Origin of the sequence: Serratia sp. CY81684 (genome assembly GCF_052166595.1) — a bacterium.
Taxonomy (GTDB): Bacteria; Pseudomonadota; Gammaproteobacteria; order Enterobacterales; family Enterobacteriaceae; genus Serratia; species Serratia nematodiphila.
Genome location: NZ_JBJNOO010000005.1, coordinates 1 through 458892, shown reverse-complemented (window position 1 = coordinate 458892; position 458892 = coordinate 1). Strand labels below are relative to the sequence as shown.

Below are 458892 nucleotides of genomic sequence, written 5' to 3'. Positions count from 1 at the left end.
GTGGCCCGGTGGCTACCGTGCTGGTTCAGGAAGGTACGCTGAACAAGGGCGACATCGTCCTGTGTGGCTTCGAATACGGCCGCGTGCGTGCGATGCGCGACGAGCTGGGTCGTGAAGTGACCTCCGCCGGTCCGTCTATCCCTGTGGAAATCCTGGGTCTGTCCAGCGTGCCTGCAGCGGGTGACGAAGCGACCGTGGTGCGTGACGAGAAGAAAGCGCGTGAAGTGGCGCTGTATCGTCAGGGCAAGTTCCGCGAAGTCAAACTGGCGCGTCAGCAGAAGTCCAAGCTGGAAAACATGTTCGCCAACATGACCGACGGCGAAGTGTCCGAGCTGAACATCGTACTGAAATCCGACGTTCAGGGCTCTTGCGAAGCGATCAGCGACTCGCTGCTGAAACTCTCCACCGACGAAGTGAAGGTGAAGATTGTCGGCTCCGGCGTAGGTGGTATCACCGAAACCGACGCGACGCTGGCAGCGGCTTCCAACGCCATCATCCTGGGCTTCAACGTGCGTGCCGACGCTTCTGCGCGCCGCGTGATCGAAGCGGAAAGCCTGGATCTGCGTTACTACTCCGTGATCTATAACCTGATCGACGAAGTGAAGCAGGCGATGAGCGGCATGCTGGCGCCGGAATACAAGCAGCAGATCATCGGCCTGGCCGAAGTGCGCGACGTGTTCAAATCGCCTAAGTTCGGCGCTATCGCCGGCTGTATGGTTACCGAAGGGACCATCAAGCGTCACAACCCAATCCGCGTACTGCGCGACAACGTGGTTATCTATGAAGGCGAGCTGGAATCCCTGCGTCGCTTCAAAGATGACGTTAACGAAGTCCGTAACGGCATGGAATGTGGTATCGGCGTTAAGAACTATAACGACGTGCGCGTCGGCGACATGATCGAAGTGTTCGAAATCATTGAGATCCAACGCACCATCGCTTAACGATTGCACATCTGCTTATATCTGTTTACGGGGGGCCTTTGTGCCCCCCGATTTGTCTGGAGAATCCAAAATGGCAAAAGAATTCAGCCGCGGTCAACGCGTGGCGCAAGAGATGCAGAAAGAGATTGCGATCATTCTGCAGCGTGAAGTGAAAGATCCGCGCGTCGGTATGGCGACCGTTTCCGGCGTGGAAGTGTCCCGTGACCTGGCGTATGCCAAGGTTTACGTCACCTTCCTGAACGTGCTGACCGAGAACCACGATCCGGATCTGGTCACCAACGGCATCAAAGCGTTGCAGGACGCTTCCGGTTACATCCGCACTCTGCTGGGCAAAGCGATGCGCCTGCGCGTGGTGCCGGAGCTGACCTTCGCTTACGACAACTCCCTGGTTGAAGGCATGCGCATGTCCAACCTGGTGACCAACGTGGTGAAGAACGACGCCGAGCGCCGTTCCGCCTCAGGCGATGACAAGGAGGACTGATGAGTCGCCCTCGTCGCCGCGGCCGTGATATCCACGGCGTGCTGTTGCTGGACAAGCCACAGGGTTTGTCGTCCAACGATGCGCTGCAAAAAGTAAAGCGCCTGTACAACGCCAACCGGGCGGGCCACACCGGCGCGCTCGATCCGTTGGCGACCGGCATGCTGCCTATCTGCCTGGGTGAAGCGACCAAGTTTTCGCAATACCTGCTCGATTCCGATAAACGTTATCGGGTGATCGCCAAGCTGGGGCAGCGTACCGATACCTCGGACGCCGACGGTCAGATCGTGCAGGAGCGCCCGGTGAACTTTACCCAGGCGCAGCTCGACGCGGCGCTGGACACCTTCCGCGGTGACATCCAGCAGGTGCCGTCGATGTATTCGGCGCTGAAATACCAGGGCAAGAAACTCTACGAGTATGCGCGCCAGGGGATTGAAGTGCCGCGCGAAGCGCGCAGCATCACGGTGTACGAGCTGCAGTTTATCCGCTGGGAAGGGGATGAGCTGGAGCTGGAGATCCACTGCTCGAAAGGCACCTACATCCGCACCATCACCGACGATCTCGGCGAGCTGCTGGGCTGCGGCGCGCACGTGATCTATCTGCGCCGCCTGCAGGTGGCGACTTACCCGATCGCGCGCATGGTGACGCTGGAACAGCTGAACGCCTTGCTGGCGCAGGCGCAGGAACAGGCGATCGCGCCCGGCGAGCTGCTCGATCCGCTGCTGATGCCGATGGACAGCCCGGTTGAGAACTATCCGGAAGTGAATTTGCTGCCGGTGGTGGCGGGCTACGTCAAGCAGGGGCAGCCGGTGCAGGTGGCCGGTGCGCCGGCCTCCGGCATGGTGCGTATCACCGAGGGTGAAGAGCGGAAATTCATCGGCGTTGGTGACATCGCCGAGGATGGTCGCGTGGCGCCGCGCCGCCTGGTGGTCGAACATTTCGACTGACGGCGGGGCACTGCGTCGCCTTGCGATCGCACTGCGCTAAGAGTAGAATGGCGCAGCTTATGCATTGGGTTGCTGAATTAGAGATCGGCGCCTGTTTTTATTATCTATAATCTGGAGTATTACAATGTCTCTAAGTGTTGAAGCTAAAGCTCAAATCGTAGCTGATTTCGGTCGTGGTACTAACGACAGCGGTTCTACCGAAGTTCAGGTTGCCCTGCTGACTGCGCAGATCAACCATCTGCAAGGCCACTTCTCCGAGCACAAAAAAGATCACCACAGCCGTCGTGGTCTGCTGCGTATGGTTTCTCAGCGTCGTAAGCTGCTGGACTACCTGAAGCGTAAAGATGTAGCACGTTACACCAGCCTGATCGAGCGTCTGGGTCTGCGTCGCTAATCTAGCAAGTTTCAGTGGAAAGGGGCCTATTTTGGCCCCTTTCTTCTAGGAAGCATAAGCAAATCAGGTTAATGTATTACTGATGTTTCCAAACAGGTTCTTCCGTTACAGAGGTTCGCGCGGCTAATGAGAGGCTTTATCTCCTGCCTGAGATAAGGATTGTCATTAGTCGCGAGGATGTAGTGAGAAGGCAAATCGAGTCACAGGCGTGTCGAGTCGTCAATGCGATTGCGCGCCGTTAATCAAGGATATAATTTTGCTGACACCGATCATTCGCAAATTCCAGTATGGCCAGCATACCGTCACCATCGAAACCGGTATGATGGCTCGTCAGGCCACCGCCGCCGTTATGGTGAGCATGGATGACACCGCCGTATTCGTTACCGTCGTTGGCCAGAAAAAAGCCAAGCCGGGCCAGAGCTTCTTCCCGCTGACCGTTAACTACCAAGAGCGTACCTACGCCGCCGGCCGTATCCCGGGCAGCTTCTTCCGTCGCGAAGGCCGTCCGAGCGAAGGCGAGACCCTGACTTCCCGTCTGATCGACCGCCCGATCCGCCCACTGTTCCCGGACAGCTTCCTGAACGAAGTTCAGGTGATCGCGACCGTGGTTTCCGTTAACCCGCAGGTGAACCCGGACATCGTTGCGATGATCGGTGCTTCCGCGGCCCTGAGCCTGTCCGGTATTCCGTTCAACGGCCCAATCGGCGCAGCGCGCGTAGGTTACATCAACGATCAGTACGTGCTGAACCCGACGACCGACGAGCTGAAAGAAAGCCGTCTGGATCTGGTGGTTGCCGGTACTGCCGGTGCGGTGCTGATGGTTGAATCCGAAGCGGACGTGCTGAGCGAAGATCAGATGCTGGGCGCCGTGGTGTTCGGCCACGACCAGCAGCAAGTGGTTATCGAAAATATCAACGCGCTGGTTGCCGAAGCGGGCAAACCGAAGTGGGATTGGCAGGCGCCTGCGGTCAACGAAGCGCTGCACGCGCGCGTGGCTGAACTGGCCGAAGCTCGCCTGGGCGACGCTTACCACATCACCGAAAAACAAGAGCGTTACGCTCAGGTTGACGCGATCAAAGACAGCGTGGTTGAAACCCTGCTGGCGCAGGACGAAACGCTGGACGCCGGTGAGATCCAGGACATCCTGGGTAACCTGGAGAAAAACGTGGTGCGCAGCCGCGTACTGCGTGGCGAGCCGCGTATCGACGGCCGTGAAAAAGACATGATCCGTGGCCTGGACGTGCGCACCGGCGTACTGCCGCGCACCCACGGTTCCGCGCTGTTCACCCGTGGCGAAACTCAGGCGCTGGTTACCGCGACCCTGGGCACCGCGCGCGACGCCCAGAACCTGGACGAGCTGATGGGCGAGAAGACCGACAGCTTCCTGTTCCACTACAACTTCCCTCCGTACTCCGTAGGCGAAACCGGCATGGTCGGTTCTCCTAAGCGTCGTGAAATCGGTCACGGTCGCCTGGCGAAACGCGGCGTATTGGCTATGATGCCTAAACCGGAAGATTTCCCGTACACGGTTCGCGTGGTGTCTGAAATCACCGAATCCAACGGTTCTTCTTCCATGGCTTCCGTGTGCGGCGCGTCTCTGGCGCTGATGGACGCCGGTGTGCCAATCAAGGCCGCCGTTGCGGGCATCGCGATGGGCCTGGTGAAAGAAGCCGACAACTATGTGGTTCTGTCCGACATTCTGGGTGACGAAGATCACCTGGGCGACATGGACTTCAAAGTGGCCGGTAGCCGCGACGGTATCACCGCGCTGCAGATGGACATCAAAATCGAAGGCATCACCCGCGAAATCATGCAGGTGGCTCTGAACCAGGCCAAGGGCGCGCGTCTGCACATCCTGGGCGTAATGGAACAGGCTATCAGCACTCCGCGCGGCGATATCTCCGAATTCGCACCGCGTATTCATACTATCCGCATCAACCCGGATAAAATCAAAGACGTGATCGGTAAGGGCGGTTCCGTTATCCGTGCACTGACCGAAGAGACTGGCACTACCATCGAAATCGAAGATGATGGTACAGTTAAAATCGCTGCGACCGACGGTGAGAAAGCGAAATTCGCTATCCGTCGCATCGAAGAGATCACGGCAGAGATCGAAGTGGGCCGTATCTACCAGGGTAAAGTGACCCGTATCGTTGATTTCGGCGCATTCGTCGCTATCGGCGGTGGTAAAGAAGGTCTGGTGCACATTTCTCAGATCGCCGACAAGCGCGTTGAGAAAGTGACCGACTATCTGCAGATGGGTCAGGAAGTGCCGGTTAAGGTACTGGAAGTTGACCGTCAGGGCCGCGTGCGTCTGAGTATCAAAGAAGCGATGGCGCCGGAAGCAGGTTCACCTGCGCCTGAAGCAGAATAACTGTATAGATAGTTTTACAGCTCCCCGCCACGGGGTTGGGGGCTGTTCGTATCGCGCGGGTAGGATGCCCGCGTTTTAGCAAACGGAGGACAGGACGTTCATCCAATGTTTGTCTTCGGGAGTGGGAAATGAAGCCTTTCTTGCGCTGGTGTTACGTTGCGACAGCACTCATGCTGGCAGGATGCAGCAACCATGATTGGCGTAAAGACGAAGTTTTGGCAATCCCGTTGCAGCCAACGTTGCAGCAGGAAGTGATCCTGGCGCGCATGGAACAAATTCTTGCCAGCCGGGCACTGACGGATGACGAACGCGCACAGCTTTTATATGAGCGCGGTGTGCTGTATGATAGCCTCGGGTTACGTGCATTAGCGCGCAATGATTTCTCGCAGGCGCTGGCGATACGTCCCGACATGCCGGAAGTTTTCAACTACCTGGGCATTTACTTAACGCAGGCAGGCAATTTTGATGCTGCCTATGAAGCGTTTGATTCTGTACTAGAGCTTGATCCAACTTACAATTACGCGCGTTTAAACCGGGGCATCGCACTGTATTATGGCGGCCGCTTCCCGTTGGCGCAGGATGATCTGCAGGCGTTTTATCAAGACGACCCAAACGATCCCTTCCGTTCGTTATGGCTGTATCTGGTGGAGAGAGAAATCGATCCCAAGAAGGCCGAGGTAGCGCTTCAGCAGCGCTATGACAAAGCGGACAGAGGGCAATGGGGATGGAATATTGTCGAATTCTACCTGGGCAAGATCAGCGAAAAAACGCTGATGGAACGCCTCAAGGCAGATGCAACGGATAACACTTCGCTCGCTGAGCATCTCAGTGAAACTGACTTCTATTTGGGTAAACACTACCTGAGTCTGGGGGACAAGGACACCGCTTCGGCGCTGTTCAAACTGACGGTGTCTAACAACGTTCACAACTTCGTTGAGCACCGCTATGCATTGTTGGAATTGGCGCTTTTGGGCCAAGAGCAAGACGACCTATCGGAATCGGACCAGCAATAGCTGACGAACACCTATCAGCCTGATGGACATTGGTTTTTAACCAAAGTTATCGCCTTCACGGGCGAGGGCTTTTTTGTTCGTTTTATAATCTAATTTGAGCCGGTTCACACTTTTCAATGAAAATGACTGAAAATTTTCTCGACGAGTTATGTAGACTGGCTGCCATTATTAATGAGGCACGTGTACATGACGACTGAGTTTGAAACCTCTTTTGCTGATCTGGGGCTGTCTGCTCCAATCATTTCCGCCCTGAACGATCTGGGCTATGAAAAACCATCTCCGATCCAGGCTGAGTGTATTCCTCACCTGTTGAACGGTCGCGACGTGCTGGGCATGGCACAGACCGGTAGTGGTAAAACTGCAGCGTTCTCGCTGCCGCTGCTGCACAACCTGCAGGCAGACCTGAAAGCACCTCAGATCCTGGTGCTGGCACCGACCCGCGAACTGGCGGTTCAGGTTGCTGAAGCGATGACCGATTTCTCCAAACACATGAACGGCGTCAACGTGGTAGCCCTGTACGGCGGCCAGCGTTACGACGTGCAGCTGCGCGCTCTGCGCCAGGGCCCGCAAATCGTTGTGGGTACCCCAGGTCGTCTGCTGGACCACCTGAAGCGCGGCACCCTGAACCTCTCCAACCTGAGCGGTCTGGTGCTGGATGAAGCCGACGAAATGCTGCGCATGGGCTTTATCGAAGACGTAGAAACCATCATGGCTGAGATCCCGGCTGAACATCAGACCGCGCTGTTCTCCGCCACCATGCCGGAAGCGATCCGTCGCATCACCCGCCGCTTCATGAAAGAGCCGCAGGAAGTGCGCATCCAATCCAGCGTCACCACCCGTCCGGACATCAGCCAGAGCTACTGGTCGGTCTACGGCATGCGTAAAAACGAAGCGCTGGTGCGTTTCCTGGAAGCCGAAGACTTTGACGCGGCGATCATCTTCGTCCGTACCAAGAACGCGACCCTGGAAGTGGCCGAAGCGCTGGAGCGCAGCGGTTACAGCAGCGCCGCGCTGAACGGCGACATGAACCAGGCGCTGCGTGAGCAGACTCTGGAGCGCCTGAAAGATGGTCGTCTGGATATCCTGATCGCGACCGACGTTGCGGCCCGTGGCCTGGACGTTGAGCGCATCAGCCTGGTTGTCAACTACGACATCCCGATGGACTCCGAGTCTTACGTTCACCGTATCGGCCGTACCGGTCGTGCGGGCCGCGCCGGCCGCGCGCTGCTGTTCGTGGAAAACCGCGAACGCCGCCTGCTGCGCAACATCGAACGCACCATGAAGCTGACCATCCCTGAAGTGGAACTGCCGAACGCAGAACTGCTGGGCGAGCGTCGTCTGGCCAAGTTCGCCGCGAAAGTTCAGCAGCAGCTGGAAAGCAGCGATCTGGACCTGTACCGCGCACTGCTGACCAAACTGCAGCCGGAAGAAGAGCTGGATATGGAAACTCTGGCCGCCGCGCTGCTGAAAATGGCACAGGGCGAACGTCCGCTGATCCTGCCGCCGGATCCGGTCTTCAAGCCGCGTCAGCGCCGCGAGTTCAACGACCGTGACGATCGTCGCGGTGATCGTGGCGACCGTCGTGACAGCCGTGACGGCGATCGTCCGCGTCGCGAACGTCGTGACGTTGGCGAAATGCAGCTGTACCGCATCGAAGTGGGCCGTGACGATGGCGTAGAAGTGCGTCACATCGTTGGCGCTATCGCTAACGAAGGCGACATCAGCAGCCGTTACATCGGTAACATCAAGCTGTTCGCTTCCCACTCCACCATCGAGCTGCCAAAAGGCATGCCGGGCGAGATCCTGAATCACTTCACTCGCACCCGCATCCTGAACAAGCCGATGAACATGCAGCTGCTGGGCGATGCACAGCCGTTCGAACGTCGCGAGCGTCGTGACGGTGGCAACGGCGGCGAGCGTCGCGGCAACGGTCGTCCGTTCAACGGCGAACGTCGCGAAGGCGGCCCGCGTCGCTCCTTCGGCGAACGTCGTGAAGGCGGCAACGGCGGCGAGCGTCGTGGCGGTAACTACAACCGCGACGGCAAGCCGGCGCCACGCCGTGATGACGGCGCACCGGCAGCACCACGTCGTCGTTTCGGCGACGCGTAATCGCTGATTCGCCGTTCGCGGTGAAGCGCTCTGAAAAACCAGCCTGCGGGCTGGTTTTTTTATGCCTGAAAGTTGCCGTCAAACGCCCCTGAATGACGTATCATTCATAAGGTTTTTTCTTACGGATGATATGCACGGGAGATGCCATGAGTTGGCAGCAGTTTAAATCTCAATACCTGGTGCGCTTTTGGGCGCCGCTGCCGGCGGTGATCGCCGCCGGGATCCTTTCTACCTACTACTTCGGCATGACCGGCACCTTCTGGGCGGTGACCGGCGAGTTCACCCGCTGGGGCGGCCATGTGCTGCAGTGGTTCGGCCTGCACCCCGAGCAATGGGGCTATTTCAAGGTCATCGGTTTGCAGGGCACGCCGCTGGAGCGCATCGACGGGCGCATGATCATCGGCATGTTCGCCGGCTGCATCGCCGCCGCGCTGTGGGCCAACAACATCAAACTGCGTCAGCCGCAGCACCGCATTCGCATCATGCAGGCGCTGCTGGGCGGCATCATAGCCGGCTTCGGCGCGCGCCTGGCGATGGGTTGCAACCTGGCGGCGTTCTTCACCGGCATTCCGCAGTTTTCGCTGCACGCCTGGTTCTTCGCGCTGGCGACCGCCGCCGGCTCCTACTTCGGCGCCAAATTCACGCTGCTGCCGATGTTCCGCATTCCGGTCAAATTGCAAAAGGTGAAGGCCGCCGCGCCGCTGACGCAGAAGCCTGAGCAGGCGCGCCGTCGCTTCCGGTTGGGGATGGCGATCTTCGGCCTGGCGGTGGCCTGGTCGTTGTGGACGCTGTTCGATGCGCCGAAGCTCGGCATCGCCATGCTGTTCGGCATCGGCTTTGGCCTGCTGATCGAGCGCGCGCAGATCTGCTTCACTTCGGCGTTCCGCGATCTGTGGATCACCGGCCGCACCCACATGGCGAAAGCCATCATCATCGGCATGGCGGTGAGCGCCATCGGCATCTTCAGCTATGTGCAGCTCGGCGTGGCGCCGAAGATCATGTGGGCCGGCCCGAATGCGGTGCTGGGCGGTTTGCTGTTCGGCTTCGGCATCGTGCTGGCCGGCGGCTGCGAGACCGGTTGGATGTACCGCGCCGTGGAAGGGCAGGTGCATTACTGGTGGGTGGGGCTGGGCAACATCATCGGCGCTACGCTGCTGGCCTATTACTGGGACGACCTGGCGCCGGCGCTGGCGACCGACTACGACAAGATCAACCTGCTCGATACCTTCGGCCCGATCGGCGGCCTGCTGGTGACTTACCTGCTGCTGGCGCTGGCCTTCGCCGCCATGCTGTGGTGGGAGAAACGCTTTTTCCGCGCCCGGCCTGAGGCGCAGGTGGTGAATTTGAGGAGCATGCCATGAAAGAGACGACGATAGTGCCGGACTACCGGCTGGACATGCTGGGTGAGCCTTGCCCGTACCCGGCGGTGGCGACGCTGGAGGCGATGCCGCAGCTGAAGCCGGGGGAGATCCTGGAGGTGATCAGTGATTGCCCGCAGTCGATCAACAACATCCCGCTCGATGCGCGCAACCACGGCTACAAGGTGTTGGATATCCAGCAGGACGGGCCGACCATCCGCTATCTGATCCAGCGTTAACGCCGAGGCGGTGGGGTTCCCACCGCCTTTTCGCTTTTTAGCCCTTCACGATGTCGCCCTTCACGCCGGCGACGATCTCGAACGAACGCAGCCGCGCCTGATGATCGAAGATCTGGCCGTTGACCATGATCTCGTCGGCATCGGTTTCACGCAGCAGCGTTTGCAGCCCGTGACGCACCGTTTTTTCATCGCCGACGATCGACATCCGCAGCGCCTGTTCGACGCCGTACTGCTCGCCGGCGGTCCACAGCGCGTGGATGTTATCCACCGGCGGCGGCAGCGGGCCGGGCGAACCGCGGCGAAGATTGATGAACTGCTGCTGCATCGAGCTGAACAGGAAGCGCGCGTCGCGGTCGCTGTCGGCGGCGATCACGTTGACGCACACCATGGCGTGCGGCTGCGCCAGCTGTTTGGAGGGTTTGAAGTTCTCGCGGTACAGCTGCAGCGCCTGGAACAGCATATCCGGAGCGAAGTGCGAAGCGAAGGCGAACGGCAGGCCGAGCTGCGCCGCCAGCTGTGCGCTGTAGAGGCTGGAGCCGAGCAGCCAGAGCGGCACATGCAGCCCCTGGCCCGGCACCGCCTGCACCGGCTGGCCGGGCTGCGCGTCGCAGAAATAGTTTTGCAGCTCCTGCACGTCGCGCGGGAAGGTATCCACATCGCCGGACAGGTGGCGGCGCAGCGCCATCATGGTGCGTTGATCGGTGCCGGGCGCGCGGCCCAGCCCCAGATCGATGCGGCCGGGGTAGAGCGATTCCAGCGTGCCGAACTGTTCAGCGATCACCAGCGGCGCATGGTTCGGCAGCATTACGCCGCCGGAGCCGAGGCGAATGCTCTGGGTGCCGGCGGCCAGATAGCCCAGCAGCACCGAGGTGGCGGCGCTGCCGATGCCGGTCATATTGTGGTGCTCGGCCAGCCAGTAGCGCTGGTAGCCCCAGCGTTCGGCGTGTTGCGCCAGATCCAGCGAACAGTGGAAAGCGTCGCGCGCCTTGGCCCCTTGCGGGATTGGCGATAAATCCAGTACCGAAAGCGGTACGGCAGTGTGTTCAGTCATGACATCGTCCATCAGAGAGTGGATCGCTTAAAGGGCGATTGCAGGAATCTGCATACTAAAAGGCCGAAAAAAGATGCTTTTTAGTGTTAAAAGCATAATCCAATTTATAGTTATAAAAGAGGAGATATGTGCTTGTGATATCCTCATGAGTGCAATGGTGTTTTTTGGAGCAATTTGAGACATGGAAATGATGATCCCCGCCCGCCGCTTACCGTTCCGGGAGCCGATATAATGAAAAAAAAGACGCTGTTTACCCTGTTGCTGATGATGGTGGCGATCGCATTGGCGATCCTGTTCCGCGCGCACAATCAGGATCTGTTACTGCAGGGTGAAGTGGATGCCCCCGAAGTGATCGTCGCATCCAAGGCGAAAGGCCGGGTTGTTGAACGCCTGATCGAACGCGGCGATGACGTGAAAAGCGGCCAGCTGATCATCCAACTCGACAGCCCCGAACTGATGGCGCAGCTGCGTTCCGCGCAGGCGACGCGCGACGAGGCCAAAGCGCAGCTCGAGCTGTCGCTGCACGGCACCCGTGAAGAGAGCATCCGCAACCTGCGCGCCAACCTGGCGCAGGCCGAGGCGCAGTACCGCAATGCGCAAAACGACTACAACCGTAACCTGAGCGTGGCCGGCAAGGGCTATATCTCGAAGTCCGAGCTGGACGCTTCGCGCCGGTCGCGCGACACCGCCTTCCAGCAGGTGCAGGCCGCCAAGGCCAACCTGGATGAAGGCATCAACGGCGACCGCGTCGAGCAGCGGCAGCAATATGCGGCGGCGCTGCGGGCGGCGGAAGAGAACCTGCTGCAGATCCAGGCGCAGAGCGATGATCTGCAGGTGAAAGCGCCGGTGGACGGCGAAGTGGGGCCGATCCCGGCCGAAGTGGGCGAATTGCTGAACGCCGGCAGCCCGCTGGTGACGTTGATCCGGGTGCCGGACGCTTACTTCGTGTTTAACCTGCGTGAAGACATCCTGGCCCACGTGCGCAAAGGCGACAAGGTCAAGCTGCGGGTGCCGGCGCTGAAGGACAAAATGATCGACACCGAGGTGCGTTACATCGCGCCGCTGGGGGATTACGCCACCAAACGCGCCACCCGCGCCACCGGCGACTTCGACCTGAAAACCTTCGAAGTGCGCCTGTATCCGTCACAGCCGGTGGACGGCCTGCGTCCGGGGATGAGCACCTTATGGCAATGGAAAGAGTAAGGGCCGGCTGGCGCTGCTTCAGTCACGCGTTCGACAAAGAGTGTCGCGTCGCCTTTCGCAGCCCGGTGGTGCACTGGCTGAGCTGGATCTTTCCGCTGATCCTGTTTGCGCTGATCAGCAGCAACTTCTCCGAAGGCACGCTGCTCGATCTGCCGGTCTCGGTGGTGGACAGCGATCACAGCCCGCTGTCCAAATCGCTGACGCGCCGGCTGGACGCCGGGTCGCACGCCCACGTCGAGGCATACGGCGGCGGGCTGCCGGAGTCACTGAGCCGCCTGCGCAGCGCGCAGGATTACGCGTTGCTGTATATCCCACCGGACTTTGAGGCCAATGCGCTGTCGGGCAAACAGCCGAGCGTGGTGATGTACTACAACGCGCTGTTTTACGGCGCCGGGCTGTACTCCACCCAGGACTTCGGCGGCCTGATGAACGAAATCAACGCCAGCACCCGCAGCATCATCGCCACCGAGATGGGCAAAACGTTGCCGCCGCTGGCGGACGTGACGCTCTCCTACGGCAGCCTGTTCAACGCCAGCGGCAGCTATATCTATTACCAGCAGTTCGCCGCCACCATCCACCTGCTGCAGCTGTTCGCGGTGACCTGCATGATCTATGTGCTGGCGCGCAGCAAGTCGCTGCTGCAGGCCAAGCCGTTCAGCCTGGCGCTGCTCGGCAAGCTGGCGCCGTACACGCTGTGTTTCACCACCCTGCTGATGGTGGAGATCGCGGCGCTGGTGGGCATCTTTGACGCCCGCGTCAGCGGCAACCCGCTGTTTATGCTGATGATCGGCCTGTTCTATGTGATGGCGGCGCAGAGCATCGGCCTGCTGCTGTACACCTTTACCGGCAGCACCATCACCGCCTACAGCCTGATCGGTATTTTGGTCAGTATTGCAATGACCTTCTCCGGCATGGCGGTGCCTGAGCTGTCGATGCCGCTGCCGGCGCGCATCATTTCCAACATCGAACCGCTGACCCACGCGCTGTACGCGATGTTTGACGTGTTCCTGCGGCAGGTGCACGCCAGCGCCATCTTCAGCGTGTGCGCGCTGCTGGCGGTCTATCCGCTGGTGGCCGCGTTGCTGGTGCGCAATCGCCTGCCGGCGCGGCTGGCAAAAGAGGGGAGTGCCGGATGAAGCTCTATTGGCAAACCTTCGTTAAGGTGCTGCTCGGCATGCTGGAGCGGCCGGTGTGGCTGATGCTGATCCTGTCGCTGTGCATCATGAGCCTGGTGTACGCCAACCGCACGGTGTGGGATCTGCCGGTGGGCGTGATCGATCAGGATCACAGCACCGCCAGCCGGCAGCTGATCCGCCAACTGGACGCTACCTCTAAGATCGCGATTGAAACCTACGACAGCCTGGAACAGGCGCAGCGCGATCTCAGCTGGCGCAAGCTGTTTGCGGTGATCATCATGCCGGTGGATCTGGAGAAGAAGATCCTCAGCGGGCAGAACATCGTGGTGCCGATGTACGGCGACGCCACCAACCGCCTGGCCAATGGCCAGATCCAGCAGGACGTGGTGGCGGCCTATCAGCAGCTGCTGACGCAATACAACAACGGGCTGCTGCTGCGCAGCGGCTTCAGCGAACGGCAGGCGCAGATACTGCTGACGCCGATACTGGGGCAAACGCTGGACGTGTTCAATCCCGGCATCAGCTTTGCGGCGATCATCTTCCCCGGCCTGCTGGTGATGCTGTTGCAGCACTCGCTGCTGATCGCCTGTATCCGCGTCAATATCGCCATGAAGAGCATGCCCGGCGGCAAGGCGCCGCTGGCGGCGCATCTCGGCGGGCTGACGGCGCTGCTGCCGATCTGGCTGTTCCTGTCGATCGTGTTGTTCGTGCTGTGGCCGTGGGTATTGGGCTATAGGCAGACGGCGAACATCGCCGAACTGCTGCTGCTGACCTTCCCGTTCCTGCTGGCGGTATTGGGGCTGGGCAAGCTGGTGACAGAATGTCTGCGCAGCGTCGAGATGATCTACCTGACGCTGGCGTTCATCACCACGCCGATCTTCTACCTGTCCGGCACTATCTGGCCGCTGCAGTCGATGCCGGCCTGGGTGCGCGCCATCTCGTACAGCATTCCCTCCACCTGGGGCACCAAGGCGATCGCCGGCGTCAACCAGATGGGGCTGTCGCTGAATGAGGTGTGGGGCGACGTCGCCATGATGCTGGTGCTCGGCGTGGTCTATACCCTGCTGGGCTTCGGCGTCGGTTTCTTGCGCAACAGCGTGGCGCTGCGCGGGATGTTCAGGAAACGGCGGGCGTAGGGGATAAATAAAGGCGCCATTTTCGGCGCCTTTATTATTTCGTATTATTGATATGTTTAAGGTGATTTATTTAGCGGGACGTCTACTCTTATTTTTAATTTGATCTGTTATGTTGATTTTGGTAATTGTAATTGCTTGCCTGCTTAGGGAATTAATGGTTGGCGTTAACTTTATCTATAACATGTTATTTAAAGGATGGAATAATATGTCAACAATAAGATCGCTTGATTTTGATGAGATGAAATTGATTGGCGGTTGTGGCGATGGAAATAACGGCGGCGATCGTGACAGGCCAAGCAGAGGTGCGTCAAACTCTTGTGCCAATCAGGTTGGAATGGGCATTATCATTGGCGCATTTACCGGTTTTTCCGGCGGCCCGCCAGGGATGATGGGTATGGCGGTTGCCGGTGGCTTAATGGGGGGCGGTCTCTTGCGCAGATAACAGCCCTGCCGGGAATAATAAGAATAACGGTGGTGCCTTGGGTGGGAATAAAAACGCCAATAGCGTTAATGGGCAATGTCGCTGGTGATGAGTAAATCGCTTTTAGAGTGTCAAAAATAGAGGGTGGGTTATGGTTAACAGACGTCTTTTAAACCCGCTGTGTAATATGATTGCGCTAACGTTGAGTATGTTACTTGTCTCGTTCTCCTCACTGAGTATTATTTCATACGGAGAACATTTGGTAGATGCGGCCATCGCGGTTTTCACTTATTTTGGTATCAGAAGCTGCTGCCTGATGTGTGTAAGTTTATTCCATTGGTTCCACGGTGGAGATGAGCGCATTAATCTTGATAAATAAACAGTGCCGGCAGCGCCCGCCGCCGGCACTGTCCTCGTTAAGACACCAACTCTAGCCCCGCCACCCGGCGCCAGTAGCCGTTGCAGTCGGCGTGGTCGGTCAAGGCCAGCGGCTGCTCACCGCGCTCGTTGGCGCGGAAGGTGTCGATCTGCGCCAGCGTCTCGGCGCCCTGCGGCGACAGCCGCACGATGTCCACCAGCCCCTGCATGCTCGGCAGCTCGTTGCCGAGGTTGTAGCAGTAACCGCTCATGGTCTGGATGCCGTTGAGCACGAACACCTGCTGTTGCTCCTGCGAGCGCATCATGCGGCCCTGCGGATATTTGATGCAGCAGGTTTCGCACTCGTCCTTGCCGCGGTTCTCCGAGCGGGCGGTGAAGCAGCGCGCCGAATAGGCCAGCGGCAGATGGCCGTAGCTCAGCACCTCCACCTCGAAATCGTGGCGGAAGCCCAGCTCGTCGCACTGCGTCAGCAGGTTGGCCAGCCAATCGCGCGACAGTTCGACCGGCATGCACCAGCGCATCATGCCCTGGCGGCGCAGCAGGCGCAGGGTATAGGCGTTGTAGCAGTTCAGCGCATGGCCGGCGACGAATGGCAGACCGCGTTCCGCCGCCATGTTCACCGCGCCCAGATCGTTGGCTTCAAACAGGAACTCGCCGTTTTCCACATAGCGTTTCAGCTCATTCAGCTCGGACGGCGCCTGCAGCAGCGCCAGCGTGGAGAGCACCACCTGTTTGCCGCTGTGGGCGATCTCGCGCGCCAGCGCCAGCCAATCGCCGACCTTCATCTCGCGCCGCTTGGTGCAGACGCTCTCGCCGAGGTAAATGATGTCGGCGCTGCTCTCCGCTGCCTGCTGATAGAACGCCGCGATGTCGTTTTTCGGCCAATAGTAGAGTACCGGCCCCAGTGCGTATTTCATGTTTCCTCCGGCTACTGCCATTTGCGGTGATAGGCGCCCAGCGTGGTCTGGGTGCCTTCGGACATCGCGCCCAGCGTCTCCATCCAGGCGGCGTCGGCGCGGTAGGCGGCGGGATTGGCCTGGCAACGGTCGATCGCCTGGCGCCAGACGCGCGCCACCTGGCTGACGTAAGCCGGGCTGCGCTGGCGGCCTTCGATCTTCACCGAGGCGATGTTGGCGGCCAGCAGCTCCGGCAGCAGCTCCAGCGTATTGAGGCTGGTGGGCTCTTCCAGCGCGTGGTAGCGCACGTCGTCCACCAGATAGCGGCCCTTGCACAGCGTCGGGTAACCGGCGTTTTCGTGGTCCTGGTAGCGGTCGATCAGCACGTCGTTCAGGCGCGACTCCATGCCCTGCGGGGTTTGCTGCCAGCGCACGAAGCGCGCCGGCGAGCAGGCGCCGACGGTGTTCGGCGACTCGCCGGTCAGGTAGGAGGAGAGGTAGCAGCGCCCCTCGGCCATGATGCACAGGCTGCCGAAGGCGAACACTTCCAGCGGCACCGGGCTGGTGCGCGCCAGCTGTTTCACCTGGTGCATCGACAGCACGCGCGGCAGCACCACCCGGCCCACTTCGAAGTTGCGTTGGTAGAAACGGATCGCCTCTTCGTTGGTGGCGGAGGCCTGCACCGAAACGTGGCGCTCCAGCTGCGGGTAGCGCTGGGCGGCGTATTCCAGCATCGCCAGATCCGCCAGAATCAGCGCGTCGGCGCCCAGCTGGGCAGCCATATCCACCGCGCGCTGCCAGCGGGCGTAGCCGTCGGGATGGGCAAAGGTGTTGATGGCGATATGCAGTTTGCGGCCGTGGCGATGCACGTAATCGACCGCTTCCTGCAGCTTTTTCTCGGTGAAGTTAAGGCCGGCGAAGTGGCGCGCGTTGGTATCGTCTTTCAGACCGATGTAAACGGCGTCGGCGCCGTTATCCACCGCGGCCTTCAGGGCCGGCAGGTTGCCGGCGGGACAAAGCAGCTCCATAGATTTATCCTGGCTTAGCCGTGCGCCCGGCCGGGCGCACGCTGTCTTTAAAGATTGCCGGCGGCGGTGTTCTGCCGGCAAACGCGAATCGGGGAGGCCATTTTAGGCAAAGGGGCGCACACAGGTTTTGATTTGGGGCAGCTTATGGCGTATTGATAAACATGGCGGTGAAATGCACTATTTGTTGATATAGACCGCTGAAGCCGCGCGCCAGTGTGGCAAAATAGCGGTAGTCCGTATTGAAAGGAGTGGATGACCGTGTTGGAACAACTACGAGCACGTCTTGTGCGCCAGGGGCCGTCGCTGCTGCGCATCCCGCTGAAATTCACGCCGTTCGCCCTGCAGCGCCAGCTGCTGCAGCAGGTGCTGAGCTGGCAGTTCCGCCAGGCATTGGCGGATGGCGATCTGGAATTTCTCGAATCGCGCTGGTTAAAGATCGAAGTTCGCGATCTGGCGCTACAATGGTTTATGACGGTAGAAAACGACAAACTGGTGGTCAGCCAGCACGCCGAAGCGGACGTCAGCTTCAGCGGCGACGCCAACGATCTGATCCTGATCGCGGCGCGCAAGCAAGATCCGGATACGCTGTTCTTTCAGCGTCGGCTGCAGATTGAAGGGGATACCGAATTGGGCCTGTATGTGAAAAATTTGATGGACGCCATCGAGCTGGAAAGCATGCCTGCGCCGCTGCGCATGGGGCTGCTGCAGTTGGCTGATTTTGTCGAAGCAGGGCTGCAGGAGGGCACGGCGTCGGCTTCCCGTGTGGCGGTATCATGCTGATCCGCGTAGAGATCCCGGTAGACGCGGCGGGCATCGATGCCTTGCTGCGCCGCGCCTTTGGCCGCGACGACGAAGCCGATCTGGTGCAGCAGCTGCGCGAAGACGGCCTGCTGACGCTGGGCGTGGTCGCCACTGACGACGAAGGCGGGGTAGTGGGTTACGCCGCGTTCAGCCCGGTAGACGTGGCCGGCGAAGACCGCCAATGGGTGGCGCTGGCGCCACTGGCGGTAGACGAAAGCCTGCGCCGTCAGGGGCTGGCTGAAAAGCTGGTGTACGAAGGCTTGGATTCGCTGAACGAATTCAGCTACGCCGCGGTGGTGGTGCTGGGCGATCCGGCCTATTACGGCCGCTTCGGTTTCAAACCGGCCGCCGCCTATGGTCTGAATTGTCGCTGGCCGAACACGGAAAGCGCATTCCAGGTGTATCCGCTGGCGGAAGACGCCCTGAATGGCGTCAGCGGCGAAGTGGCTTTTTCGGCGCCGTTTAATCGCTTTTAACGACCGGCAATAGATACTCCAACGACAGCGGCGGGTGATTCACCAGCCGCTCTTTTTGTATTTTGCTCAGCTGTTTGACGCGGTATTCCAGCTTCAGCGCCGTTGAGCGATCCCCCACCTGGCAGTGAAACGCCAGCGTCAGCTCCCCTTTACCGCGCAGCGCCTTGGCGCCTTTGCCGGCTTGATGTTGCGCCAGGCGGCGCGCCACGTCGGTGGTGATGCCGGTATACAGCATGCCGCTCGGTAAACGCAGCATATAGAGATACCAGTGGGGTAAGTCCATCATTGGGGTCCTGTGCAAGGGTAGAGATGACATCAGGCCGCCATAGCTAAGCGCGGCATCTCTATTTTGTCACGATTTAACGATGGATTTCACCACTGGCGGAACGGTTTGTTTATTCCGTCTTGACGATAAGGGATTATTTTACACCCACGGTAAATTTGTTTTCCTCCCCTTTATGATGCTGAATTGTCCACTCGCCACTGACGCGGAATGAAGCCGCGGAAGCATAGGTGTCTTCCATAAACTGGAAATAAACGATTTTTCCGTCTTTGACCTGCGCTTTTATTGCGAAAGGAGAGGTGAACTGATGGCCTAACGCTACTGAGGTATAGGTGAATTGACCAAATACGGCCACGGTGCCTCCGTCGGCAAGAATGTCACCGATCGTGAAGTCGTTTATTTCCCAGTAAGTTCCGACATTTGAAAAGGTATCGATGTAAACCTGTCGCCCTTGAGAAGTGCCCGCCCAGGGCTCGATCTGTTTGAGCTCTTTGTTTTCAAAGTTCAGGGAAGTATAAACCGCGTTTTCATCGATAAGACGCATGGCGGCATTGGTGACGTCTTCCTTTGCCGTGTTCATCAAGAATGCATAAACCACATCTTTTGGCAGTTGAGTCTCTTCTGCTTTCACAATGAGTTTTTCATTGTTTTTCATATAAACCTCGTCACGTGACTTCCGGGGTGAATAATTGGCCGTTTATTCCGATGATGATCCGGTGATTGGTTGTAAATCAACGGTGATCATAGCACCGCCGGAAAGCAGAGCAGATGATAGAAAGTGCTTAGGCGTTCGGGAAATAAAGTCCCTGCAAAACGGCATTAATCATCATAACGACATATTAAATAAGGGGTTTTATTCATGGTAAAGGCGTTGGCGCACATGGGATGACGAAGCGAGAACGCTGTTTTAAATGGATTTATATAAGCGGTATCAATGATGTTTTGATGATTTTTATTTATGAATGGCGGTAGTGAACAGGAATTATGCTTGGTGGCTTGGATTTACTGATAATAAAGCCCGAGAGTAAGAAAGAGAGTGAGTCATTCCAGTCACTAGAGCGGCGTGGGCGACAGAGAGCGTCGGCTGGCCAGGGTTGCGATGAGGTGATATTGCGCCCCATCACAATCCCACCCCCCGGCCGCCGGTGCCCTACCGCTTTACCCCTTTTTTCCCGCCAGCTCAAAGCGCGGCGAGACGATGCCGTACAGCGTCCAGCCGAGGAAGGTGGCGATGGCGCCCCACATCATCGCTTCCTCACCGGAGCTGTAAAGCGCATAGAAGCTGTACAGCGCGCCGATGCCGGCGATGATATTGGCGATGCGCGCCTTGTTGTCCGGCACCTTCGCCACTTTCTGAATAATGACCAACGCCGCCATCGACAGGATGTACGGGATGATGTTGGTCACCACCGCCAGGTTCACCAGCACGTTGAACTGCTTGTTCAACGATGGGCTGATGGTCATCAGCGACAAACCGCTCTGGATGACGACGATGGTCAGCATGCCTTTAACCGGCGCGTCGGCCTTGCTCAGCTTGGAGAAGATTTTCGGGAAGAAGCCGCTGTCGGCGGAGGATTTGAACACCTGCGCGATGGTGAACTGCCAACCGAGCAGCGAGCCGACGCAGGACATCACCATCAATGCCATGATGATCTTGCCGACCGTCGGGTTGAACATGTGGGAGAACGCCAGCCCGAACGGGGCGGTGGAGTTGGCCAGATCCATGTTCGGCACGATGCCGGCGATCACGTTGGTCGAAACGATATAGATCACCGCCGCGCTGAGGGTGCCGCCCAGTACGGCGATCGGCACGTTGCGCTCCGGGTTTTCCACCACGTCGGTGTTGGCGCAGGCGGATTCCAGCCCCAGGAATGCCCACAAGGTCATCGAGATCGAGGCGCCGATGGCTTCGAAGGTCGGCACCTGATGCGGGTTCCAGGCGGCGACGTAGGCGCTGCCGCTGAACCAGTACCAGCCGATGACCGAGATGCCCACCACCGGAATGATCACGCCCCAGACGGTGATGCCGCTGATTTTGCCGGTAATGCGCGCACCGCCGAAGTTGGCGACGGTCGCAAGCCACAGCACGCCGATGGTGGCGATACAGATCCCGAGCGGGCTGAGCGTAGCGCCAAACAGCTCGGTGCCGTAGCCGACGGCGGAAATGGCGATGGCGATGTTGGCGATCAGCAGCGAAACGCCATAGGTGTAGTTCGCCATAAAGTTGCCTGATTTACCGAAGGCGTATTCAGCGTAGCCGCCCATGCCGCCGGATTTACGGCTGAACATGCCGCATTTGGCGAAGGCGTAGGCCAGCGCCATCGAGCCGACGGCGGTCACCAGCCAGGAAACGATCGAAATCGTGCCCACTTCGGCCAGCTTGGTCGGCAGCATAATTATGCCGGAACCCATCATGTTCACGGCGGTCAGGATCGTTAATTGCACGACCCCCATTTTATTATTGGACTTACTCATGATCATTTTCTCTTTTAGGATGCGATCCGGGCGGCGAGAATAATCACCGCCCCGTAAGGTGATTAATTTTTCATGACGTAGCCGTAAGCGCGGTTCCAGCCGTCCTCATCCTGTTGGATATAAACGCCCTGCAATTCCGGTGCGAATCCCGGCAATAAATTGATGCCTTCTTCCAGTGCCAGGAAATAACGCTGCGCGGCGCCGCCCCAAATCTCGCCGGGCACCACGCACAGCACGCCTGGTGGGTAAGGCAGGGCGCCTTCGGCGGCGATGCGGCCCTCGGCCTTGGCCAGCGACACCAATTCCACATTGCCGCGCACGAACTCGGTATTGGCGTCCTGCGGGTTCATCACCACGCGTGGGAAATAGCTTTTGCGGAACATCTCTTTTTGCAGTTCTTTAACGTCATAGCTGACGTAAAGGTCGTGCATTTCCTGGCACAGCTGGCGGATGGTGTAGTTTTTGTAGCGCTGCTGGTGGTTTTTATAGACCGCAGGCAGCACCTCGCTGAGCAATGAGTTTTGCTCGATGTGCTTCTCGAAGCGGGCGATCAGGGCCACCAGATGCTGCATCTTGGCGATGTCTTCCGCCGGCGTCAGCAGGAACAGGATCGAGTTGAGATCGCATTTTTCCGGCACGATGCCGTTTTCGCGCAGGTAATTGGCCAGAATGGTCGCCGGGATGCCGAACTCGCTGTAGCTGCCGGTCGCGGTATCGATGCCCGGCGTGGTGAGCAGCAGTTTGCACGGATCGACGAAGTACTGCGACTCGGCATAGCCTTCAAAGGCGTGCCACTTCTCGCCGGGCACGAAGTTGAAGAAGCGCAGATCGTTGGCCATCGCCGCGGTGTCATAGGCCTGCCAAGGCTTGCCGTCGATCTGATCCGGCACGAACGGTTTGATCATCGTGCAGGTATCCAGCAGCATTTTGCGCGCTTCGATGCCCACGCGCACACATTCTTGCCACAGGCGCTGGCCGCTTTTGCCTTCGTGCATCTTGGCGTTGACGTCCAGCGCGGCGAACAGCGGGTAGAACGGGCTGGTGGAGGCGTGCAGCATAAAGGCGTTGTTGAAGCGCTTATGGTTGCAGTAGCGGCTCTGCCCCTTGATGTGCTTGTCTTTTTTGTGGATCTGCGAGGTCTGCGAGAAACCGGCCTGCTGTTTGTGCACCGACTGGGTGACGATGATGCCGGGATCGTTTTCGTTCAGTTCCAGCAGCAGCGGCGAGCAGTCTTTCATCATCGGAATGAACTGCTCATAGCCCACCCAGGCGGAGTCGAACAGGATGTAGTCGCACAGGTGGCCAATCTTGTCGACCACCTGGCGGGCGTTGTAGATGGTGCCGTCGTAGGTGCCGAGCTGGATGATCGCCAGGCGGAACGGGCGGGCTTCGTTGGCGCGTTCCGGCGCCACTTCGCGGATCTGTTGGCGCAGGTAGCGTTCGTCGAAGCAGTGCGCGTCGATGCCGCCGATAAAGCCGAACGGGTTGCGGGCGGTTTCCAGGTAAACCGGCGTAGCGCCGGCCTGGATCAACGCGCCGTGGTGGTTGGATTTATGGTTGTTGCGGTCGAACAGCACCAGGTCGCCGCGCGTCAGCAGGGCGTTGGTCGCCACCTTGTTCGAGGCCGAGGTGCCGTTGAGCACGAAGTAGGTCTTGTCGGCGTTGAACACCTTGGCGGCGTGCTGCTGCGCGGCGCAAGGCGCGCCTTCGTGGATCAACAGATCGCCCAGTTTGACGTCGGCGTTGCACATGTCGGAGCGGAAAAGCGTTTCGCCGTAGAAGTCGAAGAACTGGCGGCCCGCCGGGTGTTTGCGGAAGAACTCGCCGCCCTGGTGGCCGGGGCAGGCGAAGGTGGCGTTGCCCATTTCTACGTATTGCGTCAGCGTGTTGAAGAATGGTGGCAGTAGCTCGCTCTCATATTTGGCGGCGGCGGCCTCCAGCTGTTTGCCGTAGAACTGGGTATTCTTGCCGCACAGTTCAAACACGCCGTGCAGCGCCGGCAGTACGGCGTTATCCAGCTCTTCTTCGCAGCAGACGGCGACGAACAGCGGAATGTTCAGGCCGTGTTCTTCGATGCGCGCCACCATGCCTTGCGCGACGTCGTCTACCGACAGCACGATGGCGGCGACGTCATTGAAATCGCTGTGATGCACATCGACGATGTCGCGTTCAGTTTCAAAGCAGCCGAGGGTTTGGGTGTTGGCGGCAATTTTTAATTTTTTCATTTTTCTCATTCTTCAGGCAAAGGCATTCCGCCGGCAAATAATTTCATTTGCCGCTAACGCCTTCACGAAAATAAAGGTGTGCGAGAACCCAGTGATGCCGAAAGGCATTAACTGTGTTCGCTGTTTTATTTATCCTGGATGCGCTTGGCCGAAATTAAAAATGTATTGCGTGCCCTTCCCGCTTAGCGAGAAAAAGACATTATCACCGGAGTGCGGAGAATAAAGTGAAACGCAAAGACACTCTTAACAACGGCGTAAGAGCGAGGGGGAGGGTTATCTGTAGTTGAAGAATGCGAAGCTAAAGCAGCTGCGATGAGCCATCATCATAATATGGGTTGTACGCCTGATGTGCGCCATTTTTCGGTTATTGTTTTCCATTTTCTAATCCACCTTGCTGAGTGAAAAGATGGCGCTATTTTAGCGCAAGACGCACTAAAAATTGTGATGAGAATCACATAAACGCCGGTTTTGATAAATAACTATTCACCGGTTATGCAATGTGTTGCATAAGTATCATCCAGACGCAGAGGTTGGCATGTAAATGAATTGCTAATGTTCGCGGGCCTTGAGCGCTTAATTTTGATGCCGCCTGAGAAGGAATAAAAAAAGCGGTCAAATAACCGGCTGCATAACGATCAAATAAATCCGCATTGTGTTATTTATGTTATCAATCTGCTTTATGCTGGATTGGGTAAAAATTCAAATATAATGGTTTTGTATTCACACGCGGTTTTTGATGATTATCATTATTTGTGACTCGCCTCAACAACGCAGGGTAAGATGAAGTGAGTGAACAGGGAGGCGAGTAACCTTGAATACCCCAGAACAACGGCAACAGATTGCGGATTTTATCGGTAAACAACACGTCTTGACGCTGTGCGCCAGCGACGGCCTCGACATGTGGTGCGCCAACTGTTTTTACGTGTTCGACGCCGCGGCGATGGCGCTGTGGCTGATGACCGAACCGCACACCCGCCACGGCGGGCTGATGCTGAACAACGGCCGGGTGGTCGGCACCATCGCACCGAAGCCGAAAAGCATCGCGCTGATCCGCGGCGTGCAGTACCGCGCCGAGGCGGTGCTGCTGAGTGGCGAAGAGGCCGAGGCGGCGCGCGCGCGTTACTGCAAGCGCTTCCCGATCGCCAGGGCGATGAAGGCCTCGGTATGGCGGCTGGATCTGCACGAGGTGAAGATGACCGACAACACCCTCGGCTTCGGCAAGAAGCTGCACTGGGCGCGGTCTATACTTTAAGTCGAGATAGCCATTACAACGGGAGATCGCATGGCGCGAGCACTGTTAGTCGGCGCAACCGGGCTGGTGGGGCGCGAGTTGCTGCAGCGGTTGCAAAGCGATCCGCAGATAACGGCCATCGTGGCGCCGACGCGCACGCCGCTGCCGCCGCACGGCAAGCTGACCAATCCGGTCGGCGATGCGCTGTTCGAGCTGCTGAGCGGCCTGCAGCAGCCGGTCGATCTGGTGTTCTGCTGCCTGGGCACCACCCGCCGGGCGGCGGGCAGCGCCGATGCCTTCCGCTACGTCGATTACCAACTGGTGGTGGAGAGCGCGCTGACCGGCCGCCGGTTGGGGGCGCAGCACTGTCTGGTGGTGAGCGCGTTGGGCGCCAACGCGGATTCCACCTTCCTGTATAACCGCACCAAAGGCGAGATGGAGCAGGCGCTGCGCGAACAGCGCTGGCCGCGCCTGACGCTGGTGCGGCCTTCCATGCTGGTGGGGGATCGCCCTGCGCCGCGCCTGATGGAGCGCCTCACGCTGCCGCTGTTCAGGTTGCTGCCCGGCAAATGGCGCGCGGTCGCCGCCAAAGACGTGGCGCAAACGCTGCTGCAGCAGGCGTTCACGCCGGGCGAAGGGGTCAGGGTGCTGGAGTCGGATCGGCTGCACTGCTACCGAGACTGACGCTGAGGTGGTCGAACGCCAGCTCCAGCCCGGTGGGCAGCTCGTGGTCCAGCAGCCACAGATCGAGATGATGGCTGATGTGCGTCAGCAGCGTGCGTTTGGGCTGCAGCAACCGCTGCGTCTCCTGCGCGCGGGTCAGATCGTTGTGGTTGCGCGGCGCCTGCGGCTGAGGCGGCAGGCTGCAATCGAGCACCAGCAGATCCAGCGCCACGTTCTGCAGATAGTCGGCGGTGGCCGGCGGCAGGCCGACGGTGTCGGTCAGGTAGGCCAGCGCAGCGCCCCCCGCCTGGATCAGATAGCCGTGGGTCAGTTTGGAGTGTTGCAGCGGCAGCGGGGTGATGCGCATGCCGCCCAGCTCGACGGTGGCGAAGGGCGCCAGCGGCGGCTGAAACGCCAGAATGCCGGGGTGTTTGAACAGATCGTCGCAGCCCTGTTCATCCGGCGGGCCATATACCGGAATGGAATTTCCGCACCCCCAACGCAAAGGAAATAACCCCTGAACGTGATCCATGTGGTAATGTGTCAGTAAAAAACGTTGAATTTGCCCCGCCGAAAACCGCCGCTCCAAAGCCGGTAATCCCGCATCCAATAAGGTCGTTTCCCCCTGATAGTTGAGCATGGCGCTGCACGCACGCCGCCGAAATGCCGGCTCGCGCCGCGCCCGTTGGCAGATAGGGCAGTCGCAGCCGAACACCGGCACCTGCTGCGCGCCGCCGGTGCCGAGAAAGGTCAGTTGCATCGCTCCCCTCCGTTAAAGGTAGTTCTGCGCAAAGCGGTTAATGTCGCGAAAATCCGCCAGCCGCGCCTGCAGCGTGGCGTGATCCCAGTGCCACCACTGGCTGCGTTCGATGCGTTCTATCAGCGCGTCGTCAAAGCGCATGCCGATCTTCTTGGCTGCCACGCCGGCGACGATGCTGTAGGGCTCCACGTCTTTGGTGACCACCGCCGCGCTGCCGATCACCGCGCCGTTGCCGACGCTGACGCCCGGCATCAGGATGGCGTTATGGCCGATCCACACGTCGTGGCCGACGGTGACGTGGTGCTCGCGCCGCCAGTCGAAGAACGCTGCGTCATCTTCCCCCAGCCCGTATTCGGAAGCGCGGTAGGTGAAGTGGTGCTGCGCGATGCGCTGGTAGGTCGGGTGGTTGCCGGGATTGATGCGCGCATAGGAGGCGATGGAGACGAACTTGCCGATAGTGGCGTAAAAGATCTGGTTGTGCCCGGCGGTGTAGGAGTAGTCCCCCATCTCCACCTCTTCCAGGATCGCATCGTCGGCCAGGTGCACATACTGGCCGAGCCGGGTGCGGTTAAGGGTCACGTTGTCGCCGATTTTCGGCTGGGCGAAGTCGTTCATGGCGTCGCGTCCTGAGTTTGTCGGGTAGAGGTCGGCAGCAGCGCCAGCAGCGCCGCCAGGGTGTCGTCGAGTGGGCCGTCGTTGTGCAGCACCCGGCAGCCGGCGGGCAGGCTCTGCTGATATTCCGCCGCCCGCGCCAGCCGCTGCTCGATCTGTTCGGCGCTTTCCCGCCCGCGATCCTGCAGGCGCTGGCGCAGGATCGCGGCGCTGACCTGCAGGCACACCGGCAGCAGCTGCGCCCCGTAGCGCTGCTGCGCCTGCGGCAGGTGGGCGCGCGAACCGTTGACCGCCACGTCGATCCCCTGCAGCAGCCAAAGATCCACTTCGATCCCGAACGCGTAGCGCTGCTGGTGGGCCTGCCAGTCGAGCGCGAACAGCCCCTTGGCGCGGCGGCGCAGAAATTCGGGTTCGCTCAGCGCGATGTGATTCTCGCAGCCGGCGTCCGCCGGCCGGGTGATGTAGCGGTGCGCCACCAGCGGCGCGCGGTCGGCGTCGGCCCGCAGCGCGGCCAGCAGGCTGTCCTTGCCTGCGCCGGAAGGCCCCATCAGATAGATGAGCCGCGCCATCAGAACACCTGCCTGCCCTGACGCCACACGTTCTGCACGTAAACGTGCTCGCCGTGCGGCCGCGCCAGCACCAGATCCGCCCGCAATCCTTCGGCGAGGGTGCCGCGATCCTGCAGATCCAGCGCCCGCGCCGGGTTGCGGGTGATCATGCGCACCGCCTGGGGCAGATCGTAGGCGTTGCGCTCGTCCGCCGCGAGGCGAAACGCCGCGTCCAGCAAGCTGGCCGGGTAATAATCGGAAGAGAGAATGTCCAGCACCCCCAGCGCCGCCAGATGGTGCGCCGCCACGTTGCCGGAGTGGGAACCGCCGCGCACGATGTTTGGCGCGCCCATCAGCACCTGCAGGCCCTGCTGGTGCGAGGCGCGGGCGGCCGCCTCGGTGGTGGGGAACTCGGCAATCGCGCTGCCCAGCGCGCAGGACTCGGCCACGTGCGCGGCGGTGGCGTCGTCATGGCTGGCCAGCGAGATGCGGCGCGCGCGGCAGTGGGCGGCGATCGCCTCGCGGTTCGGCGCGGCCCAGCGGGCGGACAGGGCGACCTGCTGCTCCTCGTACTCGCTCATCTGCTGGTCGTTGAGGTGGTATTTGCCCTGATAATATTCGCGGTATTTTTCGCGTGAGGCGAACTGGCGCTGGCCCGGCGAATGGTCCATCAGCGACACCAGCGACACGCCCGGTTTGTCCATCAGCTGTTCGAACAGCGGCAGGGTGCTCTCGTGCGGCAGCTCGCAGCGCAGGTGCAGCCGATGCTCGGCGCGGTTCACCCCGGCGCGCTGGCTGTGGATCACCGCGTCGATCATCTTCTGCAGGTTTTCCAGCCGGTGGCCGCCGTCGCGCACGTCGCCGATCGCCACCGCGTCCAGCACCGTGGTGATGCCGTTGGCCACCATCAGCGCATCGTGGCTGCTCATCGCCGAATGGGCCGGCCAGTCGACGTTCGGGCGCGGGGTGAAAAACTTGTCCAGGTTGTCGGTATGCAGCTCGATCAGCCCCGGCAGCAGCCAGCCGCCGTCGCCGTCCAGCGCCTGCGGCAGCCGGCTCGGGCCGTCGGCGAAGCTGCGGATCACGCCATCCTGCATCTCCAGCGAGCCTTGCACCACCTGGTCATCCAGCACCAGCTTAACGTTATTGACGATCATCAGAGGGCCTCCAGCGCCTGCGGCGCCTGCATGTCATAAAGCCGGTCGGCGACCTGTCGGCGGACGCCTTCATCGTGAAAAATGCCGACGATCGCCGCGCCGCGCGCCTTGGCGCGTTCGATAAGCTGCACCACCGCCGCGCTGTTGCGGCTGTCGAGCGAGGCGGTCGGTTCGTCCAGCAACAGGATCGGGTAATCGACGATAAAGCCGCGCGCGATGTTTACCCGCTGCTGTTCGCCGCCGGAGAAGGTGGACGGCGCCAGCGGCCACAGGCGCGGCGGCACGTTGAGCGCAGCGAGCAGCGCTTCGGCGCGTTCGCGGCACTCGGCGCGCTCGACGCCCTGTTCCAGCAAGGGTTGCATCACCACCTCCAGCGCGCTGATGCGCGGGATCACCCGCAGGAACTGGCTGACCCAGCCCAGCGTATGGCGGCGCACCGCCAGAATCTGGCGCGCATCGGCGCTGACCATGTCCAGCCAGTCGCCCTGGTGGTTGATCCAGATATGGCCGCTGTCCGGCAGGTAGTTGGCGTACAGCGAGCGCAGCAGGGTGGATTTTCCGCTGCCGGAGTGGCCGTGCAGCACCACGCATTCGCCGCCGTGGACCGTCAGGTTGGCGTCGTGCAGCACCGGCAGGCGGGTGCCGTACTGCTGATGCAGCACAAAGGTTTTACTGAGATGTTCAACTCGAATTTGCATAGTCATCTGTTATCGCCTTGGGTTACGACAGCACCGAAGAAACCAGCAGTTGGGTGTAAGGATGGTGCGGATCGTCCAGCACCCGGTCGGTCAGGCCGCTCTCCACCACTTCGCCCTGTTTCATCACCAGCAGGCGGTGGGCCAGCAGCCGCGCCACGCCAAGATCGTGGGTGACGATCACCGCCGCCAGCTGCATCTCCACCACCAGGTTGCGCAGCAGATCGAGCAGGCGCGCCTGCACCGACACGTCCAGCCCGCCGGTCGGCTCGTCCATAAACACCAGCTTGGGGTGGGTGACCAGGTTGCGGGCGATCTGCAGCCGCTGCTGCATGCCGCCGGAGAAGGTGGTCGGCAGATCGTCGAGGCGCGACAGCGGGATTTCGACGTCTTCCAGCCACTGGCCGGCCTGGCGGCGAATGTCGCCATAGTGGCGCTGGCCGATGGCCATCAGCCGCTCGCCGATGTTGCCGCCGGCGGAGACCTGCGGCCGCAGCCCGTCGAGCGGGTGCTGGTGCACCACGCCCCAGTCGGTGCGCAGCAGGCGGCGGCGATCGCTCTCCGCCATGGCGTACAGGTCGTGCTCCTGGTCCGCCTGCGGGCGGTAAAGGATCTGCCCGCGCTGCGGCGCCAGCCGCGCCGAGATCGACTTCAGCAGCGTGGTTTTGCCGGAGCCGGATTCGCCGACGATGCCCAGCACTTCACCGGGGTAGATGTCGAACGACACGTCGCTGAAGCCCTTGCCGGGGGCGTACAGGTGGGTGAGCCGGTTCACCGACAGCAGCGGGGTGGTGCTCAAAGGGGTGGAAGTCATCAGTGCTGCGCCTCTTGCGAAGATTGCGCCAGCTGCTGCCGGCAGTAGTCGGTGTCCGAACAGACGAACATGCGGTTGCCCCGATCGTCGAGCACTACCTCGTCCAGATAGCTGTGGCGCGAGCCGCACAGCGCGCAGGGTTCGTCCCACTGCTGCACGCTGAACGGATGGTCGTCGAAGTCCAGGCTCTCCACCTTGGTGAACGGCGGCAGGGCATAGATGCGTTTCTCGCGCCCGGCGCCGAACAGCTGCAGCGCCGGCATCATGTGCATTTTCGGGTTGTCGAATTTCGGGATCGGCGACGGATCCATCACGTAGCGATCGTTGACCTTCACCGGGTAGGCGTAGGTGGTGGCGATATGGCCGTAGCGCGCGATGTCCTCGTACAGCTTCACCTGCATCACGCCGTACTCCTCCAGCGCGTGCATCTTGCGGGTCTCGGTTTCGCGCGGTTCGATAAAGCGCAGCGGCTCCGGGATCGGCACCTGATAGATCAGGATCTGGTCTTCGCGCAGCGCGGTTTCCGGAATGCGGTGACGGGTCTGGATCAGCGTGGCCTCCGGCGTGCGTTCGGTGGTTTCCACCCCGGCGACGCGCTGGAAGAAGCGGCGGATCGACACCGCGTTGGTGGTGTCGTCGGCGCCCTGGTCGATCACCTTCAGCACGTCGGCGCGGCCGATGACGCTGGCGGTGAGCTGAATGCCGCCGGTGCCCCAGCCGTAGGGCATCGGCATTTCGCGGCCGCCGAACGGCACCTGATAGCCGGGGATCGCCACCGCCTTGAGGATGGCGCGGCGGATCATGCGCTTGGTCTGCTCGTCCAGATAACCGAGGTTATAGCCGGTCAATACTTCACTCATCGCGGGCCTCCTGACGCTCGCTATATTCCTGTCGCAGCCGCTTGAGCAGCTCCAGTTCGGCCTGGAAGTCGACGTAGTGCGGCAGCTTGAGATGGGAGACGAAGCCGGCGGCCTCGACGTTGTCGGCGTGGGCCAGCACGAACTCTTCGTCCTGCGCCGGGCCGGCGACGCCTTCGCCGTAGTCGGGGCTCTGCAATGCGCGGTCCACCAGCGCCATCGCCATCGCCTTGCGTTCGGCGCGGCCGAACACCAGCCCGTAACCGCGGGTGAAGTGCGGCGGGTGGTCCTTGGGATCGACGAAGCCGTTGACCATTTCGCATTCGGTCAGCAGGATTTCGCCGATATCGATAGCGAAACCGAGCTCTTCCGGCACGATCTCCACCGAAACGTGGCCGGTGCGGATCTCGCCGGCGAACGGGTGGTTGCGGCCGTAGCCGCGCTGGGTGGCGTAGCCGAGCGCCAGCAGGAAGCCTTCGTCGCCGCGCACCAGCTGCTGCAGGCGCGCCGAGCGCGAGCAGGGGTAAACCGGCGGGTTGCGGGTGATGTCGTCCGGCGCGCTGCCGTCGTCCTGTTCCTCGTGCGCCAGCTGCTGGCGACACAACAGATCGAACACGTGGCTGCAGTTGTCCGGCAGCGGTTCGTCGGCCTGCGGCGCGCGCGGCGCCTCGCCTTCCGCCAGCAGCGCGAAGTCCAGCAGCCGGTGGGTGTAGTCGTAGGTCGGCCCCAGCACCTGCCCGCCGGGCAAGTCCTTGTAAACCGCCGAGATGCGCCGTTCCAGCCGCATATTTTCGCTGGCCAGCGGCTCGCTGACCGCCAGGCGCGGCAGGGTGGTGCGATAGGCGCGCAGTAGGAAAATCGCCTCCACCAGATCGCCGCTGGCCTGTTTGATGGCCAGCGCCGCCAGCTCGCGATCGTAGATGCCGCCTTCGGTCATCACCCGATCCACCGCCAGCCCCAGCTGCTGTTCGATTTGTTCCGCGCCGATCGCCGGCAGCGCCTCGTCGCCACGCCGCAGCTGTTCCTGCAGCTGGTGGGCGGCCTCAATGGCTTTTTCGCCCCCTTTTACCGCTACGTACATCAGCACACCTCCACGCGGGTGGTCCGCGGGATCGCCAGCAGGCGATCGCCGCAGGTCAGCAAAATATCCAGCCCCAGCGGGAAGCGCTGCGGGCGGTTGACCAGATAATCCAGCAGCGCCGGCGGCAGGCGCGGTGCGATCAGGCGTTGGCTCTCGATGCCGGGGCCGGTCAGGCGCAGCGCGGCGCCGTTCTCCAGCTCGCCGAGCTGCACGATGACCGTAGCGCCGTATTCCGGCGAGATTTCAGTGCCGTGCGGCAACGCCTGCAGATCGGCGGCCTGAACGTGCTCATCGAACAGGGCAAAGCAGACCTCCTGCGCCGTGGCGGCCAGCGGCGCACCGCTGTGAAAACGAATGTTGGTTAGCACTTGCTCACTATTGAGCGCAGCGCACAGCTGCAGCGGCGTTTCCTGATCGGCCAGCGTCAGCAGCGCGGCGGTGCTGGCGGCGTTCAGCGGCGCCCAGGCCGGGCCGACCGGCAACGTCACCCGGTGGCCCGGTTCGCTCAAGGCTTTAAGAATCAAACGGAAAGCGTGCTGCGATTGGTCTATCGGTTGTTCAAAACCGGTCAATAAACTCATGGCTTAATCCCCTCGCACCAGCGTAAAGAAGTCCACTCGGCTGGCGGCGATCGCCTGGGCGCGCAGCTGGCGCTGTTCGTGCTGCAGCGCGGCCAGCGGCGCGATCAGCTGTTGTTGCAGGCGTTCGCCGTGCTCCGGCTGTTGCAGCAGCGCATCGGCCAGCGCGCACAGCTCGGCGTGCGCCTTGTCGCGCCCGGCGATGTAGCTGTAGCCGTAGCCGCCGTTGTCCAGCTGCACCACCGCGCGGGTGACCGTCATGTCCCCCAGCACGAAGCGGCGGCCGGTGGCGCCCATGCGCCCCTGCAGCTGGGCCAGGCCGATCTCCGGCGCGCGGATGCTGCGGTAACCCGGGCTGAGATTCAGCGCCTGCCAGTGGCTGCGCAGTTGCTCGGGCCGGCTGTGCGCCAGCACCGACATCCAGCGTTGTCTCGACTCTAAGGCGTGCATTCAGTGCTCCATCGTCAGTTCAATCATGTCGGCGCGGGCCAGGCTGACGGAGTATTCCGCCACGTCTTCGCCGCCGCTGCGGACGTTAAGGGTGCGCACGCACAGCAGCGGCGCGTGGGTAGCGATCTCCAGCAGCCGGCTCTCTTTGGCCTGCGCTCGGCGCGCGCTGATGCGCGTCTGGCGACGGGTCAGCGGCTGCTGGAGGTGCTGTTCGATAAACTGGTGCAGCGAACCGCTGTGGAACTGCTGCAGCGCCGGCCACCAGTCCAGATCGGGCAGATAGTGGTCGATCACGCTCATCGGCACGCCGTTGACCCGGCGCAGGGTGCGCAGGTGGATCACCATTTCGCCTTCCTCACGCGAGAGCGCGCTGGCGACATGCCCATTGCACGGGCGTAAAACAGCGAGTAAGCGCTCACTGGTGGGGTGGCTGCCCTGCTCGAACAGGTTCTGGCTGAAGCGGGTATTGGCGTGCAGCGGGTAGTCGTAAGGCCGCATCAGCACCAGAATGCCGACGCCGTGGCGGCGCTGCAGCCAGCCGCGTTCCACCAGCTGATCCACCGCGCGGCGCAGGGTGTGGCGATTAACCTGATAACGCTCGGCCAGCTGCTGTTCCGAAGGCAGGTAGTCGCCGCAGCGGTATTGCGTGCGCAGCTCCTGTTCCAGCTGCGCGGCGATCTGCTGATAGCGGGTGGGGTAAGTGGTCGGATGTCTAGATAACTCCATCATAATAAAAACCTCGTCATGCCGATGGCGGTGCGATGAAGGCGGAAGCGGTGCGTTTCATCGGGCGTCTACCCTGTGGTTTTCAAGTTGGCATCATGGTGACGGGCGCAGATGACAATCGCGTTACGCCTCGGTGGCGAACAGATGAACTATTTAGGACAGCCCGGGCGTGCACGAGCGGCGGCGGCGCGCTATGCTGGCGCCACTGTTGACTCACTCTGGCCGCTACCATGCCGCAACCTCTGAACGCCCCTGAACACGCCCCACGCGCCTGGCCGCTGTGGAAACCGATCCTGTTTCTGCTGGTGGTGGCCGTCGGCCTCTACTACGTCAAATGGCAGCCTTACTACGGCAAGGCGTTCGTGGCGGCGGACAGCCATTCGATCGGCAAATCGATCCTGGCCGACGGTGCCGCGAGCCCCTGGCTGGCGGCCTGGCAGTACGCGCTGGTCTACTTCACCGCAGTATGGAAGGCGGCGCTGCTCGGGGTGCTGTTAGGTTCGCTGGTGCAGGTGCTGATCCCGCGCGACTGGCTGGCGCGCACGCTCGGCCACCGGCGTTTTTCCGGCACCGTGCTGGGGGCGCTGATCGCGCTGCCGGGCATGATGTGCACCTGCTGCGCCGCGCCGGTCGCCGCCGGCCTGCGCCGCCAGTCGGTGTCCAGCGGCGCCGCGCTGGCCTTTTGGCTCGCCAACCCGGTATTGAACCCGGCGACGCTGGTGTTCATGGGATTTGTGCTCGGTTGGCCGTTCGCCGCCATCCGTCTGGTGGCGGGCGTGGTGATGGTGCTGGGCATCGCCTGGCTGGTGCAGCGCGTGACCGCCAACGACCCGCAGCCCGCCGCGCCGCAGCCGCCGGTGATGACGGCGCAGAGCGACGAGCGGCCGTTCCTCGCCCGCTGGGGCAAAGCGCTGTGGGCGCTGTTTTGGTCGACCATCCCGATCTATGTGCTGGCGGTGCTGGCGCTAGGCGCGGCGCGGGTCTGGCTGTTCCCGCACGCCGACGGCGCCGTCGACAATAGCCTGCTGTGGATCATCGCGCTGGCGATCGTCGGCTGCCTGTTCGTTATCCCCACCGCGGCGGAGATCCCGATCGTGCAGACCATGATGCTGGCGGGCATGGGCGCAGGCCCGGCGCTGGCGCTGCTGATTACCTTACCGGCAGTCAGCCTGCCTTCGCTGCTGATGCTCAACAAGGCCTTCTCCGCCCGGGCGCTGTGCCTGACGGCGGCGCTGGTGGCGCTGTGCGGCGCACTGACCGGCGTGGTGGGGATGGGGTTGGTGTAACTAATTTATGACCCGATGCTGTCTCAAGGAGGAGATGGAAGTGGAACAGCGGAATAAATCTGAAATGGACGTAGAGGCGATGTTGCTGGAGCAGTCGCTGCGTGAAAGGGTGGATGCCGACCTTGAACGCTTAAGAAACGGTACCGCGGTTTATCTCAGCCATTCGGAGGTAGAAAACCGAATGGCTCGATTCAAAGCGAAAATATGGAGGGGAGGGTATCGATGAGGATGTTGGGCAGAACTGGCTGTTTCTAGGGGTAGAACAGACGGGCAGCTTTGAGCGAGAAGCGGAAGTACAAAACTGTTTGTACAATTAATGGGCGTTACTAACACGCTAATTCTGTGGCCATCCAACATTCCGGGCCTTTATTCGGGTCTACTTTTCCACTTTGATGTAGATGTTTTTTGATGTCATAATATTGTCATAATTAGCAAAATTAGATGTTATCAACTCATCGGATGGAGTACTCATGATGGTGAGGGTTTAATGAAAATTTCTCGTTACTGGGTTGAAATTGTACAAGGATAGCTATGAAGATCACGCCTGTGAATACTAGTTTGTTTGGAAAAGATTCGAAGCTGATAAAAAATCATTTCGAATATTTTTCCGAGTTATTAGCAGAAAGATTTGAGGTCCAACCTGAGGTATTTGCTACTTATTTAGGTACTTTTGAATTGTTTTTAATGACAAGGACATGGGATGGGGATTTATCTTCTCTAGAGGAAAAAATCAACATGTTGTTGGAATGGTTTGCTTCGCTAGATAAGTCGGTTGCAAAAGCTGTTTTTGTTAAGGCGGATGAAGGTTGCAGAGAGGCAAATGATTCCTTCTGGTCAATGATTAATTCTGACCCAAGAACTAACAATGAATATTCTTTTAAAGAAAATATTGATAAGCGATTTGAGACAATCAACAGTATTTTGGAGTTCATGGTGGCAAGAGAGGGTTGGCTGATTGCTGCTTACCAAATCAAAAAAGCTGATGTGAGGAAGGTGATCTCTTTGAATGATTTGTTGAGTAGTTGCAAATCTTTTTTGGGTGAAGAAGGTAATCTTGCTATTGTTAATGAGAATTTATTCGATATTCCACTTAATCAGTGGCGAAATATCGCGGCGCACAAGAGTTACAAGTGTTTTGGCGGAAAAATTAATGCAAGCTATGGTAGAAACATAATAAAAATTGCTACGCTTTCTGAGGATGAGCTAGAGCGCGCATGCATGGAAATCTATAAGTTAAGGATTGGAATTAAACTTATTGTAGGACTGACTTTGAACATTGTGGCAGCAAGAAATCAAGATTTCATTGACGTTGCTCTGTCTTCTCCAAGGTCTTTTTTACATGATCTAAATTATTTGCTTGAAAAGTATGGTGCTCAGGTAGAGAGTTTCATGCTTTTGAATGAATTAGCTGTGGGTGGGAATAAAATTGAAGTACCGGATGATTTTTCTATTTTTGAAGTGAAATTTACTTACTATGGTAGTGATACTAGCGATGATGCTCGTCTCATTGATATTGTACTACGCATTGCTAACGTGCTTTCGCATATTTTTAGTGAGAACAATTCTCTTCCTGAAAAAGAAAAAGTTCTACTTCATTTTTCTCGAACGCCCGATAATGAATTTCACATGCTATATTCTTATGATGAGTATAATGACTTGGCTTAGAAATTGTTCTTGGGTAAGGGAGGCATGCAGAGATTGCCAGAGAGATATGATCAAAAGCCGAAGCTATCCCGATATTTTTGCGCAAAATGTGAATCGCCACGGATAATCTAGACACTTCCGAGCCGTTGATAATATTGGTTTTCGTATTCTGCCGGTGGCATCTGATTGCTCGAACCATGCCGACGCCTACAGTTATAAAACATTTCGATGTAATCAAAAATATCGCTGCGGGCTTCTTCCCGTGTTCCGTAGATCTTTTTCTTAATCCATTCGCGTTTCAGTAGCTGGAAAAAGCTTTCCGCAACCGCGTTGTCGCGGCAGTTACCGCGACGACTCATGCTGCCTTCCAGAACATGTGATTTCAGGAACGACTGCCACTCATGGCTCGTGTACTGACTGCCCTGATCAGAGTGAACCAGTACCTGTTTTTGAGGATTACGCCTCCACACCGCCATGAGTAATGCGTTCAGGACAATCTCTTTTGTCATGCGGGGTTGCATTGACCAGCCGATAACTTTCCGGGAGAACAGGTCAACCACCACGGCCAGATACAGCCAGCCTTCGTGAGTTCGGATGTAGGTTATGTCCGTCACCCAACGCTCATCTGGTGAGTCCGGATTGAACTGCCGCTGGAGCCTGTTCGGTGCCACGATGCTGGCTTCGCCTTTACGTACCCGTGGGCTACGGTACCCCACCTGAGCTTTTATTCCGGCACGCTTCATCAGCCGCCAGACCCGGTTCACTCCGCACTGCTGCACGGTACCACGCAGATCGAGATGGATCTTGCGATAACCATAGACGCAGCCAGACTCAAGCCAAAACTGTTTGCTCTGCCCGGTCAGCATCTGGTCTGCCTGGTGACTCTGTGAATGTGGCTGCTGAAGCCAGACATAAAATCCACTCGGATGGACGTCCAGAACCCGACAGAGCACACGAACAGGCCAGTAACGGCTGTTGTCGTGGATAAAGACGTACCTCAGTCGGACAGTTTTGCGAAGTACGCCGTGGTTTTTTTAGTATGTCTCTCTCGTCGGTAACCCGCTTCAGCTCTTTCTGAAGCCGCCGGATCTCAGACTGGGCATCAGACTGCGTTTTAGTAGCTGATGAATCAGGACCGTACTTTTTTACCCAGGCATAAAGACTGTGTGTGGTGATATCAAGCCGGGTGGCGACGCTTGCGATGGAATGACCACGATCAACGACCTGTTTAACCGCTTCAATTTTGAACTCTTCGGGATAACGTTTACCGCTCATGACCACCTCTCTTTTAAGTCATCTAAATGGACTGACTCCACGACCGTAGACATATCCTGTCCTCACGACGAGGCCTGTTCAAAGGCCTCCGGACTGACGCCGCCGAGGTGGCTGTGACGCCGGACCCGGTTGTAGAACACTTCAATGTAATCGAAGATATCCGCCCGAGCCAGATCCCGAGTTCCTTAAATTCAGGTGTAAATCGTGATGTGCCCATACGCTCCCCCTATGCTCAAACTATAGGGCAGGATCGTCTACCGGGCTGGGGTCAGTCCAAAAATGACTCTCAGGTGTCTGTTAAACCCGTGGCTATTCACACTCGTATGGAAAGAGGTGACTCAGACCTACAAAAATTTGACATGCCCGGGAACCATCTTGCGTCAACACAAAATACTGGATATAACCTTACTATTCATTTTAGCAATAGCCATTGCTTACCATGGCTAGCTAATCTAAGCAGATGCAGGGCATAACCGTGTCATTAAAAGATACTGGTGGAACAAGTTCTGAAGTATGAGTGCTCTTCTTTTTAATTTATTCGGAATCAAAATGTGGATGTGATTGTTAATGGCAAATAAAAAAAAACTGAGCAATCCTTTTTCTACAGGCGGTGGTGGTGTTCATTTTGAAGCGCATGTCCAAGCGTCTTTTGTTGCCCTGATGCTAACAGGCGGTAATGCACCTTGTCTTCCTTGCTGGCCAATAGTGGACATCAAACTCCAGGGCAAAATTGATGGTTTTGATACCGACGACTTGATAGTTGTTGTTGAAAATGTCAATAGCAATGAAAAACGGAAGCTCTTAGGGCAAATCAAGCATTCTATTTCATTTACGCAAGGTAATGCGACATTTGGGGAAGTGATACAGGCTGCTTGGAACGATTTCAACAATCCTGACGTGTTTACCAAGAAAAAGGATGTTATTGCACTGATCACCGGTCCGCTCAGTTCTACCGATACACACAATGTGCAATGGTTATTGAACCAAGCTAGACATACAAAAACAGTTGATGAATTTTTGAGAAATGTACAGCAGGGCAAGTTCAGCCCAGCTAAAAGTACCGAGAAGCTGGAGGTCATCCAGTATCATCTGAAGGTAGCAAATAGTGGGAACGATTTAACAAACGATGAGCTTTATGACTTTTTGAACCATTTTCATTTACTAGGGTACGACCTGGGTAATGAATCAGGCGTCGTCCTTTCTTTGCTGCACTCCCACATAGCGCAATTCCACCAACAGTATCCTCAGTGGGTTTGGTCGCGGATAGTTGATATCGTACAAACTTGGAATAAAGATGCTGGCACTATCATTTCAAGTAAGATACCAGAAGATCTTTTAGATGTTTTCAAACAAAGGGTTGTTGCTGAGATTCCTGAAAAGTTAAGGTTAGTACAACAGATAGTCAAAACCGACTGGACTCACCATCCCGATGCTTCCTATCTAGCCCTAACAGTGTTGATTGGGAGATGGAATGAGAAAAATGAGTGCGATCTAAATATACTAACCCAATTGCTTGGTATCAGTTATGACGAATGGCTAAGGAAGGCACGAGAGATTTTACATAGCCCAGACAGTCCTTTGTCTCTTAAAAACGGCATTTGGAAAGTAACTAATCGAATGGAGCTCTGGAGTCTTCTGGGATCCCGAATTCTTGATCAGAATCTCGAATTGTTTAAGTCTTTCGCGATTTCCTTACTCAAAGAGCCAGACCCTGCTTTCGAATTACCTGCTGAGCAGCGTTACGCTGCTAGTATTCATGGTAAGGTGCTGAATTTTTCCCCCATGCTGCGACAAGGCATAGCCGAGGGTTTAGCCATAATCGGGAGCCGACCAGAGGTTTGCGTTAACTGCTCTCAAGGGAATGCCGAAACTTCCGTTAACATCGCAATACACACAATTTTGACTGATGCGAACTGGGTTTTATGGGGTAGCCTGAACGGTTTGCTACCAACTTTGGCTGAAGCCGCCCCCGCAAAATTTCTTGATGCAGTTGAGAAGGCAATGCGTCAAACGCCTTGTGCATTTGATGAGCTATTTTCTCAGGAAGGAAATGGTATCACTGGTGGTAATTATCTGACTGGACTGCTATGGGCCCTAGAGGGACTAGCCTGGGATGAGCAATATCTTGTACGCGTCTGTGTTGTACTGGCTGAACTTGCCAGCCACGACCCTGGGGGCAAGTGGGCTAATCGGCCATCTAATTCGCTTACCACTATATTATTACCGTGGTTGCCGCAAACGCTAGCATCCATAGAAAAACGAAAAGTTGCAGTCAAAGTCATTTCTAAAGAATGGCCTAATATAGCTTGGAATTTACTCGTACAGCTTCTACCCGGTCACCATCAAACCTCTTCTGGATCACACAAACCCTCCTGGCGCCGAATAATCCCAGATGGCTGGGAAAACGGCGTGACTAATCAGGATTACTGGTCGCAGACATCTTTTTATGCTGAGCTTGCCGTCGAAAGCGCCGGAGAAGATACTGAACGCCTTACTTTGTTGATTGATCATTTTGATAGTCTGCCATCTCCTGCCTTCGAAAATCTTCTTGAGATCCTCTCTTCGAAAAGAACTACTGGGCTTAATGAAGAGCAGCGAGTTTTAATTTGGGATCATCTTAATCGATTCTCAAATAAACATCGGCGATTCTCTGATGCTAATTGGGCTTTATCTGATGATCTGCTAACCCAAATCGAAAATGTTACAGAGCAACTAGCTCCTGCCAATCCATTCAACTTATATCAACACCTTTTTTCAAATCGAGATTTTGATCTTTACGAAGAAAATGGCGATTGGGAAGAACAGAGAAAAAAACTCGAAGCAAGGCGCGAATCAGCAATTTCAGAAATTCTTAAGCAAGATGGTGCAGAAGGCGTTATGCGGTTTGCTGAACACGTTTCTGCAACCCATCAAATAGGAAGTGTACTCGGCACTATTAACGATGATGTGTTCGAAAAAATTCTTTTGCCCCATTTCCTGAATACAACAGAAAATAAGTATAAGACATTGGTAGGCGCTTTTATTTGGAAACGTTTCTCTCTCAAAGGTTGGGAGTGGTACGACAATCTGGATAAAACTGACTGGACTCCTGAACAGTTAGGCCAATTCTTGGCTTATCTTCCTTTTAACAAGGAAACCTGGACCCGAGTCTCTCATTATCTTCAAGCTTCCGAGAACGAATACTGGGCCCGCACCGATGCAAATCCTTACCAGGGTGAAGGTGATCTTACTCATGCCATCGATAAACTGATTGAACATGGCAGACCACATGCGGCAATCAACTGTCTGTACAGGATGCAACAGGCGGAGCAACCAATCGATACTGAACAGTGTATCCGCGCTTTGATTGCTGCCCTTTCAACTGACGAATCTAGCTCCAACATGGATGGTTACAACATAACTACTCTTATCCAATTTCTTCAGACTGAACCCAAAGTGAATCCGGATGATCTATTTCAGATCGAGTGGGCTTACCTTCCATTGCTCGATGGTCGCCAAGGTGCTGAGCCCAAGCTCCTTGAAAATAGGATGGCTAATGACCCAGAATTTTTCTGCGAGGTAATCCGACTCATTTACCGTTCTGACAAAGAAGACCAAACGGCGAGTGAACCAACAGATGAATTGAAATCCATCGCAACAAATGCATGGACTCTTTTGCGCAATTGGGAGACACCGCCAGGAAGCCAATCAGACGGAACGTTCAACGGAGAACGCTTTACTGAATGGCTTCAGAAAGTTAAGGAAATTTCTACGGCGTCAGGTCACTTGGACGTTGCACTCAGCAAAGTTGGTGAAGTCTTAATTTCTACCCCCTCCGACTCGAATGGCTTGTGGATAAACAGAGAGGTCGCAGTTGCTCTGAACGATCGCAATGCTGAGAGTATGCGTGAAGGCTACAGAATAGGAACCTACAACTCACGTGGTGCTCATTGGGTTGACCCAACTGGAAAACCTGAGAGAGAGCTGGCGGACCAGTTCCGAGCAAAAGCAGAGGAAGTAGAAAACGCTGGTTTTCAGCGATTCGCCGTTACCTTAAGAGTTTTAGCGGATAGCTATGACCACGAAGCTGAACGGGTCATCAGTGATCTAAATGTTGGAAAGGATGATTAATCTAAACACCTAAATGTGGAAAAACTGGCTGTCAATCGATCTTCCAATCACAGACAGCCAAGTTTAATGTTATTCACTGATCTACACTTCGTTGATGGGCTTAAACTTATCTTAGCAATATCCGCTCTTGGCACAAAGCCGCCTATCAGATCAGGTTTAGCTCTGTACTGTAGCCGTGCCCGGTTGAACTGGGACCAATACATGTTGCGACACGTACCACTAGCTCAACGCAACCTATGCACCACCTGGTTGCTGCTGCCGCGCCAAATCAGCGCCGGGTCTTTCAAATCCTGCACGAACTTGCCGTCGATCAGCACGTTGATCCTGTCCACCACCTGCATTTGCTGTGCGTCCAGCTCCGCCAGCCGGTAGCCGGTCCACAGCCAGATATCCTTGCCGGGGCATTCGGCGCGCACCCGTTTCACCAGTTGCAAGATGCTCGGCACGTTGGCCGGGTGCAGCGGATCGCCGCCGGAGAGCGACAGCCCCTGGCGCGGCACGCGCGTATCGTTCAGATCGGCGATGATGCGCTCTTCCAGCGCCGGGGTAAACGGCTGGCCGGAGTTGAGCCGCCAGGTGCTTTTGTTGTAGCAGCCGGGGCATTGGTGCACGCAGCCGGCGACAAACAGCGTGCAGCGGGTGCCGGGGCCGTTGACGACGTCGATCGGGTAATACTGGTGATAATTCATGTGAGGCCTGCCCATCAGGCTATTTTACTGGCCATTTTGCCTCCGGGCAGTGCTCCCAATCCTCACGTACTGCGTGTACGCTCCGGTTGGTGCGCGCTGGCCGAAGGCAAACTGGCGGCGACAATCACGCCTGATGAACAGGCTTCTGCCTAGGCTGCACGGCGTTTTTCAGCCGAGCTGCCCGTTGCCGAGGTGTTTCACCCGGCGTTTCACCTCTTCCTGCTTGCCGGCGTTGAACGGCCGGGCATCGGGGCTGCCGAGATAGCCGCACACCCGGCGGGTGACCGAGACCTTGGCCGAATCGTGGTTGCCGCATTTCGGGCAGGTGAAGCCCTTGCTGGTGCAGGAGAATTCACCGGTGAAGCCGCATTCGTAGCACTCGTCGATCGGCGTGTTGGTGCCGTAGTAAGGCACCCGGGTGTAGCTGTAGTCCCATACGTCTTCCAGCGCCTTCAGGTTGTGCTGCAGGTTCGGGTATTCGCCGTAGCAGATGAAGCCGCCGCTGGCCAACGGCGGGTAGGGCGCTTCGAAGTCCAGCTTGTCGTACGGATTGACCTTCTTCTCCACGTCGAGGTGGAAGCTGTTGGTGTAATAACCCTTGTCGGTGACGCCCGGCACCACGCCGAAATCGGCGGTGTCCAGCCGGCAGAAGCGATCGCACAGGTTTTCGCTCGGCGTGCTGTAGAGGCTGAAGCCGTAACCGGTCTCGTCTTTCCAGGCGTCGACGGCGGCGCGCAGCCGCGCGACGATCGCCACCGCTTTGGCGCGCAGCGCTTCGTCGTCATACACGTGGTTTTCGCCGCCGAACAGCGCGTTGATGGTCTCGTGCAGGCCGATATAGCCCAGCGAAATCGAGGCGCGGCCGTGCTTGAAGATCTCGGCGATATTGTCGTCGGCCTTGAGCCGCACGCCGCAGGCGCCTTCCATGTACAAGATTGGTGCCACCCGCGCCTTGATGCCTTCCAGCCGGGCGATGCGCGTCATCAGCGCCTTTTTCGCCAGCTGCAGGCGCTGATCCAGCAGCGCCCAGAAGCGCGACTCATCGCCCATCGCCTCCAGCGCGATGCGCGGCAGGTTGAGGCTGATGACGCCGATGTTGTTGCGGCCGTCGTGCACCAGCTCGCCGTCCTGCTCGTAGGTGCCAAGGAAGCTGCGGCAGCCCATCGGCGTTTTGAACGAGCCGGTCACCTTCACCACCTGATCGTAGTTGAGAATGTCCGGGTACATGCGCTTGCTGGCGCACTCCAGCGCCAGCTGCTTGATGTCGTAGTTCGGATCGCCGTACTGGTGGTTGAGGCCGTCGCGGATGGCGAACACCAGTTTGGGGAACACGGCGGTCTTGCGGTTTTTGCCCAGCCCGGCGATGCGGTTTTTCAGGATCGAGCGCTGGATCAGGCGCGACTCCCAGCTGGTGCCGAGGCCGAAGCCGAAGGTGACAAACGGCGTCTGGCCGTTGGCGGTGTGCAGGGTGTTGACCTCGTACTCCAGCGACTGGAAGGCGTCGTAACACTCTTTCTCGGTGCGCGCCATGGCATAGCCTTTGGCGTCCGGGATCTGCCACTCTTCCGCCACCTGCAGGTGTTTGCGGAAGCTCTCGTCGACGAACGGCGCCAGAATTTCATCGATGCGGTTGATGGTGGTACCGCCATAAATATGGCTGGCGACCTGGGCGATGATCTGTGCGGTCACGGCGGTGGCGGTGGAGATCGACTTCGGCGGCTCAATCTCGGCGTTGCCCATCTTGAAGCCGTTGGTCAGCATGCCTTTCAGATCGATCAGCATGCAGTTGAACATCGGAAAGAACGGCGAGTAGTCGAGATCGTGGTAGTGAATTTCGCCGCGTTCATGGGCCAGCACCACGTCGCGCGGCAGGATGTGCTGCTTGGCGTAGTGTTTGGCGACGATGCCCGCCAGCAGGTCGCGCTGGGTGGGGATCACCTTGCTGTCCTTGTTGGCGTTTTCGTTCAGTAGCGCGCGGTTGCTTTGCTCGACCAGGCCGCGAATTTCCTGGTTCAGGCGGCCGCGCAGCTCGCGCGCCACGTCGCGATCGTGGCGGTATTCGATATAGGCGCGCGCCAGCTGTTTGTACTCGCCGGCCATCAGCTGGTTTTCCACCGCCTGCTGGATCTCGTGGATATCGACGCGCGGCTGTTGCTCCATGCGCTGAGCGACCACGCGGGCGACGGTGGCGCAGTAGTCGGCGTCGACCACGCCCACCGCCAGCGCGGCGCGCTCGATGGCCTGCGCGATGCGCGCTTCGTCAAAAGGTACCTGGCAACCGTCCCGCTTAATCACTACTGGTTTCACGTTGTACTCCTTGTTCCCCGAGGGAGCGTTGATACCCGCCTGACGCGGCGAGCAACCGTCAAATTTCGCTTATCCACAGGGCAAAGCCGCAGCGCGCAAGGGCTGTGGCGACGTGTGGATGATCTTGTGGATAACTACTATATATAGGTGTTAGCAATTCTTAATGCACTATATATAGATATTGGCGCGATTCTTTTGATGTAGAACAAGGAAAACGGAAGAGCGTGCGTAAGCTGAACAGACGTCAATCGCCCGCCGGCCGATCGCGAAAATGTTCCAGCAGAAAGTCGACCCAGACGCGTACCCGCGGCGGCAGATCCGCCGAGGCGTAATAGAGCCACAGCTGCACCGGGCGCGGCCAGCATTGCGCCAGCACCGGCCGCAGCGTGCCTTGCTCGAAGTGCTTTTCAACGTACCAGCGCGCCAGGTTGACGATGCCGAGCCCGGCCAGCGCCGCATCCAGCAACATCTCCGGGCGGCTGGTCATCAGCCGGCCGTTTAGATCCAGCGCCAGCGTTTCGCCCTGATGGCGCAGCTGCCATTTGACGTGGCGGCCGTTGGCCGGGTTGCGGTGCAGCAGGCAGTCGTGGCGCAGTAGATCGTGCGGCGTTTGCGGTTCACCGCGCCGCGCCAGATAGTCGGGCGACGCCGCCAGCACCATGTGCATCGGGTAGAGCGGGCGGGCCACCAGCCGGCTGTCGGGATCGACCCGGCTGCCAATGCCGACGTCGAAGCCTTCGCCCACCAGATTCACCACCCGGGCATCCAGCGACAGATCGAGATCGATCTGCGGATAGCGCGCCAGAAATTGCGGGATCAACGGCATCAGCATCCGGCGGCCGAAGCCGGGGATCATGCTGACGCGCACCACGCCGGCCGGCGCCTGCCGTTCGCCGCCGGCGCTTTCCAGCGTCGCCGCCAATGCCTGCCACAGCGGCGCTACCTGCGCCAGTAGCGCTTTGCCCTCGTCGGTCAGCAGCACGTTGTGGGTGTTGCGCTGAAACAGCCGCAGCGCCAGCTTCTCTTCCAGCGCGCGGATGTTTTTGCTGACCGCCGCCGGCGTCACGCCCAGCTGGCGAGCGGCGGCGGAGAAATTTTGCGCCTGCGCGGCGGCGAGGAAGGCCGGCAGCAGGCGGTGCACGTCAAAGGGCAGCGACATAGTGGTTGATACTTTTGGTTGAAATTGAAGTGACCTCTAACAGCCTACACCCGCAGCGGCGGAAATGGAAAAATGCCCTCATCTTCTTATGACCGAGGAATCGTTATGTCGCGCATTTTAGTGTTAACCGCCCACCGCACCCCCGACGAGTCGCGCATTAATAAGGCGTTGATCGAGGCCGTACGCCCGCTGCCCAACGTGACCGTTCACGAACTGATCCGCGCGTACCCGGATTACCGCATCGACGTGGCGCGCGAACAGGCGCTGCTGCAGAGCCATGATGCGGTAGTGATGCTGTTCCCGTTTTATTGGTACAGCTCACCGGCGATCCTCAGCGAATGGCAGGATGCGGTATTAACCTACGGTTTTGCCTACGGCAGCGAAGGCACCCAATTGCACGGCAAGCCGCTGCAGCTGGTGGTGAGCACCGGCGGCAACGCGCAGGCCTACACGCCGGCAGGGTATAACCGTTATCCGGTGCAGGATCTGCTGCTGCCGTTCCACGCCATGGCCAACCTGACCGGCATGGATTATCTGCCGCCGCATCTGGTGCAGGGTGTGTTCGACATGAGCGATGAACGCCTGGCGCAAGAGGCCGCCGGGGTGGTAGCGCTGCTGGGGAAATGGTAGGGCGCAGCGCTCGCCGCGCCCTGCGGGGTTAGTCTTCGAGCAGCCACCACACCGCTTCGAACGGCCGCAGCGTCAGCGCCTGCGGCTGGTCTGCCGAGTCGCTGTAGTTGCTCATCAGCGGGCGCCACTGGGCGGAAGGCTCCACGCCCGCCGCCGTCCAGGCCTGCGGCTCGCGGCTCAGGTTGGCCGCTACCAGCAGGCGCTGGCCATTCCAGCTGCGCTGATAGCACCACAGCGCCGGGTGTTCCGGCGCCAGATCCTGATAGTCGCCGTGGGTCAGCAGCGGGTACTGCTTGCGCAGGGTGATCAGCTGGCGGTAGGCGTAAAACACCGAGTCGAGGTCGGCCAGCGCCGCTTCGGCGTTGATCTGCGGGTAGTTCTCGGCGCAGCCGATCCACGGCGTGCCGGTGGTGAAACCGGCGTGCGGCGCGGCGCTCCACTGCATCGGCGTGCGGCCGTTGTCGCGCGATTTGTCGGCCAGGATCGCCAGCAGCTCGGCGTCGCTGCGGCCCTGGGCGCGCAGTTCGGCGTACATGTTCAGGCTTTCCACGTCGCGATACTGCTCGATGGCGCGGAAGCCGGGGTTGGTCATGCCGAGTTCTTCGCCCTGATAGATATAAGGCGTGCCCTGCATGCCGTGCAGCACCATCGCCAGCATTTTGGCGGCCGGCGCCCGCAGTGCGCCTTCATCGCCGAAGCGCGACACGATGCGCGGCTGATCGTGGTTGCACCAGAACAGCGCGTTCCAGGCGCGGTTATGCATCCCTTGCTGCCAGTGGCGGAAGATCTGCTTCAGTTCCACGTAATCCGGCGCCGCCCGCGTCCATTTTTCGCCGCCGGCGTAGTCCACCTTCAGGTGGTGGAAGTTGAAGGTCATCGACAGCTCTTCGCCGCTCTGCGCCGCGTAGCGCTGGCAATGCTCAAGCGTGGTGGAGGACATCTCGCCCACCGTCATCAGGCCGCGCGGCTGAAACACGTCGCGGCTCATCTCCTGCAGGAACTCGTGGATGCGCGGGCCGTCGGTATAGAAGCGGCGGCCGTCGCCCTGGCAGTCGGACGGGAAATCCTGCTGTTTGGACACCAGGTTGATCACGTCGAGGCGCAGGCCGTCGACGCCTTTGTCCGCCCAGAACTGGCACACTTTCTTCAGCTCTTCGCGCACCGGCGGGTGCTCCCAGTTGAGATCCGCCTGCTCGGCGGCGAACAGGTGCAGGTAGTACTGGCCGCTGTCGGCGTGCCACTGCCAGGCGTTGCCGCCGAACTTGGAACGCCAGTTGTTCGGCGGCGTATCGCCTTCGCCGTCGCGCCAGACATAGAACTGGCGATACGGGCTGTGGCGATCCTGCGCGGCCTTGAACCACGGGTGTTCGGTCGAAGTGTGGTTGAACACCATGTCCATCACGATGCGGATGCCGTGCTGGTGGGCGGCGGCGACCAGCTGCTCGAAGTCCGCCATCGTGCCGTAAGCCGGATCGATGGCGCAGTAGTCCGCCACGTCATAGCCGTTGTCCACCTGTGGCGACACGTAGACCGGCGTCAGCCAGATGGCGTCCACGCCCAGCTCCTGCAGATAGTCCAGCCGCCGGGTCACGCCGGCCAAATCGCCGTAGCCGTTGCCAGTGCTGTCCTGAAAACTCTTCGGATAAATTTGGTAGATGACGCCGTTCTGCCACCAGGGGGTTGGGTTGCTCATAGTTCAATACCTTTGAATCGTGACAACGGGCCCGCGCGAGCAGGCCCCTACATTCATTTTGCGTCAATTAAACCGGCAGCTCGCCGCGGGCGGCCTTGCGTTTGTAGACCATGATGGTCAGCACCAGCGGGATGACGATCGCCACCAGAATCGCCAGCGAGTAAATCAGCCAGAACTGCGGTTTGATAGACAGGATGCCCGGCAGGCCACCGACGCCGATGCCGTTGGCCATCACGCCGTCCAGGCCGCAGATAAGGCCCGCGATTGCGGAGCCGATCATCGCGCACAGCATTGGGAAGCGGTATTTGAGGTTGATGCCGTACATCGCCGGTTCGGTCACGCCGAGGTAGGCGGAGATCGCCGCCGGCACCGAGATTTCACGCTCGTTGGCCTTGCGGCTGATGATGATGATGCCGAGTACCGCCGAGGCCTGCGCGATATTGGACAGCGCAATCAGCGGCCACACCGGGGTGCCGCCCATGCTCTGGATCATCTGCATGTCGATAGCCAGCGTGGTCTGGTGCACGCCGGTGATCACCAGCGGCGCATACAGGAAGCCGAACAGCGCGGCGCCCACCGGCGCGAAGCTGCCGGTCATCACCGATTTCACCGCCCAGGCGACGCCGTCGCCGATCATGCGGCCGAACGGCCCGATCAGCGCGTGCGCCAGGAACACCGCCAGCAGCAGCGAGACCACCGGCACCACCACCAGATAGAGATAGTCGGGAACGATCTTTTTCAGCCGGGTTTCGATCCAGCCCAGCGCCATCCCCGCCAGGATCGACGGGATCACCTGCGCCTGATAGCCGACTTTCTGGATCACGAACCAGCCGAAGTTCCACACTTCCGGCGTTTGCTGGCCGAGCAGGTAGGAGTTCATCAGCTGCGGCGACACCAGGGTGACGCCCAGCACGATGCCGAGCACCGGCGTGCCGCCCATCTTTTTCACCGTCGACCAACAGATGGCCACCGGCAGGAACATGAAGATCGCTTCACCCAGCAGCCACAGGAAGTCGTAAACGGTTTTCCACGCCGGGTGCATCTGCGCCAGCGTTTGGCCGCCGGACATCGGGATGTCGCCGATCACGTTGCGGAAGCCGAGGATCAGACCGCCGCTGATCAGCGCCGGCAGCAGCGGGAAGAAGATCTCGGCGAAGTGGGAGATGGTACGCTCGGTCCAGGTCATGTTCTGGCGGGCGGCTACCTTGGCCTGCTCCTTGTCGGCCTCGTTGACGCCGGTGCTGGCGATCAGCGCCTGATAGTAGTCGCCGACGTCGGTGCCGATCACCACCTGGAACTGCCCGGCGTTGGTGAAGCAGCCTTTGACCATCGGCAGCTCTTCGATTTCCTTTGGGCTGGCCTTGCTGGGGTCATTGAGGACGAAACGCAGCCGGGTGATGCAATGGCTGACGGTGGCGATGTTCTCGCGGCCGCCGACCAAAACAATCAGGCGATCAATATCCTGCTGTTTTACTTTGCTCATTATGGGATACCTGCAGAGGTGTTGACTGAGTAATGATCAAAGCTTAGCCACTCGGCTTTTTGAATGAAATGGGAACGTTCCCGGTTTGGGGCGAGGATCACAAAATGGCAAAAAATGGTCAACTTCTAATCAGGGAGTCAGGAAAGTTTGCTGGGCACCACCAGGCGGCGGATCCCCTGTTCGCCGCTGAGCTGCGCCAGCAGCTGCTGCGCGGCCAGCAGGCCGGCGCTGCCGTAGCCGAACTCCACCGACAGAGTGTCGGGGAACAAGAAGCTGAGCAGCGGGGTGTTGCCGATGGCGCACACCTGAATGGCGCGCGCCGGCTGCTGCTGCAGGTACTTGATCGCGCCGAGGGCGATGCTGTCGGAGGCGCAGATCAGCGCGCTGGTGTGCGCATCGATCACTTCGGCGGCGTGCTGGAAACCGCTCTGGTAACTCAGCTCGCCCAGCGTGGCGCGCGGCGTGAGCGTGAGGCGTTCACAGGCGTCGAGATAGGCCTGGTAGCGGCGCTGGCCGGTGGTGGCGTCGCTGAGCTGCACCCCCAGATAGCCGATATGCCGATGCCCCTGCCGGTACAGACGATCCATCAACAGGTTCACCGCGCCGGCGTCGTCGTAGCAGACGGACGAGAAGCCGTCGTATTCGCGCACCATCACCACCATTTTTTCCTGCCACGGCTTGAGCATCGCCGCGGTCAGGCCGGTGAAGCCGAACAGGATCACGCCGTCGACGTTGCGCTGGCGCAGTACGTGCAGATGCTCCTGCACCAGGCGGGTTTCGAACTGGCTCTCCATCACGATCGGGTCGAAGCCCTGTTGGTACAGCAGCGGCAGCATGGTGCGCACCGCCTGGTTCTCCGACGGCGAATCGAGACGGGAAACGATGATGCCCACCACCTTGTCGCTCTGGCCGCGCATGGCGCGCGCCGACTTGGAGGGGGTAAACCCTTGCTGACGGATCACCGCTTCCACCCGTTCGCGGGTTTGCGGGCTCACGCTGCCTTCATTGTTCAACACGCGTGAGACGGTGGATTTGCCTACGCCGCTCAGGCGCGCGATGTCCTTGATGGTCAGCCGGTTTTGCATGGTTTACTTTTCGTTGAGGTGGACAGGCGTAACATAATGGCCTGTAAAACAATGCCCGTCAGCATAGCTCATTTTCCCACGCGGATCTTGATGCAAAACGGGATTGTTGCACTGCGCTGAACGGCCGCTCCTGCCGCTCTGTTTTTCCCTTTACCGGAGGTTATACCCCATATGGACCCCGACCCGACTGCTTTAGACACTCACTCGGTTCTCCGGTAAAACCTCTCCGCCTGGCGCTGCTGTTTTACCGGTGAAAAACATCACGGTAACCGGTGGCGCGCGCTTCGTCGTTCGCTCCTGCTGCTGAAAAAAAGAATAAGGATCTGCGTTGGCAGAGGCTTTTTGGCGCATCCGCCATTCGCCCGGCCGATGACGATCCCCGTTTACCCGCTGCCGTGAGGCACCGGGCGACGAGGTGCGAACCATGAAACTGAAAAAACTCCCCCGTCAGCTGCTGGGCCTATTCGCCCGCGGCCTCCCGCGCCGTTTGGTGCGCCGCGACAGCCTGCTGGACGGCGTTAGCGGCGCTGCGCGCGATATGCCTGCCGGCCTGGCGCAGCAGCGGCTGGAATGCGCCGCCGCAGAGACGATGCAGCTGTTTGAGCGTTTTCACAGCCATCCGGAAGGCATCACCGCCCATGAGGCGGAACAGGTGCGCCAGCGCTGCGGCGAGAACGTCATCGACGATCAGCAAAAAGAGGCCTGGTGGCAACACCTCTGGCACTGCTACCGCAACCCGTTCAACCTGCTGCTGACCGCGCTCGGCATGATCTCTTACGCCACCGAAGATCTCACCGGCGCGTTGGTGATCGCGCTGATGGTGCTGATCTCCACGCTGCTGAACTTCATCCAGGAGGCGCGCTCCAACCGGGCGGCCGATGCGCTGAAAGCGATGGTGAGCAACACCGCCACGGTGATCCGCAGCGATGCGCTCACCGGCAGAAGCGAGCATGTGGAGCTGCCGATCGCGCAGCTGGTGCCGGGGGATATCATCAAGCTGGCGGCCGGCGACATGATCCCGGCGGATCTGCGCGTGCTGTCGGCCAAGGATCTGTTCATCAGCCAGGCGGCGCTGACCGGCGAATCGCTGCCTGTGGAGAAATCTGCGGCGCCACAGACGCTGGCGGCCGATCCGCTCGACTGCCGGAACCTGTGCTTCATGGGCACCAACGTGGTCAGCGGCACCGCGCTGGCGATGGTGATCGGCACCGGCGGCGGCACCTATTTCGGCCAGCTGGCGCAGCGCGTCACCAGCCAGGATGAGCAGCCGAACGCCTTCCAGAGCGGCATCAGCAAGGTCAGCTGGCTGCTGATCCGCTTTATGCTGGTGATGACGCCGATCGTGCTGCTGATCAACGGCTACACCAAGGGCGACTGGTGGGAAGCGGCGCTGTTCGCGCTGTCGGTGGCGGTCGGGCTGACGCCGGAAATGCTGCCGATGATCGTCACCTCGACGCTGGCCAAAGGGGCGGTGAAACTGTCGCGCCAGAAGGTGATCGTCAAACGGCTGGACGCCATCCAGAACTTCGGCGCCATGGACATTCTGTGCACCGACAAGACCGGCACCCTGACCCAGGACAAGATCGTGCTGGAGCGCCACACCGATGCGTTCGGCGCCGGCAGTGAGCGGGTGTTGCGCTACGCCTGGCTGAACAGCTTCTACCAGACCGGGCTGAAAAACCTGCTCGACGTGGCGGTGCTGAGCTGCGCGGAGCAAAATCAGCAGCCGCAGGCGCTGCAAAACTACCGCAAGGTGGATGAGATCCCGTTCGACTTCGTGCGCCGCCGCATGTCGGTGGTGGTGGCCAAAGACAACGCGTATCACGAGCTGGTGTGCAAGGGCGCGCTGGAAGAGATGCTGGCGATTTGCAGCCACGTGCGCCACGAAGACGAGGTGATCCCGCTGAGCGAGGCACTGCTGGCGAGGATCCGCCGCATCACCGACGATCTCAACCAGCAGGGGCTGCGGGTGGTGGCGGTGGCCAACAAGATCCTGCCGGCGCAAACCCATGAATACGGCGTGGCGGACGAGTCGGATCTGATCCTCGAAGGCTACGTCGCCTTCCTCGATCCGCCGAAGGAGAGCACCGCGCCGGCGCTGGCGGCGCTGAAACAGAACGGCGTCACGGTGAAGATCCTCACCGGCGACAACGAGCTGGTGGCCGCCAAAGTGTGCCGTGACGTCGGGCTCGAGGCCGATCATCTGCTGCGCGGCAGCGAGATCGAGCAGATGGACGACGAGCAGCTGGCGCAGGCGGCGGCGCGCACCACGGTGTTCGCCAAGCTGACGCCGCTGCACAAGGAGCGCATCGTCAAACTGCTGCGCCGCCAGGGGCACGTGGTGGGCTTTATGGGCGACGGCATCAATGACGCGCCGGCGCTGCGCGCGGCCGATATCGGCATCTCCGTCGATTCGGCGGTGGACATCGCCAAGGAAGCGGCGGACATCATCCTGCTGGAAAAAAGCCTGATGGTGCTGGAGCAGGGGGTGATCGAAGGGCGCCGCACCTTCGCCAACATGCTGAAATACATCAAGATGACCGCCAGCTCCAACTTCGGCAACGTGTTCAGCGTGCTGATCGCCAGCGCCTTCCTGCCGTTCCTGCCGATGTTGCCGCTGCACCTGTTGATTCAGAACCTGATGTACGACATCTCGCAGATCGCCATCCCGTTCGATAACGTCGACGACGATCAGATCACCCAGCCGCAGCGCTGGAACTCCGCCGATCTGGGGCGGTTTATGGTGTTCTTTGGGCCGATCAGTTCGATCTTCGACGTGCTGACCTTCAGCCTGATGTGGTGGGTGTTCAAGGCCAATACCCCGGAAATGCAGACGCTGTTCCAGTCCGGCTGGTTCGTGGAAGGGCTGCTGTCGCAAACGCTGATCGTGCACATGATCCGCACGCGCAAAATTCCGTTTATCCAGAGCCGTCCGTCCTGGCCGCTGTGCATCATGACGCTGGCGGTGATCGCCACCGGCATCGGCCTGGTGTTCTCGCCGCTGGCCGGCTTCCTGCAGCTGCAGGCGCTGCCGCTCGCCTACTTCCCGTGGCTGGTGCTGATCCTCGCCGGTTACATGGTGTTGACCCAGTGCGTGAAAGGCTGGTTCGTGCGCCGCTACGGCTGGCAATAACCCGTTCGCCCCCTCCGGCCGGGAGGGGCAACTGTGATCCCGTCCGCTTTTTCACCGCAACGGTTGGACATCTGTTCTGTGCTGAGTCTTTATCTACAGCGTTGGCTGTTTTTATTGATTTTTTTCCTCTGAGGAATTTCCGATGCACAGACCTTTCCGTTATACGCTACTGGCTTCATCGTTATGGTTTTCTTGCGGCGCGCTGGCGCAGCCGGCGGGTGATTTGCCGCTGATGCCCTGGCCGCAGCAAGTGGAAGTGACGCAACCGGCGGGCAAACTGATTTTGGATCACCGGCTGTCGTTAAGCCTCCAGGGCGATGATTTGGGCGACGCGCTGCCGCGCTGGCGCCAGCGCATCGAACTGCAGACCGGCTGGACGCTGGCGCCGAGGGAAGAAGCGAACGGCGCGGCGATCAAGGTAGTGATCAAGGATCGGGTGGCGGCGCAGCCACTGCCGGGCAGCGACGAAAGCTACCGGCTGGCGGTCACGCCGCAGGGCGCCACTCTGACCGCCAACACCCGCTTCGGCGCGCTGCGCGGCATGGAGACCCTGCTGCAGCTGCTGCAGACCGATGGGCAAAACACTTTTCTGCCGCTGGTGGATATTCGCGACGTGCCGCGTTTTCCGTGGCGCGGCGTGCTGCTGGATTCGGCGCGCCATTTCCTGCCGCTGCCGGACATTCTGCGCCAGCTTGACGGCATGGCGGCGGCCAAGCTCAACGTATTCCACTGGCACCTGACCGACGATCAGGGCTGGCGCTTCGCCTCCGAGCATTACCCCAAATTGCAGCAGCAGGCCAGCGACGGCCTGTTTTACACCCGCGAGCAGATGCAGCAGGTGGTGGCTTACGCCACGGCGCGCGGCATTCGCGTGGTGCCGGAGATCGACATGCCGGGGCACGCCTCCAGCATCGCGGTGGCCTATCCCGATCTGATGAGCGCGCCGGGGCCGTATCGCATGGAGCGCGAGTGGGGCGTGCATAAGCCGACGCTCGATCCGACCCGCGACGAGGTTTATCAGTTTGTCGACACGATCGTCGGCGAGCTGGCGGCGATCTTCCCCGATCCTTATCTGCACATCGGCGGCGACGAAGTGGACGCCAGCCAGTGGCGGGCGTCGCCGTCGATTCAGGCGTTTATGCAGCAGAACGGGCTGGCGGATACCCATGCGCTGCAGGCCTACTTCAACCAGAAGCTGGAAAAGATCCTCGAGAAGCACCAGCGGCAGATGGTCGGCTGGGATGAGATCTACCACCCGTCGCTGCCGCGTTCGATCGTCATTCAATCCTGGCAGGGGCAAGACTCGCTGGGCGCCAGCGCGCAGGATGGCTATCAGGGCATTCTCTCCACCGGTTTCTATCTCGATCAGCCGCAAAGCACCGCCTATCACTATCGCAATGAAATTCTGCCGCAGCCGCTGGGGGTCGAAACGGCGGTGCAACCCGGCGAGCAGGCGCAAAGCTGGCGTTTCAGCATGCCGCGCCTGAAGGGCAGCGCGGTGGAAGGCAGCTTCACGCTGATCGAGGGCAAGCAGGGCTGGCGCGGCTTTATCGATTTCAACGGCAAGTCACGCCGCGCGGTGCACGACATCGTCTGGCGCACGCCGCAGCAGGTGACGTTCCGCGTCGATACCTGGATGGGCGACACACGGCCGGTGTTTACGCTGCAACAGGACAAGCTCAGCGGCTATACGCTGGTCGGCAACGTGCGTTACCCCACCAGCGGCGACAAGCTGGCGGCGGCGCCGGCGGGCAAGATGCCGGTGGTGCCGGATGAGAAGGGGCAGGCCAACATTCTCGGCGGCGAAGCGGCGCTGTGGGCGGAAAACGTGCGCGCGCCGCTGCTCGATCTCAAGCTGTGGCCGCGCGCCTTCGCGGTGGCGGAGCGGCTGTGGTCGGCGCAGGACGTCACCGATGAAAGCAACATGTACCGGCGGCTGGCGGCGATCGACGCCTGGTCGGTGGTGTCGGTCGGCCTGCAGCAGCACGTGGAAACGGCGCGCGAATTCACCCGGCTGAGCAACAGCGTGCAGATCATGCCGCTGCAGATCCTGGCCGAGGCGGTGGAGCCGGCGCAGTATTACACCCGCCAGCACCTGAAGTTCCAGGCCGGCAACTATCATCAGTTCGAACCGCTGAATCGCTTTGCCGATGCGCTGCCGCCGGAGAGCGAGGCGGTGCGCGAGATGCATGCGCAGGTCGCGGCTTTGCTGAAGGATAAGCGCGATAAGGCGGCGGCGCAGGCGCTGCGCGAACGGTTGCAGCGCTGGCAGGCGAACGGCGCGGCGCTGCAGACGGCGATCGCGGGCAACCGTGCGCTGCGGGAGCTGGCGCCGGTGGCGCAGGACGTCGATGCTTTGGCCTTGCTGGGCTTAACGCTGCTGGAGCGCCATCAGCAGGGCAAACCGCTGAGCCGGGCCGAAGCCGAACAAGCGCAGCGCCAGCTGGATGCGGCGGCGCAGACGCGCGACGAAGTGGTGATTGCGGCGGTGTACCCGCTGGAGGCATTGCTGCGGGGGCTCCAGCCGCAATGAAGCGGACGGGCTCGTGTGAGCCCGGATCCCTACAGCTGCAGCGGCGGCAACTGGGTAAAAATGCTGACCAGCCCTTCGCCCCAGCCCTTGCGGATGGCGCTGAAGTACGGATGATCTTCGGTAATGCGGTATTGCCGGGCATGGCTGAAGCTGTCGCGCGGGTAGATCATCACGTCGAGCGGCAGCCCGACGGACAGGTTGCTGCGTAAGGTTGAATCCAGTGAAATCAGCGCGCATTGCATCGCTTGTTCCAGCGGCGTGTCGTAGTGCAGTACCCGGTCGATGATCGGTTTGCCGTATTTGCTTTCGCCTATCTGAAAATAGGGCGTGTCGCGGGTGGCTTCGATAAAATTGCCTTGCGGGTAGATATGGAACAGCCGCATCTCTTCCCCGCTAATTTGGCCGCCGAGCAACAGGTTGCAGCTGAAGTCGGTGGTGCTGCCGCTTTGCTGCGCCTCACTGTCGCGCTGGATCACCTCGCGCACCGTTTCCCCCACCAGCGTGGCGGCGTCGTAGAGGCTGGGAGCGTTGAGCAGGTTGGGGCGTTCGGCGTCCTTGCTGCGGTGCAACAGCAAACTGATGATGCTCTGAGTGGTCGCCAGGTTGCCGGCGCTTTGCAGCACCAGCGTGCGATCGCCGTCCTGTTGGAACACGTGCAGTTTGCGGAAGGTGGAAATATGATCCACCCCGGCGTTGGTGCGCGAATCGGACGCAAAGACCAGCCCGGACGACAAACGCATGGCCACACAGTAGGTCATACTACAATCCCTCAAAACAAGACCGGCACGCCGCCAACGCGCAGCGTGCCCGAAACCTTTTCCATCGGCAAGCGGCTACTGGCCGGTTGGCATCATTTGTACGGCGGCGATGGCGCTCATGTCTTCGCAGCCGCCGCCCAATCGCATACCGCGCACCGGGCAGGCGTCCAGATAATCGATGCCGACCGCCAGCTTAAGGTGCTGATTCGGCATGCGTGTATTGTTGGTCACGTCGAAGCTGTGCCAGCGTTCCTCCACCCACACTTCCGCCCAGGCATGGGTGGCGACATGGGTCGAGTCTTCGCTGTACAGGTAGCCGCTGACGTAGCGCGCCGGGATGTTCAGGCTGCGGCAGCAGCTCAGAAAGACATGCGTATGATCCTGACACACGCCGCTGCCGGCGGCGAACGCCTCGGCGGCGCTGTCGGTCACGCGCGTGGAGCCAGGGCTGTAAGGCATCTTCAGCAGCAGTTCACCCATCAGATGTTCCAGGCCGCTCAGCACCGCCTGCGGTTGATGATAACGCAGGGCGAAGGCCTGAATGGCGTCATCGGGCTGGGTCAGCGGGCTATGGCGCAGAAATACCAGCGGCGACAGGTGCCCGAGCGCCCGATCTTCGACGCCGTCTTCAATCTCCACTTCCCCGAGCACCCGAATGGTGATGGCCTGATGCGGTTCATCGAGCGTCAGCACGTGCAGTACATTGCCGAAGGCGTCGGTGGTGCGCACCGCGTCATCCGGCAACGACAGTTGCCAGGAGAGGATGCGCTGATGGGGCGAATCCTGCGGCGTCAGCCGCAGATATTGGGTGCTGCGCTGCACCGGCTGAGCGTAGCGATAATGGGTGTTGTGCTCAATATTCAGTTTCATTGCGCCTCCAGATAAGTGTGATGGATGCTTTCGGCGATGCCGTTCACCTGGCCGAGAAAGGCGCTCAACCACTCTCCCAGGCCGATCTTGTTCAGATCCTTCATGCTGCTGAAGCGCAGCTCGGCATGCAGGGTGTGCGCCAGACGTCGCGGTTGGTTGGCGCCGCCGCCGATCAGTTCCAATTGCTGCACCATGTCGCCGACGCAGGCCAGCAGTGAACGCGGGATTTCATTGCGCAGAATCATCAGTTCGGCGATGGTCTCGCGGCTCAACGGCTGCTTGTAGATGCTGTGGTAGGCTTCGCGCGCGCTCACCGCCCGCAGCAGCGTGTCCATGCGGTAATATTCGCGCACCGGGTCGCCGTCGATGTCCATCAGCGTGTTCTTCACCTCCAGCAGACGGGCGGTGCCGTCGGCCCGCTCCAGCAGGGTGCCGAGACGGATAAAGCGCATGGCGTCGCTGCGCAGCAGCGTGCCGAACATGGCGCCGCGAAACAGATGGGCGCGCTCCTTCACCCAGTCGAAGAAGGCATCGGCGCCCACCGAGCCGATGCCCTGGCGGCGGATCAGTTTCATCTCTATCCAGGTGGCGTTGATGCACTCCCAGACTTCGGACGACAGGCTGCCGCGCACCGCGTGGGCGTTGTTCCAGCCCATTTGCAGGCAGCTGAAGATGCTGCTGTGGTTGCGGTTGTCGAGCGCGAAGAAACTGACCAGATTCGGCATCGTCAATTCCGAGTAGGCGGCGGCATACAGCTGGCCGGTGCCGGTCAGGTTGAGCGGCACCTGCAGATCCTGATCGCCGCCGTCGCGGATCGGCATCATCGACAGCTTGTTGGTGACGTCCAGCACCCGGGCGATGCTTTCCGCCCGCTCCAGATAGCGGGCCATCCAATAGAGTTCACTGGCGGTGCGGCTCAGCATAGGTCGTCCTCCAATACCCAGGTGTCCTTGGTGCCGCCGCCCTGCGACGAGTTCACCACCAGCGAACCTTCCGCCAACGCCACCCGGGTCAGGCCGCCGGGCACCAGGCGGATCTCCGCGCCGCTGAGGGCGAACGGCCGCAGATCGATATGCCGCGGCGCCAGACCGTCGTTGACGAAGGTCGGGCAGGTGGACAGCGCCAGCGTGTTTTGCGCAATGTAATTCTGCGGGCGAGACAGCAGCAGCGCGCGGAAGCGGGCGAGCTCGTCCTTGCTCGCCGTGGGGCCGATCAACATGCCGTAGCCGCCGGCGCCGTGCACCTCTTTCACGACCATCTGTTCGAGGTTGGCCAGCACATACGACAGTTCGTTTTTATGTCGGCACTGCCAGGTTGGCACGTTGTTGAGGATCGGTTCCTCTTGCAGGTAGAAGCGCACCATATCCGGCACGTAGGGGTAGATCGATTTGTCGTCGGCCACGCCGGTGCCGATGGCGTTGGCCAGCACCACATTGCCGGCGCGATACACCGACAGCAGCCCCGGTACGCCGAGCATCGAGTCCGGCCGAAACGCCAGCGGATCGAGGAAGGCGTCGTCCACCCGACGATAGATCACGTCCACTTTGCACGGCCCGGCGGTGGTGCGCATGAAGACCGCGCCGTCCTTGACGAACAGATCGGCGCTTTCGACCAGCTCCACCCCCATCTGCTGCGCCAGGAAACTGTGCTCAAAATAGGCGCTGTTGAAGCGGCCCGGCGTCAGCACCACCACGGTGGGATCGTTGATGGGCGAGCTTTCGCGCAGCGTTTGCAGCAGGTGCGACGGGTAGCGCTCCACCGGCGCGATGCGTTGCCGGGCGAACAGTTCCGGATAGAGACGCATCATCATTTTGCGGTTTTCCAGCATGTAAGAGACGCCGGACGGGGTGCGCAAGTTATCTTCCAGCACGTAGTATTGGCCGTCGCTGTTGCGGACCATGTCCACGCCGACGATATGCGCATAGATATCGCGGTGCAGATCAACGCCTTGCATACAGGGTTGATACTGATCGTTGGCCAGCACCTGCTCCGCCGGAATGAGGCCGGCCTTCAGAATATGCTGCTGGTGGTAAATGTCATGCAGGAAGGCATTGAGCGCCTGTACGCGCTGGCGAATGCCGCGATCGAGCATCGCCCATTCGGCGGCCGGAATAATGCGCGGCACGCTGTCGAACGGGATCAACCGCTCGGCGCCGTCATCGTCGCCGTAGACGTTGAAGGTGATGCCCACCCGGTGAAACAGCAGCGCAGCCTCTTCCCGCTTGCGTTGCACGGCCTGGTGATCGGCCTGCTGCAGCCATTGCCAGTAGGCGTCGTAGTGGCCACGGTGTTTTCCCTCAGCCAGAAGCATCTCATCAAAAAACGGTGAAGCGGAAAGATTGATATTCAGCATCGTCACCTCGTCGACATTGCAGGCTGTCAATCAATCGAGCATAAAACGTGCCAAGGCGATAACGGGCGAAAATGGCGCAGAGCGAGGCTGACGCGGCGAAAAACGCCCGTTTGCGGTGCAGGTGCGGCGTAGCGACGCCTTAATATAGGGCGAAAAGGCGGCGGCGGTGAGCGCTAAAGTCGCAGGGACGACAGGCTGTCGGGGCAGAGCAGAAATAAAAACGGCCAGTCTGCACTGGCCGTGATGCGCGTACGTGTCGATTAACGACGCACGGCGATGGCTTCGATTTCGATCTTCACGTCTTTTGGCAGACGCGCCACTTCCACGCAGGAGCGGGCCGGGAACGGCGCGCTGTGCTCGGTGAAGAAGGCTTCGTACGCGGCGTTGACGGTAGCGAAGTCGTTCAGGTCTTTCACGAACACGGTGGTTTTCACGATGTCGGCAACGTTCAGGCCGGCGGCTTCGACGATCGCTTTGACGTTTTCCAGCGACTGGCGCGCCTGAGCGGCCACGTCGTCGGCGACGGCGCCGGTTTTCGGATCGACCGGGATCTGGCCGGAAGTGATGATCATGCTGCCCAGATCAACGCCCTGCACGTAAGGACCAATGGCTGCCGGGGCGAGTTCAGTGCTGATGTTACGTGACATGTTTTCTCCTGATAAACGAGGATTGTTCTATCCAGAAATCCCATTATAGGGCGTCACCGGGAGAATAACAGCGCCATCTCCCGGCACCCATACCGGGCTTAGTCCGCCTGCAGCACCACCTGGTGCTCGAACTCTTTTTCGCAGTAGCGGCACTTCAGGTGCACTTCGCCGCCGCGCGATTTGACGCTGAAGCTCGACGCCACCGGCTCGCTGCGGCTGATGCAGTTGCCGTTCGGGCAGGTCAGCACCCCGTCGATGTGGTCCGGCAGGCTAAGGGTCAGTTTGCGCACCACTTCATAGTTGTCGATGCGGTTCACCGTGGCCTTCGGCGCGTACATCGCCAGCTGGTTGGCCTGCTGCTCGGTCAGGAAGGTGTTCTCGATCTTGATCAGATCCTTGCGGCCCAGCTCGTTGGAAGGCAGGTTCAGGCCGATGGTGATGCGCTGGTCGGTGGCGGTCAGCTTGAACAGCGTCAGCAGTTTGAAACCGATCTGCGCCGGAATGTGGTCGATCACCGTGCCGCATTTGATCGCTTCGACCTGCAGTTTGTTGTCGTGAGTCATGGCGGTTCCCCCTTAAAGAGCCAAATCTGCGTTGAGCACCAGCGCCAGCAGCGCCTGGCGGGCGAAGATGCCGTTGCCCGCCTGCTGGAAGTAGTAAGCGTGCGGCGTTTTATCCACGTCGGTGGCGATCTCGTCGATGCGCGGCAGCGGGTGCAGCACCTTGAGGTTGGCGCGCGCGCCGGCCAGATCCGCGGCGCGCAGCACGAACTGCGCCTTCACGTTGGCGTACTCGGACGGATCGAGGCGCTCTTTCTGCACCCGGGTCATGTAGAGAATATCCAGCTCCGGCACCACTTCTTCAATGCTGCTGTGCAGGCTGTACTCGATGCTTTTCTCGTCCAGCATTTTCAGGATGTAGGCCGGCATCGCCAGCGCGTCCGGGGCGATGAAGTAGAAGCGGTTGCCTTCGAACTTGGCCAGCGCCTGAGTGAGCGAGTGCACGGTGCGGCCGTACTTCAGATCGCCGACCATGGCGATGCTGAGGTTGCTCAGACGGCCCTGGGTTTCCTGGATGGTGAACAGATCCAGCAGGGTTTGGGTCGGGTGCTGGTTGGCACCGTCGCCGGCGTTGAGCACCGGCACGTTGCCGGAGAACTCTGAAGCCATGCGCGCCGCGCCTTCCTGCGGGTGGCGCATCACGATGGCGTCCACGTAGGTGCTGATCACCGAGATGGTGTCGGCCAGGGTTTCGCCTTTCTTGCCGAGCGAGGTGTTGCTGCCGTCGGCGAAACCGACCACCGAGGCGCCGAGGCGGTGCATCGAGGTTTCGAACGACAGGCGGGTACGGGTCGAGGCTTCAAAGAAGCAGCTGGCGATCACCTTGTGTTTCAACAGTTCCGGCTGCGGGTTGGCTTTCAGACCGGCGGCGGTGCGCAGCACCAGCTCCAGATCCTCGCGGCTGAGATCGTTAATAGAGATGATGTGTTTGTGATACAGCGGGTTGGCCATTTTTCACTCCTCCTCGACGCGTGCCCGTGGCGCGGGACTTTTTAAGGCAAAAAAAAGCCCCTCAATGAGGGGCTTGAAACGATCGGTTTAGCAACAGGAGAAACAACGGCAGCTGGCCGCCGATAGGCAGTCGGTTTTGTCGATTGCGGCTAACAAAACAAACGTCGTTTTTCATGCTTTCTCCTGGCAAATTGTGGCGCATTATACTCGCGCTTTTTGCCACTGCAAGCGTTAAAACGCCGTTTTTTGCCGCCCCGCAATCGATTGGCCGGCGATGGCCGCTCGCCGGCTATTTGCTGACGCGATCGTAGTAGACCATGTCGGCGTTCAGCCCTTGTTGATAGCCTTTGACGTTGTCGCGCAGCACCACTTCGGTTTTGGCCTGATCGATAAACACGTACGGCGAACTGCGCTGCAGCTCCTGTTGCATGGCGGTGTACAGCGCGCGGCGCTTGGCCGGATCGGCTTCGGCCAGCGCCGCCAGCGTCTGCTGGTTCAACTGCGGGATCTGCCAGCCGTTCAGCCCGGCCACCGTGCTGCTCTTGCCGTCGTTGTAGGCGAAGGCGCTGGCGTTGGAGTGGGCGTCGAAGTAATCCGGGATCCACAGGCGGATCGCCGCCTGATGCTGCCTGGCGCGCACGCGGGAGTAAACCTGGCTGCCCGCGGCCGGCAGCAGCTCGATCTTCACGCCGGCGGCGGCGAAGCTGCCCTGCAGCGCCTGAGCGATGGTGATGAACGGCGGTTTGTTCTCTACGTCCAGCGTAAAGGCGGCGTGGGTGATGCCCGCCTTGGCCAGAATGGCTTTCGCCTTGGCCGGATCGTAGCTGAACGGGTTGGTCTCCAGCGCGCCCGGCAGCCCGACCGGCAGGAAGCTCTGGTGCACGAAGTATTGTCCCTTCAGCAGATCCTTCGTGATGCCTTGATAATCCACCAGGTAGCGCGCCGCTTCCCAGAAGGCCGGGTTGTTCAGCAGCGGATTGGCGCCGTTGCCGGTGTTGAACACCAGATAGTTTTGCTCGGCGGACGGGATCTCCAGCACCTTAACCCCCGGCTGGTTCTTCAGCGTGTCGGTCTGGTCGGCGCCCAGTTCGCGGGCGATATCGGCGTCGCCCTGCTGGACCAGCAGGCGGCGGGTGGCCGGATCCGGCACGTTTTTAATGATGATGTTTTTCAGCTGCGGCTTGTCGCCCGGCGTGGCGGGATTGGCGTCCAGCACGATCGCCTGGTGCGGCTGATAGACACGCATCTTGAACGGACCGCTGCCGGCGGAGTGCATCTTCAGCCAGGCGCTGCCGAAGTCGCCGTCTTTGACGTTGGCCAGTGCCGCTTTGCTGTCGACGATCGAGGCGATCGGCGTCGAGAGGATATTCAGCGCCACCGCCGGGCTGACATCCGCCGTCCAGCGCAGCTGCACGGTATGTTCGTCGATCTTCTTGAGCTGCGCGTCGATGTTGTCCGGCTGCCAACCGAGCACGTTGAGGATGAACGCCGGCGATTTGTTCATCTTGACCGCGCGGCTGTAGGAGAAGATCACGTCGTCGGCGGTCAGCGGGTTGCCGGAGGCGAACGCCGCCTGCGGCCGCAGTTTCACCGTCAGCGTTTTGGCCGCTGCATCGCTCTGCCAGCTTTCCGCCAGCACCGGTGCCACCTTGGCCGGATCGTCGCGATCCGCCTGCACCAGCCGCTGATACAGGCTGGGCACCGTCTGGATGCTGGAGAGTTCGTTGGCTTCCGCCGGATCGAGGCTGACGATGTCATCCAGCGATTGCACCACCACCAGCGTATTCGGCGGCGTGGCGGCTAACGCGGCGGCGGGCAGGGCGGCGAGCAGGAACAGCGGCAAGAGTTTGGCTTTCATCGGTGTATATCCCCTGAAGGCACCGCAAGGCGGCGCTGAGAACGGTTTGTTATCGTTGGTTTTTACGGCGCGGGCGCCGTCGGCCTGTCACGGTAGAACCTTTGCCCGCGTCGGGCAAAGGTCAATCCGCTATTTGATATTCCTGGAATATATTAGCCGCCCTGGCCGGGGGCGCCAGGGCGGAGGGGAGGACTGTCAGAGGGTTTCGCTCAGCGTGGCGACCAGCACCGCCTTGATGGTATGCAGCCGGTTTTCCGCCTGATCGAACACCACGCTGTGCGCCGACTCGAACACCTCGTCGGTCACTTCCATGCCGCCGTGCAGATCGTACTGCTGCGCCATCTGCTTGCCGAGCGTGGTTTGGTCGTCGTGGAACGCCGGCAGGCAGTGCAGGAACTTCACGTTTGGGTTGCCGGTCAGTTTCAGCATCGCCATGTTGACCTGATACGGCCGCAGCAGCGCAATACGCTCCTGCCAGGTCTCTTTCGGTTCGCCCATCGACACCCACACGTCGGTGTAGAGGAAGTCGGCGTCTTGCACCCCTTCGGCGATCTCTTCGGTCAGGGTGAGTTTCGCGCCGGTTTGTTGCGCCAGCGCCTGGCACTCGGCCACCAGCTCCGGCTGCGGCCAGCAGGCCTTCGGCGCCACCAGCCGCAGATCCATGCCCGCCAGCGCGGCGGCTTCCAGCAGCGTGTTGCCCATGTTGTTGCGCGCGTCGCCGACGTACGCCAGTTTCACCTCGCTCAGCGCCTTGCCCGGCAGGTGTTCCTGCACGGTGAGCAGATCCGCCAGCAGCTGGGTGGGGTGGAACTCGTCGGTCAGGCCGTTCCACACCGGCACGCCGGCGTGCTGCGCCAGGGTTTCCACCAGCGCCTGGCCGTAGCCGCGATACTGAATACCGTCGTACAGGCGGCCCAGCACCCGGGCGGTGTCTTTCATCGACTCTTTATGGCCGATCTGGCTGCCGCTCGGGCCGAGATAGGTCACCTGCGCGCCCTGATCGAATGCGGCAACTTCGAAAGAGCATCGCGTGCGGGTCGAGTCTTTTTCGAAGATGAGCGCAATGTTTTTGCCCTGCAGCCGGCGCTGTTCCTGCCCCAGCTTTTTGGCCTGTTTCAGATCGGCCGAAAGCTGCAGCAGCGCCTGCAGTTCGGCGGGGGTGAAATCCATTAACCTCAGAAAGTGACGTTGGTAGAACGCATTGCCGGTGCTCATAGTCCGATTCCCTGATTGTGCAATTGAATTAAAATTCACTTTATATGTATGAATATTCAATTTCAACCCCGACGAGGAAATCTTTCACGTTTATCGTGGAAGCAATGTCGGCGGTGTGTGAAAATAGAAGGAATGAAGGCCATTTGACTTGAGGATATAGGCATGGCAAACCGCGAATTGCTGGAAGAACAACGTGAAGAGACCCGCCTGATCATCGAAGAGCTGCTGGAAGACGGCAGCGATCCGGACGCGCTCTACACCATCGAGCACCATCTGTCCGCCGAGAAATTTGAGGTTCTGGAGCAGGCCGCCGTTGAAGCCTTCAAGTTGGGCTACGAAGTGACCGACGCCGAAGAGCTGGAAGTGGAAGACGGTTCGCTGGTGATGTGCTGCGACGTGATCAGCGAAGTCGGCCTGAACGCCGAGCTGATCGACGCCCAGGTCGAGCAGCTGGTGGCGCTGGCGGAACGCTGCGGCGTCAACTACGACGGCTGGGGCACCTACTTCGAAGATCCGAACGGTGAAGACGGTGAGGATGACGAAGACGGCGACTACATCGACGAAGACGACGACGGCAAACGCCACTAATTAACCCCGCTTATTCACATGGGCCGGTTCTCGCCGGCCCCTGATAAACGCCATGACATACCAATCTCTGCTAGCCCCGATTTTAAGCTTCCTGCACTGTGAAACCCCCGACGCCTGGATCGACGCCGCGCGCCGTCCGGAAAACCTGCAGCTATTGCTGACCGACCACCTGGTGTGCGAGCTGAAAGCTGCGCAGACCGGCATGTGGCTGATCCGCCGTTACGTGGCGGACAAAGAGAGCGGCGACGCGCTGTTGGCGCTACTGCGGCCCTACGAGGCGTTTCTGCACGAAGCGCAGGGCGCGCCGGACACGCTGTTCCGCCAGGGCCAGTTCACCCGCAAGATCCTGCCGAAAAACGGCTCGGCCTACGGCCAGGATCTGGCGGATCGCATGGTGCTGTTGATCAAGGAAGAACTGCATCACTTCTCGCAGGTGCTGGAGATCATGCAGGCGCGCGGCATCCCGTATCGCAAGATCACCGCCAGCCGCTACGCCAAGGGCATGATCCGTGAGATCCGTACCCACGATCCGGCGACGTTGATCGACAAACTGATCTGTGGCGCCTACATCGAAGCGCGATCCTGCGAACGCTTCGCCAAGCTGGCGCCGCACCTGGACGATGAGCTGAACCGCTTTTACGTCTCGCTGCTGCGATCCGAAGCGCGCCATTATCAGGACTACCTGACATTGGCCGAGCAGATCGCCGGCGGCGACATCAGCGAACGGGTGGCGCATTTCGGCCGCCTCGAAGCTGAGCTGATCCTGTCGCCGGACAGTGAACTGCGCTTCCACAGCGGCGTGCCTGCCGCCGCCTGAGGTTGAGGCGCGCCCTTACTGCGGCGCGCCCAGCAGCAGATCCACCGCCTTTTCCGCCAGCATGATGGTCGGCGCATTGGTGTTGCCGCTGGTGAGCTGCGGCATCACCGAGCCGTCGATCACCCGCAGCTGTTCAAAACCGTGCACCCGCAGCTGCGGATCGGTCACCGCGTCCTGCGGCGACGGCCCCATGCGGCAGCTGCCCACCGGGTGATACACCGTCTTGCAGAAGTTGCGCACGAACTCCTCCAGCTGCGCCTCATCGCGCGTCCATTCCGGCTGCGGCATCAGCAGATCTTTGATCAGCGGCTTCAGCGCCGCGGTTTGCAGGAAATCCAGGCCGAACTTCACCGCGCGCACGCTGCCGGCCAGATCGTCCGGGTGGCCGAGGTAGTTGGCGTGCAGCTTGACCGGATCGCGTGGGTTGCTGCTGCGCAGCAGCACTTCGCCACGCGCCTTCGGCTGCAGGTAGCCGACCTTGAGCGTAAAGCCGTGAATGTTCGGCAGCGGCTCGCCGGGCACGTCGTCCCAGCTGTCCAGCAGCGGCAGGAAGTGGATCTGCACGTCCGGCCGGCCGTCGCCCTGGCTGTCGGTGAAGGCGGCGCCTTCCAGCACGTTGGACGAAAGCACGCCGCTGCGAAACGCCAGCCACTGCGCGCCGTGGCTCAGCGCCTGCAGGCCGCGATCGGCGCCGAACAGGCTGATCGGCTCGCGGGTGCTGACGTTGATCGACATGTGCAGGTGGTCGTGGAAGTTTTTGCCCACCGGCAGATCTGCCCGCACCTCGATGCCCAGCTGCTGCAGGTGGTCGCGCGGGCCGATGCCGGACAGCATCAGCAGCTTCGGCGATCCGACCGCGCCGGCGCTGACGATCACCTCTTTGGTGGCGCGGGCGGTCATTTCCGCGCCGCCGTTTTGGCTGTAGACCACGCCGGTGGCGACGTTGCCCTCGAAGGTCAGCCGATGCACCAGGGCGTTCAGTTTCACAACCAGCCGCCGTTCGTCGCGCACCGCCTTCAGGTAGGTGCGGGCGGTGCTGGCGCGCTCGCCGTTGTGGGTGGTGGTTTGGTAGAAACCGACGCCGTGCTGGCTGTCGCCGTTGAAGTCGTTGCGATAGGGCAGGTTCAGCTCCTGGCCGGCGCGGATAAACGCCATGCTGAGCGGATGGCGGTAGCGATTCTCGCTGACCGGCAGCAGCCCGTCGGCGCCGTGGTAGTCGTCTGACAGGCTTTCATTGGCCTCGGCGCGTTTGAAGTAGGGCAGCACCTCGCGGTAGCTCCAGCCGGCGCAGCCGTAGCGTTCGGCCCAGTCGTCGTAGTCCTGCGGCTGGCCGCGCAGGTAGATCATGCCGTTCACCGAACTGCTGCCGCCCAGCACCTTGCCCTGCGCGATCTGCATGCGGCGGTTATTGGCGTGCGGTTCCGGCTCCGTCTCATAAGGCCAGCTCTTTTTGGCGATGATCTTGGCCACCCCGGCCGGCATCTTGATGAACAGGTTATTGTCGTCGCCGCCGGCTTCCAGCAGTAGCACCCGCGCCTGGGTGCGGCGGATCAGCTGCGCCGCCAGCACGCAGCCGGCGGAACCGGCGCCGACGATGATGTAATCAAAGGTATTTTCCGACATGACAGCTCTCCGTGCGCGATTGGGATACTGGCAGAGTAACGCGGGGGAAAAGGCGGTCAATTTACGATCATTAATTTATTAACGAACTTCACAATAAATTTACATCGTGGTTTTTAACGTCAGTTTATCTGCTTGAAAAACGGCGTTATAGCGAGTTTTACTGATTGATTGCGATATTAATAAAAAAGGCGCAGCAAGCTACGCCCTGATGAAGAGGCGGGGCGATTACAGCGTTTTCAGCATGGTGACTTCGCAATCGACGTGGCCGGTGGCGCCCATCGCGTGGTCGATGTGTTCAAAGCCCAGGTGTTCGTACAGCGCAACGGCCTGCGTCAGGCTGGCGGTGGTCTCGAGGTAACAACAGCGGAAGCCGTGCTGGCGGGCGAAATCCAGCGCCTGCAGCGCCAGGCGTTTCGCCAATCCCTTGCCGCGCAACACCGGCAGGAAATACATCTTCTGCAATTCGCAAATATCGTCTGCGCCGCCCTGCAGCGGCGCGATGCCGCCGCCGCCGGCGACCTGGCCGTCCACTTCGATCACCCAGTAAGCGCTGCGCGGCAGGCTATAGAGCTGATACAGGGCGTCCAGATTGGGATCGGAGACGGTATAGCCTTTATCCGCCGTCAGGCCGTGCTCGGCGGAGACTTCGCGAATGACGTGAGCAATGGCGGGATTGTCTTCCGCAGTGATGGGGCGCACCAGCAGGCGCGCCGGGGTTGCTGTTGTCATGTTTACACTCGCCATTGAAAGAGACCACGTTCGTTTTTCGTTTTTATCGCAGCGCGAAACGCGCCGGGGGTTATTTCCCGGCGGCGTCCCTGCAGCAGTAATATCTTGTAATAACATCTAACCCGGCCCGGATGCAACGGCGATAAAAAAACAGCGGGGAAGACCCCGCTGTTTTCAGGCGTTGGCGTGAGCCGGTGGATTACAGCGCGGCGATGGTCGCCTGCTGTTCCTGCAGCTTCACTTTGCCTTCTTTGCAGGCCGCCAGGCGATCGCGCTCTTTGGCGACCACCGCTTCCGGCGCGCGCGCCACGAAGCCTTCGTTCGCCAGCTTGCCTTCGATCGAAGCGATTTCCGCATCCAGCTTGCCCATCTCTTTGGCCAGACGCGCGATCTCGGCGTCCTTGTCGATGAAACCGGCCATCGGGATCAGCAGCTCGGCGCCGTCCACCAGCTTGGTGACGGAGACCGGGCCTTTCTCACCGGCCGGCAGCAGCGCGATGGATCCCAGGCGCGCCAGGCGGGCGATAAAGCTTTGGTTCTCCTGCACGCGGCGCTGGGCGTCGGCGCTGCAGTTGCGCAGCAGCACGTCGAGCGCTTTGCTTGGCGCGATGTTCATCTCGGCGCGGATGTTGCGCACGGCGATGATGGTTTGCTTGATCCACTCCAGATCGTTCAGCGCCTGCTCGTCTTCCAGCGCGGCGTCGTAGGCCGGGAACGGCTGCAGCATGATGGTGTCTGCGGTCGTGCCGGTCAGCGGCTTCACGCGCTGCCAGATGGTTTCGGTGATGAACGGAATGATCGGGTGCGCCAGGCGCAGCAGCGCTTCCAGCACGGTGATCAGCGTGTGGCGGGTGCCGCGCTGTTCCGCTTCACTGCCGTTGCTCACCACCGGCTTGGTCAGCTCCAGATACCAGTCGCAGAACTGGTTCCAGGTGAATTCGTACAGGATGTTGGCCGCCAGATCGAAGCGGTAGGTATCCAGCGCTTCGCGGTAGGCTTTCACCGTGCGGTTGAATTCGGCCAGGATCCAGCGATCCGCCAGCGACAGCACTTTCTCGCCGCCGTTGAAGCCGCAGTCGTGTGCTTCGGTGTTCATCAGCACGAAGCGGCTGGCGTTCCACAGCTTGTTACAGAAGTTGCGGTAGCCTTCCAGGCGCTTCATGTCCCAGTTGATGTCGCGGCCGGTCGAGGCCAGCGCCGCCAGGGTGAAGCGCAGGGCGTCGGTGCCGTGCGGCTCGATGCCGTTCGGGAACTGCTTCTCGGTGCGCTTGCGGATCTTCTCCGCCAGCTGCGGCTGCATCATGTTGCCGGTGCGTTTTTCCAGCAGATCTTCCAGCGAGATGCCGTCGACCATGTCCAGCGGATCGATCACGTTGCCTTTCGACTTGGACATCTTCTGGCCTTCGTCGTCGCGGATAAGACCGGTCATGTAGACGGTCTTGAACGGCACCTGCGGCTTGCCGTTTTCATCCTTGATGAAGTGCATGGTCAGCATGATCATGCGCGCGATCCAGAAGAAGATGATGTCGAAGCCGCTGACCATCACGCTGGTCGGGTGGAAGGTTTTCAGCGCGTCGGTCTGCTCCGGCCAGCCCAGGGTGGAGAAGGTCCACAGGCCGGACGAGAACCAGGTGTCCAGCACGTCTTCGTCCTGGGTCAGCACCACGTCGGCGCCCAGGTTGTTCTCGCTGCGCACTTCTTCTTCGCTGCGGCCCACGTAGACTTTGCCGTTCACGTCGTACCAGGCCGGGATGCGGTGGCCCCACCACAGCTGACGAGAGATGCACCAGTCCTGAATGTCGCGCATCCAGCTGAAGTACATGTTTTCGTACTGCTTCGGCACGAACTCGATTTGGCCCTGTTCGACCGCTTCCACCGCCACTTTGGCCAGCGGCGCGGTGCGCACGTACCATTGGTCGGTCAGCATCGGCTCGATCACCACGCCGCCGCGGTCGCCGTAAGGCACCGTCAGATCGTGCGGTTTAATCTCGTCCAGCAGGCCCAGATTTTCGAAGGCGGCAACCACCGCTTTACGCGCCGCGAAGCGCTCCAGGCCGCGGAACTCGGCCGGGATCTCGTTGCAGTAGTCGGTGCAGACTTCGCCCAGGGTGTTGAACACTTCCGCTTCCTGACGGATGTCGCCGTCGAAGGTCAGAATGTTGATCATCGGCAGGCCGTGGCGTTTGCCGACTTCGTAGTCGTTGAAATCGTGCGCCGGGGTGATCTTCACGCAGCCGGTGCCTTTTTCCATATCGGCGTGTTCGTCGCCGACGATGCGGATGCGGCGGCCGACCAGCGGCAGAATAATCTCTTTGCCGATCAGGTCTTTATAGCGCGGATCTTCCGGGTTGACCGCCACGCCGGTATCGCCCAGCACGGTTTCCGGACGGGTGGTGGCGACCACCAGGTAGTCTTTGCCCTCGGCGGTTTTCGCGCCGTCGGCCAGCGGGTAGCGCAGGTGCCACATCGAGCCTTTGGATTCGCGGTTTTCCACTTCCAGATCGGAGATGGCGGTGCGCAGCTTCGGATCCCAGTTCACCAGGCGCTTGCCGCGGTAGATCAGATCTTCTTTGTGCAGACGGACAAACACTTCGCGCACCGCGTTCGACAGGCCTTCGTCCATGGTGAAGCGCTCGCGCTCCCAGTCCACGGAGTTGCCCAGACGGCGCATCTGGCGGGTGATGGTGCCGCCGGATTCCGCTTTCCACTGCCAGATCTTGTCGATGAACGCGTCACGGCCGTAGTCGTGGCGGGTTTTGCCTTCTTCTGCGGCGATCTTGCGTTCCACCACCATCTGGGTGGCGATGCCGGCATGGTCGGTGCCCGCCTGCCACAGGGTGTTTTTACCCTGCATGCGCTGATAGCGAATCATGGTGTCCATGATGGTCTGCTGGAACGCGTGGCCCATGTGCAGGCTGCCAGTGACGTTCGGCGGCGGGATCATGATGCAGAAGCTTTCCTGGCTGGTATCGCCGTTCGGCTTGAAGTAACCCTGATTCTCCCAGTGATCGTACAGCTTCTGTTCGATCTGTTTTGGGTCGTATGCGGTATCGAGCTGACTGTTTGTCTTTTCCATTCTTTATCGTATTCAGTGAGTTGGCGGCGTAGCCGTGGTCAAATGGAAGCCGACGCTGCGATAGGCCTTGTAACGGTCGCGCGCCAACTGTTTCAGAGTGTCTTCGTAAGGAACGAAGTCTACCACTTCATGGAAAGCGGTAGCAAAATCGGCAAACTGCGGCAGTAGGGCGATCAGCAGATCGCGCGGGGCGTTGCCGCGCTTGCCGGGCCAGCACAGTTCCACCGGCGCGCCGTAGTGCGGCCCTTCGCCGGCCAGGTTGTGCGGCACGAATTCATGCGGCTCGCGCTGCCACAGCGCTTCGTCCAGTCGCTGGGCCTGCTCCTGGCTCTCGCAGGCGATCAGCACCCGCTTGCCGGTGCGCCAGCGTTCGGCGGCAACGGCGCAGGCCACGGCCTCATGGGCGCTGAGCGCGCCTGACGGTTCCGCGTTGTCGAGCAAATAAAACGTCGCCTGTTTCATTAAGGATCCACCGCTGCCGATAAAAAAACAGGGCACAACATGTAGGTTGCGCCCTTTTTGGGAACGGAGCAGATAACTCTACCCCTTCGCTGCTGAGAGGATTATATACCCAATAGATTTCAAGTTGCAGCTAGGCGGCAAGTTCGTTCATCCCCAGGAGCTGACATCAAGTCAGTGACTGGGGTGAACGAATGCGGCCAACAACGCTGCGGCTTGAAAGATGAAGGGTATTTAATCGTCGCCGTTCAGGCCTGCACGGTTCAGTAAGAACTGCGACAGCAGCGCCACCGGGCGGCCGGTCGCGCCCTTGGCTTTACCGGAGCGCCAGGCGGTGCCGGCGATATCCAGATGCGCCCAGGTGTACTTGCGGGTGAAGCGCGACAGGAAGCAGGCAGCGGTGATGGCGCCGCCAGGGCGGCCACCGATGTTCGCCATGTCGGCGAAGTTGGAGTCCAACTGCTCGTAGTACTCGTCGGCCATCGGCAGGCGCCAGGCGCGGTCGCCGGCCTGCTCGGAAGCGCCCAGCAGCTCGTGCGCCAGCGGGTTGTGGTTCGACATCAGGCCGGTGATGTGGTGGCCCAAAGCGATCACGCAGGCGCCGGTCAGGGTGGCGATGTCGATCACCAGCTCCGGCTCGAAGCGCTCGACGTAGGTCAGGGTGTCGCACAGCACCAGACGGCCTTCGGCGTCGGTGTTGAGCACCTCGACGGTCTGGCCGGACATGGTGGTCAGCACGTCGCCCGGACGATACGCCCGGCCGCCCGGCATGTTTTCACAGCCGGCCAGCACGCCGATCACGTTCAGCGGCAGGTTCAGCTCCGCCACCACGCGCATCACGCCGTACACGGTCGCCGCGCCGCACATGTCGTATTTCATCTCGTCCATGCCGTCGGCCGGTTTGATCGAGATGCCGCCGGAGTCGAAGGTCAGCCCTTTGCCTACCAGCACGATCGGCTTAGCGTCCGGATTTGGGTTGCCCTTATATTCCATCACCGACATCAATGATTCGTTCTGCGAACCGGCGCCGACCGCCAGATAGGCGTTCATGCCCAGCTCTTTCATCTGCTGTTCGCCGATGACGCGGGTGGTGATGTTGGTGCTGAAGGCGTCCGCCAGCTGACGGGCCTGCGAGGCCAGGTAGCCGGCGTTACAGATGTTCGGCGGCATGTTGCCGAGATCTTTGGCCGCCTTGATGCCGGAAGCCACCGCCAGGCCGTGCTGAATCGCGCGCTCGCCGCTGGTGAGCTCACGGCGGGTCGGCACGTTGAACACCATTTTGCGCAGCGGACGACGCGGCTCCACCTTGTTGCTTTTCAGCTGATCGAAGGTGTAGAGCGTCTCTTTGGCGGTTTCCACCGCCTGACGCACTTTCCAGTAGGTGTTGCGGCCTTTCACGTGCAGCTCGGTCAGGAAGCAGACCGCTTCCATTGAGCCGGTGTCGTTGAGGGTATTGATGGTTTTCTGGATCACCTGCTTGTATTGGCGCTCATCGAGCTCGCGCTCTTTGCCGCAGCCGATCAGCAGGATGCGCTCGGAGAGAATGTTGGGCACATGGTGCAGTAGCAGCGTCTGCCCGACCTTGCCTTCCAGTTCGCCACGGCGCAGCAATGCGCTGATATAACCATCACTGATTTTGTCGAGTTGTTCTGCGATAGGGGACAGGCGGCGCGGTTCGAAAACGCCGACTACAATACAGGCACTGCGCTGTTTTTCCGGGCTACCGCTTTTTACACTGAACTCCATGCACTCTCCTGAATCTTAAAGACAAAGGCGGACGCTACGGCTAGAATAATCGACTCCGTAACGATCTCCCGCCATTTGAGTTAACGGATTATGTTAACCTGAACGGCGTAAATTGCTCTGTTTTGGCGACTATAAGCAAGTTCCTATAGGACACCCAAACGGCTTGATGTTGTAATACTATTTTAGCTGTGAAGGTTGCCATATGATGAGAATAAATGGCGGATTAGCGATGAAATTATCGATTTTCCTGCAAAAAGACAAGTTTTCACAGGCGTAATAAGCGTGATCATCATAAGATATCTGGTACGGGAAACGCTCAAGAGCCAAATCGCCATCCTGTTCATCCTGCTTCTGATCTTCTTTTGTCAGAACCTGGTCAGGGTGTTGGGCGACGCGGTGGACGGCAATATCCCGACAAACTTAGTACTCTCTCTGCTCGCTCTGGGCGTGCCGAAGATGGCGCAGCTCATCCTGCCTTTGAGCCTGTTTCTCGGCTTGCTGATGACGCTTGGGCGGTTGTATACCGAGAGCGAAATCACCGTCATGCACGCCTGCGGGCTGGGCAAACGCACCCTGATTATCGCCGCCATGATCCTGGCGCTGTTCACCTCTGCGGTCGCGGCGGTGAACGTGTTTTGGGCCGGCCCCTGGGCCTCGCGCTATCAGGACGTGGTGGTGAACGAAGCCAAGGCCAACCCGAGCATCGCCGGGCTGGCGGAAGGGCAGTTCAAACCCTCGCAGGACGGCAACGCGGTGCTGTTTATCGGCAACGTGAAGGGCAGCACCTTCAACGACGTGTTCCTGGCGCAGCTGCGGCCGAACGGCAACCAACGCCCGTCGGTGGTGGTGGCCGAGCACGGCAACATCGTGCAGCAGAAAGACGGCTCGCAGGTGGTGACGCTCGACAAGGGCACGCGTTTTGAAGGCACCGCGCTGCTGCGCGACTTCCGCATTACCGACTTCACCGACTACAAGGCGGTGATTGGCCACCGCACCGTGGCGGCGGACAACACCGAATCCGAACAGATGTCGATGCAGACGCTGTGGGAATCCGACGATCCGGACGCGCGCGCCGAGTTCCACTGGCGCCTGACGCTGGTGGTGTCGGTGGCGCTGATGGCGCTGCTGGTGGTGCCGCTCAGCGTGGTGAACCCGCGCCAGGGCCGCGTGCTGAGCATGCTGCCGGCCATCCTGCTGTATCTGATCTTCTTCCTGCTGCAGACCTCGCTGCGCTCCAACGCCGGCAAGGGCAAGCTGGATCCGATGCTGTGGCTGTGGCTGGTTAACGGCGTTTACTTCGCGATCGCGCTGGCGCTGAACCTGTGGGATACCGTGCCGATGCGCAAGCTGCGCGCACGCCTGAGAGGAGCGGCCTGATGTTTGGCGTATTAGACAGGTATATCGGTAAAACGATTTTCAACACCATCATCATGACGCTGTTCATGCTGGTGTCGCTGTCCGGCATCATCAAGTTCGTCGATCAGCTGCGCAAGGTCGGCCAGGGCGAATACACCGCGCTGAGCGCCGGCATGTACACCCTGCTGAGCGTGCCGAAAGACATCGAGATCTTCTTCCCGATGGCGGCGCTGCTCGGCGCGCTGCTCGGCCTGGGCCAACTGGCGACGCGCAGCGAACTGGTGGTGATGCAGGCTTCCGGCTTCACCCGCCTGCAGATCGCCGGCTCGGTGATGAAAACCGCCATTCCGCTGGTGCTGCTGACCATGGCGATCGGCGAGTGGGTGGCGCCGCAGGGCGAGCAGATGGCGCGCAACTACCGCGCCCAGCAGATGTACGGCGGCTCGCTGCTCTCTACCAAGAGCGGGCTGTGGGCGAAGGACGGCAACGACTTCATCTACATCGAGCGCGTCTCCGGCGATAAAGAACTCTCCGGCGTGAACATCTACCACTTCAACGATCAGCGTCGCCTCGAGACGGTGCGCTATGCGGCCACCGCCAGCTTCGAGAACGGCCTGTGGCAGCTTTCGCAGGTGGACACCTCGGATCTGACCAACCCGAAACAGGTGACCGGCACCCAGACGCTGACCGGCGAATGGAAAACCAACCTGACCCCGGACAAACTGGGCGTGGTGGCGCTGGATCCGGATTCGCTCTCCATCAGCGGGCTGCACAACTACGTGAAGTACCTGAAGCAGAGCGGCCAGGAAGCCAACCGTTACCAGCTCAACATGTGGAGCAAAATCTTCTCGCCGCTGTCGGTGGCGGTGATGATGCTGATGGCGCTGTCGTTCATCTTCGGCCCGCTGCGCAGCGTGCCGATGGGCATCCGCGTGGTGACCGGCATCAGCTTCGGCTTCCTGTTCTACGTGCTGGATCAGATCTTCGGCCCGCTGAGCCTGGTGTACAGCATGCCGCCGGTGCTGGGCGCGCTGCTGCCGAGCATGCTGTTCCTGCTGATCAGCGTGTATATGCTGCTCAAACGCAAGTAGCGGGGCAAGCGGTAGTGAAGAAAGGCGTGGCCGCGGGGCCGCGCCTTTTTTGTTGGTGTGGCATGCCCCCGCCTGCGGTTTTTGTCGTGCTATAGTCACTTCAGCAGCAATGCAGGAGAGGGAGCAGGCAGCCAATGGAAGACGAATATAATCTCAGCAACATTATCGGCAAGCGCCTGGAGGCGGCATTAGGAGAGTTGGGCGATCTCCTGTGGGCGTATGTGGTCCTATCCAAAAAAGACATTGCCTGCATCTTTGGCGTCACCAACTACCCGAGTGAATGGGTAAAAAAGTACCAAGAGCAGGGATTGCAGTACATTGATCCGGTAGTGCTTACCGCCCGCAACCGCCTGACCCCGTTCGCCTGGGACGAGCAAATCATGGCCGACGCGGGGCTGCACTTTCCTGAGTTGTTTGAACAGGCCCGCGAGTTTGGCGTAACGCACGGCTATACCTTCGTGCTGCACGATTACAACGACAATCTTGTCACGCTTTCCTTTGCCTTCAACCTTGAGCAAAGAGCGGAAGCCATCCAGGCGCTCACCGATCGTAAAGGTGATATTTCGGTATTGCTGGCCTCAATCCATGAGTCCTATCTGGCGCTGTCCCCACTGACAGCAAAAAACGCCGCAGCCCTGGAGAGAAACGCCCGCTTTACCGACAGGGAAAACGAGATCCTCTATTGGGCCAGCGTAGGTAAAACCTACCAGGAAACGGCGATGATCCTCGGTATAAAGACCGGCACCATCAAGTTTCATATGTCCAACGTCGTCAAAAAGTTGGGGGTCACGAATGCCCGACATGCCGTGCGCCTGGGGATGGAGCTGCGGCTGATTAAACCGGTGGATGGATAGGCTGCTAGCGCCCCGTGGAATACTGAGCCGGCGGCAGCGCAAAGCTAAATAAGTCGGGAGGCGTATAGAGGTAAAAAGTATCGGCTAACGAACAGAGCCTTTCGATTCAGGAAATGACGGGCGTTAACCGGTATTGATTTTGCACCGTGGCGATTAACGTGAAGGCCGCAATAGCATAGCGGCCTCGAACTCTGCGATATGAAATAATCACCGCACTGAACTTATAAAGGTCTAGTAAGGGACTGTACTTTAGTCTAACTAGTTTCTTGCCCCTTGAGGCGATACACTTTCCCGGTAATGTTTTGATAAAAAATACAAAAAAAAACCTGACCGCGTAGGGCCAGGTTGCCAATATTGGCCAACACCAGGGAAAATTTTCTTGCACCATCTTAAAGCTATTAACTCCGCAGAGGCAAGCGATCTCAGCTGGTTTTTAGGCATTAACTAGCCATTTTGTTATGTATGTACGCTATTTTCTGGTGATTTAAGATAAAACCCATCTAATAGAATTATTCTTTCTCCTTTGAGAGCGCCATTCCAATTTTTTTATTTCCTGCCTGATATCTACCAATGAAAAAATAGTGTTCTCGAAATGTTGCGCAACCTCATTCTTTATTGACTGACACATTGTTATGAAATTATTTGGAGCGTTGTCATTGCGGCTGGGGATTATTTTATTTTTGAGTGGCGCTGGGTGAGTCAGTGGGGATGGGGGAGGCAGGTGCTACCTTCCGCGTGGCGGGTTCCTGAATGTATCCCGCTAACGCGGTGAGCGGTTCTGGCTCGTGGGAATGAATGACGTACGGCACAGGAGCCATCATTGCTCTGCGCAACGTCGCTGGAGCCTGGCATCGGACGGCATCGTGTGAGCGTGGTGTGCCTCACCCCCAGATGCTCGTTGCAACAGCCTGTGGATGTAGCATGCTCATCATCAACGTGGTTGGGAAGGGCGCGCAGCGGGAAGACGGGGCGGGCAAACGCGCGTTGCGGCGGTTTTTTCGACACTTAACTCATTGAACAACGGATAAGTGTTGCGTGCTGGTCGCGGGAAGGTATAATTCACCCGTTTTCCGCATACTACTTCAGTGCCGAAGTGGCGAAATCGGTAGACGCAGTTGATTCAAAATCAACCGTAGAGATACGTGCCGGTTCGAGTCCGGCCTTCGGCACCATCGGAACATCAATAGACGTCAACGGACGTCTTTTTTTGTGCCTGAAATCCAGTATCCGCAAGCCTTTCCTCGATTTTCCTTTCAACAGAAGTCAATCTGAGTCAACCCACATCAACAAGCTTGTGAGTATACTAATGATGATCTGCCCCCAGGATTAGATACAACCTTCAGTTAGTAATGTCGGTTGGTTTTTCTTCATATTTCCTGTTTCGCCAGTCCGTTGCAAATTCAGCTGGTGTCTGGTAATCCAGCGATGAATGGGGACGGCGCTCGTTATAATCCTGCCGCCAGTCATTAATCGTTTTCCGGGCATGAAGAATATCGCTGAACCAGTGTTCATTCAGACACTCATCGCGAAAGCGTCCGTTAAAACTCTCAATAAATCCGTTCTGCGTTGGCTTACCTGTGGCTGGATAAGCCGTAGTTCCACACCATGCTCAAAGGCCCATTGATCGAGCGCGCGGCAGGTAAATTCCGGGCCCTGATCGGTTCTTATTGTCGCCGGATAGCCCCTAAACAGCGCGATGCTGTCCAGAATACGCGTGACATGAACGCCTGAAATACCGAAAGCAGCGGTGATCGTCAGACACTCCTTCGTGAAATCATCCACACAGGTCTGGCACTTGATCCTCCGACCGTTGACCAGTGCGTCCATAACGAAATCCATCGACCATGTCAGGTTCGGCGCATCTGGGCGCAGAAGCGGAAACCGTTCGGTTGCCAGCCCTTTACGGCGTCGTCTGCGTTTTACGCTCAGTCCATTAAGATGGTAAATACGGTATACCCGCTTGCGATTGACGTGAAAGCCCTCCCGACGCAGCAGCTGCCAGATGCGGCGGTAGCCAAAACGCTTGCGCTCCAGTGCCAGCTCAGTGATGCGCCCTGATAAATGCGCATCAGCTGCCGGACGCTGAGCCTCATAGCGGCAGGTCGACAGGGACAAACCTGTAAGCCTGCAGGCACGACGTTGCGACAGACCGGTCGCATCACACATAAACTCAACGGCTTCCCGCTTCTGGCCTGTCGTCAGTACTTTCGCTCCAGAGCCACCTGAAGTGCCTCCTTATCCAGCATGACTTCGGCAAGTAGCTTCTTGAGGCGGGCGTTCTCCTCTTCAAGAGATTTAAGCCGCTTCACCTCAGGAACTTCCATGCCACCAAACTTCTTGCGCCAGGTGTAGAAAGTGGCATCGGAAATGGCGTGCTTACGGCAGACCTCACGGGCAGAAACTCCGGCTTCCGCTTCGCGAAGAATACTGATGATCTGTTCGTCGGAAAAACGCTTCTTCATGGGGATGTCCTCATGTGGCTTATGAAGACATTACTAACATCGGGGTGTATTAATCAACGGGGAGCAGGTCAATGAGTATATTTGTCGATTCGATATTGCTTGTATGCTCACGATATACGAATGGAAGGAGTGTAAATGTCCCTGAAAAACGAACCATTCACTTTTAGAGATCTTCCGACATACTGATTATGTCCCCGGAGGAGATCGCCATGCGTAAAGCCCGATTCACCGAACACCAGATCATTGCCGTTCTGAAGTCCGTCGAAGCCGGACGTACCGTTAAGGATGTCTACCGTGAAGCCGGTATTTCTGAAGCCAGCTATTACAACTGGAAAGCAAAGTTTGGCGGTATGGAAGCGTCTGATATCAAGAAGATGAAAGACCTGGAGGATGAAAACCGGCGATTAAAAAAAATGTTTGCTGATCTCAGCCTTGAATGCCGGGCACTGAAAGACGTTATCGAAAAAAAGCTTTAAAACCAGCGATAAAGCGGGAGCTCGTCAGCTATCTGACGGCACAATTTGCCATGAGCATCCGCCAGGCCTGCAGGACATTATCGCTGAGCAGGACGGTCTATGTTTACCAGCCCGATACCCGGCGCGATGAGCCGGTGATCCAGTTGCTGCGCAGGCAGGGTAACACCTGGAACCATAAACGCGTTCACCGGATTTATTGCCTGCTGAAACTGAATTTTCGACGCAAGGGGAAGCAGCGTCTGCCGGTACGTAACCCGGCGCCACTGGTGAGGCCTGAGGCACTTAACCAGAGCTGGTCGATAGACTTTATGCATGATGCGCTGGTCTGCGGCAGGCGTTTCCGGACCTTCAATGTGGTGGATGACTTTAACCGCGAAGCCCTCGCAATAGAAATTGATCTGAATATCCCGGCGCAGCGGGTGGTCAGAGTGCTGGACAGGATAGTGGCGAACCGGGGGTATCCGCTGAAACTGAGGATGGACAACGGCCCGGAACTGGTCTCGCTGACACTTGCGCAGTGGGCTGAAGAGCATGGTGTGGCACTGGAATAGCCGACGCAGAATGCGTTTATCGAACGGTTCAACCGGACGTACCGGACAGAAATACTGGATTTTTACCTGTTCAGAACGCTGAATGAAGCACGGGAAATCACGGAACGCTGGCTGAATGAATACAACAGCGAGCGTCCCCATGAATCCCTGAATAACCTGACGCCGGAGGAATACCGGCTGATGGCTGAAAAACCGGAACTCTCAAAAAGTGCATGGAACTAAAACAGGTGTGCTTACACTACCATACCTGATTCTCTAATGTTTTTTGCATGCCTCCTGTAATACCGCTTGATAATTGACCAAAAAATTGCCTAACTTTGTGATCTGTAGGGACTAACATCATTGAACATAAGTAGAGTGTTGTTCATAATCCCTCTAAAAGGTCTGGGGATGGCCGTAAACCTCAGGGCGGTAGCGTGGGTTTAAATTAATAATATGGTGATACAGACATGGCGAACTTTGAAGTCGCAGCTCGAACACTGATCCATCTAGGAGCAGAACTTATAACTTCGGATGCTATTGCTATTAACGAATTGATTAAAAATGCAATAGATGCACAATCAGAAAATGTCAATATTTACTTCATCTGCCCTATACCAAATAGGGTTTTGGTTGAGTGTATTGACAAACTCAACTCTAAATTGACAATAGATGAAGAAACAATATTAGACTTGGTTGATATATTGAATATTAATCGACTACCAAATCTAGATGATCGGGTTAAACAAAACCTTGAAAATAAAATTAACAAATTAAAGAAGCTTAAAGATAAAAATTCTATAATTGATACTATTTATTCTATAAATCACATTATAATCAGTGACTCCGGCCATGGAATGTCAAAGGATACTTTAGAAAACGTTTTCTTGACGGTTGGAACCGGATTTAAGATGAACTCAGATGGAAGTATATTAGGAAATAAAGGAATTGGGCGCTTGGCGATGATGCGTCTAGGTAAAAAGTCTATAATTACAAGTTGGGAAGACTTGAGTAATGTGCATCAAATCATATTTGACTGGAAAGAATTTGAATCAAGTGATAAAAAAATAACAGACATAATAATACCAATTACAAAAATAGATCTACAAAAAACAACCAATAAAAGTGGAACAAAAATACGGATATATGAACTAAATAATGAATGGACGGAATCCTATATTCAAAAAGAATTAATTGATGGTTTTCTCAGAAGATTGAGAAATCCATTTCAGAGTAAAAATAAGAAATTCCCCATAAATGTTTACTTTAATACTTATGATATTAATAACCGAATACCTATACGTAAAATATCTAAGAACCTTTGGGATCTCGGGCAAAAAAGTGTTGAGCTTACATTTGATCCATTCAATGAAGAGCTGATAAACAATCAATTGAAAATTATCGTTGAAGGTAAAGCAGCTGGAGACAATCCTCCACCATACGAAACAGGGTTAATAAATCTAGCCCATGAACTTGATTGTAGTATCGAAGATCTCCAAAAAATTGGTCCTTTTAAATTTAAACTGCGCTGGTATAACAGACAAACTTTAAAAAGTGATATAAAAAACCAAGGACTAAGTAAAGAGCAAAAAGAGTTACGCCATGAACTAGATATATGGAGCGGCGGTGTTGCCATATATAGAGATGGATTCAGAATTGGATACTCAGGTTCACAATCAGATAAAGATTGGTTCGAAATTGACAGTAAGGCCTTAAAGGGACAAGGTTTTACAGTTAATAGGATTCAGATTATAGGTGCACTTGAGATAACAAAGGAGAGAAACCCATTATTACAAGATCGCTCTAATAGAGAAGGGCTCTTAGATAACTTACAAGTTGAACTGGTTAAAAGAATAATATCCCAGATAGTATTGCCTGAATTTAGAGAAGCGATAAATAGCGATAAAGGAATAATAGCGACAAGAAAACTAGATGAAATTATAGAAAATGGTTTTTCGAATACTGAGGGCAAATTATCTAAAGTTAGACAAACAGTCTCTAAGCTCAGAAAAGAAATCGATGATCCTGAAAAAGCAATATTATTAACAACGATTGAAGAAGAACTGAATAAAGTATCTAATGAAATAAAAGAGTTTGGCACTGCTACCGATTATATAAAAGAACAACGAGAAGACATACTAGAATTAGCAGGTGCAGGTACTATGCTACATAGTGTCCTCCATGAATTAGTTCGTTCAACAGCACAAACAAGAGAATTACTCGATAAGTTATCAAAAAAATCCGATGGAGTGACATCTCAATTACTTGAAAAACTCCAGAATGAGATAAAAACAATAAACGTTAGACTAACTCAATTCAGCCCCTTAAATCCATCCGCTAGGAATAGAAAAACATCATTCGATATTATTGAAGCAATAAATATAATATTATCTGGCTATGAAAAAAAGCTAATTGAGAATGATATTAAAGTCTATTTTACTAAAGATGGAGGAACTCTTAGTGGTAATTACAAAGTAAATATGGTAAGAGGCTTTTTTTCAATTGCTATTGAAAATTTACTTTCTAACTCAATTTATTGGTTAATGCAAGATAAATTGTTTACTCGATTACCATCATCCACTGAAAGAGCTATATATATAGATCTTGATACACAAACTAATGTGGTAACCTTTTCCGACACAGGTCCTGGAATATCAGTAAATGATCGAGAAAGAATATTTAATGCTGGTTTCACTACTAAGAAAAGCGAAAAAGATGGAAAGGGGTTTGGCCTATTCATAGCAAGAGAAGTAACCAAGCATTATTCAGGAAATCTTTATCTTGATCTTGATACAGATGAAGATGGTCGCTTAAGGCAATTTGTTCTCGAACTTCCAAAGGGCTTATAAATGGACATTTCAAATAAACTTCCATTATCAGGAATAAATTCAGTATTAATAATCGATGATGACACTAAAATATTTTATAGCAAAGATTCATTTCTAACGTATGGTGTGCCAGAGGAAATAATAAATAAACTAGATGATGAAGATGACCCAAATACATCTGAATTAATTGATCTACTTGATAGATATCATCACCCTTCGGATACATTAGAAGACAAAATAAAATCATTCGGTTTTACTGACTTAGAAAATGAAATCCCAGAGCATTTTAAAGAAAAAATAGTAAAGTTAATAAAAGATAAACATAATGGTTTATATCATAGAATCGAAACTGTAAAAAAATGCCTTAACGAATTAGGTGTTGATAATGCAAATATAAAAGAGGTAGGAACATCTCTAGAGGCAAAAATTGATTTAGAAAATAATTCATATGACTTAATAGTTGTCGATTTGATGTTAAGCGATGATGAGCAATCATTGTCTCTCCTCAACGATATACTTAAAAAGCCTACCTCAGATAATACACAATTCATTCTTACATCTTACAGAACCGAAGCATTAAAAGAAAACTATCGTTCAATACATATTAATAATCATATATCCAGTGCGAAACTAAAGGTTTTAGATAAGCCATCTGTTACCGAGTTAAATTCTATAATTACATGGAAGCATGCCCTAATTCAAATAAGTCATGAACGACAATTTATGCATGAGCTACAACAATGCCAAGAAGATTGGGCTAAATGCATTACAACTGTCTCAAAAAAGCTTTGTGAGAAAATTTGGACGCTTGATAGCTGTTACATTAACAAATTGAGAATGACAGCAGAAGCCGATCATTTATCATTTAGCGAATACTTGTCAGAAGCAATGGCAAAAAACATGGTAAGTGAATATGAAAATGCAGATGCGCCAATATCAAAGACAGATGAGTTATCTGAGAAAATAAAAAACACGGATAATAGCGATTTCATTTTTGGTTACTCACTTGAAACTATTGACCCGTATGAGAATTTAAAGATATTGTTATCTGACCTGACAAGCCATAGATCAGATAAATTATTAAAAATGCCTGTTCGTCAGAACGAAAAAGATGATAAAAATAACTTTCACCCATTATTAAATTGTTTAAAATTTGGTACTATTCTAAAACACACACAAATCTCAAATGGTAAAGAGGCAATTCAATACTACGTTCATCTAACACCACCATGTGATTATATCCACCTTGATTCTTCTTCAAAAAATAAAGAAAGCCTACTCTTCTTTCCAGGCCAAGAATATAATGTTTTAAAAGGAGAGGGGAAAAGTGACAAAGTATTCCAAACACCATATGTTAATATTAACGGTGGGATTAAAAACTTCAGGTGGAATCTCCGGAACCCTACAAGCTACACCATAGGACGTCTTTTATCGAAATGTTCTAATTTCGAAGTTGTAGGACAATTAAGAAATGAGTATGCGCAATCTATAATACAAAAGTTCTCTTCATCTGCATCTAGAATAGCAACCCCTAGATTGCCCGTTTTCGACAACAGTTTTATTTATCACATTACTTATAAAATTGAAGAAGGCTTTGAAGGTTTTCACTTATCAACATTGAGTGAAACTGAAAAAAAACCTAATATAGATTTTAAAAAATTAAACGATAAAATAAAAATTATAGCAAGGAAATTCAGAAATTATAAAACCCATAACGATAAAGTAATATTTCCTAGTGAATCAGCAAGTCGGATAGCAGAGCTGTCTTATGATAGTGAAGAAGAGAAAGATAAATATTGTATTAATATGATGTATGGAATAGATTTAATCAAAGGAGAGGCATATTCCTTCAGTCCAGAACTCAAATTCATTACATTAGAAGATTTTTCGAAAGTAAAAAAGAACATTGAAAAAGAACTTGAAAATACAGCTAAAAGTGGAAACAAAAAACTAAGCTATGTCGTAATTTGTGACTAACTAACTAACTAACTAACTAACTAACTAACTAACTAACTAACTAACTAACTAACTAACTAACTAACTAACTAACTAACTAACTAACTAACTAACTAACTAACTAACTAACTTCATCATCATTAGATGGGGCCTAAAGTTATTTACTACTTTAGGCCTCACAACTTAGAATTAATCGAGTTGGTTATTTATGACAGATATTACAGGCCCCACCACCTTCATCTTCATAAAATAAGTCATCAATATCGATACAAACATCATTAGGTCGTAATGGATTAACCAATCGACGTTTTCTTTCTCTTCTCAATCTTAACTCATAATCATTTTTTATTTGGGCAATTCTTTCTGGTTTCTCTAACTCAGATAATGACTCACCTTTAGACCACGTAAATGGTGAGCCGTGCTCAAGGGAATCTTTCTCAAGAGCTTTGGCTGCTTCAAATGCTTCAGGGTGCCTTTCTTTCAATCGGGCCCATTCTATTTTTTGCTGGAAAAAGCAAAAAGTACATCCACTGCGCGAACGCCATTCATAATATTTTGGATAACCAAGCCCTGATGATTCCAGGATATCAATAACACCTGGTTTATCTATACCAGCTTCGCGGAAAGGTAGCTTTATATATAAGTTAGAAGATCTTGAGGTATATCCCTCCCGATAATCTTCATCCGCTCGTATTGCAACATATGATGTCACGTCATCCCCGGCAGTTAGCCAAGGCCTAATCCATTCTTCAAATGGCAATAGTTTTAGCTGTCTGGTACACCATCGAGTCTGAGGACTAGGTAGAAAATGGTTGTATTGCTTCAGCCAGAATCTAAAATCTCGACGGGGATTTAGACGAATAATTGGCTTGCCTAAGTAGCCCTCAAGTCGCCCGAGGAATTCATACACCTCAGGTAGCTCTTCACCTGTATCAGTAAAAAAATAATCTATATCGAGATGGGGATAGGCATCACGCATATACACTGCCAGCGCAGCGCTATCCTTACCTCCTGACAATCCTAAAACATGTCGTTCTGCCATCTACTCCTCCTTTTCACTTGTAACAAGCTCCATACCTACCTTGGCAATAATAGCCAGGGCTACTTCAGTGTTTAGATCCTGGTTTTGCAGTATTGAAACAATCTCTTTGATTTTTGATTGTATAGTGTCCTTATGATGTTCCGAAATTGCGAAGGAACGAGAAACAGTTACAGTTTCAGAGCCGGTTCCCAGAACCAATGCAATTGCTTCACTATGTGATTTTCTCCCTTGCACAGATGCAAATGCTTCTGCCTCTCGAAAACGTCGGGCTAATTTACTTAGCTCTAATATTGCAGCATCCATATGACGGTCAACCCATCCTTTTGGTGGAGTCTCAACAGCAAAACTCACCAAACCTTCGATAGATGCTATATCATTCTCAAAATTAGCTAAACGTCCAGCAAAGGCATCTAGTCTTATATCCCCTAAAATACCAGATACAGCACTAGCCCTAACCTTCAGAGACTGGATGTCATTAGTGTTAACATCTAATGCCAGGAAAAGTTTCTCTTTTACTTTTGATAATTCTTTTTCATAGGCATAGAATAATTCTTTAATTATTGGCCTTAAAACTTCTATATAACTTTTTCCATCCGATACCTTGAGCAAGGTTACCAAATCAACAAAAAGTACCTTGTGTGGATCATTAGCTTTCAAAAGCATATCGCGAACAGATTTTGCAATAGAGCTAATTTTCTGCGTTTTTCTAGTCCAATCAGGTAAGTCATAAACCATGCCGACCAGACCTCTTGCTGCATCAAGAGGGTCGATGCTAGTCCTATTGTTACATACCTCGCTCAATAGGCTTGATATACCTTCTAAAATCTCGCTCTTGTTCTTATCGAGAGCAACCCATCGCAATGAGAACCGAGCTGGTGCTTGTAAGCACTCGTCAATATCTACATCTTCAAGATATGGCATAAACATGCCATCTTTATATATTGCAACCGTAGATTTATGTGCTAATACAAATGCAATTATAATGATTGGCAGTAACCCTTTTTTAATGCCGAAAGGAGGTAATGACCAAAACTCATAGAGTGTATCTATCGAGATTTTTCTATCAACATCGGTGAATAATGCTTGTGTTGCATCCCACAACCCATTCAAATTACTAGCCGAACCTTTTTCCGGCGAAAGAAACGATAACTCTCCATCTTTATTTTTACGGTGTAAGCCAGTTTGGCTTATGAGAGTATCATAAAGCCCTCTCTCTGCAGGGTATCCAGAGAATCCAACGAAATCTTCTTTCTCATGCTGAATCATTGCATGCAGTAATAAACGTCGAGCCTTAACACTGCTGCTAGACAGATTATCTCTATTCACCAGTTCACTATAAATACGAGGTGAAGAGTAATACAACCTATCTGCAAAATCAGAAGCTAGTATAGCGATTTTTTTAACTTCAAGTGGTTTATCATTCAATCCATCATACCAATAGGTTTGTAACAAAGCAGACTGAAGTTGATGTTCAAGATCTGCACTTGTTGCAGACAATAAAGCATGAACTTCTCGACGAGCGATGCGGTCACCTTCTAATGAATTATAATTCTTAATATTTTCAAGAACTACAAGCTTTTCAGCTAACGAGCTAATACTGTTAGAATTTTCTGGTATTCCAATAATGACAGGGAAAGGAGAGAAGCGAGAAAACTCTTTTGCTTTTTCTCTCGCCTTATTTTTTCCAACACCACGATTTGGTATCGCAAGGATAAAACAACCGAATTCACCTCTTAACGGAGTATAGTTATTAGCGTATTTTTCAACTTGTTCAAAATCGCAAAGAATAACATCCATCCATCTCATGGTACCTGTTTTATGATAGTGTCTCTTAGCAACAACAGGGTGTAATCCCATAAGCTTTGATAATTTTTGATAGTTAATACCAGGAAACTTTGCCATTTCTTGAGAAATGGCACTATCAATATCAAAGTCACTACCTTCAAATACAGACCATGTATCCAAATAACTTTTGAATAAAATAACCTTATACGAAGCTAACTCATCTAATGCTTTAGTTAATTCATCGTTCTTTTTTTCTGGGAATAACGTACCAAGAGATTTAGCATTTGCTACTAAACCAGAACCATTTCTAAACAGGTCGATAATGGCAATCGATTTAATCAGATTTACCAAAAACACATTGGAAGTTTTGGATTCTGTTCTTTCAACTGCATCAACAGCTTGTGCCCAGCGGTGTCCATCCGAGGATGCTAAAATGCTTGGTTCAAGATTTGCTCGCAAGTAGTCCCAATAATTACTCGGCCCATAGTTTGAATAATTATCAAAATTAGTAGTTTTCAGATAATGCGAAAAACCAGATGGTTCTACTGAAGAGATAAAACCAAAGATGCTTCGTTCATTCTGCCCAAACTGCCTTTTCGAAATTGGTCCAAGCAACGTTGCCATAACCGGATGTAGTGGCCAACATTTTTCTAATGAAGCAGAGAATTGCTCTCTAATATTTGTTCTTTTATGTCTAACAACATCTGTTATGATATTTGCTGCATCAGATATCCATGTTGGATACACCTCAGCTTGTATTGCCTTACTAAGTAATTCAACAATTTCATCACTAGCTGCAATAAATGGCAGGTCAATATATCGACCTTGTACCTTAGACCAATCATCTCTTGTATTTACGCCCAATCTCATAGCATACTGAGAAAATGACTGATGCAGTATTCCAATAATGACTAACCGTCCCTCGGAACGAGCAGCTGCTTCTGCCAACTCCTGGAAAAAGAATACATCATCACCGATATTTAGCGCTGCCGCTTCGAGATACTTACCCATTTCATCAATTAAGATGATAACGCCGTCATCGACTTGTTGTGATGCAAGATGAAGTAATTCATCTATTAGTTCAGAAGGAGAAATTTTTTTACTGTTTTCCCTTCCTAAAGATTTATTTAGTGCTGCATAAAGATCTAAAACAACACTCCCACGCCTCCCAACTAGAGGAAGAATATTCCAACCATTTTTTACCGGAAATGCCTGTTCAAAACCATTAATTGACTCGGTATTTAATACGCTGCGAGCTTTATTTCTTACTATTTCATTTGAATGCACAGCACTTCCCAGGACAACGGCAAGAGAAGATTTCCCTCCGCCAAATGGTCCCGTTAAGGTAAAACCACGCTGATTTGTACTCAATATCTGATTACATATATTTTCGATAACAGATGATGCGGTATTATGGCAAAAGTAGCCATTTAAGGCATCAGATAGCCCCATATCCGAATCGATCCTAATCGATCTTTGATATTGCGGGGATATGCTTACCACATCAGATAGTAGTTTTTGTGATATATTATTCGTCATATGCCCACCTAATCATTTTTTCTTTAAAATTCTCTTGCTCTGTTTCTGTTAACACTTTTTTGTGTATCTGCCTTAACCCTGCCGAGTCAGTCCAAGCCAACACGCCCTCTGTAAACTCAGACAATTCGATCAAATATTGCGCAACCGATTCTTCATCGAGTTTAAATACTCTCCCCGGAGAACCCTCGGTATAAATAATATTTTCAAAAGCTAAGGCACTCAAACCATCAGCCTTCTGTTGCCAAAAGTCCATTAATGCAAAAGCGAATATCCCTTTATGTAACGATGCTTTTGGCCCACGGCGAAAAGCATACTGCCCTTTGTGTATTTCCTGTAAAAGACCTATTTCACCGAGTAAGGGCTCAGCATAATCTTCAGGGGAACCACCCGAAGAGCGTGGGGCATAGCTACGGAGACATACTTCCAAATCCCGCTCTAATGTTGCAGGAGAAAGACGGTGTTCAGGAACAATCTCTTGAGCATAGTTAGCTAATACACCCTCTAAATCCTTACGCGTAAAAGCGGGCATCGTCACATGATTGAAGAGCCAATACCAAGTGGTTGAACGTAAACATTTACCGGCAAGATGCCAATGGATTAACCATGCTGTTGATGGATGTTCAGCATAGGGGTCAAATCCGTTATCGCTCAGGATCGATGAGGCTAACTTTGTTAAAACAAATTCTTTTGTTGTTGCATCTTCAATGATCCCACAAGCCAGAGCCCAATGGCGGATTGAGCTCACCATATTTTTACCTACACCAAAAGTTGCTATAGCATCTTTATTAGTAAAGACCGATTTAGGTAATAGACCATGTTTAGTTGATTGATCTACAACCTTTTTTAACCACATTTGACGTAGGGGAAAGGTCTCATGTCCGGAGAAATGAGCAGGAACTTTACGATTACTCTCTGAAGTACTTTGCATTATCATTGCCTAACAATCTGTGGACTGGTGAATACTACCAGTTAGATCAACTAGGCACCATAACTCACCCAACTTCGTCTACCAATACCTTGTTAGCTTCTCTGTTTCAGGCTTAATACTCGATTCACTCTTGTTTACAAGTAGTGGTCTAACCAACTGAATTTAATGGAAATATTTTTCAATATCTAATGTTTTTTGTACTGGTTCTTCTCTACAAGAAGAAGTATGTTTAATGATTGCACACTGCAACCTGTCTTGATGGTTAAAGGATGTGATGATGCAGCGGCGTAGATGATTGACGCTATCAGAATGGCTCATAGTCTCTCTGATGCGGTTGTGGACTGACCCCACGCTCGTAGACAAATTCTGTCCTCACGACGAGGCCCGTTCAAAGGCCTCCGGACTGACGCCGCCGAGGTGACTGTGACGCCGGGCCCGGTTGTAGGACACTTCAATGTAATCGAAGATATCCGCCCGGGCCAGATCCCGGGTTTTGTATATTCTCTTCCTGATGCGTTCTTTTTTCAGTGAACTGAAGAACGATTCGGCCACTGCATGTCCCAACAGTTACCACGCCGGCTCATACTGGGTGCCAGGTTATTGGCCCGACAGAACCGTTGCCAGTCGTCGCTGCCATACTGGCAACCCTGGTCTGAGTGCACGATGACCCGCTGTCCGGTTTATGTCGCCAGACCGCCATCATCATCGCATCCAGTGCCAGTTCGCGTGAGAGGGTCGGCTTCATCGACCAGCCCACCACGTTATGGGCGAAGAGGTCGATAACCACCGCCAGATACAACCAGCCCTGCCAGGTGCGGATGTAAGTTATGTCGGTGACCCAGACCTGATTGGCCCGGACAACGGTAAACTGTCGCTGTACGCGATTAGGGGCAACCACCGAAGGTCGGCCGGCGATACGCCGTGGTGCTTTATAGCCCCGCACGGCTTTAATCCGGTTCAGTTGCATAAGACGGCCCACCCGGTTTTTGCCGCAGGTTTCCCCGATTTCGTTCAGATCGCCATGAACCCGCCGGTAACCGTATACGCCTCCGCTCAGTGAATATGAATCACGGATAAGCGTCAGCAGACGCTGGTTATCTTTATCACGCGCCGAGACCGGGTTGTGCAGCCACGCGTAGAACCCGGCCCGGGCGACATGCAGTACCCGACACATCGTCATCACACCCCATACAGTGCGGTGCTCATTGATAAAGCGGTACTTCAGTCGGGCTCCCTTGCAAAGTACCGCGCGGCCTTTTTCAGGATATCCCGTTCTTCTTCGGTACGTTTTAGCTGTGCCCGTAGTTTCAGGATCTCGCTTTTGGCTTCCAGTAAATCCCTGGCATGCTGTTCGCTGTTATCAGGTTTGATAGCTCGTAGCCACTTATAGAGGCTGTGTGCAGAAACACCCAAACGGTCAGATACTTCGGCAACGGAATAACCGCGTTCCGTTATCTGACGGACGGCTTCTTCCTTAAATTCAGGTGTAAATCGTGGTGTGCCCATACGCTCCTCCTATGCTCAAACTATAGGGCAGGATCGTCTACCGGGGTGGGGTCAGTCCACCAGGCTGAACTATATAACGTCAGCCTCTTTCAACTCCAACTTCACTATCAGCTGCTTATTCACCTCTTTCCCATCTACTCCGCTATGAATCCGCCGATGGCAAGTAGGGCAAATAGCACCCACCCACTGCGGGTGATCGGGGCCTTCGTCGGCTAGGCGTTTGGTGTGATGGGGTTCGAGGTAGGGCTCGCCGTTCCTTTTCATGAACGGTGCAGGTTGGTCGCAGGCTTCACAGATGCCATTGGCGCGCTTGAGCACGTATTTTTTTACGTCTTCGCTGCGTTTGAACCAAGATTTTTTGCTGTCGCTCTGTTGGCGCTGGCCCGATTGCTTTGAGGACTGCAGTGCCTTCTTGCGCAACTGTTCGAGCGTCTCTGTCTGCGTATCAGCTTTATCGGTTTCTGCATCTTCTTCAACCGCGTGCAGTGACGAGACTTTGAACAGGTTAAAGGTAATGCCTTGCCGCATGTTATTTTCTAAGTCTAAGCACTGAATGTGATCCCAAGAATCGCACTCGAACATGCCAAGATAGCGGACGCCTTTTTCTTTTTTGTTGTCTTCAAACAGGAAGATGTCTTTGCCGTCTTTTTTATGGTCACGGATGGATTTATTACCTCGAATAAATTCCATAGGGCCTTTTTGGCCTTCTCCCGTATAAGCGAAGCTGCCTTCGGCTGTCCATCCATCTTTGTAGCCGTAGGTTTCGCCGCTTTCACCGGTGAAGATAAAGATCACTGGGAATTCCCGCGGGGTCCAGATACCGCCTTGCAGCTGCCCGCCGTAAAGCTCGATAAGCGCTTTGCGTGTGTACAGTTTGCCTTCGGTTAAATGGTCAAAAGGATGCGGTGTTTCGGCGATCTCAAAACCGAGGTCTTTGAGAAATTGGACGGCTTTTTCTGTTCCGCTATCGGCGTTGATTCCCTTTAACGGATAACCATACTGCTCACTGTATGCTCTAGCCGCAATGCCTCGGATATCGTACTTCTCGCCATTATAAATAAGGGTGAATTTTTTAAATCGCTTTATTTTATGTTGTTTTAAGAATTCATCTCGGCCAAGTTTTTTATATTCTTCGATGGCTTTTAAAACGGATTCTTTTGAAGATAACGCCTCTATTGCAGTTGCCAAAACCACATCCTCACATTGCCGAGTTGGCTCTGGGCAATGTGCTTGCTGACGAGAGCAGTATGCATCAATACCCAGCAGTTAACTCATCGATTTACCGAATGCGTTAACTATGCCAGGTAGGGGAGGAAATGCCTACCTTGATGAATGCTTTTGTTGTGATATGTCAGTCAGATCTATTGGAAATTGTGGGTGGGAAGGGCGATGAGCATCGCCCTGATTGCCATTTACGTTAGCCGCAGGCTTCCATCTCCCGCAACGCTCGCCCATAAAGGTTACAAAGCGCAGGAACCAGATGCGCCGTAGCGTTGAGATAACGATTCAGCTGTTCCCAGTTCTCGGTATCCAGCTGTGGGTGCTTTTGCAGTAAATGGCCGAATAGCATCAGGCCGTGGCACAGACCTTCCGCCTGTTCGGCTGAGAGGGCGGCCAGGTCTAAGAGTTCTGAGGGATTGAAAGCGCTGAGATCGAGGTGGTTAAACAGTTGGCGGTAAAGGGTGAGGGTGCTTGTGATGTTTTCGGTGATGGCGACATTTTCCATGTGTCTTTATCCTTAGTGTGTAGTATGTGTACTACCACATGAGACGCTAAACTCATGGTGGTAGCCCAAGCAGAGTTAGCGTTACCGGACACTAAGGAAACCGGCGCTTCTTGCGAAGCCTCCACTTGGGCCACCATAATTCTGGATGTTTAAAGCCCCAACATTATATACATAATGCTGCCTTGTGTAACTGTTCGGAACGCTAACTCCGGCTGTGGATTTTGCCGCAGCGGAAAAACTATAACGTTATCAGTAAAAGGAAGAAATAAGCTGTATGGAATTACAGTTTATTTACTTTTAGGATTGGAATGTACCTCGCAATTCGGCATATCATCTTTGCGTTGAATTATCAGTCATCCATTCATGGATAATATTTTTCATTAAGATTTATAAATAATAGAATATGATGAAAGCTAATTTCTTGCTTATCACTTTCGGTGCAGCATTACTGAGCGCCTGCACCGGCGATCGTCTCGATCAGCGCTATGCGCCGGATATCCCTATCACCGCCCATGCTAAAGCGAATGGCGATATTTGCATTTCTCCGTCGCCAAAGGAAAATGAAAGGCAAGATACGCTCTATATCAGCGGTGATACGGATGAGAAATTGATTGAAGTGGGGAATCAGGATCTTAAAAAGGGCATTTGCGTTACCCAAGAAGATTACCCGTTTCAGGAAAATCATATCTACAGCATGAGGCTAAATTTTGTGCCGCTTGATAAGCGCAGAAACCTGCAGGATATTTCTGGTAGGGCCTTTATTGTTCACTTCAAAGTGAAAAAGCTCAACGGCGCTTACGAAATTGAAAATATCACGCAGGGCAGCAGATAACGCCGAGACAAAATGAACCGGATCTTCCCCCTCGCATTTCCCTTCCTGCTCGCAGGCTGTCCGTCGATAGGCGATCGTATCCCCGTAGACTATCCCGCTACCGCCAGCCTGCGTGAGGGCAAAGTATGCATCACCGTTCAGCCGCAGGGAGACGAAAAGCTCGCTGGCATCTCGATCTACCGATTGGATGAGGCGCAGAGCCGCACGTTCAAATTCTTCGATCCGCTGCGGGATGTCGCCCCCAATCAGTGCGTTCCTGATGAAGGCTACGTATTTACGCCGGGGCAGCAATACCATTTCTCCGCGAAGCTGGTCTCCCAGAAGAAACAGCAGGCGGGCGAGTTTCCCTCTGCACGTGAATTCGTCGCCGAATTCGTTGTGCAGCAGGAAGGCAATCAACTTAGATTGGAAGCCCTCCGTACCCCACGCTAACCCCACCGCCCAAACCTACCCCAAATCCCCCCCATTGCTGGCGATCACTTTCTTATACCACCAGAACGATTTCTTGCGGGTGCGGGCGAGGGTGCCGTTGCCCTGGTCGTTGCGGTCGACGTAGACAAAGCCGTAGCGCTTGCTCATTTCGCCGGTTGAGGCGGCCACCAAGTCGATGCAGCCCCAGGTGGTGTAACCCAGCACCGGCACGCCGTCGGCGATGGCGTCGGCCATGGCGCGGATGTGTTCGCGCAGGTAGCTGATGCGGTAGTCGTCTTCTATCTCGCCTGCTGCATTGAACTCGTCGTGCGCGCCCAGGCCGTTTTCCACCAGGAACAGCGGTTTTTGGTAGCGGTCATACATCATGTTCATGGTGATGCGCAGCCCCAGTGGATCGATGCCCCAGCCCCAGTCGCTGCGCGGCAGGTGCGGGTTCGCCAGCGATTTCACCACGTTGGCGGCGCTGCTGTTGTTGTCGTTCATGCCGGCGGAGGCGCAGCGCGAGGCGTAGTAGCTGAAGGAGACGAAGTCGACGGTGTGCTTCAGGATGTCGGCGTCTTCCGGTTCCATGACGATGCTGACGTCTTTCTCACGGAATACGCGGGCGGCGTAGGAGGGGTAAGCGCCGCGCGCCTGCACGTCGATAAAGAACAGGTTCTCGCGGTCTTTCTCCAGCGCGGCCCACACGTCTTCCGGCTTGCTGGACCACGGGTAGAAGTTGCCGCCGGCCAGCATGCAGCCCACCTGGTTGGCGGGGTTCACTTCGTGGGCGATGCGCGTCGCCAGCGCGCTGGCCACCAGTTCGTGGTGCGCGGCCTGGTATTTCACCTGTTCGGGGTTTTCGCCCGCTTCAAACACCAGCCCGGCGCCGGAGAACGGGCTGTGCAGCAGGATGTTGATCTCGTTGAAGGTCAGCCAGTATTTCACCAGCCCGTCGAAGGCTTCGAAGCAGGTGCGGGCGTAGCGGGTGAAGAACTCCACCATCCTACGGCTGCGCCAGGAGCCGTATTCGGTCACCAGGTGCATCGGCACGTCGAAATGGCACAGGGTCACCAGCGGCTCGATGCCGTATTGGCGGCACTCTTCGAACAGGCTGCGGTAGAAGGCGATGCCCTCGGGGTTGGGCGTCAGCTCGTCGCCGTTGGGGTAGATGCGGCTCCAGGCGATGGAGGTGCGGAACACGGTAAAGCCCATCTCCGCCATCAGCGCGATGTCGTCGCGGTAGCGGTGGTAGAAATCGATGGCGTCATGGCTGGGATAAAACTCGTCGTCGCGCAGGCTAAAGCGCTTCTCCAGCCCGAGTTTGACCGCCATGCGGTGTTGGCCGTGCGGGATCATATCGACGGTGGTCAGCCCTTTGCCGCCCTCACGATAGCCGCCTTCCGCCTGGTTGGCGGCTAAAGCGCCGCCCCATAAAAATCCTTTAGGGAATGTTGAATCGGACATGCAATCCTCTGGTGTCTCAATGCGTTGCGCTGGCAGCGTTCGCCGCCGGTGCGGTTTGGCCGGGCGCGGCGGCGTTTTCCGGCAGATCCTCGAAGCCCAGCATCAGCGTGAGCGCGAACGACAGCACCACCGAGAGCGCCATCACCGCCACCACCCACACGATGCTCATCGGGTTGGCCGGATCGAAGAACTGCACGCTGGTGAACAGCCCGGGCGAGGCCATCGAATGGCTGGCCAACCCGCCGATGCCGGCGACCGCGCCGCAGACGAAGCCGCTGATCAGGCTGGCGATCAGCGGCCGCTTCAGGCGCACCGCCACGCCGTACAGCGCCGGTTCGGAAATCCCCGCCACGATGGCGGAGGCGGCAGCGGCCAGCGCGGTCTGGCGCAGCTCGCGGTTCTTGGTTTTCAGCGCCACCGCCAGCGAAGCGCCGCCCAGCGACAGATTGGCGCCGATCTCCGAAGGCATCACCATGCCCTCTTTGCCGGTCTCGGCGATGGTCTGGATGATGGTCGGGGTGAAGACCCGGTGCATGCCGGTGATCACCAGCAGCGGCCAAATCGCCCCCATAATGGCCACGGAAAGCCAGCCCAGGTAGCCGTGCACGGTGTACACCAGCGCAGAGATGCCGCTGCCGATCCAGATGCCGAGCGGCCCGATAAGCAGAATGGCGATCGGCGCGGCGATCAGCACGATCAGCATCGGCTTGAGGAAGTTCTTGGTCACCGCCGGGGTGATGCGATCCACCCCGCGTTCGATGTGCGACAGGATCCAGGTCATCACCAGCGCCGGGATCACCGTGTAGGTGTATTTCACCGCCGTCACCGGGATGAAGGCGAATTCCACCGCCTGGCCCTGCGCCGCCTTGGCCATCAGATCGATAAAGTTGGGATGCACCAGCACCCCGGCGATAGCGATCGCCAATGACATGTTGGTTTTGAACTTCAGCGCCGCCGAGGCGGCGACCATCACCGGCAGGAAGAAGAACGCGCCGTCGCCGATCACGTTGAGGATGACGAGGGTCGAGGAGCCTTTCTCGAATACCCCGGCCATATCCAGGATCATCGCCAGCAGCTTCACCATCGAGCCGCCGATGATGGCGGGGATCAGGGGCGACATGGTGCCCACCAGCGCGTCGAGAATGCCGGCACCGATGCCCTTCAGGGTGAGCTTGCGCTTCACCGGGGCGGCGAAGGATGCTGCGCCCGGCATGCCGAGCGCCAGCACCGCCTGATAGGCCTTGGCCACCTCGTTGCCGATGATCACCTGGCACTGCTCGCCGCTGTGCACCACGCCCAGCACGCCGTCGATGGTCTTCAGCGCCGGCGTGTCGATCCGCGCTTTGTCTTTCACCACGAATCTCAGGCGGGTCATGCAGTGGGTCACGGCCTCGATATTGCCCGCGCCGCCCAGGGCGGCCACGATGGCGTGCGAGATCTCTGCGTAGTTCTTCGGCATGGCGTGTCGTCTCTCAGATAGCAATTCGGATAGCCCAAAGGCGAATATTTACTGCCTGGGCGATCCGTCGTTCCATCCGTATGAAACGCCCATAAGAAACCGGTTTCACAAAATCATGTATTGGCTTTTTGTAGTTGGCAAGAACTACGATTTTTGGCGTTTCGTTTTCGTGATCTGGATCGTCAGAGGTAAGTGCGCACCGGCGCGCAGGGGCGCGAAAGCGTTCCAAACGCCGGGCGTCTTGGGTAGACTGCGCTGAACCCATGGATTTTGGCGGCGCACAGATGGCAACGATACTCGAGGTGGCGAAAAAGGCCGGCGTTTCAAAGGCGACGGTGTCGCGCGTTTTGTCCGGCAGCGGCTATGTCAGCGAGGAGAAACGCGCGTTGGTGGATAAAGCCATCGCGGAAACCGGCTATCGGCCCAACCTGCTGGCGCGCAGCCTGGCGACCAACACCACCCAAACCCTCGGCCTGGTGGTCACCAACACCCTCTACAGCGGCAACTATTTCAGCGAACTGATGGCGCAGTCGGCGCGCATCATGGAGGCGAACGGCCGCCAACTGATCCTGGCGGACGGCAAGCACACCGCCGAAGAGGAGCGGGCCGCCATTCAGTTTTTGCTGGATCTGCGCTGCGACGGGGTGATCATCTACCCGCGTTTTCTGTCGATCGCGGAAATGGACGAGATCGTCTCCCAACACCGCCAGCCGATTCTGGTGATCAACCGGCGGCTGCGGCTGAACGACAGCTACTGCATCTTCAGCGATCAGCACGCCGCCGGCGCGGCGGCGGTGGCGCACCTGATCGCGCGCGGGCATCGCGACATCGCCTTTATCACCGGTTCGCTCGATTCCCCCACCGGGCTGGAGCGGCTTTCCGGCTACAAATCCGCGCTGGCGCAGCAGGGCATCGCGGTTAACGAGGCGTTGATCGTCGAAGGAAAATGGAACGCGCAAAGCGGCGTGGCGGCGGTCGATGCGCTGCTGGCCGGCGGGCAGCCGTTCAGCGCCATCGTCGCCGGCAACGACGAAATGGCCATCGGCGCGATGAAGCGGCTGGCGGAGCGCGGCGTGGCGGTGCCGGAGGCGGTATCGGTCATCGGCTTCGACGACATCCCGCTGGCGCCCTATACCGTGCCGTCGCTGTCGAGCATGAAGATGCCGGTCACCGAGATGATCCAGGAGACCATCAACCGCCTGCTGTCGATGCTGGACGGCGGCGAACTCAGCAAGCGCCCCAGTTTCCCGGCCAGCCTGATCGAGCGCGAGTCGGTGGCGGCGGGGCCGTATTTTCAAAAGGGGTAAAACGGTAGGGTTGGCTTATTGTTCGCCACGGTAAGCCATATAAATTTTCTGCACTTCAGGATCGTCCATGCTGCCGTAGGAGATATTTTCTTTATCTAAACCATCCAGGCCTTTTATTCCACCGATGATGTTTGGCCAATCATCGCGGCTGGCTATATCGACGACAAAAGGTTGCAGATATTGGTCGAGATGTCTCTGAGCGGGGGCGTTTATCTCGTCAGTCAAAGCTTGAAGGTAGTCATGCTTATTCGTTTCTGCCCAGTTAATGCTGAACCCGGCACGGAAGCTGAGCTCCATGAAGACTAACAAAATCGTGCGGCCGTTGCCGTCCAGAAAGGGATGCGCGAAAGCCAATAATCCCAGGACTTCCCCTGGTCGTTCCCTGAAGCCTTGTTCGTCTGCTGCAAGCCGCAGCGCATAATCAACGGCCCTGCGGATAGAATCAGGACGTTCGAAGACCGTATGGCGCGGTTCTTTCTTTGAGCCTTTGAAGACGGCAAGATGGGGGACCAGCGTGTTTCTGTCCTTTCCCGCCCAAGGATAGAAGCCAGAGAACAGGATTTCGTGAACTTTCAGAATAGACGGGTAGCCTATGCGCTGCGTTTGGGCGAGGTAGCTGAGGGCGTCTTCGATGCTTAATTCGAATGAAAGATGTTCTGCCTTTTTTATTTCATCGGGATCTTTAAGCCTCAGGCTATTTTGCAGATAGCCGTTAGCATCAAAATCACCGAAAGGATCAAACATCATGCTTTGAATTTCTTGCGAACGGCCCTCTGTTCGCGGAAATAACGTCCCTGAAGGCTGAGAATTTCATATTTGGTCAGGATACCTTTTCGTTTAAGGTTAACCAGTAATTGTTCCACTTCATCCAATTCGACAGCGTCGTCAGCCAGGCCGGTAATGGCCACCGCCATACGGCTCATGCCGTCGCGGGAATGTGTAATTTCATGGTCTTTAGCCAGTTGATGAACATAGCTGGCAACGCTAACGATGGCTCTTTGGGTCATGGGGCATCCTCCATTATTGGTCATATTTTAGCATGCCAATACGGCGATGTCGCTAAAGCGCAGCGCGTTGCGATGCGTCAGCGTGCCCCATGGGCGAGGTTTTTCGCCCTTACCCCAACCCCCCAATCCTTCCCCGAATCTCCTCCTCCGGCAGATCCACACCAATAAATACCAAGGTGCTCCGACGTTCCTCATCAGGCAGCCACTCCCGATCCCAGTCGGCGTTATACAGCCGCTGCACGCCCTGGAACAGCAGGCGGCGCGGCTCGTCTTCGATAGACAGAATGCCTTTGTAGCGCAGCAGGTTGTCGGCGTATTCCAGCAGCAGGCCTTCCATCACCTCGGAGATTTGCATCAGCGGCAGCGGCCGTTCCAGCGTTACCACGATCGAGCGGATGTCGCTCTGCGGCTGCGGGATGCGGCGGAACAGCGGGGCGGGCGGTGTCAGGTTGAGCTTGTCGTTCAGCGTAAAGCCTTCGATGTCGAACAGCACGCTCAGATCGATATCGCCGTGCGTCACCTGGTAGAGCGGCGCGCGGGCGTTCATCCGCTGCAGCCGCTGGATCAGCGCCTCGCAGTCCGGCGCTACGTCGGTTTTGGTCAGCAGGATGCGGTCGGCGTAGCCCACCTGCGCCTGGGCGATGCTGAACTGGCTCAGCTGCTGCTCGGCGTGCGCCGCGTCCACCAGGGTGATGATGCCGTCCAGCAGGAAGCGCTCGCACAAGATCTCGTGCGAGAAAAAGGTCTGGGTAATCGGGCCGGGATCGGCCATGCCGGTGCATTCGATGATCAGCCGATCGAACGCCAGCTGGCCGCTGTCGACGCCGTCCAGCAGATCCAGCAGTGCGTCCGCCAGTTCGTTGGACTTGCTGCAGCAGATGCAGCCGTTGCTCAGGGTGGTGATGCGGCTGGCGCGATCGCCGATCAGCGCATCGTCGATCGGCACTTCGCCGAACTCGTTCTCGATGACCGCAATTTTATAGCCGTGTTCGGCGTTCAGGATATGGCGCAGCAGGGTGGTTTTGCCGGCGCCCAAAAAGCCGGTCAGGATGGTGACTGCAATGGGTTTCATACGGATCCTTGTGACTGCGGGTTAACAGCAGCGCATGCCGCCTTTGCCGTCGCCGCCGTAGCGCGCTTGCTGGCGCTCGCGGAAAAATTCTTTATAGGTCATCACCGGCTTGTCCGGGTGGTTGTCTTTCATGTGCTGGACGTAGGTATCGTAGTCAGGCACGCCCACCAACATGCGCGCCGCCTGCCCGAGGTACTTTCCCGCCTGGCCAAGATTTCCGAACATAAGCCTTCTCCAACTTTACCCTGCATCACTACAGCGCTTGCTTAAGCCTGATATTAGGGGAAGCCGGGGGATGGGGTTCCCGCAGGGATGCCCCACCTCCGGGTCGCCCCGGTATCTCGATTGCATCGCGCCGCACGCCTGGCATCTTGCGATGCGCAGGCCGTGCGGCTTTGGGTACTACTTAACGTTTATTATGCAGGGTATCCGTTAAATCACATCAATGCTGGGTCGAAACTTTGACCTCCCCCTCAGTTACGCCGTCGACGGGCGCGGCCTGCGGCACCGGCACGTAAGGCGTTTCCTGGTCGGTGCGTTTCGGGTTCTTGTGCGCCGCCATCGCGGTTTTCACCCCGTAGAAGATGATGCTGTACACCACCAGCAGGAACAGAATGCTCAGCCCGGCGTTGGTGTAGTTGTTCACCACGATGTGGTTCATGTTGGCGATCTGCTGGGCGCTCAGGTCGGCGCCGCCTTCGGCGATTTTGCGTTTGTACTCGCCGGCCAGGAAGAAGAAGCCTTCCAGCTGCGGGTTGTCGCTGAACAGCTTCAGGCCCAGCGCGTAGGTGGTGCAGATCAGCAGCCACACCGCCGGCAGCACGGTCACCCAGATGTATTGCGCGCGCTTCATCTTAATCAGCACCACGGTGCCCAGCACCAGCGCCACGGCGGCCAGCATCTGGTTGGAGATGCCGAACAGCGGCCACAGGCTCTTCACGCCGCCGAGTGGATCCACCACGCCCTGATACAGCAGGTAGCCCCACAGCCCGACGCAGCCGGCGGTGCCGATGATGCCGGCCACCAGCGAGTCGGTTTTCTTCAGGAACGGCACGAAGTTGCCGAGCAGATCCTGCAGCATAAAGCGGCCGGAGCGGGTGCCGGCGTCCAGCGCGGTCAGGATGAACAGCGCCTCGAACAGAATGCCGAAGTGATACCAGAAGCCCATGTTGGCGCCCGGAATGATCTGGTGGAACACGTGGGCGATGCCCACCGCCAGGGTTGGCGCGCCGCCGGCGCGGTTCAGCACCGAAGGTTCGCCGATGTCGGTGGCGGTCTGCAGGATCTGTTCCGGGCTGATGACGAAGCCCCAGGAGCTGACCGCCGCCGCCGCGTGCACGGTCACGTCCTTCAGCGAAGCCATGATCATCGGCGCGTCTTCGGTGCCCAGGCGGTGCAGATCCGGCATGGTGATGCCCAGCGCCGCCGGCGGGGTGTTCATGGCGAAGTACAGGCCCGGCTCGATGATGGAAGCCGCCACCAGCGCCATGATGGCGACGAAGGATTCCATCAGCATTGCGCCGTAGCCGATAAAGCGCGCGTCGGTCTCATTGGCCAGCAGCTTCGGCGTGGTGCCGGAGGCGATCAGCGCATGGAAGCCGGAGACCGCGCCGCAGGCGATGGTGATGAACAGGAATGGGAACAGCGTGCCTTTCCACACCGGGCCGGTGCCGTCGACGAACTGGGTCACCGCCGGCATTTTCAGCTCGGGGTTGAGGATCACGATGCCGATCGCCAGCCCGACGATCACGCCGATTTTCAGGAAGGTGGCCAGGTAGTCGCGCGGCGCCAGGATCAGCCACACCGGCAGCAGAGCGGAGACGAACGCGTAGCCGATCAGCGTGAAGGTGATGGTGGTGTCTTTAAAGGTCAGCGCCGGGCCCCAGTACGGGTCGTGCGCCACTACGCCGCCGAACCAGATGGCGGCCACCAGCAGCACGATGCCGATGATTGACACTTCACCCACGCGGCCAGGGCGCAGGTAGCGCATGTAGATGCCCATAAACAGCGCGATCGGCACGGTGGAGCAGACGGTGAACACGCCCCACGGGCTTTCCGCCAGCGCTTTCACCACGATCAGCGCCAGCACCGCCAGGATGATGATCATGATCAGGAAGCAGCCGAACAGCGCGATGGTGCCCGGTATCGGCCCCATCTCTTTTTTGATGATCTCACCGAGCGAGGCGCCGTTGCGGCGCGAGGAGATGAACAGCACCATAAAGTCCTGCACCGCCCCCGCCAGCACCACGCCGCCCAGCAGCCACAGTGTGCCGGGCAGATAGCCGACCTGCGCGGCCAGCACCGGCCCCACCAGCGGCCCGGCGCCGGCGATGGCGGCGAAGTGGTGGCCGAACAGCACGTTCTTGTTGGTCGGCACGTAGTTGAGGCCGTCGTTGTTGACCACCGCCGGGGTGGCACGGCCGGCGTCCAGCTTCATCACCCTGGTGGCGATGTACAGGCTGTAGTAGCGGTAGGCCACCAGATACACCGCCACCGAAGCGACGACGATCCACAGCGCGCTGATGTGTTCGCCGCGGCGCAGCGCCACCACGCCAAGGCAGGCTGCGCCGAGTATCCCCAGCAGCATCCACGGAATGTGCTTTAAAATCCCCTCTCGTTTCATGAGGTATCCTTAATTCCAGTCTGCAAAATATGAATGAACTCATCCGCTTGTAAGAGATGTCAGAGTGGCGCGGTGAGCCGTAGCGTCTTTCCCGAGGTAAGGCGGGTTTAGGAACAGCTCATCATCGCCGGGGGTAAGGGGGGAAGACAGGCGTATTTCGCTCAGCGGTCAGATCCGCCGGGTGAACGGTTGGATTGGCGGGGTAAGCGGTTTGCTGCATAACCAACAGCCGCCCGCCAGCCGCTGTTGCCAATGCAGCACCCGCTTTAACCCGCCGACTTTAAACCCTCGGTTTATCAGCCGGATGCCTTAACGCGGCGGTTGGCACGCATTCTGCTATCGGATTTATAACCAAAACAAGGTTTTCAATATTTGTAAATCGATAATGGTTATATGTGTGCCGCATCACGGCGCCAACGAGCAGAGGGAGAGAAGCATGTCAGCAGCAAACCACTCGCAGCAGCCTATTCAGTTCGCCTACTGGGTGCCGAACGTCTCCGGCGGTCTGGTGATCAGCAACATCCCGCAGCGCACCGGTTGGGACATCGGCTACAACCGCAAGCTGGCGCAGATTGCCGAGCGCGCCGGTTTCGACTACGCGCTCACCCAGATCCGTTTCACCGCCGGTTACGGCGCCGACAACCAGCACGAGTCGGTGTCGTTTTCGCAGGCGCTGCTGGATTCCACCGAGAAGCTGAAGGTGATCGCCGCGCTGCTGCCGGGGCCGTGGAATCCCACGCTGGCGGCCAAGCAGATCGCCACCATCAGCCACCTTTCGGAGGCGCGCATCGCGGTCAATATCGTCAGCGGCTGGTTCCGCGGCGAGTTCAAGGCCATCGGCGAGCCGTGGCTGGATCACGAAGAGCGCTACCTGCGCTCGGAAGAGTTTATCCGCTGTTTGCGCGGCATCTGGGCCGAGCCCAGCTTCAGCTTCGCCGGCGATTTTTATCGCTATCGCGACTACTCGCTGAAGCCCAAGCCGCTGGATCCGCTGCCGGAGATCTTCCAGGGCGGCAGCTCGCGGGCGGCGCGCGACATGGCGGCGCGAGTCTCGGACTGGTACTTCACCAACGGCAACAGCGTGGAGGGCATTCGCCAGCAGGTGGACGATCTGCAGACCAAGGCCAGGGCCAACCAGCACCGGGTCAAGGTGGGGGTGAACGGCTTCGTCATTGCCCGCGATACCGAGCAGGAAGCGCAGGCGGTGCTGCAGGAGATTATCGATCACGCCAACCCGGAGGCGGTGCAAGGATTCGGCCACGAGGTGAAGAACGCCGGGGCGGCTTCGCCGGAGGGCGAGGGCAACTGGGCCAAATCCTCGTTTGAGGATCTGGTGCAGTACAACGACGGCTTTAAAACCAACCTGATCGGCACGCCGCAACAGATCGCCGAGCGCATCATCGCGCTGAAAGACGCCGGGGTGGATCTGATGCTGTTGGCGTTCCTGCACTTCCAGGAAGAGGTGGCGTTCTTCGGCCGCGAAGTGATCCCGCTGGTGCGCGAACTGGAGCGCCAGCGGGCGGCGGCCTGAGCGTTCAACCCGTTTGCAGGGTTTGCAGCAGGTGGATAAAGGCGACGCTGAGCGGCGGCGTGGCCGGCTCATGGCGGGTAAAGACATAAAAGCGCGCGCTGATGTCGATCCCCTGCGTCGGGATTTTCTGCAGGTGCAGCTGCGGGGCGTAGTGCGCGACGACCCGATCGCTCAGCAGCGCGATATAGCCCTGCTGCCTGACCAGGCACCAGGTCGCCAGAAAGGAGTCGGTCTCGACGATCTGGCCGTGCGGCGTGTAACGCTCGGCGATCTCGCGGATGGCGGCGTGCCCCACCGAGCAGGAGCGCGGCACCACCCATTTGGCTTCGGCCGGCGGCTGCCCGGCGGCGGTCAGGTCGCCCCCTTGATAGAGCGAGAAGCGCTCGCTCTTCAGCGCCTGCATGGCCAGATCGGCGCCGCCCGCCGCGCCGTTCAGGCTGCTGACCGCCAAATCCAGCTCGCAGTTTCTCAGCCGGGCGAGCAGGCCTTCCGGGCCGTCTTCCACCACCGTCACCCGGGTATGCGGGTAGCGGCGGTTGAAGCCTTCGAGCACCTGAGGCAGGTAGCACAGCAGCGGATCGACGCTCATCCCCACCCGCAGGCGCTTCTCGCCGCCGGCGCTCATGCCGCGCAGCTCGTCAAACGCGCTGAGCAACTGATTGGTGGCGGCGTCTATCCGCCGGTAAAACAACTCGCCGACCGCCGTCAGGCGCACGCCGCGGTTGCTGCGCTCCAGCAACCGCGCGCCGATGGACATTTCCAGCTCTTTGAGCACCCGGCTGAGCGTCGGTTGCGAGACGGCCAGTTTTTTCGCGGCATCGTGCAAACTTCCGCAGTGAACGATGTCTTTGAACATCGTCAGATGAGCCAGTTTCGGCATGGTTTTCATGGTGGATCTCCCAGGAAGTGAACGGCATTAACCGGAGCCGGCGATGCGGCTGTAATAGGCCTGTTTCATCATGCTGTCGTTCAGCAGTTTATTGATGGTCTGGTCGAGCACCGGCGTGGTGACGGAGGCCGGCATCAGCGTGGCGGTGATCTCCACGTCGTCGTCGCCAAAGGGTTCGATATCCAGATGCGAGATAAAGCAGTTTTCTCCTTGCAGCACCTGTTTGAATTTGGCCAGCGCTTCACGCTGCTCATGCTCGAAGGCAATGACGCAAATCTGGTAGGTGGATTCGCCGTTAACGTCATTGAAGGGCTGTTTGTTGACCATATTGACCAGAGGGCGCAGCAGGGTGTTGGCGGCGAGCACGAACAGCGTGGCGGCCAGCGCATCGCCGTACAGGCCGCAGCCGGCGCAGGCGCCGACCGCCGCGGAGCCCCAGAGCGTGGCGGCGGTGTTCAGGCCGCGGATGTTCATCCCTTCTTTCATGATGGCCCCGGCGCCGAGAAAGCCGACGCCGGAGACCACGTAGGAGATGACGCGCACCGCGCCGCCGCTGCCGTCGATGGTCATGGCCAGGTGGACGAAGATCGCCGCGCTGGTGGCCACCAGCGTATTGGTACGCAGCCCGGCGGTGCGCTGGCGAAATTGTCTTTCGTAGCCGATGGCGGCGCCCAGGACGGACGCGGTCAGCAGCGTCAGCAGTGTATGAATGAAATGCATGATAATAACTCGATGTATTATCCGCTTATCATGAGCCACCCGTGGCGGGGTGACTCTTGATAAACAGGTAGTTAAGTTGGCGGGATCCGTCCCGCCAGGCCAGGGCGGCGCTCAGTGCGCGGCGGCGATCTGCCGGCTGAGCGTCTCGCTGATTTTGTCCGTCAGCGGCTGCATCCCCTCGCGGGTACGCGTCTCGCGGCGCTGCGCGATGTGATAGCAGCCGTCGAGGGTGCCGGCGCCCAGCAGGAAGATGCGATCAGACATCATCACCGCTTCCTCTACGCTGTGGGTCACCAGCACGATGGAGCGGGTTTTGATCTGGCGAGAGCTCCAGATGCGCAGCAGATCGCTGCGCAGGTGTTCGCCGGTATAGACGTCCAGCGCGGAAAACGGCTCGTCCAGCAATAGCAGCATCGGTTCTACTGCCAGCGCGCGCGCAAAGCCGACCCGCTGGCGCATGCCGCCGGAAAGCTCGCGCGGGTAGGCGTCGCGGTAGGGCGCGAGACCGACCAGATCGAGCATTTTCAGCGTCTGGGTTTCGACCACCTGCGGCGGCAGATCCTGCGCCTGCAGCCCGAAGGCGATATTTTGATAGACGTTCAGCCACGGGAAAATGGCGAAGGTCTGGAACACCATGTTGATCTGCGGATTCGGCCCCGAGACTTTTTTATCCCCCAGCATCACGGTGCCCAGATCCGGCGCGATCAGGCCGGAAAGTATGCGCAGCAGGGTGGATTTGCCCGAGCCGGACTGCCCCAAAATGCTGACGACCTCGTTATCGTAGAGGCGCAGGTTGATTTCATTCAGCACCAGGCGTTTTTCTTTACCGGTAGGCTGAACGCTTTTGCTGACGTTATTAACTGTCAGCAGCGTGGTTTTTTTTACCATCATGATGTTTCTCCACTCAATTAAAAATATGAGCATGGAAAAATGGCCGATAGTTATCGCCGCGCAGGGGTAAAATAAATGCGAGCGCAAATAAGCCTGAGCGTTATCGGACTGTTAATAAGCGTATGCTGGAAGGATTAGCCTGTCAGGCGCGCCGGAGCGGCGTGCGCGGAGGCCATGCGCTGAAGGGGTAAAGCGAAGGGATGTGGTAACTGACGCATATCCTGACACTTTCAGGATGCAATGGGATGACTATTGCTCCTGTGACCTCAGCGATTCCAACAATAAAATAAACAACCAACTGTCGCCGTCCATATCATTTCCCCGTTATTTTTCGTGTGGCCATAATACGCGTGATATTGCCTGTGATTCAATGTGGTTAGGCGGAATTATCGCGGTAAAATGTAATTTAATATGAATGCGGGGAGGTTTTTCTTTATTTATTAAACGGGGTGTCAACGAAAATCATGAGAATGAATATAGGCGCTATTTTATGGAAATATAAACCTGAATTAAACGAGAGAATAACAGGGCGGGCGCAAGACAAATAATGAACCGGCCGCAGCGCGCGCTGCGGCCGGGATCGGGTCAGAACTGATACATGATGCCGGTTTCGACAATGTCATCGGCGCCAGCGCCGACGGCGTTCTGCCGTTGCAGCAGGTTGAGCTTGTACTCCACGTAGGTCGACATATTGGCGTTGAAGCTGTAGTTCAGCGCCAGATCCAGGTATTTGACCAGATCGGCGTCGCCGATGCCGGGCAGGTTACGGCCGCGCGTTTGCAGGTAGGCCACCGAGGGCGTGACGCCGGAATCGAAGTGATACTGCGCGACCGCCTCGACGGCGTCCGCGCGGGGGGCGAATCCGGCGTAGCGATCGCCGTCGACATAGGTCATGTTTTCGGTGCGCGCATAGCTGGCCGCCAGGTAGAGGTTGTCCAGATCGTATTTCAGCCCCAGCGTCCAGGCCCGGGCGCGATCGCCGTCAGCCAGGCCGAAGCGCTGCTGCGCCAGGGTGCGCGCAGAGTTGGCGTAGGCGGCGCCAAAGTTTAGCCCCGCGCCGGTGTCGTAGGTGGCGGAAAAGGCGTAGCCATCGCCGTTTTGCGTCTGAATATCCTTCGCCCGCAGAGCGTCGTCCCCCCGATTCTTCCCCTGGTATTGCAGGCCGAGATCCAGACCGTCCAACAGCCCGCCCAGGCTGCGGTTGTGGTAGGTCAGCAGGCCGTTGGCGCGGCCGGTCATGAAGTTGTCGGCCGCTTCGTAGCTGTCGTTGCCGAATTCGGGCAGCACGTCCGTCCAGCCGGCCACGTCATACAGCAGGCCGTAGTTGCGGCCGTAGTCCAGGCTGCCCCAGCGGCCGAACGTCAGCCCGGCGAAGCCCAGCCGGGTATAGCTATTGCCCGGCCCGGCGCTTTCCGGCTGATCGAGCCCCGCCTGATATTCCCATTGGCCATACCCTGTCAGCCCGTCGGCGATCTGCGTCTCGCCTTTGAAACCGAAACGGGTGTAGGAGCGATCGCCGTTATTGTCGGCATCGCTGCTGAAGTAATGCACCCCGTTCAGTTGGCCGTAGAGATCCAGTTTATTGCCGTCTTTGTTGACGATTTCTGCCCCGGCGGCGGCCGCCGGCATCAGGATGACCAGCGCCATCAGTAAGCTTTTATGTTTCATTTCACTACCCTGAGTTAACGAAAATGCGGCCTTATCCGGCCGGTTGCGCCTGCGCTATTTTTTTGTACAGGCAGCTGCGGATCCGATCGGTGAGGTGCCGCAGGCTGTCCCGGTTGCGCGCCGCGCGGGGAATATTGATGCTGAATTCGTCATCGATCCGTTTGCTGGTCGCGTCCAGGATCAGCACCCGATCGGACATCAGCACCGCCTCTTCGACGTCGTGCGTCACCATCACCATGGCGCGCGTGCGCAGCCGGTTGTCTCCCCACAGCGCCAGCAGATCGCTGCGCAGTTTTTGCGCGGTAAAGATATCGAGGGCGGAGAAGGGCTCGTCCAGCAGCAAGACATCGGGCTCTACCGCCAACGCCCGGGCGAAGCCCACGCGCTGGCGCATGCCGCCCGACAGCTCGCGCGGCCAGGCGTGCTCATAGCCGCTCAGCCCCACCAGGCGCAGCAGCGCCTCCAGCCGCTCGGCGATCGTCTGCGGCGGCAGCTTTTGCGCCAGCAGGCCGAAGGCGATGTTGTCGTACACCGTCAGCCAGGGGTAGAGCGCGTAGGACTGAAACACCATGCCGGCGTTGGCGCTCGGGCCGCAGACCGGTTTGCCCGCCAGGGTGAGCGTGCCGCTGTCCGGCGGGATCAGCCCGGCCAGCATGCGCAGCAGCGTGGACTTGCCCGAACCGGATTGCCCCAGAATGGTGACGAACTCGCCGGCGTGCACGGTCAGCGACACGTCGCGCAGCACGGGGGTGGGGCGCTTGTTTTCGCCGATAAACGTTTTGTTCAACCGACGGGCGCTGATAATCACGTCTTGAGTCAGCATGTGGTCCCCCCTTGATCAGTCATATTTGAATTTGGTTTCCGCGATGCGATACAGCGGTTGCCAGACGAAGATGATGCACAGCGCCACCAGCGTGCACATCGCGGCGCAGCCCAGTGCGGACTCCGGGTTCTTGCCGGCGTCGGTGACGACGGAAATGAACGCGCCCAGCCCGGTAGCGCTGAGGGTGGTGCTGCCCCACTGGATCACTTCGGCGGCGATGGCGCTGTTCCAGGCGCCGCCGGCGGCGGAGATGATGCCGGTCACGATATAGGGGAAGATCGCCGGCAGCATGTAGTAGCGCCACCAGCGGAAACGGCGCAGGCCGAAGGTTTCGCTGACTTCGGTGATCTGCGTCGGAATGGCGGAAACGCCGGCGATCACGTTGAACAATACGTACCACTGGGTGCCCAGCATGATCATCGGAATGGCCCACCAGCCGAGATCCTGATGATAAATGGCGATGAAGGCGGCGATCAGCGGGTAGAAAATGTTGGGCGGAATGGCCGCCAGGATCTGGATGATCGGCTGGAAGATCTTCACCAGGCGCGGATTCAGGCCGATCCACACCCCCAGCGGCGTGAAGATCGCCACGCTGAGCAGCATGGCCGCGGCCACGCGCGCGGTGGTGAGCAACATCCACTCCGGCAGCATGGCGAAGTACTGTTTGGGGAAGTATTCCCACAACTGATAGCCGAACCACACGCAGGCCAACACCACGCCGAGATACCACAGGCTGCGCCACAGCCAGTTGCCTTTGGCGGCGAGCCTGAACAGGCGGTGCAGACCGAGGGCGTACCACAGCCGCGGCAGCTTGAACAGCCACAGGTCAGCCAGCGCGCGCAGCGTGCGGCCGAGCGCCGCGCCGACGTGCGAGAAGGCCAGGCTGTTGTAAAACCACGGATTGCCGAGCGCCCGATTGGCGGTGACGTCTTCGTATTTGAAGCGGGCGGTGTAACGCACCAGCGGGCGGAACACCAGCTGATCGAGCAGCACGATGTTGGCGGCCAGCGCGACGATCGCATACAGGATCGCCGGCACGTTCTGCTGCGCCAGCGCTTCGGCGATATAAGAGCCGACGCCGGGCAGTTCGACCGAGCGATCGCCGACCGGAATGGCTTCGGAGGCCACCAGGGCGAACCAGGCGGCGGATTGCGACACCATGGCGTTCCACAGCAGGCCCGGCACCGAATAGATGAATTCCAGCCGCCAGAAGCGTTGCCACGGGTTGTAATTGAAGCTGCGGGCGGCTTCGTCCAGCTCCTTGGGCACGATGCGCAGCGTCTGATACAGCGTCAGCATCATGTTCCAGGCCTGGCCGGTAAACACCGCGAAGATGGCGGTGCACTCCAGCCCCATCACGCTGTGTGGGTAGAGGTTGAGAAAGTACACGGTCGTGAAGGTCAGGAACCCCACCAGCGGCACCGACTCCATAAAGTTGACGAAGGGCAGGATCACCCGGCGCAGCGGCGCATAGCGCGCGGCCAGCACGGCGAACACCACAGAAAACAGCAGCGACCAGGCCATACCGAGGAGAAAACGCATGCTGGTTCTGAGCGAATAATAAAGCAGGTTCCAGGCATCGAGACTAATGGCAGAGACGTTTTGTTCATTGAAGTCGCCGTGCATGTCGCCCCATGCACGAATAAAAAAGGCAATGAAGAAAACGCCGATGGCGATAACGATAAAGTCATTTAAATAAGACTTTCTGAAAACAGATGTACCCCGGTTATTTTGCATAACGCAATACCTTATTTTTCCCATAAGAAATCCGTCGGCGCTCGGGTAATGCTCCCGGCGACATCAGATAAATACCGCCACAGCGGTTGAGACAAACGTTGTTTTCGCAGCGGGGCGATGGGCGGGCAGAGCGGGAAAGGCCGTCAGAAGGGGAGCGGTTGCCGCATTCCGTATCTTTCAGAATGCAACGTAGATGGCATTACTGAAAGGTGCCCAATAGCATTAGCGTAAAACTAAAACTTTCATCGCCCATAGGGCCCTCCTCGGTTTAAATATGGCACGGAGAGGGTAATGTGTTTTGCTAATAAAAAGCAATTGGCGGCGCGCGGTTTTTACGGTTGATATGTAACAGGATGAATATTCATTTTTTAATCGCTATATTCAGAAAATTAAATGACCTATTTTGATGGCGGTAAATGCGGTGGAAATAAATCGCAGCGAAATAAAACGGCGCGCCTGAATACCGCGCGCGCCGTAACATTAATAAACCTGCCTGCCGTTGATGCCGGCGGGGAAAATGCCGGTGGCGAAAATATGCCCGTTGGCCTGGATCTGGTCGTCGGGCAGTATCTCCAGCGGGAACTCGCCTGACAGGCAGCTGAGAAAGGCGTTGCGATCGTCCGTGGTGGTAAAGCCGATCAGATCGTAGAACAGCAGCGAAGCGATCAGCTGGCGATGTTCCGGGATGCGCCGCAGCAGCGCCGCCGACGGGAACGGCAGGTGGAAGAAGAACGCGCAGGCATTCAGCAGCCCCTGCTCCTTCAACGCCTGGGCGCAGGGCAGCAGCTGGTAGTCGTCGATACAGACGATGTCGCCGGGGCACAGGTGCTCGCAGGCGATATCGGCGAAACGGCAGTTCAGCCGCCGGTAAGCGCGGTAGTTTTCCGGCGTGAAGTGTGCCTTCTCCGGCTGGTTGTGGAACACCGGCCACAGGCCGTCGTGGTAGTAGCCCTGATAGTGGCGGCGAAACTCCTCGATCGACAGCGGGAAGGTCACCTGATCGTAACCGGCGCGTTGGCGGCAACTGATCGGGCGCTGCGCAAAATTCTGCACGTCGCCGTTCCAGCCGAGCCACAGCCCCGGTTCGGCGTCGGCCGCCAACGTCCGGCCGGCGCAGGCCAGATCCTTGCCGTCGCACTGTTTGTTGGAAATCAGCACCAAACGAGACATCGGGTTCTCCTTATCAGTGCAGGGCGCGCGGGGCGTGCGCCGCGCAGTCGGCGCGCCAGGGCGCTTGCAGCACGGGCAGCGTGACGCGCAAGCCGCGCAATGCCGGATGCGCCAGGCAGCAGCGCGTCAGCCAGCTTCCCAGCCCGACGCCGCGGTATTCGGCGCTGACGAACAGCTCGCTCACCGAGGCGAAGGTGGCGTAATCGGTCACCATACGGGCGAAGCCGAGCTGGTGGCGTTTGCGGTACAGGCCAAAGCACAGGCCGTGGCGCGCCAGGCGCTCCGCCGCCGTCCGATCCGGCAGGCTGAGGAAACGCTGGATCGCCTCGATATCCAATAACTGCCGATCGGTGCTGATATGAAAAACGCCTTTGCGCCAGCAGAGCAGCGGCTGTACGGGGGCCAATTGCGGTTGCATGTTCATGATTATCCTTAGGTTAACGAATCAGTGGATGGTTACAGCATCCAGCCGAGTTCGGCGGCGGTGACCTGTTCCTCGAAGCGGCGCAGTTCGGCGCTTTTGCAGGTGTGCCACAGGGTGCAGAACGCCGGGCCGAGCAGCTCGCGCAGCGGATCGCTGTGGCGGAACAGCGCCAGCGCCTCCTGCTGGCCGAGCGGCAAGGGGGCGGCGTTGTCGCTTTCGCAGCCGTTGGCGGCGGGCGGCAGCGGCAGCGGGTGTTCCAGCCCGTGCAGCAGGCCGCCGAGCATCACCGCCAGCGCCAGATAGGGGTTGGCGTCGGCGCCGGCCAGGCGGTATTCGATGCGCTGATTGGCGCTGTCGGCGCAGGGCAGGCGCAGCGCCACCGTGCGATTGTTGTGGCCCCAGGAGGCGCGCAGCGGCACGTGCATGCCGGGGCGGAAGCGGCGAAACGCGTTGATGTTGGGCGCCAGGATCGCCATCGACGCCGGCATCAGCGCCAGCATGCCCGCCATCGCCTGTTGCATGTTGTCGCTCAGTTCGCCCGGCGCGCCGGTCAGCAGATTCTCGCCGCGCTCGTTCTGCAGGCTGATGTGAAAATGCAGCCCGCTGCCGGCGGCATGGGCACAGGGCTTGGCCATAAAGCAGGCGTGCTGGTGATGTTGCTCGGCAATCTGCCGCGTCAGGCGTTTCAGCGCCATGATCTGGTCGCAGGCTTCCAGCACGCGCCGGCTGTGATGCAGGTTCAGCTCGTACTGGCCGGAGGCGGCTTCAGCCACCACGCCGGTCAGCGGCAGGCTTTGCAGCCGCGCGTGCCGTTCGATGTCGCTCAGCAGCGCATGGTGGCGCTCGGGCGCATCCACCGCGAAGCTCTGCGTCGGGCAAGCTTCCGTTTCGGCGGGGCGCAGCGGATCCTGCAGGTAGAACTCCAGTTCGGCCGCTACCACCGGGAAGCAGTTGCGCTCGTGCAGGCGCTTCAGCACCCGTTGCAGCACCACGCGCGGCTCCAGCTCGCAGGCGCCGCCGTCGGCGTTTTGCATCGTCAGCAGCAGCTGGGCGTGGCGTTCGGGATCGCGCGCGCAGGGGCGCAGCGTGCCGGGCACCGGCAGGCACAAGCGGTCCGGCTCGCCCGCCCGCTGCCCCAGCCCGCTCTCTTCAATCACCCGGCCGTGCAGATCCAGGGCGTAGATTGACAGCGGGAAGTAGCAGCCTTTTTCCAGGCCAAAGGCTTCGGCGATCGGCAGGCGCTTGCCGCGCAGCTGGCCGTTCAGATCGTGCAGATAAATATCCAGCTGTTCGGTATCCGGATAGCGCTGCAGGTAGTGTTCCAGCTCTTTGCGGAAGGTGCGCGTCGGCGATGCGGGCAGCTCCGCCAGCAGAGGATTGAACCCGATGATATTAGCATGCATGGCGTGCTCCAGAACGAAGACCGGTCACGGCCAGAGGCAGGGATAAACGCATGAGACAACTCTCTTGTGAGGCCATAGCGGCGATGTGAAAAGGGTATCTGCGGCGGCAAAAACTGTCTGTAAAAACGCCGTAACGTTAACGGGGCGCGGAATAAAAATGCCGTAAAGAGCGCGGCGGGTTGGCCGGGTTGGCACGGTCTATACTGGCGAGACGGGCCGTAGAAAGAGGGATAACGATGAAGAGAATAGGGCTGCTTATCGCCGCGCTGGCCGCGTTCCACGCCACCGCGTCTTCCCCACAGGCGTGGGCCGAGAGCGAACGGGCGATGCGCGCCGCCTGCCTGCAAGCCAGCGGGCTAAAAAACGCCAGGGTGGAAGGGGAGATTATTCACTACGGTGATGACGTCGGCTATTCGGCGCTGTTTATCGGCGGGCGCTACCCGCAGCCGTTTATGAAAAACCAGCCGGGCAGGGAGCTGTGCTTATATCAGCGCGCCACGCAGAAGGCGGCGGTGCAGGCGGTGGAGGGGGAATAAATAATCCCAGTCTCCTTACTGTAGCTGTATTTCTCCTTTGGGATTAATTCTTAAGTTGAATTCTTTCATGTATTTACGCCTTTCCGTATCGTTATTCATCGAGACGCCGAGCAAGACGGAGTATTCTCCCGCAGCCCAGTTTACTTGCGGATAAGTGACGCATTGCCCTGGTTTCAGGTCAGGCAACGGAGTGACTTCTGGTGAGGTCCAGACGATATGCCATTGCTGTTGTTCCTGTCGTGAGACGATCACTCCCCGGTTTTGCAGGTTGTCGCCGCTGCGAACGCTGTTGATAGGCACTGCAAAGCAAGGTTGATTGTCTTTGAGCGAGACATCCAACGGATGGTACCAGGGCTGAGTGGATTGACAGCCGTTCAGTAGCAGTACGCACAGCAAAGAGAGATAACGTCTTGTCATAATAAGGTGTTCCGGTTCTTTGGATTTTTCAGGAAAGCTCGCAATACCCATTCATAGCGTTTTTTGATGTCTGGCCCAATAATGCCGCTGTAGTTGGTGATTATTTGAAAACCATTGCGCCCGAATTTAGTGAGATAGAAATAGTCTGCAATGATACTTGCCTGTGCCTCCATTCCATAATCGGATAGAAGATGATAATTGGGCAAGGAATACTGATAGGAAACCGCCCAACTAGCCAACCCGCGCAGGCGTACGTTCATACCTAATTGATATTGCCAGACATGCGCCATTTCATGGATAAACCAATGCTGATCGTAGGCGTTTGCCGTGGCAAAGTCTTCTTTGAAGTGTTTGGGCATAAAATAGAGCGTGCCATTTGGTGTTACGGCCGTATCTTCATGCTGTAAGCCGAAGGGGAAATAGCTGCCGTTATGGACGCGAACGCGCGAGTAATCGACAGCATCTTTGTAGAGCAGTCTGGCCAATGTGATTTCACCGGCCGTAAGTTTTCTGGCGTTTCCTTGAGTTGTGGCCATGGTTTTAATCCGTTAAAACATGAAAAAATACCATAACGAAAGTTCAGACATGATTAACCCACTTTGTCACAATCTTTTGCGTTCGCTCACAAGACGGAAAGGCAAAGGAGTATTTGGTGTAATTAATTGATTGATATGGAGAATGATTCTATTATTTTGATATTCATTCATAAATAAAAAACCGGGTTGCGTGCTTTATTACCTCGCCAAATCAGCATGTTTTCTTCTCTGTCCGACGCTGATGTCGCTGTTCCCGTCTCTTGTTGCATCCCATGTTCAAGCCGCAAGGCAATAACCACTTTCTTTTGTCAGCTGCCAGGCAAAACGCCAATGGTGGTCTGGAGAAAATTATATATTCCAGTCTATCGTCTTGTCATAGATTGTAATCTATAATCTGTCGATGCCACGTGGACGGTAATGACAACGAAAGAGTTTACAAGGAGTAACCCATGAGCACCTTAAAACAACTGCTGGCCGCCCGCACCCCGGAGAGCCGCCGGCGCATCGAGGAAATGGCCGAAGAGATGCTGTTTGAAGCGCACCTGCACCAGCTGCGGGAAGCGCTGAATATTTCCCAACAGGAACTGGCGAAAACGCTGGGTATTTCCCAGCCTTCGGTCGCGGCCATCGAAGGGCGCGGCAACGAGCTGAAGATTTCGACCCTGAAACGCTACGTGGAAGCGATGGGCGGCACGCTGCGCCTTGACGTTGAGCTGCCGGGCGGCAAGCACGTCGGGTTTACGGTTTAAGCGCAGGAGCCGCGCCACTCTCCGCCATCTCCCGTTCGATTACCGTCGCCAGCGCCTGCGCGGCGGAAGAGAGCTGATGCTGCGCCAGGCGGATCAGGCCCACGCGCCGTTCGATGATCGGGCCGATCAGCGGCACGCACACCGCTCCCAGCTCATCCATCTGTTGCTCGCACAGCGCCGGCACCGCGCTGGCGCCGAGGCCGTTGGCCACCATGCGCCCGACCGTCACCAACTGGTGGCTCTCAAACGCCACCTCCAGCGTTCGCCCGCTGCGGGCCAGCTCCTGCTCCAGCAGCAGCCGCACCGCCGATGGCCGCTGCAGGGTGATGAAATCCAGCGTCAGCAGCTCCTTCCAGCTCACCTGCGCCCTGCGTGCCAGCGCCGAATCCTTCGGCACCACCGCCAGAAAGCGATCGCGGCACAGCGGGGTGAAGTGCAGGGTGTCGCTCGGCTCCGGCTCGAAGGCGATACCCATCTCCACCCGGCCTTCGCGGATCATTTCAAACACCTGCTCGTTGATGACGTCGTGCACCGCCACGTTGATGCCGGCGTAACGATCGCGAAACGCCTTGAGGATCGGCGGCAGCGGGTTGCCGGCGAACGATGGCATGGCGGCGATCGCCACCTTGCCCATCTGCAGGGTGAAGCGCTGACGCATCGCCTCTTCCGCGTTATCCCAATCCGCCAGCAGCTGGCGCGCCATCGGGAAGAAGGTTTCTCCTTCCGGCGTCAGCGTCACCCGGCGGGTGGTGCGCAGCAGCAACGGCCCCCCCAACGCGTCTTCCAGCCCACGGATCGCCAGGCTGAGCGCCGGCTGAGAAATATTCAGCCGCTCGCTGGCCTGGGCGAAATTCAGAGTGTGAGCTACCGCTAAAAACGCGCGTAACTGTTTGATGCTCATTTTCATTTTGGTTGGCGTTAACTCTTTGTTAATTGTCGGTTAACGAGTGATTAATAAAAATTCTAAATGAATGCGGCATAAAAACAAAATTAACAAATCATTTTTGTGACCTGAAGATGCCCTCACGCAAGCCAGGGCATTTCGCCCTGCGCCGCAACATGCAGGGGCAACGATATGGCAGGGCTCGACAAACGCGTCGGCAGCTACCAGGAAGCGCTGGCAGGCCTGACGGACAACATGACGGTGCTGGCGGGCGGCTTTGGCCTGTGCGGCATCCCGGAAAACCTGATCGAAGAGATCCGCCGGCGTGGCGTGCGCGGCTTGACGGTGGTTTCCAACAACTGTGGCGTCGACGGGTTCGGCCTCGGGCGGCTGCTGGAAACCCATCAGATCCGCAAGGTGGTGGGATCGTACGTCGGCGAAAACGCGCTGTTCGAGCAGCAGGCGCTCAGCGGTGAGCTGGAGGTGGATCTCACGCCGCAGGGCACGCTGGCGGAGAAGATCCGCGCCGGCGGCGCCGGCATCCCGGCATTCTTCACCGCCACCGGTTACGGCACGCCGATCGCCGAAGGCAAAGAGGTGCGCGAGTTCAACGGCCGCCCTTACATCATGGAAACCGCCATCACCGGCGATTTCGCCATCGTGAAAGGCTGGAAGGCCGATCACTTCGGCAACGTCATCTACCGCCACACTGCGCAGAACTTCAATCCGCTGATGGCGACCGCCGGGCGCATCACGGTGGTGGAAGTGGAAGAGATCGTGGCGCCGGGCGAACTGGATCCGGCGGCGATCCATACCCCCGGCATCTACGTCGATCGGCTGATCCAGGGCACCTTCGAGAAGCGTATCGAACAACGCACCCTGCGGGCATAAGGAGAATTCGCATGCTTACCCGTGAACAAATGGCGCAGCGCGTGGCGCAAGAGCTGAGGGACGGTTACTACGTCAACCTGGGCATCGGCATCCCGACGCTGGTGGCCAACTATGTGCCGGCGGGCATGGACGTGATGCTGCAGTCGGAAAACGGCCTGCTGGGGATGGGCGAGTTCCCGACCGAGCAGCAGCTGGACGCCGACATGATCAACGCCGGCAAGCAGACGGTCACCGCGCGCCTCGGCGCGTCTATTTTCGATTCGGCGCAGTCGTTCGCCATGATCCGCGGCGGCCATGTCGATCTGACCGTGCTGGGGGCGTTTGAAGTGGACGTCGAGGGCAACATCGCCTCGTGGATGATCCCCGGCAAGATGGTCAAGGGCATGGGCGGCGCGATGGATCTGGTGGCGGGGGCGGAGAACATCATCGTGGTTATGACCCACGCCGCGAAGGGCGGCGAGTCCAAGCTGCTGCCGCGCTGCACGCTGCCGCTGACCGGCGCCCGCTGCATCCGCAAGGTATTGACCGATCTGGCCTACCTGGAAATTGAAGACGGCGCCTTCGTGCTGCGCGAACGCGCGCCGGGCGTCAGCGTGGCGGAGATTGTCGCCAAAACCGCCGGCCGGCTGATCGTGCCGGAGCAAGTGCCGGAAATGCGTTTCTGAGACGGGAGGTGAATGTGCAACAACGTGAAGTGGTGATCGTGGCGGCGACGCGCACGCCGGTCGGCAGTTTTCACGGCGCGCTGGCGCCGCTGACGGCGGTGGAACTGGGCACGGCGGCGGTGCAGGGGCTGCTGGCGCAAAGCGGCGTGGCGCCGCAGCAGATCGATGAAGTGATCCTCGGCCAGGTGCTGACCGCCGGCTGCGGGCAGAATCCGGCGCGCCAGACCGCGCTCAACGCCGGGCTGCCCGTTACGACGCCGGCGCTGACCATCAACAAGGTGTGCGGCTCCGGTTTGAAGGCGGTGCATCTGGCGGTGCAGGCGATCCGCAGCGGTGACGCCGACGCGGTGATCGCCGGCGGCCAGGAAAGCATGAGCCAGTCGCCTTACCTGATGGCCGGCGCGCGCGCCGGCCTGCGCCTCGGTCACGCGCAGATGGTGGACAGCGTGATCCACGATGGCCTGTGGGACGCGTTCAACGACTATCACATGGGCATCACCGCCGAGAACCTGGCGGAGAAATACGCCATCAGCAGAGAAGAACAAGACAGGTTCGCGCTGCGCTCGCAGCAGAAGGCGCAGGCGGCGCAGCAGGCCGGGCGTTTCGCGCAGGAGATCACGCCGGTGACGGTGCCGCAGCCCAAGGGCGAAGCGCTACGGGTAGAGCGCGACGAACAGCCGCGCGACACCAGCCTGGAGGCGCTGGCGCGGCTGCGCCCGGCGTTTCGCAAAGAGGGCACGGTGACCGCCGGCAACGCCTCGTCGCTCAACGACGGCGCCGCCGTGGTGCTGCTGATGAGCGCGGAAAAAGCCGCCGCGCTGCGTTTGCCGGTGCTGGCGCGCATCGCCGGTTACGCCTCGTCGGGCGTCGAACCGGCGATCATGGGCATCGGCCCGGCGCCGGCCGCGCGCCGCTGCCTGGAAAAAGCCGGTTGGCGGTTGGAGGAGGTCGATCTGATCGAAGCCAACGAAGCCTTCGCCGCGCAGGCGCTGGCGGTGGGTAAAGAACTGGGCTGGGAGGCGGAACGGGTCAACGTCAACGGCGGAGCGATCGCGCTGGGGCATCCGATCGGCGCGTCCGGCTGTCGCATTTTGGTGTCGCTGCTGTTCGAAATGCAGCGCCGCGGGGTGAACAAGGGGCTGGCGATGCTGTGCATCGGCGGCGGGCAGGGGGTGGCGCTGGCGGTAGAGCGCCCGTAAACAACCGAGGAGGGCACCATGCAGTCATCTGACTATGCGGTACTGGGCGCCGGGCTGATGGGGGTGGGCATCGCCACCCACTTTATTCGCCACGGCCATGAGGTGCTGCTGTATGACCCGGATCCGCAGCGCCTGGCGGAAGCGCCGGCGGTGGCGAGCGGCATTCTGGCCGAGCTGAGCGACGTCGGGCAGTTTGATAACGATGAGCGCGACGCGGCGCTGGTGCGGCTGCGCGTGACCGGCGATCTGAACGAGGTGGCGCGCGCCCGGCTGCTTATTGAGGCGATCCCGGAACGGCTCGAGCTGAAGCATGCGCTGTATGAGCAGTTGGAAGGGCTGATCGCCGACGACGCGGTGATCGCCAGCAACACCAGCGGCCTGCCGCCGGACGAGCTGGCGGCGCGCATGACCCATCCGCAGCGCCTGCTGATCGCCCATTTCTGGCACCCGCCGCACCTGATCCCGCTGGTGGAGATCGTGCCCGGCAGCGCCACCGAACCGCGTCATCTGGCGGCGGTGCAGGCGCTGCTCGGCGAGATGGATCTTGAGGCGGTGCTGCTGGAGCGCGCCGCGCCGGGGTTTGTCGGCAACCGGCTGCAGTTTGCGGTGCTGCGCGAGGCGCTGCACATCGTCCACAGCGGCATCGCCAGCGCCGAGGTGGTGGATCAGGTGATGCGCGCCTCGCTGGGGCGGCGCTACGCCATGGTCGGCCCGCTCGAAGCCGCCGACATGACCGGGCTGGCGACGGTGGCGGACATCGCCCGCCACCTGTTCCCGGAACTGGCGACCGGCGACGAGATGATGGCGCTGGTTGAACAGCGGCTGCAGCGCGGCGATAGCGGCCAGCGCAGCGGCCGGGGATTTTATCTGTGGGATGAAGCACGCAGGGAACGCATTCAACGGCGCCGGGCGCATCAGCTGCGCTTTGCGCTGAAACCGTAATTTCGCACTCCGTACCTGACAATAACAACGATAGCGAGGTGTCCGATGAGCGTTTTGATTGCCCTGGCAGCACTGGGATTACTGATGCTGGCCGCCTACCGCGGCTACAGCGTGATTTTGTTCGCCCCGATCGCCGCGCTGGGCGCGGTGCTGTTGACCGACCCCGGCGCGGTGGCGCCGACCTTTACCGGGCTGTTTATGGAGAAAATGGTCGGCTTCGTGAAGCTCTATTTCCCGGTGTTCCTGCTGGGGGCGGTATTCGGCAAGCTGATCGAACTGTCCGGTTTTTCCCGTTCGATCGTCGCGGCGGCGATCCGCATTCTCGGCCGGCGCCACGCCATTCCGGTGATCGTGCTGGTGTGCGCGCTGCTGACCTACGGCGGGGTGTCGCTGTTTGTGGTGGCGTTCGCGGTCTATCCGTTTGCCGCCGAGCTGTTCCGCCAGAGCGGCATCCCCAAGCGGCTGATCCCGGCCACCGTGGCGCTCGGCGCCTTCTCCTTCACCATGGACGCCTTGCCCGGCACGCCGCAGATCCAAAACATCATCCCGACCAGCTTCTTCGGCACCAACGCCTGGGCCGCGCCCTGGCTGGGGCTGATCGGCTCGCTGTTCATCATCGCGGTCGGCCTGCTGTATCTTGAACGCCAGCGGCGCAAGGCGCAGTTGAAGGGGGAGGGTTACGGCACCGAGCTGCTGAACGAACCGGAAACCCCGGACGACATCAACCTGCCGAATCCGCTGATCGCCATCCTGCCGTTGATTTTGGTCGGGGTATTCAACCTTGCCTTCACCCATTGGATCCCGCAGTGGTACGGCGCCAGCCACGATCTGACGCTGCCGGGGCTGGCCAAGCCCATCACCACCGATGTGGCGAAGATCACCGCCATCTGGGCGGTGGAAGCGGCGCTGGTGTCGGGTATTCTACTGGTGGTGGCGTTCGGCTTTGGCAATATTCGCGGCCGGCTGGCGGAAGGCAGCAAGACGGCGGTCGGCGGCGCAATTCTGGCGGCGATGAACACCGCCTCCGAATACGGCTTCGGCGCGGTGATCGCCGCGCTGCCGGGCTTTTTGGTGCTGTCGCAGGCGCTGTCGGCGATCCCAAATCCGCTGCTGAACGAAGCGATCAGCGTCACCCTGCTGGCCGGCATCACCGGGTCGGCCTCCGGCGGCATGAGCATCGCGCTGGCGGCGATGGCCGATAACTTCGTGGCCGCCGCCCATGCGGCACACATTCCGCTGGAAGTGCTGCACCGGGTGGCCTCGATGGCCAGCGGTGGCATGGACACCTTGCCGCACAACGGCGCGGTGATCACCCTGCTGGCGATCACCGGCCTCAGCCACCGGCAGGCCTATGGCGGCATTTTCGCCATCACCCTGATCAAAAGCGCCGCGGTGCTGTTCGTGATCGGCGTGTTCTACCTGACCGGCATTGTTTAAAGGAGCGATACCATGAGTGTACAAGGCAAAACCGCGCTGGTGACCGGCTCGACCAGCGGCATCGGCCTCGGAATAGCGTCCGTGCTGGCCGCCGCCGGCGTGCGCGTGATCCTCAACGGCTTCGGCGATGTGGAGGCAGCGAAGGCGCAGGTCGCCCGGCTGGGTGCCGCGCCGGGGTATCACGGCGCCGATCTCGGCGATGCGGCCCAGATAGCGGACATGATGCACTATGCCGAACGCGAGTTCGGCGGCGTGGATATTCTGGTGAACAACGCCGGCATTCAGCACGTGGCGCCGCTGGATCAGTTTCCGGTGGAGAAATGGAACGCCATTCTCGCCATCAACCTGTCGGCGGTGTTCCACACTTGCCGGTTGGCGCTGCCGGGGATGCGCGAGCGCCACTGGGGGCGCATCATCAACGTAGCGTCGGTGCACGGGCTGGTGGCGTCGAAAGACAAGTCGGCCTATGTGGCGGCCAAGCACGGCGTGGTGGGGCTGACCAAGACGCTGGCGCTGGAAACCGCCCGCACGCCCGTCACCTGCAACGCCATCTGCCCCGGCTGGGTGCTGACGCCGCTGGTGCAGCAGCAGATCGACAAACGTATCGCCGCCGGTACCGATCCGCAGCGGGCGCGCGATGAGCTGTTGGCGGAGAAGCAGCCTTCGCAAGCGTTCGTCACGCCAGAGCAGCTCGGTGAGCTGGCGCTGTTCCTGTGCAGCGATGCGGCGGCGCAGGTGCGCGGTGCCGCCTGGAACATGGACGGCGGCTGGCTGGCGCAGTAGTGAGATTTTCCCCGGAGCGCGCAATGCGCTCCGTCGTTATTTCCCGCCTTTAATTAATTCCCTCGCGTGACGGTTTACCTGCGGCAATAATATTTATTTGTTATTTGCTATCATTATTCCCAGATAATCACGCTGGGTTATTTTGGATGAAACGTGCTGATTGGTTTATTTCGTGCTGCGGTTATTACATTGTTTTTCTCCGTGTTACAGGTGAACATGTTTTTGCTGAAATTAAATCCAACCTGAAATAATGGCAGGTTATGGCGTAAATTTTTATATCTTGCGTGCGCTGTTCACATCGGTTAATTATTTCTGCGTGGCTTAAGACCACCGCGTTTATAACAATAATTTTTTCGGGCAGGGGTAATAATGAGAAAAAATACAACGCCAATATTCATTGGCGGCGTCTTGCTGTCGGCGATTTCCGCCGGCGCGCAGGCCGAGATCACCATTCTGGATAAAAACCCGCAGAGCAATGTGTTGCTGGCGCCGCTCAGTTTAAAGGTGGGCGGCAGCATTCGCCCCGAGTGGATCTTCAATAACGGCCCGGAGCCGGGCTATGACAAAAACGGCCACGACGGCGGTACGCGTTTTCGCTTCAGCGGCGACTATGCGCTGACGCAGGACACCTCGATCATCGGCTATTACGAGTGGGGCGTCGATTTGGCGCACGCGCTCAGTTGGGACGGGCACTATAACGAAGACGGCAAGCGCGACTATCAGCGCCAGCTGTACGCCGGTTTTAAAGACGATCGTTATGGCACCCTGACCTATGGCCACCAGTACGGCATCTATTATTCGGTGGTCGGCATCAAAAGCGACGTCTGGGATAACGACGGCCACGCGGGCGGCACCGGCATCGGTATTTCCGGCGACTACGACGGCGGCAATAAACCGAAAAACAGCATCAAGTACACCAATGATTTTGGGCCGGTCACGCTGTACGCCAACTATTTATTGCCGGAAGACGATCTGCACACCGCGGATAACCTGATTTATCGCCGCAAAGGCGGCGGCGGGCTGGGCTTCGATTACAAGGTGACGAAAGACTTCACCTTCAGCGCCGCCTACAGTTATACCGATGCGAAGATCAAAGATAATCTGTACAGCGAAAAAGATTATCACCAGCAGTTGTCCGGCACCGCGTTAACCTGGCAGCCGAACAACTGGTATATCGTCGGTACCGCCAGCTACTACAAAGATTATGTGCCGAGCACCCGCCAGCGCACGCTGTCGCACTTCTTCGCCGGTGACGGCTACGGGCTGGAAGGCTTCGTCGGTTACACCTTCAATATCGACAAGCCGTTTCTCAAATCCGTCCAGCCTTATGTGGCGGCGGACTCGCTGCGGCTGAAGGGAGACGAGGCGTATCACGCCAACCACGTCTATCTTGGCGCGGGCACCACCATCGGTTACGGTCTGTCGGTGTATGTGGAGCGCACGCTGGCCAATAGCAGCGACAACGAGCCGGATTCCACCTGGATAACGGTGTTCTACGACTTCTGATTTTCACCTGTTCTAAGCCGGCACTTGCGCCGGCTTTTTTACATGGTGATCGCACCGCCCAGGGTCTCTCCAGAGGCGTTGCGCTCCGCCAGGTAGCGCGCCGGCGGTTTGCCCACCGCCTTTCTGAACATGGTGACGAAGCCGCTGGCGCTCTCGTAGCCCAAATCCAGCGCCACCGTCTGTACGCTCTCGCCCTGCGTCAAGCGCTGCAGCGCCAGCATCACGTGCAGCTGGCGTCTCCAGTGGCCGAAGCTCATGCCCATCTGCTGTTGCAAGGTGCGGCTGAGGGAGCGCTCGCTCATGCCGATGCGCTGCGCCCACTGCCCGAGGGTGGATTTGTCCGCCGGGCTGCTCAGCATGCCTTCGGTCAACTGCCGGATGCGCGCGTCGTCGGACACCGGCAGATGCAGATTCTCGATCGGCGCGGCCGCCAACTGATCCAGCAATACCGCCGTCAGACGCCCCTCGGCGCCCTGTTCGTCGTAAAGCGGCTCGAAGGTGCTGGCCTGCAGCAGCAGCTCACGCAGCAGCGGCGAGACCGACAGCGTGCAGCAGCTTTGCGGCAGGCCGGCGGCGGCATGTTGATCGACGAACAGGCAGTAGGCCTCGGTGGAGCCGGCGCCCTGGGCGTTGTGCAACACGTTGCCCGGCATCCACAGCGCGCACTGCGGCGGCACCAGCCACAGCCCGTTTTCCACTTCGCAGCGGATCATGCCGCGCACGGTGTAGATCAGTTGCGCCTTCCGGTGGCGGTGCGGCTCGACTTCCCAATCCTGCTCGAGAGTCGAACCTTGCAGGGCAAACAGCGGGCGCGGCACCTGATCGATATCCAGACAGTGGCGGGGGATCTGTACTTTCATGAGAATAGTTCTCAATTTGGCGGAATTGAAAAGTATTATGTCCTGATTGCGCAATGCGGTCTAGCGCCGGTGCCGATAAAGTAAGCGCCAGTTCTAAACCCTTTCGCGAGGAAACTGATTATGTCATTGGATACCGCCGATTTTCCGCTGGTGTGGATGCGCCGCAGCGGGCGCGATACCCAGGCCGAACTGGCCGAATTCAGCGCGCTGTTGGCACGCGCCGAGCCGTTCGTCCTGATGACCGACCGCAGCGTCGGCGATGAAGAACAAGAACATGACCGCGATGCCCGCACTCAGGTCGCGCTGTGGAAGCGCGATAACCGCGAGGCGCTGAAGCTGTGGGTGAAAGGCATGATCATGCTGGAACCGGACGACGCCAAACGCGCGGCGGCGGAAGAGTTCGCCGAATACGGCGCCAAATTCTGGGGCTATCCGGTACTGGTGGCCGCCGATGAAGCCGCAGGCCGGGTATTGGCGCAGACGTTATTGTTAAAATAAGGGGGATACCATGCACCAGCAACAGGTGATTGAACAGCTGCTGGCCTGGATCGAGCAGAGCCTGGATCAGCCGCTGACGCTGGACGACATCGCCGCCAAGTCCGGCTACTCCAAATGGCATTTACAGCGGATGTTCAAGCAGCATACCGGCCATATTCTCGGCACCTACGCGCGCCGCAGAAGGCTGACCGCCGCCGCGCGCGAACTGCGCCTGACCGGCACCAGCGTGGCCTGCATCGCCGATACTTACCAGTTCGATTCACAGCAGACCTTCACCCGTTGCTTCCGCAAGCAGTTCGGTCTGCCGCCGGCCAGCTATCGTCGCAGCCAGGATTGGTCGAGCTATGGGCTGCAGCCGCCACTGCGCCTGACCGAAGCGCCATTGCCGCAGGCCGATATCGTGACGCTGCCCGCCATGCAGCTGGTGGGCCATACCCAGCGCCGCACTTTTACGCTGGGGCAACTGGCGGCCTCCAAGTGCGAGCTGCGCCGCCACGCCTGGCGGCAGTTGCTGCAGCCGCAGGCGCTGCCGGAGGTGGTATACGGCCTCACCTGCCTGGAAGTTGACCGGCGCCGCCGGGGCAGCCCGCGCATGGCCTACACCGCCGCTCTGCCGGACGAAGGGGCGCCGGGAGAGCGGGTGACTATCGAGCAGGGCGAGTATGCCCGTTTCACCTACCAGGGACAGGCGGAAGGGTTACAAAACTTTATTGTCCGGCTGTATGACACCGCCATGCCGCAGATGAACGCCATTCGCCGGCCAGGGCAGGATATCGAGCGTTTCTACCCGGCGCAGGCGGGCAGTTGCCCGCTCGGCGGCGCGGCGATCCGCTGTGAATATCTGATTCCGATACGGCGGGAAGAAGCGTTGGCCGCCGCCAGCTAGGCGGCGGTTCTCGCAAAAAATCGCCTTCGTGGCGCGTCAGGTTACAAAAAATTGCGATATTACATCGGTAATGGTTCACACTTTGATTGATGTGCACATATAATGCGCATCCGGTCCAATCCCCCTGTTTTTCAGGCCGCAGCGCTTGGCTGCCGGCTGAAACTCATCGGGGTGAAGAGGCCGTAGAAACCGATATCCCTAATCGCCAGTGGCCTTGACCAACACGAAGATGAAAATGAGCATTCGCGCGTTATTAACCCTGTTTACGGCACTGGTTGCATTCAGCCAGGCTGCCTTCGCCGTCGTTTACCCGCTGCCGCCAAAAGACAGCCGTTTGGTGGGCGAGAATATCCAAATCACCGTACCGGAAGACAGCAAACTGCCGCTGGAGAGCTTCGCCGCCCAGTATCAGATGGGGCTGAGCAACATGCTGGAGGCCAACCCGGGCGTGGATCCGTTCCTGCCGAAGGCCGGCAGCACCCTGACTATCCCGCAGCAGCTGATCCTGCCGGACGCGCCGCGTGAAGGCATCATCATCAACAGCGCCGAAATGCGTCTGTACTACTACCCGAAAGGCTCCAACACCGTGGTGGTGCTGCCGATCGGCATCGGCCAGCTGGGTAAAGACACCCCGCTGAACTGGACCACCACCGTGCAGCGCAAGAAAGACGGCCCAACCTGGACGCCGACCGCCAAAATGCGCGCCGAATACGCGGCTGACGGCGAGATCCTGCCTGCGGTGTTCCCGGCCGGCCCGGACAACCCGATGGGGCTGTATGCGCTGTATGTCGGCCGTCTGTATGCCATTCACGGCACCAACGCCAACTTCGGCATCGGCCTGCGCGTGAGCCACGGCTGCGTGCGTCTGCGCGCCGACGACATCAAGTACCTGTTCCAGAACGTGCCGGTCGGCACCCGCGTGCAGTTCATCAACGAACCGATGAAGGCCACCGTCGAACCGGACGGCTCGCGCTACGTAGAAGTGCACAACCCGCTGTCGGCCAACGAAGAGCAGCTGCAATCCAAGGATCCGGTGCCGTTGACCATCTCTGCGCCGGTCGGCAAAGTGCTGATGGACGCCGGCGTCAACCAGAGCGAAGTGGACGCGGCGATCAAGGCCCGTTCCGGCATGCCGGTGAAAGTGAACTGATTGCCCAGAGCTTCAGTGAACGCGATAAAAAAGACGCCTGCGGGCGTCTTTTTTTATGCTTTCAGCTTCCGCTGTTGGCGCGGTGAATTTATTGCTTCCCTATCATCGTCTTTAAAACGAAAAGCGCCGACTCATGTTGGTCTTTATTGACTCGTTCGAGATACATATTATCAATCGCGTCGGCGACGGGGCGGCTGGCTTCGAACAGCGCCTGCCCAGCAGGCGTCAGGTAAATAAATCGGCGGCGCTTATCATGCTCGCCGGCTTCCCGTTTTAATAGACCTTTTCCTTCCATGCGGCCTAGCAATTCGGCCAGCGCGGCTTTACTGCTGATCGCCGCTTCCATTAATTCGATTTGTTCAATGCCCGGCGTTTCTGAAACGGTGGCCAGAATGGAATATTGTTGTTTGCTGAGTTCAGGAAGCGATTTTTGCCATTGAGCACTATGATCCTGAAGCAGTTCGCGAATGAGGTGGAAAAAAGTATTGGCCAGCGTTCTGTTCATACATTATTCCCTGAAAGGAAAAAAGCTAACAATAATATCAATATAACAAAATAAGCCGATAAGGGATACCTGCCCGGAAAGTTGTTCGTTTACGAACGGTTACATATTGCCCACTTGTTTTATCGCTATCTCGGGACTAGATTTGATAAATCGTTCGTATGCGAACTTTGTGAGGTGTTGCATGAGATTAGTGATCGCGATGACGGGCGCGACCGGGGCGCCGCTGGGTACGGCGTTGCTTCAGGCGCTAAAAGACATGGAGGGCATAGAGACGCATTTGATCTTGAGTAAGTGGGCCAAAACGACCATTGAACTCGAAACAAATCTCACCGTGCATGACGTGATGGCGATGGCCGACGTGACGCACGGTTCTGCCGATCAGGCCGCCACGATCTCTTCAGGTTCTTTTCATACGGACGGCATGATCATTATTCCCTGCAGTATGAAAACGTTGGCGGGTATTCGAGCCGGTTATGCAGAAGGGCTTATTGGCAGAGCGGCGGATGTGATTATCAAAGAAGGGCGGAAGTTGGTGTTGGTTCCCAGAGAAACGCCGTTGAGCACTATTCACTTGGAAAATATGCTCGCGCTCTCGAAATTGGGGGTGTCATTGGTTCCCCCCATGCCCGCTTATTATAACCACCCCACTCATATTGATGACGTTACCGATCATATTGTCGCACGCGTGCTGGATCAATTTGGTCTTGATCATCGCCGGGCAAAGCGCTGGGCAGGACTAAAAGAAAATAGCAAAAAAACCACTGACACCGAGGAAGGTTAAATATGGCTTATGACGATCTGCGAAGTTATTTAGCGGCGCTGGATGAGGCCGGACAATTACTCGATATTACCGAGGAGGTTCAGGCGGAACCGGATATCGCCGCGGCAGCCAACGCCACAGGCAGAATGGGTGAGGGCGCCCCCGCCATTGCATTCAGGAACATTAAAGGCTTTGAACACGCGCATGTGGTCATGAACACCATCGGGTCATGGCAGAATCACGCCATAGCCCTGGGGCTCCCGCCGGCCACGCCGGTGAAGCAGCAAATCGATGAGTATATTCGCCGCTGGGATCATTTTCCCGTCTCAGCGGAACGTCGCGATAATCCGCCCTGGGCCGAGAACGAGGTCAACGGTGAGGAGATTAATCTGTTTGAGATCCTGCCGCTGTTTCGCTTAAACGACGGCGACGGTGGATTCTACCTGGATAAGGCCTGCGTGGTTTCCCGCGATCCTGAAGATCCGACCCACTTCGGCAAGCAAAACGTCGGCATTTATCGCATGGAGGTGAAGGGCAAGCGTAAGCTGGGCCTGCAGCCCGTGCCGATGCACGACATCGCGCTGCATCTGCATAAAGCAGAAGAGCGCGGCGAGGATCTGCCTATCGCCATTACGCTGGGCAATGACCCGATCATTACGCTGATGGGGGCGACGCCGCTCAAATACGATCAGTCGGAGTATGAAATGGCCGGCGCCCTGCGTGAAAGCCCGTACCCGATAGCGACGGCCCCCTTGACCGGCTTTGATGTGCCCTGGGGTTCCGAAGTCATCATTGAAGGGGTGATTGAAGGCCGCAAGCGCGAGATTGAAGGCCCGTTCGGCGAATTTACGGGGCACTATTCCGGCGGCCGCAACATGACGGTGGTGCGCATCGATAAGGTTTCTTACCGCTCGCGGCCGATTTTTGAATCCCTGTATCTGGGCATGCCCTGGACAGAAATCGACTACCTGATGGGGCCGGCCACCTGTGTGCCGCTGTATCAGCAGTTGAAAGCCGAGTTTCCGGAAGTGCAGGCGGTTAATGCGATGTATACCCATGGGTTGCTCGTCATCATTTCCACTAAAAAGCGTTACGGCGGTTTCGCGCGCGCGGTGGGGATGCGGGCGATGACCACGCCGCATGGGCTGGGCTATGTGAAAATGGTGATCATGGTCGATGAGGATGTCGATCCCTTCAACCTGCCGCAGGTTATGTGGGCGCTGTCCGCCAAGGTCAATCCGGCCGGCGATTTGGTACAATTGCCGAATATGTCGGTGCTGGAGTTGGATCCCGGCTCCAGCCCGGCGGGGATCACGGACAAACTCATCATTGACGCGACCACGCCGGTGGCTCCGGATACGCGCGGCCACTACAGCCAGCCGGTCAAGGATTTACCCGAAACTGCCCTGTGGGTGGATAAATTAACCGCCATGCTGGCTAACCGTCATTAAGGAGTTCCTATGATTTGTCCTCGTTGTGCCGATAAACAGATAGACGTCATGGCGCATTCACCGGTCAAGGGCGTGTGGACGGTATACCAGTGTCAACACTGCCTTTATACCTGGCGTAATACCGAACCTGCTCGCAGAACGGAACGGGAGCATTATCCGCCCGAGTTTCGCATGACTCAGCAGGATATCGATAATGCGCCGGAAGTGCCGACCATTCCTCCTCTTCTGAGGAAATGAAACCGCAGGCGGGGAAAAGCCCGCCTTTTCATGGAAATACCAATGATGAAAAATGAAGACGTCGTTCTGCTTGACGCCGCCTGGCAGCCCTGCGGGACGACGCCCAAAGATCAGATCCACACGCGGCATACGCCGCTGCATCTGGCTTTTTCATGCTACCTGTTTACTGTCGAGGGTGCAGTGTTGGTCACCCGGCGCGCGTTGAGCAAAATCGCCTGGCCGGGGGTCTGGACCAATTCTTTTTGTGGGCATCCCCTGCCGCAAGAGGCGCTGGCGCAGGCCGTTATACGTCGCGCTCAGGTTGAATTGGGCACGGAAGTCGAGCAGATAACGCTGCTGAGCGACGCCTTCAGTTATCAGGCGACCGACGTGTCCGGCATCATGGAGAATGAGGTTTGCCCGGTATTTGCCGCGTATTGTAAAGGCGCTCTCTGCGCTAATCCGGATGAAGTGGCGGATTATGCGTGGGTCGATCTCAATAACTTAATGGCGGCGGTAAAATTAACGCCATTCGCTTTCAGCCCGTGGATGGTTTCTCAATTGAATACCGGTGCGATAACATCAGGTTTGAAAAAATACAGGGATGCCATAACCATAAAGAGCGCAGCGCGCGACATTAGGGACGGTGCTGTAATAAAATAAATAGCCACCGCAAGGGTGACTATTTATTCATGTTTACAGGCTGCCGCCGACCGAGGTCGAGGTGGAGCCGATAGTCTCGCGGAAATGTTTCGCGTAGTCGGCCACTTCCTGCTGCGTATGCGTCAGGCCATAAAGACCCAGCCCCACACCGCCTGCAACGCCGCCGATAATGGTGCCGACCAATTGGCCGACCGCACCGGCAATAAAGCCGCCTGCGCCTGCGGATTTACCTGCAATCAGCGCGCCGGTCATGGCGCCGTCCAACAGCCCATCCCAGGCCGCGTTCAGATCGCCACCGCTAACGTACTGTTCTTCATATTGACTAAGTACTTTCATATACAATCCTTATAAATAAAAGGGTGACTTAGTGGGTTTAATTAAATTCTAAAATAACACCGTAGAGCTATTTCACTTTAAAAATATAACGGCTGCCATTTAATTGGCAATATTCCATTCAATGAAGGGTGTTATTTGGTTAAATATAGTCGCATTTATTTTTGGCGAGTGTTTTAAAGAGGGGGATTGGGAATTTTCTTGGGAAAAATAGCAGATATCGCTGGGAGGTGAGAGGCAAAGCTGCCACCGGTTGGCGCAGCTTGTCACTATTTTCACATTTATTGTCTCGTCATCCGCACGGCGTTAGGCCCACATTGCAATTATTCCATTAAAAACTATCGCTAATTAATGAGTTATATCTCCGCATTTATTGCCCGCCATTGAAAAAATTCTCGCAAAAAATCTCCACTGTGAAAATAAGATCACACAAGCGTAACAAAAGGTAAACAAACCCCTCCTATATTGGCTGCTTCGCTTTTGGAGGGAGTGTCATGCGTAACTGGAACGAACCGAAAAAGAACAAAGCGCACATCGAACTGATCCCGATGATCGACGTGATGATGTTTTTATTGGTGTTTTTCGTCTTGATCAGCCTGAACGTCATTCCGGCGCTCGGGCTGAAAACGCAGTTGCCGTCCGCCGGCAGCGCGCAACAGCTGAAACCGCAGAAGAAAGCGATCATCACGCTGGGGGCCGACGAACAGCTGCAGCTGGATGGCCAGCCGATCGCGCTCGACGCGTTGGTCAACACGCTGAAGCAACAGCAGCAGGCCAACCAGACCACCACCATCATCGTCAACAGCGATAAAGGCGTGGCGGTCGAGCGGCTGGTGGCGGTCATGGACAACCTGCGCCAGGGCGGCTTCTTCTCCGTCTCCATCGCGACACGGAAGCTGTGACATGTATCTGCTCTATCGCTCACGTCATCTTTTCAGCTGGTTGCCGGCGCTGATTGTCGCCGGCTGCCTGCTGTTCGCCAGCCAACAGGCGGCGCTGAAGATCCAGCCGCGCTACGACGAAACCGCCATCGAACTGGCGCTGGTGGAGCCTGAACCGGCGCCGGAACCCCAACCGGAAACGCCGCCGGAGCCTCAGCCCGAACCGCCGCCGCCCGAGCCGGAGCCGATCCCCGAACCGGTGGTGCCGGCGCCGGAACCGATCGTGGAAGCCAAGCCGGTGCCGAAGCCACAGCCAAAGCCCAAGCCCAAACCGGTGAAAGAGAAAGCCAAACCGGTAGAGAAACCTAAACCGACGCCGGCGCCCGCCGCACCGCGCGCGCTGGTCAGCAAACCGGCGGCGCAGCCCGCACCGGCCGCCCCCGCGGCGCCGAAGGTGAACGCGCAGGCGATAGAAAACGGCTACCTGCTGGCCTTGCGCCGTGAGCTGGAACAGCGCAAGCGCTACCCGAGCGGGCGGCAGGCCTCGCTCGAGCGCCCGCAGGGCAACGTCGAGGTGTGGCTGGAGGTCGATCGCAGCGGGCGGGTGCTCTCTTCCGGCATCGCCAACAAGGCCGCCAGCATGCTGCTGAATCGCGCGGCGATGAGCAGCCTGCAAAGCATCAGTTCAGTAAAGCCGTTCCCGAGCGAGGCGTTCGCCGGGCAAACAACCAAAAGATTTACCGCGACGTTCAATTATCAGGCGCCTTAGCGCAAGGGTTAATCGTTTGATTTTTATGGGATGCACACAATGAAATCGTTTAATCGTTCTGGGATCTATCTGGCGGTGATGTCGGCGATGCTGCCGGGCGCCGCGCTGGCGGCCGACGCCACCGATGTCGGCACCATCAGCGTCAAGGGGCAGTCGCTCGGCGGCGGCATGATGGTGCAGGACGACAGCGCCAAGGCGCGCTCCACCGTCACCAAAGAGGCGATGGACAAAATGCCGTCGGCGGCCAACGCCATCGATAAACTGAAATACACGCCGGGCCTGAACGTCAACAGCAACGACGCCAGCGGCCTGAGCGGCGTGGACTACACCATGCGCGGCATGAACTCGGATCAGATCGGCCTGTCGATGGACGGCATCCCGATCAACGACTCCGGCAACTACGCGGTCTACCCGAACCTGCTGGGCGACGCGGAAAACCTGGAGGAGGTGTTCGTCACCCAGGGGTCTTCCGAAGCGGACGGCCCGCACATCGGCTCCAGCGGCGGCAACATCGGCCTGGTGACGCGCCGCCCGGCGAAAGACTTCGGCGGTTTCGTCAAGCAGACGCTGGGCAGCAACAGCCTGAGCAAAACCTTCGCCCGCCTGGAGACCGGCGAGTACAACGGCTTCAGCAACTGGCTCTCCTATTCGCACACCGAGGCGAAGAAATGGCGCGGCGAGGGGCGGCTGTACTCCGACAAGTTCGAGATGAATTCGCTCTATGAAGACGGCAACGGCAACAGCAGCAATCTGGTGATGAAGTACAACCGCCAGAACAACACCAACTACAACACCCTGAGCAAGGCGCAGTTCCAAAACGACGGCCGTGACACCGATTATGTCACCTCGCCGGAGTACAACAGCAAAGGGCAGTTGAACAAGTATTACAAGATTGAACGCAACCCGTTCGAGAACTTTACGCTGTCGTTCACCCAGAAACTGCAGCTGCGCGACAACCTGTCGCTGACCCTGCAGCCGTATTACTACTGGGGCAACGGCGGCAGCTTCAACGGCCAGACGGCGTCGGTATTGTCCAGCACGTCGGACAGAGCCGGGCAGTATGACCTCAGCAACCTGCAGTCCAACACCTATTACCGCCCGTCGTGGACCCAGACCTGGCGGCCGGGCATCACCACCAAGCTGAAGTGGGACATTAACGATCAGCACAGCCTGGACGTCGGTTATTGGTACGAGCGCGCGCGCCAACTGCAGACTCAGCCGTTCATCAGCATCAAGGGCGACGGCAACCCGTCACAGATTTGGGGGAAACCCGGCGGTTCCGATCAGGTGAAGGACGCCAACGGCAACACCGTGCAGGGGCGCAACCAGTACACCATCACCCCGGCACAGAAAGTGTGGCTGCAGGACACCTGGTTTGCCACACCGGACTGGACCTTCGTCGGCGGCCTGGCCTATCAGTACGTGGAGCGTAAAGGGGACAACCGCGGCAGCCTGTACAACGTGCCGGAGAAGCGCAAAGCCACCTATCACGAATTCCTGCCGAACTTTAGCGCCAGCTATAAGGTGAACCAGGAAAACCAGGTGTTCTACAACCTGACGCGCAACATGCGCACGCCGCCCAACTACGTGCTGTACAACGTCGGCGACTCGCTCAGCACCAAGCCGGAGCTGAGCTGGAACCACGAACTGGGCTGGCGTTTCCAGCAAGAGGACATGCTGCTGAGCGCCACGCTGTTCTACATGCGCTACAGCGATCGCCAAATCTCCACCACCAACGCGGCCGGCGACTACGAGATGATGAATATCGGCAACGTGGAGAACAAAGGGCTGGAGCTGGAGTGGAGCGGCCAACTGCCGCATAACTTCAACTACTACACCTCTTATACCTATACCCAATCGAAGCAGAAGAACGACATCGTCAGCAACGGCGGGCAGCCGCTGCCGACCTCCGGCAAAGAGGTGCCGAACGTGCCGAAAAACCTGCTGAACATGACGTTGGGTTATGACGACGGGCTGTATTACGGCAGCGTCAGCGGCAAGTACGTCAGCGCATTCTACGGCGACTTGACCAACGACGAGAAGATCGGCGGCCGCACGGTATTCGATCTGGCGGCGGGGGTGCATCTGCCGGTGGACAAGAAAATCGTCAAAAGCGCCGCGCTGCGCTTTGGCATCAGCAACCTGTTTGACAAGGAATACCTGACCTCGGTGCGCACCACCACCTTCAACGCGGCGCCCTACGGCGGCGTGAAGGCCAGCACCCCGTATTACAACGTCGGCGAAGAACGCACCTTCAGCGTCTCGCTGGAAGCCACCTTTTAACTGAATGCCCCGCTGCCTGCCCGGCGGCGGGGAAGAGGAACCCTGTATGGACGCCAATCTGTTGCACGACATTATTTTCTACGTGATGTACGCCGCGCTGGCGATCGCGCTGGTGATCATCATCGAACGCACGCTGTACTTCGCCTATACCCAGCGCCAGGCGCGTCGGCTGGAGCAGGCGCTGACGCCAGAGGTGCGCCGCGCGGCCGATCTGCCGGACGAGCTGACCCAGCGCAACAGCCTGCCGATGGCGGTGATCGCGCCGGTGCTGGCGCAGAAACACCGCGCCGGCGATCGCGAGGCGATCGGCGATCTGATCGACGCCCAGTATCTGCTGAGCAAGCCGCCGATGGCGCGCGGCCTGTGGCTGCTGGAAACCGTGGTCACCGCCGCGCCGTTGCTGGGGCTGCTCGGCACGGTGATGGGGATCATCGAAACCTTCAAGGCGCTGGCTGCCTCGGGGGTGTCCGAGCCGAGCCTGGTGTCCGCCGGGATGGGCACCGCGCTGTACGCTACTGGCCTCGGCATCGCCATCGCGCTGCTGTGCCTGGTGGCCAACAACTTCCTGCAGAGCCGCATGGAGCGCATCAACGAGCTGCTGAAGGTGCTGCTGATCCGCGCCGGTCAACCGGCCAGCCGCCCGGAGAGCGGCAGCGGCGAACAATGGGTTGACAGCGGGGCGCCGCGCTATGCCTAATGGCCATCCAACACGGCGGCCGTTCGGCCGCCTTTATACGGCATTGTGGGGCGGTTGTTTGTTGATGTTGAGCCAGAGCGCTGCGGCGCGTTTTGCGATTCCCGGTTACGAGCTGGTGTATACCGCACCGGTAGAAACCGCGCTGCAGGCCGACGACCTGCGCAACACCGCTGAGGTGTGGCGCGAGATGTTCGACGCGGCGACAACCCGCATCGACCTGGGGCAGTTTTACGTGGCGAATCAGGACGGTTCGCTGCTGGACGGCGTGCTGCAGCGCCTGAAGGCGGCCGGTGAGCGCGGGGTGAAAATCCGCTTCCTGATGGAGGAGAAAGGCATCCGCAACTCCACCGCCGAGACGCTGGAACAGCTGAAGGCGATCCCCAATCTGGAGCTGCGCATCATTCCTTACCAGAAGCTGAGCGGCGGCATCCTGCACGCCAAGTATCTGCTGGTGGACGGCGAACAGGCGTTTGTCGGCAGCCAGAACTTCGACTGGCGCGCGCTGGAGCATATTCACGAAACCGGGCTGCGCATCAGCGACGCCAGGGTGGTGGGGCAGATCCAGGCGATCTTCGAACAGGACTGGCAGGCGCAGGCGCTGCTGGCGCAGGATAAGCCGGTGCCGGCGCTGCCCGATTCGCCGCCGACCGCGCCCCCGCAGGGCAACTATCTGGTGGCCAGCCCGCGCGCCTACAATCCGGCGGGCGTGCTCGATTCGCAGGCCGAGCTGCCGCGCCTGCTGGCCGACGCCAAACGGCGGGTGCGGGTGCAGGTGATGGACTACGCGCCGCTGTCGTTTGGCCCGGAGCGCAGCCGCCCCTTCTATGCGGTGATCGACAATGCGCTGCGCAGCGCAGCGGCGCGCGGCGTGCAGATCGAGCTGATGGTGGCCAACTGGAACACCAAAAAGCCGGATATCGCCTGGCTCAAGAGCCTGGCGCTGGTGCCGAACGTGCAGATCAAGGTGGTGACCATTCCGCCGGCCAGCAGCGGCTTCATCCCGTTTGCCCGCGTGATCCACAGCAAGCTGATGACCATCGATGATGAGATTGCCTGGGTGGGCACCAGCAACTGGACCGGCGGCTATCTGGACAACTCGCGCAATCTGGAGCTGGTGCTGCACAGCGCGGCGATGAGCGGGCGGTTGGACAGGCTGTACCAACAGCTGTGGGACAGCGTCTACGCCGAGCCGTTGAAGCTGGATTACGATTACCCGACGCCCAAACCGGGCGGCGAATCCTGACGGTCAGGGCGCGTTAACCCGCGCCCCGCGTTGTTTACCGCCGCCAGCCGGCCTTCTCCAACGCCGTCACCAGTTGCTCGGCGCTCAACCCTTCCGCCCGATGGCCGTTGCCACTGACGCTATTGGCCGCCAGCAGCGCATTGACGATCGCCTCTTCCACCGCTTCCGCCGCCGCCGCGAACAGCGCCGAAATGTAGTCGTTGTTCACCATGCGCAGCGGCGTGGTGAAATCGCCTTTATTGGCGTAGTCGGCGGGCGGCAGGCCGTCGTTGCCGGTGGCGAAGGCGATAAAGATATCTCCGCTCGAATCCTCGGTGCCGCCGCCGGTGCGGGCGATGCCGATGCTGGCGCGCTGCGCCAGGCGCGCGCACTGGTGCGGCAGCAGCGGCGCGTCGGTCGCAAGCGCCACCACGATGGAGCCCATGCCGGGATGCGGCAACTGCGGCGTGAACGGCGAGGGGATATGCCCCAGGTGGCGGCCCACCGGGTAACCACCGACCAGCAGCGACTCGCGCTTGCCGTGGTTGGCCTGCACGATGGCGCCCACCGTCCAGCCGCCCTGATCGGCGGGCAAGCGGCGCGATGCGGTGCCGCTGCCGCCTTTGAATTCATGGCAGATCATGCCGCTGCCGCCGCCGACCGCGCCTTCCTGCGGCAAGCCGCCTCGGGCCGCCTGCTGCGCCTGGCGCACGTGCTCGGCCTTGACGTGAAAGCCGTTGATGTCGTTGAGCAGGCCATCGAAGGTTTCCATCACCACCGGCATATTCCAGTACACCGCGTTGTCGCTCGCGGGCAGCGTTTCACGCTCCAGCGCGATCAGCGCATCGCGCACGACCCCCACGCTGTGGGTGTTGGTGAAGGCGATCGGGCTGGTCAGCAGCCCCGCTTCGCGCACCCATTCCAGGCCGGTGGCGTCGCCGTTGCCGTTCAGCACGTGCACGCCGGCAAAGCAGGGCGCGTGGCGGGCGGAGCCGGGGCGCGGTTCGATCACCGTCACGCCGGTGCGCACGCTGCGCCCGTCCGCCAAATCGGCATGAAGGCTGGCATGGCCGACGCGCACGCCGGGCACGTCGGTGATGGCGTTCAGCGGGCCGGGCGTGCCCTGGCCGATGGTGATGCCCAGATCCTGAGCGCGCTGCGTCATGGTTATTCTCCTTCTATTGAGGGGGCGGCGAGGGGCGCCGTCTGGCGGCCGCGCAGATGGTTCAGCGCCAGCCCGAAGCCGATGATGCCGGCAATGATAATAAAGTCTTTCAGGCTGCTGGCGATCAAAATCGTCCACAGCACGTACAGGCAGCACAGCAGCGCCGCCAGCACCGGCAGCGGCCACAGCGGCATCAGGTACGGGTGATGGAAGTGGCGGCGACGGCGGCTGATCAGCGCCGCCACCGCCATGATGATGTACACCAGCAGCAGCAGGATCACGGTGAACGAGGTCAGCGATTCGAGATCGGAGCAAAACGCCAACAGCGCCGAGGGCACGCCGAACAGCAGGGTAGCGATCCAGGGGGTGCCGAAACGCGGGTGGATGATTTTCAGCGCCCGGTTGAACGCCGGCAGCCAGAAGCCGTCGCGCCCGCTGGCGAACATCATGCGGCTGAACTGCGCCACGATGGCGATAATGGCGTTGAACACCGACAGATAAATCGCGCCGCTCACCACCCGCGCCAGCGTCGGGCCGCCGAGCTGGGTGACCACATAGCCGACCGGGTCGGCCTGTTTGGCCATCTCCGTCAGCGACGGCGAGCCGATCAGCAGGGCGGTGAACGGCACCAGCTCCACCAGCACCACGATGACCAGCGTCAGCATGATCGCGACCGCCATCGGTTTGCCCTGCTCGCGCATATCTTCCGCCATGTACACCGCTGCGCCGTAGCCGTTGTAGGAGAACAGCGCGACCCCGACCATGGCGACGATCAGCGGCAGCGACACCGGCGCCAGGCTGCCTTGCGCGTCCAGCATCACCGGCGCGGTGAGGATCTCCGCGCTTTGATGCGGATGGCTGAAACCGAGCCAGGCGATCAGCGCCAGCACCGCCACTTCCACCACCAGAAAGGCGCCGGTCAGCAGGGCGTTGGCCTTGATGTTGAAAATGGCGCAGGCGCCGCCGATCAGCACGGTGATCATGCCGGCGGTGGAGGCGTCGAATGAGGTGCCCAGTGCGGTATTCAGATAGGGCACGGCGCCGGTGGCCAGCACCGCCGGCACGAACAGCGCGGCGCTGAGAATAAACAGGTAGGTCTGCAACCCGCACAGGGTGCCGAACAGGCGTTTGATGATGCTGTATTCGCCGCCGGCGCTGGGGTGCGCGGCGCCGAGCTCGGCATAGCACAGCGCGATGGTGGCGGCGACGCAGGCGGCGATCAGAAACGACAGAAAGGCGCCGCTGCCGGCGCTGGCGATCGCCAGCGGGGCGATGACGAAGATCGAACTGGCCGGCGTCACGCCGGACGCGGTGATCATCACCACGTCGAGGACGCTGAGATTGCCTTTGAAGGTGTGTTCAGGGGCGGACTCTTGCATGGGTAACGACTCCATTAACGTGTGAGTGAATTATTGTTTTGCTGCACAGGCTGTACGCAGGAATCAAATGGAGCGCGCGAAATGCCGGGGAGCTTTGCTCCCCGGAAGTTTATTGTTCTTATGTGTTACCCCTGCCCCGACGGGAAGCTGAAGCTGGCGCGCCGGGCGTCGCCGGAGGCTGGCCAGCGCTGGGTCACGGTTTTGCGTTTGGTGTAGAACCTGACGGCGTCCGGGCCGTAGGCGTGCAAATCGCCGAACAGTGAGCGCTTCCAGCCGCCGAACGAGTGGTAGGCCACCGGCACCGGCAGCGCCACGTTGATCCCCACCATGCCGACCTGAATGCGGCTGGAGAAGTAACGCGCCGCTTCGCCGTCGCGGGTGAACAGGCAGGTGCCGTTGCCGTATTCGTGGGCGTCGATCAAGGCCATCGCCTCTTGTAGCGACGCCGCGCGTACCACGCCAAGCACCGGGCCGAAGATCTCCTCCTGATAGATGCGCATGCCGGGCGTCACGCGATCGAACAGCGTCGGGCCGAGGAAATACCCCTGGCTGGGGCGGCCGTCGGCGTCCGTCACGCGCAGTTCGCGGCCGTCCACCAGCAGCTCGGCGCCTTCGGCCACGCCCTGATCGATATAGCCTTTCACCTTCTGATAATGCTGTTGAGTCACCAGCGGCCCCATGTCGTTGCGGTTGTCGCTGCCGGGGCCGACGCGCATGGCGGCCATCTGTTGCCGCAGCCCGGCGATCAACGCTTCAGCTGTGCCTTCACCCACCGCCACTACCAGCGGGATGGCCATGCAGCGCTGGCCGCAGGAGCCGAACGCCGCGCCCATCAGTGCGCCGACCGCGCCGGGGATATCGGCGTCCGGCAGCACCACCGCATGGTTCTTGGCGCCGCCCAGCGCCTGTACCCGTTTGTTCTGCGCGCAGCCGGTGTGATAGATGTGCTCCGCCACCGGCGTCGAACCGACGAAGCTGATCGCTTTGATGCGCCCGTCATGCAGCAGTGTCTCCACCGCTTCGCGATCGCCGTTGACCACGTTGAGCACCCCCGGCGGCAGCCCGGCCTCCGCCGCCAGCCGCGCGATATACAGCGCGGCGGAAGGGACGCGCTCGGAAGGCTTCAGCACGAAGGTGTTGCCGCAGGCGACCGCCATTGGCCACATCCACAGCGGCACCATCGCCGGGAAGTTGAACGGTGTGATGCCCGCCACCACCCCCAGCGGTTGAAACTCGCTCCAGCTGTCGATGCCTGGGCCGGCCTCTTTGCTGTGTTCGCCCTTCAGCAGTTCCGGCACATAGCCGGCGTATTCGATATTCTCGATGCCGCGCTGCAGTTCGCCCAGGGCGTCGCTGAGCACTTTGCCGTGCTCGGCGGTGATCAATTGGCAGACGGCGTCAGCATGCTGCTCCAGCAGATCCTTGAGCTTCATCATGATGCGCGCGCGTTTCAGCGGCGGGGTATCGCGCCAGGCGGGATAGGCCTGTTCGGCGGCGGCGATGGCGCGCTCCACCGTGGCGCGGTCGGCCAGCTGCACCTCCTGCGCCGATTGGCCGGTGGCCGGGTCGTAAACCGGCTGGCTGCGTTCGCCGCCGGTGGCGGGCTCGCCGTTGATCCAATGGGTAATGGTCATGATTCTCTCCTTATTCGGTGGCGTTGAGGGCGTCGCCGATGGCGTTGATCAGCGCATCGATCTGCGCCTCGCTGCTGATGAACGGCGGCGCCAACTGCAGGGTGTCGCCGCCGTAGCGCACGTAAAATCCGCTTTCCCAGCAGCGCATCGCCGCCTCGAAGGGGCGCCGCGCCGGTTCACCGGGCCGCGCCGCCAGCGTGATGCCGGCCGCCAGGCCGATATTGCGAATGTCGGCGACGTGTTTGGCCCCCTGCAGACTGTGCACCGCGCGCTCGAAATAGGGCGCCAGCGCCTGCACGCGCTCCACCATCTGTTCGCGCTGCAGGATGTCCAGCGTCGCCAGCGCGACCGCGCAGCTGACCGGATGAGCGGAGTAGGTGTAGCCGTGCGGGAATTCGAGCTGGTAGTCCGGCTCGCCGCCGTTCATGAAGGTGCGGTAGATCTCCGGCCGCACCACCACCGCGCCCATCGGCTGCGCGCCGTTGGTCACCTGTTTGGCGATGTTCATGATGTCCGGCGTGACGCCGAACGCCTCGGCGCCGGTCATCGCGCCGCAGCGGCCGAAGGCGGTGATCACTTCGTCGAAGATCAGCAGAATGTCATGCTGGGTGCAGATCTCGCGCAGGCGCTGCAGATAGCCGACCGGCGGCACGATCACCCCGGCGGAGCCAGAGAACGGTTCGACGATCACCGCGGCGATCGTCGAGGCGTCGCGCAGCGCGATGATGCGGCTGAGCTCATCCGCCAGCTCCGCCCCCTGTTGCGGCATGCCGCGCGAAAAGGCGTTGCCGGCCAGCAGGGTGTGCGGCAGGTGATCCGCCTCGGCGCCGGCGCCGAACGTCTTGCGGTTGCCGGCGATGCCGCCGACCGAGATGCCGCCGAAGTTAACGCCGTGGTAGCCCTTTTCCCGGCCGATAAAGCAGGTTTTGCCCGCCTGGCCTTTGGCGCGCCAGTAAGCGCGCGCCATTTTCAGCGAGGTGTCCGCCGCTTCCGAGCCGGAGCCGGTGAAGAACACGTAATCCAGCCCCGCCGGCGTCATCGCTTTGATTTTGTTGGCCAGCTCGAACGACAGCGGGTGGCCGAACTGAAACGCCGGCGAGTAATCCAGCGTCGCCAGTTGGCGCTGGGCGGCGTCGGTGATTTCCTGCCGGCCGTGCCCCAATCCGCAGCACCACAATCCGGACAGGCCGTCGAAAATCTTTCTGCCGTCGTGGCTGGTGTAATACGCCCCTGCGGCCTGAGTAATGATGCGCGGCTGCGCTTTAAAATTGCGGTTGCCGGTAAAAGGCATCCAATGGGCTTCTAACCCTGCGGCATCGAGACGATTAAGCGAATAATTTTCAGCGGCCATGTTTTCCTCCGGGCAGGAAAATAAGTGCGATTAATTAAATAAAATGAGTTGTTAACGAATTGTTGTGCGAAATTGACTATGTACCGCTTGTTCTCTACTGTGAATAATCATATGTCGAAACTTACTTAAGGTTTTATGCAAGTAAAAAAGCGCGCGTTGCTGGGACAATTGTCGGATATGGATCTGCGTTTGCTGCGGGTATTCAAGGCCGTAGTCGACTGCGGCGGCATGAGCGCCGCCGAACTGGAGCTGAATATCAGCCTGTCGACCATCAGCAAGCACATCAAGGATCTGGAGCAGCGGCTGGGCCTGACGCTGTGCCTGCGTGGGCGCGAGGGCTTTGCGGTCACCGACGAGGGGCTGATTATCTACCAGGAAACCGTCAACCTGCTGGCGGCCACCGAGGCGTTCCGGCGCGGGGTGGACGAGGTGCACCAGCGCATGGGCGGGCAGCTGCACGTGGCGATATTCGACCATACGGTCAGTAATCCGCAGGCGCAGATCGGCCGGGCCATCGCGTTATTCAGCGAGCGCGCGCCGGAGGTTTCTTTGCAAATGTATGTGGAGCCGATTAATACCATTGAACGCGGCGTTATTGACGGGCAATTTCAGGTTGGGGTTATTCCCATGCACCGCAGCGCAGAAAGTTTATCTTATCATTCGTTATTCAGTGAGAGGATGTTCTTATATTGCGGCGCACAGCATGAATTATTTTCCGGCCCCCATGAAACATTAAATTGGGATCTGCTGCACAATTATGCCTTCGCCGGATTAGGCTATCATTCGCCGAATATGGAACTGAGCCTGCAGCAACATTTGCATCGCAAGGCGACGGGGTTTGCGCAGGAGTCGATAGCGACGTTAATTCTTTCCGGCAAATACGTCGGCTTTCTGCCGGATCACTACGCGGCGTTTTTTGTGGCGCAGAATATGATGCGGGCGATCAAACCGGCGCTGTTCCGCTACCACTGCGAATACTCCAGCGTGCTGCGCCGCTCGCCGGTGCCGCAGCGGGTGGTGAAGCTGTTCCATGAGTGCCTGCTGGCGGCCCACGGAACAGCGTGACGCTTACTGCTCTTTCTTCTTGCCGAAGATTCTGATCAGCGCGCCGACCAGGATGCCGACCGCGATGCCGGCGAAGATCCAGCCGATGATGCCCATTTCCTTACTCCTGCTAGTGCGTTGATCTGATTATATAATCATTCGACGCGAAACGCCTCTTCGATCATCCGTTGCCGCTGCGCCGGCGCATAGTCGATCCAGGAATTCTTGCTGTTGGATTTCTCCAACGCCACCGCCAATTCCTGGCCGGAAATCGGCAAATCGTCCTGCCAGAACGGCGCGATGGCGTGGCGGGTGATGAAATCGGTCAGGTAGCTCTCCGGGCTGCCCTGCCAGTGCGGGTACAGGCGCGCGGCCAGCTCGGCCATCAGCGCGCGCTGCTGCGGCTGTTCGCTGCTTTCCAGCAGGGTGAGGAACGGCAGCAGCAGGCGGCCGCAGACCTGGCCGTGATGGTAGTCGCGCAGCGCGCCGATCTCGCCGGCGATGCCGTGAATGACCCCCAGCCCGGCGGCGCTCAGCGTCAGCCCCCCGAGGTAGGAAGCCTGCATGATCGCCTCGCGTGCCGCGTCGCTGCGGTTGAGCGCCGGCCAGGCGGCGAGGAAGTGGCGGATGCCGCTCAGCGACATGTCGCGCGTCATGGCGCCGGCGGTTTTCGACAGATAGGCCTCGAACAGGTGGGTGAAGGCGTCGATGGCGCAGTAGGCCAGCACCTTGTCCGGGGCGCCCGCCAGCAGTTGCGGATCGAGAATGGCGGTGTGCGGCACGAAGTTGTTATGGCGCAGCGAGGCTTTCACCTTGCTGACCTGGGTATCGGTGATCACCGCGTTCTGCGTCACCTCGCTGCCGGTGCCGGCGGTGGTGGGAATGGCGATCAGCGGCAGGGTGGCGCCGCTGATTTTGCTGTCGCCCACCTTTTCCATATAGCGCAGCGTTGGCAGCGGGTGCTCCACCAGCGCGGAGAACGCCTTGGCGGCGTCCAGCACGCTGCCGCCGCCGATGGCCACCACGCGCCGCGCCTGGCCGCGCCAGCGCGCCACCCAGGCGTCGATTTCCTGCGGCGACGCCTCGTGGCTGACGATCTCGGTGCCGATGAACAGCGGCGTCAGCGACTCGCTCAGGCCGGCGTACACCGGGCCGTTGAGAAAAGAGCGGCAGCTGAACAGCAGCGTCGGCTGCGGATCGGCCAGCAGCAGCGGCGGCAGCTGTTGGATGCTGCCGTGGCCGAACCAGGTCTGGCGGTTGGCGATGATATGGCTGACGGACATGAGGTCTCCTTGACGGCGTTGCGGGGCGCGATGCCACAGCATAAGCCAGCGGGCGCGGAGCGGCCACCGCTTTCCCCGCCGCGGCAACCTGTGAGTTGTTTAACATGTAAACGATCGCGCTCTTGCATTTCGGCGCTGCGGATGCTTTTTTTAACAGTACCGGCCGTCATGCGGCCAACCCCATCCGAAATCGGTAGATTGTTAATGTATTAATAATGGCGAGGCGGGTATGGATATTCAGGTTGAACGCTTGTCTGCGGTGATCGATGCGGTGGCCAGCCCGCGTTTTTATCCCAGCCTGCTGAACTGGCTGGAAGGGTTTTTCGCCTTCGACAACGCCATCGTCTATGCCTTCGAACGCGGCCGGCCGCCGCGCTGCCTGATCAAAACCGAGCGGGAAAACAGCGACGCGGTCAACCAGATCTACCAGCAGGGCGCCTACCTGCAGGATCCGTTTTACCGCGCGCTGAACGACGGCGGCGAAGGCGAGGTGCTGACGCTGCGCCAGTTGGCACCCTGTGGGTTTTATCACAGCGACTATTACCGTAACTTTTATCGCAAGACCGGCTGGCACGACGAGGCCGGCGTGCTGCTGCAATTGACGCCGGAGCGCGGGCTGGGGGTATTTTTCGGCTCGGCGCGCCGCACGGTGGCGGTGCGTTACCCGCAGCGGGCGGATCTGCGCAGCGCGCTGACGCTGGTGAAAAGCGTGGCGCGGCTGCACGGCGAAGTGGTGGCGGCACCGGCCGAGGCCGACACGGTGAACGACGACGGCGCGCAGGCGCGTTATTTGCTGACGCCGCGCGAGCGCGAGATCGTCGATCTGATCCTCGCCGGCTGCGGTTCGCAGCAGATCGCCGACCGGTTGTTCATCAGCCTCGGCACGGTAAAAAATCACCGCAAGAACATCTACGGCAAGCTGAACATCGGCTCGCAGGCCGAACTGTTCAGCCTGCTGCTGACCGCCCCGCAGCGGCGCAGCGCGTGAATGTTAATTTTTTGTAGCGAATGTCCCTAAGGGGACATAGCGGACAATCCCACGGCTCCCGATAATCCGATGTCATGGCATAGGCAATCGGGAGTGCGGCAGTGAACAACGAAATCGAGTCCTTAACCTACTACGCGGCGACCAAAAAATACGATCTGCGCTTCCCGACGCTGGAAGAGGATCTGGACGTCGACGTGGTGATCATCGGCGGCGGCTTCTCCGGTATCAACACCGCGCTGGAGCTGGCGGAGAAGGGCATCACCAACATAGCCATCCTCGAAGGCCGCTATCTGGGCTACGGCGGCACCGGGCGCAACGGCGGCCAGGTGATGGCCGGCATCGGCCACGATCTGGAGAAGATCAAACGCCACGTCGGCCCGGCCGGGCTGGAAACTATCTTCAAGATCAGCAACCTCGGCGCCGGCATTATCCGCGAGCGCATCAAGAAATATGACATCGACGCCGATTTCTGTTTCGGCTACGGCTATCTCGGCAGCAACGCGCGTCAGGAGAAGACCCTGCGCGGTTGGCTGAAGGAGTTCAGGGCGGTGGCGCCGGAAGAGGAGATCGAGCTCTACACCGGCGCGGAAGTGAAGCAGGTGGTGGGCTCCGACGCTTACACCTGCGCGCTGAAACACATGGGCGGCGGCCACGTGCATTCGCTCAACCTGCTGCTGGGCGAGGCCAAGGCGCTGAGCGGCTACGGGGTGAAAATCTTCGAGAACAGCAGCGTGCTCAACGTGGAATACGGGCCGCGCATCACGGTGCGCACCGCCATGGGCTCGGTGCGCGCCAACAAAATGCTGTGGGCCTGCAACGGCTTCCTCAACGGCATGGAGCCGCAGATCTACCGCAAGACCATCAACACCTACGCCTTCCAGCTGGCCACCGAGCCGCTGTCTGACGATCTGATCCGTCAGATCAGCCCGATCCGCGGCGCCTACAGCGACATTCGCCCGGTGATCGACTATTACCGGGTGACCAACGAAAACCGGCTGCTGTTCGGCAGCGCTACCCGCCTGATCGAATATTTCCCGTCGGATCTCAAGGCCTGGAACCGCAACCTGATGCTGAAGGTGTTCCCGTACCTGAAAGACGTGAAGATCGATCTGGCCTGGGGCGGCCCGCTGTGCTGCAGCGCCAACCTGTTCCCGCAGATCGGCACGCTGCCGGATCGCGACAACGTGTTTTACGTGCAGGGCTACTCCGGCTTCGGCGTGACGCCGAGCCACATCGTGTGCAAGGTGCTGGCGGAGGGCATGAGCGAAGGATCCGATCGCTACGATCTGATGAGCTCGATCCCGCACGTCAACATCTTCGGCAAGGACAAGCTGCGGCGGGTGATGACCACCGCCGGTAAGGTTTGGCACCAGACATCCGGCTACTGGAAAGGCCGCCGTTAACCCTCAGAGGAGAATGACATGAAACCGTTACTGCTTAAACAACCGCTGCCGGAACTGCTGGAGATCGGCAGCGTCAGCAACCTGGGCGCCACGGTGATCGCCGGCACGCCAAACGTCGGCGTGGCCAGCATCTTCGGCGAACCGACCGACAACCTGAACTGCGGCGTGTTCAGCTGCACCCGCGGCAGCTTCGTGATGGAGTACCCGTTCGCCGAGCACGCCACGGTGTGGGAAGGCAGCGCCACCCTGACCAACGAACGCACCGGCGAGTCGGTGCACTATCAGGCCGGCGATTCCTGGTTCGTCGAGAAAGGCACTCCGGTGCGTTGGGACATCACCTCGGATCGCTTCGTCAAACACTACCTCGCCATCGTCGAGGGCTGATGCCGTCATGCCCCCCTCAGCAGGCTGAATGCCGAGGGGGAGCGCCTTAACCTAACGCCCGCGCAATAAAGTCGGTTACCCGCTTGAGGATCTGATCCTTATTGGTTTCGTTAAAGCTCTCGTGCCGCCCGCCCGTGTTGATCATCCGTTCGAAATCGTCGCCCTGCAGACGATCGAGCGCGGTTTGCGTTTCGCTCATCAGCACCAGCCGATCGTCGTCGCCGTGGATCCACAGCGTAGGCAGCGCGCCGAACCCCGGCCCGGCGTTGATGGCGGCGAGGATCCGCTGCATGGCGCGCAGAGTGGGGCGTTTGAACGGCCCGTGCCACACCAGCGGATCTTCCTGATAGGCCGCGCCAACCGCCGGATCGCGCGCCAGGGTGGCGGTATCCAGCGGCGCGTCGGGGATCGTCGGCAACTCGGCCAGATCGGAAATCGCCGTTCTGTCGCCGAGCAGCGGGCCGGACAGCACCAATGCGCGCACCTCCTCGCCATAGCGCTGCACGTAGCGGGTGGCGATCATGCCGCCCATCGAGTGGCCGATCACCACCAGCGGCAGCGTCGGATACTGTTGGCGAAGATGCTCGACCACGCGCTGAACGTCGTCGACGACGGCGTCATAATCCTCGATCAGCACGCGCTCGCCCTGCGACAGACCGTGGCCCAGATGATCGGGGCCGAATACCCGCGCCCCCTGCGCCTGCAGCGTGCGCGCCACGTATTGATAGCGGCCGAGATGCTCGCCGTAGCCGTGCACCAGCAGCGCCAGATAGCGCGGCTTGTCGTTTCCCCAGTCGTGCAAGGCGATGTCGCCGTGGCGGCCTTTGATAAAGCTGACGGTTTGTTCGGACATGTTATTGTTCTCATGGTGGTAGGGTTGCCCTTCAGCGTAGCGGCTGGCGGCGAGCTTGTCAGGGGCGCCGGATGCGGCGCCCGCTCGAGAGGGGATTACAGGCCGAACTGGCGCGCCAGTTCGTCGAGCGCTTCGCGCTGGAAGCGATTGAAGGCGTCGCGCGGCTGCTGTTGCTGGATGAACTCTAGCAGCGGATCCTGCACTTCCGTGCGCACGCCGCTCAGCTGCTCCATCACCGCCAGTCCGCAGAACGGCACGTAGGATTCGGCGTAGCCGCCTTCATGCACCATCACCAGCTTGCCGCCGCACAGCCGGTCGGCGGCGTCTTGCACCAGCGCGGTCATGGCGCGGAAGCTGTCGCTGTGCAGCTGCATGCGCGCCAGCGGATCGAGCGCGTTGGCATCGTAGCCGCAGGCGACGATGATCAGCTCCGGCTCGAATTTTTCCAGCGCCGGGATAATGATGCGCCGCATCGCGTGCAGGTAGCCGTCGTCGCCGGCGCCGGCCAGCATCGGCACGTTGACATTGCAGCCTGCCCCGGCGCCTTCACCGCGATCCTGTTCGCCGGAATAGCCCGCCGGGAAGCAGCCGTCCTGATGCAGCGACAGCGTCAGCACGTCGCCGCGCTGCCAATAGATATGCTGGGTGCCGTTGCCGTGGTGCACGTCCCAGTCAAGCACCGCCACCTTGCCCAGGCCGTAGCGGGCCTTGGCGCGCTCGATGGCGATGGGAATATTGGCCAGGAAGCAGAAGCCCATCGATTGATCCGGCAGGCAGTGGTGGCCCGGCGGGCGTGACAGCGCATAGGCGTTATCCAGCTCGCCCTGCAGCACCGCCTCCACCGCCGCGCAGGCCAGCCCGGCGGAGAGTTTGGCGATTTCATAGCTGCCCGGCCCCAGCGGCGCTTCCTCCCCCAGCAGGCCGCCGCCGCTGTCGCTCACCTGTTTGAAGCGCTGCAGGTAGTGGGCGGGGTGGATGCGCAGCAGGTCTTCTTCCGTCGCCGGTTCGGCGCTCAGCAGGGTGAGTTGGCGCGACAGGCCGGACACGTCCATCAGATTCTTCATGCGCCGCTTGGTTTCCGGCGATTCGGCGTGGCCGGCGCCGGAAGGCGGTTGCACCCAGCCGCCGACCGGCAGGGTGGTGGCGTGCAGGCCGGTGCTGTGCCAGAAACAGCGTTCATCAAACAAGAAACCGGTTGTTCTTTTCACCTTTCTCCTCCTGTTATACGGCGCGGTGCGCGCGGTGAAGCCAGCGAAATCAACAGCAGCGACAGCAGCGCGCAGCCCAGCGCGCCGAACAGCAAAGCGTTGAAACCGCCGGAATATTCGATTAAAGAGCCGGCCAGCGTCGGGCCGATGGCCATGCCGCCACCGATCACCAGGTTGATGCCGTTCATCAGCTTGCCGTCGTTATCCAGCCCGGCGACCCGCGCCAGAATGAATGGCAGCACGAAGGTCCAGGTGAATTTGAACAGCAGGGCCGCCAGGGCGAAGCGCAGCAGCAGGGGTTGGCCTGTCAGCAGCGCCACGCTGGCCAGCAGCAGGGCGTACCCCAGCACGATCAGGCGCCCGCCGCTGAAGCGCGCGCCGATCAGCGCCGCGGCGCCGGCGCCGACGATGCCGAGCAAGGTGGCGACGGCCAGCACCTGGCCGCTGTGGGCCGGCGACAGCCCGGCGCCGGCGGCGATGCCGCCGATAAAGGTCCAGACCGCGCTCAGGCTGATGTAAAAGGTCAGCACCGCCAGCACGGCGCACAGCTTGCGCGCCAGCGAGGCGGCGGGGCTGCTGCGGGCGGCGCAGGCGGCGGTAAAACCGTTGGGGAACGCCGGGATGAGCGGCAGGCAACACAGCATGATGGCCGCCAAAATCAGGTAGACCGCCATCAGACCGAAGTGCGCGAACAGCGGCGGCAGCACCAGCAGCCCGACCGCGCCCAGCACCAGCTGGCCGAGCACCCAGAAGGCATACACCCGGCTGGGATTGGCGGTGCCGGCGGCGCAGGTGATGCACAGGATCATCAGGGTGCCGCCCGCCAGCGAGGCGATAAAGCGCAGCGGCAGCAGCAGGGTGAAATCCTGCACCAGCGCCGAAGCCAGGTTGCCGGCGATAAACACCAGCGCCGACAGCGTAGCGACCCGCCGCCAGTTGATGCGCCCGATCCACCACCACGCCGGCAGCGTGGCCAGGCTCATGGCGCCGAGTTCGGTGGAGAACAGGTGGCCGATCTGCGCCGGGCCGAGCTGCCACTGAGTCGCGAGCTGGGCGGCCACGGCGGGGGCGGTCATCAGAATGCCCGGCGCGATGGCGGCGAAGACGATAATGGCGGTCAGCAGCCGCGGTGGGCAGGGGAGCGCCGCGCCGACGGCGGGCGCGGAAACCGAATCACTGGACATAAACCTTTTCCCCAAGCGTTGAGTGACGATGAAATATCCCGCCCGGCCCGATTGCGGGCAGGGGGAAGCCGCGCCATAAATGGCGAATATGTTCTGGCGTTATTTTCCGGCCGCCGGCAGCGGCGGCCGTTATCGGGCGTTAACCGTGAGCGAGAAAACCGCCGGCGACCAGTTCGGTGCGGTTCACCACGTCGGTTTTGGCGAAAATATTGCGCATATGGGTTTTCACCGTAGACAGCGAAATGCCCAGCTTCAGGGCGATGCGCTTATTGCTGGCGCCTTCGCGCACCATGTTGACGATCTCTTGCTCTTTGGCGGTCAGCAGCTGCGCCTCGCTGTCGGGCAGCAGATCGCGCGTCGCCAGCTCGATCAGCGGCAGTACCGCGCGCAGGCGGCCGCGCTCCACTTCGGTAAACGGCGTATCGCGGATCAACGACACCCCGGCAACGATGCGCTTACGCTGGCGAATAAAAATCTCCGTCATGTCGCGCATGTCGTTCGGCAGCATAAAGTCGTGGTAATAGCGGCGGTTGCCGGCGATCGCCGCCGGGCTCATGCCGACCATGGTGATGTCTTGCCGGTGGAAATTGGCCGGCTGCAGCGGGTCAATTTGCTGGAAGTGGTTCAGGTACTGCTGATGCGTTTTATCGGGCATGCCGTGCAGGATGTAGTGATCCGGCCGCAGGTCGCGATCGACCAGATAAAACACCCCGGCGGAGACCGGGATCAGGTGCGTAATGGTCGCCAAACAGCTGTTGATAAAGGCATCGGATGCGGTGCTGTGCATGATTCGTGTTCCTCCCTTTATCGTTCAATCTGGAGAAGGTTGGCGGTCAATATATGAACGATACAAGCATAGTTGTAGCAATTTGGCAACACAATAAAAACATATTAACAACGTGAGGCCGATTGCAATAAAACACATAAATAACAAGATGACACTGCGTTAATCAGGGCTTTTTCGTTCGGATTTATCGCGATTTTCATTAATAGGTTAATGAAATAATTCACCGCTTTTCCCGCTGAATTTACAGCGCTTTTCAATGCTTGCTCGGGTGAAGCTTTCGCCGCCCCGCGCGTGCTACAGCCGCCGCTGTCGTTGCCGTCCCTCGTTCTTAAGAACGATAGCCAGGCTTTTCCGCCGCTTTCTACACTGCGAATTGAAGATAGCGCCAGGCGGCGCCAAACGTATAAGACGAAAAAATGATGACCTTTCTCGGGCTGAGGCGTCGGGTTGTTCAGTCCGCATGACCATACAGGGGACGGACGATGCAGAAAAAAACGTTGGCGGTGGCGTTGAGCGGCGCCTTATCGGGCCTGGCTCAGGGGGCGGACGCCGATCGTCCCAATGTGCTGATCATTCTGGTGGACGACATGGGCTACTCCGACATCAGCCCGTTCGGCGGCGAGATACCGACGCCCAACCTGCAGGCGCTGGCCGAACGGGGCGTGCGCATGAGCCAGTACTACACCTCGCCGATGTCGGCGCCGGCGCGTTCGATGTTGATGACCGGCAACACCAATCAGCAGGCCGGCATGGGCGGCATGTGGTGGTATGAGAGCACCGCCGCGCAGCCGGGGTATGAAATGCGCCTGACCGACCGCGTGACCACGCTGCCGGAGCGTTTTCGCGACGCGGGTTACGCCACCATGATGGCGGGCAAATGGCACCTGGGCTATGTTGATGGCGCCAAACCGACCGATCGCGGCTTTGAGCGCGCCTTCGCCTTTATGGGCGGCGGCACCAGCCATTTCGACGACGCGAAACCGCTGGGTACCGTGGAGGCGTTCCACACGTTTTACACCCTGAACGGCAAACGTGTGTCGTTGCCCAAAGATTTCTATTCCAGCAAGGCCTATGCCGATCAGCTGGAACAGTGGATCCGTGATACTCCGCAGAATAAGCCCGTCTTCGCCTATCTGGCGTTCACCGCGCCGCACGATCCGCTGCAGGCGCCGGATGACTGGATCGCCAAATTCGACGGCAAATACGACGCCGGTTACCAGCAGGCCTATCAGCGGCGCATTCAGCGCCTGAAGGCGCTGGGGTTGATTTCCGATCGCACGCCGATGCCGACGCTGGCGCTGGATAAGGCCTGGAAAGCGCTGACGCCCGAGCAGCAAAAATATGAAGCCAAGACCATGCAGGTGTACGCGGCGATGATCGCTTACATGGACGATCAGGTCGGCGCGGTGCTGAATACCCTGAAGCAGACCGGCCGCGACCAAAATACGGTGATCGTGTTCGCCACCGACAACGGCGCCAACCCCGCCAGCGGCTTCTACTACGGCTCGAAGCCGGAGTATTGGCGGCAGTTCGACAACAGCTACGCCAACCTCGGCCGCAAGGGATCGTTCATCTCCTACGGGCCGCACTGGGCCAACGTCAGCAACGCGCCGTACGCCAACTACCACAAAACCACCAGCGCGCAGGGCGGTATCAATACCGATTTCATCATCTCCGCGCCGGGGTTGAAGGGCCGCGGCGGTATCGACCGCACGCCGATGGCGGTGTATGACATCGCGCCGACGCTGTATGACTATGCCGGCATCGACGCCCACAAACCGCTGAAGGCCAAACCGACGCTGCCGATGGTCGGCGTCAGCTTCAAGCGCTATTTCAGCGGCGAGGCCGACGGCGTGCCGCGCGCGACCTACGGCGTGGAGCTGCATAACCAGGCCGCCTACGTGGACGGCGTCTGGAAGCTGCGGCGGTTGGTGAAGGCCGGGCCGACGGCGCAGATGGCGCCGTGGGGGCTGTTCAACCTGCATGACGATCCGCTGGAGACGCGCGATCTGGCCGCCGCCGACCCGGAGCGGGTCAAACGGCTGAGCGAGGCGTATCGCCGCTTTGCGCAGCAGGGCATGGTTATTGAAGCCAAAGGTGCAGCGATCGACTATCTCGGCGTCGACGCCAACACCGGCGACTACATTGGCCTGGATCCGCAGACCCACAAACCGTTGCCGCAGGCGGCGCCATGAACCTGGCCCAGCTGCGCACGCAGCAGATCCCGGTAGAGAGCGAACCGCGCGCGGCGGCGCCTTTTCACCTGCTGGTGAAACCGATCGGTGCCGGCTGCAACCTGGGCTGCCGCTACTGCTACTACCCGCAGCGCCAGCAAACGCGGACGCGCAAGATGGACGACGACCTGCTGGCGGAGTTTATCCGCGGCTACATCGCCGCTCAGCCGCGCTACAGTCGCGAGATCAATTTCGTCTGGCAGGGTGGAGAGCCGCTGTTGGCGGGGATCGGTTTTTACAAGCGGGCGCTGGCGTTGCAGCGCCGCTTTGCGCCGCCGGGCGTGCGGATCAGCAACAGCCTGCAGACCAACGGTATCCTGCTGAACGATGCCTGGTGCCGGCTGTTCCGGCAGCATCAATTCATCATCGGCGTCAGCCTGGACGGCGATCGCGAGGTGCAGGACGCTCATCGGCCGGACAAGCGCGGCGGCGCCAGCTATGACGCCGCGCTGCGCGGCATTGCGCTGCTGCAGCGCCATCAGATCGACTTCAACCTGCTGATGGTGGTGCACGACGGCGTCGCGGACCGCGCCGAGGCGATCTACGATCATGCGGTGGCGATCGGCGCGCGCTATCTGCAGTTTCAGCCGCTGATGCTGGAAGGGGATGCGCCCACCGCCGGCTATGGGCTGAGCGCCGCCAACTGGGGGCGCTTCATGCTGGCGGTATACCGCCGCTGGCGCAGCCGCGGGCACGTCGGCCAGGTGTTTGTGATGAACATCGAGCAGGTCTACGCGCAGTATTTTACTCACGTCAGCCCCAGCTGCGTGCACGCTGAACGCTGCGGCGGCAATCTGGTGATGGAGCCGGACGGTCGCCTCTACGCCTGCGATCATCTTATCAACGCGCAGCACCTGCTCGGCCATGCCGATCGCCACACGCCGCTCGCCACCCTGGCGGCAAAGGCGGCGGGGATGCCGTTCGGCAAGAACAAAAGCCTGCGTCGCGAGTGCCAACGCTGCAGCGTGAAAAGCGTCTGTCAGGGCGGCTGCCCGGCGCATGTGGGCGAAGATCGCTACAACCGGTTGTGCGCCGGCTATTACGCCTTCTTTTCCGCGCTGCTGGCGCCGCTGCGCGCCTACCCGCGCAGCCCGCAGGGGGCGATGCAGTGGCGCGCCGCCGTGAGCGCGGCCGCAGGTTGAAAGCGTCTCGTCCTTAAGGACGATAGTCAGCATTTTCCTTTCCTCTCTATAGTGAGATGACCGCCGCTGGCGGTGAAAAACCTGCAAGCACCTGCATGCATCAGGCCAAAACTATAAGAGGAAATAACCATGAACCTGTCGTCGCGGTTGCACGCCCACCTGGCTCGAGGCAAGGTCGGCTTTCCCACCACCCTGGCCAGTTCGGTCGGGGTGATCATGGCCAGCCCGGTGATCCTGACGGTCACCAGCGGCTTCGGCATCGGCGGCGACACCTTCGCGCTGGCGATGCTGATCGCCTTCATCATGATGCAGGCGCAGCTCACCACCTTCTCCGAAGCGGCGGCGCTGTTGCCGACCTCCGGTTCGGTTTACGACTACATCTCCTGTGGCATGGGGCGCTTTTTCGCCATCACCGGCGCGCTGTCGGCCTACCTGATCGTGCACATCTTCGCCGGCACCGCCGAGACCATTCTCTCCGGCATCATGGCGCTGGTGAACTTCGAGCATCTCAACACCCTGATGGAAAGCCACAACGCCTCCTGGATGGTCGGCGTCGGGCTGGTCGTCGTGTTCGGCCTGCTCAACGCGTTCGGCATCGAGGCCTTCGGCAAGGCGGAGATCGTGCTGACCTTCGCCATGTGGAGCACGCTGGTGATTTTCGGCATCGTCGGGCTGCTGTCGCCGCATGCGGTGCCGCTCGAGGGCTGGTTCGGCAGCACGCTCGATCTGAACGATCCCTTCGCGGTATTCAGCCTGATCGGCATGGCGATGTTCATGTTCGTCGGCTGTGAGCTGGTGACGCCGATGGCGCCGGAGATCAAACGCTGCGATCGGGTGATCCCGCGGGCGATGGCGCTCGGGCTGTGCGGCGTGGCGGTGTGCATGGCGCTGTATGGCGCGGCGCTCAGCCACCAGGTGGAAAACGTGGTGATCGACGCCGCCAGCGGCACGCGCCTGCTGGAAACGCCGATGGCCATCCCGGCGTTCGCCGGCCAGGTGATGGGCCAGTTCGGCAAATACTGGCTGGGCGTCGGCCTGCTGCTGGCGGGCGCAGCAACCATCAACACGCTGATGGCGGCGGTGCCGCGCATTCTGTACGGCATGGCGCTGGACGGCGCGCTGCCGCGCATGTTCGCCTATCTGCACCCACGCTTTAAGACGCCGGTGGTCGGCATTCTGGTGGCGGTGTTAATCCCCTGCGTACACGCCTTCGCCATTCAGGGCAACCTCGACAGGATCATTCCACTGGTGCTGGCGGCGGTGTGCGCCTGGGGCGTGGCCTACCTGCTGGTGACCTGCTCGGTGGTGCTGCTGCGCCTGCGCCGCCCCGATCTGCCGCGCGCCTATAAATCGCCGTGGTTCCCGCTGCCGCAGATCGTCTCCAGCGTCGGCATCGTGCTGGCCATCGTTTACATCACGCCGCCGGGGATGAATCCGCGCGACGTCTACATTCCCTTCGGCTGGATGATCGGCCTGACCGCCGCCTATGCGCTGTTCTGGACGCTGTGCGTGCAGAAAGTGAATCCGTTCAAGCCGGTGCCGGTCGAGCAGGTGCTGGAGAACGCGTTCGCCAAGGGCGAAAACGAGGAGGCGCAGTTTGATCGGCTTACTTCCCTCACTTAATCGCGCCTGGCGGCGAGCACCGTCGGGCTATCGGCCGGGTGCCGCGCTGGATCGTCTGGCGCGTAACCTGGAACCCTACGCGTGCGAACGCCTGGCGCCGGGCCTGCTGCGGCTGACGCTGCCGCAGGGGCCGCAGATCGAGGTCAGCGAACAGGTGCAGGGGCTGTTTATGGCGCATATCGTCAGCCACCGTTTTCGGCTGCAGGGAGTATGCGCAGCGCAGCCCCCGCTGACGCTGGACGTGGTGACCGGCGGTTGGCTGCGGCGGCGCGGCGTGCGCTATCTGCTGCGCCAGCGCCATGCGGCCGCGCAGCGGTTGCTGGCCGGCCTGCTGCGCTACCCGCAGATCGGCGAGACGCTGGCGCAGCTGGATTTTCGCCGCGTGCGGCTGACGGTCAAAGACGGGCGCTGGCAGGTGGATATCGAGCATTTCGCCGCGTCGGAGGTGGTCAGCCGCGTGCCGGCCGGCCGCCGCTATCTGCGGCTGGATGCCGAACAGCGGCGGCTGCTGTTGAGCAGCCTGCTGATGATCGGCCAACTGATGGAGAAGCTGAATCATGAATAGAGTGGTTGTGATTACCGGCGGCGGCACCGGCGTCGGCGCCGCCTGCGCCCGTCTGCTGGCGGCGCAGGGCGATCGGGTGTTCATCATCGGCCGCCGCCCGGAACCGCTGGCGGCGCTGGCGCATGAGATCGGCGCGCAGGCGCTGGTGGGCGACGCCGCCAGCGGCGAGAGCTGGGCCCACACGTTGCTGCCGGCCATTCTGCGCGAAGCCGGGCGCATCGACTGCCTGATCGGCAGCGCCGGTGGCATGGGCTTCAAGCGTATTACCGAGATGACCGACGAGCAGTGGCAAGGGGCGATGGACAGCAACCTCAACAGCGCTTTCGCCAGCGCGCGCGCCTGCCTGCCGGAACTGATCAAGAGCGGCGGCAACCTGCTGTTCGTCGCCTCGATCGCCTCGCTGGCCGCCGGGCCGGAGGTCTGCGGTTATGTCACCGCCAAGCACGCGCTGATCGGGCTGATGCGCTCCATCGCCCGCGACTATGGCCCGCTGGGCGTGCGCGCCAACGCGGTGTGCCCGGGCTGGGTGACCACGCCGATGGCGGACGAAGAGATGCAGCTGCTGATGGACGCCCATCAGATCTCGCTGGAGCAGGCTTACCAGATGGTCTGCCGTGACGTGCCGCTGCGCCGGCCGGCCAGCGCCGAGGAGATCGCCCGCGTCTGCCGTTTCCTCTGTTCCAGCGAGGCTTCAATCATTACCGGCGCGGCGCTGGTGGCCGACGGCGGCTCTACCATCGTCGATGTGCCGACCCTGGCTTTCACTTCCCTGTAAGGAGCATTTCCATGAGTTCAGAAGCGGTATTCATTCAGGTTGGCGCGCTGGCGGAAGGCTTTGCGCCGCACAGCAACACGCTGGAACGCCAGCACGGGCTGGCGGGCACCACGCTGACGCTGCGTTTCAGCGACGGCGCGACGCAGCGCTGTCGGTTCAGCGACGCGCAGACGCTGGAGTGGGGGGAGCGGCGCGGTATCGCCTATCGCGCTACCAGCATTCGCCCCGGCGTGCTGTTCATCGATTTTCTCGATCCCGCCCGCGCCAACGCCAGCATTACGCTGGTGTGCGACCGCAATCAGGGCAACTTCACCGCGGTGTACGGCCAACTGCCGGATGAAGCGCAGGCGCGGCTCGACGCCTTCAGCCGGGTGGAGCAGGGGCTGCCGCTGACCGCGGTCGAGGCCGAATTCCGCTTCGGCACGCTGGATGACGCCGACGTGGCGCCGCCGGGCTTTACCGATGAGCTGATCGGCATGCGCAACATGTACACCTACAGCCCGACCGAGCGCTACGAGCACATCTACCTGAACGACAACTTCTATGCCTGGCAGTGTCTGGACGGGGTGGAGAAAGGACTGGCGGACGTGGATCGCTGCCACTACGTGAAGGTGGCGGAGCAGCTTTATCTGTTTGTCTGGCGCGAGAAGATCATTCCGACGCTGGGCGTGGTGATGATCGATCTGCAGGGCATGCGCACCGACGGCAAGATCCTCGGTTATCAGGGCAGCGATTTCAGCGCGCTGAGCAACTTTGCGGTGGGCGCCCATGCGCAGGTGCTGAACACCACGCGCCACCCGCGAGGATAGGCCGATGAGCGCAACCTATGCGGTCGACGCCTTCGCCGGGCAGGCGGTGCTGGTGACCGGCGGCGCGCAGGGCATCGGGCTGGCGATCGTCAGCGCCTTCGCCCGGCTGGGCGCCGAGGTGACGATCGCGGACGTGCAGCTGCCGCAGGCGCAGGCGGCGGCGCAAATGCTGCGGGACGAAGGGTTGAGCGTGCAGGCGCTGGCCTGCGATCTGGCCGAGCCGGGGCAGATCGCCGAGTTGGTGGCGGCGGTGGGCGAGCGGCACCAACGGCTGGACGTGGTGATCCACAACGCCGCCTATTTTCCGCTGACTCCGTTCGCCGCCATCGACGCGGCCCTGTTGCAACGCACGCTGAGCGTCAATCTGATGGCGCCGTTCTTTCTGGCGCAGGCGGCGCTGCCGTGGATGCGCCGCTCTGGCGGCGGCAGTCTGCTGGTGACCTCGTCGGTGACCGGCCCGCGGGTGGCGTATCCGGGGCTGGCGCATTACGCCGCCTCCAAGGCCGGGGTAAACGGCTTTATTCGCGCGGCGGCGCTGGAGCTGGCGGCGGAGAACATTCGCGTCAACGGCGTGGAACCGGGGATGATCCGCACGCCGGCGATGGCCAACCTGGGCGACGCGCAGGTGAATCAGGCGATCGCCGCCGCGGTGCCGCTCGGGCGGCTGGGGGAACCGGAAGACATCGCCGCGGCGATGGTGTTTCTCGCCTCGCCGGCGGCGGCCTATATCACCGGCCAGACGCTGGTGGTGGACGGCGGCGCGCTGTTGCCAGAAACGAATGCTCCGCTTGCTTGACGCAGCCACGCACCCCAGTCGCTTACTTGAGTAAGCGACTGGGGATTTACGCCTTGGCCGCCTGGCTGCAACGCCAATTAATGTGAGAATTCCGGTGGGTTAAATCACTGCTTGGCGGGATGCGCGGTGACGTTGGCGGGCAGGCTGTCGCCCAGGGTGATCAGCTCGTCCAGCAACGTCATCAGCTGGTCCATTTTCTGCCGCGAGAAAGCGGCTTCAATCTCGGCGTAGCCCTGTTCCACCTGGTGGCGCGCCACTTCATACAGATCCTGACCCTGCTGGGTCAGCGACACGTACAGCTTGCGCTGATCGTTGACCGGCTTGAGGCGGAAGATCAGCTTATCACGCTCCATGCGCGACAGAATGCCGGTCAGGCTGGGGCGCAGGATGCAGGTTTCCGCCGCCAGTTCGTGGAATTCGATCGAGCGGCTGTTGGCCAGCACGCGGATGATGCGCCACTGCTGCTCGGTGAGATTGTGGCTTTTCAGGATCGGGCGGAAGAACCCCATGGCGGTTTCACGCGCCTGCAGCAGGGCGATGGTTAACGATTCATGCATAAGTTTGGCCTTAGCTATCAAGGTGTTCGCTGTTACGGCGCTCGTCATGGGGGCGCCTGCCCCGCAAAGCCCGATTTGTTAATAACTTAATAGTAGCCAAAGTTACCCGCAGGGATAAAGCAAAAATGCGTGGCGCAGCGAAAAATGGCGAGAAAAATGATTAATGCGTTGAATAATCACGCCAATGTTTGTTGTTTGTGAATATTTTGTTATCACGATCACAAATCATTCCAAGCGCGTTGCGTAAAAGCTGCACAGCGTATAAAAGTAATCATTAATATATTAATGAATGCCGGTTGTCATGTTTTGCCATTGGAGGAGTTCGCATGAAAGGCACCGTATTTTCCGTTGCGCTGAACCACCGCAGCCAACTGGACGCCTGGGATCAGGCGTTTCACCAGCCGCCGTACCAGACCCCGCCCAAAACCCCGGTGTGGTTTATCAAACCGCGCAACACCCACCTCGCCAACGGCGGGGCGATCCCGTTTCCGGCCGGTGAAACCGTGCAGAGCGGCGGCACGCTGGCGGTGATCATCGGCGACACCGTTCGCAAGGTGCCGGCGGCGCAGGTGAGCCGTTATCTGGCCGGTTACGCGTTGGCCAACGACGTCAGCCTGCCGGAGAGCAGCTTCTATCGCCCGGCGATCAAGGCCAAATGCCGCGACGGGTTCTGCCCGCTGGGAGAGATGGGCCAACTGGAGAATGCCGATCGGCTGGAGATCGTCACCGAGATCAACGGCGTGGAGCAGGATCGCTGGTCCACCGCCGATCTGGTGCGCTCGGTGCCGGAGCTGATCGCCGCCATCAGCGATTTCATCACCCTGCAGCCGGGCGATGCGGTGCTGATCGGCACCCCGCACCAGCGGGTGGAGATCAAACCGGGGGATGAGGTGACGGTGCGCGCCGCCGGCCTGCCCACTCTGAGCAACCGCGTCACCCAGGCAGGAGCCGCATCATGAAACATGCCCGTATTCGCCATCATGGCCAGATCGTCAACGTTCAGGTGGACGACCAGCTGCGCGTCACGTTGCCGAACGGCGAGGTGCTGCAGGAGCGCGAAGTGGAATGGCTGCCGCCGGCGCAGGGCACGGTGTTCGCCCTGGGGCTGAACTATGCCGACCACGCCAGCGAACTGGAATTCAAGGCGCCGGAAGAGCCGCTGGTGTTCCTCAAGGCGCCGAACACTCTGACCGGCCATCGTCAGGTATCGGTGCGTCCGGCCGACGTGGAGTACATGCATTACGAAGCCGAGCTGGTGGCGGTGATCGGCAAGACCGCACGCAACGTCAGCCGCGAGCGCGCCATGGAGTATGTGGCGGGTTACACCCTGTGCAACGACTACGCCATCCGCGACTACCTGGAAAACTACTACCGGCCGAATCTGCGGGTGAAGAGCCGCGATACCCTGACGCCGATCGGGCCGTATATCGTCGATCGCGACGACGTCGCCGATCCGCACCGGCTGGCGCTCAGCACCTACGTCAACGGCGAGCTGCGCCAGCGCGGCAGTACCGCCGACATGATTTTCGACATTCCGTTCCTGATCGCCTACCTGAGCGAATTCATGACGCTGCAGCCGGGCGACATGATCGCCACCGGCACGCCGAAAGGGCTGGCCGACGTGCGGCCGGGCGACGAAGTGGTGGTGGAGATCGAGGGCATCGGCCGTCTGGTTAACCACATTATCAGTGAAAAAGATTACGAGGAGAGCCTACGATGAAAACCATCAACCACTGGATCAACGGCAAGAACGTCGCCAGCAAAGAGTATTTCACCACCACCAACCCGGCGAACGGCGAAGTGCTGGCGGAAGTGGCCTCCGGCGGCCAGCTGGAGATCGACCAGGCGGTGGCGGCCGCGAAAGAGGCTTTCCCAAAATGGGCCAACACGCCGATGAAAGAGCGCGCGCGCCTGATGCGCCGTCTGGGTGAGCTGATCGATCAGAACGTGCCGCAGATCGCCGAAATGGAAACCGCCGACACCGGCCTGCCGATCCATCAGACCAAAAACGTGCTGATCCCGCGCGCCTCGCACAACTTCGAGTTCTTCGCCGAGGTGTGCCAGCAGATGAACGGCAAGACCTACCCGGTGGACGACAAGATGCTCAACTACACGCTGGTGCAGCCAGTGGGGGTCTGCGCGCTGGTGTCGCCGTGGAACGTGCCGTTCATGACCGCCACCTGGAAAACCGCACCTTGCCTGGCGCTGGGCAACACGGCGGTGCTGAAAATGTCCGAACTGTCGCCGCTGAGCGCCGATCGCCTGGGCGAGCTGGCGCTGGAGGCCGGTATTCCCGCCGGGGTGCTGAACGTGGTGCAGGGCTACGGCGCCACCGCCGGCGACGCGCTGGTGCGCCATAAAGACGTGCGTGCGGTTTCGTTCACCGGCGGCACCGCCACCGGCCGCCGCATCATCGAAAGCGCCGGGCTGAAGAAATTCTCCATGGAGCTCGGCGGCAAGTCGCCGGTGCTGATCTTTGAAGACGCCGACATCGAGCGGGCGCTCGACGCCGCGCTGTTCACCATCTTCTCGATCAACGGCGAACGCTGCACCGCCGGTTCGCGCATCTTCATTCAGGAGAGCATCTATCCGGAATTCGTCAAACGCTTCGCCGAGCGCGCCAACCGTCTGCGCGTCGGCGATCCGCAAGATCCCAACACCCAGGTGGGGGCGCTGATCAGCCCGCAGCACTGGGAAAAAGTTTCCGGCTATATCCGCCTCGGGGTGGAGGAAGGGGCGACCCTGTTGGCCGGCGGCCCGGATAAACCGGCCGGCTTGAGCCACGGCAACTTCCTGCGCCCGACGGTGCTGGCGGATGTCGACAATCGGATGCGCGTGGCGCAGGAGGAGATCTTCGGGCCGGTGGCCTGCCTGCTGCCGTTCAAATCAGAAGAAGACGGCCTGCGCATGGCCAACGACGTGGAGTACGGCCTGGCGTCGTACATCTGGACGCAGGATGTGAGCAAGGTTCTGCGTCTGGCCCGCGGCATCGAAGCGGGCATGGTTTTCGTCAACACCCAAAACGTACGCGATCTGCGCCAACCGTTCGGCGGCGTGAAAGCCTCCGGTACCGGCCGCGAAGGCGGCGAATACAGCTTCGAAGTGTTCGCCGAGATGAAGAACGTGTGCATTTCCATGGGCGACCACCCGATCCCGAAATGGGGCGTCTGAGCCTCAGGCCACAATAATAACGAAAGAGATGAGAACAATGACGACAAAACTGACCACTAATGCTGTCCCTGCTCCCGACGTCGTGCGCTGTGCCTACATGGAGATTCAGGTCACGAACCTTAAAGCCGCACGCGAATTTTACGTCGATATCCTCGGCCTGGTCGTAACCGCCGAAGATGACAAAACCCTCTACCTGCGTTCGATGGAGGAGTTCATTCACCATAACCTGGTGCTGCGCGAAGGCCCGGTCGCCGCCGTGGCGGCGTTTGCTTTCCGCGTGCGCACGCCGGAAGACGTCGATCGCGCCGAAGCGTATTTCAAGGCGCTTGGCTGCCGCACCGAGCGGCGGGTGAACGGGTTCGCCAAAGGCATCGGCGATGCGGTGCGGGTAGAAGATCCGCTCGGTTTCCCGTACGAATTTTTCTACGACGTGCAGCACGTCGAGCGTCTGGCCTGGCGTTACGATCTGTATACGCCGGGCGCGCTGGTGCGCCTCGACCACTTTAACCAAATCACCCCTGATGTGCCGCGCGCCGTGGAATATATCCAGGGGCTGGGTTTCCGCGTGACGGAAGACATCCGCGATGAAGACGGCGTGGTTTACGCTGCCTGGATGCGCCGCAAGGCGACGGTGCACGATACCGCGATGACCGGCGGCGCCGGGCCGCGCATGCACCACATCGCCTTCGCCACCCATGAAAAACACAACATTTTGGCCATCTGCGACAAGCTCGGCGCGCTGCGCAAATCCGATTTGATCGAACGCGGCCCTGGCCGTCACGGCGTCTCCAACGCGTTCTATCTCTACCTGCGCGATCCCGATGGCCACCGTGTGGAAATCTACACGCAGGATTACTACACCGGCGATCCGGACAACCCGACCGTGACCTGGGACGTGCATGACAACCAGCGCCGCGACTGGTGGGGTAATCCGGTGGTGCCGAGCTGGTACACCGAAGGATCGCTGGTGTTGGATCTCGATGGGCAGCCGCAGCCGGTCATCGAACGCAGCGCGCCCAGCGAAATGGCCGTCACCATCGGCGCAGACGGTTTTTCCTATACCCGCGAGGGCGATACGGAAAAAGGTTTCAAACTTGGCAATACGCTGTAAATGCCGCTGCGCGGGCCTCGCCCGCGCCTATGCGCCGTCTGGAGAACGCTATGCCCCATTTTTACGCTGAATGTACCGACAACATCCGCCGCGAGGCGGATTTGCCCACCCTGTTCGCCAAGGTTAACGAGGCGCTGGCGGCGACCGGCATCTTCCCGCTGGCCGGCGTGCGCAGCCGCGCCATCTGGCTCGATACCTGGCAAATGGCCGACGGCAAGCAGGATTACGCCTTCGTGCACATGACGCTGAAGATCGGCCACGGCCGCAGTCTGGAAAGCCGTCAGCAGGTGGGCGAGATGCTGTTTACGCTGATCAAGGAACACTTCGCCGCGCTGATGGCGCAGCGTTACCTGGCGCTCTCTTTCACCATGGAAGAGCTGGATCCGGTGCTGAATTACAAACAGAACAATGTCCACGCGCTGTTCAACAAGGCGTGAATAAGGGGTCGTAAATGCTGGATAAAGAGCAGGTTAACCGCGCCGTGCAGCGTCTGCATCAGGCGGAAAAGAGCCGTGAGCAGATCCGCGCGCTGTCGCTCGATCATCCCGAGATCACCATTGAAGACGCCTATGCCATTCAGCGGCAGTGGGTAGAACTGAAGATCGCCGAGGGGCGCACGCTCAAAGGCCATAAGATCGGCCTGACCTCGCGCGCCATGCAGGTGAGCTCGCAGATCACCGAGCCGGATTACGGCGCGCTGCTGGACGACATGTTCTTCAACGACGGCAGCGACATTCCGATCGATCGCTTCATCGTGCCGCGGGTGGAAGTGGAGCTGGCGTTCGTGCTGGCCAAGCCGCTGCGCGGGCCGAACTGCACGCTGTTCGACGTCTACAACGCTACCGACTACGTCATTCCGGCGCTGGAGATCATCGACGCGCGCAGCCACAACGTCGATCCCGAGACGCAGCGGCCGCGCAAGGTGTTCGACACCATCTCCGACAACGCCGCCAACGCCGGGGTGGTGATGGGCGGGCGGCCGATCAAGCCGGATGCGCTGGATCTGCGCTGGATCTCCGCGCTGCTGTACCGCAACGGCGTGATTGAAGAGTCCGGCGTGGCGGCGGCGGTGCTCAACCACCCGGCCAACGGCGTGGCCTGGCTGGCCAACAAGCTGGCGCCGTATGAGGTGGAGCTGGAGGCGGGGCAGGTGATCCTCGGCGGTTCCTTCACCCGGCCGGTGCCGGCGCGGCGCGGCGATACCTTCCACGTCGACTACGGCTCGATGGGCTGCATCAGCTGCCGCTTCGTCTAATAAGCCGGCTCGGCGAACCGGGCCGCACTAAACCGGGCGGGGCCGCGCCCGCTTGTCAGGGAGAATGCGATGTTAACCAACCACTTCAAGCGGGCGCTGCAGGAAAAACGCCCGCAGATCGGGCTGTGGCTCGGGCTGTGCAGCAGCTACAGCGCCGAGCTGCTGGCCGGCGCCGGTTTCGACTGGCTGCTGATCGACGGCGAACATGCGCCCAACAACGTGCAGACGGTGCTGGGGCAGCTGCAGGCGGTCGCCCCTTACCCGAGCCAGCCGGTGGTGCGGCCGCCGTGGAACGACGCGGTGATCATCAAGCAGCTGCTGGACGTCGGCGCGCAAACCTTATTGATCCCGATGATTCAGAACGCCGAACAGGCGCGCGACGCGGTGCGCGCCACGCGCTATCCGCCGCACGGCATGCGCGGCGTCGGCAGCGCCCTGGCGCGCGCTTCGCGCTGGAACCGGGTGCCCGATTACCTGCAGCAGGCCGATGAGCAGATGTGCGTGCTGGTGCAGATTGAAACCCGCGAGGCGGTGAAAAACCTCGACGCTATCCTGCAGGTGGAAGGGGTGGACGGCGTGTTCATCGGCCCGGCGGATCTCAGCGCCGACATGGGCTTCGCCGGCAATCCGCAGCACCCGGAGGTGCAGCGCACCATCGATGACGCCATCGCGCGCATCCGCGCCGCCGGCAAGGCGCCGGGCATTTTGATGGCCAACAAGGCGCTGGCGCAGCGCTATCTGGAAGCCGGCGCGCTGTTCGTCGCGGTAGGGGTGGATACCACCCTGCTGGCGCGGGCGGCGGAAGCCCTGGCGGACGAGTTCAAACAGGGCGGGGCGCAAGCGCCTTCATCGGGAGTCTACTGAACCATGAACCACGTCGATTCGCTGCCGCCGGCCAACCCGGCGCAGCAACATAAAGCGTTAACCGCCGCCGAGCAATCGGTGATTAAAAAGTTGTTTCGGCGCCTGATCATTTTCCTGTTCGTGTTGTTTGTTTTCTCTTTCCTCGACCGCATCAACATCGGCTTCGCCGGGTTGACGATGGGCAAAGATCTCGGCCTCAGCTCGACCATGTTCGGGCTGGCGGCGACGTTGTTCTATGTCACCTACGTGATCTTCGGCATTCCCAGCAACATGATGCTGAGCCGGGTCGGCGCGCGGCGCTGGATCGCCACCATCATGGTGCTGTGGGGCATCGCCTCCACCTGCACGATGTTCGCCACCGGGCCGACCAGCCTGTACGTGCTGCGCATGATCGTCGGCATCACCGAGGCCGGCTTTCTGCCGGGCATTCTGGTGTACCTCACCTACTGGTTCCCGGCGTTCTACCGCGCCCGCGCCAACGCCTTGTTCATGATCGCCATGCCGGTGACCATGGCGATCGGCTCGCTGGTCTCCGGCTATATTCTGGCGCTGGACGGGGTGATGAACCTGAAGGGCTGGCAGTGGCTATTCCTGCTGGAAGGCATTCCGTCGGTGCTGCTGGGTGTGGTGGTGTGGTTCTACCTCGACGACACGCCGGCCAAGGCCAAGTGGCTGACCGACGAGGAAAAAGCCAGTCTGAAGGCGATGATGGAGGCCGATAAACTGCAGCTGGTGCAACCCAACGGGCCGAGCAGCCACCGCGCGCTGCAGCAGCGCAGCCTGTGGCGTGAGATCTGCACGCCGATCGTGCTGATGTACACGCTGGCCTATTTTTGCCTGACCAACACCCTGAGCGCGATCAATATCTGGACGCCGCAGATCCTGCAGAGCTTCAACCAGGGCAGCAGCAACGTGACGATCGGCATCCTGGCGGCGATCCCGCAGATCTGCACCATCGCCGGCATGGTGTGGTGGAGCAAACGATCCGACAGGCTGCAGGAGCGCAAGCATCACACCGCGCTGCCGTACCTGTTCGCCGCCGCCGGCTGGCTGCTGGCGTCCGCCACCGATCACAGCCTGATCCAGCTGCTGGGGATCGTGATGGCGTCGGTCGGTTCCTTTACCGCCATGGCGATCTTCTGGACCACGCCGGATCAGTCGATCAGCCTGGAAGCGCGGGCGGTGGGGATCGCCGTGATCAACGCCACCGGCAATATCGGATCGGCGCTCAGCCCGCTGTTGATTGGCTGGTTCAAGGACATGACCGGCAGCTTCAACTCCGGGCTGTATTTCGTCTCGGCGCTGTTGATCGTCGGCGCCGTGCTGGTGTGGCGCATCCCGATGAAGGATTCGCGCCCGAGAGCGACGCCTTGATACGCAGACAGGCAGGATTGCAGGAGGTAATGAGGTGCGGAAAAGTACCGGTTTTATCGCCAACATCGATATTTGCAAAGAGTATGACGCGCGCTACGCCGCCGACGAGGTGCACTACGAAACCTTCGCCGGGCTGGCGGCGTTCTTCGGCCGCGACATGCAGGTGCACTGGCACGACTGCTTCTTCCAGGTGCATTTTCTGGAGACCGGCAAGATAGAGCTGCAGCTCGACGATCAGCACTATTCGGTGCAGGCGCCGCTGTTCATCCTCACGCCGCCGTCGGTGCCGCATGCGTTCTTCACCGAACCGGACAGCGACGGCCACGTGCTGACGGTGCGTCAGGAGTTGATTTGGCCGCTGCTGGAGCGCCTGTACCCCGGCAGCAACCTGGCGCTGGACATGCCGGGCATCTGCCTGTCGCTGGCCGATGCGCCGCAGGAGCTGACGGCGCTCAGTCACTATTGGGCGCTGATCCGCCGCGAATTCGCGCAGAACCTGGCCGGGCGCGAACAGACGCTGGCGCTGCTGGCGCAGGCGGTGTTCACGTTGCTGCTGCGCAACACCGCGCTGGAAGACAGCGCCAACAGCGGCGTGCGCGGCGAACTGCAGCTGTTCCAGCGCTTCAACAAGATGGTGGACGAGCGTTTTCGCGAGCACCTGCCGGTGCCGGAGTATGCGCAGGCGTTGGGGGTGACCGAATCGCGGCTCAACGACCTGTGCCGGCGCTTCGCCAACCGGCCGCCCAAGCGGCTGATCTTCGATCGGCTGCTGCGCGAGGCCAAGCGCATGCTGTTGTTCAGCGCCTGCACGGTGCATGAAACCGCCTACAGCCTCGGCTTCAAGGATCCGGCCTATTTCGCCCGGTTTTTCAATCGGCTGGAAGGCTGTTCCCCCTCGACCTACCGCGCGGCGCAACACGCCCTTTCGTAACCGCGATCACAGTTTGCCGCGAAAGCGGCAAACTGACCTGAAAAGTACCGGCGATTGCCGCAAAAGTCTCTTCTCGAAACCGGCTTTGGCAGCTTCAATTAAGCAACCAAAAGAAAACATTATTTTAACAAATGGCCGACTCCACGGCCTGAAAAATGCCGATGACGAGGAAGACCCGATGAAACCAGAAGACTTTCGTGCCGACAGCAAACGCCCGTTCACCGGCGCCGAATACCTGAAAAGTTTGCAGGACAGCCGCGAAATCTACATTTACGGCGAGCGTGTGAAAGACGTCACCACCCATCCGGCGTTCCGCAACGCGGCGGCGTCTGTCGGCCAGCTGTACGACGCGCTGCACGATCCGGCCAGCCAGGATCGCCTGTGCTGGAATACCGACACCGGCAACGGCGGCTACACCCACAAATTCTTCCGCTATGCCCGCAGCCCGGAAGAGATGCGTCAGCAGCGCGACGCCATCGCCGACTGGTCGCGCCAAAGCTATGGCTGGATGGGGCGCACGCCGGACTACAAGGCGGCCTTCGGCTGCGCGCTGGGCGCTTATCCGGAGTTCTACGGCCAGTTCGCCGATAACGCGCGCCACTGGTACAAACGCATTCAGGAAACCGGGCTCTATTTCAACCACGCTATCGTCAACCCGCCGATCGATCGTCATAAGCCGGTCAACGAGGTGAAGGACGTCTACATTCAGGTGGAGAAAGAGACCGACGCCGGCATCATCGTCAGCGGCGCCAAAGTGGTGGCCACCAACTCGGCGTTGACCCACTACAACTTCATCGGCTTCGGTTCGGCGCAGGTGATGGGCGATAACCCGGACTTCGCGCTGATGTTCGTGGCGCCGATGGACGCCGAAGGGGTGAAGCTGATTTCGCGCGCCTCCTACGAGCTGGTGGCCGGCGCCACCGGATCGCCGTTCGACTACCCGCTGACCAGCCGCTTCGACGAGAACGATGCGATCCTGATCATGGATCATGTGTTGATCCCGTGGGAAAACGTGCTGATCTACCGCGATTTCGACCGCTGTCGCCGCTGGAGCACCCAGGGCGGTTTCGCCCGGCTGTTCCCGCTGCAGGCCTGCGTGCGCCTGGCGGTGAAGATGGATTTCATCACCGCGCTGCTGCAAAAGAGCCTCTCGTGCACCGGCGTGCTGGAGTTCCGCGGCGTGCAGGCCGATCTGGGCGAAGTGGTGGCCTGGCGCAACCTGTTCTGGTCGCTGAGCGACGCGATGTGCGCCGAAGCCACTCAATGGGAAAACGGCGCCTACCTGCCGGATTCCGCCGCGCTGCAAACCTACCGCGTGATGGCGCCGATGGCCTACACCAAGGTGAAACACATCATCGAGAAGAACGTCACCAGCGGCCTGATCTACCTGCCGTCCAGCGTGCGCGACATGAACAACCCGGAGATCGACAAGTACCTGGCGCGCTACGTGCGCGGATCGGACGGTATGGATCACGTCGAGCGCATCAAGATCCTCAAACTGATGTGGGATGCGATCGGCAGCGAGTTCGGCGGGCGCCACGAGCTGTATGAGATCAACTACGCCGGCAGCCAGGATGAGATCCGCCTGCAGTGCCTGCGCCATGCGCAGGGATCCGGCAACATGGATCGCATGATGCAGATGGTCGACAAGTGCCTGGCCGATTACGATCAGCAAGGCTGGAAGGTGCCGCACCTGCGGAACAATGACGATATTAATCAGTTGGATAATCTGCTGAAGTAATTCAGGAGGAGGTTGTATGTCTCAGGAAAATGAACAGCGGCTGCGCTTTCGCGACGCCATGGCCAGCCTGTCGGCGGCGGTGAATATCGTCACCACCGATGGCCCGGCGGGGCGCTGCGGCATCACCGCCACGGCGGTGTGCTCGGTGACCGATACGCCGCCGACGCTGCTGGTGTGCATCAACCGCAACAGCGCGATGAACCCGGTGTTTCAGGAAAACCGCAGGCTGTGCGTCAACGTGCTCAACCACGAACAGGAACTGATGGCGCGCCACTTCGCCGGCATGACCGGCGTCAGCATGGAAGATCGTTTCCGGCTGGAAGAGTGGCAGCTCGGCGCGCTGGGGCAGCCGGTGCTGCGCAATACCCTGGCCAGCCTGGAAGGGGAGATCGAGCAGATCCAGAGCATCGGCACCCACCAGATGTACCTGGTGCAGATCAAACAGATCGCGCTGAGCGAAGCCGGCAACGGCCTAATCTATTTCAAGCGCAACTTCCATTCAGTGATCCACCAGATGGCGGTGCCGGCCTGAGGCGTGGGGGCGCAGTTGGCGGCGCAGTTGGCGGCGCCCCTCATCTCAACTCTTGTTGGCCGCCAGATCGCTCACCAGGCGGTTGACCGGATCGCTCATGTTGGTGAACTTGCTCAGCTCCGAGCGGGTCACCACCACGAACACCCCGACGTTTTTCGCCGGGATCATCGCCATGTAGGTAATGAATCCGCCGCCGCCGCCGGTCTTCTGAATGATGCCCGGCAGCCCGTCCTTCGGCGCCATATACACCCAGCCCAATCCCAATGCATCCGCGTGCCCCGGCACGTCCATGCCCTTCAGCGACACCAGATCGTGGCGCTGGAAGTACATGGTTTGCTCGCTGGCGGCGGTGGCTTTGCGCGGGCCGCTGGCGCTGGAGGAGAGGAACTGCTGCATCCAGCGCTGCATGTCGCGCGGGGTGGAGTAGACGCCGCCGCTGCCGGCTGCGGCGGTGGTGTCGCGACAGGCACTCGGGCCGGCCGCCGCCACCATCAGACGCGAGCACTGTTCAGGGCTCGGCGTCAACGTGGTGTCGACCATGCCGAGCGGCGCGGTGATTTTCTCTTTCAGCAGCGCGCTGTAAGGCTTGCCCGCGGCTCGCGACAGCGCATCGGCCAGCAGATCGTACGCCAGGTTGGAATACGCGGCGCGCACGCCCGGCGGCACCGTGACGTTGGCATGCGCCAGCCATTGCCAGCGCTGAGCCTTGGTCGGCCAGGTGAACACCGGCGTTTTCGGCGGCTTTTTGCCCGGCTGCTCGCGCGGCAGCGCGCTGGTGTGGGTCGCCAGGTTCAATAAGGTGATCGGCTGGCCGGCGTTGTAAGACGGCACATAGGCGCCCTTGGGAGCGTACTTGCGCAGCGGGTCGGTCAGCTTGACCTGGCCTGCCGCCGCCATTTTCACCATCACTTCGCTGGTCATCAGCTTGGTGATCGAGGCGATGCGGATCAGCGAATCCGGGCGCGGGCGCAGGTTGTTGCCGGGCTTGGTGTCGCCGAAGCTGCGGTTAACCACCTGATTGCCGTCGATCACCACCAGCGCCATGCCGGTGGCGCCGCTGTTGTAGAAAATATGTTCGGCATACTGGTCGACGATTTGCGAAGCCAGCTGCGGGGGCGCGGCCTGCACGGCCAGCGGCGCGGCGCACAGGCCTAGCGCCAGCAATAAAGCGGAGACAGAGTTCTTCAACGGTCGTTATCCATTTAACAATGCAGCGGGAAAGGGCGTAATCCATCGCCCAGTGTAATGCGCCCGCCCCCCCGCTGCATGTAGAAAAAAGGGCGGTGGCGATAAAATTTTTTAACCGCCGGCGGCTTACTGCGCGCGGGCGAAAATGGCGATCACTTCATCCAGGTGCGCCTTCATCGCTTTGCGGGCGCCGCGCACGTCGCGCGCTTCGATCGCCGCCAGGATCGCCCGGTGTTCCAGCTCGGAGCGGTGCGGCATGTCGTCCGGCGTATAGTGGCGCTGCAGCACGCGGAACATGCTGCCGTAGCGGTGGCCGAGCAGATGGCCGATGATGAACGCGTAAGCCGGGTTGCCGCTGGCCTGGGCGATGCGGATGTGGAACAGCCGATCGCCGGGGTGGGTGGCGGAGCCGGCGCGGTTATCGCGGCAGTTCTGCTCATAGGCAGCGCGGATGCCCGCCAGCTCCTCGTCGGTGGCGTGGCGCGCGGCCAGCGCGGCGGTCTCCGGTTCAATCAGCAGGCGGGTTTGCAGCAGTGAAAACGGCGGCAGCTCGGCGTTGAAATCCAGCTCGATATTCAGTTCGTCGTCGATCTCCGCCCACTGGTTGCGGCCGGCCTGGGCCATCACCGATTCCTGCGACGCCGCCGGCGGCGTTGGCGAACGCACGATCACCCCGTTGCCCACTTTGACGTCCACCAGGCCGATCACTTCCAATGCGATCAGCGCCTCGCGTACCGACGCGCGGCTGACCTGCAACTGCTGGGCAAGATCGCGCTCCGAGGGCAGGCGGCTGCCAGGCGGAAATTCGTTATTCTCGATAAGACGTTTGAGCTGGTCGGCTATCTGTCTGTAAATCCTTGGGTTTTCCAGTCGGGTAATCGGCATTTTTGACCTTTGACGATTCGGCGTTCAGTGATTTGGCGCACAATTATGCGACAAGGCGCTTGAGTAATCGTTATTCAAGTGTAAAAAAATGGTTAATTGAAATGTGGTTTCAAGGCTGTTTTATTAACTTCTTCCCCCAACGATAACGCGTAAAGCGTCTTTTGTCATGTTAGAGGCCTGACCTTTAATTGCCCTTATTGGCCTGACCATTAGACCTTTAGGCCGAGGAGTCAAGATGGATTTAACCGGGAAACGCGTACTGATCACCGCCGCCGGGCAAGGGATCGGTTTTACCACCGCCAGGCTGTTCGCCGCCGCCGGTGCCGAGGTGATCGCCAGCGACATCAACCTCGAGCGCCTGCAGGGCTGCGCCGGGATCCGCGCGCTGACGTTGAACGTCACCGATCCGGCCGCCATCGCGGCGGCGGCGGAAGCGATCGGTCCGATCGATGTTCTGTTCAACTGCGCCGGCGTGGTGCACAGCGGATCGATCCTCGATTGCAGCGAAGATCAGTGGGCGTTCGCGCTCGATCTCAACGTGACCGCGATGTTCCGCATGATCCGCGCCTTCCTGCCGGGCATGTTGGCGCGCGGCAAAGGCTCGATCATCAACATGTCCTCGGTGGCCTCGAGCGTGAAAGGGGTGCCGAACCGCTTCGCCTACGGCGCCAGCAAGGCGGCGGTGATCGGCCTGACGCGCTCGGTGGCGGCGGATTACGTCACCCAGGGCATCCGCTGCAACGCCATTTGCCCCGGCACGGTGGAATCGCCGTCGCTGCGCCAGCGCATCAATGAGCAGGCGCGCGAACAGGGGCGCAGCGAGCAAGAGGTGTATCAGGCGTTCGTCGCCCGCCAGCCGATCGGGCGCATCGGCACCACCGAGGAGATCGCCCAGTTGGCGCTGTATCTGGCCTCCGACGCCAGTTCGTACACCACCGGCACGGTGCAGATCATCGACGGCGGCTGGAGCAACTGAGCCGCCATTTTTGAGAGAGGAACGCATGAAACTTTTACGTTATGGGGAACCCGGGCAAGAGCGCCCCGGCATGTTGGATGCGCAAGGTCGCCTGCGCGATCTGTCGCAGCATATCGCCGACGTGGGCGGTGCCGCGTTATCGCCGGCGTCGCTCGCCAAACTGCGCGCGCTGGACAGCGCCGCGCTGCCGCTGGTCGAGGGGCAGCCGCGCCTCGGCGCCTGCGTCGGCGGCATCGGCAAGTTCATCTGCATTGGCCTGAATTACGCCGATCATGCGGCGGAAACCGGCGCGGCCATTCCTGAAGAACCGGTGGTGTTCAGCAAATGGACCAGCGCGGTGGTCGGCCCCTACGACCGGGTGGAGATCCCGCGCGGCTCGCAGAAAACCGACTGGGAAGTGGAGCTGGGCGTGGTGATCGGCCTGGGCGGGCGCTACATCAGCGAAGCGGACGCGATGCGCCACGTCGCCGGTTATTGCGTGATCAACGACGTCTCAGAACGCGAATATCAAATTGAGCGCGGCGGCACCTGGGACAAGGGCAAAGGCTGCGACACCTTCGGGCCGATCGGGCCCTGGCTGGTGACCGCCGACGAGATCGCCGATCCGCACAGCCTGAACCTGTGGCTGGAGGTGGACGGCAAGCGCTATCAGGACGGCAACACCAGCACCATGATCTTCCGCATTCCACAGATCGTCAGCTACCTCAGCCGCTTCATGAGCCTGCAGCCGGGCGATGTGATCTCCACCGGCACGCCGCCGGGCGTCGGCATGGGGCAGAAACCGCAGCCCATCTACCTGCGGGCGGGCCAGACGATGCGTCTGGGCATCGAAGGGCTGGGCGAACAGCGCCAGCAAACCGTACAGGCTTAACCGGGAGCGCCGCCATGACCACCATTACCGCACTGCGGGTTGAAGACATTCGTTTCCCCACGTCGCTGGGGCTGGACGGATCCGACGCCATGAATCCGGATCCCGACTATTCCGCCGCCTACGTGATCCTGGAGACCGATCGCGCGGATCTCAGCGGCCACGGGCTGACGTTCACCATCGGGCGCGGCAACGAGATCTGCTGCGCGGCGATCCGCGCGCTGGAGCATCAGATCGTCGGCGAGCGGCTGGAGGATATCGCCGCTGACATGGGCGCCTTCTGGCGGCGCTTCACCAGCGACAGCCAGCTGCGCTGGATCGGGCCGGACAAAGGCGCTATTCACCTGGCGACCGGCGCGGTGGTCAACGCGGTGTGGGATCTGTGGGCCAAATCGGTCGGCAAACCGGTGTGGCGGCTGGTGGCGGAGATGACGCCGGAGGAGCTGGTGCGCTGCATCGACTTCCGTTACATCACCGACTGCATCACGCCGCAGGAAGCGCTGGCGCTGCTCAAGCAGCGAGCCGAGGGCAAAGAACGCCGCCTGGAACGACTGCTGCAGGAAGGGTATCCCTGCTACACCACTTCGGCAGGGTGGTTGGGTTATCCGGACGACAAGCTGCGCCGCCTGTGCCAGGAGGCGGTCGACGCCGGTTTCTCCTACCTGAAGCTGAAGGTTGGGCGCGATCTGGAAGACGACATTCGCCGGGTGCGCATCGCCCGCGAGGTGATCGGCCCGGATCGCCGGCTGATGATCGACGCCAACCAGGTGTGGGAAGTCGATGAAGCCATTCCGTGGGTGAAACATCTGGCGTTCGCCAAACCCTGGTTTATCGAAGAGCCGACCAGCCCGGACGACGTGGAAGGGCATCGCCGCATCCGCGAAGGGGTGGCGCCGGTCAAGGTGGCTACCGGCGAGATGTGCCAGAACCGCATCATGTTCAAACAGTTCATCATGCGCGGCGCGGTGGATGTGGTGCAGATCGACGCCTGTCGCCTCGGCGGCGTCAACGAAGTGCTGGCGGTGATGCTGATGGCGGCCAAATACCAGCTGCCGGTCTGCCCGCACGCCGGCGGCGTCGGGCTGTGCGAATACGTGCAGCACCTGTCGATGATCGACTTCCTGTGCATTGCCGGCACCCACGAGGGCCGGGTGATCGAGTACGTCGATCATTTGCATGAACACTTTGTCGATCCCTGCGTGATCAACGGCGCGGCCTACATGCCGCCGAGCCGGCCCGGTTACTCGATCGAGATGCACCCGTCGTCGATCGAGCAGTATCGGTTCCGCGGGTGAAGCGGGAGGATCGCATGCCGCGCATCGACGCTCACCAGCACTACTGGCGCTACCACCCGCAGCATTACCCGTGGATCGACGAGCGGATGCGCGTGCTGCGGCAGGATTTCGATCCGCCCCGGCTGCGGCCGCTGTTGCAGGAACACGGTTTCGACAGCGCGCTGGCGGTGCAGGCGCGCCCCAGCGAGGAAGAGACGCTGGCCTTGCTGGCGCTGGCTGAGCAGAGCGAGGGCGTATGCGGCGTGGTGGGGTGGCTGGATATCGCTTCGCCACAGCTGGCGCAGCGTCTGGAAACTTTGCGGCCTTATCGCGCGCTGCGCGGGGTGCGCCATCAGGTGCAGGACGAAGCGGATCCGGCGGCCTGGTTGGCGCGGCCGGAGGTGGAACGCGGCATGCAAACGCTGCAGCGCGCCGGGTATGTGTACGAGATCCTGGTGACGCATCGGCATCTGGCGGCCGCGGCGGCGTTCGTCGCCCGCCATGACGAGCACTGGCTGGTGCTGGATCACCTCGGCAAGCCGGACATCGCCCGCGGCGCGCGGCACTGGGCGCAGCAAATCCGGCCGCTGGCGGCGGTGCCGCACGTGGCCTGCAAGCTCTCGGGGCTGATCACCGAGGCGCCGGGCGGCCGGTGGCGGGCGGAGGAGCTGCTGCCGTTCTTCGACGCCGCGCTGGAGGCTTTCGGCCCGCAGCGGCTGATGTTCGGCTCCGACTGGCCGGTGTGCCTGTTGGCCGGCGACTACCGCCAGGTGGTGCAACTGTGCGAACAGGCGCTGTCGACGCTGGGGGCCGCCGAACAGGCGGCGATTTGGGGCGGTACCGCCTGGCGAATTTACGGTTTAACGGAGTCTGGTTATGGATCTGTATCTGCAAGATAAGGTGGTGTTGGTTACCGGCGGCGGTTCCGGCATTGGCGCGGCGATTTCTCATGTGCTGGCCGAGGAAGGGGCGATCCCGGTGCTGGTCACTAACGCCGCGCCGGAGGCGGCGCTGCTGGCCGATTTGCAGCGGCTGCAGCCGCGCACCGGGGTGATCCTCACCGAATTGTGCGATGAGGCGGCCTGCCGCCGGGCGGTTAGCCAGACGCTGGCGACCTTCGGCCGCATCGACGGGCTGGTGAATAACGCCGGGGTCAATGATGGCGTCGGGCTGGAGGCGGGGCGTGAAGCGTTCGTCGGTTCGCTGGAAAAGAACCTGGTGCACTACTACCTGATGGCGCACCTGTGCCAGGCGGCGCTGCGGGAGAGCCGGGGCGCCATCGTCAACATCGCCTCCAAGACCGCGCTCAGCGGCCAGGGCGGCACCAGCGGCTACACCGCCGCCAAGGGCGCGGTGCTGGCGCTGACGCGCGAATGGGCGGTATCGCTGCGCCATGACGGGGTGCGGGTGAACGCGGTGGTGCCGGCGGAGGTGATCACCCCGCAGTACCAGCGCTGGCTCAACACCTTCGCCGAGCCGCAGCGGCAGATGGAGAAAATCACCGCGCGCATTCCGCTCGGACAGCGCATGACCACGCCGCAGGAAATCGCCGACACCGTGGCGTTTCTGCTGTCGTCGCGGTCATCGCACACCACCGGGCAGTGGCTGTCGGTGGACGGCGGCTACCTGCATCTCGATCGGGCGCTGACGTGAGCGGCGCGGCGGCAGGGCGGCGCCGTTTCTGCCAGGCGCTCGATCTGATTGACTCACCGGCGCTGATTGCGGAGTACCAGCAGCATCATCAGCGCATTTGGCCGGGCATCGCCGCGCATTTGCGCGAGCACGGCATTCTGGACATGGAGATTTACCGGTTGGGCACCCGGCTGTTCATGATCGTGGAGGTCAGCGCCGATTTCGACGCCGCGCGCTTTGACGCCGCCAGCCTGAACAACCCCGAAGTACAGCGATGGGAAGCGCTGATGTGGCACTACCAGGTCGCCACCCCCTGGACGCCGCAGGGCGAAAAATGGGTGGAAATGGCGCGGATTTTCTCTCTGCAACAGCAATAACGCCAACATCATCATCGCCAGACGATACGAGGGTATCACCATGCTTGCTGAAAAAAGTGCGGCCTCCGCGCAGCCGGGCGTCCCCGTGACCGCCAATCTGCGCTGGGCCTTTATCCTGGTCACCAGCCTGTTCTTCATGTGGGGGCTGTCCTACGGCCTGCTGGACGTATTAAACAAACATTTTCAGGAGACGTTGCACGTCACCAAGGCGCAGTCGGGGCTGCTGCAGGCGGCCTACTTCGGCGCCTATTTCCTGGTGGCGCTGCCCGCCGGGTACTTTATGGATCGCAAGGGGTATAAGGCGGGCATTCTGGTCGGGCTGTGCCTGTACGCGCTGGGGGCGCTGCTGTTCGTGCCGGCGGCGTCGGCCAACAGCTTCGGCGTGTTCCTGTTTGCGTTGTTCGTTATCGCCAGCGGCCTGGGGTGCCTGGAAACGGCGGCCAACCCTTACGCCACGGTGCTGGGCGACGCGCAGGGCGCCGAACGGCGGCTCAACCTGGCGCAGTCGTTCAACGGCCTCGGGCAGTTTATCGGCCCGCTGATCGGCGGCACGCTGTTCTTCTCCGCCAGCCAGTCCGCCGGCGACGGCGATCAGAGCGCGGTGAAGATGACCTATGTGGCGATCGCCGCGCTGGTGCTGCTGATCGCGCTGTTGTTCAGCCGCACCCGGCTGCCGGCGATCCGCGAAGAGGAAAAACCGGTGCACGGCGTGATAGCGCAGGGATTGTGGCAGCATCCGCATTTCGTCGGCGGGGTTATCACACAGTTCTTCTACGTGGCGGCGCAGGTGGGCGTGGGAGCGTTCTTCATCAACTACGCCACCGAGCACTGGCGCGAGGTGTCTAACCAGAACGCCTCTTACCTGCTGTCGATCGCCATGATCTGCTTTATGGTCGGGCGCTTCTTCAGCACCTGGCTGATGGGGCGGGTCAAACCGGCGACGCTGCTGGCGGTCTATGCGCTGATCAACATCGCGCTGTGCGGCGTGGTGATGCTGAGCGTCGACGGCGTGTCGGTAGTGGCGCTGATCGCGGTGTTCTTCTTTATGTCGATCATGTTCCCGACCATTTTCGCCCTGGGGGTGAAAAATCTGGGCAAGCACACCAAGCGCGCCAGCTCGTTTATGATCATGGCGATCGTCGGCGGCGCCATCATGCCGTACTTTATGGGGGCGCTGGCCGACCGTTACAGCACCGCGCTCTCTTATCTGCTGCCGCTGCTGTGCTTCGCGGTGGTGCTGGTTTACGGCCTGCGGCAGCGCCGCGGCTGATTCAACCCGGCGGCGAATCGGCCTTCGCCGCCGCTTTTGGCATCCGCCGCCGGGTTCCCATCAGGATGGCCAACGCCAGCAGCAGCACCAGGCCGGCCAGCGCGCCGTTTATCGTCAGGCCGCCGGCATCCACCACCAGCCCGCCCACCAGTGAACCGCAGGAAATCGCCAGGTTAAACAGCGCGATATACAGTGAAGAGGCGACCTCGGTCGCATCGGGAGCCGCCTTGAGCATCCACGCCATCAGCGCAACGGAAACGCCACCGTAGGCGATGCCCCACAGCAGCAGGAAGGCGCCGCCGCTCAGCGGCGTTTGGCCCAGCAGCGGCAGCAGCAGGACGGCGAGCGCCAGCCCGAGGGCGATCAGCGCCAGGGTGCGGCACAGTCGTTTGGCGGCGGCCTGGCCGGCGATAAAATTCCCGACGAGGCCGGCGATGCCGTAGGCGAACAGCAGCGGCCCCACCCAGCGGCTCTCGATACCGGAGACCGTCTGCAGCAGCGGACGGACAAAGGTGTAAGCCATAAAGTGACCGGCGACCAGCAAAAACGTCAGCAGCAGCCCGGTCAGCAGCCGGCGATTCGCGCGCTGCGCGGTGAACGACCTCCAGCTTATCGCCTGCGTGACCGGCAGCGGCGGCAGCACGCACACCAGCAGCAGCAGGGTCAGCGCCGCCAGAACGGCGACCGCCAGAAACGCCATGCGCCAGCCCAGCGCTTCGCCGAGGAATACCCCGAGCGGCACGCCGAACACCGAGGCCGCCGCTACGCCGCCGAAGATGACGGACAGCGCCAATCCGACGGAGACCGGCGGCACCAGGCGTTCCGCCAGCCCGCCGGCGATGGCCCAGATACCGCCGATGCAAAAACCCAGCAGGATGCGCGCGGCGAACAGCAGCGCCAGGGAGGTGGCGGCGGCGGCCAGCAGGTTAGCGGCGATCAGCAACAGCAGAAAGCCCGACAGCAGGTTGCGGCGGTCCGTGCGCCGGGCGCCCAGCACCACCAGCGGGGCGAACAGCGCGGCGAACAGAGCCGGCAGGGAAATCAGCAGCCCGGCGCGGCCGATCGATGCGTTCAGGGTGCTGACGATCGGGGTCAGCAGCCCGACGGGCAGCATTTCTGCGGTGACGACGGTAAAGGTGGACAGGCTGACCGCGAAGGTCGCCAGCCACGCTTTTGCGCCGCCGTCGGCGTGTAAGGCACTCATAATGACTCTCCCAACAGATGACGAATCTCAGTGTATCCGCGCAAAAATGGCTGATAAACTGGCCTGAATGCGCAACATTGGGGACAAATCGTGGCTAATTTGCCGTCTATGCCGTTGGATAACCTGACCGACCTACTGGTGTTCATTCGCGTCGCCGACGCCTGCAGCTTCACGCTGGCGGCCGAGAGGCTGGGCATCTCCCGTTCGGCGGCGGGCAAATGCGTGACCCGATTGGAGGCGCGATTGGCGACCCGGCTGCTGCAGCGCACCACGCGCAGCGTCAGCCTGACCGAAGACGGCGCGGTGTTTTACGAGTATGCGCAGCGTATCCTGTCGCAGGCCGAAGAGGCGGAAACGGCGCTCAATACGCGGCGGCAAACCCCGCGCGGGCGGCTGCGGCTGGATGTGCCGGTCTCGCTGGGGCGATTGCACATTTTGCCGATTTTGCGGGAGTTTTTGGCGCAGTGGCCGGAGGTGGACGCCGACGTCAGCTTCTCCGACGATTACAGCGATTTGGTGCGCGACGGCATCGACGTGGCGATCCGCGTCGGCGGCAGCGACGACAGCCGACTGGTGCGACGGGTGCTCGCGCCGCATCGCCTGATCACCTGCGCGGCGCCGAACTATCTGGCGCGGCACGGTACGCCTGCGAAACCGGAAGCGTTGGGCGATCATGAGACGCTGGTCTTCAGCCATCAGGGGCTGCCGGCGCCGTGGCGCTATCGGGTTAACGGTCAACTGCACGAACAGCCGGTGCGCGGCCGGATGCGTTTCAACAACGTTGAGGCATTGCGTGATGCGGCCGTCGCCGGGGCCGGTCTGTGTCAGGTAGGAGCGTTTCTGGTCGGCGAGCAGATTGCGGCCGGCACGCTGGTGCCGGTGCTGGAGCGCTATTGTCGCCCGGGGCCGCCGATCTGCGCCGTCTATCCCAGCCGGCGCCACCTCTCCCCAAAGGTGAAGCTGTTCCTCGCGGCGATCGAACGGCGCTGGCAGGGCAAGGCGATTTGGGAAAGCGCCTAGCGCGAGCGGTTCATGCCGCTTGCACGGCCAGCGTTCGCCGCATTAAGCGATAGCCGCCGGCCGCCACCAGCAGTACGACCAGGCCGGCCGTGAGCGTGACGCCAAAGCCGGCCTTGATCCCCACCGCATCGATCGCCAGCCCCGCCAAGGCGGCGCCGAGCGCCACGCCAACCCCCAGGCCGGTCACCATCCAGGTCAATCCTTCCGTCAAGCGTGAAGGCGGCACGAGGCGTTCAACTAACCCCATGGCGACGATCATGGTCGGGGCGAAAAACAGTCCGGCGACAAACATCGCCGCCGCCAGCGTTAAGACATTGTGCACCCACAGCAGCGGCAGCGTGGTGAGTGCGGTGGCGAAGGCGGCGTATAAGAACTGCCGAGGCAATGGGGACGGCAGCTTTATTGCGCCGAAAATCAGCCCGGAGAGGCAGGAGCCGCCTGCGTAAACCGACAGCACGATGCTGGCAGAGGCCGGCTGCCCCTGCTGCTCGGCGAAGGCCACGCTGATGACGTCCACGGTGCCGACGATGGTGCCCAGCGCGATCAGCGCCAGCACCAGGATCTGCATCGACGGCATGGCCAGGATGGCGCGCTGCCGCTGGTTATTGCGGGGATAAATCGGGGGCTGAGTGCTTTTTTGCCAGGCGAATGCCGAAACGCCCGCCACCAGAAGCAGCGCGGCCGCCAGAGGGCCGGCTTCAGGGAAGAGCGCAACGCTGAGCCCCACGGCGATCGGCGGGCCGACGATAAAGGCGACCTCATCCAGTACGGACTCGAATGAATACGCCGTGTGCAGCTGCGGCGTGCCGCGATAGATTTCGCTCCAGCGGGCTCTGACCATCGCGGAGATGCTGGGCATGCCGCCCGCGAGCGCGGCGAAGACGAACAGCGTCCAGTCCGGCGCCCGATAGTGGGTGCAGATCAGCAGCAGCAACAGGGCGAGTGCACTGACCCCGGTGGCGTAGGGCAGCACGCGACTTTGGCCGTAGCGGTCCGCCGCGCGTGCGATTTGCGGCGCGAGCAGCGCCATGGAAAAGGCGAATGTCGCCGCCACCGCACCCGCCAGCCAATAGGAGCCGCGTACCTGCGAAAGCATGGTGATGATGCCGATACCGGTCATTGAGATCGGCAGGCGCGCGATCAACCCGGCAGAGGAAAACGCCTTGCTGCCCGGTGCGCTGAACAGTGTGAAATAAGGATTAGCCATGAATAGGGCTCCTGAATGTTGGCGGCTCGGTATTCGCGCAATGCCCATCATTGACATACGCCACGTATGTTACGTTAATTGACATACATGGCGAATGTCAATTATAACGTCATCAATGGCGAGACGGGAGTGAATCCATGGCACGTAAAGCGCGCACAGAAATGATTGAAGAAACCCGGCGTAAGCTGGTGGCGGCCGCCCGTCAGCAGTTCGGCGGCGTGGGGTATGCCGAGACGGTGATGGATGAGCTTACTGCGCAAGCCGGTATGACGCGCGGTGCGCTCTATCACCATTTTGGCGACAAGAAGGGATTGTTTTTGGCCGTCGTGCAGGAAATCGACGCCGAAATGGATGCGCGGCTGGCCGACATTACCGCGAGCACGCCAGATGACTGGGACGCCTTCGCGGGGCGTTGCCGCGGTTATCTGATCATGATGACGGAGCCGCAATCGCAGCGCATTCTGTTACGCGATTCGCCCTCGGTGCTGGGAGCCGACTATCTGCAGGCCAGCAAGCTGGGTTGCATCACCTGGATGACGGGGGCCTTACAGGCGTTGATGGCGCAGCGGCGTATCGCTACCGCCGAACCGGAAGCGCTGGCGCATTTAATCAATGGCGGCCTGATGGATGCTGCGCTGTGGGTCGCCCATCAGCCGGAAAAAGACGTGGCGCTGGAGCAGGCCTTGGCCAGTTTGAACCTGTTGTTGAACGGGCTGCGTTCCACCTCTGCTTAAGTTTTACTGGCGGCCGCCGCGCCGTTTCGGCGGCGGCTTAAGGGTGAATGACGACGGGCTGGACGTTTTGCGCCAGCTGGATATTGTTGCGGCCGCTGTGTTTCGCCAGATAGAGCGCGGCGTCGGCTGCGCCTATCGCCGATTCGATGTCCAGTTTTTCCAGCGCGGAGATGCCGGCGCTAAGCGTCAGCGTGCCGCTGTGCTGCGGGCTGGCGCCGTGCGGGATGTTCAGTTCCGCCACGCGTTGGCGCACCCGCTCGGCCAACTGCGCCGCGTAGCCTTCGTGCACGTTGGTCAGCAGCACCAAAAACTCTTCCCCGCCGTAACGCACCACGATATCGCGCGAACGCACCGCATCGCGGATGGCGACCGCCACCTGCACCAAAGCCCGATCGCCCATGGCGTGGCCGTAGCTGTCGTTGTAGACCTTGAAGTGGTCGATATCCAGCAATAGCACGTAATGGTGGCCGGTTTGCGGTTCCAGCAGCATAGTGATCTTATTCTCCAGCCCACGTCGGTTATAAAGGCCGGTCAGGGGATCGAGCATGCTCAAATTATTGAATTTGTCCCGCTCGTTATACAGGTTGGCCACCAGCGCGTGGGTAAAGATTTCACTGCGTTTCAACATCAGGTGATGAATGGAGAAAGCGATAATAGGTAATAGCGTGGTGAATAATATCCGCAGGGTATTATGCATGCCGTCTAAAGCCAGGATCATCATTGCGGAAGGTACGGCGTGTAAACAAAAGGCGGTAAAGTTATCCGTCAGAGAAATAGCGCTGATAAAAAAGATGCTAAACAAACTAATTAATAAAAAATCTTGGTTATTCGGTAGGCAATATTGACTTTTAACGTAAATATGTGCGGCCCAGAGCAGGCCGAGTACGCTGGCGAACAGGTTGAGTTTGCACAAATATTTACGTGGTGTTTGCAGGGAAAATAGCGCCGCTACCAGACAAAATAGCGGTATACATAATAAAGGTAGGGTAAATGCGGGCGTATCCCTAAAAGGGAACAATAATGTAAATACGGAAGAGGCGGCATTCATTATCAGAAAAAGAAATAATGCCAGGCGCTGCTTGCTGTTCAGTAATTCCTGATAAGAACGGGCGTTCATACGGAGGTCACTCTTTGCAAAGTCGTTCTGTCGAATAATTAAGGTTGAGAAGCATTCCTTTGGCGCGAATATCCACTTGAATTGCATGGTTGAGGATTGTGATTATTATCATGCAAACAGGACTAGGAATTTTCTTATGTCAAATTATCATTTTTTCCTGCTGGTGTCATCTGAGTTTGGTCAGCGCAGTGAAAATGATGCAGCGGCCAAAAAAGTGTTATATGATATTGGTTATCATTATCACTTAAGGAGGGGTGTCATGCTCACTGCCATGATTGCCGCGTGCGGGCTGTGGGGCGTCAGTTGGTGCCTCGGGGATCGCCTGGCCAGCGCCTGGGGCGTTTTGCTACCTTGTGCGTTGATGCCGCTTCTGGCCTTGATCAACCTGGATATGCTGCAGTTGCGCACCCTGATCGTGATAGCGATGTTGGCCACGCTGGTGATGCTGTTCAATAGCCGGCTGCGCCACTATCTGCTGCTGCCTTCCTGCATGGCGCTGGCGGGCGGCCTGGCGGCTGTCAGCCTGAACTTTAGCTTCGGGTGAAACGCCGGAAACGGCAAAACCACGCTTAAGCGTGTTTATCATCAATGCGTTGGGATTTTTTCGAAGGAACTACCGGAGAGATCATCAATTGGTGCGAAGAGAGGGACTTGAACCCTCACGTCCGTAAGGACACTAACACCTGAAGCTAGCGCGTCTACCAATTCCGCCACCTTCGCACAGTCGATGTTGTTGCTTTGATTTATATTACGTCGCCAGCTTGGTGCGAAGAGAGGGACTTGAACCCTCACGTCCGTAAGAACACTAACACCTGAAGCTAGCGCGTCTACCAATTCCGCCACCTTCGCATCGATGCTGAGTGCAATATAAATCATGTGGTTATTTGGTGCGAAGAGAGGGACTTGAACCCTCACGTCCGTAAGGACACTAACACCTGAAGCTAGCGCGTCTACCAATTCCGCCACCTTCGCGTACCAGAAACATTACCGGAGTAACGTTACCACGGAGGCGAATTCTAGAGATTTTGGCGGGCACGTCAACAGTTATTTCCCCGCTTTGCGGGCGTTTGCTGGAAAAACAGCCATATCGCCGCTTTTCTGCTGGTCAAACAGCCAAATCAGCCAATCAATCAACACCCTGACCCGCGGCGCCAGGAAACGGCCGGGCGGATACATGATGTAAATCGGCATTGGCGGAGGCGGCGTGTCCGCCAACACCTCCACCAGCTCTCCCTGTTTCAGCCAGGGCGCCAGCGAATAGCGTGCCGCCTGAATCAATCCCATGCCGGCGCGCGCGCCGGCGATGTAGGCGTCGGCGCCGCTGACGCTGAGCCGGGCGGGCAGTTCGCGCAGTTCCAGCTTGCCGCCGCGGCAGAATTCCAGCGGGTAATCGCGGTTGCTGGCCAGTGAAAAATACCCCACCGCGCGATGCGGCTCCAGGCTATCGATGTCAAGTGGCGTACCGTGGGCCTGCAGATAAGCGGGGGAGGCGCAGGTGACCTGCGGCAGCTGGGCGATGCGCCGCGCCGCCAGGCCATCGTCTTCGGTTTCCCAGGCGCGCAGCACGCAGTCCACGCCTTCGCGCAACAGATCGACGTGGGTGTCGTTGGCGCCCAGCGCCAGCGTGATGTCGGGATACCGCCGATAAAAGTCGTCCAGCGCCGGAATCACCACCTCGCGCGCCAGCGAATGGGGCATATCGATGCGCACCTTGCCGGACGGCTGCAGCTTATGCTGGCTGAACAACGTGTCCGCCTCTTCCAGCGCCCCCAGCAGCTGTACGCAGCGCTGGTAATAGAGGCTGCCTTCGCTGGTCACCTGCACCTGGCGGGTGGTGCGGATCAGCAGGCGCACGCCCAGCCGCTGTTCCAGCCGTTTCAGCGCGTTGCTGACCGTGGCGCGCGGCAGCTGCAGGCGTTCGGCCGCCCGGCTGAAACTGCCCAGTTCGACGATGCGGGTAAAAATGCGCATGGCTTGAACCTGATCCATGTCCACTCCGGATTGTTGGTGATTTTTGAACAGTGATGTGCAATCTGCATTATTTATCTTTGTCGCGTAAACAACCAGACTTTGCTGCGTTATCCATTCACCGCATGAGGGCAGCACAATGCAACAACGTAAACTCGGTTCCAACGGTCCCGTCGTCTCCGCCCTGGGGCTGGGGTGCATGGGCATGAGCGACTTCTATTCCACCGGCGCCGATCGGCAGGAAGCCATCGCCACGCTGCACCGGGCGCTGGAGTTGGGCGTCACGCTGCTCGACACCGCCGACATGTACGGGCCGCACACCAACGAAGAGCTGGTGGGGGAGGCGATCAGGGGCAAGCGGCAACAGGTGTTCCTGGCCACCAAGTTCGGCATCCTGCGCGATCCGGCGGATCCTTCGGCGCGCGGCGTCAGCAGCCGGCCCGAGTATATCCGGCGCTCCGTCGAGGGGAGCCTGAGGCGCTTGGGCGTGGAGGAGATCGATCTCTATTATCGGCACCATTCCCTCTTCCTGTAATGTCCGAAGTTGTCCAGTAATACACTAATTAACAATGAATTATATGGTGTCATTGTTCGTGATTGTCCGATGCCATCCGGTGGAATCCGGTATCAGGTGTGTGTAGAATTACGTGTACTTTAGTTCGATCTTGAATTCCTATACACATGCGACTTAATAACTTACAAATCCGGAATGCTAAACCCACCCCTAAACCTTACACGTTGAGCGATGGATTGGGCTTATCCCTTTTGGTTGAGCCCAACGGCAGTAAAAGCTGGCGCTTTCGTTATCGCTTTGCCGGTAAGCCCAAGATGATTTCACTTGGTGTTTACCCTGCCATTTCGTTGGCCGACGCCCGGTCAAAACGTGATGAGGCCAGAAAGCAGGTTGCCGAGGGACAGAACCCCAGCGCACTGCGTAAAGAGAAAAAGCTGGCGCAGTTATACGGGGATGCGAACACCTTCGAAGCGATCGCGAAAGAATGGCACCGGTCAAAATTGGCTACATGGTCGGCGGGTTATGCTGCTGAGGTCATGCGTGCCTTCTGCCTCGATATTTTTCCCTCTCTGGGGCAACGTTCTATATCGACGATAAAGCCACTTGAACTGCTTACTGTGCTGCGCAAGATTGAAGCGCGTGGCGCGCTGGATAAAATGCGCAAGGTCAGGCAGCGCTGCGGTGAAGTTTTTCGCTATGCCATCGCGACGGGGCGTGCTGAATACAATCCGGCCGCCGATCTTTCCAGTGTGTTACCTGGACCCAATACCACCCATTATCCTTTCTTGACTGTCGATGAACTCCCCGATTTCTTGACGGCCCTTGAAGGGTACTCTGGCAGCTTGTTAGGGAAGTTGGCGACGAAGCTACTGATGTTAACCGGAGTCAGGGGCGTCGAGCTGCGCATGGCGCAGTGGCAGGAGATTGATCTGGATAACGCGCTTTGGGAGATCCCGCTGGCGCGGATGAAGATGCGGCGGGCGCATCTCGTGCCGTTGTCGACGCAGGCGCTGGCAATTCTGAACGAGCTAAAAGCCTATACCGGCCATTATCGCTTCGTTTTCCCAGGGCGGGCTGACGTGAATAAGCCGATGAGCGATGCGTGTATCAACCAGCTCCTCAAACGTATTGGCTATCATGGTCGTCTCACCGGCCACGGCTTCAGACACATGATGTCCACCATTTTGCATGAGCAGGACTTCAATACCGCCTGGATAGAGATGCAACTCGCCCACGTGGACAAGAACGCCATTCGCGGTACCTACAACCATGCGCAGTACCTTGAGAAGCGCCGTGGCATGTTGCAGTGGTACGCCGATTTTATCGCGGGCCTGGCCCAGCGGGCTCACCGCCAATAAATCGTTAAAACCCCCTGGCGCGCAATGCTACCCCCGCCACGCCTGCGCGCTTTCTGTGTCGCTTTTCATGCACCTGCATGAGAGGCCGCAGGCCGCGCCAGTACTGGCGCGTTGGGGAATAAAGGTTGCATCTTCCCGCATGCAAAATCATGCACCCTATGCATGCACGCACAATTTGACACCGGCTAGCCAGAAAAAGAAGCCCTTTTTTGATGACGGGGCGAGAGGGTATTGCGCCTAGCGTTGTCATGCGTCACCGCAAACCGGTGGCCGAGGGCCGTTTCTGAAGTGGGGAGATGTACCGAGTGTTGACGATAATCGCATTAGGGCACTTTTAGTTTTATTCCTAACTCTTCATACTGTTCACCAAAATAAAAAAAGATAGATAAATCATGTGGTAGTGAGGTGAAGAGTGGTGACTGTATCCGTTCACCCGGTGTTCACGCCTGTTCACCGACTCTCGCGAGTCCTTTTCCCTGGCTAGCGCTGTTTGGCGGTTTTTCCCTATTAATTACGCATCGATTCATCGCTATTTCTTACCAGAAGGTTTGTCATTGTTTGCCATGTGATTGAAAATCAGACAATTATCTGTCCCACCACACAACAACGCCTTGTTGCCACCCCGGTAAAACTTCACATAATAGGGCGCTACCGAAGTTCACACAGTCCCGGCCAGCGTTGGCTGGACACCAAGAGGTAGCGTTTTATGTTGACCGTCTCCATCCCCGCCCCATCCACCCCGTCGCCGGTGCTTCCTGGCGGTTACACCCCGCGCGAGCGCTTTATTCGCCTGCCGGAAATGCTCTACACCACCGGTCTATCCCGCTCCACCGTGTACGAGATGATGAGCCGCAAGCAGTTTCCGGTACAAGTTTCCCTCGGCGGTAAAAACGTCGCCTGGCTGGCCTCCGAGGTCGAGCAGTGGATGGACGAACGTATCGCCAACCGTCACCAGGAGGCCGCCGCATGATGCAGTTAGCCTTTGGTCGCCAGCACTTTACCCTGAGCGACAACGACGCACTGTTTATCGCGGAAGCCATCCTGTTGCAGCGTAAAGAGCCTGGCGTCGTCTTGCCGGAGCACCGCAGCGAAAAACACGGCGTTATCCGTCTGGCGAGTCGCCAGGCTGAACCGCGCCTGTTTCGTGCCGGGCCGGTGCCGCTGACCTGCGCGGCTGCCGATACCCGCAACGACCAACTGACCGACTGTTGATCACTATGCGATCAATTGAACGTCCGGGGGCGTCTTACGGCTTGCCCCACTGTCCGGCCTTGCGCTATAGTCCTCCCGCTGCCGCACAATCGGCAGCCGGGCGTGAGAACCCGTGTTACTCAATGGCGACACAACACGCGCCTGGCGTGTTTTTTTATGTCGCAGCCTTTGCTTGCTCATTTTTTGCGCGGTGGATGTTATGCTATCGCAGCAGTCAATCAATGGTGGCTCAGGCGGGGCAGCCTTCGGGCTGGCCGGTATTCATTGAGGCCGGTTTCTCACCCCCGTCTGGGCTACCACCCTTGCGTGAGAACTTCGGTGGTAGCAATAACCATGACTCAATGGAGGCTGCCACCATGGCTACGACCCTCATCCCGACTCACCCGACATTCTGCTATTTGTTTGCGGCCGTGCGCCGTTCTGCGCTGACCGCTTCACCGCGTATCGTGCGCACCGTGGCGGATAGCGAACGCAACGCCCGCCGTAGGCTTTCCCGTGATTACGTGTTGTCCTTTGCCGGTCGTCTGCCGGTTAAGGCGGTAGCATGAACACCCTGGCCGACCGTTACTACCGCGACACCCATTACCCTATCCCGCACGCCGATTTTCTGCGTCTTCAGCATGCGCACGCCACCGGCGTGCTGTTCCTCGACTTGCTGGACACCCTCGACCTCGGCGGGCAGCGCCCCGATGCCACGCAACAGGCGTCGTTTGCCTCGGTCATTGCCTTGCTGACCGACCAGCTCGGCCACGTCGTCAACACCTGTGAAACCCAAATCCTTGCCCGCATGGAGGCCACCGCCGCATGAACACTGCATCCTGTTTACCGATTGAAGTCCGTACCGCCGTTTTCCGCCGCGCCGTGGCGCAGGCCTATCTGGACACCTGCGCCTTTTACCGGGTGAGCCTCGGGTACACGCTGGACGAGCTGCAGATGACGATTGCCCTGCGTCTGGAAGGGCACTTTGTGCGTCAGTACGGCGCAGAAGACGGCATGGATATGGCGTGCACCATGCTGAGCGATATGGTGCAGCCGGACGTTCTGGTGACTGCGCCGCGCCTGACCGCGCTCGGGCAAAAGATGATGGACGAGCTGTGCTGTGAGCGCCTGTCGGCAGCGCAGAATGCCACCGTACACTGAGGAGAAGAGCATGAGCGCCCAGTTCGTTTCCCAGACCGTACGCACCGCCACCGGCCACTGGCCGGTGATACTCCCGGCTCTCGGCATCGCCTTGCAGCCGAACGGCAAGCCGCAGCCGTGTCCAACCTGCGGCGGCAAAGACCGCTTCCGCTTCGACAACCAGGATGGACGCGGCACCTGGTTCTGCAATCAGTGCGGGGCCGGTGACGGCCTCAACCTGGTGGAAAAGGCCCTGTCACTGTCTGCCAGGGCCGCCGCCGAACAGGTGGCCGCCGTGATGGGGAATAATGCCAACACCCTGCCACCGGCCGCTGAGACTGGTCATTCAACGAAAGACAAAGCCGAGGCCCAGCACAAGGCCGCGCGACAGGCACAGGCTCTGGTGGCCGCTGCCCGGCCTCAGACGGGCAACGCCTACCTGAGCGCCAAGGGTTGGCCGGAGGTGGATACTCTGACCTTGCACGGCCAGCCGCTGCGCGTCGGCGGTATCACCTTCCAGCCCGGCGACCTCTTGTTGCCGCTGCATAACGCCGGGGGCGAGGTGGTCAACGTGCAGCTGATTAACGCCAGCGGGGACAAGCGGATGCTGGCAGGCGGGCAGGTGAAAGCCGCCTGCCACACCCTCTGCGGCCCGGACAACGCGGTTATCTGGCTCACCGAGGGCTACGCCACCGGCCTTACCGTGCACCAGTTGACCGGTGAGACGGTGTGTGTCGCGCTCAGCGCCAACAACCTGACGGCGGTGGCGGAGCAGCTACGCAGCCACTACCCGGATGCGCGGCTGCTGCTGGCGGCCGATAATGACCGCAGCGGCACCGGGCAGACCCGTACTACCGAGGCGGCAGCACTCACCGGCGGCACTCCGGCGCTGCCGCCTACTGAAGGTGACTGGAACGACGTTTACTGTCAGCAGGGCGCTGAGTCCACGCGCGCGCAGCTCCAGACGTTCAGCCAGCCGCCGCAGCCGAGCCCGTTCGATACGCTGAGCGATGCAGACCTCAAAGCCATGAGCGCCAGCGAGAAAGCTGAGTTGCTGGCCGAGCACTACGGCAATACCCTGGCGGTGCCGCCGGTAGGGGAAGAGCTGTGCCGCTATACGCGCGGCGCCTGGCAGGTGCTGCCACACCGACAGCTGAGCCGGGAAATTGCCGCGCTGTTCCAGAAGGTGCGTGCGCCGTTCTCCGCCGCCGGTATCAACAGTATTTTGGACACCCTCAAGCTGATGGTGCCGCAGATGGGCGACCCGGCCCGCCGGTTGATTGGTTTTCGTAACGGGGTATTCGATACCGTCAGCGGGCAGTTCAGCGCCCATAGGCAAGAACACTGGCTGCGCACCGTCAACAGCGTGGACTACACGCCGCCGCGTGCCGGGGAGAACCTGGCCGACCATGCGCCGCACTTCTGGCAGTGGCTGGCGCGGGCCGCCGGGGGCAATTACGACAAACAGGAGCGTATTCTCGCGGCCCTCTTTATGGTGCTGGCCAACCGCTACGACTGGCAGTTGTTCCTTGAAGTGACCGGCCCGGGCGGCAGCGGCAAGAGCGTGATGGCGGCCATCGCCCGGTTGCTCGCCGGGGCGGACAACACCACCTCCGCCACCATCGACAACCTGGAGTCGGCGCGCGAACGGGCGAGCGTGGTCGGCTACTCGCTGATTATCCTGCCCGACCAGGAGAAGTGGAGCGGTGACGGGGCGGGTATCAAGGCCATCACCGGCGGCGATGCGGTCGCCATCGACCCGAAATACCGCGACGCCTACGCCGCCTACATCCCGGCGGTGATACTGGCGGTGAACAACAACCCGATGCAGTTCAGCGACCGCAGCGGCGGGGTATCGCGGCGGCGGGTGATACTCACCTTCCCGGACGCGATACCGCTGGCCGAGCGCGACCCGCAGCTGTTGGGCAAAATCACGAATGAGCTGGCCGTCATCGTGCGTCACCTGATGCAGCGGTTCGCCAACCCGAACGAGGCCCGCACCCTGCTTCAGGCGCAGCAAAGCTCGGACGAGGCGCTGACCATCAAACGCCAGGCCGACCCGCTGGTAGATTTCTGCGGTTACCTGACGGTGCTCGGCACCCCGGAAGGCATGATGATAGGCAATGCCAACATCACCCCGCCGAATCCACGCCGCTACCTCTACCACGCCTACCTGTCGTTTATGGCCGCTAGGGGTTATCAGCACGTGATGAACCTGACGGCGTTCGGGCTGGCGGTGCCGCAGACGCTGAAAGAGTATGAGCATACGCTGCTGAAACGCCGTACCAAACAGGGAATACAAACCAACCTGCGGCTGAATGATGACTGTGACGTGGACTGGTTGCCGACATGCGAGGCGTAACAGACGCAACAAAGGAGGCGACGATCGGCCGCGCCGATCAATGTCGCCCTTATTGATCTGCGTAATCCATTGGACGTGGGGCGAGGGGCCGCTTAGAGTGGTGGTGAACAAGGCATTGTGCCACACCAGGGCATTCCTTTGGGCAACGTCAGGCTGCCCTCTCATAATGACAAGTGCTCACCCCAACCGGCTTCGGCCGGTTTTTTCATGTTGGCTCGGGGTTGATACCTCACAAGCATATTGGCAGACGGGAAAAGGCTGCGCTGCTATCGCCCCGGGCGCTCAAGCACGCTGTGACAAAGGCTTTCTTAGCGTTTTTTCGATGCGAAAGCACGTTTAGCAACAGATGATCCTGTGTTTCAGACTTATTCTTTCGCGTTTCCTTTTTTTATAGTGGAAAATGCCGCCATTTTCTGGGGGTTCATATTTGTTTTTATAACGAGGTGGCATGAGCCAGCGGAAGTATTTGACGCAGTCCGAAGTGGAGCGTCTGTTGCAACAGGCCTTGGCAGCGGGCAATGCCGAACGTGATTATTGTCTGATTTACATGAGTTATATCCACGGTTTTCGCGTCAGCGAAGCGTGTAGCCTGCGGATATCGGATTTGGATTTACGGGGGCGCTGTCTGTATATTCGGCGGATAAAGAGCGGTTTTTCCACCAATCACCCGTTACTGAAAGACGAGTTGCGGGCCATCAGGGCGTGGCTTGCGGTGCGGGCAGGGTGGAGAGGGGCCGACAGCGACTGGTTGTTCCTGTCGCGCCAGGGGAGACCGCTGACGCGCCAGCGGGTGTACCAAATCATCAGTCAGTTAGGCAAGGCAGCCGATATTTCCGTAGAACCACATCCACACATGCTGCGTCACGCCTGTGGATTTGCGCTGGCTGACCGGGGTATTGATACGCGATTAATACAAGATTACCTGGGACACAAGAATATTCGACACACCGTGCGGTACACAGCGAGCAATGCGGAACGGTTCGAAGGCGTATGGTATCGCCCAAAAAACAAGCGAAAAAGTAGACAATTAGGGCCAAACTGTAAAGTAGTATATGTAAACCGTTAAAAAAAACCACAACACTTCTAGAAAAAAGTTCAATAAATTTACCATGTTGTTGTAATTTAAAGTAAAATTTTTTTTCAATGCGGTCTTGTGGCGCCATTCTCTGCACTCCTCACAGCGCTTCCCACTTCTTCTGTCAGGCTGCGGTAAAGCGACGCGTGGATCGCCGCTTCGCCAACACGTTATTTAATGCCGATAAAATAATTTATTTTGGACAACCCCTCCTGAAAATCTCTTCAAGGCAGCCATTTCCACCATAGTTGTCAAAATGGCCCTAAATGTAAAGTTCGTTGTGCAAAGGTTGCTCATTTTTGCAGGTGGTTTACGGGGCTTGCTTAATGTGCCTGAAAGCGTTCATGACAGAGGATTGCGGTTTGTGTCTGCCTGAGTGTTGGTACACGGTTTGACTATCCTCCCCCTTTTTTGGTGAATGTTTTAGTGTGCTTTTATTATTCTTTGAATGGCGCGGCCAGAGTTTGTCGGCCTGTTTGAAATTACATCTGACGCTGTTGCATGTTTTTTGATGAGAGTGACGCGATGTGCAATTAAGGCAGTTATCTGCTCGCGATTTCTGATATTGCCGATAATTGAACTCTGACCATATTACAGCGGGGCTGTGTTTCACGAATGTACTGTCTGTGTTTTTTGTTGTCGGGGATTGGAAATAAATAGGATTTGATTGGCAGCCGCTTTCTTTATCCCGTGGGGGGTGTTGAGTACGGCGGTCATTCAGGTGAAGAAGTAGTTTGTAAATAAAAAATGGTGTTTTTTACTCACGCAGGAAATCAATGTTATGAAAACTTCTATCTCAAAATTGGCTGTGGTTGCGGTATTGGGTCTGAATTCTCTGGGGGCGTCAGCAGCAGGTAACTCCGGTAAGGTCACCTTCAGCGGTGAAGTGGTGGATGCGCCGTGCAATCTGGCACCAGGCCAGGATGGGACCGATATCAAGGTGCCATTTGGTCAGCTGTCCATGTCCCAACTGAATGCTGGTCATGTAGCCGCGCAGAAGTTCGATATTCAGCTCCAGGACTGTGATTTGACTGGCAAAACGGCACAGATCACCTTTACCGGTACGACGCTGTCAGGCAGTACCACTTTACTGGAAACCCAGGGCGGTGCGACAGGTCTGGGTATCGGTCTGTCAGGTATCACCTTTGGTACTGCCAAGCCGTTGACGGGTCTGAAAGACACTGGCAATAACACGCTGACCTATACCGCGACGGCGCAGCGTGCTGTTGCTGGTACCGATGTGACTGCCGGTGATTTTGCGGCCATCACCAACTTCCAGATTTTCTACCAGTAATCGCTGCGCGCCCCCCCCGGCAGTCCTGCCGGGGGGGGGGATTCGGGACGAGGGGGAAGGGAAGATGAAAAGATGGCTGTATGTGTGGATGTCGCTGTTTTTCTCTCTGCCGGCATTGGCAGAAACCTATTCAAGTTTAGATCCGTTTCGTGGCAAGGCCACGATGAGCGGCGAGGTCCTGGCAACGGGCTGCTCCATCGCCTTGCCTGATCGTTATCAGACGGTCTCCCTGGGTGAGCAGCCGATACGCTCTCTGGGGCAGGTAAAGGGGGCTCAGGTCAAAGCCTTTCATATCCGTCTGGACAATTGTGCGCCGTCAGGCTCGGTTGACAAACGCAAGGATATTGACCCGGCCGTACGTATCCGCTTTGACGGCCTGCGAGGGGAAAACGTGGCCTGGTTTCAACCGGCGGGCTCCAGTCGCGGTATGGCGCTGGTGTTGAGGGATGAGCGTAATGAGGTGCTCTATCCGGGAGAATACTCACTGGCCATTTTTGACCGCAGCCACAATCAACAAATGCTGAATTTCACGCTGGAGTGGGTACCTGATGGTAATCCACCTCGTGCGGGGGATTATTACGCTGCACTGCGTTTCAATGTGGATTATGAATGACGTGGGAAATATACCGATATATCGATGTCGGTGATGCAGTCATGATTATTTTCTTCTTATGTCGGTATGTAATCAATATTGAGTAATTGCGCGAGATGAAACTGTGGCAGGGCGGTTAATGCCGGGTTATGAAATGCATTCTGGTGGCGGATTATGAATCAGCGTGAATTACGTTTAAATAAAATAACGATTTTAATCGGTCTTGTTATTCTCTTTTCTGGGCGTGCGTCTGCCGTGGAATTTAATACGGACGTACTGGATACGGATGACAAGAAGAATATCGATTTTTCCCGGTTTTCCCGTGAAGGGTATATCCTTCCCGGGACGTATCAGATGCAGGTGAAATTGAATGGCGACAGTCTGGGTAATGATATTGCCGTGCCGTTTTATGTGCGTCCAAGGCAAACGTCGTCGGCGGATAAATCCGAAGCGATGCCGGAAGCCTGTTTATCGCCAACCTGGCTCGACAAGTTGGGGTTGACGGAAGAGGCCCTGAAAAAGGTGGGAACGTGGCATCAGGGTGGGTGCGCGGATTTCACGGCACTGAAAGGCACTGAGTTAAAAGCCGATATCGGCAGCAACATCCTCAATATCAACATGCCGCAGGCATGGTTGGAGTATTCGGATGCGTCCTGGTTGCCGCCGTCACGCTGGGATAACGGTATTCCGGGCATATTGCTGGATTACAACGCCAACGGCAACGTAACAAAAACGCATGGCAGCGGCCAGCAACAAAACGCGGCTATCAGTGGCACGGTGGGTGGCAACGCCGGTGCCTGGCGTTTGCGGGCGGATTATCAGGGCAGTTATGCCAATACCACGGGGCAGAGCGGTTCGTCGCAACATTCCTTCGATTTTACACGGGTGTATTTGTATCGGCCTTTGCCGTCTTTGCAAGCGAAACTGACGCTGGGTGAAGACTACGTGAGCTCCAACATCTTCGATTCCTGGCGCTATACCGGGGCCAGTCTGGCCAGTGACGACAACATGCTGCCACCGAAACTGCGTGGGTATGCCCCGGAAATCATTGGCGTGGCCAAGACCAATGCCCGGGTGACCGTCACGCAGCAGGGCCGCGTGGTGTACGACAGCACGGTGCCGGCTGGCCCGTTCCGTATTCAGAACCTGGACAGCGCCGTTCGCGGGCAGTTGGATGTAAAAGTGACCGAGCAGAACGGTGATGTGCAAACGTTCAGTGTCTCAACGGCCTCTGTGCCGTATCTGACGCGCCCTGGTCAGGTGCGTTACCAGTTGGTTTCCGGCCGCCCCAGTACCTGGGGGCACCATATCGAGGGGCCGTTATTCGCCAATGGCGAGGCGTCGTGGGGGGTATCCAACAGTTGGTCGCTGTATGGCGGCAGTACGCTGTCGGATGATTATCAGGCGCTGGCGCTGGGGGTGGGGCGCGACCTGTTTGCATTCGGTACGTTGGCATTTGATGTCACGCAGTCTTTCGCGACGTTTCCCGACAAGGATAATCGCCAAGGAAAATCCTGGCGTGTCAGTTATTCCAAGCGTTTTGACGAGGCCAACACCGACGTGACGTTCGCCGGTTACCGCTTCTCAGAACGTGATTACCTGAGCATGCAGCAGTATCTGGATGTGCGTTATCGCGACAATGACAGTGGCCAGCAAAAAGAACGGTACCAAATCAGCCTCAACAAACGCTTTGACGAACTGTCGTTGCCATTGTCTTTGGGGCTCAACTACCAGTACCAGACCTATTGGGACCAGGGAAACACCAGTCAGTACGGCGTGAACCTGGGGACCTGGTTTGACTTGCCTTCCCTGGGGGCGCGCAACGTGTCGCTGACGTTGACGGCGAACCGCAATCAGTACCTGGGGCGCGAGGACAATGTCTTCAATCTGATGTTGTCGGTGCCGTTCGGCACCGGGACGGCCAGCTACAGCAGTACGTACAGTGATGACCGGTTTGGTCAGCGCGTGGGGTACTACGGCCGTGTCAATCAGCTTGACAGTTACAACCTGAATGCCGGTCTGGCACAGGATAGTGGCCAATCGTCACGCAGTGAATTTAACGGCATGTATACCCATAACGGTTCACTCGCGGTGGTCAATGCCAATGTGGCCGTGGCCGAACGCAGTTATTCCTCGTTCGGCATGAGTGCCAACGGCGGTCTGACGTTGACCGGACAGGGTGCGGCATTGCACGCCGGTGGTTATAACGGCAGTACGCGTCTGATGGTCGATACCGATGGTGTCAGCGGCGTGCCGATTGATGGCGGGCGTGTGGTGACCAACGCCTGGGGAGTCGGTGTGCTGACCAACGTAAACAGCTACTACCGTACGACCGCCCGGGTGGATGTCAACAAGATGGCGGACGATGTCGAAGCAACGCAAGGGGTGGTTGAGACTGCGTTGACGGAAGGGGCCATTGGTTATCGTCGTTTCGAAGTACTGAAGGGTGAGCGCCTGTTTGCGGTGCTGCGGTTGGCGGACGGCACATACCCGCCGTTTGGTGCCAGCGTCCGTGATGCCAAGGGAAGGGAGTTGGGGCTTGTGGCAGACAGTGGACTGGCCTGGCTCAGTGGTGTGACGCCTGACGCGGCGCTCGATGTGGCATGGGATGGACGCAGTCGTTGCCAGGTGCAGGTGCCGGCGAAACTGAACAGTCAACAGCAACTGCTGCTGCCGTGCACGGCGGTAAAACCGTAATGAGGTGGGGCGGTTGCCGCCGCCCCGGACAAGAAGACAGGGCAAGAGCATGATGAAAATGAAAAAAGTGACGTGGACGTTGGTGGGAATATTGGCGGCGGTCACGCCGGCGACGCAGGCCGCTGTGGCCCTGGACCGGACCCGCGCAGTCTTTAACGGGGACGGTAAATCCATCAGCCTGAACATCAGCAACGATAACAAGCAATTGCCTTATCTGGCACAGGCTTGGCTGGAAGATGCAAAGCAGCAGAAGGTGACGCAGGGGGCGTTGGTGGTGACGCCGCCGGTACAGCGGCTGGAGCCAGGCGCGAAGAGCATGCTGCGCGTGTCGGCTACGCCGGCGGCGGCGCAGCTGCCGCAGGACAGGGAGACGCTGTTTTACTTCAATCTGCGGGAAATCCCGCCGCGCAGTGACAAGCCCAATGTGCTGCAGATTGCGCTACAGACCAAAATCAAGCTGTTTTATCGGCCGAAGGCCATTGTCGCGGCACCGGGTACGGTGTGGCAGGACCAGTTGGTGCTGCACGAAGAAGGGAGTGGTTACCGTATCGAAAACCCCACACCGTACTACATCACCGTCATCGGGCTTGGAAATACGCCGAAGCAATCTGAAAGCGGGGCGTTTGAGGTGGTGATGGTGGCGCCGAAAAGCAGCGCGCAGGTGAAAAGCGCGCGTTACGCCACGCCTTACCTGACTTACATCAACGATTACGGCGGCCGTCCTGTTCTGAAGTTCACCTGTACAGGTGGGCGTTGCAGCGCGAAGAAGGCGTAACCAGATGTCAGTGACGAGGAGGGGCCGATATGGGCAGAAAATACCGAATGAGTACGCTGTTGTGCCTGGTGTTGGCGGGCGGTGCCTGTGCCGAAGTGAATACGCCGCGCGTGCCGGATCACGCGCTGCCGCATGCGCCCACGCCGCCGGGGGAGATGCTGTCGCGAGAAGGTGTGTTGTGGGTCGAGGGGGCCATGCTGTCGTCACCGTGCGCCTCGGGCAGAGTGATGGCGGGCAAGCTGCAGGACGGCGTGGTGAAAACGCAGCCCCAGTCGGTGGTTGTGCTGCTGGAAGGGTGCGGCGATGGCGTTAACGGGGGTGGGGCGCGATTGCCGGTGTCCATTGACGTCACTCCAGGCCTGCCATTGCAGGCGAGACAATCCCACCGTTATCGCCTGGCGCACGGGAATAGCATGCTGCCCGTGACGGTTCAACCGGGTACGCAGGTACTGCGTGTGGAGATGAATTATGAATAAGCAGGGATGTTGGTTGGTACTGGCGCTGCTCGGTGCCATTGTGGGGGCCGGCCCGGTGTCGGCGGTCGACCTGAATTTTTCGGGAACCCTGATAGACAAGCAGTGTACGTTCGCTCAGGGGGATGACCCGCTGGAAGTGGACATGCTGTCACGGGCGGTGTCGTTCTTTCATCGGTATCCGCGCACGGAAACCGTGCCGTTTGACATCGTGCTGAAGAATTGCACCGGTGCCACGCAGGACAAGCTGGTGACGATGACCTTCAGCGGGACGCAGACCGAGGCGGTTGGTGGGGTGACGCTGCTGAAAACGGATGGGAGTACCGGCATCCTTATCGGACTGGAAAGTGCGTCGGGGCAGGCCATCTCGGTAGGTAGTCCGGTCAATGCCGGCACCATTACGCAAACTGGCGCGGCGGGTGAGAACCGGTTCCGGTTTGGAGCTTACGCCCGGCCGGCGGACCTGTCGACACTGGCGGAAGGGGCGTTCACGGCGACAACCACCTTTGAGGTGACCTATCAGTGAGTCACGGAGAGAGGGAATGAGAGTCATTGTGATGGTGTTCTCGATGATAATGGGGGCCGTGTTGGTTGGGTTGTTGCTGATGGCGACACTGTTTCTTTCGGGGGCGGCACATGCGTCGGAGAACGTACCGGCACTGTTGCGCTATGCCCAGCAGTACGACGCCGGCAATGAGACGAAAAGTGAAAGGCAAACGGACGTGCTTGCCTCGCCCGCAGCCAAGTCGCGCCAGGTCGCCGAAGAACTCCGACACAGACAACTGACTGCCCGTGTAAAGGTGCTGACCACGCAACTGGCCGAGAAAGACAAGCAGTTGGCGGCCTTGCGCGACAAGCAGCGGGCTTCAGGTGATGAGGAGCGTGTGCAGGTGAAGACGTTGACGGCGAAACTGGCGGAAAAAGACGCCTTGTTGGCCGCAATGCAGGAGAAACAACAGGTTGCTTTGACGACGGAGGCTGACCGGGTGAGGGCGCTGACGACTGAGCTTGCCGAGAAGGATAAACGGCTGGGTGACCTGGCGAAGCAACTGCCTGCCCCGGTGAAGCTGGATACGTCGGCGGCCCGTCAGGCCTATGCCACAGGCGTGCTGTTTGGGCGCGATGTACAGGCAGCTCGGGACGCCAATCAGCAAATGGGCCTGAAACTGGATGATGCCTTGCTGCTGGCCGGGCTGACGGATGCGCTGGCCGGTAAGCCCAAGATGGAGGAAGGGGCACTGGCAACGGCGCAAGAGGACGCGCGCCAGGCAGCGGAGAAAGCGCTGGTCTCGACCGTGTCCACGCAGAAGAAGGCGGATGCGGCCTGGGTGGGGCGTTTTGCGAAACAGAAAGGGGTCGTGAAGGCGCCTGAAGGCTATTGGTATCGGGTGGATTATGCGGGAGAAGGTGCGCCGCTGAGCGAGGCATCCACTGTCGACCTGGTGGTGACGGAGACGCTGACGGACGGCACGGTGGTGAGTGACATGGAGGGTGCGGGCAGCAGACTGACGGAAACGGTGTCGTCCCTGCCGCCGGCATTTGCAGGCGCACTGGGAGTGCTGAAGAACCACGGTTCACTGACCCTGGTGGTGCCGCCCGAGCTGGCCTACGGCGACAAGGGGTATCCCCCGAAGGTACCGCCGGGCGCGACGATGGTCTACAAGCTGCGGGTGGCGGATGTGATTGCGGCACCTGATGAGAAGAAGAGGAAACCGTGATGAGACGAGCGATATTTTTGCTGGCAGCGTTGTTGTGGTGCGGCCAAACCCTGGCGGATGTGCCTATCACGATAAAGGGGACCATTCTGGAGCCGGTGTGTACGGTGACGGGTGAGGATGACCGCAGCGTGGTGGATATCAGTTTTGGGGATGTGGGGTTGGATGCGGTGGGGAGTGCGGCGGCCGAGCAACCCATCAATCTGAAAGTGAGTTGTGACAACCCGGCCCCGACGGGGAAAGCGTTGAAGATGTATGTGCACCCGACCAGCAATGGCAAGCTGACGGCGGTGGGTGCCAATGTCCTGGGGACATCCCAGAGCAATCTGGGCATTGCCTTGACCGCCGGCACTGACGGTACGACGCCGGTGGATCTGGACATGTGGATCCCCGTGGTGGGTGTCAATACGGATGTGAATGAGCCGGTCGGACAGGTGACGTTGAAAGCGCGCCTGGTGACACCGTCTGCGGGCTCATTGCAGGCGGGAACATTTACTGCGGCGGCGAATCTGGTAATGAGTTACCAGTAGGACCACGACTGCAGTACGAGATGAACAATGACTAGCCCTTCCATGAGGGAAAACAGGACACGGCGTTATGAATAACAACGTATGGAAGATGGCCGCACTGATACTGGCACCCTGGCTGGCCGGGTGCAGCCAAACGGCGAGTGAGGTGCCGGCGTCGCTGGTTACGCCGATGGCGAGTGAACAGAAGCCTGTTGAAATCGCTGACCCCCTCCCGGTGCCGGTGGCTGAAATAGCCCCGGCCAATGGAGAGGGCGATGCCGAAGCGCGCATGCGCCACTGCAATGGCGAGTTGCAGGCGCTCCGCAAGGTGGATAACAAGCGTTATGCAGAGCGGAAAGTGGAGTTTGACCGATTGATGTCGGGTGCGGCGATGTATGCGGGTGTGCGTGGGAGTGTGCAGTCCCGGACGCAAGACGCGGTGGATGCGTTGTATCGTTATCGGACGGACAAGTTGTGCGCGGATATCGGGCAGGATGTGCTGAATGGGCTGGCGCATTCTGGTAACGCAGGGTACAAACTTTAATTTTGCTTTCTGGTTAAGGAGGAATGAAATGAAAAAAAGATTATTTTTTCATATATTGTTAATGTTCGTTGTGACCTACATAGGAAGCGCTCATGCCGTATATTATCAATACTTTTGGTCAGCTAATAATCGTACGCAAGGAGGTTTAAATTATCAAGGGCTGGGAGGTGGAGGGGTTTCTACAACAATCGGGGGATTTGCTTATGGTTTATCCACACTAAAATATGCTAGCTGTAGTACTCAATCTCAAGAAAGGGTTGATTATCATAGACAGGATTACTATATTCTTGTCCCAAAGACAGTTATGGTGGGGGCAGTTGAAGCGAAGGTTTTTGTAACTTCCGGTGATTATAGTGTAGATGATTCTCTGAGTAGTGAATTTCATGTTGTGAAGAAAGTTGGTTCTGTTATTACGCAATCCATGACGGGGGCGTGTGGTAGAGTAGGTAATACTTATAATATGACTAATTCAGTACCTCTTGTTAATTTGCGGTTGGAGATACCATCTGATATTGATGTTGGGGGGTATAATGGAGTTGTTGGGGTGAAGCTATCTATGGCTGAATATCATTATACGGGGAGTGACATCCATCCTTTCAATGATGCATTGGCCTTGCAATACTCAACCTCTACAATTTCTGTTCCTTATAATCTCAATATTATAACTTCTTGTGAAGTTAGTCCGTCCTCCATCGAGTTTAATCATGGGGATTTGCCGCGCTCATTCGCGTCAGGAAACCGAAAGGAACAAAGTGTCAGTTTAACTTGTTCTAAGAGTGCTAGTTTAAATTTATCCATTAGGGCAAACAATCCACCTAACCACACATATCCTTTGGGACAGGGGGTTGGTGTAGGGCTTGGAGGGTATTGGGATAGTTTGCTAATGCTTGATGATGGCAAGGGTGTGACCGGGGGGAGTATTCCGTTGTCGGTGACTGATAACACCCAGGTTATAATAAATGTATCATCTGAGATTAGAGGTGATGGAAATTCGGTTGTTGGTGATATTAATGGGAGCGCGGTATTGCTACTGTCCGTTAATTGATTTTTATGTCACTGGTAATGTTCATGTTTAAGGGGGTAGTGCTTTAGATTTATTTTTGTGATATTAAAAGTACAGGTGTCGCCCCAAAAAAAAACAGCCGTTTACACTTACTTGTAAAAACGCCTCTGCAAATGGTTATGATGTTTACATTAACGGTGAGAAAAGCGATGTGCGTTCTCTAACGCCTCAATGATGCTTGATTACTCAAGTTTAAGTCCTAAGGCAGCGAATAGGAGTGAGAAAAAATCGACGACTCAACTGACGTGTAATTCCGATGTGAGCTCCGGTACGCTTAAATTGGTCTCCACGTCTGGCAGTAATCAAACCTCAACGACGGGTACTTCCGTTAAAGTCGGGGATAATATGCATGCTATTGTTACTGTTAATGGTAAGGACGCATCGGGTGGTATTGCACTTCAGGGGCCGTTCAATATTCCTATCGAAGTGGCGTCGACACTCAATACGTATGGCAATATACCTAAGCCCGGGGCATTTCAGGGAAGTGCAGTTTTGAGTTTTGAACCTGATTAAAATTGGTTGATTTTTTGTGTGGCTTTCCCTTTGTCAAAATTTGTTTTGGTGTTTTCGCTGCTTTTATTGCTCTGTGATGCGTTTTTCTTTTTCTGAAAATTGAGTCTGGCTTTTGAGAGATTAAATCATTTAATGAAAGGGTCTGGATATGTCACGGGAAAATGCCAATAAAGAAAACATGGGTGCCCAATTCACTGCTGGAGAAAAGAAACGTATTGCACCTCGTCAGTCTAACCATGAGGAATACACGTTACCCGACTGCCTCGTCAATTACCCCCCGATGCCACTGTATTTGGCGGTGGCGCACTTTGGACTGTTGACGCAACAAATATTATCGAGAGAGGTGATTTGTCAGGCCTTTCAAATTGACACTCGTCGGGCATTGGAAGTGATGCGTTATCTCGTCAATGGCGCACCGAGTGTCACCTGCGAATGCCTCTCGCTCATACAGCGGCGGGGATATTGTCTGCGCGTGCTGAGCATTGTGTCAGGTGAGACGGCGGCCGAAAGCGCGCGCCCTCCCTCCGCTCGCACGTCTGCACGCAAGCGGGGAAGTACGCTTGAGCGGGAACGTGCACAGCATCAAGTACGCCAGTGGTTCCTGCGCCGGCCCAATCCCTGATTGGTGCCCTGGTTGCACGGCATGTGAGTCAACAGGAGAGGTGAAATGGAAGACGCGACGATGGGGGCATGGGTATGGATGTGGGTGCTGTGGCTGAGTCTCAGCGCGTTGCTGTTGGGGGGGATGCTTTCATTGCCATCGAAAGAGGTTATTGAGCCTTGCCCTGTCAGGCGTCCGCCTTGTCTGTGGCGTTTTGTGCGCGGTGATATGGCGGTGGGCGGTACGGTACGCATTGGCCTGGGGTTAGGTGGAGCCGGGTGGTGGTGCAGTGCGGCGGGCCTGTTGGTCTCTGACTTCACCCGCAGCCTGTGGGTGGTCATCTCCGGGGCTGTGGTGCTGATTGCGTTGTTCAATGCCGGCCGAAAAAGTGTGATGTCGCTTTGGGGGTTGACCGTATTGGCAGGGGTTCAGGGTGGGGGCTGGGTTGTCCTGTTGCTGATAGCCCTGCAATGGTACGGGTTTTCGGTGCAGTAAGACTCATCGGCGTTGGTCGCGAGGCGAAAATGGATAAGACAGCGGATGAGGGGATGAATCATCGGGCTTGTGACGGCCGGAGATGGCGAGGAGACACCATGACGACAAGTTATTCGCCGGTACCTCCCCAGCTCACCGTGGTGGCGCCGTGTACCTACAGCCGCCTGGGGGTGCTGGAGTTGGTGATGCGACATGCCTCATTGTTTTCCCTGGTGCCCGGGGCGGTGGAGGTATTTGAGGAAGTGGCGCTGGCACTGAAGGCGATGCGCAAGGCGCGCGTCCTCGTCGGAGGCGGAGTGACAGCTGCGCCCTGCCTGGTGCTGTGTTTGCCGCGAGAGCCGCTCTGGGGCGTGGCGCAACTGTTGCAGCTGGACAGCGCGTTGCTGGCGCAGACTGGTTGTCACCGGCTGGTCGTGATCTCCCCCTTTGAGGTGAATAACGGTATCCGGCGGGTTCTGGTCAGTTGTGGCCTGACCCTGCCGGTACGACTTATCAGGGCGAGCAGCACGACGGAGCATTTGTGCCGAGTGTTGCTGGGGCAGGGGACGTTGTTGCAGGAGGGACGGGACGAGCTGTTGCCCATCATGCCGGCGCGAACGTTGTCGAGGCCGGAGCGAGAGGCCTTGTGCCGGACGTTGCAGGGGGCGTCGATTTATCAGCAGTCCCGACAGCGGTTCCGCAGCCCCAAAACGCTGTATGCGCAGCGCAGCAGAGCACTGCAAAAATTGCGGATATCCGGTGTCTCGGGCTTGCTACGGTGGTTTACCTGACTGTACCTGACCGCGCGGTGTACCTGGAGGGTACGTTGGAGGAAAAATCATGTCTGAGTCTGGAAAATAGACCCGAAAGCGACGCTCCGGGCTGTTAAATGCCGGTCGTGCACGTCATGAACGGTGCTGGCGACGCATCACGTTATGGTTGTTGTTGCCCGTCCTGCTGGGGCTGTTGGTCTTGATGATGAAATAAATCGGGAGGGCGAAGTATGAGTGCACTATCGGATGAAAGGCCTCTGGAGATGTCTGGCTCATTGGCGCATCAGGCGCACTTGCGTGCCGTTATGCAACAGGCGGCGCAGTTTGAGCGTGACGGACTGTTTGACGATGCGGCGTCATATTGGCAGAGGGGAGTGGAATTGTCAGCACGCGAGAATGAACGCCACTGGTGTGAGGTGCGGGCATTATTATGCCAAAAAAAAGGTCTGCGCGGTGAAGACACCTATATACGATAAACCCAGATGTCGTTTTCATCACCCTGCGCTATAGCGAAGTGATGACCGTGTGTTCATAAGAAAACAGGGGAATGCAGAATGAGAACGTTGTGGAGATACCTTCCCGTAATTAAAAACGCGTGCCTGAATCATCGCCGTGCGGTATGGCTGGTATTGGGCGGCGCGTGTCTGTTGTTTTGGTTTTGTCTGCTGGTGTTGCTGACGCAATGGTTATTGCGGTGACGATAATGTATTGCAATGACGCCGGTAAGAAAAAACATAACCGTAATGACTGCGCCGCTGAAAATAAATCCGGAGACAAAGAGACATGAAGAAGGATTTTATATTTTATGTCGTGAGCGGTTATGTGGTTTTTCTTCTGTGTCTGTTTGCTCATCTCGGTGCGAAATAAGTTTGGGGAATGATGTCAATCCCGTGGCGTGGCCTTTTTAATTGACCGGATACCTGGATTGTTATTTTTGATGATTTCCCTGGGGCGCCTTATTGGGTACGGCGCGGGTTAATGGCTTGCAGCAAAAAAGGTCGCGATGGACACGATAACATTGTGGTTGATTGACATGCTCCATATTTTGAGTGCCGTGGTGCATGAATGGCCGGGAACGACCGCCCTGTTATTGGGGTTGTGGTTGTATTGGATAATGCTGCGCGTGCCTTGATGAAAGGCCTGTCGACGAACAGGAGGGTATCGATGTCACTGTGTCAATGGATTTTCCGTAGTGGTTGGCGGCGAGGATGTTTGCTTTTCTGTGTGGCGCTCGGCGTCACGGAGGCTGCCGCGAATGAAACGGCGCTGTTCTTTCCGGACGAGACTCCCCATGTGGTGTGTGACGCGACGGCGGGGTTTTGTGCCGACGCCCAGGGCATTTCCTTTGGTCTGACGGCGCTGTACCTGGGGGCGCCTGCACAGGATGCGCTGTTGTCGCGCTTGGCGCAGGCCCCGATTGGGGCATTGAAGCGGTTTACGCTGAGTAACGGCGCCCTGTGCGACAGCCGATTGTCAGCCTGTTTTACCGACGCGTCCGCGCAGCAGCGTGATGTGACGTTGACGCGGCGGTTGTTCAGAGAGTGACGGAACGGTCGGTTGGTGCAATCGGCTTAATCTACTGTAAAAACGAGGGAAAGGAAGATGGTGCAAAAAAGTAACCGATCCCGGCTGGCGCCGCTGTGCGCCGCCGTGCTGACCGCATCGCTGTTGACGGTGTCTCTGGCGGAGGCGTGTACCCGTATTCTCTGGAATGAGAATACGGCGGGCGACGCGGTGGGGCCGCTGGTCGGACGTACGATGGACTGGCCGATATCGACCGATCCGGTGCTGACGGTCTTTCCCCGCGGAACGGCGCGGCAGGGAGGACTGTTGGGGCCGCTGACGGTGGTAAAAGAGAACCCGGCCCGCTGGACGGCGAAATACGGCAGCCTGGTCACGACCATTTACGGGGTCGGCGCCGTTGACGGGGTGAACGAGAAGGGGCTTGCGGCGCATCTGCTGTACCTCAACGAAACCCGGCTTCCCGCACGCGATACGTCGAAGCCCGGTTTGCACATTGCCCTGTGGGCGCAGTACGTGCTGGACAATGCCGCCACCGTGCAAGAGGCGCTCGATACCCTGGAGAAGGTCCAGATAGTGATGGCCAGCCTGACCGGTAAGGACGGGCATGTCACGCCTGGTACGGTGCATCTGATGATGGAAGATGCGAGCGGCGACTCGGCGTTGATTGAGTATATCGACGGTAAAAAGGTCGTGCACCATAGCCGGGATGTGCGTGTGGTGACGAACGACCCGTCGTACGATCAGCAAATGGTCGTGCTGGACAATACCATTCGGCTCATGACCAAAGAGGGGGTGGACTTGCAACACCCGAACAGCAGTGTGCCGTTGCCCGGCAACGTCTCACCGGAGGATCGGCTGGCGCGGGCGAGCTATTTTCTGGCGCTGATGCCGCGGCCGCAGGATGAGCGGCAGGGGATAGCCGGCATGCTGGCCATTGCCCGCAACGTCTCGGTGCCGTTCGGGGCGCCTTATAAACCCAAGGAAGGGTTGGCGGTGTACAACACCGAATACCGCACGGCGATTGATTTGCGCAATCGGCAGTATTTCTTTGAGCTGACGACCCGCCCGGATGTGGCCTGGGTTGACCTGATGAAATTCGATCTCTCTTCTGGCGCGCCGATCATGGCGTTCAACCCGTATCAGGGGGAGATGAACGGGGACATCACGTCGCGTTTTGTGCCGGTCAAGGCCCCCTATTGAAGGGGGATAACGTGTCACTGGAAAAGGACAATTATCACATGAGAAGCCGGCCTGACGGATGGAAAGCGGCATGGTGTTTGGCCATGACCCTGGGGTATGGTGCCCCCGCACTGGCGACCGTTGCCACCGGCCAGACAGCCCCGGTGGAGGCGCGCGCCGCCGACGCGGATGACGCGCCGGGCTGGCGGTTTGCCGTGACGCCCTACCTGTGGATGCCTGCGCTGCAGGGGAACGGGGCGCTGGAAGGGGAAAGCGGCCGCTTCACCCTGCCGTTCCACAAGGCGATGCACAACCTGGATTTTTTCACGCTGGGTGGCGTCAGCGCGAGCTACGGCCCATACAGCGTGTTCCTGGACGCGCAGTACCTGGACGTGTCAAAGCGCATGACGTTCGCGATGCCGGGGATAAGCGCCGACGCGTCAATGCGGTCGACGCAGGTGAGCCTGGGAGGCAGCTATCAGGCGTATGCACAGGTGCTGGGGGGTAACACCGTTTTCGGGGCGCCGCAGCAATTCACGGTCGCGCCGATGGCCGGGGTGCACTGGACCCGGCTGAACGCGCGGGTGTGGGGGGAGGGGCATACCCTCGGTAAAAGCACCGACTGGGCCATTCCGTTTGTGGGGGGCAGGGTAGGGTACGACCTGGATCCGCACTGGACGCTGACCGCCGAAGGGGATGTGGGGGCCTGGGGGCGCGACTGGGGGCTCCAGGGACAAACCTATCTGGGGTATCGCCTGGGGCTCTGGGGGCAGGAGAGCCTGCTGCGCGTCGGGTACCGGGTCATTCACCAGGACCACCAGACGGATGATCTGCACTGGAATGTGACGCAATACGGTCCGGCGGCGGGATTGACCGTCTGGTTCTGAGGGGTGAGACGATTTCGTCTTGTTCTGTGTATTTTCGGGTTCTTGCCTGCTCCGGGCGCCATGGGGGCATGATGCCCCACGTCAGGGGGCGCGGGCCGGGTGGTCCACGTTCCCTGGCGGATTTTTTGTGATGTGGAAGGTCGATGACTTCCCTTTGGATGGCTTATTGGTCGCCCTGATGTGTGGGGCGACGTTTTTCTTTCCGCCGTCGTTTTGAGGTCGGCCAACGGTTGAGTGAGGTAAGGCATGCGCGGTTCAGTGATGAAAAACATCGGGGTGTTGGGGATGCTCATGGTCGCCATGAGCGGCCATGCACAGGGTGAGGAGAAGAGCGTATTCGACAGACTGGTGCAGCAGCATGACAAGGTGGGCAGCGCCCGGTTTACCGCCGGCGATTACCGTCCGGGACTACTGAAGCATATCGTGTTGTTCAAATACAAAGATGATGTCACCGAGGCACAGCGAGCGGCGGTGGTTGCCCGCTTTTTATCGCTCAGGCGCACCACGCGCCCGGGGGAGACCTCGCCGTACATACTGTCCATTGTCGAGGGGCCGCAAAACAGCGGCGAGGGGGCCAGCCGGGGATTTGAGCAGGGGTTTATCGTGACGTTCAAATCGGAAGGTGACCGCAATTACTATGTGGGCAAGCCGCTGGTGACGACGCCCGGGCACTATGATGAGGCGCATGAGGCATTCAAGGCCTTCGTTGGGCCGTTGCTCAGCGAAGACAATGGCGTCCTGGTGTTTGATTTCTCCGTAAGGTGACGGGTGTGCCCGGCCGCTGTCGTCACGCTGCCTGCGTGTCATCTTGTCTATCACGGAAGGTTTCTTATGAACAGAATGATTACGGTTCACACCTCGCTTGACGAGGCATCCTTTCTTTTTCAATCGTTACGTGGTGAGGAAGCATTGTCTTCGCTGTACACGTTGACGGTTGACGTGCTCAGCGATAACCGGACTGTCGACCCCAAAGCCCTGCTGGGGCAGAGCATGACGATAACGTGTCGCCAGGACACGCTGACCCCGCCGCGTTATCTGTCGGGGATTGTGACCCGCGTCGAGGTGAACGGCCGGGACAGGCGCGACCGTCATGACGGCTATACCGTCACGGTGAACCCGTCGCTGTGGTACCTGAGTAAAAACCGGGATTGCCGGATATGGCAGGAGAAAAGCGTGCCGGATATCGTGACCGCCGTGTTGCAGGCGCGCGGGATCGCGTTCGTCAACCGCCTGAGCTGGGCGTACCGGCGCTGGGAATATTGCGTGCAGTATCAGGAGAGCGACCTCGATTTTATCCATCGCCTAATGGAGCATGAAGGTATCTACTATTACTTCATGCACGATGAGGGCGGCCACACGCTGGTGCTGGCCGATGCGCCTGAGCAGCACGAGGCCCTTGGGGGCTTTGCCGCATTCCATTACGTGGATGCGTGCGCGGACGACACGTCCGGGCAGGGCATTGCACGCTGGCGGGTGTCCGAGACGATGGCCGCGTCGCTGTATCTGACTGACGACTATGATTTTCGCCGGCCTCGTGCCAGCCTGCTGCAGGCAAGACAAAATCCCGCCCCTGACGGTCGGCAAGAGGCTGCCGTGTTCGACTGGCCCGGGCGCTACACCACACAGGAAGACGGGGCGTTTTACGGCCGTGTCCGGCAGCAAGAGCTCGCCAGCACGCAGGCGCAGATGTCGGGGGAGAGTGCGTCGCTGGGGATTGCACCGGGGCATGTGTTTACCCTGACGCGTGCGGCTCGTGAGGAAGACAACCGTGCTTACCTCGTCAGTCGTGCGACCTACTTTTTCAGTGAGGGGGGATATTACAGCGAGGACCCGCAGGACGTGACACCGCCGGTGCACCGGACCTGTTTTACCGCTCACCCGGCGGCGCTGAACTGGCGCCCTGCAAGGCAGACGGCCTGGCCCCGGACCTGTGGCCCGCAGACGGCGGAGGTGGTGGGGCCGGAGGGACAGGCCATCTGGACCGACAGGTACGGGCGCGTCAAGCTCAAATTCCGTTGGGACCGTCATAATGACCATAACCATGACGAGGCAGCCTGTTGGGTGCGGGTCTCCAGTGCCTGGGCGGGGTGGGGGTATGGCAGCATTCAGGTGCCGCGCGTGGGGGAGGAGGTCATTGTCGATTTCATCAACGGCGACCCCGACCGCCCCATCGTAACGGGGCGTGTCTATAACGAAGGCAGCATGCCGCCCTGGGACTTGCCGGCTGCCGCGACCAAAATGGGCTTCATGACCCGCACGGCGGGCGGGGGCACGGAGAACGGCAGTTTTTTGGTGTTCGACGATGCGTCGGGGCGCGAGACAGTTGACCTGCACGCCGAGCGTGACATGAACATGAGTGCCGAGCGCGACCTGGCGGTGACTATCGAGGGGGCGCGGACCACGCGGGTGAGGGGTGAGGACAACCACACGTTTGATGACCGTCAGCGCGTGCGCATCGCCAAAGGGCGACAGGTTGAAATAGCGGCCGGGGGCGATACCCGCGAGGTGACGGGGGACAGCACGACCACGTTGCACGGTAAGCAGACCGTCCTCATAGAAGGGGAACTGGTCGAGGAATACCGCAGCGGGCAAAAAACCACGCTCACCGCCGGCGGTCAGACGCTGACCATTCGTGCCGGCGGCCAAACGATTATCATCCGTGAGGGCGGTCGCACCATTGATATCGTCGGCGAGGCAAAAAAAAAGATAACCGGCAACGAGCACGAGGAGGTCACGGGGACGTGGACGAAGGCGGTGGGTGGTGCCATTAATATTACGTCCGAGGCGGACGTAACCATCAAAAGCGCCACGAAAATCACGCTGGATGCGCCTAATCAAAAGGCCACGACCGGCAAGGGGCACAGTGAAAGCTATACGGGGCACTCTTTCAGCATGACGGGTGAGTCGGAAAGTTTTACCGGGAGTTCGGTCAGTTTTACCGGCTCGTCTGTCAGCTTTACGGGGATGAGTGTCTCTGTGGGGGCTTTGGGTATCAGTAATACGCCGTTCAAGTTAAAGAAACACGATAACAAGGTGCAATTTGTCAGTGGCAGCACCACGCTTAACAGCAATTTCAGCGCCATTATGAGTGCACTGACGACCTTATCGTAAGGGAGCAGGTTATATGACGATGGTCAATGTTGCGTTCTGGTCAAATGTGGCCCTTACCCTGGTGCTAATACTGCTGGTCATGGTAGGGATTTGGAACACTTGCCGAGCGGCCCGAAAAAATCGGGTCATTATGAAGCATGGCAAGGAAACCCGTGCGCTGATTGTGAATGCTACGCCGCATAAGAGACAGGTTGTTGTGGGAAAGATGTCGGTGCAATTACAGCTTGCTTTTTCGGTCAATGGCGAAGGGTATCACGTATTAAAGGATGTTATCGTTTCACCCTATTATGTGGATGCGCTCAGGGTTGGAAAACGCATTATTATTCGGTATCAGGAAGGGGGGCCGAGAAGCATTGTTATTATGCAATATGTTGAGAACTGAGCGCGATGGACGCGTCTTTTCTTGCTGATTTTACCGTAGCTTAACCTTGTTAATTGCATGGATTAATAAGATAACTTTATGATATGTATTGTGTTGTTTGCATAGGGTTTGTGATGCCCATCTAGGTTGTGTGATATTTTGTAAAAAAGTATTTAAAATAAAATCATCGCTGTTACCTTCACTGGTTGGACCGACATAAGACTAATCCTAAACGGTGAGGCAGTGATGAAACGCAAATATTTAAGCGAGGATGAAATAAACAGCTTGCTGAAAACTATTGCGATGGATATGGTTTCTGTTCGTGATTATTGTATGGTGAGTATGGCCTTTTTACACGGTCTCAGGGTCAGTGAACTGACGGCATTGCGACTCACGGATTACGACCCCTTATCCAGGAAGATTTATATCGCCAGACTCAAGGGCGGGATGAGTACCAGTCATCCCTTGTTACCGGAGGAGAATACGGCGTTGCAGGTCTGGCTTGCCGAACGGCAGGTGTTTGCGGGGCAGCATCAGCCCTGGTTATTTTTGTCACAGCGCGGGACGCGATTATCACGACAACGGTTTTATCAGTTACTGCGGCGTTATGGCGAACGAGCCGGTTTACCGCTGCCGCTACATCCTCATATGTTGCGCCATGCCTGTGGGTATAACCTCGCAGAGCGTGGTAATGATACACGCTTGATACAGGATTATCTTGGGCATCGCAATATTCGGCATACCGTGCTTTATACGGCGGCGAATGCAGCACGCTTTAATCATGTCTGGCTCAAAGACGCAAATTTGCCGCTGATGTCGCCGTTGCAGGACGCGTTGCCTATCGGCGTGCTGTGCAAGGATGTTTGATTGGCACGGGACGAAGAAGTCGTTGCCGACTAGGTGTGAAATTGCTTGATAAACAAAGGCCACCTAAATGAAAAAGGAACAGGAAGCCCCCTGTGCTCTGGAGGTATCATCACTATTGGGGTTATCGGGCGCAGTCGAGGTGTGGGGGAGTGAGCATGTCCCCCTTTATCAGCGGGTGGCGCGGTGGGGCCGGCATCTGGGAAGGCCTTTTAGTCGTCACGATGTGGCAAAAGTGTTTGGAATAAGTCTGGACAGTGCAGGAAATGTGATGTCTTACCTGCGTCGGGTGCGCCCTGATGTGGTGAAAAGTCGGCAATGGTATGAGCGGGGGAGCAAGAGGAGCACGCAAGCGTTATATGCACATACTTTCAGCGCCAAATGTTGACGGAAAGCCGGTCAGGATGATTCCGGTTTATTTGTTGGGCGAAAAGAAAAAGGGCTCCTTGCAGGATATGCGTCGCCGATTTATTCAAGGGATGGCCAAAGGGCGGGGGACTGAGTGTTAGCCTGAATCAGGGCAAGAGGCTGTTAGCAGGATCCATTAAGGCCATGTTATGCACGAGGGGCAATGGCCCTGCACCGAAGGTGTAGGGGCAGTGAACGGTGAATACAGCGGTGTTAATTATTTATGTCATTGATTTTTAAAAATAATAAAATTTGATGAAGAGGGTGCATAGTTTTACTATAAATCTTTTTTTGCAGGAAATCGGTCTAGATAATGATGGGCGAGTATAATTTTCAATCGTTTGTTTAAATGGGCTGTTAGTTCGTGCAAGTGTGTATATCTGTATGTGTAAGTTTGTTTTGTGTGCTTATTTTTTTCATAATTATCAGTTGGTTGATTTGATTTATTGATTCCTATTATCAGCACCGGGTCGATCCGCAGGTGCCGATCGAAGACGTCGTGGGCACGATGGCGGATCTGATCCGCGAAGGCAAGATCCGCCATATCGGCCTGAGCGAGGCGTCGGTCGCCACGCTGGAGCGGGCGCACAAGGTACATCCGATCACCGCGCTGCAGACCGAATATTCGCTGTGGACGCGCGACGCCGAGCAGGGCGTGCTGGCGGCCTGCGAGCGCCTGGGCATCGGCTTTGTGCCCTACAGCCCGTTAGGGCGCGGTTTCCTCACCGGCGCTATCCGGCGGCCGGAGGATCTGGCCGAGGACGATTTCCGCCGCAGTAACCCGCGCTTCCAGGGGGAAAACTTCGCCCGCAACCTGGCGCTGGTGGAGAAGGTGAGCGAGCTGGCGGCGCAGAAGGGTGTCAAGCCTTCTCAGTTGGCGCTGGCCTGGGTATTGGCGCAGGGCGAACACATTGTGCCGATCCCCGGCACCAAACGCCGTCGCTATCTGGAAGAGAACGTCGCCGCGGCGGAGATCGCGCTGAGCGCGACTGAACTGGCGGCGATAGAAGCGGTGTTCCCGCTGAGCGCGGCGGCCGGCGATCGCTACGGCGCGGAGTCGATGACCTATATCAACGGCTAAAAAAAAGCGCGGCCTCGTGCCGCGCTCTGTCGTTTTCCGCCAACGGAAACTTATTTCTTCTTCGGCGCGCGCGGCGGGCGGCCGACGGTCGCCTGGTACACCTTGAAGCGGCCGTTCTGCGCCAGCACTTCGTGGCTGCCGAAGGTGGCGTCCAGAATGTCCGGGTACGGCAGGAAGGCGTTGGCGACGATGCGCAGTTGACCCCCGATCGGCAGGTGCTTCACCGCGCCGCGGATCAGCGTTTCGGCAGCGGTCAGGCTGGTCTGCAGCCCGTCGTGGAACGGCGGGTTGGAGATGATCATGTCGAAACGGCCGGTGATATCGGAGTAAACGTTGCTGACGATCACTTCGCCTTCGATGCCGTTGGCGGCCAGTGTTGCGCGGCTGGATTCCACCGCGGCGGCATTGACGTCGCTGAGGGTCAGTTTCACCTTCGGCGACAGCTTGGCCATCACCGAGGCCATCACGCCGGCGCCGCAGCCGATGTCCAGCACCTTGCCTTTCATGTGTTTTTCCAGCGTCGACAGCAGCAGCGAGCTGCCGACGTCCAGGCCGTCGCGGCTGAACACGCCCGGCAGCGTTTTCACTTCCAGATCGTGTAGCTGATAGCTGTCCCACCACTCGTTCAGGTCGAACTCGGTCTGCGCGTCCAGGCGGCCGTGATACAGGCCGCAGCGGCGCGCGCTGTCGATTTTCGCCAGCGTGACGTGGCCTTCCAGCGTTGGCTCGGCGCTGCGCACGCCGCTGCGGTTTTCACCGACCACGAACACGTCCGCTCCCACCGGCAGCAGCGCCAGCAGGTTGCACAGCTGGAATTGCGCTTCCTGCTTGCTCTTCGGCCAGTAGTAAACCAGCGTGTCGCAGTCGGCGACGAAAGCGGGATCGACGGTCAAACCGAACTGCACGTTATCGCCCATCGTCCGGTTCAGTAACTGCCAGTGATGGTATTGCTGAGTGTGGACGCGCACGTCCGCGGCCTCGAATTGGGCCGGCAGGCTGTCCTGCAGGTCGCCGGCAAACAGCACGCGGCGTTCGATAAATTCATCACTGTGGCGCAGCATGACTTCACTGGCGGGGGTTAATGCAGACATCAGATATTGGCTCCTGGAAATGAGACCGGGGATTATAGAGCTTTGTGGCGATATGTTCGACGGGTTTGTTGGCGCGGGCTGCGCGGGTTTGTTAGCATAGCGCGGCGCATGGCAGGCATGGCGCACCACAACGGGTAGGAATCGGCATGGCATCAAAACGCGACTGGCTGTTACAACAACTGGGTATTACGCAGTGGACATTGCGCCGCCCGGGCGTGTTGCAGGGCGAAGTGGCGGTCAGTCTGCCACCCGAGGCGCGCCTGCTGGTGGTGGCGCAGACGCTGCCGGCGCCCGACGATCCGCTGTTTTGCGACGTGCTGCGCAGCCTGGGGCTGACGCCGGCGCAAACTTACAGCCTGACGCCGGAACAGGCGGCGATGCTGCCTGAAGAGACCACATGCAACAGTTGGCGGCTGGGCGTGGCGGAACCGCTCGCGGTCGCCGGCGCGCAGCTACACAGCCCGGCGCTGGCCGAGCTTTCCCAAGACGCGGGGGCCAAACGCGCCCTCTGGCAGCAGATTTGTCATCATGAACACGATTTCTACCCTGACGGCGGCCGACCTGGCCACGGCCTTCATCATTGAGCAAGCCAGCCACGCTTTCCCCTGGACGGAAACCACCTTCGCCAGCAATCAGGGCGATCGTTACCTTAACCTGAAGCTGAGCGCCGATGGGGAGATGGCGGGATTCGCCATCACGCAAATCGTGCTGGACGAAGCCACGCTGTTCAACATCGCCATCCATCCGCAGCACCAGCGCCGGGGTTTTGGCCGCCTGTTGCTCAACGCGTTGATCGAACAGCTGGAGAGCCGCGGCGTGGTCACGCTGTGGCTGGAGGTGCGCGCCTCCAACCAGGCGGCGATCGCGCTGTATGAAGATCTCGGTTTCAACGAAGTCACCGTGCGCCGCAATTATTACCCGAGCGCCCACGGCCGCGAAGACGCGATCGTGATGGCGCTGCCGCTGGGGTAATCAGCCCGGCCGGAAAAAGCATTGATTGTCACCGGTTGGCAAATCGGCGAAAATGCCCGGCTGTTATCTTTTATTCACCGCTTTGCCCGGCGCCGCGATCGGCGCGTTCTGATGATGTCGCAGGGCGGACTAACCGTAGAACCTGAAAACCATGTCTCCTAGTGAATTTGCCCGCGAAGTCTCCAAAAGAAGAACTTTCGCCATCATCTCGCACCCCGATGCCGGTAAAACCACCATTACCGAAAAAGTGCTGCTGTTCGGACAGGCGATCCAGACCGCCGGTACGGTAAAAGGCCGCGGCTCCAGCCAGCACGCCAAATCCGACTGGATGGAAATGGAAAAGCAGCGTGGGATCTCGATCACCACCTCGGTGATGCAGTTCCCGTACCGTGACAGCCTGGTCAACCTGCTGGATACCCCGGGGCACGAAGACTTCTCCGAAGATACGTATCGCACCCTGACCGCGGTCGACTGCTGTCTGATGGTGATCGACGCCGCCAAGGGCGTAGAGGATCGCACCCGCAAGCTGATGGAAGTCACCCGCCTGCGCGACACGCCGATCCTGACCTTCATGAACAAGCTGGACCGCGACATTCGCGATCCGATGGAAGTGATGGATGAAGTTGAGCGCGAACTGAAGATCGCCTGCTCGCCCATCACCTGGCCGATCGGCTGCGGCAAGCTGTTCAAGGGCGTTTACCACCTGTACAAGGATGAAACCTACCTGTATCAGACCGGTAAAGGCCACACCATTCAGGAAGTGCGCATCGTCAAGGGCCTGAACAACCCAGAGCTGGATGCGGCGGTGGGCGAAGATCTGGCGGCGCAGCTGCGCGATGAGCTGGAACTGGTGCAAGGCGCTTCTCACGAGTTCGATCAGGAAGCTTTCCTGAGCGGCGAACTGACCCCGGTGTTCTTCGGTACCGCACTCGGCAACTTCGGCGTGGATCACATGCTGGACGGCCTGGTGGCCTGGGCACCGGCGCCGATGCCGCGCAAAACCGACACCCGCGAAGTGACGGCGGCGGAAGAGAAATTCACCGGCTTCGTGTTCAAGATCCAGGCCAACATGGATCCGAAGCACCGCGACCGCGTGGCCTTTATGCGTGTGGTGTCCGGCCGTTATGAGAAGGGCATGAAGCTGCGCCAGGTGCGCACCGGCAAAGACGTGGTGATCTCCGACGCGCTGACCTTTATGGCCGGTGACCGCTCGCACGTGGAAGAAGCCTATCCGGGCGACATCATCGGTCTGCACAACCATGGCACCATCCAGATCGGCGATACCTTCACCCAGGGTGAAGACATGAAGTTCACCGGCATCCCGAACTTCGCGCCGGAACTGTTCCGCCGCATTCGCCTGCGCGATCCGCTGAAGCAGAAACAGCTGCTGAAGGGGCTGGTGCAGCTGTCCGAAGAGGGCGCGGTGCAGGTATTCCGCCCGATCGCCAACAACGATCTGATCGTCGGCGCGGTCGGTGTGCTGCAGTTCGACGTGGTGGTGGCGCGCTTGAAGAGCGAGTACAACGTGGAAGCGCTGTATGAGTCGGTCAACGTGTCGACCGCGCGCTGGGTCGAGTGCGACGACGTGAAGAAGTTCGAAGAGTTCAAGCGCAAGAACGAGATCAACCTGGCGCTGGACGGTGGGGACAACCTGTCCTACATCGCGCCGACCATGGTGAACCTCAACCTGACGCAGGAACGCTATCCTGATGTGACCTTCCGCAAAACCCGCGAACACTGATAAATCGGCAGGGCGCCCGGTGCGCCCTGCCAACCTCCCTCATCCTCACTCCGCTAATTAATAAAATTTCCTCACCTTTTATGCCGCAAACCGATATCGCCAGGCAGCGTTCGTTTGGCCTGCATTTTCCGCCGCATGGTCTATCTTTAACGAGATGTCCGCACATTGTTTGAGAGTAAATCACTGTAATACGCTGATTGTTTGGTGAGTTATTCTGATGTGTTGCCGATAGGAGACAGTCTGTTTCCTTAAATATCAATGAGATGAATGTTTTACCGTTTCGTGTCACTTAGTCTGTCGTCAATAGGCGACAGTTTTTTGATTAAAAATCCGACTCAATGCTTTTTTTGTTTGATTTTTAAGGTGTTTATGGAGTTGGCACGGCGGTTGCAATATTCCTGTCGTGAACGCTTAATCGTATAGCGATGATGAAGTATTTACCGAGAGGCCGCGTGAAGGCGGCTGAAGGGTTCCGGCGCTCTGGCGCTGGGGCCCCCAACAAAAGGAAGAGATCGATGAAAAAGACCAAATTTGCACACTCGCTGATGGCTGTTGTTTTGGGTTCTGCTTTGGTGAGCGGCACTGCGCTGGCCGAAGACAGTCTGCTTAACAAGGCGTCTAACGCCGCGGACAGTGCCGGTGCCAAAATCGATAGCTCCATGAAAAAAGTTGACGGTTACATGGATGACAGCGCGATAACGGCTAAAGTTAAAAGTGCGTTGGTGGACGATAAAACCATCAAAAGCGCTGACATTTCGGTGAAAACCGAAAAAGGCACCGTGATCCTGAGCGGGTTTGTCGGCAGCCAGGCGCAGGCGGAGCATGCGGTTGCGGTTGCCGGTAAGGTGGAAGGCGTCAAAACCGTCAGCGACAAGCTGCACGTGAAAGATGAAGCCAACCAGTCGATCAAATCGTATGCCGGCGACACCGCCACCACCAGCGAGCTGAAAGCCAAGCTGCTGGCCGATGACATCGTGCCGTCGCGCAATGTGAAAGTGGAAACCACCGATGGTGTGGTGCAGCTTTCCGGTGAGGTGAAAACGCAGGCGCAGTCTGAGCGTGCCGAAAGCATCGCCAAGGCTATCGACGGCGTGAAAAGCGTGAAAAACGACCTGGTGGTCAAGCCGTAATCCCGCCAGGCGCCCGTAACAAGTAACAACAAGCCGCATCTGTCGGGCCGTCAAGGCGGCCCGACGTGTACCACCAAAAAAAGAAACTGATTTGCCGTCGACGTCCGTTGTCGGGGCGGTAGACGGCAGCGAATTTTTTCACAATGGTAAGGAGAAGCTTATGTTTCGTTGGGGCATTATCTTTTTAGTCATCGCGCTTATCGCTGCGGCACTGGGGTTCGGTTCGCTGGCGGGCACCGCCGCCTGGGCCGCCAAAGTCGTGTTCGTTGTCGGCATCATCCTGTTCCTGGTCAGCCTGTTCACCGGCCGTCGGCGCCCTTAGCCGGCCGGCATTTTCCTGCAAACTGTAACAAAGCTTAATTCCTTTTCTCACGTCGGGAGGGCCGGCCATGAACAGCGATATCGTCGTCGGACGCTGGAAACAGCTGAAAGGCCAGGTATGGCAGGCGTGGGCCGAATGGTCCGGCAGCGATTGCGCCTGGCTGGCTGGCAGCAATGATTTCCTCGCCGGCGTGCTGCAAGAGGATTACGGAAGAGAGCGAGACGCGGTATCCTCGGAAAAAACGTCTCACTGAGGATGCCAAGTTGGGATACAGAATACCCATCACGCTCGGCAATATAGAACCGCTGGCGTCTAAACCCTTTCGGCCAGGAAAAATGGCGTTGGTCTGCGAAGGCGGCGGCCAGCGCGGCATTTTCACCGCCGGCGTGCTGGACGAGTTTCAGCGCGCGGGCTTTAACCCTTTCGATTTGTTGATCGGCACGTCTGCCGGCGCGCAAAATCTGTCCGCCTACATCTGCGGCCAGATGGGCTACGCGCGTCGAGTGATCACCCGTTACACTACGTCGGCGCAATTTTTCAATCCGCTGCGTTTCGTACGCGGCGGGCATCTGATCGATCTCGATTGGTTGGTCGACACGGCGGCGGCACAGATGCCGCTGGCGATGGACGTGGCGGAACAACACCTCACCGATGGGCGCGAGTTCCTGCTGTGCGCCTGCCGCAGCGATGATTTTGAACCGACCTATCTGCCGGCGCAGCGTGAACGCTGGCTGCCGGCCATCAAGGCGTCCAGTGCCATTCCCGGCTTTTATCGTCAGGGCGTGGAGCTGGATGGCGTCAGCTATCAGGACGGCGGCATCAGCGATGCGATCCCGGTGGAGGAGGCCTACCGTCGCGGCGCCGACACCATCGTGGTGATCCGCACCGTCCCTTCGCAGATGTACTACACCCCGCAGTGGATGAAGCGCATGGAGCACTGGCTGAGCGACAGCAGTCTGCAGCAGATGGTGCGCATCCTGCAGCACCACGAGCAAAGCTACCACCGCATCCAGCGCTTTATCGAGAAGCCGCCGGGCAAGCTGCGCATCTTCGAAATCTTTCCACCGAAGCCGCTGGCCAGCAATGCGCTGGGCAGCCGACTGGGTTCGCTCAATCAGGATTATCATCTGGGGCGCCGCTGCGGCCGTTACTTCCTGGCCACCGTCGGCCAGTGGATGGCGCAGCCGGAGCCGGACGGCATGAAGGTGAAGAAATCGCTGTCGCGCCGTCTGATCCAGCCGGAGAACGTCAGAATGCCTTCGCCGATCGTGACCGATATCGCCATGCCGTCCGATCTGGGCGCGCAGCCGGAGGCCGCGGTGGCGGCGCCGAAAATTATCCTGCCGGGCGATCTGCCGCCGGGTGAAGGGGGCGCGCTGTGAGTTACGCCTTTACCGATACCCACTGCCATTTCGATTTCCCACCCTTTACCGGGCATGAGGCCGAGAGCCTGGCGCGGGCAGCCGGCGCCGGCGTGCAGCGCATCATCGTGCCGACGGTTACCGCCGATCGCTTCGCGCGGGTGCTGCGGCTGGCGCAGGAGCACGCGCCGCTGTTCGCCGCGCTGGGGCTGCACCCGCTGTATATCGCGCAGCATCATGAACCGCAGTTGGAACAGCTGGCGGCGTTGCTGGCCGAACGGCCGCACAAGCTGGTGGCGGTGGGGGAAATCGGGCTCGATCTGTATATGGACAACCCGCAGTTCGAGCGGCAGCAAAGCGTGCTGCTGGCCCAACTGAGGCTGGCGAAACAGCATGACCTGCCGGTGATCCTGCACTCGCGCCGCACTCACGATCAACTGGCCGCGGCGCTGCGGCGCATACAGCTGCCGCGTCGCGGCGTGGTGCACGGCTTCGCCGGCAGCCTGTCGCAGGCACAGGCGTTTATTCGCCTTGGCTATTACATCGGCGTGGGCGGCACTATCACCTATGAGCGGGCGCAGAAAACGCGCGGCGTGATGGCGCAGCTGCCGCTCGAGGCGCTGCTGCTGGAGACCGATGCGCCGGATATGCCGCTGGCCGGCTATCAGGGGCAGCCGAATCGCCCCGAACGCGCCGCCGAGGTGTTTCAAACGCTGTGCGCGCTGCGGCCGGAACCGGTCGACGAGATCGCCGCCCACCTGCAACGCAATACTCAGGCGCTGTTCGCCATGCCGAACTGAGATGACCATAACGTGACATGCGTCACGTTATAAGATTTTCATTTGCGTCTCGTTGTATACATTTGTGACATAAATCGGTGCGAGGGTGACCTCGCTCAGTATAATCCCCCCCGAAACTCTCCAATAGCAGACCTCTCTTCATGAGCAGGGATGTATTTTATTTTTTGCAACAGGGAAACTTTGCATGCAACTCATCATGAGTTTGGTTGGCATGGCGGTGCTGATCGCCATTGCGGTGCTGCTCTCCAGCAACCGCCGGGCCATCAAATTGCGCACCGTCGTGTGGGCGTTCATCATTCAGGTCGGCATCGGTGCGCTGGTGCTGTACGTGCCGCTGGGCCGCAGCATCCTCGGCAGTATGTCTAACGGTGTGGCAAACGTTATCGCCTACGGCAATCAGGGCATTTCGTTCATCTTCGGCGGGCTGGTGTCCGATAAGATGTTCGAGGTGTTCGGCGGCGGTGGCTTCGTGTTCGCGCTGCGCGTCCTGCCGGTGATCGTGTTCTTCTCCTCGCTGATTGCGGTGCTGTACTACCTCGGCATCATGCAGTTGGTGATCCGCGTTCTGGGCGGCGGCCTGCATAAGCTGCTGGGCACTTCGCGCACCGAATCGCTGTCGGCGACCGCCAACATTTTCGTCGGCCAGACCGAAGCGCCGCTGGTGGTGCGTCCGTATATCGCCACCATGAGCCAATCGGAACTGTTCGCCGTGATGTGCGGCGGCCTGGCCTCGGTGGCCGGTTCGGTGTTGGCGGGGTACGCGCAGATGGGCGTGCCGCTGGAATACCTGATCGCCGCGTCCTTCATGGCGGCGCCGGGCGGGCTGTTGTTCGCCAAGCTGATGGTGCCGGAAACTGAGCAGACCCACGATAAAGACGATGCGATGAAGCTGATCGCCGAAGAAGATCGTCCGGCCAACGTGATCGACGCGGCGGCTTCTGGTGCGGCTTCCGGCATGCAGTTGGCGCTGAACGTCGGTGCGATGCTGCTGGCGTTTATCGCGCTGATCGCCTTGCTTAACGGCATTCTCGGCGGTATCGGCGGCTGGTTCGATTATCCGCAGCTGTCGCTTGAACTGATCCTCGGCTGGGTGTTCTCGCCGATCGCCTTCCTGATCGGCGTGCCGTGGAGCGAGGCGATGACCGCCGGTTCGTTCATCGGCCAGAAGATCATCGTCAACGAATTCGTCGCCTACATGAACTTCGGTGCCTATCTGCGCCCGGATGACGTAGTGGCGGCGGAAGGCCTGCAGGTGCTGTCGACGCACACCAAGGCGATCATCTCCTTTGCGCTGTGCGGCTTCGCCAACCTCTCCTCGGTGGCGATCTTGCTTGGCGGTCTGGGCAGCATGGCGCCTAACCGTCGCCACGACATCGCGCGCTTCGGTCTGAAGGCCGTGGCGGCGGGCACGCTGTCCAACCTGATGAGTGCCACCATCGCCGGCTTCTTCCTGGCGCTGTAAGCCATCACGGAGCCCGCGACGGCGCGACCGATCGCGGGACTCCGCCTATACTCTAAGCAACGCGGGTGTTTGCCGCACCCGCGATCTTCAGCCGCTTCTTTAGCGAATTTGTGAACGATATCGCGTTATTTTGTGATGCTCTTCACATATAATTCCGGTCTGTTACAGTGCTATTTCATATAGTGTGACGATGAACGCGAATCGCCTCCGGCATTCGTGTTCAAATAGCTATTACTGGCCGGCCGCAAGGCGGGTGGCCATGTGCGGTGAGAAGGATCTCAGTTGCCGCCGCGGGAACGCCGTTCCCCAGCGCTATCTTCATGGAACCAAGTCCGCTCGCCAACACCCAGGTACTCAGTTGGAGAGTTTTATGACCGAATTAACCGCAGCAGCGCAACGTGCGCTGAACTTGATGGATTTAACCACGCTGAATGATGATGACACCGACGAGAAAGTGATCGCCCTCTGTCGTCAGGCCAACAGCCCGGCCGGCCACACGGCGGCCATCTGCATCTACCCGCGTTTTATCCCGGTGGCGCGTAAGGCGCTGCGCGAGCAAGGCACGCCGGACATCCGTATCGCCACCGTGACCAACTTCCCGCATGGCAACGACGATATCGACATCGCGCTGGCGGAAACCCGCGCGGCCATCGCCTATGGGGCGGATGAAGTGGACGTGGTGTTCCCTTACCGCGCGCTGATCGCCGGCAACGAACAGGTCGGTTTCGAGCTGGTGAAACAGTGCAAACAGGCTTGCCAGGCGGCCAACGTGCTGCTGAAAGTGATCATCGAAACCGGTGAGCTGAAGCAGGCCGATCTGATCCGCAAGGCGTCCGAGATCGCCATCAAGGCCGGCGCCGACTTTATCAAGACCTCCACCGGCAAGGTGCCGGTCAACGCCACCCTGGAGAGCGCCGAGCTGATGATGTCAGTGATCCGCGATATGGGCGTGGCGAAGACGGTGGGCTTCAAGCCGGCCGGCGGCGTTCGCACCGCGGAAGACGCGCTGCATTATCTGCAACTTGCCGATCGTATTCTGGGCGAAGGGTGGGCCGACGCGCGGCATTTCCGCTTTGGCGCTTCCAGCCTGCTGGCCAGCTTGCTGGCCGCGCTGGGCCACCAAACCCAGACCGCCGGCGGCGGCTACTGATCGATATCGTTGGCGGGCGCCAGGCGCGCCCGTCTGCACCGATTTTCAGCGACACAGGGGGATGCCTTGTTCCTGGCTCAAGAAATTATTCGTAAGAAACGCGACGGCCAGCCGTTAAGCGAAGCGGAAATCCGCTTTTTCATCAACGGTATTCGCGACAATGTGGTGTCGGAAGGGCAGATCGCCGCGCTGGCGATGACCATTTATTTCCATGACATGAGCATGCCGGAGCGCGTGGCGCTCACCATGGCGATGCGCGATTCCGGCACCGTGCTGGACTGGAAGAGTTTGGCGCTGAACGGCCCGATCGTCGACAAGCATTCGACCGGCGGCGTGGGCGACGTGACCTCGCTGATGCTCGGCCCGATGGTGGCGGCCTGCGGCGGCTATGTGCCGATGATCTCCGGCCGCGGCCTGGGTCATACCGGCGGCACGCTGGACAAACTGGAAGCCATTCCGGGCTTCAATATTTTCCCGGACGATAACGCCTTCCGTAAAATCATTCAGGACGTCGGCGTGGCGATCATCGGCCAGACCAGCTCGCTGGCGCCGGCGGACAAACGTTTTTACGCCACCCGCGACATCACCGCCACCGTGGATTCTATCCCGCTGATCACTGCCTCCATTCTGGCCAAGAAACTGGCGGAAGGGCTGGATGCGCTGGTGATGGACGTGAAGGTCGGTTCCGGCGCCTTTATGCCGACCTATGCCCTGTCGCAAGATTTGGCGCAGGCGATCGTCGGCGTGGCCAACGGCGCGGGCTGCAAGACCACTGCGCTGCTGACCGACATGAACCAGGTGCTGGCCTCCAGCGCCGGCAATGCGGTGGAAGTGCGCGAAGCGGTGCGTTTCCTGACCGGTGAATACCGCAACCCGCGCCTGCTGGAAGTGACGCTGGCGCTGTGCGTGGAGATGCTGCTGTCCGGCGGCCTGGCGAATGACGAGGCCGATGCGCGCGCCAAACTGCAGGCGGTACTGGACAACGGCAAGGCGGCGGAAGTGTTTGGCCGCATGGTGGCGGCGCAGCAAGGGCCGATAGACTTCGTCGAACGTTATGATAGCTATCTGCCGGCGGCAACGCTGAGCAAGCCGGTGTATGCTGAAAATCCGGGCATCATCAGCGCCATGGATACCCGCGCGCTGGGCATGGCGGTGGTTTCGCTGGGCGGCGGCCGCCGCCGGGCGAGCGACGCCATCGATTACAGCGTCGGTCTGACCGAGGTGGCGCGCCTGGGTGATAAGGTGGATGCCCAGCAGCCGCTGGCGATGATCCACGCCAACGATGAAGAGAGCTGGCAGCAGGCGGCCGATGCGGTGCGTAGCGCAATGACGCTGAGCGACAAGGCGCCGGAAGCGACGCCGGTGGTGTATAAGCGCGTCACGGAATAACCCAAGAATCAGGAACGGTCGCGGCTTTTTCGCGGCCGTCCAAAGCGTGAGAACACGCAGGAGAGCACAGATGAAACGCACATTTATTATGGTATTGGACTCCTTCGGCATCGGTGCCAGCGAAGACGCCGAACGTTTTGGCGACCAGGGTTCCGACACTCTGGGCCACATCGCCGAAGTTTGCGCGCGCGGTGAAGCCAACGTGGGCCGCCAGGGCCCGCTGACGCTGCCTAACCTGAGTCGCCTGGGGCTCGGCAAAGCGGCGGAAGAGTCCACCGGCAACTTCCCGCAGGGGCTGGATCGCAACGCCGACATCATCGGCGCTTACGCTTACGCCAGCGAGCTCTCTTCCGGTAAAGACACGCCGTCGGGCCACTGGGAAATCGCCGGCGTGCCGGTACTGTTCGACTGGGGCTACTTCAAGGACGAGCACAACAGCTTCCCGCAGGCGTTGCTGGATAAGCTGGTGGAGCGCGCCAACCTGCCGGGCTACCTGGGCAACTGTCACTCATCCGGCACCGTGATCCTCGATCAACTGGGCGAAGAGCACATGAAAACCGGCAAGCCGATTTTCTACACCTCCGCCGACTCGGTGTTCCAGATCGCCTGCCATGAAGAAACCTTCGGCCTGGATCGCCTGTACGAGCTGTGCGAAATCGCGCGTGAAGAGCTAACCGAAGGCGGTTACAACATCGGCCGCGTGATCGCGCGTCCGTTCGTCGGCGACAAGCCGGGCCACTTCCAGCGCACCGGCAACCGCCACGATCTGGCGGTAGAGCCGCCGGCGCCGACCGTGCTGAAAAAGCTGGTGGACGAGAAGGGCGGCGAAGTGGTGTCGATCGGTAAAATCGCCGACATCTATGCCAACGTCGGCATCACCAAGAAGGTGAAGGCGACCGGCATCGACGCGCTGTTCGACGCGACCCTGATTGAAATGGAAAAGGCCGGCGACAACACCATCGTGTTCACCAACTTCGTGGACTTCGACTCCTCTTACGGCCACCGCCGCGACGTGGCGGGCTACGCCGCCGCGCTGGAGCTGTTCGACCGCCGCCTGCCGGAGCTGCTGAAGCTGGTGAAAGACGAAGACATCATCATCTTCACCGCCGACCACGGCTGCGACCCGACCTGGCCGGGCACCGACCACACCCGTGAGCACATCCCGGTGCTGGTCTACGGCCCGAAAGTGAAACCGGGCTCGCTGGGCCACCGCGAGACCTTCGCCGACATCGGCCAGACCGTCGCCAATTATTTTGGCCTGTCGCCGATGGATTACGGTAAAACCCTGTTTTAATTCGTGAGTTTAAGGCGGTGGCGCAGTTGGCCGCCGTCTGACATACCACGGCTTATACGTTTAACGCTATTTAATACGATTTAAAGGAAGAGAATTATGGCTACGCCGCACATTAATGCTGAGATGGGTGATTTCGCTGACGTAGTACTGATGCCGGGCGATCCGCTGCGCGCAAAATACATCGCCGAAACCTTCCTGGAAGGCGCGGTGGAAGTGAACAACGTGCGCGGCATGTTGGGCTTCACCGGCACCTACAAAGGCCGCCGCATCTCCGTAATGGGCCACGGCATGGGCATCCCGTCCTGCTCCATCTATGCGCGCGAGCTGATCGCCGAATTCGGCGTGAAGAAGATCATTCGCGTGGGTTCCTGCGGCGCGGTGCGTGACGATATCAAACTGCGCGACGTGGTGATCGGCATGGGCGCGTGCACCGACTCCAAGGTGAACCGTCTGCGCTTCAAGGACAACGACTACGCGGCGATCGCCGACTTCGACATGGTGCGCAACGCGGTCGATGCGGCGGCGGCGCAGGGCATCCCGGCGCGCGTGGGCAACATCTTCTCCGCCGATCTGTTCTACACCCCGGATCCGGACATGTTCCAGGTGATGAAGAAGTACGGCATCCTGGGCGTGGAAATGGAAGCGGCCGGCATCTACGGCGTGGCGGCGGAGCTGTACGAAGAGTTCGGCTGCAAGGCGCTGACCATCTGCACCGTGTCCGACCACATCCTGCGTCACGAAGCGACCACGGCGGCGGAACGCCAGACCACCTTTAACGAAATGATCGTTATCGCGCTGGAATCCGTGTTGCTGGGCGACAAAGCGTAATACCGCGGCGGGCGTCGTCATGGCGCCCGCCCGTCAATCTATTCATTCCGCATGGCCGTTTTTGGCTAACGCTTTACCTTTCAATTGGTTGTGGATCCCGTTGTTACGGACAATCGATTCACCGAAAGGACAAGAAAACGGCACGGACGCATTCAACGCCTGGCCTGAGTTACTCCTTCTTCGGCGCTTCCTGTTTTTTTCTCCGGCGCATCCTCTTCGTCGTCTTCCACCGTATTGCCTTCTTCCAGTGGCGTGTTGGCGGTCAACAGGTAGGGCGACTGCTGCCAGCGGCTGCGGCGGTGCTGCAGCAGGGTGCGCGCCAGAATGATGCCGATCGCCAGCGCCAGCAGGATCATCAGGCGCAGCAGGTTGGTGGTGTTGTCCACCTGTTTGGATTCGGTCGCCAGCACGTGGGTGTCGAGGGTGATGCGGATAAAGCCGATCGGGCCGTCTTTGCCCTGAATGGATTCGACCAATTGGTGGTTGAAGTAGCTGCCGGCGCGTTTGCCGTCGAGCGACAGGCGATCGCGTATACTTATCTGTTCCCCGGCGTGGGAGACCAGCGTGCCGTCCAACTGATACACGCTGACGTCGAGAATGCGGCTGTGATCGGTGAGCTGCTTGAGGATGGCGTCGATGCGCGGGTTGTTGCCGTCGTCGTCCAGCAGCGGCGCCAGGCTGTAGGCGACCTGTTTGGTCAGCGTCTGCGCCAGCTCTTCCACCTGCTCGGATCGCGCCATTTGGTGACTCAGGCTAAAATAAGAGGCGCCCTGCATCAGCAGCACCAGCAAAGCCAGGCAAATCAGGATAATAGCGGTGCGGTGCAGGCGAAATTTCAGTTTAGCGCGAGCCATGCAGGTTCCTTGGGCATCGGGGACACTTTATGTTGCCAGAACCGCTGGCGATAGGATAGCTTGATGCGTCGTTTTATCATGCAGCGTTTTTGTCCATTCAGGAGTCAATGATGTCAAACAGTCTGACCTATTGCGATCTTCCGGCGGAGATCTCTCAATGGCCGGGTCTTCCCCTTTCGCTCAGCGGCGACGAAGTGATGCCGCTGGACTACCGGGCGGGCAATACCGGGTGGCTGTTATACGGCAGGAAGCTGGACAAGGCGCGCATTACCCAATTCCAACGCAAGCTGGGCGCGGCGATGGTGATCGTCACCGCCTGGGGCGTGGACGACTATCAGGTGGTGCGGCTGGCGGGCACCTTGACGCCGCGCGCCAAGCTGTTGGCGGCGGAGAGCGGGCTGGACGTGGCGCCGCTCGGCAAGATCCCGCACCTGCGCACGCCGGGGCTGCTGGTGATGGACATGGATTCGACGGCGATCGAGATCGAATGCATCGACGAGATCGCCAAATTGGCGGGCGTCGGCGAGCAGGTGGCGGAAGTCACCGAACGCGCGATGCGCGGCGAGCTGGACTTTACCGCCAGCCTGCGCCAGCGCGTCGGCACGCTGAAAGGGGCCGATGCCAACATCCTCAAGCAGGTGCGCGACGAGCTGCCGTTGATGCCGGGGCTGACCAGCCTGGTGGGCAAGCTGCAGGCGATGGGCTGGCATGTGGCGATCGCCTCCGGCGGCTTCACCTACTACGCCGAATACCTGCGCAACCGGCTGCGGCTGGTGGCGGCGGCGGCCAATGAGCTGGAGATCCGCGACGGCAAGCTGACCGGCGAAGTGCTGGGGCCGGTGGTGGACGCGCAGTTCAAAGCCGACACGCTGCTGCGGCTGGCGGAGAAGCTGGAGATCCCGCTGGCGCAAACCGTGGCCATCGGCGACGGCGCCAACGATTTGAAAATGATGCAGGCGGCGGGGCTGGGCATCGCCTACCACGCCAAGCCGAAAGTGTATGAAAAAGCGCAGGTATCGATCCGGCATGCGGATCTGATGGGCGTGCTGTGTATTCTCACCGGCAGCCTGAAACACGAAGTGCGATAACGAAAGATTGAGGTAAGACGTGGCAAAAGCGGCAAAACGGGCATTTGTGTGCAATGAGTGCGGGGCGGACTATCCGCGTTGGCAGGGGCAGTGCAGCGCCTGTCATGCCTGGAACACCATCACGGAAGTGCGTTTGGCCGCGTCGCCCGCAGCGGCGCGCAACGATCGCCTCAGCGGCTATGCCGGCGACGCCGGCGTCAGCAAGGTGCAGAAGCTGTCGGAAATCAGCCTGGAGGCGCTGCCGCGCTTCACCACCGGCTTTCTCGAGTTCGACCGCGTGCTGGGCGGCGGCGTGGTGCCCGGCAGCGCGATTCTGATCGGCGGCAACCCCGGCGCCGGCAAGAGCACCCTGTTGCTGCAGGTGCTGTGCAAGCTGTCTGAACAGATGAAAACCCTGTACGTCACCGGTGAGGAGTCGCTGCAGCAGGTGGCGATGCGCGCTCACCGTCTGGGGCTGCCGACCGGCGGCCTGAACATGCTGTCGGAAACCAGCATCGAGCAGATCTGTCTGATCGCTGAGCAGGAACAGCCGAAGCTGATGGTGATCGACTCGATTCAGGTGATGCACATGGCGGACATTCAGTCTTCGCCGGGCAGCGTGGCGCAGGTGCGGGAAACCGCCGCCTACCTGACGCGCTTCGCCAAGACGCGCGGCGTGGCGATCGTGATGGTCGGCCACGTCACCAAAGACGGCTCGCTGGCCGGGCCAAAAGTGCTGGAACACTGTATCGACTGTTCGGTGCTGCTGGACGGCGACGCCGATTCCCGCTTCCGTACCCTGCGCAGCCACAAGAACCGCTTCGGCGCGGTCAACGAGCTGGGGGTGTTCGCCATGACCGAACAGGGGCTGCGCGAAGTCAGCAACCCTTCGGCGATCTTCCTCAGCCGCGGCGATGAAGTCACCTCCGGCAGCTCGGTGATGGTGGTGTGGGAAGGCACCAGGCCGCTGCTGGTGGAGATCCAGGCGCTGGTGGATCACTCGATGATGTCCAACCCGCGCCGCGTGGCGGTGGGCCTGGAGCAGAACCGGTTGGCGATCCTGCTGGCGGTGCTGCACCGGCACGGCGGGCTGCAGATGTCGGATCAGGACGTGTTCGTCAACGTGGTCGGCGGGGTGAAAGTCAGTGAGACCAGCGCCGATCTGGCGTTGCTGATGTCGCTGGTCTCGAGCCTGCGCGATCGGCCTCTGCCGAACGATCTGGTGGTGTTCGGCGAAGTGGGGCTGGCGGGGGAAATTCGCCCGGTGCCGAGCGGCCAGGAGCGGATCGCCGAAGCGGCCAAGCACGGCTTCAAGCGCGCCATCGTGCCGCACGGCAATATGCCGAAGAAGCCGCCGGCCAACATGCAGGTGTTCGGGGTCAAGAAGCTGGCGGACGCGCTGGACGTGCTGGAAGAGTTTTATTAATGTCGCCGACGGCGAGCAAGATATGCTATTTTGTTTAGCATACTAAACGGAGGTGGCCATGCCGCAATTTGATTACCTGAAGACGTCCATCAAGCAAAAAGGCTGCACGTTGCAGCAGGTGGCGGATGCCAGCGGCATGACCAAGGGCTATCTGAGCCAGCTGTTGAACGACAAGATCAAAAGCCCGAGCGCGCAAAAGCTCGAAGCGTTGCACCGTTTTCTCGGGCTGGAGTTCCCGCGTAAAGAGGTTAAAGTCGGCGTGGTGTTTGGTAAATTTTACCCGCTGCACACCGGCCATATCTACCTGATCCAGCGCGCCTGCAGCCAGGTGGATGAGCTGCACGTCATTTTGTGCCACGACGAGCCGCGCGACCGCGAACTGTTCGAGAACAGTTCGATGTCGCAACAGCCGACGGTCAGCGATCGCCTGCGCTGGCTGCTGCAGACCTTCAAGTACCAGAAAAACATCCATATCCACTCGTTCGACGAGCAGGGCATCGAGCCCTACCCGCACGGCTGGAACGTGTGGAGCGACGGCATGAAGGCCTTTATGGAACAGAAAGGCATCGTGCCGAGCTTTATCTATTCCAGCGAAGCGCAGGATGCGCCGCGTTACCGCGAGCATCTGGGCATCGAAACCATTCTGGTCGACCCCGAGCGTTCGTTCATGAACATCAGCGGCAATCAGATCCGCCAGGATCCGTTCCGCTACTGGGATTACATCCCGACCGAGGTGAAGCCGTTCTTCGTGCGCACCGTGGCGATCCTCGGCGGCGAGTCGAGCGGCAAATCGACGCTGGTCAACAAGCTGGCCAACATCTTCAACACCACCAGCGCCTGGGAATATGGCCGCGATTACGTGTTCTCGCACCTGGGCGGCGACGAGATGGCGCTGCAGTACTCCGACTACGACAAAATTGCCCTCGGGCAGGCGCAATACGTGGATTTCGCGGTCAAGTACGCCAACAAGGTGGCATTTATCGATACCGATTTCGTCACCACCCAGGCGTTTTGCAAAAAGTATGAGGGGCGTGAACACCCCTTCGTGCAGGCGCTGATCGACGAATACCGTTTCGATCTGGTGATCCTGCTGGAAAACAACACGCCGTGGGTGGCGGACGGCCTGCGCAGCCTGGGCAGTACCGCCGATCGGCTGGCGTTCCAGCGCCTGCTGGAGGAGATGCTGCGCGCCAACAATATCGAGTATGTGCACGTTGAGTCCAGCGATTACGAAGAGCGCTTCCTGCGCTGCGTCGAGCTGGTGCAACAGCTGCTGGCGGCGGACGCTGGCCGGTTGGCGAACGCGCCCGCCCAGCATCACGCCGCAGGCTGAGCAAAATTAGCGTAATGTGCGATCGCGCGGCAGAAACGGCCGCCCTGGCGCACATTTAACGGCTTGTTTAAACATGGTTCATTCGACAGCGACTACGTTAAGCTTTTCTTTACAATAACGCTTAGAAGAAGACATGTCTTATCGCTTGCTCGCTCTTTGGTTGGTCTGCTATGCCGCAGCCTGGACGCTGCTGACTGTTCATCTCGATCCTACCCTGCCTTACGACGCCGTCGAGGCGCTCAACTGGGGCCTCAACGGCGAATGGGGCTCACCGAAAAACCCGTGGTTGGTCGGGGCGGCGATGCAGCCGGCGATCGGGTTCTCGTGGCTGCCGCTGAACCTGTACTGGTATGGCGGGCACTTCATCGCCATCGCCATCGGCATGTTGGGCGTCTGGCTGTTGGCGCGCCGGCTGAGCGGCAGCACCTCGCTGGCCTGGATGGCGCTATTGACGCTCAACCTGTCCGGCATCATCAATTTCGACATCATTCCCTACAACGACAATTACCTGTTGGTGATGCTGTGGCCGTGGATGGCGCTGTTTTTCCACCTGGCTATATCGCGTTCGGCCAACTGGTGGCCGGCCTTCGCGCTGACGGCCGGTTTGGCGATGATGGCGAAGTACTCGACCTTCGCCTTCGTCTATTTCGCCGCGCTGTCGACGCTGTTCGTACCGCAGATCCGCCGCTGTTATCGCCAGCCGCAGTTCTATCTGGCGGTGGCGATCTGGTTGGCGCTGGTGTTGCCGAACGTGTTCTGGTTGTGGAACCACGATTTCGCCGCCTTCAAGTGGGTGGATTCGCAGATCAAGATGCAGCTCAATCTCGACATGCTGCAGTCGCTGCTGCTGGTGTTCTATCCGTCGCTGGTGCTGTGGGCGATCCTGCGGCGCAGCGGGGCGGTGCTGGCCTGGCCATCGGCGTTGCCGATGCGGGTGTTGCTGTGGGTCTACCTGTTGCCGCTCGGCATCATTACCTTCTGGTTCTCTTTCAACGTCGGCGGCCGGCTGACCGAGTGGCTGCAGCCGTTCTTCATGCTGGCGCCTGCGCTGTTGGTCGGTTGCGTGCGCCAGCCGCCGGTGCGTTCGCTGCGCGCGGCGACCATTGGTCTGATGTGCGCGGCGCTGGCGGTCTATCTGGGGTATGCCGCGGTGATGCTGGGCAACGTGCGCAACGCCGGCCAGAAAATGGTGGGTATCAAGGCGTTCAGCGCCGAGGTGGAGCGGCAGTGGCAGGAGCGGTATGGCGTTGAACTGCGCTACGTCGGCGGCGAATACCTGTCGCAGTGGATGACGGTGTACGCCGGTTCCCGGCCGCGAACCATTACGCGTTGGTCCAATCATACGCGGCCGAATATCTACAACGTCAACATCAGCTATCCGCAGATTGCGCAGCACGGTGTCGCCCTGTTCGGGCGGTTGGGTGAGGACTGCACGCGCAGCGACTTCGGCGGCGAGTTGGCCCACTGGCCGAAGATGCGCCTCGATTGGCAGCAGACGCTGACGTTCCGCGCCGATCCGCATAGCGACGAGCAGACGCTGTGCGTCGGCTTCGTTCGTCCGCAGTAACGGCGGCGCGCTGCGCCGCCGCGATTCAGGCTCAGTAAGCGATAACCAGCTTGCCTTGCATATGGCCGCCGAGCAGCTGTTGATGCGCGGCGGTCAGCGTGTCTACCGACAGCCCGTGCAGGGTTTCGCTCAGTGTGGTGCTCAGCTTGCCCTCGTCCAGCAGCTGCGCCACCTGCTGCAGGATCTTGCCCTGCTGCGCGATGTCCGGGGTGGTGAACATGCTGCGGGTGAACATGAATTCCCAGTGCAGCGCGGCGCTTTTCAGCTTCAGCGCGTTTTGATCCAACGGCTGCGCGTTCTCGACGATGGTGCAGATATGGCCGAGCGGCGCGATCAGTTCGGCCATCGCCGGCCAGTGGCCGTCGGTATCGTTCAGACACAGGATGTAATCCACCTGCTCGATGCCCTGCTGCGCCAGGTTGCCCTTCAGATCGCGGTAGTCCACCACCAGATCGGCGCCGCGCTCACGGCACCAGGCGGCGGATTCCGGTCTTGATGCGGTGGCGATCACTTTCACCTTGCTGCGCAGCGCGGCCAGCGGAATGGCCAGCGAGCCGACCCCGCCGGCGCCGCCGATGATCAGCAGCGTCTTGTGCTCCGGCGCGTCCTGAATGTTCAGGTGTTCGAACAGCGCCTCCCAGGCGGTGAGGGCGGTGAGCGGCATGGCGGCGGATTCGGCCCAGGTCAGGCTGCGTGGCTTATGCGCGGCGATGCGTGAGTCGATCAGTTGGTGGCTGCTGTTGCTGCCGGGGCGGGTGATGTCGCCGGCGTACCACACTTCATCGCCGGGCTTGAAGCCGCTGACGCCGTTGCCCACGTCTACTACGACGCCGCTGGCGTCCCAGCCGAGAATGCGCGGCTGCTGCAGGCCGTTTTTCTGCAGACCGGCGTGCACTTTGGTGTCCACCGGGTTGACCGACGCCGCTTTCACTTCCACCAGCAGATCGTACTGGCCGGGCACTGGCATCTCCGGTGAGATTTCGATGAAATCGCCGGGGTTCTGCGGGTCTACGGCAATGGCTTTTATCGACATGATTGTACTCCTTTCAAATGATGCCCCCAGTGTAGACCCGCGACAGTGGGGTGATAAGATGGACAATATCTAACGGAGTGTTCGTTTAAGGTGAACAATGGAATTCAAACAACTGCAGGACATGGCGTTGTTCGCGCTGGTGGCGGAGTGCGGCAGCTTTACCGCCGCCGCGCAGCGCGTTGGGTTGCCGAAATCCAGCGTCAGCCAGCGTATCAGCCAGCTCGAGCAGACGCTGGGGCTACGGCTGCTCAATCGCACCACGCGCCAGCTGAACCTGACCTTCGCCGGTGAGCGTTATCTGGAACATTGTCAGGTCATGATGTCTGCTGCCGAACGTGCCGATCTGGCATTGCAGCGGCTGCGCGATAACCCGAGCGGCCGCCTGCGCATCTCGACGCCCGCCGGGCTGGGCGCGACCCTGGTGGCGCGGCTGGCAGCGGATTTTCAGCGCCAGTACCCGGACGTTTCGCTGGAGGTGTCGGTGTCCGACGCGATGGTGGATCTGGTGCAGGAAGGTTTCGACGCCGCGCTGCGCACCGGCAAGCCACAGGACTCTTCGCTGATCGGTCGCCGTCTCGGGTATGCGCCGCGCTATCTGTTGGCCGCACCGTCCTATTTGGCGCAGCACCCGCCGATCGAACATCCGCAGCAACTGCAGCAGCATCGCTGCATCGCCCACCGCGCCTGGACGGCCTGGAACCTGCGCTGCGGCGATGACTACTACCGTTGGCAGCTGCCGCTGGCGCACACCACCGACAACCTGCTGTATGCGCGCGAATGCGCCATCGCCGGCGCGGGGATCACGCTGCTGCCGGCGTTTCTCAGCCGCGAGGTGGTGGCGCAGAAACTGTTGGTGGAGGTGCTGCCGGCGTGGCGCGCAGAAGGGAATGAGCTATATCTGGTCTACCCGAGCCGCAAGCTGAATTCCGCGGCGTTGGCCTGCTTCATCGATGTGGTGCTGCAGCATCCGGCGTTCGACGACTACGCGCGCGAGCTGACGCGGGAGTAAAAAAGGCGCCGCATGCGGCGCCTTTCGTTTTACTTGGCGATCTTCTTGTACTTGATGCGGTGCGGCTCGAGCGCGTCGGCGCCCAGCGTACGCTTCTTGTACTCTTCGTACTCGGTGAAGTTGCCTTCGAAGAATTCCACCTTGCCTTCGTCCTGGTAGTCCAGGATGTGGGTGGCGATACGGTCGAGGAACCAACGGTCGTGCGAGATCACCATGGCGCAGCCAGGGAATTCCAGCAGGGCGTTTTCCAGCGCGCGCAGGGTTTCGATATCCAGGTCGTTGGTCGGTTCATCGAGCAGCAGTACGTTGCCGCCAACCTGCAGCAGCTTGGCCAGATGCAGACGGCCACGCTCACCGCCGGACAGCTCGCCCACGCGTTTGCCCTGATCGACGCCCTTGAAGTTGAAGCGGCCGACATAGGCGCGGCTTGGCATCTCGGTGTTGCCGATGCGCATGATGTCCTGCCCGCCGGAGACTTCTTCCCACACGGTTTTCGAACCGTCCATGTTGTCGCGGAACTGATCGACGGACGCCAGCTTGACGGTGTCGCCCAGCACGATGCTGCCGGAATCAGGCTGCTCCTGACCGGACATCATGCGGAACAGCGTGGATTTACCTGCGCCGTTCGGGCCGATGATGCCGACGATCGCCCCTTTTGGCACCGAGAACGACAGGTCGTCGATCAACAGGCGGTCGCCATAGGACTTACGCAGGTTGCTGACTTCGACCACTTTATCGCCTAGGCGTGCGCCAGGCGGAATGAACAGTTCGTTGGTTTCGTTACGTTTCTGGTATTCGGTGTTGTTCAGCTCTTCAAAGCGGGCCAGGCGGGCCTTGCCTTTGGACTGACGGCCTTTGGCGCCCTGACGCACCCACTCCAGCTCTTTCTCGATCGACTTGCGACGAGCGGCTTCGGCGGAAGCTTCCTGCGCCAGACGCGCGTCTTTCTGCTCCAGCCAGGAGGAGTAGTTGCCTTCCCATGGAATGCCTTCACCGCGGTCAAGTTCGAGGATCCAGCCGGCCACGTTATCCAGGAAGTAACGGTCGTGGGTGATCGCTACCACGGTGCCTTCGAAGTCGTGCAGGAAGCGTTCCAGCCAGGCCACGGACTCGGCGTCCAGGTGGTTGGTCGGTTCGTCCAGCAGCAGCATGTCCGGCTTTTCCAGCAGCAGGCGGCACAGCGCCACGCGGCGGCGTTCACCGCCGGACAGGTGAGCGATTTTGGCGTCCCAGTCCGGCAGGCGCAGCGCATCGGCGGCGCGTTCCAGCTGGGTGTTGAGGTTGTGACCGTCGTGCGCCTGAATGATCTCTTCCAGGCGACCCTGTTCGGCGGCCAGCTTGTCGAAGTCTGCGCCTTCTTCCGCGTACAGCGCGTACACTTCGTCCAGGCGCTTCAGCGCGCCGACCACTTCCGCCAGCGCTTCTTCCACCGACTCACGCACGGTGTGTTCGAGGTTAAGCTGCGGCTCCTGCGGCAGGTAACCGATCTTGATGCCCGGCTGCGGGCGCGCTTCCCCTTCGATATCGGTATCGATGCCGGCCATGATGCGCAGCAGGGTGGACTTACCGGCGCCGTTCAGGCCCAGCACGCCGATTTTGGCCCCAGGGAAGAAGCTCAGGGAGATGTTTTTCAAAATATGACGCTTCGGCGGTACCACCTTGCCGACGCGGTGCATGGTATAGACGTATTGAGCCACGTTGCTCTAAGCCTCTCTATATCAGTATTTATAGGATGTCTGGCGGCATGAGTGTAGCCCGTTTCGATCTCGGATCCCAGACATCGCTCAGCGATCGCTAAGTATAACCGTTTATGCGCCGATAAAGGCGCATATTGGTGGCTTATGGCGTGACGACGATCGCGACGCGGCGGTTTTCCGCACGGCCGCTGGAGGTGCGGTTATCGGCAACGGGATCGCGCTTGCCCATGCCGCGGGTTTCGATATTGGCGCGTGGAATGCCGACGCTGGCCAGCAGATCGGCCACCGCATCGGCGCGGCGCAGGGAGAGCTGATCGTTATAGCTGTCTTCACCGTAGTTGTCGGTATGGCCGTCCAGGCGGAATTTGGTGATGCCGACGCTCAGCAGCGCACGGCCCATCTTCTGTACCGTCTCGGTGCTTTCCGGGTTCAGTTTGCCGATGTTGTTGCCGAACAGCACCTTATCCGACAGGCCGAACTCCCAGCCGTTATCGGTCAGTTTGAAGCCCTGCGATTGCAACAGCGCGACCTGCTCGGGTGTCAGGCCCTGCGGTTTGCTCTGGCAGCCGGCGAGCGCCAGCAGAGCGACGAACATCATCGTCAGCAGTGAAAAACGGCCTTTAAAAAGTTGCTGTATCATAGTCAAAATCCCTAGTTCAAGTGTTATAGCCGGGGCTCTTATTTATGTATAGCCAGCCGCCAGCCTCCGTTATAACGATGCTTTGCCTGATACATCGCATCGTCAGCTTCGTGCAAAAGACCCTGAGGCGTCGATGCGTGATCAGGGTACAGCGCAATACCGATACTCAGAGAGGTGATGACCGCCTCGTCGTTCGGCAGAATGACCGGTTGCGTCATGCAGTCGATGATGTTGTCAGCGATCTGCAAGACATCTTCCGTGCTGTGTACCGGCGCCAGCAGCACGGCGAATTCATCCCCTCCCAGGCGGGCGACCAGATCGGTCTCGCGCAGCTGCGCGCGAATGCGCCCGGCAATGGTGGTCAGCACCGCATCGCCTGCGGCGTGGCCGTAACTGTCGTTCACCTCCTTGAAGCGATCGCCGTCGATAAACAGCACCGCCAATTTCGCCGGCGGTTCGATATCGCCCAGCGCGCGGCTCAGCCGCCCTTCGAAGAAGGCGCGGTTCGGCAAGCCGGTCAGGCTGTCGTGCGTCGCCCGGTGAGCCAGCGAGTCGTTCTCCTGCTTCAGATGGGCCTGCCAGGCCTCCAGCTCGTCGAGCAAGCCGTTGAAATCGTTGCTGAGCTCATGCAGCTCGGCGATAGGCGCCGACGGCACCCGCAGGCCGAAGGTGCGATCGCGGCGCACCGCATGCGCCACGTTGGCGATGTCGTCCAGCGAACTGACGATGCCGACCAGCATGCGGCGCGACAGTACCAGGGCGCACAGGGTGCTGAGCACCAGGCAGGCGATCATGCCGACCATGCCGCGCAACAGGAAACGCAGCAGGCTGCCGCCGTTGCCGCTCAGCCAGACCTGGCCGACCTGCTTGCCCTCGTGGGTGATAGGCAGAATGACCGGTTCGGGCAGCGCCCAGTGCGCGACGATCTGCTCCAGGCCGTGCAGCGGCCCATCGGTAGGATGGCGCCAGTTGGCCAGCATCTTGCCGTTGTTGTCGAGGATCCGCGCGTCTGATACCTCTTCGTTGGAGGATATCAGCATCAGCGCCTCGCGCGCGGCGGTGCGGTCTTCAAACACCACGGCGGCCTCGACGGTATAGCTGATGGAGCGCGCGATCAGGTGCAGGTTGTGATTGGCATAGGCGCGCAGCGCAAACAGCGCCACCAGCGTCAAAAAGATGCCGGCGGTGCCGACGGCGATCAGCGCCAGCCCAAGATGCACCCGCTGCAGCACTCGGCCCAGCGTCGGGCGCGCATTACCGGAGCGGTTTTTACGCAACAGCCTCATAGCGGCGGCGCCTGTTTGCGTGCCAGCTGCAACACGTTGGGGTGAACGCGCACGCCGCTGCGCGCCAGAGCGTCCAGGTTGACTTTGAAACTGGCCTGGTCCCCATCAATCTGCAGGCAAAATGCGCTGCCGGCGGAGCATTCGCTATCGTTCTCGCTGATGCTGAGAATGGAGTTGCCGGAAATGCGCTGCATGAAATTTTGTCTCTGCGCGGCGGTGATGTTCCCTAAGTAGATGACATCACAGCCGGTACTCAGCGTTGGGCTATCGAACGGCACGCGCTCGGCTTTAATCGGACGCGGTGCGCTCAGCAGGATCGGATCGAACAGCCCTTCGGCATACTGGGTGGGTGCGGTCACGCACAAGCGGATCGGATTGGGTTCACGCGACCAGCGTGCGTAGCTGATGATGCCTACCACTACGGTCGTCACGGCGTGCGTGCGCTTTTGATAGGGATCAGCGGCGGCGTGCGCAGGCTCGGACAACGTCAGCAGCACCAACAAAACGATCAGCAGCAGGCGGCCGATATTCAGACGTGCGTCAAGGAAGCCCGGTTCGGGGCTTTTTGCGCAACGCATCGCTATCGCGGTCTTATTCACCATCTTCACCCGCCATTCCGGCCTGATCCACTGCCCGCAGGCCGTGGCCTGACAAGGAAAAATCCGGCCCGCTTGAAGGGACAATCGTTTTGCTGAAAGCTGTCAGTCGCACTGCCTAATGAACACTATCTAACCCATAATTGGCGCGGATTGTATTATAAGATGTCTTCGTTGGGCGCTTTATGTGCTGTTTTCTCGGAATTATCTTACTTATTTTTGATAGTATAAAAATGCCCACCCGGGTTTGCCACCGCTTTTCTGCAAAGTTGGTGCGTTTAGCCCGCTGTCAGGCGATTTGCGCAACGGTGGCGCCATATAACAAATCAAATAATGTGATGACTAATAATTAAAAGGTATTTTACTTCTCCAATAAGCGCCGGGGCAGCTAATAAAAATCCGGTGGCTGGAAATATCCCGCCGGCCTGATTTGTCAGCCAAAGTAAACGTTTTTACCTGGCCCGCGTCATGGCGATACACTTCTTCTTCTACAGTATTGAATGGATAAGCGATTGCGCTGTCTATGGTAGATATCCGCGTCCGGGCCGTGCGCCCGGCTTTATTTTGTCCCGCGGCGCCGTGGTGCGGCGGTCACCGGGGAGCTGGGCGGCTCCTGCGGTATAACCAGTGAGGAAAGAGCGAGGATGGTCAAGGTGGACAAGCGACGGCTGTTGGCAATGGGCCTGTGTCTGACGGCGTTTTCAGGCGCGGCGCTGGCGGATTCTCTGGATGCGCAACGTCAGCGTTACCAGCAGATCAAACAGGCGTGGGATGGCAATCAGATGGACGTGGTGGCGCAGCTGATGCCGACGCTGCGCGATTACCCGCTTTATCCTTACCTGGAATACCGCGAGCTGACACAGGATCTGAGCCAGGCGGGGTTCTCCGAGGTGAACGACTTTATCAAACGCCACCCGACGCTGCCGCCGGCGAAATCACTGGTGCCGCGCTTCGTCAATGAGCTGGCGCGGCGTGAAGACTGGCGCACCCTGTTGGCCTTCAGCGCGCAGCCGCCCAAACCGGTGGCGGCGCGCTGCAACTATTACTACGCCAAATGGGCCACCGGCGATCAGCAGGCGGCCTGGAGCGGCGCTGACGAGCTGTGGCTGAACGGCAAAACGCTGCCGGGCGCCTGCGATCGGCTGTTCAGCGTCTGGCGCGGCGCAGGCAAGCAGACCCCGCTGGATATTCTGGCGCGCATGAAGCTGGCGCTGAAAGAGGGCAACAGCTCGCTGGTCAGCAACCTCTACAGCCAGCTGCCGGCCGATTATCAGACCATGGGCAACGCCCTGGTGCGCTTGCAAAACGATCCGACCACCGTGGAAGCCTTCGCCCGCAGCGTGGGGCCGACCGACTTTACCCGCGCCGCCACCGGCATCGCCTTTGAACGCCTGGCGCGGCAGGATGTGGAAAACGCGCGGGCGATGATCCCGACGCTCGCGCGGCTGCAGAAAATGAGCGACGACGAGCGGCTGGGGCTGGAAGAGGCGGTGGCCTGGCGCCTGATGGGCAGCGACGCCACCTACGAGCAGGCGCAATGGCGCGATCGGGTGATCCTGCGCAGCCGTTCGCCTTCGCTGCTGGAGCGCCGGGTGCGCATGGCGCTGGGCAACGGCGATCGGCAGGGCGTCGCGACCTGGCTGGCCCGCCTGCCGGAAGCGTCGCGCAACAAGGATGAGTGGCGCTACTGGCGCGCCAGTCAGCTGATGGACGAAGGCAAACGCGCCGAAGGCGAGGAGATGTTGCGTAACCTGATGACCGAACGCGGCTTTTATCCGATGGTGGCGGCGCAGAAGCTGAACGCTACTTATCCGGTGATGGTGGCGGTGGCGGCCAAGCCGCGTACGTCGCTGGTCGACGGGCCGGAAGTCGCTCGGGTGCGCGAGCTGATGTACTGGAATATGGACAACCTGGCCCGCAGCGAGTGGGGCTCTTACGTCGCCAGCCGCAGCCGGCCTGAACAAGAGGCGCTGGCGCGCTACGCCTTTGAGCAAAAATGGGCCGATCTGAGCGTGCAGGCGACCATCGTCGGCAAGCTGTGGGATCATCTGGAGGAGCGCTTCCCGGTCGCCTGGCCGCAGGAGTTCCGCCGTGCCACCGATGACAAGGGGATCACCACCAGCTACGCGATGGCGATCGCGCGTCAGGAGAGCGCCTGGAATCCGAAAGCGCAGTCTCCGGTTGGCGCTACCGGCCTGATGCAGGTGATGCCGCGCACCGCGCAGCATACGGTGCAGATGTTCAATATTCCCGGTTACGTCGGCCCGAGCCAGCTGTTCGATCCACAGACCAACATCACCATCGGCACCAGCTATCTGGAGTCGGTCTATCAGCAATTCGGCCGCAACCGCATCCTGTCGAGCGCCGCTTATAACGCCGGCCCGTCGCGGGTGAACACCTGGCTGGGCAACAGCGCGGGGCGTATCGATCCGGTGGCGTTCATCGAAAGCATTCCGTTCTCGGAAACTCGCGGCTACGTCAAGAATGTGTTGGCCTATGATGCGTTTTACCGCTATCTGACGCACCGGCCGGCCAAGGTGCTGACCGACGCCGAGTGGCAGAGACGTTATTGATTTTGACGGCCCTATGGTATGCTGCTGTACTAGTTAAATAGTATGGTGGCTGCCATGACGCAATTATCGTTAAACGACCCCGCTCTTTCAGAACAAGGCAATGAGGATTGGCTGCGCTTCGTCGCGCTGCTGCAGAATTCGTTTGCGCAAGAACTGCATCAACCGCTGCTGCAGCTGATGCTGACGCCGGACGAGCGCACCGCGCTGGGCACCCGGGTGCGGATCATTCAGGAACTGATGCGCGGCGAGATGAGCCAGCGCGAGCTGAAAAATGAACTGGGCGCGGGGATCGCCACCATCACCCGCGGATCGAACAGCCTGAAAGCGGCTTCACCCGAGCTGAAACAGTGGCTTGAGCAGCAACTGTTGCACGACGCGCCCTAGCGGGCTCGGTGCTATTGCTGGTAGATGGCGTTGTGAAACGGCACCAGCGCCAGCAGCAGCGCCTGGTGGTAAACGCTGGTGCGGCTCAGCCGGCCGTCGGTGAAGACGCCGATGGCGCCGCCCTGGCGCTTCACCTCGGCATTGCCGGTGATCGCCGCCATTTCGCTGCCCAATTCGCGACCGGCGCGAATACCTTGTAAGATGACCTCCGGCAGCATCAGGCTCGCCGAGCGGGATTCACCGCGGATGTGCGGGTTCTCTATGGTCATCCAGGCGAAGGTCATATTCTCTTCAATCCCGGCTTCCACGCCCACCCAAAAATCGGCCTCGGGCCTGACCTGGCGCGCTTCCATCACGCGTTGACGCGAGCCGGTGCGGGTTTCGTGATTGCCTATTGGCTGCAGCGAGACACCGCTGGCGACGTCAACGGATTCAATGCGGTATTGGCCTGCGCCAAAGACATCATCGAAGGCCAGTTGAATAGCCTTGATCTTTGCCGGGTTGGTAGTTGCAGCGACAACATGGTACATAACGGGTTTGATATCCTTCTGGCCGATACGCCGGGCAGCGGCAAAAGCGCCACCGGGCCGGGGATAAATGCAAATTTCACGCAGTATAACGGAAAACAAAAATGTTACAGGTATACCTCGTTCGCCATGGCGAAACGGAATGGAACGCGGCTCGCCGCATCCAGGGTCAGTCCGACAGCCCGTTAACCGCCATGGGTGAACACCAGGCCCGTCTGGTCGCCAGGCGCGTCAGCAAAGAAGGCATTACGCACATCATTACCAGCGATCTGGGGCGCACGCGCCGCACCGCACAGATCATCGCCGACGCCTGTGGCTGCGAAGTGATTAGCGATCCGCGTTTGCGTGAGCTGCACATGGGGGTTCTGGAAGAACGCCTGATCGACAGTTTGACGCCGCAGGAAGAGCAGTGGCGCAAACAGATGGTCGATGGTACTCCTGACGGCCGAATCCCTCAAGGCGAATCCATGGAGGAGCTGGGCGAGCGCATGCGCGCCGCGCTGGAGAGTTGCCTGATGCTGCCTGAAGGCAGCAAGCCGCTGCTCGTCAGTCATGGTATCGCGTTGGGGTGTTTGATCAGTACGGTGCTGGGGCTGCCGGCCTATGCGGAACGCCGCCTGCGCTTGCGCAACTGCTCACTGTCGCGCGTCGATCACCAGCAGAGCCCGTGGCTGGCTTCCGGCTGGATCGTGGAAACGGCGGGCGATGTCACGCATCTGGACATGCCCGCGTTGGACGAACTGCAGCGTTAACGCCGAATCGGGATCAGGTAATCGCACTTGATCTCGATAGGTGCCTGATGCGGACGGCGCTCGCCTTTCGGATAGAAGCGCTCGATGTCGTGCCCTTTGCGGCGCGTCAGCTGGAGCGCCGGCAGGCAGGTGCCGTAGACCGTCAGAATAAAGTCTTGCAGTCCCTCGGTGGGCCCTTCGTAGCTGAACATCGCAAACTCACCGCCCGGCAACACCAGCGGCTGGCCTTCCTGTACCTTGTCAGGCACCTGATCCGGCTCCAGCGCCGTGGTGTACAGCACTTCCTGTTCGTCGTCCTTCTCCTGGCTCGGTCGCGAGTGGTGCAGCCCGTACAGCACCGGCGGCAGGGTTTCGACGTCACCGAGGAACTGACGCCAGAACTGTGAGCGCAGTTCGGTGCGCACGGTGGTGATCTGTTCCAGCGTACAGGAGTAGCTTTGGGTCAAGCCGACCAGCTGCTTGTCCGGCAACGAGACGAACTCCGGCTGCGGCAAGGTGAAGGCTCCCAGACGGATCGGCGGACAGATGCCGAATGCATTCCAGTCTTCGGCGCGGCGGTACAGCGCCGGCGTTTGCGCAAACTGTTTTTTGAAGGCGCGGGTGAAGGTCTGCTGCGAGTCGAAGCGATATTGCAGGGCGATATCCAAAATCGGCCGGCTGGTCAAACGCAGCGCGACGGCGGCTTTGGACAGCCTCCTTGCCCGGATGTAAGCACCGATGGCGTTACCGGTAATATCTTTGAACATCCGTTGCAGATGCCATTTGGAGTAGCCTGCCTTGGCCGCCACGTTATCCAGCGACAAGGGTTGGTCCAAATGGCTTTCCAGCCAGCTAAGCAGATCACGAATGATACCGGCTTGATCCATAGATCTTCCTCGTAAAGCTTGGGGGTAGGAACCCGAACTGTTGATTCGTCACGCTGGTGCTGCGCTATCAGACCGATCCATGAGCCATTATGCGTTGCACTCTTTGCCTCTGCTGCGCATGCCGCGCCAGAGTTGGATTGGGGTACACCGTAGTGGGCGCAAAGAAATAACGACGCCGCATCATAGCAATTTTTTTACTCCGCGACTCTCAAAGATTTTTGTCACGCTCTGTGCTAAAACGGACGGTGCGGACCCGTAAAAAACCGATTCCGTGAGCTTAGACATAAATAATGGCGACCGCCGAACCTATTTTTGCGGCAAGGTTATACCGGAGTTAAGTAAATGAAAAAAAGCTGGATATTTTTATTCGGTTTGGTTTGCGCAACCGTTGGCAGCGCGCAGGCGGAGCAGGTGGGCTCCGTTGATACGGTGTTTAAATTGTTGGGGCCGGACCACAAAATCGTGGTGGAAGCGTTCGACGATCCGGATGTTAAAAATGTAACTTGTTATATCAGCCGCGCCAAAACCGGCGGCATCAAAGGCGGCCTGGGGCTGGCGGAAGACACCGCCGACGCGGCCATTTCCTGCCAGCAGGTGGGGCCTATCGAGCTGAGCGACAAGATCAAAAACGGCAAGGCGGAAGGCGATGTGGTGTTCCAGAAACGCACCTCGCTGGTGTTCAAGAAGTTGCAGGTGGTGCGCTTCTATGACGCCAAGCGCAATTCGTTGATTTACCTGAGCTACTCCGACAAGGTGATCGACGGTTCGCCGAAGAACGCGTTGAGCGCGGTGCCGATCATGCCATGGGCTGAGACGAAATAAAAAAACGGGGTTCAGCATGCTGAACCCCGTTTTCATGACGGCAGACCGGAATTACTCTTCCAGATCGCCGCAGAAGCGGTAGCCTTCGCCGTGAATGGTGGCGATGATTTCCGGCGTATCCGGCGTCGATTCGAAGTGTTTGCGAATGCGACGGATGGTGACGTCCACGGTGCGGTCATGCGGCTTCAGCTCGCGGCCGGTCATTTTCTTCAGCAGTTCGCCGCGCGACTGGATCTTGCCCGGGTTTTCGCAGAAGTGCAGCATGGCGCGGAATTCGCTGCGCGGCAGCTTGTACTGTTCGCCGGCCGGGCTGATCAAAGAGCGGCTGTTGATGTCCAGCTCCCACCCGTTGAACTTGTAGCTCTCGACCAGACGGCGCTCTTCGCCGAGGCTGCCCAGGTTCATGGTGCGCGACAGCAGGTTGCGCGCGCGGATGGTCAGCTCACGCGGGTTGAACGGCTTGGTGATGTAATCGTCGGCGCCGATTTCCAGGCCGAGGATTTTGTCCACTTCGTTATCGCGACCGGTCAGGAACATCAAGGCGACGCTGGCCTGTTCACGCAGTTCGCGCGCCAACAGCAGGCCGTTTTTGCCTGGCAGGTTGATGTCCATGATGACCAGATTGATATCATTTTCAGACAGGATATTGTGCATTTCTGCACCATCATTGGCTTCATGAACAATGTAGCCTTCCGCCTCGAAAATGCTCTTCAGGGTGTTACGAGTGACTAACTCGTCTTCGACAATCAGAATGTGCGGGGTCTGCATATTTGCTACCTAAAATTGCCAACAAAATAGAAAATCGGAAGTACAGAAGTCTTTGTTTTCTTAGAGGAGGGCAGAGATAGCGCCACGTTCCCTCTCAGCAAATGACTAAAGTACGTAAACTCGTTCTTGATGCACTTTCCATCTCATGTCAACAAGATCGCTAGCCTGGTGGGGATGCTGTTCCCTACAACCCCTTGGGTGCCGAAACGGCGCATATCCTAACCCCATTAACAGCAATATAACAGCGCGTGCCGAATTCATCACCCAACAAAACTACGCTTTGTTGACATATATCAAATTCAATTGTAGCACGTTAACAGATTTGTGAAAAACACTTACAGAAATGCCAGTTTAAGTCACAGAACCTCAAATTCTGTGAACGATTCAGCATTATCCGGCCCGATAGGATACAATTATTCGCTTATTGATCATCGCGTTGTTTTAACTTATTGATAAATAAACGCAGTAAAACATAAGCGCGAATAATGACTATTACGACGGGTTTATTAGTTCAACGAGCCGTTTAATCTTGTTTGTTGCTATTAACGCGTTTATTGTTGCGTAATTGTAAATATAAGCGGGCGCTGCGCCATCGTCAAAAACGCAGGCCCGCCTTCGGTGGAAGAGTCATGCAGCTTCATATTGTTTTAGTGGCTCCGGCGCGGCCGGAAAATGTCGGCGCGGCGGCGCGCGCGATGAAAACCATGGGCTTCACGTCGTTGCGCATCGTCGACAGCGAAGCGCACCTGCAGCCGGCGGCGCGCTGGGTGGCGCACGGTGCCGGCGAGATCCTCGACGGCGTGCAAACGTTCGCCACGCTGGAACAGGCGCTGGCGGGCGTGGATTTTACCGTCGCCACCACCGCCCGCAGCCGCGCGCGCTTTCACTACTACTGTACGCCGCCCGAACTGCTGGAACAGCTGAGCGAGCGTAAGCAGTGGGTCGGCCAGGCCGCGCTGGTGTTCGGCCGCGAAGATTCCGGCCTGACCAACGAAGAGCTGGCGCTGGCGGACTTGCTGACCGGCGTGCCGATGCAGGCGGACTATCCGTCGCTTAACCTGGGCCAGGCGGTGATGGTTTACTGCTACCAGCTGGCGAGCCTGATGGGTGTCAGTACACCGCAGGAAACGGCGGCGTCGGAAGGGCAGCTCAAGGCGCTGCGCCGCCGCGCCGATGCCTTGTTGAACGCGTTGGAGGTCGGCGATGACCAAAAATTGCGCGACTGGCTGCACCAGCGCCTCGGCGCGCTGCAACAGCGAGATACGGCGATGCTGCATACGCTGCTGCACGACATCGAAAAAAAACTCGCCAAGTGATAGCGGCTCCATCAGACGGTTACCCAGCGTGATCCACTAGTAAATCGGCTTTAAGTTGTTTTTTTGTTCTGTCATTTTGCTTTTCACCTGTTGCATCGCGCATTACCGCCGCTGAACGGAAAATAAGCAAAAAAAAGAAATAGTTTGACTTGGGATAGCGATTGCTTTAACCAATAGAGGGGACAGAGTATTTCATGAGACAGACAGACAACATGCGCAACATCAGCCTGAAAACCACAATTATTACCACCACCGATACCACAGGTAACGGGGCGGGCTGACGCGCACAGGAAACACAGAAAAAAGCCCGCACCTAATCAGTGCGGGCTTTTTTTTTCGGCTTAAATTCGGAGAGATCACACATGCGAGTGCTGAAATTTGGCGGAACCTCGGTGGCGAATGCAGAACGTTTTCTGCGCGTCGCCGACATCATGGAGAGTAATGCGCGTCAGGGACAGGTAGCCACGGTCTTGTCCGCCCCCGCAAAGATCACCAACCATCTGGTGGCAATGATCGACAAAACGGTGGCGGGCCAGGACATTCTGCCGAATATCAGCGACGCCGAGCGGATCTTTGCCGACCTGCTGAGCGGCCTGGCGCAGGCGCTGCCGGGCTTTGAATACGATCGTTTGAAAGGCGTGGTCGATCAGGAGTTCGCGCAGCTCAAACAGGTGTTGCACGGGGTCTCGCTGTTGGGTCAGTGCCCGGACAGCGTCAACGCGGCGATCATCTGCCGCGGCGAAAAGCTCTCCATCGCCATCATGGAAGGGGTGTTCCGCGCCAAGGGTTATCCGGTCACGGTGATCAACCCGGTGGAGAAACTGCTGGCGCAGGGCCACTACCTGGAGTCTACCGTGGATATCGCCGAGTCCACGCTGCGCATCGCCGCCGCGGCGATCCCGGCCGACCACATCGTGCTGATGGCCGGCTTCACCGCCGGTAACGACAAGGGCGAGCTGGTGGTGCTGGGCCGCAACGGCTCCGACTATTCCGCCGCGGTGCTGGCCGCCTGCCTGCGCGCCGACTGTTGCGAAATCTGGACCGACGTCGACGGCGTGTATACCTGCGATCCGCGCACCGTACCGGACGCCAGGCTGCTGAAATCGATGTCGTACCAGGAGGCGATGGAGCTTTCCTATTTCGGCGCCAAAGTGCTGCACCCTCGCACCATCACGCCGATTGCCCAATTCCAAATCCCTTGCCTGATAAAAAACACCTCCAACCCGCAGGCGCCCGGCACGCTGATCGGCAAAGACAGCACCGATGCCGATATGCCGGTGAAAGGCATCACCAACCTGAATAATATGGCGATGATCAACGTCTCCGGCCCGGGCATGAAAGGCATGGTCGGCATGGCTGCGCGGGTGTTCGCCGTGATGTCGCGCGCCGGCATTTCGGTGGTGTTGATCACCCAATCTTCTTCCGAATACAGCATCAGCTTCTGCGTGCCGCAGGGCGAACTGCAGCGCGCCCGCCGCGCGCTGGAGGAGGAGTTCTATCTGGAATTGAAAGACGGCGTTTTGGATCCGCTGGACGTCATGGAGCGCCTGGCGATCATCTCGGTAGTCGGCGACGGCATGCGCACCCTGCGTGGCATTTCCGCGCGCTTCTTCTCCGCGCTGGCGCGCGCCAACATCAATATCGTCGCCATCGCCCAGGGCTCTTCCGAGCGTTCAATCTCGGTGGTGGTCAGCAATGATTCCGCCACCACCGGCGTGCGCGTCAGCCACCAGATGCTGTTCAACACCGATCAGGTGATCGAAGTGTTCGTCATCGGCGTCGGCGGCGTCGGCGGGGCGCTGATCGAGCAGATCTACCGCCAGCAGCCGTGGCTGAAGCAAAAACATATCGATCTGCGGGTGTGCGGCATCGCCAACTCGCGCGTGATGCTGACCAACGTGCACGGCATCGCGCTCGACAGCTGGCGGGACGAGCTGGCCGGCGCGCAGGAGCCGTTCAATCTCGGCCGCCTGATCCGGCTGGTGAAGGAGTATCACCTGCTGAACCCGGTGATCGTCGACTGTACCTCCAGCCAGGCGGTGGCCGATCAGTATGTGGACTTCCTGGCGGACGGCTTCCATGTGGTAACGCCGAACAAAAAGGCCAACACCTCGTCGATGAACTATTATCAGCAACTGCGCGCCGCCGCCGCCGGTTCGCACCGCAAGTTCCTCTACGACACCAACGTTGGCGCCGGTCTGCCGGTGATCGAGAACCTGCAAAACCTGCTGAACGCCGGCGATGAGCTGGTGCGTTTCTCCGGCATCCTGTCCGGTTCGCTGTCCTTTATCTTTGGCAAGCTGGACGAAGGGCTGTCGCTGTCGGCGGCGACTCTGCAGGCCAGAGCCAATGGCTACACCGAGCCGGATCCGCGCGACGATCTGTCCGGTATGGACGTGGCGCGCAAGCTGCTGATCCTGGCGCGCGAAGCCGGTTACAAGCTGGAGCTGAGCGATATCGAGGTCGAGCCGGTGCTGCCGCCGTCCTTCGACGCGTCGGGCGACGTGGAGCATTTCCTGGCGCGGCTGCCGGAACTGGATAAAGAGTTCGCGCGCAACGTGGCCAATGCCGCCGAGCAAGGCAAGGTGCTGCGCTATGTCGGCCTGATCGACGAAGGGCGCTGTAAGGTGCGCATCGAGGCGGTGGACGGCAACGATCCGTTGTATAAAGTGAAGAACGGCGAGAACGCGCTGGCCTTCTACAGCCGTTATTATCAGCCGCTGCCGCTGGTGCTGCGCGGCTACGGCGCCGGTAACGATGTGACCGCAGCGGGCGTGTTCGCCGATCTGCTGCGCACACTGTCATGGAAGTTGGGAGTTTAATATGGTTAAGGTGTATGCACCGGCCTCGATCGGTAACGTCAGCGTCGGTTTTGATGTGCTGGGCGCGGCGGTTTCGCCGATCGACGGCACGCTGCTGGGCGACTGCGTCAGCGTGGAAGCCGCCGAGACGTTCAGTCTGCAAAACGCCGGGCGCTTCGTCAGCAAGCTGCCGGCCGAGCCGAAAGAGAACATCGTTTATCAATGCTGGGAGCGTTTCTGCCAGGAGATCGGCCGCGAAGTGCCGGTGGCGATGCGGCTGGAAAAGAACATGCCGATCGGATCGGGGCTGGGCTCCAGCGCCTGTTCGGTGGTGGCCGGGCTGATGGCGATGAACGAATTTTGCGATCGCCCGCTGGATAAGACGACGCTGCTCGGTCTGATGGGCGAGCTGGAAGGCCGCATTTCCGGCAGCGTGCATTACGACAACGTGGCGCCTTGCTATCTGGGCGGCCTGCAGCTGATGCTGGAAGAAGAAGGCATTATCAGCCAGGAAGTGCCGTGCTTTGACGATTGGCTGTGGGTGATGGCCTATCCGGGCATCAAGGTCTCCACCGCCGAAGCGCGCGCCATTTTACCCGCGCAATACCGTCGTCAGGATTGCATCAGCCATGGCCGCTACCTGGCCGGCTTTATTCACGCCTGCCACACCCGGCAGCCGCAGCTGGCCGCCAAATTAATGCAGGACGTGATCGCCGAACCATACCGCACCCGGCTGCTGCCGGGCTTCGCCGAAGCGCGCAAGGCGGCGCAAGAGATCGGCGCGCTGGCCTGCGGCATCTCCGGCTCCGGCCCGACGCTGTTCGCCGTCTGCAACGACGGCGCCACCGCGCAACGTATGGCCGCCTGGCTGCAACAACACTATCTGCAAAACGACGAAGGTTTTGTTCATATTTGCCGTCTGGATACCGCAGGCGCTCGACTACTGGGATAACGCATGAAACTGTACAACCTTAAGGATCACAACGAGCAGGTCAGCTTCGCGCAGGCGATCAAACAAGGCCTGGGCAAGCAGCAGGGGCTGTTCTTCCCGCTGGAGCTGCCGGCGTTCGAACTGACCGAGATCGACCAGCTGCTGGAGCAGGACTTTGTCACCCGCAGCAGCCGCATTCTGTCGGCCTTTATCGGCGAAGAAGTGCCGGAGGCGGCGCTGAAGAAACGCGTGCAGGCCGCCTTTGAGTTTCCGGCGCCGGTAGCGAAAGTGACGGAAGACGTCTCCTGCCTGGAGCTGTTCCACGGCCCGACGCTGGCGTTCAAAGACTTCGGCGGCCGCTTTATGGCGCAGATGCTGGCGGAAGTGGCCGGCGATCAGCCGGTGACCATTTTGACCGCCACCTCCGGCGACACCGGCGCCGCCGTGGCGCACGCCTTCTATGGCCTGAAGAACGTTAGGGTGGTGATCCTTTACCCGCAGGGCAAAATCAGCCCGCTGCAGGAAAAGCTGTTCTGCACCCTGGGCGGCAATATTCACACCGTGGCGATCGACGGCGACTTCGACGCCTGTCAGGCGCTGGTGAAACAGGCGTTCGACGATCAGGAATTGAAAGACGCGCTGCACCTGAACTCGGCCAACTCGATCAACATCAGTCGCTTGCTGGCGCAGATCTGCTACTACTTCGAAGCGGTGGCGCAGCTGCCGCAGGAAGCGCGCAATCAGCTGGTGATTTCGGTGCCGAGCGGCAACTTCGGCGATCTGACCGCCGGGCTGCTGGCCAAATCGCTGGGCCTGCCGGTGAAGCGCTTCATCGCTGCCACCAACGCCAACGACACCGTGCCGCGCTTCCTGACCAGCGGCCAGTGGCAGCCGCACGCTACGGTCGCGACGCTGTCCAACGCCATGGACGTGAGCCAGCCGAACAACTGGCCGCGCGTGGAGGAGCTGTTCCGTCGTAAGGTCTGGCAACTGAAAGAGCTGGGGCACGCGGCGGTCAGCGATGAGACCACCAAAGACACCATGCGTGAACTGGCCGAGCTGGGTTATATCTCCGAACCGCATGCGGCCATCGCCTACCGCGCGCTGCGCGATCAGCTGCAGGAAGGGGAGTTCGGTCTGTTCCTCGGCACCGCGCATCCGGCCAAGTTTAAAGAGAGCGTGGAAGCGATCCTCGGCCAGGAACTGCCGTTGCCGAAAGCGCTGGCGTTGCGGGCCGATCTGCCGCTGCTGTCGCACACGCTGCCGGCCGGCTTTGCCGAGCTGCGCAAGTTCCTGATGGGGCTGCCGGCCTGAAGTTCGGCAGGCTAGAATGCGAAAAGCCGTCTTGCGACGGCTTTTTTTATGCCTGCTCCGGGCGTTTGAACACCAGCTCGTTGCCCTGCGAGGCGGCTTCGTCGAAGGCGTAGCCTTCCAGGTTGAAGTCCGCCAGCTGCTCGCTGCGCGTCAGGCGGTTTTTGATGATAAAGCGGCTCATCAACCCGCGCGCTTTCTTGGCGTAGAAGCTGATGACCTTGAACTTGCCGTTCTTCTCGTCGAGGAACACCGGTTTGATCAGCGAACCGTGCAGCTTGGCCGGCTTCACCGCTTTGAAATACTCGTCGGAGGCCAGGTTGACCACCACGTCGTCGCCCTGTTGCTCCAGCGCTTCGTTGAGCTTTTGGGTGATCTGATCGCCCCAGAAGCTGTACAGATCTTTGCCCTTCGGGTTTTCCAGCTTGATGCCCATCTCCAGCCGGTACGGCATCATCAGATCGAGCGGGCGCAGCACGCCATACAGGCCGGACAGCATGCGCAGATGCTGCTGGGCGAAGTCGAAATCGGCTTCGTTGAAATCCTGCGCCTGCAGGCCGGTGTAAACGTCGCCCTTGAACGCCAGCAACGCCTGGCGGGCATTGTCCGTGGTAAATTTCGGCTGCCATTCGCTAAAGCGCGCGGCGTTGAGTCCGGCCAGCTTGTCGCTGATGCTCATCAGGCTGGCGATTTGCGCCGGCGTCAGCGCGCGGCAAATTTTGATAAGCCGCTGAGACTTGTCCAGCAGTTCGGGCTGCGTGAAGCGTTCTGTCGCCAGCGGGCTGTCGTAATCGAGCGTTTTTGCAGGGGAAATAATAACGAGCATGGCCAGATCCTGTTTATCCAAGTGCGCATACTGTAGCAAAAAGCGCGGAAAAAAGGGGCAATCGGTCCAATAGGCGGGGCGTGCATCGCACACGCCCCGGAATACTCAGCGCGGCGGCTGCTTGTCGTCCCACACGCCCGGCTCCAGCTGCGATTTCAGCTCCGGATAACGGTTGGCGTCGAAGGTCGGCAGCTTGCCCAGGCGGCGCTGGCGATGGTAGTCGTCGGCCAGCTTCAGCGCGACCCGCGACAGCAGCAGGATCGCCGTCAGGTTGGTGATCGCCATCAGCGCCATGGAGGTATCCGCCATTTTCCACACCAGCGGCAGCTCCGCCAGCGCGCCGAACATCACCATGCCTAGCGCCACGCAGCGGAAAATCAGCAGGCCGCCCGGATGATTGTGTTCGAGGAACACCAGGTTGCTCTCGGCATAGGCGTAGTTGGCGATGATCGAGGTAAAGGCGAAGAAGAAGATGGCGATAGCGACGAACGGCGTACCCCAACTGCCGACGGCGGTCGACAGCGCGCGCTGTGTCAGATCGATGCCGCTGATGCTGTCGGTCGGCTGATCGAGAATGCCGGAGGAGAGGATGATCGCCGCGGTGGCGCTGCAGATGACGATGGTATCGATAAACACCCCGAGCATTTGCACGTAGCCCTGCGAAGCGGGATGCGGCGGATAAGGCGAGGCGGACGCCGCCGCGTTGGGCGCCGATCCCATGCCGGCTTCGTTGGAGAACAGGCCGCGCTGTACGCCCTGGGTCATCGCCTGGGAGATGCCGTAACCGACGGCGCCGGCCGCGGCTTCCTGCAGGCCGAAGGCGCTTTTGAAGATCAGCGCCAGGATCGCCGGCATGTGTTCGATGTTATGGCCAATCACCCAGAGAGCCAGCAACAGGTAGGCACCGGCCATCAGCGGCACCACCAGTTCGGCCACTTTGGCGATGGAACGGATGCCGCCGAAGATCACCACGCCGCTCAGCAGCACCAGACCGATGCCGACGTGCAGCGGCTGTAAGTGGAAGGCGACGGCGGAAGCTTGCGCGATGGAGTTGGCCTGCACGGCGTTGAACACCAGACCGAATGCGATGATCAGGAAGATCGAAAACAACACGCCCATCCAGCGCATGCCAAGGCCTTTTTCCATGTAATAGGCCGGGCCGCCACGGTAGTTGCCGTTATCGTCTTTGGTTTTATAGAGCTGAGCCAGCGAGCTTTCCACAAATGAGGTGGCCATGCCGATAAACGCCACCACCCACATCCAGAAGATGGCGCCGGGGCCGCCGGCGGTCAGGGCGATGGCGACGCCGGTCAGGTTGCCGGTGCCGACGCGCGCTGCCAGCGTGGTGCACAGCGCCTGGAAAGAGGAGATGCCGGCGCTGTCGCTTTTATTGCTGTTTTTCAACACCGAGAACATGTGGCTGAAGTGGCGGAGCTGGATAAAGCGGGTGCGCAGCGTGAAGTAAATGCCGGTGCCGAGCAGCAGATAAATCAGCACCGACCCCCACAAAATGTTGTTTATAAAATTCATCAGGTCCGTCAATGGATCCCTCCTCTTATCGAAATTTAATGCGCACCTTGCAGCATCCACCGCAGGTGAAAAACATTGGCCTATTTTTTACAAGAGCTTAGCTGGAATCTGTCCGGCGTCAGTCGATTAAGATTTTTCGCAGATTAGCGGACGAATTGCATCAATTTTTTCGAATTTAACATAATTTATTCGGACAATAGCACGTTATTGCCTTTCCATCCGCTCGGTAATGGCGAAAGATATCGGCGTAAACGGTTGCTCGCCCAAGGATAAAACAGATGCTTGTGCGCCGCGGTTTTCCAGCCTTGCACCGGGCTTGGCGCATGTTATTATCAGGGTAGGGCATGGTTGAACAATGCCAAAAGTTCATGCACAAACGATGAGATAATGCCAACATGACCGACAAATTAACTTCCCTGCGCCAGCTGACCACGGTGGTTGCAGATACGGGTGATATCGCGGCAATGAAGCTGTATCAACCGCAGGACGCCACAACCAACCCTTCGCTGATCCTCAATGCAGCCCAAATTCCTGAATACCGCAAACTGATTGACGAAGCCATCGCCTGGGCGCGCGGCCAGAGCAGCGATCGCGAGCAGCAAATCGCCGATGCCGCCGACAAGCTGGCGGTCAACATCGGTCTGGAGATCCTCAAACTGGTTCCGGGTCGCATCTCCACCGAAGTGGATGCACGCCTGTCTTACGACACCGTTGCCAGCGTGGCCAAGGCCAAGCGCCTGATCAAGCTGTACAACGAAGCCGGCATCAGCAACGATCGCATTCTGATCAAACTGGCCTCGACCTGGCAGGGCATCCGCGCGGCGGAGCAGCTGGAGAAAGAAGGCATCAACTGTAACCTGACGCTGCTGTTCTCCTTCGCTCAGGCTCGCGCCTGTGCCGAAGCCGGCGTTTACCTGATCTCGCCGTTCGTCGGCCGTATCCTCGACTGGTACAAAGCTAACGGCGACAAGAAAGAGTTCGCCCCGCACGAAGATCCGGGCGTGATCTCCGTGACCGAAATTTACCAGTATTACAAACAGCACGGCTACAACACCGTGGTGATGGGCGCCAGCTTCCGCAACGTCGGCGAAATCATCGAACTGGCCGGCTGCGACCGCCTGACCATCGCGCCTGCGCTGCTGAAAGAGCTGGCGGAGAGCGAAGGCGCGCTGGAGCGCAAACTGTCTTATACCGGTGAAGTGAAGGCGCGTCCTGCCGCACTGACCGAACCTGAGTTCTACTGGCAGCACAACCAGGATCCGATGGCGGTTGAGAAACTGACCGACGGCATCCGCAAGTTCGCCGTAGACCAGGGCAAACTGGAAAAAATGATCGCCGACCTGCTGTAATTCCCGCAGATCGCGCAGTAAAAAGGTGGCTCAGGCCACCTTTTTTTATGCCCGACGCCCCCGCCGGCGGGGGAAGCCCTTATACTCTCGGCAATGACAACAGAACGGGGGACGAGCCCGTTCGGACCCCATCAGGCTGTAGAGGTTACGCATGGATATTTTACGTATTGGTTTGGTTTCCGTTTCCGACCGCGCTTCCGGCGGTGTTTACCAGGATAAAGGCATTCCGGCGCTGGAGGAGTGGCTGAGCGGCGCGCTGGCGACGCCCTTCAAGCTGGAAACCCGGCTGATCCCCGATGAGCAGACGCAAATTGAACAGACGCTGTGCGAGCTGGTGGACGAAATGGGCTGCCATCTGGTGCTGACCACCGGCGGCACCGGGCCGGCGCGCCGCGACGTCACCCCCGACGCCACGCTGGCGATCGCCGATCGCGTGATGCCCGGCTTCGGCGAGCAAATGCGTCAGATCAGCCTACACTATGTGCCAACGGCAATTCTTTCTCGCCAGGTGGGGGCGATCCGCAAACAGGCGCTGATCATCAACCTGCCCGGCCAACCGAAGTCGATCAAGGAAACGCTGGAAGGGGTAAAGGATGAGCAGGGCAATGCGGTGGTACACGGCATCTTCGCCAGCGTGCCTTACTGTATTCAGCTGCTCGACGGGCCTTACGTCGAAACGCATGCCGCAGTGGTAGCAGCATTTCGGCCAAAGAGCGCGCGTCGCGAGATAAACCTCTAAATTTCAGCGTTCTGCGAGATCGGCTTCAACCCGTCTGGTGTGAAAATAATTTGCCGCTATAGTAAGGATTCTTTTACAGAAAGCCTGCGGCTTTTATTTTTACAGCCTTTACCGACGGTGCCCTATGCCTCACGACACTAATCGCCGGCTGAACCGGCAAGACTACAAAACGCTGACGTTGGCCGCGTTGGGCGGCGCGCTGGAGTTTTACGACTTCATCATCTTCGTGTTCTTCGCCGCCGTGGTCGGCGATCTGTTCTTCCCGGCGGACATGCCGGAATGGCTACGTCTGGTGCAAACCTTCGGCATCTTCGCCGCCGGCTATCTGGCCCGCCCGCTGGGCGGCATCGTGATGGCGCACTTCGGCGATCTGGTCGGCCGCAAGAAGATGTTTACCCTGAGCATTCTGCTGATGGCGTTGCCGACGCTGGCGATGGGCCTGCTGCCGACCTACGCCAGCATCGGCATCGCCGCGCCGCTGCTGCTGCTGCTGATGCGCGTGCTGCAGGGGGCGGCGATCGGCGGTGAGGTGCCGGGCGCCTGGGTCTTCGTCGCCGAACACGTGCCGCGCCGGCGCATCGGCTTCGCCTGCGGCACGTTAACCGCCGGGCTGACGGTCGGCATCCTGCTGGGCTCGGTGGTGGCGACGGTGATCAACACCACGCTCAGCCCGCAGAGCATCGCCGGCGGCGGCTGGCGCATTCCTTTCCTGCTGGGCGGCATGTTCGGCCTGGTGGCGATGTACCTGCGCCGTTGGCTGCAGGAAACGCCGATCTTTATCGAGATGCAGGCGCGTAAAGCGCTGGCCGAGGAGCTGCCGCTGAAATCGGTGGTGCTCAACCACAAACGGGAAGTGGCGGTGTCGATGCTGCTGACCTGGCTGCTCTCCGCCGGCATCGTGGTGGTGATCCTGATGACCCCTACCTATCTGCAAAAGCAGTTCGGCATCGCGCCGGCCTTGACGCTGCAGGCCAACAGCATCGCCACCATCATGTTGATCGCCGGCTGCATCGTCGCCGGTTTGTCGGCCGATCGCTTCGGTGCCAGCAAAACGCTGGTGGTCGGCAGTGTACTGCTGGCCGGCTGCAGCTGGCTGTTCTATCAGACGGTGGGCGTGCGCCCGGAAATGCTGTTCGCCTGTTATGCTCTGGTGGGGTTCAGCGTAGGCGTGGTGGGGGCCGTACCGTACGTGATGGTGCGGGCATTCCCGGCGGAAGTGCGGTTTACCGGTATCTCGTTCTCATATAACGTCTCGTACGCTATTTTTGGCGGTTTAACCCCTATTTTTGTGACGTTGATCATGAAATTAACCCCGTTAGCGCCCGCTTACTATGTGTTGGCGCTGTCGCTCATCGGGCTGCTGCTCGGCTTCTACCTGCATCGTGACCTGAACAGCGAAGCCGGGGAGCGGCGAGCCGACTCCTACAGCTAAAAAAAAGCCCTGCAGTGCAGGGCTTTTTCATCAGGGGCGGGCGATTACGCCGTGACCGGCGATGCCGCGACGCGCGCCGGAGCCGGTTCGCCAATCGGCAGCACGGTGCGGCCGTATTGCTCGTTGAGTACTTCGGCCATCGCCAGGTAAATGGCGCTGGCGCCGCAGATAATCCCTTCATAGCCGGCGAAGGTCAGCAGCGTGTGGTTGCCAGTGATGTTGCCGACGGCCAGCAGGGCGAACAGCAGCGTCAGGCTGGCGAACACGAACTGCAGCACGCGGTTGGCGCCCAGGGTGCCGAAGAACATGAACAGGGTGAAGACGCCCCACAGCGCCAGGTAGATGCCCAGCACGTGGGCCTCGGTGGCCTCTGCCAGGCCCAGACGCGGCAGCAGCAGCAGGCCGACCAGGCTCAGCCAGAAGCTGCCGTAGGCGGTGAAGGCGGTCATGCCGAAGGTGTTGCCCTTCTTGTACTCCAGCAGTCCGGCCAGGATCTGGGCCAGGCCACCGAAGAAAATCCCCATGCTGATGATGGCGGAGTTCAGTGGGAAAAAGCCCGCGTTGTGCAGGTTCAGCAAGACGGTGGTCATCCCGAAGCCCATCAGGCCGAGAGGGCCGGGATTCGCCAACTTGTTGGTGTGCATAAGTCCTCTGCGATAACAGAAAATTAACGGAAACAGCGAATTAAAATCATAAATGGTCTGAATGGCCAAAAAATCGAAGTTTTCCACCAGAGCGCGCGCATCATAATGATCCCCGCAGCCGGAAACAATGATCTGAATGACGATAAAAAAAGAAATTTTTTTCGCCTTGCCCCTTGATGCCGGGTTGGATGGCCCCATCTTATTTGCAACCGCAGCTGCTAACCGCGGGTCGCACTGAGATATCGGGCAGTTGAAAAGCAAAAAATCGCCCGCATATAGGTTAGCAACCTGACTGATTATGAATTTTTTAGTGGAGACGTTTAGATGGGCAAAATTATTGGTATCGACCTGGGTACGACCAACTCTTGCGTAGCAATTATGGATGGTGCCAAGGCACGCGTGCTGGAAAACGCCGAGGGCGACCGCACCACTCCTTCTATTATCGCATATACCCAGGACGGTGAAACTCTGGTTGGCCAGCCGGCTAAGCGTCAGGCAGTCACCAACCCTGAAAACACCCTGTTCGCCATCAAGCGCCTGATCGGTCGCCGCTTCCAGGATGAAGAAGCGCAGCGCGACAAAGCGATCATGCCGTACAAAATCGTCGAAGCCGACAACGGCGACGCCTGGCTGGAAGTGAAAGGCCAGAAAATGGCTCCGCCGCAGATCTCTGCGGAAGTGCTGAAAAAAATGAAGAAAACGGCGGAAGATTACCTGGGCGAACCGGTAACTGAAGCGGTTATCACCGTACCGGCTTACTTCAACGACGCCCAGCGTCAGGCGACTAAAGACGCCGGCCGCATCGCGGGTCTGGAAGTCAAGCGCATCATCAACGAACCGACCGCGGCGGCCCTGGCCTATGGCCTGGACAAAGAAGTCGGCAACCGCACCATCGCGGTTTATGACCTGGGCGGCGGTACTTTCGATATCTCCATCATCGAAATCGACGACGTTGACGGCGAAAAAACCTTCGAAGTGCTGGCGACCAACGGTGACACCCACCTGGGTGGCGAAGACTTCGACAGCCGTCTGATCAACTACCTGGTGGAAGAGTTCAAGAAAGATCAGGGTATCGATCTGCGTAACGATCCGCTGGCGATGCAGCGTCTGAAAGAAGCCGCCGAGAAAGCGAAGATCGAACTGTCTTCCGCTCAGCAGACCGACGTTAACCTGCCGTACATCACTGCAGACGCGACCGGTCCAAAACACATGAACATCAAAGTGACTCGCGCCAAACTCGAGTCGCTGGTTGAAGATCTGGTGGCGCGCTCTATTGAACCGCTGAAAGTGGCGCTGAAAGACGCTGGCCTGTCGGTTTCCGACATTCAGGACGTGATCCTGGTGGGCGGCCAGACCCGTATGCCAATGGTGCAGAAGAAAGTCGCAGACTTCTTCGGCAAAGAACCGCGTAAAGACGTGAACCCGGACGAAGCGGTTGCCGTGGGCGCTGCGGTACAGGGCGGCGTGTTGGCCGGTGATGTGAAAGACGTTCTGCTGCTGGACGTGACCCCGCTGTCGCTGGGTATCGAAACCATGGGCAGCGTGATGACGCCGCTGATCACCAAAAACACCACTATCCCGACCAAGCACAGCCAGGTGTTCTCTACTGCGGAAGACAACCAGTCTGCGGTAACCATCCACGTGCTGCAGGGTGAGCGTAAGCGCGCCAGCGATAACAAATCTCTGGGCCAGTTCAACCTGGACGGTATCCAGGCGGCGCCGCGCGGCATGGCGCAGATCGAAGTGACCTTCGATATCGATGCCGACGGCATCCTGCACGTGTCTGCCAAAGACAAGAACACCGGCCGTGAGCAGAAGATCACCATCAAGGCATCTTCTGGCCTGAACGAAGACGAAATCCAGAAAATGGTGCGCGACGCCGAGCTGAACGCTGAAGCTGACCGCAAGTTCGAAGAGCTGGTACAGACTCGCAACCAGGCGGATCACCTGATCCACGGCACGCGCAAACAGCTGGAAGAAGCGGGCGACAAACTGCCGGCGGAAGACAAAACGGCGATCGAAGCGGCGCTGAAAGATCTGGAAGCGGCGGTAAAAGGCGAAGACAAAGCCGAGATCGAAGCGAAGACCCAGGCGTTGGTGCAGGTTTCCGGCAAGCTGCTGGAAATGGCTCAGGCGCAGCAGGCTCAGCAGGGTGCTGACGCCGGCGCGGACAACGCGGCGCAGAAAGACGACGACGTGGTTGACGCCGAGTTCGAAGAAGTTAAAGACAAAAAATAATCGCCCTTAAGCGGGCACGGGGCGGCCGAGGTGCCGCTCCCGGAAACCAGCACGGGCGTCGAGGCAACTCTGCGCCCGTGCACGCATGTTAAGGGTAAGCGAAAGAATGGCGAAGAAAGACTATTACGAGATTCTCGGCGTCAGCAAGACGGCGGATGAACGTGAGATCAAAAAGGCGTACAAACGCCTGGCGATGAAATACCATCCTGACCGCAACCAGGAACAAGACGCCGAAACCAAGTTTAAAGAAGTTAAAGAAGCTTACGAAGTTCTGACCGACGACCAGAAACGCGCGGCCTACGACCAGTATGGGCACGCAGCCTTTGAACAGGGCGGCATGGGCGGCGGCGGCTTTGGCGGCGGCGCCGACTTCAGCGATATCTTTGGCGACGTGTTTGGCGACATCTTCGGCGGAGGCCGCCGTCAGCGCGCCAGCCGCGGTTCCGATCTGCGCTATAACATGGAGCTGACCCTCGAGGAAGCGGTACGTGGCGTCACCAAAGAGATCCGCATCCCGACGCTGGAAGAGTGCGACGTCTGCCACGGCAGCGGCGCCAAGCCGGGCAGCTCACCGGTTACCTGCCCAACCTGTCACGGCCAGGGCCAGGTGCAGATGCGTCAGGGCTTCTTCACCGTGCAGCAGGCGTGTCCGCACTGCCATGGCCGCGGTCAGATCATCAAAGATCCGTGCAACAAGTGCCACGGCCACGGCCGGGTAGAAAAATCCAAGACGCTGTCGGTGAAAATTCCGGCCGGCGTCGATACCGGCGACCGCATTCGCCTGGCGGGTGAAGGTGAAGCCGGCGAACACGGCGCACCGGCGGGCGATCTGTACGTTCAGGTGCAGGTGAAGGCGCACCCGATCTTCGAGCGTGAAGGCAACAACCTGTACTGTGAAGTGCCGATCAACTTCGCCATGGCGGCGCTGGGCGGCGAGATTGAAGTGCCGACGCTGGACGGCCGGGTGAAACTGAAGGTGCCTTCGGAGACCCAAACCGGCAAGCTGTTCCGCATGCGCGGCAAGGGCGTGAAATCGGTGCGTGGCGGCAGCCAAGGCGACCTGCTGTGCCGCGTGGTGGTGGAAACCCCGGTCAATCTGAACGACAAGCAAAAGCAGCTGCTGCGTGAGCTGGAAGAGAGCCTGGGTGGCCCGTCCGGCGACAAGAACAGCCCGCGTTCGAAGAGCTTCTTCGACGGGGTGAAAAAGTTCTTTGACGATCTGACTCGCTAACCTGCTGTTTCTGTTGGCTTATGTGCGAACCCCGGGCTTCTGTCCCGGGGTTTTTATTTGCGCGCCAAACCGCTAATTCCACAACGTAAATGTGACTTATTCGTGCTTTTTATCGGTTTTTTCGAGCTATTTAGCATTTATAAACTTATTTTTTCGAACTAAAACGCCCTCTATACTCACTTCATGACTGTGGTTCGCAGGGCGCTATGTCCTGCACAGATTTGGAGAGACGTACTGTGACCAACATCATTCGTCAATTTTTACGTCAGGAAGCCGCGGGCGGTATCATTCTGATCGCGGCGGCGATCGTCGCCCTGATCATGGCCAACACCCCGGCGCAGGGGATCTATCAGGCATTCCTTAACCTGCCGGTGATGGTGAAGGTAGCTTCGCTGGAGATCGCCAAGCCGCTGCTGCTGTGGATAAACGACGGCCTGATGGCCATCTTCTTCCTGGTGGTGGGGCTGGAGGTCAAGCGCGAGCTGATGCAAGGCTCGCTGTCCGGGCGCGACAAAGCGGTGTTTCCGGCGATCGCAGCACTGGGCGGCATGTTGGCGCCGGCGCTGATTTACCTGTTGTTCAACGGCGCGGATGAAGTTACCCGCCAGGGCTGGGCGATCCCGGCCGCGACCGACATCGCCTTTGCGCTGGGCGTCATGGCCTTGCTGGGCAACCGCGTGCCGACCAGCCTGAAAGTGTTCCTGCTGGCGTTGGCGATCATCGATGACCTGGGCGTGATTATCATCATCGCGCTGTTCTACACCCACGAAGTGTCGATGGTGGCGCTGGGCGTGGCGGCGGCGGCGACGGTGCTGCTGGCGGTGATGAACTGGCGCGGCGTGGGCAAGACCTCGCTGTATATGATGGTCGGCCTGGTGCTGTGGGTGGCGATCCTCAAGTCCGGGGTGCATGCGACGCTGGCCGGGGTGATTGTCGGCTTTATGATCCCGCTGAACGTCAAGAAGGGGCCATCGCCGTCGGAAACGCTGGAGCATGAGCTGCACCCTTGGGTCGCGTTTATGATCCTGCCGCTGTTCGCTTTCGCCAACGCCGGGGTCTCTTTGCAGGGCGTATCGCTGGATGGGTTGACGTCGCTGCTGCCGGTCGGGATTGCGGCTGGCCTGTTTATCGGCAAGCCGCTGGGGATTTTCCTCTTCAGCCTGCTGGCGGTGAAAATGGGCATCGCCCGTTTGCCTGAAGGTATCGGCTTCAAACAGGTGTTTGCCGTTTCGGTGCTTTGCGGCATTGGTTTTACCATGTCGATTTTTATCGCCTCGCTGGCGTTCGGCGATGCGGATGCGGCGCTCAGCACCTATTCCCGCCTGGGGATCCTGTTGGGCTCCACCACTGCGGCGGTGGTAGGGTATGGATTACTGCGTCTGGCGTTGCCGCGCGTGCGTTAATCCTGAATGTGCCCGGTAAGGGCACATAATAAAATGGCTGGTCGGAGCTGTACGGTATAAAATATGTGCAGCTTCGGCCGTTCTTCGTTGGGACTAATGGGGCTACACGTTGTCTGAAGCAGGGAAAGGAAGTTTGTCGCTCGTCACGGCACACCGTTTGCCGCTGCGAAACGTTGTTAAGGAGAGCCGCTCGTGAGGATGTCGCATATCAACTTTAATCACCTTTACTATTTCTGGCAGGTCTGCAAGGCCGGTTCCGTGGTCGGTGCCGCCGAAGCGTTGTTTCTGACGCCGCAGACCATCACCGGCCAGATCAAAGCGCTGGAAGAGCGGTTGGACGGCAAGCTGTTCAAACGCCAGGGGCGCGGGTTGGTGCCTTCGGAGCTGGGGCAGTTGGTGTTCCGCTATGCCGACAAGATGTTTATGCTCAGCCAGGAAATGCTGGATATCGTCAACTACCGCAAAGAGTCCAACCTGTTGTTCGACGTTGGCGTGGCGGACGCGCTGTCGAAGCGGCTGGTCAGCCAGGTATTGGAAACGGCGGTGGTGGTGGACAACGAGCAGATCCACCTGCGTTGCTTTGAATCGACGCACGAGATGCTGCTGGAGCAGCTCAGCCAGCACAAGCTGGATATGATCCTGTCGGATTGCCCGGTGGACTCCAGCCAGCAGGAAGGGCTGTTCTCGCTGAAGCTGGGCGAGTGCGGCATCAGCTTTTTCTGTCGCCAGCCGGCGCCGGAGCTGCCGTTCCCGGCCTGTCTGGAGCAGCGCAAGCTGCTGATCCCCGGCCGTCGTTCGATGCTGGGGCGCAAGCTGCTCAACTGGTTCAATACGCAGGGTATTCAGGTGGAAATTCTGGGCGAGTTCGACGATGCGGCGCTGATGAAGGCCTTCGGCATGTACCACAATGCGATCTTCGTGGCGCCGACGCTGTATGCGCAGGATACCTACAACGATGACAATGTGGTGGAGATTGGGCGCATCGACAGCGTGCAGGAGGAGTATTACATCATCTTCGCCGAGCGCATGATCCAGCATCCGGCGGTGCAGCGCGTCTGCAACAAAGACTTCTCGGCGCTGTTTTCCTGCTAGCGGTTCACTGAACGCAGGACGTAAAAAAACCGGCCTGAGCCGGTTTTTTTATCAAGCAGATAACGAAATGCTTATTGCATTGCGTTGATGCGTGCAGTCAGGTTTGACTTATGACGCGCTGCTTTGTTTTTGTGGATCAGGCCTTTAGCTGCCTGACGGTCCACCAGTGGCTGCATTACCAGGAATGCATTTTGTGCTGCTTCTTTGTCGCCAGCTGCGATAGCTGCGTCTACCTTCTTGATGAAGGTACGCACCATTGAGCGACGGCTTGCGTTATGCTTGCGGCGTTTCTCAGACTGTACGGCGCGTTTCTTAGCTGATTTGATATTAGCCAAGGTCCAACTCCCAAATATATTCTATTGAGGACAATTCAAAGGCCGAGGAATATGCCCTTTTAGCCTTCGTTTGTCAATGGATTTGTGCAAATAAGCGCCGTTTGTACAGGCGGCACTCGCTACGTTGTGATGGCGCAGGATTTTACCAGCTTCGCTCTTGGGAATACAGTGTTTCGCGAGAAAATTCGCCAATGATTTGCCGCGGCGGGCGCAAGCCGTTGGCCGCGGTCGAGAATCGCCCCGGCAGCGCCGGATAAACTGCGGCGAAGCCGTTTCACGCGCAGATTATCTCCGGTATGGTATGTCTATTACATAAAGGCACCAATCGCGGGTTAACCTTACCGGCTGTACAAGGTATAATCCGCCGATTTCCACTGTTTTGAGCCAGCTATGGAGCTAATTCGCGGCATTCACAATATCCGGGCGCGCCACCATGGTTGCGTGCTCACCATCGGCAACTTTGACGGCGTGCATCGCGGCCATCAGGCGTTGCTGGAACAGTTGAAGCAACAGGGGAAACGCCTCGGGCTGCCGGTGATGGTCATGATCTTTGAGCCGCAGCCGCTGGAGATGTTCGCCGCAGACAAAGCGCCGGCCCGCTTGACGCGCCTGCGCGACAAGGCCAACTATCTGGCGCAGGCGGGCGTCGATTACCTGCTGTGCGTCAAGTTCGATCCGCGTTTCGCCGCCAACACCGCGCAGGCGTTCGTCGCCGAGCTGCTGGTGGAAAAACTGGGCGTCAAATTCCTGATGGTGGGGGATGATTTTCGCTTTGGCGCCGGGCGTCAGGGCGATTTTCCGCTATTGCAGCAGGCCGGAAAAGAGTACGGCTTCGACGTGGTCAGCACCCCGACCTTCCGCGAAGGCGAGCGGCGCATCAGCAGCACCGCGATCCGCACCGCGCTGAGCGAGGACGATCTGCCGCTGGCGGAGACCCTGCTGGGCCACCCGTACAGCATTTCCGGGCGCGTGGTGCACGGCGACGAGCTGGGGCGCACCATCGGCTTCCCGACCGCCAATTTGCCGCTCAAGCGTCTGGTGGCGCCGGTGAAAGGAGTGTATGCGGTGGAAGTGTACGGCCTGGGACCCAAGCCGCTGCCGGGCGTGGCCAATATCGGCACGCGCCCGACCGTCGCCGGCGTGCGCCAGCAGCTGGAAGTGCATCTGCTGGATGTCACAATGGATCTTTACGGGCGCCATATTGAGGTGGTGCTCCGCGCAAAATTGCGCAATGAACAGCGGTTTGCTTCGCTCGATGCCCTGAAGCAGCAAATCGCCAATGATGTGGTGACGGCCCGGAAGTTCTTCGGGCTACAGACACCGGTTTAATCTCTATAGCCGAAAACGGAACCGAGAATCTAATGAGTGACTACAAGAATACCCTGAACTTGCCGGAAACAGGGTTCCCGATGCGCGGCGATCTCGCCAAGCGCGAACCTGGCATGCTGCAACGTTGGTATGAACAGGATCTGTACGGGATTATTCGTACTGCCAAAAAGGGCAAAAAAACCTTCATTTTGCATGACGGCCCTCCGTATGCGAACGGCAGCATTCACATTGGTCACTCGGTTAACAAGATTCTCAAAGACATTATCATCAAGTCGAAAGGGATGGCCGGCTTCGACTCGCCTTATGTGCCGGGTTGGGACTGCCACGGCCTGCCGATCGAACTGAAGGTTGAGCAGCTGTACGGCAAGCCGGGCGAGAAGCTGACGGCGGCCGAGTTCCGCCAGAAGTGCCGCGAGTACGCGGCCGAGCAGGTTGAAGGCCAGAAGAAGGACTTCATCCGTCTGGGCGTGTTGGGTGACTGGGATCGTCCGTACCTGACGATGGACTTCAAAACCGAAGCCAACATCATCCGCGCGCTGGGCAAGATCATCAGCAACGGCCACCTGCTGAAAGGCGCCAAGCCGGTTCACTGGTGCACCGACTGCGGCTCGTCGCTGGCGGAAGCGGAAGTGGAGTACTACGACAAGACTTCGCCGTCGATCGACGTGAGCTTCCATGCGGCCGACGCGGCTGCCGTGGCGGCCAAGTTCGGCGTGAGCCACTTCAACGGCGCCATCTCGCTGGTTATCTGGACCACCACGCCGTGGACCTTGCCGGCCAACCGCGCGATCTCGCTGCACCCGGACTTCACCTATCAGCTGGTGCAGGTTGACGGCCAGTGCCTGATCCTGGCGGCCGAACTGGTGGAAAGCGTGATGAAACGCGCCGGCATCACCGAGTGGACAGTGCTGGGCAGCTGCAAAGGCGCCGATCTGGAGCTGCTGCGCTTCAAACACCCGTTCATGGACTTCGATGTGCCGGCGATCCTCGGCGAGCACGTGACGCTGGACGCCGGTACCGGTGCGGTGCACACCGCGCCAGGCCACGGCCCGGACGACTTCGTGATCGGCCAGAAATACGGCCTGGAAGTGGCCAACCCGGTAGGGCCGAACGGCTGCTACCTGACCGGCACCTACCCGCTGCTGGACGGCAAGTTCGTCTTCAAGGCCAACGATCTGATCGTCGATCTGCTGCGTGACAAAGGCGCGCTGCTGCACGTCGAGAAGTTCCTGCACAGCTATCCGTGCTGCTGGCGCCACAAGACGCCGATCATCTTCCGCGCCACGCCGCAGTGGTTCATCAGCATGGATCAGAAAGGCCTGCGTCAGCAGTCGCTGGAGGAGATCAAGGGCGTGCAGTGGATCCCGGATTGGGGCCAGGCGCGCATCGAAATGATGGTGGCCAACCGTCCGGACTGGTGCATCTCGCGTCAGCGCACCTGGGGCGTGCCGATGTCGCTGTTCGTGCATAAAGAGACCGAACAGCTGCACCCGCGCAGCGTTGAGCTGATGGAAGAAGTGGCCAAGCGCGTCGAGCAAGACGGCATTCAGGCCTGGTGGGATCTGGACGCGGCCGACATCCTCGGCGCGGAAGCCGCCGACTACGTGAAAGTGCCGGATACGCTGGACGTGTGGTTCGATTCCGGTTCCACCCACGCCTCGGTTGTCGACGTTCGCCCTGAGTTTAACGGCCACGGCGCCGACATGTATCTGGAAGGCTCCGACCAGCATCGTGGCTGGTTCATGTCCTCGCTGATGATTTCCACCGCGATGAAGGGCAAGGCGCCGTACAAGGAAGTGCTGACCCACGGCTTCACCGTCGACGGCCAGGGCCGCAAGATGTCCAAGTCGATCGGCAACACCGTCAGCCCGCAGGACGTGATGAACAAGCTGGGCGGCGACATTCTGCGTCTGTGGGTGGCGTCGACCGATTACACCGGCGAGATCGCGGTGTCCGACGAGATCCTCAAGCGTTCTGCCGACGCTTATCGCCGCATCCGCAACACCGCGCGCTTCCTGCTGGCCAACCTGAACGGGTTTGAGCCAAGCACCGATTGCGTGGCGCCGGAAGACATGGTGGTGCTGGATCGCTGGGCGGTCGGCCGCGCGCTGGCGGCGCAGCGGGATATCGAGCAGGCTTACGCCAACTACGATTTCCACGAAGTGGTGCAGCGCCTGATGCAGTTCTGCTCGGTCGAGATGGGCTCCTTCTACCTGGATATCATCAAGGATCGTCAGTACACCGCCAAGAGCGACAGCGTCGCTCGCCGCAGCTGCCAGACCGCGCTGTATCACATCGTCGAAGCGCTGGTGCGCTGGATGGCGCCGATCATGTCGTTCACTGCGGACGAGATCTGGGGCTTCATGCCGGGCAAACGCGCGCAGTACGTGTTCACTGAAGAGTGGTACGACGGCCTGTTCGGGCTGGCGGAAGGCGAGCCGATGAACGACGCTTTCTGGGCCGAGTTGCTGAAAGTGCGCGGTGAAGTGAACAAGGTGCTGGAGCAGGCGCGTGCCGACAAACGCCTCGGCGGCTCGCTGGAAGCGGCGGTGACGCTGTATGCCGACAGCGAGTTGGCGGCGCGTCTGAACAGCCTGCAGGATGAGCTGCGCTTTGTGCTGCTGACCTCTGCGGCAAGCGTTGCGCCATTGGCGGATGCGCCGGCCGATGCGCAGGCCTCCGAGCTGCTGAAAGGGCTGAAGATCGCCTTCAGCACAGCGCCGGGTGAGAAGTGCCCGCGCTGCTGGCATTACACCACCGATATCGGTCTGGTGGCGGAGCATGCAGACATCTGCGGCCGCTGTGTGAGCAACGTCGCCGGTGACGGCGAGAAGCGTAACTTTGCCTGAGAACTTGCGCCTGATGAGTAAACCAATTTGTTCGACCGGCCTGCGTTGGCTGTGGGTTGTAGTGGCGGTGCTGGCGCTGGATTTCGGCAGCAAACAGTGGATCCTCGCTAACTTTACGCTGGGCCAGTCCCAGCCGTTGATCCCGTCGTTCAACCTGTTTTACGCGCGCAACTACGGCGCCGCGTTCAGCTTCCTGGCCGACCATGGCGGTTGGCAGCGCTGGTTCTTTGCCGGCATCGCCATCGCCATCGTCGCGGTGCTGCTGGTGATGATGTACCGCAGCACCGCGCAGCAGAAGCTGAACAACATCGCCTACGCCTTTATTATCGGCGGGGCGTTGGGCAACCTGTTCGATCGCCTGTGGCACGGTTTTGTGGTCGACTTCATCGACTTCTACGTCGGTGACTGGCACTACCCGACCTTCAATCTGGCGGACAGCTTTATCTGCGTGGGTGCGGCGATGATCGTGCTGGAAGGTTTCCTGTCGCCGGCGAGCAAAGGCGCAAAGAGTAAAGGTGAGTAATATGACGGCTCAGGTTATCAGTGACAGCGCGGTGCTGGTTCACTTCACGCTGAAACTGGAAGACGGTTCGACCGCCGAATCCACCCGCAGCAGCGGCAAACCGGCGCTGTTCCGCCTGGGTGACGGCAGCCTGTCGGCGCCGCTGGAAGAGCAACTGCTCGGCCTGCGCGCGGGCGACAAGTGCGCCTTTACCCTGCAGCCGGAAGCGGCGTTCGGCGCGGAGAACCCGGATCTGGTCCAGTTCTTCTCGCGCCGCGACTTCGCGGAAACCGGCGTGCCGGACGTGGGCACCATCATGCTGTTTACCGCCATCGACGGCAGTGAAATGCCGGGCGTGGTGCGTGCGGTGGCGGAAGATTCGATCACCGTCGATTTCAACCATCCGCTGGCGGGCCATCCGGTGACCTTCGACATCGAAGTGCTGGAGATTGATCCGCAGCAGGAGGAGACGCATGCAAATATTGCTGGCTAACCCGCGCGGCTTCTGCGCCGGGGTTGATCGTGCGATCAGCATCGTGGAACGCGCGCTGGAGCTGTATGGCGCGCCGATCTACGTAAGGCATGAAGTGGTGCACAACCGCTACGTGGTCGACAGCCTGCGTGAGCGCGGCGCCGTGTTTATCGAAGAGATCGCCGAAGTGCCGGACGGCTCTATCCTGATCTTCTCGGCGCACGGCGTGTCTCAAGCCGTGCGCGCCGAAGCCAAGGCGCGCGATCTGACCATGCTGTTCGACGCCACCTGTCCGCTGGTGACCAAGGTGCATATGGAAGTGGCGCGTGCCAGCCGCCGCGGCACCGAAGCGATTCTGATCGGCCATGCCGGGCACCCGGAGGTGGAAGGCACCATGGGCCAGTACAGCAATCCGCAGGGCGGCATGTACCTGGTCGAGTCGCCGGATGACGTGTGGAAACTGCAGGTGAAAGACGAAAACAACCTGTGCTTCATGACGCAGACCACGCTGTCGGTGGATGATACCTCGGACGTGATCGACGCGCTGCGTCAGCGCTTCCCGAGCATTATCGGTCCGCGCAAGGATGACATTTGCTACGCCACCACCAACCGTCAGGAAGCGGTGCGCAACCTGGCCGGCGATGCGGACGTGGTGCTGGTGGTGGGGTCGAAGAACTCCTCCAACTCTAACCGTCTGGCGGAACTGGCGCAGCGCGTCGGCAAACCGGCTTATCTGATCGATTCGGCGGCGGATATTCAGGAAAGCTGGCTGAGCGAAGCGCGCAATATCGGCGTTACCGCCGGCGCCTCGGCACCGGATGTGCTGGTGCAGGAGGTGATCTCCCGCCTGAAAGCGCTGGGCGGCCTGGACGTGCATGAAATCAGCGGGCGTGAAGAGAACATCGTGTTCGAAGTGCCGAAAGAGCTGCGCGTGGACGTCCGTCAGATTGACTGAGGTGCGTGAGTGAATGACAACGGGGAGCTTAGGCTTCCCGTTTTTTTTGGAATGCCAACGGCATTAAAAATAAAATGCTGAGTATATTCAAATTTTCTGCTAACTAAAGTCAAATTTATTCTGAGTATTTGAAATAGCGGTGGCGTCATTAATTATATAGGCTGAATGAAGTCATTAAATAGAATATCATTAGGCTGCAATCTAAATAGGGCCTGGTGTCGTCAACGTGATTACAATAATTACAATAGTAGTCTTGCAGATGTTTCTTATTTTATTCTTGTCGAATCTGTTCTAGGTCGTTTAATCCTTTCTCCTTTAAATAGAGCTTCATATGCTCCAGCAATCGCCGGACTTTTAATGGCTGGATCTCCCGTCGCGGCATAATGGCATAGCAATTAATTTCCGGTAATCGCCAGTCGGGCAATATTTCAATCAGCTCGCCGCTGCGCAACTCTCGCTCGACGTTGGCGAAGAAATTGCGAATGATGCCTTTGCCGGTCAGCGCCAGCTCCTTCATCGCCATGCCGCTGTTGGTGAACAGTCGCCCGGTCATGCGCATGCGGTGCTCGCCGCCGTCGCGATGGATCAGGCGAACAAACTGCGGATTGCCGAGCGGCGTAAAGGTGACCCAATGATGATGGGTCAGCGCCTGAGGCGAATCCGGCACCCCGTGGTGTGCCAGGTAGGCCGGGGAAGCGCACAGCACTTCGCGGCAGCGCGCCAGCCGCGTTGAGACGTAGCTGGAGTCAGCCAGCGCACCGCCGCGTATTGCCAGATCGATGCGTTGCGCGATGAGGTCTATTCTCTCATCGTGGATTTCCAACCGCAGCGTGATGCGCGGGTGTTCGTCGAGGAAGCTCTGCAGCGCCGGCACCAGATAATGGGTGGCGAATTCGGTCGAGGTGGCGACGCGCAGTTCACCGACCAGCTCGCCGCGCAGCGCGGCGATCCGCTGTTGCCCGCGCTCGGCGGCGTGGATCATCAGCAGACAATCTTCATAAAAGCACAATCCGGCTTCGGTCAGGCTCAATGAGCGCGTCGATCGCAACAGTAATTGAATGCCCAGATGTTCCTCCAGCTGGCGAATATGCTGGCTGACGGCGGAGGTCGTCATGCCCAATTCTTTTGCCGCCATGCTGAATGCGCCACAATCGACCACTTTTGAGAAAATGGCCATGCGTTTTAAAATATTGCTCATAGTTTGTTAAGCACAACTTAACCAAGATTGTGAATTATACGGGCTAATAATATAGCACCATCTTTCCTATATTGCCTGAAGCATATAAACGACGGGCTGATTATTATTTTGCATGCGCTTTATCTCTTTTTGATAAATCTTATTGTGCTTGCCAATAATACACCCGCGCCACATCGCAACAGGAGCTCATTGTGGATAGCGCACAGAAAAAAGAAGAAATAGCATTAAAAATCCTACGTGAATTATTGCAATATCGACGTCGCCTCATCGCCGACGATGCTTCTCTGGCTGAAGAAGAGCGGCAGGTCACTCAGGTGCAATTGCCGCGCATTCGGGCATTCATTGAAAACGACCAGCGCATCGAATTCGTGCTGCCGGCTTTTCCGACCAAGTCACCCAACGCCAATAAGGTGATAGGCGCGGTGCCGGACATGGCGGAGCGGCTGTCGCTGATCTTCCTCAACTCGCTGTGCCAGCGCATTCAACTCTATTACCCGCCGGGCGCGCATATCGTTATCTGTTCCGACGGCCATGTGTTCGGCGATCTGATCCGCGTCAGCGACGAAGCGATCAACCATTATCAACGTGAGATTGAAAGCCTGCTGCATGAAGTAGGCGCAACCCACCTGAGCGTGTTCAACCTCGGCGACGTCAAAGGTCTGGCGGAGCATACCGATGACTACGATCTGCTGCGCCGGCTGTTGGTGGACGGCTATGCCGAATCGGAAGAGGCGATCAAGCGCCAGCTGATGCAGGACGAGCAGGGATTAATGCTGTATCGCGCCATCACGCGCTTCTTGTATGAAGACAGCCTCCTGCCGGGCTACAGCGGTTCCAACGCCGCGCTGCAAAAAGACGCCAAACGGCGCGCCTGCGGCGTTATCCAGCGCAGCTGGGCCTGGGGCAACCTGCTGGCCCAGCATTTCCCGGCGGCGATCCGCCTGTCGATTCACCCGCAGCCGGCCGACAGCCTGAAGATAGGTATCCACATGATGCCGACCAAAGACGACTGGCTGACGCCGTGGCATGGCGTGGCGGCCAACGTGAACGGCCAGTTCGTACTGATGAAGCGTAAAGACGCGCAGAGCCTGGACGGCGAGCTGGTTGAGATTCGCGGCACGCCGAGCCATTACCTGATCGAACAACCGCAGATGGCCTGAGGCCACTGCAGGCTTTTGCGCCCGAAATCCTGGCGGACGCGTTTTTGACGGCACGTTGCCGTGTGAGCAGCACATTCGATGCAAGGAGAATCACCGATGAATAACCAACCGCTTAATTGCCATATTCAACCGAATACCCCGTTTGGCGCGATCCTGACGCCGCAGCATCCGGGGCAAAAGATCGGCGAACTGCCGGTGGCAGCGCTGCGGGCGCTGGCGCAGGAGCATCACTTGCTGGTGCTGCGCGGATTCGACTCCGGTTTCAGCGATGGGGAGGTTCTGACGCGCTACGCCGAGCAGTGGGGCGAGATCATGATGTGGCCGTTTGGCGCGGTGCTGGACGTGAAGGAACATCCGGACGCCAAGGATCATATTTTCGACAGCAGCTACGTCCCGCTGCATTGGGATGGCATGTATAAGCCGACTATTCCCGAGTTCCAGCTGTTCCACTGCGTGGCGGCGCCGTCGCCGGACGAAGGCGGGTGCACTACCTTCGTCGACACCACGCGCTTGCTGGCCAATGCGGACGAAGCGTTGCTGGATCAGTGGCTGTCGGTCTCGATCACCTACCGCATCAAGCAGGTGGTGCACTACGGCGGTGAAGTCTGTTCGCCGCTGGTGGTGCAGCACCCGAACGGCAGGGGCTTGATCATGCGCTACAATGAACCGCCGACGGAGGGGAAAAAATTCCTCAATCAACATGCGCTGGAATATCACGGCGTGCCGGAACAACTGCAGGAACAGTTCCACCACACTCTGCAGCAGCATCTGTACGATCCGCGTCACTATTATGCCCACCAATGGCAACAGGGCGACGTGGTGGTGGCGGACAACTTCTCGCTGCTGCATGGGCGTGAGGGCTTCACCGCCCGTTCCGCGCGTCATTTGCAGCGCGTGCATATTCAGAGCAACCCGGTGTGCGCCAATCTGGCGCTGAAGCCGGCTAACGCAGAAGCGTAAAGGAGCATTATGGCAAGGATATTGATGGCGGCAGTCGCCACTCCGGGGCACGTTTACCCGATGTTGGCCATCGCTCGCCACCTGATTGCCCAAGGGCATCAGGTGCGGGTGATGACCGGCGCGCTGTTCCGCGAACGCGCCGAGGCGGTGGGTGCGAGCTTCGTGCCGTTCGACGCGCAGGTGGATTTCGATTACCGCCACCTGGAGCAGCACTTCCCCGAGCGCGCCGCCCTGCCGCCGGGCAATGCACAGATGGCGCTGGCGCTGAAAGATTTCTTCGCCGCGCCGATCCCGCTGCTGGATCGGCAACTGCGTGCGACTATCGCTGCCGAAGACACCGATCTGCTGATGGTGGAGAACTGCTTCTACGGCGTGCTGCCGCTGCTGCAGTCTGCCGAACGGCCGCCGGTCTTCGGTATCGGGGTCACGCCGCTGTCGTATTCCTCGCGCGATGCTATTTTTTATGGTCCACGCATCCCGCCGGCGCTGCTGCCGCAGGCGCTGACCCGTGAGCAGCTGGTGGATGAAGAAACGCGCGTGCTGCTCGATGAAGTACAGCAGAGCTTCGATGCAGCGCTGGTGCAGGCGGGGGGACGGGCGCTGGATCGCCCGTTCACCGACGCGCTGATCGGCGGCTGCGAGCGTTTCCTGCAGCTGGCTACCACGGCGCTGGAATATGAGCGTGACGATCTGCCGAGCGGCGTGCGCTTCGTCGGCCCGCTGCGCAGCGGCGGCCAGCCGGCGGCGGAAGAAACGCTGTGGGAGGCGGACGATCGTCGGCCGCTGGTGATTGTGACGCAGGGCACGCTGGCCAATGTCGATCTGCATCAGCTGATCGTGCCGACGCTGCAAGCGCTGGCTCATCTGCCGGTGCGGGTGTTGGCCACCACCGGCGGGCGGGCGACGGAAGGACTGATGGACGCGCTGCCGGCCAATGCCAGAGTGCGGGAGTTTATCTCCTTCGAACGCTGGTTGCCGGAGACGGCGCTGCTGATCACCAACGGCGGTTACGGCTCGATCAACTATGCGCTGAACAGCGGCGTGCCGCTGATCGTCGCCGGCACCGGCGAAGACAAACTGGAGGCGGCCGCGCGCGTGGTCGCCGCCGGGTGCGGCATCAGCCTGCACACCAGCACGCCAAGCCCTGAACAGATCCTGGCGGCGGCGACGCGCATTCTGCAGCAGCCGATCTATCGCCAGCGCGCGGCACTGGTGCGTGAGGACTATGCCCGCCACGATGCGCTGACGGCGATCGCCAACGAAGTGGCCGCCATTACCGCCTGACCTCGCTGTGATCCTTTCCCCAGGCGCCGTTTTCGGCGCCTTTTTTCTGCATTTTTTTGCCATGGAAACTGCATGATTATGTACAATCGTCGCAGGCCGCCAAATCGGTTGAATGTTAATCTCACGACAGCGCCGCTGATGAAAGCGGGGGAATATCATAATTTTCTAATTATGAAATGAATCCTCTGGCGGCGCTGCAGCGGGGCAGTTACCCTGAATCGATAGCCTAATGGGATAGGCGTCAAATCAAGAAGAGAGCAAGCATGAGTGATTCACAAATCCGCATTGCGATTGCGGGCGCCGGCGGCCGGATGGGCCGTCAGTTGATCCAGGCGGTGCAGCAGGCGGAAGGCGTGGTGTTGGGCGCGGCGCTGTCGCGCCCGGGTTCAAGCCTGATCGGCGTCGACGCCGGCGAGTTGGCGGGCATTGGCGCGCTGGGCGTCAAGGTAAGCGACAGCCTGGAGAAAGTGGCGAGTGAGTTCGACATTTTGATCGACTTCACCCGCCCGGAAAGCACGCGGAACTACCTGGATTTTTGCGTGGCGCACCACAAGGCGATGGTGATTGGCACCACCGGCTTCGATGACGCCGGCAAGCAGGCGATCCGCGCTGCGGCGCAGCATATCGGCATCGTGTTCGCCGCCAACTTCAGCGTCGGCGTCAACCTGGTGCTGAAACTGCTGGAGAAGGCCGCGCAGGTGATGGGCGACTATACCGATATCGAAATCGTCGAGGCGCACCACCGCCACAAAGTGGATGCGCCGTCGGGCACGGCGTTGGCGATGGGCGAAGCGATCGCCAGCGCGCTGGGGCGCGATCTGAAAAGCTGTGCGGTCTATGCGCGCGAAGGCCATACCGGCGAACGCGATCCCCAAAGCATCGGCTTTGCCACCATTCGCGCCGGCGACATCGTCGGCGAGCACACGGCAATGTTCGCCGACATCGGTGAACGGGTGGAAATTACCCATAAGGCTTCCAGCCGCATGACTTTTGCCAGCGGTGCGGTGCGCGCGGCTGCCTGGCTGCATAACCGGGATAAAGGTTTGTTTGATATGCGTGATGTGTTGAATTTGGACCAGTTATAATTGATTTGCATACCATCGTGATGTGGTTGTATTGATCATAATGCTATGATAATCGGGCAATAATTTTATTGTCCTTTTTTTTAACATGATAAATATCGTGTTGATTTTATTTCATTATCAAAGCTGTTATTTATCTGCATTTACTTTGCTAATCATCTCCTTTTTTTCCACCCTCGGCTTTTTTAGCGTCTTTTTTGTCCCATTCTGGCGCCATTTTCCATCATTCTTCCCCGCAACCGTTTTCCAGCCCCGGTTTTCTGTGTTTTTATCGGCGCTCAAGCCGCATGAGTGCCGAGAACTGCAAAAATAAAACAAAAAACGGCAGTTTGGGTAGACAAGCCAGGCACTCATCATTAAAATGCGCCCAATTTGCCAAAAATTGGCCTCGCGGACGGTTTTTGCATTGATTTAGATCGCGATATCTGAATTAATATGCAAATATTGTGATTGATTATTCCTTGGAGGGTGTTTTGATAAAGTCAGCGCTATTGGTTCTGGAAGACGGAACCCAATTCCACGGTCGGGCCATCGGGGCAGAGGGAACGGCAGTGGGGGAAGTGGTCTTCAATACGTCGATGACCGGTTATCAAGAAATCCTCACTGATCCTTCCTATTCCCGCCAGATCGTTACTCTTACTTATCCTCATATCGGCAATGTCGGCACCAATGCTTCCGACGAAGAATCCTCCGCAGTACACGCCCAAGGCCTCGTCATTCGTGACCTCCCGCTGATCGCCAGCAACTACCGCAATGAAGAAAGCCTGTCCGACTACCTCAAGCGTCACAACATCGTGGCGATCGCTGATATTGATACCCGTAAATTGACTCGCCTGCTGCGCGAAAAAGGCGCCCAGAACGGCTGCATCATCGCCGCCGATTCGCCGGACGCCGCGCTGGCCCTGGCCAAGGCGCAAGGTTTCCCGGGGTTGAAGGGTATGGATCTGGCGAAAGAGGTCACCACTCAAGAGGCCTACAGCTGGCAGCAAGGCAGCTGGACGCTTGAAGGCGACCTGCCGGAAGCCAAAACCGCCGCGGAACTGCCGTTCCACGTGGTGGCTTACGACTACGGCGCCAAGCGCAACATCCTGCGCATGCTGGTGGATCGCGGTTGTCGCCTGACCGTGGTGCCGGCGCAGACCCCGGCCGACGAGGTGCTGAAAATGAATCCGGACGGCATCTTCCTGTCCAACGGCCCGGGCGATCCGGAGCCGTGCGACTACGCCATCACCGCCATCAAACAGTTCCTGGAAACCGACATTCCGGTGTTCGGCATCTGCCTGGGCCACCAGCTGCTGGCGCTGGCCAGCGGGGCGAAAACCATGAAGATGAAGCTCGGCCACCACGGCGGCAACCACCCGGTGAAGGATCTGGACAACAACACCGTGATGATCACCGCGCAGAACCACGGCTTTGCGGTAGATGAGAACAATCTGCCGGCGAACCTGCGCGTGACGCACAAATCGCTGTTCGACCACACGGTGCAGGGCATTCACCGCACCGACAAAGCGGCGTTCAGCTTCCAGGGCCACCCGGAAGCCAGCCCAGGCCCGCACGACGCCGCGCCGCTGTTCGATCACTTTATCGAACTGATTGAGACTTACCGTTCTAACGCCAAATAATCAGGAGCAGTAAAAAATGCCAAAACGTACAGACATAAAAAGCATCCTGATCCTCGGCGCTGGCCCGATCGTTATCGGCCAGGCGTGTGAGTTCGACTACTCGGGTGCCCAGGCGTGTAAAGCGCTGCGCGAAGAGGGTTACCGCGTCATTCTGGTCAACTCCAACCCGGCGACCATCATGACCGACCCGGAAATGGCCGACGCGACCTACATCGAGCCGATCCACTGGGAAGTGGTGCGCAAGATCATCGAAAAAGAGCGCCCGGATGCGGTGCTGCCGACCATGGGCGGCCAGACGGCGCTGAACTGCGCGCTGGAACTGGAGCGTCAGGGCGTGCTGGCCGAGTTCGGCGTTACCATGATCGGCGCCACCGCCGATGCGATTGACAAGGCCGAAGACCGTCGCCGTTTCGATGTGGCGATGAAGAAAATCGGTCTGGATACCGCGCGTTCCGGCATCGCGCACACCATGGAAGAAGCGCTGGCGGTGGCCGCTGACGTCGGCTTCCCGTGCATCATCCGTCCTTCCTTTACCATGGGCGGCACCGGCGGCGGCATCGCCTACAACCGCGAAGAGTTCGAAGAGATCTGCGAACGCGGCCTGGACCTGTCGCCGACCAACGAGCTGCTGATCGATGAATCGCTGATCGGTTGGAAAGAGTACGAGATGGAAGTGGTGCGTGATAAGAACGACAACTGCATCATCGTCTGCTCCATCGAAAACTTCGACGCCATGGGCATCCACACCGGCGACTCGATCACCGTCGCGCCGGCCCAGACCCTGACCGACAAGGAATACCAAATCATGCGCAACGCCTCGATGGCGGTGCTGCGTGAGATCGGCGTTGAAACCGGCGGCTCCAACGTGCAGTTCTCGGTCAACCCGAAAACCGGCCGCCTGATCGTCATCGAAATGAACCCGCGCGTATCGCGCTCTTCGGCGCTGGCGTCGAAAGCCACCGGCTTCCCGATCGCCAAGATCGCCGCCAAGCTGGCGGTGGGCTACACCCTCGATGAGCTGATGAACGACATCACCGGCGGCCGCACCCCGGCGTCGTTCGAGCCGTCCATCGACTACGTCGTCACCAAGATCCCGCGCTTCAACTTCGAGAAGTTCGCCGGCGCCAACGATCGCCTGACTACCCAGATGAAGTCGGTCGGTGAAGTGATGGCCATCGGCCGCACCCAGCAGGAATCGCTGCAAAAAGCGCTGCGCGGCCTGGAAGTGGGCGCCACCGGCTTCGACCCGAAAGTGAGCCTGGACGATCCGGAAGCGCTGACCAAAATCCGCCGCGAGCTGAAAGACGCCGGTTCCGACCGCATCTGGTACATCGCCGACGCCTTCCGCGCCGGTTTGTCGGTCGACGGCGTGTTCAACCTGACCAACGTCGACCGCTGGTTCCTGGTGCAGATTGAAGAGCTGGTGCGCCTGGAAGAGCAGGTGGCCGACGCGGGCATCAACGGCCTGAACCAAGAGTTCCTGCGCACCCTGAAGCGCAAAGGCTTCGCCGATGCGCGCCTGGCCAAGCTGGCCGGCGTCGCCGAGAGCGAAATTCGCAAGCTGCGCCACAGCTACGGCCTGCATCCGGTGTACAAGCGCGTGGATACCTGCGCGGCGGAATTCGCCACCGACACCGCCTATATGTACTCCACCTATGAAGAAGAGTGCGAGTCCAACCCGACCAACGACCGGCCGAAAGTGATGGTGCTGGGCGGCGGGCCGAACCGTATCGGCCAGGGCATCGAGTTTGACTACTGCTGCGTGCACGCTTCGCTGGCGCTGCGTGAAGACGGCTACGAGACCATCATGGTCAACTGTAACCCGGAAACCGTCTCCACCGACTACGACACCTCAGACCGCCTGTACTTTGAGCCGGTGACGCTGGAAGACGTGCTGGAAATCGTGCGCATCGAGAAGCCGAAGGGCGTGATCGTGCAGTATGGCGGCCAGACTCCGCTGAAGCTGGCGCGCGAGCTGGAAGCCGCAGGCGTGCCGGTTATCGGTACCAGTCCGGACGCCATCGACCGCGCCGAAGACCGCGAGCGCTTCCAGCAGGCGGTCAACCGTCTGGGCCTGAAGCAACCGGCCAACGCCACCGTGACCGCCATCGAACAGGCGGTGGAGAAGGCGGCGGCCATCGGCTATCCGCTGGTGGTGCGTCCTTCTTACGTGCTGGGCGGCCGGGCGATGGAAATCGTCTATGACGAAACCGACCTGCGCCGCTACTTCCAGACCGCGGTCAGCGTGTCCAACGATGCGCCGGTGTTGCTGGACCGCTTCCTGGACGATGCGGTGGAAGTGGACGTCGATGCTATCTGCGACGGCGAGCGCGTGCTGATTGGCGGCATCATGGAGCACATCGAGCAGGCGGGCGTGCACTCCGGCGACTCCGCGTGTTCGCTGCCGGCGTACACCCTGAGCCAGGAAATTCAGGACGTGATGCGTCGTCAGGTGGAAAAACTGGCGTTCGAGCTGCAGGTGCGCGGCCTGATGAATGTGCAGTTCGCGGTGAAAGACAACGAAGTCTACCTGATTGAAGTCAACCCGCGCGCCGCGCGCACCGTGCCGTTCGTCTCCAAAGCGACCGGCGTGCCGCTGGCCAAAGTGGCCGCGCGCGTGATGGCGGGCAAAACGCTGGTCGAGCAGGGCGTGACCGAAGAGATCATCCCGCCGTACTATTCGGTGAAAGAAGTGGTGCTGCCGTTCAACAAATTCCCGGGCGTCGACCCGATTCTGGGGCCGGAAATGCGCTCTACCGGGGAAGTGATGGGCGTGGGCCGCACCTTCGCGGAAGCCTTCTCCAAAGCGATGCTGGGCAGCAACTCGGGCATGAAGAAGCAGGGCCGCGCGCTGCTGTCGGTGCGTGAAGGCGATAAAGCCCGCGTGGTCGATTTGGCCGCCAGCCTGCTGAAGCAGGGCTTCGAGCTGGACGCCACCCACGGCACCGCGGTGGTGCTGGGCGAAGCGGGCATCAACCCGCGCCTGGTCAACAAGGTGCACGAAGGGCGTCCGCACATTCAGGACCGTATCAAGAACGGCGAGTACACCTACATCGTCAACACCACGGCAGGCCGTCAGGCGATTGAGGACTCCAAGCTGATTCGCCGCAGCGCACTGCAGTACAAGGTGCACTACGACACCACGCTGAACGGCGGCTTCGCCACCGCGATGGCGCTGAAAGCGGATCCGACCGAGCAGGTGACGTCGGTGCAGGAAATGCACGCGCGCATCGGCAAGTAACCGCGCGATAACGCAACGTAAGGGGCGCTGCAGATGCAGCGCCCTTTTTTATTCAGCGAATTTGTCGGCTGGCGTTAAAAATTTCCGCTATCAATCAGTGGGCAAACTGTCACTCTGTGTGATTGGTATATGCTTGGTGTATTGGCAAGGAACGAAGGAACGACGATAACAATGATTCTGATAATTTATGCTCACCCGTATCCCCGGCATTCGCATGCCAATCACCGCCTGCTGCAGGCGGTGAAGGATCTCCCCGAGGTGGAGGTGCGCTCGCTGTATGAGCTGTACCCCGATTTCAATATCGACATCAACGCCGAGCAGCGGGCGGTGGAGCGCGCCGACCTGGTGGTGCTGCAACATCCGATGCAGTGGTACAGCTTCCCGCCGTTGTTGAAGCTGTGGATCGACAAAGTGCTGGAGCACGGCTGGGCCTACGGCCACGACGGCAATGCGCTGGTGGGTAAAGATTGCCTGTGGGCGGTGACCAGCGGCGGTGACGAGCACCACTTCGAGCTGGGCGACTTCCCCAACTTCGCCGCGCTGGCGCAGCCGCTGCAGGCCACGGCGATCTATTGCGGCATGACCTGGCTGCCTTATTTCGCCGTGCACAATACCTTTACCTGCAACGAGCCGGCGCTGCTCGCCGCCGGCGAAGCCTACCGCCAGCGGCTGGTCGACTACCTGATGGAACATGCCGAAGCGGAAACCCGGGAGGCCAGCCATGGATAATCACCACATGATGATCGAAGGGCTGATCTACCTCGGCTCCGCGGCGCTGTTTGTACCGATCGCGGTGCGCCTGGGACTGGGCTCGGTGCTCGGTTACCTGATCGCCGGCTGTATCATTGGCCCCTGGGGGCTGAAGCTGGTGTCGGACGCCGAATCGATCCTGACCTTCGCCGAGATCGGCGTGGTGCTGATGCTGTTTATCATCGGCCTGGAGCTGGATCCTAAACGGCTGTGGACGCTGCGTGCCTCGGTGTTCGGCGGCGGCAGCATTCAGATGGTGGGCTGCGGCCTGGCGCTGAGCGCCTTCTGTTACTTCCTTGGCCTTAACTGGAAGGTGGCGTTGCTGATTGGCCTGACGCTGGCGCTCTCATCCACCGCCATTGCCATGCAGGCGATGAGCGAACGCAATCTGACGCCGTCGCCGATCGGCCGCAGCGCGTTTGCGGTGCTGCTGTTCCAGGATATCGCGGCGATCCCGCTGGTGGCGATGATCCCGCTGCTGGCCAGCAGCGGCGCCACCACCACGCTGGGCGCTTTCATGCTGTCGGCGGCCAAGGTGGTGGGCGCGTTGACGATGGTGGTGTTGCTCGGCCGCTACGTCACCCGTCCGCTGCTGCACTTCGTCGCCCGTTCGGGCATGCGCGAAGTGTTCAGCGCCGTGGCGCTGTTCCTGGTGTTCGGCTTCGGCATCCTGCTGGAGATGGCCGGGCTGTCGATGGCGATGGGGGCGTTCCTCGCCGGGGTGTTGTTGGCGAGCTCGGAATACCGCCACGCGCTGGAGAGCGATATTCAGCCGTTCAAGGGACTGCTGCTGGGGCTGTTCTTCATCGGCGTCGGCATGTCGATCGACTTCGGCACGCTGTTCCATCATCCGTTGCTGATCGCCTCGCTGCTGCTGGGCTTTATGCTGATCAAGGCGGCGTTGCTGTGGCTGATTGGGCCGCTGCTCGGCGTGCCGAAGCGCCAGCGCGGCCTGTTCGCCATTCTGCTGGGGCAGGGCAGTGAGTTCGCCTTCGTGATTTTCAGCGCCGCACAGCTGGCCGGCGTCTTGCCGGTTGAATGGGCCAAGTCGCTGACACTGGCGGTGGCGCTGTCGATGGCGGCCACCCCGCTGCTGTTGGTGATCGCCGCGCAGCTGGAGAAAAATGCGCCGAAAGAGGATCGCCCGGCTGACGTCATTGATGACGAGAACGCCAGCGTGATCATCGCCGGCTTCGGCCGTTTCGGCCAGATCGCCGGTCGTTTACTGTTGGCCAACGGCGTGCACACCGTGGTACTTGATCACGATCCGGACCATATCGAAACGCTGCGCAAATTCGATACCAAGGTGTTCTACGGCGACGCCACGCGCGCCGATCTGCTGGAGGCCGCCGGCGCCGCTCACGCCAAGGTGCTGATCAACGCCATCGACGACGTGGAGGACAGCCTGGCGTTAACCGAGCTGGCCAGGCAGCACTTCCCGCATCTGAAAGTGGTGGCGCGGGCGCGCGACGTCGATCACTGGTATCAGTTGCGGCAGCTGGGGGTGGAAAAACCGGAGCGCGAAACCTTCGAAAGCTCGCTGCGCGTCGGCCGTGAAACGCTGGAGTTGCTGGGGCTGGACGCCTATGAGGCGCGCGAGAAAGCGGACACGTTCCGTCGCTATAACCTGAAGATGCTGGAAGATACGCTGGATAATTACCAGGATACCGAGTTCCGTATCGCCAGCCTGCAGCGGGCCAAGGAGATGCTCAGCGCGGCCATCGAGCAGGATCAGAATCGGCTGGCGCGGGTGCAGCAGACCGGCTGGCGCGGCAGTATCGACGGCAAGGCGCCGGAGGATGAAGTGGTGGAAGCCAAAGGATAAGGGGAGGGGCGCCGTGATGGCGCCCCTTTTTTTGCTTAGCTCAGCGCCACCTTGATGCCTAAGGCGATCAACATGCCGCCCAGCAATTTGTCGACGATCTTCTGCGTCTTTTCCAGCCCGCGGCGCACCGGCCCGCTCTGGATCAAAAACACCAGCAGCGGCCACCAGATGACCGACAGGCCGAGAATAATCCCCGCGTACCACAGCTTGTCACCCAGACCGGAATCGATCTGCAGCACCTGGGTGAAGACCGCCAGGAAGAACAGGGTGGCTTTCGGATTCAGCAGGTTGCACAGGTAGCCTTGCGCAAAGGCGCTCTTCAGGCTGACCTGCTGCTGCGGCAGATTGCTGACGTTCATTTTGCCGCCGCCGCGCGACAGCAGCGCCTGGATGCCGATCCACACCAGATAGACCGCCCCGGCGTATTTCAGCAGGTTGAACAGCCACGGCGTGGTGGTGATCACCACCGCCAGCCCGGCGACGCAGTAGGACATGTGGGTGGCGACGCCGCAGATCACGCCGAAGGCGGTCATCATGGCGGCCAGCCGCGGGTAGCGGGCGGCGTTTTTGATCACCAGGAAAAAATCCGGGCCGGGGGAAAGCATGCCGAGGGCGGCAATGCCGGCGACGAACAGTGAAGTTTCAAGCATGGGAGGCGTCTCGCGCAAAAGGCAGCAATCTGGCGATAATAACGCCGCTTCCTCTGATGCGCATCAACCCAATGAGGTATTGTTAGGCTCTATGATAATAATTCATCTACCGCCCGCGACGGAGCACCATGCAGCAGACTACCGCCACAGACAGGCCGGAACCGCACCGGCAACAGCGTGAAATCACCCGACTGTGCATTCAATGCGCGTTGCTGCTGTTGCAGCACGGCGCCGAGAGCACGGTGGTGGAACAGTTATCAACTCGCCTGGGACTGGCGCTGGGCATGGACAGCGTGGAAAGCTCGATCTCCGCCAATGCGGTGGTATTGACCACTCTTAGCCATGGTGCCTGTCTGACCACCACCCGCAAGAACGTCGATCGCGGCATCAATATGCAGGTGGTGACCGAAGTGCAGCATATCGTGATCCTCGCCGAGCATCGCCTGGCGGATGCGCACGACGTGGCGCGCCGCTTTGAAAGGATCCGGCCGCTGCGCTACCCGCGCTGGCTGGTGGTATTGATGGTGGGGCTGTCCTGCGGGTGCTTCAGCATGCTCAACGGCGGTGGCGGCGACGCCTTCCTGGTGACCTTTATCGCCAGCGGCACGGCGATGTTGGTGCGCCAGATCCTCACCGCCCGCCAGATGAATCCGCTGATCAATTTCTGCCTGACGGCGTTTGTCGCGACGTCGATCTCCGGATTGCTGCTGCGCCTGCCGGCGTTTAAAGACACCTCGAGCGTGGCGATGGCCGCCAGCGTGCTGCTGCTGGTGCCGGGCTTCCCGCTGATCAACGCGGTGGCCGACATGTTCAAGGGGCATGTGAATACCGGGCTGGCGCGCTGGGCGATGGCCAGCCTGCTGACGCTGGCGACCTGTATCGGCGTGGTGATGGCGATGTCGCTGTGGGATCTGCGGGGGTGGTCATGAATCTGCTGTGGGCCTTGTTGCAGGAGATGTTGTTGGCGGCGGTGCCGGCGCTGGGCTTCGCCATGGTGTTTAACGTGCCGCTGCGTGCGCTGCGCTATTGCGCATTGCTCGGGGCTATCGGGCGCGGTTCGCGCATGCTGATGATGCATGCCGGCATGAACATCGAGTGGGCCTCGCTGCTGGCGGCGATCCTGATTGGCATCATCGGCATTTACTGGTCGCGCTGGCTGTTGGCGCACCCGAAGGTGTTCACCGTGGCGGCGGTGATCCCGATGTTCCCCGGCATTTCCGCCTATACCGCGATGATAACTGTGGTGGAGATCTCGCATCTGGGCTACAGCGAGGCCTTGATGGAGACCATGATCACCAACTTCCTCAAGGCCAGTTTCATCGTCGGTGCCTTGTCGATCGGCCTGTCGTTACCGGGCCTGTGGCTGTACCGCAAACGCCCCGGCGTGTGAAATTTCCCGGCGGAAGAACGTTGGTTATTAGATATGCTGATAAGAGCTATCTTATATATTCATCTTGCTTGATTAGCCTATCGACGGCACTCAGGCCTTTACGTATAGTGTCACCAATTTTGCTGCCTACACAGGGTTAAACAATGATTATCAGCCTGATCGCTGCCTTGGCGGCGGATCGCGTTATTGGCATGGAAAACGCCATGCCGTGGCACCTGCCGGCGGACCTTGCGTGGTTTAAACGCAACACGTTGAATAAGCCGGTTATTATGGGCCGCAAGACCTTCGAGTCCATCGGCCGCCCGCTGCCGGGCCGCCACAATATCGTTTTGAGCAGCCGCCCGGGCAGCGAAGCCGGGGTGACCTGGGTAACCTCGCTGGATGAGGCGCTGGCCGCCGCGGGCGACGTGGAGGAAGTGATGGTGATCGGCGGTGGGCGCATCTATACCCAGTTGCTGCCGCGCGCCGACCGTCTGTACCTGACGCACATCGACGCCGAAGTCGGCGGCGATACCCACTTCCCGGATTACGAGCCGGACGAGTGGGAAACCACGTTCAGCGAATTCCACGACGCCGACAATCTGAACTCGCACAGCTACTGTTTCGAAATCCTGCAGCGCCGCTGATCTCAGCGCGTTAGCCAGTTATCCCCGGGGGCGCAAGCAATTGCGCCCCCGGTCTTTTTACGCCGGTCATTCGTAACCTTTCCGTCACATTACCTGATTAGTATGAAGCCCAACTCCGAGCGCCACGGCAACTCTGGTGAATCTTGACCGCGGCGCCATAACTAAAAAGGTAACCACGTTATGACCAAGCAAATTGAGCAATTAGACGCCGACCGCCTGATCGATCCCACTCGCCGCAAGCTGTTGCTCGGCAGCGCCGGCGCCGTCGGCCTGGCCGGCTTTCTCGGCGGTGGCATCTGGTCGGTCTCCGCCGAGGCGTTGGCCGAGGATCTGCCGCCGAACAGGCTGCTGGGCTTTCAGGGCATCGCCGCATCTACCGCCGACGAGGTGACCATCGCGCCGGGCTACCGCGCGGAGGTGCTGATCTCCTGGGGCGAGCCGCTGGTGGACGGCGCGCCGGCCTTCGATCCGCAGGGCAACAACAGCGCCGCCGATCAGGAAAAACAGTTTGGCGACAACAATGACGGCATGAGCTTCTTCCCTATTGATGACAATCACGGCGTGATGGCCATCAATAACGAATACGTCAACGAACAGTATCTGTTCGCCCACGGCGGCGCCAAAGCCACCAGCCTGGAAGAGGTGCGCAAGTCACAGGCGGCGCACGGCGTCTCCATTGTGGCGGTCAAGCGTGTCGGCGACGGCCAGCGCTGGGAGGTGGAACGCCCGTCGCGCTATAACCGCCGCATCACCGCCAACAGCGAAATGCAGTTCAGCGGCCCGGCCGCCGGGCACCCGCTGCTGCAGACCGCCGCCGATCCGAGCGGCCGCAAGGTGCTGGGCACCTTCGGCAACTGCGCCAACGGCAAGACGCCGTGGGGGACCTATCTGACCTGCGAGGAAAACTTCGATACCTATTTCGGCACCCGTCAGGCCGATTATCGCACCACGCCGGAACAGAAGCGCTACACGCTGAAGGCCAGCGAACCGGAGCGCAACTGGCCGGACTATGATGAGCGCTTCGATGTGGCGAAGAACCCTAACGAATTCAACCGCCACGGCTGGATCGTCGAGATCGATCCGTTGGATCCGGCCTCGACGCCCATCAAGCACACCGCGCTCGGCCGCTTCAAACATGAAAACGCGGCGGTGACCGTGGCCAAAGACGGCCGTCTGGTGGTGTATATGGGCGACGACGAGCGCGGCGAACATATCTATAAATACGTCTCCAAAGGCGTGGTCGACGCCGCCAATCCGGCCAACAATCGCACGCTGCTGGACGAGGGGACGCTGTACGTGGCGCAGTTCGACGGCGATGAAGCCGGCACGCCGCTGAAGGGAAAAGGGCGCTGGATTGCGCTCGAGTTCGGCAAGAACGGCCTGACGCCGGAGAACGGCTTCCGCGACGAGGCCGAAGTGCTGATCTTCGCCCGCAAGGCGGCGCAGCAGGTCGGCGCCACCAAAATGGATCGCCCGGAGTGGATCGCGGTGAACCCGCATGACGGCCGCGCGTACTGTACGCTGACCAACAACAGCAAGCGCGGTGAGGAAGGGATGCCGCTGAACGCCGCCAACCCGCGGCCTAACAATATCTATGGCCAAATCATTCGCTGGGACGAGGGCGGCGACGCCACCGCCGACGTCTTCGCCTGGGACATCTATGCGCTGTGCGGCAACCCGATCGCCCACCCCGAAGGCGTCAACCGCGGCACGCCGAACATCACGGCGGAAAATACCTTCAACAGCCCGGACGGGCTGGGCTTCGATCGCGCCGGCCGCCTGTGGATCCTCACCGACGGCAAGTACAGCAACAAGGGCGATTATGTCGGGCAGGGCAACAACCAGATGCTGGTGGGCGATCCGATCAGCGGCGAGATCCGCCGTTTCATGGTGGGGCCGAAGTCCTGCGAACTGACCGGCATCACTTTCACCCCGGACTACAAGACGATGTTCGTCAACGTGCAGCATCCGGGAGAAGAGGGCGATTCGCACTTCCCGAACAACAGCCCGCGCCCGCGTTCATCGGTATTGATGATCACGCGTGAAGATGGCGGGGTGATTGGGGCGTAAGGCGATAATATAGAAAACAAAGGCGGCCACGGGGCCGCCTTTGTATTTTCAGGATGCGGCCAGTCTGCCGGCGTGGTCAGACGCCTCGCCCCGATTGGCGGGCTGCGTGAAGTAACGGCGGTCTTCCCAGCGCAGCATCGTCAGGTCGCCGCCCCAGCAGCAGCCGGTATCCAGCCCGATCACGCCTTCCGGCGTGCCCTTGCCTTCGAGCGAGGCCCAGTGGCCGAAGATGATGGTGTATTCCGGATCCACCAGGCGCGGCAGTTCGAACCACGGCTTCAGCGGCGCCGGCGCGCTGCCCGGCGCATCTTTGCAGATCATGTCGAGCTGGCCGTTGGGGAAGCAGTAGCGCATGCGCGTGAACGCATTGGTGCTGAAACGCAGGCGCGCCAGGCCGCTCAGCTCCGGCGCCCAGTTGTTCGGCATGTCGCCGTACATGGCGTCGAGGAACAGCGGATAGCTGTCGCTGCTCAATACCGCTTCCACTTCGCGCGCGCACATTTTCGCGGTGTCGATATCCCACTGCGGGGTGATGCCGGCGTGCGCCATCACCAGCTTTTGCTCATCATCCACCTGCAGCACCGGTTGGCGGCGCAGCCAGTTGATCAACTCGTCGGCGTCCGGCGCTTCCAGCAGCGGGGTGATGCGATCTTTGGGTTTGTTGCGGCTGATGCCGGCGTAGACCGCCAGCAGGTGCAGATCGTGGTTGCCCAGCACCATGCGCACCGCCGGACCGAGCGAGCGCACGTAGCGCAGCACGTCCAGCGAGGCGGGGCCGCGCGCCACCAGATCGCCGGTCAGCCACAGTTGATCGCGCTCGGGATCGAACGCAACCTGAGCCAGCAGCGACTTCAGTTCATCAAAACAGCCGTGAACGTCGCCGATAAGGTATGTCGACATAATTAATGGATCAGCGTTGGAATGGCTAAGCGAAAAACGGGAATAGCGGTGCGGAACGGCTGACCCTGATGGTCAACCATTTCGTAATGGCCTTCCATGGTGCCCAGCGGCGTTTCCAGAATGGCGCCGCTGGTGTACTGAAACTCTCCGCCGGGCGGAATGACGGGCTGTTCGCCGATCACGCCTTCGCCCTGGACTTCGGTTTGGCGGCCGTTGCTGTTGGTGATCAGCCAGTAACGGCCCAGCAGTTGCACGTTGGTCCGCCCCAGATTGCGGATGGTGATGGTATAGGCGAAGACGTAACGCTCTTCTTCAGGGATCGACTGTGATTCCACATAGATGCTCTGAACCTGAATACACACGCGGGGCGAATCAATCATGACAACAACTCCTTATTGCTGCGGCGCCGGATTGGCTGACAGCCAGTTCGCCAGCTTGCAGTACTGCGCCACAGAAATATTCTCTGCTCTGAGCGAAGGATCGACGCCCAGCTCCGTCAGCTGCTCCGGCGTGAACAGGTCGCCCAGGCTGTTGCGGATGGTTTTCCGCCGCTGGTTGAACGCCTGCGTGGTGATGCGGCTCAGCATGCGCACGTCGCCCACCGGATTCGGCAGCTCGGTGTGCGGGACCAGGCGCACCACGGCGGAATCGACCTTCGGCGGCGGCGCGAACGCGGTCGGCGGCACTTCCAGCACCGGAATGACGTTGCAGTAGTACTGCGCCATCACGGTCAAACGCCCGTAGGCCTTGCTGTTCGGGCCGGCCACCAGACGGTTGACCACCTCTTTTTGCAACATAAAGTGCATGTCGCGGATTGCCTGAGTATAGCTGAAAAGGTGGAACATCAGCGGCGTCGAAATATTGTACGGCAGGTTACCAAATACGCGCAGCGGTTGGCCAGCTTCCTCGGCCAGTTCAGCGAAATTCACCGTCATGGCGTCCTGCTGGCGGATGGTCAGCTTGTCTTTCAGCCGCGGGTGGTTCTCCAACCGGGTGGCCAGATCGCGGTCCAGTTCGATCACCGTCATGCGGTCCATGCGTGCGCCAACCGGCTCGGTCAAGGCGCCGAGGCCGGGGCCGATCTCGACCACCGCTTCGCCCGGCTGCGGGTGAATGGCGGAGACAATGCTATCGATGACAAACTGATCGGTTAAAAAGTTTTGTCCAAAGCGTTTGCGGGCAAAGTGCCCTTGGTGGACTCTGTTATTCATTACAATTAATTATCATTTTAATGGCGAGATTCAGGGCCGTTTGGAAACTGCCGACATCGGCGGTGCCGGTGCCGGCCAGTTCCAGAGCGGTACCGTGGTCGACCGAGGTGCGTATGAAAGGCAAACCGAGGGTGATATTCACCGCGCGGCCGAACCCTTGGTATTTTAGCACCGGCAACCCCTGATCGTGATACATCGCCAGCACCGCATCGGCATCTTGCAGATATTTGGGCTGGAACAGGGTGTCCGCCGGCAGCGGGCCGATCAGATGGATACCGTCAGCGCGCAGCGCGTCGAGCGCCGGGATGATGGTGTCTATCTCTTCGCGCCCCATATGGCCGCCTTCCCCGGCGTGGGGATTCAGACCGCAGACGTAAATGTGCGGCTGAGCGATGCCAAATTTGGTTTTCAGATCGTGGTCGAGAATGCGAATGACTTCGAACAGGCTCTGCTGCGTGATGGCGCCCGGCACCGCCAGCAGCGGCAGGTGGGTGGTCGCCAGCGCCACGCGCAGCTCTTCGGTCGCGAGCATCATCACCACGCGATCGCAGCGGCTGCGATCGGCAAAGAATTCGGTATGGCCGATAAACGGCACGCCGGCGTCGTTGATCACGCCTTTGTTCACCGGACCGGTGATCAGAGCGGCAAATTCGCCGTTCAGGCAGCCGTCGCAGGCGCGCGCCAGGGTTTCCACCACGTAGGCGCTGTTGCCGACGTTCAGTTCACCGGCGGTGACCGGCTGAGCGAGCGACACCGGCAGCACGGTCAGCGTGCCGGCGCGTTGCGCCTCGGCCGGTTGCTGCGGTTGGTAGTCGCGCAGCGTCAGCGGCAGGCCCAAACGCCTGGCGCGTTCAAGCAGCAGGGCCGGATCGGCGCACACCACCAGCTCAACAGGCCAATCCTGTTGCGCCAGGGCGGCTACCAAATCCGGCCCCACCCCGGCGGGTTCGCCGGGGGTAATGACGACGCGTTTATTGCTGTGCATCGCTGCCATCGAGGATCTTCACGTAAGCCTGGGCGCGCTGTTCCTGCATCCAGGTCTGCGCCTCTTCGGCGAACTTACGGTTGAACAGCATGCGGTAAGCGCGATCTTTCTGCGCGGCGTCGGTTTTATCCACCTGACGGGTATCCAGCAGCTGAATCAGGTGCCAACCGAAGGAAGAGTGGACCGGCGCGCTGATTTCACCTTTGCTCAGCTTCAGCAACGCATCGCGGAAGGCCGGATCGTAGATGTCCGGGGAGGCCCAGCCCAGATCGCCGCCCTGCATGGCGGAACCCGGATCCTGCGACAGCTGTTTGGCTTCGTCGGCGAATTTGGCGCGGCCGCTCTTGATGGCTTCCGCAACGGATTGCAGCTTGGCGCGCGCCTGATCGTCAGTCAGCACCACCGAAGGCTTCAGCAGGATGTGACGGGCGTGCACTTCGGTGACCGACACCGACTGGCTGGCGCCGCGGATGTCGTTCACTTTCAGGATGTGGAAGCCGACGCCGGAACGGATTGGGCCGACGACGTCGCCTTTCTTGGCGCTCACCAGACGTTCAGCGAACAGGGTCGGGATCTCTTGCAGCTTGCCCCAGCCCATGTTGCCGCCTTTCAGCGCCTGAGAGTCGGCGGAGTAAGTGATCGCCAGCTTGCCGAAGTCGGCGCCGCTGTTGATCTCACCCACCAGGCGTTTGGCCAGCTCTTCGGCTTTGTCGACCTGCTGCTGCGACGGGTTTTCCGGCAGCGGGATCAGAATGTGGCTGATGTTCATTTCGGTGTCGCTGCCGTTCTGCGCGCCCACCTGTTTGGCCAGCGCGTCCACTTCCTGCGGCAGGATGGTGACGCGGCGGCGCACTTCGTTGTTACGCACTTCGGAAATCAGCATCTCTTTGCGGATCTGCGAACGGTAGGTGTTGTAGTTCAACCCTTCGTACGACAGGCGGCTGCGCAGCTGATCGACGTTCATGCGGTTCTGCGCGGCGATGTTGGCGATCGCTTTGTCCAGCTCGGCGTCGGACACGGTAATGCCCATTTTCTTGGCCATCTGCAGCTGGATGTTATCCATGATCAGCCGTTCGATGATCTGATGGCGCAGCGTCTTGTCGTCCGGCAACTGTTGGCCGGCCTGCTGGGCGTTGAGCTTGACTGACTGCAACAGACCGTTGACGTCGCTTTCGAGTACCACGCCGTTATCCACGACGGCGGCGACTTTATCCACTTCTTGGGGTGCTGCGAACGCGGCATTGGCGCAAACCACCAATCCGAGAATAAGCGTTCTCCAGTTCTTCATACATTTCCCATTATGTAATCCGCAAATGCGGGTGAAAGTTCTCGTTTTCAAAGTGTTGCAAAGCGTCAGAATGCGCGCTGATACGGCAGAATGCCGGAGCGCAGCATTTCTGCGGAGCCGAGACTATGATCGCTGCTCAGGCCGCGCAGTTCGACGTTGAACGAAACTCTGTTGTCGTAAACGCTGGTATTGTTGCTGTTGTTCCAGTCGGTGATCTTGCGCTCATAGCCCAGGGTCACCGCCCAGCAGCAGGTGTTGTACTTCAGCCCCACCAGTTGATCGGCGGATTGTTTGGCGCGGGTGTCGTAGTAGTACGCCCCGACGACCGCCCAACGATCGGCGATCGGCCAACTGCCGGTGATGCCCACCTGCGAGATGCCGTCCTGGAAGGCCGGAACCGTTTTGGTGTTCAACGCCGTCTGGATGTATTCCGGCGTGGCGTAACGGTAGTTCAGCTGCACCACGCGCTCGGCATCCTGGCGGTATTCCACCACGCCGTTGCCCAGCGAGACGCTGTTCAGGCGGGTGTCATACTGCAGGCCACCGCGCAGGCCCCAACGATCGTCGATTTTCCAATAGGTATCGCCGGCCCAGGCCACGCTGCCGGTGTCGTCGTTGTTGTCGTAACCGGTCATCTGGTCACCGGTACGCGAACGGCTGAAGTAGTAGATTTGACCCACGGAAGCGTTAAAACGTTCCACCAGCGCGTCATCATAAATGCGCGTAGTCAAACCGGTAGAGACGCGGTTCTGCGAAGCGATGCGATCCAGGCCGCTGTAGGTGCGGTCGCGGAACAGGCCGGAGTAGTCGGTCTGCAACAGCGTGCTGTCGTAGGTGTAGATGTTGCTCTGGTCGCGGTACGGCACGTACAGGTACTGCACGCGCGGCTCCAGCGTCTGGGTGGCGCCTTCGGCCCAGATCATCGGCCTCTCGAACACCAGCTTGCCGTCTACCTTGAACTGTGGCAATACGCGGTTGACCGAGTCGTCGAGCTTCGGTGCGTCGGCTGCGCTTACTTGATTACGCATGGCGTAGTTAGCGGCGAAACCGTCAGGAATATCCTGCTGGTAGTGGGTCGCCATCACTTTGGCTTCGGTGTTCAGGCTGGCCCAGCCGTTGGTGAGCGGCAGACTCAGCGTCGGCTCCATGTGCAGACGGGTGGCGTCCGGGCTGTACGGGTTGACGCTGGTGAACTTGGCCGCCTGGCCGTAAATATGGAAATCGAACGGGCCGAGGTCGTTCTTGTAGTAGTTCAGATCCAGCTGCGGCTGTACTTTGTAGGTCTGCGACCAGGTACGATCGGTATTGTCGAAAATCTGGAACTGTTTGGAGCTCAGCGTGGCGTTCCAGTTCTCGTTGGCGTAGCCGAGGCTGAATTTCTGCGTGGCGTAGCCGTCGGTGGTGGAGCCGTACTTGGAGTCCAGATCGGTGAAGTATTTGTAATCGCTGACCTTGGTGTAGTCGACGTTGAAACGCCACACCTGATCCATAACGCCGTTGTGGTTCCAGTAGAACAGCCAGCGTTTGCTGTCGTCATTATCTTTACCGTATTCCTTGTCGTCCGGCAGCCAGTCGAACTCCATCAGGCCGAGGCCCGGCTGCACCAGATAGCGGAACTCGGTCTGCCACTGCAGGCCGCGTTTGGACATATAGTGTGGCGTGATGGTGGCATCGTAGTTCGGCGCGATGTTCCAGTAGTACGGCAACATGAATTCGAAGCCGTTGTTGCTGCCGTACTTGGCGTTCGGGATCAGGAAGCCGGAACGGCGCTTGTCGCCGACCGGCAATTGCAGGTATGGGCTGTAGAACACCGGCACGCCGCCGATGCGGAAGCGGGCGTTCCACACTTCCGCCACCTGCTCTTCGCGATCGTGGATCACTTCGGAACCGACCACGCTCCAGCTGTCGTCGCCCGGCAGACAGGAGGTAAAGGTGCCGTTTTCCAGAATGGTATAACGGTTGGCGCCGCGCATTTTCATCTTGTCGGCGTCGCCGCGCCCCTGGCGGCCGACCATCTGGTAGTCGCCTTCATAGACGTCGGTATCTTTGGTATTCAGGTTCGACCAGGCCTTAGGGCCTTTCAGTTTGATCTGATTGTCGCTGTAGTGCACGTCGCCGGTGGCGGTGACGGTGCGCACCGGTTCTGTCTGGCCAGGGTTTTGCGTCTGGTTCAGCTCGACTTCTTTGGCGGTCAGGGTGCTGTTGCCTTGCTCGATATGCACGTTGCCGCTGAACAGGGCGCTTTTCGGGTAGTCGGCGCGCGAGTCATCGGCATTGATGGTCACCGGCTGGCTGTTCGGATCGCCGCTGACCAAAGGCTTGTCGTAAACGGGAACGCCAAGCATGCATTGCTCGGCCAGATCAGCCAGCGCATGCTGACTGTAGAGTGCCGTCCAAATCATCGTGGCCAGCAGTGTTGGGAAACTTTTTTTCATACGCGGTTTTGGTGTTCCGTCATCAGAGGCGTCGTGTCCGGCAAACGGTCAGAGACTATATTACTCATCTGCGTTGCGCTAGTGCTAAATCCAGCCGTTTACTTGCGTCGTCGTTAGGCGCAAAGATAAATGACAGGTATGATAATCCAAATTCTAGGAAAAATCGCCTGCGCCCTTTCCTGAAGCGAAGGAGAGCGGGCGGCTTTCGGCATGATAATTGAGGAGTATATGCAGTATTGGGGAAAACTGCTCGGCGTCATCGTCGCCATCTGGTCTGGCGCGGGATTCTGGGGTGTAGTTCTGGGGCTGATTATCGGTCATATGATCGATACGGCGCGCAGCAACAAGCGCAGCCGGGGGTTTTTCACCGACCAGCAAACGCGGCAAACGCTGTTTTTCCGCACCACTTTTCAGGTGATGGGCCACCTGACCAAATCCAAAGGGCGCGTCACCGAGGCGGATATCCAGATCGCCAGCCTGTTTATGGATCGCCTGCAGCTGCACGGCGAAGCGCGCACCGCGGCGCAGCAGGCGTTCCGCGAGGGCAAACAGAGCCAGTTCCCGCTGCGTGAGACGCTGCAGCAGTTCCGCAGCATCTGTTTCGGCCGCTTCGATCTGATTCGGATGTTTCTGGAAATTCAGATTCAGGCGGCGTTTGCCGACGGCTCGCTGCACCCGAACGAACGTCAGGTGCTGTATGTCATCGCCGAAGAGCTGGGCATTTCGCGCGCGCAGTTCGATCAGTTCCTCAGCATGATGGAGGGCGGGCGTCAGTTCGGCGGCGGTCAGCAGGGCGGGTATTCGCAGGGCGGCTATCAGCAGGCTCAGCGGGGCCCGACGCTCGACGATGCGTGCAAGGTGCTCGGCGTGCGCAGCAGCGACGATGCCGCCACCATCAAACGCGCTTACCGCAAGCTGATGAGCGAACACCATCCGGATAAGCTGGTGGCGAAAGGCTTGCCGCCGCAGATGATGGAAATGGCCAAGCAGAAAGCGCAGGAGATTCAGGCGGCGTACGACCTGATCAAACGCGAGAAAGGTTTTAAATAAGCGATGAAAGCGGGCCCGGTATGCCGGGCCCGTTTAATATGTGGTTCAGAAATCCGGCTCGGCGCGAAAGTGCATCGGCGTCTGGAAGGCGGGGTGGGTGATGCGCAGCTCTTGCGCATGCAGCTGTAGCCGTGGCGCCATCGCCTTAGCCTCCGGCGGGGCGTAGAAACCGTCGCCGAGGATCGGGTGCCCCAGCGCCAGCATGTGCACCCGCAGCTGATGCGAGCGGCCGGTGATCGGCGTCAGCTTTACGCGCGTGCTGCCATCGGCGTCTCGCGACAGCACCAGATACTCGGTTTGCGCCGCTTTGCCGGTGTCAAAACACACCTTTTGCAGCGGCCGGTTCGGCCAATCGCAGATCAGCGGCAAATCCACCAGTCCTTCGTCATGTTCCATATGCCCCCAAACGCGGGCGATATAGGATTTCTTCGGCTCGCGTTCGCGGAATTGACGCTTCAGCTCACGCTCGGCGGCCTTGTTGAGCGCCACCACGATCACCCCGCTGGTGGCCATGTCCAGCCGGTGCACCGATTCGGCGGCCGGATGATCGGCCTGAATGCGGGTCATCAGGCTGTCTTTGTTTTCCGGCGCGCGGCCGGGCACCGACAGCAAGCCGCTGGGCTTGTTGACCACCATGATGTGTTCATCCTGATACAGGATGTGCAGCGGGTCCTGCGGGGGATTGTAGGGTTCCATCTTGGCTCCGCGAAAAGGGCCGAACGGGGAGACGGTTGCCTCCCCATGTCGCGCCGGTTACTGGTGGGTGACCACCACCAGACGAATGGCGTCCAGGCGCCAGCCGGCTTCATTGAGGTTGGCCAGCACCTGACGGCGGTTGAACTCCAGCGCTTCGACTTCGTCGTCGCGGATGTTCGGGTTGACCGCCTTCAGCGCTTCCAGACGCGCCAGCTCGGCGCTCAGCTTGTCGTCCGCCTCTTGCTTCGCCTGTTCGATAAGCGTGCGCGCCTGCGCTTCCACCAGGCTTTCCGCCTGCTGCAGCATGGCGTGCACGTCTTGCTGCACGGCATTGACCAGCTTGCTGGAGGTGTGGCGGTTGACCGCGTTCAACTGGCGGTTGAAGCTTTCGAACTCGACCTGCGCCGCCAGGTTGGTGCCCTTGCGATCCATCAGCATGCGGATCGGCGTCGGCGGCAGGAAGCGGGTCAGCTGCAGGTGCTTCGGCGCCTGGGCTTCCACCACGTATACCAGCTCAACCAGCAGGGTGCCGACCGGCAACGCTTTGTTTTTCAACAGGGACACCGCGCAGCTGCCGGTATCGCCGGACAGGATCAGATCCAGGCCGTTGCGGATGATCGGGTGTTCCCAACTGACGAACTGCGCGTCTTCGCGCGACAGCGCCCGATCGCGATCGAAGGTGACGGTGCAGCCGTCCTGCGGCAGGCCTGGGAAGTCCGGCACCAGCATATGGTCGGACGGCGTGAGCACGATCAGGTTGTCGCTGCGATCTTCCTGATTGATGCCGACGATGTCGAACAGGTTGAGCGCGAAGCCCACCAGGTTGACGTCGTTATCCTGCTCGGCGATGGCGGCGGCCAGCGCCTGGGCTTTGTCGCCGCCGTTGGAGTGCATCTCCAGCAGGCGATCGCGGCCCTGTTCCAGCTGCGCTTTCAACTGGTCATGCTGCTGGCGGCAGGCGTGGATGAATTCGTCCAGGCCCTCCTGCTCGGTCGGCGCGGCCAGATAGCCGATCAACTGCTCGTAGCAGCTGTCGTAGATGGTGCGGCCGGTTGGGCAGGTGTGTTCGAAGGCATCCAGCCCTTCGTGGAACCAGCGGCCCAGCACCGCCTGCGCGGTGTGCTCCAGGTAAGGCACCATGATTTGGATATCGTGCATCTGGCCGATACGGTCCAGACGGCCGATACGCTGCTCCAGCAGATCCGGGTTGAACGGCAGATCGAACATCACCAGCTGGCTGGCGAACTGGAAGTTGCGGCCTTCGGAGCCGATCTCGGAACACAGCAGCACCTGTGCGCCTTCCTCTTCGGAAGCGAAGTAGGCGGCGGCGCGGTCGCGCTCGATGATCGACAGCCCTTCGTGGAACACCGCGGCGCGGATCGCTTCACGCTCGCGCAGCACCTGCTCCAGCTGCAGCGCGGTGTCGGCTTTGGCGCAGATCACCAGCACTTTTTCGTTGCGGTTGGCCAGCAGGTAATCCAGCAGCCACTCGACGCGCGGATCGAAGTTCCACCAGGTGGCGTTTTCGCCTTCGAATTCCTGATAGATCTGCTCCGGGTACAGCATGTCGCGCGCACGGGCTTCGACGGATTTTTTGGCGCCCATGATGCCGGAGACTTTGATCGCGGTCTGATATTGGGTTGGCAATGGCAGCTTGATCTGGTGCAGGTTGCGGTGCGGGAAGCCCTTCACGCCGTTACGGGTGTTGCGGAACAGCACACGGCTGGTGCCGTGGCGATCCATCAGCATCGAAACCAGCTCCTGACGCGCCTGCTCGGCGTTGTCGCCTTCGCTGTTGGCGGCCTTGAGCAGCGGCTCGATGTCCTGCTCGTCGATCAGCTCGCCCAGCAGGTTAAGCTTGTCGTCGGCCAGGCGTTCACCGCTCAGCAGCAGGGTGACGGCGTCGGCCACCGGACGGTATTTCTGCTGCTCGGCGACGAACTCGCCGTAGTCGTGGAAACGGTTCGGGTCGAGCAGGCGCAGGCGCGCAAAGTGGCTCTGTTGACCGAGCTGTTCCGGGGTGGCGGTCAGCAGCAGCACGCCGGGGATATGCTCGGCCAGCTGTTCGATCACCTGATATTCGCGGCTCGGCGCCTCTTCGCTCCAGGCCAGGTGGTGCGCTTCATCGACCACCAGCAGATCCCACTGGGCGTCCGCCAGCTCTTCCAGGCGCTGCTTGTTGCGGCGCACGAAGTCCAGCGAGCAGATCACCAGCTGTTCGGTCTCAAACGGGTTGCTGCTGTCGAGCTTGGCTTCGGCGTAGCGGCTGTCGTCGAACAGCGAGAAGTAGAGGTTGAAGCGGCGCATCATCTCCACCAGCCACTGGTGCTGCAGCGTTTCCGGCACCACAATCAGCACGCGCTCGGCGCGCCCCGCCAGCAGCTGCTGGTGGATGATCATGCCGGCTTCGATGGTTTTGCCGAGGCCGACTTCGTCCGCCAGCAGAACGCGCGGCGCATGGCGCTGGCCGACTTCATGAGCGATGTGCAGCTGGTGCGGGATCAGGCTGGCGCGCATGCCGCGCAGGCCGGCGAACGGCAGGCGATACTGCTCGCTCTGGTATTTGCGGGCGCGAAAACGCAGCGCGAAACGGTCCATGCGGTCGATTTGGCCGGCGAACAGGCGATCCTGTGGTTTGCTGAAGGTCAGCTTACTGTCCAGCAGCACCTCGCGCATCGCCACGCCGCTTTCCTGAGTGTCCAGGCGGGTGCCGATATAGGTCAACAGACCGTTTTCCTCTTTCACCTCTTCCACCTGCAGCTGCCACCCCTCGTGGCTGCTGACGGTATCGCCCGGGTTGAACATCACGCGGGTGATCGGCGAATCGTTTCTGGCATAGAGGCGGTTTTCACCGGTGGCGGGGAAAAGCAGGGTAATCATGCGCGCGTCCAGCGCCACGACGGTTCCCAATCCTAATTCGCTTTCCGTGTCGCTGATCCAGCGTTGACCAAGAGTAAAAGGCATATATTGTCGGCTCGATTCTTTGTAAGTAAGTCTTGTTACCGGGCGGGAAGGGCCGCGGCACCTGTACTGAACGTCTGCTAATCCCGGTTTGTTTTAAATTTGGCGGGCAATAGCCGTTCACGCCATGCAGACGTCGCGAGACGGCAGGGCTAAGCGTGGTTCAGTTTTGGGAAGGGCGCTATGGTAATGGAAGGCGGCGCGTTCGTCACCTGCAAAACCCGATGATTTTTCTTAACCTGGCGCAATCTCAAAACAGCCCCATTTGCCCGGTGACCAGCGTGGTGAAATCGTCGTGCAAGAAAGGGAGTATAGCGTCTGCCACCGGTTGCAGCTGGCGTTCGAGGTAATGCTGATAGTCGATGGGCGAATGGCGGGTTTCCAGCGGTTCCGGCCCGGCCACGGTCATCACGTAGCTGATCCAGCCGCCGTTCTGATACTGCAGCGGCCGCCCCTGTTGGCGGTTGTAGTCGTCGGCGATGCGCGCGGCGCGGGCATGCGGCGGCACGTTGCGCTGATAGTCGTCGAGCTTTCTGCGCAGCCGCTTGCGGTACACCAATTGATCGTCGAAGTCGCCGTTCAGGGTTTTGCCGACGTAGTCGCGCACATAGTCCTGGTAGGGCTGTTGTTTGAAGATGCGCTGATAGAGCTGCTGCTGGAACTGCTGCGCCAGCGGCGTCCAGTCGGTGCGCACCGTTTCCAGCCCTTTGTACACCATCTCTTCCTGGCCGTCGGCGCGCGCGATCAGGCCGGCGTAGCGTTTCTTGCTGCCCTGCTCGGCGCCGCGAATGGTCGGCATCAGGAAGCGGGAATAGTGGGTTTCGAACTCCAGCTCCAGCGCGTTCTCCAGCCCGAACTGCTGCTGCAGATGCTGCTGCCACCAGGCGTTGACCCGCTGCACCAGTGCCCGGCCGATCTGCGCCGCCTGTTGCTCGTCATGCGGCTGTTTCAGCCACACGAAGGTGGAGTCGGTGTCGCCGTAAATCACCTGATAGCCTTCGGCTTCGATCAGCTCGCGGGTTTGGCGCATGATCTCGTGGCCGCGCAGGGTGATCGACGACGCCAGCCGCGGATCGAAGAAGCGGCAGCCGCTCGATCCCAGCACGCCGTACAGCGCGTTCATGATGATCTTCAGCGCCTGCGACAGCGGCTTATTGTGCTGGCGTTTGGCGGCCTCGCGCCCCTGCCAGATCTGTTCGACGATCGCCGGCAGGCAGTGTTTACTGCGCGAGAAGCGGGCGTTGCGAAAGCCGGGCACCGAGTCGGCGTCGCTTGGGTGGCGCATGCCTTCCACCAGCCCGACCGGATCGATCAGGAAGGTGCGGATGATCGACGGATACAGGCTTTTATAGTCCAGCACCAACACCGAATCGTACAGGCCGGGCCGGGAGTCCATCACGAAGCCGCCGGGGCTGTGCTCTTCCGGCTGTTCGCCGAGGTTGGGGGCAACAAAGCCCAGGCGATGCATGCGCGGCATATAGAGGTGGCTGAAGGCCGCCACCGATCCGCCGCTGCGGTCGGCCGCCAGCCCGGTGACGGTAGCGCGCTCCAGCAGGAAGTTGAGCAGGTCGGCCTTGGCGAAGATGCGCGTCACCAGCTCACAGTCCTTCAGGTTGTAGCGAGCCAGCGCCGGCTTGTCTTCGGCGAAGCGCCGGTCGATCTCCGCCATGCGTTGATAAGGATTGTCGATCGCCTTGCCTTCGCCCAGCAGTTCCTGCGAAACGTATTCCAGGCTGAAGGAGGGAAAGTTCCAGGTGGCGGATTTCAGCGCCTCGATGCCATCGATGATCAGGCGGCCGGCGGCGGCGGCGAAAAAGTGATTCTGCTTGAAGCCGTGCTCGCGCCACTCCAGCAGGTTGCCGCCGCGCCCCAGCCGCAGCGGGATTTGGTAGCGCTCGGCGTGCTTCTGCAGCACCCGCAGATCGAACTGCACCAGGTTCCAGCCGATGATGGCATCGGGATCGTGCCGCTCCAGCCAGGCGTTCAATCGCTCCAGCAGCTGAGGGCGGCTGGCGCAGTACTCCAGATCGAAATCCAGCGGCGCATCGCCGCCGTTGGCCGGCCCCAGCATATAGACCTGCCGCTGGCCGCAGCCTTCCAGCGCGATGGAGTAAAGCTCGCCGTGGGCGGTGGTTTCGATATCCAGCGACACCAGTTTTAGCGTTGGGCGGTACTCTGGCGCCGGCTTCATTTGGCAGCTGAGCAACGGCCCATTGCCGTCGCCCTGGCCGTTGAACCATACCGGCGCGGTGATGAAGCGTTCCATCAGGTAGCGCTCGGGTGGGCGAATGTCGGCCTCGTAGACCGCAACGCCGCCTTCCCGCAGCAGTTTTTCCAGCTTGATGAGCTGACGGTGCTGGCGGCAGTACAGCCCCAGCATCGGCCGGTGATGAAAATCCGTCAGCGCCAGCGGTTTCAGTTCGACTTGCCGCTCTTCCCGCAGCAGCAGTTCCGCGCGCTGCCTTTGTTCGGCGGGGATAAACGCCACCGAGGTTTGCGGCGGCAGGCGCAGCTGACGCGGGCCGGCGTCGGTCGCCAGCCAGAATTCGACCTCGGTGCCGGCGGGCGTGTCGCGCCAGTGGCGAGTGAGCAGGAAACCCTGTTGCAGTGCTGTCATAACCCCTTCGTCTTCCGCCGGGCGGCGGGCGCGACATTCAGCGAGATGTCGGTTTTGGCGCTAATATAGATAAATTATAGTATGGGTTTTTATACAGTGATTGTCCATTGCCGCGCGGCGTTGCCAAATACGCATACAATTGATCGATTGACTCGTCTGCGGCGGCACTGGAAAATCCTCCGCCCGTTTGGCCCGAATAATCCACAGAGGTGTAATGGAAGCCTATTTACAAGATTTGATCACCCAGTCACTGGCTTTCACCCTGATGGTCGTTCTGCTGGTCGCTTTTCTGGAGTCGCTGGCGCTGGTGGGGCTGTTGCTGCCCGGCACGGTGATGATGGCCAGCATCGGCGCGCTGATCGGCAGCGGCAAGGTGGACTTTTACTACGCCTGGGCGGCGGGCATCGTCGGTTGCCTGCTCGGTGACTGGATCTCCTATTTCGTCGGCCGCGCGTTCAAGGGGCCATTACACCGTTGGTCTTTCCTGAAGAAAAACAAGGCGCTGCTAGACAAAACCGAGCACGCCTTGCACCAGCACAGCATGGCGACCATTCTGATCGGCCGTTTCGTCGGCCCGACGCGCCCGCTGGTGCCGATGGTGGCCGGGATGCTCGATCTGCCGCCGTACAAGTTCGCGCTGCCGAACATCATCGGTTGCCTGACCTGGCCGCCGGTTTATTTCTTCCCCGGCATTCTGGCGGGCGTGGCGATCGATATTCCCGCCGGCGCCGACAGCGCGATGTTCAAGTGGCTGCTGCTCGCGGCGGCGTTGCTTGTCTGGCTGGCGGTATGGTTGAGCTGGCGCTGGTGGCGTGAGGGTAAGCGCAGCGCCGATCGGCTGAGCCGTTGGCTGACACCGCTGCGGCTGCGCGTGGTGTGCGGATTGAGTTGGCTGGCGGCACTGGCGGCCGGTTATGCGCTGAGCCAGCAGCCGCTGATGCCGGTGTATCGCCACCTGCTGTGGAAGGTGCTGTCCGGGCAATGATTGCGGGGGCATTAGCCCCCGTTCGCCTTACTGGAAGAACGCTTCCAGCTGTTCAAATACCCGCACGTCTTCGCTGTGGCGCTTCACCCGCAGCACGTCTTCCAGCTTTTCCACCTGGCTTATCATTTGTTCCAGCCGCTGATCGTCGGCGACCAATAGCCAAATGCGGCTCTGTTGGCCGTCTTTCAATGGCAGGCACAAAATGCCTTCGACGTTGAACGCGCGGCGGGCGAACAGCCCGCAAACGTGCGACATCACGCCGGGATGGTTACGCACGGCCAGCTCCAGGATCACCTGGGGTTTATCTTGTGGTTGCAGCATGGCTTATTCTCCAATCATGTCGATGTTGGCGGCGCCCGGCGGCACCATCGGGAATACTTTTTCGTTGATATCGATCAGCGCGTGGATCAGGCAGGGGCCCGGGCGTTGGATCGCCTCGGCCAGCGCCGCCTGCGGATCTTCCGCGGCGTTCAGATCGCAGGTATCCAACCCGAATCCGGCGGCGATCTTCAGGAAGTCGGTGCGCTTCGGATAGGCGGCGGCGAAGATGCGCTGTTGGTAGAACAGGGTTTGCTGCTGGTGCACCAGCCCCAGCGCCTGGTTGTTCATCAAAATGATTTTCACGTCCAGATCGTGCTCGACCGCTGTGGCCATTTCCTGAATGTTCATCATCAGGCTGCCGTCGCCGGAGAAGCACAGCACTTTGCGCTTGGGCTCCGCCAGCGCCGCGCCGATCGCCGCCGGCAGACCGAAGCCCATGGTGCCCAGGCCGCCCGACGTCAGCCACTGGCGCGGCCGGCTCAGCGGATAGGCCTGCGCCACCCACATCTGATGCTGGCCTACGTCGGTGGTGATAATAGCGCTGTCGTCCACGCAGCGCGCGGCGGCCAGCACCAGGCCGTAATGGCTCAGCGGATCGTCGGCGTTCGGCATGTTGAACGGGAATTCGCGCTTCAGGTCGTTGACGGTGTTCAGCCATTCGCTGCGCGGCTGCGTGTCGATCTGCGGCAGCAGCTGTTGCAGCACCTGGCCGACGTCGGCATGGATCGCCACGTTGGCCTGTTTGACCTTGCCCAGCTCGGCGCGGTCGATATCCACATGAATGATGGCGGCGTTAGGGCAGAACTGCTCGGTTTTGCCGATCGCCCGATCGTCGAAGCGCGCGCCCAGCACGATCAGCAGATCGGCCTCCTGCAGAATGAAGTTGGTGCTGCGCGCGGCGTGCATGCCCAGCATGCCCAGTGACAGCGGGTGTTCCACCGGCATCGCGCCCAGCGCCATCAGCGTCATGGTGGTGGGCAAACCGGCGCGCTCGGCCAGCTCCAGCGCCTGCCGGTGAGCGTCGGCGCAGATGATGCCGCCGCCCAGGTAGAGGATGGGGCGTTTCGCCTGATTGATCATCGCGGCGGCCTGCGAAACCAGCGCCGGATCGAAGCTCGGGGCGGCGTCCGGCACGGCGATCGGCGGCAGCTCTTCCAGGGTGATGGTGGCGGTTTGCACGTCTTTCGGCACATCGATCCAGACCGGGCCGGGGCGGCCGGACTCGGCGATGCGGAAGGCGTCGCCAATCACCTGCGGCAGTTCGCGGATATCGCGCACCAGGTGGTTGTGCTTGGTGATCGGAATGGAAATGCCGTAGGTGTCCACTTCCTGGAAGGCGTCGGTGCCGATCATCGAGGAGGGCACCTGACCGGTGATGCACACCAGCGGAATGGAGTCGAGTTTGGCGTCGGCGATGGCGGTGACCAGGTTGGTGGCGCCCGGCCCGCTGGAGGCGATGCACACCGCCGCCTTGCCGTTGGCGCGCGCCATGCCTTGCGCCATAAAGCCCGCGCCCTGTTCGTGGCGCGCCAGCACGTGGTGAATGCGGGTGCTTTGGCTCAGCGCGTCATACAGCGGCAACGCGGCGCCGCCGGGAATGCCGGCGACGGTGGTGATGCCCTGACGCTCCAGCAGATGAACGATCAATTGTGCGCCGGTGAAGCTGGTGCCCGGTTGAGGCGTGCCCGAAGTTGCCATGTTCCTGTCCTTTCTCAAGGCCGGTGAGCTTTTCTGGGCAGGGTGCTAAAACAAGAAACCCCGCCCGGTTTGCGCCGGCGGGGTTTGGGAATCGATGCGTTGATTCGGACCCTACGGCGCATTGCCGACGACCACCACCACACGCACGACGACCACCGCGGCTGGTAGCGCGGTAACTAGTAGGGTCGAAGTCAGCGAGGATGCGATCACAGGGAACCTTATCATCAGTAAAAAAAGTCAGGTTTTTATAAAAACACAGGCGCAAAATTCGCACAACAGGTTTATTGGCGCAGCATAAAAAACGCGCGTCAGATCACGCTTTGCCCGAAATGCCCAGCACGCGCGCTTCGGGCGCGCTGCCGTCCAATAGGGCCTGCGTCGGGCCATCGTAATAGATGCGGCCGTCGACCACCAGCAGCGTGCGCGGCGCGATGCGTGCGGCGTCGTCGAGGTTGTGCGACACCATCAGCAGCGTCAGGTTGCGCTGTTCGCATACCGTCTGCAGCAGTTGCAGCATCTCGTTGCGCAGCGCCGGATCGAGCGCCGAGAAGGGCTCGTCGAGCAGCAGGATCGGCCGTTGGCGAATCAAACAGCGCGCCAGCGCGGCGCGCTGACGCTGGCCGCCGGAAAGTTGCGACGGCAGGCGCTCCAGATGCCCTTCCAGACCGACCTGACGGGCGATCTGCGCCCGCTGTTGGCGCTGCTGTTCAGTCAAGCGCAGTCCGGGATCCAACCCCAGCCCGATGTTCTGCGCCACCGTCAGATGCGCGAACAGGTTGTTTTCCTGAAACAGCATCGACACCGGCCGCTTGGCCGGCGGCGTGGCGGTGTGGTCTTCGCCGTTCAGCAGCAGCCGGCCGCTGGCCGCCGGCAGAAAACCGGCGATCAGGCTCAGCAAGGTGCTTTTACCGGCGCCGCTGGGGCCGAGCACCGCGACGCGCTCGCCCGGCTGGATGCGCAGATCAAAGCGCATCGGCAGGTGTTCATACAGGTAGGTCAGTTTTTCAAGCGTCAGCATGGCGGCCCGGTAAGCGTTCGATCAGGGTAAACAACAGGAAGCACAGCAGCAGCAGCAGCAGCGCGGTCACCGCCCCGTCGTTGCTGCGGTAGGCGCCAATCTGCTGATACAGGTAAAAAGGCAGGGTACGGAAATGCTCGTTGCCAAACAAGGCGACCACGCCGAAGTCGCCGATCGACAGCACGCAGGCGAAGGCCAGCGCCTGTGCCAGCGGGCGGCGCAGGGCGCGCAGCTCAATCAGCCGCAGCCGTCGCCAGCCGCGGATATCCAGCGACAGGCACAGCGGGTTGTAACGTTCGGCGAGGTCGCGCATCGGGTTCTCCAATACCTTTAGCGCGTAGGGCACCGCCATCAGCGCATTGGTGAGGATCACCAGCGCATAGGGCGACTGCGGTAACCCCATTGTATCGCTCAGCAGCAGGAAGAAGCCGGTGGCCAGCACGATGCCCGGCATCGCCAGGATCACCATGCCGCTGAGCTCCAGCGCCTGGCCGCCGCGCAGCTGTTGCCGCAGTTTTAGCTCACGGCTGCTCCACAGCAGCATCATCGTGAGCGCCACGCACAGCAGCCCTGCGCCGAGGGCGATGCGCAGCGACGTGAACAGCGCCTGCCACAGCACCGGCTGGCGCAGCACGCTGACCATGGCCTGATTGGCGCCGTCGGCGATCACCGCCAGCAGAGGCGGCAGCAGCAGCAACAGCGCGGCGGCGATCAGCAGAAAATCGCCGACGCGTCGCCACAGGCTGTCATCCGGATTGCGCCAGCGCTGGGCGTGGGTATGCCCCACCGGCAATGCCTGGCTCAGGCGCTGACTGATCAACACCAGCCCGAGACAACAGCCCAGCTGGATCAGCGCCAGCATGGCGGCACGCCCCAGATCGTAGTCGTAACTCAGCGCCTGGTAGATCGCCAGTTCGATGGTGGTGGCCTGTGGCCCGCCGCCCAGCGACAGCACGGTGGCGAAGCTGGCGAAGCACAGCATGAAGATCAGCGCGCCGCTCGGCAGGATTTGGCGGCGCAGCGCCGGCCATTCGACGAAGCGGAACTGCTGCCAGCCGTTCATGCCCAGTTGGGCGGCCAGCTGGCGCTGCTCCACCGGAATGTTCTCCAGTGCCTGCAGCAACAGGCGGGTGGCCAGCGGCAGGTTAAAGAACAGGTGCGCCAGCAGAATGCCCTGCAGACCGTAGGGCGAGAAACCATACCCGACGCCCAGCCAGCCGCACAGCGTCGCCAGCCAGCCCTGGCGCCCATAGACGCTGAGCAGGCCGAATACCGCTACCAGCACCGGCAGCACCAGCGTCATGGCGCACAGCCGCAGCAACAACTGCCGGCCGGGGAAACGGCGGCGATAGAGCGCGCGCGCCAGCAGAATGGCGGGCAGCACCGAAATCAGCGCCGACAGCAGCGCCTGCAGGAAGGTGAAGCGCACCACGTGCCACAGGTAACTGTCCTGCCACAGGCTGCGCCAGTCGCTGTCCGGCGCGTGACGCCACAGTGATCCCAGCGCCAGCGCGGCGACGAGCAGGATCAGCCCGGCGGCCAGCAGCCCCGGCCAGAGCCAGCGGGGGATCAGCGGCTGACGGCGGTTTGCCATGCCCGGATCCAACCGCCGCGTTGTGTGGCCACCTCTTCGGCGCTGTATTGCAGCGCGGTCTGCGGCACGTTCATCTGCTCAAAACCGACGGGCAGCGGGGTGTTGATCACCGGGTACATCCAGTTGCCGGTCGGGATGGTGTTCTGGAATGCCGGCGTCACCATGAACCGCATGAAACGCTCGGCCAGCTCAGGCTGTTTGGCGGCTTTCAGCTTGCCCGCCACTTCCACCTGCAGGTAGTGGCCTTCGCTGAACGTGGCGGCGGCGTAAAGGTCTTTTTTCTCTTCGATCAGGTGGTAGGCGGGAGAGGTGGTATAGCTGAGCACCAGATCGCCTTCGCCTTTCAGGAACAGGCCGTAGGCTTCGCTCCAGCCTTTGGTGACGGTCACGGTCTTCTTCGCCAACTGCTGCCAGGCGGCCGGCGCCTTGTCGCCATACACTTTTTGCATCCACAGCAGCAGGCCGAGCCCCGGCGTGCTGGTGCGCGGATCTTCGTAGATCACTTTCCAGTTGCGGTCGCTGCTGACCAGCTCCTGCAGGCTTTTCGGCGGGTTCTTCAGTTTTTCTTTGTTGTAGACGAAGGCGAAGTACCCGTAGTCGTAAGGCACGAAGGTCGCGTCCTGCCAGCCGCCCGGCACCGTCAGCCTGGCGGTATCGACGCCGCTCGGCGCGAACAGGCCGGTTTGCTGCGCCGCCTGCAGCAGGTTGTTGTCCAGCCCCAGCACCACGTCGGCGGCGCTGTTCTTGCCCTCCATGCGCAGGCGGTTCAGCAGCGAGACGCCGTCTTCCAGCGCCACGAACTTCAGTTCACAGTCGCATTCGGCCTCGAAGGCTTTTTTCACCGCCGGGCCAGGGCCCCAGTCGGCGGCGAAGGAATCGTAGGTGTAAACCGTCAGCGTCGGCTTGGCGAACGCCGGCGCGGCGCACAGCAGCAATAAGCAGGGCAGATATTTTTTGACCACGTTGCACTCCTGAAAAATAAGGGGGCAAGGGCATCTGAGGGGGCGAGGCGGCGTCGCCGGTTCGCTGGGCTCAAATCCCTCCGCCGGTATTGACCGGATCAGGTTCGACGGGTGTGCTCTCAGCGGAAAATCAGGCTTATTACGCGGCCCGGCTCTCCGCACCCCGTTGAGACGGCGCTATTGTAAAGATTAACCGACTTGGGCGAAAGGCGCTTATGTCTCCGGCGGGGCAAACCAGGCGGACTTGAAGTCGAACCAGCCGAGGGTGTTCATCCGCACGCCGCGCATGCTGCGCTGGCCGTGCAGCTGCAGCCAGTGGTGGAACAGCGGATGCAGCTGGTGGTTGCTGACCAGACGCTGGCAGAACTCCGCCAGCGGCAGGCGGTTGGCGCGCCACAGCGCCGCGTCCTGCGCCAGATCTTCGTTCATGCAATGCTGCATCAGCGGCAGTTCGTACAGCGTGGCGAACAGCGAAAACTCCAGCGGCAGATAGAAGTTGGCGCTGCCAAGCCACAGATCGCTGCGCGCGTCGCCCTGGTGCCAGGTAGCATAATCCACGCTTTGCACGATCAGGCGGATGCCGTGCTGCGCCAGCAGCGGCTCGATCGCCTGACGGATGGCGTGAAACTCCGAATGCTCATTGAAGTGGGTCATCGTCAGTTCGGTCAGCCCCGCCGGTTTGGGCTGCTGCGCCAGCGCGCGGTTGTGGTGCCAACGGGGCAGCAGGCCGTACGCCGGCGACCAGTAGCGTTGGTAGAGCGGCCCGGCGTGGCTCAGCAGCGAAATGGGATTGATCAATTCGCACAGCCAGCTGCGAATGGCGGGATCGGCGGCCAGCGGGGAGCGCCGGTCGAACAGCAGGAAATAGCAGCCCTCTTCCAGCCGGCTTTCCAGTTCGTTGTTGCCGGTTTCATCGCCCTGCAGCTGTACGCCGGAATGCACCAGTTCTTCGGAGAACTCCGGCAGCACCCAGATATTCACCTCGTCGATCAGCGCCCGGTAGCCAAAATAGTCGTCGAAGGCGTGGATCTTCATCTGGCTGGGGAGATTGCGCACTACGCGATAGGGGCCGGTGCCGATCGGATGGCGGGCGAAATCCGGCAGTTCGCGCCATTCGCGCGGCAGGATCATGGCGTGCACGCTGCCCAGCAGCCAGGGCAGCCAGTGGTCGGGGCTGCGCAGATGCACGTCAATCACGAATGGCGTCGGCGAGGTGACGCTCTCGATATGCGAGAACAGCGGTTGCGAGGTCAGACGCGAGAGAGAAGTAATGACGTCCGCCATCTCCAGTTCGCGGCCGTGATGAAAATGGATCGCCGGGCGCAGGTAAAATCGCCAGTGCAGTGGCGTCAACGCCTGCCAATGGTGAGACAGATCGGACTCCAGTTCCCCGTTTTCCTCATTTATGCGCGTCAGGCCGTTGAAGATCTGGCGCGCCAGATGGGTTTCCGAACGCCGCAGCGCCGAGCCGGGCAGCAGGTTGTACAACTGCCGGTAGTAGAGCACCCGCAGGATGTGTTTCCCCTGGCGGAAGCTACGCCCCAGCTGTGACAGCAGCATCTGGCGCACCACGTTTTTGTCGCCCACCAGTTGCACCAGCTGATCGATGCGATCCTGTTCCAGCAGCTCCTCGGCCCGCTGTTGCTGCAGCGCCAGGCCGGTGTAATGGAAGGTTAGCCGCGAACGCTTGCCGCGCCCCGACTCCGCCTGCCAGGTGAGCCAGCCTTCCCGCTGCATGGCGCTCAGCAGGGAGCGCACGTGGCGCCGCGAGCAGCTGAGCACCTCCGCCAGATCCTGCAGCGTGGTGTCGGTGGTTTCACCGTGGCAGCGCTGCCACAGGCGGATGAACTGCTGCTGCAATCTGGACGTGGACATAAAAGAGGAACGCTCCCGCTTCAACTCGTCAATTTTTCTTTCCCTATATTACGCCGATAATTTTCATCAATGAAAGGGGAGGGCGTAATCATGAAAGCTTTCTTATCCAGGCAGTTCTATCAGCGCTATTTCAGCGCGGTGCGCCGCCAGCGAGCCGACTGGCTGAGCGTGGTGCCCGAACAGGCGCGGCTGGCGATGCTGGCGCACCTGACGCAATGGGACATTAAAGAGATGACCGATAAGCAGTATCGCGAGCACCTGTAGGGGCTGCGGCAACAAGTTTCTGAGTAATGGTGCTGTTTCACCAGCCAGTGGGGCGACCCACTGGTTTTTTTATGCGCGGTCATGGCGATGTGCTTGCATTTTTCTCGCCGTGGCCTAAGGTTCTTTCTTCTGCTTTGAGGTCAGGGAAGACGATATGCAACGCCTGAGCCGGTTGTCACTGCGTATTAACCCCATCTTTGCCGCATTCCTGCTGATCGCTTTTCTCTCCGGCATCGCCGGCGCGTTGCTGACGCCGACGCTCAGTCTGTTTCTGACCACCGAGGTCAAAGTGCGGCCGCTGTGGGTCGGGCTGTTTTACACCGCCAATGCGGTGGCCGGCATCGTGGTCAGTTTTCTGCTGGCCAAGCGCTCCGACACCCGCGGCGATCGGCGCAGGCTGATCCTGCTGTGCTGCCTGATGGCGGTCGGCAACTGCCTGCTGTTCGCCTTTAACCGCGACTACCTGACGCTGATCACCGCCGGGGTGCTGATGTCCGCCATTGCCAACACCGCCATGCCGCAGATTTTCGCGTTGGCGCGGGAATACGCCGACAGCGAGGCGCGTGAGGTGGTGATGTTCAGCTCGGTGATGCGCGCCCAGCTTTCGCTGGCGTGGGTGATCGGCCCGCCGCTGTCGTTTGCGCTGGCGCTGAACTATGGGTTCACCGTGATGTTCCTGATCGCTGCCGCCACCTTCGCGGTTTGCGTGCTGCTGGTAGGGTTTATGCTGCCTTCGGTGCCGCGTGCGGCGGAGAATGGGGAGCTGCAGGGCGGGATGTCTGCGCCGATCGCGCCCGCCAGCGCCTGGCGCAATCGCGATGTGCGGCTGCTGTTCATCGCTTCGATGCTGATGTGGACCTGCAATACCTTGTATATCATCGATATGCCGCTGTATATCACCGCCGATCTCGGGCTGCCGGAAGGGCTGGCCGGGGTGCTGATGGGCACTGCCGCCGGGTTGGAAATCCCGGCAATGCTGCTGGCCGGTTATTACGTCAAACGTTTCGGCAAGCGCAACATGATGCTGCTGGCGGTGGCGGCGGGCGTGCTGTTTTATCTCGGGCTGACGGTGTTGGCGACCAAGCCGGCCCTGATCGCGCTGCAGCTGCTCAACGCGGTGTTTATCGGCATCGTCGCCGGTATCGGCATGCTCTATTTTCAGGATTTGATGCCGGGCCGGCCGGGCGCCGCCACCACGCTGTTCACCAACAGCATCTCTACCGGGGTGATCCTGGCCGGGGTGCTGCAGGGCGCGCTGGTGGAGAATTTCGGTCATGGTTCGGTGTATTGGATGGCGGCGCTGCTGGCGCTGGCGGCGCTCGGGATGAGCGCCAAAGTGCGTGAAGTGTGAGGTTAAACGACGGCATTCTTGATGCAAGTCATTGAGAAGGCTAAGCCGGGCGCTCAAGCTGAAGGCATATGGCGCGCGATCGTTGCGCCCACGCCCGTCTCGCTATTGAGATGCCGCCCTGTCGTTTAGAACAGTGGGAACGTTATGGATAAACTCACACCGCTCAAACCGCTTCCTTCCCTGTGCGCCCTTGGCGCCACGCTGATTATCTGGTTCCTCATTCCCGTGCCGGAGGGCGTTGCGCCCAACGCCTGGCAACTGCTGGCGCTATTTATCGGCACCATCATCGCCATCATCGGCAAGGCGATGCCGATCGGCGCGGTCTCGGTGATCGCCATCGCTCTGGTGGCGGTGACCGGCGTCACCAACCCCGGCAAGCCGGGCGCCGCGCTGGACGACGCGCTCAGCGGCTTTTCCAACCAGCTGATCTGGCTGATCGGCTTTTCGATCATGATCTCCCTCAGCCTGAACAAAACCGGGCTGGGCGCGCGCATCGGCTACTACTTTATTTCGCTGTTCGGCAAGAAGACGCTGGGCATCGCCTACGCGCTGACGCTGGCGGAAACCACGCTGGCGCCGGTGACGCCGAGCAACACCGCGCGCGGCGGCGGTATCATTCACCCGATCATGAAGTCGATCGCCGACAGCTTCGGCTCCAAACCCGAGCTCAATACCTCCGGCAAAATCGGCCGCTACCTGTCGCTGGTTAACTACAACATCAACCCGGTCACCTCGGCGATGTTTATCACCGCCACCGCGCCTAACCCGTTGATCGTCAGCCTGATCGCCAAAGGTACCCACGGCAGCTTCGAGCTGTCCTGGTCGATGTGGGCGGTCGCCGCCCTGGTGCCGGGGCTGTTCTCGTTGATCGTGATGCCGCTGGTCATCTACCTGCTGTATCCGCCTGAGGTGAAAAGCACCCCGGACGCGCCGCGCTTCGCGCGCGAAAAGCTGCAGGCGCTGGGGCCGGTGACGCTGCCGGAGAAAATTACTCTCGGGGTATTTGCGCTGCTGCTGGTGTTGTGGGCCGGCATTCCGGCGATGATCTTCGGCCCGGCGCTGGTGGTCAATCCCACCACCGCGGCGCTGATCGGCCTGGCGGTATTGCTGGCCACCGGCGTGCTGAGCTGGGAGGATGTGCTGAAGCATAAAGGCGCCTGGGACACCGTGGTGTGGTTCTCGGCGCTGGTGATGATGGCCAGCTTCCTCGGCAAGCTGGGGCTGATCGGCTGGCTGTCGCAAACCGTCGGCAACGGCATCGACCGTATGGGCATGAGCTGGGTGGGCGGCACGATCTTGCTGACCCTCATCTATTTGTATTCACACTATTTCTTCGCCAGCACCACTGCGCACGTGACGGCGATGTTCGCCGCTTTCTTCGCCGCCGGTATCGCGCTCGGCGCGCCACCGGCGCTGCTGGGCCTGATCCTGGCGTTCTCTTCTTCGCTGATGATGTCGCTGACGCATTACGGTACCGGCACCGCGCCGATCATCTTTGGCTCCGGCTATGTGACGTTGGGGGAGTGGTGGAAAGCGGGATGGGTGATGAGCGTGGTTAACCTGCTGATCTGGATAGTGATCGGCGGCGCATGGTGGAAGCTGCTGGGCTACTGGTGAGGAAAAAATTCACCCGCCGGGCGGCGGGTGAAGGGGATTAATTCAGAAACGCCGGCTGCTGCGCTTCGTAGCGGGAGATGTCCGCTTCATGCTGCAGCGTCAGGCCGATGCTGTCCAGCCCGTTGATCATGCAGTGGCGGCGGAAGCTGTCTATTTCAAACGGATAGCTTTTGCCACCGGCGTTGACCGTCTGGTTCTCCAGATCCACCACGAACTCCGTCCCCTCGTTGGCGTCCACCAGCTTGAACAGCTCGTCCACCTGCTGCTCGCTCAGCGTCACCGGCAACAGCTGGTTGTTGAACGAGTTGCCGTAGAAGATATCGGCAAAGCTCGGCGCAATCACCACTTTGAACCCGTAGTCGGTCAGCGCCCAGGGGGCGTGTTCGCGCGAGGAGCCGCAGCCGAAGTTTTCGCGCGCCAACAGGATGCTGGCACCTTTATAGCGCGGTTTGTTCAGCACGAACGCCGGGTTCGGTTGCTGGCCGGCGTCGTCGAGGAAGCGCCAGTCGTTGAACAGGTGCTGGCCGAAACCGGTGCGGGTGACCTTCTGTAAAAACTGCTTGGGAATAATGGCGTCGGTGTCGACGTTGGCCGCATCCAAAGGCACCACTAAGCCGGTATGTTGAGTAAATTTAGCCACGTTAGCCCCTTAGTGAATATCACGGATGTCGGCGAAGTGACCGGCGACGGCGGCCGCGGCGGCCATTGCCGGGCTGACCAGGTGGGTGCGCCCACCGCGGCCCTGGCGCCCTTCGAAGTTACGGTTGCTGGTGGACGCGCAGCGCTCGCCCGGATTCAGACGGTCGTTGTTCATCGCCAGACACATTGAGCAACCCGGCAAGCGCCATTCGAAACCGGCTTCGATAAAGATTTTGTCCAACCCTTCGGCTTCCGCCTGGGCCTTCACCGGGCCGGATCCCGGCACCACGATGGCCTGCACGCCGCTGGCGACCTTGCGCCCCTTGGCGATCGCCGCCGCCGCGCGCAGATCTTCGATGCGCGAGTTGGTGCAGGAGCCGATGAACACTTTGTCGATCGGCACTTCGGTCAATTTGATACCCGGTTTCAAATCCATGTAGGCCAACGCTTTCTCGGCGGAGGCGCGCTCGACCGGATCGCTGAACGATTCCGGCGCCGGGATCGCCTGATTGACGGCGATCACCTGGCCGGGGTTGGTGCCCCAGGTGACCTGCGGCGCGATCTCTTCGGCGTGCAGCGTCACTACGGTATCGAACTGGGCGTCGGCGTCGGACTTCAGCGTGCGCCAGTAAGCGACTGCCTGCTCCCAGTTTTCGCCGGTTGGCACGAACTGACGCCCCTTCAGGTAGGCGAAGGTGGTGTCGTCCGGCGCCACCAACCCGGCTTTGGCGCCCATTTCGATCGCCATGTTGCACAGGGTCATGCGGCCTTCCATGCTCAACGCTTCGATCGCCTTGCCGCAGAATTCCACCACGTGGCCGGTGCCGCCGGCGCTGCCGGTTTTGCCGATCACCGCCAGCACGATGTCTTTGGCGGTAATGCCCTCGGCGGCGTCGCCGGTCACTTCAATCTTCATGGTTTTGGCGCGGCCCTGCTTCAGGGTCTGGGTCGCCAGCACGTGCTCCACTTCCGAGGTGCCGATGCCGAACGCCAGAGAGCCAAAAGCGCCGTGGGTGGCGGTGTGCGAGTCGCCGCAGACGATGGTCATGCCCGGCAGCGTCATGCCTTGTTCTGGCCCAATCACGTGCACGATGCCCTGGAACGGGTGGTTCAGGTCATACAGCGAAACGCCGAATTCCGCGCAGTTCTTGATCAGCTCCTGCATCTGGATACGCGCCATTTCGCCGCTGGCGTTGATGTCTTTGGTCTGGGTCGACACGTTGTGATCCATGGTGGCGAAGGTTTTGCCCGGCTGGCGTACCTTGCGGCCCATGGCGCGCAGGCCGTCGAACGCCTGCGGCGAGGTGACTTCGTGCACCAGGTGACGGTCGATATACAGCAACGGCGTTTCGTTCGGCGCTTCGTGCACCACGTGGGCGTCGTACAGCTTCTGGTATAAGGTCTTGGCCATGTTATGCCCCCTGAGCTACAAAGCGAGCGATGATGTCGCCCATTTCATCGGTGCTGACGGCTTTGCCGTCACCGGCCAGATCGGCGGTGCGGTAGCCCTGTTCCAACGCCTGGTTGATGGCGCGTTCTACGGCGTCGGCCGCTTCATCGGCGCCCAGGCTGTAACGCAGCAGCAGGGTGGCGGACAGGATCTGTGCAATCGGGTTGGCGATGCCTTTGCCTGCAATATCCGGCGCGGAACCGCCCGCCGGTTCGTACAGGCCGAAACCTTGTTCGTTCAGGCTGGCGGATGGCAGCATGCCCATCGAGCCGGTGATCATCGCGCATTCGTCGGACAGGATGTCGCCGAACAGGTTGGAGCACAGCAGCACGTCGAACTGGGACGGATCTTTGATCAGCTGCATGGTGGCGTTGTCGATATACATGTGCGACAGCGACACGTCCGGGTAATCCCTGGCGACCTGACTGACCACTTCACGCCACAGGATGGAGCTTTGCAGCACGTTGGCCTTATCGATCGACGTCACCTTGTGGCGGCGCTTGCGGGCGGATTCGAAGGCGATGCGTGCGATGCGCTCAATCTCGAAACGGTGGTACACCTCGGTGTCGAAGGCGCGCTCCTGCATGCCCTGGCCTTCACGGCCCTTCGGCTGGCCGAAGTAGATACCGCCGGTCAATTCGCGCACGCACAGAATGTCGAAGCCGCGGGCGGCGATGTCGGCGCGCAGCGGACAGAACGCCTCCAGCCCTTGATACAGGCGCGCCGGGCGCAGGTTGCTGAACAGTTTGAAGTGTTTGCGCAGCGGCAACAGCGCGCCGCGTTCCGGCTGCTCGGCCGGCGGCAGATGTTCCCATTTCGGGCCGCCTACCGAGCCGAACAGGATGGCGTCGGCCTGCTCGCAGCCGGCGACGGTCGCCGCCGGCAGCGGGCTGCCGTGGCGATCGATGGCGATGCCGCCGACGTCGTACTCGGCGGTGGTGATGCGAATGTCAAAGCGTTGACGCACCGCGTCCAACACTTTGCGCGCCTGAGCCATTACTTCCGGGCCGATGCCGTCTCCGGGCAAGACGGCAATGTGATAAGTCTTCGTCATGTTCACACCGTTTCCTGATTATTTTGATGTTTGTTTTGCTGCAGGCGCTGCTTTTCTTTTTCTACCTGCTGTGAGCGCCAAATATTGTTCAACACGTGCACCATCGCCTTGGCGGAGGATTCGACGATGTCGGTCGCCAGACCCACGCCATGGAAGCGGCGGCCGTTGTAAGAGACCACGATATCCACCTGGCCCAGCGCGTCGCGGCCATGGCCCTTGGCGGTCAACTGGTACTTCACCAGCTCGATCGGGTAGTCGGTGATGCGATTGATCGCCTGATAAACCGCATCGACCGGGCCGTTGCCGGTGGCGGCTTCGGCTTTCTCTTCGCCGCCGCAGATCAGTTTCACCGAGGCGGTGGCCATGATGCTGCTGCCGGATTGCACGCTGAAGTAACCCAGGCTGAAGTGCTCAGGCTCTTCCTGTTGTTTGTTGATGAAGGCCAAGGCCTCCAGATCGTAGTCGAACACCTGGCCCTTTTTGTCGGCCAGCTTCAGGAAGGCGGCGTACAGGGTATCCAGGTTGTAATCCTGCTCCTGGTAGCCCATCTCTTCCATGCGGTGTTTCACCGCTGCGCGGCCGGATCGGGAGGTCAGGTTCAACTGCACGTCTTTCAGGCCGATCGACTGCGGGGTCATGATTTCGTAGTTTTCGCGGTTCTTCAGCACGCCGTCCTGGTGAATGCCGGAGGAGTGGGCGAAGGCGTTGGAGCCGACGATCGCCTTGTTGGCCGGGATCGGCATGTTGCACAGCTGGCTGACGATCTGACTGGTGCGGAAAATTTCCTGGTGATTGATGTTGGTGTGCACATTCATGATGTCCTGGCGCACTTTAATCGCCATGATCACTTCTTCCAGCGAACAGTTGCCGGCGCGTTCACCAATGCCGTTCAGGGTGCCTTCCACCTGGCGGGCACCGGCCTGCACTGCGGCGATGGAGTTGCCGACCGCCATGCCCAAATCGTCGTGGCAGTGCACGGAGATGATGGCTTTGTCGATGTTCGGCACGCGGTCATACAGGGTAGTGATGATGCCGCCAAACTGGTTCGGCGTGGTGTAGCCGACGGTGTCCGGGATATTGATGGTGGTGGCGCCGGCGTTGATGGCGGCTTCGACCACGCGACACAGATTGTCGATCGGCGTGCGGCCGGCGTCTTCACAGGAGAACTCCACGTCGTCGGTGTAGTTGCGGGCGCGTTTTACCGAGCGCACCGCCATCTCCAGCACTTCGTCGAACGAGCGCTTCAGCTTCGATTCGATGTGCAGGGTTGAGGTGGCCAGGAATACGTGGATGCGGAACGCTTCGGCGACGCGCAGCGCTTCGGCGGCCACGTCGATGTCTTTATCCACGCAGCGGGCCAGGCCGCAGACGCGGCTGTTCTTGATCTGGCGCGCGATGGTTTGCACCGACTCGAAGTCGCCCGGCGAAGAGACCGGGAAGCCGACTTCCATCACGTCAACGCCCATTCTTTCCAGCGCCAGCGCAATCTGAATCTTCTCTTTTACGCTCAGGCTGGCCTGCAGCGCCTGCTCGCCATCACGCAGCGTGGTATCGAAAATAATGACTTGTTGGCTCATCGGTGCATTCCTTATCGTGTTGATTTCACGCTAAGCGGGCAAAAAAAAACCCGCGCAGTAGCGCGGGTTTCTTATGGGTGATCGGCTGAGTCAGCTCCGAACGTCGTCCACAGGCATACCGCGCAAACAAGATGCGTTGAGTAGTAGGCCTAGTAGACGGTGTGTACGGATCATAAGGGTTCAGCTTCTCTTAAATTGGGTGTCTGCCTAATTTGATACGTGATTGGCCTGGCGATGTCAACACCTGATTGAATGCGGGGACAATGCATCAGCCCATTAGCTAAACAGAGGATCATTCGGCAAAAAAACGACGCCTTAGAGAAAAAAACGGGACCAGTTTGCGTGCTGCTTAGCATAAACGAATCGAATATATACTGCGCTAATTGCTTCTGGATTTCGTTGCGTTAAGATTTGTGATGAAAAAAGCAAGAGGGATTAATCACGGGGAGCAATAAAATAACATTTTCAATACAAATGGTTTAAATTGAACTCATATGAATAATTGATTGTTTTAGTCATAATATAACAAAATAATGCGTTTTTACACAAAGTGAGCGGTGTTTTTAGATGGTTTGATTGCTTATGATGTGTTTTTATAGTTTGTCTCATACAGTGCGGCGACGTTGTTCAATTGTATTAATCATTGTTGATACCTAATTATTAGTACTACCCAGGTGGCATTCTTCTCACTGACGGGGGAAGCTGCTGACATGTATTCCATATACGACTTATATCGTGTCGATAACACGAGGTTTTTTATCGATTGATGACGGTAATGGCAGGATTTGTCGTGCAAAGATAAGACAATGCGGCGTTTCATTGTTTGTCGAGCATAAGGATTAGATTATTTACACAGGATTTAGTGGAGTGAAATATGGCTGAATATGATTCAGAAATCGCCATGGTCAAAGAACCGGCGGACATCCATTTGCGCAGCGTCGATCTTAATTTACTGACGGTGTTTGACGCCGTGATGCAAATGCAAAATATTACGCGAGCCGCTAATTCGTTAGGGATGTCGCAGCCGGCGGTGAGCAACGCAGTAGCGCGCCTGAAGGTGATGTTCAACGACGAACTGTTCGTGCGCTGCGGCCGCGGGATCCAGCCCACCATGCGGGCCAGGCAGCTGTTCGGGCCGGTACGGCAAGCGCTGCAGCTGGTGCAGAATGAGTTGCCGGGATCTGAGTTTGAGCCGCTGACCAGCACGCGAGCGTTCTCCCTGTCGCTGTGCAGCCCGCTCGATTTGCGTCTGGGCGCCGGGATAATCAATCACGTCAAACAGATAGCGCCGCAGCTTAACCTGCAAATAAAGTCATACATTAACAATAATATTGAACGTCAATTACGCTATCAGGACGTGGAGTTTGTCATCGGCTACAGTCGTTTCGAGTCGGCGGAGTTTCGCAGCCTGGCGATGTTCGACGACGAATTAGTGCTGGCGGTTGCGCAGGCGCACCCGAGAATAGGCGAGGAGGTGACGCCGGAACACATGCTGGCCGAGCAGCATGCTGCGGTTTCCCTGGAAAGTTTTGGATCGTTCAGTAAACCTTTTTATTTAGACGAACCGATGCTGCGCGCCGTGACGCAGCAGTGCACGGATCTTTACAGCGTGTTGAATATGGTGTCGCAAACGGAAATGGTAGCGATTGCGCCCGCCTGGTTGGTGCGACAGCAGACGGAGGCGTTGAAAATAAAGGCGGTTCCTTTATGTGGCAACGATAATAAAGCCACCTGCTACCTCTCCTGGCATGAATCCTCAGAGCGGGATAAAGGCCACCAGTGGATGAAATCTGTCCTGATTGAGGCGGGTAACCCAAAGTAAAGCGATAAAGATGGGAACCATATAAAGATAATATTCAACTGAGCGTTTTTTTCTCATGATAAAAACTAAGAACTATCTGCGTTTTTATTAAGATATTTCTTGGTTTTGCGGCGATAGAATAACTTATTCTCAGGATAAATTTGTTCATTTAGCGAAAACAATTAATATAAATTAATATTCTGATTTTTACTTTCCAGCTGGAATTTTAAACTAACTCGATGTGGCGGCCCGAACGGGCCGCGTTTTATGGCCGCCATCAAACCTTTTCCTTCCCGTTTTGTCCAACCCCTGAAAGCGCGAAAGCCGGCCTGAGTTTTGGCTCACACTTCTACGCTGAAATCGCTTTTCCCCCTGCCTGAGAGTAGGTAGACTGCGCGGAAAAAAGTAAACACGTGTAAGCTGAGATGAGGGCCGCAAGGCATCGTTCAGGCTTAACTGTATGATTCATTTCAGGCTTAGAGCACTATGATCACTAATCTGCTGCAATACCATTTGATCCATCGTATACAGCATCAAATCACCCACCGAGCCGATCGCACAGCATTTCGCCAATGGTCGCCCAACGGCGAGCTTCAACTGACCTGGGGAGCGGCGGCTGCCCGCATTGATCGCATTGCTGCCGGGCTGCTGGCGCTGGGCGCCGAAGTGCAAGAACGTATCGGTATCTTCGCCAATAACACGATGGCCTGGTCGTTGACCGATCTCGCGATCCTGCACCTGCGTGGCGTCAGCGTACCGCTCTATTCCACCAATACGCCGGCGCAGGCGGCCTTCGTCATCAACGACGCTGACATTCGCATCCTGTTCGTCGGCGAGCAGGCGCAGCTGGATGCCGCCATCGCACTGCGTGGCGTCTGCCCACAGCTGAGTCATATCATCGTGTTCGACGAGGGCGCCGATCTGCGCGGCTGCGAGATCGCACAACACCTGAGCGCCTTCGAGCGCGCTGCCGATCCGGCGGCTTTTATCGCTCAACGTCGGCAGCGCATTGAAGAGTGCGACCTGCAGGATCTCTTTACCCTGATCTATACCTCGGGCACCACCGGCGAACCGAAAGGGGTAATGCTGGACTACCGCAACCTGGCGGCGCAGCTCTACCTGCATGATGAGAGACTGACGGTCGGCGAAGAGGATGTGTCGCTCAGTTTCCTGCCGCTGTCGCACGTGTTCGAGCGTGCCTGGAGCTTCTTTGTCATGCATTCCGGCGCGCAGAATGTTTTCCTGCCGAACACCGACTGGGTACGGGAAGCTATGGGGCAGGTGCGGCCGACGTTAATGTGCGCGGTACCGCGTTTCTACGAGAAGATTTTCAGCGCGGTGCATGAAAAAGTGGCGCGCGCGCCTTGGCTGCGCCGCGCGCTGTTCCACTGGGCGATCGTCTGCGGGGAGCGCAAGTTCCTGCAAGAGCGGGCCAAACCGTTGGGCAAACTGTTCGAACTCTCCCACCGCTGGGCCGACAAGCTGGTGTTGAGCAAGCTGCGCGGCATTCTCGGCGGCCGGGTGCGTTTCTTGCCGGCGGCGGGCGCCAAGCTGGATGACAATGTGATCCTGTTTTTCCAGGCGATGGGCGTCAACATCAAGTACGGCTACGGCATGACCGAAACCTGTGCGACCGTGTCCTGCTGGGAAGAGGGGCATTTCCGCTTCGGCTCTATCGGTAAACCGCTGCCGGAGGTCGAGGTGCGCATCGGTGAAGAAAATGAAATTCAGGTGCGCGGGCCGATCGTGATGCGCGGCTATTTCAACAAACCGTTGGAAACCGCCGCGACCTTTACCGCCGATGGCTGGCTGAAAACCGGCGACGCCGGGGCGATCGATGAAGAGGGCAATCTGTTCATCACCGAGCGCCTGAAAGATTTGATGAAAACCTCCGGCGGCAAATACATAGCGCCGCAGATGCTGGAAGGCACGCTGGCGCAGGACCGCTTTATCGAGCAGGTGGCGATCATCGCCGATGCGCGCAAGTTCGTTTCCGCGCTGATCGTGCCGTGCTTTGAGTCGCTGGAAGAGTACGCGAAGTCAGTCAACCTGAAATACCAGGATCGCCTGGAGCTGCTGCGCAACGGCGAGATCCTCGCGATGTTCGAAAAGCGCCTGCGTGAGATGCAAAAGGAGCTGGCGCGTTTCGAGCAGGTGAAGAAGTTCACGCTGCTGCCGGCGGCTTTTTCCATGGAGTTGGGGGAGCTGACGCCCACGCTGAAGCTGCGCCGCAAAGTGATCCTGCAGCGCTATCAGCGCGAAATCGACTCGATGTACCAGGAACAGGCCTGACGCCGCCGCCGGGCCATGTGCCCGGCGAAAAAAGCGGCATATCCATCACCTGATTTAGTTCTGTAATTTCCCTCCTGTTCGAAACAATGCCTAGCCCGACAACCCTGAGGCTAGCGCATTGTTTTTATAAAGCGGCGATCTCCAGCCGCTTGGCAATAACCCCGCCACCGTTAAGCTATTTTGCCGTTTGCCTGCCCCATATTCTGACGTTATGTTAATTCGATAGCGACAACCCATAAAAACTTTGGGGCATTGCCCCGCAGCAGGCGCTACGTTCCGGCGCCAGAGAAGAATAAGCAAGCCTGGAGGCAAACCCATGGAGATGTTGTCAGGAGCCGAGATGGTCGTCCGATCGTTGATCGATCAGGGCGTTAAACATGTATTCGGCTACCCCGGCGGGGCGGTGCTCGATATCTACGACGCCCTGCATACGGTCGGAGGGATCGATCATATTCTGGTGCGCCACGAGCAAGGTGCGGTGCACATGGCCGACGGTTATGCGCGCGCCACCGGCGAAGTGGGCGTGGTGCTGGTGACCTCCGGCCCCGGCGCCACCAACGCCATTACCGGTATCGCCACCGCCTATATGGACTCGATCCCGATGGTCGTCCTGTCGGGGCAGGTGCCCAGCTCGCTGATCGGCTACGACGCCTTCCAGGAGTGCGATATGGTGGGGATTTCTCGGCCGGTGGTGAAACATAGCTTCCTGGTGAAACGTACCGAAGACATCCCGGCGGTGTTGAAGAAGGCCTTTTACCTGGCTTCCAGCGGCCGCCCCGGCCCGGTGGTGATCGATCTGCCGAAAGACATCGTCGGCCCGGCGGTGCGGATGCCTTATGCCTATCCGCAGGACGTGAGCATGCGTTCCTACAACCCGACGGTGCAGGGCCATCGCGGGCAGATCAAACGCGCGTTGCAAACCATCCTGGCGGCCAAAAAGCCGGTGATGTACGTCGGCGGCGGCGCGATCAACGCCGGTTGCGAAGCCGAACTGTTGGCGTTGGCGGAGCAGCTGAACCTGCCGGTGACCAGCAGCCTGATGGGACTGGGCGCTTTCCCCGGCACCCATCGCCAGAGTGTCGGCATGCTCGGCATGCACGGCACCTATGAAGCCAACAAAACCATGCACCATGCCGACGTGATCTTCGCCGTCGGCGTGCGTTTCGACGATCGCACTACCAACAATCTGGCCAAATACTGCCCGGACGCCACCGTGCTGCACATCGATATCGATCCGACCTCGATCTCCAAAACGGTGGACGCCGATATCCCGATCGTCGGCGATGCCAAACAGGTGCTGGTGCAGATGCTGGAGCTGTTGGCGCAGGATGACAAGGCGCAGGATCACGATGCGCTGCGCGACTGGTGGCAGTCTATCGAACAGTGGCGCGCCCGCGACTGTTTGGGGTACGACAAAAAAAGCGGCACCATCAAGCCGCAGGCGGTGATCGAAACCCTGCATCGCCTGACCAAAGGCGACGCCTATGTCACCTCCGACGTGGGGCAGCACCAGATGTTCGCCGCGCTCTATTATCCATTCGACAAACCGCGCCGTTGGATCAACTCCGGCGGCCTCGGCACCATGGGCTTCGGCCTGCCGGCGGCATTGGGCGTCAAACTGGCGCTGCCGGAGGAAACCGTGGTGTGCGTGACCGGCGACGGCAGCATTCAGATGAATATTCAGGAGCTGTCCACCGCGCTGCAATATAACCTGCCGGTGGTGGTGGTGAACCTCAACAACCGCTATCTGGGCATGGTCAAGCAGTGGCAGGACATGATTTATTCCGGCCGTCATTCGCAGTCTTACATGGATTCGCTGCCGGACTTCGTCAAGCTGGCCGAGGCTTACGGCCATGTCGGCATCGCCATCCGCACGCCGGATGAGCTGGAAAGCAAGCTGGCGCAGGCGCTGGCGGAAAAAGAGCGGCTGGTGTTCGTCGACGTGACCGTCGATGAAACCGAACATGTCTACCCGATGCAGATCCGCGGCGGAAGCATGGACGAAATGTGGCTTAGCAAAACGGAGAGGACCTGATCATGCGCCGTATTTTATCTGTCTTGCTGGAAAACGAATCCGGCGCCCTGTCGCGCGTGGTGGGGCTGTTCTCCCAGCGCGGTTACAACATCGAGAGCCTGACTGTGGCGCCGACCGACGATCCGACGCTGTCGCGCATGACTATCCAGACCGTCGGCGACGAGAAAGTGCTGGAGCAGATTGAGAAGCAGTTGCACAAGCTGGTGGACGTGCTGCGCGTCAGCGAGCTGGTGCAGGGCGCCCACGTCGAGCGCGAGATCATGCTGGTGAAGCTGCAGGCCAGCGGCTACGGCCGTGAAGAGGTGAAGCGCTGCGCCGACATTTTCCGCGGCCAGATTGTTGATGTGACGGCGACGCTGTATACGGTGCAGCTGGCCGGCACCAGCGACAAGCTCGACGCCTTCCTGAGCGCGGTGCGTGAAGTGGCGGAGATCGTGGAAGTGGCGCGTTCCGGCGTGGTCGGCGTGTCGCGCGGCGACAAAATCATGCGCTGAGCGCGGTCTGGCGGCGAATAATCGGGGCGCGGCGTGGCTGCGCCCTTTGTTTTTCGGTATTTTTTGCCCGATTGCTGGCACCTTTCGGCAAAAGCGGTTGCTAGGCAGTGTTTTCTGCTGTTAGATCGCAGAGGCTGGATTGAATAACCGTACGGGATGCCATGGTTAATCCGAGCACAGCCTTCACTTCTATTTTCAGCGTCATTAAGGGGTTAATGTGAAACTGGATGAAATCGCGCGTCTCGCGGGCGTTTCGCGCACGACGGCCAGTTATGTCATCAACGGCAAGGCGAAGCAGTATCGTGTCAGCGATAAAACCGTCGAGAAAGTGATGGCCGTGGTCAGGGAGCATAACTATCACCCGAATGCCGTCGCGGCGGGGCTGCGCGCCGGGCGCACCCGTTCTATCGGCCTGGTGATCCCGGATCTGGAAAATACCAGCTATACCCGCATCGCCAACTACCTGGAGCGCCAGGCGCGCCAGCGGGGTTACCAATTGCTGATCGCCTGTTCCGAAGATCAGCCGGACAACGAAATGCGCTGTATCGAGCACCTGTTGCAGCGTCAGGTGGATGCCATTATCGTCTCCACCGCCTTGCCGCCGGAACATCCTTTCTATCAACGCTGGGCCAACGATCCGCTGCCGATCATCGCGCTGGACCGCGCGCTGGATCGCGAGCATTTCATCAGCGTTGTGGGCGCCGATCAGGAAGATGCCTTTGCGCTGGCGCAGGAGCTGCGCACCTTCCCGGCTGAATCGGTGCTGTATCTGGGCGCCTTGCCGGAGCTTTCGGTGAGCTTCCTGCGTGAGCAGGGCTTCCGTCAGGCCTGGCAAGAGGATCCCCGCCACGTCGATTACCTGTACGCCAACAGCTATGAACGCGAAGCCGCCGGCGCGCTGTTTGCCGAATGGCTGAAAACGCACCCGATGCCGCAGGCGCTGTTTACCACGTCGTTCTCTTTATTGCAGGGCGTGATGGACGTGACGCTGAAGCAACGTGGCCGCTTGCCGACCGATCTGGCGATTGCCACCTTCGGCGATCATGAACTGTTGGATTTCCTGGAGTGCCCGGTATTGGCGGTAGCGCAGCGCCATCGCGACGTGGCCGAGCGCGTGCTGGAGCTGGTGCTGGCCAGCCTGGACGAACCGCGTAAACCCAAGCCGGGGCTGACGCGCATTCGCCGCAATCTGTTCCGCCGCGGCAGCCTGAGCCGCAAGTAGTTTGCCTGACAGGGGCCCACATTGGCGGGCTCCTGGTTTAGACGTAATCCGCCACCCGGAACAGCCGCCGGCAGTATTCCAGGAAATAGCCATACACCACGCCCATCGCCATGGAGACCAGCGCATTGCTGGTTACCGCCGCCAGCATTTGTTGGCCGTCGGCGCCTACGCTCCATAGAATGGCGGCATAAACCGGCGACTGGAAGCTGACGTAGGCCAGCAGATCGGCGAGGTTGCGCAGCAGGAACTGGCCGCGCGGGCAGCGGCGCGCCGTGCGGATAAACAGATCGCGATAGCGGCCGTAAGGCCAGGCGATCAGGATGTTGACCGGGATCGACAACAGGCGTGAAGAGAGGGATTGCTGGAAGCTCATGCCTGAGATCAACACTTCTATCGCCATGCCGGCGATAAAGCAATACACCACCAGTGCGAACGTATCGGCAGCGGCGCTACGCCAGTGAGTAGCGGGCGAAAGCATGTGTCACCCCTTCTAGTTAAAATTCTGTTAAATCACTCATTGTTGGATGTTAAGGCTGGTTTTTTGCCTTTTTTATAGTGTACTAATCTGGATTGTGTTTTTTAACTAGGTTTAAATTTTTATTTTTAACATTTGTTCGCTTTTTGTCCCGCAGAACAGGGGCGTAGGATGGGGCGGAGAGATTAAAATCGGTGTTTTTAAATAAATCGATTAAAAACATAAGGTTGCGATTTTTCGTTTTTGAAGGGGATTTTTTCCGGCAAAAATTGTGGAAATAAAGGTGTAAGAAAATGAAACCATAATTGTAAACAGGTATTTTGGGAATAATCTTACCAAGTTGATTTGAATCGAAATTACTTCTGCTCGTAATATCCGAACCATTTATTTTTATCGCGGCCTCATCACGGCGGTGCAAATTGAAGTAAAATAGCGCCCGGTTTTACGGTGAATAACGATTGAGCGTTATTAACTCAAGGAGTTATGGCCTTATTCCGCGATCGGTTCGCCTGGCGCCGAGCCTTGGCGGGCGCGGCTCGCCAGCGGTTACCGCACTGAGATTGCCGAGCTGAAAAATGAGACATGGCTTGCAGAAGGAAGTAATGAGTTAATTAATCGCCAGTTCGTCAGGTTTTTAATCAGATTCTTTCCGCTTAGAAAATTCTCTCCGTTTATCATGGTGTTAATTTTTAATCGTCGAATAATCAGAGTTTCTTTCGCGAGTCAGCTCCCAAAATGACCAGAGAAATATTGCCAAAGCGCTGGCGCTCTGGCTTGACAAGGTTTTCATACCCTCCGTAAACTCCATTGTGTGGGAATTTGTGGGGTAAAGTGGTGAAAACGGTCACTAAGGGGTAGCTCAGGAATGTTCCGTGGAGCGACGATGGTCAACCTCGACAGCAAAGGGCGGCTCGCCGTACCTACCCGATATCGGGAATTGCTCAACGAGGAATCGCAAGGCCAAATGGTCTGTACCATTGACCTCCATCAGCCCTGTCTGCTGCTTTATCCTTTGCCCGAATGGGAAATTATTGAACAAAAATTATCACGTCTGTCGAGCATGAATCCCGCCGAGCGCCGCGTTCAGCGCCTGCTGTTGGGGCATGCCAGTGAGTGTCAGATGGATAGTGCCGGTCGTTTGCTGTTAGCCAGTACGCTGCGGCAACACGCCGGGCTCACGAAAGAAGTGATGCTGGTCGGTCAGTTCAACAAGTTTGAACTGTGGGATGAACAGACCTGGTATCAACAAGTCAAGGATGATATTGACGCTGAACAGTCGACTCAGGAACCGTTGTCTGAGCGGCTACAGGACTTGTCGCTATAAGCATGTTGGAAAACTATAAACACACCACCGTCCTGCTGGACGAAGCCGTCAATGGCCTCAACATCCGCAGTAACGGCATATATATCGACGGTACTTTTGGTCGCGGTGGCCATTCTCGTCTGATTCTGTCCCAGCTGGGGCCGGAAGGGCGCTTGCTGGCGATTGACCGTGACCCTCAGGCGATTGCAGCCGCCAAATCTATTGAAGATCCTCGTTTTACCATCGTACACGGCCCATTTTCCGAGTTGTCGCACTATGTGCGGGAGCGCGAGCTGTTGGGCAAGATCGACGGCGTTCTGCTCGACCTGGGCGTTTCCTCGCCGCAGCTTGACGACGCGGAGCGCGGGTTCTCCTTTATGCGCGATGGCCCGCTGGACATGCGCATGGATCCGTCCACCGGCCTGTCCGCCGCGGAATGGCTGATGAAGGCCGAAGCGGACGACATCGCCTGGGTGCTGAAAACCTTCGGCGAAGAGCGTTTCGCCAAGCGCATCGCGCGCGCCATCGTCGAAAGAAACCGCGTGGAGCCGATGACGCGCACCAAAGAGCTGGCGGATCTGATCGCCGATGCCAGTCCGTTCCGGGAAAAGCACAAACACCCGGCGACGCGCAGCTTCCAGGCGATCCGCATCTATATCAACAGCGAGCTGGAAGAGATCGAGCGTGCGCTCGACGGCGCGCTGGAAGTGCTGGCCCCGCAGGGCCGTTTGTCGATCATCAGCTTCCACTCGCTGGAAGACCGCATCGTCAAACGTTTTATGCGTCACCACAGCCGCGGCGCCCAGGTGCCGGCTGGCATTCCGTTGACCGAAGAGCAGCTGCGCGGCATGGGCGGCCGGACGCTGAAAGCGCTGGGCAAAATGATGCCGTCGGAAGCGGAAGTGGCGGACAACCCGCGTGCGCGCAGCTCGGTGCTGCGTATTGCTGAGAGGATGCCCGCGTGATCGGCAACGAACGTCACGGTCTGGTTGGGGTCATTGGCGGCGATCTGCTGCGCAACGCCAAGATCCCCCTGATTTTACTGATTGCGTCACTGGTCTCCGCGATTTTCGTGGTGACTACCGCGCACCGCACCCGCCTGCTGACCGCCGAGCGCGAACAGCTGGTTCTGGAGCGCGATGCGCTGGATATCGAGTGGCGTAACCTGATTTTAGAAGAGAACGCCCTCGGCGATCACAGCCGGGTTGAACGTATCGCGACAGAAAAACTGCAGATGCAACACGTTGATCCATCGCAGGAAAATATCATCGTTAAACAATGAATGGTTTAACCGGAATAATGACACGGAGTAGAAAGGAAACGCATGAAAGCAGCGCGCCCCGGTAAGTTGAGACGCCAGGAAGATCAGGCCAGCTTTGTCAGCTGGCGTTTTGCGTTGCTGTGCGGCTGCATTTTGCTGGCGATGGTTGGCCTGATGTTGCGCGTCGCGTACCTGCAGGTCATCAACCCCGATCGTCTGGTGAAAGAAGGCGACATGCGTTCGCTGCGCGTGCAGGAAGTGCCGACCGCGCGCGGCATGATCAGCGATCGCGCCGGCCGCCCGTTGGCGGTCAGCGTGCCGGTCAATGCGGTGTGGGCCGATCCGAAAGAGCTGAACGAGCGCGGCGGCATCACGCTGGACAGCCGCTGGAAAGCGCTTTCCGATGCGCTGAACATCCCGCTGGACCAGCTTTCCAACCGCATCAACGCCAACCCGAAAGGGCGCTTCGTTTATCTGGCGCGCCAGGTTAACCCGGCGATCGGCGACTACATCCACAAACTCAAGCTGCCGGGGATCTACCTGCGGCAGGAGTCGCGCCGTTACTATCCGGCGGGGCAGGTGACGTCGCACATCATCGGCGTGACCAACATCGACGGGCAAGGCATCGAAGGCGTCGAGAAGAGCTTCGACCGCTGGCTGACCGGGCAACCGGGCGAGAGAACGGTGCGTAAGGATCGCTTCGGCCGGGTGATCGAAGACATCTCCTCCGTCGACAGCCAGGCGGCGCACAACCTGGTGCTGAGCGTCGATGAGCGCCTGCAGGCGCTGGTGTATCGCGAGCTGAACAATGCGGTGGCGTTCAACAAGGCCGAATCGGGCACTGCGGTGCTGATCGACGTGAACACCGGCGAAGTGCTGGCGATGGCCAACAGCCCGTCTTACAACCCGAACAACATGGCCGGTACGCCGAAAGAAACCATGCGTAACCGCGCCATCACCGATATTTTTGAACCCGGTTCAACCGTGAAGCCAATGGTGGTGATGACCGCGCTGCAAAACGGCGTGGTGAGAGAAAACAGCGTGCTGAACACCATCCCGTACCGCATTCAGGGCCACGAGATCAAAGACGTGGCGCGGTACTCGGAGCTGTCATTGACCGGGATCTTGCAGAAGTCGAGTAACGTCGGTGTTTCAAAGCTGGCGTTAGCGATGCCGTCCTCAGCGTTAGTAGATACTTACTCTCGTTTTGGGCTGGGAAAAGCGACCAATTTGGGGCTGGTCGGAGAAAGCAGTGGCATATACCCAAAAAAACAACGGTGGTCTGACATAGAGAGGGCCACCTTCTCTTTCGGCTACGGGCTGATGGTAACTCCGTTACAGTTGGCGCGAGTCTATGCAACGATCGGCAGTCTGGGCGTGTATCGCCCATTGTCGATCACCAAGGTTGACCCTCCGGTCGCCGGCGAACGCGTTTTCCCTGAACCTCTGGTGCGCACCGTGGTGCACATGATGGAAAGCGTGGCCTTGCCGGGCGGCGGCGGCGTGAAAGCCGCCATCAAGGGATACCGTATCGCCATCAAAACCGGTACCGCGAAAAAAGTGGGCCCGGACGGCAAATACGTCAACCGATACATCGCTTATACCGCCGGCGTCGCGCCGGCAAGTAACCCCCGTTTTGCCCTGGTGGTCGTCATCAACGACCCGCAGGGTGGGAAATACTATGGTGGCGCAATCTCCGCGCCGGTGTTCGGCGCCATCATGGGCGGCGTCTTGCGCACCATGAACGTCGAGCCTGACGCGTTGCCCACCGGTGACAAAAGCGAATTAGTGATTAACAAGAAAGAGGGTTCAGGTGGCAGATCGTAATTTGCGCGACTTACTCGCCCCGTGGGTGCCGACGGCACCCGGGCGCGCGCTGCGGGAAATGACATTAGACAGCCGTGTGGCGGCTGCCGGGGATCTGTTTGTCGCCGTGGTCGGCCATCAAACGGATGGGCGCCGCTATATTCCGCAGGCCATCGCGCAGGGCGTCGCCGCTGTGATCGCCGAGGCTGACGGTCAGGCCGAAGACGGCGCCATCGTTGAGATGCACGGCGTGCCGGTGATCTACCTGAGCCAACTGAACCAGCGCCTTTCCGCGCTGGCCGGGCGTTTTTACCATCAGCCGGGCGAGCGCTTGCGCCTGGTCGGCGTGACCGGCACCAACGGCAAAACCACCACCACGCAGCTGTTGGCGCAGTGGAGCCAACTGCTGGGCGAAACCAGCGCGGTGATGGGCACCGTCGGCAACGGCCTGCTGGGCCAGGTGTGTCCGACCGAGAATACCACCGGTTCCGCGGTGGATGTTCAACACGTATTAAACGAGTTGGCGGAACAGGGCGCGACCTTCGCCGCCATGGAAGTTTCTTCCCACGGTTTGGTGCAGCACCGGGTAGCGGCGCTGCCGTTCGCTGCCGCGGTCTTCACCAACCTGAGCCGAGATCACCTGGATTACCACGGTGATATGGCCAATTACGAAGCGGCCAAATGGTCGCTGTTCGCCGCCCACAACGTGGGGCAGGCGATCATCAACGCCGACGATGAAGTCGGTCAGCGCTGGCTCGGCAAATTGCCGGATGCGGTAGCGGTGACGATGCAGGACAACCTGCAGCCGGGCTGCCACGGCCGCTGGCTGAAAACCACGGCGGTCGACTATCACGACAACGGCGCGACTATTCGTTTCAGCTCCAGCTGGGGCGACGGCGAGATCGAAAGCCGCCTGATGGGCGCGTTCAACGTCAGCAACCTGCTGTTGGCATTGGCGACGCTGCTGTCGTTGGGCTACCCGCTGGAGGCGCTGGTGGAAACCGGCAGCCGTCTGCAGCCGGTCTGCGGCCGCATGGAAGTGTTCAACGCGCCGGGCAAACCGACGGTAGTGGTGGATTACGCCCACACGCCGGATGCGCTGGAGAAAGCGCTGGAAGCCGCGCGCCTGCACTGCCAGGGGCAGCTGTGGTGTGTGTTCGGTTGCGGCGGCGATCGCGACAAGGGCAAGCGTCCGCTGATGGGCGGCATCGCCGAGCAGTTCGCCGATCGCGTGGTGATCACCGATGACAACCCGCGTACCGAAGAGCCGCGCGCGATCATCAACGACATCCTGACCGGATTGCTGGACGCCGGGCAGGCGCTGGTGATCCACGGCCGCGCCGAAGCGGTGACCAGCGCCATCATGCAGGCGCAGGAGCAGGATGTGGTGCTGGTGGCGGGCAAAGGCCACGAAGATTATCAACTGGTGGGCAACCGCCGCCTGGATTACTCCGACCGCACGACGGTTGCACGGCTGCTGGGGGTGCTGGCATGATCCCTGTCTCTCTTCAGACACTGGCTGAGGTATTGAGCGCTGAACTGGTGGGCGCCGATTGCCAAATTGTCGAGGTGACGACAGACACCCGCAAGGTGACCGCCGGTTGCCTGTTTGTGGCGCTGAAAGGCGAGCGTTTCGACGCGCACGACTTCGCGGCGGATGCCGTAGCCGCAGGCGCCGGGGCGCTGCTGGTCAGTAAGCGCTTATCAGTGGACGCGCCGCAGCTGGTGGTGCAAGACACCCGTCTGGCGCTGGGCCAGCTTGGCGCCTGGGTGCGTCAACAGGTGCCGGCGCGCGTGGTAGCGCTGACCGGCTCCTCGGGCAAGACCTCGGTGAAAGAAATGACCGCCGCCATTCTGCGCGAATGCGGCGAAGTGCTGTATACCGCCGGCAACTTCAATAATGACATCGGCGTGCCGCTGACGCTGTTGCGTCTGGCGCCGCAGCATGATTTTGCCGTGATAGAGCTGGGCGCTAACCACATTGGCGAAATTGCATACACCACCGCATTGACGAGTCCGCAGACCGCTTTGGTGAACAACCTGGCGGCCGCGCACCTGGAAGGTTTCGGCTCGCTGGCCGGCGTCGCCCAGGCGAAAGGTGAAATCTTTACCGGCCTGCCGGCCGACGGCGTGGCGATCATCAACGCCGATAACAACGACTGGCCGCACTGGCAGAGCATGCTGGGCGGCAAAACCGTCTGGCGCTTCTCGCCGCAGGCTGCCGAAGGCGTGGACTTCTTTGCGGACGAGGTGCGGGTGAACGGCGCAGGTACGCAGTTTACGCTGCACAGCCCGTTCGGCAGCGCCGAGATCGCGCTGCCGCTGCCGGGGCGCCACAACGTGGCCAACGCGTTGGCGGCCACGGCGCTGGCGATGTCGGTAGGCGCCACCCTGGAAGCGGTGCGTCAGGGGTTAAAACAATTGCAGGCGGTGCCGGGGCGTTTGTTCCCGGTGGCGCTGGCCGAAGGCAAGCTGCTGCTGGACGACAGCTACAACGCCAACGTCGGGTCGATGACCGCGGCGGCGCAGGTGCTGGCGGAGATGCCGGGCTACCGCGTGATGGTGGTCGGCGATATGGCTGAGCTGGGCGCAGAAGCGGAAGAGTGCCACCGTCAGGTGGGTGAAGCCGCCCGCCAGGCCGGGGTCGATAAAGTGATCAGCGTCGGCGGGTTGAGCCGCGTGCTGAGCGAGGCTTCCGGCAATGGCGAACATTATCAGGACAAGACAGCAGTGATCGCGCGCGTGGCGGAATTACTGTCGGAACATGCGGTCATCACCGTGTTAATCAAAGGTTCACGTAGTGCCGCAATGGAGCAGGTAGTACGCGCGTTACAGGAGAAAGCACCATGTTAGTTTGGCTGGCCGAGCATTTGGTCAAGTATTACTCAGGCTTCAACGTCTTTTCTTATCTGACGTTCCGAGCCATTGTCAGCCTGCTGACCGCGCTGTTCCTGTCGTTGTGGATGGGCCCGCGGGTGATCAAGCGTCTGCAAGAAATGTCCTTCGGGCAGGTGGTGCGCAACGACGGCCCCGAGTCGCACTTCAGCAAGCGCGGCACGCCGACCATGGGCGGCATCATGATCCTGACCTCCATCACCATTTCGGTGCTGATGTGGGCCTACCCGTCCAACCCGTATGTCTGGTGCGTGCTGTTTGTACTGGTGGGTTACGGCATCGTCGGTTTCGTCGACGACTACCGCAAGGTGGTGCGTAAGGACACCAAAGGGCTGATCGCCCGCTGGAAGTATTTCTGGCAGTCGGTGATTGCGCTGATTGTCGCATTCGCCATGTACGCCGTAGGAAAAGACACGCCAGCCACCGAGCTGGTTGTGCCGTTCTTTAAGGACGTGATGCCGCAGCTGGGCTTGCTGTACATCCTGCTGGCCTATTTCGTCATCGTCGGCACCAGCAACGCGGTCAACCTGACCGACGGCCTGGACGGCCTGGCGATTATGCCGACGGTATTCGTGGCGGCCGGTTTCGCGCTGGTGGCCTGGGCGACCGGTAACATGAACTTCGCCAACTACCTGCATATTCCGTATCTGCGTCATGCCGGTGAGTTGGTGATCGTCTGCACCGCCATCGTCGGCGCCGGCCTTGGGTTCCTGTGGTTCAACACCTACCCGGCTCAGGTATTTATGGGCGACGTCGGTTCGCTGGCGCTGGGCGGCGCGCTGGGCACCATCGCGGTGCTGCTGCGCCAGGAGTTCTTGTTGGTGATCATGGGCGGCGTATTCGTGGTAGAGACGCTGTCGGTGATCCTGCAGGTGGGATCGTTCAAGCTGCGCGGACAACGCATTTTCCGCATGGCGCCGATTCACCACCACTATGAATTGAAAGGCTGGCCGGAGCCGCGCGTGATCGTGCGCTTCTGGATCATTTCGCTGATGCTGGTGCTGATTGGCCTGGCAACGCTGAAGGTGCGTTAATCATGGCAGACTATCAGGGTAGAAAAGTCGTCATCATCGGGTTGGGCCTCACCGGCCTGTCCTGTGTCGATTTCTTCATGGCGCGCGGCGTAACGCCGCGCGTGATGGATACCCGTATCGCGCCGCCAGGGTTGGACAAACTGCCTGAAAGCGTGGAGCGCCATTTGGGCGATTTGAATCAGGACTGGCTGCTGGCGGCGGATCTGATCGTCGCCAGTCCGGGCGTCGCGTTGGCGACCCCGGCATTGAGCGCCGCAGCGGACGCAGGCGTGGAAATCGTCGGCGACGTCGAACTGTTCTGCCGCGAGGCGCAGGCGCCGATCGTGGCGATCACCGGCTCCAACGGCAAGAGCACCGTCACCACCCTGGTGGGCGAAATGGCGAAAGCCGCCGGTTGGGCGGTAGGCGTGGGCGGCAATATCGGCCTGCCGGCGCTGAGCCTGTTGCGTCAGGAATGTCAGCTGTACGTGCTGGAGCTGTCCAGCTTCCAGCTGGAAACGACGTATAGCCTGCGAGCGGCGGCGGCGACCATCCTAAACGTGACCGAAGATCATATGGATCGTTATCCATTTGGCCTGCAGCAGTATCGCGGCGCCAAGCTGCGCGTGTATGAAAACGCCGCGGTGTGCGTGGTGAACGCGGACGATGCGCTGACCATGCCGGTGCGCGGCGCCGACGAGCGCTGCGTCAGCTTCGGGGCGGACGTGGGCGATTATCACCTGAATCGTCAGCAGGGCGAAACCTGGCTGCGGGTGCGCGGTGAGAAGGTGCTGAATACGCGCGAGATGAAGCTGACCGGCCGCCACAATTACACCAACGCCCTGGCGGCGCTGGCGTTGGCGGATGCGGTCAATATCCCGCGAGCCTCCAGCCTGAAGGCGCTGACCACCTTTACCGGCCTGGCGCATCGTTTCCAGCTGGCCTGGGAGAACAACGGCGTGCGTTGGATCAACGATTCCAAAGCCACCAACGTCGGCAGCACCGAAGCGGCGCTGAACGGCCTGCAGGTGGACGGCACGCTGCATCTGCTGCTGGGCGGCGACGGCAAATCCGCCGATTTCTCGCCGCTGGCGCGCTATCTGCAGGGCGACAACGTGCGTCTGTATTGCTTTGGCCGCGACGGCGCCCAGCTGGCGCAGCTGCGGCCGGAAGTGGCGACGCTGACCGAGACCATGGAGCAGGCGATGCGCACCATCGCCGGCCGCGTACAGCCCGGCGATATGGTGCTGTTGTCGCCGGCCTGCGCCAGTCTCGATCAGTTCCGTAATTTTGAAGTGCGCGGCGATGAGTTCGCCCGCCTGGCGCAGGAGCTTGGCGGATGAAACTACGCTTGCCGAACTTCGGGCTGACAGAACGGATGAAAGACTGGGTGACCGGCGCGCGTGACAACGACGCGGTCAACATGGTGCTGTACGATCGCACCCTGCTGTGGCTGACCTTCGGGTTGGCGATCATCGGCTTCGTGATGGTGACTTCGGCGTCGATGCCGATCGGCCAACGCCTGGCGGACGATCCGTTCCTGTTCGCCAAGCGTGATGCGTTGTACCTCGGCCTGGCGTTCGGCCTGTCGCTGGTGACGCTGCGCATCCCGATGGAAGTTTGGCAGCGCTACAGCAACGTGATGCTGCTGATGTCGATCGTGATGCTGCTGATCGTCCTGGTGGTGGGGAGCTCGGTAAACGGGGCCTCGCGCTGGATCGCGCTCGGCCCGCTGCGTATTCAGCCGGCGGAGCTGTCCAAGCTGTCGCTGTTCTGCTATCTGGCGAGCTATCTGGTGCGCAAGGTGGAAGAGGTGCGCAGCAACTTCTGGGGCTTTTGTAAGCCGATGGGCGTGATGGTGGTGCTGGCGGTGCTGCTGCTGGCGCAGCCGGATCTCGGCACCGTGGTGGTGCTGTTCATCACCACGCTGGCGATGCTGTTCCTGGCCGGCGCGAAAATGTGGCAGTTCCTGGCGATCATCGGTTCCGGCGTGTTCGCCGTGGTGCTGCTGATCATCGCGGAACCCTACCGTATGCGCCGCGTGACCTCGTTCTGGAACCCGTGGGCCGACCCGTTCGGCAGCGGCTACCAGCTGACCCAGTCGCTGATGGCATTCGGCCGCGGCGAGTTCTGGGGGCAGGGGCTCGGCAACTCGGTGCAGAAACTGGAGTATTTGCCGGAAGCGCACACCGACTTCATCTTCTCCATTTTGGGTGAAGAACTGGGCTATATCGGTGTGGTTTTAGCCCTGTTAATGGTATTCTTCGTCGCTTTTCGCGCGATGTCCATCGGGCGCCGCGCGCTGGAGATCGACCAACGCTTCTCCGGCTTCCTGGCCTGCGCGATCGGCGTATGGTTCAGCTTCCAGGCGCTGGTTAACGTCGGCGCCGCCGCAGGCATGCTGCCGACCAAAGGTCTGACGCTGCCGCTGATCAGTTACGGCGGCTCGAGCCTGCTGATTATGTCGACGGCGATCGTGCTGTTGCTGCGAATTGATTATGAAACGCGCCTGACCAAGGCTCAGGCGTTTGTGAAGAGGTAAGGGATGAGCGGGAAACCTAAGCGTTTAATGGTGATGGCAGGCGGTACCGGTGGGCATGTGTTCCCGGGGCTGGCGGTCGCGCATCATCTGATGGCGCAGGGCTGGCAGGTGCGCTGGCTCGGAACCGCAGACCGAATGGAAGCCGATCTGGTGCCGAAGCACGGGATCGAGATTGATTTTATCCGCATCTCCGGCCTGCGCGGCAAGGGCCTGAAGGCCCAGTTGACGGCGCCGCTGCGGATCTGGCAGGCGGTGCGGCAGGCGAAAGCCATCATGCGCAGCTATCAGCCGGATGTGGTGCTGGGGATGGGGGGCTACGTTTCCGGCCCCGGCGGCCTGGCGGCCTGGCAGTGCGGCATCCCGGTGGTGCTGCACGAGCAGAACGGCATCGCTGGCTTGACCAACCGCTGGCTGGCGCGCATCGCCGCCAAAGTGATGCAGGCCTTCCCCGGCGCGTTCCCGAACGCCGAGGTGGTGGGCAACCCGGTGCGCACCGACGTGTTGGCGCTGCCGTTGCCGACGGAACGGTTGCAAGGGCGCGAAGGCCCGATCCGCGTGTTGGTGATTGGCGGAAGTCAGGGCGCGCGCGTGCTGAATCAGACAGTTCCTGAAGTCGCGGCGCGTTTGGGCGATAGAATTACGCTCTGGCATCAGGTTGGCAAGGGCGCACTGGAAACGGTGCTGCGCGACTACGAAAGGGTAGGGCAGACGCAGCACAAGGTGGCCGAGTTCATCGACGACATGGCCGCCGCCTATGCCTGGGCCGACGTGGTGGTCTGCCGCTCCGGCGCGTTGACCGTCAGCGAAATCGCGGCGGCGGGGCTGCCGGCGATCTTCGTGCCGTTCATGCATAAGGATCGTCAGCAGTACTGGAATGCGCGTCCGCTGGAACAAGCCGGCGCGGCGAAGATTATCGAACAGCCGCAGTTTAACGCCGATGTGGTGGCCGAACTGCTGGCGAGCTGGGATCGCAAGACGCTGCTGGCCATGGCCGAGAAAGCGCGTGCGGTCGCCATTCCGGACGCCACCGAGCGCGTGGCGGCGGAGCTGGTGCGGCTCGCCAAGTAACGAGTGCAGGGGTTCGGTGCGCCGAACCTGAATAAAAGCAATGTGATGTAGGGCCGGGGTACCGGGTCCGGATTAGAGAGAGTGATGAATACACAACAACTGGCGAAACTACGTACTATCGTGCCCGAGATGCGTCGCGTCCGGCACATTCACTTTGTCGGCATCGGTGGCGCCGGCATGGGTGGTATCGCCGAAGTGTTGGCAAACGAAGGTTATCAGATCAGCGGCTCCGACCTGGCGCCGAATCCGGTGACCCAACAGTTGAGCGCGCTCGGAGCGACGATTTATTTCAATCACCGTCCGGAAAACGTGCTGGATGCGAGCGTGGTTGTGGTCTCTACCGCCATCTCCGCCGACAACCCGGAGATCGTCGCCGCTCGTGAAGCGCGCATCCCGGTGATCCGCCGCGCTGAAATGCTGGCGGAGCTGATGCGTTTTCGTCACGGCATCGCTATTGCCGGCACGCACGGCAAAACCACCACCACGGCGATGGTCTCGAGCATTTATGCCGAAGCCCGCCTGGACCCGACCTTCGTCAACGGCGGGCTGGTGAAGGCGGCGGGCACCCACGCACGACTGGGGTCCAGCCGTTATCTGATCGCGGAAGCGGATGAGAGCGATGCGTCGTTCCTGCATCTGCAGCCGATGGTGGCCGTGGTCACCAACATTGAAGCCGACCACATGGACACCTACCAGGGCGACTTCGAGAACCTGAAGCAGACGTTTATCAATTTCTTGCACAACCTGCCGTTCTACGGCCGTGCGGTGATGTGCATTGACGATCCGGTGGTGCGTGAGCTGTTGCCGCGCGTGGGTCGCCATATCACCACCTACGGCTTCAGTGAGGATGCCGATGTGCGCATCGAAGACTACCGGCAGATTGGGCCGCAGGGGCACTTTACCCTGAGCCGTCAGGACAAGCCGTTGCTGACGGTGACGCTGAACGCGCCGGGCCGCCACAATGCGTTGAACGCTGCGGCGGCGGTGGCGGTAGCGACCGAAGAAGGCATCGACGACGAAGATATTCTGCGCGCGCTGGCGGGCTTCCAGGGCACCGGGCGCCGCTTCGATTTCCTCGGCGAGTTCCCGCTGGAACCGGTCAACGGCAAAGCGGGCAGCGCGATGCTGGTGGACGATTACGGCCACCATCCGACTGAGGTGGACGCCACGCTGAAAGCGGCGCGCGCCGGCTGGCCGGACAAGCGTCTGGTGATGATCTTCCAGCCGCACCGTTATACGCGCACCCGCGATCTGTACGACGATTTCGCCAACGTGCTGTCGCAGGTGGATGTGTTGCTGATGCTTGACGTGTACGCCGCCGGCGAAGCGCCGATCCCGGGCGCGGACAGCCGTTCGCTGTGCCGCACCATCCGCAGCCGCGGCAAGCTGGATCCGATTCTGGTTTCCGATGCCGATAGCGTGCCGGAAACCCTGGCGCAGCTGCTGCAGGATGAAGATTTGGTGCTGGTGCAAGGCGCCGGCAACGTGGGCAAAATCGCCCGTAAACTGGCTGAGCTGAAGCTGCAGCCGCCGAAGAAAGAGGAGGAGCACCATGGCTGATAAAGTTGCAGTTCTGCTGGGCGGCACCTCCGCTGAACGTGACGTTTCTCTGCAGTCCGGCGCCGCGGTGCTGGCCGGGCTGCGCGAAGCCGGTATCGATGCGCACGGCGTCGATACCCGCGATTTCCCGGCGACCCAGCTGAAAGATCAAGGGTTCACCAAAGTGTTTATCGCGCTGCACGGGCGCGGCGGCGAGGACGGCACCCTGCAGGGGCTGCTGGAGTTCCTCGAGCTGCCTTATACCGGCAGCGGCGTAATGGCCTCGGCGCTGACCATGGACAAATGGCGCACCAAGATGGTGTGGCAGTCGATGGGTTTGCCGGTAGCGCCTTACGTGGCGCTGAATCGCCAGCTGTACCTCGGCGCCGAAAAAGCGGCGCTGCTGGCGCGCGTGGCTGATCTCGGTTTGCCGCTGATCGTCAAGCCGAGCCGTGAAGGCTCCAGCGTCGGTATGAGCAAGGTCACCGAAAGCGCTGCGTTGGAAGCGGCGTTGGAAGAGGCCTTCCGCCATGACGACGATGTGCTGGTGGAGAAGTGGTTGAGCGGCCCGGAATACACCGTGGCGATGCTGGGCGACCAGGTGCTGCCATCGATCCGCATCCAGCCGGCCGGCGTGTTTTACGACTATCAGGCCAAGTACATTTCGGACGATACGCAGTACTTCTGCCCGAGCGGTTTGAGCGCCGAGCAGGAAGCCGAGATGGCGGCGTTGGCGCTGCGCGCCTACCGCGGTCTGGACTGCAGCGGCTGGGGCCGCGTCGACGTGATGCAAGACAGCGATGGCCGCTTCTATCTGCTTGAGGTGAACACCTCTCCGGGCATGACCAGTCATAGCCTGGTGCCGATGGCGGCGCGCCAGTTTGGATTAAGCTTCTCGCAGTTGGTGGCGAGAATTTTGGAGTTGGCCGACTGATATGTCGCAAGCTGCCCTGAATGCGCGCGATCGCGAGGTGGATAACGGCCCGCGCCGCAGCAATGGAACCCAGTTGGCGGGAATGATTTTCCTGCTGATGGTGTTGGGAACGGTCGTGTGGAGCGGTTGGGCGGTGCTTGGCTGGATGAAAGACGCCAGCCGCCTGCCACTCTCAAGGCTGGTGGTGACCGGCGAACGCCATTACACCACCAACGATGATATTCGTCAGGCGATCCTGGCGCTGGGCGCACCCGGCACCTTTATGACGCAGGATGTGGACGTCATCCAGCAGCAGATCGAACGTCTGCCGTGGATCAAGCAGGCCAGCGTGCGCAAACAATGGCCGGATGAGCTGAAGATCCATCTGGTGGAGTACGTCCCGGTGGCGCGCTGGAACGATTTGCACATGGTGGACGCCGAGGGCAAAGCGTTCAGCGTACCGGCGGAGCGGGCGGGCAAGCAGAAGTTGCCGCTGCTCTACGGGCCGGAAGGGAGCGAGCAGGATGTGCTGGAAGGCTATCGGGCGATGAGCGCCACGTTGGCGGCCAGCAAATATACGCTGAAAATGGCGGCGATGACCGCGCGCCATTCCTGGCAGCTGGCGCTGGACAACGATGTCCGGCTTGAGCTGGGGCGCGATGACCGCAACGGGCGTTTGCAGCGGTTTATCGAGCTTTACCCGGTATTGCAGCAGCAGGGCCAGGCGGAGAGCAAGCGTGTCAGCTATGTCGATCTGCGCTACGAGTCCGGCGCTTCGGTAGGGTGGGCTCCGGTGTTGGTCGATCCGCAGGCGCTTGGCGGTCAGCAAAACAGTAATCAGCAACAGAATCAGGCACAGGCAAAACAACAATGATCAAGTCGACGGACAGAAAACTGGTAGTTGGACTGGAGATCGGTACTGCAAAAGTCTCCGCGTTGGTAGGGGAAGTTCTGCCCGATGGCATGGTCAACATTATCGGGGTGGGCAGCTGCCCGTCTCGCGGTATGGATAAGGGTGGCGTAAACGACCTGGAATCGGTGGTGAAGTGCGTACAGCGCGCCATCGATCAGGCCGAGCTGATGGCGGACTGCCAGATCTCTTCGGTGTACCTGGCGCTGTCGGGCAAACACATCAGCTGTCAGAACGAAATCGGCATGGTGCCGATCTCGGAAGAGGAAGTGACGCAGGACGACGTGGAGAATGTGGTGCACACCGCCAAATCGGTGCGCGTGCGCGACGAACACCGTATCCTGCACGTGATTCCTCAGGAATACGCCATCGATTATCAGGAAGGCATCAAAAACCCGGTTGGGCTGTCCGGCGTGCGCATGCAGGCCAAGGTGCATCTGATTACCTGCCATAACGATATGGCGAAGAACATCGTCAAGGCCGTGGAACGTTGCGGCCTGAAAGTTGACCAACTTATTTTCGCCGGTCTGGCCGCGAGCTACGCGGTGCTGACCGAAGATGAACGCGAACTCGGCGTTTGCGTGGTGGATATCGGCGGCGGCACCATGGATATGGCGGTGTATACCGGCGGTGCGCTGCGCCACACCAAAGTGATCCCTTATGCCGGGAACGTGGTCACCAGCGATATCGCCTACGCCTTCGGCACGCCGCCGACCGACGCGGAAGCGATTAAAGTTCGACACGGTTGTGCGCTTGGGTCGATTGTTAGCAAGGATGAGAATGTAGAGGTGCCTAGCGTCGGGGGACGTCCTCCGCGCAGTCTGCAAAGACAGACGCTGGCTGAAGTCATTGAGCCACGCTACACCGAACTGTTGAATCTGGTTAACGATGAAATTTTGCAATTGCAGGAGCAACTGCGTCAGCAAGGGGTGAAGCATCATCTGGCGGCAGGTATCGTGCTGACCGGTGGCGCCGCCCAGATTGATGGCCTGGCAGCCTGTGCGCAACGGGTGTTCCACACTCAGGTACGCATCGGCCAACCCTTGAACATCACGGGTCTGACGGATTATGCGCAGGAGCCTTACTACTCGACGGCGGTAGGTCTGCTGCACTATGGAAAAGAGTCTCACCTGAGCGGTGAGACAGAAGTAGAAAAACGCGCCTCGGTGGGCAATTGGTTTAAACGCATCAATAGCTGGCTGAGAAAAGAGTTTTAATGTTTCAACAAAGAGATCATGCTGAGTAATCTTTTTATGATCTCGCAGCGACAGGCACAAAACGGAGAGAAACTATGTTTGAACCAATGGAACTAACCAATGACGCGGTGATTAAAGTCATCGGCGTCGGCGGCGGCGGTGGCAACGCCGTTGAACACATGGTGCGCGAGCGCATCGAAGGTGTTGAATTCTTCGCTGTGAACACGGACGCCCAGGCGCTCCGCAAAACGGCGGTTGGCCAAACCATCCAGATTGGTAGTGGTATTACCAAAGGTCTGGGTGCGGGCGCGAACCCTGAGGTGGGTCGCAATTCAGCGGAAGAAGACCGCGAAGCCCTGCGCGCAGCGCTGGACGGCGCAGACATGGTCTTCATCGCAGCCGGCATGGGCGGCGGTACCGGTACCGGTGCGGCGCCAGTGGTGGCTGAAGTGGCTAAAGATTTGGGTATTCTGACCGTGGCCGTGGTGACCAAGCCTTTCAACTTCGAAGGCAAGAAGCGCATGGCATTCGCGGAGCAGGGTATCGCTGAACTGTCCAAACACGTGGACTCGCTGATCACCATCCCGAACGACAAGCTGTTGAAAGTTCTGGGGCGCGGCATCTCTCTGCTGGACGCGTTCGGCGCGGCCAACGACGTGCTGAAAGGCGCGGTGCAGGGTATCGCCGAGCTGATCACCCGTCCGGGCCTGATGAACGTCGACTTCGCCGACGTGCGCACCGTGATGTCCGAAATGGGCTACGCGATGATGGGTTCCGGCGTGGCTTGCGGTGAAGACCGCGCCGAAGAAGCGGCCGAAATGGCGATCTCCAGCCCGCTGCTGGAAGACATCGACCTGTCCGGCGCGCGCGGCGTGCTGGTCAACATTACCGCTGGCTTCGATCTGCGTCTGGATGAGTTCGAAACTGTGGGTAACACCATCCGTGCGTTCGCTTCCGACAACGCTACCGTGGTTATCGGTACCTCGCTGGATCCGGAAATGAACGACGAACTGCGCGTTACCGTGGTTGCAACCGGTATCGGTATGGACAAGCGTCCTGAAATCACTCTGGTGACCAATAAGCAGGCCAGCCAGCCAGTGATGGATCACCGTTATCAGCAGCACGGCATGTCGCCTCTGCCGCAGGAAGTGAAACCTGCCGCCAAGGTGGTCAACGACCAAGCTGCGCAGCCGAATAAAGAGCCCGACTATCTTGATATTCCAGCCTTCCTGCGTAAACAGGCAGACTAAGAATATCCTGAGAATTTGGAATCTCCGCTCTTTGTGCTAAACTGTCCCGCCGGCCATGCTGTATGCTTGGCTGGTAGGATGGATAACATTGCGAGATAAAACGATGATCAAACAAAGGACATTAAAACGTATTGTTCAGGCGACTGGCGTCGGTTTGCATACCGGCAAGAAAGTCACGCTGACAATGCGCCCAGCGCCGGCTAATACCGGGGTCATCTATCGTCGCACTGACTTGAATCCACCGGTTGATTTTCCGGCTGATGCAAAATCCGTGCGTGATACCATGCTCTGTACTTGCCTGGTGAATGAGCATGACGTGCGTATTTCGACCGTTGAGCACCTCAACGCCGCGCTGGCTGGGCTGGGCATCGACAATATCGTCATCGAAGTCGACGCCGCTGAAATCCCAATCATGGACGGCAGCGCCAGTCCGTTCGTGTTCTTGCTGCTGGATGCCGGCATCGAAGAACTGAACTCGGCGAAGAAATTCCTGCGTCTGAAAGAGACCGTGCGTGTTGAAGATGGCGACAAATGGGCCGAGCTGTCCCCGCATAACGGGTTCCGCCTGGACTTCACCATCGACTTCAACCACCCGGCTATCGACGCCAGTTCTCAGCGCTACCGTCTTGATTTCTCGGCTGAGTCGTTCGTGCGTCAAATCAGCCGCGCGCGCACCTTCGGGTTCATGCGCGATATCGAATATCTGCAGTCCCGCGGCTTGGCCCTGGGCGGCAGCTTCGATTGCGCCATTGTGGTAGATGACTACCGCGTGCTGAACGAAGACGGTCTGCGTTTCGAAGACGAGTTCGTACGTCACAAAATGCTGGACGCCATCGGCGACCTGTTCATGTGCGGCCACAACATTATTGGCGCGTTCACCGCGTTCAAGTCTGGGCACGCGCTGAACAACAAACTGCTGCAGGCCGTGCTGGCCAAGCAGGAAGCGTGGGAATACGTGACCTTCCAGGACGAAGCCGAAATGCCGTTGGCATTCAAGGCACCGTCTACCGTATTGGCGTAAGGTCTGAATTCCTCGCCTGCTGCAAATAACGGCAGGCGCATCCTCTGAGAGCCTGAGAATTCAGGCTCGTGATGCCGTCTGATGTTTTGCAGTTGTGTCGCTGATTACTTATCACGACTGGTTGTGTTGGTACCCTCTCCGGCCAATGCAGCCAGCCGTTCCAATATCTTGCGCAGTTTCTCCGGGCTACGACTCGCCAATCCTCTCAGCTCTTCCGCACTTTCCAGACTCAAATGCCGCATCGGCACGGGTTTTTCCGGCGCTTTTTCGGCGTTTTGCACCTGGTTGCTGCCTTTCGCCATCAAGGCCGGATTAATCCTGATGTCGATCGACGACAATGATGGTAGAATTTGCGCTCGTAGTGCAGACAGCAAAGCGGGTTGTTCGTAGCGCAAGCGCATCATCCAACTGGCATTTGCCGTTTCGAGCACTAAAATACCCTGTCGGAAATTCGCGACGCGGCACCAGGGATGCAGGGGTGCGGGCAACAGGCCCTTCACTGCACGGTTAAGCTTGAGCAGCGCCACCGCGCGTTGCTGGACGTTATGCAGCGGCCCTTTGCTGCCGGCAGACGCGTCGTCGAACAGGACATCTAATAATTGTGGACGGCTATCGCGCATAATGGGCTCCGGCGGATTATAAACTCGTGATCGGTATTCTAAATCGTTGGCGACAATTTGGCAGACGTTATTTCTGGCCCCATCTCCTGTTAGGGATGGTTGCGGCCACGCTTGGCGCGTCTTCCAATTTGTCCGGCGCTCCCGATCAGGCCGCACTGCCGAATACGTCGTCCAGCCTTAACCGGCAAAATTCGGCCAACGGCACCTTCAACAGCCTGGCCCTGCTGCAGGACGCGCACCGCCGCCCTACCTTCAGCGTAGATTATTGGCAGCAGCATGCACTGCGCACCGTCATTCGTCACCTCTCTTTCGCGCTGGCGCCGCAGGCGGTTTATGCGCGGGTACAGGAGAGCGAAGCCGAAGCGGAACCGCCTTTGCAGGTAGCGCAACTGGCGCTGCTGTCTACCCTCAACGCGCTGCTGACGCATGAGCCGAAGCCGCCGACCATCATTCGCCACACCCACCTCGAGGTGCTGCCAACGCTGGCGCGGCACCAGACCGGCCTGTGGGTGGCTCAGGTGCAGGGCATTCGCGCCGGGCCCGTCGTTCTCGTCTGACTCCGCCCTTAGGGCACAAAAACCATAAATAATAGCAAGTTGACTGCCGCCTTCGGCCGTCATGACAGAGATATCAAACATCATGTTAGTGAAATTATTAACAAAAGTTTTTGGCAGCCGTAATGATCGTACCCTGCGCCGCATGCGCAAAGTGGTTGAGCAGATCAACCGCATGGAACCGGACATGGAAAAACTGTCCGATGACGAGCTGAAAGCGAAAACCAACGAGTTCCGCGCACGCCTGGAAAAAGGCGAGTCGCTGGAAAGCCTGATCCCGGAAGCCTTCGCCGTGGTGCGCGAGGCGAGCAAGCGCGTGTTCGGCATGCGTCACTTCGACGTGCAGCTGCTGGGCGGCATGGTGCTGAACGACCGCTGCATCGCCGAGATGCGTACCGGTGAAGGTAAAACCCTGACCGCGACGCTGCCGGCCTACCTGAACGCCCTGAGCGGCCGCGGCGTGCACGTCGTGACCGTCAACGACTATCTGGCGCAGCGCGACGCCGAAAACAACCGCCCGCTGTTCGAGTTCCTCGGCCTGAGCATCGGCATCAACCTGCCGGGCATGCCGGCGCCGGCCAAGCGTGAAGCTTACGCCGCCGACATCACCTACGGCACCAACAACGAATACGGCTTCGACTACCTGCGCGACAACATGGCGTTCAGCCCGGAAGAGCGCGTGCAGCGCAAACTGCACTATGCGCTGGTGGATGAGGTGGACTCCATCCTGATCGATGAAGCGCGTACGCCGCTGATCATCTCCGGCCCGGCCGAAGACAGCTCCGAGATGTACATCAAGGTCAACAAGCTGATCCCTAAACTGATCCGCCAGGAAAAAGAAGACTCCGACACCTTCAAGGGTGAAGGGCACTTCTCGGTGGACGAGAAGGCGCGTCAGGTACACCTGACCGAACGCGGTCTGATCCTGATTGAAGAGATGCTGGTGGAAGCCGGCATCATGGATGAAGGCGAATCGCTGTACTCGCCGACCAACATCATGCTGATGCACCACGTTACCGCCGCGCTGCGCGCCCACGTGCTGTTCACCCGCGACGTTGACTACATCGTGAAAGACGGCGAAGTGATCATCGTCGATGAGCACACCGGCCGTACCATGCAGGGCCGCCGCTGGTCCGACGGTCTGCACCAGGCGGTGGAAGCCAAAGAAGGCGTGGAGATCCAGAACGAGAACCAGACGCTGGCTTCGATCACCTTCCAGAACTACTTCCGTCTGTACGAGAAGCTGGCCGGGATGACCGGTACCGCCGATACCGAAGCCTTCGAATTCAGCTCGATCTACAAGCTGGACACCATCGTGGTGCCAACCAACCGTCCGATGATCCGTAAGGACATGCCGGATCTGGTGTACATGACCGAGAAAGAGAAGATCGGCGCCATCATCGAGGACATTCGCGAGCGTACCGCCAAAGGCCAACCGGTGCTGGTGGGTACCATCTCAATCGAGAAATCCGAAGTGGTGTCCCGTGAGCTGACCAAAGCGGGCATCGACCACAAGGTGCTGAACGCCAAATTCCACGCCATGGAAGCGGACATCGTCGCCCAGGCCGGCCAGAGCGGTGCGGTAACCATCGCCACCAACATGGCGGGTCGTGGTACCGATATCGTGCTGGGCGGCAGCTGGCAGGCCGAAGTGGCGCTGCTGGAAGCGCCGACCGAAGAGCAGATCGAAGCCATCAAAGCCGCCTGGAAAGAGCGCCACGACGCGGTGCTGGCGGCGGGCGGCCTGCATATCATCGGCACCGAGCGCCATGAATCGCGCCGTATCGATAACCAGCTGCGCGGCCGTTCCGGTCGTCAGGGCGACGCCGGTTCATCCCGCTTCTATCTGTCGATGGAAGATGCCCTGATGCGTATCTTCGCCTCGGATCGCGTATCCGGCATGATGCGTAAACTGGGCATGAAAGAAGGCGAAGCCATTGAGCACCCGTGGGTGACCAAGGCGATCGCCAATGCCCAGCGTAAGGTAGAGAGCCGCAACTTCGACATCCGTAAGCAACTGCTGGAGTACGATGACGTCGCCAACGATCAGCGCCGCGCCATCTACAGCCAACGCAACGAATTGCTGGACGTGTCCGACGTGAGCGAAACCATCGCCAGCATCCGCGAGGACGTGTTCAAGAGCACCATCGACAACTACATCACGCCGCAGTCGCTGGAAGAAGAGTGGGATATTCAGGGGCTGGAAGAGCGCCTGAAGAACGACTTCGATCTGGAGATGCCGATCGCCCAGTGGCTGGACAAAGAGCCGGAGCTGCACGAAGAGACGCTGCGCGAACGCATTCTGGAGAACGCCAAAGAGCAGTATCAGCGTAAGGAAGAAGTGGTCGGCAGCGAGATGATGCGCAACTTCGAGAAGGGCGTGATGCTGCAGACGCTGGATTCCCTGTGGAAAGAGCATCTGGCGGCGATGGACTACCTGCGTCAGGGTATCCACCTGCGCGGTTACGCGCAGAAGGATCCGAAGCAGGAGTACAAGCGTGAATCCTTCAACATGTTCGCCACCATGCTGGAATCGCTGAAATATGAAGTGATCAGCGTGCTGAGCAAGGTACAGGTGCGGATGCCGGAAGAGGTGGAAGCGCTGGAACAGCAGCGCCGTGAAGAGGCCGAGCGTCTGGCGCAGCAGCAACAGCTGAGCCACCACGACGAGAACGCGCTGGTGACTGAAGATCCGAACGCGCCGGCGACCGCCGAGCGTAAAGTGGGGCGCAACGATCCTTGCCCATGCGGTTCCGGCAAGAAATACAAGCAGTGCCACGGCCGCCTGCAGTAATGCCGGCCGCGGTTAACCGATAACACCCAGGGGTTCAGCTTGCTGAGCCCCTGTTTTTTGGCACCCATCAGGAGGGTGAGATGAAACATCTGAATATCGCCGTGGGCATTATCCGCAATGCTCAACAGGAGATCTTTATTACCCGCCGCGCCGCCGATGCGCACATGGCCGGCTTTTGGGAGTTTCCCGGCGGTAAGATCGAACAGGGTGAAACGCCTGAACAGGCGCTGGGCCGTGAACTGCGTGAAGAGACCGGTATCGAAGCCGAACGCGCCGAACTGCTGGAGGTGGTGGAGCACAGCTTCAGCGATCGCATCGTGACGCTGAATTTTTATCTGGTAGAAGCCTGGGCGGGTGAGCCGTTCGGCCGCGAGGGGCAACCGATGCGCTGGGTAAAACAGGCGGACCTGCGTGAAGACGAGTTCCCGGAAGCCAACGTCGGCATTATTCAGCTGCTGGTGGCACAGGCGAACGCCGCGCAATAACCAGTTTGGCCTGGCGTCCGCCAGGCCAACAGCGGGCGATCAGCGATCGTCCATTTCGCTCCAGTCTTCGCTTTCCGACAGATCGCTGTTGCTCGGAATGCGCTTCTCTTCATCGGCCCACTCGCCGAGATCGATCAGCTGGCAGCGTTTGCTGCAAAACGGCCGGAATGGGCTGACTTCACCCCAAACCACGCCGGTGCCACAGGTTGGGCATTTTACTACGGTCGTCATAACGGTTCCTTACGCCTTCTGACAATACTGAGAAGGCTTTCTTTCATAAGTTCAACAACAGGCCAGTTCGAACGTCAGGCGTTCAGGCACCGCGCCATGTTCACTGTCCAGCGGCAGGAAACGAATAGCATAACGCGTCTTATGGCCGGAAATCTGCGGATAAAGCTGCGGCGCCAGATGGAGGCGCAGGCGCAGCAGATCCGCCCCTTCGGCGTTGTCCTGGAAAAAACCGTTCAGGCTGATTTGATTGCGGAACGGCCCGGATTGGCGGATCAGATCCAACACCATGATCAGCGCCTGGTTCAGCGGATCCAGCGACTGCAGCCAGGCGGCGACGTCGGCATCGCGATCCTGCTGCGGCGCGTGCATCCACATATGCAGGGTCGGCAGATCGAAGCTGCAGCAACCGCCAGGAATGTTCAGCCGCTGACGCACCAGGCCGATCAGCCGATCTTCGCGCAGCGCCTGGCCGAGGCGCGGCGCCGCCATCAGTGCCGATGAGCGCGACTTCAGCTGGCCGCGCAGCTGGTCGATCAGCGCCATATCCACGCCCGGCACATCGGCCCAGGCCAACAGTTTCTGCTGCTGGCGCTCCAGCTCTTTGAGCAGTTCGGTGCGCACTTCGCCGCGCTCCAGCACGTCCAGCAAGTCGGAGACGGTGCGAAAGAAGGTGAGGGCGATGGCGGTTTCACTCAGGGCGCGTTGGCCGTGCAGCTGTTGCAGCAGGAATTCGATGCGCAGCCAGGTGCGCATCTTCTCGTTCAGCGGGTGTTCAAAGAGAACGGTTGGGGAAACATCACTCATGCAGTTTAATCCTGTTGGGGCGCTGTTGCCGCCAGTTCAAGGTAGCGACGATGCAGAGCGGCGACCTGTGGCTCTATCCCCTGAGCGGCGCCGCTGTTGTCAATAATGTCATCCGCCACGGCGAGGCGCTGCTGGCGCGTGGCCTGGGCGGCGAGAATGCTCTGCGCTTGCTCACGGCTTACGCCGTCGCGCGTGATGGTGCGAGCCAGCTGGGTTTCGGCGTCGACGTCGATCACCAGCACCCGATCGGCGCGATCCTGCAGGCGGTTTTCCACCAGCAGCGGCACCACCCACAGCGCGTACGGGCTGGTGGCCTGCGCCAGTTGGCGCTGGGTTTCACGGTGTATCAGCGGGTGCAGCAGCTGGTTCAGCCAGGTTTTGTCATCGGGATGGCTGAAGATGCGCTGACGCAGCGCAGCGCGATCCAACGCACCGTCCGGCAGCAACATTTCATTACCAAATCGTTCGGCGATCGCGGCCAAGGCAGGGGTGCCCGGCTCGACGACCTGACGGGCGATCACGTCGGCATCGACAAGGGTTGCGCCGTGGCGCGCAAAGGCGTTCGCGACGGTCGTCTTGCCGCTGCCTATGCCCCCGGTCAACGCAACAATGTAGGCCATGGTGTTAGGTGCATCCGATGTTCATAAAAAAATAATAGTCGAATCATAAAGCGATCGCGCAGAAGTGCAAGTCGGCAGGCGGCGCTTGCGCATCGGCACCGATTGGGTGGCGAGAAAAAACGCAGCGGCACGGCAAAAATGAGCGGGCAATCACACTGCGATTATGCAGGTAAATTTGTCGGATTGTAGCGTAAATAAAGGCGAATTCGCAGTCTTGTTCGGCGATTATTAGCGCGTATTATAACGTCACTGGAACTGGCATTAATCTCGCCGCCGTCTTTTTGCGCCACTGGAAAGCCGTCGGGTAGAGGTGCGAATATCCTCCTTGCGATCCGTCGCCATTAACCAGGAAATCATAAGTCATGCGTATTGAAGAAGATTTGAAGTTGGGCTTTAAAGACGTGTTGATCCGCCCTAAGCGCTCCACGCTGAAAAGCCGCTCCGAGGTTGAACTGGAACGTCAGTTTACCTTCAAGCATTCAGGTTGCAGCTGGTCCGGCGTGCCGATTATCGCCGCCAACATGGACACGGTGGGCACCTTCCGCATGGCCGAGGCCCTGGCTTCTTTCGACGTTCTCACCGCCGTACACAAACATTACAGCGTCGAGCAATGGGCTGACTTCGTGCAGCGCATGCCGGAATCGGTGCTGCGCCATGTGATGGTCTCCACCGGCACCTCCGAAGCCGACTTCGCCAAAATGCAGCAGATCCTGGCCCTGTCTTCGGCGCTGAAATTCATCTGTATCGACGTGGCCAACGGCTACTCCGAACACTTCGTCGCTTTCCTGCAGAAAGCGCGCGAAGCCTGCCCGAATCACGTCATCTGCGCAGGTAACGTGGTAACCGGCGAGATGGTGGAAGAGTTGATCCTCTCCGGCGCCGACATCGTGAAAGTCGGCATCGGGCCGGGATCGGTATGCACCACCCGCGTGAAGACCGGCGTGGGCTATCCGCAGCTGTCGGCGGTGATCGAATGCGCCGACGCGGCCCATGGGCTGGGCGGCCAAATCGTCAGCGACGGCGGTTGCTCGGTGCCGGGCGATGTCGCCAAAGCCTTCGGCGGCGGCGCGGACTTCGTGATGCTGGGCGGCATGCTGGCCGGCCACGACGAGTGCGAAGGCACCGTGGTGGAAGAGAACGGCGAGAAGTTCATGCTGTTCTACGGCATGAGCTCCGAGTCGGCGATGAAGCGCCACGTCGGCGGCGTAGCGGAGTATCGCGCGGCCGAAGGCAAAACCGTCAAGCTGCCGCTGCGCGGCGAGGTGGAGTTCACCGTGCGCGATATCCTCGGCGGCTTGCGTTCCGCCTGCACCTACGTCGGCGCCGAGCGTCTGAAAGAGCTGACCAAGCGCACCACCTTTATCCGCGTGGCGGAGCAGGAAAACCGCGTCTTCGGCAGCAAATAAGCCGCAGCTTGCATTCGGGCGCCGCGCACCGCGGCGCCCGCTATCCTCTTCTTTATCCCAGCACGCTGCCCAGTTGAAAGATAGGCAGATACATGGCGATCACCAAAGCGCCGACAATCCCGCCCACCACCAGCATCAACAACGGCTCCAGCGTTTGCGCCAGCGTATCGGCCAGCTCGTGCGTCTGCCGTTCATACCACTGCGCCAACTTATCCAGCAAGGCGTCCAGCGAACCGGACTCCTCGCCCACCCGCACCAGCTGCCGGCACAGCGGCGGAAACAGCGGTTGCAAACCCAGGGCCTGATGAAACGCTTCGCCTTCGGCGATCTGCCGTTGCACCTGCTCCAGCGCCTGCCGATACAGCGGATGATCCGCCGCCAGCGCCGCCGCGTTCAAGCCTTCCACCAGCGTCAGCCCCGCGCGTTGGGTCATGGTCAGGATACGAAATGTTTGGCTCAGCGCGCCGCCGCTCACCAGCCGGGCAATCAGCGGCAGGCGCAGCAAGGCGGCCTGTTCGCGTTGGCGCCACGGAGGGCGCGGATGCAGCCAGCGGCAGTAGCCGAACAGCAACGCGCCGAGCAGCAGCGCCAAATAGGGGCCAACGGCGATCAGCAGCGCGGACAACCCCAATAATCCTTGGGTAAACCAGGGCAGCGGCGCATCGAACGACTGATAAACCTTGGCAAATTCCGGCAGCACCATCACCAGCATCAGCACGCTGACCAGCAGCGCCACCGCGCAGATGAAGAGGGGATAACGCAGCGCTTTGGTCACCTTGCGGCGCAGCAGCAACTGGGCCTCCTGTTGTTGCGCCAGCTGCAGGCAGCAGCGATCGAGGTTGCCGGTCAGTTCGCCGATGGCGATCAGTTGGCGATAGATCAGTGGAAAAACGCTTGGTTGTGCGGCAAGGCTTTCGGAGAGCGGCTGCCCTTCGCGCACCTGGTCGGCCAGCTGGCGCAGCAGGCAGCGCCAGGCTGCCGAAGGATGCTCTGCCGCCAGAAGCTGCAGCGTATTGACCAGCGGCAGCCCGGCCTGCAACAGGGTAGCGAGCTGGCGGGTGAAGTGGATTAACGGTTCTCCGCGCCATTGGCCGGGCGTGACGCGTTTGCCGTGCCCGATCCGCCAAGGTTGCAGGCCTTGTTCGATCAGCAGCCGGCTCACCTGCCGTTTTTCATCGCTCATCAGTTCGCCGCGGCGTAAGGTGCCGTGAGCGTCGAAAGCCTGCCACAGAAACAACCGGCGCGCTTTCATGGCGTGGTTACGCCGGGCTGGACGACGTCGATCACGCGGTACAGTTCTTCCAGCGAGGTCGTGCCTTCGGCGGCCAGCGCCAGACCCGCCTGCAGCAGCGAAAGCTGCCCCTGTTCGCGGGCGATATCCGCCAGCAGGCTGGGAGCGGCGTTCGCCAGCAATGCCGCCTGAATTTCCGGCGTAATGGCCAACAGTTCATACACGCCGATGCGCCCATAATAGCCGCCGAAGCAGTGCTCGCAGCCGTCGGCGCGCCAGGCGAACAGCGGTTCCGGCCAGAGCGCGGTGGGAAAATGCGCCGGCTGGCTTTGCGGGTAGCGGCAGTGGCGACACAGCCTGCGCACCAGCCGCTGGGCGACGACCAGCTTCAGGCAGCCGGCGAGCAGGTAGCCGGGGATACCCATGTGCATCAGCCGCGTCAGGGTTTCAGCCGTGGAGTTGGTATGCAGCGTTGACAGCACCAGGTGGCCGGTTTGCGCGGCCTTGACCGCGATCTCGGCGGTTTCCGCATCGCGGATCTCGCCGATCATGATGACGTCCGGATCCTGGCGCAGCAGGGCACGCAGCACTCGGGTGAAGTTCAGCTCGGTTTTGGCGTTGATCTGGGTCTGATTGATGCCGAACAGCGGGATCTCGACCGGATCCTCGACGCTGCACAGGTTGCTTTGCGCATCATTCAACTGGCGCAGCCCGCTGTACAGCGTTACCGTCTTGCCGCTGCCGGTCGGGCCGGTCACCAGGATCAAACCTTGCGGGCAGGCCAACGCTGCCGCGTAGCGCGCCAGATCCGTCCGGCTCATGCCCAGTTGATCCAGCGGCAGCTCTTGCTGCTCGCCCTGCTGAACGCGCAGCACCACCTTTTCGCCGTGCAACGTCGGCAGGGTGGCGATGCGCATGGCATAGCGCGCGCTGTCCAACGTCAGGCTGAGCTGCCCGTCCTGAGGTTGACGGCGCTCGGCGATATCCAGTTGGCCGAGGATCTTCAGCCGGGCGATGAGGCGCGCAGCCAGCTGCGGCGGCGGTGAGGCAAGGGTTTGCAGCACGCCGTCGATGCGCAGGCGAATGCGAAAATGCTGCCGAAAGGGCTCAAAGTGAATGTCCGAGGCGCGGCGCTGAATGGCCAGGCGCAGCGTCTGGTTGATGAACTGTACCACCGGCGCATCGCCGTCGTCGGGGTAGGCGATGTCGGTCGTGTCCTCTTCGGCCGTCAACGGCGCCGGGAGCGGCTCGTGGAGCTGGTTCAGCGCCATCTCCAGCCTGGCCGCCGGCCATTGTTCCAAATGGATGCGCTTGCCGGTGGCGAAACGCAGTGCCGCCAGCAGCCCCTGCGGCGCTTCTTCGCTGAGCGCGACCGTCAGGGTGGTCGGGTCTTCGCTCAGCGCCAGCGCCTGATAGCGCCGGCACAGGGCGTGAACCTCTTCGCTGATTTGCGCGTTCATCGCCATTACTCCGCCGCGTTGTCGAAGCGGAAGACTTCCTGGCACACCTCAACCAGCGTCGCGTTTTCGCTGTTGCACAGCCGGCTCCAGCGGGTCAGCCCATCGGCGTTCGACTTGGGGGTTAATGCCACCGCCAGGCCCTGCAGCGTTTGGCTGCCGGTCAGCGTGATCACGCCTTTGACGACTTTCACCCCGCTGACATAGCGCGACGTGCCTCCGGTGGGAATGCCTTTGCTGCCGGCCTCGCAGCCGGCGGGCGCGCCTTCGTCCAGCACGCACAGCTCGACCGCCATTTTATACGGCGCCATGGTTTGCAGCATGTCGGTCATCGCTGCTTTCTGGATGTAGCGCTGGTAGGCGGGAATGCCGATGGCGCTGAGGATGGCGATGATGGCGATCACCACCATCAGTTCGATCAGGCTAAAGCCGCGTTGTGTTTCCATGCGTTGTTTCCTCCATAAGGGTGTGGAAAACAACGGTAGCGGTTTGCTCGGGGGCACGGCGAGGGGCGGTTACGCGTTTCTCGGCGCGCCTCCATCAGTAATGATGTGGTTTGCAGCGGAGGGAAAAACGGTGCGAGGGGCTTCGCAAACTGCGGTAACGCCCCCGGCAGCGACCGGGGGCGAGGGGATCATTTGAAGCGCATCGACAGATCGAGCGCGGTCACATGCTTGGTCAGCGCGCCGACCGAAATGTAATCCACGCCGGTCTCGGCGAAGGTGCGCAGCGTCTCGCGGGTGACGTTGCCGGACACTTCCAGCTGGGCGCGGCCCTGGGTTTGTGCGACCGCCTGACGCATCATCTCTACGCTGAAGTTGTCCAGCATGATGATGTCGGCGCCGGCATCCAGCGCCTGCTGCAGTTCATCGAGCGACTCGACTTCCACTTCCACCGGCACGTCGGCGTGCAGCCAGAAGGCTTTTTCCACCGCGTTCTTGATAGAACCGGAGGCGATGATGTGGTTTTCCTTGATCAGGAAGGCATCGGACAGCCCCAGCCGGTGGTTGCTGCCGCCCCCGCACAGCACGGCGTATTTCAGCGCGGTGCGCAGGCCGGGTAAGGTCTTGCGGGTATCGAGCAGGCGAGTCCGGGTGCCTTCCAGCAGGGCCACGTAGCGGCTGACCTCGGTCGCCACGCCGGAGAGCGTCTGCACGAAGTTCAGCGCGGTGCGCTCGCCGGTCAGCATCACCCGCGCCGGGCCGCGCAGCCGGCAGAGCGGTTGGTTCGGCGTCAGACGGTCGCCGTCCGCCACCAGCCACTCCACCTGCACCTGATTGCCCAGTTGAATAAAGACCTCATTCAGCCAGCGGCGGCCGCAGAACACGCCGGCTTCACGGGTGATGACGGTGGCTTCGGCCTGCTTGTCAGCCGGTAACAATTGCGCGGTAATATCGCGCCCGGCGTCGACTTCACCCCCCAGGTCTTCGCGCAGCGCCTGGGCGACGGCATAGGGAATATCACTTTCAATTCGTTCAAGAAGCTCGGTGCGGCGACTGTCGGCACTGTAGCGGCGTGTCGGCATGGAAAACTCCGAAATGGACGGTTAGATCGTAGGGGAACATGCTACTCTGTTGCAGGAATAAGTACCACCGCAGAGAGGTGTCTGATGCAGTTGGAAAATGGCTGGATTGTCGGGGCGACGCGAGTGCTCTCGCCGCACTGCGATCGGCGCCCGGATGACGAGCCGCCCTCGCTGCTGGTCATCCACAACATCAGCTTGCCGCCCGGCGAGTTCGGTGGCCCCTATATCGACCAGCTGTTCACCGGCACGCTCGACCCTGCGCAGCACCCTTATTTCGCCGATATCCATCAGCTGCGGGTGTCGGCGCATTGCCTGATTCGCCGCGGCGGAGAGATCGTGCAGTATGTGCCCTTCGACCAGCGCGCCTGGCACGCGGGCGTGTCCCTGTATCAGGGGCGCGATCGGTGCAACGATTTCTCCATCGGCATCGAGCTGGAAGGGACTGACCAGTTACCCTACACCGAAGCGCAATATCGCACGCTGCAGGCGGTCACCGTGCTGCTGGCCGAACATTATCCGCCGCTGGCGGCCAATATCGCCGGGCATTGCGATATCGCCCCCGGCCGCAAGACCGATCCCGGGCCGGCGTTCGATTGGGATCGCTATCTGGCATCTCTGGAACAACGCGGCGCGCCCGCCGACGCTATGCTTGAGACAAGAAAAAGGGAGAGGAATCGCTAATGACGCTGTTTACGCTGTTGCTGGTTTTGGCCTGGGAGCGCCTGTTCAAGCTGGGAGAACACTGGCAGCTGGATCATCGCCTCGAAGTGGTATTTCAGCGGCTGCATCGGGTTTCGCTGGCGCAGACGCTGGCGATGACCGCCGCCTGGATGGTGATCGTCTGGGGCGTTCTGTGGTTGTCGCACGGGCTGTTCTTCGGCGTGGTGACGCTGCTGCTGTGGATCGTCATCGATCTGCTGTGCGTCGGCGCCGGCATCAAGCGCAAACACTACCGCGCCTACCTGAAAGCGGCGCGGCAGGGGGATATCCACGCCAGCGATCAGATGGCGGAAGAGCTGGCGTTGATCCACGGCTTGCCGGTGGACTGCAGCGAAGAGCTGCGCCTGCGCGAGCTGCAAAACGCGCTGCTGTGGATTAACTTCCGTTATTACCTGGCGCCGCTGTTCTGGTTCGTGGTCTTTGGGCCGTACGGGCCGATCGCGCTGGCGGGGTATGCCTTCCTGCGCGCCTATCAAACCTGGCTGGCGCGCCACAATACGCCGCTGGAGCGTTCGCAATCGGGTATCGATCATCTGCTGAACTGGCTGGACTGGATCCCGGTGCGTTTGGCCGGGGTGGCTTACGCGCTGTTCGGCCACGGCGAGCGTGCGCTGCCGGCCTGGTTCGCCTCGCTGGGGGATCGGCATTCGTCGTCGTATCAGGTGCTGACGCGGCTGGCGCAGTTCTCGCTGGCGCGCGATCCGCATATGGATCCGGTGCAAACGCCGCGGGCGGCGGTGACGCTGGCTCGCAAGGTGACGATGATCATCGTGGTGGTGGTGGCGCTGTTGACCATTTACGGCACGCTGCTTTAAGCCGCAGAGAAAAAACGGGCGCCGAGGCGCCCGTTTTTTTGGCCATTCGGCCGGGATTACAGCTTGGCGAAGCAGCGACGCGCGGCGTCGATGGTGCGCTGAATGTCTTCCTTGCTGTGCGCCACGGACATGAAGCCCGCTTCGAAGGCGGACGGCGCCAGATACACCCCTTCTTCCAGCATCAGGTGGAAGAAGCGCTTGAAGCGTTCCACGTCGCACTGCATCACGTCCTGGTAGCAGGTGACCGCCGGTGCGTCGGTGAAGAACAGGCCGAACATGCCGCCGACGTTGTTGACCACCAGCGGAATATTCTCCTCCTGCGCCGCGTGCAGCATGCCAGCGGCCAGCATTTCGGTCAGTTCGGTCAACGTCTGGTGCACGCCGACCTGTGACACTTCGGTCAAACAAGCGTAGCCCGCCGCCATGGCGATCGGGTTGCCGGACAGGGTGCCGGCCTGGTACACCGGGCCGGTCGGCGCCAGCGCGTCCATCACGTCGCGGCGGCCGCCGAAGGCGCCCACCGGCATGCCGCCGCCGATGATTTTGCCGAGGCAGGTCAGATCAGGCTCGACGCCGTAATAGGATTGCGCGCCGGCCAGCGCGACGCGGAAGCCGGTCATCACTTCGTCGATGATCAAGAGCGCGCCGTACTTGTCGCACAGGGCGCGCAGGCCCGGCAGGAATTCCGGCAGCGGCGGCACGCAGTTCATGTTGCCGGCGACCGGCTCGACGATGATACAGGCGATTTCGGACGGGTACTGTTCGAAGGCGGCGCGCACCGAATCCAGATCGTTATAGGTGCAGGTCAGAGTGTGCTTGGCGAAGTCAGCCGGCACGCCCGGTGAGTTCGGCTGGCCGAGGGTCAGCGCGCCGGAGCCGGCTTTCACCAGCAGGCAGTCGGCGTGGCCGTGATAGCAGCCTTCGAACTTGATGATTTTATCGCGGTTGGTGTAGCCGCGCGCCAGGCGGATGGCGCTCATGGTGGCTTCGGTGCCCGAGTTCACCATACGCACCATATCCATCGTCGGCACCAGCTCAGTGACCAGCTGCGCCATTTTGACTTCCATCTCGGTCGGCGCGCCGAAGCTCAGGCCGCGCTGCGCCGCTTCGATCACTGCGTCGCGGATCGCCGGGTGGTTATGCCCCAGCACCATCGGCCCCCAGGAACCGACATAGTCGATATAGGCCTTGCCGTCGGCATCGAACAGGTAAGCCCCATCTGCCCGCTCGATAAACAGCGGCACACCGCCCACACCGGTGAATGCACGCACCGGAGAGTTTACCCCGCCGGGGATCAACTGTTGCGCCTGGGCGTACAGACTTTCGGACTTGCTGTGTAGGCTCATAAATCGGCTCCTGGATTCTCTTTTGAATGATTTGACCGCGCTATTCTAGAGGAGAGCGCCGCGTTATGAAACGATCACAGTCAGATACCATTAACGGCAGCGTCCGCCGCCAGGTTGGGGTAGAATTATCGCCCTGCCTATTTGTATTACAAATTACCTGACGAATCACTCGCGATGACAGAATCACAATCACAGCCCGTCGGGACGTTGAGCCCGCGTCTGCGCCGCAGCGATGCGGTGCGTCAGTTTATTCGCCGCGATAAAACCCCGGTGGCGATCCTGGTGATGGCCGCGCTGGTGGGGGCGCTGGCCGGTTTGCTCGGCGTGGCCTTCGATAAAGCGGTGGAGTGGGTGCAGCAGCAGCGGCTGGCTTCGCTGGCGCAGGTCGCCGACTCCTGGCTTCTGGTGTGGCCCCTGGCGTTTATCCTGTCCGCCGCGCTGGCGGCGCTGGGCTATTACCTGGTGCGGCGCTTTGCGCCTGAGGCGGGCGGCTCGGGCATTCCGGAAATCGAAGGCGCGCTGGAAGAGCTGCGGCCGGTACGCTGGTGGCGCGTGATCCCGGTGAAATTCATCGGTGGCATGGGCACGCTGGGGGCGGGCATGGTGCTGGGGCGCGAAGGGCCCACGGTGCAGATGGGCGGCAACGTCGGGCGTATGGTATTGGACGTGCTGCGCATTCGCGGCGCCGAGGCGCGTCATACGTTGCTGGCGACCGGGGCCGCCGCCGGGTTGTCCGCCGCGTTCAACGCGCCGCTGGCCGGCATCCTGTTCATCATCGAAGAGATGCGGCCGCAGTTCCGCTACAACCTGATCTCGATTAAAGCGGTGTTTATCGGCGTTATCATGTCGAGCGTGGTGTTCCAGCTGTTTAACGGCCAGGGGGCGGTGATCGCGGTCGACAAACTTTCTTCGGCGCCCATCAATACCCTGTGGCTTTATCTGGTGTTGGGGGCGATCTTCGGCGCGGTGGGCGTGGGGTTCAACGCACTGATCTTCCGCACCCAGGACATGTTCGCACGCCTGCACGGCGGCAGAATGCGCAATGTCTTGCTGATGGGCGGGCTGCTCGGCGGCGTGTGCGGCATTCTGGGGCTGATCCAGCCGGAGGCAGCGGGCGGCGGCTTTGGGCTGATCCCGATCGCCGCGGCGGGCAACTACAGCGTCGGTATGTTGATGTTTATCTTTATCACCCGCATCTTCACCACGCTGCTGTGTTTCGGTTCCGGCGCGCCGGGCGGCATCTTCGCGCCGATGCTGGCGTTGGGCACGCTGTTCGGCACCGCCTTCGGGCTGGCGGGGGCGCATCTGTTCCCGCAGTACGGCATCGAGGCGGGCACCTTCGCCATCGCCGGCATGGGGGCGCTGTTCGCCGCCACGGTGCGCGCCCCGCTGACCGGCATCGTGCTGGTGCTGGAAATGACCGACAACTACCAACTTATTTTACCGATGATCATCACCTGCCTCGGCGCCACGGTGGTAGCGCAGCTGCTCGGCGGCAAGCCGCTGTATTCGTCGATCCTGGCCCGCACGCTGCAAAAGCAGGAGGCGCAGCTGGCGCGGGAGGCGGCGCAGAAAACAAGTAAGGAAAATACAACAAATGCGGTGAATACTTGAACGCAACACTCAGGTATCGGATAATCGTTAATATTAATCAGGCAGCCATAGTCGCGATCTGATGCTGAACAATGTTGGGAGTAAAGAGTATGAGTGATCAAACGGCACTGCCCCTGCAATTTACCGAGGCAGCAGCAAACAAGGTGAAGTTCCTGATTGCTGACGAAGAAAACCCGAACCTGAAGTTGCGGGTTTATATTACCGGCGGCGGCTGCAGCGGATTCCAGTACGGCTTCACTTTTGACGACAAGGTCAACGATGGCGACATGACCATCGAGAAGCAGGGCGTGGCGCTGGTGGTCGATCCGATGAGCCTGCAGTACCTGGTCGGCGGTTCGGTGGACTACACCGAAGGGCTGGAAGGATCGCGCTTTGTGGTGACCAACCCGAATGCCAAAACCACCTGCGGTTGCGGTTCGTCGTTCAGCATCTGAGTTTGCCTGTCAGAACATAACCCGCTCGCCTTACGGCCGGCGGGTTTTTTTATGCCTACCATTCCACCAGGATCACTGCCGTGCCGTTCTCCTGCACCGGACGGCCGCGAGTGATGCGCGGCTGCTCAGCGTTCGAGAATAAAGGCGGGCAGCTTGAGATGCCAACGAATGGCCGCCAGTCGAATGGCCAGGGTGATGAGCATGCCCAGCATCATGGCCTGCTGCAGCGGCATGCCGAAGGTGTAAAACGCCGTGGCGTGCACGATGCCGCCGATGATACAGGCGGTGGCGTAAATTTCGGTGCGCAGGATCATCGGGATCTCGCGCGCCAGCACGTCGCGAATAATGCCGCCGCCGACGCCGGTGATCACCCCCATGCAGATCGCCACCAGCGGGCCGGTGCCGGCCGCGAAGGCCTTGTTGACGCCGATGCCGACGAACACCGCCAGCCCGACGGCGTCCAGCACCGGCAGCACCCACTTCGGCAGGCGGCGCGGCTGGCGCACCAGCAGCAGCGTCAAGACGCAGGTGATCATCGCCACCACCAGATCGGTGGGATCCTTGACCCAGAATACCGGGCCGTTGGCCAGCGCCATGTCGCGGATGGTGCCGCCGCCGACCGCGGTGACCACGCCCAATACCAGCACGCCGAACGGATCCATGCGCAGCTTGCCGGCCAGCAGCACGCCGGAGACGGCGAACACCGCCGTGCCGAGAATATCCAGCCAGAACACCAGCATCAGCGGATCTCCGCCAGCTGGCGGCACAGCTGCTGCGCCGCCAACAGCAGGCGCGGCCCGCCGCGATTGAACCAGTCTTCGTTCAGCGCGATCACCGGCACCTGCAGCTGCGGCGCCCAGAAGGCTTTCACATTGGCGGCCTCTTTCGCGCCGCCGGTGATGACGATGGCCTGCGGCTGACGCGCCAGTACCTGCTCGCGGCTGATCTGCGGCCAAGGGGTGCGGCTGTCGGCGAAGACGTTCTGCCCGCCGCACAGCGCCAGCACCTGGCTTTGCAGCGTGGCGCCGGAGCTGGTGAACAGCGGCTGGGTGCCGAACTGCAGCAACACGCGGCGTGGCACGTTAGTGGCGTACTGTTGCTTGAGAGCGGCGAACTGGCGGCGAAGGCCTTCTGCGGCCTGATGCGCCTGGTCCGGGTGCGGGCTGTAGCGCGCCAGCTTGTCCAGCAAGCCGGCGATCCCTTCGAGATTGTCGGCGTCCGCATAGAAGATTGGGATGCCGAACGCGGCGAGCTGATCCAAGGCGCGTTGCGGATTGCCGCCGCGCCAGGCGAGGATCAGATCCGGCTTGAGCGCCAGCACCCGCTCCAGATTGATGCCCTGCCAGGAGGCCACCTGCTCCAGCCTGGCGGCCTGCGGCGGGTAATCGGAATAAGCGCTCGCCGCCACCAGCACATCGCCCATGCCGGCGGCATAGGCGAGTTCGGTGGCGTTGGGCGCCAGGCTGATCACCCGCTGCGCGGCGCCGGCCGGCAGAGCCAGCCAGAGCGCCAACAGGCAGAACATCGAGGTGAAGCGCAGTCTCACATCAACCGCGCTTGGCCAGGGTTTGCAGCATGGCGTTGACCATCAGCGTGGACTGCTTGGCCGCTACCACCAGGAACTCGTCAAAGCTCATGTGCGATTCGCTGTCGGCGACGTCGGAAATGGCGCGCACCACCACGAACGGCGTGCCGAACAGATGGCAGACGTGGGCGATCGCCGCGGCTTCCATTTCCACGGCGGCGACGCGCGGGAAGGTGGCGCGGATGCGCGCCAGCGGTTCGGCGCCGTTGATGAAGGCGTCACCGCTGCAGATCAGGCCGCGCACCGCGTGCAGATCCAGCTGTTTGATGCAGCTTTCCGCCAGCGCGATCAGCGCGTCGTCGGCGACGAACGCCGCCGGGCAGCCGGCCATCTGGCCCGGCTCGTAGCCGAAGGCGGTGACGTCGGCGTCGTGGTAGCGCACTTCTTCCGACACCACGATATCGCCCACGCACAGCGTGCTGGCCAGGCCGCCGGCGGAGCCGGTATTGATCACCACGTCGGGGCTGCAGTGCTCCAGCAGCAGGGTGGTGCCCATGGCCGCAGAGACTTTGCCGATGCCGGATTTCAGCAGGGCCACGTCAACGCCGCCGATCTGGCCGGTGTAGATTTCGCAGCCCGCGCGCTGGATGGTTTGACGGTTTTCGATTTGATCGCGCAGCAGGGTGACTTCCTGCTCCATTGCGCCGATGATGCCTACTTTCATAAATAACACTCGCTGATTGGCCGTGAGAATTGCGGCATAGTCTATCATGGCTGTGTAAGAGAGATAATGCGTTGCATCCGCTGCCGGGAATTGTTATCACGGGGGCAGGGCGCAACGGCGGAGAAACAGATGTCCGGGATCGACTTCAAGCAAAAAATCAGCTTCCAACGGCCTTTCAGCAAACCGATCGAGGCCGAGGAAGAGTACGACATCGTGCGGCAGTTCGAGAGCGATCGCGGGCGCATCGTCAACTCGGCGGCCATTCGCCGTCTGCAGCAAAAAACTCAGGTATTTCCGCTGGAGCGCAACGCGGCGGTGCGCAGCCGCCTGACGCACTCGATGGAGGTGCAGCAGGTCGGGCGCCATATCGCCAAAGAGATCCTCAACCGCTTCAAACAGGCGGGGAAGATCGACGAGCTCGGCCTGACCCGGCTGCTCGATCCGTTTGAAAGCATCGTGGAAATGGCCTGCCTGATGCACGACATCGGCAATCCGCCGTTCGGTCACTTCGGCGAATCGGCGATCAATGACTGGTTTGCCCAGCGGCTCGATCCCGCCAGCTGCGGCAGCGAGCCGGGCAGCCACGATCGCTGCCAGGTGGCGACGCTGCGCCTGCATGAAGGGGAGAGCGATCTGAACCGGCTGCGCAGCCGGATCCGTCAGGATCTCAGCCACTTCGAGGGCAACGCCCAGGCGATCCGCATGGTGTACAGCCTGTTGAAACTCAACCTGACCTACGCGCAGGTCGGCTGCATTTTGAAATACACCCGCCCGGCCTACTGGGCGAGCGACATCCCCGTCAGCCACAGTTACCTGATGAAAAAGCCCGGCTACTATCTGGCGGAAGAGGCCTTCGTCGATCGGCTGCGGCGTGAGCTGCATATGGGCGAGTTCGACCGTTTCCCGCTGACTTACATTATGGAGGCCGCCGACGATATTTCGTACTGCGTGGCCGATCTGGAAGACGCGGTGGAGAAGAGCATTTTCACCGTCGAGCAGCTGTATCAGCACCTGATTCAGGAGTGGGGCGAGGTGGCGCCGGGCGATCTGTTCGACAAGACCGTCGCCAGCGCGTTTCGCAAGATCGATCGCGGCGGCGCGCGGCGCAGCGCGGAAGATCAGTTCTTCATGTATCTGCGGGTGTTTACCGTGGCGCGGCTGGTGCCGCACGCGGCGCAGCGCTTTATCGACAATCTGGACGCGGTTTATCAGGGCAGCTTCAATCAGGCGCTGCTGGAGGATTCCAGCCCGGCCTATCGGCTGCTGAAAATATTTAAAAATGTGGCGTTCAAGCATGTGTTCAACCACCCGGAGGTCGAGCAGCTCGAGCTGCAAGGCTACCGGGTGATCAGCGGCCTGCTGGACATTTACAGCCCGCTGTTGGCGATGTCGCTGGCGGACTTCAGCCTGCTGGTGCGTGAGGACAGCCACCGCGCTTACCCGATCGAAACGCGCCTGTTCCACAAGCTGTCCACCAAGCATCGGCTGGCGTATGCGGAGGCGGTAGAAGGGCTGCAGCATTTATCGCCGGAGCAGCAAGCCATTCGGGAATATTATTTCCGCGCGCGTTTATTGCAGGACTATATCAGCGGAATGACCGACCTTTATGCCTATGATGAATATCGTCGATTAATGGCGGCGGAATAATTAAGCTGAGGAATAATTATCAGCAATTCCAACCGGTTGGCTGTCTTGATTTTTGTAAAGACGGACAATATTTGTTTACTATTGCCAATCATCTGTGCCGGAACTTCAGGCTATTAATTAACTCTGAATAAGCACGCAAGACGGCCATTCTTTTTTGAACGACTTTATAAGAGACACACAGATGAAAAAAACCGCATTAGTTCTGAGCGCATTGGCATTCAGCATCGGCATGGTGATGGGCCCGGTGACGGCCAGCGCCGCTGAAACCGCCTCTTCCAGCACCCAGCAGTTGCCGAGCCTGGCGCCGATGCTGGAAAAGGTAATGCCTTCCGTGGTGAGCATTAACGTTGAGGGCAGCACCACGGTCAATACGCCGCGCATGCCGCAGCAGTTCCAACAGTTCTTCGGTGAAGATTCGCCGTTCTGCCAGGACGGTTCGCCGTTCCAGGGCTCGCCGATGTGTCAGGGCGGTGAACAGCCTGGGCCGGATGGCCAGCCGCAGGGTACGCAGCAGAAATTCCAGGCGCTGGGCGCCGGGGTGGTTATCGATGCCGCCAAGGGCTATGTGGTGACCAACAATCACGTGGTGGACAACGCCAACAAGATCCAGGTACAGCTGAGCGACGGCCGCCGTTTCGACGCCAAAGTGATCGGCAAGGATCCGCGTTCCGACATCGCCCTGATCCAGCTGAAAGACTTCAAGAACCTGACGGCGATCAAGATGGCGGACTCCGATCAGCTGCGCGTCGGCGATTACACCGTGGCGATCGGCAACCCGTACGGGCTGGGCGAAACCGCCACCTCAGGCATCGTGTCCGCCCTGGGGCGCAGCGGCCTGAACATCGAAAACTACGAAAACTTTATCCAGACCGATGCGGCAATCAACCGCGGCAACTCCGGCGGCGCGCTGGTTAACCTGAACGGCGAGCTGATCGGCATCAACACCGCGATCCTGGCGCCGGACGGTGGCAACATCGGCATCGGCTTCGCCATTCCGAGCAATATGGTGAAAAACCTGACGGCGCAAATGGTCGAGTATGGCCAGGTGAAACGCGGTGAGCTCGGCATCATGGGCACCGAGCTGAACTCGGAGCTGGCCAAGGCGATGAAGGTCGACGCGCAGCGCGGCGCTTTCGTCAGCCAGGTAATGCCGAAATCTTCCGCCGCGAAGGCGGGCATCAAGGCCGGCGACGTGATCGTCACCATGAACGGCAAGGCCATCTCCAGCTTCGCCTCGTTCCGGGCGGAGATCGGCACGCTGCCGGTCGGCAGCAAAATGTCGCTGGGCATTATCCGCGACGGCAAACCGGTGACCATTGACGTCACGCTGGAGCAAAGCGCGCAGACCCAGGTGGCCTCGGGCAATATCTACACCGGCATTGAAGGCGCCGAGCTGAGCAATGCCCAGGTCGGCAACGTGAAAGGCGTCAAGGTCGACAGCGTGAAAGCCGGCAGCGCCGCCGCGCGCATCGGCCTGAAAAAGGGCGACGTGATCCTGGGCGTGAACCAACAGCCGATCCAGAACCTGGGCGAGCTGCGTAAAATCCTCGACAGCAAACCGTCGGTGCTGGCGTTGAATATTCAGCGCGGCGATAGCCAACTGTACCTGCTGGCGCAGTGATAAACGTCAGGCGCTAAAAGCAACAAAGGCACGCTATGGCGTGCCTTTTTGCATTATGGCCTGAGGATTCAGGCCGGTTGCGCCAGATGCGCGCGCGCCGCGTGGATCACCAGTTCAATCTCATCCAACAGCTCCAGCCACTCCGGCTCCAGTTCGTCGTTGGTGATGCCCTGGCGCAGCTGCCGCTCGAGGTAGAAACACAGCTGCTTGAGGCGCGGCACGCCGCTGTAGCTGCAGCTGCCGTGCAGCTTATGGACCAGGTCGAGGATCTCGTCGTCGTGTTGCCCCTCGAGCAGCGCCTGCACCCGTTCGCGCACCTGCGGCAGGAAATCGAGCAGCATTTGCAGCAGATCGCGCGCCAGATCCGGCTTATTGGCCGCCTGGCGCAGCGCCAGCGGCCAGTCGAGCGACAGCGGGGCATCGTCGGCGACGGCGCTTTCCATTTCGCCACTGTGATAGCGCGACAGCACGCGGGTCAGCATTTTCTCGTCGATCGGCTTGGCCAGGTAGTCGTCCATCCCCGCCTGCAGCAGATGCTCGCGTTCGCCGCTGGCGGCATGGGCAGTGACGGCGACGATCGGCGTGGAGTTGTGGTGCGGCAGTTGGCGGATCAGTTCGCTGGCGTGAATGCCGTCCATCTTCGGCATTTGAATGTCCATCAGGATCAGATCCAGCACGTTGTTGCGCGCCAGCGCCAGCGCCTCCTCACCGCTCTCGCACAGCAGCGTTTTTTCCACCTGTTCGCCCAGCAGCGTGCCGATCAGCTTCAGGTTGGCCGGGTTGTCGTCGACCGCCATCACCGTCAGCGGCAGACGTTTACGCTCAGGCGGGGCGGCGAGCCGATCGGGCGTCTCCATTCTCAGCAGAGGGAACAGACGCGTGCTGGTGATCGGCTTGATCAGGCAGCCGAGCGCGCCTTGTTGTTTAAGCAGCTCGGCATCGATCTGCGCCTGGCACGGCAGCGCCAGAATGACCCTATCGGCCAGTTTCAGCGAGGCCAGCAATTTGTCCTGATGCTGCGCCATGTTGTCGCGGAACGGGATCGGCACGCCGGCCAGCAGGAAGTCATAGTGGCCTGGCGGCAGCTGGCCCAGCGTCGGCGAGTGGGTGATCACCAGCTGCGTGACGCTGAGCATGTTGAGCGTCGCCTGCGCCGCCGTCGGGTTGGACTCGATATAGGCCAGCGTTTTGCCGTTCAGATCCGGCAGACTCGGCGCCAGCGACAGCATGCCCTCATTCAGATCCAGCGTGATATGGAACCAGAAGGTCGAGCCGCGGTTCAACTGGCTGTGGAAGCAGATATCGCCCCCCATCTCTTTCACCAGCTTTTGCGTGATCACCAGCCCCAGCCCGGTGCCGCCGTGGCGGCGGGAGATGCTGGCGTCCGCCTGGCGGAATGCCTGGAACAGCTGCGACTGCTGGCGTTCGGAGATGCCGATGCCGGTATCGTGGATCTGCACTTCCACTTCCACCCGGCGATCCAGCTGTTTGCGCAGCTCCACGCGAATGTCGATATTGCCGGTTTCGGTGAATTTGATGGCGTTGCCCAGCAGGTTGGTGATGATTTGCTGCAGGCGCAGCGAGTCGCCGATCACCTGCTCCGGCACGTCGTTGTGCACATCCAGCGTCAGCTCCAGGCCCTTGTCGTGGGCGCTGGGCGCCAGCAGCACCACCACTTCGTCCAGCGTTTCACGCAGGGCGAACGGAATATGCTCCAGCACCAGCTTGCCGGCCTCCAGCTTGGAGAAGTCCAGCACGTCGTTGATGATGGTCAGCAGGTTGTTGGCCGAGCGCTCGATGGTCTGCAAATAGTCGGTCTGGGTTGCGCTCAGATCGGTTTTCAGCATCTGGCGGGTGAAGCCGATCACGCCGTTGAGCGGAGTACGCAGCTCATGCGACATGTTGGCCAGAAATTCGGACTTGATGCGCGCCGCCTCCTGCGCACGTTTTTTCGCCAGATCCAGTTCGACGTTCTGGATCTCCATCTGCTCCAGCGTTTCGCGCAGGTCTGACGTGGCCTGATCGATGTTCTGCTGCATCTCTTCGTGATAGGCAGTGAGCGACATCGCCATCGAGTTGATGCCGTTTTTCAGCATGTGCAGCTCGCCGAGCATGTAGCCTTCCACGCGGCTGTCGAGCTGGCCGCGGCGGATGCGGTCGACGGTGTTCACCATATTGCGGATCGGGCCGGTCACGTCGCGCATCAGCCGATAAGCGAACAGGATGGCGATACACATGCACAGCAGCAACAGCAGGGTAGAGACAAAGACCTCTTTATATTGCTGCAGCCGCACCGACTGCAGATCCAGCTCGATCGCCACATAGCCCAGGTTGTTGTCGGGATGGCTGCCGCCGTCGGCGGTTTCATCCGGATACTGGCTTTCCGACAGGATCGGCGTGCGCAGGATCAGCGAATCGCCGCGTCGGGTGAGCATCAGATCGGTGGGCAACGGCACGCCTTTCGGCAGCTGCAGCTGAGCGAAGTTGTGATGATAATTGGAGGTGACGAACAAATTGTTCTGCGCATCGAACACGGTGATCGAACGCACGATGTCCGAATGGCGGCGGTGCAACAGGCTGACCAACTGCCTGACCGATTCGCGGCTGCGGAACGTCATGCCGTACTCGCTGGCCACCGCCAGCGGCTCGATGATGCTGGCGCCGGCGTCGACCAGTTGTTCCTGCAGCTCGTTATAGCGGTGCACCACGAAGAAGGTGCTGAGCAGCAAACCAATCAGCAAGGTCGGTGCCAGAATCAGGATCATCATGCGCGCACGCAGGCTGTATTTGGTCATGGGATTCCAATGTGGGAGAATTGACAGCTGACACTAGCTTAATGAACCAGCACACAATCGACAAATATGGCGCAATTCTACTCTCCCAAACGCCGCGTGACGACCCGGCAGAGCTCACAAATCTTCACCGTGACGGTGAGCGATCTCGATCCTTTCGGCCAGGGCGTGGCGCGCCACGACGGCAAAGCGGTGTTCGTGCCGGGCGTCTTGCCGGGCGAGCAGGCGGAAATCCAACTGACCGAAGACAAGCGTCAGTTCGCCAAAGGCAAGCTCAAACGCCTGCTGAGCCGCAGCCCGCAGCGGGTAGAACCGCGCTGCCCGCATTTCGGCGTATGCGGCGGCTGCCAGCAGCAACATGCGGATGAGGCGCTGCAACAGCAGAGCAAGGCGGCGGCGCTGGTGCGCATGATCGCCCGCGAAACCGGAGTAACCCCGCAACAGGAACCGGTGATCGCCGGCCCGGAATACGGCTATCGCCGCCGCGCCCGCCTGAGCCTGGCATGGCAGCCGAAGCAGCAGCGCCTGATGATGGGCTTTCGCCAGGCGGCCTCCAGCGAGCTGGTGGCGGTGGAGCACTGCCCGGTGCTGTGGCCGGAGCTGGAGCAGCTGCTGGCGCCGGTGCGCGCCTGCCTGAGCGGGCTGCAGGCGGTGCGGCGGCTGGGGCATGTGGAGCTGGTGCTGGCGGATAACGGCCCGCTGCTGGTGCTGCGTCATCTCGACGCGCTGAAAGAGGCGGATCGGCAGGCGCTGTTGGCGTTTGGCGAGCGGGAAAAGGTCGCCGTTTATCTGGCGCCGGACAGCGAACGGGTGGAAAAACTGTGCGGTGAAACGCCGTATTATCAGGTTGACGGGCTACGCTTAGACTTCAGTCCGCGCGACTTTATTCAGGTCAATGACGTCGTAAACCAACAAATGGTGGCGCAGGCCCTTGAATGGCTCGACATTCAACCCAATGATCGGGTGCTGGACCTGTTCTGCGGCATGGGTAATTTCACCCTGCCGCTGGCGCGCCGCGCCGCCGCGGTGGTGGGCATCGAAGGTGTTGCCACGCTGGTAGCGAATGGGCAATATAATGCACATAAGAATAAGCTGAATAATGCGTCGTTCTTCCATGAGAATCTGGAGGACAACGTTGCGCGGCAACCTTGGGCAGCACAAGGGTTTGATAAGGTGATGCTGGATCCCGCCCGCGCCGGTGCGGCCGGGGTGATGTCACACATTGTAAAACTGGCGCCGGCGCGGGTGGTGTATGTTTCCTGTAACCCCACCACGCTGGCTCGCGACAGCAACGTGCTGTTGAACGCCGGTTATCGTCTTGCGCGCGTGCGGATGTTGGATATGTTTCCGCACACGGGGCATCTTGAATCAATGGCGCTGTTTATCAACGAGCGTGCGCCAGAGGTCGCTGCAAAGTAGGGAGAAGTTATGGTTGCGGTAAGAAGTGCACATCTGAATACGGCGGGTGAGTTCGCTCTCGATGAGTGGATCGCCGGCTTGGGGCTACCTAACCCGCAGTCATGTGAGCGATTGGCCGCAACCTGGCGTTATTGTGAGCAGCAGACCCAAAACCATCCTGACGCCTCGCTGCTGCTGTGGCGCGGCCTGGAGATGGTGGAAATTCTCTCGACGCTGAGCATGGACAATGACAGCATGCGCGCCGCGCTGCTGTTCCCGCTGGTGGACGCCGGCATCGTGCAGGAAGAGACCCTGACCGAAGCGTTCGGCAAGGGCATCGTCGCGCTGGTGCACGGCGTGCGTGACATGGACGCCATTCGCCAACTGAAAGCCACCCAAAACGACTCGATGGCCTCCGAACAGGTCGACAACGTGCGCCGCATGCTGTTGGCGATGGTGGAGGATTTCCGCTGCGTGGTCATCAAGCTGGCGGAGCGCATCGCCCACCTGCGTGAGGTGAAAGACGCGCCGGAAGACGAACGCGTGCTGGCGGCGAAAGAGTGTTCCAACATCTACGCCCCGCTGGCCAACCGGCTCGGCATCGGCCAGCTGAAGTGGGAGCTGGAGGATTTCTGCTTCCGCTACCTGCATCCGGAAGAATATAAGCGCATCGCCAAGCTGTTGCATGAGCGCCGCATCGATCGCGAACAGTTCATCGACGATTTCGTCGCCGGGCTGCGCGCCGAGATGGCCAACGAAGGCATTCGGGTGGAGATCTACGGCCGGCCGAAACACATCTACAGCATCTGGCGCAAGATGCAGAAAAAACACCTGGCGTTCGACGAACTGTTCGACGTGCGTGCGGTGCGCATCGTGGCGGAGCGCCTGCAGGATTGCTACGCGGCGTTGGGCATCGTGCATACCCACTTCCGCCATTTGCCGGATGAGTTCGACGACTACGTCGCTAACCCGAAACCGAACGGCTACCAGTCGATCCACACCGTGGTGCTGGGGCCGCGCGGCAAAACCGTAGAGATTCAGATCCGCACGCGCCAAATGCATGAAGACGCCGAACTGGGCGTGGCCGCGCACTGGAAGTACAAAGAGGGCGCAGGCGTGACCGTGCGCTCCGGCTACGAAGAACGCATCGCCTGGCTGCGCAAGCTGATCGCCTGGCAGGAAGAAATGGCGGACTCCGGCGAGATGCTCGACGAAGTGCGCAGCCAGGTGTTCGACGATCGGGTCTATGTATTTACCCCGAAAGGCGACGTGGTGGATCTGCCGGCCGGCTCCACGCCGCTCGATTTCGCCTACCACATTCACAGCGACGTCGGTCACCGCTGTATCGGCGCCAAGATCGGCGGCCGCATCGTGCCGTTTACCTATCAGCTGAAGATGGGGGATCAGATTGAGATCATCACCCAGAAACAGCCGAATCCGAGCCGCGACTGGCTGAACCCAAACCTGGGGTATGTCACCACCAGCCGCGGGCGCTCGAAGATCCACAACTGGTTCCGCAAGCAGGATCGCGACAAGAACATTCTCGCCGGCCGCCAGATGCTGGACAACGAACTGGAACACCTCGGCATCAGCCTGAAAGAGGCTGAAAAGCTGCTGATCCCGCGCTACAACATGAACTCGCTGGACGAGGTGTTGGCGGCGATCGGCGGCGGGGACATTCGCCTGAACCAGATGGTGAATTACCTGCAGGGCAAGTTCAACAAGCCGAGCGCCGAAGAGCAGGATCGCGAGGCGCTGCGCCAACTGGTGCAGCAGAAAGCGCCGCCGCCGGCCCGCAACAAGGACAACGGCCGAGTGGTGGTGGAGGGCGTGGGCAACCTGATGCACCACATTGCCCGCTGCTGCCAGCCGATCCCTGGCGACGACATCGTCGGTTTTATCACCCAGGGGCGCGGCATCTCGATCCACCGTGCGGACTGCGATCAGCTGGTCGATTTGCAATCGCACGCGCCGGAGCGCATCGTCGATGCGGTATGGGGTGAAAGCTACTCCAGCGGTTATTCGCTGGTGGTGCGCGTGATGGCCAACGATCGCAGCGGGTTGCTGCGCGACATTACCACCATTTTGGCCAACGAAAAGGTCAACGTGCTGGGGGTTGCCAGCCGCAGCGACACCAAGAAACAGTTGGCCACCATCGACATGGATATCGAAATCTACAACCAGCAGGTGCTGAGCCGGGTGCTGGCGAAGCTGAACCAGCTGCCGGACGTGATAGACGCCAAGCGTCTGCACGGCAACTAAGCCCACATCGCCTTTCGGGCCGTATGCGCTATCGATACGGCCCGAGATCCATGCATTCGGTGGGCGCTCCCATGCGCCCCCATTCTTTCTCAGAGATTTTTTATGACCCAATCCACTCCGCTGCAGCGCCTGCTGAACATCATGAAAACGCTGCGCGATCCGCAGGTCGGTTGCTCGTGGGACCGCAAGCAAACTTTCACCACCATCGCGCCCTACACGCTGGAAGAGACTTACGAAGTGCTGGACGCCATCGAGCGGCAGGACTACGCCGATCTGCGCGACGAACTGGGCGACTTGCTGTTCCAGGTGGTGTTCTACGCCCAGATGGGGCAGGAACAGGGGCTGTTCGATTTCGATGAGGTGTGCACCGCCATCAGCGATAAGCTGGAGCGCCGTCACCCGCACATTTTCGGTGACGCCGAGGGTGGGGACAGCGAAGCCGTGGCCGCGCGCTGGGAGCAGCTCAAGGCCGGCGAGCGCGCCGAAAAAGCGCTGCACTCGGTGCTGGACGACATTCCGCAGGCGTTGCCGGCGCTGATGAAGGCGCACAAAATTCAAAAACGCTGCGCCTCGGTCGGCTTCGACTGGAACACCCTGGGGCCGGTGCTGGACAAAGTGTACGAAGAGATCGATGAAGTGATGCACGAAGCCCGCCAGGCGGTGGTCGATGAGAGCAAGCTGGAAGAGGAGATCGGCGATCTGCTGTTCGCCACGGTGAATCTGTCGCGCCATCTGGGGCACAAGGCGGAGAACGCGCTGCAGGCGGCGAACCGCAAGTTCGAGCGCCGCTTCCGCCAGGTGGAAGCGATCGTCCAGCAACGCGGGCTGCGGCTTGAAGACGCCACGCTGGAGCAGATGGAAGACGCCTGGCAGCAGGTGAAACGCCAGGAAAGTTGAATCGCTGCGACGACAATGTTGATCGCCGACAAGGTTCACGAAAGCTGAAACGGTTAAGCTTGCAGTCAGGTCACAGGCGCATGGCTGCCGTCGGCAGCAAAAGGCCAACAAACTGAAATCTAAGGCGTTTTATCGCTCCTGAGGGGCGGTAAAAAGAAATTTTCTCCGCTAACTCTTTGTATTTCCTGGAGGGTTTGCGGGGCGCCGGCGGAGTAAACCCTGATGAACACGGGAGGGCGGCCGAGATGATGGACAGCAAAACGATCGTTTGTAGGTCAGGAGAGGTTCGGGTATACTACTTTCCCGTCCTGGTTCTTCCATCGTCTTTAAACCTAAACTCTCAGGTTCAGCATGACAACTAATTATATTTTTGTGACCGGCGGGGTCGTATCCTCTCTGGGTAAAGGCATTGCCGCAGCCTCTCTGGCGGCTATTCTTGAAGCCCGTGGCCTCAACGTTACCATCATGAAACTGGACCCGTACATCAACGTGGATCCGGGCACCATGAGCCCGATTCAGCATGGGGAAGTTTTCGTCACCGAAGACGGCGCAGAAACCGATCTGGATTTGGGTCACTACGAGCGCTTCATCCGCACCAAAATGTCGCGTCGCAACAACTTCACCACCGGCCGCATCTACTCCGACGTGCTGCGTAAAGAACGCCGCGGCGACTATCTGGGCGCGACCGTGCAGGTCATTCCGCACATCACCAACGCGATCAAAGAGCGCATCATCGAAGGCGGCGAAGGCCACGATGTGGTGCTGGTGGAAATCGGCGGCACCGTCGGCGATATCGAATCGCTGCCGTTCCTCGAAGCCATCCGTCAGATGGCGGTGGAAGTGGGCCGCGAGCACACGCTGTACATGCACTTGACGCTGGTGCCGTACATGGCGGCGGCCGGCGAAGTGAAAACCAAGCCGACCCAGCATTCCGTAAAAGAGCTGCTTTCCATCGGTATTCAGCCTGATGTGCTGATTTGCCGCTCCGATCGCGCGGTTCCTGCTAACGAACGCGCTAAAATCGCGCTTTTCTGCAACGTGCCGGAAAAAGCGGTTATCTCTCTGAAAGACGTTGATTCTATTTATAAAATCCCAGGCCTATTGAAATCTCAGGGGCTGGACGATTATATTTGTAAACGATTCAGCCTGAACGCGCCGGAAGCCAACCTGGCCGAATGGGAACAGGTGATCTACGAAGAAGCCAATCCGGGCGGCGAAGTGACCATCGGTATGGTCGGCAAATACGTTGAGCTGCCGGACGCCTACAAGTCGGTGATTGAAGCGCTGAAGCACGGCGGGCTGAAAAACCGTCTGACCGTGAACATCAAGCTGATCGACTCGCAGGACGTGGAAACCCGCGGCGTGGAAGTGCTGAAAGGGCTGGACGCGATCCTGATCCCGGGCGGCTTTGGCTATCGCGGCGTGGAAGGCAAAGTGATGACCGCACGCTATGCGCGCGAGAACAACATTCCTTACCTGGGCATTTGCCTGGGCATGCAGGTGGCGTTGATGGAGTTCGCTCGCAACGTGGCGGGGATGGAAAACGCCAACTCCACCGAGTTTATGCCAGACTGTAAGTACCCGGTGGTGGCGTTGATCACCGAATGGCGCGACGAAGACGGCAACGTCGAAGTGCGCAGTGAAGAAAGCGATTTGGGCGGCACGATGCGCGTAGGTGGCCAACAGTGCAACCTGAGTGACAACAGCCTGGTGCGTCAGCTGTACGGCGAACCGACCATTGTCGAGCGTCACCGTCACCGTTACGAAGTTAACAACATGCTGTTGAAGCAGATCGAAGCCGCAGGGCTGCGTGTCGCCGGTCGTTCCGCCGACAACAAGCTGGTTGAGATCATTGAACTGCCGAATCACCCGTGGTTTGTAGCCTGTCAGTTCCACCCGGAATTTACGTCTACGCCGCGTGATGGGCATCCGCTGTTCGCCGGCTTCGTGAAAGCCGCAGGCGAGCATCAGAAGCGCCAGGTGAAATAACATATTTGGTAGGCGGCGCGCGGTGAGAACCGCGCGCTGTTTGTCTGGAGTTTTAGTTTAACTTGTACTGAGGAAAACCTAATGTCCAAAATCGTTAAAGTCATCGGTCGTGAAATCATCGACTCCCGCGGTAACCCGACTGTTGAAGCCGAAGTTCATCTGGAAGGCGGTTTCGTCGGCCTGGCTGCTGCGCCGTCAGGTGCTTCTACCGGTTCCCGCGAAGCGCTGGAACTGCGTGACGGTGACAAGTCTCGTTTCCTGGGTAAAGGCGTACTGAAAGCCGTTGCTGCAGTAAACGGTCCGATTGCTCAGGCAGTACTGGGTAAAGATGCCAAAGACCAGGCGAACATCGACAAGATCATGATCGAGCTGGACGGCACCGAAAACAAATCCAACTTCGGCGCCAACGCCATTCTGGCGGTTTCCCTGGCAGCAGCGAAAGCGGCCGCAGCCTCTAAAGGTATGCCGCTGTACGAGCACATCGCTGAACTGAACGGCACCCCAGGCAAATTCTCCATGCCACTGCCGATGATGAACATCATCAACGGCGGCGAGCACGCTGACAACAACGTCGACATTCAGGAATTCATGATTCAGCCGGTTGGCGCGAAGACCCTGAAAGAAGCGGTGCGCATCGGTTCTGAAGTGTTCCACCACCTGGCTAAAGTTCTGAAAGCCAAAGGCATGAACACCGCCGTGGGCGACGAAGGCGGCTATGCGCCAAACCTGGGTTCCAACGCCGAAGCGCTGGCGGTTATCGCTGAAGCGGTAAAAGCGGCGGGCTACGAGCTGGGCAAAGACGTTACTCTGGCGATGGACTGCGCGGCTTCCGAATTCTACAAAGACGGTAAATACGTGCTGGCCGGCGAAGGTAACAAAGCCTTCACTTCCGAAGAGTTCACTCACTTCCTGGAAGAGCTGACCAAACAGTACCCAATCGTGTCTATCGAAGACGGCCTGGATGAATCCGACTGGGCGGGCTTCGCTTACCAGACCAAAGTACTGGGCGACAAAATCCAGCTGGTTGGCGACGATCTGTTCGTGACCAACACCAAGATCCTGAAAGAAGGCATCGAGAAAGGCATCGCTAACTCCATCCTGATCAAGTTCAACCAGATCGGTTCTCTGACCGAAACCCTGGCAGCTATCAAGATGGCGAAAGACGCCGGTTACACTGCGGTGATCTCTCACCGTTCCGGTGAAACCGAAGACGCGACCATCGCTGACCTGGCGGTAGGGACTGCGGCTGGCCAGATCAAAACCGGTTCCATGAGCCGTTCTGACCGCGTTGCCAAGTACAACCAACTGATCCGTATCGAAGAAGCGCTGGGTGACCGTGCGCCGTTCAACGGCCTGAAAGAAGTTAAAGGCCAGTAAGTTCGACCGATTCGGTTGCTAAATAAAAACCCGCCGCGGCGGGTTTTTTTATGTTTTAAATTCGTGATGATTGTCATTTTAATAATAAGTTTTTTATTGAAAGCGTGGTTTTGTTTAACCCGATAATTTCATTAAAGATAGTAAACGCGCTTATTTTATATTCCCATTTTATTTGCTTTATAACTATTCGTTACTAGACTGCCAATAAGGCAGTTTATTTTCGCCGTTCTGCCGTAGACCTTGAACATCACCATACCTTAATACTGCCGGCTTGCTGGCCGGTTGAGCGAGGGCTTGATGCGACAACGAATCATCATTGTCGGCGGCGGAACCGGCGGCACTATCCTGGCCAATTTATTGGCCGCAAAATTGCACCGGGAAATTATTAATAATAAAGTCGAGTTATTAATGATATCGGATTCACCGCTGCATTATTACAAACCGGCGTTTATGTATGTGGCATTCAATACTTTTTTCAAGCAAGAGCTCACGCGCTCACAGCGGAGTTTATTGCGGCCCGAAATACAGTTTATTATTGATAAAGCAGAATCTTTCGATTTAAAACAGCGAAGTATAGCGACGCAAAGCGGTAAATTTTATTCCTATGATTTTCTGGTTTTCGCCACCGGCTGCGTACCCTGGCCAGAGCGCATCGAAGGATTGGCGCAGGCGGGCGATCATTTTTACCAGTATCAGGCCGCCAGGCGGTTAGCGCATAAATTGGCGACGATCGAGAAAGGCCGCATTTTCATCACCGTGTCCTTCCCTGAAACGCCCAACGTGCCCCACCAGTGCGGCATCGCCCCGATCGAAACCACCCTGATGCTGGATGACTACCTGCGGCGGCGCGGCGTGCGCAAGGCGGTGGAGATTGTGTACACCTATCCGACCATTTCTCAACTCTTGCGTAACTGCCTGTTTTTACAGCGCCCGACCGGCGAAGCGCTGCCCGCCATTTTTGCCGCACGTGACATTCTCCACCAGCGTGGGTTTACCCTCAGCCGGGTAGACGCCCAACGTAACATCGCCTATTCCGCTGAGGGGGAAGAGCAGCCGTTCGATATTCTGATGGCAACGCCGCCGATTCGCGCAGTCGAGGCGGTGCGCAATACCGGGTTGAGCGAGAGTCAAAACGGTGAAGGCTGGCTGCCGACCGATCATCAAACGCTGCAGGTCTACGGCCAACAGGGCGTGTATGTCATAGGCGATACTGTGGATTTGCCGGTCAGCAAGGCCGGCGGCTCTTGCCATAATCAGGCGCCGGTCATTGCCGACAACATCGTGGCGGAAATGCGGCTGGGCCAAGCCGTGAGCCATTATGACGGCAAGGTGCAGGCGGTCGCGCAAATGGGGCTGAATGCCGGCATGCCGCTGGTGTACGACTATCGTCACGACGTACTGCCGACGCCAGCCACCAAGGCGGGCGGCATGCTGCGCAACGGGTTTAACCGCGGCCTTTACTGGGCCACGGTAAGGGGGCTGATATGACGGAAAGCACGGTGCATGCGGCTGACCTGCAATCATTGGCGGCGTTGCTCGAGAAACTGCAGCCGCTGCTGGCGAGCGGCCGGTTGGATAACGTGGTCGATCTGTTGTCGCTGTTGTCGGACGTGGTGGACATCGCCGACAACGCGCTGGTGGAGAAACTGGCAGGCGTCTTTGAAGGCTTGGTGACTATCGGTTGGGAAGGCGGAACGGCGCTGCAGATGGCGCACAGCGAGCTGCAGTTGAATCCGCCCGCGGCCAGTTTTCGCACGCTGTACGCCTTGCTGAAACAGCCGGATACCCTGCTGGGGTTAACGTTGCTGCTGCGTACTTTACAAATCATCGGCCGGCGCACGCGAGACAGCGCGTTGCCGTCAGCCCTGCCAGATGAATCGTCGAATTAAGCTTCACCCACTCAGGTAAGGAGTTGTGTTATGTCCGCTACAGCAGTTGGCCACGACTTTGCCACCCGGGCTATTCATTACGGCTACGATCCTCAGTTGTATTGGGGGGCACTGTCCCCACCGGTGTTTATGAGCTCTACGTTTGCTTTTCCCACGGCGGAATACGGCGGCGCCTGCTTTGCCGGCACCGAGCCGGGGTACTTTTACTCGCGCATCGCCAACCCGACGTTAAACCTGCTCGAGCAACGCATCGCCAACCTGGAGGAGGGGGAGGCGGCGGTGGCGTTCGCTTCCGGCATGGGGGCGATCACCGCGTGTTGCTGGACGCTGCTCAGACCGGGTGATGAGCTGATTGTCGACGAAACCGTCTATGGTTGCACCTTCAGCTACTTTCATCATGGTCTGGCGCGCTTTGGCGTCAAGATAACCCACGTTGATTTGACCCGGCCGGAGCGGTTGGCGGCGGCCATTGGACCGCGTACCCGCCTGGTGTATTGCGAAACGCCGGCCAATCCCAATATGCGTTTGATCGATATCGCCGCCGTGGCGGAGATCGCCCATCGGCATCAGGCGCTGTTGCTGGTGGACAACACCTATTGCACGCCCTATCTGCAGCGGCCTTTGGCGTTAGGCGCCGATATCGTGGTGCACTCGGCGACCAAGTACCTCGGCGGGCACGGCGATCTCCTGGCCGGGATAGCGGTGACGCGTCAGGCGTTGGCCGAGGCGATCCGTCTGGAGGGGCTAAAGGACATGAATGGGGCGGTACTGTCGGCGCAAGATGCCGCGCTGGTGCTGCGCGGGATGAAAACCCTGCCGCTGCGCATGGATCGTCATTGCGATAACGCGCAGCGCCTGGCGGAGATGTTGGCGGAGCATCCGGCGGTCGAGCGGGTGTATTACCCCGGCCTGGCGAACTTCCCGCAGTATGCGTTGGCGCAGCGGCAAATGGCGCGCCCCGGTGGCATGCTGGCGTTTGAGCTGCGGGGTGGCCTGCGCACGGGTATTCGCTTCCTCAACGCGCTGCAGCTCATCTTGCGCGCGGTCAGCCTGGGCGATTGCGAAAGCCTGGCGCAACACCCGGCCAGCATGACGCACTCGGCCTACACGCCGGAAGAGCGGAAACGGCACCACATCAGCGAGGGGCTGGTGCGGCTGTCCGCCGGACTGGAGGCGTTTGACGATCTGCAGGCGGATATCCTGCAAGCGCTGGCGCAGGCGCAATAAAAAAACCCGCCGCAGCGGGTTTTAGCCGAAGCGAGCGTTACATCTGTTGCGTCGCTGTGGTCACCGGCGAACCGCCGCCTTTTTTGCGCACCCACAGCCAGTAAGCTGCGGTGAGGAACGCGATCCACACCAGCCCGACATACAGGGCGATGCGGCTCTCTTCGAAGTAGCCGAGCAGGCCGATGACGAACGCCATAAAGGCGGTCGCCAATGCCGGCGCCACCGGCCACCACGGCACCGGGAAGCTCAACTGACGGGTTTCTTCCGGCGACAGCGTGCGGCGCATGACGATCTGCGACAGCAGGATCATCAGCCACACCCAGACGGTGGCGAAGGTAGCGATTGAGGCGATGATCATGAAGACCTTCTCCGGGATCAGGTAGTTGAGCACCACCGCCAGCAGCAGGGCGACCGACATCACCAGCACCGTCATCCACGGCACGCCGCTGGCGGTCAGTTTGGTGAAGCTGCGCGGCGCCTGGCCGTCCTGCGCCATGCCGTACATCATGCGGCCGGCGCCGAAGATGTCGCTGTTGATGGCCGAAATGGCCGCGGTGATCACCACCACGTTCAGCACGTTGGCGGCGGAGCTGATGCCGAGGTTGCTGAAGATCTCAACGAACGGGCTGCCGTTCTGGCCGATGCTGTTCCACGGATAGATCGCCATCAGCACCGTCAGCGTCAGCACGTAAAACAGCAGGATGCGCACCGGCACGGCGTTGATCGCCTTCGGCAGCACTTTGGCGGGGTCTTTCGCCTCGCTGGCGGTGATGCCGATGATCTCGATGCCGCCGAAGGCGAACATCACCACCGCTAATGACGCGACCACGCCGCCGATGCCGTTAGGCATAAAGCCGCCGTGCTGCCACAGGTTGCTGATGCCGGTGGCGTGCTGGGCTTGCCCGAAACCGAACAGCATCACCGCCGCACCGCCGACGATCATCGCCACGATGGCGGCGACCTTGACCAGCGACAGCCAGAACTCCAGCTCGCCGAAAACCTTGACGCTGCACAGGTTGAGCGCGCCGATAAACAGGATGATGCTGAGCACCCAGACCCACTGGGCGACGTCCGGGAACCACAGCCCCATATAGATGCCGAAGGCAGTGACGTCCGCCAGGGCGACGATCACCATTTCAAAGGTGTAGGTCCAGCCGGTAAGGAACCCGGCCAGCGGGCCGAGATAGTGGCTGGCGTAGTGGCCGAACGAGCCGGAAACCGGCTGGTGCACCGCCATTTCGCCCAGCGCGCGCATCACCATGAATACCGCCGCGCCGCCCACCAGGTAGGCCAGCAGCACCGCCGGGCCGGCCAGCTGGATGGCGCCGGCGGAGCCGTAGAACAGGCCGGTGCCGATCGCCGAGCCGAGAGCCATGAAACGGATATGCCGCGCGTTTAGTCCGCGTCTGAGTTGTGTCGTTTCGTTACGCATGTTGCTTCCCGTTAAGTGTTTGCCGAACAGGCACGCGCTGCCCGCGCCGGGTGGAACGCACCCGGCGGGGCAGAACAAACTGCGTGATTCAGTATGTGATGATTATGCCTGGCTAGGCAGCAGCGCCGCAGGCAGCAGCGATGTCAGGTGACCGGCCGCCAAGAGTTGGCTGGCGGCTTCAATGTCGGGGGCGAAGAAACGATCCTTGTCGTAGAAACTGACATGCTCGCGCAGCAGACGGCGCGCCTGCTCCAGACCTTCCGAGGTCTTCAGGCCGTTGCGGAAATCCAGGCCCTGGCAGGCGGCCAGCCACTCGACCGCCAGAATACCGCGCACGTTGTCCGCCATGTTCCACAGGCGGCGGCCGGCGGCCGGCGCCATGGAAACGTGGTCCTCCTGGTTGGCGGAGGTCGGAATGCTGTCGACGCTTGATGGATGCGCCAGCGCTTTGTTTTCGCTGGCCAGCGCTGCGGCGGTGACCTGAGCGATCATGAAGCCGGAGTTCACGCCGCCGTTCTCCACCAGGAACGGCGGCAGCTGCGACATGTGTTTGTCCATCATCAGCGAGATGCGGCGTTCGGACAGCGAACCGATTTCGGCGAATGCCAGCGCCAGGTTATCGGCGGCCATCGCCACCGGTTCGGCGTGGAAGTTGCCGCCGGACAGCACGTCGCCCTGTTCGGCGAACACCAACGGGTTATCGGAGACGGCGTTGGCTTCGATCTCCAGCACCTCGGCGGCCTGACGGATCTGCGTCAGGCAGGCGCCCATGACCTGCGGCTGGCAGCGCAGGGAGTAAGGATCCTGCACTTTTTCACAGTTGCGGTGCGAGTCGGAGACTTCGCTGCGCGCGCCGAGCAGGTGGCGGTAGGCGAGGGCGGCGTCGATCTGGCCGCGCTGGCCGCGCACCTCGTGGATACGCGCATCGAACGGGCTGCGAGAGCCCAGCGCCGCTTCCACCGTCAGGCTGCCCGCCACGGTGGCGGCGGCGAACAGGTCTTCCGCATCGAACAGGCCGCGCAGCGCGAAGGCGGCGGAGACTTGTGTGCCGTTCAGCAATGCCAGGCCCTCTTTCGCCGCCAGCGTCAGCGGTTTCAGGCCGGCCTTGGCCAGCGCTTCGGTCGCCGGCAACCATTGGCCCTGATGGCGCGCCTGGCCTTCGCCCAGCAGCACCAGGCTCATGTGCGCCAGCGGCGCCAGATCGCCGGAAGCGCCGACCGAGCCTTTCAGCGGAATATGCGGATAGACTTCGGCGTTGACCAGCGCGATCAGCGCCTGGATAACTTCCAGGCGAATGCCGGAGAAGCCGCGCGACAGGCTGTTGATCTTCAGCACCATGATCAGGCGCACCAGATTGTCGTCGGTCGGCTCGCCCACGCCGGCGGCGTGTGACAGCACGATCGAGCGCTGCAGATTTTCCAGATCGTCGCGGGCGATGCGCGTCGAAGCCAGCAGGCCAAATCCGGTGTTGATGCCGTAAGTGGTGCGGTTTTCTTCAACGATGCGTTCCACGCAGGCCACGCTCTGCTGGATAGGGCCGTAGGCGTTGTCGTCCAGCGTCAGCGTCACCGGATGTTGATAGACGTCGCGTAGCTGGGCCAGCGTCAGTTTGCCTGGGCGAATAGTCAGCGCTTTCATGCTTTTTCTCCTTGGGTGGCGGCAACCATTGGCAGGTTCAGGCCTTGCTCGCGGGCGCAGTCGATAGCGATATCGTAGCCGGCGTCGGCGTGACGCATGACCCCGGTAGCCGGGTCATTGTGCAGCACGCGGGCGATGCGCTCGGCGGCCTCATCGGTGCCGTCGCAGACGATCACCATGCCGGAGTGTTGGGAGAAGCCCATGCCGACGCCGCCGCCGTGGTGCAGGGAAACCCAGGTGGCGCCGCTGGCGGTGTTCAGCAGGGCGTTCAGCAGCGGCCAGTCGGAGACCGCATCTGAGCCGTCTTTCATCGCTTCGGTTTCACGGTTCGGGCTGGAAACGGAGCCGGAATCCAGGTGGTCGCGGCCGATGACGATCGGGGCGGACAGTTCGCCGCGGCGCACCATCTCGTTGAACGCCAGGCCCAGCTTGGCGCGCTGGCCGAGGCCAACCCAGCAGATGCGCGCCGGCAGGCCCTGGAAGCTGATGCGCTCGCGCGCCATGTCCAGCCAGCGGTGCAGGTGTTCGTCATCCGGGATCAGCTCTTTCACCATGGCGTCGGTTTTGTAGATGTCCTGCGGATCGCCGGACAGGGCCGCCCAGCGGAACGGCCCGATGCCGCGGCAGAACAGCGGACGGATGTAGGCCGGCACGAAGCCTGGGAAGTCGAAGGCGTTGTCGACGCCGGTTTCTTTCGCCATCTGGCGAATGTTGTTGCCGTAGTCGAAGGTCGGCACGCCCATCTGCTGGAACGCCAGCATGGCTTTGACGTGATCGGCCATCGACTGTTTGGCGGCGGCGACCACTTTAGCCGGCTCGGTCTGTGCGCGCTGGCGATACTCTTCCCAGCTCCAGCCCTTCGGCAGGTAGCCGTTCAGCGGGTCGTGGGCGCTGGTCTGGTCGGTGACCATGTCCGGGCGCACGCCGCGGCGCACCAGCTCAGGCAGGATTTCCGCCGCGTTGCCGCACAGGGCGATGGAGATGGCTTTGCCTTCTGAGGTGTATTTTTTGATGCGGGCCAGCGCGTCGTCCAAATCTTTGGCCTGCTCATCGACGTAGCGGGTTTTCAGACGGAAATCGATGCGGCTCTGCTGACATTCGATGTTCAGCGAGCAGGCGCCCGCCAGCGTGGCGGCCAGCGGCTGCGCGCCGCCCATGCCGCCCAGACCGGCGGTCAGCACCCAGCGCCCCTGCAGACTGCCGTCGTAGTGCTGGCGGCCCGCTTCGACGAAGGTCTCATAGGTGCCCTGAACGATGCCCTGGCTGCCGATGTAGATCCAGCTGCCGGCGGTCATCTGGCCGTACATGGCCAGGCCTTTGGCGTCCAGTTCGTTGAAGTGTTCCCAGGTCGCCCAGTGCGGCACCAGGTTGGAGTTGGCGATCAGCACGCGTGGCGCGTTGCTGTGGGTTTTGAATACGCCGACCGGCTTGCCGGACTGCACCAGCAGGGTTTCGTCTTCTTCCAGCGTTTTCAGGGTTTCGACGATCTTGTCGTAGCAATCCCAGTCGCGCGCGGCGCGGCCGATGCCGCCGTACACCACCAGCTCGTGTGGGTTCTCCGCAACTTCAGGATCGAGGTTGTTCATCAGCATGCGTAACGGCGCTTCGGTCAGCCAGCTTTTTGCGTTTAATTGTGTGCCGCGTGGCGCGCGTACATCGACATTGCGAACTTTGTTATTTGTAGTCACAGCATTTTCCTCAAACAGTATCGGTGCAGATTCCATGCCGCGGTGGGGATGAGTACCACGGCATAACAATGCGTAGGGCTTATTAACATATACTTGTATGTACAAGCATATGCAACACTGACCAGTTGCCGCTGAAAAGTGGCATAAGAAAAAGTTATTTTCTTTTTATATCAGGCTGATATGCGATTTTTTATCGCCGGTCTCAGATACGGAAAGCCGGAGAAAAGTGAGCTGTTCGGCAAAAATGAATTAAAATTGACTCATTTTTGGGCGGCTAGTCACAATATTTTTACAGACTGATTACAGTTGGCGGCGGAGGATAAACAAGCCCTATCACCGCGGGAAGAAAGCCCGCCGTGGGCGGGCTTGCCAGGCTCAGGCAGCCGGTTGCAGCATCGGCTTGCGGCTCATCTTGCACACCGTGGCGATGGCGGCGATCAGAGCCGGTACGCACAGGAACATCAGGATGCTCTGCACTTCCCACTGCATCGCCAGCAGTTGGGCGCCCATCATGGTGCCGGCGACGCCGCCGAAGCGGCCGATGCCCTGCATCCAGGCGATGCCGGTGGCGCGGCTGTGGGTCGGGTAGAAGGTGGCCGCCAGCGTTTGCAGGCCGGACTGCGCGCCGTTCATGGTGACGCCCATCAGGAAGATGAAGGCGCCCAGCAGCACGATCTGCTTGTCTTCGGTGGCCATCGCCACGATCAGCAGGGCGGTGACGACAAAGCCGCTCGAGACCACCTTATGCGCATTCCAGCGATCCATCAGCCAGCCGGCCACCAGGATGCCCAGCGTGCCGCCGAAGGTGAACAGCGAGGTGAGCATCGCCGACTGTTCCAGCTGATAGCCCAAGCCCTGCATCAGGATCGGCATCCAGCTCAGCAACACGTAGTAGATCACCAGCCCCATGAAGTAGGTCACCCACAGCATCAGCGTGCCGAGCAGGTAAGGGCGACTGAACAGCAGCCCGACGCTGGTCTTGGCCTGCGTCAGCTTCTCTTCATACAGGTAGAAACGCGTCACGCCGTCGAGGCTCTGGCTGACGAAGCGTTGCGCGATGCGTTTGATCTTCGCAGCCTCCTGCCCACGGTTAACCATATACTTGACCGATTCCGGCAGCAGCAGGATCAGCAACACCGTCAACGCCAGCGGCGCAATGGCGCCGAGCAACAGCACGCTGTGCCAGCCGTAGCTCGGGATCAGCCACGATGAAATGGCGCCGCCGCCGGCCGCGCCCAGCGGAAAGCCGCAATACATGGTGTTGATCGCCAGCGAACGGCAGCGCTGCGGCGCGTATTCGGAGATCAGCGTGATAGCGTTGGGCATCGCCGCTCCCAGCCCGAGGCCGGTGAGGAAACGCCACAGCGTCAGGCTATTGAGCGAGCCGGCGTAGGCGGTGGCCAGGCTCGACAGGCCGAAGAACAGGCAGGAAAACACCAGCACGCGCTTGCGGCCGATGCGGTCGGAGATTGGCCCGGCTATCAGCGCGCCGAGCGACAGCCCCAGCAGCGCGGCGCTCAGCACCGGCCCCAGATCTTGCTTCATGATGCCCCAGTCTTTGGCGACCGAGGGGGCGATATAGCCCATGGCGGCGGTATCGAAACCGTCGATGGCGAGGATCAGGAATCCGAGAATGATCAGTGTCCAGTGAAACAGCGAAAACTTGCTGTCGTCGATGGCCTGTTGAATGTTTAACTCGCTGGTGGAATGAGTCATGGCACCCTCTAAACGCAGATGTAGTCGTGATGGAACGTGGCCGGAACTGTCGCCCGGCTTGTGTTTGCTTGTATATACATCTGCGCGTCGGCGCTTTATGTCAAATATAATTATCTTATTTGTTAACTGCGTGTTGTTTTCTGTGGAGCAGCTTGCACCGCGGATGAAAGGCCTAAGGCCGGTTAACAAATTAAATGAACGCCATTGGCGGTGAGATATGCTGACGGCGGCGCCGAGGAAAAAATTTAATACACTTTTGGCCGTTTGGTCGCCGGGCCGGAATCTGCGATAATCGCTTTTTACTTTTCCAGATTGAGAAACCGATGCAGTACCCGATCAACGAGATGTTCCAAACCTTGCAGGGCGAAGGCTTTTTCACCGGCGTGCCGGCCATTTTCATCCGCCTGCAGGGCTGCCCGGTAGGGTGCAGCTGGTGCGACACCAAACATACCTGGGAAAAGGAAGCCCATCGGGAAGTCGACCTGCAACGGATCCTGGTCAAAACAGAAGAGAGCGACGCCTGGGGCAATGCCAGCGCCGAGCAGTTGCTGGCGGTGATGCGTCAGCAAGGCTACACCGCGCGTCATGTGGTGATCACCGGCGGTGAACCCTGCATCTACGATCTGGCGCCGCTGACCGAGCTGTTCGAACAGCACGGCTACCGTTGCCAGATTGAAACCAGCGGCACCCACGAAATTCGCTGTTCCGCCAACACCTGGGTGACGGTTTCGCCCAAGGTGAATATGCGCGGTGGCATGAAGGTGTTGGATCAGGCGCTGCGGCGCGCCGACGAGGTGAAGCATCCGGTGGCGCGCGAGCGCGACATCGAGGCGCTGGATGCGCTGCTGGCGACGTTGCAGGATGACAAGGCGCGCATTATCGCACTGCAGCCGATCAGCCAGAAAGAAGAGGCGACCCGTCTGTGTATTGAAACCTGTATCGCGCGCAATTGGCGGCTGTCGATGCAGACCCACAAGTATCTGAACATCGCCTAAAATCAGGGCGCCATTGCGGCGCCCTTTCTTTTAACCTTTATATACGCATCCCGCCGTACAGGTCTCTTTCACCATCACCGCCGTCAATTCCGGCAGCTGGGGCTTGAGCTGCTGCCAAATCCAGGCGGCGAGCACTTCGCTGGTGGGATTTTCCAATCCTGGAATATCGTTCAGATAATGGTGATCCAGCCGTTCCCAGATCGGGGAAAACACAGCCTTGAGCTCGGCGAAATCCATCACCCAACCGGTGTGGGGATCCACTTCACCGGTCACTTCCAGACGCACCATAAACGAATGCCCATGCAGACGGCCGCATTTATGGCCCTCCGGCACGTGCGGCAAGCGGTGTGCGGCTTCAAACTGAAAATCTTTAAACAGCGTGGTTGCCATTATTACGGCCTCATTGACTCAAAAACCGCCGCATAGTACCGGAAAGCGCGTCTGCTTGCCATTTATACCGTTATGGTCTACCGCCACGGCCAACGCGCCCGTTTAACACTTTTTTTGTTTGGTGTTTGCGGCACCTATCGGCTGGGGTTATGAGCCGAAATGTTGAACGGTGAAAAAACGATGAAAAAAAGCGCTTTAATTTCATCTGGATAAAAAACTTTGTTTAACGGTTTAAGCGTTATCCCTTACCAGAAAAACAGCTTAGTCATTTTGGTTATGATTTATTGCTATCCCTTATTTAATCGTTGCTATTCTGCTCGGTAACCTTACAAACTCTCCTGATCTTTTCCGCACACCCGACGCAGCGAAGAGACAGCGACTGACACTGGCGCGCGCCTGGCAGGAAAGGCGCTAAGTATAGGAAATAAGTACAGCAATGACGACTCAGGCTCCTCCAACATCTTTGCTCCCGCTGACGCCCGAACAGCTGGCGCGCCTGCAGGCGACGATCGGCGACTATTCGCCGACGCAGCTGGCGTGGCTGTCCGGTTATTTTTGGGGCATGGTCAATCAACAGCCCGGAGCCGTGGCCATTGCGCCTGTTGCCCCTGCGGCTGCCGCCGGCATCACCATCATTTCCGCTTCGCAGACCGGCAATGCGCGCCGCCTGGCGGAGCAGCTGCGCGACGATCTGCTGGCCGCCAATCTGAGCGCCACGCTGATCAGCGCCGGCGACTACAAGTTCAAGCAGATAGCTCAAGAGCGCCTGCTGGTGATCGTCGCCTCCACGCAAGGGGAAGGCGAGCCGGCGGAAGAAGCGGTGGCGCTGCATAAATTCCTGTTCTCGAAAAAGGCGCCGAAGCTGAATGATACCGCTTTTGCGGTGTTCGGGCTGGGCGACACCTCTTATGAGAATTTCTGCCAGTCTGGTAAGGATTTCGACGGCAAGCTGGCCGAGCTGGGCGCCGAGCGCCTGGTGGAGCGTGTGGACGCCGACGTGGAGTACCAGGAACTGGCCGCCGCCTGGCGCAAACAGGTGGTGTCGGTGCTGAAGGCGCGCGCGCCGGCGGAAAGCGCCGCGCCGGGCGTGTTGGCCAGCGGCGCGGTCGATCTGATCGACAGCAGCCCGTACAGCAAGGAACAGCCGCTCACCGCCCAACTGGCGGTCAAGCAGAAAATTACCGGCCGCGCGTCGGATAAAGACGTGCGCCATATCGAGATCGATCTGGGCGACTCCGGCCTGCGCTATCAGCCGGGCGATGCGCTCGGCGTATGGTTCGACAACGATCCGGCGCTGGTGGACGAACTGGTGCAGCTGTTGTGGCTGAAAGGCGACGAGCCGGTCGAGGTGGAAGGGCAAACCCTGCCGCTGGCGCAGGCGCTGCGCAGCCATTTCGAGCTGACGCAGAACACCACGCCGATCGTCGATAAATACGCCGCCCTGTCGCGCGATGAAACGCTGATCGGCCTGCTGGCGGATAAAGCCGCGCTGCAGCAGTACGCGCACAACACGCCGATCGTCGACATGGTGCGCCAGGCGCCGGCGGATCTGAGCGCCGAACAGCTGGTCGGCCTGCTGCGCCCGCTGACGCCGCGCCTGTACTCCATCGCCTCTTCGCAGGCGGAGAACGAAAGCGAAGTGCACATCACCGTGGGCGTGGTGCGTTACGACATCGACGGGCGCGCCCGCAGCGGCGGCGCCTCCGGCTTCCTGGCGGATCGTCTGGAGGAAGACGGCGACGTGCGGGTGTTTATCGAACACAACGATAACTTCCGCCTGCCGGCCAACCCGGAAACGCCGGTGATCATGATCGGCCCGGGCACCGGCATCGCGCCGTTCCGCGCCTTTATGCAGCAGCGCGACGCCGACGGCGCCGGCGGCAAAAACTGGCTGTTCTTCGGCAACCCGCACTTTACCGAAGATTTCCTGTATCAGGTCGAATGGCAGCGCTATGTGAAAGACGGCCTGCTGACCCGCATCGATCTGGCCTGGTCCCGTGACCAACAACATAAAATATACGTACAAGACAAACTGCGCGAACAGGGCGCGGAAGTGTGGCGCTGGATTCAGGAAGGCGCGCACATTTACGTCTGCGGCGATGCCAATCGCATGGCGAAAGACGTGGAAAACACATTACTGGAACTGGTGGCCGAGCACGGTGGCATGGATACCGAGCAGGCGGATGAATTTTTAAGTGAGCTGCGCCTTGAGCGCCGTTATCAGCGAGATGTTTACTGATGAGTGATAAACACCCCGGGCCTTTGGTAGTCGAAGGCAAACTGGCCGATGCGGAGCGCATGAAGAAGGAGAGCAACTTCCTGCGCGGCACCATCGCCGAAGATTTGAACGACGGCCTGACCGGCGGCTTCAACGGCGACAACTTCCTGCTGATCCGTTTTCACGGCATGTACCAGCAGGATGACCGCGACATTCGCGCCGAACGCGCCGAGCAGAAGCTGGAGCCGCGCCACGCCATGATGCTGCGCTGTCGCCTGCCGGGCGGCGTCATCAGCCCGCAGCAGTGGCTGGGCATCGACAAGTTCGCGCAGGAGAGCACGCTGTACGGCAGCATTCGCATCACCAACCGCCAGACGTTCCAGTTTCACGGCATTCTGAAAGGCAACGTCAAACCGGTGCACCAGCTGCTGAACCGCCTGGGGCTGGACGCGCTGGCGACCGCCAACGACGTGAATCGCAACGTGCTGTGCACCTCCAATCCGGTGGAGTCCGAGCTGCATCAGGAAGCCTACGAGTGGGCGAAGAAGATCTCCGAACACCTGCTGCCGCGCACCCGCGCCTACGCAGAGGTGTGGCTGGATCAGGAGAAGGTGGCCACCACCGACGAAGAGCCGATTCTGGGGCCGACCTACCTGCCGCGTAAATTTAAAACCACGGTGGTGATCCCGCCGCAGAACGACGTCGATCTGCACGCCAACGACATGAACTTTGTGGCGATCGCCGAAAACGGCAAGCTGGTGGGCTTCAATCTGCTGGTGGGCGGCGGGCTGTCCATTGAGCACGGCAACAAGAAAACCTACGCGCGCCAGGCCAGCGAGTTCGGCTACATTCCGCTCGAGCATACGCTGGCGGTGGCGGAAGCGGTGGTGACCACGCAGCGCGACTGGGGCAACCGCACCGATCGCAAGAACGCCAAAACCAAATACACGCTGGAGCGCGTCGGCGTGGACGTTTTCCGCGCCGAAGTGGAAAAGCGCGCCGGCATCACCTTCGCGCCGATCCGGCCGTATGAATTCACCGGCCGCGGCGATCGCATCGGTTGGGTGAAGGGCATCGACGATCAATGGCATCTAACGCTGTTTATCGAGAACGGCCGCCTGCTGGACTATCCGGGGCGCCCGCTGAAGACCGGCATGGCGGAGATCGCCAAGATCCATAAAGGCGACTTCCGTCTGACGGCGAATCAAAACGTGATCATCGCCGGCGTGCCGGAAAGCGAAAAGGCGAAGATCGAAGCCTTGGCGCGCGATCATGGCCTGATCGACGACCAGATCAGCGAGCAACGCAAAAACTCGATGGCCTGCGTGTCGTTCCCGACCTGCCCGCTGGCGATGGCGGAGGCCGAGCGTTTCCTGCCGCAGTTTGTCACCAAGGTGGAAGGGATTATGCATCGGCATGGGGTGGGCGACGAGCATATCGTGCTGCGCATCACCGGCTGCCCGAACGGCTGTGGCCGCGCGCTACTGGCGGAGCTGGGGCTGGTGGGCAAGGCGGTCGGCCGCTATAACCTGCATTTGGGCGGCAACCGCGAAGGCACGCGCATTCCGCGCATGTACCGCGAGAACATCAACGAAGATGAGATCCTGAGCGAGATCGACCTGCTGGTGGGGCGCTGGGCGAAGGAGCGCAACGCTGGCGAAGGTTTCGGCGACTTCACCGTTCGCGCGGGCGTCGTCAAACCGGTGCTGGATCCGGCGCGAGATTTCTGGGAGTGAGGCCGGGCGGCCCCTGGGCAGAGGGGCCGCACAGAAAATTTCAAGTATCAGGAGAGACAACATGGCTGAATTCGATCTGGCGGCGCTGAACGCGTTGCCCAAATCCGGGCAGGCGCTGGCATTGGCGGTGGTCAACGGCCAACTGGAGACCCTCAGCGCCGAACAGCGCGTTGAATGGGCGCTGGAGCATCTGCCCGGCGAGTTCGTACTCTCGTCCAGTTTCGGCATTCAGGCGGCGGTATGCCTGCACCTGGTGACGCGCATCCGGCCGGATATCCCGGTGATCCTGACCGACACCGGTTATCTGTTCCCGGAAACCTATCGCTTTATCGATCAACTGGCCGACCAGCTGAAGCTGAATCTGCAGGTGTTCCGCGCGGAGCAGTCTCCCGCCTGGCAAGAGGCGCGCTATGGCAAGCTGTGGGAGCAGGGCGTAGAAGGGATTGAAAAATACAACCAGATCAACAAGGTCGAGCCGATGAACCGCGCGCTGGAGACGCTGGGCGCGCAGAGCTGGTTCGCCGGCCTGCGGCGCGAGCAGTCCGGCAGCCGCGCCAATCTGCCGGTCCTGGCGGTGCAGCGTGGGGTGTTCAAGATCCTGCCGATCATCGACTGGGACAACCGCAAGATTTACCAGTATCTGACCGAACACGGGCTGAGCTATCACCCGCTGTGGGAGCAGGGCTACCTGTCGGTAGGTGATACACACACCACCCAGAAGTGGGAGCCGGGCATGAGCGAGGAAGAGACGCGTTTCTTCGGCCTGAAGCGCGAGTGTGGCCTGCACGAAGGCTAAACGGCGTGATTGACATGACAGGGCTCAGCAATGCTGGGCCCTGTTTTTTTGCGGGCTACTTTTTCTTCTGTGCTTTCGGCGGGTGCGCCTGCGCCAGCTCTTTGATCAGCGGCAGCAGGATCTGCACGCTGTCGCGGCTGCGTTTGTCGATCCGCCCCGGCAGGTAGCGATCCAGATACTGCAGATTGTCATACTGCGGACGGTGCCAGGTGATGCCCTGCGGGAAGTGCGGGCTGACGGCGCGCTGCTGGTAGCCATCTTTGTCGCCCAGCGACCAGTTGGTGGCCTCCACCGACAGCACCGGGATGCCCGCGGCGTCGAACACCTCTTGATCGGAGCAGCAGCCGGTGCCCTTCGGGTGCTGTGCGCTGCCCGGATTGGTGGCGGCGGCGATGCCGTAGCGGTGGGCGATATCCAGCGCTCGATCGCGGGAACGCTTCGCCATTTGCGGCGGCGTGTTGCGCCCGGCGTTGAAATACAGACGATCGCCGGTGATCAGGCTGTCGAGGTTGATCACCAGCACGGTGTTGCTTTTCTCTTCCGCGCTCATGCGTTGCAGGTAGTTCTGCGCCCCCAGTGAACCGATCTCTTCGGCGCTGGTGGCGACGAAGCGCAGGCCGTAGGCAGTGGGGATGTTCTTCAGGCGTTCCGCCAGTTCCAGCATCACACCGATGCCGGAGGCGTTGTCGTCGACGCCCTGCAGCGTCAAGCCGCCGAGGTTGTTATCCAGATCCTCGTCGCTCTGCGGCGTATAGGTGTCGAAGTGGGCGACGACCACGATCTGTTTTGGGCTGTCGCCGTTGCGGGCGGCGATCACCGAGCTGGCGGTGACGTTGTTCCAGTTCTTCTTGCCGTCTTTGCTGGTGTAGAGATAGCGCGTATTGACGCTGCGAATGTCGCTTTGGTAACCCATCTTGCTGAATTGCTGCTTCAGATAGTCGGCGGTGAGCAATTCGGCCGGGCTGCCCGCCATGCGGCCGGGGAAGTAAGTGGCGATGTGGCGGGTCTGCTCGGCGGCGAAACGGCCCATTGGCGCGTCTTTTACGGGCTGTGCGGCACAAACGCTGAAGACGCCGCCGAGTGCGAGGGCCAGCAGGCTGGTCTTCAGGTAAAAACGGGAAAACATACCGAAAAATCCTTCTTTGCTATCGGCGCTGCCGATCATTTTTCTTCGGCACCCAGTATGAGACGCCGGGCGGTATTACACAATTTCCCTGTCTCTTAATTTCGCGCGAATGCGCAAACCGCCGCCGTGAGTATTACCGTTTGCCTCCTGCGTTGCGGCCTATATTCCATAAAGGAACTAATCATTCCTTTTCGTCATTTCAGAGGCTAAATCTCAGCCCGTATAGTCACACTATCTTTCTGTTATATGAAAAGGCTGTTGTGGACTATCTACCAATATTCGCCGACCTGAAACAACGCCCGGTGCTGGTCGTTGGCGGTGGTGACGTGGCGGCGCGCAAAGTCTCCCTGCTTCAGCGCGCCGGGGCTGAAATACGGATAGTTGCGCAGTCGCTCTCACCGGAACTGGAACAACAACGTCAGCAAGGGCGGGTGCTCTGGCTGGGGAAAACCTTTGATCCGCAGCAGTTGGACGACGTGTTTCTGGCGATCGCCGCCACGGACGACAACGCGCTGAACGCCGCGGTGTTCGCCGAGGCGGATAAACGCCGGGTGCTGGCCAACGTGGTGGACGATCAGCCGCGCTGCTCGTTCATCTTCCCGTCGATCATCGATCGCTCGCCGCTGGTGGTGGCCGTATCGTCCAGCGGCCAGGCGCCGGTGCTGGCGCGATTGCTGCGCGAAAAGCTGGAGGCGTTATTGCCCGCCAGTTTGGGGCAGATGGCGCAGGTAGCGGGCCGCTGGCGCGGCCAGGTCAAACAGCGGTTGGCTTCGATCGGCGAACGTCGCCGTTTCTGGGAGAAAACCTTCGGCGGCCGTTTCGCCACGCTGGTGGCCAACGGCCAGACGGCGCAGGCGGAGCGGCAGCTGGAGCAGGATTTACACCGCTTCGCCGCAGGCGATGAAGGCGCACAGGGCGAGATCGCCCTGGTGGGCGCCGGGCCGGGCGACGTGGGGTTGTTGACCCTGCGCGGGCTGCAGGTGATGCAGCAGGCGGACGTGGTGCTGTATGACCATCTGGTCAGCGGCGAAGTCCTCGATCTGGTGCGCCGCGACGCCGAGCGCATCTGCGTGGGCAAGCGCGCCGGCGCGCACTCGGTGATCCAGGAAGAGACCAATAGGCTGCTGGTGGAGCTGGCGCAGCAGGGCAAGCGCGTGGTGCGCCTCAAGGGCGGCGATCCGTTCATCTTCGGCCGCGGCGGTGAAGAGCTGCAGGTGGCCGCCGCTGCCGGCATTCCGTTCCAGGTGGTGCCGGGCGTCACGGCCGCCGCGGGGGCGACCGCCTACGCAGGCATTCCGCTGACGCATCGCGATCACGCGCAGAGCGTGACCTTTATCACCGGCCACTGCCGCCCGGACGGCGATGGCCTGGACTGGGCCGATCTGGCCCGGGCGCGGCAAACGCTGGCTATCTACATGGGCACCATGAAGGCGGCGGACATCAGCCAACGCCTGATCGCCCACGGCCGCGACGCTGCGACGCCGGTGGCGGTGATCAGCCGCGGCACGCGCGCCGATCAGCAGGTGCAGATCGGCACGTTGGATCAATTGGAACACCTGGCCCAACGGGCGCCGTTGCCGGCGCTGCTGGTGATCGGCGAAGTGGTGGAACTGCACCATCAAATCGCCTGGTTCGGGCATCAATCGCAGACGGAAGGGGCCGCGCGCCCGGCCGTCGTGAATTTGGCATAGGCAAGGCTTTTAAGGATCTGTTATGGACGAAAAACGACTCACTCATTTGCGGCAATTGGAGGCGGAGAGTATCCATATCATCCGTGAAGTCGCCGCTGAATTCGCTAACCCGGTAATGCTGTATTCCATCGGCAAGGACTCTTCCGTGATGCTGCATTTGGCGCGCAAGGCGTTCTTCCCCGGCACGCTGCCGTTCCCGCTGCTGCACGTCGATACCGGCTGGAAGTTCCGTGAAATGTACGAATTCCGCGATCGCACTGCGAAGGAGTACGGCTTTGAGCTGCTGGTGCATAAAAACCCGGAAGGGGTGGCGATGGGTATCAACCCGTTCGTGCACGGCAGCGCCAAGCATACCGACATCATGAAAACCGAGGGCCTGAAGCAGGCGTTGAACAAGTACGGTTTTGACGCCGCCTTCGGCGGTGCGCGGCGCGACGAGGAGAAATCGCGCGCCAAAGAGCGCATCTATTCGTTCCGCGATCGCTTCCACCGCTGGGATCCGAAAAATCAGCGGCCGGAGCTGTGGCACAACTACAACGGCCAGATCAACAAAGGGGAGAGCATCCGCGTCTTCCCGCTGTCGAACTGGACCGAGCTGGATATCTGGCAGTACATCTTCCTGGAAAAGATCGACATCGTGCCGCTGTACCTGGCGAAACCGCGCCCGGTGGTGGAGCGCGACGGCATGCTGATGATGGTGGACGACGATCGCATCGATCTGCAGCCGGGTGAAGTGATCAGCCAGCGCATGGTGCGTTTCCGCACCCTGGGGTGCTGGCCGCTGACCGGCGCGGTGGACTCGCAGGCGCAAACCCTGCCGGAGATCATCGAAGAGATGCTGGTCTCCACCACCAGTGAACGCCAGGGGCGGATGATCGATCGCGATCAGTCCGGCTCGATGGAGCTGAAAAAGCGTCAAGGGTATTTCTAAGGAGCCGCCGGATGAACAACGCAATTGCACAACAAATCGCTGACCAGGGCGGCGTCGAATCTTATCTGCACGCGCAGCAGCACAAGAGCCTGCTGCGCTTTCTGACCTGCGGCAGCGTCGATGACGGCAAAAGCACCCTGATTGGCCGCCTGCTGCACGATACCCGCCAGATCTACGAGGATCAGCTGTCGACGCTGCACAGCGACAGCAAACGCATCGGCACCCAGGGCGAAAAGCTCGATCTGGCGCTGCTGGTGGACGGCCTGCAGGCCGAGCGCGAGCAGGGCATCACCATCGACGTGGCCTATCGCTATTTCTCGACCGAAAAACGTAAATTTATCATCGCCGATACCCCGGGGCACGAGCAGTACACCCGCAACATGGCCACCGGCGCCTCGACCTGCGATCTGGCGATCCTGTTGATCGACGCGCGCAAAGGGGTGCTGGATCAGACTCGCCGCCACAGCTTTATCGCGACCCTGCTGGGCATTCGCCATCTGGTGGTTGCGGTAAACAAAATGGATCTGGTGGACTATCAGGAAGCGGTGTTCGAGCAGTTCAAACAGGATTACCTGACCTTCGCCCAGCAGCTGCCGGGCGATCTGGACATCAAGTTCGTGCCGCTGTCGGCGCTGGACGGCGACAACGTGGCGAGCGAAAGCGCCCATATGCCGTGGTATAGCGGCCCGACGCTGCTGGAAGTGCTCGAGAGCGTGGACGTGATCAGCGAGCGAGAAAACCAGCCGCTGCGCTTCCCGGTGCAGTACGTCAACCGCCCGAACCTCGATTTCCGCGGCTATGCCGGCACGCTTTCCGCCGGTGTAGTGCGGGTGGGGCAACGCATCAAAGTGCTGCCTTCCGGCGTGGAGTCCAGCGTGGCGCGTATCGTGACCTTCGACGGCGATCTGCAAGAAGCGGTGCCGGGCGAGGCGATTACGCTGGTACTGAAAGATGAAGTGGACATCAGCCGCGGCGATTTGCTGGTCGACGCCGGAGAAAGTCTGCAGGCGGCGCAGAGCGCGCGGGTGGACGTGGTATGGATGGCCGAGCAGCCGCTGGTGCCGGGCCAGAGCTACGACATCAAGATCGCCGGCAAAAAGACCCGTGCCCGCGTGGAGAGCATTCGCCATCAGGTGGAGATAAACACGCTGGCGCAACACCCGGCCGACACATTGCCGCTCAACGGCATCGGGTTGGTGGAGCTGACCTTCGACGAACCGCTGGTGCTGGACAGCTATCAGAGCAATCACGACACCGGCGGGCTGATCTTCATCGATCGCATGAGCAACGTGACGGTTGGCGCCGGTCTGGTGCGTGAAACGCTGCAGGATGCCTCGGCGGCGCGCGGTGAATTCAGCGCCTTCGAGCTGGAGCTGAATGCGCTGGTGCGCAAGCACTTCCCGCATTGGGGCGCACGCGATCTGCTCGGTGGCCGATAAGGTGGCCGCTGAACTGAGGGCGACCGGGCCGGACGATGAGAACGTGGTTTGGCATCCGCATGCGGTGACGCGTGCGGATCGCGAAGCGCGCAACGGCCACCGCGGCGCGGTGCTGTGGTTTACCGGGCTGTCCGGCTCGGGCAAATCCACCGTCGCCGGCGCGCTGGAGCAGGCGCTGCATGGGCTTGGCGTCAGCACCTATCTGCTGGACGGCGATAACGTGCGCCACGGTCTGTGCCGCGATCTCGGTTTTTCCGACGAGGATCGGCGCGAGAACATCCGCCGGGTGGGGGAAGTGGCCAAGCTGATGGTGGATGCCGGGCTGGTGGTGCTGACCGCGTTCATTTCGCCGCACCGCGCCGAGCGGCAAATGGTGCGCGAGATGCTCGGCGACGATCGCTTTATCGAGGTGTTCGTCGACACGCCGTTGGCGATCTGCGAGGCGCGCGATCCGAAAGGGTTGTATAAAAAAGCGCGCGCCGGCGAGCTGCGCAATTTCACCGGTATCGACGCGGTTTATGAGGCGCCGCAGCAGCCGGAAATCCACCTCGACGGCCAACAATTGGTAACAAATTTGATTGCGCAATTGTTAGACGTGTTGCGTGGTCAGGCTATTATCAAACCCTGAATTCAAAAAAAGCGTGTGGCGTTTTTCGCCATGCGCTTTTTACTCTAAGCCGCCGCAGAGCGAGCCGAATAACCAGGGATCACTATGCAAAATGTCACGCCTATCTTGATCGACTCCAAGCAGTCAAAACAGGAGAGAGAGGAGCCTTCTTATTCTTTCCTGGGCGGCGTCAGCGGCTTTGTTTTCTACTGGCTGGCGTTCGCGTTGCCGTTTCTGGTTTACGGTTCCAACACGCTGTTTTTCCTGCTCTATACCTGGCCGTTCTTCCTGGCTCTGATGCCGCTGTCGGTGCTGATCGGCATCACCCTCAGCATGCTGTTGCGCGGCCGTCTGATCCTGACGCTGCTGCTGACCGGCGCGATCGTGCTGTGCCTGTTCTGGCTGGTGTTCAGCTTCCTGACCGGGTGGTGAGAGAGCGGGCGCCGATGCCGGCGCCCGAAGGATTGCAAAGCCGTGTCGAAGGTTACAAAACTTTGCTTAGAAACGCCTGCGTGCGCGGATTGGCCGGCTGGCTGAAGATCTGCTGCGGCGCACCCTCCTCCTGAATGATCCCCTGATCGATAAACAGCACCCGGTCGGCCACCTCGCGGGCAAAGCCCATCTCATGCGTCACCACCACCATGGTCATGCCCTCGTGGGCCAGTGATTTCATCACCGCCAACACTTCGCCCACCAGCTCAGGATCGAGTGCGGAGGTCGGCTCGTCGAACAGCATGATCTTCGGCTCCATCGCCAGCGCGCGGGCGATCGCTACCCGCTGCTGCTGGCCGCCCGACAGGCTGTTGGGATAGGCGTCGATCTTGTCGAGCAGGCCGACCTTGAGCAGCAGCTGTTCTGCTTGCGCGATGGCTTCGGCGCGCGGCTGTTTCTTCACGCTCACCGGCGCCATGATGATATTTTCCAACACCGTCATGTGCGGGAACAGATTGAAACGCTGGAACACCATGCCCACGCTTTCCCGCATCTTATTCAGGTCGGTTTTCTGATCGTGGACGGCGAAACCGTTGACCTCGATCTCGCCGCCGGAGAGCGTCTCCAGCGCATTGATGCAGCGAAGGAAGGTGCTCTTCCCGGAGCCTGAAGGGCCGATGACGCACACCACTTCGTTGGCGGCGATCCGGCAGGAAATGCCGCGCAGCACGTGGCTTTCGCCGAACTGTTTTTGCAGGTTATGTACGCGAATCACTTTTACCGAACCTCTTTTCCATGTGTTGCACCAGCAGCGAGAGCAGGAAGGTGATGACCCAATAGACCAGCGAAATGGTCAGGTAGGGCTCCCAGTAGGTGGCGTAGGCGCCGGAGACGGTACGGGCGGCATAGGCCAGATCCGCCAGGCCGATGGCGGAGGCCAGCGACGAATCTTTGACGATGGCGATGGCGTTGTTGCCCAGCGGCGGCAGCATGCGCCGGAAGGCTTGCGGCAGGATCACCTGGCGCATGGTTTTGCCATAGCTCATGCCCAACGAGCGCGAGGCTTCCATCTGGCCGCGGTCGATCGACTGGATCCCGGCGCGGAAGATCTCCGACACATAGGCGCCGGCGTTGAGCGTGATCGCCACCACGCAGGAGAGAAAGGCGCCGTAGTCGGCGCGCAGCGCACGGGCGAAATCGACGCTCATCAGGCCGCTGGTGACCAGCAGACCGTCACGCGGGTTGATGAACAGCGGCACCAGCGCGAAGTGCACCACCATGATCTGCACGAACAGCGGCGTGCCGCGAAAGGCGCTGATGTAGATGCGCACCGGCCACTGAACGCCGTAATGCAGGATGGGTTTCCAGATGCCGTGCGGCGCCTGCGCCAGGCGCCCCAAACCGAGGATCAATCCCCAGGTGGTGCCCAGCAGCACGCAGATAATGGTGCATTTGATGGTCATCCAGGCGCCTTCCATAAACAGCGGCGCGTATTCCTGGATGATCTCCCAGCGGAAGTTCAAGGGGTATTCCTTCTTGGTAGGCTGAAACGGTGGTGCGCCGACGCCCTTGCGGGCACCGGCGACTGAGGATTATTCCGCCGGCAGCGTCGGTACGTTGCTGTCGAACCAGGTTTGGTAGATCTTGGCGTAGGTGCCGTCGGCGACGATTTTCTTCAGGCCGGCGTTGATCTTGTTGCGCAGCTCATCGTTGCCTTTGGCGACGGCGATGCCGAAATACTGGCGCTCGAACTTGGCGTCGGGCACCAGCTTGAAGGCTTTCTCCGGGTGGGTTTTGATATAGAACTTGGCCACGCCGACGTCGCCGACCGCCGCGCCGATGCCGTCTTCATACAGCTCTTGCAGCATCAGCGGGGTATTGTCGAAGCGTTTGATGGCGGTGCTGTTTTTGCCCAGCACGTCGGACACCACGATGTCGCCGGTGCTGGAGTTCACTACGCCGACCTTCAGCGCTTTCAGCGCGGCGATGGAGTCCACCTTCGAGTCTTGCGGCACCACGATGGCCTGCTCAGCCGGGAAGTAAGGCGCAGAGAAATCAACCATCTGCTTGCGCTTATCGGTGATGGTAATGCCGGAAATGATGATATCGCGATCGCCGGAGTTCAGCGTGGCGAAGATCCCTTCCCACGGCGTATTGATCAGTTTGATTTGGAAGCCTTCGGCCTTGGCCACTGCCTTGATGATGTCGATGTCGAAGCCTTCCAGCTGCTTTTGGCTGTTTTCAAATTCGAATGGCCGATAGGTGCCGCCGGAGCCGACGACGTAGGTGGGTTCAGCCGCCAACGCAGCGATGGAGAAGGTGGCGGCCAGGCAGGCGCCGATCAGAACTAAACGTTTTAACATCGCGATCCCCGATAATGAATGGTTATATATTGGAATTATTTATGCACTATGAGTGCATAAAAATAAGCTTCAATGAATGAAAGTGCAACCGCTGCATGACGATTCTTCTCTCTATGGTGTTAAATATTCACTTTTTGCTTTGCTGTGGCGTAAGCGATGTGTCAGGAAGCGGTGATGCAGTGATTCTTGCTGCATAATGGAGGTAGGGCAGTGTGTGTCTCATTGGAAAACGCGGCGCGTGCGCCGAGCCAAAGGGGCGTTTTTTGCCGCTTTCGCAGCGGAATTAGGCGATAAACACGGGAACCCTTCATCCGTATTCTGAATTTGGCGTTGAAATGCCGCTCTCAGTGTGGAGTCCAACGAGAAGTTGTGGGATGATTGGTCGGTTTTTCAGGGGGCGGAGATGGGAAAACTTACGCTGCTATTGCTGGCATTGCTCGGTTGGTTACAGTATTCACTGTGGCTGGGCAAAAATGGTATTCACGATTACGTGCGGGTCAATGAAGACGTTGCGGTCCAGCAGGGCAACAACGCCAAGTTGAAAGCGCGTAACGATCAGCTGTTTGCCGAAATCGATGATTTGAACGGCGGACAGGAAGCGATCGAAGAGCGTGCGCGTAATGAGCTGGGCATGATCAAGCCCGGTGAGACTTTCTATCGTCTGGTTCCTGACCAATCCAGGCGCAACGCGGCGTCTTCTTCGCAAAACAACGCACAAAAATAACGCATGAATCACTCCGCAGGTACCTTTCCCTCGGTGATTGCCGTCCTGCCCGCTGCCGGTATCGGCAGCCGCATGCAGGCGGAATGCCCGAAGCAATATTTAACCATCGGCCGGCACAGCATCGTCGAACACGCCATCCACGCCCTGTTGCGCCACCCGCGCATTGAACGGGTGATCGTGGCGATCGGCCCGGAAGATCGTCAGTTCGAACGGCTACCCATCGCTCAGGATCCGCGGGTGACCGTCACCGAGGGCGGCAAACAGCGCGCCGATTCGGTGATGGCCGGGTTGAAACTGGCGGGGGATGCGGACTGGGTGCTGGTGCACGACGCCGCGCGCCCCTGCCTGCACGCCGACGATCTCGAGCGCCTGCTGGCGATCACCGCACACAGCAAGGTGGGCGGCATTCTCGCCGCGCCGGTGCGCGACACCATGAAGCGCGCCGAACCCGGCCGCGACACCATCGCCCACACCGTTGAACGGCAGGATCTGTGGCATGCGCTGACGCCGCAGCTGTTTCCGCTGCCGCTGCTCAAGCAGTGCCTGCAGCGCGCGCTGGATGAAGGCGCGAACGTCACCGACGAAGCCTCGGCGCTGGAACATTGCGGCTATCATCCGCTGCTGATCGCCGGCCGGGCGGACAACATTAAAGTAACGCGGCCGGAGGATTTGGCGCTGGCGGCGTTCTATTTGACCCAGTTAGACAATTAAGGAGCGCATCATGCGTATCGGTCACGGTTTTGATGTACATAAATTCGGCGGCGAAGGCCCGTTGGTGATCGGTGGTGTTCGCATCCCTTACGACAAAGGCTTGCTGGCCCACTCCGACGGTGACGTCGCGCTGCATGCCGCCACCGACGCCCTGCTGGGGGCGGCGGCGCTGGGCGATATCGGCAAACTGTTCCCCGATACCGACCCGGCCTTCAAAGGCGCCGACAGCCGCGAGCTGTTGCGCGAAGCCTGGAAACGCATCCGCGCCAAAGGTTACCGCCTCGGTAACCTCGATATCACCATCATCGCTCAGGCGCCGAAAATGGCGCCGCACATCCCGCAGATGCGCGTCTTCCTGGCGGAAGACCTGCAGTGCCATATGGATGACGTCAACGTGAAGGCCACTACCACCGAACAGCTCGGTTTCACCGGGCGCGGCGAGGGCATCGCCTGCGAAGCGGTCGCCTTGCTGATCAAGGAATAACCGCATGGATATGGCGAATCTGACCTGGCTGCATGGCCGGCCGCAGAGTTCCGGGGTGTTGAAAGCCAATCCGGAAGATTTTGTGGTGGTCGAAGATCTGGGCTTTGCGCCGGACGGTGAAGGTGAGCACGTGCTGGTAAATATCCGTAAAAACGGCTGCAATACCCAGTTCGTGGCCGACTATCTGGCGCGCTTCGCCGGTATTCACGCCCGTTCCGTCAGCTATGCGGGCTTGAAGGATCGCCACGCGGTGACCGAACAGTGGTTCTGCCTGCATATGCCGGGCAAAGACACGCCGGATTTCTCCCGGTTTACGCTGGAAGGCTGCGAGGTGCTCTCGTTCGCCCGCCACCTGCGCAAAATGCGCATCGGCAATCTGAAGGGCAACCACTTTACGCTGGTGCTGCGCCAGATTTCCGATCGGCAGGACGTGGAACGTCGCCTGCAGGCCATCACCGCGCAGGGCGTGCCAAACTATTTCGGCAGCCAACGCTTCGGCCGCGGCGGCAACAACCTGGTGATGGCGCGCCGCTGGGCGAACGACGAAATTCGTGTCAAAGAGCGCAGTAAGCGCAGCTTCTACCTGTCCGCCAGCCGCAGCGCGCTGTTCAATCTGATCGCGAGCCAACGCCTGGCTGACGGGCTGCAGCGCACCGTGCTGGAAGGGGATGCCCTGCAGCTGAGTGGGCGCGGCAGCTGGTTCGTCGCCAAAGCCGATGAGCTGGAGACGTTGCAGCAACGGCTGGATGCCGGCGAGCTGGCGATCACGGCTCCCTTGCCGGGCGATGGTGAGCCAGGCACCGCCGACCAAGCCTTGGCTTTTGAACAACAATGCTTGGCGGAACAACCGGAATTGCTTACGCTTTTAAAGCGCGAGCGTGTTGAACCCGCTCGTCGGGCCCTGCTGTTGCAGCCGCAAAATTTGCAGTGGAACTGGTGGGATGACGTTACCGTGGAACTGCGCTTCTGGCTGCCGGCGGGCAGCTTTGCTACCAGCGTGGTTCGCGAGATCATGCAGCAGGATAACAGTGATGCGGATATTGCTGAGTAACGATGACGGCGTCAGCGCCCCGGGCATTCAGGTGCTGGCGGCGGCGCTGCGGGAATTCGCCGAAGTGCAGGTCGTGGCACCGGATCGTAACCGCAGTGGCTCTTCCAATGCTTTAACGCTGGAGTCGCCGTTGCGCACGCAGACGCTGGCCAACGGGGATATTGCGGTGTTGCAAGGGACGCCGACCGACTGTGTTTACCTTGGCGTCAACGCATTGATGCGCCCGGCACCCGATATCGTGGTATCCGGCATTAACGCCGGGCCGAATTTGGGCGACGATGTTATCTATTCCGGCACCGTCGCGGCGGCGATGGAGGGCCGGCACCTGGGGTTGCCTGCCTTGGCGGTGTCGCTGAACGGCCACCGGCACTACGCGACCGCCTCCGCCATTACCTGCCGCATCCTGCGCGCGCTGCAGCGCGAACCGCTACGTACCGGAAAAATTCTGAATATTAACGTGCCGGATCTGCCGCTGGCTGAGATCAAAGGCCTGCGCGTTACCCGCTGCGGCAGCCGCCATCCCGCCGACAAGGTCTTCTGCCAACAGGATCCGCGCGGACAAAATATCTACTGGATCGGGCCGCCTGGTGATAAATTTGATGCCGGGCCGGATACCGACTTTGCGGCGGTGGAACAAGGCTATGTGGCGATAACGCCGCTGCAGGTGGATTTAACCGCCTACGCGGCGCAAGAAGTCGTGAAAACATGGTTAACCAAGGCAGAGGTTAGCGGGGAATGGTGAATAAGCGCATGCAAACATTGCTGACGCAGCTGCGGCAGCAGGGGATCCGAGACGAAAAGCTGCTGCGGGCGATCGAAGCGGTGCCGCGCGAGCGTTTTGTCGATGAAGCGCTGGATCATAAGGCCTACGAAAACACCGCATTGCCGATCGGTTCCGGTCAGACCATTTCCCAGCCTTATATGGTGGCGCGGATGACCGAGCTGCTGAATCTGAAACCTACCTCAAGGGTGCTGGAGATCGGTACCGGTTCCGGTTATCAAACCGCTATCCTGGCGCATCTGGTGCAACACGTTTGTTCCGTCGAACGCATCAAGGGGCTGCAGTGGCAGGCCAAGCGCCGCCTGAAACAGCTCGATCTTCACAATGTTTCCACCCGCCATGGCGACGGCTGGCTGGGTTGGGCGTCGCGCGGCCCGTTCGATGCGATCATCGTCACTGCCGCGCCGCCGGAGATCCCGCAGGCACTGGTGGAGCAGCTGGACGACGGCGGCATTTTGGTGTTGCCGGTGGGCGAGCAGGCCCAAACCCTCAAACGCATTCAGCGTCATGGCAACGATTTCGTTGTCGATGCGGTAGAGGCGGTGCGCTTTGTGCCGTTGGTGAAAGGCGAATTGGCCTAGCGATTGTCTGAATTTTCGACCGTCTGCAAAATCTGTTGCACTTTCATCATGGCCGGATAAGGTTTTCTCGTTCCAATCAGGCTAATTTTCACTAGAATTGGCCTTTCTACGTAGTTGTCTTATGGTGCGGCAACGCCAATGTGGTTAGCATTGGCGCGCGTTTTGATGCTCCGGCGCGAGATGACCTGGCGTTCAGGGATCGGCCGGCGGCGCCTTTACATCGCAGAAACTGGGAAGTGGCAAAAGCTCGGCTACGATGTAAAGGGTATTTTGGATATATCACTGATATTGCTGTCATGGGGGAAGCATGAGCACGGGAAGCCCAATGATTACGTTACGCCGGGTAGCGGTGTGTACGATGGTAAGTTTGTGGTTGGCGGGTTGTACGAATACGGCCTCGACGTCGGCTCCTATCAGCAGCGTGGGGGGCGGCGGTGCCGCTCCATCCGGCAATAATAATGGCGGAGTGCAGCAGGCCAGCCCAGAGGGCCGCATTGTCTATAACCGCAGTTATAACGCCATCCCTAAAGGGAGTTACAGCGGCGGCGAAACTTATACGGTCAAGCGCGGCGACACGCTGTTTTATATCGCCTGGATCACCGGCAATGATTTCCGCGACCTGGCGCAGCGCAACAATATTCCCGAGCCATACAGCCTGAATGTTGGCCAAACCATTCAGCTTGGTAATGGTTCTGCCAACGGCGGCGGCGGCATGTTGGCGACGACAGATGCGACCAAAGGCGGTGTTCCGAAGCCACCTTCCAGCTCCCAGATCCAGACGGCAACGGTTGATTCTCAATCAACTAACGCGTATTCTGAAAACTCGGGTAAACAGAATGTAGGTAAGATGTTACCTGCAGCAGGTGCCGCAGCGGTTGGGACCGCGACTGCGCCTGTTACCGCGCCGGAAGCCGCTCCACCTGTGAGCAGCACCGTCAGCAACAGCGCTCCGGTCAGTACCTGGAGATGGCCGACTGACGGTAAGGTTATTGATAACTTTTCCTCATCAGAAGGTGGGAATAAGGGTGTCGATATCGCCGGTTCCCGTGGGCAGCCTATCTTCGCTACCGCCGATGGCCGCGTAGTGTATGCAGGCAACGCTTTACGGGGTTACGGTAATCTAATCATCATCAAACATAATGATGATTACCTGAGCGCCTACGCTCATAACGACACAATGCTGGTCCGGGAACAACAAGAAGTGAAGGCGGGTCAAAAAATAGCCACCATGGGTAGCACCGGTACCAGTTCAGTACGTTTGCATTTTGAAATTCGTTACAAGGGGAAATCCGTAAACCCGCTGCGTTATCTTCCGCAGCGATAGATTGGGCAGAATACGCTGAGATTCTGCTCGCGGTATCACGGGTAGGAGCAGCATATGAGCCAAAATACGCTGAAAGTTAACGAGTTACATGATGATGCGGATTTCGACGAGAATGGAGCTGAGGCCGAGTCGTTTGATGAAAAAGCGCTGGTAGAAGAAGAGACCAGCGAGAACGATTTAGCGGAAGAAGAGCTGTTGTCTCAAGGCGTTACGCAACGCGTATTGGATGCGACGCAGCTCTATCTGGGTGAGATCGGTTATTCACCTCTGCTGACCGCAGAGGAAGAAGTCTATTTTGCGCGGCGTGCTCTGCGCGGTGACGTGCCGTCCCGCCGCCGCATGATTGAAAGCAACCTGCGGCTGGTGGTGAAAATCGCCCGCCGCTACAGCAACCGCGGTCTGGCGCTGCTGGATCTGATCGAAGAGGGTAACCTCGGTCTGATTCGCGCAGTGGAAAAATTCGACCCGGAACGCGGCTTCCGCTTCTCCACTTATGCAACCTGGTGGATCCGTCAGACGATTGAACGGGCGATCATGAACCAAACCCGTACCATTCGTTTGCCTATCCATATCGTCAAAGAACTGAATGTCTATCTGCGCACCGCGCGCGAGCTTTCCCACAAGCTGGATCATGAACCGAGCGCTGAAGAAATTGCCGAGCAACTCGACAAGCCGGTGGATGACGTCAGCCGCATGCTGCGCCTGAATGAGCGCATCACCTCGGTGGATACGCCGCTGGGCGGGGATTCGGAGAAAGCGCTGCTGGATATTCTGGCCGACGAGAAGGACAACGGGCCTGAAGACACCACGCAAGATGACGATATGAAGCAAAGCATCGTCAAATGGTTGTTCGAACTGAACGCCAAACAGCGTGAAGTGTTGGCGCGTCGTTTCGGCCTGTTGGGCTATGAAGCGGCGACGCTGGAAGACGTAGGCCGGGAGATTGGCCTGACGCGCGAGCGCGTCCGTCAGATTCAGGTAGAAGGTCTGCGCCGTCTGCGTGAGATTTTGCAGATGCAGGGCCTGAGCATTGAGGCGCTGTTCCGCGAATAACGTCGGTTGTTGAACCGCATCAAATAAAAACGGTGAGCATGATGCTCACCGTTTTTTTATGCCCGCGTTTGGCGCCAGACTACACCATATTTTTCAGCCGGTAGATCCATTCCAGCGCCTGTCGCGGCGACAGGGAATCCGGATCCAGCGCCTCCAGGGCTTCTACCGCCGGCGAGGTCTCTTCCTGCAGCAGCGTCATCTGGGTGGCGTCGACGCTGCCCGATGCGGTGTGGCTGGAAATAGACTCCAGCTCGCGCAGTTTCTGACGGGCGCGTTTGATGACGTCGCGCGGCACGCCGGCCAGCGCGGCGACCGCCAGGCCATAGCTTTTGCTGGCGGCACCGTCTTGCACGCTGTGCATGAAGGCGATGGTGTCGCCGTGTTCAAGCGCATCCAGATGCACGTTGACCACGCCTTCCATTTTCTCCGGCAGGGTCGTCAGCTCGAAGTAGTGGGTGGCGAACAGCGTCATCGCCTTGATGCGGTTGGCCAGGTTCTCGGCGCAGGCCCAGGCCAGCGACAGGCCGTCGTAGGTGGAGGTGCCGCGGCCGATTTCATCCATCAACACCAGGCTGTGCTCGGTGGCGTTGTGCAGAATGTTGGCGGTTTCGGTCATCTCCACCATGAAGGTGGAGCGGCCGGAAGCCAGATCGTCCGCCGCGCCGACGCGGGTGAAGATGCGATCCACCGGGCCGATGGTGGCCTTGGTGGCCGGCACGTAGCTGCCGATGTGCGCCATCAGCACGATCAGCGCCGTTTGCCGCATATAGGTGCTTTTACCGCCCATATTCGGACCGGTTATGATCAGCATGCGGCGCTGCGGCGACAGGGTGAGCGGGTTGGAGATAAACGGCTCGCTCAGCACCTGCTCCACCACCGGATGGCGGCCTTCGGTAATGCGGATCCCCGGCTGCTCGCTCATGGTCGGGCAAGCGTAGTTCAGGGTATCGGCGCGCTCGGCCAGGTTGGCCAGCACGTCCAGCTCGGCCAGCGCGGCGGCGCTTTGTTGCAGTTCCGCCAGGTGCGGCAGCAGCAGATCGAACAGCTCGTCGTACAGGCTTTTCTCGATCGCCAGCGCCTTACCCTTGGAGGTGAGCACTTTGTCTTCGTACTCTTTCAGTTCCGGGATGATGTAGCGCTCGGCGTTTTTCAGCGTCTGACGGCGTACATAGTGGATCGGCACCAGGTGGCTTTGACCGCGGCTGACCTGAATGTAATAGCCGTGTACGCCGTTGAAGCCGACCTTGAGCGTATCCAGACCCAGCTTTTCACGCTCGCGGATCTCCAGCCGATCGAGGTAGTCGCTGGCGCCGTCGGCCAGGGCCCGCCACTCGTCCAGTTCGCTGTTGTAACCGGGGGCGATCACGCCGCCGTCGCGCACCAGCACCGGCGGTGATTCAATGACCGCACGTTCCAGCAGCTCGCGCAGTTCGTCAAACTGGCCCACCTGCGACAGCAGCTGCTGCACGTGCGGCGTTTTCACATCCTGCAGCAGCGCGCGGATGTCCGGCAGTTGCTGGAAAGCATGGCGCATGCGCGCCAGATCGCGCGGCCGGGCGGTGCGCAGCGCCAAACGAGCCAAAATACGTTCCTGATCGCCTACCTGACGCAGCGAAGGCTGCAGATCCGCGAACAGTTCCTGCAATGCGCCGATCGCCTGCTGGCGGGCAGTCAGGACCTTGATGTCGCGGGTCGGCATGTGCAGCCAGCGTTTCAGCATGCGGCTGCCCATCGGCGTGACCGTACGGTCGAGGATCGCCGCCAGCGTGTTGTCGCTGCCGCCGGACAGGCTCTGCGTCAGCTCCAGGTTGCGGCGGGTGGCGGCATCCATGATGATGCCGTCCTGCTGGCGTTCCATGGTGATGCCGCGAATGTGCGGCAGCGAAGTGCGTTGGGTATCTTTGACGTACTGCAGCAGACAGCCGGCGGCGCGCAGCGCCTGGTGCGCCTGCTCGACGCCGAAGCCGGTCAAGTCGCGGGTGCCGAACTGCAGGTTGAGCTGTTGGCGTGCGGTCTCAAGCTCGAATTCCCATAGCGGACGGCGGCGCAGGCCGTGGCGCTGTTCGATCAGCGCCATGTGTTCGAAGGTTTCCGGATAGAGCAGCTCGGCTGGATTGGTGCGCTGCAGCTCGGCGGCCATGGTTTCCAGATCCTGCGGCTCGGCGACGCGGAAGCGGCCGGAGCTGACGTCCAGCGTGGCGTAGCCGAAGCCGCGCGCGTCCTGCCAGATCGCCGCCAGCAGGTTGTCCTGGCGTTCTTGCAGCAGCGCTTCGTCGGTGATGGTGCCGGGGGTGACGATACGCACCACTTTGCGTTCGACCGGCCCTTTGCTGGTGGCCGGATCGCCGATCTGTTCGCAGATGGCGACGGATTCGCCAAGCTGCACCAGCTTGGCCAGGTAGTTCTCCACCGCGTGGTGCGGCACGCCGGCCATCGGGATCGGTTCACCCGCCGAAGCGCCGCGTTTGGTCAGCGAGATATCCAGCAGTTGGGAAGCGCGCTTGGCGTCGTCGTAAAATAGCTCGTAGAAGTCGCCCATGCGGTAGAACAGCAGGATTTCAGGATGCTGGGCCTTGAGGCGCAGGTACTGCTGCATCATCGGCGTGTGCGAATCGAGTTTATCGGTGCTATTCATGCGATTATTTTTCCAATCCATTGAATGTAAAGGGAACTGTGATTTTCATTGTCGTCATTCGCTATCACATTGTTTCAGCAGGCGTCGCCCCATTCAGCGCTTGGCGGGCGGCGCAAATCAAGTCATCAAAACGCCAAACGGCGCGTTCAAACCCAAGGTTTGCACAGACGCTTATACTAGCCCAGCGGGCAATCGGCTGTCACAGGTAAAAATGGGAAGCGCTGCGCAAGGCCGGTTTGCAACGAAGCGAGATTGTCGTTCGCCTGCGGGCAACAACGCAAGTGTCGCCGCCCGCAGTAGTGGTGGAGAGGTTATTGCGCGGCGGTGAGAGGCAAGGGCAGTTGATAGAGGCGGAAACTGTCGGGCACTTCGGTTTCATGGCCGGGCAGCAGGCGGTGGCGGATGCGCGATTCGCTGACGAAGGCGCAGCCTTGCGGGGTAATAGTCAGGTTGACCGGCGATTCCATGCCTTTGCGCAAGACCTCAAGCTGGTGCATGCCTGCTGCCTTGGGTGACGGGATCCGCAGGATCCGCCCCTGGCCGCTCTGGATCCCGTTTTCCAGCACGATCAGCGCGCCATCCGGCGCCAATCCCATTCCGTCCGGGTTTTCGATGAGGCGCGGCAGCTGCATTTCCGTCAGCTGCGGCTTTGGAGCGTTATAACTGAGGGTGTAGAGCTTACCGGTACCGAAATTGGCGACAGCCATCAGCCGATCGTCGAGCAGCACGATCCCGGCGGCGCCCAGCCCGCTGGGGGCCGCTAACTGCGGATCCTGAAACAGCGTACTGAATGCCGCTTCGCCCGGCCGCAGGCGCAGGATGCCGCCGCCGCGGGTTTCCGTCACATACACCGTACCGTCTGCGCCGAGCACGATATCGTTGCCCATTTCGCCCACCGGCAGCGCCAGGCTGCGGTTAAGCGTGCCATCCGCGACGTTCAGCGCGTAGATGCGGTTGGCGCGCGTTTTGCCGCCGGAGAGGAAGTCCGGCGAATTGCCCCACAGCAGCCCACGTTTTTCGTCCAGCCGCAGCGCGTTTGAGGCGAACACCGTGTCAGCGCCGGGGAAAAAGCTTTCCCACGCTTGACCCGGCCGCTTGCGCAGCACGTTGCCGCTGGTGACAAAGCCGACATACAGCGTACCGTCCGTCGCACGGGCGATGCCGTTGGGGTAAAGTGCGCCAGGCGGCAGCGTCATGCTGTTTGCGGCGCAGTCTGCGCTGGCGGCAGCCTGCACCGGAGCGCTAAAGGTGAATGCGGCAGCGAGGGCGAGCAACACCGCTCGCGCGGTAAGCGCATATGACATGTCTTCTCTCCTGGAATGACGGAAAAGGGGCTACCAGCGATCGGGGCGGACAGCGTGCGCCATTGGCGCCTCCAGCGCGGCCACGTCTTCCGGTGATAGCCTGAGGTCGAGCGCAGCCAGCGCATCCTGCAGATGATGTGGCTTGGACATGCCCACCAGCGGCGACGCCACGCCGGGTTTGGCCAACAGCCAGGCCAGCGCGATTTGCGCTGGTGGAACGCTGCGCGCGGCCGCCACCTCCGCGACCGTCGCGACGGTGCGTTCTACCTCGTTTCTGCCGCCGTACCAACGGGGCGCCTGTTCGTCGGTGGCGGCGCGCAGCGTGCCGCCGCTGCCGGAGCCGGCCAGCACGCCGCGGGCCAGCGGCGACCAGGGGGTCAGACCAAGACCTTCCTCCAGGCACAGCGGGATCAGCTCCTCTTCATCTTCACGCGTCACCAGGTTGTATTGGCTTTGCAGCGAAATAAACGGCGCCAGGCGGTGCTGACGTTGAAAGGCCAGCATTTTCATCAGGCGCCAGGCGTGCAGCGAGGAGGCACCGAGATAGCGGATCTTGCCCGCCCGCACCAGGCCATCGAGGGTGTCGGCGGTTTCTTCGATCGGCGTTTCGGTGTCGAAGCGGTGCAGCACGAACAGATCGAGGTAATCCGTTCCCAGCCGCTGCAAGGAGGCGTCGACGCTGTGCAGCAGGTGCTTGCGTGATAGCCCCCGGCTGTTCGGCTGCGCGTCCATTGGAAAGTAGGCCTTGGTGGCGATCACCACGTCTTCACGGCGGGCGAACGCCCTCAGCGCGCGGCCGAGAATGCGCTCGCTTTCTCCGCCGGAGTAAATGTTGGCGGTATCGAAAAAATTGATACCCGCCTCCAGCGCCTCGTGGATAAAGGGGCGCGCTTCATCTTCCTTCAGCACCCAGGGCCGCCAGGCCGGATCGCCGTAGGTCATGCAACCCAGGCAGAGGCGGGACACCTTCAGGCCGCTGTCGCCAAGCCGAACGTAGTTCATGGCCTCGTCTCCTCAACGCATGCCGGCGATGGTGTAACCGCCGTCCACCAGCAGGCTTTGGCCGGTGATGAAGCGAGCTTCGTCCGTCGCCAGCCACAGCGCCACATCGCCGATGTCTTCCGATTCACCCAGGCGGCCGGCGGGCGTGTGGGCGATAAAGGGCGCGAACGCCGCGCTGTCAGCCACGCTGCCGCGTGCCATCGGCGTGTCGATGATGCCGGGGTTGATGTTGTTGACGCGGATGCCCTGGCCGCTGTATTCGAGCGCCACCGCGCGGATCATCGCATCGAGCGCGCCCTTGCTGGCGGAGTAGCTGGATGAGCCGGCCAGCGCGCCGTGGGTCAGCCAGGAGGAGGTGTTGATGATCACGCCGCCCGAGCGCTGAGCCAGGAAGGTTTCAATCTCATATTTCATCGCCAGCCAGACGCCTCTGAGGTTAATGGCGATCACCCGGTCAAAATCCTCGCTGGTCTGCTCGGTGATGGGGGCGAAGTTGCCGATGATGCCGGCGTTGTTGAAGGCGACGTCGAGCCGGCCGTAATGGGCGGTCACCGTGGCGATCAGTTGGCGGATATTGTCTTCCTGGGAGACGTCGGCCACGATGGGCAGGGCGTCGCCGCCGGCCAGCGCGATGTCGCGCGCCGTGGCTTCGATTTCCGCCGCGCGTCGGCCGGCCAGCGCGACTTTGGCGCCTTCGCGGGCATAGGCCAGCGCGGCGGCGCGGCCGATGCCGGTGCCGCCGCCGCTCACCAGTACGACTTTGTCCGCCAGACGGCGCGGCGTTTCATGAGTTGGAGCTGTAGCATTAATCATCGTATCGATACCTGGTAATGGGGTCGATCGCAATGCTATGTTGTTAGATGACGGATAACTATCCGCTAAAAATTCATCTCACTATTAGATAATTTATATCAATAGCATGAAAAAACCTGAACTGTCCGGCCTGGCGGCCTTTGTGGCTATCGCCAGTGAACGCAGCTTCCGCCGCGCCGCCGCCCGGTTGGGCGTGACGCCGCCGACGCTGACCCACACCCTGCGCGAATTGGAAGCGCAGGTGGGCATTCGCCTGCTAAACCGCACCACCCGCAACGTCTCGCCGACGGAGGCCGGTGAGCATCTGCTGGCACAGCTGATGCCCGCTTTTACCGACATCGACGCCGCGCTGGAGAGCCTGAATGTGTTTCGCGAAGGGCCGCGCGGCCTGGTGCGCATCAACGCGCCGCGTTCGGCCATCGATCTTGCCATCGTGCCGCATCTGGAGCGGTTGGCCTGCGAGTACCCCGGCATTACGCTGGAAGTGGTGGCGGACGAGGGGTTTGCCAACATTGTCGAACAGGGCTTTGACGCCGGTATTAGGCTCGGCGAGGATCTGCACAACGATATGCGCGCGGTGCGTCTGACGCCGGATCTGCGTTTCGCCATCGTCGCCACGCCGGACTATTTTCAACGGCACGGCGAACCGACGCATCCGCAGGATTTGCTGCAGCACCGCTGCATCGGTTGGCGCAAGGCCTCTTCGGGCGAGCGCTACAAATGGGCATTTCAGCAGGGCGAGCAGCGGTTTTCCGTGGCGGTTAACAGCCCGTTGATACTCGATGACGGCAGGATGATGGTGCAGGCGGCGCTGGCGCACGTCGGCATCGCTTTCGCCATCGAACAAGAGGTAGAAGAACACCTGGCGAGCGGGCGGCTGCGGCGGGTGTTGGCCGACTGGTGCGCGCCGTTTACCGGTTTTTACCTCTATTACCCCAACCGCAGGAATCATTCCGTGGCGCTGAGCACGGTGATCGAGTTGCTGCGTCTGCCCACCTAATCCTCTTCACCGGCTATCGCGTTCGGATGGCCGTAGGTGAATCAATCTTGAACTATTTTTATTCCCTTTTCGTTTGTTCAGACGCAAATAAACCTTTAAATTCTCGGTGAGTTTGTAACTTGCTGTTTATAATTGTTATTTGAATATTTATTGCGAATATTCCGAGTTTTTATCGGTTATTTGAGAGCCCGGTCACACTATTTTTTTGTGCGAAATGTGAAGGGGGTCAATCCGTCAGGTCAATGAGAGACGGTTATGTCTCCTCCTGGCTTACCGATCCGTTTTTCATGCTCCGTATACTGTCCGTAACCAGGGCAACGTGACGGAAATTTTCATAAGGAATGTGCGTGAAGCAATCGTGATTGCATCTGGCATACAAATAACACGGGGTTTTTTTGATTATCTGAGGTGCTTGGTATGGAAAAGAAAAAAATCTATCTGTTTTGTTCTGCCGGTATGTCCACTTCCCTGTTGGTATCAAAAATGAAGGCGCAGGCCGAGAAATATGAAGTGCCGGTGATCATCGCCGCCTATCCGGAAGCGCTGGCTGCGGAGAAAGGCGTTGAGGCGGATCTGATCCTGCTGGGGCCGCAAATCGCCTACACCTTGCCGGAAGTGCAAAAACAGCTGCCCAATAAACCCGTTGAGGTTATCGATCCGCTGCTGTACGGCAAGGTCGATGGGCTGGGCGTGCTGAAGGCCGCGGTGGCCGCTATCAAGAAAGCAAATCAATAACAGGAGGCCGCCGTGAATACCCTCATTGCCTCGCTCGAGAAGGTTATCCTGCCTTTCGCCGTAAAAATCGGTAAGCAGCCCCACGTCAACGCCATCAAGAATGGCTTTATCCGCCTGATGCCGCTGACCTTGACCGGGGCGATGTTCGTGTTGATCAACAACGTGTTCCTGAGCTTCGGCGAAGGATCGTTCTTCTATTCGCTGGGCGTAAGGTTAGATGCCTCTACCATCGAGACGCTGAATAGTCTGAAGAGCATCGGCGGCAGCGTTTATAACGGCACGCTGGGGATCATGTCCCTGATGACGCCGTTCTTTATCAGCATGGCGTTGGCGGAAGAGCGAAAGGTCGATCCGCTCGCTTCGGCGCTGCTGGCGGTGGCGGCCTTTATGACCGTCACACCGTTCAATGTCGGCGAGGCCTATGCGGTGGGAGCCAACTGGTTGGGCGGCGCCAACATCATTTCCGGTATGGTGATTGGGCTGGTGGTGGCCGAGATGTTTGCCTTCATCGTGCGGCGCAACTGGGTGATTAGCCTGCCGGACAGCGTGCCGGCTTCGGTGTCGCGTTCCTTCTCGGCGCTGATCCCCGGTTTCATCATCCTCTCCATCATGGGGCTGGTGGCGTTCGCGCTGGCGCACTGGGGCACCAACTTCCACCAGATCATCATGGACGGCATTTCGGCGCCGCTGGCCAAGATGGGCAGCGTGGTGGGCTGGGTGTACGTGCTGTTCTCCTCGCTGCTGTGGTTCTTTGGGGTGCACGGCTCCATGGCGCTGGCGGCCCTGGACAGCGGTATCATGACGCCGTTCGCGCTGGAAAACGTGGAGCTGTACAACAAATACGGTTCGGTTGAAGCGGCGGTGGCCGCCGGAAAAGAGTTCCACATGTGGGCGAAACCGTTCGTCGACTCCTACATCTACCTCGGTGGCACCGGCTCGACGCTGGGCTTGATCATCGCCATCTTCATCGCCTCGCGCCGCGAAGATTACCGCCAGGTCGCCAAACTGGCGACGCCATCCGGCATCTTCCAGATCAACGAACCGATACTGTTCGGCCTGCCGGTGATCATGAACCCGGTGATGTTCATTCCGTTCATCCTGGTGCAGCCGGTGCTGACCATTATCACCTCCCTGGCCTACTACTCCGGGCTGATCCCGCCGATCACCAACATCGCGCCATGGACCATGCCGGTCGGCCTGGGGGCGTTCTTCAACACCAACGGCAGCATCATGGCCATGTTGCTGAGCCTGTTCAACCTGGCGGTCGCCACCGTGATCTATCTGCCGTTCGTGGCGATCTCCAACAAGGCGCAGAGCCAGATTGACGCGGCGACGGAAAGCGAAGAAGACATCGCCAAGGCGCTGAAATTCTAACAGTGGAACGGGGCGGCGTGGCCGCCCCGCGAGGGACGCGAGTATGGAATATCAATTTGCCGACGGGTTCTGGTGGGGCAGCGCCACCTCCGCGCCGCAGTCTGAAGGGGCGGCCGCGCGGGACGGCAAGAGCCGCAACATCTTCGACTATTGGTACGAGATCGCGCCCGAGCGCTTTCACGATCGGGTGGGGCCGACCGAAGCCTCGACCTTTTACGACCATTTCCGCACCGATATCGGGCTGCTCAAAACGCTGGGCCACAATACCTTTAGAACGTCGATCTCGTGGTCGCGGCTGATCCCGGACGGCGACGGTGAAGTGAACCCGCAGGCGGTGGCGTTCTATAACGCGATGATCGACGAGCTGCTGGCGCAGGGCATCACCCCGTTTATCAATCTCTATCACTTCGATATGCCGCTGTGCATGCAGCAGCGCGGCGGCTGGGAAAGCCGGGCGGTGGTCGAAGCCTATGCGCGTTACGCCGATACCTGTTTCGGCCTATTTGGCGATCGGGTCACCCACTGGTTCACCTTCAACGAGCCGATCGTGCCGGTGGAAGCCGGTTACCTGAATGACCTGCACTACCCTTGCGTAGTGGACTTCAAACGGGCGGTCACCGTGGCGTATCACAGCGTACTGGCGCACGCCATGGCGGTGCAGCGTTTCAGAGCGCGGAGGCTGCCGGGGAGCATCGGCATCATTTTGAACCTGAGCCCAACCTATCCGCGCTCTGACGCGCCGGAGGATCGGCAGGCGGCACACGACGCCGATCTGCTGCTCAATCGCAGCTTTCTCGATCCGGTCGCCAAAGGGCGTTATCCGGCGGCGTTGCTGCATCTGTTGGCGCAGCATGGGCTGATGCCTTACTGCGAACCGCAGGATGCGCAGCTGATCGAAGGCGGCGTGGTGGATATCCTTGGCGTCAACTATTACCAGCCGCGCAGGGTGCAGGCGAAAGAGGGACGGCGCGCCGAGGGGCCGATCGCATCGCCGGAAGATTTGTTCAGTTACTATGCAATGCCGGGCCGCAAAATCAATCCGCACCGCGGCTGGGAGATCTACGAGAAGGGGCTGTACGACATCCTGATGGATCTGAAAGAGAACTACGGCAATCTGCCCTGTTATATTTCGGAAAACGGCATGGGCGTCGAGGGCGAAGAAGCGTTTATCGGCGCCGATGGGCGGGTGGAGGACGATTACCGCATCGACTTTATTCGCGAACACCTGAAGTGGCTGCACCGCGCGCTGGCGGAAGGCTCGCAGTGCAAGGGCTATCATCTGTGGACCTTTATCGACTGCTGGTCCTGGCTGAATGCCTACAAGAATCGTTATGGGCTGGTGCGGCTGGATCGGGCGGATCAGCGGCGCACCATCAAAAAAAGCGGTTACTGGTTTGCCGAGGCGGCCAGACGCAACGGATTTGACTAACGGGAGGCCGGCGCCGTGTCCGATAACCGAATTTCGCTGAGTGCCAACGACGTGAAGCTGATTCGCGAGCAGGATTTCTTTAACTGCAAAGACTTTCACCTGTTCATCTACAACAAGGTGGAAAGCGCCACCGGGCTGCATCAGCACGACTATTACGAGTTCACCATCGTGCTGAGCGGCAAATGCTATCAGGAGATCAACGGCAAGCGGGTGCTGCTGGAACGCGGGGATTTCGTCTTTATCCCTATCGGTTCCTACCACCAGAGCTTTTACGAGTTCGGTGCGACGAAAATCTTCAACGTGGCGGTCAGCAAAGCGTTCTTTGAAGAACATTACTTGCAACAGCTGCCGCGTTGCTTTGTCGCCTCGCAGGCCTACAGCCTGAGAAGCGAGTTTTTGGCTTATATCGAATCGGTGGTGAGTTCGCCGCAGTTTCGCGAGGATGACTTCGCCGAATTTCTCGAAACATTGACCTTCTACGTGATCAGCCGCATCCGTCACTATAAAGAAGACACCGACGGCGGTGATGATATCCCGCAGTGGCTGAAGAACACCCTGGCCGGCATGCATGACAAGGCGATGTTCGGCGAAAGGGCGTTGGCGAACATGGTGGCGCTGTCGGGGAAAACCCAGGAGTACCTGACCCGGGCGATGCGGCGCTACTACCAGAAGACGCCGATGCAGGTGATCAATGAGATCCGCATCAACTTCGCCAAGACGCAGCTGGAGGTCACCAACTATTCGGTCTCTGATATCGCCTTCGATTCCGGCTATGGCGACGTCAGCTTGTTCATTAAAAACTTCAAGCGGCTCACCGACGTGACCCCAGGCAACTACCGAAAAAAGTGTTACGGCCCTCTTTAGGGCCGCTCCCGATCAGTATCAACGCCGATATGCCGATGAGCTTCAGGGCGCCGGTCGGTTAATCATTTGATTTTACCTTAACGAGGGGGAATGCCGCGCCGAGCGGTCGGCCTTCCCTTGCCAAAAATCCATCCCGCGGGAGCCTCTATGGAAAAACTACTGATCGTGAATGCCGATGATTTCGGCCTGAGCAAAGGGCAGAACTATGGCGTCATCGAGGCGTATCAGCATGGCGTCGTTTCCTCCACCACGGCGATGGTGAACGGCGGCGGCGCGCAGCACGCGGCGGCGCTCAGCCGGCAATATCCGGGGTTGCCGATTGGGCTGCATTTCGTTTTGACCCATGGCAAGCCGCTGGGCGCCATGCCTTCGCTGGTCAACGAACATGGCGAACTGGGCAAATGGCTGTGGCGCCGCGCCGAGGCCGGCGAGCTGCAGCTGGACGAAATTCACGAGGAGCTGCAGCGCCAGTTCGCGCGCTTCGTGACGCTGTTCGGCCGGCCGCCGACGCATATCGACAGCCACCACCATGTGCATATGCAGCCGCAAATTTATCCGCTGGTGGAGGCGTTCGCGCAAGCGCAGGGGCTGCCACTGCGTCTCGATCGCGAAGAGGCGAAACGGCGTGGCATCACGCTGCATGCCCCCTATAGCACTGACGCTTTCGACGCGGGATTCTACGGTGAGACGATTTCCGAAACGTTGTTCCTGCAAAGGTTGGCGCGCGCCGACGAGCAGGGCGCAGAATCATTGGAAATGATGTGCCACCCGGCGTTCCTCGACGCGACGATCCTGCAGAGCCAATACTGCCATCCGCGCCTCGTCGAGCTGGATGTGTTGACCGCGCCGACGCTGAAAGCGGCGATCGCCGAACGCGGTTTTCTGTTGGGCTCCTTCCAGGATCTGTAACGCCGCCGTTTACAGCATGGCGTGCGCCTTTTTCAGGCCGGTGTCTTCTTCCGGATCGGCGCCCTGAGGCAAGGGCTCCGCCTCTTGTGCTTCGGGCTGCGGCTCGTCGACCTCGGGCGCCGCTTCCGGCGGCGGCATGGTGTCGTGAATGATCTGTTCATCGAAGGTCGGATTGAGCGCCGGCGACAGCGGCGAGCTGGCGAGGCTGTCCGGCAGCGGAATGTGCGGCACCGGCGCGTCCTGCGCCAACTGCGGTTCCTCCGCTTTCGCCGTGCGGCTGAGGGCCGCCAGCAGCACGCCGCACAGGGCGAAAAAGGCGTACAGGATATTGCCGCCCAGCGGCTCGATCAGCGCGCCGACCGCCAATGGCCCGATGCTGGCGCCGACGCCGAACGCCATCAGCAGACAGGCGGCCAGCGAGACGCGGCGTTCCGGCTCGATCAGATCGTTGGCCAGCGCCACCACCAGCGGGTAGAGCGTAAATTGCAACATGCTGACGACGAACCCGACCGCCAGCAGCAGCGGGAAATCGATGTGCGGCAGCAGCGCCAGCGGCAGCGCCGCCACGATCAGAAAAATGGCGTTGAGGCGCATCAGCAACGGGCGATTATAGCGATCCGACAGCCAACTGAGCGGGAACTGCGCCACCAGCCCGGCGAAGATGGCCAGCGCCATGAACAGGCCGGTTTGCTGAGTGGTTAAGGATTGCAGGCTGGCGTAGACCGGCGCCAGGCCGTAAAACGAGCCCACCACCATGCCGATCACCAGCGTGGTAGCCAGCACCTTGGGAATGGCGCCGACAAAGTAACGCAGCTCCATCGGGGCCGGCGACATGTGGCGCGCATTGGTGCGGGTGGTGAGAGCGATGGGCACCAGACAAAGCGCGAAGCACAGCGCGATCACCAGCAGCGTGCTGATGCCCAGGTTGCTTTGCAGCATCAGCACTATCTGACCCAGCGACATGCCGAGATAGGTCGCCGCCATATAGAAGCCGAACACCATGCCGCGCTGGTTGGATTCCGCCTGGTCGTTCAGCCAGCTTTCCAGCACCATATACTGGCACATCATGCACAGCCCGATCACCAGACGCAGCGCGACCCAGGCGGGAATGAACGCCGTCAGACCGTGCCCCAGCACCGCAGCGGTGATGATGCCGGCGCAGGCCACGTAGGCGCGGATATGCCCGACGCGGGCGATGAGAAAGTGGCCGACCTTGCCGCCGATCACCAACCCGATGTAGTTGGCGGCGATGATGGCGCCGATCAGCGCGCTGCTGACGTGGATGGAGGCCAGCCGCAGCGAGACATAGGTGGTGAGCAGGCCTGAGCCCAACAGCAGCAACAGGGTGGTGGTGTACAACGGCAAGAATACGCCCAACGTTTTTTTCACGCTATCATCCTAATCTCTTCTGGTGCGCCCTGAGGCCGCCGCCGCAGCGCGCCGCCTCCGTGATGTTCCTTGTGCTGGTGCGCCGCCGCTCAATGGGGCGCTTCTTTTGATACTAGCAGCTTGGCCGGGCGCTTAAAACCGCACCTCCTGCGAGGCGCTGCGCATTTCTGCGCGCCGGCCGCCGTGTCGCCTTGATAAATGCTACTATCGGGCGCATATACCTGAATTCGCGAGGGAGGGGTTATGAGTGAAAACCAACTGCGCCGGCTCAGCGTGCTGGCGGGGGAAAAACTGAAGGCTCAGGGCCGCTGGATCACCTGCGCGGAATCCTGCACCGGCGGTGGCATCGCCAAGGCCATTACCGATATCGCCGGCAGCTCCGCCTATTTCGATCGCGGTTTCGTCACCTACAGCAATGCGGCGAAACATGATCTGCTGGGGGTGAGCGAAGCGACGTTGATGGCGCACGGCGCGGTCAGCGAAGAGGTGGTGCGCGAGATGGCGATAGGGGCGCTGCGGGCGGCGCAGGCCGATCTGGCGCTGTCGGTGAGCGGCATCGCCGGCCCGGACGGCGGCAGCGTGGAAAAGCCGGTCGGCACCGTGTGGTTCGGCTTTGCCAGCAGCGATGGCCGGGGGCTTTCGCGCAAGATGCAATTCGAGGGCGACCGCGATGCGGTGCGGCTGCAGGCGACGATTTTCGCGCTGCAAACCGCCATCGACGAATTTTTGTAAATTAGGCTTGATACTGTATGACCATACAGTATAATTAGTGACATTTCCTGCACAACATACATTCAGTGGCAGTGTGGGGTAACACCGGCATTGCGAAACGAAGGAGCAAAAATGGCTATTGATGAGAACAAGCAAAAGGCGTTAGCTGCGGCACTGGGCCAGATTGAGAAACAGTTCGGCAAAGGCTCCATCATGCGCCTGGGTGAAGACCGCTCCATGGACGTGGAAACGATCTCCACCGGCTCACTGTCACTCGATATCGCCCTGGGCGCCGGCGGCCTGCCGATGGGCCGCATCGTAGAAATCTACGGCCCGGAATCGTCCGGTAAAACCACTTTGACGCTGCAGGTGATCGCCGCTGCGCAGCGCGAAGGCAAAACCTGTGCGTTCATCGACGCCGAACACGCGCTGGATCCTATCTATGCGAAAAAGCTGGGCGTCGATATCGACAACCTGCTGTGCTCCCAGCCGGATACCGGCGAGCAGGCGCTGGAAATCTGTGATGCGCTGACCCGCTCCGGCGCGGTTGATGTCATCATCGTCGACTCCGTGGCGGCGCTGACGCCGAAGGCGGAAATCGAAGGTGAAATCGGCGATTCGCACATGGGCCTGGCGGCGCGCATGATGAGCCAGGCGATGCGTAAGCTGGCCGGCAACCTGAAAAACGCCAATACCCTGCTGATCTTCATCAACCAGATCCGTATGAAAATTGGTGTGATGTTCGGCAACCCGGAAACCACGACCGGCGGTAACGCCCTGAAGTTCTATGCTTCGGTGCGTTTGGATATCCGTCGTATCGGCGCCATCAAAGAAGGCGACGAAGTGGTGGGCAGCGAAACCCGCGTGAAAGTGGTGAAGAACAAAATCGCTGCGCCGTTCAAACAGGCTGAGTTCCAAATCATGTACGGCGAAGGCATCAACAGCCGCGGCGAACTGGTCGATCTGGGCGTGAAGCACAAGATGATCGAAAAAGCCGGCGCCTGGTACAGCTATAACGGCGAGAAGATCGGTCAGGGCAAGGCGAATGCCTGTAACTTCCTGAAAGAAAACCCGGCTATTGCCGCCGAGCTGGATAAGAAGCTGCGTGATCTGCTGCTGCACAGCGGCGGTGAGCTGGTGGCTGCCTCCGGTGACGACTTCGAAGACGACGAAGCGGAAACCAGCGAGCAGTTCTAATCGCTGAAGATGTGCGCCGCCGTTTATGTGGCGCATATCCTCTGAATTCAGGCTTGAATGATGAATGACTTGCTAAGCCGCGCCATGCGCCTGCTGTCGCAACGCGATCATAGTGAAGCTGAACTGCGCCGCAAACTTGCGGCGCAGCCGTTTGTGGCGAAAGCCCGCTTTGGCGGTAAGGGGCCGCATGCGCCGACGGTGGCCGAAGAGCCGGTGGATCCTGCGCTGATCGATCAGGTTATCGCCTACTGTTACCAGCACAACTGGCTGGACGATCAGCGTTTCGCCCACAGCTACATCGGCAGCCGCAGCCGCAAGGGTTATGGCGCGCAGCGCATCCGCAGCGAACTGATGCAAAAGGGCGTGGATAAAGCGCTGGTGCAGGACGCGTTGGCGGAATGCGATATCGACTGGTGCGAACAGGCGAAACAGGTGGCGCAGCGAAAATTTGGCGATGCGTTGCCAACCGACTGGAAAGAGAAAGCCAAAGTGCAGCGTTATCTGCTCTATCGCGGCTTCTTCCAGGAAGAAATTCAGTCAATTTACCGTGATTTTGCGCAATGAGCGCACACGGGGTTTTACTTCCCTCTGAAGAAAATTTATCTTATCCCCACTTTTTGTTCGTGAGCTGGTTGTCATCGTCGGGATGACGCGCCACCGGCTCACGTGTCGTTATTCTAGCCTTTCCAGGAAAATTATGAGCAAGAGCACCGCTGAGATCCGTCAAGCGTTTCTCGATTTCTTTCATAGTAAGGGCCATCAGGTTGTAGCAAGCAGCTCCCTGGTGCCTAACAATGATCCGACATTGCTGTTTACCAATGCCGGCATGAACCAATTTAAGGATGTTTTCCTGGGGCTCGACAAACGCGCCTATTCCCGCGCCACCACCTCGCAGCGCTGCGTGCGCGCAGGCGGCAAGCATAACGACCTGGAAAACGTCGGTTATACCGCTCGTCACCACACCTTCTTTGAAATGCTGGGTAACTTCAGCTTCGGCGATTACTTCAAGCACGACGCGATCAGCTACGCGTGGGAACTGCTGACCGGTGAAAACTGGTTCAACCTGCCGAAAGAGAGACTGTGGGTCACCGTGTATGAAACCGATGACGAAGCGTTCGACATTTGGCAGAAGCAAATCGGTGTACCGGCAGAGCGCATTATCCGCATCGGCGACAACAAGGGCGCGCCTTTCGCTTCAGATAACTTCTGGCAGATGGGTGATACCGGCCCATGCGGCCCGTGCACCGAGATTTTCTACGATCACGGCGATCACATCTGGGGCGGCCCACCAGGCAGCCCGGAAGAAGACGGCGACCGCTACATCGAGATCTGGAACATCGTTTTCATGCAGTTCAACCGTCAGTCCGACGGCACCATGCTGCCGCTGCCGAAACCTTCGGTGGATACCGGCATGGGTCTGGAGCGCATCGCGGCGGTGTTGCAGCATGTGAACTCCAACTATGAGATCGACCTGTTCCGCACCCTGATCGCCGCCGTAGCGAAAGTGACCGGCGCGACCGATCTGGATAACAAATCCCTGCGCGTTATCGCCGACCACATCCGTTCCTGCGCCTTCCTGGTGTCGGACGGCGTGATCCCGTCTAACGAAAACCGCGGCTACGTGCTGCGTCGTATCATTCGCCGCGCGATCCGTCATGGCAACATGCTGGGCGCGAAAGATACCTTCTTCTACAAGCTGGTAGCGCCACTGATCGAAGTGATGGGCCCGGCGGCCGACGAGCTGAAACGCCAGCAATCGCTGGTGGAGCAGGTGCTGAAAACCGAAGAAGAGCAGTTTGCCCGCACGCTGGAGCGTGGTCTGGCGTTGCTGGACGAAGAACTGGCCAAGCTGCAGGGCGATACTCTGGACGGCGAAACCGCTTTCCGTCTGTACGATACCTACGGTTTCCCGGTCGATCTGACCGCTGACGTCTGCCGCGAGCGCGGTCTGAAAGTCGACGAGGCGGGCTTTGAAGAAGCGATGGAAGCGCAGCGCCGCCGCGCGCGCGAATCCAGCGGCTTCGGCGCCGACTACAACAGCCTGATCCGCGTGGATGGCAGCAGCCAGTTCAGCGGCTACGATCACGACGAGCAGCAGGCGACGGTGATCGCGCTGTTCCGTGACGGCCAGCCGGTCGAGCAGATCAACGCCGGCGAAGAGGCGGTGGTGGTGCTGGACGAGACGCCGTTCTACGGTGAATCCGGCGGCCAGGTCGGCGATAAAGGCGTGCTGAAAGCCGCCGGCGCCGAGTTTGTGGTCAATGACACCCAGAAATACGGTCAGGCTATCGGCCACCAAGGCAAACTGGCGCAGGGCTCGCTGAAGCTGAACGATCGCGTGGATGCGCAGATCGACGCCGAGCGCCGCAACAGCATCCGCCTGAACCACTCCGCGACTCACCTGCTGCACGCCGCGCTGCGCCAAACGTTGGGCGACCACGTTGCGCAGAAAGGCTCGTTGGTTAACGACAAATACCTGCGCTTCGACTTCTCGCATTTCGAAGCGATGAAGCCGGAACAAATCCGCGCGGTGGAAGATCTGGTGAACCAGCAGGTGCGTCGTAACTTGCCGGTGCAGACCGAGCTGATGGCGTTGGAAGACGCCAAAGAGAAGGGCGCAATGGCGCTGTTCGGTGAGAAGTACGACGACAACGTGCGCGTGCTGACCATGGGCGACTTCTCCACCGAGCTGTGCGGCGGCACCCACGCCAGCCGCACCGGCGATATCGGCCTGTTCCGCATTCTGAGCGAGTCGGGCACCGCGGCGGGCATCCGCCGTATTGAAGCGGTGACCGGCGCAGGCGCTATCGCCACGCTGCACCAGCAAAGCGATTTGTTGCAAGACGTTGCGCAGTTGGTGAAGGGCGACAGCAACAACCTGACCGATAAAGTGCGCTCGGTGCTCGATCGCACGCGCGCGCTGGAAAAAGAACTGCAGCAACTGAAAGATCAGCAGGCGGCGCAGGAAAGCGCGTCGCTGTCCAGCCAGGCGAAAGTGGTTAACGGCGTGAAGCTGTTGGTCAGCCAGTTGGACAATGTCGAAGCCAAAATGCTGCGCACCATGGTGGATGACCTGAAAAATCAATTGGGTTCGGCCATTATCGTGTTGGCGACGACGGGTGATGACAAAGTCAGCCTGGTCGCGGGCGTGACCAAGGATCTGACTGACCGCGTGAAAGCCGGCGAGTTGATCGGCAACGTGGCGCAGCAGGTCGGCGGCAAGGGCGGTGGTCGCCCGGATATGGCGATGGCGGGGGGGACGGATATCAACGCTCTGCCAGCGGCGTTAAACAGCGTAGAAGCCTGGGTGGCCTCAAAGCTGTGAACATAAATAAATAGCACGGACAAACGCCATAATACTTTGTTGATTATGGCGTTTTCATACTGTGCTAACACAATTTAGTTACAATTGCGGGAACAAAGTTTTTCTGGTCGGCTAAACTTACCATTATCTGAGGTGGGACCAAGTCTGCTTACACTTATTGTGGATTGCGCGGCTTACGTTTTCACCACATATGATGGATAATGACGGGGAAACTGAGAGACCCGACTCTTTTAATCTTTCAAGGAGCAAAGAATGTTAATTCTGACTCGTCGAGTTGGTGAAACCCTCATGATTGGCGATGAGGTTACGGTCACTGTGCTAGGGGTAAAAGGCAACCAGGTGCGTATTGGTGTGAACGCCCCCAAAGAGGTTTCAGTTCACCGTGAAGAAATCTATCAGCGCATTCAGGCAGAGAAGTCTCAGCAGACGACTTACTGATTCCGAAGCAGCGTCTCGTTGCCAGACGAGACGCTACTGCATCGTTTTACCCACTTCTTTCGTTCTCCCCTCTCTTTTTCGTGATTATTTTCCCGGTGAGTTTCCTGCTTTATTGCTGCAGACGTTGCGGTTGCCTGTTGATTAAACGCCCTTTTTGCCGTGAAATCGCCCATGTTGGGTGCGAATTGTGCAAACGCGCATGAGTTGGGAAAAATTGTTTGACTTAAAAGTCGGAGAAAGTAATATGTGCGCCACGCAGTGCCGATGAGCTTCTCCAAAGCAAGTTAGGCACAATTCGAAAGAAGCGTATGGTGAGGTGGCCGAGAGGCTGAAGGCGCTCCCCTGCTAAGGGAGTATGCGGTCAAAAGCTGCATCCGGGGTTCGAATCCCCGCCTCACCGCCATTTGCATCCGTAGCTCAGCTGGATAGAGTACTCGGCTACGAACCGAGCGGTCGGAGGTTCGAATCCTCCCGGATGCACCATATTTTGCAGTATGGTGGGGTAGTAACAACGTACCATACGGTATCAAAAAAGAATTCCTGTGCATCCGTAGCTCAGCTGGATAGAGTACTCGGCTACGAACCGAGCGGTCGGAGGTTCGAATCCTCCCGGATGCACCATTCTTAATCTCATTCGTCGCGAAGAAAAATCTTCATGCGGGTGAGAGGAAAAAAGTGTTACCAGGGAGGATAACGTTGCTTCAGCAACGGCCCGTAGGGTGAGGTGCTAGCGCCGAATCATCCTCCTGGATGCACCATTCTTAAAGCCTGGCTTTATTAGCAAAGCCGGCACGCGGTAAAAATAGTAATGCATCCGTAGCTCAGCTGGATAGAGTACTCGGCTACGAACCGAGCGGTCGGAGGTTCGAATCCTCCCGGATGCACCATCTAAGAGAAGCCCGCCTTAGCGGGTTTTTGCTTTTCTGTTATTCGTGAAACAGACAAGCGGCAAAAACAGTCATGCATCCGTAGCTCAGCTGGATAGAGTACTCGGCTACGAACCGAGCGGTCGGAGGTTCGAATCCTCCCGGATGCACCATGTTTAACCTCCCGTATCGCGAAGAGAAATCGTCATGCGGGTGGTAAAAAGAAAGTGTCCTTGGGGAGGATAACGTTGCTTTAGCAACGGCCCGCAGGGTGAGGCGTTGGCGCCGAATCATCCTCCCGGATGCACCATCTAAGAGAAACCCGCCCTGGCGGGTTTTTCGCTTTTCAGCATTCAGCCATTCTCTCTTCACTCCTTTCCTGCTTTGCACCCGAACGCTCACAGCACATTCCGCTATGACGCAGTCAGCGACAACCCAACGGCTTTACGCTAAAGTAGTTTTCTTTCCTCAACGATCATGGAGTAACGATGTACGACCGCTATCAGGGTCTTATTTTCGACATGGACGGCACGATTCTGGACACCGAGCCAACGCACCGCAAAGCGTGGAGTGAAGTGCTATCGCGTTATGGCATGACGTTTGATGAAGCGGCTATGGTGGCGCTGAGCGGTTCACCGACCTGGCGCATCGCTCAGGCGATTATCGCCAGCCACCAGGCCGATCTCGATCCCCATCACTTGGCCGCGGAGAAAACCCGCGCGGTGGAGGCGATGCTGTTGGACAGCGTGCGCCCGTTGCCGCTGATCGAGGTGGTAAAATCCTATCACGGTCGCCGTCCGATGGCGGTCGGTACCGGCAGCGAGCACCGCATGGCGGAAATGCTGCTGCGTCATCTCGGCCTGTTCAACTGCTTCGACGCGATCGTCGGTGCGGACGACGTACAGCGCCATAAACCGGAGCCGGACACCTTCCTGCGCTGCGCCGAACTTATCGGCGTGCCGCCGGAAAAGTGCGTGGTGTTTGAAGACGCCGAGTTCGGCATTCAGGCGGCAAAAAGCGCCGGTATGGACGTGGTAGACGTTCGCACGCTGTGAGTAGTACGCTAGCCGTAATATCATTATTTGGCAGCAGCTTCCTCAGTGCGACGCTGCTGCCGGGAAATTCAGAAATCGTTCTGGTCGCTTTGCTGACCCAGAGTCGCGTCTCGCCGGAATTGCTGGTGCTGGCCGCGACCCTGGGCAACACGCTGGGCGGCTTGACCAATGTCATTATCGGGCGCCTGTTACCGGCGTTGAAACCACAGCGGGGGCTGGCAACTGCGCTCGGGTGGCTGCAACGCTTCGGCCCGGCTGCGCTGTTGCTCAGCTGGGTGCCGGTGGTGGGCGATTTGTTGTGCGTGTTGGCAGGTTGGCTGCGCATGCCCTGGGGCTCTGTCGCGCTGTTTCTGTGTATCGGAAAAGCGCTGCGTTACATCGTTTTGGCTATGATAACGGTACAGGGCATCGCCTGGTGGCAGTAACCAAGTGAATATAACTCAATATTCTCTCGGGTGCGGATTCAGTATGCTTACGAGTTATTGTTTTTAGAAGCGGGAGGTCAATTTGATCCCGGACGTATCACAGGCGCTTTCTTGGTTGGAAGCCCATCCTCAGGCATTAAAAGGCATTCGTCGCGGCATCGAGCGTGAAACGCTGCGAGTCACGCCGAACGGCACCTTGGCGACTACCGGGCATCCGGAAAAGCTGGGGGCGGCATTGACGCATCACTGGATCACCACGGATTTCGCCGAGGCGCTGTTAGAGTTCATTACGCCGGTTGATGACAATATCGATCACCTGCTGACGTTCCTGCGCGATATTCATCGCTACGTGGCGCGCAACATTGGCGATGAGCGCATGTGGCCGCTCAGCATGCCGTGCTTTATCGAAGCCGAGCAGGATATTGAGCTGGCGCAGTTCGGTTCTTCGAACATCGGCCGCATGAAGACGCTGTACCGCGAAGGGTTGAAGAATCGCTATGGCGCGCTGATGCAGACCATTTCCGGCGTGCACTACAACTTCTCGCTGCCGCTGGAGTTTTGGCAGGCCTGGGCTGGTGTGCAGGACGCAGAAAGTGGTAAAGAGCAGATCTCGGCGGGGTATTTCCGTCTGATCCGCAACTACTACCGTTTCGGTTGGGTGATCCCGTATCTGTTCGGCGCATCGCCGGCCATTTGTTCTTCGTTCCTCAAAGGGCGCGAGACCACTCTGCCGTTCGAACGCACCGAGCAGGGGATGTGCTACCTGCCGTACGCCACCTCGCTGCGTCTGAGCGACCTGGGTTATACCAACAAGTCGCAAAGTAATCTGGGCATCACCTTCAACGATCTGCACAGCTATGTGGCCGGTTTGAAGCGGGCGATCGTTACGCCTTCCGAAGAGTTCGCCAAGCTGGGCGTGAAAGAGGGTGATCGCTACCTGCAGTTGAACAGCAACGTGCTGCAAATCGAGAACGAGCTGTATGCGCCGATCCGGCCGAAGCGCGTGACCAAAAGCGGCGAGACGCCGTCAGACGCGCTGCTGCGCGGCGGTATCGAATACATCGAAGTGCGTTCGCTGGATATCAACCCGTTCTCGCCGATCGGCGTGGATGCGGTGCAGGCGCGTTTCCTGGATCTGTTCCTGGTGTGGTGCGCGCTGGCCGATGCGCCGGAGATGAGCAGCGATGAACTGCTGTGCACGCGCAAGAACTGGAACCGGGTGATTCTGGAAGGGCGCAAACCGGGCCAGACCATCGGCATCGGCTGTGGCGCCAGCCATGAACCGCTGGAAAAAGTGGGCAAGGCGCTGTTCGCCGATCTGCGTCGGGTCGCGGAAGTGTTGGACGGCGAAGCCGGCAACCGTCAATACCAGCAGGTGTGCGATGAGCTGGTCGCCGCGTTTGACGATCCTGAGCTGACCTTCTCCGCGCGCATTCTGAAGGCGATGAAGGCGGAAGGCACCGGACGCGTCGGTCTGCAGCTGGCGGAGCAGTATCGCCAGACATTGCTGGAAGAACCGTTGGAAATCCTGAACGAAGCCGAGCTGGATAAAGAGCGGGAAGCCTCTTGGCAGCGTCAACGCGACATAGAAGCCAATGATACGCTAAGCTTTGAAGCGTTCCTGAAGCAAAACGGCGGAAGCTGAAAAAGAAAAAGGCCACATCAATGTGGCCAAATATGCATCTCTGATGACAGGGATGATGATAACAAATGCGCGTCTTTCACATACTCAGACTCGCAGGGTTGGAAAAGGTTTCCCGGTTAGGAAAAAAAGTTTCGAAATAAATGCTCTTTTACGAGGAGGTAGCGAAATGCCATTGCTGGATAGCTTTACCGTCGATCATACCCGTATGGCAGCCCCGGCTGTCCGCGTTGCGAAAACCATGAAAACGCCTCATGGCGATACCATCACGGTATTTGATCTGCGCTTTTGCCGCCCGAACCTGGAAGTGATGCCCGAACGCGGTATTCACACGCTGGAACACCTGTTCGCCGGCTTTATGCGCGACCACCTGAACGGCCAGGGCGTGGAGATTATCGACATCTCCCCAATGGGCTGTCGCACCGGTTTCTACATGAGCCTGATCGGCGTGCCGGAAGAGCAGCGCGTTGCCGATGCCTGGAAAGCGGCGATGGCCGACGTGCTGAAAGTGACCGACCAGCGCAAGATCCCTGAGCTGAACGAGTACCAGTGTGGTACCTACCACATGCACTCGCTGGAAGAAGCGCAGGAAATCGCCAAGCACATTCTGGATAACGGCGTGGTGGTGAACCACAACGACGAACTGGCGCTGCCGAAAGAGAAGCTGCAGGAGCTGCATATCTAACCGTACGTTTCCCGCAGAGACAAAAAAGACGCGATTTCGCGTCTTTTTTACGTTCTGGCGGAGGGTTAGTGATGGCCGATGCTGGACTGCAGCGAGGTGATCGGCGTGACCCGCACCTGTTTGATCATATTGCCCTGCACGTCGAGAATGTCGATATCGTAATGGCCGATACGCACCCGGGTGCCGATTTCGGGGATCTCTTCCAGTTCTTCCAGCAGCATGCCGTTGACGGTGCGAGCTTCATTGGCGGGTAAAGTCCAGTTAAAGGCCTTGTTCAGCTCCCGCACGTTGGCGGTGCCGTCGATCAAGACCGAGCCGTCGCTCTGCGGCGTGACTTCTTCCGCCAGCGTCGGCGACATCGAGGTGGTGAAGTCGCCGACGATCTCCTCGAGGATGTCTTCCACCGTAACCAGGCCCTGAATGTCGCCGTACTCGTCGACCACGATGCCGACCTTCTCCTTGTTGCGCTGGAACTTCACCAGCTGCACGTTGAGCGGCGTGCCTTCCGGTACGAAGTAGATCTCATCGGCGGCGCGCAGCAGGTTCTCTTTGTTAAACTCTTTTTTCTCGGTCATCAGACGGTAGGCTTCGCGCACGCGCAGCATGCCGATCGCGTCGTCCAGCGAGCTGCGATACAGCACGATGCGACCGTGTGGCGAGTGGGTCAGCTGGCGCATGATCGACTTCCAGTCGTCGTTGACGTCGATGCCGACGATCTCGGTGCGAGGCACCATGATGTCGTTGACCGTCACCTTTTCCAGGTCCAGCACCGAGATCAGCATGTCCTGATTGCGGCGGGAGATCTGCGACTGGGATTCACGCACGATGGTGCGCAGCTCATCCTTGCTGACGGCGTCGCTGATGCGCACGTTGGTGCGGATACCGAACAGGCGCAAGGTCAGGCTGGTGATGCCGTTGAGCAGCCAGACCAGCGGGAACATCACCTTTTGCAACGGGGCCAGCAGGACGCTGCTGGGGAAGGCGATGCGTTCCGGATAGAGCGCGGCGAAGGTTTTCGGCAGCACCTCAGCGAACAGCAGCACGGCGAAGGTCAGCACGCCGGTCGCAATCGCCACGCCGAGATCGCCATACAGCCGCATGCCGACGATGGTCGCCAGCGCCGAGGCGAGGATGTTGACCAGGTTGTTGCCGATCAGCACCAGGCCGATCAGCCGATCCGGTTTTTGCAGCAGCTTCTCCACCCGGCGCGCCGAACGGTTACCCTGCTTGGACAGGTGGCGCAGGCGATAACGGTTGAGCGTCATCATGCCGGTTTCGGAGGCGGAGAAGTAAGCGGAGACCACGATCATGATCACCAGGATAATGATGAGGGTCCCCGTCGACACATGCTCCAATGCAGTATTCCTTATAGAGAGGGAAAGTTGAACCGGGCTGGCTCAGCGCACCATCACCTGTTGAATCAGACGGCTGCCGAAGTAGGCGAGCGTCAGCAGGAAGGCGCCGGCGAAGCTGAACCAGACGACGCGGCGGCCGCGCCAGCCTTCATGGTAATGGCCCCACAGCAACACGATATACACGAACCAGGCCATGATCGACAACACGGCTTTATGCACGTTTTCTTTGCTGAACAGATTATCCATGTACAGCAGGCCGGTGCACAGGGTGAGCGTCAGCAGCACCACGCCGATCTGGGTGATATGGAACATCTTGCGCTCGATGCTCATCAGCGGCGGCATGTCGGCGCTGAAGGTCAGCTTCTTGTTTTTCAACAGGTAGTCGAGCCAGGCGAGCTGTAAGGCGTAGAGCGCGGCGATGATAAGGGTGGCGTAAGAGAACAGCGCCAGGCCGATATGCACCATCAGTTCCGGGCTGGCTTCCAGATGAGTGATGAACTCGCCGGGCATGAAGCTGGCGAAGGCCAGGTTGATCATCGCGAAGCTGTAGACGATCGGCAGCAGGAACCAGCCGCGATCGCGCGAGGCGACGAAGGTCATCACCGAGCAGATGATCAGGCTGACGATAGAACCAATGTTCAGCAGGCTGAGATTCTGCCCGGCGCTGACGTCAAAGATGCGCTGCTGCAGCGCGATGGCGTGGCAAATCAACGCCACCACCGCCGAGACGAGGGCGAGCCGACGGTATGCGCTGTTCTTCCGCAACAAGCTGGGAATGATCAGTCCAAGGCTGAGCAGGTAGGCCATCAAAGCCACAATGGAGAAAACTGGCATAACGTTTAATTTTGCTTCGGCGTGGTTAATTGGAGTGTCAGTATAGCGTTGCGCGCGTTTCACTCCAACCGATCTCCAACGCTGAGGCAGAGATCCTGCGCGCTTCGTGTTATCATCGGCGCAATTGTGTCGCCGGAGCGGCCTGTCATTACACGTTGAGCATGAGACGATGTTTGAAAATTTAACCGATCGATTGTCGCGCACGTTGCGCAATATCAGCGGCCGCGGGCGGCTGACCGAAGAGAATATCAAGGAAACCCTGCGTGAAGTGCGTATGGCATTGCTGGAAGCGGACGTTGCGCTGCCGGTGGTGCGCGACTTCATCAACCGCGTCAAAGAGAGCGCGGTTGGCCATGAAGTCAACAAAAGCCTGACGCCGGGGCAGGAGTTCGTCAAGATCGTCAAGGGCGAGCTGATCGCCGCGATGGGCGAAGTCAACACCGAGCTGAATCTGGCGGCCCAGCCGCCGGCGGTGGTGCTGATGGCGGGCCTGCAGGGCGCCGGTAAAACCACCAGCGTCGGTAAGCTCGGCAAGTTCCTGAAAGAAAAACAGAAGAAGAAAGTGTTGGTGGTTTCCGCGGACGTTTATCGCCCGGCGGCGATCAAACAGCTGGAAACGCTGGCGGAAGGCGTCGGCATCGACTTCTTCCCGTCTGACGTCAAAGAAAAACCGATCGACATCGTCAATCGCGCGCTGCAACAGGCCAAGCTGAAGTTCTACGATGTCCTTATTGTCGATACCGCCGGCCGCTTGCACGTTGACGAAGCGATGATGGACGAGATCAAACAGGTGCACGCGGCGATCAAGCCGGTGGAAACCCTGTTCGTGGTCGACGCCATGACCGGCCAGGACGCCGCCAATACCGCCAAGGCGTTTAACGAAGCGCTGCCGCTGACCGGCGTGGTGCTGACCAAGGTCGACGGCGATGCGCGCGGCGGTGCCGCGTTGTCCATCCGCCATATCACCGGCAAGCCGATCAAGTTCCTCGGCGTCGGCGAGAAGACCGAAGCGCTGGAGCCGTTTTACCCGGATCGCGTGGCATCGCGCATCCTGGGCATGGGCGACGTGCTGTCGCTGATCGAAGATATCGAAAGCAAGGTCGACCGCGAGCAGGCGGAGAAGCTGGCCAACAAGCTGAAGAAGGGCGACGGTTTCGATCTGACCGACTTCCTGGAGCAGCTCAAGCAGATGCGCAACATGGGCGGCATGGCCAATATGCTGAGTAAGCTGCCGGGCGCCGGCCAACTGCCGGACAACGTCAAGTCGCAGATGGACGACAAAGTGCTGGTGCGCATGGAGGCGATCATCAACTCGATGACGCTGAAAGAGCGCGCCAAACCGGAAATCATCAAGGGCTCGCGCAAGCGTCGCATCGCGATGGGGGCCGGCATGCAGGTGCAGGACGTCAACCGCTTGCTGAAGCAGTTCGACGAAATGCAGCGTATGATGAAGAAGATGAAAAAAGGCGGTATGGCGAAGATGATGCGCGGCATGAAAGGTATGATGCCGCCGGGCTTCCCTGGCCGCTGACGGGCTTCCGCACGCTGAGTGCGGGCGCTTTCAGCATTCGCCGTTCGCGGTGAAAACCGTCCGAAATTTGGCAGGCTGCAAAAGTTGTCCCCTGCGATCGACGCTTTAGATTGCTTTTTGCGCCAAAATGAGTAAAATTTTCGGGCTTTTTATATTGCAACCGGGCCCCGTCCCTCAATGGGGCCCGGCTGTTTTATTAACTAAAGAGGATGTTATGGTAACAATTCGTTTGGCACGTGGCGGCGCTAAAAAGCGTCCGTTCTATCAAGTAGTAGTGACCGACAGCCGCAACGCTCGTGATGGTCGTTTCATCGAGCGCGTAGGCTTCTTCAACCCGATCGCTTCCGGTCAGGCTGAAGCACTGCGTCTGGACCTGGACCGCATCGAGCACTGGGTTGGTCTGGGTGCAACCGTTTCTGATCGCGTTCACGCGCTGATCAAAGACGCTAAGAAAGCAGCTTAATCTGTCGCGGTGGTGGCAATGAGCAAGCAACTCAAACCGGTAGCGCCGATCGCGCCGATTGTACTCGGTAAAATGGGTTCCGCTTACGGCATTCGTGGTTGGCTCAGAGTGTTTTCATCCACCGAGAACGCCGAAAGCATTTTTGACTATCAGCCGTGGTTTATCCAGCAGGCGGGTCAGTGGCAGCATATCGAGTTGGAAGACTGGAAGCGCCACAGTCAGGATCTGATCATCAAAGTCAAAGGCATTGACGATCGGGACGCGGCGAATCTGCTGACTAATCGCGAGATTATGGTGGATTCCGATCAACTTCCTCCGTTGGAGGGTGATGATTACTACTGGAAAGACCTGATGGGCTGCCAGGTAGTCACCTCCGCTGGCTACGAGCTGGGTAAAGTCATCGATATGATGGAAACCGGCTCGAACGATGTGATGGTTGTGAAAGCGAACCTGAAAGATGCGTTCGGCATGAAGGAGCGGTTGATTCCGTTTCTTCATGGGCAGGTTATCAAGAAAGTCGATCTCACTGCTCGCGTGATTGAGGCAGATTGGGATCCTGGTTTTTGACCCCCGGATCAAACGGTCGAAGCAAGTGGAATAACGGTAAGGGGATTGGCTTGTGTTCATCGGTATTGTAAGCCTGTTTCCTGAGATGTTCCGCGCTATCACCGATTACGGGGTGACTGGCCGGGCAGTAAAAAATGGCCTGCTGAGCGTGCAGTGTTGGAGTCCTCGCGACTTCACCTACGACCGGCATCGCACCGTGGACGATCGCCCTTACGGCGGCGGCCCGGGAATGCTGATGATGGTGCAACCTTTACGGGAAGCCATTCATGCGGCGAAAGCAGCGGCAGGCGAGGGAGCAAAGGTGATTTATCTGTCACCTCAGGGGCGCAAGCTGGATCAAACCGGCGTGTGCGAACTGGCGGCCAATCAGAAGATGATTCTGGTGTGCGGCCGTTACGAAGGGATAGACGAGCGCGTAATCCAAACCGAAATTGACGAAGAATGGTCAATCGGCGATTACGTTCTCAGCGGCGGGGAACTGCCGGCGATGACCCTGATTGATTCAGTCGCCCGTTTCATACCGGGTGTGCTGGGCCATCAGGCCTCAGCGGAGGAAGACTCCTTCGCCGACGGATTGCTGGACTGCCCGCACTATACCCGCCCCGAGGTGTTGGAAGGGATGGAGGTACCGCCGGTTCTGCTGTCGGGCAACCATGCCGAGATACGTCGCTGGCGCTTAAAGCAGTCGCTGGGCCGAACCTGGCTTAGAAGACCTGAACTTCTAGAAAGCCTAGCTCTGACTGACGAGCAAGCGGTGTTGCTGGCTGAGTTCCAACGGGAACATCAGGCCAGGCAACAGGACTATGAAGGAAACGTCTGACATCAGACGGGACCGATATATCAGTTTACCTAGGGTAAGAGACATATTATGAGCAACATTATTAAGCAACTTGAACAAGAGCAGATGAAACAAGACGTACCTGCATTCCGTCCGGGTGATTCCGTGGAAGTGAAGGTATGGGTCGTTGAAGGTAGCAAAAAACGTCTGCAGGCATTCGAGGGCGTGGTTATCGCTATCCGTAACCGCGGTCTGCACTCTGCATTCACTGTTCGTAAGATTTCCAACGGCGAAGGTGTTGAGCGCGTATTCCAGACTCACTCCCCAGTAATCGACAGCATTACTGTTAAACGTCGTGGTGCCGTTCGTAAAGCTAAACTGTACTACCTGCGTGAGCGTACTGGTAAGGCTGCTCGTATCAAAGAGCGTCTGAACCGCGTTGGCTAACGCTGCATCCAAAAGTTAATAGTTATCAGGGGTTGGCCTATGCCAACCCCTTTTTTTATCCGAAAATTCTATCGCGCTGTATTTGCGAGAGTCCGTCTGCGTAGTACCGACATGAAAAAGCCTGCATCAGCAGGCCTTTTACCCTACAGCGCGGCGGCGCTTTGTTTATGCTGATTCTCCGGCGGGTGCGGCTGCGCCGGGACAATATCATCGCCAGGTTTAACGATCACCCGTGCAACGGACTCGTGCGTGGCGAACGTGCAGCTGCAGTTGATGTTGCGACATTGATGGTAACGCTCTTTGGTCGACTCGCTCAGATAACGGCTGGAGCGAGTGTGGGCCACGTGACCGCATAGTGGACAGTGCATCATAAGAACCCCCTTGAACAAATTAAGTGAAATTGGTGTGGCATCATCCTTTGGCGAGCGAACTCGTCATCATGAGGCAATGCCCTGCAAGCACAGTGCGCGTTCCATGGCGCGTCGCTGTTCCAGCCCTTTGTTTTTCTTTCCGTTTACGTAAACCCAGCGTGGCAGCTGATCGCAGGCCTGCCGCCACTGGCGCTGTTGCAGCAGCGCGACCAGCGTAGAGTGGCAGGCTGCGCTGACGCCCACATTGAAAGCGAAGGTCATAGGTTTGTTGCGAGAGCGTATCCGGCAGGCAGGCGGCCATGCCGCGCTCGGTGCGGCGAACATCGTCGACCAAATCCATCGCGGCTTTGTGTTCATCGATCGCTTTACCAGGAATGACGCCAGCGGTGTGCCCAATGCCCTGCGTCCACACCCCGGCGCTGCACTGGTAAGGCGACAGGCGGCAACCTTCGAGATCGGCGATCAGCCTGAGGCCGGCTTCTGAAGTTTGCAGCTCGCCAAATGACGGCAACAGCACGGCGATGGCCAAAACGGCGGCGACGCTGCAGCGCTTAACGGTTGCACTCATCGTAAATTTTCCTCCGCGATGTCGCATTGCGCTCAATGGCCTTCAAGATCTGCAGGCTTTTACGTCGGTAGTACCAGTTCACCAGAAACGTGCCGATGCCTACCGCCGCACCGACTAAAAAGGCAATGTCCTGCGAAGACAGCTTGCCGAGCCAGGCGAGAAACAGCGCCATGGCGTAGGTGATGAATGAGGTTATTTTCTCCATAGCCTTATGCTCGCTTCGTTTACAGAATCTCGGGAGCCGGAGGCATCAATGCGAGACAGCTCGCTATCGATATCCATCATGCTCCTGGCCTGTATGATAATTACTGTATATACATACAGTATTAAGCTATTTGCTAAAGTCGTCAATGGGTGAGGTGAATATTTTTAGCAGATTGTGCAAAAGAGGGGGGGGGGCGGCATAAAAAAAGCCCATCGATGATGGGCTTCGAGAAATAATGGGGGAGATTACAGGCCGTAGACCAGCGTGACCGAGGTGGTGGTATCTGTGTTCTTCGGCGCCGAGGCCGGCGGTTTGCTGTTGTAGGTCACGGTGTAAGCCACGCGCAATGAGAAGCGATCGTTGATCGCCACGTTCAACGCGCTTTCCGAGTTCAGCGTGGTTTCTTCGTTCGCCAGCGCGGAAACGCCCTGAATGAACTTGGTGTTGTCGGTCAACTGATAGGAATAGTTAGCCGCGCCATAGGCCAGCCCCTTGGTCGAGCGGCCGCCGCCATGGTATTCGTCATGGCGCACGCCGGGACCGAATTCCACCCGCAGGTCACTGAGTGGCCCGTTAAGGAGTTGACGGCCGTAGCCGCCGGTCAGCGTGGAGCGTGAGTCGTAACCGTTGAAACGGTCACTCAGCCAGCTGGCCTGACCGAACAGGTAGTTGCGATCGGTCAGGTTATAGCGCGTACGGCCACCGGCCTGGTATTTTTCGGACGAGCGCACGTTGGAGGAAGTGGTGTTGTTGGCCGCCCCCCACAGGCTGTACGCCGCGTCACTGTTGAACCAGGTCATGTTGGTGTTGGCCAACAGGGTGGAGCTCTGCGAGTTACCTGACTGGGCGTTATAGCCCGCCTGCACGTTGCCTTCGAACGGTTTCTTGGCGGTGGCCGGATCGTCCATCGCGGTGAAAAGCGTATTGTCGGCAAGGGCTGAAACACTGGTGAAAGTCGTTAAGCAGCAAATATACAGCGGAAAAGCGCGACGAGCGCGAGAAGAGAGCATTTTGGATCCAGTTGTTAAGGGGAGTTATTGTTGATGACGGTCACATTATATCGGTTCATTTCGGCGACAAAAATAGCCGCCATTAGCTTAAGTTTTTAATTTTTATCCCTCATTTATTCGCTTTTCTTCTACTTAAAATCATCGCTTTTGGCGGCATTTCGTGCTGATCCTGCTTCGCACAGGCGTCGGTGCCGAGATGGGCCGTGCATCCTCGCTGTAAAATTTAATGTACAAATATGTTTACATTCATTGGCTTTGTTAGGCATGAGGGGTTATAGCATGGTGATGGGTTTTTTATTTGTTTAATTGGTTGTATTTGTTGTATTTAAACCAATTTCAGTAACCCTTTTTCAAAGGTGATTTAATCAAGATAATGACGGTAATCTTTTATTTACGGAAAATGGATTGAAAACTTTACATATCGTGATAGGGTAGAGCCCTGAAACGCTCAATGTTCCATTTCAACGCATAACGCCAAACGACAGGAATAGCATCATGCAAAAAGACGCGCTCAATAACGTACACATCAGTGCAGAACAGGTTCTCATCACGCCGGAGGAGCTGAAGAACCAGTTCCCGCTCAGCGCCGACGACGAAAATGAGATCGCCACTGCGCGCAACACTATCGCCAACATTTTGCAGGGGCACGATCATCGCCTGTTGGTGGTATGCGGGCCTTGTTCGATCCACGATCCGGACGCGGCGCTGGACTATGCCCGTCGTTTGAAAACCCTGGCGGCTGACTTGAGCGATCAGCTGTATATCGTTATGCGCGTCTACTTTGAAAAACCCAGAACCACTGTCGGCTGGAAAGGTTTGATCAACGATCCGTACATGGACGGTTCGTTTGACGTTGAGGCAGGCTTGCATATCGCGCGTCGCCTGTTGCTGGATCTGGTGGGCATGGGCTTGCCGTTGGCTACCGAAGCGTTGGATCCGAACAGCCCGCAGTACCTGGGCGATTTGTTCAGCTGGTCGGCGATCGGCGCGCGTACCACCGAATCTCAGACCCACCGAGAAATGGCCTCCGGCCTGTCGATGCCGGTCGGGTTCAAAAACGGCACCGATGGCAGTCTGGGCACTGCCATCAACGCCATGCGCGCCGCTGCCATGCCGCATCGCTTCGTCGGCATTAACCAGGCCGGCCAGGTTTGCCTGCTGCAGACGCAGGGCAACCCGGATGGGCACGTGATCCTGCGCGGCGGCAAAACTCCGAACTACAGTGCCGAGCACGTTGCGGCCTGTGAAAAACAGATGCTTGAGGCGGGACTCCACCCGTCCTTGATGATAGATTGCAGCCATGGCAACTCGAATAAAGACTATCGCCGTCAGCCGGCGGTGGCCGAGTCCGTGGTAGAGCAGATCAAAGCGGGCAACCGCTCAATCACCGGCATTATGCTGGAGAGCCATCTGCATGAGGGCAACCAGTCTTCCGAACAGCCGCGTGCAGACATGCGTTACGGTGTGTCCGTCACCGACGCCTGCATCAACTGGGAGAGCACGGAAACCCTGCTGCGCCATATGCATCAGGAACTCGGCGCTGCGCTGGCGGCCCGCACGGGAGAAAAGTAAGTTATGGTGGCAGAACTGACCGCGCTGCGCGATCAAATCGATGAGGTGGATAAAGCGCTGCTGGGTCTGCTGGCGAAACGCCTGCATCTGGTAGCGGAGGTGGGCGAAGTCAAAAGCCGTCATGGCCTGCCGGTTTACGTACCGGAGCGCGAAGCCGCGATGCTTGCCTCGCGCCGCCAGGAGGCGGAAAACCTCGGGGTGCCGCCGGATTTGATCGAGGACGTTTTGCGCCGCGTGATGCGCGAATCGTACGTCAGCGAGAACGATAAAGGTTTTAAAACTTTGTGTCCGCAGCTGCGGCCGATCGTCATCATCGGCGGCAACGGCCAGATGGGACGGCTGTTCAACCGCTTGCTGACGCTGTCGGGTTATCAGGTCAGGGTACTGGATCAGGAAGATTGGCCGCAGGCGGAACAGCTGCTGGCAGACGCCGGCATGGTGATCGTCAGCGTGCCGATCCACGTGACCGAGCAGGTGATAAGCCGCCTGCCGACGCTACCTGCCGACTGTATTCTGGTGGATTTGGCGTCGGTGAAGAACCGCCCGCTGCATGCGATGTTGGCGGCGCACAGCGGCCCAGTGGTAGGGCTGCACCCGATGTTCGGCCCGGACGTGGGCAGCGTGGCGAAGCAGGTGGTGGTTTACTGCGACGGCCGCCAGCCGGAGGCTTACCAATGGTTGCTTGAACAGCTGCAGGTGTGGGGCGCGCGGCTGCATCGCATCAGCGCAGTCGAACACGATCAGAACATGGCGTTTATTCAGGCGCTGCGGCACTTCGCCACCTTCGCCTACGGGTTGCATCTGGCGGAAGAGAACGTGCAACTGGAGCAGTTGCTGGCGCTCTCCTCGCCGATCTACCGGCTGGAGCTGGCGATGGTTGGCCGCCTGTTCGCGCAGGATCCACAGCTTTATGCCGATATCATCATGTCGTCGGAGGAAAACGTGGCGCTGATTAAACGTTACTACCAGCGCTTCGGCGAGGCGATAACGCTGTTGGAGCATGGCGACAAACAGGCGTTTATCGACAGTTTCCGCAAGGTGGAGCACTGGTTCGGCGATTACGCCCAACGCTTCCTGGTGGAGAGCCGCACGCTGTTGCGACAGGCTAACGACAGCCGACAGTAAAACGCGGGCGGTAAACGCGGGCGGTAAACGTAAAAGGTTCGGCTTGGCCGAACCTTTTTTTATGGTTTCAGGATGGGTTGACCGGCACCACGGTGTCGCTCGGGTAACAACCCAACACCTTCAGTGAGCGGGTGATCGGCGCCAGATCGCGCAGCGCTTTTTGCATCGCGTCGGCACGCAGGTTGGCCTGCACATCGATATAAAACATCTCTTCCCACGGATTGCCGTTGATCGGGCGTGATTCCAGTTTGGTCATGATGATGCCGTTGTCGCGCAGAACCAGCAGTGCTTCGACCAACGCGCCGGATTGCTGGCCGGTCGCCATGATCAGCGTGGTTTTGGCTGGCACCTGTTCAGATACGTCGATCGCTTTGCGCGCCAGGACGATGAAGCGAGTGATGTTCTGCTGCTGGTTGGCGAGGTTGTGTTCCAGCACCTGCAGCCCGTACAACGCGCCGCCGGCCTCACTGCCCAGCGCTGCCACCTTCGGCGAATTCAGCTTGGCGACTTTCTCCATCGCCGCGGCGGTGCTTTCGGTGTACTCGATTTTCCAGTGCGGGAAGCGGTTTAGGAACTGGCTGCACTGCTGGAACGGCTGCGGGTGGCTGTAGACGGTTTCAATCTGGCCCAGATCGCTGTCGCCGGCCACCAGAACGCAATGATCGATCGGGTTGGTTAGTTCGCCGACGATCGACAGGCTGGTGTGTTGCAGCAGATCGTACACCTCGTTAATCGAACCGGAACTGGTATTCTCGATCGGCAAAATTGCGTAGTCCGCCTGGCCGGTTTCCACCTGGGCGAAGATATCCTGAAACTTCTGGCAGCCGCATTCGATCAGCTGATCAAAATGACGGGCGGCGTATTGGCGTGCCGCCAGATGCGAATAAGAGCCTTTCGGGCCGAGGAAGGCGATGCGGGCGGAATGCTGGCTGACGGGGTTGAGCTGGTGCTGCAGCAGCGCCTGTTGGGTCAGGACGGAATCTTCGATAATCAGTTGGAACAGGCGGGTGACGTAAAAACCGTCCAGATCGTAAGGTTTGGCGGCGGCGATCAGCGCATCCAGCAGATCGCGTTCGCGCTCTTTATCGCGGATCGGGCGGTGAGAGTGCAGCTTGGTCTTGCCGACTTCGATCGCCAGTTCACGGCGTTCCGCCAGCAGAGCCAGCAGTTTCAAGTCCAGTGCGCTGATGCGCTCGCGCAGCACCAATAACGGGTTGTCAGTCATAATCAGCTTCCGCCTTCTGTTCTTATTCGTTGTAAAACAGCCATAAAAAAAGCCCCCTGTCTCCAGGAGGCCTTGTTGTTCGTCTTCGCATTCTTTCTCACACGACGAAACGCCTCCCAGTCAGGGGAAGGTAAAAAAGAATGCGAAGAAAAACGGTGTGCGTGGCATGGTCTACCTAAGGTTGATGTGAACAGGTTTTAAAGTAACCGCTGGCCTTTAGCCCGTCAACAAAAATACCCGACAAAAAACGCGCCCTCGGGCGCGTTTGATGCGGCAATCGCTGTCGGACGGTTATTCCTGCTCTTGCGTGACTTCCGGCACGATGTCTTTCACGCTGGCGTTGCAGCGGCGCGCTTCGCCTTTGTGCTGCACCTTGTTCAACTGGCGCTCCAGCTTGGCGATAAGCTCATTAACGGCGGTATACATGTCATCATGTTTGGCGCTGGCGACCAGCGGGCCGTTAGGCGTGGTAATGGTAGCATCGGCGACAAACCCCTGCGGTTCTTTGGATAAGACGATATGCGGGTTAATCAGCTGGGTCTGCCATTTTTCCAGTTTGGTGAGACGGTCTTCGACGTGATTGCGGATTGCGGGAGTGATATCCATTTGTTTGCTGGTAATGTTCAATGTCATATAACTTACCTCTCTGTCTTTCCGTCTTGGTGAATCCAGCATACCCCGCTTTTTGTTTAAATGCGTGATGTAAATCACGATTTTTTGTCACTTTTTGCAAAGTTAGTTCAATCTGTGATTCAGCATTTGAATTGGCTATCTAATGCTTGAGAGTTGCCGCCGGATGGCGCATTATCGATGAGTTGACCGGTGAGGAGTACTAGCTAACACCGTGTTTTTACTTGTGTATTTTTCCAGTAAAAACCAGGTCGACGCCAATGAAAACGGCAGCCTCGGCTGCCGTTTGGTTTTTCTGCCGTTGCCGACGCGCGTTTATTGCGGGTTGGCGGCGATCACTTTGGCCACTTTGTCAGCCTGGCCGTTCAGCTGCAGCTGCTTGTAGGCATTTTCCATCAGCGGCAACACGTCGTGCGTCGCTTTGGTATCCGGGAATTCACGCAACATCTGCTCGGCGCGATTAACGACCGCGACGTAAGCACCGCGTTTAGTGTAGTATTCCGCCACCGAAAGCTCATACTTGGCCAAACGGTCTTTCAGATACACCAAACGCTTGTTGGCGTCGGTCGCGTATTGGCTGTTCGGGTATTGCTGAATCAACTGGCTGAAGTCGCGGAACGCAGCGCGAGCGTGCTGAGGATCGCGGTCCGAACGGTCAACCCCGAAGAAGCCCTGCAGCGCGCTGTCATCGAGCGCCATGTCGGTCAGGCCGCGCATGTACATCACGTAATCGATGTTCGGGTGCGTCGGGTTCAGACGCATGAAGCGATCGATGGATGCCTGAGCCATCGGCAAGTCGGCGGCCTTATAGTAGGCGTAAATCAAATCCAGCTGGACCTGCTGGGAATACGGCCCGAAAGGATAGCGGTTATCTAACGCTTCGAGTTGCGTAATCGCGCCCTTGAAGTTACCGTCCTGCAGTTTTTGCTGCGCGGTAGCATAGATTTCCGAAGGTGGGTTGTCGGGAACCGCATCCTTGGATGTGGAGCAACCTGCCAGCGCCAGGCTCAACGTGGCTGCCGCCACCAGATATTTCATACGCGTCATGACGTTTTGATTATCCTCAGGGTGTTATTCCGGGAGACTGTCCGTTAAGCTCCCGACAAAGACCAGGTACAATAGCACATTATATTAAACGGCATCGCCGTGAAAACCCAACGTTAACGAAGAAGCTGCATATGGCACAACAAGTACAACTCACCGCAACGGTGGCCGAATCTCAACTCGGACAACGTTTAGATCAGGCTTTGGCCGAATTGTTCCCTGATTATTCACGATCTCGCATAAAAGAGTGGATCCTGGGCGATCGGGTGAAGGTCAATGGCAAAACGTCAAACAAACCGAAAGAGAAGGTGCTGGGCGGAGAGACCGTCGCCATCGATGCACAGATTGAAGAAGAGGCGCGTTGGGAGCCACAGGACATCGCGCTGGATATCGTCTATGAAGACAGCGACATCCTGGTGATCAACAAACCGCGCGATTTGGTGGTGCACCCTGGCGCCGGTAACCCGGACGGCACGGTGCTCAATGCGCTGCTGCATCACTACCCGGAAATTGCCGACGTGCCGCGTGCCGGCATCGTGCACCGTCTGGACAAAGACACCACCGGCCTGATGGTGGTGGCGAAAACCGTGCCGGCGCAAACCCGGCTGGTGGAAGCGCTGCAGGCGCGTGAGATCACCCGTGAATATGAAGCGGTGGCGATCGGCACCATGACCGCTGGCGGCACGGTAGAAGAGCCTATCGCGCGTCATTCCACCAAGCGTACCCATATGGCGGTGCACCCGATGGGTAAACCGGCGGTAACGCACTACCGCATCATGGAACACTTCCGCGCGCACACCCGCCTGCGCCTGCGCCTGGAAACCGGCCGTACTCACCAGATCCGTGTACACATGGCTTACATCAGCCATCCGCTGGTGGGCGATCCGCTGTACGGCGGCCGTCCGCGTCCACCAAAGGGCGCTTCGGAAGCCTTCATCAACACGCTGCGCGGCTTTGACCGCCAGGCGCTGCACGCCACCATGCTGCGTTTGTATCATCCGATCAGCGGCATCCAGATGGAGTGGCATGCGCCGCTGCCGCAGGACATGGTCGATCTGATCAACGCGCTGAAGGCGGACACCGAAGAATTCAAAGATCAGATGGACTGGTAATGAGCTCGCTCATTCTGCCTGACTGGCCGTTGCCTACCGGGGTTAAGGCCTGCAGCACCACGCGTGGCGGCGGCGTTAGCCTGCCGCCTTATGACTCGCTGAACCTCGGCACCCACGTCGGTGATGAGGCGCAAGCGGTGACACGCAATCGGGAACGTTTGGTTACCGCCGCCGGTTTGCCGCAGATGCCGGTGTGGCTCGAGCAGGTGCACGGCACTCGCGTGGTGACGTTGACGGGGAAAGCGCCCGCCGATCTGCGGGCGGATGCGGTGTACAGCAACGTGCCGGGGCAGGTGTGCGCCGTGATGACGGCGGATTGTCTGCCGGTGCTATTCTACTCGCAGCACGGTGACGAAGTGGCTGCCGCCCACGCCGGCTGGCGCGGGTTATGCCACGGCGTGCTGGAGCAAACCGTGGCGGCGTTCAGCGCCGCGCCGGGTCAGATCAGCGCCTGGTTGGGGCCGGCGATCGGCCCACAGCAGTTTGAGGTCGGGCCGGAAGTGCACGCCGCTTTCATGGCGGAAGACGCCGAAGCCGCGGCGGCGTTTACGCCGCACGGCGATAAATTTTTGGCTAATATCTATTTGCTGGCTCGCCAACGTTTGTTGCGAGCGGGCGTGCAGGCCATCTATGGCGGCGACCGCTGTACGGTTAACGAAACGAGTCATTTTTTCTCCTATCGGCGCGATGGAATAACCGGACGTATGGCAAGTTTAATCTGGCTGATATAACCTATTGAATTAGGACGATCCAACGACGCATGGCGTTGTACCGAAAATTTAGCGTCGAGATAACCTTGAAAATTTGAGGGATGACCTCATTTAATCTCCAGTAGCAATTTCGACCCATCTTGGAGGTGTTATGCGTCTGGATCGTCTTACCAACAAATTCCAGCTTGCCCTCGCCGATGCCCAGTCACTAGCCCTTGGGCACGACAACCAGTTTATTGAACCGCTACATCTGATGAGCGCCCTGCTCAATCAAGAAGGGGGCACGGTTCGTCCACTATTAACTTCCGCAGGTATCGATGCCGGGCGCGTGCGCACCGAAATCGAACAGGCGCTGTCCCGTTTACCGCAGGTAGAAGGCACCGGTGGCGACGTTCAACCGTCCCACGAGCTGGTGCGCGTCCTGAACCTGTGCGACAAGCTGGCGCAGAAGCGCGCGGACAAATTCATTTCTTCCGAGCTGTTTGTGCTTGCGGTGCTGGAAGACCGCGGCTCGTTGACCGACTTGTTGAAAGCGGCCGGCGCAACGGCCGACAAAATCAGCAAAGCCATTGAACAAATGAGAGGCGGTGACAGCGTGGAAGATCAAGGCGCCGAAGACCAACGGCAAGCATTGAAGAAATACACCATCGATCTGACCGAACGTGCCGAGCAGGGCAAACTTGACCCGGTGATTGGCCGTGACGAAGAGATCCGCCGCACCATTCAGGTGCTGCAACGCCGCACCAAAAACAACCCGGTACTTATCGGCGAACCTGGCGTGGGTAAAACCGCCATCGTCGAAGGCCTGGCGCAGCGCATCATCAACGGCGAAGTGCCGGAAGGGTTGAAGCACAAGCGCGTATTGTCCCTCGATATGGGCGCTTTGATCGCCGGCGCCAAATATCGCGGCGAGTTTGAAGAGCGTCTGAAAGGCGTGCTTAACGATCTGGCCAAGCAGGAAGGCAGCGTTATCCTGTTTATCGACGAACTGCACACCATGGTCGGCGCCGGTAAGGCGGATGGCGCAATGGATGCGGGCAACATGCTCAAGCCGGCGCTGGCGCGCGGCGAGCTGCACTGCGTCGGTGCCACCACGCTGGATGAGTATCGTCAATATATAGAGAAGGATGCGGCCCTCGAACGTCGTTTCCAGAAAGTGTATGTGGCGGAGCCGAGTGTGGAAGACACTATCGCTATTCTGCGCGGCCTGAAAGAGCGTTACGAACTGCACCACCACGTGCAGATCACCGATCCGGCCATCGTGGCGGCGGCAACGCTTTCGCACCGTTATATCGCCGATCGTCAATTGCCGGACAAGGCTATTGACCTTATCGACGAAGCGGCGTCCAGCATTCGCATGCAGATGGACTCCAAGCCTGAATCGCTCGACAGGCTTGAGCGCCGCATCATTCAGTTGAAGCTGGAACAGCAGGCGCTGAATAAAGAGTCGGACGACGCCAGTAAGAAACGCCTGGAAATGCTCAGCGATGAGCTGGGGCAGAAAGAACGCGAATATTCGGAGCTGGAAGAAGAGTGGAAAGCGGAAAAAGCGTCACTCTCCGGTACTCAGAACATCAAGGCGGAACTTGAGCAGGCCAAAATCACCCTGGAGCAGGCGCGCCGCGTCGGCGATTTGGGGCGGATGTCGGAACTGCAATACGGCAAGATCCCTGAGCTGGAGAAACAGCTCGCCGCTGCCACGCAGGCCGAAGGCAAGAGCATGAAGCTGTTGCGCAACCGGGTAACCGATGCGGAGATTGCCGAAGTGCTGGCGCGCGCGACCGGGATCCCGGTGGCCAGAATGCTGGAAGGCGAGCGCGACAAGCTGCTGCGCCTGGAGCAAGAGCTGCATTCGCGGGTGATCGGCCAGGACGAAGCGGTCAGCGCGGTCTCTAATGCTATCCGCCGCAGCCGCGCCGGGTTGTCCGATCCTAACCGGCCGATCGGTTCGTTCCTGTTCCTTGGCCCGACCGGGGTGGGGAAAACCGAGCTTTGCAAGGCGCTGGCTTCGTTCCTGTTCGACAGCGACGACGCCATGGTGCGTATCGATATGTCCGAGTTTATGGAGAAACACTCCGTCTCTCGTCTGGTCGGCGCGCCTCCGGGCTATGTCGGTTATGAAGAGGGCGGCTACCTGACGGAAGCCGTGCGTCGCCGGCCTTATTCGGTGATCCTGCTGGATGAAGTCGAGAAAGCGCACCCAGACGTGTTTAACATCCTGCTGCAGGTGTTGGATGACGGCCGCCTGACCGATGGCCAGGGCCGTACCGTCGATTTCCGCAATACCGTGGTGATCATGACGTCCAACCTGGGTTCGGATCTGATCCAGGAGCATTTCGGTCAGATGAACTACGCGCAGATGAAAGAGTCGGTGATGGAGATGGTGAGTCACCACTTCCGTCCGGAATTCATCAACCGTATCGATGAAGTGGTGGTGTTCCATCCGCTGGGCGAGAAACACATTGCTGCGATCGCCAAGATTCAGCTGTCGCGTCTGTACAAGCGTTTGGAAGAGCGCGGTTACGAAGTAACCATGACCGAGCCTGCTCTGGCGTTGTTGAGCAAAACCGGTTACGACCCTGTGTATGGTGCGCGTCCGTTGAAACGCGCTATTCAGCAGGAGATCGAGAACCCGTTGGCGCAGCAAATCCTGTCCGGCAAGCTGATCCCCGGCAAGCTGGTGACGCTGGATGTGGAAAACGACCATATCGTTGCACGCCAATAACGGCAATTAAGCCTATTAAAGATGAAAGGGAGCGGGTGACCGCTCCCTTTTCTTTATCTTCGTTTGCTCCTGTTTGCAGGGTTTGCCGCTATTACTGCGCTAAAACCGGTGTTTTTTGACTAATAAACATCCTAAAAAGGCATTTTTGGTGATTATTTGAACGCTTGAAGGGTTTTTTGCAATTAGGGGTTGCGGCCTGCCGAGAACTCCCTATAATGCGCCTCCACTGACCGGGAACAACGACTGACAAGCCGCCGGGTCAGCGAGAAGAAAGCGAAATAAACGCTTGACTCTCCGGGCGAAAAGCGTAGTATACGCAGCCCGCGCCGATGAGTTTCTCGGCACTGCTCTTTAACAATTTATCAGACAATCTGTGTGGGCACTCCACAAGACGATATCCAGCATCTTCGGATGCAAAAAAATATCAAGTCTTGAAGAGTGACTAACTGAAGTAAAATTCA

At 59.6% G+C, this 458892-nt stretch carries 412 protein-coding genes, 9 tRNA genes, 9 pseudogenes, 1 riboswitch and 2 other annotated features (1 of these 433 only partly in view); of the genes and pseudogenes, 265 read left to right on the top strand and 165 right to left on the bottom strand.

What is annotated here, in order from left to right:
• From infB to yedF, 10 genes are all read left to right on the top strand, one after another.
• Positions 1–941 carry the final stretch of a translation initiation factor IF-2 gene (infB, locus tag ACJ8QF_RS20170; RefSeq protein ID WP_004933511.1) on the top strand. The gene continues 1747 nt to the left of window position 1, outside the view, so 941 of the gene's 2688 nt are visible here — the last part of the coding sequence; its start codon lies beyond the left edge, outside the window; the stop codon is at positions 939–941.
• Positions 942–1011: 70 nt separating this feature from the next.
• Positions 1012–1422: a 30S ribosome-binding factor RbfA gene (gene rbfA / locus ACJ8QF_RS20165; RefSeq protein ID WP_004933508.1), complete on the top strand. Its 411-nt coding sequence runs from the start codon at positions 1012–1014 to the stop codon at positions 1420–1422.
• Positions 1422–2366: a tRNA pseudouridine(55) synthase TruB gene (gene truB, locus ACJ8QF_RS20160; protein WP_004933505.1), complete on the top strand. Its 945-nt coding sequence runs from the start codon at positions 1422–1424 to the stop codon at positions 2364–2366. The genes rbfA and truB overlap by 1 nt, the downstream gene beginning before the upstream one ends.
• 124 nt (positions 2367–2490) lie before the next feature.
• Positions 2491–2760 carry a 30S ribosomal protein S15 gene (gene rpsO / locus ACJ8QF_RS20155; protein ID WP_004933502.1) on the top strand — a complete coding sequence of 90 codons (270 nt, stop codon included), beginning with the start codon at positions 2491–2493 and terminating at the stop codon, positions 2758–2760.
• 256 nt (positions 2761–3016) lie between these two features.
• Positions 3017–5134: a polyribonucleotide nucleotidyltransferase gene (pnp, locus tag ACJ8QF_RS20150; protein ID WP_004933498.1), complete on the top strand. Its 2118-nt coding sequence runs from the start codon at positions 3017–3019 to the stop codon at positions 5132–5134.
• 128 nt (positions 5135–5262) lie between these two features.
• Positions 5263–6147, top strand: a complete 885-nt coding sequence (nlpI, locus tag ACJ8QF_RS20145) for a lipoprotein NlpI (protein ID WP_004933495.1) — start codon at positions 5263–5265, stop codon at positions 6145–6147.
• Between the two features lie 116 nt (positions 6148–6263).
• The gene (gene yrbN, locus ACJ8QF_RS20140; RefSeq protein ID WP_099032700.1) at positions 6264–6344 is read left to right on the top strand and encodes a protein YrbN; all 81 of its coding nucleotides are present in this window, start codon (positions 6264–6266) and stop codon (positions 6342–6344) included.
• On the top strand, positions 6334–8256 hold the full coding sequence (locus ACJ8QF_RS20135; protein WP_004933492.1) for a DEAD/DEAH family ATP-dependent RNA helicase: 1923 nt from the start codon (positions 6334–6336) through the stop codon (positions 8254–8256). The genes yrbN and ACJ8QF_RS20135 overlap by 11 nt, the downstream gene beginning before the upstream one ends.
• A gap of 146 nt (positions 8257–8402) precedes the next feature.
• On the top strand, positions 8403–9617 hold the full coding sequence (gene yedE / locus ACJ8QF_RS20130; protein ID WP_325962623.1) for a selenium metabolism membrane protein YedE/FdhT: 1215 nt from the start codon (positions 8403–8405) through the stop codon (positions 9615–9617).
• Entirely contained in the window at positions 9614–9853 is a 240-nt protein-coding gene (yedF, locus tag ACJ8QF_RS20125) for a sulfurtransferase-like selenium metabolism protein YedF (RefSeq protein WP_004933486.1), read from the top strand. The genes yedE and yedF overlap by 4 nt, the downstream gene beginning before the upstream one ends.
• A gap of 37 nt (positions 9854–9890) precedes the next feature.
• Here yedF and ACJ8QF_RS20120 read toward each other — a convergent pair whose 3' ends face one another.
• Entirely contained in the window at positions 9891–10904 is a 1014-nt protein-coding gene (locus ACJ8QF_RS20120) for a luciferase-like monooxygenase (RefSeq protein ID WP_033633542.1), read from the bottom strand.
• Between the two features lie 231 nt (positions 10905–11135).
• Between ACJ8QF_RS20120 and ACJ8QF_RS20115 the strand changes: the two genes are divergently transcribed.
• The 4 genes from ACJ8QF_RS20115 (at position 11136) to ACJ8QF_RS20100 (ending at position 14821) form a co-directional block, all read left to right on the top strand.
• Positions 11136–12107 (top strand): HlyD family secretion protein, encoded by a 972-nt coding sequence (locus ACJ8QF_RS20115; protein WP_004933479.1) that lies wholly within the window; start codon positions 11136–11138, stop codon positions 12105–12107.
• A complete protein-coding gene (locus ACJ8QF_RS20110; protein ID WP_015376418.1) occupies positions 12089–13243 on the top strand; it encodes an ABC transporter permease in 1155 nt (384 codons plus the stop codon). Before ACJ8QF_RS20115 ends, ACJ8QF_RS20110 begins: the two co-directional genes overlap by 19 nt.
• A complete protein-coding gene (locus tag ACJ8QF_RS20105) occupies positions 13240–14379 on the top strand; it encodes an ABC transporter permease (protein ID WP_004933474.1) in 1140 nt (379 codons plus the stop codon). Before ACJ8QF_RS20110 ends, ACJ8QF_RS20105 begins: the two co-directional genes overlap by 4 nt.
• A gap of 109 nt (positions 14380–14488) precedes the next feature.
• The gene (locus ACJ8QF_RS20100; RefSeq protein WP_325962624.1) at positions 14489–14821 is read left to right on the top strand and encodes a hypothetical protein; all 333 of its coding nucleotides are present in this window, start codon (positions 14489–14491) and stop codon (positions 14819–14821) included.
• Positions 14822–15216: 395 nt separating this feature from the next.
• Here the strand turns inward: ACJ8QF_RS20100 and ACJ8QF_RS20095 are convergent, their stop codons facing one another.
• Entirely contained in the window at positions 15217–16095 is an 879-nt protein-coding gene (locus ACJ8QF_RS20095) for a U32 family peptidase (RefSeq protein ID WP_442537801.1), read from the bottom strand.
• Between the two features lie 11 nt (positions 16096–16106).
• Positions 16107–17102: a ubiquinone anaerobic biosynthesis protein UbiU gene (ubiU, locus tag ACJ8QF_RS20090; protein ID WP_033631633.1), complete on the bottom strand. Its 996-nt coding sequence runs from the start codon at positions 17100–17102 to the stop codon at positions 16107–16109.
• A 258-nt stretch (positions 17103–17360) separates the two neighbouring features.
• Between ubiU and ubiT the strand changes: the two genes are divergently transcribed.
• Both ubiT and ACJ8QF_RS20080 read left to right on the top strand, forming a co-directional pair.
• Positions 17361–17882 (top strand): ubiquinone anaerobic biosynthesis accessory factor UbiT, encoded by a 522-nt coding sequence (gene ubiT / locus ACJ8QF_RS20085; RefSeq protein ID WP_039567957.1) that lies wholly within the window; start codon positions 17361–17363, stop codon positions 17880–17882.
• Positions 17876–18379, top strand: coding sequence for a GNAT family N-acetyltransferase (locus tag ACJ8QF_RS20080; RefSeq protein WP_154870204.1), 504 nt, complete (start codon positions 17876–17878; stop codon positions 18377–18379). Before ubiT ends, ACJ8QF_RS20080 begins: the two co-directional genes overlap by 7 nt.
• On the opposite strand, the gene ACJ8QF_RS20075 is transcribed toward ACJ8QF_RS20080, so the two are convergent.
• From ACJ8QF_RS20075 to speFL, 5 genes are all read right to left on the bottom strand, one after another.
• Positions 18366–18662, bottom strand: a complete 297-nt coding sequence (locus ACJ8QF_RS20075; protein ID WP_154870273.1) for a GIY-YIG nuclease family protein — start codon at positions 18660–18662, stop codon at positions 18366–18368. The genes ACJ8QF_RS20080 and ACJ8QF_RS20075 overlap by 14 nt on opposite strands.
• A 136-nt stretch (positions 18663–18798) precedes the next feature.
• Positions 18799–19317 carry a nuclear transport factor 2 family protein gene (locus tag ACJ8QF_RS20070; protein WP_004933453.1) on the bottom strand — a complete coding sequence of 173 codons (519 nt, stop codon included), beginning with the start codon at positions 19315–19317 and terminating at the stop codon, positions 18799–18801.
• Between the two features lie 503 nt (positions 19318–19820).
• Positions 19821–21137: a putrescine-ornithine antiporter gene (gene potE / locus ACJ8QF_RS20065; RefSeq protein ID WP_028127578.1), complete on the bottom strand. Its 1317-nt coding sequence runs from the start codon at positions 21135–21137 to the stop codon at positions 19821–19823.
• Between the two features lie 62 nt (positions 21138–21199).
• Positions 21200–23362: an ornithine decarboxylase SpeF gene (gene speF / locus ACJ8QF_RS20060; RefSeq protein ID WP_015376427.1), complete on the bottom strand. Its 2163-nt coding sequence runs from the start codon at positions 23360–23362 to the stop codon at positions 21200–21202.
• Between the two features lie 273 nt (positions 23363–23635).
• On the bottom strand, positions 23636–23740 hold the full coding sequence (gene speFL, locus ACJ8QF_RS20055; RefSeq protein WP_004933443.1) for a leader peptide SpeFL: 105 nt from the start codon (positions 23738–23740) through the stop codon (positions 23636–23638).
• A 433-nt stretch (positions 23741–24173) separates the two neighbouring features.
• On the opposite strand from speFL, the gene ACJ8QF_RS20050 reads away from it, so the two are divergent.
• Positions 24174–24614 (top strand): YhbP family protein, encoded by a 441-nt coding sequence (locus ACJ8QF_RS20050; RefSeq protein ID WP_174158630.1) that lies wholly within the window; start codon positions 24174–24176, stop codon positions 24612–24614.
• 30 nt (positions 24615–24644) lie between these two features.
• A complete protein-coding gene (locus ACJ8QF_RS20045; protein WP_286093765.1) occupies positions 24645–25277 on the top strand; it encodes an NAD(P)H-binding protein in 633 nt (210 codons plus the stop codon).
• On the opposite strand, the gene phnP is transcribed toward ACJ8QF_RS20045, so the two are convergent.
• Genes phnP through phnF form a run of 11 tightly spaced genes read right to left on the bottom strand, consistent with a single transcriptional unit; the run spans position 25234 to position 33537 of the window.
• Positions 25234–26016, bottom strand: coding sequence for a phosphonate metabolism protein PhnP (phnP, locus tag ACJ8QF_RS20040; protein ID WP_442518767.1), 783 nt, complete (start codon positions 26014–26016; stop codon positions 25234–25236). The genes ACJ8QF_RS20045 and phnP overlap by 44 nt on opposite strands.
• Positions 26017–26028: 12 nt before the next feature.
• Complete coding sequence (locus ACJ8QF_RS20035; protein ID WP_442537800.1) at positions 26029–26631, bottom strand: DapH/DapD/GlmU-related protein; 603 nt, start codon at positions 26629–26631, stop codon at positions 26029–26031.
• Positions 26628–27197 carry a ribose 1,5-bisphosphokinase gene (gene phnN / locus ACJ8QF_RS20030; protein WP_021504235.1) on the bottom strand — a complete coding sequence of 190 codons (570 nt, stop codon included), beginning with the start codon at positions 27195–27197 and terminating at the stop codon, positions 26628–26630. The genes ACJ8QF_RS20035 and phnN overlap by 4 nt, the downstream gene beginning before the upstream one ends.
• Positions 27197–28333, bottom strand: a complete 1137-nt coding sequence (phnM, locus tag ACJ8QF_RS20025) for an alpha-D-ribose 1-methylphosphonate 5-triphosphate diphosphatase (protein ID WP_015376433.1) — start codon at positions 28331–28333, stop codon at positions 27197–27199. The genes phnN and phnM overlap by 1 nt, the downstream gene beginning before the upstream one ends.
• Complete coding sequence (gene phnL, locus ACJ8QF_RS20020) at positions 28333–29037, bottom strand: phosphonate C-P lyase system protein PhnL (protein ID WP_033631640.1); 705 nt, start codon at positions 29035–29037, stop codon at positions 28333–28335. The genes phnM and phnL overlap by 1 nt, the downstream gene beginning before the upstream one ends.
• A 16-nt stretch (positions 29038–29053) precedes the next feature.
• On the bottom strand, positions 29054–29842 hold the full coding sequence (gene phnK, locus ACJ8QF_RS20015; protein WP_016929302.1) for a phosphonate C-P lyase system protein PhnK: 789 nt from the start codon (positions 29840–29842) through the stop codon (positions 29054–29056).
• Positions 29842–30702, bottom strand: coding sequence for an alpha-D-ribose 1-methylphosphonate 5-phosphate C-P-lyase PhnJ (locus ACJ8QF_RS20010; protein WP_004933420.1), 861 nt, complete (start codon positions 30700–30702; stop codon positions 29842–29844). Before ACJ8QF_RS20010 ends, phnK begins: the two co-directional genes overlap by 1 nt.
• Positions 30695–31780 carry a carbon-phosphorus lyase complex subunit PhnI gene (locus ACJ8QF_RS20005; protein WP_176326116.1) on the bottom strand — a complete coding sequence of 362 codons (1086 nt, stop codon included), beginning with the start codon at positions 31778–31780 and terminating at the stop codon, positions 30695–30697. Before ACJ8QF_RS20005 ends, ACJ8QF_RS20010 begins: the two co-directional genes overlap by 8 nt.
• Entirely contained in the window at positions 31780–32361 is a 582-nt protein-coding gene (phnH, locus tag ACJ8QF_RS20000) for a phosphonate C-P lyase system protein PhnH (RefSeq protein ID WP_442537799.1), read from the bottom strand. Before phnH ends, ACJ8QF_RS20005 begins: the two co-directional genes overlap by 1 nt.
• A 3-nt stretch (positions 32362–32364) precedes the next feature.
• A complete protein-coding gene (gene phnG, locus ACJ8QF_RS19995; protein ID WP_442537798.1) occupies positions 32365–32808 on the bottom strand; it encodes a phosphonate C-P lyase system protein PhnG in 444 nt (147 codons plus the stop codon).
• Positions 32809–33537, bottom strand: a complete 729-nt coding sequence (gene phnF / locus ACJ8QF_RS19990; protein ID WP_015376439.1) for a phosphonate metabolism transcriptional regulator PhnF — start codon at positions 33535–33537, stop codon at positions 32809–32811.
• 227 nt (positions 33538–33764) lie between these two features.
• Between phnF and ACJ8QF_RS19985 the strand changes: the two genes are divergently transcribed.
• The 3 genes from ACJ8QF_RS19985 (at position 33765) to ACJ8QF_RS19975 (ending at position 36485) form a co-directional block, all read left to right on the top strand.
• Complete coding sequence (locus ACJ8QF_RS19985; protein ID WP_442537797.1) at positions 33765–34820, top strand: permease; 1056 nt, start codon at positions 33765–33767, stop codon at positions 34818–34820.
• Positions 34821–34854: 34 nt separating this feature from the next.
• Positions 34855–35046 (top strand): hypothetical protein, encoded by a 192-nt coding sequence (locus ACJ8QF_RS19980; protein ID WP_442537796.1) that lies wholly within the window; start codon positions 34855–34857, stop codon positions 35044–35046.
• A 305-nt stretch (positions 35047–35351) separates the two neighbouring features.
• A complete protein-coding gene (locus ACJ8QF_RS19975; protein WP_442537795.1) occupies positions 35352–36485 on the top strand; it encodes a hypothetical protein in 1134 nt (377 codons plus the stop codon).
• 107 nt (positions 36486–36592) lie between these two features.
• On the opposite strand, the gene ACJ8QF_RS19970 is transcribed toward ACJ8QF_RS19975, so the two are convergent.
• Positions 36593–37739, bottom strand: a protein-coding gene (locus ACJ8QF_RS19970) for an IS3 family transposase (protein WP_442537794.1) whose coding sequence is annotated in 2 segments (ribosomal slippage) — positions 36593–37493 and positions 37492–37739 — 1149 coding nt in all. Because the reading frame shifts where the segments join, the coding sequence is not laid out codon by codon here.
• A 62-nt stretch (positions 37740–37801) separates the two neighbouring features.
• A pseudogene (locus tag ACJ8QF_RS19965) lies at positions 37802–37921 on the bottom strand (IS3 family transposase); the annotation flags it as partial.
• A gap of 385 nt (positions 37922–38306) precedes the next feature.
• Between ACJ8QF_RS19965 and ACJ8QF_RS19960 the strand changes: the two are divergent.
• On the top strand, positions 38307–41849 hold the full coding sequence (locus ACJ8QF_RS19960) for a hypothetical protein (RefSeq protein WP_442537793.1): 3543 nt from the start codon (positions 38307–38309) through the stop codon (positions 41847–41849).
• A gap of 224 nt (positions 41850–42073) precedes the next feature.
• On the opposite strand, the gene nrdG is transcribed toward ACJ8QF_RS19960, so the two are convergent.
• The 3 genes from nrdG to ACJ8QF_RS19945 all read right to left on the bottom strand — a co-directional run bounded on the left by nrdG (position 42074) and on the right by ACJ8QF_RS19945 (position 46004).
• Positions 42074–42538 (bottom strand): anaerobic ribonucleoside-triphosphate reductase-activating protein, encoded by a 465-nt coding sequence (gene nrdG / locus ACJ8QF_RS19955; protein ID WP_118911634.1) that lies wholly within the window; start codon positions 42536–42538, stop codon positions 42074–42076.
• A gap of 168 nt (positions 42539–42706) precedes the next feature.
• Positions 42707–44845 (bottom strand): anaerobic ribonucleoside-triphosphate reductase, encoded by a 2139-nt coding sequence (gene nrdD / locus ACJ8QF_RS19950; protein WP_442537792.1) that lies wholly within the window; start codon positions 44843–44845, stop codon positions 42707–42709.
• Positions 44846–45089: 244 nt separating this feature from the next.
• A complete protein-coding gene (locus ACJ8QF_RS19945; protein ID WP_442537791.1) occupies positions 45090–46004 on the bottom strand; it encodes a LysR family transcriptional regulator in 915 nt (304 codons plus the stop codon).
• Positions 46005–46109: 105 nt separating this feature from the next.
• Between ACJ8QF_RS19945 and ACJ8QF_RS19940 the strand changes: the two genes are divergently transcribed.
• A complete protein-coding gene (locus ACJ8QF_RS19940) occupies positions 46110–46634 on the top strand; it encodes an NAD(P)H-dependent oxidoreductase (RefSeq protein WP_171453234.1) in 525 nt (174 codons plus the stop codon).
• A gap of 28 nt (positions 46635–46662) precedes the next feature.
• Here ACJ8QF_RS19940 and treC read toward each other — a convergent pair whose 3' ends face one another.
• The 3 genes from treC to treR form a co-directional block, all read right to left on the bottom strand.
• A complete protein-coding gene (treC, locus tag ACJ8QF_RS19935; RefSeq protein ID WP_171453235.1) occupies positions 46663–48327 on the bottom strand; it encodes an alpha,alpha-phosphotrehalase in 1665 nt (554 codons plus the stop codon).
• A 67-nt stretch (positions 48328–48394) separates the two neighbouring features.
• Positions 48395–49810: a PTS trehalose transporter subunit IIBC gene (gene treB, locus ACJ8QF_RS19930; protein ID WP_004933394.1), complete on the bottom strand. Its 1416-nt coding sequence runs from the start codon at positions 49808–49810 to the stop codon at positions 48395–48397.
• Between the two features lie 137 nt (positions 49811–49947).
• Positions 49948–50895, bottom strand: a complete 948-nt coding sequence (gene treR / locus ACJ8QF_RS19925; RefSeq protein ID WP_015376450.1) for a trehalose operon repressor TreR — start codon at positions 50893–50895, stop codon at positions 49948–49950.
• Positions 50896–51319: 424 nt separating this feature from the next.
• Between treR and mgtA the strand changes: the two genes are divergently transcribed.
• Both mgtA and ACJ8QF_RS19915 read left to right on the top strand, forming a co-directional pair.
• Positions 51320–54028 carry a magnesium-translocating P-type ATPase gene (gene mgtA / locus ACJ8QF_RS19920; RefSeq protein ID WP_442537790.1) on the top strand — a complete coding sequence of 903 codons (2709 nt, stop codon included), beginning with the start codon at positions 51320–51322 and terminating at the stop codon, positions 54026–54028.
• A gap of 142 nt (positions 54029–54170) precedes the next feature.
• Entirely contained in the window at positions 54171–56561 is a 2391-nt protein-coding gene (locus ACJ8QF_RS19915; RefSeq protein ID WP_442537789.1) for a beta-N-acetylhexosaminidase, read from the top strand.
• A 29-nt stretch (positions 56562–56590) separates the two neighbouring features.
• Here ACJ8QF_RS19915 and ACJ8QF_RS19910 read toward each other — a convergent pair whose 3' ends face one another.
• The 9 genes from ACJ8QF_RS19910 to argF form a co-directional block, all read right to left on the bottom strand.
• On the bottom strand, positions 56591–57319 hold the full coding sequence (locus tag ACJ8QF_RS19910) for a proteasome-type protease (RefSeq protein WP_015376453.1): 729 nt from the start codon (positions 57317–57319) through the stop codon (positions 56591–56593).
• Between the two features lie 75 nt (positions 57320–57394).
• The gene (locus ACJ8QF_RS19905; RefSeq protein WP_004933384.1) at positions 57395–58189 is read right to left on the bottom strand and encodes a transglutaminase family protein; all 795 of its coding nucleotides are present in this window, start codon (positions 58187–58189) and stop codon (positions 57395–57397) included.
• Entirely contained in the window at positions 58186–59112 is a 927-nt protein-coding gene (locus tag ACJ8QF_RS19900) for an alpha-E domain-containing protein (protein WP_325962634.1), read from the bottom strand. The genes ACJ8QF_RS19905 and ACJ8QF_RS19900 overlap by 4 nt, the downstream gene beginning before the upstream one ends.
• Positions 59106–60542: a circularly permuted type 2 ATP-grasp protein gene (locus ACJ8QF_RS19895; RefSeq protein ID WP_004933380.1), complete on the bottom strand. Its 1437-nt coding sequence runs from the start codon at positions 60540–60542 to the stop codon at positions 59106–59108. Before ACJ8QF_RS19895 ends, ACJ8QF_RS19900 begins: the two co-directional genes overlap by 7 nt.
• A 260-nt stretch (positions 60543–60802) precedes the next feature.
• On the bottom strand, positions 60803–61189 hold the full coding sequence (ridA, locus tag ACJ8QF_RS19890) for a 2-iminobutanoate/2-iminopropanoate deaminase (RefSeq protein WP_019453299.1): 387 nt from the start codon (positions 61187–61189) through the stop codon (positions 60803–60805).
• 98 nt (positions 61190–61287) lie between these two features.
• Entirely contained in the window at positions 61288–61752 is a 465-nt protein-coding gene (gene pyrI / locus ACJ8QF_RS19885) for an aspartate carbamoyltransferase regulatory subunit (protein WP_004933377.1), read from the bottom strand.
• Between the two features lie 12 nt (positions 61753–61764).
• Positions 61765–62700: an aspartate carbamoyltransferase gene (gene pyrB / locus ACJ8QF_RS19880; protein WP_049243084.1), complete on the bottom strand. Its 936-nt coding sequence runs from the start codon at positions 62698–62700 to the stop codon at positions 61765–61767.
• Positions 62701–62989: 289 nt separating this feature from the next.
• Positions 62990–64558 (bottom strand): ABC transporter substrate-binding protein, encoded by a 1569-nt coding sequence (locus ACJ8QF_RS19875; protein WP_442537788.1) that lies wholly within the window; start codon positions 64556–64558, stop codon positions 62990–62992.
• Positions 64559–64753: 195 nt separating this feature from the next.
• The gene (gene argF, locus ACJ8QF_RS19870) at positions 64754–65773 is read right to left on the bottom strand and encodes an ornithine carbamoyltransferase (protein ID WP_442537787.1); all 1020 of its coding nucleotides are present in this window, start codon (positions 65771–65773) and stop codon (positions 64754–64756) included.
• Positions 65774–65935: 162 nt separating this feature from the next.
• Here argF and rraB point away from each other — a divergent pair, with 162 nt between their 5' ends.
• Both rraB and miaE read left to right on the top strand, forming a co-directional pair.
• Complete coding sequence (gene rraB / locus ACJ8QF_RS19865) at positions 65936–66361, top strand: ribonuclease E inhibitor RraB (RefSeq protein ID WP_004933365.1); 426 nt, start codon at positions 65936–65938, stop codon at positions 66359–66361.
• Positions 66362–66413: 52 nt separating this feature from the next.
• Positions 66414–67178: a tRNA isopentenyl-2-thiomethyl-A-37 hydroxylase MiaE gene (gene miaE / locus ACJ8QF_RS19860; protein WP_015376459.1), complete on the top strand. Its 765-nt coding sequence runs from the start codon at positions 66414–66416 to the stop codon at positions 67176–67178.
• 15 nt (positions 67179–67193) lie between these two features.
• Here the strand turns inward: miaE and ACJ8QF_RS19855 are convergent, their stop codons facing one another.
• From ACJ8QF_RS19855 to pepA, 5 genes are all read right to left on the bottom strand, one after another.
• Positions 67194–68801 carry a GMC family oxidoreductase gene (locus tag ACJ8QF_RS19855; protein ID WP_442537786.1) on the bottom strand — a complete coding sequence of 536 codons (1608 nt, stop codon included), beginning with the start codon at positions 68799–68801 and terminating at the stop codon, positions 67194–67196.
• Between the two features lie 225 nt (positions 68802–69026).
• Positions 69027–69530: a GNAT family N-acetyltransferase gene (locus ACJ8QF_RS19850; RefSeq protein WP_004933360.1), complete on the bottom strand. Its 504-nt coding sequence runs from the start codon at positions 69528–69530 to the stop codon at positions 69027–69029.
• Between the two features lie 199 nt (positions 69531–69729).
• Positions 69730–72606 (bottom strand): valine--tRNA ligase, encoded by a 2877-nt coding sequence (locus tag ACJ8QF_RS19845; protein WP_049187794.1) that lies wholly within the window; start codon positions 72604–72606, stop codon positions 69730–69732.
• A gap of 12 nt (positions 72607–72618) precedes the next feature.
• Positions 72619–73068, bottom strand: a complete 450-nt coding sequence (locus ACJ8QF_RS19840; RefSeq protein WP_015376463.1) for a DNA polymerase III subunit chi — start codon at positions 73066–73068, stop codon at positions 72619–72621.
• A gap of 231 nt (positions 73069–73299) precedes the next feature.
• Positions 73300–74811: a leucyl aminopeptidase gene (gene pepA, locus ACJ8QF_RS19835; RefSeq protein WP_004933352.1), complete on the bottom strand. Its 1512-nt coding sequence runs from the start codon at positions 74809–74811 to the stop codon at positions 73300–73302.
• Positions 74812–75093: 282 nt separating this feature from the next.
• Here pepA and lptF point away from each other — a divergent pair, with 282 nt between their 5' ends.
• The 4 genes from lptF to ACJ8QF_RS19815 all read left to right on the top strand — a co-directional run bounded on the left by lptF (position 75094) and on the right by ACJ8QF_RS19815 (position 79284).
• On the top strand, positions 75094–76188 hold the full coding sequence (gene lptF, locus ACJ8QF_RS19830; RefSeq protein WP_004933351.1) for an LPS export ABC transporter permease LptF: 1095 nt from the start codon (positions 75094–75096) through the stop codon (positions 76186–76188).
• Entirely contained in the window at positions 76188–77258 is a 1071-nt protein-coding gene (gene lptG / locus ACJ8QF_RS19825) for an LPS export ABC transporter permease LptG (protein WP_016929273.1), read from the top strand. Before lptF ends, lptG begins: the two co-directional genes overlap by 1 nt.
• A 134-nt stretch (positions 77259–77392) precedes the next feature.
• Positions 77393–78112, top strand: a complete 720-nt coding sequence (locus tag ACJ8QF_RS19820) for a LuxR family transcriptional regulator (RefSeq protein ID WP_261237507.1) — start codon at positions 77393–77395, stop codon at positions 78110–78112.
• 1087 nt (positions 78113–79199) lie between these two features.
• A tRNA-Leu gene (locus tag ACJ8QF_RS19815) sits at positions 79200–79284 on the top strand.
• A gap of 167 nt (positions 79285–79451) precedes the next feature.
• Here the strand turns inward: ACJ8QF_RS19815 and ACJ8QF_RS19810 are convergent.
• Positions 79452–80574 (bottom strand): annotated as a pseudogene (locus ACJ8QF_RS19810) (IS3 family transposase).
• A 209-nt stretch (positions 80575–80783) separates the two neighbouring features.
• Between ACJ8QF_RS19810 and ACJ8QF_RS19805 the strand changes: the two are divergent.
• The 3 genes and pseudogenes from ACJ8QF_RS19805 to ACJ8QF_RS19795 all read left to right on the top strand — a co-directional run bounded on the left by ACJ8QF_RS19805 (position 80784) and on the right by ACJ8QF_RS19795 (position 86385).
• Positions 80784–81823, top strand: a pseudogene (locus ACJ8QF_RS19805) (IS3 family transposase).
• 227 nt (positions 81824–82050) lie between these two features.
• Complete coding sequence (locus ACJ8QF_RS19800) at positions 82051–84429, top strand: ATP-binding protein (RefSeq protein ID WP_442537785.1); 2379 nt, start codon at positions 82051–82053, stop codon at positions 84427–84429.
• Positions 84430–86385: a hypothetical protein gene (locus tag ACJ8QF_RS19795; RefSeq protein ID WP_442537784.1), complete on the top strand. Its 1956-nt coding sequence runs from the start codon at positions 84430–84432 to the stop codon at positions 86383–86385.
• A 181-nt stretch (positions 86386–86566) separates the two neighbouring features.
• On the opposite strand, the gene ACJ8QF_RS19790 is transcribed toward ACJ8QF_RS19795, so the two are convergent.
• From ACJ8QF_RS19790 to ACJ8QF_RS19760, 7 genes and pseudogenes are all read right to left on the bottom strand, one after another.
• Entirely contained in the window at positions 86567–87406 is an 840-nt protein-coding gene (locus tag ACJ8QF_RS19790) for a phosphoadenosine phosphosulfate reductase domain-containing protein (protein ID WP_442537783.1), read from the bottom strand.
• The gene (locus ACJ8QF_RS19785) at positions 87407–90730 is read right to left on the bottom strand and encodes an ATP-binding protein (RefSeq protein ID WP_442537782.1); all 3324 of its coding nucleotides are present in this window, start codon (positions 90728–90730) and stop codon (positions 87407–87409) included. It abuts the gene before it with no gap.
• Positions 90720–91658 carry a DUF4007 family protein gene (locus tag ACJ8QF_RS19780; protein WP_442537781.1) on the bottom strand — a complete coding sequence of 313 codons (939 nt, stop codon included), beginning with the start codon at positions 91656–91658 and terminating at the stop codon, positions 90720–90722. The genes ACJ8QF_RS19785 and ACJ8QF_RS19780 overlap by 11 nt, the downstream gene beginning before the upstream one ends.
• A gap of 372 nt (positions 91659–92030) precedes the next feature.
• Positions 92031–93164 (bottom strand): annotated as a pseudogene (locus tag ACJ8QF_RS19775) (IS3 family transposase).
• A 69-nt stretch (positions 93165–93233) separates the two neighbouring features.
• The gene (locus ACJ8QF_RS19770) at positions 93234–94358 is read right to left on the bottom strand and encodes an HNH endonuclease (RefSeq protein ID WP_442537780.1); all 1125 of its coding nucleotides are present in this window, start codon (positions 94356–94358) and stop codon (positions 93234–93236) included.
• Positions 94359–94581: 223 nt separating this feature from the next.
• Complete coding sequence (locus ACJ8QF_RS19765) at positions 94582–94890, bottom strand: hypothetical protein (RefSeq protein ID WP_442537779.1); 309 nt, start codon at positions 94888–94890, stop codon at positions 94582–94584.
• Positions 94785–95027, bottom strand: a complete 243-nt coding sequence (locus ACJ8QF_RS19760) for an ash family protein (protein WP_442537778.1) — start codon at positions 95025–95027, stop codon at positions 94785–94787. Before ACJ8QF_RS19760 ends, ACJ8QF_RS19765 begins: the two co-directional genes overlap by 106 nt.
• A gap of 269 nt (positions 95028–95296) precedes the next feature.
• Between ACJ8QF_RS19760 and ACJ8QF_RS19755 the strand changes: the two genes are divergently transcribed.
• Both ACJ8QF_RS19755 and ACJ8QF_RS19750 read left to right on the top strand, forming a co-directional pair.
• Positions 95297–95722 (top strand): putative T6SS immunity periplasmic lipoprotein, encoded by a 426-nt coding sequence (locus ACJ8QF_RS19755; protein WP_442537835.1) that lies wholly within the window; start codon positions 95297–95299, stop codon positions 95720–95722.
• A 12-nt stretch (positions 95723–95734) separates the two neighbouring features.
• Positions 95735–96154 carry a putative T6SS immunity periplasmic lipoprotein gene (locus ACJ8QF_RS19750; protein ID WP_442537777.1) on the top strand — a complete coding sequence of 140 codons (420 nt, stop codon included), beginning with the start codon at positions 95735–95737 and terminating at the stop codon, positions 96152–96154.
• Between the two features lie 15 nt (positions 96155–96169).
• Here the strand turns inward: ACJ8QF_RS19750 and ACJ8QF_RS19745 are convergent, their stop codons facing one another.
• Both ACJ8QF_RS19745 and ascF read right to left on the bottom strand, forming a co-directional pair.
• Positions 96170–97600 carry a 6-phospho-beta-glucosidase gene (locus tag ACJ8QF_RS19745; RefSeq protein ID WP_442537776.1) on the bottom strand — a complete coding sequence of 477 codons (1431 nt, stop codon included), beginning with the start codon at positions 97598–97600 and terminating at the stop codon, positions 96170–96172.
• 16 nt (positions 97601–97616) lie between these two features.
• A complete protein-coding gene (gene ascF / locus ACJ8QF_RS19740; protein ID WP_442537775.1) occupies positions 97617–99059 on the bottom strand; it encodes a PTS cellobiose/arbutin/salicin transporter subunit IIBC in 1443 nt (480 codons plus the stop codon).
• A gap of 284 nt (positions 99060–99343) precedes the next feature.
• Between ascF and ACJ8QF_RS19735 the strand changes: the two genes are divergently transcribed.
• Positions 99344–100366 (top strand): LacI family DNA-binding transcriptional regulator, encoded by a 1023-nt coding sequence (locus ACJ8QF_RS19735; protein WP_142001843.1) that lies wholly within the window; start codon positions 99344–99346, stop codon positions 100364–100366.
• Positions 100367–100381: 15 nt separating this feature from the next.
• On the opposite strand, the gene ACJ8QF_RS19730 is transcribed toward ACJ8QF_RS19735, so the two are convergent.
• From ACJ8QF_RS19730 to ACJ8QF_RS19710, 5 genes are all read right to left on the bottom strand, one after another.
• On the bottom strand, positions 100382–101113 hold the full coding sequence (locus ACJ8QF_RS19730) for a Fic family protein (protein ID WP_280630975.1): 732 nt from the start codon (positions 101111–101113) through the stop codon (positions 100382–100384).
• Positions 101110–101373, bottom strand: a complete 264-nt coding sequence (locus ACJ8QF_RS19725; RefSeq protein WP_004933317.1) for a hypothetical protein — start codon at positions 101371–101373, stop codon at positions 101110–101112. Before ACJ8QF_RS19725 ends, ACJ8QF_RS19730 begins: the two co-directional genes overlap by 4 nt.
• A 109-nt stretch (positions 101374–101482) precedes the next feature.
• On the bottom strand, positions 101483–102445 hold the full coding sequence (yjiA, locus tag ACJ8QF_RS19720) for a GTPase (RefSeq protein WP_280630974.1): 963 nt from the start codon (positions 102443–102445) through the stop codon (positions 101483–101485).
• 21 nt (positions 102446–102466) lie between these two features.
• Positions 102467–102670, bottom strand: coding sequence for a YbdD/YjiX family protein (locus tag ACJ8QF_RS19715; RefSeq protein ID WP_004953088.1), 204 nt, complete (start codon positions 102668–102670; stop codon positions 102467–102469).
• A gap of 217 nt (positions 102671–102887) precedes the next feature.
• Positions 102888–105068 (bottom strand): carbon starvation CstA family protein, encoded by a 2181-nt coding sequence (locus tag ACJ8QF_RS19710; protein WP_131165157.1) that lies wholly within the window; start codon positions 105066–105068, stop codon positions 102888–102890.
• A 436-nt stretch (positions 105069–105504) separates the two neighbouring features.
• On the opposite strand from ACJ8QF_RS19710, the gene sfnG reads away from it, so the two are divergent.
• Complete coding sequence (sfnG, locus tag ACJ8QF_RS19705) at positions 105505–106599, top strand: dimethylsulfone monooxygenase SfnG (protein WP_049239726.1); 1095 nt, start codon at positions 105505–105507, stop codon at positions 106597–106599.
• Between the two features lie 4 nt (positions 106600–106603).
• On the opposite strand, the gene ACJ8QF_RS19700 is transcribed toward sfnG, so the two are convergent.
• The 9 genes from ACJ8QF_RS19700 to ACJ8QF_RS19660 all read right to left on the bottom strand — a co-directional run bounded on the left by ACJ8QF_RS19700 (position 106604) and on the right by ACJ8QF_RS19660 (position 116324).
• Complete coding sequence (locus ACJ8QF_RS19700; protein ID WP_154870177.1) at positions 106604–107488, bottom strand: LysR family transcriptional regulator; 885 nt, start codon at positions 107486–107488, stop codon at positions 106604–106606.
• 27 nt (positions 107489–107515) lie between these two features.
• On the bottom strand, positions 107516–108208 hold the full coding sequence (locus tag ACJ8QF_RS19695) for an MgtC/SapB family protein (RefSeq protein WP_019453282.1): 693 nt from the start codon (positions 108206–108208) through the stop codon (positions 107516–107518).
• Between the two features lie 111 nt (positions 108209–108319).
• Complete coding sequence (locus ACJ8QF_RS19690) at positions 108320–109099, bottom strand: ABC transporter ATP-binding protein (protein ID WP_154870176.1); 780 nt, start codon at positions 109097–109099, stop codon at positions 108320–108322.
• Positions 109100–109684: 585 nt separating this feature from the next.
• Positions 109685–110767, bottom strand: a complete 1083-nt coding sequence (locus ACJ8QF_RS19685; protein WP_094142342.1) for a porin — start codon at positions 110765–110767, stop codon at positions 109685–109687.
• Between the two features lie 31 nt (positions 110768–110798).
• On the bottom strand, positions 110799–111590 hold the full coding sequence (locus ACJ8QF_RS19680) for an ABC transporter ATP-binding protein (RefSeq protein ID WP_033641723.1): 792 nt from the start codon (positions 111588–111590) through the stop codon (positions 110799–110801).
• Between the two features lie 15 nt (positions 111591–111605).
• Positions 111606–113327, bottom strand: coding sequence for an ABC transporter permease (locus tag ACJ8QF_RS19675; RefSeq protein ID WP_261803106.1), 1722 nt, complete (start codon positions 113325–113327; stop codon positions 111606–111608).
• A 480-nt stretch (positions 113328–113807) separates the two neighbouring features.
• Entirely contained in the window at positions 113808–114497 is a 690-nt protein-coding gene (locus tag ACJ8QF_RS19670; RefSeq protein ID WP_442537774.1) for a trehalose-6-phosphate synthase, read from the bottom strand.
• A 13-nt stretch (positions 114498–114510) separates the two neighbouring features.
• Positions 114511–114921, bottom strand: coding sequence for a GNAT family N-acetyltransferase (locus tag ACJ8QF_RS19665; RefSeq protein ID WP_049239727.1), 411 nt, complete (start codon positions 114919–114921; stop codon positions 114511–114513).
• A 32-nt stretch (positions 114922–114953) separates the two neighbouring features.
• A complete protein-coding gene (locus ACJ8QF_RS19660; RefSeq protein WP_154870173.1) occupies positions 114954–116324 on the bottom strand; it encodes a glutamine synthetase family protein in 1371 nt (456 codons plus the stop codon).
• 236 nt (positions 116325–116560) lie between these two features.
• Between ACJ8QF_RS19660 and ACJ8QF_RS19655 the strand changes: the two genes are divergently transcribed.
• Positions 116561–116860 carry a hypothetical protein gene (locus ACJ8QF_RS19655; RefSeq protein ID WP_131165161.1) on the top strand — a complete coding sequence of 100 codons (300 nt, stop codon included), beginning with the start codon at positions 116561–116563 and terminating at the stop codon, positions 116858–116860.
• A 15-nt stretch (positions 116861–116875) separates the two neighbouring features.
• Here the strand turns inward: ACJ8QF_RS19655 and ACJ8QF_RS19650 are convergent, their stop codons facing one another.
• Positions 116876–117277 carry a putative T6SS immunity periplasmic lipoprotein gene (locus tag ACJ8QF_RS19650; RefSeq protein ID WP_131165162.1) on the bottom strand — a complete coding sequence of 134 codons (402 nt, stop codon included), beginning with the start codon at positions 117275–117277 and terminating at the stop codon, positions 116876–116878.
• Positions 117274–117813: a hypothetical protein gene (locus ACJ8QF_RS19645; RefSeq protein WP_131165163.1), complete on the bottom strand. Its 540-nt coding sequence runs from the start codon at positions 117811–117813 to the stop codon at positions 117274–117276. The genes ACJ8QF_RS19650 and ACJ8QF_RS19645 overlap by 4 nt, the downstream gene beginning before the upstream one ends.
• 449 nt (positions 117814–118262) lie before the next feature.
• Here ACJ8QF_RS19645 and ACJ8QF_RS19640 point away from each other — a divergent pair, with 449 nt between their 5' ends.
• Positions 118263–118562 carry a helix-turn-helix domain-containing protein gene (locus ACJ8QF_RS19640; RefSeq protein WP_004933284.1) on the top strand — a complete coding sequence of 100 codons (300 nt, stop codon included), beginning with the start codon at positions 118263–118265 and terminating at the stop codon, positions 118560–118562.
• On the opposite strand, the gene ACJ8QF_RS19635 is transcribed toward ACJ8QF_RS19640, so the two are convergent.
• Positions 118552–119469 carry a LysR family transcriptional regulator gene (locus ACJ8QF_RS19635; RefSeq protein WP_442537773.1) on the bottom strand — a complete coding sequence of 306 codons (918 nt, stop codon included), beginning with the start codon at positions 119467–119469 and terminating at the stop codon, positions 118552–118554. The genes ACJ8QF_RS19640 and ACJ8QF_RS19635 overlap by 11 nt on opposite strands.
• Before the next feature lie 168 nt (positions 119470–119637).
• Between ACJ8QF_RS19635 and ACJ8QF_RS19630 the strand changes: the two genes are divergently transcribed.
• From ACJ8QF_RS19630 to ACJ8QF_RS19600, 7 genes are all read left to right on the top strand, one after another.
• The gene (locus ACJ8QF_RS19630) at positions 119638–120336 is read left to right on the top strand and encodes a CoA transferase subunit A (protein WP_004933280.1); all 699 of its coding nucleotides are present in this window, start codon (positions 119638–119640) and stop codon (positions 120334–120336) included.
• Between the two features lie 11 nt (positions 120337–120347).
• Positions 120348–121001, top strand: a complete 654-nt coding sequence (locus tag ACJ8QF_RS19625) for a CoA transferase subunit B (RefSeq protein WP_015376496.1) — start codon at positions 120348–120350, stop codon at positions 120999–121001.
• Positions 121002–121015: 14 nt separating this feature from the next.
• A complete protein-coding gene (locus ACJ8QF_RS19620; protein WP_164095941.1) occupies positions 121016–122200 on the top strand; it encodes an acetyl-CoA C-acetyltransferase in 1185 nt (394 codons plus the stop codon).
• Positions 122201–122218: 18 nt separating this feature from the next.
• Positions 122219–123142 (top strand): 3-hydroxyacyl-CoA dehydrogenase family protein, encoded by a 924-nt coding sequence (locus ACJ8QF_RS19615; RefSeq protein ID WP_197753521.1) that lies wholly within the window; start codon positions 122219–122221, stop codon positions 123140–123142.
• A gap of 45 nt (positions 123143–123187) precedes the next feature.
• Positions 123188–124579 carry a GntP family permease gene (locus tag ACJ8QF_RS19610; protein WP_015376499.1) on the top strand — a complete coding sequence of 464 codons (1392 nt, stop codon included), beginning with the start codon at positions 123188–123190 and terminating at the stop codon, positions 124577–124579.
• A gap of 12 nt (positions 124580–124591) precedes the next feature.
• Entirely contained in the window at positions 124592–125362 is a 771-nt protein-coding gene (locus ACJ8QF_RS19605) for a 3-hydroxybutyrate dehydrogenase (protein WP_197753522.1), read from the top strand.
• A gap of 369 nt (positions 125363–125731) precedes the next feature.
• A complete protein-coding gene (locus ACJ8QF_RS19600) occupies positions 125732–126868 on the top strand; it encodes a porin (RefSeq protein ID WP_031299792.1) in 1137 nt (378 codons plus the stop codon).
• A 38-nt stretch (positions 126869–126906) separates the two neighbouring features.
• Here the strand turns inward: ACJ8QF_RS19600 and ACJ8QF_RS19595 are convergent, their stop codons facing one another.
• Positions 126907–127728, bottom strand: coding sequence for an AraC family transcriptional regulator (locus ACJ8QF_RS19595; RefSeq protein WP_004933266.1), 822 nt, complete (start codon positions 127726–127728; stop codon positions 126907–126909).
• Positions 127729–127848: 120 nt separating this feature from the next.
• On the opposite strand from ACJ8QF_RS19595, the gene ACJ8QF_RS19590 reads away from it, so the two are divergent.
• The 3 genes and pseudogenes from ACJ8QF_RS19590 to ACJ8QF_RS19580 all read left to right on the top strand — a co-directional run.
• Positions 127849–128226, top strand: a complete 378-nt coding sequence (locus ACJ8QF_RS19590; protein ID WP_004933264.1) for a hypothetical protein — start codon at positions 127849–127851, stop codon at positions 128224–128226.
• 10 nt (positions 128227–128236) lie between these two features.
• Positions 128237–129112 carry a helix-turn-helix domain-containing protein gene (locus tag ACJ8QF_RS19585; RefSeq protein WP_131165169.1) on the top strand — a complete coding sequence of 292 codons (876 nt, stop codon included), beginning with the start codon at positions 128237–128239 and terminating at the stop codon, positions 129110–129112.
• Positions 129113–129341: 229 nt separating this feature from the next.
• Positions 129342–130259 (top strand): annotated as a pseudogene (locus ACJ8QF_RS19580) (L,D-transpeptidase family protein); the annotation flags it as partial.
• 91 nt (positions 130260–130350) lie between these two features.
• Here the strand turns inward: ACJ8QF_RS19580 and ACJ8QF_RS19575 are convergent.
• On the bottom strand, positions 130351–130767 hold the full coding sequence (locus tag ACJ8QF_RS19575) for a MarR family winged helix-turn-helix transcriptional regulator (RefSeq protein WP_312426214.1): 417 nt from the start codon (positions 130765–130767) through the stop codon (positions 130351–130353).
• 181 nt (positions 130768–130948) lie between these two features.
• Between ACJ8QF_RS19575 and ACJ8QF_RS19570 the strand changes: the two genes are divergently transcribed.
• The 4 genes from ACJ8QF_RS19570 to idi are packed head-to-tail and all read left to right on the top strand — an operon-like array spanning position 130949 to position 133857.
• Positions 130949–131548, top strand: coding sequence for a non-oxidative hydroxyarylic acid decarboxylases subunit B (locus ACJ8QF_RS19570; protein WP_048325974.1), 600 nt, complete (start codon positions 130949–130951; stop codon positions 131546–131548).
• Between the two features lie 2 nt (positions 131549–131550).
• On the top strand, positions 131551–132978 hold the full coding sequence (locus tag ACJ8QF_RS19565) for a non-oxidative hydroxyarylic acid decarboxylases subunit C (protein ID WP_015376505.1): 1428 nt from the start codon (positions 131551–131553) through the stop codon (positions 132976–132978).
• 9 nt (positions 132979–132987) lie between these two features.
• The gene (locus ACJ8QF_RS19560) at positions 132988–133215 is read left to right on the top strand and encodes a non-oxidative hydroxyarylic acid decarboxylases subunit D (protein WP_004933250.1); all 228 of its coding nucleotides are present in this window, start codon (positions 132988–132990) and stop codon (positions 133213–133215) included.
• A gap of 42 nt (positions 133216–133257) precedes the next feature.
• Positions 133258–133857 (top strand): isopentenyl-diphosphate Delta-isomerase, encoded by a 600-nt coding sequence (gene idi, locus ACJ8QF_RS19555; protein ID WP_351107506.1) that lies wholly within the window; start codon positions 133258–133260, stop codon positions 133855–133857.
• A 33-nt stretch (positions 133858–133890) separates the two neighbouring features.
• Here idi and ACJ8QF_RS19550 read toward each other — a convergent pair whose 3' ends face one another.
• Positions 133891–134193: a DUF5862 family protein gene (locus ACJ8QF_RS19550; protein ID WP_004933246.1), complete on the bottom strand. Its 303-nt coding sequence runs from the start codon at positions 134191–134193 to the stop codon at positions 133891–133893.
• Between the two features lie 491 nt (positions 134194–134684).
• Between ACJ8QF_RS19550 and ACJ8QF_RS19545 the strand changes: the two genes are divergently transcribed.
• The 5 genes from ACJ8QF_RS19545 to ACJ8QF_RS19525 are packed head-to-tail and all read left to right on the top strand — an operon-like array spanning position 134685 to position 140063.
• Positions 134685–135092 carry an ExbD/TolR family protein gene (locus ACJ8QF_RS19545; protein WP_004933244.1) on the top strand — a complete coding sequence of 136 codons (408 nt, stop codon included), beginning with the start codon at positions 134685–134687 and terminating at the stop codon, positions 135090–135092.
• A gap of 1 nt (position 135093) precedes the next feature.
• Positions 135094–135840 (top strand): energy transducer TonB family protein, encoded by a 747-nt coding sequence (locus tag ACJ8QF_RS19540; RefSeq protein WP_033636946.1) that lies wholly within the window; start codon positions 135094–135096, stop codon positions 135838–135840.
• A 39-nt stretch (positions 135841–135879) separates the two neighbouring features.
• On the top strand, positions 135880–138123 hold the full coding sequence (locus ACJ8QF_RS19535) for a TonB-dependent receptor family protein (protein WP_131165174.1): 2244 nt from the start codon (positions 135880–135882) through the stop codon (positions 138121–138123).
• Positions 138124–138169: 46 nt separating this feature from the next.
• Positions 138170–138820, top strand: a complete 651-nt coding sequence (locus tag ACJ8QF_RS19530) for a MotA/TolQ/ExbB proton channel family protein (protein WP_004933236.1) — start codon at positions 138170–138172, stop codon at positions 138818–138820.
• Positions 138813–140063, top strand: coding sequence for a phospholipase D-like domain-containing protein (locus ACJ8QF_RS19525; RefSeq protein ID WP_154870165.1), 1251 nt, complete (start codon positions 138813–138815; stop codon positions 140061–140063). The genes ACJ8QF_RS19530 and ACJ8QF_RS19525 overlap by 8 nt, the downstream gene beginning before the upstream one ends.
• A 34-nt stretch (positions 140064–140097) precedes the next feature.
• On the opposite strand, the gene ACJ8QF_RS19520 is transcribed toward ACJ8QF_RS19525, so the two are convergent.
• From ACJ8QF_RS19520 to ACJ8QF_RS19505, 4 genes are all read right to left on the bottom strand, one after another.
• Positions 140098–141207 carry a DmpA family aminopeptidase gene (locus ACJ8QF_RS19520; RefSeq protein ID WP_075684777.1) on the bottom strand — a complete coding sequence of 370 codons (1110 nt, stop codon included), beginning with the start codon at positions 141205–141207 and terminating at the stop codon, positions 140098–140100.
• Positions 141208–141209: 2 nt separating this feature from the next.
• On the bottom strand, positions 141210–142586 hold the full coding sequence (locus tag ACJ8QF_RS19515) for an APC family permease (protein ID WP_099032681.1): 1377 nt from the start codon (positions 142584–142586) through the stop codon (positions 141210–141212).
• Positions 142587–142711: 125 nt separating this feature from the next.
• Complete coding sequence (locus ACJ8QF_RS19510) at positions 142712–144220, bottom strand: CoA-acylating methylmalonate-semialdehyde dehydrogenase (protein ID WP_280630962.1); 1509 nt, start codon at positions 144218–144220, stop codon at positions 142712–142714.
• Positions 144221–144230: 10 nt separating this feature from the next.
• The gene (locus ACJ8QF_RS19505; protein ID WP_280630961.1) at positions 144231–145571 is read right to left on the bottom strand and encodes an aspartate aminotransferase family protein; all 1341 of its coding nucleotides are present in this window, start codon (positions 145569–145571) and stop codon (positions 144231–144233) included.
• Positions 145572–145706: 135 nt separating this feature from the next.
• Here ACJ8QF_RS19505 and ACJ8QF_RS19500 point away from each other — a divergent pair, with 135 nt between their 5' ends.
• On the top strand, positions 145707–146636 hold the full coding sequence (locus ACJ8QF_RS19500) for a LysR family transcriptional regulator (protein WP_442537772.1): 930 nt from the start codon (positions 145707–145709) through the stop codon (positions 146634–146636).
• A gap of 134 nt (positions 146637–146770) precedes the next feature.
• Here the strand turns inward: ACJ8QF_RS19500 and ACJ8QF_RS19495 are convergent, their stop codons facing one another.
• Positions 146771–147898, bottom strand: a complete 1128-nt coding sequence (locus ACJ8QF_RS19495) for an iron-containing alcohol dehydrogenase (protein ID WP_154870160.1) — start codon at positions 147896–147898, stop codon at positions 146771–146773.
• A 229-nt stretch (positions 147899–148127) separates the two neighbouring features.
• Here ACJ8QF_RS19495 and ACJ8QF_RS19490 point away from each other — a divergent pair, with 229 nt between their 5' ends.
• The 3 genes from ACJ8QF_RS19490 (at position 148128) to ACJ8QF_RS19480 (ending at position 150673) form a co-directional block, all read left to right on the top strand.
• Positions 148128–148886, top strand: a complete 759-nt coding sequence (locus ACJ8QF_RS19490) for a response regulator transcription factor (RefSeq protein WP_442537771.1) — start codon at positions 148128–148130, stop codon at positions 148884–148886.
• A 101-nt stretch (positions 148887–148987) separates the two neighbouring features.
• Positions 148988–150289 carry an NAD(P)/FAD-dependent oxidoreductase gene (locus ACJ8QF_RS19485; RefSeq protein WP_015376516.1) on the top strand — a complete coding sequence of 434 codons (1302 nt, stop codon included), beginning with the start codon at positions 148988–148990 and terminating at the stop codon, positions 150287–150289.
• A gap of 18 nt (positions 150290–150307) precedes the next feature.
• Positions 150308–150673, top strand: coding sequence for a cupin domain-containing protein (locus ACJ8QF_RS19480; RefSeq protein ID WP_004933207.1), 366 nt, complete (start codon positions 150308–150310; stop codon positions 150671–150673).
• A gap of 46 nt (positions 150674–150719) precedes the next feature.
• On the opposite strand, the gene ACJ8QF_RS19475 is transcribed toward ACJ8QF_RS19480, so the two are convergent.
• The 4 genes from ACJ8QF_RS19475 to ACJ8QF_RS19460 all read right to left on the bottom strand — a co-directional run bounded on the left by ACJ8QF_RS19475 (position 150720) and on the right by ACJ8QF_RS19460 (position 154705).
• Positions 150720–151526 (bottom strand): alpha/beta hydrolase, encoded by an 807-nt coding sequence (locus tag ACJ8QF_RS19475; protein WP_004933205.1) that lies wholly within the window; start codon positions 151524–151526, stop codon positions 150720–150722.
• 95 nt (positions 151527–151621) lie between these two features.
• Entirely contained in the window at positions 151622–152734 is a 1113-nt protein-coding gene (locus tag ACJ8QF_RS19470; RefSeq protein WP_088381217.1) for a class II histone deacetylase, read from the bottom strand.
• Positions 152731–153918 (bottom strand): MFS transporter, encoded by a 1188-nt coding sequence (locus ACJ8QF_RS19465; protein WP_131165179.1) that lies wholly within the window; start codon positions 153916–153918, stop codon positions 152731–152733. Before ACJ8QF_RS19465 ends, ACJ8QF_RS19470 begins: the two co-directional genes overlap by 4 nt.
• A gap of 139 nt (positions 153919–154057) precedes the next feature.
• Positions 154058–154705: a helix-turn-helix transcriptional regulator gene (locus tag ACJ8QF_RS19460; RefSeq protein WP_004933198.1), complete on the bottom strand. Its 648-nt coding sequence runs from the start codon at positions 154703–154705 to the stop codon at positions 154058–154060.
• A 482-nt stretch (positions 154706–155187) separates the two neighbouring features.
• Here ACJ8QF_RS19460 and ACJ8QF_RS19455 point away from each other — a divergent pair, with 482 nt between their 5' ends.
• The 7 genes from ACJ8QF_RS19455 to ACJ8QF_RS19425 all read left to right on the top strand — a co-directional run bounded on the left by ACJ8QF_RS19455 (position 155188) and on the right by ACJ8QF_RS19425 (position 162649).
• Positions 155188–156900 (top strand): arylsulfatase, encoded by a 1713-nt coding sequence (locus ACJ8QF_RS19455; RefSeq protein ID WP_131165180.1) that lies wholly within the window; start codon positions 155188–155190, stop codon positions 156898–156900.
• Positions 156897–158081 carry an anaerobic sulfatase maturase gene (locus tag ACJ8QF_RS19450; protein WP_275095403.1) on the top strand — a complete coding sequence of 395 codons (1185 nt, stop codon included), beginning with the start codon at positions 156897–156899 and terminating at the stop codon, positions 158079–158081. The genes ACJ8QF_RS19455 and ACJ8QF_RS19450 overlap by 4 nt, the downstream gene beginning before the upstream one ends.
• Positions 158082–158210: 129 nt before the next feature.
• Complete coding sequence (locus tag ACJ8QF_RS19445; RefSeq protein WP_004933191.1) at positions 158211–159704, top strand: APC family permease; 1494 nt, start codon at positions 158211–158213, stop codon at positions 159702–159704.
• Positions 159679–160269, top strand: coding sequence for a DUF3156 family protein (locus ACJ8QF_RS19440; RefSeq protein WP_131165182.1), 591 nt, complete (start codon positions 159679–159681; stop codon positions 160267–160269). The genes ACJ8QF_RS19445 and ACJ8QF_RS19440 overlap by 26 nt, the downstream gene beginning before the upstream one ends.
• A complete protein-coding gene (locus ACJ8QF_RS19435) occupies positions 160262–161044 on the top strand; it encodes an SDR family NAD(P)-dependent oxidoreductase (protein ID WP_275095404.1) in 783 nt (260 codons plus the stop codon). The genes ACJ8QF_RS19440 and ACJ8QF_RS19435 overlap by 8 nt, the downstream gene beginning before the upstream one ends.
• Positions 161045–161055: 11 nt before the next feature.
• Positions 161056–161853, top strand: coding sequence for a molybdenum cofactor biosynthesis F family protein (locus ACJ8QF_RS19430; protein WP_131165184.1), 798 nt, complete (start codon positions 161056–161058; stop codon positions 161851–161853).
• Between the two features lie 4 nt (positions 161854–161857).
• Positions 161858–162649 carry an SDR family oxidoreductase gene (locus tag ACJ8QF_RS19425; protein ID WP_442537770.1) on the top strand — a complete coding sequence of 264 codons (792 nt, stop codon included), beginning with the start codon at positions 161858–161860 and terminating at the stop codon, positions 162647–162649.
• Between the two features lie 104 nt (positions 162650–162753).
• Here ACJ8QF_RS19425 and hpaR read toward each other — a convergent pair whose 3' ends face one another.
• Complete coding sequence (gene hpaR / locus ACJ8QF_RS19420; protein WP_004933183.1) at positions 162754–163206, bottom strand: homoprotocatechuate degradation operon regulator HpaR; 453 nt, start codon at positions 163204–163206, stop codon at positions 162754–162756.
• Between the two features lie 326 nt (positions 163207–163532).
• On the opposite strand from hpaR, the gene ACJ8QF_RS19415 reads away from it, so the two are divergent.
• The 11 genes from ACJ8QF_RS19415 to hpaC all read left to right on the top strand — a co-directional run bounded on the left by ACJ8QF_RS19415 (position 163533) and on the right by hpaC (position 174185).
• Positions 163533–164165, top strand: coding sequence for a fumarylacetoacetate hydrolase family protein (locus ACJ8QF_RS19415; RefSeq protein ID WP_154870154.1), 633 nt, complete (start codon positions 163533–163535; stop codon positions 164163–164165).
• Positions 164162–164926: a fumarylacetoacetate hydrolase family protein gene (locus ACJ8QF_RS19410; protein ID WP_004933177.1), complete on the top strand. Its 765-nt coding sequence runs from the start codon at positions 164162–164164 to the stop codon at positions 164924–164926. The genes ACJ8QF_RS19415 and ACJ8QF_RS19410 overlap by 4 nt, the downstream gene beginning before the upstream one ends.
• The gene (hpaE, locus tag ACJ8QF_RS19405) at positions 164923–166377 is read left to right on the top strand and encodes a 5-carboxymethyl-2-hydroxymuconate semialdehyde dehydrogenase (protein WP_033631722.1); all 1455 of its coding nucleotides are present in this window, start codon (positions 164923–164925) and stop codon (positions 166375–166377) included. Before ACJ8QF_RS19410 ends, hpaE begins: the two co-directional genes overlap by 4 nt.
• Before the next feature lie 37 nt (positions 166378–166414).
• Entirely contained in the window at positions 166415–167488 is a 1074-nt protein-coding gene (hpaD, locus tag ACJ8QF_RS19400) for a 3,4-dihydroxyphenylacetate 2,3-dioxygenase (RefSeq protein ID WP_004933173.1), read from the top strand.
• 50 nt (positions 167489–167538) lie between these two features.
• Positions 167539–167925 carry a 5-carboxymethyl-2-hydroxymuconate Delta-isomerase gene (locus tag ACJ8QF_RS19395; RefSeq protein ID WP_033638797.1) on the top strand — a complete coding sequence of 129 codons (387 nt, stop codon included), beginning with the start codon at positions 167539–167541 and terminating at the stop codon, positions 167923–167925.
• 14 nt (positions 167926–167939) lie between these two features.
• Positions 167940–168743: a 2-oxo-hept-4-ene-1,7-dioate hydratase gene (gene hpaH / locus ACJ8QF_RS19390; RefSeq protein ID WP_442537769.1), complete on the top strand. Its 804-nt coding sequence runs from the start codon at positions 167940–167942 to the stop codon at positions 168741–168743.
• 69 nt (positions 168744–168812) lie between these two features.
• The gene (hpaI, locus tag ACJ8QF_RS19385) at positions 168813–169607 is read left to right on the top strand and encodes a 4-hydroxy-2-oxoheptanedioate aldolase (RefSeq protein WP_004933167.1); all 795 of its coding nucleotides are present in this window, start codon (positions 168813–168815) and stop codon (positions 169605–169607) included.
• Between the two features lie 3 nt (positions 169608–169610).
• Positions 169611–170981, top strand: a complete 1371-nt coding sequence (gene hpaX, locus ACJ8QF_RS19380; protein WP_004933163.1) for a 4-hydroxyphenylacetate permease — start codon at positions 169611–169613, stop codon at positions 170979–170981.
• A 34-nt stretch (positions 170982–171015) separates the two neighbouring features.
• Complete coding sequence (gene hpaA / locus ACJ8QF_RS19375; RefSeq protein WP_004933161.1) at positions 171016–171912, top strand: 4-hydroxyphenylacetate catabolism regulatory protein HpaA; 897 nt, start codon at positions 171016–171018, stop codon at positions 171910–171912.
• A gap of 178 nt (positions 171913–172090) precedes the next feature.
• Positions 172091–173653: a 4-hydroxyphenylacetate 3-monooxygenase, oxygenase component gene (gene hpaB / locus ACJ8QF_RS19370; protein WP_442537768.1), complete on the top strand. Its 1563-nt coding sequence runs from the start codon at positions 172091–172093 to the stop codon at positions 173651–173653.
• A 16-nt stretch (positions 173654–173669) separates the two neighbouring features.
• Complete coding sequence (gene hpaC, locus ACJ8QF_RS19365) at positions 173670–174185, top strand: 4-hydroxyphenylacetate 3-monooxygenase, reductase component (protein WP_004933156.1); 516 nt, start codon at positions 173670–173672, stop codon at positions 174183–174185.
• 45 nt (positions 174186–174230) lie between these two features.
• Here the strand turns inward: hpaC and ampH are convergent, their stop codons facing one another.
• Together ampH and ACJ8QF_RS19355 are read right to left on the bottom strand one after the other, a co-directional pair.
• Complete coding sequence (ampH, locus tag ACJ8QF_RS19360; RefSeq protein WP_442537767.1) at positions 174231–175373, bottom strand: D-alanyl-D-alanine-carboxypeptidase/endopeptidase AmpH; 1143 nt, start codon at positions 175371–175373, stop codon at positions 174231–174233.
• 126 nt (positions 175374–175499) lie between these two features.
• Positions 175500–176258 carry a FadR/GntR family transcriptional regulator gene (locus tag ACJ8QF_RS19355; protein WP_131165188.1) on the bottom strand — a complete coding sequence of 253 codons (759 nt, stop codon included), beginning with the start codon at positions 176256–176258 and terminating at the stop codon, positions 175500–175502.
• A gap of 235 nt (positions 176259–176493) precedes the next feature.
• On the opposite strand from ACJ8QF_RS19355, the gene ACJ8QF_RS19350 reads away from it, so the two are divergent.
• From ACJ8QF_RS19350 to fucP, 7 genes are read left to right on the top strand one after another with little or no spacing between them, the layout of a single operon-like run.
• Positions 176494–177234 carry an SDR family oxidoreductase gene (locus ACJ8QF_RS19350; protein WP_021505398.1) on the top strand — a complete coding sequence of 247 codons (741 nt, stop codon included), beginning with the start codon at positions 176494–176496 and terminating at the stop codon, positions 177232–177234.
• A 25-nt stretch (positions 177235–177259) separates the two neighbouring features.
• A complete protein-coding gene (locus tag ACJ8QF_RS19345; protein ID WP_442537766.1) occupies positions 177260–178105 on the top strand; it encodes a fumarylacetoacetate hydrolase family protein in 846 nt (281 codons plus the stop codon).
• Between the two features lie 14 nt (positions 178106–178119).
• Positions 178120–179397, top strand: a complete 1278-nt coding sequence (locus ACJ8QF_RS19340; protein WP_082997232.1) for an L-fuconate dehydratase — start codon at positions 178120–178122, stop codon at positions 179395–179397.
• A 14-nt stretch (positions 179398–179411) separates the two neighbouring features.
• Positions 179412–180275: an amidohydrolase family protein gene (locus tag ACJ8QF_RS19335; protein WP_442537765.1), complete on the top strand. Its 864-nt coding sequence runs from the start codon at positions 179412–179414 to the stop codon at positions 180273–180275.
• Positions 180253–181029 (top strand): SDR family oxidoreductase, encoded by a 777-nt coding sequence (locus ACJ8QF_RS19330; RefSeq protein ID WP_044029740.1) that lies wholly within the window; start codon positions 180253–180255, stop codon positions 181027–181029. The genes ACJ8QF_RS19335 and ACJ8QF_RS19330 overlap by 23 nt, the downstream gene beginning before the upstream one ends.
• The gene (locus ACJ8QF_RS19325) at positions 181026–181385 is read left to right on the top strand and encodes an L-rhamnose mutarotase (RefSeq protein ID WP_004933135.1); all 360 of its coding nucleotides are present in this window, start codon (positions 181026–181028) and stop codon (positions 181383–181385) included. The genes ACJ8QF_RS19330 and ACJ8QF_RS19325 overlap by 4 nt, the downstream gene beginning before the upstream one ends.
• A 40-nt stretch (positions 181386–181425) precedes the next feature.
• A complete protein-coding gene (gene fucP, locus ACJ8QF_RS19320) occupies positions 181426–182655 on the top strand; it encodes an L-fucose:H+ symporter permease (protein ID WP_442537764.1) in 1230 nt (409 codons plus the stop codon).
• Between the two features lies 1 nt (position 182656).
• Here the strand turns inward: fucP and ACJ8QF_RS19315 are convergent, their stop codons facing one another.
• Positions 182657–183859: an MFS transporter gene (locus tag ACJ8QF_RS19315; protein WP_442537763.1), complete on the bottom strand. Its 1203-nt coding sequence runs from the start codon at positions 183857–183859 to the stop codon at positions 182657–182659.
• 108 nt (positions 183860–183967) lie between these two features.
• Here ACJ8QF_RS19315 and ACJ8QF_RS19310 point away from each other — a divergent pair, with 108 nt between their 5' ends.
• Positions 183968–184879, top strand: coding sequence for a LysR family transcriptional regulator (locus tag ACJ8QF_RS19310; protein WP_280631669.1), 912 nt, complete (start codon positions 183968–183970; stop codon positions 184877–184879).
• A gap of 10 nt (positions 184880–184889) precedes the next feature.
• On the opposite strand, the gene ACJ8QF_RS19305 is transcribed toward ACJ8QF_RS19310, so the two are convergent.
• The gene (locus ACJ8QF_RS19305; RefSeq protein WP_280630951.1) at positions 184890–186086 is read right to left on the bottom strand and encodes an MFS transporter; all 1197 of its coding nucleotides are present in this window, start codon (positions 186084–186086) and stop codon (positions 184890–184892) included.
• 137 nt (positions 186087–186223) lie between these two features.
• Between ACJ8QF_RS19305 and ACJ8QF_RS19300 the strand changes: the two genes are divergently transcribed.
• The gene (locus ACJ8QF_RS19300) at positions 186224–186820 is read left to right on the top strand and encodes a TetR/AcrR family transcriptional regulator (protein ID WP_004933120.1); all 597 of its coding nucleotides are present in this window, start codon (positions 186224–186226) and stop codon (positions 186818–186820) included.
• 37 nt (positions 186821–186857) lie between these two features.
• Here ACJ8QF_RS19300 and ACJ8QF_RS19295 read toward each other — a convergent pair whose 3' ends face one another.
• Positions 186858–187937 (bottom strand): GGDEF domain-containing protein, encoded by a 1080-nt coding sequence (locus ACJ8QF_RS19295; RefSeq protein WP_033645665.1) that lies wholly within the window; start codon positions 187935–187937, stop codon positions 186858–186860.
• 259 nt (positions 187938–188196) lie between these two features.
• Between ACJ8QF_RS19295 and ACJ8QF_RS19290 the strand changes: the two genes are divergently transcribed.
• Entirely contained in the window at positions 188197–188481 is a 285-nt protein-coding gene (locus tag ACJ8QF_RS19290) for a DUF1435 domain-containing protein (RefSeq protein WP_004933115.1), read from the top strand.
• An 89-nt stretch (positions 188482–188570) separates the two neighbouring features.
• Here the strand turns inward: ACJ8QF_RS19290 and ACJ8QF_RS19285 are convergent.
• From ACJ8QF_RS19285 to ACJ8QF_RS19270, 4 genes are all read right to left on the bottom strand, one after another.
• Positions 188571–188657 (bottom strand) — tRNA-Leu (locus tag ACJ8QF_RS19285).
• 42 nt (positions 188658–188699) lie between these two features.
• Positions 188700–188786, bottom strand: a tRNA-Leu gene (locus ACJ8QF_RS19280).
• Positions 188787–188822: 36 nt separating this feature from the next.
• Positions 188823–188909: transfer RNA gene (locus tag ACJ8QF_RS19275), tRNA-Leu, on the bottom strand.
• A gap of 72 nt (positions 188910–188981) precedes the next feature.
• Complete coding sequence (locus tag ACJ8QF_RS19270) at positions 188982–189926, bottom strand: LysR family transcriptional regulator (protein ID WP_015376553.1); 945 nt, start codon at positions 189924–189926, stop codon at positions 188982–188984.
• Between the two features lie 118 nt (positions 189927–190044).
• On the opposite strand from ACJ8QF_RS19270, the pseudogene ACJ8QF_RS19265 reads away from it, so the two are divergent.
• The 32 genes and pseudogenes from ACJ8QF_RS19265 to ACJ8QF_RS19110 all read left to right on the top strand — a co-directional run.
• A pseudogene (locus ACJ8QF_RS19265) lies at positions 190045–190422 on the top strand (aldo/keto reductase); the annotation flags it as partial.
• A gap of 164 nt (positions 190423–190586) precedes the next feature.
• Positions 190587–191777: a tyrosine-type recombinase/integrase gene (locus ACJ8QF_RS19260; RefSeq protein WP_243810839.1), complete on the top strand. Its 1191-nt coding sequence runs from the start codon at positions 190587–190589 to the stop codon at positions 191775–191777.
• 706 nt (positions 191778–192483) lie between these two features.
• Positions 192484–192747 carry a helix-turn-helix transcriptional regulator gene (locus ACJ8QF_RS19255; protein ID WP_243810840.1) on the top strand — a complete coding sequence of 88 codons (264 nt, stop codon included), beginning with the start codon at positions 192484–192486 and terminating at the stop codon, positions 192745–192747.
• The gene (locus ACJ8QF_RS19250; RefSeq protein WP_243810841.1) at positions 192744–192989 is read left to right on the top strand and encodes a hypothetical protein; all 246 of its coding nucleotides are present in this window, start codon (positions 192744–192746) and stop codon (positions 192987–192989) included. Before ACJ8QF_RS19255 ends, ACJ8QF_RS19250 begins: the two co-directional genes overlap by 4 nt.
• 5 nt (positions 192990–192994) lie before the next feature.
• Entirely contained in the window at positions 192995–193537 is a 543-nt protein-coding gene (locus tag ACJ8QF_RS19245) for a host cell division inhibitor Icd-like protein (protein WP_243810842.1), read from the top strand.
• The gene (locus ACJ8QF_RS19240; protein ID WP_015376194.1) at positions 193534–193797 is read left to right on the top strand and encodes a hypothetical protein; all 264 of its coding nucleotides are present in this window, start codon (positions 193534–193536) and stop codon (positions 193795–193797) included. Before ACJ8QF_RS19245 ends, ACJ8QF_RS19240 begins: the two co-directional genes overlap by 4 nt.
• Positions 193794–194129, top strand: a complete 336-nt coding sequence (locus ACJ8QF_RS19235; RefSeq protein ID WP_243810844.1) for a DUF5375 family protein — start codon at positions 193794–193796, stop codon at positions 194127–194129. Before ACJ8QF_RS19240 ends, ACJ8QF_RS19235 begins: the two co-directional genes overlap by 4 nt.
• A 10-nt stretch (positions 194130–194139) precedes the next feature.
• On the top strand, positions 194140–196470 hold the full coding sequence (locus tag ACJ8QF_RS19230) for a primase-helicase zinc-binding domain-containing protein (protein ID WP_243810845.1): 2331 nt from the start codon (positions 194140–194142) through the stop codon (positions 196468–196470).
• Positions 196471–196918: 448 nt separating this feature from the next.
• A complete protein-coding gene (locus tag ACJ8QF_RS19225; protein WP_243810846.1) occupies positions 196919–197536 on the top strand; it encodes a tyrosine-type DNA invertase in 618 nt (205 codons plus the stop codon).
• A gap of 790 nt (positions 197537–198326) precedes the next feature.
• Complete coding sequence (locus tag ACJ8QF_RS19220; RefSeq protein WP_243810847.1) at positions 198327–198839, top strand: fimbrial protein; 513 nt, start codon at positions 198327–198329, stop codon at positions 198837–198839.
• Positions 198840–198903: 64 nt separating this feature from the next.
• A complete protein-coding gene (locus ACJ8QF_RS19215) occupies positions 198904–199452 on the top strand; it encodes a fimbrial protein (RefSeq protein WP_243810849.1) in 549 nt (182 codons plus the stop codon).
• Positions 199453–199605: 153 nt separating this feature from the next.
• Entirely contained in the window at positions 199606–202128 is a 2523-nt protein-coding gene (locus ACJ8QF_RS19210; RefSeq protein ID WP_243810851.1) for a fimbria/pilus outer membrane usher protein, read from the top strand.
• Between the two features lie 49 nt (positions 202129–202177).
• Positions 202178–202903, top strand: coding sequence for a fimbria/pilus periplasmic chaperone (locus ACJ8QF_RS19205; RefSeq protein WP_103686989.1), 726 nt, complete (start codon positions 202178–202180; stop codon positions 202901–202903).
• 47 nt (positions 202904–202950) lie between these two features.
• Positions 202951–203379 carry a hypothetical protein gene (locus ACJ8QF_RS19200; protein ID WP_265259943.1) on the top strand — a complete coding sequence of 143 codons (429 nt, stop codon included), beginning with the start codon at positions 202951–202953 and terminating at the stop codon, positions 203377–203379.
• Complete coding sequence (locus ACJ8QF_RS19195; RefSeq protein WP_243810854.1) at positions 203372–203902, top strand: fimbrial protein; 531 nt, start codon at positions 203372–203374, stop codon at positions 203900–203902. Before ACJ8QF_RS19200 ends, ACJ8QF_RS19195 begins: the two co-directional genes overlap by 8 nt.
• Before the next feature lie 16 nt (positions 203903–203918).
• On the top strand, positions 203919–205094 hold the full coding sequence (locus ACJ8QF_RS19190) for an FKBP-type peptidyl-prolyl cis-trans isomerase (protein WP_243810856.1): 1176 nt from the start codon (positions 203919–203921) through the stop codon (positions 205092–205094).
• Positions 205094–205621 carry a fimbrial protein gene (locus tag ACJ8QF_RS19185; RefSeq protein WP_243810857.1) on the top strand — a complete coding sequence of 176 codons (528 nt, stop codon included), beginning with the start codon at positions 205094–205096 and terminating at the stop codon, positions 205619–205621. The genes ACJ8QF_RS19190 and ACJ8QF_RS19185 overlap by 1 nt, the downstream gene beginning before the upstream one ends.
• 67 nt (positions 205622–205688) lie before the next feature.
• The gene (locus ACJ8QF_RS19180) at positions 205689–206144 is read left to right on the top strand and encodes a hypothetical protein (protein ID WP_243810858.1); all 456 of its coding nucleotides are present in this window, start codon (positions 205689–205691) and stop codon (positions 206142–206144) included.
• The gene (locus ACJ8QF_RS19175; protein WP_243810859.1) at positions 206104–207189 is read left to right on the top strand and encodes an MrpH family fimbial adhesin; all 1086 of its coding nucleotides are present in this window, start codon (positions 206104–206106) and stop codon (positions 207187–207189) included. The genes ACJ8QF_RS19180 and ACJ8QF_RS19175 overlap by 41 nt, the downstream gene beginning before the upstream one ends.
• A gap of 180 nt (positions 207190–207369) precedes the next feature.
• Positions 207370–207720, top strand: a pseudogene (locus tag ACJ8QF_RS19170) (MrpH family fimbial adhesin); the annotation flags it as partial.
• Positions 207721–207868: 148 nt separating this feature from the next.
• Positions 207869–208342: a CaiF/GrlA family transcriptional regulator gene (locus tag ACJ8QF_RS19165; RefSeq protein WP_243810860.1), complete on the top strand. Its 474-nt coding sequence runs from the start codon at positions 207869–207871 to the stop codon at positions 208340–208342.
• Positions 208343–208387: 45 nt separating this feature from the next.
• Positions 208388–208816, top strand: coding sequence for a hypothetical protein (locus ACJ8QF_RS19160; protein WP_243810861.1), 429 nt, complete (start codon positions 208388–208390; stop codon positions 208814–208816).
• Positions 208817–208914: 98 nt separating this feature from the next.
• Entirely contained in the window at positions 208915–209586 is a 672-nt protein-coding gene (locus tag ACJ8QF_RS19155) for a helix-turn-helix transcriptional regulator (RefSeq protein ID WP_243810862.1), read from the top strand.
• 212 nt (positions 209587–209798) lie between these two features.
• The gene (locus ACJ8QF_RS19150; RefSeq protein ID WP_442537762.1) at positions 209799–210044 is read left to right on the top strand and encodes an ANR family transcriptional regulator; all 246 of its coding nucleotides are present in this window, start codon (positions 209799–209801) and stop codon (positions 210042–210044) included.
• Positions 210045–210732: 688 nt separating this feature from the next.
• A complete protein-coding gene (locus ACJ8QF_RS19145) occupies positions 210733–211113 on the top strand; it encodes a YcgJ family protein (protein WP_243810863.1) in 381 nt (126 codons plus the stop codon).
• A gap of 57 nt (positions 211114–211170) precedes the next feature.
• Positions 211171–212292, top strand: a complete 1122-nt coding sequence (locus ACJ8QF_RS19140; RefSeq protein ID WP_265259942.1) for a linear amide C-N hydrolase — start codon at positions 211171–211173, stop codon at positions 212290–212292.
• An 11-nt stretch (positions 212293–212303) separates the two neighbouring features.
• Positions 212304–213158: a hypothetical protein gene (locus ACJ8QF_RS19135; RefSeq protein ID WP_243810865.1), complete on the top strand. Its 855-nt coding sequence runs from the start codon at positions 212304–212306 to the stop codon at positions 213156–213158.
• 261 nt (positions 213159–213419) lie between these two features.
• A complete protein-coding gene (locus tag ACJ8QF_RS19130; protein ID WP_265259940.1) occupies positions 213420–213923 on the top strand; it encodes a Dabb family protein in 504 nt (167 codons plus the stop codon).
• Positions 213924–213989: 66 nt separating this feature from the next.
• A complete protein-coding gene (locus tag ACJ8QF_RS19125; protein ID WP_265259939.1) occupies positions 213990–216269 on the top strand; it encodes a type VI secretion system Vgr family protein in 2280 nt (759 codons plus the stop codon).
• A 13-nt stretch (positions 216270–216282) separates the two neighbouring features.
• Entirely contained in the window at positions 216283–216651 is a 369-nt protein-coding gene (locus ACJ8QF_RS19120; RefSeq protein WP_243810868.1) for a hypothetical protein, read from the top strand.
• Positions 216652–216876: 225 nt separating this feature from the next.
• Positions 216877–217497: a tyrosine-type DNA invertase gene (locus ACJ8QF_RS19115; RefSeq protein WP_279577875.1), complete on the top strand. Its 621-nt coding sequence runs from the start codon at positions 216877–216879 to the stop codon at positions 217495–217497.
• 850 nt (positions 217498–218347) lie between these two features.
• Positions 218348–218983 (top strand): annotated as a pseudogene (locus tag ACJ8QF_RS19110) (aldo/keto reductase); the annotation flags it as partial.
• Positions 218984–219033: 50 nt separating this feature from the next.
• Here the strand turns inward: ACJ8QF_RS19110 and rsmC are convergent.
• On the bottom strand, positions 219034–220074 hold the full coding sequence (rsmC, locus tag ACJ8QF_RS19105) for a 16S rRNA (guanine(1207)-N(2))-methyltransferase RsmC (RefSeq protein ID WP_048326064.1): 1041 nt from the start codon (positions 220072–220074) through the stop codon (positions 219034–219036).
• Between the two features lie 146 nt (positions 220075–220220).
• Between rsmC and ACJ8QF_RS19100 the strand changes: the two genes are divergently transcribed.
• The 13 genes from ACJ8QF_RS19100 to deoD all read left to right on the top strand — a co-directional run bounded on the left by ACJ8QF_RS19100 (position 220221) and on the right by deoD (position 232523).
• Entirely contained in the window at positions 220221–220658 is a 438-nt protein-coding gene (locus tag ACJ8QF_RS19100; protein WP_131165196.1) for a DNA polymerase III subunit psi, read from the top strand.
• Positions 220603–221046 (top strand): ribosomal protein S18-alanine N-acetyltransferase, encoded by a 444-nt coding sequence (gene rimI / locus ACJ8QF_RS19095; RefSeq protein WP_131165197.1) that lies wholly within the window; start codon positions 220603–220605, stop codon positions 221044–221046. The genes ACJ8QF_RS19100 and rimI overlap by 56 nt, the downstream gene beginning before the upstream one ends.
• Before the next feature lie 151 nt (positions 221047–221197).
• Positions 221198–222787: a peptide chain release factor 3 gene (gene prfC / locus ACJ8QF_RS19090; protein WP_004933094.1), complete on the top strand. Its 1590-nt coding sequence runs from the start codon at positions 221198–221200 to the stop codon at positions 222785–222787.
• Positions 222788–223302: 515 nt separating this feature from the next.
• Positions 223303–223917: a molecular chaperone OsmY gene (gene osmY / locus ACJ8QF_RS19085; RefSeq protein WP_131165198.1), complete on the top strand. Its 615-nt coding sequence runs from the start codon at positions 223303–223305 to the stop codon at positions 223915–223917.
• 160 nt (positions 223918–224077) lie between these two features.
• Positions 224078–224239 carry a DUF1328 domain-containing protein gene (locus tag ACJ8QF_RS19080; RefSeq protein ID WP_004933089.1) on the top strand — a complete coding sequence of 54 codons (162 nt, stop codon included), beginning with the start codon at positions 224078–224080 and terminating at the stop codon, positions 224237–224239.
• Between the two features lie 67 nt (positions 224240–224306).
• Entirely contained in the window at positions 224307–224492 is a 186-nt protein-coding gene (locus ACJ8QF_RS19075) for a CsbD family protein (RefSeq protein ID WP_019454987.1), read from the top strand.
• A gap of 10 nt (positions 224493–224502) precedes the next feature.
• Positions 224503–225621 (top strand): patatin-like phospholipase family protein, encoded by a 1119-nt coding sequence (locus ACJ8QF_RS19070; protein ID WP_074055303.1) that lies wholly within the window; start codon positions 224503–224505, stop codon positions 225619–225621.
• A complete protein-coding gene (locus tag ACJ8QF_RS19065; protein ID WP_442537761.1) occupies positions 225618–226400 on the top strand; it encodes a TatD family hydrolase in 783 nt (260 codons plus the stop codon). Before ACJ8QF_RS19070 ends, ACJ8QF_RS19065 begins: the two co-directional genes overlap by 4 nt.
• A 184-nt stretch (positions 226401–226584) precedes the next feature.
• Entirely contained in the window at positions 226585–227862 is a 1278-nt protein-coding gene (locus tag ACJ8QF_RS19060) for a NupC/NupG family nucleoside CNT transporter (RefSeq protein ID WP_004933076.1), read from the top strand.
• A 370-nt stretch (positions 227863–228232) separates the two neighbouring features.
• Complete coding sequence (deoC, locus tag ACJ8QF_RS19055) at positions 228233–229012, top strand: deoxyribose-phosphate aldolase (RefSeq protein ID WP_033641793.1); 780 nt, start codon at positions 228233–228235, stop codon at positions 229010–229012.
• A 66-nt stretch (positions 229013–229078) separates the two neighbouring features.
• Entirely contained in the window at positions 229079–230401 is a 1323-nt protein-coding gene (gene deoA / locus ACJ8QF_RS19050) for a thymidine phosphorylase (RefSeq protein WP_004933068.1), read from the top strand.
• A 70-nt stretch (positions 230402–230471) separates the two neighbouring features.
• The gene (gene deoB / locus ACJ8QF_RS19045) at positions 230472–231695 is read left to right on the top strand and encodes a phosphopentomutase (protein ID WP_004933063.1); all 1224 of its coding nucleotides are present in this window, start codon (positions 230472–230474) and stop codon (positions 231693–231695) included.
• Between the two features lie 96 nt (positions 231696–231791).
• Entirely contained in the window at positions 231792–232523 is a 732-nt protein-coding gene (gene deoD, locus ACJ8QF_RS19040) for a purine-nucleoside phosphorylase (protein WP_004933059.1), read from the top strand.
• A gap of 152 nt (positions 232524–232675) precedes the next feature.
• On the opposite strand, the gene ACJ8QF_RS19035 is transcribed toward deoD, so the two are convergent.
• The gene (locus tag ACJ8QF_RS19035) at positions 232676–233377 is read right to left on the bottom strand and encodes a YtjB family periplasmic protein (RefSeq protein WP_442537760.1); all 702 of its coding nucleotides are present in this window, start codon (positions 233375–233377) and stop codon (positions 232676–232678) included.
• A gap of 110 nt (positions 233378–233487) precedes the next feature.
• Here ACJ8QF_RS19035 and serB point away from each other — a divergent pair, with 110 nt between their 5' ends.
• From serB to ACJ8QF_RS19015, 4 genes are all read left to right on the top strand, one after another.
• Positions 233488–234465 (top strand): phosphoserine phosphatase, encoded by a 978-nt coding sequence (serB, locus tag ACJ8QF_RS19030; protein WP_004933052.1) that lies wholly within the window; start codon positions 233488–233490, stop codon positions 234463–234465.
• Between the two features lie 19 nt (positions 234466–234484).
• Entirely contained in the window at positions 234485–235870 is a 1386-nt protein-coding gene (gene radA / locus ACJ8QF_RS19025; RefSeq protein ID WP_015376595.1) for a DNA repair protein RadA, read from the top strand.
• 58 nt (positions 235871–235928) lie between these two features.
• Positions 235929–237203 (top strand): multifunctional transcriptional regulator/nicotinamide-nucleotide adenylyltransferase/ribosylnicotinamide kinase NadR, encoded by a 1275-nt coding sequence (gene nadR, locus ACJ8QF_RS19020; RefSeq protein WP_015376596.1) that lies wholly within the window; start codon positions 235929–235931, stop codon positions 237201–237203.
• Positions 237204–237336: 133 nt separating this feature from the next.
• A complete protein-coding gene (locus ACJ8QF_RS19015) occupies positions 237337–238770 on the top strand; it encodes a glycosyltransferase family 39 protein (RefSeq protein WP_442537759.1) in 1434 nt (477 codons plus the stop codon).
• A gap of 31 nt (positions 238771–238801) precedes the next feature.
• On the opposite strand, the gene ACJ8QF_RS19010 is transcribed toward ACJ8QF_RS19015, so the two are convergent.
• Positions 238802–239803, bottom strand: coding sequence for a zinc-binding alcohol dehydrogenase family protein (locus ACJ8QF_RS19010; RefSeq protein ID WP_442537758.1), 1002 nt, complete (start codon positions 239801–239803; stop codon positions 238802–238804).
• Between the two features lie 97 nt (positions 239804–239900).
• On the opposite strand from ACJ8QF_RS19010, the gene ACJ8QF_RS19005 reads away from it, so the two are divergent.
• Positions 239901–240812 (top strand): LysR family transcriptional regulator, encoded by a 912-nt coding sequence (locus tag ACJ8QF_RS19005; RefSeq protein WP_004933035.1) that lies wholly within the window; start codon positions 239901–239903, stop codon positions 240810–240812.
• Between the two features lie 29 nt (positions 240813–240841).
• Here ACJ8QF_RS19005 and ettA read toward each other — a convergent pair whose 3' ends face one another.
• The 4 genes from ettA to ACJ8QF_RS18985 form a co-directional block, all read right to left on the bottom strand.
• The gene (gene ettA, locus ACJ8QF_RS19000; RefSeq protein WP_004933032.1) at positions 240842–242509 is read right to left on the bottom strand and encodes an energy-dependent translational throttle protein EttA; all 1668 of its coding nucleotides are present in this window, start codon (positions 242507–242509) and stop codon (positions 240842–240844) included.
• A gap of 142 nt (positions 242510–242651) precedes the next feature.
• Complete coding sequence (locus ACJ8QF_RS18995; protein WP_015376601.1) at positions 242652–243149, bottom strand: OmpA family protein; 498 nt, start codon at positions 243147–243149, stop codon at positions 242652–242654.
• Positions 243150–243187: 38 nt separating this feature from the next.
• Positions 243188–244435: a diguanylate cyclase domain-containing protein gene (locus tag ACJ8QF_RS18990; protein WP_004933026.1), complete on the bottom strand. Its 1248-nt coding sequence runs from the start codon at positions 244433–244435 to the stop codon at positions 243188–243190.
• Complete coding sequence (locus tag ACJ8QF_RS18985; RefSeq protein WP_015376603.1) at positions 244432–245037, bottom strand: YfiR family protein; 606 nt, start codon at positions 245035–245037, stop codon at positions 244432–244434. Before ACJ8QF_RS18985 ends, ACJ8QF_RS18990 begins: the two co-directional genes overlap by 4 nt.
• A gap of 638 nt (positions 245038–245675) precedes the next feature.
• On the opposite strand from ACJ8QF_RS18985, the gene sltY reads away from it, so the two are divergent.
• Both sltY and trpR read left to right on the top strand, forming a co-directional pair.
• Positions 245676–247604: a murein transglycosylase gene (gene sltY / locus ACJ8QF_RS18980; protein WP_004933020.1), complete on the top strand. Its 1929-nt coding sequence runs from the start codon at positions 245676–245678 to the stop codon at positions 247602–247604.
• A gap of 54 nt (positions 247605–247658) precedes the next feature.
• Positions 247659–247988: a trp operon repressor gene (trpR, locus tag ACJ8QF_RS18975; protein ID WP_004933017.1), complete on the top strand. Its 330-nt coding sequence runs from the start codon at positions 247659–247661 to the stop codon at positions 247986–247988.
• An 11-nt stretch (positions 247989–247999) separates the two neighbouring features.
• On the opposite strand, the gene yjjX is transcribed toward trpR, so the two are convergent.
• The gene (yjjX, locus tag ACJ8QF_RS18970) at positions 248000–248518 is read right to left on the bottom strand and encodes an inosine/xanthosine triphosphatase (protein ID WP_004933015.1); all 519 of its coding nucleotides are present in this window, start codon (positions 248516–248518) and stop codon (positions 248000–248002) included.
• Between the two features lie 101 nt (positions 248519–248619).
• Here yjjX and gpmB point away from each other — a divergent pair, with 101 nt between their 5' ends.
• The gene (gpmB, locus tag ACJ8QF_RS18965; RefSeq protein WP_004933012.1) at positions 248620–249267 is read left to right on the top strand and encodes a 2,3-diphosphoglycerate-dependent phosphoglycerate mutase GpmB; all 648 of its coding nucleotides are present in this window, start codon (positions 248620–248622) and stop codon (positions 249265–249267) included.
• On the opposite strand, the gene robA is transcribed toward gpmB, so the two are convergent.
• A complete protein-coding gene (gene robA, locus ACJ8QF_RS18960) occupies positions 249264–250133 on the bottom strand; it encodes an MDR efflux pump AcrAB transcriptional activator RobA (protein WP_015376605.1) in 870 nt (289 codons plus the stop codon). The genes gpmB and robA overlap by 4 nt on opposite strands.
• Before the next feature lie 342 nt (positions 250134–250475).
• Here robA and creA point away from each other — a divergent pair, with 342 nt between their 5' ends.
• Complete coding sequence (creA, locus tag ACJ8QF_RS18955) at positions 250476–250955, top strand: protein CreA (RefSeq protein ID WP_004933005.1); 480 nt, start codon at positions 250476–250478, stop codon at positions 250953–250955.
• 51 nt (positions 250956–251006) lie between these two features.
• Here the strand turns inward: creA and arcA are convergent, their stop codons facing one another.
• Entirely contained in the window at positions 251007–251723 is a 717-nt protein-coding gene (gene arcA / locus ACJ8QF_RS18950; RefSeq protein ID WP_004933003.1) for a two-component system response regulator ArcA, read from the bottom strand.
• A 629-nt stretch (positions 251724–252352) separates the two neighbouring features.
• On the opposite strand from arcA, the gene ACJ8QF_RS18945 reads away from it, so the two are divergent.
• The 5 genes from ACJ8QF_RS18945 (at position 252353) to thrC (ending at position 258085) form a co-directional block, all read left to right on the top strand.
• Positions 252353–253039 carry a tRNA/rRNA methyltransferase gene (locus ACJ8QF_RS18945; RefSeq protein ID WP_004933000.1) on the top strand — a complete coding sequence of 229 codons (687 nt, stop codon included), beginning with the start codon at positions 252353–252355 and terminating at the stop codon, positions 253037–253039.
• A 194-nt stretch (positions 253040–253233) separates the two neighbouring features.
• Positions 253234–253320, top strand: a complete 87-nt coding sequence (thrL, locus tag ACJ8QF_RS18940; protein WP_071525951.1) for a thr operon leader peptide — start codon at positions 253234–253236, stop codon at positions 253318–253320.
• Positions 253259–253376: a sequence feature (Thr leader region), on the top strand. (Overlaps the previous gene by 62 nt.)
• Before the next feature lie 25 nt (positions 253377–253401).
• On the top strand, positions 253402–255861 hold the full coding sequence (thrA, locus tag ACJ8QF_RS18935; protein WP_004932996.1) for a bifunctional aspartate kinase/homoserine dehydrogenase I: 2460 nt from the start codon (positions 253402–253404) through the stop codon (positions 255859–255861).
• A 1-nt stretch (position 255862) separates the two neighbouring features.
• Positions 255863–256792, top strand: coding sequence for a homoserine kinase (thrB, locus tag ACJ8QF_RS18930; RefSeq protein WP_004932993.1), 930 nt, complete (start codon positions 255863–255865; stop codon positions 256790–256792).
• 3 nt (positions 256793–256795) lie between these two features.
• Positions 256796–258085, top strand: a complete 1290-nt coding sequence (gene thrC, locus ACJ8QF_RS18925) for a threonine synthase (protein WP_131165203.1) — start codon at positions 256796–256798, stop codon at positions 258083–258085.
• A 46-nt stretch (positions 258086–258131) separates the two neighbouring features.
• Here thrC and yaaA read toward each other — a convergent pair whose 3' ends face one another.
• Together yaaA and ACJ8QF_RS18915 are read right to left on the bottom strand one after the other, a co-directional pair.
• Positions 258132–258908, bottom strand: a complete 777-nt coding sequence (gene yaaA / locus ACJ8QF_RS18920; RefSeq protein WP_442537757.1) for a peroxide stress protein YaaA — start codon at positions 258906–258908, stop codon at positions 258132–258134.
• 105 nt (positions 258909–259013) lie between these two features.
• Positions 259014–260450 (bottom strand): alanine/glycine:cation symporter family protein, encoded by a 1437-nt coding sequence (locus tag ACJ8QF_RS18915; protein WP_082997241.1) that lies wholly within the window; start codon positions 260448–260450, stop codon positions 259014–259016.
• 383 nt (positions 260451–260833) lie between these two features.
• On the opposite strand from ACJ8QF_RS18915, the gene tal reads away from it, so the two are divergent.
• The 3 genes from tal (at position 260834) to ACJ8QF_RS18900 (ending at position 263958) form a co-directional block, all read left to right on the top strand.
• Positions 260834–261787 (top strand): transaldolase, encoded by a 954-nt coding sequence (gene tal, locus ACJ8QF_RS18910; RefSeq protein WP_004932982.1) that lies wholly within the window; start codon positions 260834–260836, stop codon positions 261785–261787.
• Positions 261788–261938: 151 nt separating this feature from the next.
• Positions 261939–262526 (top strand): molybdopterin adenylyltransferase, encoded by a 588-nt coding sequence (mog, locus tag ACJ8QF_RS18905; protein ID WP_004932980.1) that lies wholly within the window; start codon positions 261939–261941, stop codon positions 262524–262526.
• A gap of 124 nt (positions 262527–262650) precedes the next feature.
• On the top strand, positions 262651–263958 hold the full coding sequence (locus tag ACJ8QF_RS18900) for an MFS transporter (protein ID WP_044029718.1): 1308 nt from the start codon (positions 262651–262653) through the stop codon (positions 263956–263958).
• 44 nt (positions 263959–264002) lie between these two features.
• Here ACJ8QF_RS18900 and satP read toward each other — a convergent pair whose 3' ends face one another.
• Entirely contained in the window at positions 264003–264602 is a 600-nt protein-coding gene (gene satP, locus ACJ8QF_RS18895; protein ID WP_015376609.1) for an acetate uptake transporter, read from the bottom strand.
• A 324-nt stretch (positions 264603–264926) separates the two neighbouring features.
• On the opposite strand from satP, the gene dnaK reads away from it, so the two are divergent.
• The 4 genes from dnaK (at position 264927) to nhaR (ending at position 270566) form a co-directional block, all read left to right on the top strand.
• The gene (gene dnaK / locus ACJ8QF_RS18890; protein ID WP_004932972.1) at positions 264927–266840 is read left to right on the top strand and encodes a molecular chaperone DnaK; all 1914 of its coding nucleotides are present in this window, start codon (positions 264927–264929) and stop codon (positions 266838–266840) included.
• A gap of 106 nt (positions 266841–266946) precedes the next feature.
• Positions 266947–268071, top strand: a complete 1125-nt coding sequence (gene dnaJ / locus ACJ8QF_RS18885; protein WP_004932969.1) for a molecular chaperone DnaJ — start codon at positions 266947–266949, stop codon at positions 268069–268071.
• A 236-nt stretch (positions 268072–268307) separates the two neighbouring features.
• The gene (gene nhaA, locus ACJ8QF_RS18880; protein WP_049187973.1) at positions 268308–269474 is read left to right on the top strand and encodes a Na+/H+ antiporter NhaA; all 1167 of its coding nucleotides are present in this window, start codon (positions 268308–268310) and stop codon (positions 269472–269474) included.
• Positions 269475–269666: 192 nt separating this feature from the next.
• Positions 269667–270566: a transcriptional activator NhaR gene (gene nhaR / locus ACJ8QF_RS18875; RefSeq protein ID WP_004932962.1), complete on the top strand. Its 900-nt coding sequence runs from the start codon at positions 269667–269669 to the stop codon at positions 270564–270566.
• A 71-nt stretch (positions 270567–270637) separates the two neighbouring features.
• Here nhaR and rpsT read toward each other — a convergent pair whose 3' ends face one another.
• Positions 270638–270901, bottom strand: a complete 264-nt coding sequence (rpsT, locus tag ACJ8QF_RS18870; protein ID WP_004932960.1) for a 30S ribosomal protein S20 — start codon at positions 270899–270901, stop codon at positions 270638–270640.
• Positions 270902–271291: 390 nt separating this feature from the next.
• On the opposite strand from rpsT, the gene ribF reads away from it, so the two are divergent.
• Genes ribF through ispH form a run of 5 tightly spaced genes read left to right on the top strand, consistent with a single transcriptional unit; the run spans position 271292 to position 277008 of the window.
• On the top strand, positions 271292–272230 hold the full coding sequence (gene ribF, locus ACJ8QF_RS18865; protein WP_044029716.1) for a bifunctional riboflavin kinase/FAD synthetase: 939 nt from the start codon (positions 271292–271294) through the stop codon (positions 272228–272230).
• A 32-nt stretch (positions 272231–272262) separates the two neighbouring features.
• The gene (ileS, locus tag ACJ8QF_RS18860; RefSeq protein ID WP_442537756.1) at positions 272263–275079 is read left to right on the top strand and encodes an isoleucine--tRNA ligase; all 2817 of its coding nucleotides are present in this window, start codon (positions 272263–272265) and stop codon (positions 275077–275079) included.
• 13 nt (positions 275080–275092) lie between these two features.
• Positions 275093–275602: a signal peptidase II gene (gene lspA, locus ACJ8QF_RS18855; protein WP_004932951.1), complete on the top strand. Its 510-nt coding sequence runs from the start codon at positions 275093–275095 to the stop codon at positions 275600–275602.
• Position 275603: 1 nt separating this feature from the next.
• Complete coding sequence (fkpB, locus tag ACJ8QF_RS18850) at positions 275604–276074, top strand: FKBP-type peptidyl-prolyl cis-trans isomerase (RefSeq protein WP_004932949.1); 471 nt, start codon at positions 275604–275606, stop codon at positions 276072–276074.
• Positions 276055–277008 (top strand): 4-hydroxy-3-methylbut-2-enyl diphosphate reductase, encoded by a 954-nt coding sequence (gene ispH, locus ACJ8QF_RS18845; protein WP_004932946.1) that lies wholly within the window; start codon positions 276055–276057, stop codon positions 277006–277008. The genes fkpB and ispH overlap by 20 nt, the downstream gene beginning before the upstream one ends.
• A 271-nt stretch (positions 277009–277279) precedes the next feature.
• On the opposite strand, the gene ACJ8QF_RS18840 is transcribed toward ispH, so the two are convergent.
• Positions 277280–278185 (bottom strand): LysR family transcriptional regulator, encoded by a 906-nt coding sequence (locus ACJ8QF_RS18840; protein ID WP_021505363.1) that lies wholly within the window; start codon positions 278183–278185, stop codon positions 277280–277282.
• 212 nt (positions 278186–278397) lie between these two features.
• On the opposite strand from ACJ8QF_RS18840, the gene pvcA reads away from it, so the two are divergent.
• From pvcA to kefC, 8 genes are all read left to right on the top strand, one after another.
• Positions 278398–279366, top strand: a complete 969-nt coding sequence (gene pvcA, locus ACJ8QF_RS18835) for an L-tyrosine isonitrile synthase (RefSeq protein ID WP_004932937.1) — start codon at positions 278398–278400, stop codon at positions 279364–279366.
• A 96-nt stretch (positions 279367–279462) separates the two neighbouring features.
• A complete protein-coding gene (locus ACJ8QF_RS18830; protein WP_265261729.1) occupies positions 279463–280326 on the top strand; it encodes a TauD/TfdA family dioxygenase in 864 nt (287 codons plus the stop codon).
• A gap of 24 nt (positions 280327–280350) precedes the next feature.
• Positions 280351–281610, top strand: a complete 1260-nt coding sequence (locus ACJ8QF_RS18825) for a glycosyltransferase (RefSeq protein ID WP_004932926.1) — start codon at positions 280351–280353, stop codon at positions 281608–281610.
• Between the two features lie 263 nt (positions 281611–281873).
• Positions 281874–282695 (top strand): 4-hydroxy-tetrahydrodipicolinate reductase, encoded by an 822-nt coding sequence (gene dapB, locus ACJ8QF_RS18820; protein ID WP_442537755.1) that lies wholly within the window; start codon positions 281874–281876, stop codon positions 282693–282695.
• Positions 282696–283165: 470 nt separating this feature from the next.
• Positions 283166–284314 carry a glutamine-hydrolyzing carbamoyl-phosphate synthase small subunit gene (gene carA / locus ACJ8QF_RS18815; RefSeq protein WP_004932920.1) on the top strand — a complete coding sequence of 383 codons (1149 nt, stop codon included), beginning with the start codon at positions 283166–283168 and terminating at the stop codon, positions 284312–284314.
• A 16-nt stretch (positions 284315–284330) separates the two neighbouring features.
• Positions 284331–287555 (top strand): carbamoyl-phosphate synthase large subunit, encoded by a 3225-nt coding sequence (gene carB / locus ACJ8QF_RS18810; RefSeq protein WP_049187986.1) that lies wholly within the window; start codon positions 284331–284333, stop codon positions 287553–287555.
• 171 nt (positions 287556–287726) lie between these two features.
• On the top strand, positions 287727–288284 hold the full coding sequence (gene kefF, locus ACJ8QF_RS18805; RefSeq protein ID WP_004932911.1) for a glutathione-regulated potassium-efflux system oxidoreductase KefF: 558 nt from the start codon (positions 287727–287729) through the stop codon (positions 288282–288284).
• Positions 288277–290130, top strand: a complete 1854-nt coding sequence (gene kefC, locus ACJ8QF_RS18800; RefSeq protein WP_021505358.1) for a glutathione-regulated potassium-efflux system protein KefC — start codon at positions 288277–288279, stop codon at positions 290128–290130. Before kefF ends, kefC begins: the two co-directional genes overlap by 8 nt.
• Positions 290131–290165: 35 nt before the next feature.
• Here the strand turns inward: kefC and ACJ8QF_RS18795 are convergent, their stop codons facing one another.
• Complete coding sequence (locus ACJ8QF_RS18795) at positions 290166–290780, bottom strand: LysE family translocator (protein ID WP_015376619.1); 615 nt, start codon at positions 290778–290780, stop codon at positions 290166–290168.
• A 128-nt stretch (positions 290781–290908) separates the two neighbouring features.
• Here ACJ8QF_RS18795 and ACJ8QF_RS18790 point away from each other — a divergent pair, with 128 nt between their 5' ends.
• The 4 genes from ACJ8QF_RS18790 to ACJ8QF_RS18775 all read left to right on the top strand — a co-directional run bounded on the left by ACJ8QF_RS18790 (position 290909) and on the right by ACJ8QF_RS18775 (position 294866).
• Complete coding sequence (locus ACJ8QF_RS18790; protein WP_015376620.1) at positions 290909–291709, top strand: threonine/serine ThrE exporter family protein; 801 nt, start codon at positions 290909–290911, stop codon at positions 291707–291709.
• Positions 291706–292170, top strand: a complete 465-nt coding sequence (locus ACJ8QF_RS18785; protein ID WP_015376621.1) for a threonine/serine exporter — start codon at positions 291706–291708, stop codon at positions 292168–292170. Before ACJ8QF_RS18790 ends, ACJ8QF_RS18785 begins: the two co-directional genes overlap by 4 nt.
• A gap of 143 nt (positions 292171–292313) precedes the next feature.
• Positions 292314–292796, top strand: coding sequence for a type 3 dihydrofolate reductase (gene folA / locus ACJ8QF_RS18780; RefSeq protein ID WP_016929122.1), 483 nt, complete (start codon positions 292314–292316; stop codon positions 292794–292796).
• Positions 292797–292976: 180 nt separating this feature from the next.
• Positions 292977–294866: a PhoX family protein gene (locus ACJ8QF_RS18775; RefSeq protein ID WP_442537754.1), complete on the top strand. Its 1890-nt coding sequence runs from the start codon at positions 292977–292979 to the stop codon at positions 294864–294866.
• 48 nt (positions 294867–294914) lie between these two features.
• Here the strand turns inward: ACJ8QF_RS18775 and apaH are convergent, their stop codons facing one another.
• The 6 genes from apaH to lptD form a co-directional block, all read right to left on the bottom strand.
• Positions 294915–295766 (bottom strand): bis(5'-nucleosyl)-tetraphosphatase (symmetrical) ApaH, encoded by an 852-nt coding sequence (gene apaH / locus ACJ8QF_RS18770; RefSeq protein WP_015376623.1) that lies wholly within the window; start codon positions 295764–295766, stop codon positions 294915–294917.
• Positions 295767–295768: 2 nt separating this feature from the next.
• Entirely contained in the window at positions 295769–296146 is a 378-nt protein-coding gene (gene apaG / locus ACJ8QF_RS18765) for a Co2+/Mg2+ efflux protein ApaG (protein WP_015376624.1), read from the bottom strand.
• Positions 296147–296158: 12 nt separating this feature from the next.
• Positions 296159–296977, bottom strand: a complete 819-nt coding sequence (rsmA, locus tag ACJ8QF_RS18760) for a 16S rRNA (adenine(1518)-N(6)/adenine(1519)-N(6))-dimethyltransferase RsmA (RefSeq protein ID WP_004932881.1) — start codon at positions 296975–296977, stop codon at positions 296159–296161.
• Positions 296970–297962, bottom strand: coding sequence for a 4-hydroxythreonine-4-phosphate dehydrogenase PdxA (gene pdxA, locus ACJ8QF_RS18755; RefSeq protein WP_277496152.1), 993 nt, complete (start codon positions 297960–297962; stop codon positions 296970–296972). Before pdxA ends, rsmA begins: the two co-directional genes overlap by 8 nt.
• Positions 297949–299250: a peptidylprolyl isomerase SurA gene (gene surA / locus ACJ8QF_RS18750; RefSeq protein WP_004932876.1), complete on the bottom strand. Its 1302-nt coding sequence runs from the start codon at positions 299248–299250 to the stop codon at positions 297949–297951. Before surA ends, pdxA begins: the two co-directional genes overlap by 14 nt.
• A 65-nt stretch (positions 299251–299315) precedes the next feature.
• Entirely contained in the window at positions 299316–301685 is a 2370-nt protein-coding gene (lptD, locus tag ACJ8QF_RS18745; protein ID WP_154870133.1) for an LPS assembly protein LptD, read from the bottom strand.
• A gap of 228 nt (positions 301686–301913) precedes the next feature.
• Between lptD and djlA the strand changes: the two genes are divergently transcribed.
• Entirely contained in the window at positions 301914–302735 is an 822-nt protein-coding gene (gene djlA / locus ACJ8QF_RS18740) for a co-chaperone DjlA (RefSeq protein WP_015376627.1), read from the top strand.
• Between the two features lie 45 nt (positions 302736–302780).
• On the opposite strand, the gene rluA is transcribed toward djlA, so the two are convergent.
• The 3 genes from rluA to ACJ8QF_RS18725 form a co-directional block, all read right to left on the bottom strand.
• Positions 302781–303431: a bifunctional tRNA pseudouridine(32) synthase/23S rRNA pseudouridine(746) synthase RluA gene (gene rluA / locus ACJ8QF_RS18735; RefSeq protein WP_004932866.1), complete on the bottom strand. Its 651-nt coding sequence runs from the start codon at positions 303429–303431 to the stop codon at positions 302781–302783.
• Positions 303432–303488: 57 nt separating this feature from the next.
• The gene (gene rapA, locus ACJ8QF_RS18730; RefSeq protein WP_015376629.1) at positions 303489–306395 is read right to left on the bottom strand and encodes an RNA polymerase-associated protein RapA; all 2907 of its coding nucleotides are present in this window, start codon (positions 306393–306395) and stop codon (positions 303489–303491) included.
• Between the two features lie 247 nt (positions 306396–306642).
• Complete coding sequence (locus ACJ8QF_RS18725; protein WP_442537753.1) at positions 306643–309009, bottom strand: DNA polymerase II; 2367 nt, start codon at positions 309007–309009, stop codon at positions 306643–306645.
• Between the two features lie 214 nt (positions 309010–309223).
• On the opposite strand from ACJ8QF_RS18725, the gene ACJ8QF_RS18720 reads away from it, so the two are divergent.
• Positions 309224–309994, top strand: a complete 771-nt coding sequence (locus tag ACJ8QF_RS18720) for a DedA family protein (protein ID WP_044029706.1) — start codon at positions 309224–309226, stop codon at positions 309992–309994.
• A 27-nt stretch (positions 309995–310021) separates the two neighbouring features.
• Here the strand turns inward: ACJ8QF_RS18720 and ilvN (ACJ8QF_RS18715) are convergent, their stop codons facing one another.
• The 7 genes from ilvN (ACJ8QF_RS18715) to sgrR all read right to left on the bottom strand — a co-directional run bounded on the left by ilvN (ACJ8QF_RS18715) (position 310022) and on the right by sgrR (position 317462).
• Positions 310022–310315: an acetolactate synthase small subunit gene (gene ilvN / locus ACJ8QF_RS18715; RefSeq protein ID WP_033641839.1), complete on the bottom strand. Its 294-nt coding sequence runs from the start codon at positions 310313–310315 to the stop codon at positions 310022–310024.
• Between the two features lie 3 nt (positions 310316–310318).
• Positions 310319–312013, bottom strand: a complete 1695-nt coding sequence (gene ilvB / locus ACJ8QF_RS18710) for an acetolactate synthase large subunit (protein ID WP_044029704.1) — start codon at positions 312011–312013, stop codon at positions 310319–310321.
• Positions 312014–312124: 111 nt separating this feature from the next.
• Complete coding sequence (gene ivbL, locus ACJ8QF_RS18705; RefSeq protein WP_154747116.1) at positions 312125–312238, bottom strand: ilvB operon leader peptide IvbL; 114 nt, start codon at positions 312236–312238, stop codon at positions 312125–312127.
• A gap of 88 nt (positions 312239–312326) precedes the next feature.
• Entirely contained in the window at positions 312327–313031 is a 705-nt protein-coding gene (thiQ, locus tag ACJ8QF_RS18700) for a thiamine ABC transporter ATP-binding protein ThiQ (RefSeq protein WP_442537752.1), read from the bottom strand.
• Positions 313018–314625 (bottom strand): thiamine/thiamine pyrophosphate ABC transporter permease ThiP, encoded by a 1608-nt coding sequence (thiP, locus tag ACJ8QF_RS18695; RefSeq protein WP_342578760.1) that lies wholly within the window; start codon positions 314623–314625, stop codon positions 313018–313020. Before thiP ends, thiQ begins: the two co-directional genes overlap by 14 nt.
• A complete protein-coding gene (thiB, locus tag ACJ8QF_RS18690; protein WP_044029701.1) occupies positions 314601–315587 on the bottom strand; it encodes a thiamine ABC transporter substrate binding subunit in 987 nt (328 codons plus the stop codon). Before thiB ends, thiP begins: the two co-directional genes overlap by 25 nt.
• 57 nt (positions 315588–315644) lie before the next feature.
• Positions 315645–315763, bottom strand: a riboswitch (TPP riboswitch).
• Positions 315764–315800: 37 nt separating this feature from the next.
• A complete protein-coding gene (sgrR, locus tag ACJ8QF_RS18685) occupies positions 315801–317462 on the bottom strand; it encodes an HTH-type transcriptional regulator SgrR (RefSeq protein ID WP_015376637.1) in 1662 nt (553 codons plus the stop codon).
• A gap of 90 nt (positions 317463–317552) precedes the next feature.
• Here sgrR and sgrT point away from each other — a divergent pair, with 90 nt between their 5' ends.
• The 3 genes from sgrT (at position 317553) to ACJ8QF_RS18670 (ending at position 320694) form a co-directional block, all read left to right on the top strand.
• The gene (gene sgrT / locus ACJ8QF_RS18680) at positions 317553–317726 is read left to right on the top strand and encodes a glucose uptake inhibitor SgrT (RefSeq protein ID WP_004932838.1); all 174 of its coding nucleotides are present in this window, start codon (positions 317553–317555) and stop codon (positions 317724–317726) included.
• A gap of 154 nt (positions 317727–317880) precedes the next feature.
• Positions 317881–319077 carry a sugar efflux transporter gene (locus tag ACJ8QF_RS18675; protein WP_197753553.1) on the top strand — a complete coding sequence of 399 codons (1197 nt, stop codon included), beginning with the start codon at positions 317881–317883 and terminating at the stop codon, positions 319075–319077.
• 144 nt (positions 319078–319221) lie between these two features.
• On the top strand, positions 319222–320694 hold the full coding sequence (locus tag ACJ8QF_RS18670; protein ID WP_049188009.1) for a DASS family sodium-coupled anion symporter: 1473 nt from the start codon (positions 319222–319224) through the stop codon (positions 320692–320694).
• 37 nt (positions 320695–320731) lie between these two features.
• Here ACJ8QF_RS18670 and leuD read toward each other — a convergent pair whose 3' ends face one another.
• From leuD to leuA, 4 genes are read right to left on the bottom strand one after another with little or no spacing between them, the layout of a single operon-like run.
• Positions 320732–321334 carry a 3-isopropylmalate dehydratase small subunit gene (gene leuD, locus ACJ8QF_RS18665; protein WP_004932829.1) on the bottom strand — a complete coding sequence of 201 codons (603 nt, stop codon included), beginning with the start codon at positions 321332–321334 and terminating at the stop codon, positions 320732–320734.
• 9 nt (positions 321335–321343) lie between these two features.
• Positions 321344–322744: a 3-isopropylmalate dehydratase large subunit gene (leuC, locus tag ACJ8QF_RS18660; RefSeq protein WP_131165215.1), complete on the bottom strand. Its 1401-nt coding sequence runs from the start codon at positions 322742–322744 to the stop codon at positions 321344–321346.
• Position 322745: 1 nt separating this feature from the next.
• Entirely contained in the window at positions 322746–323837 is a 1092-nt protein-coding gene (gene leuB / locus ACJ8QF_RS18655; protein ID WP_049188012.1) for a 3-isopropylmalate dehydrogenase, read from the bottom strand.
• Positions 323838–323839: 2 nt separating this feature from the next.
• Positions 323840–325414 carry a 2-isopropylmalate synthase gene (leuA, locus tag ACJ8QF_RS18650; RefSeq protein ID WP_004932820.1) on the bottom strand — a complete coding sequence of 525 codons (1575 nt, stop codon included), beginning with the start codon at positions 325412–325414 and terminating at the stop codon, positions 323840–323842.
• Between the two features lie 874 nt (positions 325415–326288).
• On the opposite strand from leuA, the gene leuO reads away from it, so the two are divergent.
• From leuO to cra, 5 genes are all read left to right on the top strand, one after another.
• Positions 326289–327236, top strand: a complete 948-nt coding sequence (gene leuO, locus ACJ8QF_RS18645) for a transcriptional regulator LeuO (protein ID WP_004932811.1) — start codon at positions 326289–326291, stop codon at positions 327234–327236.
• A 465-nt stretch (positions 327237–327701) separates the two neighbouring features.
• Positions 327702–329507, top strand: coding sequence for an AMP-dependent synthetase/ligase (locus tag ACJ8QF_RS18640; RefSeq protein WP_442537751.1), 1806 nt, complete (start codon positions 327702–327704; stop codon positions 329505–329507).
• A gap of 316 nt (positions 329508–329823) precedes the next feature.
• Entirely contained in the window at positions 329824–331542 is a 1719-nt protein-coding gene (gene ilvI, locus ACJ8QF_RS18635; protein ID WP_131165217.1) for an acetolactate synthase 3 large subunit, read from the top strand.
• A 2-nt stretch (positions 331543–331544) separates the two neighbouring features.
• Positions 331545–332036: an acetolactate synthase small subunit gene (gene ilvN, locus ACJ8QF_RS18630; protein ID WP_004932806.1), complete on the top strand. Its 492-nt coding sequence runs from the start codon at positions 331545–331547 to the stop codon at positions 332034–332036.
• Between the two features lie 217 nt (positions 332037–332253).
• On the top strand, positions 332254–333258 hold the full coding sequence (gene cra, locus ACJ8QF_RS18625; RefSeq protein WP_004932801.1) for a catabolite repressor/activator: 1005 nt from the start codon (positions 332254–332256) through the stop codon (positions 333256–333258).
• 37 nt (positions 333259–333295) lie between these two features.
• Here cra and ACJ8QF_RS18620 read toward each other — a convergent pair whose 3' ends face one another.
• Positions 333296–333736, bottom strand: coding sequence for an L-alanine exporter AlaE (locus ACJ8QF_RS18620; RefSeq protein ID WP_004932798.1), 441 nt, complete (start codon positions 333734–333736; stop codon positions 333296–333298).
• Between the two features lie 862 nt (positions 333737–334598).
• Between ACJ8QF_RS18620 and mraZ the strand changes: the two genes are divergently transcribed.
• The 16 genes from mraZ to lpxC all read left to right on the top strand — a co-directional run bounded on the left by mraZ (position 334599) and on the right by lpxC (position 352450).
• Positions 334599–335057 (top strand): division/cell wall cluster transcriptional repressor MraZ, encoded by a 459-nt coding sequence (gene mraZ / locus ACJ8QF_RS18615; RefSeq protein ID WP_004932796.1) that lies wholly within the window; start codon positions 334599–334601, stop codon positions 335055–335057.
• A 2-nt stretch (positions 335058–335059) separates the two neighbouring features.
• Positions 335060–336001, top strand: coding sequence for a 16S rRNA (cytosine(1402)-N(4))-methyltransferase RsmH (rsmH, locus tag ACJ8QF_RS18610; protein ID WP_442537750.1), 942 nt, complete (start codon positions 335060–335062; stop codon positions 335999–336001).
• Complete coding sequence (gene ftsL / locus ACJ8QF_RS18605; RefSeq protein ID WP_015376645.1) at positions 335998–336318, top strand: cell division protein FtsL; 321 nt, start codon at positions 335998–336000, stop codon at positions 336316–336318. Before rsmH ends, ftsL begins: the two co-directional genes overlap by 4 nt.
• A 42-nt stretch (positions 336319–336360) precedes the next feature.
• Positions 336361–338124 carry a peptidoglycan glycosyltransferase FtsI gene (locus ACJ8QF_RS18600; RefSeq protein WP_004932790.1) on the top strand — a complete coding sequence of 588 codons (1764 nt, stop codon included), beginning with the start codon at positions 336361–336363 and terminating at the stop codon, positions 338122–338124.
• The gene (gene murE / locus ACJ8QF_RS18595; RefSeq protein ID WP_442537749.1) at positions 338111–339598 is read left to right on the top strand and encodes a UDP-N-acetylmuramoyl-L-alanyl-D-glutamate--2,6-diaminopimelate ligase; all 1488 of its coding nucleotides are present in this window, start codon (positions 338111–338113) and stop codon (positions 339596–339598) included. Before ACJ8QF_RS18600 ends, murE begins: the two co-directional genes overlap by 14 nt.
• On the top strand, positions 339595–340956 hold the full coding sequence (gene murF / locus ACJ8QF_RS18590) for a UDP-N-acetylmuramoyl-tripeptide--D-alanyl-D-alanine ligase (RefSeq protein ID WP_280630928.1): 1362 nt from the start codon (positions 339595–339597) through the stop codon (positions 340954–340956). The genes murE and murF overlap by 4 nt, the downstream gene beginning before the upstream one ends.
• The gene (gene mraY / locus ACJ8QF_RS18585; RefSeq protein WP_004932782.1) at positions 340950–342032 is read left to right on the top strand and encodes a phospho-N-acetylmuramoyl-pentapeptide-transferase; all 1083 of its coding nucleotides are present in this window, start codon (positions 340950–340952) and stop codon (positions 342030–342032) included. The genes murF and mraY overlap by 7 nt, the downstream gene beginning before the upstream one ends.
• Before the next feature lie 2 nt (positions 342033–342034).
• On the top strand, positions 342035–343354 hold the full coding sequence (gene murD / locus ACJ8QF_RS18580; RefSeq protein WP_033641855.1) for a UDP-N-acetylmuramoyl-L-alanine--D-glutamate ligase: 1320 nt from the start codon (positions 342035–342037) through the stop codon (positions 343352–343354).
• On the top strand, positions 343351–344553 hold the full coding sequence (gene ftsW / locus ACJ8QF_RS18575) for a cell division protein FtsW (protein WP_004932776.1): 1203 nt from the start codon (positions 343351–343353) through the stop codon (positions 344551–344553). The genes murD and ftsW overlap by 4 nt, the downstream gene beginning before the upstream one ends.
• 3 nt (positions 344554–344556) lie before the next feature.
• Positions 344557–345621, top strand: a complete 1065-nt coding sequence (murG, locus tag ACJ8QF_RS18570; RefSeq protein WP_265261610.1) for an undecaprenyldiphospho-muramoylpentapeptide beta-N-acetylglucosaminyltransferase — start codon at positions 344557–344559, stop codon at positions 345619–345621.
• Positions 345622–345705: 84 nt separating this feature from the next.
• Positions 345706–347181, top strand: coding sequence for a UDP-N-acetylmuramate--L-alanine ligase (murC, locus tag ACJ8QF_RS18565; RefSeq protein ID WP_028127852.1), 1476 nt, complete (start codon positions 345706–345708; stop codon positions 347179–347181).
• Positions 347174–348094 (top strand): D-alanine--D-alanine ligase, encoded by a 921-nt coding sequence (locus tag ACJ8QF_RS18560; protein WP_442537748.1) that lies wholly within the window; start codon positions 347174–347176, stop codon positions 348092–348094. The genes murC and ACJ8QF_RS18560 overlap by 8 nt, the downstream gene beginning before the upstream one ends.
• A gap of 1 nt (position 348095) precedes the next feature.
• Complete coding sequence (gene ftsQ, locus ACJ8QF_RS18555; protein WP_004932761.1) at positions 348096–348947, top strand: cell division protein FtsQ; 852 nt, start codon at positions 348096–348098, stop codon at positions 348945–348947.
• Positions 348944–350200: a cell division protein FtsA gene (gene ftsA, locus ACJ8QF_RS18550; protein WP_004932758.1), complete on the top strand. Its 1257-nt coding sequence runs from the start codon at positions 348944–348946 to the stop codon at positions 350198–350200. The genes ftsQ and ftsA overlap by 4 nt, the downstream gene beginning before the upstream one ends.
• A gap of 74 nt (positions 350201–350274) precedes the next feature.
• Positions 350275–351429, top strand: a complete 1155-nt coding sequence (ftsZ, locus tag ACJ8QF_RS18545) for a cell division protein FtsZ (protein ID WP_004932757.1) — start codon at positions 350275–350277, stop codon at positions 351427–351429.
• A gap of 103 nt (positions 351430–351532) precedes the next feature.
• Complete coding sequence (lpxC, locus tag ACJ8QF_RS18540) at positions 351533–352450, top strand: UDP-3-O-acyl-N-acetylglucosamine deacetylase (RefSeq protein ID WP_004932754.1); 918 nt, start codon at positions 351533–351535, stop codon at positions 352448–352450.
• 104 nt (positions 352451–352554) lie between these two features.
• Here lpxC and ACJ8QF_RS18535 read toward each other — a convergent pair whose 3' ends face one another.
• Entirely contained in the window at positions 352555–353070 is a 516-nt protein-coding gene (locus tag ACJ8QF_RS18535; RefSeq protein WP_004932751.1) for a DUF721 domain-containing protein, read from the bottom strand.
• A gap of 26 nt (positions 353071–353096) precedes the next feature.
• Here ACJ8QF_RS18535 and secM point away from each other — a divergent pair, with 26 nt between their 5' ends.
• The 3 genes from secM to mutT all read left to right on the top strand — a co-directional run bounded on the left by secM (position 353097) and on the right by mutT (position 356903).
• A complete protein-coding gene (secM, locus tag ACJ8QF_RS18530; protein ID WP_004932747.1) occupies positions 353097–353627 on the top strand; it encodes a secA translation cis-regulator SecM in 531 nt (176 codons plus the stop codon).
• A gap of 82 nt (positions 353628–353709) precedes the next feature.
• On the top strand, positions 353710–356418 hold the full coding sequence (secA, locus tag ACJ8QF_RS18525) for a preprotein translocase subunit SecA (RefSeq protein WP_004932741.1): 2709 nt from the start codon (positions 353710–353712) through the stop codon (positions 356416–356418).
• An 80-nt stretch (positions 356419–356498) separates the two neighbouring features.
• Positions 356499–356903 carry an 8-oxo-dGTP diphosphatase MutT gene (gene mutT / locus ACJ8QF_RS18520; protein ID WP_442537747.1) on the top strand — a complete coding sequence of 135 codons (405 nt, stop codon included), beginning with the start codon at positions 356499–356501 and terminating at the stop codon, positions 356901–356903.
• 39 nt (positions 356904–356942) lie between these two features.
• Here the strand turns inward: mutT and yacG are convergent, their stop codons facing one another.
• The 3 genes from yacG to coaE are packed head-to-tail and all read right to left on the bottom strand — an operon-like array spanning position 356943 to position 358558.
• Entirely contained in the window at positions 356943–357134 is a 192-nt protein-coding gene (gene yacG / locus ACJ8QF_RS18515) for a DNA gyrase inhibitor YacG (protein WP_004932737.1), read from the bottom strand.
• 51 nt (positions 357135–357185) lie between these two features.
• Positions 357186–357938 carry a cell division protein ZapD gene (gene zapD / locus ACJ8QF_RS18510; protein WP_004932732.1) on the bottom strand — a complete coding sequence of 251 codons (753 nt, stop codon included), beginning with the start codon at positions 357936–357938 and terminating at the stop codon, positions 357186–357188.
• A gap of 5 nt (positions 357939–357943) precedes the next feature.
• Entirely contained in the window at positions 357944–358558 is a 615-nt protein-coding gene (gene coaE, locus ACJ8QF_RS18505) for a dephospho-CoA kinase (protein ID WP_171402969.1), read from the bottom strand.
• Positions 358559–358920: 362 nt separating this feature from the next.
• On the opposite strand from coaE, the gene ACJ8QF_RS18500 reads away from it, so the two are divergent.
• Positions 358921–359964 carry a GMP reductase gene (locus tag ACJ8QF_RS18500; RefSeq protein ID WP_004932727.1) on the top strand — a complete coding sequence of 348 codons (1044 nt, stop codon included), beginning with the start codon at positions 358921–358923 and terminating at the stop codon, positions 359962–359964.
• A 52-nt stretch (positions 359965–360016) separates the two neighbouring features.
• Here the strand turns inward: ACJ8QF_RS18500 and hofC are convergent, their stop codons facing one another.
• The 4 genes from hofC to nadC form a co-directional block, all read right to left on the bottom strand.
• Positions 360017–361216: a protein transport protein HofC gene (gene hofC / locus ACJ8QF_RS18495; protein ID WP_442537746.1), complete on the bottom strand. Its 1200-nt coding sequence runs from the start codon at positions 361214–361216 to the stop codon at positions 360017–360019.
• Entirely contained in the window at positions 361213–362655 is a 1443-nt protein-coding gene (gene gspE / locus ACJ8QF_RS18490; protein WP_325962686.1) for a type II secretion system protein GspE, read from the bottom strand. Before gspE ends, hofC begins: the two co-directional genes overlap by 4 nt.
• Positions 362656–362660: 5 nt before the next feature.
• Positions 362661–363098 (bottom strand): prepilin peptidase-dependent pilin, encoded by a 438-nt coding sequence (gene ppdD / locus ACJ8QF_RS18485; protein ID WP_442537745.1) that lies wholly within the window; start codon positions 363096–363098, stop codon positions 362661–362663.
• Between the two features lie 188 nt (positions 363099–363286).
• Positions 363287–364177 carry a carboxylating nicotinate-nucleotide diphosphorylase gene (nadC, locus tag ACJ8QF_RS18480; protein WP_004932717.1) on the bottom strand — a complete coding sequence of 297 codons (891 nt, stop codon included), beginning with the start codon at positions 364175–364177 and terminating at the stop codon, positions 363287–363289.
• Between the two features lie 84 nt (positions 364178–364261).
• On the opposite strand from nadC, the gene ampD reads away from it, so the two are divergent.
• Complete coding sequence (gene ampD / locus ACJ8QF_RS18475) at positions 364262–364858, top strand: 1,6-anhydro-N-acetylmuramyl-L-alanine amidase AmpD (RefSeq protein WP_049188029.1); 597 nt, start codon at positions 364262–364264, stop codon at positions 364856–364858.
• Entirely contained in the window at positions 364858–365712 is an 855-nt protein-coding gene (gene ampE / locus ACJ8QF_RS18470; RefSeq protein ID WP_004932714.1) for a beta-lactamase regulator AmpE, read from the top strand. Before ampD ends, ampE begins: the two co-directional genes overlap by 1 nt.
• A gap of 56 nt (positions 365713–365768) precedes the next feature.
• Here the strand turns inward: ampE and hemL are convergent, their stop codons facing one another.
• On the bottom strand, positions 365769–367058 hold the full coding sequence (gene hemL, locus ACJ8QF_RS18465) for a glutamate-1-semialdehyde 2,1-aminomutase (RefSeq protein ID WP_325962687.1): 1290 nt from the start codon (positions 367056–367058) through the stop codon (positions 365769–365771).
• 174 nt (positions 367059–367232) lie between these two features.
• Here hemL and clcA point away from each other — a divergent pair, with 174 nt between their 5' ends.
• Both clcA and erpA read left to right on the top strand, forming a co-directional pair.
• Positions 367233–368672 carry a H(+)/Cl(-) exchange transporter ClcA gene (gene clcA / locus ACJ8QF_RS18460; protein WP_033634217.1) on the top strand — a complete coding sequence of 480 codons (1440 nt, stop codon included), beginning with the start codon at positions 367233–367235 and terminating at the stop codon, positions 368670–368672.
• 89 nt (positions 368673–368761) lie between these two features.
• On the top strand, positions 368762–369106 hold the full coding sequence (erpA, locus tag ACJ8QF_RS18455; RefSeq protein ID WP_004932708.1) for an iron-sulfur cluster insertion protein ErpA: 345 nt from the start codon (positions 368762–368764) through the stop codon (positions 369104–369106).
• 125 nt (positions 369107–369231) lie between these two features.
• Here erpA and ACJ8QF_RS18450 read toward each other — a convergent pair whose 3' ends face one another.
• From ACJ8QF_RS18450 to mtnN, 3 genes are read right to left on the bottom strand one after another with little or no spacing between them, the layout of a single operon-like run.
• Positions 369232–369846: a TRIC cation channel family protein gene (locus ACJ8QF_RS18450; protein WP_019455092.1), complete on the bottom strand. Its 615-nt coding sequence runs from the start codon at positions 369844–369846 to the stop codon at positions 369232–369234.
• Positions 369846–370631 carry a vitamin B12 ABC transporter substrate-binding protein BtuF gene (btuF, locus tag ACJ8QF_RS18445; RefSeq protein ID WP_004932705.1) on the bottom strand — a complete coding sequence of 262 codons (786 nt, stop codon included), beginning with the start codon at positions 370629–370631 and terminating at the stop codon, positions 369846–369848. The genes ACJ8QF_RS18450 and btuF overlap by 1 nt, the downstream gene beginning before the upstream one ends.
• Before the next feature lie 22 nt (positions 370632–370653).
• A complete protein-coding gene (gene mtnN, locus ACJ8QF_RS18440; protein WP_325962688.1) occupies positions 370654–371355 on the bottom strand; it encodes a 5'-methylthioadenosine/S-adenosylhomocysteine nucleosidase in 702 nt (233 codons plus the stop codon).
• 129 nt (positions 371356–371484) lie between these two features.
• Between mtnN and dgt the strand changes: the two genes are divergently transcribed.
• Positions 371485–373002, top strand: a complete 1518-nt coding sequence (dgt, locus tag ACJ8QF_RS18435; RefSeq protein ID WP_004932699.1) for a dGTPase — start codon at positions 371485–371487, stop codon at positions 373000–373002.
• A gap of 181 nt (positions 373003–373183) precedes the next feature.
• The gene (gene degP, locus ACJ8QF_RS18430; protein ID WP_325962689.1) at positions 373184–374623 is read left to right on the top strand and encodes a serine endoprotease DegP; all 1440 of its coding nucleotides are present in this window, start codon (positions 373184–373186) and stop codon (positions 374621–374623) included.
• A 68-nt stretch (positions 374624–374691) separates the two neighbouring features.
• On the opposite strand, the gene barA is transcribed toward degP, so the two are convergent.
• Positions 374692–377418 (bottom strand): two-component sensor histidine kinase BarA, encoded by a 2727-nt coding sequence (gene barA / locus ACJ8QF_RS18425; RefSeq protein WP_004932693.1) that lies wholly within the window; start codon positions 377416–377418, stop codon positions 374692–374694.
• A 66-nt stretch (positions 377419–377484) separates the two neighbouring features.
• Here barA and rlmD point away from each other — a divergent pair, with 66 nt between their 5' ends.
• The 8 genes from rlmD (at position 377485) to ACJ8QF_RS18385 (ending at position 388454) form a co-directional block, all read left to right on the top strand.
• A complete protein-coding gene (gene rlmD / locus ACJ8QF_RS18420; protein ID WP_442537744.1) occupies positions 377485–378834 on the top strand; it encodes a 23S rRNA (uracil(1939)-C(5))-methyltransferase RlmD in 1350 nt (449 codons plus the stop codon).
• A 9-nt stretch (positions 378835–378843) separates the two neighbouring features.
• Complete coding sequence (relA, locus tag ACJ8QF_RS18415) at positions 378844–381075, top strand: GTP diphosphokinase (protein ID WP_004932686.1); 2232 nt, start codon at positions 378844–378846, stop codon at positions 381073–381075.
• Between the two features lie 102 nt (positions 381076–381177).
• Positions 381178–381972 (top strand): nucleoside triphosphate pyrophosphohydrolase, encoded by a 795-nt coding sequence (gene mazG, locus ACJ8QF_RS18410; protein WP_325962690.1) that lies wholly within the window; start codon positions 381178–381180, stop codon positions 381970–381972.
• Between the two features lie 351 nt (positions 381973–382323).
• Positions 382324–383961, top strand: coding sequence for a glutamine hydrolyzing CTP synthase (gene pyrG, locus ACJ8QF_RS18405; RefSeq protein WP_004932674.1), 1638 nt, complete (start codon positions 382324–382326; stop codon positions 383959–383961).
• Positions 383962–384042: 81 nt separating this feature from the next.
• Positions 384043–385338: a phosphopyruvate hydratase gene (gene eno / locus ACJ8QF_RS18400; RefSeq protein WP_004932670.1), complete on the top strand. Its 1296-nt coding sequence runs from the start codon at positions 384043–384045 to the stop codon at positions 385336–385338.
• A 297-nt stretch (positions 385339–385635) separates the two neighbouring features.
• Complete coding sequence (locus ACJ8QF_RS18395) at positions 385636–386826, top strand: NAD(P)/FAD-dependent oxidoreductase (protein ID WP_442537834.1); 1191 nt, start codon at positions 385636–385638, stop codon at positions 386824–386826.
• A complete protein-coding gene (locus ACJ8QF_RS18390) occupies positions 386823–387227 on the top strand; it encodes a hypothetical protein (protein WP_197753559.1) in 405 nt (134 codons plus the stop codon). Before ACJ8QF_RS18395 ends, ACJ8QF_RS18390 begins: the two co-directional genes overlap by 4 nt.
• A gap of 30 nt (positions 387228–387257) precedes the next feature.
• The gene (locus ACJ8QF_RS18385) at positions 387258–388454 is read left to right on the top strand and encodes a methionine gamma-lyase (RefSeq protein ID WP_442537743.1); all 1197 of its coding nucleotides are present in this window, start codon (positions 387258–387260) and stop codon (positions 388452–388454) included.
• A gap of 37 nt (positions 388455–388491) precedes the next feature.
• Here the strand turns inward: ACJ8QF_RS18385 and ACJ8QF_RS18380 are convergent, their stop codons facing one another.
• The 4 genes from ACJ8QF_RS18380 to ACJ8QF_RS18365 form a co-directional block, all read right to left on the bottom strand.
• Entirely contained in the window at positions 388492–389886 is a 1395-nt protein-coding gene (locus tag ACJ8QF_RS18380) for an amino acid permease (protein WP_015376675.1), read from the bottom strand.
• A 102-nt stretch (positions 389887–389988) separates the two neighbouring features.
• Positions 389989–391524 (bottom strand): histidine ammonia-lyase, encoded by a 1536-nt coding sequence (gene hutH, locus ACJ8QF_RS18375; RefSeq protein ID WP_004932653.1) that lies wholly within the window; start codon positions 391522–391524, stop codon positions 389989–389991.
• The gene (hutU, locus tag ACJ8QF_RS18370) at positions 391521–393212 is read right to left on the bottom strand and encodes a urocanate hydratase (RefSeq protein WP_025159649.1); all 1692 of its coding nucleotides are present in this window, start codon (positions 393210–393212) and stop codon (positions 391521–391523) included. Before hutU ends, hutH begins: the two co-directional genes overlap by 4 nt.
• A gap of 375 nt (positions 393213–393587) precedes the next feature.
• On the bottom strand, positions 393588–394928 hold the full coding sequence (locus ACJ8QF_RS18365; protein ID WP_442537742.1) for an MFS transporter: 1341 nt from the start codon (positions 394926–394928) through the stop codon (positions 393588–393590).
• A 323-nt stretch (positions 394929–395251) separates the two neighbouring features.
• Between ACJ8QF_RS18365 and queE the strand changes: the two genes are divergently transcribed.
• On the top strand, positions 395252–395923 hold the full coding sequence (queE, locus tag ACJ8QF_RS18360; RefSeq protein WP_004932641.1) for a 7-carboxy-7-deazaguanine synthase QueE: 672 nt from the start codon (positions 395252–395254) through the stop codon (positions 395921–395923).
• Between the two features lie 30 nt (positions 395924–395953).
• Here queE and queD read toward each other — a convergent pair whose 3' ends face one another.
• Positions 395954–396313 carry a 6-carboxytetrahydropterin synthase QueD gene (gene queD / locus ACJ8QF_RS18355; RefSeq protein WP_004932638.1) on the bottom strand — a complete coding sequence of 120 codons (360 nt, stop codon included), beginning with the start codon at positions 396311–396313 and terminating at the stop codon, positions 395954–395956.
• A gap of 436 nt (positions 396314–396749) precedes the next feature.
• Here queD and cysJ point away from each other — a divergent pair, with 436 nt between their 5' ends.
• From cysJ to ACJ8QF_RS18340, 3 genes are all read left to right on the top strand, one after another.
• The gene (cysJ, locus tag ACJ8QF_RS18350; RefSeq protein WP_015376679.1) at positions 396750–398552 is read left to right on the top strand and encodes an NADPH-dependent assimilatory sulfite reductase flavoprotein subunit; all 1803 of its coding nucleotides are present in this window, start codon (positions 396750–396752) and stop codon (positions 398550–398552) included.
• A complete protein-coding gene (gene cysI, locus ACJ8QF_RS18345) occupies positions 398552–400267 on the top strand; it encodes an assimilatory sulfite reductase (NADPH) hemoprotein subunit (RefSeq protein ID WP_060558592.1) in 1716 nt (571 codons plus the stop codon). The genes cysJ and cysI overlap by 1 nt, the downstream gene beginning before the upstream one ends.
• 61 nt (positions 400268–400328) lie before the next feature.
• Positions 400329–401063 (top strand): phosphoadenylyl-sulfate reductase, encoded by a 735-nt coding sequence (locus ACJ8QF_RS18340; RefSeq protein ID WP_015376681.1) that lies wholly within the window; start codon positions 400329–400331, stop codon positions 401061–401063.
• A 55-nt stretch (positions 401064–401118) separates the two neighbouring features.
• On the opposite strand, the gene ACJ8QF_RS18335 is transcribed toward ACJ8QF_RS18340, so the two are convergent.
• Positions 401119–402189 carry an aminopeptidase gene (locus ACJ8QF_RS18335; RefSeq protein WP_028127845.1) on the bottom strand — a complete coding sequence of 357 codons (1071 nt, stop codon included), beginning with the start codon at positions 402187–402189 and terminating at the stop codon, positions 401119–401121.
• A gap of 260 nt (positions 402190–402449) precedes the next feature.
• Between ACJ8QF_RS18335 and cysG the strand changes: the two genes are divergently transcribed.
• From cysG to ACJ8QF_RS18310, 5 genes are all read left to right on the top strand, one after another.
• Positions 402450–403880 carry a siroheme synthase CysG gene (gene cysG / locus ACJ8QF_RS18330; RefSeq protein WP_265261594.1) on the top strand — a complete coding sequence of 477 codons (1431 nt, stop codon included), beginning with the start codon at positions 402450–402452 and terminating at the stop codon, positions 403878–403880.
• A 22-nt stretch (positions 403881–403902) separates the two neighbouring features.
• On the top strand, positions 403903–404811 hold the full coding sequence (gene cysD / locus ACJ8QF_RS18325) for a sulfate adenylyltransferase subunit CysD (protein WP_004932620.1): 909 nt from the start codon (positions 403903–403905) through the stop codon (positions 404809–404811).
• Between the two features lie 11 nt (positions 404812–404822).
• A complete protein-coding gene (gene cysN / locus ACJ8QF_RS18320) occupies positions 404823–406250 on the top strand; it encodes a sulfate adenylyltransferase subunit CysN (protein ID WP_021505317.1) in 1428 nt (475 codons plus the stop codon).
• Positions 406189–406878: an adenylyl-sulfate kinase gene (gene cysC / locus ACJ8QF_RS18315; protein ID WP_015376685.1), complete on the top strand. Its 690-nt coding sequence runs from the start codon at positions 406189–406191 to the stop codon at positions 406876–406878. The genes cysN and cysC overlap by 62 nt, the downstream gene beginning before the upstream one ends.
• A gap of 84 nt (positions 406879–406962) precedes the next feature.
• Entirely contained in the window at positions 406963–407289 is a 327-nt protein-coding gene (locus ACJ8QF_RS18310) for a DUF3561 family protein (protein WP_004932611.1), read from the top strand.
• A gap of 52 nt (positions 407290–407341) precedes the next feature.
• Here the strand turns inward: ACJ8QF_RS18310 and ACJ8QF_RS18305 are convergent, their stop codons facing one another.
• The 3 genes from ACJ8QF_RS18305 to ACJ8QF_RS18295 all read right to left on the bottom strand — a co-directional run bounded on the left by ACJ8QF_RS18305 (position 407342) and on the right by ACJ8QF_RS18295 (position 409652).
• On the bottom strand, positions 407342–408064 hold the full coding sequence (locus ACJ8QF_RS18305) for an amino acid ABC transporter ATP-binding protein (RefSeq protein WP_004932608.1): 723 nt from the start codon (positions 408062–408064) through the stop codon (positions 407342–407344).
• The gene (locus tag ACJ8QF_RS18300) at positions 408048–408767 is read right to left on the bottom strand and encodes an amino acid ABC transporter permease (RefSeq protein ID WP_042706788.1); all 720 of its coding nucleotides are present in this window, start codon (positions 408765–408767) and stop codon (positions 408048–408050) included. The genes ACJ8QF_RS18305 and ACJ8QF_RS18300 overlap by 17 nt, the downstream gene beginning before the upstream one ends.
• 114 nt (positions 408768–408881) lie before the next feature.
• Positions 408882–409652, bottom strand: a complete 771-nt coding sequence (locus ACJ8QF_RS18295; RefSeq protein WP_044029659.1) for a basic amino acid ABC transporter substrate-binding protein — start codon at positions 409650–409652, stop codon at positions 408882–408884.
• A gap of 403 nt (positions 409653–410055) precedes the next feature.
• Here ACJ8QF_RS18295 and ftsB point away from each other — a divergent pair, with 403 nt between their 5' ends.
• The 8 genes from ftsB to rpoS all read left to right on the top strand — a co-directional run bounded on the left by ftsB (position 410056) and on the right by rpoS (position 416361).
• A complete protein-coding gene (gene ftsB / locus ACJ8QF_RS18290) occupies positions 410056–410376 on the top strand; it encodes a cell division protein FtsB (RefSeq protein ID WP_016929043.1) in 321 nt (106 codons plus the stop codon).
• Positions 410377–410379: 3 nt separating this feature from the next.
• Positions 410380–411087 (top strand): 2-C-methyl-D-erythritol 4-phosphate cytidylyltransferase, encoded by a 708-nt coding sequence (gene ispD, locus ACJ8QF_RS18285; protein ID WP_004932598.1) that lies wholly within the window; start codon positions 410380–410382, stop codon positions 411085–411087.
• Positions 411088–411097: 10 nt separating this feature from the next.
• Positions 411098–411571 (top strand): 2-C-methyl-D-erythritol 2,4-cyclodiphosphate synthase, encoded by a 474-nt coding sequence (gene ispF / locus ACJ8QF_RS18280; protein WP_004932594.1) that lies wholly within the window; start codon positions 411098–411100, stop codon positions 411569–411571.
• Between the two features lie 4 nt (positions 411572–411575).
• Positions 411576–412622 carry a tRNA pseudouridine(13) synthase TruD gene (gene truD, locus ACJ8QF_RS18275; protein ID WP_325962695.1) on the top strand — a complete coding sequence of 349 codons (1047 nt, stop codon included), beginning with the start codon at positions 411576–411578 and terminating at the stop codon, positions 412620–412622.
• Positions 412603–413364: a 5'/3'-nucleotidase SurE gene (surE, locus tag ACJ8QF_RS18270; RefSeq protein ID WP_004932588.1), complete on the top strand. Its 762-nt coding sequence runs from the start codon at positions 412603–412605 to the stop codon at positions 413362–413364. The genes truD and surE overlap by 20 nt, the downstream gene beginning before the upstream one ends.
• Positions 413358–413984 (top strand): protein-L-isoaspartate(D-aspartate) O-methyltransferase, encoded by a 627-nt coding sequence (locus tag ACJ8QF_RS18265; protein ID WP_044029655.1) that lies wholly within the window; start codon positions 413358–413360, stop codon positions 413982–413984. Before surE ends, ACJ8QF_RS18265 begins: the two co-directional genes overlap by 7 nt.
• 325 nt (positions 413985–414309) lie before the next feature.
• Positions 414310–415308 (top strand): murein hydrolase activator NlpD, encoded by a 999-nt coding sequence (nlpD, locus tag ACJ8QF_RS18260; protein WP_015376692.1) that lies wholly within the window; start codon positions 414310–414312, stop codon positions 415306–415308.
• 54 nt (positions 415309–415362) lie between these two features.
• A complete protein-coding gene (gene rpoS / locus ACJ8QF_RS18255) occupies positions 415363–416361 on the top strand; it encodes an RNA polymerase sigma factor RpoS (RefSeq protein ID WP_004932578.1) in 999 nt (332 codons plus the stop codon).
• A gap of 79 nt (positions 416362–416440) precedes the next feature.
• Here the strand turns inward: rpoS and mutS are convergent, their stop codons facing one another.
• The 4 genes from mutS to ACJ8QF_RS18235 form a co-directional block, all read right to left on the bottom strand.
• Positions 416441–418996: a DNA mismatch repair protein MutS gene (gene mutS / locus ACJ8QF_RS18250; protein WP_004932577.1), complete on the bottom strand. Its 2556-nt coding sequence runs from the start codon at positions 418994–418996 to the stop codon at positions 416441–416443.
• Positions 418997–419307: 311 nt separating this feature from the next.
• Entirely contained in the window at positions 419308–420300 is a 993-nt protein-coding gene (locus ACJ8QF_RS18245) for a hypothetical protein (protein ID WP_325962696.1), read from the bottom strand.
• A gap of 30 nt (positions 420301–420330) precedes the next feature.
• Positions 420331–421302, bottom strand: a complete 972-nt coding sequence (locus ACJ8QF_RS18240) for an aldo/keto reductase (RefSeq protein WP_275095454.1) — start codon at positions 421300–421302, stop codon at positions 420331–420333.
• 12 nt (positions 421303–421314) lie between these two features.
• On the bottom strand, positions 421315–422115 hold the full coding sequence (locus tag ACJ8QF_RS18235; RefSeq protein ID WP_325962697.1) for an SDR family NAD(P)-dependent oxidoreductase: 801 nt from the start codon (positions 422113–422115) through the stop codon (positions 421315–421317).
• Between the two features lie 106 nt (positions 422116–422221).
• Between ACJ8QF_RS18235 and ACJ8QF_RS18230 the strand changes: the two genes are divergently transcribed.
• From ACJ8QF_RS18230 to chbG, 6 genes are all read left to right on the top strand, one after another.
• Positions 422222–423115 (top strand): LysR family transcriptional regulator, encoded by an 894-nt coding sequence (locus tag ACJ8QF_RS18230; protein ID WP_325962698.1) that lies wholly within the window; start codon positions 422222–422224, stop codon positions 423113–423115.
• A 417-nt stretch (positions 423116–423532) separates the two neighbouring features.
• Complete coding sequence (locus ACJ8QF_RS18225) at positions 423533–423850, top strand: PTS sugar transporter subunit IIB (protein ID WP_004932561.1); 318 nt, start codon at positions 423533–423535, stop codon at positions 423848–423850.
• A gap of 12 nt (positions 423851–423862) precedes the next feature.
• Positions 423863–425224, top strand: coding sequence for a PTS N,N'-diacetylchitobiose transporter subunit IIC (gene chbC, locus ACJ8QF_RS18220; protein ID WP_004932557.1), 1362 nt, complete (start codon positions 423863–423865; stop codon positions 425222–425224).
• Between the two features lie 43 nt (positions 425225–425267).
• A complete protein-coding gene (locus tag ACJ8QF_RS18215; protein ID WP_325962699.1) occupies positions 425268–426653 on the top strand; it encodes a glycoside hydrolase family 1 protein in 1386 nt (461 codons plus the stop codon).
• Between the two features lie 15 nt (positions 426654–426668).
• On the top strand, positions 426669–427517 hold the full coding sequence (gene chbR / locus ACJ8QF_RS18210) for a transcriptional regulator ChbR (protein WP_004932550.1): 849 nt from the start codon (positions 426669–426671) through the stop codon (positions 427515–427517).
• 147 nt (positions 427518–427664) lie between these two features.
• Complete coding sequence (gene chbG / locus ACJ8QF_RS18205) at positions 427665–428426, top strand: chitin disaccharide deacetylase (RefSeq protein ID WP_004932547.1); 762 nt, start codon at positions 427665–427667, stop codon at positions 428424–428426.
• Positions 428427–428435: 9 nt separating this feature from the next.
• On the opposite strand, the gene ACJ8QF_RS18200 is transcribed toward chbG, so the two are convergent.
• Entirely contained in the window at positions 428436–429815 is a 1380-nt protein-coding gene (locus tag ACJ8QF_RS18200; protein ID WP_049188070.1) for an MFS transporter, read from the bottom strand.
• A gap of 243 nt (positions 429816–430058) precedes the next feature.
• On the opposite strand from ACJ8QF_RS18200, the gene pncC reads away from it, so the two are divergent.
• The 3 genes from pncC (at position 430059) to recX (ending at position 432287) form a co-directional block, all read left to right on the top strand.
• The gene (pncC, locus tag ACJ8QF_RS18195) at positions 430059–430547 is read left to right on the top strand and encodes a nicotinamide-nucleotide amidase (protein ID WP_015376700.1); all 489 of its coding nucleotides are present in this window, start codon (positions 430059–430061) and stop codon (positions 430545–430547) included.
• 111 nt (positions 430548–430658) lie between these two features.
• Positions 430659–431723, top strand: coding sequence for a recombinase RecA (gene recA / locus ACJ8QF_RS18190; RefSeq protein ID WP_004932541.1), 1065 nt, complete (start codon positions 430659–430661; stop codon positions 431721–431723).
• A gap of 60 nt (positions 431724–431783) precedes the next feature.
• Positions 431784–432287, top strand: coding sequence for a recombination regulator RecX (recX, locus tag ACJ8QF_RS18185; protein ID WP_033631822.1), 504 nt, complete (start codon positions 431784–431786; stop codon positions 432285–432287).
• Positions 432288–432327: 40 nt separating this feature from the next.
• On the opposite strand, the gene ACJ8QF_RS18180 is transcribed toward recX, so the two are convergent.
• Entirely contained in the window at positions 432328–432471 is a 144-nt protein-coding gene (locus ACJ8QF_RS18180; RefSeq protein WP_162180460.1) for a hypothetical protein, read from the bottom strand.
• Between ACJ8QF_RS18180 and alaS the strand changes: the two genes are divergently transcribed.
• The 11 genes from alaS (at position 432421) to luxS (ending at position 440159) form a co-directional block, all read left to right on the top strand.
• A complete protein-coding gene (gene alaS / locus ACJ8QF_RS18175) occupies positions 432421–435048 on the top strand; it encodes an alanine--tRNA ligase (protein WP_442537741.1) in 2628 nt (875 codons plus the stop codon). The two genes, ACJ8QF_RS18180 and alaS, sit on opposite strands and share 51 nt — an antisense overlap.
• Before the next feature lie 252 nt (positions 435049–435300).
• Complete coding sequence (csrA, locus tag ACJ8QF_RS18170; protein WP_004091602.1) at positions 435301–435486, top strand: carbon storage regulator CsrA; 186 nt, start codon at positions 435301–435303, stop codon at positions 435484–435486.
• Positions 435487–435796: 310 nt separating this feature from the next.
• Positions 435797–435889: transfer RNA gene (locus tag ACJ8QF_RS18165), tRNA-Ser, on the top strand.
• A gap of 3 nt (positions 435890–435892) precedes the next feature.
• Positions 435893–435969, top strand: a tRNA-Arg gene (locus ACJ8QF_RS18160).
• A 61-nt stretch (positions 435970–436030) separates the two neighbouring features.
• Positions 436031–436107: transfer RNA gene (locus ACJ8QF_RS18155), tRNA-Arg, on the top strand.
• Positions 436108–436296: 189 nt separating this feature from the next.
• A tRNA-Arg gene (locus tag ACJ8QF_RS18150) sits at positions 436297–436373 on the top strand.
• A 75-nt stretch (positions 436374–436448) separates the two neighbouring features.
• Positions 436449–436525: transfer RNA gene (locus ACJ8QF_RS18145), tRNA-Arg, on the top strand.
• Between the two features lie 315 nt (positions 436526–436840).
• Positions 436841–437407, top strand: a complete 567-nt coding sequence (gene yqaB, locus ACJ8QF_RS18140) for a fructose-1-phosphate/6-phosphogluconate phosphatase (protein WP_004932523.1) — start codon at positions 436841–436843, stop codon at positions 437405–437407.
• A complete protein-coding gene (locus ACJ8QF_RS18135) occupies positions 437404–437832 on the top strand; it encodes a YqaA family protein (RefSeq protein ID WP_004932520.1) in 429 nt (142 codons plus the stop codon). The genes yqaB and ACJ8QF_RS18135 overlap by 4 nt, the downstream gene beginning before the upstream one ends.
• An 82-nt stretch (positions 437833–437914) precedes the next feature.
• Positions 437915–439477, top strand: a complete 1563-nt coding sequence (gene gshA / locus ACJ8QF_RS18130; RefSeq protein WP_015376703.1) for a glutamate--cysteine ligase — start codon at positions 437915–437917, stop codon at positions 439475–439477.
• Between the two features lie 166 nt (positions 439478–439643).
• On the top strand, positions 439644–440159 hold the full coding sequence (luxS, locus tag ACJ8QF_RS18125) for an S-ribosylhomocysteine lyase (RefSeq protein ID WP_004932513.1): 516 nt from the start codon (positions 439644–439646) through the stop codon (positions 440157–440159).
• A gap of 65 nt (positions 440160–440224) precedes the next feature.
• Here the strand turns inward: luxS and ACJ8QF_RS18120 are convergent, their stop codons facing one another.
• Together ACJ8QF_RS18120 and ACJ8QF_RS18115 are read right to left on the bottom strand one after the other, a co-directional pair.
• Positions 440225–441514 carry an HlyC/CorC family transporter gene (locus ACJ8QF_RS18120; protein ID WP_015376704.1) on the bottom strand — a complete coding sequence of 430 codons (1290 nt, stop codon included), beginning with the start codon at positions 441512–441514 and terminating at the stop codon, positions 440225–440227.
• Positions 441515–441556: 42 nt separating this feature from the next.
• Positions 441557–442348 carry a cytochrome C assembly family protein gene (locus ACJ8QF_RS18115; protein WP_004932506.1) on the bottom strand — a complete coding sequence of 264 codons (792 nt, stop codon included), beginning with the start codon at positions 442346–442348 and terminating at the stop codon, positions 441557–441559.
• Between the two features lie 169 nt (positions 442349–442517).
• Here ACJ8QF_RS18115 and ffh point away from each other — a divergent pair, with 169 nt between their 5' ends.
• The 5 genes from ffh to rplS all read left to right on the top strand — a co-directional run bounded on the left by ffh (position 442518) and on the right by rplS (position 446134).
• Positions 442518–443879 (top strand): signal recognition particle protein, encoded by a 1362-nt coding sequence (ffh, locus tag ACJ8QF_RS18110; protein ID WP_004932504.1) that lies wholly within the window; start codon positions 442518–442520, stop codon positions 443877–443879.
• A gap of 214 nt (positions 443880–444093) precedes the next feature.
• Positions 444094–444342 carry a 30S ribosomal protein S16 gene (gene rpsP / locus ACJ8QF_RS18105; protein WP_004932501.1) on the top strand — a complete coding sequence of 83 codons (249 nt, stop codon included), beginning with the start codon at positions 444094–444096 and terminating at the stop codon, positions 444340–444342.
• Between the two features lie 18 nt (positions 444343–444360).
• Positions 444361–444909: a ribosome maturation factor RimM gene (gene rimM / locus ACJ8QF_RS18100; RefSeq protein WP_004932489.1), complete on the top strand. Its 549-nt coding sequence runs from the start codon at positions 444361–444363 to the stop codon at positions 444907–444909.
• Positions 444910–444961: 52 nt separating this feature from the next.
• Entirely contained in the window at positions 444962–445729 is a 768-nt protein-coding gene (gene trmD, locus ACJ8QF_RS18095) for a tRNA (guanosine(37)-N1)-methyltransferase TrmD (protein ID WP_004932485.1), read from the top strand.
• A 48-nt stretch (positions 445730–445777) separates the two neighbouring features.
• The gene (gene rplS / locus ACJ8QF_RS18090) at positions 445778–446134 is read left to right on the top strand and encodes a 50S ribosomal protein L19 (RefSeq protein WP_004932484.1); all 357 of its coding nucleotides are present in this window, start codon (positions 445778–445780) and stop codon (positions 446132–446134) included.
• Positions 446135–446277: 143 nt separating this feature from the next.
• Here rplS and ACJ8QF_RS18085 read toward each other — a convergent pair whose 3' ends face one another.
• The 4 genes and pseudogenes from ACJ8QF_RS18085 to ACJ8QF_RS18070 all read right to left on the bottom strand — a co-directional run bounded on the left by ACJ8QF_RS18085 (position 446278) and on the right by ACJ8QF_RS18070 (position 448288).
• Positions 446278–446505, bottom strand: coding sequence for an ogr/Delta-like zinc finger family protein (locus ACJ8QF_RS18085; protein ID WP_016929021.1), 228 nt, complete (start codon positions 446503–446505; stop codon positions 446278–446280).
• Positions 446506–446571: 66 nt separating this feature from the next.
• Positions 446572–447073: pseudogene (locus ACJ8QF_RS18080) on the bottom strand (lysozyme).
• Complete coding sequence (locus ACJ8QF_RS18075; protein WP_265261585.1) at positions 447057–447278, bottom strand: phage holin family protein; 222 nt, start codon at positions 447276–447278, stop codon at positions 447057–447059. The pseudogene ACJ8QF_RS18080 and the gene ACJ8QF_RS18075 overlap by 17 nt, the downstream one beginning before the upstream one ends.
• A gap of 245 nt (positions 447279–447523) precedes the next feature.
• On the bottom strand, positions 447524–448288 hold the full coding sequence (locus tag ACJ8QF_RS18070) for a DUF481 domain-containing protein (protein WP_004932469.1): 765 nt from the start codon (positions 448286–448288) through the stop codon (positions 447524–447526).
• 495 nt (positions 448289–448783) lie between these two features.
• Between ACJ8QF_RS18070 and ACJ8QF_RS18065 the strand changes: the two genes are divergently transcribed.
• Together ACJ8QF_RS18065 and tyrA are read left to right on the top strand one after the other, a co-directional pair.
• A complete protein-coding gene (locus tag ACJ8QF_RS18065) occupies positions 448784–449860 on the top strand; it encodes a 3-deoxy-7-phosphoheptulonate synthase (RefSeq protein ID WP_131165245.1) in 1077 nt (358 codons plus the stop codon).
• Between the two features lie 3 nt (positions 449861–449863).
• Positions 449864–450985 carry a bifunctional chorismate mutase/prephenate dehydrogenase gene (gene tyrA, locus ACJ8QF_RS18060; protein WP_004932463.1) on the top strand — a complete coding sequence of 374 codons (1122 nt, stop codon included), beginning with the start codon at positions 449864–449866 and terminating at the stop codon, positions 450983–450985.
• 67 nt (positions 450986–451052) lie between these two features.
• On the opposite strand, the gene pheA is transcribed toward tyrA, so the two are convergent.
• The 4 genes from pheA to bamD form a co-directional block, all read right to left on the bottom strand.
• The gene (gene pheA / locus ACJ8QF_RS18055; protein ID WP_049187931.1) at positions 451053–452210 is read right to left on the bottom strand and encodes a bifunctional chorismate mutase/prephenate dehydratase; all 1158 of its coding nucleotides are present in this window, start codon (positions 452208–452210) and stop codon (positions 451053–451055) included.
• Between the two features lie 42 nt (positions 452211–452252).
• Positions 452253–452379 (bottom strand) — a sequence feature (Phe leader region).
• On the bottom strand, positions 452331–452378 hold the full coding sequence (locus ACJ8QF_RS18050) for a hypothetical protein (RefSeq protein WP_101428074.1): 48 nt from the start codon (positions 452376–452378) through the stop codon (positions 452331–452333). (Overlaps the previous feature by 48 nt.)
• 122 nt (positions 452380–452501) lie before the next feature.
• Entirely contained in the window at positions 452502–452843 is a 342-nt protein-coding gene (gene raiA, locus ACJ8QF_RS18045; RefSeq protein WP_004932457.1) for a ribosome-associated translation inhibitor RaiA, read from the bottom strand.
• A gap of 312 nt (positions 452844–453155) precedes the next feature.
• Positions 453156–453887, bottom strand: a complete 732-nt coding sequence (bamD, locus tag ACJ8QF_RS18040; RefSeq protein ID WP_004932456.1) for an outer membrane protein assembly factor BamD — start codon at positions 453885–453887, stop codon at positions 453156–453158.
• Positions 453888–454018: 131 nt separating this feature from the next.
• Between bamD and rluD the strand changes: the two genes are divergently transcribed.
• From rluD to clpB, 3 genes are all read left to right on the top strand, one after another.
• A complete protein-coding gene (gene rluD, locus ACJ8QF_RS18035) occupies positions 454019–454996 on the top strand; it encodes a 23S rRNA pseudouridine(1911/1915/1917) synthase RluD (protein WP_004932452.1) in 978 nt (325 codons plus the stop codon).
• Positions 454996–455727: a purine nucleoside phosphorylase YfiH gene (gene yfiH, locus ACJ8QF_RS18030; protein ID WP_442537740.1), complete on the top strand. Its 732-nt coding sequence runs from the start codon at positions 454996–454998 to the stop codon at positions 455725–455727. The genes rluD and yfiH overlap by 1 nt, the downstream gene beginning before the upstream one ends.
• Before the next feature lie 130 nt (positions 455728–455857).
• Positions 455858–458431, top strand: coding sequence for an ATP-dependent chaperone ClpB (gene clpB / locus ACJ8QF_RS18025; protein ID WP_004932446.1), 2574 nt, complete (start codon positions 455858–455860; stop codon positions 458429–458431).
• Positions 458432–458892: the final 461 nt, after the last annotated feature.

What these genes read in the sequence shown, in the direction of transcription:
- rbfA (WP_004933508.1), top strand. Translation starts at nt 1,012, where the DNA reads ATGGCAAAAGAATTCAGCCGCGGTCAACGCGTGGCGCAAGAGATGCAG.
- truB (WP_004933505.1), top strand. Translation starts at nt 1,422, where the DNA reads ATGAGTCGCCCTCGTCGCCGCGGCCGTGATATCCACGGCGTGCTGTTG.
- rpsO (WP_004933502.1), top strand. Translation starts at nt 2,491, where the DNA reads ATGTCTCTAAGTGTTGAAGCTAAAGCTCAAATCGTAGCTGATTTCGGT.
- nlpI (WP_004933495.1), top strand. Translation starts at nt 5,263, where the DNA reads ATGAAGCCTTTCTTGCGCTGGTGTTACGTTGCGACAGCACTCATGCTG.
- yrbN (WP_099032700.1), top strand. Translation starts at nt 6,264, where the DNA reads ATGAAAATGACTGAAAATTTTCTCGACGAGTTATGTAGACTGGCTGCC.
- ACJ8QF_RS20135 (WP_004933492.1), top strand. Translation starts at nt 6,334, where the DNA reads ATGACGACTGAGTTTGAAACCTCTTTTGCTGATCTGGGGCTGTCTGCT.
- yedE (WP_325962623.1), top strand. Translation starts at nt 8,403, where the DNA reads ATGAGTTGGCAGCAGTTTAAATCTCAATACCTGGTGCGCTTTTGGGCG.
- yedF (WP_004933486.1), top strand. Translation starts at nt 9,614, where the DNA reads ATGAAAGAGACGACGATAGTGCCGGACTACCGGCTGGACATGCTGGGT.
- ACJ8QF_RS20120 (WP_033633542.1), bottom strand. Translation starts at nt 10,904, where the DNA reads ATGACTGAACACACTGCCGTACCGCTTTCGGTACTGGATTTATCGCCA.
- ACJ8QF_RS20115 (WP_004933479.1), top strand. Translation starts at nt 11,136, where the DNA reads ATGAAAAAAAAGACGCTGTTTACCCTGTTGCTGATGATGGTGGCGATC.
- ACJ8QF_RS20110 (WP_015376418.1), top strand. Translation starts at nt 12,089, where the DNA reads ATGGCAATGGAAAGAGTAAGGGCCGGCTGGCGCTGCTTCAGTCACGCG.
- ACJ8QF_RS20105 (WP_004933474.1), top strand. Translation starts at nt 13,240, where the DNA reads ATGAAGCTCTATTGGCAAACCTTCGTTAAGGTGCTGCTCGGCATGCTG.
- ACJ8QF_RS20100 (WP_325962624.1), top strand. Translation starts at nt 14,489, where the DNA reads ATGTTGATTTTGGTAATTGTAATTGCTTGCCTGCTTAGGGAATTAATG.
- ACJ8QF_RS20095 (WP_442537801.1), bottom strand. Translation starts at nt 16,095, where the DNA reads ATGAAATACGCACTGGGGCCGGTACTCTACTATTGGCCGAAAAACGAC.
- ubiU (WP_033631633.1), bottom strand. Translation starts at nt 17,102, where the DNA reads ATGGAGCTGCTTTGTCCCGCCGGCAACCTGCCGGCCCTGAAGGCCGCG.
- ACJ8QF_RS20080 (WP_154870204.1), top strand. Translation starts at nt 17,876, where the DNA reads ATGCTGATCCGCGTAGAGATCCCGGTAGACGCGGCGGGCATCGATGCC.
- ACJ8QF_RS20075 (WP_154870273.1), bottom strand. Translation starts at nt 18,662, where the DNA reads ATGGACTTACCCCACTGGTATCTCTATATGCTGCGTTTACCGAGCGGC.
- ACJ8QF_RS20070 (WP_004933453.1), bottom strand. Translation starts at nt 19,317, where the DNA reads ATGAAAAACAATGAAAAACTCATTGTGAAAGCAGAAGAGACTCAACTG.
- potE (WP_028127578.1), bottom strand. Translation starts at nt 21,137, where the DNA reads ATGAGTAAGTCCAATAATAAAATGGGGGTCGTGCAATTAACGATCCTG.
- speF (WP_015376427.1), bottom strand. Translation starts at nt 23,362, where the DNA reads ATGAAAAAATTAAAAATTGCCGCCAACACCCAAACCCTCGGCTGCTTT.
- speFL (WP_004933443.1), bottom strand. Translation starts at nt 23,740, where the DNA reads ATGGAAAACAATAACCGAAAAATGGCGCACATCAGGCGTACAACCCAT.
- ACJ8QF_RS20045 (WP_286093765.1), top strand. Translation starts at nt 24,645, where the DNA reads ATGGCGCGAGCACTGTTAGTCGGCGCAACCGGGCTGGTGGGGCGCGAG.
- phnP (WP_442518767.1), bottom strand. Translation starts at nt 26,016, where the DNA reads ATGCAACTGACCTTTCTCGGCACCGGCGGCGCGCAGCAGGTGCCGGTG.
- ACJ8QF_RS20035 (WP_442537800.1), bottom strand. Translation starts at nt 26,631, where the DNA reads ATGAACGACTTCGCCCAGCCGAAAATCGGCGACAACGTGACCCTTAAC.
- phnN (WP_021504235.1), bottom strand. Translation starts at nt 27,197, where the DNA reads ATGGCGCGGCTCATCTATCTGATGGGGCCTTCCGGCGCAGGCAAGGAC.
- phnM (WP_015376433.1), bottom strand. Translation starts at nt 28,333, where the DNA reads ATGATCGTCAATAACGTTAAGCTGGTGCTGGATGACCAGGTGGTGCAA.
- phnL (WP_033631640.1), bottom strand. Translation starts at nt 29,037, where the DNA reads ATGACTATGCAAATTCGAGTTGAACATCTCAGTAAAACCTTTGTGCTG.
- phnK (WP_016929302.1), bottom strand. Translation starts at nt 29,842, where the DNA reads ATGACTTCCACCCCTTTGAGCACCACCCCGCTGCTGTCGGTGAACCGG.
- ACJ8QF_RS20010 (WP_004933420.1), bottom strand. Translation starts at nt 30,702, where the DNA reads ATGAGTGAAGTATTGACCGGCTATAACCTCGGTTATCTGGACGAGCAG.
- ACJ8QF_RS20005 (WP_176326116.1), bottom strand. Translation starts at nt 31,780, where the DNA reads ATGTACGTAGCGGTAAAAGGGGGCGAAAAAGCCATTGAGGCCGCCCAC.
- phnH (WP_442537799.1), bottom strand. Translation starts at nt 32,361, where the DNA reads ATGAGTTTATTGACCGGTTTTGAACAACCGATAGACCAATCGCAGCAC.
- phnG (WP_442537798.1), bottom strand. Translation starts at nt 32,808, where the DNA reads ATGCACGCCTTAGAGTCGAGACAACGCTGGATGTCGGTGCTGGCGCAC.
- phnF (WP_015376439.1), bottom strand. Translation starts at nt 33,537, where the DNA reads ATGATGGAGTTATCTAGACATCCGACCACTTACCCCACCCGCTATCAG.
- ACJ8QF_RS19985 (WP_442537797.1), top strand. Translation starts at nt 33,765, where the DNA reads ATGCCGCAACCTCTGAACGCCCCTGAACACGCCCCACGCGCCTGGCCG.
- ACJ8QF_RS19980 (WP_442537796.1), top strand. Translation starts at nt 34,855, where the DNA reads ATGGAAGTGGAACAGCGGAATAAATCTGAAATGGACGTAGAGGCGATG.
- ACJ8QF_RS19975 (WP_442537795.1), top strand. Translation starts at nt 35,352, where the DNA reads ATGAAGATCACGCCTGTGAATACTAGTTTGTTTGGAAAAGATTCGAAG.
- ACJ8QF_RS19960 (WP_442537793.1), top strand. Translation starts at nt 38,307, where the DNA reads ATGGCAAATAAAAAAAAACTGAGCAATCCTTTTTCTACAGGCGGTGGT.
- nrdG (WP_118911634.1), bottom strand. Translation starts at nt 42,538, where the DNA reads ATGAATTATCACCAGTATTACCCGATCGACGTCGTCAACGGCCCCGGC.
- ACJ8QF_RS19945 (WP_442537791.1), bottom strand. Translation starts at nt 46,004, where the DNA reads ATGTCGCTGCCCTTTGACGTGCACCGCCTGCTGCCGGCCTTCCTCGCC.
- ACJ8QF_RS19940 (WP_171453234.1), top strand. Translation starts at nt 46,110, where the DNA reads ATGTCGCGCATTTTAGTGTTAACCGCCCACCGCACCCCCGACGAGTCG.
- treC (WP_171453235.1), bottom strand. Translation starts at nt 48,327, where the DNA reads ATGAGCAACCCAACCCCCTGGTGGCAGAACGGCGTCATCTACCAAATT.
- treB (WP_004933394.1), bottom strand. Translation starts at nt 49,810, where the DNA reads ATGAGCAAAGTAAAACAGCAGGATATTGATCGCCTGATTGTTTTGGTC.
- treR (WP_015376450.1), bottom strand. Translation starts at nt 50,895, where the DNA reads ATGCAAAACCGGCTGACCATCAAGGACATCGCGCGCCTGAGCGGCGTA.
- mgtA (WP_442537790.1), top strand. Translation starts at nt 51,320, where the DNA reads ATGAAACTGAAAAAACTCCCCCGTCAGCTGCTGGGCCTATTCGCCCGC.
- ACJ8QF_RS19915 (WP_442537789.1), top strand. Translation starts at nt 54,171, where the DNA reads ATGCACAGACCTTTCCGTTATACGCTACTGGCTTCATCGTTATGGTTT.
- ACJ8QF_RS19910 (WP_015376453.1), bottom strand. Translation starts at nt 57,319, where the DNA reads ATGACCTACTGTGTGGCCATGCGTTTGTCGTCCGGGCTGGTCTTTGCG.
- ACJ8QF_RS19905 (WP_004933384.1), bottom strand. Translation starts at nt 58,189, where the DNA reads ATGAAACTGAATATTGAGCACAACACCCATTATCGCTACGCTCAGCCG.
- ACJ8QF_RS19900 (WP_325962634.1), bottom strand. Translation starts at nt 59,112, where the DNA reads ATGCTGAGCCGCACCGCCAGTGAACTCTATTGGATGGCCCGCTATCTG.
- ACJ8QF_RS19895 (WP_004933380.1), bottom strand. Translation starts at nt 60,542, where the DNA reads ATGCTGAATATCAATCTTTCCGCTTCACCGTTTTTTGATGAGATGCTT.
- ridA (WP_019453299.1), bottom strand. Translation starts at nt 61,189, where the DNA reads ATGTCACGTAACATCAGCACTGAACTCGCCCCGGCAGCCATTGGTCCT.
- pyrI (WP_004933377.1), bottom strand. Translation starts at nt 61,752, where the DNA reads ATGACTCACGACAACAAACTGCAGGTCGAAGCGATCAAATGCGGCACG.
- pyrB (WP_049243084.1), bottom strand. Translation starts at nt 62,700, where the DNA reads ATGGCCAACCCGCTGTATCACAAACACATCATCTCTATTAACGATCTC.
- ACJ8QF_RS19875 (WP_442537788.1), bottom strand. Translation starts at nt 64,558, where the DNA reads ATGAAAGCCAAACTCTTGCCGCTGTTCCTGCTCGCCGCCCTGCCCGCC.
- argF (WP_442537787.1), bottom strand. Translation starts at nt 65,773, where the DNA reads ATGAGCACCGGCAATGCGTTCTACCAACGTCACTTTCTGAGGTTAATG.
- rraB (WP_004933365.1), top strand. Translation starts at nt 65,936, where the DNA reads ATGGCAAACCGCGAATTGCTGGAAGAACAACGTGAAGAGACCCGCCTG.
- miaE (WP_015376459.1), top strand. Translation starts at nt 66,414, where the DNA reads ATGACATACCAATCTCTGCTAGCCCCGATTTTAAGCTTCCTGCACTGT.
- ACJ8QF_RS19855 (WP_442537786.1), bottom strand. Translation starts at nt 68,801, where the DNA reads ATGTCGGAAAATACCTTTGATTACATCATCGTCGGCGCCGGTTCCGCC.
- ACJ8QF_RS19850 (WP_004933360.1), bottom strand. Translation starts at nt 69,530, where the DNA reads ATGACAACAGCAACCCCGGCGCGCCTGCTGGTGCGCCCCATCACTGCG.
- ACJ8QF_RS19845 (WP_049187794.1), bottom strand. Translation starts at nt 72,606, where the DNA reads ATGGAAAAGACAAACAGTCAGCTCGATACCGCATACGACCCAAAACAG.
- ACJ8QF_RS19840 (WP_015376463.1), bottom strand. Translation starts at nt 73,068, where the DNA reads ATGAAACAGGCGACGTTTTATTTGCTCGACAACGCGGAACCGTCAGGC.
- pepA (WP_004933352.1), bottom strand. Translation starts at nt 74,811, where the DNA reads ATGGAGTTCAGTGTAAAAAGCGGTAGCCCGGAAAAACAGCGCAGTGCC.
- lptG (WP_016929273.1), top strand. Translation starts at nt 76,188, where the DNA reads ATGTTTGGCGTATTAGACAGGTATATCGGTAAAACGATTTTCAACACC.
- ACJ8QF_RS19820 (WP_261237507.1), top strand. Translation starts at nt 77,393, where the DNA reads ATGGAAGACGAATATAATCTCAGCAACATTATCGGCAAGCGCCTGGAG.
- ACJ8QF_RS19800 (WP_442537785.1), top strand. Translation starts at nt 82,051, where the DNA reads ATGGCGAACTTTGAAGTCGCAGCTCGAACACTGATCCATCTAGGAGCA.
- ACJ8QF_RS19795 (WP_442537784.1), top strand. Translation starts at nt 84,430, where the DNA reads ATGGACATTTCAAATAAACTTCCATTATCAGGAATAAATTCAGTATTA.
- ACJ8QF_RS19790 (WP_442537783.1), bottom strand. Translation starts at nt 87,406, where the DNA reads ATGGCAGAACGACATGTTTTAGGATTGTCAGGAGGTAAGGATAGCGCT.
- ACJ8QF_RS19785 (WP_442537782.1), bottom strand. Translation starts at nt 90,730, where the DNA reads ATGACGAATAATATATCACAAAAACTACTATCTGATGTGGTAAGCATA.
- ACJ8QF_RS19780 (WP_442537781.1), bottom strand. Translation starts at nt 91,658, where the DNA reads ATGCAAAGTACTTCAGAGAGTAATCGTAAAGTTCCTGCTCATTTCTCC.
- ACJ8QF_RS19765 (WP_442537779.1), bottom strand. Translation starts at nt 94,890, where the DNA reads ATGGAAAATGTCGCCATCACCGAAAACATCACAAGCACCCTCACCCTT.
- ACJ8QF_RS19760 (WP_442537778.1), bottom strand. Translation starts at nt 95,027, where the DNA reads ATGGTGGCCCAAGTGGAGGCTTCGCAAGAAGCGCCGGTTTCCTTAGTG.
- ACJ8QF_RS19755 (WP_442537835.1), top strand. Translation starts at nt 95,297, where the DNA reads ATGAAAGCTAATTTCTTGCTTATCACTTTCGGTGCAGCATTACTGAGC.
- ACJ8QF_RS19750 (WP_442537777.1), top strand. Translation starts at nt 95,735, where the DNA reads ATGAACCGGATCTTCCCCCTCGCATTTCCCTTCCTGCTCGCAGGCTGT.
- ACJ8QF_RS19745 (WP_442537776.1), bottom strand. Translation starts at nt 97,600, where the DNA reads ATGTCCGATTCAACATTCCCTAAAGGATTTTTATGGGGCGGCGCTTTA.
- ascF (WP_442537775.1), bottom strand. Translation starts at nt 99,059, where the DNA reads ATGCCGAAGAACTACGCAGAGATCTCGCACGCCATCGTGGCCGCCCTG.
- ACJ8QF_RS19735 (WP_142001843.1), top strand. Translation starts at nt 99,344, where the DNA reads ATGGCAACGATACTCGAGGTGGCGAAAAAGGCCGGCGTTTCAAAGGCG.
- ACJ8QF_RS19730 (WP_280630975.1), bottom strand. Translation starts at nt 101,113, where the DNA reads ATGATGTTTGATCCTTTCGGTGATTTTGATGCTAACGGCTATCTGCAA.
- ACJ8QF_RS19725 (WP_004933317.1), bottom strand. Translation starts at nt 101,373, where the DNA reads ATGACCCAAAGAGCCATCGTTAGCGTTGCCAGCTATGTTCATCAACTG.
- yjiA (WP_280630974.1), bottom strand. Translation starts at nt 102,445, where the DNA reads ATGAAACCCATTGCAGTCACCATCCTGACCGGCTTTTTGGGCGCCGGC.
- ACJ8QF_RS19715 (WP_004953088.1), bottom strand. Translation starts at nt 102,670, where the DNA reads ATGTTCGGAAATCTTGGCCAGGCGGGAAAGTACCTCGGGCAGGCGGCG.
- ACJ8QF_RS19710 (WP_131165157.1), bottom strand. Translation starts at nt 105,068, where the DNA reads ATGAAACGAGAGGGGATTTTAAAGCACATTCCGTGGATGCTGCTGGGG.
- sfnG (WP_049239726.1), top strand. Translation starts at nt 105,505, where the DNA reads ATGTCAGCAGCAAACCACTCGCAGCAGCCTATTCAGTTCGCCTACTGG.
- ACJ8QF_RS19700 (WP_154870177.1), bottom strand. Translation starts at nt 107,488, where the DNA reads ATGAAAACCATGCCGAAACTGGCTCATCTGACGATGTTCAAAGACATC.
- ACJ8QF_RS19695 (WP_019453282.1), bottom strand. Translation starts at nt 108,208, where the DNA reads ATGCATTTCATTCATACACTGCTGACGCTGCTGACCGCGTCCGTCCTG.
- ACJ8QF_RS19690 (WP_154870176.1), bottom strand. Translation starts at nt 109,099, where the DNA reads ATGATGGTAAAAAAAACCACGCTGCTGACAGTTAATAACGTCAGCAAA.
- ACJ8QF_RS19685 (WP_094142342.1), bottom strand. Translation starts at nt 110,767, where the DNA reads ATGAAACATAAAAGCTTACTGATGGCGCTGGTCATCCTGATGCCGGCG.
- ACJ8QF_RS19680 (WP_033641723.1), bottom strand. Translation starts at nt 111,590, where the DNA reads ATGCTGACTCAAGACGTGATTATCAGCGCCCGTCGGTTGAACAAAACG.
- ACJ8QF_RS19675 (WP_261803106.1), bottom strand. Translation starts at nt 113,327, where the DNA reads ATGCAAAATAACCGGGGTACATCTGTTTTCAGAAAGTCTTATTTAAAT.
- ACJ8QF_RS19670 (WP_442537774.1), bottom strand. Translation starts at nt 114,497, where the DNA reads ATGTCTCGTTTGGTGCTGATTTCCAACAAACAGTGCGACGGCAAGGAT.
- ACJ8QF_RS19665 (WP_049239727.1), bottom strand. Translation starts at nt 114,921, where the DNA reads ATGAACATGCAACCGCAATTGGCCCCCGTACAGCCGCTGCTCTGCTGG.
- ACJ8QF_RS19660 (WP_154870173.1), bottom strand. Translation starts at nt 116,324, where the DNA reads ATGCATGCTAATATCATCGGGTTCAATCCTCTGCTGGCGGAGCTGCCC.
- ACJ8QF_RS19655 (WP_131165161.1), top strand. Translation starts at nt 116,561, where the DNA reads ATGAAGAGAATAGGGCTGCTTATCGCCGCGCTGGCCGCGTTCCACGCC.
- ACJ8QF_RS19650 (WP_131165162.1), bottom strand. Translation starts at nt 117,277, where the DNA reads ATGACAAGACGTTATCTCTCTTTGCTGTGCGTACTGCTACTGAACGGC.
- ACJ8QF_RS19645 (WP_131165163.1), bottom strand. Translation starts at nt 117,813, where the DNA reads ATGGCCACAACTCAAGGAAACGCCAGAAAACTTACGGCCGGTGAAATC.
- ACJ8QF_RS19640 (WP_004933284.1), top strand. Translation starts at nt 118,263, where the DNA reads ATGAGCACCTTAAAACAACTGCTGGCCGCCCGCACCCCGGAGAGCCGC.
- ACJ8QF_RS19635 (WP_442537773.1), bottom strand. Translation starts at nt 119,469, where the DNA reads ATGAAAATGAGCATCAAACAGTTACGCGCGTTTTTAGCGGTAGCTCAC.
- ACJ8QF_RS19630 (WP_004933280.1), top strand. Translation starts at nt 119,638, where the DNA reads ATGGCAGGGCTCGACAAACGCGTCGGCAGCTACCAGGAAGCGCTGGCA.
- ACJ8QF_RS19625 (WP_015376496.1), top strand. Translation starts at nt 120,348, where the DNA reads ATGCTTACCCGTGAACAAATGGCGCAGCGCGTGGCGCAAGAGCTGAGG.
- ACJ8QF_RS19615 (WP_197753521.1), top strand. Translation starts at nt 122,219, where the DNA reads ATGCAGTCATCTGACTATGCGGTACTGGGCGCCGGGCTGATGGGGGTG.
- ACJ8QF_RS19610 (WP_015376499.1), top strand. Translation starts at nt 123,188, where the DNA reads ATGAGCGTTTTGATTGCCCTGGCAGCACTGGGATTACTGATGCTGGCC.
- ACJ8QF_RS19605 (WP_197753522.1), top strand. Translation starts at nt 124,592, where the DNA reads ATGAGTGTACAAGGCAAAACCGCGCTGGTGACCGGCTCGACCAGCGGC.
- ACJ8QF_RS19600 (WP_031299792.1), top strand. Translation starts at nt 125,732, where the DNA reads ATGAGAAAAAATACAACGCCAATATTCATTGGCGGCGTCTTGCTGTCG.
- ACJ8QF_RS19595 (WP_004933266.1), bottom strand. Translation starts at nt 127,728, where the DNA reads ATGAAAGTACAGATCCCCCGCCACTGTCTGGATATCGATCAGGTGCCG.
- ACJ8QF_RS19590 (WP_004933264.1), top strand. Translation starts at nt 127,849, where the DNA reads ATGTCATTGGATACCGCCGATTTTCCGCTGGTGTGGATGCGCCGCAGC.
- ACJ8QF_RS19585 (WP_131165169.1), top strand. Translation starts at nt 128,237, where the DNA reads ATGCACCAGCAACAGGTGATTGAACAGCTGCTGGCCTGGATCGAGCAG.
- ACJ8QF_RS19575 (WP_312426214.1), bottom strand. Translation starts at nt 130,767, where the DNA reads ATGAACAGAACGCTGGCCAATACTTTTTTCCACCTCATTCGCGAACTG.
- ACJ8QF_RS19570 (WP_048325974.1), top strand. Translation starts at nt 130,949, where the DNA reads ATGAGATTAGTGATCGCGATGACGGGCGCGACCGGGGCGCCGCTGGGT.
- ACJ8QF_RS19565 (WP_015376505.1), top strand. Translation starts at nt 131,551, where the DNA reads ATGGCTTATGACGATCTGCGAAGTTATTTAGCGGCGCTGGATGAGGCC.
- ACJ8QF_RS19560 (WP_004933250.1), top strand. Translation starts at nt 132,988, where the DNA reads ATGATTTGTCCTCGTTGTGCCGATAAACAGATAGACGTCATGGCGCAT.
- idi (WP_351107506.1), top strand. Translation starts at nt 133,258, where the DNA reads ATGATGAAAAATGAAGACGTCGTTCTGCTTGACGCCGCCTGGCAGCCC.
- ACJ8QF_RS19550 (WP_004933246.1), bottom strand. Translation starts at nt 134,193, where the DNA reads ATGAAAGTACTTAGTCAATATGAAGAACAGTACGTTAGCGGTGGCGAT.
- ACJ8QF_RS19545 (WP_004933244.1), top strand. Translation starts at nt 134,685, where the DNA reads ATGCGTAACTGGAACGAACCGAAAAAGAACAAAGCGCACATCGAACTG.
- ACJ8QF_RS19540 (WP_033636946.1), top strand. Translation starts at nt 135,094, where the DNA reads ATGTATCTGCTCTATCGCTCACGTCATCTTTTCAGCTGGTTGCCGGCG.
- ACJ8QF_RS19535 (WP_131165174.1), top strand. Translation starts at nt 135,880, where the DNA reads ATGAAATCGTTTAATCGTTCTGGGATCTATCTGGCGGTGATGTCGGCG.
- ACJ8QF_RS19530 (WP_004933236.1), top strand. Translation starts at nt 138,170, where the DNA reads ATGGACGCCAATCTGTTGCACGACATTATTTTCTACGTGATGTACGCC.
- ACJ8QF_RS19525 (WP_154870165.1), top strand. Translation starts at nt 138,813, where the DNA reads ATGCCTAATGGCCATCCAACACGGCGGCCGTTCGGCCGCCTTTATACG.
- ACJ8QF_RS19520 (WP_075684777.1), bottom strand. Translation starts at nt 141,207, where the DNA reads ATGACGCAGCGCGCTCAGGATCTGGGCATCACCATCGGCCAGGGCACG.
- ACJ8QF_RS19515 (WP_099032681.1), bottom strand. Translation starts at nt 142,586, where the DNA reads ATGCAAGAGTCCGCCCCTGAACACACCTTCAAAGGCAATCTCAGCGTC.
- ACJ8QF_RS19510 (WP_280630962.1), bottom strand. Translation starts at nt 144,220, where the DNA reads ATGACCATTACCCATTGGATCAACGGCGAGCCCGCCACCGGCGGCGAA.
- ACJ8QF_RS19505 (WP_280630961.1), bottom strand. Translation starts at nt 145,571, where the DNA reads ATGGCCGCTGAAAATTATTCGCTTAATCGTCTCGATGCCGCAGGGTTA.
- ACJ8QF_RS19500 (WP_442537772.1), top strand. Translation starts at nt 145,707, where the DNA reads ATGCAAGTAAAAAAGCGCGCGTTGCTGGGACAATTGTCGGATATGGAT.
- ACJ8QF_RS19495 (WP_154870160.1), bottom strand. Translation starts at nt 147,898, where the DNA reads ATGTCCGTCAGCCATATCATCGCCAACCGCCAGACCTGGTTCGGCCAC.
- ACJ8QF_RS19490 (WP_442537771.1), top strand. Translation starts at nt 148,128, where the DNA reads ATGGATATTCAGGTTGAACGCTTGTCTGCGGTGATCGATGCGGTGGCC.
- ACJ8QF_RS19480 (WP_004933207.1), top strand. Translation starts at nt 150,308, where the DNA reads ATGAAACCGTTACTGCTTAAACAACCGCTGCCGGAACTGCTGGAGATC.
- ACJ8QF_RS19475 (WP_004933205.1), bottom strand. Translation starts at nt 151,526, where the DNA reads ATGTCCGAACAAACCGTCAGCTTTATCAAAGGCCGCCACGGCGACATC.
- ACJ8QF_RS19465 (WP_131165179.1), bottom strand. Translation starts at nt 153,918, where the DNA reads ATGTCCAGTGATTCGGTTTCCGCGCCCGCCGTCGGCGCGGCGCTCCCC.
- ACJ8QF_RS19460 (WP_004933198.1), bottom strand. Translation starts at nt 154,705, where the DNA reads ATGCACAGCACCGCATCCGATGCCTTTATCAACAGCTGTTTGGCGACC.
- ACJ8QF_RS19455 (WP_131165180.1), top strand. Translation starts at nt 155,188, where the DNA reads ATGCAGAAAAAAACGTTGGCGGTGGCGTTGAGCGGCGCCTTATCGGGC.
- ACJ8QF_RS19450 (WP_275095403.1), top strand. Translation starts at nt 156,897, where the DNA reads ATGAACCTGGCCCAGCTGCGCACGCAGCAGATCCCGGTAGAGAGCGAA.
- ACJ8QF_RS19445 (WP_004933191.1), top strand. Translation starts at nt 158,211, where the DNA reads ATGAACCTGTCGTCGCGGTTGCACGCCCACCTGGCTCGAGGCAAGGTC.
- ACJ8QF_RS19435 (WP_275095404.1), top strand. Translation starts at nt 160,262, where the DNA reads ATGAATAGAGTGGTTGTGATTACCGGCGGCGGCACCGGCGTCGGCGCC.
- ACJ8QF_RS19430 (WP_131165184.1), top strand. Translation starts at nt 161,056, where the DNA reads ATGAGTTCAGAAGCGGTATTCATTCAGGTTGGCGCGCTGGCGGAAGGC.
- ACJ8QF_RS19425 (WP_442537770.1), top strand. Translation starts at nt 161,858, where the DNA reads ATGAGCGCAACCTATGCGGTCGACGCCTTCGCCGGGCAGGCGGTGCTG.
- hpaR (WP_004933183.1), bottom strand. Translation starts at nt 163,206, where the DNA reads ATGCATGAATCGTTAACCATCGCCCTGCTGCAGGCGCGTGAAACCGCC.
- ACJ8QF_RS19415 (WP_154870154.1), top strand. Translation starts at nt 163,533, where the DNA reads ATGAAAGGCACCGTATTTTCCGTTGCGCTGAACCACCGCAGCCAACTG.
- ACJ8QF_RS19410 (WP_004933177.1), top strand. Translation starts at nt 164,162, where the DNA reads ATGAAACATGCCCGTATTCGCCATCATGGCCAGATCGTCAACGTTCAG.
- hpaE (WP_033631722.1), top strand. Translation starts at nt 164,923, where the DNA reads ATGAAAACCATCAACCACTGGATCAACGGCAAGAACGTCGCCAGCAAA.
- hpaD (WP_004933173.1), top strand. Translation starts at nt 166,415, where the DNA reads ATGACGACAAAACTGACCACTAATGCTGTCCCTGCTCCCGACGTCGTG.
- ACJ8QF_RS19395 (WP_033638797.1), top strand. Translation starts at nt 167,539, where the DNA reads ATGCCCCATTTTTACGCTGAATGTACCGACAACATCCGCCGCGAGGCG.
- hpaH (WP_442537769.1), top strand. Translation starts at nt 167,940, where the DNA reads ATGCTGGATAAAGAGCAGGTTAACCGCGCCGTGCAGCGTCTGCATCAG.
- hpaI (WP_004933167.1), top strand. Translation starts at nt 168,813, where the DNA reads ATGTTAACCAACCACTTCAAGCGGGCGCTGCAGGAAAAACGCCCGCAG.
- hpaX (WP_004933163.1), top strand. Translation starts at nt 169,611, where the DNA reads ATGAACCACGTCGATTCGCTGCCGCCGGCCAACCCGGCGCAGCAACAT.
- hpaB (WP_442537768.1), top strand. Translation starts at nt 172,091, where the DNA reads ATGAAACCAGAAGACTTTCGTGCCGACAGCAAACGCCCGTTCACCGGC.
- hpaC (WP_004933156.1), top strand. Translation starts at nt 173,670, where the DNA reads ATGTCTCAGGAAAATGAACAGCGGCTGCGCTTTCGCGACGCCATGGCC.
- ACJ8QF_RS19355 (WP_131165188.1), bottom strand. Translation starts at nt 176,258, where the DNA reads ATGCCGATTACCCGACTGGAAAACCCAAGGATTTACAGACAGATAGCC.
- ACJ8QF_RS19350 (WP_021505398.1), top strand. Translation starts at nt 176,494, where the DNA reads ATGGATTTAACCGGGAAACGCGTACTGATCACCGCCGCCGGGCAAGGG.
- ACJ8QF_RS19345 (WP_442537766.1), top strand. Translation starts at nt 177,260, where the DNA reads ATGAAACTTTTACGTTATGGGGAACCCGGGCAAGAGCGCCCCGGCATG.
- ACJ8QF_RS19340 (WP_082997232.1), top strand. Translation starts at nt 178,120, where the DNA reads ATGACCACCATTACCGCACTGCGGGTTGAAGACATTCGTTTCCCCACG.
- ACJ8QF_RS19335 (WP_442537765.1), top strand. Translation starts at nt 179,412, where the DNA reads ATGCCGCGCATCGACGCTCACCAGCACTACTGGCGCTACCACCCGCAG.
- ACJ8QF_RS19330 (WP_044029740.1), top strand. Translation starts at nt 180,253, where the DNA reads ATGGATCTGTATCTGCAAGATAAGGTGGTGTTGGTTACCGGCGGCGGT.
- fucP (WP_442537764.1), top strand. Translation starts at nt 181,426, where the DNA reads ATGCTTGCTGAAAAAAGTGCGGCCTCCGCGCAGCCGGGCGTCCCCGTG.
- ACJ8QF_RS19315 (WP_442537763.1), bottom strand. Translation starts at nt 183,859, where the DNA reads ATGAGTGCCTTACACGCCGACGGCGGCGCAAAAGCGTGGCTGGCGACC.
- ACJ8QF_RS19310 (WP_280631669.1), top strand. Translation starts at nt 183,968, where the DNA reads ATGCCGTTGGATAACCTGACCGACCTACTGGTGTTCATTCGCGTCGCC.
- ACJ8QF_RS19305 (WP_280630951.1), bottom strand. Translation starts at nt 186,086, where the DNA reads ATGGCTAATCCTTATTTCACACTGTTCAGCGCACCGGGCAGCAAGGCG.
- ACJ8QF_RS19300 (WP_004933120.1), top strand. Translation starts at nt 186,224, where the DNA reads ATGGCACGTAAAGCGCGCACAGAAATGATTGAAGAAACCCGGCGTAAG.
- ACJ8QF_RS19295 (WP_033645665.1), bottom strand. Translation starts at nt 187,937, where the DNA reads ATGAACGCCCGTTCTTATCAGGAATTACTGAACAGCAAGCAGCGCCTG.
- ACJ8QF_RS19290 (WP_004933115.1), top strand. Translation starts at nt 188,197, where the DNA reads ATGCTCACTGCCATGATTGCCGCGTGCGGGCTGTGGGGCGTCAGTTGG.
- ACJ8QF_RS19270 (WP_015376553.1), bottom strand. Translation starts at nt 189,926, where the DNA reads ATGGATCAGGTTCAAGCCATGCGCATTTTTACCCGCATCGTCGAACTG.
- ACJ8QF_RS19260 (WP_243810839.1), top strand. Translation starts at nt 190,587, where the DNA reads ATGCGACTTAATAACTTACAAATCCGGAATGCTAAACCCACCCCTAAA.
- ACJ8QF_RS19255 (WP_243810840.1), top strand. Translation starts at nt 192,484, where the DNA reads ATGTTGACCGTCTCCATCCCCGCCCCATCCACCCCGTCGCCGGTGCTT.
- ACJ8QF_RS19250 (WP_243810841.1), top strand. Translation starts at nt 192,744, where the DNA reads ATGATGCAGTTAGCCTTTGGTCGCCAGCACTTTACCCTGAGCGACAAC.
- ACJ8QF_RS19245 (WP_243810842.1), top strand. Translation starts at nt 192,995, where the DNA reads ATGCGATCAATTGAACGTCCGGGGGCGTCTTACGGCTTGCCCCACTGT.
- ACJ8QF_RS19240 (WP_015376194.1), top strand. Translation starts at nt 193,534, where the DNA reads ATGAACACCCTGGCCGACCGTTACTACCGCGACACCCATTACCCTATC.
- ACJ8QF_RS19235 (WP_243810844.1), top strand. Translation starts at nt 193,794, where the DNA reads ATGAACACTGCATCCTGTTTACCGATTGAAGTCCGTACCGCCGTTTTC.
- ACJ8QF_RS19230 (WP_243810845.1), top strand. Translation starts at nt 194,140, where the DNA reads ATGAGCGCCCAGTTCGTTTCCCAGACCGTACGCACCGCCACCGGCCAC.
- ACJ8QF_RS19225 (WP_243810846.1), top strand. Translation starts at nt 196,919, where the DNA reads ATGAGCCAGCGGAAGTATTTGACGCAGTCCGAAGTGGAGCGTCTGTTG.
- ACJ8QF_RS19220 (WP_243810847.1), top strand. Translation starts at nt 198,327, where the DNA reads ATGAAAACTTCTATCTCAAAATTGGCTGTGGTTGCGGTATTGGGTCTG.
- ACJ8QF_RS19215 (WP_243810849.1), top strand. Translation starts at nt 198,904, where the DNA reads ATGAAAAGATGGCTGTATGTGTGGATGTCGCTGTTTTTCTCTCTGCCG.
- ACJ8QF_RS19210 (WP_243810851.1), top strand. Translation starts at nt 199,606, where the DNA reads ATGAATCAGCGTGAATTACGTTTAAATAAAATAACGATTTTAATCGGT.
- ACJ8QF_RS19205 (WP_103686989.1), top strand. Translation starts at nt 202,178, where the DNA reads ATGATGAAAATGAAAAAAGTGACGTGGACGTTGGTGGGAATATTGGCG.
- ACJ8QF_RS19200 (WP_265259943.1), top strand. Translation starts at nt 202,951, where the DNA reads ATGAGTACGCTGTTGTGCCTGGTGTTGGCGGGCGGTGCCTGTGCCGAA.
- ACJ8QF_RS19195 (WP_243810854.1), top strand. Translation starts at nt 203,372, where the DNA reads ATGAATAAGCAGGGATGTTGGTTGGTACTGGCGCTGCTCGGTGCCATT.
- ACJ8QF_RS19190 (WP_243810856.1), top strand. Translation starts at nt 203,919, where the DNA reads ATGAGAGTCATTGTGATGGTGTTCTCGATGATAATGGGGGCCGTGTTG.
- ACJ8QF_RS19185 (WP_243810857.1), top strand. Translation starts at nt 205,094, where the DNA reads ATGAGACGAGCGATATTTTTGCTGGCAGCGTTGTTGTGGTGCGGCCAA.
- ACJ8QF_RS19180 (WP_243810858.1), top strand. Translation starts at nt 205,689, where the DNA reads ATGAATAACAACGTATGGAAGATGGCCGCACTGATACTGGCACCCTGG.
- ACJ8QF_RS19175 (WP_243810859.1), top strand. Translation starts at nt 206,104, where the DNA reads ATGGGCTGGCGCATTCTGGTAACGCAGGGTACAAACTTTAATTTTGCT.
- ACJ8QF_RS19165 (WP_243810860.1), top strand. Translation starts at nt 207,869, where the DNA reads ATGTCACGGGAAAATGCCAATAAAGAAAACATGGGTGCCCAATTCACT.
- ACJ8QF_RS19160 (WP_243810861.1), top strand. Translation starts at nt 208,388, where the DNA reads ATGGAAGACGCGACGATGGGGGCATGGGTATGGATGTGGGTGCTGTGG.
- ACJ8QF_RS19155 (WP_243810862.1), top strand. Translation starts at nt 208,915, where the DNA reads ATGACGACAAGTTATTCGCCGGTACCTCCCCAGCTCACCGTGGTGGCG.
- ACJ8QF_RS19150 (WP_442537762.1), top strand. Translation starts at nt 209,799, where the DNA reads ATGAGTGCACTATCGGATGAAAGGCCTCTGGAGATGTCTGGCTCATTG.
- ACJ8QF_RS19145 (WP_243810863.1), top strand. Translation starts at nt 210,733, where the DNA reads ATGTCACTGTGTCAATGGATTTTCCGTAGTGGTTGGCGGCGAGGATGT.
- ACJ8QF_RS19140 (WP_265259942.1), top strand. Translation starts at nt 211,171, where the DNA reads ATGGTGCAAAAAAGTAACCGATCCCGGCTGGCGCCGCTGTGCGCCGCC.
- ACJ8QF_RS19130 (WP_265259940.1), top strand. Translation starts at nt 213,420, where the DNA reads ATGAAAAACATCGGGGTGTTGGGGATGCTCATGGTCGCCATGAGCGGC.
- ACJ8QF_RS19125 (WP_265259939.1), top strand. Translation starts at nt 213,990, where the DNA reads ATGAACAGAATGATTACGGTTCACACCTCGCTTGACGAGGCATCCTTT.
- ACJ8QF_RS19120 (WP_243810868.1), top strand. Translation starts at nt 216,283, where the DNA reads ATGACGATGGTCAATGTTGCGTTCTGGTCAAATGTGGCCCTTACCCTG.
- ACJ8QF_RS19115 (WP_279577875.1), top strand. Translation starts at nt 216,877, where the DNA reads ATGAAACGCAAATATTTAAGCGAGGATGAAATAAACAGCTTGCTGAAA.
- rsmC (WP_048326064.1), bottom strand. Translation starts at nt 220,074, where the DNA reads ATGTCTGCATTAACCCCCGCCAGTGAAGTCATGCTGCGCCACAGTGAT.
- ACJ8QF_RS19100 (WP_131165196.1), top strand. Translation starts at nt 220,221, where the DNA reads ATGGCATCAAAACGCGACTGGCTGTTACAACAACTGGGTATTACGCAG.
- rimI (WP_131165197.1), top strand. Translation starts at nt 220,603, where the DNA reads ATGAACACGATTTCTACCCTGACGGCGGCCGACCTGGCCACGGCCTTC.
- prfC (WP_004933094.1), top strand. Translation starts at nt 221,198, where the DNA reads ATGTCTCCTAGTGAATTTGCCCGCGAAGTCTCCAAAAGAAGAACTTTC.
- osmY (WP_131165198.1), top strand. Translation starts at nt 223,303, where the DNA reads ATGAAAAAGACCAAATTTGCACACTCGCTGATGGCTGTTGTTTTGGGT.
- ACJ8QF_RS19080 (WP_004933089.1), top strand. Translation starts at nt 224,078, where the DNA reads ATGTTTCGTTGGGGCATTATCTTTTTAGTCATCGCGCTTATCGCTGCG.
- ACJ8QF_RS19075 (WP_019454987.1), top strand. Translation starts at nt 224,307, where the DNA reads ATGAACAGCGATATCGTCGTCGGACGCTGGAAACAGCTGAAAGGCCAG.
- ACJ8QF_RS19060 (WP_004933076.1), top strand. Translation starts at nt 226,585, where the DNA reads ATGCAACTCATCATGAGTTTGGTTGGCATGGCGGTGCTGATCGCCATT.
- deoC (WP_033641793.1), top strand. Translation starts at nt 228,233, where the DNA reads ATGACCGAATTAACCGCAGCAGCGCAACGTGCGCTGAACTTGATGGAT.
- deoB (WP_004933063.1), top strand. Translation starts at nt 230,472, where the DNA reads ATGAAACGCACATTTATTATGGTATTGGACTCCTTCGGCATCGGTGCC.
- deoD (WP_004933059.1), top strand. Translation starts at nt 231,792, where the DNA reads ATGGCTACGCCGCACATTAATGCTGAGATGGGTGATTTCGCTGACGTA.
- ACJ8QF_RS19035 (WP_442537760.1), bottom strand. Translation starts at nt 233,377, where the DNA reads ATGGCTCGCGCTAAACTGAAATTTCGCCTGCACCGCACCGCTATTATC.
- serB (WP_004933052.1), top strand. Translation starts at nt 233,488, where the DNA reads ATGTCAAACAGTCTGACCTATTGCGATCTTCCGGCGGAGATCTCTCAA.
- nadR (WP_015376596.1), top strand. Translation starts at nt 235,929, where the DNA reads ATGCCGCAATTTGATTACCTGAAGACGTCCATCAAGCAAAAAGGCTGC.
- ACJ8QF_RS19015 (WP_442537759.1), top strand. Translation starts at nt 237,337, where the DNA reads ATGTCTTATCGCTTGCTCGCTCTTTGGTTGGTCTGCTATGCCGCAGCC.
- ACJ8QF_RS19010 (WP_442537758.1), bottom strand. Translation starts at nt 239,803, where the DNA reads ATGTCGATAAAAGCCATTGCCGTAGACCCGCAGAACCCCGGCGATTTC.
- ACJ8QF_RS19005 (WP_004933035.1), top strand. Translation starts at nt 239,901, where the DNA reads ATGGAATTCAAACAACTGCAGGACATGGCGTTGTTCGCGCTGGTGGCG.
- ACJ8QF_RS18995 (WP_015376601.1), bottom strand. Translation starts at nt 243,149, where the DNA reads ATGATACAGCAACTTTTTAAAGGCCGTTTTTCACTGCTGACGATGATG.
- ACJ8QF_RS18990 (WP_004933026.1), bottom strand. Translation starts at nt 244,435, where the DNA reads ATGAGGCTGTTGCGTAAAAACCGCTCCGGTAATGCGCGCCCGACGCTG.
- ACJ8QF_RS18985 (WP_015376603.1), bottom strand. Translation starts at nt 245,037, where the DNA reads ATGGTGAATAAGACCGCGATAGCGATGCGTTGCGCAAAAAGCCCCGAA.
- sltY (WP_004933020.1), top strand. Translation starts at nt 245,676, where the DNA reads ATGGTCAAGGTGGACAAGCGACGGCTGTTGGCAATGGGCCTGTGTCTG.
- trpR (WP_004933017.1), top strand. Translation starts at nt 247,659, where the DNA reads ATGACGCAATTATCGTTAAACGACCCCGCTCTTTCAGAACAAGGCAAT.
- yjjX (WP_004933015.1), bottom strand. Translation starts at nt 248,518, where the DNA reads ATGTACCATGTTGTCGCTGCAACTACCAACCCGGCAAAGATCAAGGCT.
- gpmB (WP_004933012.1), top strand. Translation starts at nt 248,620, where the DNA reads ATGTTACAGGTATACCTCGTTCGCCATGGCGAAACGGAATGGAACGCG.
- robA (WP_015376605.1), bottom strand. Translation starts at nt 250,133, where the DNA reads ATGGATCAAGCCGGTATCATTCGTGATCTGCTTAGCTGGCTGGAAAGC.
- creA (WP_004933005.1), top strand. Translation starts at nt 250,476, where the DNA reads ATGAAAAAAAGCTGGATATTTTTATTCGGTTTGGTTTGCGCAACCGTT.
- arcA (WP_004933003.1), bottom strand. Translation starts at nt 251,723, where the DNA reads ATGCAGACCCCGCACATTCTGATTGTCGAAGACGAGTTAGTCACTCGT.
- ACJ8QF_RS18945 (WP_004933000.1), top strand. Translation starts at nt 252,353, where the DNA reads ATGCAGCTTCATATTGTTTTAGTGGCTCCGGCGCGGCCGGAAAATGTC.
- thrL (WP_071525951.1), top strand. Translation starts at nt 253,234, where the DNA reads ATGAGACAGACAGACAACATGCGCAACATCAGCCTGAAAACCACAATT.
- thrA (WP_004932996.1), top strand. Translation starts at nt 253,402, where the DNA reads ATGCGAGTGCTGAAATTTGGCGGAACCTCGGTGGCGAATGCAGAACGT.
- thrB (WP_004932993.1), top strand. Translation starts at nt 255,863, where the DNA reads ATGGTTAAGGTGTATGCACCGGCCTCGATCGGTAACGTCAGCGTCGGT.
- thrC (WP_131165203.1), top strand. Translation starts at nt 256,796, where the DNA reads ATGAAACTGTACAACCTTAAGGATCACAACGAGCAGGTCAGCTTCGCG.
- yaaA (WP_442537757.1), bottom strand. Translation starts at nt 258,908, where the DNA reads ATGCTCGTTATTATTTCCCCTGCAAAAACGCTCGATTACGACAGCCCG.
- tal (WP_004932982.1), top strand. Translation starts at nt 260,834, where the DNA reads ATGACCGACAAATTAACTTCCCTGCGCCAGCTGACCACGGTGGTTGCA.
- mog (WP_004932980.1), top strand. Translation starts at nt 261,939, where the DNA reads ATGGATATTTTACGTATTGGTTTGGTTTCCGTTTCCGACCGCGCTTCC.
- ACJ8QF_RS18900 (WP_044029718.1), top strand. Translation starts at nt 262,651, where the DNA reads ATGCCTCACGACACTAATCGCCGGCTGAACCGGCAAGACTACAAAACG.
- satP (WP_015376609.1), bottom strand. Translation starts at nt 264,602, where the DNA reads ATGCACACCAACAAGTTGGCGAATCCCGGCCCTCTCGGCCTGATGGGC.
- dnaK (WP_004932972.1), top strand. Translation starts at nt 264,927, where the DNA reads ATGGGCAAAATTATTGGTATCGACCTGGGTACGACCAACTCTTGCGTA.
- dnaJ (WP_004932969.1), top strand. Translation starts at nt 266,947, where the DNA reads ATGGCGAAGAAAGACTATTACGAGATTCTCGGCGTCAGCAAGACGGCG.
- ribF (WP_044029716.1), top strand. Translation starts at nt 271,292, where the DNA reads ATGGAGCTAATTCGCGGCATTCACAATATCCGGGCGCGCCACCATGGT.
- ileS (WP_442537756.1), top strand. Translation starts at nt 272,263, where the DNA reads ATGAGTGACTACAAGAATACCCTGAACTTGCCGGAAACAGGGTTCCCG.
- lspA (WP_004932951.1), top strand. Translation starts at nt 275,093, where the DNA reads ATGAGTAAACCAATTTGTTCGACCGGCCTGCGTTGGCTGTGGGTTGTA.
- fkpB (WP_004932949.1), top strand. Translation starts at nt 275,604, where the DNA reads ATGACGGCTCAGGTTATCAGTGACAGCGCGGTGCTGGTTCACTTCACG.
- ispH (WP_004932946.1), top strand. Translation starts at nt 276,055, where the DNA reads ATGCAAATATTGCTGGCTAACCCGCGCGGCTTCTGCGCCGGGGTTGAT.
- ACJ8QF_RS18840 (WP_021505363.1), bottom strand. Translation starts at nt 278,185, where the DNA reads ATGGCCATTTTCTCAAAAGTGGTCGATTGTGGCGCATTCAGCATGGCG.
- ACJ8QF_RS18830 (WP_265261729.1), top strand. Translation starts at nt 279,463, where the DNA reads ATGAATAACCAACCGCTTAATTGCCATATTCAACCGAATACCCCGTTT.
- ACJ8QF_RS18825 (WP_004932926.1), top strand. Translation starts at nt 280,351, where the DNA reads ATGGCGGCAGTCGCCACTCCGGGGCACGTTTACCCGATGTTGGCCATC.
- dapB (WP_442537755.1), top strand. Translation starts at nt 281,874, where the DNA reads ATGAGTGATTCACAAATCCGCATTGCGATTGCGGGCGCCGGCGGCCGG.
- carB (WP_049187986.1), top strand. Translation starts at nt 284,331, where the DNA reads ATGCCAAAACGTACAGACATAAAAAGCATCCTGATCCTCGGCGCTGGC.
- kefF (WP_004932911.1), top strand. Translation starts at nt 287,727, where the DNA reads ATGATTCTGATAATTTATGCTCACCCGTATCCCCGGCATTCGCATGCC.
- kefC (WP_021505358.1), top strand. Translation starts at nt 288,277, where the DNA reads ATGGATAATCACCACATGATGATCGAAGGGCTGATCTACCTCGGCTCC.
- ACJ8QF_RS18795 (WP_015376619.1), bottom strand. Translation starts at nt 290,780, where the DNA reads ATGCTTGAAACTTCACTGTTCGTCGCCGGCATTGCCGCCCTCGGCATG.
- ACJ8QF_RS18790 (WP_015376620.1), top strand. Translation starts at nt 290,909, where the DNA reads ATGCAGCAGACTACCGCCACAGACAGGCCGGAACCGCACCGGCAACAG.
- ACJ8QF_RS18785 (WP_015376621.1), top strand. Translation starts at nt 291,706, where the DNA reads ATGAATCTGCTGTGGGCCTTGTTGCAGGAGATGTTGTTGGCGGCGGTG.
- folA (WP_016929122.1), top strand. Translation starts at nt 292,314, where the DNA reads ATGATTATCAGCCTGATCGCTGCCTTGGCGGCGGATCGCGTTATTGGC.
- ACJ8QF_RS18775 (WP_442537754.1), top strand. Translation starts at nt 292,977, where the DNA reads ATGACCAAGCAAATTGAGCAATTAGACGCCGACCGCCTGATCGATCCC.
- apaH (WP_015376623.1), bottom strand. Translation starts at nt 295,766, where the DNA reads ATGTCGACATACCTTATCGGCGACGTTCACGGCTGTTTTGATGAACTG.
- apaG (WP_015376624.1), bottom strand. Translation starts at nt 296,146, where the DNA reads ATGATTGATTCGCCCCGCGTGTGTATTCAGGTTCAGAGCATCTATGTG.
- rsmA (WP_004932881.1), bottom strand. Translation starts at nt 296,977, where the DNA reads ATGAATAACAGAGTCCACCAAGGGCACTTTGCCCGCAAACGCTTTGGA.
- pdxA (WP_277496152.1), bottom strand. Translation starts at nt 297,962, where the DNA reads ATGCACAGCAATAAACGCGTCGTCATTACCCCCGGCGAACCCGCCGGG.
- surA (WP_004932876.1), bottom strand. Translation starts at nt 299,250, where the DNA reads ATGAAGAACTGGAGAACGCTTATTCTCGGATTGGTGGTTTGCGCCAAT.
- lptD (WP_154870133.1), bottom strand. Translation starts at nt 301,685, where the DNA reads ATGAAAAAAAGTTTCCCAACACTGCTGGCCACGATGATTTGGACGGCA.
- djlA (WP_015376627.1), top strand. Translation starts at nt 301,914, where the DNA reads ATGCAGTATTGGGGAAAACTGCTCGGCGTCATCGTCGCCATCTGGTCT.
- rluA (WP_004932866.1), bottom strand. Translation starts at nt 303,431, where the DNA reads ATGGAACCCTACAATCCCCCGCAGGACCCGCTGCACATCCTGTATCAG.
- rapA (WP_015376629.1), bottom strand. Translation starts at nt 306,395, where the DNA reads ATGCCTTTTACTCTTGGTCAACGCTGGATCAGCGACACGGAAAGCGAA.
- ACJ8QF_RS18725 (WP_442537753.1), bottom strand. Translation starts at nt 309,009, where the DNA reads ATGACAGCACTGCAACAGGGTTTCCTGCTCACTCGCCACTGGCGCGAC.
- ACJ8QF_RS18720 (WP_044029706.1), top strand. Translation starts at nt 309,224, where the DNA reads ATGGAAGCCTATTTACAAGATTTGATCACCCAGTCACTGGCTTTCACC.
- ilvN (WP_033641839.1), bottom strand. Translation starts at nt 310,315, where the DNA reads ATGCTGCAACCACAAGATAAACCCCAGGTGATCCTGGAGCTGGCCGTG.
- ilvB (WP_044029704.1), bottom strand. Translation starts at nt 312,013, where the DNA reads ATGGCAACTTCGGGCACGCCTCAACCGGGCACCAGCTTCACCGGCGCA.
- ivbL (WP_154747116.1), bottom strand. Translation starts at nt 312,238, where the DNA reads ATGATAAGGTTCCCTGTGATCGCATCCTCGCTGACTTCGACCCTACTA.
- thiQ (WP_442537752.1), bottom strand. Translation starts at nt 313,031, where the DNA reads ATGCTGACGCTTGAAAAACTGACCTACCTGTATGAACACCTGCCGATG.
- thiP (WP_342578760.1), bottom strand. Translation starts at nt 314,625, where the DNA reads ATGGCAAACCGCCGTCAGCCGCTGATCCCCCGCTGGCTCTGGCCGGGG.
- sgrR (WP_015376637.1), bottom strand. Translation starts at nt 317,462, where the DNA reads ATGTCCACGTCCAGATTGCAGCAGCAGTTCATCCGCCTGTGGCAGCGC.
- sgrT (WP_004932838.1), top strand. Translation starts at nt 317,553, where the DNA reads ATGAAAGCTTTCTTATCCAGGCAGTTCTATCAGCGCTATTTCAGCGCG.
- ACJ8QF_RS18675 (WP_197753553.1), top strand. Translation starts at nt 317,881, where the DNA reads ATGCAACGCCTGAGCCGGTTGTCACTGCGTATTAACCCCATCTTTGCC.
- ACJ8QF_RS18670 (WP_049188009.1), top strand. Translation starts at nt 319,222, where the DNA reads ATGGATAAACTCACACCGCTCAAACCGCTTCCTTCCCTGTGCGCCCTT.
- leuC (WP_131165215.1), bottom strand. Translation starts at nt 322,744, where the DNA reads ATGGCCAAGACCTTATACCAGAAGCTGTACGACGCCCACGTGGTGCAC.
- leuB (WP_049188012.1), bottom strand. Translation starts at nt 323,837, where the DNA reads ATGACGAAGACTTATCACATTGCCGTCTTGCCCGGAGACGGCATCGGC.
- leuA (WP_004932820.1), bottom strand. Translation starts at nt 325,414, where the DNA reads ATGAGCCAACAAGTCATTATTTTCGATACCACGCTGCGTGATGGCGAG.
- leuO (WP_004932811.1), top strand. Translation starts at nt 326,289, where the DNA reads ATGGCTGAATATGATTCAGAAATCGCCATGGTCAAAGAACCGGCGGAC.
- ACJ8QF_RS18640 (WP_442537751.1), top strand. Translation starts at nt 327,702, where the DNA reads ATGATCACTAATCTGCTGCAATACCATTTGATCCATCGTATACAGCAT.
- ilvI (WP_131165217.1), top strand. Translation starts at nt 329,824, where the DNA reads ATGGAGATGTTGTCAGGAGCCGAGATGGTCGTCCGATCGTTGATCGAT.
- ilvN (WP_004932806.1), top strand. Translation starts at nt 331,545, where the DNA reads ATGCGCCGTATTTTATCTGTCTTGCTGGAAAACGAATCCGGCGCCCTG.
- ACJ8QF_RS18620 (WP_004932798.1), bottom strand. Translation starts at nt 333,736, where the DNA reads ATGCTTTCGCCCGCTACTCACTGGCGTAGCGCCGCTGCCGATACGTTC.
- mraZ (WP_004932796.1), top strand. Translation starts at nt 334,599, where the DNA reads ATGTTCCGTGGAGCGACGATGGTCAACCTCGACAGCAAAGGGCGGCTC.
- rsmH (WP_442537750.1), top strand. Translation starts at nt 335,060, where the DNA reads ATGTTGGAAAACTATAAACACACCACCGTCCTGCTGGACGAAGCCGTC.
- ACJ8QF_RS18600 (WP_004932790.1), top strand. Translation starts at nt 336,361, where the DNA reads ATGAAAGCAGCGCGCCCCGGTAAGTTGAGACGCCAGGAAGATCAGGCC.
- murF (WP_280630928.1), top strand. Translation starts at nt 339,595, where the DNA reads ATGATCCCTGTCTCTCTTCAGACACTGGCTGAGGTATTGAGCGCTGAA.
- mraY (WP_004932782.1), top strand. Translation starts at nt 340,950, where the DNA reads ATGTTAGTTTGGCTGGCCGAGCATTTGGTCAAGTATTACTCAGGCTTC.
- murD (WP_033641855.1), top strand. Translation starts at nt 342,035, where the DNA reads ATGGCAGACTATCAGGGTAGAAAAGTCGTCATCATCGGGTTGGGCCTC.
- ftsW (WP_004932776.1), top strand. Translation starts at nt 343,351, where the DNA reads ATGAAACTACGCTTGCCGAACTTCGGGCTGACAGAACGGATGAAAGAC.
- murG (WP_265261610.1), top strand. Translation starts at nt 344,557, where the DNA reads ATGAGCGGGAAACCTAAGCGTTTAATGGTGATGGCAGGCGGTACCGGT.
- murC (WP_028127852.1), top strand. Translation starts at nt 345,706, where the DNA reads ATGAATACACAACAACTGGCGAAACTACGTACTATCGTGCCCGAGATG.
- ACJ8QF_RS18560 (WP_442537748.1), top strand. Translation starts at nt 347,174, where the DNA reads ATGGCTGATAAAGTTGCAGTTCTGCTGGGCGGCACCTCCGCTGAACGT.
- ftsQ (WP_004932761.1), top strand. Translation starts at nt 348,096, where the DNA reads ATGTCGCAAGCTGCCCTGAATGCGCGCGATCGCGAGGTGGATAACGGC.
- ftsA (WP_004932758.1), top strand. Translation starts at nt 348,944, where the DNA reads ATGATCAAGTCGACGGACAGAAAACTGGTAGTTGGACTGGAGATCGGT.
- ftsZ (WP_004932757.1), top strand. Translation starts at nt 350,275, where the DNA reads ATGTTTGAACCAATGGAACTAACCAATGACGCGGTGATTAAAGTCATC.
- lpxC (WP_004932754.1), top strand. Translation starts at nt 351,533, where the DNA reads ATGATCAAACAAAGGACATTAAAACGTATTGTTCAGGCGACTGGCGTC.
- ACJ8QF_RS18535 (WP_004932751.1), bottom strand. Translation starts at nt 353,070, where the DNA reads ATGCGCGATAGCCGTCCACAATTATTAGATGTCCTGTTCGACGACGCG.
- secA (WP_004932741.1), top strand. Translation starts at nt 353,710, where the DNA reads ATGTTAGTGAAATTATTAACAAAAGTTTTTGGCAGCCGTAATGATCGT.
- mutT (WP_442537747.1), top strand. Translation starts at nt 356,499, where the DNA reads ATGAAACATCTGAATATCGCCGTGGGCATTATCCGCAATGCTCAACAG.
- yacG (WP_004932737.1), bottom strand. Translation starts at nt 357,134, where the DNA reads ATGACGACCGTAGTAAAATGCCCAACCTGTGGCACCGGCGTGGTTTGG.
- zapD (WP_004932732.1), bottom strand. Translation starts at nt 357,938, where the DNA reads ATGAGTGATGTTTCCCCAACCGTTCTCTTTGAACACCCGCTGAACGAG.
- coaE (WP_171402969.1), bottom strand. Translation starts at nt 358,558, where the DNA reads ATGGCCTACATTGTTGCGTTGACCGGGGGCATAGGCAGCGGCAAGACG.
- ACJ8QF_RS18500 (WP_004932727.1), top strand. Translation starts at nt 358,921, where the DNA reads ATGCGTATTGAAGAAGATTTGAAGTTGGGCTTTAAAGACGTGTTGATC.
- hofC (WP_442537746.1), bottom strand. Translation starts at nt 361,216, where the DNA reads ATGAAAGCGCGCCGGTTGTTTCTGTGGCAGGCTTTCGACGCTCACGGC.
- gspE (WP_325962686.1), bottom strand. Translation starts at nt 362,655, where the DNA reads ATGAACGCGCAAATCAGCGAAGAGGTTCACGCCCTGTGCCGGCGCTAT.
- ppdD (WP_442537745.1), bottom strand. Translation starts at nt 363,098, where the DNA reads ATGGAAACACAACGCGGCTTTAGCCTGATCGAACTGATGGTGGTGATC.
- nadC (WP_004932717.1), bottom strand. Translation starts at nt 364,177, where the DNA reads ATGCCGACACGCCGCTACAGTGCCGACAGTCGCCGCACCGAGCTTCTT.
- ampD (WP_049188029.1), top strand. Translation starts at nt 364,262, where the DNA reads ATGCAGTTGGAAAATGGCTGGATTGTCGGGGCGACGCGAGTGCTCTCG.
- ampE (WP_004932714.1), top strand. Translation starts at nt 364,858, where the DNA reads ATGACGCTGTTTACGCTGTTGCTGGTTTTGGCCTGGGAGCGCCTGTTC.
- hemL (WP_325962687.1), bottom strand. Translation starts at nt 367,058, where the DNA reads ATGAGCCTACACAGCAAGTCCGAAAGTCTGTACGCCCAGGCGCAACAG.
- clcA (WP_033634217.1), top strand. Translation starts at nt 367,233, where the DNA reads ATGACAGAATCACAATCACAGCCCGTCGGGACGTTGAGCCCGCGTCTG.
- erpA (WP_004932708.1), top strand. Translation starts at nt 368,762, where the DNA reads ATGAGTGATCAAACGGCACTGCCCCTGCAATTTACCGAGGCAGCAGCA.
- ACJ8QF_RS18450 (WP_019455092.1), bottom strand. Translation starts at nt 369,846, where the DNA reads ATGCTGGTGTTCTGGCTGGATATTCTCGGCACGGCGGTGTTCGCCGTC.
- btuF (WP_004932705.1), bottom strand. Translation starts at nt 370,631, where the DNA reads ATGTTCTGCCTGTTGGCGCTCTGGCTGGCTCTGCCGGCCGGCGCCGCG.
- mtnN (WP_325962688.1), bottom strand. Translation starts at nt 371,355, where the DNA reads ATGAAAGTAGGCATCATCGGCGCAATGGAGCAGGAAGTCACCCTGCTG.
- dgt (WP_004932699.1), top strand. Translation starts at nt 371,485, where the DNA reads ATGTCCGGGATCGACTTCAAGCAAAAAATCAGCTTCCAACGGCCTTTC.
- degP (WP_325962689.1), top strand. Translation starts at nt 373,184, where the DNA reads ATGAAAAAAACCGCATTAGTTCTGAGCGCATTGGCATTCAGCATCGGC.
- barA (WP_004932693.1), bottom strand. Translation starts at nt 377,418, where the DNA reads ATGACCAAATACAGCCTGCGTGCGCGCATGATGATCCTGATTCTGGCA.
- rlmD (WP_442537744.1), top strand. Translation starts at nt 377,485, where the DNA reads ATGGCGCAATTCTACTCTCCCAAACGCCGCGTGACGACCCGGCAGAGC.
- relA (WP_004932686.1), top strand. Translation starts at nt 378,844, where the DNA reads ATGGTTGCGGTAAGAAGTGCACATCTGAATACGGCGGGTGAGTTCGCT.
- mazG (WP_325962690.1), top strand. Translation starts at nt 381,178, where the DNA reads ATGACCCAATCCACTCCGCTGCAGCGCCTGCTGAACATCATGAAAACG.
- pyrG (WP_004932674.1), top strand. Translation starts at nt 382,324, where the DNA reads ATGACAACTAATTATATTTTTGTGACCGGCGGGGTCGTATCCTCTCTG.
- eno (WP_004932670.1), top strand. Translation starts at nt 384,043, where the DNA reads ATGTCCAAAATCGTTAAAGTCATCGGTCGTGAAATCATCGACTCCCGC.
- ACJ8QF_RS18395 (WP_442537834.1), top strand. Translation starts at nt 385,636, where the DNA reads ATGCGACAACGAATCATCATTGTCGGCGGCGGAACCGGCGGCACTATC.
- ACJ8QF_RS18390 (WP_197753559.1), top strand. Translation starts at nt 386,823, where the DNA reads ATGACGGAAAGCACGGTGCATGCGGCTGACCTGCAATCATTGGCGGCG.
- ACJ8QF_RS18385 (WP_442537743.1), top strand. Translation starts at nt 387,258, where the DNA reads ATGTCCGCTACAGCAGTTGGCCACGACTTTGCCACCCGGGCTATTCAT.
- ACJ8QF_RS18380 (WP_015376675.1), bottom strand. Translation starts at nt 389,886, where the DNA reads ATGCGTAACGAAACGACACAACTCAGACGCGGACTAAACGCGCGGCAT.
- hutH (WP_004932653.1), bottom strand. Translation starts at nt 391,524, where the DNA reads ATGAAAGCGCTGACTATTCGCCCAGGCAAACTGACGCTGGCCCAGCTA.
- ACJ8QF_RS18365 (WP_442537742.1), bottom strand. Translation starts at nt 394,928, where the DNA reads ATGACTCATTCCACCAGCGAGTTAAACATTCAACAGGCCATCGACGAC.
- queE (WP_004932641.1), top strand. Translation starts at nt 395,252, where the DNA reads ATGCAGTACCCGATCAACGAGATGTTCCAAACCTTGCAGGGCGAAGGC.
- queD (WP_004932638.1), bottom strand. Translation starts at nt 396,313, where the DNA reads ATGGCAACCACGCTGTTTAAAGATTTTCAGTTTGAAGCCGCACACCGC.
- cysJ (WP_015376679.1), top strand. Translation starts at nt 396,750, where the DNA reads ATGACGACTCAGGCTCCTCCAACATCTTTGCTCCCGCTGACGCCCGAA.
- cysI (WP_060558592.1), top strand. Translation starts at nt 398,552, where the DNA reads ATGAGTGATAAACACCCCGGGCCTTTGGTAGTCGAAGGCAAACTGGCC.
- ACJ8QF_RS18340 (WP_015376681.1), top strand. Translation starts at nt 400,329, where the DNA reads ATGGCTGAATTCGATCTGGCGGCGCTGAACGCGTTGCCCAAATCCGGG.
- ACJ8QF_RS18335 (WP_028127845.1), bottom strand. Translation starts at nt 402,189, where the DNA reads ATGTTTTCCCGTTTTTACCTGAAGACCAGCCTGCTGGCCCTCGCACTC.
- cysD (WP_004932620.1), top strand. Translation starts at nt 403,903, where the DNA reads ATGGACGAAAAACGACTCACTCATTTGCGGCAATTGGAGGCGGAGAGT.
- cysN (WP_021505317.1), top strand. Translation starts at nt 404,823, where the DNA reads ATGAACAACGCAATTGCACAACAAATCGCTGACCAGGGCGGCGTCGAA.
- cysC (WP_015376685.1), top strand. Translation starts at nt 406,189, where the DNA reads ATGCGCTGGTGCGCAAGCACTTCCCGCATTGGGGCGCACGCGATCTGC.
- ACJ8QF_RS18310 (WP_004932611.1), top strand. Translation starts at nt 406,963, where the DNA reads ATGCAAAATGTCACGCCTATCTTGATCGACTCCAAGCAGTCAAAACAG.
- ACJ8QF_RS18300 (WP_042706788.1), bottom strand. Translation starts at nt 408,767, where the DNA reads ATGGAAGGCGCCTGGATGACCATCAAATGCACCATTATCTGCGTGCTG.
- ACJ8QF_RS18295 (WP_044029659.1), bottom strand. Translation starts at nt 409,652, where the DNA reads ATGTTAAAACGTTTAGTTCTGATCGGCGCCTGCCTGGCCGCCACCTTC.
- ftsB (WP_016929043.1), top strand. Translation starts at nt 410,056, where the DNA reads ATGGGAAAACTTACGCTGCTATTGCTGGCATTGCTCGGTTGGTTACAG.
- ispD (WP_004932598.1), top strand. Translation starts at nt 410,380, where the DNA reads ATGAATCACTCCGCAGGTACCTTTCCCTCGGTGATTGCCGTCCTGCCC.
- ispF (WP_004932594.1), top strand. Translation starts at nt 411,098, where the DNA reads ATGCGTATCGGTCACGGTTTTGATGTACATAAATTCGGCGGCGAAGGC.
- truD (WP_325962695.1), top strand. Translation starts at nt 411,576, where the DNA reads ATGGATATGGCGAATCTGACCTGGCTGCATGGCCGGCCGCAGAGTTCC.
- surE (WP_004932588.1), top strand. Translation starts at nt 412,603, where the DNA reads ATGCGGATATTGCTGAGTAACGATGACGGCGTCAGCGCCCCGGGCATT.
- ACJ8QF_RS18265 (WP_044029655.1), top strand. Translation starts at nt 413,358, where the DNA reads ATGGTGAATAAGCGCATGCAAACATTGCTGACGCAGCTGCGGCAGCAG.
- nlpD (WP_015376692.1), top strand. Translation starts at nt 414,310, where the DNA reads ATGATTACGTTACGCCGGGTAGCGGTGTGTACGATGGTAAGTTTGTGG.
- rpoS (WP_004932578.1), top strand. Translation starts at nt 415,363, where the DNA reads ATGAGCCAAAATACGCTGAAAGTTAACGAGTTACATGATGATGCGGAT.
- mutS (WP_004932577.1), bottom strand. Translation starts at nt 418,996, where the DNA reads ATGAATAGCACCGATAAACTCGATTCGCACACGCCGATGATGCAGCAG.
- ACJ8QF_RS18245 (WP_325962696.1), bottom strand. Translation starts at nt 420,300, where the DNA reads ATGTCATATGCGCTTACCGCGCGAGCGGTGTTGCTCGCCCTCGCTGCC.
- ACJ8QF_RS18240 (WP_275095454.1), bottom strand. Translation starts at nt 421,302, where the DNA reads ATGAACTACGTTCGGCTTGGCGACAGCGGCCTGAAGGTGTCCCGCCTC.
- ACJ8QF_RS18235 (WP_325962697.1), bottom strand. Translation starts at nt 422,115, where the DNA reads ATGATTAATGCTACAGCTCCAACTCATGAAACGCCGCGCCGTCTGGCG.
- ACJ8QF_RS18230 (WP_325962698.1), top strand. Translation starts at nt 422,222, where the DNA reads ATGAAAAAACCTGAACTGTCCGGCCTGGCGGCCTTTGTGGCTATCGCC.
- ACJ8QF_RS18225 (WP_004932561.1), top strand. Translation starts at nt 423,533, where the DNA reads ATGGAAAAGAAAAAAATCTATCTGTTTTGTTCTGCCGGTATGTCCACT.
- ACJ8QF_RS18215 (WP_325962699.1), top strand. Translation starts at nt 425,268, where the DNA reads ATGGAATATCAATTTGCCGACGGGTTCTGGTGGGGCAGCGCCACCTCC.
- chbG (WP_004932547.1), top strand. Translation starts at nt 427,665, where the DNA reads ATGGAAAAACTACTGATCGTGAATGCCGATGATTTCGGCCTGAGCAAA.
- pncC (WP_015376700.1), top strand. Translation starts at nt 430,059, where the DNA reads ATGAGTGAAAACCAACTGCGCCGGCTCAGCGTGCTGGCGGGGGAAAAA.
- recA (WP_004932541.1), top strand. Translation starts at nt 430,659, where the DNA reads ATGGCTATTGATGAGAACAAGCAAAAGGCGTTAGCTGCGGCACTGGGC.
- recX (WP_033631822.1), top strand. Translation starts at nt 431,784, where the DNA reads ATGAATGACTTGCTAAGCCGCGCCATGCGCCTGCTGTCGCAACGCGAT.
- alaS (WP_442537741.1), top strand. Translation starts at nt 432,421, where the DNA reads ATGAGCAAGAGCACCGCTGAGATCCGTCAAGCGTTTCTCGATTTCTTT.
- ACJ8QF_RS18180 (WP_162180460.1), bottom strand. Translation starts at nt 432,471, where the DNA reads ATGAAAGAAATCGAGAAACGCTTGACGGATCTCAGCGGTGCTCTTGCT.
- csrA (WP_004091602.1), top strand. Translation starts at nt 435,301, where the DNA reads ATGTTAATTCTGACTCGTCGAGTTGGTGAAACCCTCATGATTGGCGAT.
- yqaB (WP_004932523.1), top strand. Translation starts at nt 436,841, where the DNA reads ATGTACGACCGCTATCAGGGTCTTATTTTCGACATGGACGGCACGATT.
- luxS (WP_004932513.1), top strand. Translation starts at nt 439,644, where the DNA reads ATGCCATTGCTGGATAGCTTTACCGTCGATCATACCCGTATGGCAGCC.
- ACJ8QF_RS18115 (WP_004932506.1), bottom strand. Translation starts at nt 442,348, where the DNA reads ATGCCAGTTTTCTCCATTGTGGCTTTGATGGCCTACCTGCTCAGCCTT.
- ffh (WP_004932504.1), top strand. Translation starts at nt 442,518, where the DNA reads ATGTTTGAAAATTTAACCGATCGATTGTCGCGCACGTTGCGCAATATC.
- rpsP (WP_004932501.1), top strand. Translation starts at nt 444,094, where the DNA reads ATGGTAACAATTCGTTTGGCACGTGGCGGCGCTAAAAAGCGTCCGTTC.
- rimM (WP_004932489.1), top strand. Translation starts at nt 444,361, where the DNA reads ATGAGCAAGCAACTCAAACCGGTAGCGCCGATCGCGCCGATTGTACTC.
- rplS (WP_004932484.1), top strand. Translation starts at nt 445,778, where the DNA reads ATGAGCAACATTATTAAGCAACTTGAACAAGAGCAGATGAAACAAGAC.
- ACJ8QF_RS18085 (WP_016929021.1), bottom strand. Translation starts at nt 446,505, where the DNA reads ATGATGCACTGTCCACTATGCGGTCACGTGGCCCACACTCGCTCCAGC.
- ACJ8QF_RS18075 (WP_265261585.1), bottom strand. Translation starts at nt 447,278, where the DNA reads ATGGAGAAAATAACCTCATTCATCACCTACGCCATGGCGCTGTTTCTC.
- ACJ8QF_RS18070 (WP_004932469.1), bottom strand. Translation starts at nt 448,288, where the DNA reads ATGCTCTCTTCTCGCGCTCGTCGCGCTTTTCCGCTGTATATTTGCTGC.
- ACJ8QF_RS18065 (WP_131165245.1), top strand. Translation starts at nt 448,784, where the DNA reads ATGCAAAAAGACGCGCTCAATAACGTACACATCAGTGCAGAACAGGTT.
- tyrA (WP_004932463.1), top strand. Translation starts at nt 449,864, where the DNA reads ATGGTGGCAGAACTGACCGCGCTGCGCGATCAAATCGATGAGGTGGAT.
- pheA (WP_049187931.1), bottom strand. Translation starts at nt 452,210, where the DNA reads ATGACTGACAACCCGTTATTGGTGCTGCGCGAGCGCATCAGCGCACTG.
- raiA (WP_004932457.1), bottom strand. Translation starts at nt 452,843, where the DNA reads ATGACATTGAACATTACCAGCAAACAAATGGATATCACTCCCGCAATC.
- bamD (WP_004932456.1), bottom strand. Translation starts at nt 453,887, where the DNA reads ATGACGCGTATGAAATATCTGGTGGCGGCAGCCACGTTGAGCCTGGCG.
- rluD (WP_004932452.1), top strand. Translation starts at nt 454,019, where the DNA reads ATGGCACAACAAGTACAACTCACCGCAACGGTGGCCGAATCTCAACTC.
- yfiH (WP_442537740.1), top strand. Translation starts at nt 454,996, where the DNA reads ATGAGCTCGCTCATTCTGCCTGACTGGCCGTTGCCTACCGGGGTTAAG.
- clpB (WP_004932446.1), top strand. Translation starts at nt 455,858, where the DNA reads ATGCGTCTGGATCGTCTTACCAACAAATTCCAGCTTGCCCTCGCCGAT.